The sequence below is a fragment of the Helicobacter canis genome, assembly GCF_900451095.1.
Classification (GTDB): domain Bacteria; phylum Campylobacterota; class Campylobacteria; order Campylobacterales; family Helicobacteraceae; genus Helicobacter_B; species Helicobacter_B zhangjianzhongii.
This window is the reverse complement of sequence record NZ_UGHV01000001.1, coordinates 399,211-860,583: the sequence shown is the minus strand read 5'-3', so window position 1 is coordinate 860,583 and position 461,373 is coordinate 399,211. Positions and strand designations below refer to the sequence as shown.

At 45.1% G+C, this 461,373-nt stretch carries 411 protein-coding genes, 5 tRNA genes and 13 pseudogenes (2 of these 429 cut by a window edge); 190 read left to right on the top strand and 239 right to left on the bottom strand.

Annotated features, from left to right (window positions below):
• Nucleotides 1–983: the 5' portion of an MFS transporter gene (locus DX060_RS03985; protein WP_115011260.1), read on the bottom strand. It extends 349 nt beyond the left edge of the window; only the first 983 of its 1,332 coding nucleotides appear in the window; it begins with the start codon at nucleotides 981–983; the stop codon falls past the left edge of the window.
• A gap of 104 nt (nucleotides 984–1,087) precedes the next feature.
• Here DX060_RS03985 and rdgB point away from each other — a divergent pair, with 104 nt between their 5' ends.
• The 6 genes and pseudogenes from rdgB (at nucleotide 1,088) to DX060_RS03955 (ending at nucleotide 7,653) form a co-directional block, all read left to right on the top strand.
• Entirely contained in the window at nucleotides 1,088–1,711 is a 624-nt protein-coding gene (rdgB, locus tag DX060_RS03980) for an RdgB/HAM1 family non-canonical purine NTP pyrophosphatase (RefSeq protein ID WP_115011259.1), read from the top strand.
• Between the two features lie 63 nt (nucleotides 1,712–1,774).
• Nucleotides 1,775–2,155, top strand: coding sequence for a GtrA family protein (locus tag DX060_RS03975; RefSeq protein ID WP_181814177.1), 381 nt, complete (start codon nucleotides 1,775–1,777; stop codon nucleotides 2,153–2,155).
• A gap of 289 nt (nucleotides 2,156–2,444) precedes the next feature.
• The gene (fliK, locus tag DX060_RS03970) at nucleotides 2,445–4,718 is read left to right on the top strand and encodes a flagellar hook-length control protein FliK (RefSeq protein WP_181814176.1); all 2,274 of its coding nucleotides are present in this window, start codon (nucleotides 2,445–2,447) and stop codon (nucleotides 4,716–4,718) included.
• Nucleotides 4,719–4,746: 28 nt separating this feature from the next.
• Nucleotides 4,747–5,571 (top strand): annotated as a pseudogene (gene flgD / locus DX060_RS03965) (flagellar hook assembly protein FlgD); the annotation flags it as partial.
• 36 nt (nucleotides 5,572–5,607) lie between these two features.
• Nucleotides 5,608–7,413 carry a flagellar hook-basal body complex protein gene (locus DX060_RS03960; RefSeq protein WP_258552189.1) on the top strand — a complete coding sequence of 602 codons (1,806 nt, stop codon included), beginning with the start codon at nucleotides 5,608–5,610 and terminating at the stop codon, nucleotides 7,411–7,413.
• Nucleotides 7,414–7,458: 45 nt separating this feature from the next.
• Nucleotides 7,459–7,653: a hypothetical protein gene (locus tag DX060_RS03955; protein WP_115011255.1), complete on the top strand. Its 195-nt coding sequence runs from the start codon at nucleotides 7,459–7,461 to the stop codon at nucleotides 7,651–7,653.
• Nucleotides 7,654–7,766: 113 nt separating this feature from the next.
• Here the strand turns inward: DX060_RS03955 and DX060_RS11260 are convergent, their stop codons facing one another.
• The 8 genes from DX060_RS11260 to DX060_RS03915 are packed head-to-tail and all read right to left on the bottom strand — an operon-like array spanning nucleotide 7,767 to nucleotide 17,048.
• Nucleotides 7,767–7,904 carry a hypothetical protein gene (locus tag DX060_RS11260; protein WP_181814175.1) on the bottom strand — a complete coding sequence of 46 codons (138 nt, stop codon included), beginning with the start codon at nucleotides 7,902–7,904 and terminating at the stop codon, nucleotides 7,767–7,769.
• 3 nt (nucleotides 7,905–7,907) lie between these two features.
• The gene (gene recG / locus DX060_RS03950; RefSeq protein ID WP_258552188.1) at nucleotides 7,908–9,734 is read right to left on the bottom strand and encodes an ATP-dependent DNA helicase RecG; all 1,827 of its coding nucleotides are present in this window, start codon (nucleotides 9,732–9,734) and stop codon (nucleotides 7,908–7,910) included.
• 52 nt (nucleotides 9,735–9,786) lie between these two features.
• Entirely contained in the window at nucleotides 9,787–10,851 is a 1,065-nt protein-coding gene (locus DX060_RS03945) for a hypothetical protein (RefSeq protein ID WP_115011253.1), read from the bottom strand.
• 8 nt (nucleotides 10,852–10,859) lie between these two features.
• Nucleotides 10,860–13,670, bottom strand: coding sequence for an MBOAT family O-acyltransferase (locus tag DX060_RS11905; protein WP_258552187.1), 2,811 nt, complete (start codon nucleotides 13,668–13,670; stop codon nucleotides 10,860–10,862).
• Entirely contained in the window at nucleotides 13,612–13,878 is a 267-nt protein-coding gene (locus DX060_RS03930; protein WP_115011252.1) for a hypothetical protein, read from the bottom strand. The genes DX060_RS11905 and DX060_RS03930 overlap by 59 nt, the downstream gene beginning before the upstream one ends.
• 8 nt (nucleotides 13,879–13,886) lie before the next feature.
• Nucleotides 13,887–14,897, bottom strand: a complete 1,011-nt coding sequence (gene trpD / locus DX060_RS03925; RefSeq protein WP_115011251.1) for an anthranilate phosphoribosyltransferase — start codon at nucleotides 14,895–14,897, stop codon at nucleotides 13,887–13,889.
• Nucleotides 14,894–15,475, bottom strand: coding sequence for an anthranilate synthase component II (locus DX060_RS03920; RefSeq protein WP_115011250.1), 582 nt, complete (start codon nucleotides 15,473–15,475; stop codon nucleotides 14,894–14,896). The genes trpD and DX060_RS03920 overlap by 4 nt, the downstream gene beginning before the upstream one ends.
• On the bottom strand, nucleotides 15,459–17,048 hold the full coding sequence (locus DX060_RS03915; protein WP_220176689.1) for an anthranilate synthase component I family protein: 1,590 nt from the start codon (nucleotides 17,046–17,048) through the stop codon (nucleotides 15,459–15,461). The genes DX060_RS03920 and DX060_RS03915 overlap by 17 nt, the downstream gene beginning before the upstream one ends.
• Nucleotides 17,049–17,192: 144 nt before the next feature.
• Here DX060_RS03915 and DX060_RS03910 point away from each other — a divergent pair.
• Nucleotides 17,193–17,280 (top strand) — tRNA-Ser (locus DX060_RS03910).
• Between the two features lie 36 nt (nucleotides 17,281–17,316).
• Here the strand turns inward: DX060_RS03910 and DX060_RS03905 are convergent.
• Genes DX060_RS03905 through DX060_RS11900 form a run of 7 tightly spaced genes read right to left on the bottom strand, consistent with a single transcriptional unit; the run spans nucleotide 17,317 to nucleotide 22,206 of the window.
• Complete coding sequence (locus DX060_RS03905; RefSeq protein ID WP_258552186.1) at nucleotides 17,317–18,705, bottom strand: metallophosphoesterase; 1,389 nt, start codon at nucleotides 18,703–18,705, stop codon at nucleotides 17,317–17,319.
• A 9-nt stretch (nucleotides 18,706–18,714) separates the two neighbouring features.
• Complete coding sequence (locus DX060_RS03900; protein WP_115011248.1) at nucleotides 18,715–19,317, bottom strand: hypothetical protein; 603 nt, start codon at nucleotides 19,315–19,317, stop codon at nucleotides 18,715–18,717.
• 8 nt (nucleotides 19,318–19,325) lie between these two features.
• On the bottom strand, nucleotides 19,326–19,880 hold the full coding sequence (locus tag DX060_RS03895; protein WP_115011247.1) for a hypothetical protein: 555 nt from the start codon (nucleotides 19,878–19,880) through the stop codon (nucleotides 19,326–19,328).
• Entirely contained in the window at nucleotides 19,880–20,857 is a 978-nt protein-coding gene (locus tag DX060_RS03890; protein WP_115011246.1) for a hypothetical protein, read from the bottom strand. The genes DX060_RS03895 and DX060_RS03890 overlap by 1 nt, the downstream gene beginning before the upstream one ends.
• A gap of 34 nt (nucleotides 20,858–20,891) precedes the next feature.
• Nucleotides 20,892–21,527: a lysophospholipid acyltransferase family protein gene (locus tag DX060_RS03885; RefSeq protein ID WP_115011245.1), complete on the bottom strand. Its 636-nt coding sequence runs from the start codon at nucleotides 21,525–21,527 to the stop codon at nucleotides 20,892–20,894.
• A gap of 13 nt (nucleotides 21,528–21,540) precedes the next feature.
• The gene (locus tag DX060_RS03880) at nucleotides 21,541–22,032 is read right to left on the bottom strand and encodes a peptidylprolyl isomerase (protein ID WP_115011244.1); all 492 of its coding nucleotides are present in this window, start codon (nucleotides 22,030–22,032) and stop codon (nucleotides 21,541–21,543) included.
• Nucleotides 22,033–22,080: 48 nt separating this feature from the next.
• Nucleotides 22,081–22,206, bottom strand: coding sequence for a hypothetical protein (locus tag DX060_RS11900; RefSeq protein ID WP_258552185.1), 126 nt, complete (start codon nucleotides 22,204–22,206; stop codon nucleotides 22,081–22,083).
• A gap of 30 nt (nucleotides 22,207–22,236) precedes the next feature.
• Between DX060_RS11900 and DX060_RS03875 the strand changes: the two genes are divergently transcribed.
• The 8 genes and pseudogenes from DX060_RS03875 to DX060_RS03845 all read left to right on the top strand — a co-directional run bounded on the left by DX060_RS03875 (nucleotide 22,237) and on the right by DX060_RS03845 (nucleotide 27,681).
• Nucleotides 22,237–23,145, top strand: a complete 909-nt coding sequence (locus DX060_RS03875; RefSeq protein ID WP_147278764.1) for a hypothetical protein — start codon at nucleotides 22,237–22,239, stop codon at nucleotides 23,143–23,145.
• Nucleotides 23,146–23,217: 72 nt separating this feature from the next.
• Nucleotides 23,218–24,081 carry a DnaJ C-terminal domain-containing protein gene (locus DX060_RS03870; protein ID WP_115011242.1) on the top strand — a complete coding sequence of 288 codons (864 nt, stop codon included), beginning with the start codon at nucleotides 23,218–23,220 and terminating at the stop codon, nucleotides 24,079–24,081.
• Nucleotides 24,082–24,090: 9 nt separating this feature from the next.
• Nucleotides 24,091–24,441: a heat shock protein transcriptional repressor HspR gene (locus DX060_RS03865; protein ID WP_115011241.1), complete on the top strand. Its 351-nt coding sequence runs from the start codon at nucleotides 24,091–24,093 to the stop codon at nucleotides 24,439–24,441.
• On the top strand, nucleotides 24,441–24,632 hold the full coding sequence (locus DX060_RS03860; protein ID WP_115011240.1) for a hypothetical protein: 192 nt from the start codon (nucleotides 24,441–24,443) through the stop codon (nucleotides 24,630–24,632). Before DX060_RS03865 ends, DX060_RS03860 begins: the two co-directional genes overlap by 1 nt.
• Nucleotides 24,629–25,081 (top strand): annotated as a pseudogene (locus DX060_RS03855) (AAA family ATPase); the annotation flags it as partial. The gene DX060_RS03860 and the pseudogene DX060_RS03855, both read left to right, overlap by 4 nt.
• Nucleotides 25,082–25,783: 702 nt before the next feature.
• Nucleotides 25,784–26,467: pseudogene (locus tag DX060_RS03850) on the top strand (AAA family ATPase); the annotation flags it as partial.
• On the top strand, nucleotides 26,418–26,552 hold the full coding sequence (locus DX060_RS11895) for a hypothetical protein (RefSeq protein WP_258552184.1): 135 nt from the start codon (nucleotides 26,418–26,420) through the stop codon (nucleotides 26,550–26,552). The pseudogene DX060_RS03850 and the gene DX060_RS11895, both read left to right, overlap by 50 nt.
• Before the next feature lie 97 nt (nucleotides 26,553–26,649).
• Nucleotides 26,650–27,681 carry a hypothetical protein gene (locus DX060_RS03845; RefSeq protein ID WP_115011239.1) on the top strand — a complete coding sequence of 344 codons (1,032 nt, stop codon included), beginning with the start codon at nucleotides 26,650–26,652 and terminating at the stop codon, nucleotides 27,679–27,681.
• 44 nt (nucleotides 27,682–27,725) lie between these two features.
• On the opposite strand, the gene DX060_RS11890 is transcribed toward DX060_RS03845, so the two are convergent.
• From DX060_RS11890 to DX060_RS11245, 5 genes are read right to left on the bottom strand one after another with little or no spacing between them, the layout of a single operon-like run.
• Nucleotides 27,726–28,139 carry a R.Pab1 family restriction endonuclease gene (locus tag DX060_RS11890; protein ID WP_258552183.1) on the bottom strand — a complete coding sequence of 138 codons (414 nt, stop codon included), beginning with the start codon at nucleotides 28,137–28,139 and terminating at the stop codon, nucleotides 27,726–27,728.
• 22 nt (nucleotides 28,140–28,161) lie between these two features.
• A complete protein-coding gene (locus DX060_RS11885; RefSeq protein ID WP_258552182.1) occupies nucleotides 28,162–28,485 on the bottom strand; it encodes a hypothetical protein in 324 nt (107 codons plus the stop codon).
• A complete protein-coding gene (locus DX060_RS03835; protein WP_115011238.1) occupies nucleotides 28,466–29,599 on the bottom strand; it encodes a DNA methyltransferase family protein in 1,134 nt (377 codons plus the stop codon). The genes DX060_RS11885 and DX060_RS03835 overlap by 20 nt, the downstream gene beginning before the upstream one ends.
• Entirely contained in the window at nucleotides 29,596–30,945 is a 1,350-nt protein-coding gene (purB, locus tag DX060_RS03830; protein WP_115011237.1) for an adenylosuccinate lyase, read from the bottom strand. Before purB ends, DX060_RS03835 begins: the two co-directional genes overlap by 4 nt.
• Nucleotides 30,946–30,990: 45 nt before the next feature.
• Nucleotides 30,991–31,131, bottom strand: coding sequence for a hypothetical protein (locus DX060_RS11245; protein ID WP_181814174.1), 141 nt, complete (start codon nucleotides 31,129–31,131; stop codon nucleotides 30,991–30,993).
• 226 nt (nucleotides 31,132–31,357) lie between these two features.
• On the opposite strand from DX060_RS11245, the gene DX060_RS03825 reads away from it, so the two are divergent.
• From DX060_RS03825 to DX060_RS03765, 13 genes are all read left to right on the top strand, one after another.
• Complete coding sequence (locus tag DX060_RS03825; RefSeq protein WP_115011236.1) at nucleotides 31,358–33,208, top strand: Na/Pi cotransporter family protein; 1,851 nt, start codon at nucleotides 31,358–31,360, stop codon at nucleotides 33,206–33,208.
• 94 nt (nucleotides 33,209–33,302) lie between these two features.
• Nucleotides 33,303–33,830, top strand: coding sequence for an RNA pyrophosphohydrolase (locus DX060_RS03820; protein ID WP_115011235.1), 528 nt, complete (start codon nucleotides 33,303–33,305; stop codon nucleotides 33,828–33,830).
• Nucleotides 33,824–35,035 (top strand): aspartate kinase, encoded by a 1,212-nt coding sequence (locus DX060_RS03815; RefSeq protein ID WP_115011234.1) that lies wholly within the window; start codon nucleotides 33,824–33,826, stop codon nucleotides 35,033–35,035. The genes DX060_RS03820 and DX060_RS03815 overlap by 7 nt, the downstream gene beginning before the upstream one ends.
• Nucleotides 35,032–35,592 carry a HobA family DNA replication regulator gene (locus DX060_RS03810; RefSeq protein ID WP_115011233.1) on the top strand — a complete coding sequence of 187 codons (561 nt, stop codon included), beginning with the start codon at nucleotides 35,032–35,034 and terminating at the stop codon, nucleotides 35,590–35,592. The genes DX060_RS03815 and DX060_RS03810 overlap by 4 nt, the downstream gene beginning before the upstream one ends.
• A gap of 13 nt (nucleotides 35,593–35,605) precedes the next feature.
• On the top strand, nucleotides 35,606–36,241 hold the full coding sequence (locus tag DX060_RS03805) for a DNA polymerase III subunit delta' (protein WP_115011232.1): 636 nt from the start codon (nucleotides 35,606–35,608) through the stop codon (nucleotides 36,239–36,241).
• A complete protein-coding gene (gene folP, locus DX060_RS03800) occupies nucleotides 36,228–37,928 on the top strand; it encodes a dihydropteroate synthase (RefSeq protein ID WP_115011231.1) in 1,701 nt (566 codons plus the stop codon). The genes DX060_RS03805 and folP overlap by 14 nt, the downstream gene beginning before the upstream one ends.
• A gap of 19 nt (nucleotides 37,929–37,947) precedes the next feature.
• Nucleotides 37,948–39,993: a hypothetical protein gene (locus tag DX060_RS03795; protein ID WP_115011230.1), complete on the top strand. Its 2,046-nt coding sequence runs from the start codon at nucleotides 37,948–37,950 to the stop codon at nucleotides 39,991–39,993.
• Nucleotides 39,990–41,168: a glutamate 5-kinase gene (gene proB, locus DX060_RS03790; RefSeq protein ID WP_115011229.1), complete on the top strand. Its 1,179-nt coding sequence runs from the start codon at nucleotides 39,990–39,992 to the stop codon at nucleotides 41,166–41,168. The genes DX060_RS03795 and proB overlap by 4 nt, the downstream gene beginning before the upstream one ends.
• Before the next feature lie 9 nt (nucleotides 41,169–41,177).
• Entirely contained in the window at nucleotides 41,178–42,431 is a 1,254-nt protein-coding gene (locus DX060_RS03785; protein ID WP_115011228.1) for a glutamate-5-semialdehyde dehydrogenase, read from the top strand.
• 179 nt (nucleotides 42,432–42,610) lie between these two features.
• Nucleotides 42,611–44,119 carry an acetaldehyde dehydrogenase ExaC gene (gene exaC, locus DX060_RS03780; protein ID WP_115011227.1) on the top strand — a complete coding sequence of 503 codons (1,509 nt, stop codon included), beginning with the start codon at nucleotides 42,611–42,613 and terminating at the stop codon, nucleotides 44,117–44,119.
• A gap of 28 nt (nucleotides 44,120–44,147) precedes the next feature.
• Entirely contained in the window at nucleotides 44,148–45,197 is a 1,050-nt protein-coding gene (gene adhP, locus DX060_RS03775) for an alcohol dehydrogenase AdhP (protein WP_220176688.1), read from the top strand.
• A 51-nt stretch (nucleotides 45,198–45,248) separates the two neighbouring features.
• Nucleotides 45,249–45,746 carry a thiol peroxidase gene (tpx, locus tag DX060_RS03770; protein ID WP_115011226.1) on the top strand — a complete coding sequence of 166 codons (498 nt, stop codon included), beginning with the start codon at nucleotides 45,249–45,251 and terminating at the stop codon, nucleotides 45,744–45,746.
• Between the two features lie 80 nt (nucleotides 45,747–45,826).
• On the top strand, nucleotides 45,827–46,138 hold the full coding sequence (locus tag DX060_RS03765; RefSeq protein WP_181814173.1) for a DUF779 domain-containing protein: 312 nt from the start codon (nucleotides 45,827–45,829) through the stop codon (nucleotides 46,136–46,138).
• Nucleotides 46,139–46,153: 15 nt separating this feature from the next.
• Here the strand turns inward: DX060_RS03765 and DX060_RS03760 are convergent, their stop codons facing one another.
• The 10 genes from DX060_RS03760 to argF all read right to left on the bottom strand — a co-directional run bounded on the left by DX060_RS03760 (nucleotide 46,154) and on the right by argF (nucleotide 53,987).
• On the bottom strand, nucleotides 46,154–47,125 hold the full coding sequence (locus DX060_RS03760; protein WP_115011224.1) for a hypothetical protein: 972 nt from the start codon (nucleotides 47,123–47,125) through the stop codon (nucleotides 46,154–46,156).
• The gene (locus DX060_RS03755) at nucleotides 47,122–47,505 is read right to left on the bottom strand and encodes a type II toxin-antitoxin system death-on-curing family toxin (protein ID WP_115011223.1); all 384 of its coding nucleotides are present in this window, start codon (nucleotides 47,503–47,505) and stop codon (nucleotides 47,122–47,124) included. The genes DX060_RS03760 and DX060_RS03755 overlap by 4 nt, the downstream gene beginning before the upstream one ends.
• On the bottom strand, nucleotides 47,502–47,696 hold the full coding sequence (locus tag DX060_RS03750; protein ID WP_115011222.1) for a hypothetical protein: 195 nt from the start codon (nucleotides 47,694–47,696) through the stop codon (nucleotides 47,502–47,504). Before DX060_RS03750 ends, DX060_RS03755 begins: the two co-directional genes overlap by 4 nt.
• A 132-nt stretch (nucleotides 47,697–47,828) precedes the next feature.
• Nucleotides 47,829–48,713: a DNA adenine methylase gene (locus tag DX060_RS03745; protein ID WP_115011221.1), complete on the bottom strand. Its 885-nt coding sequence runs from the start codon at nucleotides 48,711–48,713 to the stop codon at nucleotides 47,829–47,831.
• Entirely contained in the window at nucleotides 48,710–49,513 is an 804-nt protein-coding gene (locus tag DX060_RS03740; RefSeq protein ID WP_115011220.1) for a type II restriction endonuclease, read from the bottom strand. Before DX060_RS03740 ends, DX060_RS03745 begins: the two co-directional genes overlap by 4 nt.
• Nucleotides 49,514–49,565: 52 nt before the next feature.
• A complete protein-coding gene (locus DX060_RS11240; RefSeq protein WP_181814172.1) occupies nucleotides 49,566–49,718 on the bottom strand; it encodes a hypothetical protein in 153 nt (50 codons plus the stop codon).
• Nucleotides 49,719–49,751: 33 nt separating this feature from the next.
• Complete coding sequence (locus DX060_RS11880) at nucleotides 49,752–51,155, bottom strand: (Fe-S)-binding protein (protein WP_258552181.1); 1,404 nt, start codon at nucleotides 51,153–51,155, stop codon at nucleotides 49,752–49,754.
• On the bottom strand, nucleotides 51,152–52,549 hold the full coding sequence (gene hemN, locus DX060_RS03730) for an oxygen-independent coproporphyrinogen III oxidase (protein ID WP_115011219.1): 1,398 nt from the start codon (nucleotides 52,547–52,549) through the stop codon (nucleotides 51,152–51,154). The genes DX060_RS11880 and hemN overlap by 4 nt, the downstream gene beginning before the upstream one ends.
• Nucleotides 52,546–52,992, bottom strand: a complete 447-nt coding sequence (locus DX060_RS03725; protein WP_115011218.1) for a DUF2603 domain-containing protein — start codon at nucleotides 52,990–52,992, stop codon at nucleotides 52,546–52,548. The genes hemN and DX060_RS03725 overlap by 4 nt, the downstream gene beginning before the upstream one ends.
• On the bottom strand, nucleotides 52,968–53,987 hold the full coding sequence (gene argF / locus DX060_RS03720; protein WP_115011217.1) for an ornithine carbamoyltransferase: 1,020 nt from the start codon (nucleotides 53,985–53,987) through the stop codon (nucleotides 52,968–52,970). Before argF ends, DX060_RS03725 begins: the two co-directional genes overlap by 25 nt.
• A 341-nt stretch (nucleotides 53,988–54,328) precedes the next feature.
• On the opposite strand from argF, the gene DX060_RS03715 reads away from it, so the two are divergent.
• On the top strand, nucleotides 54,329–55,243 hold the full coding sequence (locus tag DX060_RS03715; protein WP_115012289.1) for an NAD(P)H-dependent glycerol-3-phosphate dehydrogenase: 915 nt from the start codon (nucleotides 54,329–54,331) through the stop codon (nucleotides 55,241–55,243).
• Nucleotides 55,244–55,347: 104 nt separating this feature from the next.
• Here the strand turns inward: DX060_RS03715 and DX060_RS03710 are convergent, their stop codons facing one another.
• The gene (locus DX060_RS03710) at nucleotides 55,348–57,579 is read right to left on the bottom strand and encodes a TonB-dependent receptor (protein ID WP_115011216.1); all 2,232 of its coding nucleotides are present in this window, start codon (nucleotides 57,577–57,579) and stop codon (nucleotides 55,348–55,350) included.
• Between the two features lie 212 nt (nucleotides 57,580–57,791).
• Here DX060_RS03710 and DX060_RS03705 point away from each other — a divergent pair, with 212 nt between their 5' ends.
• From DX060_RS03705 to DX060_RS10825, 3 genes are all read left to right on the top strand, one after another.
• Complete coding sequence (locus DX060_RS03705; protein WP_115011215.1) at nucleotides 57,792–58,442, top strand: DUF305 domain-containing protein; 651 nt, start codon at nucleotides 57,792–57,794, stop codon at nucleotides 58,440–58,442.
• 174 nt (nucleotides 58,443–58,616) lie between these two features.
• Nucleotides 58,617–58,823: a hypothetical protein gene (locus DX060_RS03700; RefSeq protein WP_115011214.1), complete on the top strand. Its 207-nt coding sequence runs from the start codon at nucleotides 58,617–58,619 to the stop codon at nucleotides 58,821–58,823.
• Between the two features lie 19 nt (nucleotides 58,824–58,842).
• Nucleotides 58,843–59,049: a hypothetical protein gene (locus DX060_RS10825; RefSeq protein WP_147278763.1), complete on the top strand. Its 207-nt coding sequence runs from the start codon at nucleotides 58,843–58,845 to the stop codon at nucleotides 59,047–59,049.
• Here the strand turns inward: DX060_RS10825 and DX060_RS12330 are convergent.
• From DX060_RS12330 to fliR, 5 genes and pseudogenes are all read right to left on the bottom strand, one after another.
• Nucleotides 59,039–60,619 carry a methyl-accepting chemotaxis protein gene (locus tag DX060_RS12330; protein WP_115011212.1) on the bottom strand — a complete coding sequence of 527 codons (1,581 nt, stop codon included), beginning with the start codon at nucleotides 60,617–60,619 and terminating at the stop codon, nucleotides 59,039–59,041. The two genes, DX060_RS10825 and DX060_RS12330, sit on opposite strands and share 11 nt — an antisense overlap.
• Before the next feature lie 71 nt (nucleotides 60,620–60,690).
• Nucleotides 60,691–61,341 (bottom strand): annotated as a pseudogene (glmU, locus tag DX060_RS11865) (bifunctional UDP-N-acetylglucosamine diphosphorylase/glucosamine-1-phosphate N-acetyltransferase GlmU); the annotation flags it as partial.
• Between the two features lie 756 nt (nucleotides 61,342–62,097).
• Nucleotides 62,098–62,526: pseudogene (locus tag DX060_RS11860) on the bottom strand (NTP transferase domain-containing protein); the annotation flags it as partial.
• The gene (thyX, locus tag DX060_RS03675; RefSeq protein WP_115011211.1) at nucleotides 62,519–63,154 is read right to left on the bottom strand and encodes an FAD-dependent thymidylate synthase; all 636 of its coding nucleotides are present in this window, start codon (nucleotides 63,152–63,154) and stop codon (nucleotides 62,519–62,521) included. The gene thyX and the pseudogene DX060_RS11860, both read right to left, overlap by 8 nt.
• A gap of 29 nt (nucleotides 63,155–63,183) precedes the next feature.
• Nucleotides 63,184–63,957 carry a flagellar biosynthetic protein FliR gene (gene fliR, locus DX060_RS03670; protein WP_115011210.1) on the bottom strand — a complete coding sequence of 258 codons (774 nt, stop codon included), beginning with the start codon at nucleotides 63,955–63,957 and terminating at the stop codon, nucleotides 63,184–63,186.
• Nucleotides 63,958–64,106: 149 nt separating this feature from the next.
• On the opposite strand from fliR, the gene DX060_RS11855 reads away from it, so the two are divergent.
• Entirely contained in the window at nucleotides 64,107–64,229 is a 123-nt protein-coding gene (locus tag DX060_RS11855) for a hypothetical protein (protein ID WP_258552180.1), read from the top strand.
• Nucleotides 64,230–64,583: 354 nt separating this feature from the next.
• Here the strand turns inward: DX060_RS11855 and DX060_RS11230 are convergent, their stop codons facing one another.
• Nucleotides 64,584–64,754, bottom strand: a complete 171-nt coding sequence (locus tag DX060_RS11230) for a hypothetical protein (protein WP_181814171.1) — start codon at nucleotides 64,752–64,754, stop codon at nucleotides 64,584–64,586.
• A 183-nt stretch (nucleotides 64,755–64,937) separates the two neighbouring features.
• On the opposite strand from DX060_RS11230, the gene DX060_RS11225 reads away from it, so the two are divergent.
• The 6 genes from DX060_RS11225 (at nucleotide 64,938) to DX060_RS03655 (ending at nucleotide 71,945) form a co-directional block, all read left to right on the top strand.
• Nucleotides 64,938–65,087, top strand: a complete 150-nt coding sequence (locus tag DX060_RS11225) for a hypothetical protein (RefSeq protein ID WP_181814170.1) — start codon at nucleotides 64,938–64,940, stop codon at nucleotides 65,085–65,087.
• A gap of 395 nt (nucleotides 65,088–65,482) precedes the next feature.
• Nucleotides 65,483–68,929, top strand: coding sequence for an autotransporter outer membrane beta-barrel domain-containing protein (locus DX060_RS03665; RefSeq protein ID WP_147278762.1), 3,447 nt, complete (start codon nucleotides 65,483–65,485; stop codon nucleotides 68,927–68,929).
• Nucleotides 68,930–69,285: 356 nt separating this feature from the next.
• Nucleotides 69,286–69,432, top strand: a complete 147-nt coding sequence (locus DX060_RS11220; RefSeq protein ID WP_181814169.1) for a hypothetical protein — start codon at nucleotides 69,286–69,288, stop codon at nucleotides 69,430–69,432.
• Nucleotides 69,419–69,592, top strand: coding sequence for a hypothetical protein (locus DX060_RS11215; RefSeq protein ID WP_181814168.1), 174 nt, complete (start codon nucleotides 69,419–69,421; stop codon nucleotides 69,590–69,592). The genes DX060_RS11220 and DX060_RS11215 overlap by 14 nt, the downstream gene beginning before the upstream one ends.
• A gap of 53 nt (nucleotides 69,593–69,645) precedes the next feature.
• A complete protein-coding gene (locus DX060_RS03660) occupies nucleotides 69,646–71,190 on the top strand; it encodes a flagellin B (protein WP_115011208.1) in 1,545 nt (514 codons plus the stop codon).
• Nucleotides 71,191–71,285: 95 nt separating this feature from the next.
• Nucleotides 71,286–71,945 (top strand): uracil-DNA glycosylase family protein, encoded by a 660-nt coding sequence (locus tag DX060_RS03655; RefSeq protein WP_115011207.1) that lies wholly within the window; start codon nucleotides 71,286–71,288, stop codon nucleotides 71,943–71,945.
• A gap of 141 nt (nucleotides 71,946–72,086) precedes the next feature.
• Here DX060_RS03655 and DX060_RS11210 read toward each other — a convergent pair whose 3' ends face one another.
• The 3 genes from DX060_RS11210 to DX060_RS03645 are packed head-to-tail and all read right to left on the bottom strand — an operon-like array spanning nucleotide 72,087 to nucleotide 73,379.
• On the bottom strand, nucleotides 72,087–72,230 hold the full coding sequence (locus tag DX060_RS11210; protein ID WP_181814167.1) for a hypothetical protein: 144 nt from the start codon (nucleotides 72,228–72,230) through the stop codon (nucleotides 72,087–72,089).
• A 43-nt stretch (nucleotides 72,231–72,273) separates the two neighbouring features.
• Entirely contained in the window at nucleotides 72,274–72,960 is a 687-nt protein-coding gene (locus DX060_RS03650; protein WP_115011206.1) for a 16S rRNA (uracil(1498)-N(3))-methyltransferase, read from the bottom strand.
• Nucleotides 72,960–73,379 (bottom strand): hypothetical protein, encoded by a 420-nt coding sequence (locus DX060_RS03645; RefSeq protein ID WP_115011205.1) that lies wholly within the window; start codon nucleotides 73,377–73,379, stop codon nucleotides 72,960–72,962. The genes DX060_RS03650 and DX060_RS03645 overlap by 1 nt, the downstream gene beginning before the upstream one ends.
• A gap of 91 nt (nucleotides 73,380–73,470) precedes the next feature.
• On the opposite strand from DX060_RS03645, the gene hemH reads away from it, so the two are divergent.
• The 4 genes from hemH to DX060_RS03625 are packed head-to-tail and all read left to right on the top strand — an operon-like array spanning nucleotide 73,471 to nucleotide 79,700.
• Complete coding sequence (gene hemH / locus DX060_RS03640) at nucleotides 73,471–74,460, top strand: ferrochelatase (protein ID WP_115011204.1); 990 nt, start codon at nucleotides 73,471–73,473, stop codon at nucleotides 74,458–74,460.
• Between the two features lie 12 nt (nucleotides 74,461–74,472).
• Nucleotides 74,473–75,078, top strand: coding sequence for a SoxW family protein (locus DX060_RS03635; protein ID WP_115011203.1), 606 nt, complete (start codon nucleotides 74,473–74,475; stop codon nucleotides 75,076–75,078).
• Between the two features lie 14 nt (nucleotides 75,079–75,092).
• Nucleotides 75,093–78,182, top strand: a complete 3,090-nt coding sequence (locus DX060_RS03630) for a cytochrome c biogenesis protein CcsA (protein ID WP_115011202.1) — start codon at nucleotides 75,093–75,095, stop codon at nucleotides 78,180–78,182.
• Between the two features lie 3 nt (nucleotides 78,183–78,185).
• Complete coding sequence (locus DX060_RS03625; protein WP_115011201.1) at nucleotides 78,186–79,700, top strand: hypothetical protein; 1,515 nt, start codon at nucleotides 78,186–78,188, stop codon at nucleotides 79,698–79,700.
• Nucleotides 79,701–80,151: 451 nt separating this feature from the next.
• Here DX060_RS03625 and DX060_RS11680 read toward each other — a convergent pair whose 3' ends face one another.
• The 13 genes from DX060_RS11680 to DX060_RS03555 form a co-directional block, all read right to left on the bottom strand.
• On the bottom strand, nucleotides 80,152–81,804 hold the full coding sequence (locus tag DX060_RS11680) for a DUF5710 domain-containing protein (RefSeq protein ID WP_220176687.1): 1,653 nt from the start codon (nucleotides 81,802–81,804) through the stop codon (nucleotides 80,152–80,154).
• Between the two features lie 8 nt (nucleotides 81,805–81,812).
• Entirely contained in the window at nucleotides 81,813–82,103 is a 291-nt protein-coding gene (locus DX060_RS03610; RefSeq protein ID WP_258552179.1) for a type II toxin-antitoxin system RelE family toxin, read from the bottom strand.
• Complete coding sequence (locus DX060_RS03605; RefSeq protein WP_115011198.1) at nucleotides 82,093–82,401, bottom strand: hypothetical protein; 309 nt, start codon at nucleotides 82,399–82,401, stop codon at nucleotides 82,093–82,095. The genes DX060_RS03610 and DX060_RS03605 overlap by 11 nt, the downstream gene beginning before the upstream one ends.
• Nucleotides 82,398–82,571, bottom strand: a complete 174-nt coding sequence (locus DX060_RS11205; protein ID WP_181814166.1) for a DUF5320 domain-containing protein — start codon at nucleotides 82,569–82,571, stop codon at nucleotides 82,398–82,400. The genes DX060_RS03605 and DX060_RS11205 overlap by 4 nt, the downstream gene beginning before the upstream one ends.
• A gap of 175 nt (nucleotides 82,572–82,746) precedes the next feature.
• Nucleotides 82,747–84,012: a tyrosine-type recombinase/integrase gene (locus tag DX060_RS03600; RefSeq protein WP_115011197.1), complete on the bottom strand. Its 1,266-nt coding sequence runs from the start codon at nucleotides 84,010–84,012 to the stop codon at nucleotides 82,747–82,749.
• Nucleotides 84,005–84,442: a replication/maintenance protein RepL gene (locus tag DX060_RS03595; RefSeq protein WP_115011196.1), complete on the bottom strand. Its 438-nt coding sequence runs from the start codon at nucleotides 84,440–84,442 to the stop codon at nucleotides 84,005–84,007. The genes DX060_RS03600 and DX060_RS03595 overlap by 8 nt, the downstream gene beginning before the upstream one ends.
• 417 nt (nucleotides 84,443–84,859) lie before the next feature.
• Nucleotides 84,860–84,949 (bottom strand) — tRNA-Ser (locus DX060_RS03590).
• Nucleotides 84,950–84,997: 48 nt separating this feature from the next.
• Nucleotides 84,998–86,161, bottom strand: a complete 1,164-nt coding sequence (carA, locus tag DX060_RS03585; protein WP_115011195.1) for a glutamine-hydrolyzing carbamoyl-phosphate synthase small subunit — start codon at nucleotides 86,159–86,161, stop codon at nucleotides 84,998–85,000.
• A 20-nt stretch (nucleotides 86,162–86,181) separates the two neighbouring features.
• The gene (locus DX060_RS03580) at nucleotides 86,182–86,733 is read right to left on the bottom strand and encodes a DUF507 family protein (protein ID WP_115011194.1); all 552 of its coding nucleotides are present in this window, start codon (nucleotides 86,731–86,733) and stop codon (nucleotides 86,182–86,184) included.
• Nucleotides 86,734–86,878: 145 nt separating this feature from the next.
• Nucleotides 86,879–88,333 carry a 2-methylcitrate dehydratase gene (gene prpD, locus DX060_RS03575; protein ID WP_115011193.1) on the bottom strand — a complete coding sequence of 485 codons (1,455 nt, stop codon included), beginning with the start codon at nucleotides 88,331–88,333 and terminating at the stop codon, nucleotides 86,879–86,881.
• Between the two features lie 518 nt (nucleotides 88,334–88,851).
• The gene (prpC, locus tag DX060_RS03565) at nucleotides 88,852–90,006 is read right to left on the bottom strand and encodes a bifunctional 2-methylcitrate synthase/citrate synthase (RefSeq protein WP_115011191.1); all 1,155 of its coding nucleotides are present in this window, start codon (nucleotides 90,004–90,006) and stop codon (nucleotides 88,852–88,854) included.
• A gap of 20 nt (nucleotides 90,007–90,026) precedes the next feature.
• Nucleotides 90,027–90,902 (bottom strand): methylisocitrate lyase, encoded by an 876-nt coding sequence (gene prpB / locus DX060_RS03560; RefSeq protein ID WP_115011190.1) that lies wholly within the window; start codon nucleotides 90,900–90,902, stop codon nucleotides 90,027–90,029.
• Complete coding sequence (locus DX060_RS03555) at nucleotides 90,899–92,812, bottom strand: propionyl-CoA synthetase (protein ID WP_115011189.1); 1,914 nt, start codon at nucleotides 92,810–92,812, stop codon at nucleotides 90,899–90,901. Before DX060_RS03555 ends, prpB begins: the two co-directional genes overlap by 4 nt.
• Nucleotides 92,813–93,206: 394 nt before the next feature.
• Here DX060_RS03555 and DX060_RS03550 point away from each other — a divergent pair, with 394 nt between their 5' ends.
• Nucleotides 93,207–94,148, top strand: a complete 942-nt coding sequence (locus DX060_RS03550) for a hypothetical protein (RefSeq protein ID WP_115011188.1) — start codon at nucleotides 93,207–93,209, stop codon at nucleotides 94,146–94,148.
• A 26-nt stretch (nucleotides 94,149–94,174) separates the two neighbouring features.
• On the opposite strand, the gene solA is transcribed toward DX060_RS03550, so the two are convergent.
• The 12 genes and pseudogenes from solA to dnaE form a co-directional block, all read right to left on the bottom strand.
• Nucleotides 94,175–95,293: an N-methyl-L-tryptophan oxidase gene (gene solA, locus DX060_RS03545; protein ID WP_115011187.1), complete on the bottom strand. Its 1,119-nt coding sequence runs from the start codon at nucleotides 95,291–95,293 to the stop codon at nucleotides 94,175–94,177.
• A 78-nt stretch (nucleotides 95,294–95,371) separates the two neighbouring features.
• Nucleotides 95,372–97,438, bottom strand: coding sequence for a DUF1561 family protein (locus DX060_RS03540; protein WP_115011186.1), 2,067 nt, complete (start codon nucleotides 97,436–97,438; stop codon nucleotides 95,372–95,374).
• A gap of 11 nt (nucleotides 97,439–97,449) precedes the next feature.
• Complete coding sequence (locus DX060_RS03535; RefSeq protein ID WP_408938840.1) at nucleotides 97,450–97,761, bottom strand: DMT family transporter; 312 nt, start codon at nucleotides 97,759–97,761, stop codon at nucleotides 97,450–97,452.
• Between the two features lie 2 nt (nucleotides 97,762–97,763).
• Nucleotides 97,764–98,096, bottom strand: a complete 333-nt coding sequence (locus DX060_RS03530; protein ID WP_115011184.1) for a DMT family transporter — start codon at nucleotides 98,094–98,096, stop codon at nucleotides 97,764–97,766.
• Between the two features lie 62 nt (nucleotides 98,097–98,158).
• A pseudogene (locus DX060_RS03520) lies at nucleotides 98,159–100,137 on the bottom strand (site-specific DNA-methyltransferase).
• Between the two features lie 22 nt (nucleotides 100,138–100,159).
• On the bottom strand, nucleotides 100,160–103,042 hold the full coding sequence (locus DX060_RS03515; protein WP_115011181.1) for a restriction endonuclease: 2,883 nt from the start codon (nucleotides 103,040–103,042) through the stop codon (nucleotides 100,160–100,162).
• A gap of 2 nt (nucleotides 103,043–103,044) precedes the next feature.
• Complete coding sequence (locus DX060_RS03510) at nucleotides 103,045–105,915, bottom strand: DEAD/DEAH box helicase family protein (protein ID WP_115011180.1); 2,871 nt, start codon at nucleotides 105,913–105,915, stop codon at nucleotides 103,045–103,047.
• Entirely contained in the window at nucleotides 105,912–106,913 is a 1,002-nt protein-coding gene (locus DX060_RS03505) for a virulence RhuM family protein (RefSeq protein WP_115012287.1), read from the bottom strand. The genes DX060_RS03510 and DX060_RS03505 overlap by 4 nt, the downstream gene beginning before the upstream one ends.
• A gap of 8 nt (nucleotides 106,914–106,921) precedes the next feature.
• Nucleotides 106,922–108,679: an ATP-binding protein gene (locus tag DX060_RS03500; protein ID WP_115011179.1), complete on the bottom strand. Its 1,758-nt coding sequence runs from the start codon at nucleotides 108,677–108,679 to the stop codon at nucleotides 106,922–106,924.
• Nucleotides 108,679–111,714, bottom strand: a complete 3,036-nt coding sequence (locus tag DX060_RS03495; protein ID WP_115011178.1) for a site-specific DNA-methyltransferase — start codon at nucleotides 111,712–111,714, stop codon at nucleotides 108,679–108,681. Before DX060_RS03495 ends, DX060_RS03500 begins: the two co-directional genes overlap by 1 nt.
• Before the next feature lie 88 nt (nucleotides 111,715–111,802).
• On the bottom strand, nucleotides 111,803–113,431 hold the full coding sequence (locus tag DX060_RS03490; protein ID WP_115011177.1) for a saccharopine dehydrogenase family protein: 1,629 nt from the start codon (nucleotides 113,429–113,431) through the stop codon (nucleotides 111,803–111,805).
• Nucleotides 113,432–113,451: 20 nt separating this feature from the next.
• Entirely contained in the window at nucleotides 113,452–117,078 is a 3,627-nt protein-coding gene (gene dnaE / locus DX060_RS03485; RefSeq protein ID WP_115011176.1) for a DNA polymerase III subunit alpha, read from the bottom strand.
• A gap of 180 nt (nucleotides 117,079–117,258) precedes the next feature.
• Here dnaE and polA point away from each other — a divergent pair, with 180 nt between their 5' ends.
• The 3 genes from polA (at nucleotide 117,259) to DX060_RS03475 (ending at nucleotide 120,421) form a co-directional block, all read left to right on the top strand.
• Nucleotides 117,259–119,970 (top strand): DNA polymerase I, encoded by a 2,712-nt coding sequence (gene polA / locus DX060_RS03480; RefSeq protein ID WP_115011175.1) that lies wholly within the window; start codon nucleotides 117,259–117,261, stop codon nucleotides 119,968–119,970.
• A gap of 42 nt (nucleotides 119,971–120,012) precedes the next feature.
• Nucleotides 120,013–120,156 (top strand): hypothetical protein, encoded by a 144-nt coding sequence (locus tag DX060_RS11195; protein ID WP_181814165.1) that lies wholly within the window; start codon nucleotides 120,013–120,015, stop codon nucleotides 120,154–120,156.
• Between the two features lie 73 nt (nucleotides 120,157–120,229).
• Complete coding sequence (locus tag DX060_RS03475) at nucleotides 120,230–120,421, top strand: hypothetical protein (protein WP_115011174.1); 192 nt, start codon at nucleotides 120,230–120,232, stop codon at nucleotides 120,419–120,421.
• Between the two features lie 439 nt (nucleotides 120,422–120,860).
• Here the strand turns inward: DX060_RS03475 and uvrA are convergent, their stop codons facing one another.
• The gene (uvrA, locus tag DX060_RS03465; protein WP_115012286.1) at nucleotides 120,861–123,674 is read right to left on the bottom strand and encodes an excinuclease ABC subunit UvrA; all 2,814 of its coding nucleotides are present in this window, start codon (nucleotides 123,672–123,674) and stop codon (nucleotides 120,861–120,863) included.
• A 31-nt stretch (nucleotides 123,675–123,705) separates the two neighbouring features.
• Complete coding sequence (gene gatC, locus DX060_RS03460) at nucleotides 123,706–123,981, bottom strand: Asp-tRNA(Asn)/Glu-tRNA(Gln) amidotransferase subunit GatC (protein WP_115011172.1); 276 nt, start codon at nucleotides 123,979–123,981, stop codon at nucleotides 123,706–123,708.
• Nucleotides 123,982–124,109: 128 nt separating this feature from the next.
• On the opposite strand from gatC, the gene DX060_RS03455 reads away from it, so the two are divergent.
• From DX060_RS03455 to DX060_RS03430, 6 genes are all read left to right on the top strand, one after another.
• Nucleotides 124,110–124,895, top strand: a complete 786-nt coding sequence (locus tag DX060_RS03455; RefSeq protein ID WP_115011171.1) for a sulfite exporter TauE/SafE family protein — start codon at nucleotides 124,110–124,112, stop codon at nucleotides 124,893–124,895.
• Between the two features lie 62 nt (nucleotides 124,896–124,957).
• Nucleotides 124,958–126,352 carry a class II 3-deoxy-7-phosphoheptulonate synthase gene (locus DX060_RS03450; protein WP_115011170.1) on the top strand — a complete coding sequence of 465 codons (1,395 nt, stop codon included), beginning with the start codon at nucleotides 124,958–124,960 and terminating at the stop codon, nucleotides 126,350–126,352.
• A gap of 57 nt (nucleotides 126,353–126,409) precedes the next feature.
• On the top strand, nucleotides 126,410–128,161 hold the full coding sequence (traF, locus tag DX060_RS03445; protein WP_115011169.1) for a conjugal transfer protein TraF: 1,752 nt from the start codon (nucleotides 126,410–126,412) through the stop codon (nucleotides 128,159–128,161).
• A gap of 145 nt (nucleotides 128,162–128,306) precedes the next feature.
• Nucleotides 128,307–129,986, top strand: coding sequence for a lactate permease LctP family transporter (locus tag DX060_RS03440; RefSeq protein WP_115011168.1), 1,680 nt, complete (start codon nucleotides 128,307–128,309; stop codon nucleotides 129,984–129,986).
• A gap of 9 nt (nucleotides 129,987–129,995) precedes the next feature.
• A complete protein-coding gene (locus DX060_RS03435) occupies nucleotides 129,996–130,505 on the top strand; it encodes a NanQ anomerase/TabA/YiaL family protein (protein WP_115011167.1) in 510 nt (169 codons plus the stop codon).
• A 134-nt stretch (nucleotides 130,506–130,639) separates the two neighbouring features.
• Nucleotides 130,640–131,059, top strand: a complete 420-nt coding sequence (locus DX060_RS03430) for a DUF2147 domain-containing protein (RefSeq protein ID WP_181814164.1) — start codon at nucleotides 130,640–130,642, stop codon at nucleotides 131,057–131,059.
• 1 nt (nucleotide 131,060) lies between these two features.
• Here the strand turns inward: DX060_RS03430 and DX060_RS03425 are convergent, their stop codons facing one another.
• The 5 genes from DX060_RS03425 to nusA all read right to left on the bottom strand — a co-directional run bounded on the left by DX060_RS03425 (nucleotide 131,061) and on the right by nusA (nucleotide 137,266).
• On the bottom strand, nucleotides 131,061–131,744 hold the full coding sequence (locus DX060_RS03425; protein WP_147278760.1) for an RBBP9/YdeN family alpha/beta hydrolase: 684 nt from the start codon (nucleotides 131,742–131,744) through the stop codon (nucleotides 131,061–131,063).
• Complete coding sequence (locus DX060_RS03420; protein ID WP_023929323.1) at nucleotides 131,674–131,922, bottom strand: RNA recognition motif domain-containing protein; 249 nt, start codon at nucleotides 131,920–131,922, stop codon at nucleotides 131,674–131,676. Before DX060_RS03420 ends, DX060_RS03425 begins: the two co-directional genes overlap by 71 nt.
• Before the next feature lie 147 nt (nucleotides 131,923–132,069).
• Complete coding sequence (locus DX060_RS03415) at nucleotides 132,070–133,446, bottom strand: ABC transporter permease (RefSeq protein WP_115011164.1); 1,377 nt, start codon at nucleotides 133,444–133,446, stop codon at nucleotides 132,070–132,072.
• Nucleotides 133,446–136,043 (bottom strand): preprotein translocase subunit SecA, encoded by a 2,598-nt coding sequence (gene secA / locus DX060_RS03410; protein WP_115011163.1) that lies wholly within the window; start codon nucleotides 136,041–136,043, stop codon nucleotides 133,446–133,448. Before secA ends, DX060_RS03415 begins: the two co-directional genes overlap by 1 nt.
• A gap of 86 nt (nucleotides 136,044–136,129) precedes the next feature.
• Nucleotides 136,130–137,266 (bottom strand): transcription termination factor NusA, encoded by a 1,137-nt coding sequence (nusA, locus tag DX060_RS03405; RefSeq protein WP_115011162.1) that lies wholly within the window; start codon nucleotides 137,264–137,266, stop codon nucleotides 136,130–136,132.
• Nucleotides 137,267–137,408: 142 nt separating this feature from the next.
• Here nusA and DX060_RS03400 point away from each other — a divergent pair, with 142 nt between their 5' ends.
• The 20 genes from DX060_RS03400 (at nucleotide 137,409) to DX060_RS03305 (ending at nucleotide 154,793) form a co-directional block, all read left to right on the top strand.
• Nucleotides 137,409–137,648, top strand: a complete 240-nt coding sequence (locus DX060_RS03400) for an HP0268 family nuclease (protein ID WP_115011161.1) — start codon at nucleotides 137,409–137,411, stop codon at nucleotides 137,646–137,648.
• 6 nt (nucleotides 137,649–137,654) lie between these two features.
• Nucleotides 137,655–138,962: a tRNA (N6-isopentenyl adenosine(37)-C2)-methylthiotransferase MiaB gene (miaB, locus tag DX060_RS03395; RefSeq protein WP_115011160.1), complete on the top strand. Its 1,308-nt coding sequence runs from the start codon at nucleotides 137,655–137,657 to the stop codon at nucleotides 138,960–138,962.
• 104 nt (nucleotides 138,963–139,066) lie between these two features.
• Complete coding sequence (locus DX060_RS03390) at nucleotides 139,067–140,116, top strand: MlaE family lipid ABC transporter permease subunit (RefSeq protein ID WP_115012285.1); 1,050 nt, start codon at nucleotides 139,067–139,069, stop codon at nucleotides 140,114–140,116.
• The gene (locus DX060_RS03385; RefSeq protein WP_115011159.1) at nucleotides 140,113–140,871 is read left to right on the top strand and encodes an ABC transporter ATP-binding protein; all 759 of its coding nucleotides are present in this window, start codon (nucleotides 140,113–140,115) and stop codon (nucleotides 140,869–140,871) included. The genes DX060_RS03390 and DX060_RS03385 overlap by 4 nt, the downstream gene beginning before the upstream one ends.
• Complete coding sequence (locus DX060_RS03380) at nucleotides 140,856–141,614, top strand: MlaD family protein (RefSeq protein ID WP_115011158.1); 759 nt, start codon at nucleotides 140,856–140,858, stop codon at nucleotides 141,612–141,614. The genes DX060_RS03385 and DX060_RS03380 overlap by 16 nt, the downstream gene beginning before the upstream one ends.
• Nucleotides 141,611–142,234, top strand: coding sequence for an ABC-type transport auxiliary lipoprotein family protein (locus tag DX060_RS03375; protein ID WP_115011157.1), 624 nt, complete (start codon nucleotides 141,611–141,613; stop codon nucleotides 142,232–142,234). Before DX060_RS03380 ends, DX060_RS03375 begins: the two co-directional genes overlap by 4 nt.
• A 26-nt stretch (nucleotides 142,235–142,260) precedes the next feature.
• Entirely contained in the window at nucleotides 142,261–143,472 is a 1,212-nt protein-coding gene (locus DX060_RS03370) for an HD domain-containing protein (RefSeq protein ID WP_115011156.1), read from the top strand.
• Between the two features lie 96 nt (nucleotides 143,473–143,568).
• Nucleotides 143,569–144,204: an META domain-containing protein gene (locus tag DX060_RS03365; protein WP_115011155.1), complete on the top strand. Its 636-nt coding sequence runs from the start codon at nucleotides 143,569–143,571 to the stop codon at nucleotides 144,202–144,204.
• A 4-nt stretch (nucleotides 144,205–144,208) separates the two neighbouring features.
• Nucleotides 144,209–144,550 (top strand): c-type cytochrome, encoded by a 342-nt coding sequence (locus tag DX060_RS03360; protein WP_115011154.1) that lies wholly within the window; start codon nucleotides 144,209–144,211, stop codon nucleotides 144,548–144,550.
• 10 nt (nucleotides 144,551–144,560) lie between these two features.
• Complete coding sequence (locus tag DX060_RS03355) at nucleotides 144,561–145,667, top strand: alanine racemase (RefSeq protein WP_147278759.1); 1,107 nt, start codon at nucleotides 144,561–144,563, stop codon at nucleotides 145,665–145,667.
• Nucleotides 145,667–146,992, top strand: a complete 1,326-nt coding sequence (locus tag DX060_RS03350; protein ID WP_115011152.1) for a tRNA pseudouridine(13) synthase TruD — start codon at nucleotides 145,667–145,669, stop codon at nucleotides 146,990–146,992. The genes DX060_RS03355 and DX060_RS03350 overlap by 1 nt, the downstream gene beginning before the upstream one ends.
• 26 nt (nucleotides 146,993–147,018) lie before the next feature.
• A complete protein-coding gene (htpX, locus tag DX060_RS03345; RefSeq protein ID WP_258552309.1) occupies nucleotides 147,019–147,960 on the top strand; it encodes a zinc metalloprotease HtpX in 942 nt (313 codons plus the stop codon).
• The gene (folE, locus tag DX060_RS03340) at nucleotides 147,960–148,514 is read left to right on the top strand and encodes a GTP cyclohydrolase I FolE (protein WP_115011150.1); all 555 of its coding nucleotides are present in this window, start codon (nucleotides 147,960–147,962) and stop codon (nucleotides 148,512–148,514) included. Before htpX ends, folE begins: the two co-directional genes overlap by 1 nt.
• Before the next feature lie 8 nt (nucleotides 148,515–148,522).
• Nucleotides 148,523–149,230 (top strand): hypothetical protein, encoded by a 708-nt coding sequence (locus DX060_RS03335; RefSeq protein WP_115011149.1) that lies wholly within the window; start codon nucleotides 148,523–148,525, stop codon nucleotides 149,228–149,230.
• Nucleotides 149,221–150,201, top strand: a complete 981-nt coding sequence (locus tag DX060_RS03330) for an A/G-specific adenine glycosylase (RefSeq protein WP_115011148.1) — start codon at nucleotides 149,221–149,223, stop codon at nucleotides 150,199–150,201. Before DX060_RS03335 ends, DX060_RS03330 begins: the two co-directional genes overlap by 10 nt.
• 63 nt (nucleotides 150,202–150,264) lie before the next feature.
• Nucleotides 150,265–150,789 carry a PAS domain-containing protein gene (locus DX060_RS03325; protein WP_115011147.1) on the top strand — a complete coding sequence of 175 codons (525 nt, stop codon included), beginning with the start codon at nucleotides 150,265–150,267 and terminating at the stop codon, nucleotides 150,787–150,789.
• Nucleotides 150,789–151,757: a Gfo/Idh/MocA family oxidoreductase gene (locus DX060_RS03320; RefSeq protein WP_115011146.1), complete on the top strand. Its 969-nt coding sequence runs from the start codon at nucleotides 150,789–150,791 to the stop codon at nucleotides 151,755–151,757. The genes DX060_RS03325 and DX060_RS03320 overlap by 1 nt, the downstream gene beginning before the upstream one ends.
• Before the next feature lie 48 nt (nucleotides 151,758–151,805).
• Nucleotides 151,806–152,123, top strand: coding sequence for a DUF4492 domain-containing protein (locus DX060_RS03315; protein WP_408938833.1), 318 nt, complete (start codon nucleotides 151,806–151,808; stop codon nucleotides 152,121–152,123).
• Between the two features lie 15 nt (nucleotides 152,124–152,138).
• Entirely contained in the window at nucleotides 152,139–153,674 is a 1,536-nt protein-coding gene (locus DX060_RS03310) for a cytochrome ubiquinol oxidase subunit I (protein ID WP_115011144.1), read from the top strand.
• Nucleotides 153,675–153,677: 3 nt separating this feature from the next.
• Nucleotides 153,678–154,793, top strand: coding sequence for a cytochrome d ubiquinol oxidase subunit II (locus DX060_RS03305; RefSeq protein WP_115011143.1), 1,116 nt, complete (start codon nucleotides 153,678–153,680; stop codon nucleotides 154,791–154,793).
• A gap of 168 nt (nucleotides 154,794–154,961) precedes the next feature.
• Here the strand turns inward: DX060_RS03305 and DX060_RS03300 are convergent, their stop codons facing one another.
• Nucleotides 154,962–155,387, bottom strand: coding sequence for a helix-turn-helix domain-containing protein (locus DX060_RS03300; RefSeq protein WP_258552178.1), 426 nt, complete (start codon nucleotides 155,385–155,387; stop codon nucleotides 154,962–154,964).
• Nucleotides 155,388–155,515: 128 nt separating this feature from the next.
• Between DX060_RS03300 and DX060_RS03295 the strand changes: the two genes are divergently transcribed.
• From DX060_RS03295 to DX060_RS10820, 5 genes are all read left to right on the top strand, one after another.
• Nucleotides 155,516–155,812, top strand: a complete 297-nt coding sequence (locus tag DX060_RS03295) for a hypothetical protein (RefSeq protein WP_115011141.1) — start codon at nucleotides 155,516–155,518, stop codon at nucleotides 155,810–155,812.
• 12 nt (nucleotides 155,813–155,824) lie between these two features.
• The gene (locus tag DX060_RS03290; protein WP_115011140.1) at nucleotides 155,825–156,529 is read left to right on the top strand and encodes an ion transporter; all 705 of its coding nucleotides are present in this window, start codon (nucleotides 155,825–155,827) and stop codon (nucleotides 156,527–156,529) included.
• Nucleotides 156,522–157,346 (top strand): hypothetical protein, encoded by an 825-nt coding sequence (locus tag DX060_RS03285; RefSeq protein WP_115011139.1) that lies wholly within the window; start codon nucleotides 156,522–156,524, stop codon nucleotides 157,344–157,346. Before DX060_RS03290 ends, DX060_RS03285 begins: the two co-directional genes overlap by 8 nt.
• A gap of 84 nt (nucleotides 157,347–157,430) precedes the next feature.
• Nucleotides 157,431–157,994, top strand: a complete 564-nt coding sequence (gene efp / locus DX060_RS03280; RefSeq protein ID WP_115011138.1) for an elongation factor P — start codon at nucleotides 157,431–157,433, stop codon at nucleotides 157,992–157,994.
• A 127-nt stretch (nucleotides 157,995–158,121) separates the two neighbouring features.
• A complete protein-coding gene (locus DX060_RS10820) occupies nucleotides 158,122–158,304 on the top strand; it encodes a hypothetical protein (protein ID WP_147278757.1) in 183 nt (60 codons plus the stop codon).
• 118 nt (nucleotides 158,305–158,422) lie between these two features.
• Here DX060_RS10820 and DX060_RS03275 read toward each other — a convergent pair whose 3' ends face one another.
• From DX060_RS03275 to DX060_RS03250, 6 genes are read right to left on the bottom strand one after another with little or no spacing between them, the layout of a single operon-like run.
• The gene (locus DX060_RS03275; protein WP_115011137.1) at nucleotides 158,423–158,992 is read right to left on the bottom strand and encodes an anthranilate synthase component II; all 570 of its coding nucleotides are present in this window, start codon (nucleotides 158,990–158,992) and stop codon (nucleotides 158,423–158,425) included.
• Nucleotides 158,989–160,848, bottom strand: coding sequence for a chorismate-binding protein (locus DX060_RS03270; RefSeq protein WP_258552177.1), 1,860 nt, complete (start codon nucleotides 160,846–160,848; stop codon nucleotides 158,989–158,991). Before DX060_RS03270 ends, DX060_RS03275 begins: the two co-directional genes overlap by 4 nt.
• Complete coding sequence (locus tag DX060_RS03265; protein WP_115011135.1) at nucleotides 160,796–161,338, bottom strand: DUF2393 family protein; 543 nt, start codon at nucleotides 161,336–161,338, stop codon at nucleotides 160,796–160,798. Before DX060_RS03265 ends, DX060_RS03270 begins: the two co-directional genes overlap by 53 nt.
• A gap of 14 nt (nucleotides 161,339–161,352) precedes the next feature.
• On the bottom strand, nucleotides 161,353–162,918 hold the full coding sequence (locus tag DX060_RS03260; RefSeq protein WP_115011134.1) for a 6-hydroxymethylpterin diphosphokinase MptE-like protein: 1,566 nt from the start codon (nucleotides 162,916–162,918) through the stop codon (nucleotides 161,353–161,355).
• Nucleotides 162,919–162,929: 11 nt separating this feature from the next.
• Nucleotides 162,930–163,337: a hypothetical protein gene (locus tag DX060_RS03255; RefSeq protein ID WP_115011133.1), complete on the bottom strand. Its 408-nt coding sequence runs from the start codon at nucleotides 163,335–163,337 to the stop codon at nucleotides 162,930–162,932.
• A 44-nt stretch (nucleotides 163,338–163,381) separates the two neighbouring features.
• On the bottom strand, nucleotides 163,382–163,600 hold the full coding sequence (locus tag DX060_RS03250) for a hypothetical protein (RefSeq protein ID WP_147278756.1): 219 nt from the start codon (nucleotides 163,598–163,600) through the stop codon (nucleotides 163,382–163,384).
• Nucleotides 163,601–163,766: 166 nt separating this feature from the next.
• Here DX060_RS03250 and DX060_RS03245 point away from each other — a divergent pair, with 166 nt between their 5' ends.
• The 5 genes and pseudogenes from DX060_RS03245 (at nucleotide 163,767) to DX060_RS03225 (ending at nucleotide 169,725) form a co-directional block, all read left to right on the top strand.
• Nucleotides 163,767–164,771, top strand: a complete 1,005-nt coding sequence (locus DX060_RS03245; protein WP_115011131.1) for a glycosyltransferase family 4 protein — start codon at nucleotides 163,767–163,769, stop codon at nucleotides 164,769–164,771.
• A 126-nt stretch (nucleotides 164,772–164,897) separates the two neighbouring features.
• On the top strand, nucleotides 164,898–165,686 hold the full coding sequence (gene flgG / locus DX060_RS03240) for a flagellar basal-body rod protein FlgG (RefSeq protein ID WP_023929369.1): 789 nt from the start codon (nucleotides 164,898–164,900) through the stop codon (nucleotides 165,684–165,686).
• Between the two features lie 102 nt (nucleotides 165,687–165,788).
• Nucleotides 165,789–166,455, top strand: a pseudogene (locus tag DX060_RS03235) (outer membrane protein assembly factor BamD).
• Nucleotides 166,456–166,476: 21 nt separating this feature from the next.
• Nucleotides 166,477–168,946: pseudogene (gene lon, locus DX060_RS03230) on the top strand (endopeptidase La).
• A gap of 68 nt (nucleotides 168,947–169,014) precedes the next feature.
• A complete protein-coding gene (locus DX060_RS03225; protein WP_115011130.1) occupies nucleotides 169,015–169,725 on the top strand; it encodes a Bax inhibitor-1/YccA family protein in 711 nt (236 codons plus the stop codon).
• 81 nt (nucleotides 169,726–169,806) lie between these two features.
• On the opposite strand, the gene DX060_RS03220 is transcribed toward DX060_RS03225, so the two are convergent.
• Both DX060_RS03220 and DX060_RS03215 read right to left on the bottom strand, forming a co-directional pair.
• On the bottom strand, nucleotides 169,807–170,613 hold the full coding sequence (locus tag DX060_RS03220; protein ID WP_115011129.1) for a DUF815 domain-containing protein: 807 nt from the start codon (nucleotides 170,611–170,613) through the stop codon (nucleotides 169,807–169,809).
• Nucleotides 170,610–172,547: a M99 family carboxypeptidase catalytic domain-containing protein gene (locus DX060_RS03215; protein WP_115011128.1), complete on the bottom strand. Its 1,938-nt coding sequence runs from the start codon at nucleotides 172,545–172,547 to the stop codon at nucleotides 170,610–170,612. The genes DX060_RS03220 and DX060_RS03215 overlap by 4 nt, the downstream gene beginning before the upstream one ends.
• A gap of 126 nt (nucleotides 172,548–172,673) precedes the next feature.
• Here DX060_RS03215 and DX060_RS03210 point away from each other — a divergent pair, with 126 nt between their 5' ends.
• On the top strand, nucleotides 172,674–173,216 hold the full coding sequence (locus DX060_RS03210) for a flagellar FLiS export co-chaperone (protein WP_115011127.1): 543 nt from the start codon (nucleotides 172,674–172,676) through the stop codon (nucleotides 173,214–173,216).
• A 15-nt stretch (nucleotides 173,217–173,231) separates the two neighbouring features.
• On the opposite strand, the gene DX060_RS03205 is transcribed toward DX060_RS03210, so the two are convergent.
• From DX060_RS03205 to nhaA, 13 genes and pseudogenes are all read right to left on the bottom strand, one after another.
• On the bottom strand, nucleotides 173,232–173,831 hold the full coding sequence (locus DX060_RS03205; protein WP_258552176.1) for a hypothetical protein: 600 nt from the start codon (nucleotides 173,829–173,831) through the stop codon (nucleotides 173,232–173,234).
• Nucleotides 173,832–173,886: 55 nt separating this feature from the next.
• Nucleotides 173,887–176,958: a transcription-repair coupling factor gene (gene mfd / locus DX060_RS03200; RefSeq protein WP_115011126.1), complete on the bottom strand. Its 3,072-nt coding sequence runs from the start codon at nucleotides 176,956–176,958 to the stop codon at nucleotides 173,887–173,889.
• Nucleotides 176,936–177,337, bottom strand: a complete 402-nt coding sequence (locus DX060_RS03195; RefSeq protein ID WP_115011125.1) for a bactofilin family protein — start codon at nucleotides 177,335–177,337, stop codon at nucleotides 176,936–176,938. Before DX060_RS03195 ends, mfd begins: the two co-directional genes overlap by 23 nt.
• On the bottom strand, nucleotides 177,295–178,182 hold the full coding sequence (locus DX060_RS03190) for a M23 family metallopeptidase (protein ID WP_115011124.1): 888 nt from the start codon (nucleotides 178,180–178,182) through the stop codon (nucleotides 177,295–177,297). The genes DX060_RS03195 and DX060_RS03190 overlap by 43 nt, the downstream gene beginning before the upstream one ends.
• Nucleotides 178,179–179,114, bottom strand: a complete 936-nt coding sequence (locus DX060_RS03185; protein ID WP_181814163.1) for a M23 family metallopeptidase — start codon at nucleotides 179,112–179,114, stop codon at nucleotides 178,179–178,181. Before DX060_RS03185 ends, DX060_RS03190 begins: the two co-directional genes overlap by 4 nt.
• Entirely contained in the window at nucleotides 179,101–180,279 is a 1,179-nt protein-coding gene (locus DX060_RS03180; protein ID WP_115011122.1) for a Mur ligase family protein, read from the bottom strand. The genes DX060_RS03185 and DX060_RS03180 overlap by 14 nt, the downstream gene beginning before the upstream one ends.
• A 44-nt stretch (nucleotides 180,280–180,323) precedes the next feature.
• Entirely contained in the window at nucleotides 180,324–180,797 is a 474-nt protein-coding gene (gene lptE, locus DX060_RS03175) for an LPS assembly lipoprotein LptE (RefSeq protein WP_115011121.1), read from the bottom strand.
• A 30-nt stretch (nucleotides 180,798–180,827) separates the two neighbouring features.
• The gene (leuS, locus tag DX060_RS03170; protein ID WP_115011120.1) at nucleotides 180,828–183,260 is read right to left on the bottom strand and encodes a leucine--tRNA ligase; all 2,433 of its coding nucleotides are present in this window, start codon (nucleotides 183,258–183,260) and stop codon (nucleotides 180,828–180,830) included.
• 8 nt (nucleotides 183,261–183,268) lie between these two features.
• Nucleotides 183,269–183,610, bottom strand: coding sequence for a DUF6394 family protein (locus tag DX060_RS03165; protein ID WP_115011119.1), 342 nt, complete (start codon nucleotides 183,608–183,610; stop codon nucleotides 183,269–183,271).
• Nucleotides 183,611–183,715: 105 nt separating this feature from the next.
• Nucleotides 183,716–184,681, bottom strand: a complete 966-nt coding sequence (gene secF, locus DX060_RS03160; RefSeq protein ID WP_115011118.1) for a protein translocase subunit SecF — start codon at nucleotides 184,679–184,681, stop codon at nucleotides 183,716–183,718.
• A gap of 76 nt (nucleotides 184,682–184,757) precedes the next feature.
• Nucleotides 184,758–186,362: pseudogene (secD, locus tag DX060_RS03155) on the bottom strand (protein translocase subunit SecD); the annotation flags it as partial.
• 20 nt (nucleotides 186,363–186,382) lie between these two features.
• A complete protein-coding gene (yajC, locus tag DX060_RS03150; protein WP_115011116.1) occupies nucleotides 186,383–186,676 on the bottom strand; it encodes a preprotein translocase subunit YajC in 294 nt (97 codons plus the stop codon).
• A gap of 41 nt (nucleotides 186,677–186,717) precedes the next feature.
• Entirely contained in the window at nucleotides 186,718–188,133 is a 1,416-nt protein-coding gene (gene nhaA / locus DX060_RS03145) for a Na+/H+ antiporter NhaA (RefSeq protein ID WP_115011115.1), read from the bottom strand.
• Between the two features lie 96 nt (nucleotides 188,134–188,229).
• On the opposite strand from nhaA, the gene DX060_RS03140 reads away from it, so the two are divergent.
• Together DX060_RS03140 and DX060_RS03135 are read left to right on the top strand one after the other, a co-directional pair.
• Nucleotides 188,230–190,593, top strand: coding sequence for a dynamin family protein (locus DX060_RS03140; RefSeq protein WP_147278755.1), 2,364 nt, complete (start codon nucleotides 188,230–188,232; stop codon nucleotides 190,591–190,593).
• Nucleotides 190,590–192,473, top strand: coding sequence for a dynamin family protein (locus DX060_RS03135; RefSeq protein ID WP_115011113.1), 1,884 nt, complete (start codon nucleotides 190,590–190,592; stop codon nucleotides 192,471–192,473). The genes DX060_RS03140 and DX060_RS03135 overlap by 4 nt, the downstream gene beginning before the upstream one ends.
• A 25-nt stretch (nucleotides 192,474–192,498) precedes the next feature.
• Here DX060_RS03135 and hisIE read toward each other — a convergent pair whose 3' ends face one another.
• The 5 genes from hisIE to DX060_RS03110 form a co-directional block, all read right to left on the bottom strand.
• Complete coding sequence (gene hisIE / locus DX060_RS03130; RefSeq protein WP_115011112.1) at nucleotides 192,499–193,275, bottom strand: bifunctional phosphoribosyl-AMP cyclohydrolase/phosphoribosyl-ATP diphosphatase HisIE; 777 nt, start codon at nucleotides 193,273–193,275, stop codon at nucleotides 192,499–192,501.
• 63 nt (nucleotides 193,276–193,338) lie between these two features.
• On the bottom strand, nucleotides 193,339–194,451 hold the full coding sequence (locus DX060_RS03125; RefSeq protein WP_115011111.1) for a prohibitin family protein: 1,113 nt from the start codon (nucleotides 194,449–194,451) through the stop codon (nucleotides 193,339–193,341).
• Between the two features lie 9 nt (nucleotides 194,452–194,460).
• Complete coding sequence (locus DX060_RS03120; protein WP_115011110.1) at nucleotides 194,461–195,393, bottom strand: branched-chain amino acid transaminase; 933 nt, start codon at nucleotides 195,391–195,393, stop codon at nucleotides 194,461–194,463.
• The gene (locus tag DX060_RS03115) at nucleotides 195,390–196,742 is read right to left on the bottom strand and encodes a DEAD/DEAH box helicase (protein WP_115011109.1); all 1,353 of its coding nucleotides are present in this window, start codon (nucleotides 196,740–196,742) and stop codon (nucleotides 195,390–195,392) included. The genes DX060_RS03120 and DX060_RS03115 overlap by 4 nt, the downstream gene beginning before the upstream one ends.
• Nucleotides 196,743–196,832: 90 nt before the next feature.
• Nucleotides 196,833–198,815 carry an amidohydrolase family protein gene (locus DX060_RS03110; protein WP_115011108.1) on the bottom strand — a complete coding sequence of 661 codons (1,983 nt, stop codon included), beginning with the start codon at nucleotides 198,813–198,815 and terminating at the stop codon, nucleotides 196,833–196,835.
• A 102-nt stretch (nucleotides 198,816–198,917) separates the two neighbouring features.
• Between DX060_RS03110 and DX060_RS03105 the strand changes: the two genes are divergently transcribed.
• Nucleotides 198,918–199,781, top strand: coding sequence for a threonine/serine exporter family protein (locus DX060_RS03105; protein WP_115011107.1), 864 nt, complete (start codon nucleotides 198,918–198,920; stop codon nucleotides 199,779–199,781).
• Nucleotides 199,781–200,347 (top strand): threonine/serine exporter family protein, encoded by a 567-nt coding sequence (locus tag DX060_RS03100; RefSeq protein WP_115011106.1) that lies wholly within the window; start codon nucleotides 199,781–199,783, stop codon nucleotides 200,345–200,347. Before DX060_RS03105 ends, DX060_RS03100 begins: the two co-directional genes overlap by 1 nt.
• A gap of 253 nt (nucleotides 200,348–200,600) precedes the next feature.
• Here DX060_RS03100 and purH read toward each other — a convergent pair whose 3' ends face one another.
• Entirely contained in the window at nucleotides 200,601–202,196 is a 1,596-nt protein-coding gene (gene purH, locus DX060_RS03095) for a bifunctional phosphoribosylaminoimidazolecarboxamide formyltransferase/IMP cyclohydrolase (RefSeq protein ID WP_115011105.1), read from the bottom strand.
• Nucleotides 202,197–202,393: 197 nt separating this feature from the next.
• On the opposite strand from purH, the gene DX060_RS03090 reads away from it, so the two are divergent.
• The 15 genes from DX060_RS03090 (at nucleotide 202,394) to DX060_RS03020 (ending at nucleotide 221,245) form a co-directional block, all read left to right on the top strand.
• Entirely contained in the window at nucleotides 202,394–203,587 is a 1,194-nt protein-coding gene (locus DX060_RS03090; RefSeq protein ID WP_115011104.1) for a pyridoxal-phosphate-dependent aminotransferase family protein, read from the top strand.
• The gene (gene rimO / locus DX060_RS03085) at nucleotides 203,587–205,002 is read left to right on the top strand and encodes a 30S ribosomal protein S12 methylthiotransferase RimO (RefSeq protein ID WP_115011103.1); all 1,416 of its coding nucleotides are present in this window, start codon (nucleotides 203,587–203,589) and stop codon (nucleotides 205,000–205,002) included. The genes DX060_RS03090 and rimO overlap by 1 nt, the downstream gene beginning before the upstream one ends.
• 2 nt (nucleotides 205,003–205,004) lie before the next feature.
• Nucleotides 205,005–206,801, top strand: a complete 1,797-nt coding sequence (locus DX060_RS03080; protein WP_115011102.1) for a Gfo/Idh/MocA family protein — start codon at nucleotides 205,005–205,007, stop codon at nucleotides 206,799–206,801.
• 60 nt (nucleotides 206,802–206,861) lie between these two features.
• Nucleotides 206,862–207,506: a phosphatase PAP2 family protein gene (locus tag DX060_RS03075; RefSeq protein WP_115011101.1), complete on the top strand. Its 645-nt coding sequence runs from the start codon at nucleotides 206,862–206,864 to the stop codon at nucleotides 207,504–207,506.
• A 1-nt stretch (nucleotide 207,507) separates the two neighbouring features.
• Nucleotides 207,508–210,654 (top strand): heavy metal translocating P-type ATPase, encoded by a 3,147-nt coding sequence (locus DX060_RS03070; protein WP_115011100.1) that lies wholly within the window; start codon nucleotides 207,508–207,510, stop codon nucleotides 210,652–210,654.
• 74 nt (nucleotides 210,655–210,728) lie between these two features.
• The gene (locus DX060_RS03065; protein ID WP_115011099.1) at nucleotides 210,729–212,042 is read left to right on the top strand and encodes a hypothetical protein; all 1,314 of its coding nucleotides are present in this window, start codon (nucleotides 210,729–210,731) and stop codon (nucleotides 212,040–212,042) included.
• Nucleotides 212,039–212,839: a glucose-1-phosphate cytidylyltransferase gene (gene rfbF / locus DX060_RS03060; protein ID WP_115011098.1), complete on the top strand. Its 801-nt coding sequence runs from the start codon at nucleotides 212,039–212,041 to the stop codon at nucleotides 212,837–212,839. Before DX060_RS03065 ends, rfbF begins: the two co-directional genes overlap by 4 nt.
• 5 nt (nucleotides 212,840–212,844) lie before the next feature.
• A complete protein-coding gene (rfbG, locus tag DX060_RS03055; protein WP_115011097.1) occupies nucleotides 212,845–213,909 on the top strand; it encodes a CDP-glucose 4,6-dehydratase in 1,065 nt (354 codons plus the stop codon).
• Nucleotides 213,906–215,093, top strand: coding sequence for a pyridoxal phosphate-dependent aminotransferase (locus DX060_RS03050; RefSeq protein ID WP_115011096.1), 1,188 nt, complete (start codon nucleotides 213,906–213,908; stop codon nucleotides 215,091–215,093). The genes rfbG and DX060_RS03050 overlap by 4 nt, the downstream gene beginning before the upstream one ends.
• Nucleotides 215,077–216,858, top strand: a complete 1,782-nt coding sequence (locus DX060_RS03045) for a thiamine pyrophosphate-binding protein (RefSeq protein ID WP_115011095.1) — start codon at nucleotides 215,077–215,079, stop codon at nucleotides 216,856–216,858. Before DX060_RS03050 ends, DX060_RS03045 begins: the two co-directional genes overlap by 17 nt.
• Nucleotides 216,858–217,823 (top strand): NAD-dependent epimerase/dehydratase family protein, encoded by a 966-nt coding sequence (locus DX060_RS03040; protein WP_115011094.1) that lies wholly within the window; start codon nucleotides 216,858–216,860, stop codon nucleotides 217,821–217,823. Before DX060_RS03045 ends, DX060_RS03040 begins: the two co-directional genes overlap by 1 nt.
• Before the next feature lie 65 nt (nucleotides 217,824–217,888).
• Nucleotides 217,889–218,491, top strand: coding sequence for a hypothetical protein (locus tag DX060_RS03035; protein ID WP_115011093.1), 603 nt, complete (start codon nucleotides 217,889–217,891; stop codon nucleotides 218,489–218,491).
• An 11-nt stretch (nucleotides 218,492–218,502) separates the two neighbouring features.
• A complete protein-coding gene (locus tag DX060_RS03030) occupies nucleotides 218,503–219,837 on the top strand; it encodes an NAD-dependent epimerase/dehydratase family protein (RefSeq protein WP_115011092.1) in 1,335 nt (444 codons plus the stop codon).
• Nucleotides 219,834–220,049, top strand: coding sequence for a hypothetical protein (locus tag DX060_RS03025; protein WP_115011091.1), 216 nt, complete (start codon nucleotides 219,834–219,836; stop codon nucleotides 220,047–220,049). Before DX060_RS03030 ends, DX060_RS03025 begins: the two co-directional genes overlap by 4 nt.
• Before the next feature lie 74 nt (nucleotides 220,050–220,123).
• The gene (locus tag DX060_RS03020) at nucleotides 220,124–221,245 is read left to right on the top strand and encodes an FkbM family methyltransferase (protein ID WP_115011090.1); all 1,122 of its coding nucleotides are present in this window, start codon (nucleotides 220,124–220,126) and stop codon (nucleotides 221,243–221,245) included.
• A gap of 38 nt (nucleotides 221,246–221,283) precedes the next feature.
• Here DX060_RS03020 and DX060_RS10815 read toward each other — a convergent pair whose 3' ends face one another.
• Nucleotides 221,284–221,508, bottom strand: coding sequence for a hypothetical protein (locus DX060_RS10815; protein WP_147278754.1), 225 nt, complete (start codon nucleotides 221,506–221,508; stop codon nucleotides 221,284–221,286).
• Between the two features lie 70 nt (nucleotides 221,509–221,578).
• Between DX060_RS10815 and rfbH the strand changes: the two genes are divergently transcribed.
• From rfbH to DX060_RS02985, 6 genes are all read left to right on the top strand, one after another.
• Nucleotides 221,579–222,898, top strand: coding sequence for a lipopolysaccharide biosynthesis protein RfbH (rfbH, locus tag DX060_RS03010; protein ID WP_115011088.1), 1,320 nt, complete (start codon nucleotides 221,579–221,581; stop codon nucleotides 222,896–222,898).
• Complete coding sequence (locus DX060_RS03005) at nucleotides 222,888–225,191, top strand: glycosyltransferase family 2 protein (RefSeq protein WP_115011087.1); 2,304 nt, start codon at nucleotides 222,888–222,890, stop codon at nucleotides 225,189–225,191. The genes rfbH and DX060_RS03005 overlap by 11 nt, the downstream gene beginning before the upstream one ends.
• 65 nt (nucleotides 225,192–225,256) lie before the next feature.
• On the top strand, nucleotides 225,257–225,778 hold the full coding sequence (locus DX060_RS03000) for a hypothetical protein (protein ID WP_115011086.1): 522 nt from the start codon (nucleotides 225,257–225,259) through the stop codon (nucleotides 225,776–225,778).
• On the top strand, nucleotides 225,778–226,743 hold the full coding sequence (locus DX060_RS02995) for an NAD-dependent epimerase/dehydratase family protein (RefSeq protein ID WP_115011085.1): 966 nt from the start codon (nucleotides 225,778–225,780) through the stop codon (nucleotides 226,741–226,743). The genes DX060_RS03000 and DX060_RS02995 overlap by 1 nt, the downstream gene beginning before the upstream one ends.
• A 10-nt stretch (nucleotides 226,744–226,753) precedes the next feature.
• Nucleotides 226,754–227,110, top strand: a complete 357-nt coding sequence (locus tag DX060_RS02990; protein WP_115011084.1) for a hypothetical protein — start codon at nucleotides 226,754–226,756, stop codon at nucleotides 227,108–227,110.
• A 2-nt stretch (nucleotides 227,111–227,112) separates the two neighbouring features.
• Nucleotides 227,113–228,369, top strand: a complete 1,257-nt coding sequence (locus tag DX060_RS02985) for a glycosyltransferase family 2 protein (protein ID WP_115011083.1) — start codon at nucleotides 227,113–227,115, stop codon at nucleotides 228,367–228,369.
• Here the strand turns inward: DX060_RS02985 and DX060_RS02980 are convergent, their stop codons facing one another.
• Nucleotides 228,370–228,984, bottom strand: coding sequence for a phosphatase PAP2 family protein (locus tag DX060_RS02980; RefSeq protein WP_115011082.1), 615 nt, complete (start codon nucleotides 228,982–228,984; stop codon nucleotides 228,370–228,372).
• A gap of 12 nt (nucleotides 228,985–228,996) precedes the next feature.
• Nucleotides 228,997–229,461 carry a ferric iron uptake transcriptional regulator gene (gene fur / locus DX060_RS02975; protein ID WP_115011081.1) on the bottom strand — a complete coding sequence of 155 codons (465 nt, stop codon included), beginning with the start codon at nucleotides 229,459–229,461 and terminating at the stop codon, nucleotides 228,997–228,999.
• Between the two features lie 131 nt (nucleotides 229,462–229,592).
• Here fur and DX060_RS12470 point away from each other — a divergent pair.
• The 5 genes and pseudogenes from DX060_RS12470 to DX060_RS02955 form a co-directional block, all read left to right on the top strand.
• Nucleotides 229,593–230,393: pseudogene (locus DX060_RS12470) on the top strand (methyl-accepting chemotaxis protein); the annotation flags it as partial.
• A gap of 57 nt (nucleotides 230,394–230,450) precedes the next feature.
• The gene (locus DX060_RS12465; protein ID WP_434062952.1) at nucleotides 230,451–230,960 is read left to right on the top strand and encodes a CZB domain-containing protein; all 510 of its coding nucleotides are present in this window, start codon (nucleotides 230,451–230,453) and stop codon (nucleotides 230,958–230,960) included.
• Between the two features lie 44 nt (nucleotides 230,961–231,004).
• Nucleotides 231,005–232,942, top strand: a complete 1,938-nt coding sequence (locus tag DX060_RS02965; protein WP_115011079.1) for a transglycosylase domain-containing protein — start codon at nucleotides 231,005–231,007, stop codon at nucleotides 232,940–232,942.
• 169 nt (nucleotides 232,943–233,111) lie between these two features.
• Complete coding sequence (locus tag DX060_RS02960; RefSeq protein WP_115011078.1) at nucleotides 233,112–233,420, top strand: hypothetical protein; 309 nt, start codon at nucleotides 233,112–233,114, stop codon at nucleotides 233,418–233,420.
• Nucleotides 233,347–233,874 carry an O-methyltransferase gene (locus tag DX060_RS02955; RefSeq protein WP_181814162.1) on the top strand — a complete coding sequence of 176 codons (528 nt, stop codon included), beginning with the start codon at nucleotides 233,347–233,349 and terminating at the stop codon, nucleotides 233,872–233,874. Before DX060_RS02960 ends, DX060_RS02955 begins: the two co-directional genes overlap by 74 nt.
• Nucleotides 233,875–233,906: 32 nt before the next feature.
• Here the strand turns inward: DX060_RS02955 and DX060_RS11190 are convergent, their stop codons facing one another.
• Nucleotides 233,907–234,065 (bottom strand): hypothetical protein, encoded by a 159-nt coding sequence (locus DX060_RS11190; RefSeq protein ID WP_181814161.1) that lies wholly within the window; start codon nucleotides 234,063–234,065, stop codon nucleotides 233,907–233,909.
• A 93-nt stretch (nucleotides 234,066–234,158) separates the two neighbouring features.
• Here DX060_RS11190 and purM point away from each other — a divergent pair, with 93 nt between their 5' ends.
• From purM to DX060_RS02920, 7 genes are all read left to right on the top strand, one after another.
• Entirely contained in the window at nucleotides 234,159–235,169 is a 1,011-nt protein-coding gene (purM, locus tag DX060_RS02950; protein WP_115011076.1) for a phosphoribosylformylglycinamidine cyclo-ligase, read from the top strand.
• 44 nt (nucleotides 235,170–235,213) lie between these two features.
• Nucleotides 235,214–236,002, top strand: a complete 789-nt coding sequence (locus tag DX060_RS02945; RefSeq protein WP_115011075.1) for an SH3 domain-containing protein — start codon at nucleotides 235,214–235,216, stop codon at nucleotides 236,000–236,002.
• Entirely contained in the window at nucleotides 236,002–236,907 is a 906-nt protein-coding gene (locus DX060_RS02940; protein ID WP_115011074.1) for a shikimate dehydrogenase, read from the top strand. Before DX060_RS02945 ends, DX060_RS02940 begins: the two co-directional genes overlap by 1 nt.
• Nucleotides 236,908–237,125: 218 nt before the next feature.
• Complete coding sequence (locus tag DX060_RS02935) at nucleotides 237,126–238,580, top strand: TolC family protein (protein WP_115011073.1); 1,455 nt, start codon at nucleotides 237,126–237,128, stop codon at nucleotides 238,578–238,580.
• A gap of 9 nt (nucleotides 238,581–238,589) precedes the next feature.
• Nucleotides 238,590–239,297, top strand: coding sequence for an efflux RND transporter periplasmic adaptor subunit (locus DX060_RS02930; RefSeq protein WP_115011072.1), 708 nt, complete (start codon nucleotides 238,590–238,592; stop codon nucleotides 239,295–239,297).
• A gap of 39 nt (nucleotides 239,298–239,336) precedes the next feature.
• Nucleotides 239,337–242,417, top strand: a complete 3,081-nt coding sequence (locus DX060_RS02925; protein WP_115011071.1) for an efflux RND transporter permease subunit — start codon at nucleotides 239,337–239,339, stop codon at nucleotides 242,415–242,417.
• Nucleotides 242,418–242,425: 8 nt separating this feature from the next.
• The gene (locus DX060_RS02920; protein ID WP_115011070.1) at nucleotides 242,426–243,046 is read left to right on the top strand and encodes an outer membrane beta-barrel protein; all 621 of its coding nucleotides are present in this window, start codon (nucleotides 242,426–242,428) and stop codon (nucleotides 243,044–243,046) included.
• Here DX060_RS02920 and DX060_RS02915 read toward each other — a convergent pair.
• The 18 genes from DX060_RS02915 to DX060_RS02850 form a co-directional block, all read right to left on the bottom strand.
• Entirely contained in the window at nucleotides 243,043–245,598 is a 2,556-nt protein-coding gene (locus DX060_RS02915; RefSeq protein WP_115011069.1) for an RNB domain-containing ribonuclease, read from the bottom strand. The two genes, DX060_RS02920 and DX060_RS02915, sit on opposite strands and share 4 nt — an antisense overlap.
• Nucleotides 245,599–245,630: 32 nt before the next feature.
• On the bottom strand, nucleotides 245,631–249,317 hold the full coding sequence (locus DX060_RS02910) for a vacuolating cytotoxin domain-containing protein (RefSeq protein WP_181814160.1): 3,687 nt from the start codon (nucleotides 249,315–249,317) through the stop codon (nucleotides 245,631–245,633).
• Nucleotides 249,318–249,407: 90 nt separating this feature from the next.
• On the bottom strand, nucleotides 249,408–250,613 hold the full coding sequence (locus tag DX060_RS02905; RefSeq protein ID WP_181814286.1) for a 2,3,4,5-tetrahydropyridine-2,6-carboxylate N-succinyltransferase: 1,206 nt from the start codon (nucleotides 250,611–250,613) through the stop codon (nucleotides 249,408–249,410).
• A gap of 33 nt (nucleotides 250,614–250,646) precedes the next feature.
• Nucleotides 250,647–251,648, bottom strand: a complete 1,002-nt coding sequence (locus tag DX060_RS02900; RefSeq protein ID WP_147278752.1) for an AEC family transporter — start codon at nucleotides 251,646–251,648, stop codon at nucleotides 250,647–250,649.
• Nucleotides 251,649–251,715: 67 nt separating this feature from the next.
• Nucleotides 251,716–251,859: a hypothetical protein gene (locus DX060_RS11185; protein WP_181814159.1), complete on the bottom strand. Its 144-nt coding sequence runs from the start codon at nucleotides 251,857–251,859 to the stop codon at nucleotides 251,716–251,718.
• Nucleotides 251,837–253,189, bottom strand: a complete 1,353-nt coding sequence (locus DX060_RS02895) for a patatin-like phospholipase family protein (protein ID WP_115011065.1) — start codon at nucleotides 253,187–253,189, stop codon at nucleotides 251,837–251,839. The genes DX060_RS11185 and DX060_RS02895 overlap by 23 nt, the downstream gene beginning before the upstream one ends.
• Before the next feature lie 2 nt (nucleotides 253,190–253,191).
• Nucleotides 253,192–253,785 carry a phosphatidylglycerophosphatase A family protein gene (locus DX060_RS02890; protein ID WP_258552308.1) on the bottom strand — a complete coding sequence of 198 codons (594 nt, stop codon included), beginning with the start codon at nucleotides 253,783–253,785 and terminating at the stop codon, nucleotides 253,192–253,194.
• 322 nt (nucleotides 253,786–254,107) lie between these two features.
• Nucleotides 254,108–254,272 carry a hypothetical protein gene (locus DX060_RS11180; RefSeq protein ID WP_181814158.1) on the bottom strand — a complete coding sequence of 55 codons (165 nt, stop codon included), beginning with the start codon at nucleotides 254,270–254,272 and terminating at the stop codon, nucleotides 254,108–254,110.
• A 17-nt stretch (nucleotides 254,273–254,289) separates the two neighbouring features.
• Nucleotides 254,290–255,531, bottom strand: coding sequence for a glucose-6-phosphate isomerase (locus DX060_RS02885; protein ID WP_115011064.1), 1,242 nt, complete (start codon nucleotides 255,529–255,531; stop codon nucleotides 254,290–254,292).
• Nucleotides 255,532–255,540: 9 nt separating this feature from the next.
• The gene (gene gap / locus DX060_RS02880) at nucleotides 255,541–256,521 is read right to left on the bottom strand and encodes a type I glyceraldehyde-3-phosphate dehydrogenase (RefSeq protein WP_408938832.1); all 981 of its coding nucleotides are present in this window, start codon (nucleotides 256,519–256,521) and stop codon (nucleotides 255,541–255,543) included.
• 32 nt (nucleotides 256,522–256,553) lie between these two features.
• On the bottom strand, nucleotides 256,554–258,365 hold the full coding sequence (locus DX060_RS02875; RefSeq protein WP_115011062.1) for a glucosyltransferase domain-containing protein: 1,812 nt from the start codon (nucleotides 258,363–258,365) through the stop codon (nucleotides 256,554–256,556).
• Nucleotides 258,365–259,465 carry a glycosyltransferase family 2 protein gene (locus DX060_RS02870; RefSeq protein ID WP_115011061.1) on the bottom strand — a complete coding sequence of 367 codons (1,101 nt, stop codon included), beginning with the start codon at nucleotides 259,463–259,465 and terminating at the stop codon, nucleotides 258,365–258,367. The genes DX060_RS02875 and DX060_RS02870 overlap by 1 nt, the downstream gene beginning before the upstream one ends.
• Before the next feature lie 72 nt (nucleotides 259,466–259,537).
• On the bottom strand, nucleotides 259,538–260,686 hold the full coding sequence (locus DX060_RS02865; protein ID WP_258552174.1) for an AI-2E family transporter: 1,149 nt from the start codon (nucleotides 260,684–260,686) through the stop codon (nucleotides 259,538–259,540).
• Nucleotides 260,656–260,853 carry a hypothetical protein gene (locus DX060_RS10810; protein WP_147278751.1) on the bottom strand — a complete coding sequence of 66 codons (198 nt, stop codon included), beginning with the start codon at nucleotides 260,851–260,853 and terminating at the stop codon, nucleotides 260,656–260,658. Before DX060_RS10810 ends, DX060_RS02865 begins: the two co-directional genes overlap by 31 nt.
• A gap of 55 nt (nucleotides 260,854–260,908) precedes the next feature.
• The gene (locus tag DX060_RS11845) at nucleotides 260,909–261,040 is read right to left on the bottom strand and encodes a hypothetical protein (protein ID WP_258552173.1); all 132 of its coding nucleotides are present in this window, start codon (nucleotides 261,038–261,040) and stop codon (nucleotides 260,909–260,911) included.
• Between the two features lie 19 nt (nucleotides 261,041–261,059).
• Entirely contained in the window at nucleotides 261,060–261,386 is a 327-nt protein-coding gene (locus tag DX060_RS02860) for a histidine triad nucleotide-binding protein (RefSeq protein WP_115011060.1), read from the bottom strand.
• A gap of 107 nt (nucleotides 261,387–261,493) precedes the next feature.
• The gene (locus tag DX060_RS02855) at nucleotides 261,494–262,750 is read right to left on the bottom strand and encodes an amidohydrolase family protein (protein ID WP_115011059.1); all 1,257 of its coding nucleotides are present in this window, start codon (nucleotides 262,748–262,750) and stop codon (nucleotides 261,494–261,496) included.
• Nucleotides 262,751–262,765: 15 nt separating this feature from the next.
• Entirely contained in the window at nucleotides 262,766–263,506 is a 741-nt protein-coding gene (locus DX060_RS02850; protein WP_115011058.1) for a cytochrome c biogenesis protein CcdA, read from the bottom strand.
• A 197-nt stretch (nucleotides 263,507–263,703) separates the two neighbouring features.
• Between DX060_RS02850 and DX060_RS02845 the strand changes: the two genes are divergently transcribed.
• On the top strand, nucleotides 263,704–265,305 hold the full coding sequence (locus DX060_RS02845) for an anaerobic C4-dicarboxylate transporter (protein ID WP_115011057.1): 1,602 nt from the start codon (nucleotides 263,704–263,706) through the stop codon (nucleotides 265,303–265,305).
• Between the two features lie 12 nt (nucleotides 265,306–265,317).
• Here DX060_RS02845 and DX060_RS11175 read toward each other — a convergent pair whose 3' ends face one another.
• Both DX060_RS11175 and DX060_RS11840 read right to left on the bottom strand, forming a co-directional pair.
• Nucleotides 265,318–265,494 (bottom strand): hypothetical protein, encoded by a 177-nt coding sequence (locus tag DX060_RS11175; RefSeq protein WP_181814157.1) that lies wholly within the window; start codon nucleotides 265,492–265,494, stop codon nucleotides 265,318–265,320.
• Between the two features lie 66 nt (nucleotides 265,495–265,560).
• Entirely contained in the window at nucleotides 265,561–265,683 is a 123-nt protein-coding gene (locus DX060_RS11840; protein WP_258552172.1) for a hypothetical protein, read from the bottom strand.
• A 26-nt stretch (nucleotides 265,684–265,709) separates the two neighbouring features.
• Between DX060_RS11840 and DX060_RS02840 the strand changes: the two genes are divergently transcribed.
• The gene (locus tag DX060_RS02840) at nucleotides 265,710–267,470 is read left to right on the top strand and encodes a vWA domain-containing protein (RefSeq protein WP_115011056.1); all 1,761 of its coding nucleotides are present in this window, start codon (nucleotides 265,710–265,712) and stop codon (nucleotides 267,468–267,470) included.
• A 223-nt stretch (nucleotides 267,471–267,693) separates the two neighbouring features.
• Nucleotides 267,694–269,142 carry a type I glutamate--ammonia ligase gene (gene glnA / locus DX060_RS02835; RefSeq protein ID WP_181814156.1) on the top strand — a complete coding sequence of 483 codons (1,449 nt, stop codon included), beginning with the start codon at nucleotides 267,694–267,696 and terminating at the stop codon, nucleotides 269,140–269,142.
• A 161-nt stretch (nucleotides 269,143–269,303) separates the two neighbouring features.
• Here glnA and msrA read toward each other — a convergent pair whose 3' ends face one another.
• Nucleotides 269,304–269,822, bottom strand: coding sequence for a peptide-methionine (S)-S-oxide reductase MsrA (gene msrA, locus DX060_RS02830; RefSeq protein ID WP_115011055.1), 519 nt, complete (start codon nucleotides 269,820–269,822; stop codon nucleotides 269,304–269,306).
• Nucleotides 269,823–269,959: 137 nt separating this feature from the next.
• On the opposite strand from msrA, the gene rpoD reads away from it, so the two are divergent.
• The 5 genes from rpoD to DX060_RS02810 all read left to right on the top strand — a co-directional run bounded on the left by rpoD (nucleotide 269,960) and on the right by DX060_RS02810 (nucleotide 274,987).
• Nucleotides 269,960–271,822, top strand: coding sequence for an RNA polymerase sigma factor RpoD (rpoD, locus tag DX060_RS02825; RefSeq protein WP_115011054.1), 1,863 nt, complete (start codon nucleotides 269,960–269,962; stop codon nucleotides 271,820–271,822).
• Nucleotides 271,823–271,824: 2 nt separating this feature from the next.
• Nucleotides 271,825–271,998: a hypothetical protein gene (locus DX060_RS11170; RefSeq protein ID WP_181814155.1), complete on the top strand. Its 174-nt coding sequence runs from the start codon at nucleotides 271,825–271,827 to the stop codon at nucleotides 271,996–271,998.
• Between the two features lie 34 nt (nucleotides 271,999–272,032).
• Nucleotides 272,033–273,583 carry a hypothetical protein gene (locus DX060_RS02820; protein WP_115011053.1) on the top strand — a complete coding sequence of 517 codons (1,551 nt, stop codon included), beginning with the start codon at nucleotides 272,033–272,035 and terminating at the stop codon, nucleotides 273,581–273,583.
• Nucleotides 273,580–273,759 (top strand): hypothetical protein, encoded by a 180-nt coding sequence (locus tag DX060_RS02815; RefSeq protein ID WP_115011052.1) that lies wholly within the window; start codon nucleotides 273,580–273,582, stop codon nucleotides 273,757–273,759. Before DX060_RS02820 ends, DX060_RS02815 begins: the two co-directional genes overlap by 4 nt.
• Before the next feature lie 73 nt (nucleotides 273,760–273,832).
• On the top strand, nucleotides 273,833–274,987 hold the full coding sequence (locus DX060_RS02810; protein WP_181814154.1) for an alpha-1,2-fucosyltransferase: 1,155 nt from the start codon (nucleotides 273,833–273,835) through the stop codon (nucleotides 274,985–274,987).
• Here DX060_RS02810 and DX060_RS10805 read toward each other — a convergent pair.
• Nucleotides 274,950–275,129 carry a hypothetical protein gene (locus DX060_RS10805; protein ID WP_147278750.1) on the bottom strand — a complete coding sequence of 60 codons (180 nt, stop codon included), beginning with the start codon at nucleotides 275,127–275,129 and terminating at the stop codon, nucleotides 274,950–274,952. The genes DX060_RS02810 and DX060_RS10805 overlap by 38 nt on opposite strands.
• A 22-nt stretch (nucleotides 275,130–275,151) precedes the next feature.
• Between DX060_RS10805 and DX060_RS02805 the strand changes: the two genes are divergently transcribed.
• Both DX060_RS02805 and DX060_RS11835 read left to right on the top strand, forming a co-directional pair.
• Nucleotides 275,152–275,412 carry a hypothetical protein gene (locus DX060_RS02805; protein ID WP_147278749.1) on the top strand — a complete coding sequence of 87 codons (261 nt, stop codon included), beginning with the start codon at nucleotides 275,152–275,154 and terminating at the stop codon, nucleotides 275,410–275,412.
• A gap of 8 nt (nucleotides 275,413–275,420) precedes the next feature.
• Nucleotides 275,421–275,549 carry a hypothetical protein gene (locus DX060_RS11835; protein WP_258552171.1) on the top strand — a complete coding sequence of 43 codons (129 nt, stop codon included), beginning with the start codon at nucleotides 275,421–275,423 and terminating at the stop codon, nucleotides 275,547–275,549.
• Here DX060_RS11835 and DX060_RS02800 read toward each other — a convergent pair.
• The 4 genes from DX060_RS02800 to mraY are packed head-to-tail and all read right to left on the bottom strand — an operon-like array spanning nucleotide 275,532 to nucleotide 282,923.
• Nucleotides 275,532–276,446 (bottom strand): DMT family transporter, encoded by a 915-nt coding sequence (locus tag DX060_RS02800; protein WP_115011049.1) that lies wholly within the window; start codon nucleotides 276,444–276,446, stop codon nucleotides 275,532–275,534. The two genes, DX060_RS11835 and DX060_RS02800, sit on opposite strands and share 18 nt — an antisense overlap.
• 12 nt (nucleotides 276,447–276,458) lie before the next feature.
• Nucleotides 276,459–279,707 (bottom strand): valine--tRNA ligase, encoded by a 3,249-nt coding sequence (locus DX060_RS11830; RefSeq protein ID WP_258552170.1) that lies wholly within the window; start codon nucleotides 279,705–279,707, stop codon nucleotides 276,459–276,461.
• Nucleotides 279,708–279,716: 9 nt separating this feature from the next.
• The gene (murD, locus tag DX060_RS12370) at nucleotides 279,717–281,840 is read right to left on the bottom strand and encodes a UDP-N-acetylmuramoyl-L-alanine--D-glutamate ligase (RefSeq protein WP_115011048.1); all 2,124 of its coding nucleotides are present in this window, start codon (nucleotides 281,838–281,840) and stop codon (nucleotides 279,717–279,719) included.
• Nucleotides 281,841–281,858: 18 nt separating this feature from the next.
• Entirely contained in the window at nucleotides 281,859–282,923 is a 1,065-nt protein-coding gene (gene mraY, locus DX060_RS02780) for a phospho-N-acetylmuramoyl-pentapeptide-transferase (RefSeq protein ID WP_115011047.1), read from the bottom strand.
• Between the two features lie 166 nt (nucleotides 282,924–283,089).
• Here mraY and DX060_RS02775 point away from each other — a divergent pair, with 166 nt between their 5' ends.
• The 8 genes from DX060_RS02775 to DX060_RS02750 all read left to right on the top strand — a co-directional run bounded on the left by DX060_RS02775 (nucleotide 283,090) and on the right by DX060_RS02750 (nucleotide 289,668).
• Complete coding sequence (locus tag DX060_RS02775) at nucleotides 283,090–284,511, top strand: O-antigen ligase family protein (protein ID WP_115011046.1); 1,422 nt, start codon at nucleotides 283,090–283,092, stop codon at nucleotides 284,509–284,511.
• Nucleotides 284,504–285,553, top strand: a complete 1,050-nt coding sequence (locus DX060_RS02770; protein ID WP_115011045.1) for a glycosyltransferase family 2 protein — start codon at nucleotides 284,504–284,506, stop codon at nucleotides 285,551–285,553. The genes DX060_RS02775 and DX060_RS02770 overlap by 8 nt, the downstream gene beginning before the upstream one ends.
• A 160-nt stretch (nucleotides 285,554–285,713) precedes the next feature.
• Nucleotides 285,714–287,126 (top strand): DUF4422 domain-containing protein, encoded by a 1,413-nt coding sequence (locus tag DX060_RS02765; RefSeq protein ID WP_115011044.1) that lies wholly within the window; start codon nucleotides 285,714–285,716, stop codon nucleotides 287,124–287,126.
• 44 nt (nucleotides 287,127–287,170) lie between these two features.
• Nucleotides 287,171–287,344, top strand: coding sequence for a hypothetical protein (locus DX060_RS11165; RefSeq protein ID WP_181814153.1), 174 nt, complete (start codon nucleotides 287,171–287,173; stop codon nucleotides 287,342–287,344).
• The gene (locus DX060_RS02760; protein WP_181814152.1) at nucleotides 287,338–288,111 is read left to right on the top strand and encodes a DUF4422 domain-containing protein; all 774 of its coding nucleotides are present in this window, start codon (nucleotides 287,338–287,340) and stop codon (nucleotides 288,109–288,111) included. Before DX060_RS11165 ends, DX060_RS02760 begins: the two co-directional genes overlap by 7 nt.
• A gap of 2 nt (nucleotides 288,112–288,113) precedes the next feature.
• Nucleotides 288,114–289,220 carry a UDP-galactopyranose mutase gene (gene glf / locus DX060_RS02755; RefSeq protein WP_115011042.1) on the top strand — a complete coding sequence of 369 codons (1,107 nt, stop codon included), beginning with the start codon at nucleotides 288,114–288,116 and terminating at the stop codon, nucleotides 289,218–289,220.
• 34 nt (nucleotides 289,221–289,254) lie between these two features.
• Entirely contained in the window at nucleotides 289,255–289,410 is a 156-nt protein-coding gene (locus DX060_RS11160) for a hypothetical protein (RefSeq protein WP_181814151.1), read from the top strand.
• 18 nt (nucleotides 289,411–289,428) lie between these two features.
• The gene (locus tag DX060_RS02750) at nucleotides 289,429–289,668 is read left to right on the top strand and encodes a hypothetical protein (RefSeq protein WP_115011041.1); all 240 of its coding nucleotides are present in this window, start codon (nucleotides 289,429–289,431) and stop codon (nucleotides 289,666–289,668) included.
• A gap of 127 nt (nucleotides 289,669–289,795) precedes the next feature.
• On the opposite strand, the gene DX060_RS11155 is transcribed toward DX060_RS02750, so the two are convergent.
• Complete coding sequence (locus tag DX060_RS11155; protein WP_181814150.1) at nucleotides 289,796–289,936, bottom strand: hypothetical protein; 141 nt, start codon at nucleotides 289,934–289,936, stop codon at nucleotides 289,796–289,798.
• Nucleotides 289,937–289,944: 8 nt separating this feature from the next.
• Entirely contained in the window at nucleotides 289,945–291,030 is a 1,086-nt protein-coding gene (locus DX060_RS02745) for a type I glyceraldehyde-3-phosphate dehydrogenase (protein ID WP_115011040.1), read from the bottom strand.
• Between DX060_RS02745 and DX060_RS02740 the strand changes: the two genes are divergently transcribed.
• From DX060_RS02740 to DX060_RS02700, 9 genes are all read left to right on the top strand, one after another.
• Nucleotides 291,014–291,205, top strand: a complete 192-nt coding sequence (locus tag DX060_RS02740) for a hypothetical protein (RefSeq protein ID WP_115011039.1) — start codon at nucleotides 291,014–291,016, stop codon at nucleotides 291,203–291,205. The genes DX060_RS02745 and DX060_RS02740 overlap by 17 nt on opposite strands.
• 9 nt (nucleotides 291,206–291,214) lie before the next feature.
• The gene (gene carB / locus DX060_RS02735; protein ID WP_115011038.1) at nucleotides 291,215–294,898 is read left to right on the top strand and encodes a carbamoyl-phosphate synthase large subunit; all 3,684 of its coding nucleotides are present in this window, start codon (nucleotides 291,215–291,217) and stop codon (nucleotides 294,896–294,898) included.
• A complete protein-coding gene (locus DX060_RS02730; RefSeq protein WP_115011037.1) occupies nucleotides 294,855–295,763 on the top strand; it encodes an L-threonylcarbamoyladenylate synthase in 909 nt (302 codons plus the stop codon). Before carB ends, DX060_RS02730 begins: the two co-directional genes overlap by 44 nt.
• Before the next feature lie 156 nt (nucleotides 295,764–295,919).
• Nucleotides 295,920–297,467, top strand: a complete 1,548-nt coding sequence (locus DX060_RS02725; RefSeq protein ID WP_115011036.1) for a hypothetical protein — start codon at nucleotides 295,920–295,922, stop codon at nucleotides 297,465–297,467.
• A gap of 71 nt (nucleotides 297,468–297,538) precedes the next feature.
• Nucleotides 297,539–297,614 (top strand) — tRNA-Lys (locus tag DX060_RS02720).
• 171 nt (nucleotides 297,615–297,785) lie between these two features.
• Nucleotides 297,786–299,378: an ABC transporter substrate-binding protein gene (locus tag DX060_RS02715; RefSeq protein WP_115011035.1), complete on the top strand. Its 1,593-nt coding sequence runs from the start codon at nucleotides 297,786–297,788 to the stop codon at nucleotides 299,376–299,378.
• Nucleotides 299,378–300,328: an ABC transporter permease subunit gene (locus DX060_RS02710; RefSeq protein WP_220176686.1), complete on the top strand. Its 951-nt coding sequence runs from the start codon at nucleotides 299,378–299,380 to the stop codon at nucleotides 300,326–300,328. Before DX060_RS02715 ends, DX060_RS02710 begins: the two co-directional genes overlap by 1 nt.
• Before the next feature lie 9 nt (nucleotides 300,329–300,337).
• A complete protein-coding gene (gene nikC, locus DX060_RS02705; RefSeq protein WP_115011034.1) occupies nucleotides 300,338–301,204 on the top strand; it encodes a nickel ABC transporter permease subunit NikC in 867 nt (288 codons plus the stop codon).
• Nucleotides 301,197–302,732 (top strand): ABC transporter ATP-binding protein, encoded by a 1,536-nt coding sequence (locus tag DX060_RS02700; protein ID WP_181814149.1) that lies wholly within the window; start codon nucleotides 301,197–301,199, stop codon nucleotides 302,730–302,732. Before nikC ends, DX060_RS02700 begins: the two co-directional genes overlap by 8 nt.
• Nucleotides 302,733–302,779: 47 nt before the next feature.
• On the opposite strand, the gene DX060_RS02695 is transcribed toward DX060_RS02700, so the two are convergent.
• A complete protein-coding gene (locus DX060_RS02695) occupies nucleotides 302,780–304,192 on the bottom strand; it encodes a DNA recombination protein RmuC (RefSeq protein WP_115011032.1) in 1,413 nt (470 codons plus the stop codon).
• A 409-nt stretch (nucleotides 304,193–304,601) separates the two neighbouring features.
• Here DX060_RS02695 and DX060_RS02690 point away from each other — a divergent pair, with 409 nt between their 5' ends.
• Together DX060_RS02690 and DX060_RS02685 are read left to right on the top strand one after the other, a co-directional pair.
• On the top strand, nucleotides 304,602–305,060 hold the full coding sequence (locus tag DX060_RS02690) for a hypothetical protein (RefSeq protein WP_115011031.1): 459 nt from the start codon (nucleotides 304,602–304,604) through the stop codon (nucleotides 305,058–305,060).
• A complete protein-coding gene (locus DX060_RS02685) occupies nucleotides 305,029–307,284 on the top strand; it encodes an ankyrin repeat domain-containing protein (RefSeq protein WP_147278748.1) in 2,256 nt (751 codons plus the stop codon). Before DX060_RS02690 ends, DX060_RS02685 begins: the two co-directional genes overlap by 32 nt.
• A gap of 23 nt (nucleotides 307,285–307,307) precedes the next feature.
• Here DX060_RS02685 and DX060_RS02680 read toward each other — a convergent pair whose 3' ends face one another.
• Nucleotides 307,308–308,195 (bottom strand): hypothetical protein, encoded by an 888-nt coding sequence (locus DX060_RS02680; protein ID WP_115011029.1) that lies wholly within the window; start codon nucleotides 308,193–308,195, stop codon nucleotides 307,308–307,310.
• 61 nt (nucleotides 308,196–308,256) lie between these two features.
• On the opposite strand from DX060_RS02680, the gene glyS reads away from it, so the two are divergent.
• The 6 genes from glyS to DX060_RS02650 all read left to right on the top strand — a co-directional run bounded on the left by glyS (nucleotide 308,257) and on the right by DX060_RS02650 (nucleotide 318,253).
• Nucleotides 308,257–311,085, top strand: a complete 2,829-nt coding sequence (glyS, locus tag DX060_RS02675) for a glycine--tRNA ligase subunit beta (RefSeq protein ID WP_115011028.1) — start codon at nucleotides 308,257–308,259, stop codon at nucleotides 311,083–311,085.
• Between the two features lie 7 nt (nucleotides 311,086–311,092).
• On the top strand, nucleotides 311,093–312,451 hold the full coding sequence (locus tag DX060_RS02670; RefSeq protein ID WP_115011027.1) for an outer membrane family protein: 1,359 nt from the start codon (nucleotides 311,093–311,095) through the stop codon (nucleotides 312,449–312,451).
• An 87-nt stretch (nucleotides 312,452–312,538) separates the two neighbouring features.
• Nucleotides 312,539–313,828: a TolC family protein gene (locus DX060_RS02665; protein ID WP_258552169.1), complete on the top strand. Its 1,290-nt coding sequence runs from the start codon at nucleotides 312,539–312,541 to the stop codon at nucleotides 313,826–313,828.
• Entirely contained in the window at nucleotides 313,825–314,889 is a 1,065-nt protein-coding gene (locus DX060_RS02660) for an efflux RND transporter periplasmic adaptor subunit (RefSeq protein ID WP_115011026.1), read from the top strand. The genes DX060_RS02665 and DX060_RS02660 overlap by 4 nt, the downstream gene beginning before the upstream one ends.
• Entirely contained in the window at nucleotides 314,889–317,948 is a 3,060-nt protein-coding gene (locus tag DX060_RS02655; protein WP_115011025.1) for an efflux RND transporter permease subunit, read from the top strand. Before DX060_RS02660 ends, DX060_RS02655 begins: the two co-directional genes overlap by 1 nt.
• A gap of 11 nt (nucleotides 317,949–317,959) precedes the next feature.
• The gene (locus DX060_RS02650) at nucleotides 317,960–318,253 is read left to right on the top strand and encodes a DUF3240 family protein (RefSeq protein ID WP_115011024.1); all 294 of its coding nucleotides are present in this window, start codon (nucleotides 317,960–317,962) and stop codon (nucleotides 318,251–318,253) included.
• A gap of 102 nt (nucleotides 318,254–318,355) precedes the next feature.
• On the opposite strand, the gene DX060_RS02645 is transcribed toward DX060_RS02650, so the two are convergent.
• Complete coding sequence (locus DX060_RS02645; protein ID WP_115011023.1) at nucleotides 318,356–319,207, bottom strand: hypothetical protein; 852 nt, start codon at nucleotides 319,205–319,207, stop codon at nucleotides 318,356–318,358.
• A gap of 51 nt (nucleotides 319,208–319,258) precedes the next feature.
• Nucleotides 319,259–320,545 (bottom strand): ankyrin repeat domain-containing protein, encoded by a 1,287-nt coding sequence (locus tag DX060_RS02640; RefSeq protein ID WP_115011022.1) that lies wholly within the window; start codon nucleotides 320,543–320,545, stop codon nucleotides 319,259–319,261.
• A gap of 103 nt (nucleotides 320,546–320,648) precedes the next feature.
• Between DX060_RS02640 and DX060_RS10800 the strand changes: the two genes are divergently transcribed.
• Nucleotides 320,649–320,960: a hypothetical protein gene (locus tag DX060_RS10800; protein ID WP_147278747.1), complete on the top strand. Its 312-nt coding sequence runs from the start codon at nucleotides 320,649–320,651 to the stop codon at nucleotides 320,958–320,960.
• A gap of 58 nt (nucleotides 320,961–321,018) precedes the next feature.
• Nucleotides 321,019–321,135 (top strand): annotated as a pseudogene (locus tag DX060_RS02635) (winged helix-turn-helix transcriptional regulator); the annotation flags it as partial.
• A 60-nt stretch (nucleotides 321,136–321,195) separates the two neighbouring features.
• Here DX060_RS02635 and DX060_RS02630 read toward each other — a convergent pair.
• The 16 genes and pseudogenes from DX060_RS02630 to DX060_RS02560 form a co-directional block, all read right to left on the bottom strand.
• Complete coding sequence (locus tag DX060_RS02630; RefSeq protein ID WP_115011021.1) at nucleotides 321,196–321,804, bottom strand: sugar O-acetyltransferase; 609 nt, start codon at nucleotides 321,802–321,804, stop codon at nucleotides 321,196–321,198.
• Nucleotides 321,805–321,806: 2 nt separating this feature from the next.
• Nucleotides 321,807–322,304: a cupin domain-containing protein gene (locus tag DX060_RS02625; protein WP_115011020.1), complete on the bottom strand. Its 498-nt coding sequence runs from the start codon at nucleotides 322,302–322,304 to the stop codon at nucleotides 321,807–321,809.
• A 374-nt stretch (nucleotides 322,305–322,678) separates the two neighbouring features.
• Nucleotides 322,679–323,089, bottom strand: a complete 411-nt coding sequence (locus tag DX060_RS02620) for a MerR family transcriptional regulator (RefSeq protein ID WP_115011019.1) — start codon at nucleotides 323,087–323,089, stop codon at nucleotides 322,679–322,681.
• 50 nt (nucleotides 323,090–323,139) lie between these two features.
• Nucleotides 323,140–324,102, bottom strand: a complete 963-nt coding sequence (locus DX060_RS02615) for an aldo/keto reductase (RefSeq protein WP_115011018.1) — start codon at nucleotides 324,100–324,102, stop codon at nucleotides 323,140–323,142.
• Nucleotides 324,103–324,279: 177 nt separating this feature from the next.
• Entirely contained in the window at nucleotides 324,280–326,940 is a 2,661-nt protein-coding gene (locus DX060_RS02610) for an AAA domain-containing protein (protein WP_115011017.1), read from the bottom strand.
• A 98-nt stretch (nucleotides 326,941–327,038) separates the two neighbouring features.
• Nucleotides 327,039–327,893, bottom strand: coding sequence for a glycosyltransferase (locus tag DX060_RS12460; protein ID WP_475690381.1), 855 nt, complete (start codon nucleotides 327,891–327,893; stop codon nucleotides 327,039–327,041).
• 63 nt (nucleotides 327,894–327,956) lie between these two features.
• Nucleotides 327,957–328,655, bottom strand: a pseudogene (locus DX060_RS12455) (glycosyltransferase family 2 protein); the annotation flags it as partial.
• Between the two features lie 82 nt (nucleotides 328,656–328,737).
• Complete coding sequence (locus DX060_RS02600; RefSeq protein WP_115011015.1) at nucleotides 328,738–329,538, bottom strand: enoyl-ACP reductase; 801 nt, start codon at nucleotides 329,536–329,538, stop codon at nucleotides 328,738–328,740.
• Complete coding sequence (dapA, locus tag DX060_RS02595) at nucleotides 329,535–330,416, bottom strand: 4-hydroxy-tetrahydrodipicolinate synthase (RefSeq protein ID WP_115012277.1); 882 nt, start codon at nucleotides 330,414–330,416, stop codon at nucleotides 329,535–329,537. Before dapA ends, DX060_RS02600 begins: the two co-directional genes overlap by 4 nt.
• Nucleotides 330,417–330,436: 20 nt before the next feature.
• Nucleotides 330,437–331,711 carry a M16 family metallopeptidase gene (locus tag DX060_RS02590; protein ID WP_258552168.1) on the bottom strand — a complete coding sequence of 425 codons (1,275 nt, stop codon included), beginning with the start codon at nucleotides 331,709–331,711 and terminating at the stop codon, nucleotides 330,437–330,439.
• 40 nt (nucleotides 331,712–331,751) lie between these two features.
• A complete protein-coding gene (gene pyrD, locus DX060_RS02585) occupies nucleotides 331,752–332,813 on the bottom strand; it encodes a dihydroorotate dehydrogenase (quinone) (RefSeq protein WP_115011014.1) in 1,062 nt (353 codons plus the stop codon).
• A 2-nt stretch (nucleotides 332,814–332,815) separates the two neighbouring features.
• Nucleotides 332,816–333,352, bottom strand: a complete 537-nt coding sequence (locus DX060_RS02580) for a gamma carbonic anhydrase family protein (RefSeq protein ID WP_115011013.1) — start codon at nucleotides 333,350–333,352, stop codon at nucleotides 332,816–332,818.
• The gene (locus tag DX060_RS02575) at nucleotides 333,352–335,430 is read right to left on the bottom strand and encodes an RNA degradosome polyphosphate kinase (RefSeq protein WP_115011012.1); all 2,079 of its coding nucleotides are present in this window, start codon (nucleotides 335,428–335,430) and stop codon (nucleotides 333,352–333,354) included. Before DX060_RS02575 ends, DX060_RS02580 begins: the two co-directional genes overlap by 1 nt.
• 131 nt (nucleotides 335,431–335,561) lie before the next feature.
• Complete coding sequence (locus DX060_RS02570) at nucleotides 335,562–336,287, bottom strand: hypothetical protein (protein WP_115011011.1); 726 nt, start codon at nucleotides 336,285–336,287, stop codon at nucleotides 335,562–335,564.
• A 31-nt stretch (nucleotides 336,288–336,318) separates the two neighbouring features.
• Nucleotides 336,319–337,803, bottom strand: a complete 1,485-nt coding sequence (locus tag DX060_RS02565) for a M20/M25/M40 family metallo-hydrolase (protein WP_115011010.1) — start codon at nucleotides 337,801–337,803, stop codon at nucleotides 336,319–336,321.
• Complete coding sequence (locus tag DX060_RS02560; protein ID WP_258552307.1) at nucleotides 337,800–338,450, bottom strand: 3-methyladenine DNA glycosylase; 651 nt, start codon at nucleotides 338,448–338,450, stop codon at nucleotides 337,800–337,802. The genes DX060_RS02565 and DX060_RS02560 overlap by 4 nt, the downstream gene beginning before the upstream one ends.
• A 114-nt stretch (nucleotides 338,451–338,564) precedes the next feature.
• Between DX060_RS02560 and ribD the strand changes: the two genes are divergently transcribed.
• A complete protein-coding gene (gene ribD, locus DX060_RS02555) occupies nucleotides 338,565–339,761 on the top strand; it encodes a bifunctional diaminohydroxyphosphoribosylaminopyrimidine deaminase/5-amino-6-(5-phosphoribosylamino)uracil reductase RibD (protein ID WP_115011008.1) in 1,197 nt (398 codons plus the stop codon).
• On the top strand, nucleotides 339,746–340,693 hold the full coding sequence (locus DX060_RS02550; RefSeq protein WP_115011007.1) for a tRNA1(Val) (adenine(37)-N6)-methyltransferase: 948 nt from the start codon (nucleotides 339,746–339,748) through the stop codon (nucleotides 340,691–340,693). The genes ribD and DX060_RS02550 overlap by 16 nt, the downstream gene beginning before the upstream one ends.
• A 15-nt stretch (nucleotides 340,694–340,708) precedes the next feature.
• Here DX060_RS02550 and DX060_RS02545 read toward each other — a convergent pair whose 3' ends face one another.
• From DX060_RS02545 to DX060_RS02530, 4 genes are all read right to left on the bottom strand, one after another.
• Nucleotides 340,709–341,200 (bottom strand): hypothetical protein, encoded by a 492-nt coding sequence (locus tag DX060_RS02545; RefSeq protein WP_115011006.1) that lies wholly within the window; start codon nucleotides 341,198–341,200, stop codon nucleotides 340,709–340,711.
• On the bottom strand, nucleotides 341,200–341,985 hold the full coding sequence (locus DX060_RS02540; protein ID WP_115011005.1) for an SDR family NAD(P)-dependent oxidoreductase: 786 nt from the start codon (nucleotides 341,983–341,985) through the stop codon (nucleotides 341,200–341,202). Before DX060_RS02540 ends, DX060_RS02545 begins: the two co-directional genes overlap by 1 nt.
• Nucleotides 341,986–342,080: 95 nt before the next feature.
• Nucleotides 342,081–343,088: a DNA adenine methylase gene (locus tag DX060_RS02535; protein WP_115011004.1), complete on the bottom strand. Its 1,008-nt coding sequence runs from the start codon at nucleotides 343,086–343,088 to the stop codon at nucleotides 342,081–342,083.
• Nucleotides 343,085–343,771 (bottom strand): restriction endonuclease, encoded by a 687-nt coding sequence (locus tag DX060_RS02530; RefSeq protein WP_115011003.1) that lies wholly within the window; start codon nucleotides 343,769–343,771, stop codon nucleotides 343,085–343,087. Before DX060_RS02530 ends, DX060_RS02535 begins: the two co-directional genes overlap by 4 nt.
• A 158-nt stretch (nucleotides 343,772–343,929) precedes the next feature.
• On the opposite strand from DX060_RS02530, the gene fliW reads away from it, so the two are divergent.
• Genes fliW through argJ form a run of 5 tightly spaced genes read left to right on the top strand, consistent with a single transcriptional unit; the run spans nucleotide 343,930 to nucleotide 348,769 of the window.
• Nucleotides 343,930–344,319 carry a flagellar assembly protein FliW gene (gene fliW, locus DX060_RS02525; RefSeq protein WP_115011002.1) on the top strand — a complete coding sequence of 130 codons (390 nt, stop codon included), beginning with the start codon at nucleotides 343,930–343,932 and terminating at the stop codon, nucleotides 344,317–344,319.
• 22 nt (nucleotides 344,320–344,341) lie between these two features.
• Nucleotides 344,342–345,748 (top strand): UDP-N-acetylglucosamine--N-acetylmuramyl-(pentapeptide) pyrophosphoryl-undecaprenol N-acetylglucosamine transferase, encoded by a 1,407-nt coding sequence (locus DX060_RS02520; protein ID WP_115011001.1) that lies wholly within the window; start codon nucleotides 344,342–344,344, stop codon nucleotides 345,746–345,748.
• A 52-nt stretch (nucleotides 345,749–345,800) separates the two neighbouring features.
• Nucleotides 345,801–346,850: an N-acetyl-gamma-glutamyl-phosphate reductase gene (gene argC / locus DX060_RS02515; protein WP_220176698.1), complete on the top strand. Its 1,050-nt coding sequence runs from the start codon at nucleotides 345,801–345,803 to the stop codon at nucleotides 346,848–346,850.
• 17 nt (nucleotides 346,851–346,867) lie between these two features.
• Nucleotides 346,868–347,383, top strand: coding sequence for a GNAT family N-acetyltransferase (locus DX060_RS02510; RefSeq protein ID WP_115010999.1), 516 nt, complete (start codon nucleotides 346,868–346,870; stop codon nucleotides 347,381–347,383).
• A gap of 9 nt (nucleotides 347,384–347,392) precedes the next feature.
• The gene (argJ, locus tag DX060_RS02505; RefSeq protein ID WP_220176685.1) at nucleotides 347,393–348,769 is read left to right on the top strand and encodes a bifunctional ornithine acetyltransferase/N-acetylglutamate synthase; all 1,377 of its coding nucleotides are present in this window, start codon (nucleotides 347,393–347,395) and stop codon (nucleotides 348,767–348,769) included.
• A gap of 88 nt (nucleotides 348,770–348,857) precedes the next feature.
• Here argJ and DX060_RS02500 read toward each other — a convergent pair whose 3' ends face one another.
• Entirely contained in the window at nucleotides 348,858–349,115 is a 258-nt protein-coding gene (locus tag DX060_RS02500) for a helix-turn-helix transcriptional regulator (RefSeq protein WP_115012274.1), read from the bottom strand.
• Between the two features lie 127 nt (nucleotides 349,116–349,242).
• Here DX060_RS02500 and DX060_RS02495 point away from each other — a divergent pair, with 127 nt between their 5' ends.
• Genes DX060_RS02495 through DX060_RS11820 form a run of 5 tightly spaced genes read left to right on the top strand, consistent with a single transcriptional unit; the run spans nucleotide 349,243 to nucleotide 351,741 of the window.
• The gene (locus DX060_RS02495; RefSeq protein WP_115010998.1) at nucleotides 349,243–349,626 is read left to right on the top strand and encodes a hypothetical protein; all 384 of its coding nucleotides are present in this window, start codon (nucleotides 349,243–349,245) and stop codon (nucleotides 349,624–349,626) included.
• Nucleotides 349,623–350,156 (top strand): hypothetical protein, encoded by a 534-nt coding sequence (locus DX060_RS02490; RefSeq protein WP_115010997.1) that lies wholly within the window; start codon nucleotides 349,623–349,625, stop codon nucleotides 350,154–350,156. Before DX060_RS02495 ends, DX060_RS02490 begins: the two co-directional genes overlap by 4 nt.
• Complete coding sequence (locus tag DX060_RS02485) at nucleotides 350,153–350,731, top strand: hypothetical protein (RefSeq protein ID WP_115010996.1); 579 nt, start codon at nucleotides 350,153–350,155, stop codon at nucleotides 350,729–350,731. The genes DX060_RS02490 and DX060_RS02485 overlap by 4 nt, the downstream gene beginning before the upstream one ends.
• A 10-nt stretch (nucleotides 350,732–350,741) precedes the next feature.
• A complete protein-coding gene (locus tag DX060_RS11825) occupies nucleotides 350,742–351,389 on the top strand; it encodes a hypothetical protein (protein ID WP_258552167.1) in 648 nt (215 codons plus the stop codon).
• Nucleotides 351,376–351,741 carry a hypothetical protein gene (locus DX060_RS11820; RefSeq protein WP_258552166.1) on the top strand — a complete coding sequence of 122 codons (366 nt, stop codon included), beginning with the start codon at nucleotides 351,376–351,378 and terminating at the stop codon, nucleotides 351,739–351,741. The genes DX060_RS11825 and DX060_RS11820 overlap by 14 nt, the downstream gene beginning before the upstream one ends.
• A 101-nt stretch (nucleotides 351,742–351,842) precedes the next feature.
• On the opposite strand, the gene DX060_RS02475 is transcribed toward DX060_RS11820, so the two are convergent.
• The 10 genes from DX060_RS02475 to hisF form a co-directional block, all read right to left on the bottom strand.
• The gene (locus tag DX060_RS02475) at nucleotides 351,843–354,143 is read right to left on the bottom strand and encodes a glycosyltransferase family protein (protein WP_147278745.1); all 2,301 of its coding nucleotides are present in this window, start codon (nucleotides 354,141–354,143) and stop codon (nucleotides 351,843–351,845) included.
• 39 nt (nucleotides 354,144–354,182) lie between these two features.
• Nucleotides 354,183–355,001 carry a rod shape-determining protein MreC gene (gene mreC, locus DX060_RS02470; protein WP_115010994.1) on the bottom strand — a complete coding sequence of 273 codons (819 nt, stop codon included), beginning with the start codon at nucleotides 354,999–355,001 and terminating at the stop codon, nucleotides 354,183–354,185.
• Nucleotides 355,001–356,041, bottom strand: coding sequence for a rod shape-determining protein (locus tag DX060_RS02465; protein ID WP_115010993.1), 1,041 nt, complete (start codon nucleotides 356,039–356,041; stop codon nucleotides 355,001–355,003). Before DX060_RS02465 ends, mreC begins: the two co-directional genes overlap by 1 nt.
• Nucleotide 356,042: 1 nt before the next feature.
• On the bottom strand, nucleotides 356,043–357,323 hold the full coding sequence (gene clpX, locus DX060_RS02460) for an ATP-dependent protease ATP-binding subunit ClpX (protein WP_115010992.1): 1,281 nt from the start codon (nucleotides 357,321–357,323) through the stop codon (nucleotides 356,043–356,045).
• Complete coding sequence (lpxA, locus tag DX060_RS02455; RefSeq protein ID WP_115010991.1) at nucleotides 357,320–358,105, bottom strand: acyl-ACP--UDP-N-acetylglucosamine O-acyltransferase; 786 nt, start codon at nucleotides 358,103–358,105, stop codon at nucleotides 357,320–357,322. The genes clpX and lpxA overlap by 4 nt, the downstream gene beginning before the upstream one ends.
• A gap of 2 nt (nucleotides 358,106–358,107) precedes the next feature.
• Nucleotides 358,108–358,587: a 3-hydroxyacyl-ACP dehydratase FabZ gene (gene fabZ, locus DX060_RS02450; protein ID WP_115010990.1), complete on the bottom strand. Its 480-nt coding sequence runs from the start codon at nucleotides 358,585–358,587 to the stop codon at nucleotides 358,108–358,110.
• A gap of 352 nt (nucleotides 358,588–358,939) precedes the next feature.
• Nucleotides 358,940–360,097: an epoxyqueuosine reductase QueH gene (locus DX060_RS02445; RefSeq protein ID WP_115010989.1), complete on the bottom strand. Its 1,158-nt coding sequence runs from the start codon at nucleotides 360,095–360,097 to the stop codon at nucleotides 358,940–358,942.
• Between the two features lie 126 nt (nucleotides 360,098–360,223).
• Entirely contained in the window at nucleotides 360,224–361,360 is a 1,137-nt protein-coding gene (gene rlmN, locus DX060_RS02440; protein ID WP_258552165.1) for a dual-specificity RNA methyltransferase RlmN, read from the bottom strand.
• A gap of 19 nt (nucleotides 361,361–361,379) precedes the next feature.
• Entirely contained in the window at nucleotides 361,380–361,937 is a 558-nt protein-coding gene (locus tag DX060_RS02435) for a phosphorylase family protein (RefSeq protein ID WP_115010988.1), read from the bottom strand.
• A gap of 21 nt (nucleotides 361,938–361,958) precedes the next feature.
• Nucleotides 361,959–362,723 carry an imidazole glycerol phosphate synthase subunit HisF gene (gene hisF / locus DX060_RS02430; protein ID WP_115010987.1) on the bottom strand — a complete coding sequence of 255 codons (765 nt, stop codon included), beginning with the start codon at nucleotides 362,721–362,723 and terminating at the stop codon, nucleotides 361,959–361,961.
• Nucleotides 362,724–362,873: 150 nt separating this feature from the next.
• Between hisF and rsmA the strand changes: the two genes are divergently transcribed.
• The 4 genes from rsmA to DX060_RS02410 are packed head-to-tail and all read left to right on the top strand — an operon-like array spanning nucleotide 362,874 to nucleotide 367,028.
• Nucleotides 362,874–363,767 (top strand): 16S rRNA (adenine(1518)-N(6)/adenine(1519)-N(6))-dimethyltransferase RsmA, encoded by an 894-nt coding sequence (gene rsmA / locus DX060_RS02425; protein WP_115010986.1) that lies wholly within the window; start codon nucleotides 362,874–362,876, stop codon nucleotides 363,765–363,767.
• Nucleotides 363,764–365,752, top strand: a complete 1,989-nt coding sequence (locus DX060_RS02420) for a ribonuclease J (RefSeq protein ID WP_115010985.1) — start codon at nucleotides 363,764–363,766, stop codon at nucleotides 365,750–365,752. Before rsmA ends, DX060_RS02420 begins: the two co-directional genes overlap by 4 nt.
• A 10-nt stretch (nucleotides 365,753–365,762) precedes the next feature.
• Nucleotides 365,763–366,779 (top strand): KpsF/GutQ family sugar-phosphate isomerase, encoded by a 1,017-nt coding sequence (locus tag DX060_RS02415; protein ID WP_115010984.1) that lies wholly within the window; start codon nucleotides 365,763–365,765, stop codon nucleotides 366,777–366,779.
• 9 nt (nucleotides 366,780–366,788) lie between these two features.
• Nucleotides 366,789–367,028: a DUF2443 family protein gene (locus DX060_RS02410; RefSeq protein WP_023929689.1), complete on the top strand. Its 240-nt coding sequence runs from the start codon at nucleotides 366,789–366,791 to the stop codon at nucleotides 367,026–367,028.
• Nucleotides 367,029–367,074: 46 nt separating this feature from the next.
• Here the strand turns inward: DX060_RS02410 and DX060_RS02405 are convergent, their stop codons facing one another.
• Entirely contained in the window at nucleotides 367,075–367,932 is an 858-nt protein-coding gene (locus DX060_RS02405) for a hypothetical protein (protein ID WP_115010983.1), read from the bottom strand.
• Between the two features lie 109 nt (nucleotides 367,933–368,041).
• A tRNA-Phe gene (locus tag DX060_RS02400) sits at nucleotides 368,042–368,117 on the bottom strand.
• A 119-nt stretch (nucleotides 368,118–368,236) separates the two neighbouring features.
• Here DX060_RS02400 and DX060_RS02395 point away from each other — a divergent pair.
• The gene (locus DX060_RS02395; RefSeq protein ID WP_115010982.1) at nucleotides 368,237–368,989 is read left to right on the top strand and encodes an exodeoxyribonuclease III; all 753 of its coding nucleotides are present in this window, start codon (nucleotides 368,237–368,239) and stop codon (nucleotides 368,987–368,989) included.
• Here DX060_RS02395 and DX060_RS02390 read toward each other — a convergent pair whose 3' ends face one another.
• From DX060_RS02390 to dnaA, 4 genes are all read right to left on the bottom strand, one after another.
• Nucleotides 368,990–369,238, bottom strand: a complete 249-nt coding sequence (locus DX060_RS02390) for a superinfection immunity protein (protein ID WP_115010981.1) — start codon at nucleotides 369,236–369,238, stop codon at nucleotides 368,990–368,992. It abuts the gene before it with no gap.
• Nucleotides 369,239–369,247: 9 nt separating this feature from the next.
• The gene (gene gyrB, locus DX060_RS02385; RefSeq protein WP_115010980.1) at nucleotides 369,248–371,587 is read right to left on the bottom strand and encodes a DNA topoisomerase (ATP-hydrolyzing) subunit B; all 2,340 of its coding nucleotides are present in this window, start codon (nucleotides 371,585–371,587) and stop codon (nucleotides 369,248–369,250) included.
• Between the two features lie 12 nt (nucleotides 371,588–371,599).
• Nucleotides 371,600–372,727, bottom strand: coding sequence for a DNA polymerase III subunit beta (gene dnaN / locus DX060_RS02380; protein ID WP_115010979.1), 1,128 nt, complete (start codon nucleotides 372,725–372,727; stop codon nucleotides 371,600–371,602).
• A 150-nt stretch (nucleotides 372,728–372,877) separates the two neighbouring features.
• Nucleotides 372,878–374,194 carry a chromosomal replication initiator protein DnaA gene (dnaA, locus tag DX060_RS02375; RefSeq protein ID WP_115010978.1) on the bottom strand — a complete coding sequence of 439 codons (1,317 nt, stop codon included), beginning with the start codon at nucleotides 374,192–374,194 and terminating at the stop codon, nucleotides 372,878–372,880.
• Nucleotides 374,195–374,392: 198 nt separating this feature from the next.
• Between dnaA and ruvC the strand changes: the two genes are divergently transcribed.
• Nucleotides 374,393–374,875: a crossover junction endodeoxyribonuclease RuvC gene (gene ruvC, locus DX060_RS02370; protein WP_115010977.1), complete on the top strand. Its 483-nt coding sequence runs from the start codon at nucleotides 374,393–374,395 to the stop codon at nucleotides 374,873–374,875.
• Nucleotide 374,876: 1 nt separating this feature from the next.
• Here ruvC and DX060_RS02365 read toward each other — a convergent pair whose 3' ends face one another.
• The 3 genes from DX060_RS02365 to DX060_RS02355 all read right to left on the bottom strand — a co-directional run bounded on the left by DX060_RS02365 (nucleotide 374,877) and on the right by DX060_RS02355 (nucleotide 376,464).
• A complete protein-coding gene (locus tag DX060_RS02365) occupies nucleotides 374,877–375,704 on the bottom strand; it encodes a prephenate dehydrogenase (protein WP_115010976.1) in 828 nt (275 codons plus the stop codon).
• Nucleotides 375,705–375,774: 70 nt separating this feature from the next.
• Nucleotides 375,775–376,212 (bottom strand): acyloxyacyl hydrolase, encoded by a 438-nt coding sequence (locus DX060_RS02360; RefSeq protein WP_181814146.1) that lies wholly within the window; start codon nucleotides 376,210–376,212, stop codon nucleotides 375,775–375,777.
• Nucleotides 376,213–376,387: 175 nt separating this feature from the next.
• Nucleotides 376,388–376,464, bottom strand: a tRNA-Arg gene (locus DX060_RS02355).
• A gap of 114 nt (nucleotides 376,465–376,578) precedes the next feature.
• On the opposite strand from DX060_RS02355, the gene rpsU reads away from it, so the two are divergent.
• Nucleotides 376,579–376,791, top strand: a complete 213-nt coding sequence (gene rpsU / locus DX060_RS02350; RefSeq protein ID WP_023929699.1) for a 30S ribosomal protein S21 — start codon at nucleotides 376,579–376,581, stop codon at nucleotides 376,789–376,791.
• A gap of 105 nt (nucleotides 376,792–376,896) precedes the next feature.
• On the opposite strand, the gene kcuS is transcribed toward rpsU, so the two are convergent.
• The 3 genes from kcuS to DX060_RS02335 form a co-directional block, all read right to left on the bottom strand.
• Nucleotides 376,897–377,118, bottom strand: a complete 222-nt coding sequence (gene kcuS, locus DX060_RS02345) for a KCU-star family selenoprotein (RefSeq protein ID WP_407925328.1) — start codon at nucleotides 377,116–377,118, stop codon at nucleotides 376,897–376,899.
• Between the two features lie 101 nt (nucleotides 377,119–377,219).
• Nucleotides 377,220–379,442: a carbon starvation CstA family protein gene (locus DX060_RS02340; RefSeq protein ID WP_115010973.1), complete on the bottom strand. Its 2,223-nt coding sequence runs from the start codon at nucleotides 379,440–379,442 to the stop codon at nucleotides 377,220–377,222.
• Between the two features lie 191 nt (nucleotides 379,443–379,633).
• Nucleotides 379,634–382,795, bottom strand: coding sequence for an autotransporter outer membrane beta-barrel domain-containing protein (locus tag DX060_RS02335; protein WP_115010972.1), 3,162 nt, complete (start codon nucleotides 382,793–382,795; stop codon nucleotides 379,634–379,636).
• Nucleotides 382,796–383,076: 281 nt separating this feature from the next.
• Here DX060_RS02335 and DX060_RS02330 point away from each other — a divergent pair, with 281 nt between their 5' ends.
• Nucleotides 383,077–383,658 (top strand): YceI family protein, encoded by a 582-nt coding sequence (locus DX060_RS02330; RefSeq protein WP_258552164.1) that lies wholly within the window; start codon nucleotides 383,077–383,079, stop codon nucleotides 383,656–383,658.
• A 54-nt stretch (nucleotides 383,659–383,712) separates the two neighbouring features.
• On the opposite strand, the gene DX060_RS02325 is transcribed toward DX060_RS02330, so the two are convergent.
• Complete coding sequence (locus DX060_RS02325; RefSeq protein ID WP_181814145.1) at nucleotides 383,713–383,910, bottom strand: hypothetical protein; 198 nt, start codon at nucleotides 383,908–383,910, stop codon at nucleotides 383,713–383,715.
• Between DX060_RS02325 and DX060_RS11150 the strand changes: the two genes are divergently transcribed.
• On the top strand, nucleotides 383,891–384,043 hold the full coding sequence (locus tag DX060_RS11150; RefSeq protein WP_181814144.1) for a hypothetical protein: 153 nt from the start codon (nucleotides 383,891–383,893) through the stop codon (nucleotides 384,041–384,043). The two genes, DX060_RS02325 and DX060_RS11150, sit on opposite strands and share 20 nt — an antisense overlap.
• Nucleotides 384,044–384,218: 175 nt before the next feature.
• Here the strand turns inward: DX060_RS11150 and thiC are convergent, their stop codons facing one another.
• The 3 genes from thiC to DX060_RS02310 all read right to left on the bottom strand — a co-directional run bounded on the left by thiC (nucleotide 384,219) and on the right by DX060_RS02310 (nucleotide 387,274).
• Nucleotides 384,219–385,577 carry a phosphomethylpyrimidine synthase ThiC gene (gene thiC / locus DX060_RS02320; RefSeq protein WP_115010970.1) on the bottom strand — a complete coding sequence of 453 codons (1,359 nt, stop codon included), beginning with the start codon at nucleotides 385,575–385,577 and terminating at the stop codon, nucleotides 384,219–384,221.
• Nucleotides 385,578–385,694: 117 nt separating this feature from the next.
• Nucleotides 385,695–386,771 carry a hypothetical protein gene (locus tag DX060_RS02315; protein ID WP_115010969.1) on the bottom strand — a complete coding sequence of 359 codons (1,077 nt, stop codon included), beginning with the start codon at nucleotides 386,769–386,771 and terminating at the stop codon, nucleotides 385,695–385,697.
• Nucleotides 386,735–387,274 (bottom strand): glycosyltransferase family 39 protein, encoded by a 540-nt coding sequence (locus DX060_RS02310; RefSeq protein WP_115010968.1) that lies wholly within the window; start codon nucleotides 387,272–387,274, stop codon nucleotides 386,735–386,737. The genes DX060_RS02315 and DX060_RS02310 overlap by 37 nt, the downstream gene beginning before the upstream one ends.
• 57 nt (nucleotides 387,275–387,331) lie before the next feature.
• Here DX060_RS02310 and DX060_RS02305 point away from each other — a divergent pair, with 57 nt between their 5' ends.
• Nucleotides 387,332–387,562: a hypothetical protein gene (locus DX060_RS02305; RefSeq protein WP_181814143.1), complete on the top strand. Its 231-nt coding sequence runs from the start codon at nucleotides 387,332–387,334 to the stop codon at nucleotides 387,560–387,562.
• Here DX060_RS02305 and DX060_RS02300 read toward each other — a convergent pair.
• The 27 genes and pseudogenes from DX060_RS02300 to DX060_RS02175 form a co-directional block, all read right to left on the bottom strand.
• Nucleotides 387,536–389,053, bottom strand: coding sequence for a glycosyltransferase family 39 protein (locus DX060_RS02300; RefSeq protein ID WP_115010966.1), 1,518 nt, complete (start codon nucleotides 389,051–389,053; stop codon nucleotides 387,536–387,538). The genes DX060_RS02305 and DX060_RS02300 overlap by 27 nt on opposite strands.
• Nucleotides 389,054–389,070: 17 nt before the next feature.
• A complete protein-coding gene (locus DX060_RS02295; RefSeq protein ID WP_115010965.1) occupies nucleotides 389,071–390,366 on the bottom strand; it encodes a TRAP transporter large permease in 1,296 nt (431 codons plus the stop codon).
• A 30-nt stretch (nucleotides 390,367–390,396) separates the two neighbouring features.
• Complete coding sequence (locus tag DX060_RS02290; protein ID WP_309473185.1) at nucleotides 390,397–391,017, bottom strand: TRAP transporter small permease; 621 nt, start codon at nucleotides 391,015–391,017, stop codon at nucleotides 390,397–390,399.
• Between the two features lie 10 nt (nucleotides 391,018–391,027).
• On the bottom strand, nucleotides 391,028–392,038 hold the full coding sequence (locus DX060_RS02285) for a DctP family TRAP transporter solute-binding subunit (RefSeq protein WP_115012270.1): 1,011 nt from the start codon (nucleotides 392,036–392,038) through the stop codon (nucleotides 391,028–391,030).
• Nucleotides 392,039–392,147: 109 nt separating this feature from the next.
• Nucleotides 392,148–393,560 carry a glycosyltransferase family 61 protein gene (locus DX060_RS02280; RefSeq protein WP_181814142.1) on the bottom strand — a complete coding sequence of 471 codons (1,413 nt, stop codon included), beginning with the start codon at nucleotides 393,558–393,560 and terminating at the stop codon, nucleotides 392,148–392,150.
• A 77-nt stretch (nucleotides 393,561–393,637) separates the two neighbouring features.
• Complete coding sequence (locus tag DX060_RS02275; RefSeq protein WP_115010963.1) at nucleotides 393,638–393,832, bottom strand: hypothetical protein; 195 nt, start codon at nucleotides 393,830–393,832, stop codon at nucleotides 393,638–393,640.
• A 48-nt stretch (nucleotides 393,833–393,880) separates the two neighbouring features.
• Nucleotides 393,881–395,830, bottom strand: a complete 1,950-nt coding sequence (locus tag DX060_RS02270; RefSeq protein WP_115010962.1) for a hypothetical protein — start codon at nucleotides 395,828–395,830, stop codon at nucleotides 393,881–393,883.
• Nucleotides 395,831–395,919: 89 nt separating this feature from the next.
• Nucleotides 395,920–396,123: a hypothetical protein gene (locus tag DX060_RS02265; protein WP_115010961.1), complete on the bottom strand. Its 204-nt coding sequence runs from the start codon at nucleotides 396,121–396,123 to the stop codon at nucleotides 395,920–395,922.
• 28 nt (nucleotides 396,124–396,151) lie between these two features.
• Nucleotides 396,152–396,337: a hypothetical protein gene (locus tag DX060_RS02260; RefSeq protein WP_115010960.1), complete on the bottom strand. Its 186-nt coding sequence runs from the start codon at nucleotides 396,335–396,337 to the stop codon at nucleotides 396,152–396,154.
• A 379-nt stretch (nucleotides 396,338–396,716) separates the two neighbouring features.
• Complete coding sequence (locus tag DX060_RS02255) at nucleotides 396,717–398,951, bottom strand: DUF1561 family protein (protein ID WP_115010959.1); 2,235 nt, start codon at nucleotides 398,949–398,951, stop codon at nucleotides 396,717–396,719.
• A 45-nt stretch (nucleotides 398,952–398,996) separates the two neighbouring features.
• Nucleotides 398,997–399,605: a hypothetical protein gene (locus tag DX060_RS02250; protein WP_115010958.1), complete on the bottom strand. Its 609-nt coding sequence runs from the start codon at nucleotides 399,603–399,605 to the stop codon at nucleotides 398,997–398,999.
• A gap of 25 nt (nucleotides 399,606–399,630) precedes the next feature.
• Nucleotides 399,631–400,221 (bottom strand): hypothetical protein, encoded by a 591-nt coding sequence (locus tag DX060_RS02245; protein WP_115010957.1) that lies wholly within the window; start codon nucleotides 400,219–400,221, stop codon nucleotides 399,631–399,633.
• A gap of 207 nt (nucleotides 400,222–400,428) precedes the next feature.
• Nucleotides 400,429–400,749, bottom strand: coding sequence for a hypothetical protein (locus tag DX060_RS02240; RefSeq protein ID WP_115010956.1), 321 nt, complete (start codon nucleotides 400,747–400,749; stop codon nucleotides 400,429–400,431).
• Between the two features lie 9 nt (nucleotides 400,750–400,758).
• The gene (locus DX060_RS02235; RefSeq protein WP_115010955.1) at nucleotides 400,759–402,594 is read right to left on the bottom strand and encodes an FAD-dependent oxidoreductase; all 1,836 of its coding nucleotides are present in this window, start codon (nucleotides 402,592–402,594) and stop codon (nucleotides 400,759–400,761) included.
• A gap of 9 nt (nucleotides 402,595–402,603) precedes the next feature.
• Nucleotides 402,604–403,709 (bottom strand): annotated as a pseudogene (gene galE / locus DX060_RS02230) (UDP-glucose 4-epimerase GalE).
• A gap of 39 nt (nucleotides 403,710–403,748) precedes the next feature.
• Entirely contained in the window at nucleotides 403,749–404,759 is a 1,011-nt protein-coding gene (locus DX060_RS02225) for a hypothetical protein (RefSeq protein ID WP_115010954.1), read from the bottom strand.
• A gap of 13 nt (nucleotides 404,760–404,772) precedes the next feature.
• The gene (locus DX060_RS02220; protein ID WP_115010953.1) at nucleotides 404,773–405,378 is read right to left on the bottom strand and encodes a hypothetical protein; all 606 of its coding nucleotides are present in this window, start codon (nucleotides 405,376–405,378) and stop codon (nucleotides 404,773–404,775) included.
• A 29-nt stretch (nucleotides 405,379–405,407) separates the two neighbouring features.
• The gene (locus DX060_RS02215; RefSeq protein WP_181814141.1) at nucleotides 405,408–406,883 is read right to left on the bottom strand and encodes a GspE/PulE family protein; all 1,476 of its coding nucleotides are present in this window, start codon (nucleotides 406,881–406,883) and stop codon (nucleotides 405,408–405,410) included.
• A complete protein-coding gene (locus tag DX060_RS11145) occupies nucleotides 406,798–407,526 on the bottom strand; it encodes a hypothetical protein (RefSeq protein ID WP_181814140.1) in 729 nt (242 codons plus the stop codon). Before DX060_RS11145 ends, DX060_RS02215 begins: the two co-directional genes overlap by 86 nt.
• Nucleotides 407,516–409,045: a pilus (MSHA type) biogenesis protein MshL gene (mshL, locus tag DX060_RS02210; protein WP_115010951.1), complete on the bottom strand. Its 1,530-nt coding sequence runs from the start codon at nucleotides 409,043–409,045 to the stop codon at nucleotides 407,516–407,518. Before mshL ends, DX060_RS11145 begins: the two co-directional genes overlap by 11 nt.
• The gene (locus tag DX060_RS02205; RefSeq protein WP_115010950.1) at nucleotides 409,042–409,371 is read right to left on the bottom strand and encodes a hypothetical protein; all 330 of its coding nucleotides are present in this window, start codon (nucleotides 409,369–409,371) and stop codon (nucleotides 409,042–409,044) included. The genes mshL and DX060_RS02205 overlap by 4 nt, the downstream gene beginning before the upstream one ends.
• On the bottom strand, nucleotides 409,371–409,913 hold the full coding sequence (locus DX060_RS02200; protein WP_115010949.1) for a hypothetical protein: 543 nt from the start codon (nucleotides 409,911–409,913) through the stop codon (nucleotides 409,371–409,373). Before DX060_RS02200 ends, DX060_RS02205 begins: the two co-directional genes overlap by 1 nt.
• Complete coding sequence (locus DX060_RS02195; RefSeq protein WP_115010948.1) at nucleotides 409,906–411,201, bottom strand: hypothetical protein; 1,296 nt, start codon at nucleotides 411,199–411,201, stop codon at nucleotides 409,906–409,908. The genes DX060_RS02200 and DX060_RS02195 overlap by 8 nt, the downstream gene beginning before the upstream one ends.
• A 133-nt stretch (nucleotides 411,202–411,334) precedes the next feature.
• Nucleotides 411,335–413,083, bottom strand: a complete 1,749-nt coding sequence (asnB, locus tag DX060_RS02190; protein WP_220176684.1) for an asparagine synthase (glutamine-hydrolyzing) — start codon at nucleotides 413,081–413,083, stop codon at nucleotides 411,335–411,337.
• The gene (locus DX060_RS02185; protein WP_115010947.1) at nucleotides 413,053–413,280 is read right to left on the bottom strand and encodes a hypothetical protein; all 228 of its coding nucleotides are present in this window, start codon (nucleotides 413,278–413,280) and stop codon (nucleotides 413,053–413,055) included. Before DX060_RS02185 ends, asnB begins: the two co-directional genes overlap by 31 nt.
• A 337-nt stretch (nucleotides 413,281–413,617) precedes the next feature.
• On the bottom strand, nucleotides 413,618–415,855 hold the full coding sequence (locus DX060_RS02180; RefSeq protein WP_258552162.1) for a TonB-dependent receptor: 2,238 nt from the start codon (nucleotides 415,853–415,855) through the stop codon (nucleotides 413,618–413,620).
• A 246-nt stretch (nucleotides 415,856–416,101) separates the two neighbouring features.
• Nucleotides 416,102–417,757, bottom strand: a complete 1,656-nt coding sequence (locus tag DX060_RS02175) for a methyl-accepting chemotaxis protein (RefSeq protein ID WP_115010946.1) — start codon at nucleotides 417,755–417,757, stop codon at nucleotides 416,102–416,104.
• Between the two features lie 299 nt (nucleotides 417,758–418,056).
• On the opposite strand from DX060_RS02175, the gene DX060_RS02170 reads away from it, so the two are divergent.
• The 8 genes from DX060_RS02170 to DX060_RS02135 all read left to right on the top strand — a co-directional run bounded on the left by DX060_RS02170 (nucleotide 418,057) and on the right by DX060_RS02135 (nucleotide 430,240).
• Nucleotides 418,057–419,490: an MBOAT family O-acyltransferase gene (locus DX060_RS02170; protein WP_115010945.1), complete on the top strand. Its 1,434-nt coding sequence runs from the start codon at nucleotides 418,057–418,059 to the stop codon at nucleotides 419,488–419,490.
• Nucleotides 419,490–421,052 carry an SGNH/GDSL hydrolase family protein gene (locus DX060_RS02165; protein WP_115010944.1) on the top strand — a complete coding sequence of 521 codons (1,563 nt, stop codon included), beginning with the start codon at nucleotides 419,490–419,492 and terminating at the stop codon, nucleotides 421,050–421,052. Before DX060_RS02170 ends, DX060_RS02165 begins: the two co-directional genes overlap by 1 nt.
• A complete protein-coding gene (locus DX060_RS02160; RefSeq protein ID WP_115010943.1) occupies nucleotides 421,045–422,730 on the top strand; it encodes a GDSL-type esterase/lipase family protein in 1,686 nt (561 codons plus the stop codon). Before DX060_RS02165 ends, DX060_RS02160 begins: the two co-directional genes overlap by 8 nt.
• 131 nt (nucleotides 422,731–422,861) lie before the next feature.
• Nucleotides 422,862–424,385: a glycosyltransferase family 2 protein gene (locus DX060_RS11810; protein ID WP_258552161.1), complete on the top strand. Its 1,524-nt coding sequence runs from the start codon at nucleotides 422,862–422,864 to the stop codon at nucleotides 424,383–424,385.
• A gap of 25 nt (nucleotides 424,386–424,410) precedes the next feature.
• Nucleotides 424,411–426,585 carry a DUF8201 family protein gene (locus DX060_RS02150; RefSeq protein WP_115010942.1) on the top strand — a complete coding sequence of 725 codons (2,175 nt, stop codon included), beginning with the start codon at nucleotides 424,411–424,413 and terminating at the stop codon, nucleotides 426,583–426,585.
• 72 nt (nucleotides 426,586–426,657) lie between these two features.
• Nucleotides 426,658–427,575 (top strand): class I SAM-dependent methyltransferase, encoded by a 918-nt coding sequence (locus DX060_RS02145; protein ID WP_115010941.1) that lies wholly within the window; start codon nucleotides 426,658–426,660, stop codon nucleotides 427,573–427,575.
• A gap of 57 nt (nucleotides 427,576–427,632) precedes the next feature.
• Nucleotides 427,633–429,726 (top strand): hypothetical protein, encoded by a 2,094-nt coding sequence (locus tag DX060_RS02140; protein WP_115010940.1) that lies wholly within the window; start codon nucleotides 427,633–427,635, stop codon nucleotides 429,724–429,726.
• 139 nt (nucleotides 429,727–429,865) lie between these two features.
• Nucleotides 429,866–430,240: a GtrA family protein gene (locus tag DX060_RS02135; protein ID WP_023929738.1), complete on the top strand. Its 375-nt coding sequence runs from the start codon at nucleotides 429,866–429,868 to the stop codon at nucleotides 430,238–430,240.
• Between the two features lie 27 nt (nucleotides 430,241–430,267).
• On the opposite strand, the gene DX060_RS02130 is transcribed toward DX060_RS02135, so the two are convergent.
• Nucleotides 430,268–433,735, bottom strand: a complete 3,468-nt coding sequence (locus tag DX060_RS02130) for a type ISP restriction/modification enzyme (RefSeq protein ID WP_115010939.1) — start codon at nucleotides 433,733–433,735, stop codon at nucleotides 430,268–430,270.
• A gap of 58 nt (nucleotides 433,736–433,793) precedes the next feature.
• On the opposite strand from DX060_RS02130, the gene DX060_RS11140 reads away from it, so the two are divergent.
• The gene (locus DX060_RS11140; RefSeq protein ID WP_181814139.1) at nucleotides 433,794–433,955 is read left to right on the top strand and encodes a hypothetical protein; all 162 of its coding nucleotides are present in this window, start codon (nucleotides 433,794–433,796) and stop codon (nucleotides 433,953–433,955) included.
• Nucleotides 433,956–433,984: 29 nt separating this feature from the next.
• Nucleotides 433,985–434,221: a hypothetical protein gene (locus DX060_RS02125; RefSeq protein WP_115010938.1), complete on the top strand. Its 237-nt coding sequence runs from the start codon at nucleotides 433,985–433,987 to the stop codon at nucleotides 434,219–434,221.
• 293 nt (nucleotides 434,222–434,514) lie between these two features.
• On the opposite strand, the gene DX060_RS02120 is transcribed toward DX060_RS02125, so the two are convergent.
• The 27 genes from DX060_RS02120 to DX060_RS01990 all read right to left on the bottom strand — a co-directional run.
• Nucleotides 434,515–435,120, bottom strand: a complete 606-nt coding sequence (locus DX060_RS02120) for an outer membrane beta-barrel protein (RefSeq protein WP_181814138.1) — start codon at nucleotides 435,118–435,120, stop codon at nucleotides 434,515–434,517.
• Nucleotides 435,121–436,096: 976 nt separating this feature from the next.
• Nucleotides 436,097–437,659, bottom strand: a complete 1,563-nt coding sequence (locus DX060_RS02110) for an AAA family ATPase (RefSeq protein ID WP_115010935.1) — start codon at nucleotides 437,657–437,659, stop codon at nucleotides 436,097–436,099.
• A 39-nt stretch (nucleotides 437,660–437,698) separates the two neighbouring features.
• Entirely contained in the window at nucleotides 437,699–439,243 is a 1,545-nt protein-coding gene (locus DX060_RS02105) for an NAD(+)/NADH kinase (protein ID WP_115010934.1), read from the bottom strand.
• A 62-nt stretch (nucleotides 439,244–439,305) separates the two neighbouring features.
• Nucleotides 439,306–440,166 carry a J domain-containing protein gene (locus DX060_RS02100; RefSeq protein WP_115010933.1) on the bottom strand — a complete coding sequence of 287 codons (861 nt, stop codon included), beginning with the start codon at nucleotides 440,164–440,166 and terminating at the stop codon, nucleotides 439,306–439,308.
• A 237-nt stretch (nucleotides 440,167–440,403) separates the two neighbouring features.
• Nucleotides 440,404–440,574, bottom strand: a complete 171-nt coding sequence (locus tag DX060_RS11135) for a hypothetical protein (RefSeq protein WP_181814137.1) — start codon at nucleotides 440,572–440,574, stop codon at nucleotides 440,404–440,406.
• Nucleotides 440,561–440,722 (bottom strand): hypothetical protein, encoded by a 162-nt coding sequence (locus tag DX060_RS11130; RefSeq protein ID WP_181814136.1) that lies wholly within the window; start codon nucleotides 440,720–440,722, stop codon nucleotides 440,561–440,563. Before DX060_RS11130 ends, DX060_RS11135 begins: the two co-directional genes overlap by 14 nt.
• 406 nt (nucleotides 440,723–441,128) lie before the next feature.
• Nucleotides 441,129–442,481: an HAD-IB family hydrolase gene (locus DX060_RS11125; RefSeq protein WP_181814135.1), complete on the bottom strand. Its 1,353-nt coding sequence runs from the start codon at nucleotides 442,479–442,481 to the stop codon at nucleotides 441,129–441,131.
• An 18-nt stretch (nucleotides 442,482–442,499) separates the two neighbouring features.
• Nucleotides 442,500–443,573 carry a pyridoxal phosphate-dependent aminotransferase gene (locus DX060_RS02085; protein ID WP_115010931.1) on the bottom strand — a complete coding sequence of 358 codons (1,074 nt, stop codon included), beginning with the start codon at nucleotides 443,571–443,573 and terminating at the stop codon, nucleotides 442,500–442,502.
• Between the two features lie 8 nt (nucleotides 443,574–443,581).
• Nucleotides 443,582–444,739 carry a sugar-transfer associated ATP-grasp domain-containing protein gene (locus tag DX060_RS02080; protein WP_115010930.1) on the bottom strand — a complete coding sequence of 386 codons (1,158 nt, stop codon included), beginning with the start codon at nucleotides 444,737–444,739 and terminating at the stop codon, nucleotides 443,582–443,584.
• A gap of 237 nt (nucleotides 444,740–444,976) precedes the next feature.
• A complete protein-coding gene (locus tag DX060_RS11805) occupies nucleotides 444,977–445,105 on the bottom strand; it encodes a hypothetical protein (protein WP_258552159.1) in 129 nt (42 codons plus the stop codon).
• Nucleotides 445,106–445,157: 52 nt separating this feature from the next.
• Nucleotides 445,158–445,304, bottom strand: a complete 147-nt coding sequence (locus DX060_RS11120; protein WP_181814134.1) for a hypothetical protein — start codon at nucleotides 445,302–445,304, stop codon at nucleotides 445,158–445,160.
• A gap of 13 nt (nucleotides 445,305–445,317) precedes the next feature.
• Nucleotides 445,318–445,521, bottom strand: coding sequence for a hypothetical protein (locus DX060_RS10795; protein ID WP_115012375.1), 204 nt, complete (start codon nucleotides 445,519–445,521; stop codon nucleotides 445,318–445,320).
• 26 nt (nucleotides 445,522–445,547) lie between these two features.
• Entirely contained in the window at nucleotides 445,548–445,697 is a 150-nt protein-coding gene (locus DX060_RS11115) for a DUF5989 family protein (RefSeq protein ID WP_170235161.1), read from the bottom strand.
• 12 nt (nucleotides 445,698–445,709) lie between these two features.
• Nucleotides 445,710–445,997 carry a hypothetical protein gene (locus DX060_RS11800; RefSeq protein WP_258552158.1) on the bottom strand — a complete coding sequence of 96 codons (288 nt, stop codon included), beginning with the start codon at nucleotides 445,995–445,997 and terminating at the stop codon, nucleotides 445,710–445,712.
• Nucleotides 445,987–447,315 carry an SGNH/GDSL hydrolase family protein gene (locus DX060_RS02060; protein WP_115010927.1) on the bottom strand — a complete coding sequence of 443 codons (1,329 nt, stop codon included), beginning with the start codon at nucleotides 447,313–447,315 and terminating at the stop codon, nucleotides 445,987–445,989. Before DX060_RS02060 ends, DX060_RS11800 begins: the two co-directional genes overlap by 11 nt.
• A 10-nt stretch (nucleotides 447,316–447,325) precedes the next feature.
• The gene (locus tag DX060_RS02055) at nucleotides 447,326–447,694 is read right to left on the bottom strand and encodes a hypothetical protein (protein WP_258552157.1); all 369 of its coding nucleotides are present in this window, start codon (nucleotides 447,692–447,694) and stop codon (nucleotides 447,326–447,328) included.
• An 11-nt stretch (nucleotides 447,695–447,705) separates the two neighbouring features.
• Nucleotides 447,706–448,110, bottom strand: a complete 405-nt coding sequence (locus DX060_RS11795) for a hypothetical protein (protein WP_258552156.1) — start codon at nucleotides 448,108–448,110, stop codon at nucleotides 447,706–447,708.
• The gene (locus tag DX060_RS02045; RefSeq protein WP_115010925.1) at nucleotides 448,100–449,374 is read right to left on the bottom strand and encodes a hypothetical protein; all 1,275 of its coding nucleotides are present in this window, start codon (nucleotides 449,372–449,374) and stop codon (nucleotides 448,100–448,102) included. Before DX060_RS02045 ends, DX060_RS11795 begins: the two co-directional genes overlap by 11 nt.
• A 9-nt stretch (nucleotides 449,375–449,383) precedes the next feature.
• Entirely contained in the window at nucleotides 449,384–451,984 is a 2,601-nt protein-coding gene (locus DX060_RS11790) for a carbamoyltransferase N-terminal domain-containing protein (protein WP_258552305.1), read from the bottom strand.
• A gap of 293 nt (nucleotides 451,985–452,277) precedes the next feature.
• Nucleotides 452,278–452,478: a carbamoyltransferase N-terminal domain-containing protein gene (locus DX060_RS02025; RefSeq protein ID WP_115010923.1), complete on the bottom strand. Its 201-nt coding sequence runs from the start codon at nucleotides 452,476–452,478 to the stop codon at nucleotides 452,278–452,280.
• 66 nt (nucleotides 452,479–452,544) lie between these two features.
• Nucleotides 452,545–455,562 (bottom strand): ATP-binding protein, encoded by a 3,018-nt coding sequence (locus tag DX060_RS02020; protein ID WP_115010922.1) that lies wholly within the window; start codon nucleotides 455,560–455,562, stop codon nucleotides 452,545–452,547.
• Between the two features lie 48 nt (nucleotides 455,563–455,610).
• The gene (locus DX060_RS02015; RefSeq protein ID WP_115010921.1) at nucleotides 455,611–456,123 is read right to left on the bottom strand and encodes a hypothetical protein; all 513 of its coding nucleotides are present in this window, start codon (nucleotides 456,121–456,123) and stop codon (nucleotides 455,611–455,613) included.
• 2 nt (nucleotides 456,124–456,125) lie between these two features.
• Complete coding sequence (locus tag DX060_RS02010; RefSeq protein ID WP_115010920.1) at nucleotides 456,126–456,779, bottom strand: hypothetical protein; 654 nt, start codon at nucleotides 456,777–456,779, stop codon at nucleotides 456,126–456,128.
• A gap of 10 nt (nucleotides 456,780–456,789) precedes the next feature.
• The gene (locus DX060_RS02005; RefSeq protein WP_115010919.1) at nucleotides 456,790–458,967 is read right to left on the bottom strand and encodes an acetate and sugar kinases/Hsc70/actin family protein; all 2,178 of its coding nucleotides are present in this window, start codon (nucleotides 458,965–458,967) and stop codon (nucleotides 456,790–456,792) included.
• A gap of 2 nt (nucleotides 458,968–458,969) precedes the next feature.
• Nucleotides 458,970–459,746 carry a hypothetical protein gene (locus tag DX060_RS02000; RefSeq protein ID WP_147278744.1) on the bottom strand — a complete coding sequence of 259 codons (777 nt, stop codon included), beginning with the start codon at nucleotides 459,744–459,746 and terminating at the stop codon, nucleotides 458,970–458,972.
• A gap of 253 nt (nucleotides 459,747–459,999) precedes the next feature.
• Nucleotides 460,000–461,187: a hypothetical protein gene (locus DX060_RS01995; protein ID WP_115010917.1), complete on the bottom strand. Its 1,188-nt coding sequence runs from the start codon at nucleotides 461,185–461,187 to the stop codon at nucleotides 460,000–460,002.
• Nucleotides 461,138–461,373, bottom strand: partial view of a hypothetical protein gene (locus tag DX060_RS01990; RefSeq protein ID WP_115010916.1) — the 3' end only. The gene runs 754 nt beyond the window's last position; only the last 236 of its 990 coding nucleotides appear in the window; its start codon lies beyond the right edge, outside the window; the stop codon is at nucleotides 461,138–461,140. Before DX060_RS01990 ends, DX060_RS01995 begins: the two co-directional genes overlap by 50 nt.

The following is a 461,373-nucleotide window of genomic DNA, read 5'->3' as shown; positions in this document are numbered from 1 at the left end:
AATGCCTTGCCTCTCTCGTGCGCCTTAGCATACTTGCTTGTGAGTGATTGCATTATAGGCTCTAAAGTCGCAAACCCTATGAAAAATAGCGTGATCCCAGCCACAAAAAGCCATAAGTAGTTTTCCGCCCCACCAATGGCAAGCAGCATATATGCGATCAAAAATAGCCCCACACCATAGCCTAGCACGAGCTTCGCCCTGCCATACTTCTCTGCCAAAATACTCGCAGGTGCTAGGGCGAAAATCCCACAAAGTGCCGCTGGAGTGTAGATCTTCCATAAATCTTCTTTATGCGCTCCTAGCTCATTGACAAAGCACAGAGGAATCACCACAAAAATAAGCGTCATAAACATTTTTTCTAAAAAGGAGCTGCAATTCATAATGGTGAGATTGAGATTGCGCGCGCTTTTTTGTGGTTTTTGCTTAAAAGAGTAGGAGATTTTAGGTGTAGCAGGGACTACAAGGAGCAAGATCATTGAGATAACTGTCAGTAGTGCTGTAAGCCAAAAGAGCCACGCCACGCCGACATAGCCGCCGATGATTGGACCAATAAGCATAGCAAGTGTAAAGCTAGCAAATATCCCCCCACCCATAATCGCCATAGCCCCTGTGCGCTGCTCTTCTCGCACAAGATCAGTGATCTGCGCGCTTACCACACCGCCTATCGCGCCTGCTCCTTGGATAAATCGCCCAAGGATAAGCATATAAATATTATCGGCTAATGCGCACATAACAGAGCCGATAAGAAAAATCAAAAGCCCTGCCATAACGACCTTTTTGCGATCGATTTTATCGCTTAGGATTCCAAAGGGCGTTTGGAAGATGATTTGCGTAAGATATGCCCCACTCACCGCTAGCCCTAGCAAGATCGCTGAAGTCTCGCCAAATTCTGCAACATACAAAGAAATCACAGGTAGCACGATAAATAGCCCTAAAAATCGCAAAAATACCACGAAGCTTAGGGGGAGAATTGCCTTGAACATTGGATAATCCTTGAGTTAAGTTGTGTTAAATCTGCTATTATAGCTGGTTTTTATCAAAGCTTGGCTTTGTGCTTGTGAGAGTATTTCATCATTTAGGAGTGTAGATGTTTCAGTTTATTGTCGCTAGTGGGAATAATGGCAAAATCCGCGAGATCCGCGAAATGCTTGGGGATTTGGGGCAGGTGATTAGCCAAAAGGATGCAAATATCTTGCTAGAGCCTGAAGAGTGGGGATCTACTTTTAAAGACAATGCCCTTATCAAGGCAAAAGCTGTGTTTAACGCTCTGCCCGGGAATCTGTATAGTGTGTTTGTGATAGCCGATGATAGCGGGATTTGTGTCGATGCGCTAGGTGGAGAGCCCGGAGTCAAAAGCGCGCGCTATGCAAGCACTACACATAGAAATGCCGAAGATGGCGCGAACCGCTGCAAGCTTATCATCGAGCTAGAGAAAAGAGGGGTTACTAGCTCTAGGGCGCAGTTTGTAGCTTGCGTGGCATTAGTAGGCATAGGATCGCGCGGCGAGTATGTGGAGTATGTGGCAAATGGCGTGTGTGAAGGAGAAGTGATCAATAAAGAGAGAGGGCATAATGGCTTTGGCTATGACTCGATGTTTATCCCAGATGGATTCTCACAAACCCTAGCTGAGCTACCCTCTGAAGTGAAAAACTCCCTATCCCACCGCTACAAAGCCCTGCTGCAAATCCGCGACCGCCTAGCGCACGCCTAGAATCCACTTTTGCAATAGGCGGTCAAAAGGGTCGGTGGCAATGCAGCGATGAAAGGAGCTAATGTGAAAAAAGTGCTACAAATGAGTGCGGTGAAATATGCCATTGTCGGCGGGATCAATACGCTTGTGTGCTGGGTTGTGATCCTTGTGCTAATGTGGTTTGGCGTGATCCCAGAAGTGGCAAATGTCCTTGGCTATGCAGTGGGATTTGCCAACTCATATATACTTAATAAGACCTTTACTTTTCAATCTACCAACTCTCATAAGCAAGATCTTATCCGCTTTGGCGTGGCTATGGGGCTAGCCTATCTCATCAATCTTGGCGTGCTGATTGTGTGCCATCGCGTCTTTTTGGTAGATAAATATCTCTCACAAATTATTGCCGCGGTGTTTTATACAGCAAGTGGGTATATTATCAGCAAGTTTTGGGCGTTTAAGCAGTAGGGCGTTGCGGTTGAGCGATTCAGTCTTGGGCGATTTAGTCTTGGGTAAGCAATGCGATTGATTACGCTATTTTTAGGACAACCGCAGACCTCTAGTCTTGCTCTGCCCTAAAAATAGCGTAAAACAACCACGGTCCCCACCGCAACCCTTAGAATCGTGCGGAAGTAAAACCGACTTTGTGAAGTTAAACACCCTTCAAAAGTGGATTCTAAGATTTGCTAGAATTGTGGCTTTCAATATGGAATCCTTTTTGCTTAGGATTGTCAAATCTTCAAGCAAGGATCAAGAAGTGCTAGAGCAAGTAAGTAAGATTGATGCTGTTAAAAAGACTCCGTTTCCTGTGGATCCCCCCAAGCAAGCCGCACCTAAGGCTGAGTTTGTGCCAGATTTTAAAAGTGTGCTTGAGCAATCGCTAAAAGCCCAAGACACAGCCCCACAAGCAAAGCCAGCAAATGCGTCCATAGCCAAAGCCACTAAGCCTATAACCCCTGCCTTACAGGCAAATGCAAAATCTAGCACACCTAGCCCAAATCTCCCTGCCACTAGCACTCCTGCTCAAGTGCAATCTATCTCCACACCACCTAGCACGCCCCCTAGCCCAAATACGCCTGCCAATAAGGCAAACGCCCCTACACAAGCCACTTCTGCCAATCTCCCGCAAGCAAGCAATCCTTTGGGGGCTGCACTGCAGGCTTCTGCATCGCAAATCTCTGGGCAAGTCTCTGGCAATGCACCCAAATCCCCCACTCAAAATGGGCAAGCTAAAAGCGAGCAAGATACACTAGAATCTAGCCTTGCAAAAAGCCTAAAGCCCCAAACCCCTGCCCTAGTGGATTCTAGTCCGCAAGCACCGCAGAAAAAGAGCTTAAATGATATGGCAAAGCAAGAGCCACAAGAGAGCTTCCTATCAAAAATCACGCAAAATGCCAATAAGGCTGATTCTAGCACTCCTGCTACCCCCACTCCCACAAACGCCCCTACTCAAAGCCTAGTGGATTCTAGCGGAGCTGAAGTAGCGCAATCTGGCATAGCCGCTTTGCAAGCTAGCGGGGCTGCTGCAGCTATGGCACAAGATATGGCGATCAAGGATTCTAGCAAGATAGGCGCAGGATCTAGTGTAGGATCTAGCGCAGGCGGGGGCAGCCCTCTAGCCAATGCCCAAGCCAATGCGCCAAAATCTAATGCCCCCACCCCTGCCAACCCTACTGCAAAAGCCCCGACATTAGGCGATGTGGTGCAAAAGGCGCAAGATCTCGGGCTAAACCCTAGCAAAGCAGAATTTACCCAGCAAGAAGATGAGTTTAAAAACTCTGTGCAAGCACGCACGGGCTTGCGCGAAGCCCCAGCAAGTGAAGGGATCAAGCAGTTTTTTGACAAGCAAGATGAGATGAGCTTGCGCCCGCTTTTTTCTATGCTTAGTGCGGCAAATGCCCTTGATGCAGCAGCACGCAGAAGTGGTAAGGCTAATCGCATAGAATACGCCATTGAAAGCAAAACAGAGAAAATTGCTATCATCAATCGCGGCAAGACACTACCCAAAAATATCACAGAATCTAGGATTAAAAACGAGAGACAAGAAAGAGTCTTTGAGCAGATACAAAAAGACATTGTCGCAGGCAGGGAGCTGGACTTAGAGCAGATTAAAGCTGAGCTTTTTGCTAGCAAAGAGAGTGATATAGCCCCAAAAGCACCTATACAAGGGCTATCCCAGCCCACACAAACTGCCCAAAGGCTAGCAAGTGCTAGTGCGGCTATGGCTGCTTCAGCTTTGGTCCAAAGTGCGCAAGAAGCCCTAAAAGAATCCCAAAAATCCAGCAAAGATCCAAAGGATCAAAACGCACGCACAAAGGCTGCGACTAATGCAAAAGACAAAGCCAGCCCCACTGCACAAGCAGGCAAAGAGGCTAGAGTCCTAAGCCCAGAGCCAGAATCTAGCGTGCAAAAGGAGCTAGCCCGCGCTATGGAGATGGAATCTAGCCTAGCAGAGCCTATGCAAGAGCTTGAGCCTATGCCTAAAGAGCTCCAAGAGCTTGGCAAACCCCAAAAGACTGATAAAGCTAGCGAGCAAAAGCTAGATTCTAAGCCAGAATCTAAGCTTGCTGCAAGTGCGGCTTTGGGGGCTAGTGCGATGAAGCAAGAGCTAAGCAAGCCACAGGTTAAAGAGATGATCACTTCATTTGTCAATCAATTTGACCAAGAGGTGAAAAAATTCAAGCCCCCGATGAATAAGATCTCCCTAGAGCTTAATCCCAAAGAGCTAGGCAATATCGAGCTTACAATCACGCAAAGGGGCAATAACTTGCATATAAGCGTAGTATCAAACCCTCAAGCGATCAATATCTTTGCGCAAAATCAGCTAGATTTACGCCAAAACCTTATCGCCCAAGGCTTTGATGGCATAGATCTAAGCTTCTCGCACGATTCTAGCTCACAAGGTGGATTTGGTGGCGATAGCCACAATGGCGCAGATCAAAACGTTAGAGACAATCAACAAGGCTTTGTGCCTTTGGCGAAGGATTCTAGCGAGCCTAGTATGGAAATCACCCTACCGCTGTATGCGTAGCATTTAAACAAGGAAGTAAGGAGAGAGTATGGCACTTGATTTGGCAGAAGTTACAGGGGCAAAGCAGGCAAGCGAGATTAAAAAAACGCAAGAAAAGTCCCCCAAAATCGCCAATGGGCTAGATAAAGATGCCTTTATGAAGCTCTTTTTAGAGCAGTTGAAAAACCAAGACCCCACCGCGCCTATGGAGACGGAGAAAATCATCACCCAAACCGCCCAGCTCACCCAAGTCGAAATGCAAGAAGAAAACAAAAAAGCGATGAAAGAAATGGTGGATTCTATGAAAGTTATGCAAGAGAGCAATGAAGAGTTCAAAAACTTCCAATCCACACTCAAAGAGACTATGGACAAGCTAGGAGAAGGCGTGGATAATAGCATTGAAGCAGCAGGGCAAATGGCGCAAAGCTCGGCGTTCCAAAGTGTGGCTATGGTAGGCAAGATCGCTGAAACTGATGTGAGCGGCGTGAATTACACAGGGGAGGGCAAGGTGCATTTCTCGCTCTTTTTTGATCGCCCCATTGATACGAGCAAGGGCAAGGCAGTGGTGCAGATCTTTGATGAAAGCAAGCAGCTGGTGCGCACAATCGCACTTGATGATAAAAATGGGCAGCAAGGGTATTTGGACTTTGCTTGGGACGGGCTAAATGACAGGGGCGAGCAGATGGATTCTGGCTCTTACTCTGTGGAGGCAGAATACAACCTTGACCCAAAGACCAATCACTACCTAACAACGCGTGTGGGGCGAGGCGAGATCCAAAGCGTGCTGTTTGACAAGGGCAAGCCGCTTATCCGTATGGGCGAGCTGATCTTGCCCCTTAGTGCTGCGCTTGAGTTTTATGACAAAGATAAAGAGCTAGTGCGCTAGGGCAAGGCGCGTAAAGGAGCAAGTATGGCTATGAATGATACGATTTTAAACTCTTATAGCGGTATGAAGACCCATCAATTTGGGCTAGATTCTATCTCTAATAACATCGCCAATGTCAATACCAATGGCTTTAAAGAAAATATCCCTGAGTTTAAAAATCTCTTTAGTGCGCAAATGGACACCCTAAACTCCAGCACCATCACCAACAACGACCGCTCCTATGGCGCGACAGGAGCTAGCAATGCCATTTCTACCAAAAATGGCAATTACCACCCAAGCGATGGGCAGTTTGATGTGGCGTATATGGGGAAAGGCTGGTTTGTCGTGGGCGAGAAGCAAGATGGGAGCTTTGAAGTCAAAGAAGATGGCTATGAAATGCCCCAGCCCATTTACTTCACGCGCAATGGCGGCTTTAATCGTGACTCTGATGGGTATTTGGTAACTTCTAGCGGGCAGTATGTCTATGGTGTGAATCTTGATAAGATCAAAGATGGAGTCTTTACCTCAAATCCTAGCGAGCAAGATCTCTCCTCTCTGCCAACAGGGCAAATGCACCCCTTGCAAATCCCCCAAGAGCTGAAATTCCACCCCGTAGTAACGACTAAAGTCGATGTAGCAGTCAATCTCAATGCAAAGTCCAACTTCAAGAGTGCGCAGGAATTTCTCGTGCCAAATGGCGTGATTGATGAATCGCGTGTAAAAAGCCAAGATGTCGCCTCCTTTGCCGATGATGATGGGCAGCCCTTTGACCCGCGTGCGTTTAGGGACATCATCATCACTATCAAAAAGGGTGAAGAAGGTAGTGAGAGTGAAGAGACCTTGCGCTTTAGCTATGGCAGCGGCGGAGCTAGTGCTAATGAGTTTCGCACCATAGGTGAGCTTATGGAGCTTTTTAGCAAAAGTGGGCTAGAGCTTAGCCCCACACTTGGAGCAAGGGGTAATCTAGCCTTTAGTGTCAAAAACCCCCAAGCCCAAAAGCTTGAAGTAACTATTGGCGGCGCGCTCTCAAATCGCATAGGCATTAGCACTTCTGCTATCCCCCTAGCCCAAGATGAGCATATCCAATCCAAAGACCTAAAGATCGCTACTTACTCCACTTCGCTTGATATTTATGATGAAGATGGGGGGAAGTTTTTGCTAAAGAGTGAGTATTATCTAATGGACGCTGGCGATCCCACAGGCACACCGCCAATCCCGCAAAAATGGCTTGTGCAAAGCGCAGTATATGACTTTAGTGGTGAGTTTATGATAAGCAAAGAGCCTGTTACCCAAGAGCTAGTCTTTGACAAAGACGGCAAGCCAGAGTCCGCCCCTATGGAGCTTGACTTCAAAGACTCCAAGATCACCTACTCAATCACAGGCAGCGATAAATACACCTCAAGGAATCTGCCTTATGAGGATTCTAAAATGCTTGAAGCAAGCCAAGATGGCAAGGCAGAAGGCTCGCTCAAAGATATTAGGATCGATGAAAATGGCATTATTTTCCTAGCCTTTAGCAATGGCGTGAGCGAGCCTATGGGGCGGCTTGGTGTGGTGGCGTTTGTCAATGATCAGGGCTTGAAAAAAATGGGTGATAATGTCTATAGCCTAGGGACAAATGCCCTTGGCGGGCAAAACAGAGTCCTAAGTGGCAATCCAATCCTAGGCTGGAACAATGAAGGGAATCTCAAATTTGGGCAAATCAAGCATAAATACCTAGAGACAAGCAATGTCGATGTAGGCAATGCTTTGACAAATCTTATTCTCTATCAGCGCGGCTACTCGATGAATGCCAAGGCATTTAACACCGGCGATGACTTGGTCAAAGAAGCAATCGCGCTGAAAAAATAGCCGATAGATTCTAGTGTAAAGCCCATCTTCTGTCATTGTCAGCCGATGAAACTCTCTTTGTCATTGCGAGCTTTGGCGCAAGACAAAGCGTGGCAATCTATAACAAAAATGGATTCTAGGAACACCGCTCATTTGCTGCCGCAAACACTATGGATTACCAAAGAAGCTGCGCTTTGCCACGCGGTGCAAGCGATGCTGCCAATGACAGAAAAACGCGGCAAGTCAAAAAGTGGATTCTAGGAAGCAAGCCTATTTTCTGTCATTGCGAGTGGATTGAAAATCCGCGCGGCAAAGCAAGCGTAGCGCAGCTTCTTTGGTAATCCATAAATTTTGCGCTAGCACAATAGACATTCCTAGCATTTCCTAGAATCCGCTTGCGCGGATATGTGGATCGCCACGCAATCGCTACCGCGCTTGCTCGCGATGACGGAGGGGGTAGCGTGGCGCAAGGCTCGCGATGACAGAATTTGGGCTTCAATCCTAGAATCCACTTTTTACACATCGCCTTTCTTATCCAGCAGTTCATTAGCGCGTTTAAGTATCTCTTCATCTTGGCTCAAGTCCGCCCACACCCACTGCGCTCCACTTTGCCTCTTGCCATCAAGCAAGTCCCCACCTTTGCGGTATTTCAAATCAATTTGAGCTATGTCAAACCCACTCAAATGCGCTGCGAACTCTTGGAGCCGCGTGGATTCTAGCGCGTGCGTATAAAGATAGCAGTAGCCCTTAAGCCCATTGCGGCTCACTCTGCCTCTTAGCTGGTGCAAAGTCGCTAGCCCTAGCTTCTCTGGGGCAATGATGACAATGGTAGAGAGCTTTGGCAGTGAGATCCCCACTTCTATAAGCGTAGTAGCGAGCAATATACTGCCATTTGCCGCAAACTCTTCTAGCACCTTTTCTTTGTCTTTATCCTGCCCTGAAGTGCTATACACGCGCGCAAATCGCGCCCTCCAAAAGCTCTCGCCCTCTTTTAGCGAGAGATATTGGCTGCTCTGGCTCTCTTCTACAAGCGGATAAATGATCGCTACTTGATGCTCCTTAGCCACTTCTGCTTGGATATGCGCAAGCAGCTGGCTGAATTGTGGCTTGCCTATGATAGCGGTGGTAATATCTTTGGGGTAAGGTAGCTCATCGATAATGCTTACATCAATCATTTTGGATTCTAGCATAGCCATTGTGCGGGGGATTGGCGTGGCAGAAAACTGCAAGATATGGGGCTTGCTCTTAGAATCCACTTGCGCAAGCTGCTCGAGATAATACCGCTGCTTCACGCCAAATCTATGCTGCTCATCGCTCATCACAAGCGCGACTTCTTCCGCGCTGATCTCGCGATAGAGCAAGGCTTGTGTCCCGATGATAAAATCCACTTGAGAAGCAAAAAGCCCTTGTAAATCCTGCTTAGATTCCGCGCTAATGTAGGTGATATTGAGCGATTTTGGCAAATAGAGCAGAGCTTGCTCATAAAGCTGCTTTGCTAGCACGCTTGTAGGTGCCATAAGCAAGGACTTCTTAGGATAGCTCATCATCACACTTGCCAAAATCACCATAGTCTTCCCGCAGCCCACATCGCCCATCACAAGCCTTTTAGCCGCTTTTTGGCTGGCGAGATCGCTGGCGATTTGCGCACATACACGCTGCTGGGCATTAGTGAGAGTAAAGGGCAGGCTCTTTACCCAGCTTTGATAATCCCCTGTGCAAGAGTATTTAGCTGGATAGTCCCTGCGCTTACTTGCCAAACGCGACAGATGATAAAAAATCTCGCAAAATTTCAGCGCATAAAGACTCTTCTCATCAAAGCCCTTATGCGCACAAAAAGCGTGGAAAAGCTCTTTATCCGGGTGGAAAATCCGCACAAGAGAGCCTGCCACATCACTAGGTAGCCCGCACTCTTGCAGGGCTTCTTGTGTGATTAGGCTTTGGGTTAGGCTTATCATATCTGCATTTTTATGCGTGGTCTTAAACTTTGGGATTATGGCATTGATCTCGCGGATAGTCTTTGGCTGGATCATCGAAAATCTCCCCCCATCATCGCGCAAAGCTCCCTGCACAAACACCACAGAATCTAGCGGAAAAAGCCTTTTGATATAGGGCTTTGGGTGGAAAAAGGTCAGCGTGATGGGCTGGGAGAAAGCAAGCATATAAGCAGAGATTTGCAGCACTTTGGCATAGCTTCTATGGGCTAGGATCCGCACTTCAAGCACGCCTTGTGCGCCACTACGCAAATCATCTATAAGCATTGTGCTTTCATAATTATATGGGGCAAAGGTCGCTAACTCTAGCAAATGAGAGAATCCAAACTTCTGCAACTCTTGCGCGCCCATACTGCCTCCGCCCATACTGCCTCCGCCCTAGGATTAGCGCGATTATAGTATTTTAGCCCCCTGCTTGCAAGATAGAGCGCAGTAGCTTGATAAAGGCTATGGTGTGTAGCTCTACGCCGTGCTTGTTAAGATGATAGCCTGTATCATAGAAATATTTGCGATCAAAATGCGCATCTTCCCACGAGTTTGCAAAGCCTATATTACGCGCTAAAAGCTGGGACTCTAGGCGGTGGATTTTCTCTAGTGTCTTGCTATCATTATGGCTAAAGAGTGGATTCTCCATACTCACAGGATAGAGCAAAAACACCTTAATACCACTTCGTTTAGCAAAGTCTTGCAAGCGCGAAAACTCTTGGATAAAAAAGCGCGAGAGCGTGGCATCAGCATAGATATATGGCTCATTTGCCGCCAAGCTTGTAGCAGTGTATTGCGAGCAAAAATCCCCATTTGCACTAAGCGATCTATAACTATATCCGTAAAATTCCTGCCCACAAGGCAAAATCTGCAAGCCATCTTTTAGCAACTTTTTAGTGGGGGTGGCGTTGGCTTTAGGTGTGGCTGGCTCTTTGGTTTTAAGGAGAGAGCGCACAAGGATTTTGGCTAGATTTTGAAATATCCGCATAGGATCATTATAAAGATATGCTAGGAATACAGACTTTTTTGTGATGAATTTATCATACTCCTTATCCCAAGACATCATATTTTGGACATACCACAAATCTTCATAAGGCTCTGTGGCAAAAAACGCGCTAAAGACAGGCGAGTAGAAGACAATATCCCCACTCCTTGCTGTGTGTAGGATTTTATCCACTTGGTAGTTGATCGGCAGCCCCGCGTGTGTGCCATAATTGATAAAGCGGACAGGGACATTAGCCTCTATCATCGCCCCATTAAAGCCAAAAAGCACATTTGACCCACCAAAGATAAGCACGCGCGGGCGTTGTGTGGGCTTTTTGTTTAGCCTATCTTTTACCGCATAGACATCTTTTAGCCACACTTCAGCATTTTTTAGCAGTGGCATTTGGTAGCGCACACCAACTACCAGCATAGTAAAATACCCCACCACAGCCACCAACACAGATATACCAAAACCTACCACTAATCGCCTATACTCCATAACCGCCCCTAGAAATTAAAGTATAAAAACGGCGAGCTAGCACCTCTATCGCCGATGATTTTTAGCAAGCAAATCGCGCAGCCCACACCAGCAAAAATAACGCCCACCCTGCTGATATGCGTGCTTAGGGCTATGCTATTTTTACACGCTAGAGCTAGGATAAACGCTAGGAAAATCCACCCCCACACTTCGATAGAGTTTGTGCTAACTGTGCCAGAGTCTGTGAGCCTAAGCCACACCACCTCTCCACCAAACATTCCTTTAAGCAGGTTGATTGCTCCTTGCACATTTTCAGCTCTAAAAAACACCCAAGCGATATTGACAAAATTAAAAGTAAGCAGCCAGCACAGAAGGATATAGGCTTTGCTTTGCATAAAGCGAGCATATACCACCCTAGAATCCAGCTTTTTATACAAAAGCATATAACCCCTATGCACTACCATTGCTAGCCCGTGCAAGCTCCCCCATATCACAAACCCCCACCCAGCTCCGTGCCACACTCCGCTTAAAAACGCCACGATAAACAGATTTCTTAATGTAAGCAGATTATTAAGCCACGATTCTTTTTTCTGTGGTGCAGGCTCGCGGCAGTATCTTTGAGCTAAAAATGGGGCTTTACAAGGCGATTCAAGGGATTTACCTTGAATGCTAATGAGTGCAGAATCGCCGCTGTAATCGCCATTTTGAGTCAAAGAGACAACGCGTTTAATATTTTGATTGCCCCCTAGTGGGATATAGAGATACTCTTTCAAAAATCTCCCTAAAGTGATATGCCACTTTCTCCAAAACTCCGCGATATTTAATGCCTTATAAGGTGAGCTAAAATTGATAGGCAAAATGATCCCAAAAAGCAGCCCCAGCCCTATTGCCATATCGCAATACCCGCTAAAATCAAAGTAAAGCTCAAAGGTATAGCTTAAGCTTGTCGCCCACGATTCTAAGCAATTTAAAACAGCTCCATTTTCTACCGCGCTAAATCCAGCATTTGCCCATTTGGCAAAGCTATCGGCGATGACTACTTTTTTAAAAAGACCGATGGAGAAGATGAAGAGACCTTTGGCGATGTATTCCCAATTTATAATACTAGGCGTTGGCTTTTGCATTTGGAGCGATTCAGTTTTTTTGGAGGATTCGGCTTTACTAAAGAAACCTGCTTCGGCTTCGCCTTGCACCGCTTCGCTTGTTTTGCGCGATAAATCTTTGATTGCATCGCCTAGCTCACGCGATAGACACTCAAGTCTTATCTCCTTGCGCGGCTCGCAAAGCAAAGATTTCTCATAGCAAATCCTAGAATCCTGTGCGGTGTTTTTTACATTTTCAGCTTCAAGGTTAGAATCCACTTTTCCAAAAGTGGCGTTATTTCTGTCATTGCGAGCAAGCGCGGCAGCGGTTGCGTGGCAATCCACACTAGAATCCACTTTTTTACTAGCGGTGTTTTCTGCGTCATTGCGAGCAAGCGCGGCAGCGGTTGCGTGGCAATCCATTTGCGTTTTATCAAAAGTGGATTCTAGGTTTTGTGTCTGTGTTTGTGTGGATTGCCGCGCCGACAAGTCGGCTCGCAATGACAAGAAGGGCGATTTTTCACACTCGGCTTGTTTTTCTTCAAGGATTTTAGGAATTGCGGTGGGGCTATGGGAGCTTTTTGGGGAATGCTCGCCCAATACCGAAGCCCTCCTGCCCATTGCGTGAAACTGCGGCATCATCTCTTTATGATGCACAATCGGTCCGGCAATTAGCTGAGGGAAGAAAGTGATAAACAAGCAGTAATCCAAAAAATTCGTATATGGGATTTCTTGTGTTGGATTGCTGGATTCTGGGGCTGATTCTCTCTCTGTGGCTTGCTTATAACAATCCACAAGAAAAGCGATTTGCTGGAATGTTACAAACGATAAGGCTAAGGGCAGGAGAATATGCGGCAGCGGGATAGCAAAGTCTAAAGCTAAAAGCTTGGTAAAAAGATTGAAATTCTCTAAGAAAAAGTCTGTGTATTTAAAGATACCTAGCAAGCAGAGATTGAAGATAATGCCAAGGATTAAAAGGGCTTTAGGGTGATTGAGCTTTTTGGAGGATTGGGCTTGGTTTGGTTTGGGCGTTGGCTTTCTAAAGAAACCTGCGAGCTCACGCTCGCACCGCTTTGCTTGTTTTCTAAAGAAACTTCGCTTCGCTTGTTTTGCGCGAAAAAGCAGGGAGTTTGTGGCTCCCTGCGTCGATAGACCACAAGTCTTATCTCCTTGCTCGCCACTGCACAACCCTGCTTTTTCATCGCAAAATCCTTCCGCCTGCGAATTTTTATCAAACACATTTTGAGCGTTGTGGATAGAAATCCTAGAATCCTTTGGCTGCTCGTTGAGAGTTGTGGCGGTGCTAGAATCCGCGTTTTTACTAGCGGCGTTTTCTGCGTCATTGCGAGCAAGCGCGGTAGCGGTTGCGTGGCAATCCATAACTTCAAAGTTAGAATCCACTTTTTTATTTATGGATTGCCACGCTTTGCGGAGCAAAGCTCGCAATGACAGAAAATAGGCGTTGCTCTTAGAATCGCGGCTTTGTAAAAAAGTGGATTCTAGTTTAAAGTCGCTCGCGGTGGATTTACTAAAGAAACTGCGGCTGCGCCTTGTTTTGTGGCTTTCATTACTGCTATGGGATTCTAGGATTGTGGAGCTAGAATTGGCGTTTTGCAAATCTCGCAAGGAAGATAAGACTTGCGGTCTATCGACGCCGCGAGATGAAGCAATCGCCGATTCTAGCCCGCAAGCCGAATCCTTACTTAGCTTCCCCCCCCCCCCCGTTTCTACTACACAAAATCCCCCTAACCACACCATAATTCACAAGCATTGAGCCTAGTAGTATAGGCAGATAGATAAGCTTCCAATAGGCGTAGAAAAACAAGCTTGCTAGCACTAAGAAGCCTTTAGCAAGGCTCATATACACGCTAGAGTTTTGTGTGATACTAAGGGCTTTAAGGAGATGAAAGATAGCCCACACTATGGGCAAAAAGCAAAAGATAAAAAGATAGGAGTTAAAGAGCATAGGGGTCCTTAATTGTTGCTCTTAGAGATAAATTCTTCTAGCTTATTGTGGGCTTGCTTAGAGTTAATCAAGCTTTGGGCTAGGTAGAATCCATCTTTAAAGCTCTGTGCCTTGCTGGCGATATACAGGGCTGCGCCGGCATTAAGACAGGTGGCGTGGTATTTCGCGCCCTTATCCCGTCCGCTAAAAATCTCTTGGATAATGCGTGCATTATGGGCTTTATCCCCACCTTGCAATGCGCTTTTATCGCAAAGCTCTAGCCCAAAATCCCTAGGTGAAAACACATAAGAGCTAATCGCCCCTTCCTTAATCTCACAGATTGTCGTAGGCGCGCTTAGGGAGATTTCATCAAGGCTATCTTGCCCATAGACGACCATTCCTCGCTTCACGCCGAGATTTTTCATCACCTGTGCTAGCGGCTCGCACAAGCTCTCATCATACACACCCATAAGCTGCAAGCTCGCCCCAGCAGGATTGCTCAAAGGTCCTAGTATATTGAAAATCGTGCGGATTCCTAGCTGCTTGCGCACAGGGGCGACATAGCGCATAGCGATATGATAATTTTGCGCAAACAAAAAGCATATCCCAATTTCCTCTAAAAGCCTTTGGGATCGCTCTTTATCAAGCATAATATTCACCCCAAGCTCCTCTAGCACATCAGCAGAGCCGCATTGTGAGGAAGCCGAGCGGTTGCCGTGCTTGGCGACTTTCGCCCCTCCTGCTGCGCTTACAATGGCACTTGCAGTAGAGATATTAAAGGAGTTTGAGCCATCGCCCCCGGTGCCTACAATCTCTAGCACCTCCATATTATGCAGCAATCGCACGCAATGCTCGCGCAAAGACTCCGCACACGCGGTGATCTCATCGATACTCTCGCCCTTTAGAGCTAGGGCGGTGAGAAAAGCAGCGATTTGTATATCGCTAGCTTCTTGGCTCATAATGGCATCCATCGCTTCTTTGGCTTGCTTGTAGCTTAGGGTCTGCCCTTTTGCTAGGGCGATTATGGCGTCTTTGATCATTGTCTGCCTTTGTGTATGAGTGAGAGAAAATTACGGATAATCACCGCGCCTTTTGGCGTCAAAATGGATTCTGGGTGAAACTGCACGCCATAGGTGTGATAGCTCTTATGGCGCAGTGCCATAATCATCGCTCCTTTAAGCGTGTGGGCGATAGGGACTAGCTGGCTGCCTAGCTCCAAAGCGCACAAAGAGTGGTAACGCGCCACTGCAATGTGTCTAGGGAGATTGGCAAAAAGTGGGCTTGTAGTGTCAAGCTCTATGGTATCTTGCTTGCCGTGCATAAGCTCTGGCGCACTGCCTACCCTGCCGCCAAAGGCTTCGCAAATCGCCTGATGTCCTAGACATACGCCAAATATAGGGATAGTTGGCGCAAATGTGCGGATAGCCTCAATACAAATCCCAGCGTCTTTAGGGGCTTTGGGACCCGGGGAGATGATGATGGCTTGTGGGGACATAGCCTTGATGTCTTGCAGGGAGATTTTGTCATTGCGATAGACTTCTATATCTGCGCCATTTTCACATAGCAGCTGGTAGAGATTGTAAGAGAAGCTATCGTAGTTATCAAGCAAGAGTATCATCTAGCCCCCTATCAAGTCCGGCACTTGCTAGCTCTAAAGCGTGGATAATAGCCCTAGCCTTGTTATCTAGCTCTTGCCACTCGGCATTTTCATCGCTCTCATACACAATCCCCGCCCCAGATCGCACAAAGATTCTATCACCTCTCTTATACACTAGGCGGATAGCGATACAAGTGTCCATATTGCCGGTAAAATCCAGATACCCTATCGCCCCACCATAAATCCCACGACCTCCAGAATGCAGCATATCTTCTAGCTCATAGATAATCTCACACGCGCGGATTTTGGGCGCACCAGAGAGTGTGCCAGCAGGCAAGATCGCCCCAAGCGCATCTAGGGCATCATTCCTAGAATCCAGCTTTGCAACAACACTAGAAGACAAGTGCATAATGTGGGAATATTTGACAATCTGCTTATAGTGTGTAACCTTGACACTGCCAATTTGCGCCACACGCCCCATATCATTGCGCGAGAGATCGACTAGCATATTATGCTCACTTAGCTCCTTTTCATCGTGCAAAAGCTCTAGCTCTAGCTGCATATCTTCTTGCTCATTTGCTCCGCGTGGGCGCGATCCTGCTAGCGGATAAGTCGTGATCGCACCAGATTCTAGCTGCACAAGCGTCTCAGGGGAAGCCCCAGCGATCTCTAGCTCATCACTTGAGAGATAAAACATATAGGGCGAAGGGTTGCTTGTGCGAAGCACGCGATACACATCAAAAAGCGAGCCGCTCGCTTTGGCTTGCATAGGGTTTGATAGCACGACTTGAAAAATATCGCCTTGCTTGATGTAGTGTTTAGCAGCTTGGACTCTCTGGCTAAATTGCTCCTTGGTAAAGTAGCGTGAAAACGAGGATTCTAGCCTAAAGGGCGCAAATACGCGCCTAGAGCTTCTAGCACGATACAAGATCTGCGCGATAGAATCTAGCTTGTGTGTGGCTTGTGTGTAGCTAGATTCTAGCTGTGCTAGATTGACATTGGTGATTAGCAAGAGCTTTTGGCGTAAGTGGTCAAACACCACAATATGCAAAAACAGCATAAGATGCATATCATCGCTAGAATCCAACTCCCACGCGCTGGATTCTAGCGGAGGTTTGGGCGCGGGGAAATCAAGTGCGCTTTCTGCATAGCGGATAAACTCATAGGCAAAATACCCCACAAGCCCACCGGTAAAAGGCGGCATATCTCTAAGCTTTGGGGATTTGTATAAGCGCAACATCTCGCGCAAAAAGGCGTTGGGCTTGGCGGTGAAAGTGAGAGAATCACCGCTTTTGGTGCTAGGATTTTGGGCTAGGGAGAGCAGGGCAGGCTCTGTGGTAGTGAGCGTGATCTCCCCCTTGCAAGAGCGCACTTGCGCAAGCGGCTCAAAGCCTAGGAAGCTATATCGTCCGCGATTGTTTGGGTCCTGCATAGATTCTAGTAAAAAGCTCTCTAAAGAATGTGCCTTCAAAGCGCGTAAGGCTTCTATGGGCGTGATAAAATCTGCGTAAAGCTCCTTTGCCACCGGCAAATGCGTGTAGCCTTGCTGGAGTAAGGCAGCAGCAGGTATCGTCTCTAAAGTGGGGAACATCATAAGCCTTAGGATCACAAAATAGATGAAATACTAATATATATTTGCCTAGTAATTGATAAAAGTTTTGTCATTTGATCTAGCTTTGCTGTGTTTTGTGAAGTGTGGGTAGATCACATAAAATATGCTATAATGCGCACTTTATTTAGAGAGGTGTCCGAGTGGTTGAAGGAGCACGCCTGGAACGCGTGTAAGGTGCAAGCCTTCGAGGGTTCGAATCCCTTCCTCTCTGCCATACTGCTAACTACTACATTTTCAATAGTTCAATAATTTATGATATTTGTGTATTGTGCGCACTCTCACTAGGCAACAAATCAATACAAACAATCTCACTAGGGGCTAAAAAGCGGAAGCTTGGTCCCCAAAATCCCGCCCCCGAGCTGACATAGAGCTTGGTGTCTTTTGTGTGGTTATAGAGTCCGTGGATATAGTGCTGATCTAGCCAGACAAAAATCGACATCGGGAAAACCTGCCCCGCGTGCGTATGCCCACTTAGCACTAAGTCAAACTCACTCACATCATAGAGCCTAGCAAATTTAGGCTGATGGGCTAGCAAGATACTAGGCTTGCTGGGGTTAAGATCTTGCTTAGCACGCTCTAAATTAGGCTCATACTCTTTAAAGCGCAAGCCCGCTAGGTCATTCACCCCAGCGAGATTAAAGCCGCTTAGCTCGATGGACTCATTATCTAGCACGCGCACCCCGCTTTTTCGCATAAATTCCATTATAGGTGCGATGCCGTGGTAGTATTCGTGATTGCCATTGACATAAAACACGCCTTCTTTGCTAGCAATTGCCTGCAATGCGCCAAACTCCTTGCTAATTTTCCTTATATCATCATCAATCAAATCCCCCACAATCACCACAATATCGGCATTTAGGGTATTGATCCTAGCGACAATACGCTCTAAAAACTCGGCTTTAAGGATATGCCCGATATGCACATCGCTAATCATTGCTATGCGTTTTTGCTGTTTTAGCTTAGGAAGTGGGATTGCTACATTGCGCACCGGTGGCGTGTGCAGGGCATTATTGCGACTTGTGAAGAAAAAGAGAAAAAACAGCCCAAACACGCCCAAATCGTGCAAGATCTTTAGAGACTTGCGCCGAGAGAGTGGCATTGGCGCGTGAGATTCTAGGGATTGGGCTATGGCGTGAGTGCCACTAGAATCCTTAGAATGCCTAGAGTCCCTAGAGTCCCCACACCCCTTAGAGTCTCTAGAATCCACTTTTGAAAAAGCGGATTCTAGGTTTGCGCCGTGGATCGCCGCGATTTCCTTGCGGAAGTCTCGCGATGACAAAAAGGTGGAGTCGGCTTGCTTGTGTAGATTTTGTGTATTTCTAGAATCCACTTTTTTTAGCATCTTAGATAATGCCTTGCCACAAAGCCACAATATATCCACACACAAGCACGCCACAAACAAGCAATAAGTGATCGCTACACAAAGTCCTAAAACATTGTAGCCCACATCATAAAAGCGCAGATCCTTTGCCAAAATCCAGAATCCAACCTCGCAGATAAACACTAGCAAAAGTGTGGCTGCAAGAGATTTTTTATATCTAGAAAACACCCACGAAGAGCGCGATAACCGCCAATAGATATAGAGCTTGCTCCCTAGCAAAAAGCTAAAAATCACTGCGATAATGGCTAAAATCTTCATAGCACAATATTAGTTTGGCAGGTGTTCAAGGAGCTTTTGGGTGTGAGTGGGGATTTGATAGGTGTTATACACGATTTCTAGACTAAAGCTTATGTCATAAACATCTGCTTGCAAGCTGGCGCGGTTGATCTGCACGGGTGGGTTGATCACTACGCTTGCATTTAGGGTGGATAGCTTTTCCATAAGCTGCCACATATTTGCGACATTTTTTGTCTGTGTGGTGAAAGCATAAGTGGTGTTTATGGTTTGGTTGTCTTCTTGCGTGCTGCTTTGGACTTGCTTGATAGACTTGATAGTAAGGTAGGAGGCAATAAGGCTTTTTACTTCTTCAAGGGCATTTTGATTGCTAAGCTTGGCAAAAATTGGGCGATTGTTTGTGATGAAATCCTGCAGTCGCTGCGCGGAATTATCATAGCCCTTTTTAATTTCATTGTAGATGATTTTTTCCTTGCGCTCTAGGATATATTGGGATTTAAAGGCAATGATCGTGGGCCAAAGTAGGTAGTTAAAAAACCCTAGAATCACACTAATATACAAAATAGAAAAAATCAAATTACGGACAAATAAATCTGTATCGACTTTGTTAAATGAGCGCGTAATAGGCGTTTTCATCACAGCTCCTATTTATTGTCATCTGCTATGGCAGCTTGAGTCTCTGCCTTTTTGGTGGCTTGGGTATGTGCGTGGCTAATGGAGATGAACTCATACCAGCCATTTGATAGCGCGTAAAAATTCACATTTGAGCGTCCAAAATTTGCCTTAAGCGGATCTTGCAATGCGAAGTAGAAAAACTCCTTTGATGGTGTAATACCCTTTAACACAAGCGTAGTATCGCTAATTTCTATGAAGCGCAAGGTGATTTTATCTGGCACAAGCTCTAAAAGATCGCGCAGCTTATCACGGCGAATGTCGTTTTTGTCGCTGCGCTGATGCACGAGTGTTGATTCAAACACAAGCCGCTCGAAATGCTCATCAAGATCAATGATATTTTGCTGCAGGATTGCTTGATTGAAGCGATATTCTTGAGCGCGCTCTACAGAGGCAGAAATCTCTCGCGTAACAAACCCATAAAATCCAAGCAAAATCACTATCGTTAATGCAAAATACAGCCACCAAATCTTAGTAACTTTAGCGAAGATATGCTTGGTCTTTGGGCGGATAAAACTTAGTGCCATTATTTTCCTTTAAGCTCTCTTTGCGCAAATTGTATCAATACATCTGGGAGATTTACATCTCTTTTCACCGTTTCTAGCATAAGCTCTTTAGCGATAAATTCATAGGCTTGATCGCTGATTTTACACGCATCAAGCAAAATGACCTTATCGATAAACTCGCCTTTATATAATGGATTCTGGTAGTATTCTTTAATAGCATCAACAAGAATCTTGCTAATGATTTTTGCCTTTGGCATATCATCATAAACGATCTTTGTCTCATCAAGATTTGGGATAAACATATCTGTCTGCAAATGCTCTATGCTTGGATCTAGGGCGATTTTGGCAAACTCATCAAAATCATCATCTAAAGAGAGTTCATCAAAATTCTTTAGCTCAATATCTGATCTTTGCTCTTCTTTATTGAGCATAGGCACCTCACCTTCAGCGATGAAAAACCCGCTAAAAGTCGCCACCCCTCTATACACAACCATAAGGGCGATATTGCTCCTTTGCAAAAGCACATAGACATTATTCCCTAGCGTGGGCAGATCGTGGGCATTTTGATCAATGATCAAAAATGGCGAAAACACAAAATCCACCCCAGAGATCACATTAAAACGGCGTAAATAATCCTTAATCATCGAGCGTTTTGCAAAAACGCGTATCGTCTCGCTGCTGCTGATTTGGCATTCACTTGCTTTAAGATTCCCCGAAAAAAAGTCCTTAGAATCCTTCTGTAACACCACGCCTTGTGAGAGAGTCTTAATCATCGCACTAACATAAGTGAAAGGATAGTTGTGTTTATATCGCCTGATGAGCTTCACAGCTTCCATAGGGATTTGATTTTCTGTGGTTTTAAACTCTTTTGTGAGCGATTCTACCTGCTTGTCGTGCTTGATTCTTATAACTTTGATCGTGCAAGTGATCGCATCGATATTGATCGCGATAAACACCTTGCTAAACAATGGCGACATCATCGAGGTGAAAAATCCCATATCTACCCTTAACTCTTGCCCTTAACTTTCGCCCTTACTCTTGCCCTTGTATGCACTGCATTTGTTTTTTTACCACTTCTCTGGCTTCTTCTAGGCTAAGACTTGGATCTAGCGCGAAGCTAGCACCCATATAATAGCATATTTTGCCAAAAGGTAGCGGTAGGGAGAATCTATCCCAAGTGCCAAATTCATAGCGCAAACTTGGCGCCACGCGGCATACGCTGATTCTTTTCCCTGTTTTTTGCGCCATCATAATGACACCATCAGCGATATGATGATAAGGACCCTTTGGTCCATCTACGGCGATCCCCACATCTTTGCCAGCCTTAAGTCCAGAAATGAGCTGCATAAGTGCGCGCACTCCACCCTTATGCCCAGATCCCGTGCTACCTCGCACACTCTCAAAGCCAAAGCACTCGCACATTTTAGCGATAAGCCCTCCATCAAAATGATTGCTTGATAAGATATAGATATTGGGGTGTTGGCGAAGCTTGCGGTAGAGCATAGGAAGCATAAGAATCTCGCCGTGCCAAAATGCTAGAATCGTATTGTCATCATAGACGCTTTTATCGATGAAAAATGCCTTGCGATTTGTAGCATACAAAATCCACACCAAAGCCCACCCTATGCGCGGGACACTCATTTCTATGAGTCGGCGTCTCCAATTCATCTATGCTTTGTGCCTATCCTATGCTAGAAGAAATACAGATAGTTGTGATCGTATCATCTTGTCTAAGGCTATCAAGCACCGCTAGGCTCTGCTCATCTTCAATCTGCCCAAATACCGTGTGCTCACCATCTAAATGTGGCAAATCCACAAAACATAGGAAAAATTGACTCCCGCCTGTATCGCGCCCTGCGTGTGCCATAGAGAGTGCACCTCTTTTGTGGCGGTGTGGATTGCCCTTTAGCTCACAAGCGATCCTATACCCCGGTCCGCCTGTGCCATCACCTCTAGGGCAGCCACCTTGAGCGACAAAGCCTGCGATCACGCGGTGGAATGTAAGCCCATTGTAGAATCCACTTTTGGCAAGGGAGGCAAAATTGCTCACTGCTTGTGGCGCACTCTCTCCAAAGAGTCGCACAACAATCGCGCCCTTATTGGTCTCTATCGTGGCAAACGCGCTAGATTCTAGCTCTTCTTGTGTGGGGGTGAAAGTTTTTAACTCTTCCATAGTAAATCCTTTAGCCTAAATATGCTAGAATCCACTTTTTTGTGGGCTTTAGCAGCGAGTGGGGATTCTAGCGAGTTTGTCCTTACTAGAATCTAAAAAGCCCATAGATCCTTGGGGATTCTCTCTAAAATTACGATGAGAGTTGAGCAAAAGACCGATACATATAAGCAACATAGATTAGAGGTGATTATCTTGGGACATTCTGTGGGATTTATACTCAAGCAATGCTATAAAAAATACGCAAGTTTTGTGCTATGTGCTTGTATGGGGGCTTGTCTCATCGCCAATGCTTCAGAATCCGATCTTAACGACCCGCTAGATTCCACCCCAAAGCCCGCGCCCACCACACAAAATCTCCCAAATAAAGATAAAAACATAGCTAAAGACTCTAAGCCCAAGCCAGAATCCACCAAAGAAATGGATAGAGTGATTATGGAAGTTGGTAATATGGACGACTTTGTCGCCGTGCAAAAAAACTTCCCGTGGATCCGCTCTGTGGGGCTTGTGATGGTCTCTTTTGATGATGGGAGCTTCCGCAGTGGATTTGGGCTACTACTGCCGCAAAACCTCTTTCTAACCTCAGCAGAGCTTGGGCATAATGCTAGTGCCTATCCTAAAAATATCTTGCTAAAAATGCGCGATGAGAGCGCGGGCAATCTCATCTGCCTAGCAGAGCTGCGACTAAAAGCCATAGATAAAGTGCAAGGGCTTAGTCTCTTTGAAGTCTCTGGCTACACTGATGACTACTGCAATCTCCGCTCCCAAAGCTACTACCACAATAAAATCTTGACCAAAAATGCCTATGACATCGCCAAGTCAAAGCCCGTGCGCACGAATGACTACTACACAGTTACCACAACTTTCAATGCCCCAAATATCAGCCTAATCACACGCAAAAATACCAATAAGCTCCCCATTAAAAATGAGCAAAAAGTCATCTTCGGGCGACCATTTTTTAGCAAAGATGGGCAGCTACTTGGTATGGCAACTCTCCCTAGCAATGCTATTTCGCCCGTTATTGTAAGCCACAAAGATATTAAAAATTTTTTATGTAGCTTGGATAAAAGTGGGTTTTTTGTCAGTGGCTATGTGCAAGAACTCTGCCGTCCTTGAATGCAAATTGATAGAATAACACTAAAGTTTTATGATACAATCATACTCAAGAAACACCACAAAGGATAATCAATGAGCAGAAGTCTCTATCAAACACTAGAAGTCAGCGAAAATGCCAGCCAAGATGAGATCAAAAAGGCTTATCGCAAGCTAGCGCGCAAATACCACCCCGATGTCAATAAAGACAAGTCCGCAGAAGAGAAATTCAAAGAAATCAACGCTGCTTATGAGATTTTAAGCGATGAGCAAAAGCGCAAGCAATATGATCAATTTGGCGATAGTATGTTTGGTGGGCAAAATTTCAGTGATTTTGCCCGCGCACAGGGCGGAGCCGCTGGGCTTGATGAGATTTTGAGCCAGATTTTTGGCGCGCGTGGGGGCTTTAATTTTGGCTCGGGCTTTGGCTTTGGTGGGGCGGATTTTGGGGGGTTTGAGCAGGATTTAGATATACACGCAAGCATACGCATACCCTTTGAGCTATCTATCACCGGTGGCAAGCATAGCATAATGCTTGAGAGAGAAAAAATCGATATGAAAATCCCCGCTGGCATAAGTGATGGCAAGAGTATCCGCCTACGCGGCAAAGGTCGATCCGGGCGCAGTGGGCGGGGGGATTTGATCCTAAAGGTGCAGGTGGATTCTAGTGCGCTATATGAGCGAAGTGGCGATGATATTATCCAAGATTTTGATCTCCCGCTAAAGACCGCGCTTTTTGGTGGGAAAATAACAATCCCCACCTTGCACAAAGAAGTTACCCTAAAAATCCCGCCCAACACCAAAAACGCCCAAAAATTCCGCGTCAAAGAGCTCGGCGCGAAAAACCTAAAAACCCAAGCCCTAGGCGATCTCTACTTGCGTGCAAACATCACCCTACCCAAGCTAGAATCGCTCTCGCAGCCCCTGCAAGATCTCTTGCATAAAGAGCTAGAAGCATAAGGAGTGCAAATGTATAGCTATGATGAGCCTGTCTATCTAATCAGTGTCGTGGCAAAAATCCTAGAAATCCACCCCCAAACCCTACGCCAATATGAAAAGGAAGGCTTGATCGAGCCCGGCAGGACAGAGGGCAAAATGCGCCTATACTCCCAGCGCGATATTGATAAAATCAAGACGATTTTGCGGCTCACGCGCGATTTGGGCGTAAATCTTGCTGGCGTGGATATTATCCTACGCTTAAAGGAGCGGCTTGATGAGCTAGATGGGATTATCGAGCAGCTCCGCGCCAGCACAAGCAAGGACAATAGTGTAACAATCAAGCAAAGCTCCTATGAACTAATGATCTTTAAAGGCAAGTGATGTGCAAAGATCCTTGGGGCTTTGGAGCGTGGCTTGGGCGTGGGCAATGTGAGGGTGCTATCAACCCTAGCAAAGCTTTAAAAGTGGATTCTAGGGATCACGCTTTATGTAAAAGCCATAAATACAGGCTAGCGACCACTATGCCTGCTATGGCTAAAGCCCTTAGCCCCAAACACAAAGCCAAGCTATGACGCACCTAGCCACACTCTTGCGCCCACAGACCTTAGATGACTTCCTAGGGCAAAGCCACCTGCTACACAAAAACGCCCCCCTATATCGCGCCATAGCCGCCAAGCAAATGCCACATTGCTTTTTCTACGGACCTCCGGGCACTGGGAAGACGACTTTAGCAAGGCTTATTGCCAAAAATCTAGGCGATGTCTTTCTCCCCTTTAATGCCACAAAATTCAAGCTAGAGTCCCTGCACTCCGCGCTTAAGCCCTATCAGCAATCACTCATCACGCCGCTTGTGTTTATCGATGAAGTCCATAGGCTCACTAAGCCCCAGCAAGAAGCCTTGCTGCCCATTATGGAAGATAGAGTTGCTATCGTGCTTGGGGCTAGCACGGAAAATCCTTTCTACACGCTCACAAATGCGATCCGCTCGCGCTCTTTGCTCTGTGAGTTTAAGCCCCTAAATGTGCAAGAGCTAGAGGAGCTGCTGAAAAGGGCGTTGGAGAAGCTGGGCATACAAAAGGTGGATTCTAGTGTTGCGGGGGATTCTAATGGGGATTTGGCTTTGCTTGGAGGGGATTTAGCTTTGGGTGAGCATTCCGCAGATTTAGCAAATTTTGGGACCGCAATTCCTAAAATCCTTGAAGAAGAAAAAAGGGCTAAGTGTGAAAAAACTACCCCCTCGTCATTGCGAGCCGACTTGTCGGCGTGGCAATCCACACAAACAAAGACACAAAACCTAGAATCCACTTTTGAAAATTCTGCCGCTGATACACAAAAAGTGGATTCTAGGGAAAATGCCCAAAGTTTAAACACGCTGCAAAACGAAAAAACTGAAGCCGTGTTTGATAAAACACCACAGGCGGAAGCAGTTGAGATGAGAAAACAAGCGAAGCGGTGCAAGGCGAAGCCGCAGCAGGTTTCTTTAGTAAATCGTGGCTTTCTAAAGAAACATCGGCTAACGCCGAGCGGTATCCCTTGTTTTCAAGGCGTGGGCGAAGGGATTTATCTAGGCGATAATGAGCAAGCCCACGCCGTAGAATCCACGATTTATCGCTCAAAACCAGCGATAGCGGTGCAAGGCGAAGCCGCAGCAGGTTTCTTTAGAAATGCAACGCCAGAATCAGACAAAACCGAATCCACCAGCAAAAAGCCATCGCCCCACACCAAAAAAACCATCACCCAAGAAGCCTGCTCCTACTTAATCTCAAGCAGCGGCGGTGATGGGCGCGCTATGCTAAATCTCCTAGAAGTCCTAGCCCTAAGCGATCATATCACCCTAGAAGATGTCAAGTCCTTACGCCCTGTGAGCCTAAATGATGGCACAAGTGAAGCTAGCACGCACTACAATCTCGCCTCCGCGCTCATTAAATCTATCCGAGGTAGTGATACTAATGCAAGTATCTACTACCTAGCAAGGCTGATTGCCGGCGGAGAAAACCCAGAATTCATCGCTAGAAGACTTGTGATTTTAGCAAGTGAGGACATCGGCAATGCCAACCCAAACGCCCTAAATCTCGCCACTTCTACAATGCTATCTGTAAGCAAGATCGGCTACCCAGAAGCGCGCATAATCCTAGCCCAATGCGTGATCTACCTAGCCTCCTGCCCTAAGAGCAACACCGCCTACACCGCCATAAACTCCGCACTAGAAGCCATAAACCAAGGCGAGATCCTCCCCATAAGCCCCCATATCCTGCCGCATTCTAAAACCTACAAATACCCGCATAATTTCGGCGGCTATGTAGAGCAGCAATATTTGCTAAAGCCTTTGAAGTTTGTCAATCCCACGCAAAAGGGCTTTGAAAAAACGCTTAATGAATGGCTCGCAAAAATCCACCAAACCAAATAGCCACAAGCTAGCCCCTACTGCATTGTTTATGTATAACATCTTTGCCATCATAGCCCTGCTTAGATTCTCCATAACAATGGCATAAATCTGCATTTATCTTACATATTTGCCTTTGATTAGTGAAAAATACGCAATGATTAAAGACAAGTAAATCTCACATATCTCACATAAAGGAAGTGAAAATGACAGAGTTTGACCCAATTGATGAAAAAGTCGTTTTTGAAAAGCTTAGTAATCTTATCAATGGTATGGATTGCTCTAAGCAGAGTTTAGAGCAGCATAAAGAGCAAGAGGGAGTGATTTATGCTAAAGATGGGCAGAGTATCCAATCTTCTAGCACGGATAAAAGGATTTGCTTTGCAGATAGAATCCTAAATGGTGGGATTTTACAAAACGATGGGAGCTATATGAGTGATGATAAGCAGTTTGTATATAGCCTTGATGTCAGCGGGGCTGGGCTTTTGCGTATCACTTCTGTGTGTAAAAATACAAGCTTTACCCTAGTAAATTTCTCGCAAAAAAATGGCGATTTTGGAATCTATTTGCGTGAAAAGCCTTATAAGGAAATGGGCTTTGTGTATTGCAACACTTTTAGTTTGCACCCCTATATTAAGGCTTTCAAGGAAATCGCCCCCTATATTGCAAAGCGAATTTATAAGCCTAAACACTTCACAAAGGTGGTGGTAAATGACTATAAAAGTATGCTTGCAAACCCACTTGGACCATTTTATGAGCCAAAATCATTTGACAAAGCGGTGCAAGAAATTAGCCTAAATCCGCAATATCTTTATCTTCTTAATGTCGCTATGATTGAGAGTATGAAGTATTTCACTAAGGATAATGGGCTAGTAAAAGAGCTATATATCTTTGCGAGCAATCCCACGCCCCCAGATAGCTTCCGCGCGCAAACACTTCTTAGCACGATGAAAAGTCTCAATCGCAATATCACGCAAGGAAAGCCCGAACTTGCTATCAATCAAGTGGTGTTTCATAGCTTTGCCTTGGGCGAAGAGGTGGGGTTTTTGCAGGAATTAAGCAGGGATAGTGGTGGGAAATACTATAAAGTGGATTCTACTTTAGCGTTTAAAAGGGCGTTATTAAGCCATCTTGATAATGGCAGAATGCCAGAGCCAAAAGAGCTAGGCGATGATGCGAGTATAGTGCCTAGCAAGCCAGAGAAAATCCACGATGATAATCCACCAAAAGATGTATGATAAGGCGTTAGATTTAACCCATTTAAAATGCTGACAATCCTTGTTTATGCGTTTAAAATAATCTTTATAATCTCGCACACATCATAGTTATGGCTTTTACTTAGCAGTCCAAAGATTGTAAAAGTCTCTAGCAAAAAGTCTTTATCCTTAGAATCTAAGATAAGCAAGCCGCATTCTTTAGATTCTGCCACTCTGCCTAAAAGTGTGGGGTTACATTGTAACTCCGTGATAGGAAAACAAACATAAAGCATAGGCTGCACGCCAATTGCTCTTTGTTTTTCTTTAATGATGATTTCTACTAGCACATCAAAATGATTAAATTTATGCACCAAAAGCGGATATTTGACTTGAGATTCATAAAACTCCACACCTAAAATCTTTTTGCTTATAGGGTGGCTTCGTAAAATCTGCAAATCGCTCCTAGAATCCAAAAATTCATCATCGTTAATATTTTGCAAAAATGTTAATAAATTTGTTATTTCACTCTCTGTGATAATCCCCCATTGCGTGAAGTAGCAAAGATATTAACTCAAGCTCATATAGGGCTTTTGTCTCGCCATTTGCTCCTACAAATTCTGTGTCCTGTAAAGTGCTTAGAGCTAATTTTTCTTTATCACTCTTATCTACATCATAGCCGATTTGCCACTCAATATAATGCTTTTGTGAAAATGGAATCTGTCTTGTTGCAGTAGGCAGTCCATATTCATAAAAGCTATTGCGTGTTTTTACTCTCGTTTTGCCACTTTGTGTGGTAAGCGGAATTTCTACAAAGATTTGTTTATTTTCACATTGTTGTATTTTCATAATGCACTCCTAGTAAATCTCTAAAATACTGCGAAATTTCAGGGCTTAGAATCTTGCTTTCACTTGCTTGTATAAAATGAGATTCTAGAGCTTTAAATTGTTGAAAATCAATCATCACATCACAATTTCCAAAATAATAAGGAATATGTGGCAAAAATAATTTAAACACATCAACATAGCAATACAGGCTATATTTTTCTTTTGTTATAAAAATTGTATTGTTATTTTCTTTGTTTATAAAAGTTTTAGAACGGCGCAGGGCATTTATATCGCGCATTGTGTAAAACATCGCTTTGACTTGCGATTTTTCCACGCGCTTTTTATTGGGGTATTTATCAATATAATTACCAATATAATCAAACCCCTTTAGGCTAAATTCTTTTTCATCTATTGTCTTAAATTTAAAATTACAAATATATTCATAATCCATTCCTTTACTATCCTTTTTATATAGAGCGATAATAATAGGAAAATACCCCTTAGAATCTTTGCAAAAAATTTGAGAGCTAATAATTGTAGAATCTATAAGTTTATAAGCTTTTGTGAAATCTTTTAGTGCATTAAAATTAGCCCTTTTTATCAAATAAGAAAGTGGGTGCAAAACACAGATAAAATCCGCCTGCAATCTCTCATAAGAGCGTAAAAAGCTTATGCCTATATCTCTATGTTGCAAAGCAGAATCTATTTGTATAGAGTCTTTATTTTTAAGATGATTTTGCACGATAGAAGTTCTGTCATTATAAGGCGGATTACCCACGATGATGAGCCTATCAGCTTGCGTGAGATTAAAATGCTCCCTAGCAACATTATGCAATGCGTTTTTATGAAGCAAGCTAACCTTAGAATCCAGTGTGTGTTTGGCGATATGCAAAGCCATTTTATCAATATCAGCTCCAATAATTTTGCTAAAGCTATCTTTAGCAAATCCGCTTTTAATAATGGCTTCTGTGCGCAAGAAATTTCCACTTCCGCACGAGCTATCAAGCAGCACATAATCTTTAGAATCTACATATTTTTTAAGCATTGTATAGACTACATTGACCAAAAAATCAGCAGTATAAAAACTGCCGAGATTGACTTTTTCTTGTGTGCTTAAATGTGTTGATTTTGTCATTGATCCCCAAACACTCGTTTAAAGATAGAATCCACATTTTTTGTGTAGTAGCTAAACTCAAAGCATTCGCGGATTGCTGCTTCGCCAATAAGCCCCACAAGCTCGTTATCTGCTAAAAGATATTGCAAATATAAGCTCTCGCCCTTGTCATTTACCGCCGCTTTGCCTTCCTGCATAACACCATTTTGTAAGTCTTGCCATACCTTCATCGCATTTCTTTGCACGATTTTATAGGCATCTTCGCGTGATACGCCCTTTTTAGGCAGCTCTAGCAAGATTCGCTGTGAAAAGACAAGCCCACCGGTGAGGTTTAGATTTTTCATCATATTTTTTGGATACACCACTAGCTTTTCAAGCAGCCCTTTTAAACGCATTAGCATAAAATCTGTGGTAATAAAGCTATCTGGCAAAATAAATCGCTCCACGCTACTATGGCTAATATCCCGCTCGTGCCACAACGCGACATTCTCCATTGCCGGCATTGCATAAGAGCGTATCATTCTACAAAGCCCTGTGATGTTTTCACTCAAAACCGGGTTTCGCTTATGTGGCATAGCAGAGCTTCCCTTTTGCCCAGATTCAAAATACTCTTCTGCTTCATAGACTTCTGTGCGTTGCAGGTGTCGCACTTCCACGGCGATTTTCTCACAGCTACTAGCCAAAAGGGCTAAATCACTCATAAGCCTAGCGTATCTATCCCTTTGTATCACTTGATTACTCACAGGGGCGGGTTTTAGCCCTAGCTCTTTGCAGACTAGCGTTTCAAGCTCCATAGGTGTGTGGGCGAGATTGCCCATAGCCCCGCTGAGTTGCCCCACAGAGATGACTTCTAAAGTGGATTCTAACGCCTTCAAATGCCGCCCTAGCTCATCATACCAAATCGCTAAAACGAGTCCAAAAGTGATAGGCTCTCCGTGGATTCCGTGGCTTCGCCCTACCATTAGCGTATCTTTATGCTGATATGCACGCACTTTTATCGCTTCTCTTACTTGTTTAATATCATCTAAAATAATCTTTAGAGAATCTCGCATTTGCAACGCCACCGCTGTGTCGATACAATCACTAGAAGTTATCCCATAATGCACCCAGCGAGATTCTTCGCCTAAAGATTCTGCTACTGAAGTGGTAAAGGCGATTAAATCGTGTTTGGTAACCGCTTCTATTTCATCAATCCTAGCAATGTCAAATTTCGCATTTTTACATATCTTTTCACAATCGCTATCAGGGATTAGCCCAAGCTTATTCCAGCCTCTAACTAACGCCTTTTCTACCTCAAGCCACGCGGAATACTTTGCATTTGTGTCCCATAGTTTTTTCATCTGCTCTCTTGCGTATCGTTCTACCATAATGCTCCTTTTGATTAGATTCTATACCCTGCGTTTTTCAAAGCTTTATATCTTTACAGCCCTACAGCTAGATTCTATTCCAGATTTGCACGCTTTGGTATAAAGCTTAAAGGCTTGGGGATAGTCCTTTGCACCGATAAGCACCACGCACGCGCAAAGCCCAAGCCCTAGAATCCACTTTTTCATCACCTAGCCTCTTGCAAGCCAAAGTAACCCACGCATTATATCAATCTAAGCTTATGCCACGATGACAGCCCCCTAGGAGCCACCTCCCTATCACCGCTTATGCACCGCTTATACCACAATCCACATCACAAATCTTGCCCTACAACTGCTAAATTTTGCTACACTTTGCTTTCGCAAATTTTACAATCCCATTACAAAAGATCATTTATCTAGCCAAAGGATTTCTATGCTCAAACGCTTTAAAACAGAGATTTACACCTACTACAAAATGTTTATCCTAGCTCTCATCTCTATCGCTGGGATCGTGCTTATGGGGCGTAGCGAAGTCGCGCAAAATCTCTTCTCCGGGCTAGCGATTTTCCTGCTAGGAATGCTCTTTTTAGAAGATGGCTTTAAAGGCTTTAGCGGTGGGGCATTAGAAAAAATCCTAAAAAACTTCTCCAACACACGGCTTAAAGCCATACTTTTTGGGCTTAGTGCCACTGCCATTATGCAAAGCTCCACACTTGTAACAATCCTTACCCTATCATTCCTCTCTGCATCATTAGTAGGTCTAGGACAGGCTCTTGGCATCGTCTTTGGGGCAAACATCGGCTCTACCACAAGCGGCTGGATCATCGCAGGCATTGGGGTGAAGATGAATGTCTCCGCCCTTGGACTGCCGCTCATCACACTTGGTGTGCTTTTGCTACTTATGAAAAGCAAAAATCTCAAATCCCTAGGCTATATCCTTGCTGGCATTGGCTTTTTCTTCCTAGGGATTGCGTATATCAAAACAGGCTTTGAAAGCTACCAAAACTTTGACCTAAATGTCGCGGCTAGATTTGGTGGATTCTGGGCGTTTTTGATATTTTTTGGTATGGGGGTGTTGATCACTTCTATCGTGCAATCAAGCTTCGCCACGCTTACGATCATTATCCTAGCTCTAAGCTCTGGGAGTATCTCCTACAATGACGCCCTAGCCCTTGTGATAGGCACAAATGTCGGCGGCGTGGTAACAGCTCTCATCGCTTCTATCTCTTCTAGTGTCGATGGGCGCAGGCTCGCCATTGGCAACACGCTTTTTAATGTCGTTATAGCCATTGTGTGTATGGTGTTTTTGCCCGTGTTTAAGGAGATTGTCGAGCTAGCAAGCAGTCTTTTTGGCTTTAAAAGCGATGACTACGCGCTCAAAATCGCGCTTTTCCACACGATCTATAATGTCATCGCCGTGCTTTTGATGACACCCTTTATCCCAATGTTTGAAGCATTTTTGTGCAAGTTTATCACCACTTCAAAAGATGATTCAGATCGCGCACGCTACATAGACTTTGATCTAATCCCCTACCCCAACACCGCCAAAGAATGCCTACAAAAAGAAGTGCTACATCTCTTTGGCAATACGATCACAATCCTAAGCGCAGTTATTGGCACAAGCAAGCAGCGATTTTTCACGCAGCGACTAGATATGGACTACTTCACGCACTCCAAAACACGCATAGATGCAGACAAGCTTGAAAATATCTATGAAAAAACCATTAAAAACATCTTTAACTCTATCATTGACTTTTCTACACATTTACGCGCAGCCCACCACCAAGACCAAGCCTTTTGCGCTGAAATAGGCAATCTCCAAAAAGCCTCGCGCAATCTTGTAGAAGCTACCAAAAATCTCAAAATAATCCAATCTAGCCTAATCAAAAACGCCAATAGCAGCAATGCCGCGCTAAAAGACCAATACACGCAAATACGGATTCTACTAGCAAATACGCTCTATGACCTAAAGCACCTCCAAGATCAAAACTCCCCCAAAGCCCAGACACCACAAGAGCGCACGCAAGCAAGCGATAATATCCAAGAGGGTATAAAAACGATCAAGAAAAATCTCAAAAAAACTAACGCCAAATCCATAAACACAATCCAAGATTTGATCAAAGACCGCACGATCACCTCCACCCAAGCCACCTCACTGCTTAATGACATAGCCTTTAGCACCGAAGCGTTGAAAGAGATCGTAACAGCGGCAAACTGCATTGTCAAATACGAAAATCTCCTACTAAAGCAAGAGGACGAGCAAGACAACACACCAAAAAGCTAGATCAAAGAGCCGATGAGCTAACTCATCGTGCCTTAAAGCTAGCATTTAAGCATTCTAAGCTACAATCACGCTTATTTTTTCACAAAGTGTTGTTATGGATTCTACTCTGTATCGCCCCAATGTCGCTGCGATTTTGCTCCACCCAGACTACTGCCCCAAGCAGCCTAGCACGCACTTGTTTTTCCTAGCGGAGCGCATTGATATGCAAGGCGTGTGGCAATTCCCGCAAGGTGGCATTGATGCTGATGAAAGCCCAGAATCCACCCTTATGCGCGAGCTTGAAGAAGAGATAGGCACAAGCAAAATAGAGATCCTAGCAGAGTATCCAGAGTGGATAAGCTATGACTTCCCAGAATCTGCTATCACCAAAATGCGCCCATATATCGGGCAAAGGCAGCGATATTTCTTAGCTAAGCTCTTGCCAGAAGCTACAATCAATCTAGCAGCCCACACGCCAGAGTTTTCACGCTATGAGTTTGTGGAGTATGATGAGATATTTAAGCGCGTTACACACTTTAAGCGCGGCGTGTATCACAAGGTCTTTGAATTTTTCCTCCCCATAATCACACAAGCACCAATCACGCGATCACCGCGATCACAAGGAGGCACAGATCTATGCTAATTGTCCAAAAGTATGGCGGCACGAGTATGGGGGATTGCGAGCGGATTGAAAATGTCGCAAACCGCGTGATTGACGCGCTAAACTCCTACAATAATCCGCAGCTAGTTGTCGTGGTGAGCGCGATGAGCGGGCAGACAGATATGCTAATCAACTACACCAAATACTTCACGCCCTTGCCAAAATTGCGCGAAGTAGATATGGCTCTAAGTGCAGGAGAGCGCGTAAGCGCAGCTCTGCTTGCCATAGCCCTAGAATCTAAAGGCTACAAGGCTATCTCTCTAAGTGGGCAGATGGCTGGGATACTCACAGATTCTACCCACACAAAAGCGCGGATTCTCTCCATTGACTCCACTTATACAAAATCCCTGCTTGATCAAGGCTATATCGTAGTAGTAGCTGGATTCCAAGGGGTGGATTCTAGGGGCGAGATCACTACTTTAGGGCGAGGTGGCAGCGATCTCTCCGCCGTGGCTCTAGCTGGGGCTATGAAAGCGGATTTATGCGAGATTTACACCGATGTTGATGGCGTTTATACAACCGATCCACGCATAGAGAAGAATGCTAAGAAAATCGACAAAATCAGCTATGATGAAATGCTAGAGCTTGCCTCAATGGGGGCAAAAGTCCTGCTCAATCGCTCTGTCGAGCTAGCAAAAAAATGGGGCGTAACGCTTGTAACGCGCAGCTCTTTTACCCAAAAAGAAGGCACACTTATCACAGCAGAGGAGGATATTATGGAGCAGCCTATTGTAAGTGGAATCGCATTAGACAAAAACCAAGCGCGTGTAAGCATAGCCGATGTGCGCGACCGCCCGGGCATTGCTGCGGAGATTTTTGGCGCATTAGCTAGTGGCACTATCAATGTCGATATGATCGTCCAAACAATCGGTCGCGATGGCAAAACTGACATAGACTTCACGATCCCGCAAACTGATGTCGAGCAAACTAAAGTCGTTTTAGAGCCATTTTTAGTTGATGTAGAATCTATTGATTATGATTGTGATATAGCCAAAGTCTCTATCGTGGGCGTGGGTATGAAATCTCACTCTGGCGTGGCAAGCGTGGCGTTTAAGGCATTGGCAAATGAAAATATCAATATTATGATGATTAGCACAAGTGAGATCAAAGTCTCTATGGTCATCAACCTAAAAAGCGCAGAAACTGCAGTGCGCGCTCTACATAATGCATACGAGCTAGATAAATGAAAAATACAGACTTTCGCTCGTGGCTTTTGGAGACTATGCGGCTTGAGTATGATAAGTGGGCGAGCGATCGGGAGTGGCTAGAGATTGATCGCGCATTATTTGCTGATACAATGCTAGGTGCGCTTAAGCATATTGTAAGCGGTGGGACACTGCTGCTTGCTACTGATGAGCATAGAGAGTGGTTTAGCACCTACGCGCTTTCTCGATTCTACTACAACACCATCAACAGACCGCTGCTACCGATCTTTTCGCTTAATCGCCTGCTTGGCGCAGATGTCTCACTGCAGCAGGATTCTAGTCGAGAAAACATCATCAATATGCTTGATATTGCGTATGAAAATTATATGTTTTGGTATGTCGGGAGGATCAATAACCCTATCGCTGATTTGTGCAGGAGCAAGGACTATGGGCTGTTTTGGGTGATGGATCAGGGCATTAGGGGGTCGTTTCCCTTGCGTGCTAATGATGAGTTTTTGGACTATAAGCTTATGGATATGCTGCGCTTATTTGAAAAGGCTTTGTATGAAAGCATTTTAAACCGCTTAGATATTGAATAGCAGGGGATTATAATTGATAGCAGAGATTATCTTGGTCAATACCATAGAAGAAGAAGTAGAGCATTACACCTCGACACTAAATCCTAGCGATGTGCGCGTGTATGAAGAGAGCGAAATCCAGATCAAGCATATCCACGACATCATAGCCCAAGCCCACATAGCCACCGATACTAAAACGACCTTTATCATCGCGGGGCATTCTTTCCGCATAGAAGCCCAAAATGCTCTGCTAAAAATCCTAGAAGAGCCACCAGCTCATATACAATTTATCCTAATCTCGCGCAACAAAACCGCCTTTATCCCCACGATCCGCTCGCGCTGCTTGCTTACTGATAAGCGAGTCAAAGAGCCAAGCAAGCCATTTTCTCTCACACTCTCCACCCTAAGCCTAGAATCCATCTACACCTACACAACCGCGCTGGCAAAAGACACGCAAGATAGCAAGATCCACGGCAGGCAGCTTGTCGCATCACTGCTGCACTCTGTCGCCGCGGAGGGCATTACGCTTGATGAAAAAGAGCTAGCGATGTTTGATAGCGCATTAGCCCAGCTAGAAAACTACCGCCCCAAGCACCTTGTATGCCTAAATCTCTTGCTAATGATTTATGCCACATCTCACAAAAAGAGAGTAGCTAATGCACTGCACTAGGATCGCGCCAGAGTTTTTAAGAAGCACACTAGAATCCATAGGAGCTGATCGCGCTGGGGCGAAGATTATGCGCAAAAAGGGGGAGATTTTTCTCTTTTTTCTGCACGATTTATCCGTGCCACAGCTCCATATCCTAAAGCAAGAGCTGCTAAGTGTAGGAGGCGATCTCGCCACGCCAAGAGATGCGATCCTTAGCCAAAATCCCCCCTACAATGCCCTACTTATCGCCACAAGATCCCAGCTTGAGCGCGTGATCGCTAAGTGTAGAGTCCAGCCATTTGGGCTGAAGTTGCTAAGCCACACTTTACAAGCTCACTTGGATTCTGGGCACAACAGGGATTCGGCTTTGCGCGATAAAGCAGGGAGTTTGTGGCTCGCTTCGTCGATAGACACCCAAGTCTTATCTCCTTGCTCGCCACTGCACAACCCTGCTTTCTCATCGCAAAACCTAGAATCCCACAGCGGTTTTACAGAAACAGCTGAAAATAAAACCAACCCCCTAGAATCCACTTTTGAAAAAACAGCACAAAAAGCACAAGAAATACAAACATTGCAAAAAGCGGATTCTAGTGATACTCCCATTTTTGCTACCGCAAAAACTATGGATTGCCACGCCACTGCTACGCAGTGTCTCGCAATGACAGAAAAAAGCACCGCAAGTAAAAAAGTGGATTCTAGTTTTTCTGCCCAAAACGCCCCAACTCTAAGCAACTCCACAAAGGATTCTAGGATTGTAGATGAGAAATCGGGACACAGCCGCAGTTTCTTTAGTAAATCGGGGCTTTGCAAGCCGCGCAAGGAGATAAGACTTGGGTGTCTATCGAGCGGCGATGAAATCCCCGATTCTAGCCCGAAAGCTGAATCGCCCAAAACGCACAAAGCCATTATGGCGATTATCAACCTAACCCCCGACAGCTTCTACGCCCCATCACGCCACACAGCCACACGCGCCATAGAATCCATACAAGAGCTACTCGCACAAGGTGCTAGGCTCATTGACATCGGCGCGGCAAGCTCTCGCCCGGGCTCCCCTATCATCTCCGCACAAGAAGAAATCGCACGCCTTAAAGAAGTATGCGCCTATATCAAAGCAGAAAATCTAAACAGCAAAGCACGCTTCTCTATCGATACTTACAATGCCAAAACCGCCGCCTACGCGCTAGAATCCGGATTTACCATAGTCAATGATGTCCGCGCACTAAGCGATAGCGATATGCCAGCAGTGGTAAGAGACTTTGGCGCGGATTTTATCCTAATGCACACAAAAGGCACGCCAGAGACTATGGCAAGCCTAGCCCACTATACGCACCTTATTAACGAAGTAGATGAGTTTTTCTCCCGTAAGCTTGAGCTACTAGAATCCAACAATGTGGGCGAGGTGATTTTAGACATCGGCTTTGGCTTTGCCAAAAATAGCGCGCAAAATCTCGCCCTAATCCAGCATTTAGCGCATTTCAAGCACTTTGGCAAAAGGCTGCTTGTAGGAGCTAGTCAAAAAAGCACTATAGGCGAGATCATCGATGCGCCAAATCCACACGACCGCTTAAGTGGGACTTTGAGCCTGCATTTGCTAGCTTTGCAAAATGGCGCAGATATTATCCGCGCTCATCATTATAAAGAGCATAGCGATATGCTAAAGATCTTTCGCGCGTATGCGCAGCCTAGTCTTTTGCCTAGTGATTTGTAATTTACTATAAGGAGTTTTTGTGAAAAAGTTTTTGCTTTGGCTATGTGGGATTCTAGCAGCACTTGTGCTGCTTGTGTATATCTTTGTCTTTAGTCCTATTGGCAATATGATCATTAAGCCCATTATCCAATCCCAAATCAACAAGCACTCGCCCCTGCCGCTTGTGCTAGAGAGATTCTCCCTAGGGCTTACAGGTGCGCAAATCGTGCTAACAAATGGGCAAAAGCTCATCATCGATCTACACGGAGATTATAATCTCTTCACGCTAGGAGTGGATTTTGATCTGCTTGTTGATGCTAATGATATTTCGCTTTTTGGGGAGCTAGCAGGCATAGAGCTAGCAGGAGCGTTTGAAGTGCGTGCTAAGGCACAAGGCAAGATATTTGACACCCTAACCATCAACGCCACTAGCGACATCGCACGCTCAAAAAGCAGCCTTCAAGCTAGCCTCTATGACCTTAAGCCCACACAAATCACTGCTGATATTACTGCTCTAAGGATCAATGAGCTTTTAGCAATGCTTGGGCAAAAGCCCTATATCAGCGGAGTTTTGGGGCTACAAGCTGATATTAGCGGCACACAAGATAAAGAGCCAAACTTCAGCGGACAAGCCGCGCTAGCTATCACACAAGGTGGATTCTCACAAGAGCTGATACAAAAAGACTTTGATATAGCAATCCCCCGCACAAGCTGGAATGCCAACCTTAGCGCGATCTTTGATATGGATAGCATTAAGCACAATCTCGCCTTTAATGCCAATGTAGGCAAAATCATCTCAAGTGGCATTACGCAACTCTCGTCCTTGCTTACAAAAAGCACTTATACTATCGATCTTAGCGATATTAGTGCTTTCACGCCCCTTGTGGGGACAAAAGTGCGCGGGGCTTTGCGCACCAATGGCGAGATGATCGGTGGCTCTTCACAGATGAAAATTTCTGGCAAAAGTGATGTAGCAGGCTCTAGCACCACTTATACTGCCCTGCTAGAATCCTTTGCGCCTAAGAAAATCAGCTTTGATATAAAGCACCTAAAAATCGAGCAGCTATTCTCTATGCTCTACCTCCCCAAATACGCCACCGGACTAGAAGATGCAAGCGGAGAGGTGTGGGATTTAGATAAAGGCATAAGTGCGCAAGTGATCTCTAGCCTAAAGGGTGTGATAATGGGCGATGTGATAAAGCGCGAGTTTGACCTAGCAATGCCAAATACGCCCTTTAGCTACAAGAGCAATGCGCGGCTGCTAAAAGGCGTAGGCGAGGCAGACTTCACCCTAGAATCCACTTTAGCTAATCTCGCGCTAAATCCCATTGCCATTGACCTTAGCTCCACCACAATCGCCACGCCCTATACCATCACAATCCCAAGCCTAAAAGCCCTAAAATTCCTAACAGGGATCGAGCTTGCTGGCAAGCTTGAAGCCGATGGCAAGATAAAAATCGCAGAATCTATCCAAGCAGATTTCCACACACAAAGCTTAGGCGGGCAGCTTGATGCCAAGCTTAAAGGCAAGGAGCTTAGTGCCAAGCTCCACGATGTGGATACGATTTCACTGCTAAAAATGCTCCAATATCCCCAGATCTTTAGTGCCAAGGCAAATGGCGATCTCTCTGTCATCTCGGGCGAAAATGGCGCAAATGGCACTATGCGCCTTGTGCTATCTAATGGACACTTCACCAAAAATGACTTCACAAGATCCTTGCAGCAATACACAAATTTAGACATTACAGGCTTGCTCTTTAATGGCGTGGGATTTGAATCACAAATCGATAACTCCACCAAGCTTAATGCAAAATTTGGCGCAAAAAGCGGGGATTTCTCTATGCAAGGGGATAATATCCTAATAGATCTAGAGCGATCCACCATCAATGCCAAGCTAAAAACCGCGATAAAGCAAGACTCTGTCGATGTGCTTCTACAAGGCGCGATAGGCTCGCCTAGAGTGGAAGTGGATTTTAGTGAGCTAGCACGCAAGAAGGCTACTCAAGCGATCCAAAAAGAGCTTGATAGGCACATTGATAAGCATAAAGATAAGGCGATTGATGCGCTTAAGGGGCTGTTTAAATGAGTAAGCACACGCACTCTAGCCCACGATCCATAGAGTGCAAACGCCTTGTGATAAAAATCGGCAGCTCTATCCTAACAAACCCTCTAGATTCTAGCGTGAGAGAATCGCACAAAGCCTGCGTGCAAGTGGAGCGGCTTAATGCCCTTTGTGCGCAAATTGCACGCCTTAAGCAAGACATTAGCGACATACTCATCGTCTCTTCAGGGGCGGTGGCAAGCGGCTTTAGCCTGCTAGGCTTCCCCAGCCGCCCCAAAGATATGATCGATAAGCAAGCCTGCGCGGCAGTGGGGCAAGCACACTTGCTGTGGCACTATGAGCAAGCCTTTAGCAAGCACTCTTTGCATATCGCCCAGATTCTACTAACCAAAGATGATCTCTCACACCCCAAGCACTATCTCTACGCAAGCGCGACTCTCACGCGCCTGCTAGAGCTAGGGACTATCCCTATCATTAACGAAAATGACCCTGTGCTAGTTGATGAGCTAAAATATATCGAGACCTTTGGGGATAATGACAATCTAGCCGCGCTTGTAGCAAGTATGATTGGCGCAGATTTGCTGCTAATACTCTCTGATGTCGATGGGCTTTATAACGCAAATCCCGCCACCAATCCAAATGCCACGCGCATTAGCGAAGTGGTAGAAATAAGCGAGCAAATCACAAGCCTAGCAGAACAAAGCGCAGAAAATAGTGTCGGCACAGGCGGTATGGCAAGCAAGCTAAAGGCTGCTAAAACAGCTATGCAAGCAGGCTGCAATGTCGCTATCATCAAAGGCACAGAAGCGGATAATATCGCTAAGTTTTTCAATGGCGAAGATGTCGGCACTTACTTTCACTTGCCGACTAATGCGATAAAAAAGCGGCGATTTTATATCGGCTATGTGGCGATCCCTAGGGGCAGGCTTATTGTGGATTCTGGAGCAAAGGCTGCTTTGCAGGAGGGGAAATCACTTTTGCCAAAAGGTGTGCTAGAAGTGATAGGGAGCTTTGAGATAGGATGGGTAGTAAGTGTGTGTGATAGGGCAGGCGCGGAGTTTGCTCGAGGCAAAATACGATATAGCAGCTATGATTGTGCGCAGATCATCGGCAGAGATTCTAAAGATATTGCGACAATTCTAGGGCAGAGCTATGGCGACTGCCTAATCCACCGCGATGATATGGCGATCTTGGAGTAAAGGATATTTATGGAGTATGCAAACACGCTACAAGCATTACAGCAAGCAAGTAAGACTCTAGCCCAAAGCAGTGCCAAAATGCGCAACCACGCGCTAGAAGCCCTAGCAAATGAGCTAGAAAAGAGCCGCGCTATTTTGCAAGAAGAAAATGCCAAAGATCTCGCAAATGCGCGTGCAAACGGACTTTCACCAGCGATGATTGATCGCTTAAGGCTTGATGATAGCGCGATTACAAGTATGATCCAAGCCGTTAAAGAGATTAGATCCCAGCCAGAAGTGCTAGGCGAGATTATCAGCGGTGGCGTGCGCCCTAGTGGGATTAGTATCGCGCAAGTTAGAATCCCGCTAGGCGTAGTATGTATCATCTATGAATCCCGCCCAAATGTAACGATTGATACCGCGGCTTTATGTATCAAATCGGGCAATGCGATCTTGCTAAAAGGCGGTAAAGAAGCCCACCACTCAAACACCGCCTTGCTTGCTTGTATCCACCGCGCACTAGATTCTAGCTCCCTCCCAAAAGAATGCGTGCAATCCCTTGGGCTTATTGCTAGAGAAGACTTAGCTACAATCTTGCAGCAGCGCGAGTTTATCGATGTGGTGATCCCGCGCGGTGGAGCTGGGCTAATCGAGTTTGTAACCACCCATAGCAAAATCCCTGTAATTTTCCACGACAAAGGCGTATGCCACGCCTATATTGATCGCTCTGCTAAAAAGCAGCACACACTAGATATATGCCTAAATGCCAAAGCTTCACGCCCAAGTGCTTGCAATGCTATTGAGTGCATTCTAATCCACCGCGATTGTGTGGGGGAGATCTTGCCAGATTTGGTAGCGACACTGCTAGCAAATGGCGTGTGTGTGCGAGCGCAGCAAGAAGTGCTAACACTGCTTGGAGACAAAGATGGGCTAGAGCTTGCTAGTGCAAATGACTTTGGCACAGAGTTTGGAGACAAAATCATCGCGCTAAAAATCATAGAATCCATAGAGCAAGCTTTAGAGCATATCGATAAATACGGCTCTAAACATAGTGAAATCATCATCACGCAGGATTTAGAGGCCGCGGAGCTATTTTGCGGGCGCATTGATGCAAGCGCTGTGTTTGTGAATGCCTCTAGTCGTTTTAATGATGGTGGCGAGCTAGGACTAGGTGCTGAAATGGGAATCTCCACGCAAAAGCTCCACGCACGCGGACCTATGGGAGCCGTGCATTTAACCACGACAAAATACCTTATCCACGGCAATGGCAGCATTAGAATCTAAGCATCGCACTTATGGATTTTGGGTGCGGCTGCAATAGTTTGCGATTTTAGTCATCACCAAATAATGTAACTTTTATCTACTTTTTTGCCATATTTTTTGATTTATTATTATATATATATCCTATTTAGACTACTCTGTTACTAAGCCCTAGGGTGAAATTTTGAACAGAGAGGTGCACAATGAGTCAATACGAAAACATCAGCAATGTGTTTAAACCGCAGTATGAAAACTTCATTGGCGGCAAATGGGTTGCTCCTGTGAAAGGCGCGTATAGCGACAACAAAAGCCCTATCAATGGCAAGACACTTTGTAAAGTCCCGCTATCAAGCGAGGAGGATATAGAGCTAGCGTTAGATGCCGCGCATAAGGCTAGGCAAAAATGGGGCGAGACAAGTCCAGCAGAGCGATCTAATATCTTGCTAAAAATCGCTGATAGGATTGAGGCAAATTTAGAGAAAATCGCCTATGCAGAGACTTGGGATAACGGCAAGGCTATTCGAGAAACGCTAAATGCTGATATTCCCTTAGCAGTGGATCATTTCCGCTATTTTGCAGGGTGCATTAGAGCGCAAGAAGGTAGTATTTGTGAGATTGATAATGACACAGTGGCATATCATTTTCACGAGCCTTTGGGCGTTGTAGGGCAGATTATCCCTTGGAATTTTCCTATCCTAATGGCAGCGTGGAAGCTAGCTCCAGCCTTAGCAGCAGGAAATTGTGTCGTGCTAAAGCCAGCAAGCCCCACACCAGCGAGCATTTTAGTGCTTTTTGATGTGATTGCGGACTTGCTGCCTGAAGGAGTTGTAAATATCGTCAATGGAAGTGGAGGCAAGATTGGAAAAGCTCTTGCGACTAATCCACGCATCGCCAAAGTTGCATTTACAGGCTCTACGGGTGTTGGACGGCAGATTATGCAGTTTGCCACAGAAAACATTATCCCCTGCACACTAGAGCTTGGTGGTAAATCGCCAAATATTTTCTTTGAAGATGTGTTTGAACACGAAGATGAGTATTTGGATAAAGCCGTTGAGGGCTTGGTGCTATTTGCCTTTAATCAAGGAGAAGTTTGCACCTGCCCAAGTCGCGCCTTAATCCACGAAAAGATTTATGACAAATTTATGGAAAAGGTCTTAAAACGCGTGGAAGCCATAAAAATAGGCAATCCTTTGCACGCTGATACGATGATGGGCGCACAAGTTGATGAAAATCAAGTCAAAACAATCCTTAGCTACATTGAAGCAGGGAAGCAAGAAGGTGCGCAATGTCTCATCGGCGGTGAAAGGAATAACCTAGGAGGCGAGCTAGCAAATGGCTGCTACATTAAGCCTACAATCTTTAAAGGGCACAATAAGATGAAAATCTTCCAAGAAGAAATCTTTGGTCCTGTGCTAGCGGTAACGACCTTTAAAGACGATCGCGAAGCCCTAGAAATCGCTAATGACACGATTTATGGCTTGGGCAGTGCGGTTTGGACAAGGGATATAAATAGAGCCTATCGCTTTGGCAGAGGCATACAGGCAGGGCGTGTATGGACAAATTGCTACCACGCATACCCCGCACACGCAGCCTTTGGTGGATACAAGCAGTCTGGAATCGGTAGAGAAACACACAAGATGATGCTAGAGCATTATCAGCAAACAAAAAATGTGCTAGTGAGCTACTCTATCAACAAACTTGGATTTTTTTAATCCATACACTTAAATGAAAGGATATATTATGAGTATTCCAAAAACAATGAAAGCAGCGGTTTCTAAAGAATTTGGCAAGCCTTTAGTGATAGAAGAAGTTGAAGTCCCACGCCCAAAAGCAGGGGAAGTTCTTGTGAAAATTGAAGCGTGTGGTGTGTGCCATACAGATTTACACGCAGTCGATGGCGACTGGCCCATCAAACCCAAGTCAAATCTTATCCCCGGACACGAGGGCATTGGCAAAATCGTCGAGCTAGGTGATGGTGTTACGCATTTAAAAATTGGCGATATTGTTGGGATCCCTTGGCTATATAGTGCTTGTGGGCATTGCGAGCATTGCTTTGGCGGTTGGGAGACACTTTGCGAGAGTCAAAAAAATGGTGGATACTCTGTGAATGGTGGCTTTGCAGAATATGCAGTCGCTGATGCGAACTATGTAGGCGTGTGTGATCCCAAGCTTAGCCATAAAGAGCTCATTGACCTAGCTCCTATTTTGTGTGCTGGTGTTACAGTGTATAAGGGGCTTAAGATGACAGAAGCAAAGCCCGGTGAATGGGTAACAATCTCTGGTATTGGCGGACTTGGACACCTAGCTGTGCAGTATGCAAAGGCTATGGGGCTAAGAATTGCCGCAGTTGATGTTGCTGATGATAAGCTCGAGCTTGCAAAACGCTATGGTGCTGAAGTCGTAGCAAATGCAAAGACAGAAGATGTTGTCGAAAAAATTAGAAAAGAGACTAAAGGCGGGACACACGGCGTTTTAGTTACCGCGGTATCGCCTAAAGCATTTGAACAAGCAGTGAAAATCGCTAGAAGAGGCGGAACTGTCGCGATGAACGGCTTGCCACCGGGAGAATTCCCTCTTGAAATTTTTGGAATGATCCTTAATGGTGTAACCGTGCGTGGCTCGATTGTCGGCACAAGGCTTGATCTGCAAGAGGCGATTGAGTTTGCACAAACAGGGCGTGTAAAAGCGCATGTAAGTGCAGCTGTGAAGCTTGAGCAAGTCAATGAAGTCTTTGACAAAATGAGAAAAGGGCAGATTGAAGGGCGTATGGTCCTTGATATGGGAGCCTAAGACTGCTTGCGCGCTTGACGCGCAGGCACAAAGCTATCTAAAGGAGCTAGTATGGTAACACTACAAGGAAAAGCGGTAAGTCTCTATGGCAAGCCTATTGAAGTAGGGCAGTTTGCTCCTATTGTGTATCTCACAGGCAAAGATTTCGCGCCACATAAAATTGGCGGAGCAACTGGTAAGTATCAGCTTATTAGCGTTATCCCAAGCATTGATGGAGGCGTGTGCCAAACACAAACACGCACCTTTTATCAAAAGGTATCTTCACTTGCGAATGTAGAGATAGTGTGCGTATCGGTGGATATACCTTTTGCACTAGATCGATTTTGCGTAGCTGATGGCATTAGCAATATCTCTATGCTAAGTGATTATAAAGATAATCTATTTGGTAAGGTGTATGGGCTATTGCTTACAGATGGAATGTTTGAGGGCTTACTTACTCGTGCTGTGCTTATCGTAAATACTGAAGGCAAGGTGGTGTATCAAGAAATTTGTAAAGAGATCGCCGATGAGCCAGATTATGATGCTGCATTAAAAGCCCTACACGCATAAGCTAGGGGACACCCCCTAGCCTTACCCCACCCTATCAATTACCACAAGCCCTATCACAAGCTTTTATCAAAGGAGATATGATGGAAATGTTGATCGATGACAAAGCACAAGCTCTCATTGATAAGCTAGAATCCTTGCACGGAGCGGTTTTGTTTTATCAAAGTTTTGGCTGCTGCGATGGCTCCGTGCCCTTATGCTATGCGAAAAAGGATTTTACACTTGGTAGCAATGATGTGTGTATCGCTAGAAGTGGCAATGGCATAGAGCTATGGACACATCAAAGTCAAGCAGATTTCTATCAAGGCAGGACTTTTCATCTTAGCGCAGAAGAAGGACTAGCAAATGAATATTCTTTAGAGTATGAAACAAATATGCGCTTTGTGGTGGTGTAAGTTGCTATTTGTGTTTTATGGCAGTAAAAATTCATATTCATAGACTTTTACTTCTATCTTTTTGGCTAATTCTTTTAGGGCGTAGTTGAGTATGCCTAGTTTTTCTTTGTAGGCTTCATCTTGGGCTTTTTGGGGAGAGTTCATCTTACCTTTATCATTAAAGCCTTGAAAGTGGGCTTTGATATCATAGAGTGCGGCATTTGGATTGTAGTTTTTCTCATCTTTTGCTTGTTTGTGGTAGTGCTTGAAAAGCTCTTTTCCTGCTTGTAGCACTTCTTTTGCTTCATCGCTAAACTCTAGTGGCTTTGTGGGGATAAAGGTAGATTCTAGCTCATCGCTAAATAATCTTGTTTGCAGGGGCTTAGATTTTACTTTGTCATTGCGAGCCGACTTGTCGGCGTGGCAATCTATGCTTGTATTTTTGGATTGCTTCGTTGTGGCGTTGCCACTGCCTCGCAATGACTGCTCTTGCTTTACTTTGCCCCGCAAGAAGTCTTGCATAAAGTGAGATTCAAAGGCTTCTTGTGTGTTTAGCTCTTTTTCGCTAAAGGGGATAAAGTGATTTATGCCCTCTTTAGCAGTGATTCTATTTTTTCCGTGAAATAGCATAAAGGCAAGGCAATCATTTTGAAACTCTGTGTCCTTTTCCCATTTTTTATTTGGGTTTAGGAATTGGTCGTTGTGATTTATCCAAGTATGCGGGATACAATGGCGGACAGAGAAATAGACAGAAAATGGGATAAGATTATTTTGCGTGATATTAAGACAATATCTTGCTAGGGGTTTTGATAGCAAACAAACTTTTTGCTGATTTTGAAAATCACTTGGATAATTTGAAATTAACCCTAGCATTTCATTTGCAGAATCTTTAAAATTAACCCACCATTGATTCAAGGATTTGTGTTTATCTAGCGTTGTATAAAATCTCTTTTTCCCTAAACTCGCCCCATTTTCATCAAAAATATCTAGGGTTATGCTGCTTTTCATTCAACGCCTTTTAGCATAGCACTTAGAATCTGTGCTAACTCGTCTTTGCTTAGCTCATCACTTGCTACGCTTACAATTACATCTTCTAGCTTTTGGTAAAAGTCCTTTGGTGTGGCTTTGTGATTTAGCATTATAAACGCATCGCCTATAAGTAATGTGGTGCGTTTATTCCCGTCTGCAAAGGGGTGGAACTTCACACAGGCAAACATTAAATGCGTAAGCTTGTCTATAAAGCTTGGGTAGTAGTCATCATTTTGGATTTGTGTTAGTGCGGAATCTAAAAGGGCGATTTGCTTAGGATTTGCCCCTTTTAGTCCGCCTATTTCATCTAGCATATCATCGTGGATTTTTTGCACTTCTTGTAAGCTTAAATATCTCATTTATCTTTTAGCCTTTCAAATACTGAGCGAATCTCTGGGTCTTGTAGTTTGCTTTGTAACTGCTCTCTTACACTTTCAAAATCGCTTTTAGATTCTAGCTCTTTGATAATCTTTAAATCACTTTTTAAGCCCTTTAGGCTTTCAATCACTTGCAAAAGTTTAGAATCTACATTTTCTAGTATCAAAGTCATTTTCTACTCCTTTTTTTGCTTGAATTTTAGCAAAAATTTTTTAAGCCTTATTCCGCCCCACTTAAATCCCATACTAAAAAGCCTATGGGAAGTTGCCTTTGACATTGGAACAACCGCAGCTTTATTGTTTTATTATTCAAATAATGATTGTTGTGTGAGATGATTAGTATTTGCTACAATATCGTTAATATAGTTTTTTACTAATAACTCCTTAATGGAGTTTCTATTGTTTTCACTTGCTCCTAAATGATAAAAATGCTCAATTATATCGCTATGAAAATTTTTCCAAAATGTATCAAAATAGATATTCTCTCTATATTGATTGCTATGCCAAGTGGATAGCATAAATTGTGCTTTTGTCGCCTTTAAAAGACAAAAAAGCTCATTTTCCTTATTCTCATTCCACGCATTAAAATAATCCGAGTGTCTATCAATATAAGGTGGGTCGCAATAGATAAAATCCCCCCTTTTTGCCATCTGTAAGCTATCTGTAAAATCACAGATTCTGAACTCATAGTTATTGTTTTGTATAAGTTTGCTTACCCAATCTACTTGATTAGCGATTTTTGTGATATAACCTTGAGAAAAGCGGGAATCTTTTTTGCAATAAGGCACATTAAATCCGCCTTTTGCATTAAAACGCATTAGCCCATTAAAACAACTGCGATTGAGAAATAAAAAATCAAAAGGATTGTGATTTTGATTAAATCGTTCCCTTACTTTTGCGTAGTGTTTTTGCCCATCTTTTTGTAAAAATAAACTTTCTTTATAAAGATATTCCCTAATAGAATCTCGACTGATAATACCTTGCTGTATAGCTTGATAAAAATGAATAATATGAGGATTGTTATCGCTAAAAACTGCTCTTTTTGGTGCGATATTAAACCCCACAACACCACTACCCATAAAAGGCTCAAAATACATTCCCTGATAATTCCAAGAAATGTGGCTCTTAATATGGGCGACAAGCTTACTTTTAATACCTTGAATTTTAAGAGGTGGAATAAGAGTTTTCATATCTTATCTCCCATTTCTCTCCCACTTTTGCCTCTATATGCTAAATATTCAGAAAGTTTTGTAATCTTTTTTACATTACCTTTAGAATCCGTGATATTTATTTGCCCATAATTTATCCAATAATCATCAAATATATTTTCTCCAAGCTCTGCAAATACACCTCTTTCATTGACAATATCATCGATATTTTTAATACTTCCTATGTTTGCAGTATTGCCACTGCCACTAGAATCACTTGCAATTTTATATTTTTCAACAAAAAATAAAGTAAGATTTTTTATCACTGATTGGATTGTGTTTAAATCTTGTAATTCATATCTTTGCAACTCATCAATGAAAACCCTATCATAAATCACACCTAGGCAAAAATGCCCTAAATATTCTTTGTAAGGAAATTGAATATTTTTATTTGAGTTTCTATTTCTAAAATATTCTCCGTGTGAGCCTAGAGTAAAGCCATTGCATAAATGTGGATTTTTTTCATTGCGATAAGTTGTTTTTAAATCAAGTGCGAACTTAATTGTAGAATCTTTTTGTGATACAAAAGATAGGTCTGGATAATAATTTTGATGAGTGGGTAAAATAATGTCAAAACAATTTGTTTTTGCAAATTCTGCTATAAAGGGGAAAATATGGATTTCTAAAATTTTAGAAATTAGCTTTGTGTCATTTGATAGTGAAAAAATACTTTTATCACTATCAATAAACCCTTTAATTTTCCACTCTGCATTTTCACAAAGTTTATTTTCTAAAGTGTTAAGAAAGATTCTAAATTTTTCTTTGAATTCTTGCTTATCCATACAATATCCTTGTAAGTTTTTATAGATTCTATCTAAGATATTCTTTTTAAGCCTATGATTGAGGGCTAATAAAATCAATCCGCCCTAGAATCAGGGCTTTAGAATCTTTATCAAGCTTTATAAGCTCATTTTGTGGATTTGGGCTGAAAAAATCAGCCACCACTTTGTTTTTAAGCTCTTCTTCGGGGAGATTTAGGGGATACATTGGGGTCCTTTGGCGTGGGTCGGCTCTTTGGGGTTAGAGCTGGGGGGCTAAAGTGCAAGAGTCTAAATCGCTAGCGATTAACTCTAGGGGGTGCATAAACTTCGTGCTAACTTGGGCTTGGGCTAGGGCGTTGGTAAGCTGCATTCTGCACGCGCTGCACTCTGCGCTGACAATGTGGGCTTGCGTGCTAGCTATCATCTGTGCCTTTGGCGCGCCAGCTTGTAGCGTGAGCTTGTAGCGATCACTTTGCATACTCACCCCGCCAAAGCCGCAGCATCTATCTGGCTCGCTCATCTCGATAATGCGGTGCGATTTTGCTAGCAAGGCTCGCGGCTCGCGGTGGATTTTTAGCACCTTTTTGGCGTGGCAGGGGTCGTGGTAGGTGATGGTGGGGCTGCGGGATTCTAGGATTGTGGAGCTAGAATTGGGGTTTTTCGAGCCGTGCGGGTGAGATAAGACTTGAGGTCTATCGAGCTCGCGCGGCGATGAAATCCCCGATTCTAGCCCACAAGCCGAATCCCTCAAGGATTCTAGCAGGGTAGCAAGAGTAGTGTGGTGGTAGAGCCACTGGCTTGCCATAGCCATTTTGCTTGTAAGCTTGCGCAGACGCGGGATCAGCGTGTGTGCTTGCTCATCGCGCTTTAGGGCGTTTTCCCAATCGTGCATAAGCATAGCCGCGCAAGTCGCCTCTGGGATTAAGATCGCATCTACCTCATCAATAAAGCTCTCAAAATACTCGATATTGCGCTTAATGAGCGTTAGCACACTTGCAATATCGCCGGTGAAAAATGCTGGCGCACCGCAGCACTCCTGGCTTGGCACAAGCGCGTCAATCCCTAGCTTATCTAGGATTTTTAGCAAGCTTATGCCGACATTTTGGTAGTTATAATTCGCCAAGCAGCCGATAAAAATCGCCACTTTATTATGCGCTAGATTCTGGGATTTAGGCGCACTAGCTGGGATCAGCCCGCTGTAAGTGTTAAGAAAGCTTTTTTTGCCAAAGGGAAAGATCACGCGCTTGCTAAAGGGCAGAGTATTGCCCTGCTTGCCTTGCTTAAACACACAGGGCGAGATAAAGGCTACTATGCGAAAGACCATATCCATAAGCTTGCGGTGCTTTAGCAAGAAAAAATACGCCCTTTTATACCACGCGATCCCATACTGCTGGGCAATGTCTATGCGGATTTGCTCAATGGCTACATCGACACCAAGATTTGATGGGCAGGCTTGCACGCAAGTGGTGCATAAAAAGCAGGATTCAAAATACTCTTTTGCAAGCTTATCAAGCTGCAGCTCCCCCCTAGCATACGCCCCTACGAGATCCAAATACCCCCTAGGTGAAGTTACTTCTTCTCTATGGATTTGATAAATCGTGCAGCTAGGGATACATTTGCCGCATTTCACACACGCTTGAGAAACTGCTTTAAAATCTATCATATTGTCTTACTAAAGGCGCGTTTTTGGGATTTCTCTAGGTAGGTATCAAAGACCATAGCGATATTGCGGATAAGCATAGCTCCTGTGGGCGTGGTGTAAAGCCCCTTTTCATTATGGAGCAAAATGCCTAGCTCGATGTATTCTTGTAGGCGCGCTAGCTCTTTGGCAAAATACGCCCTAAAATCACGCCCCCACTGCTGCGCAAAAGGCGCGAACTCTATGCATAGATTATTCATAAGCTCCATAATGACACTTTTGCGCATTCTATCTTCTTCACTTAGGGCAATTCCTCTCTCTAGCGGCAGCCTGCCCTGATCTATGGCTTTTTCATACTCGGCTAGGTCTTTGGTATTTTGCGCGTAATAGTCATAGCCCTCGCCGATAGAAGTCAGCCCTATGCCAATCGTCTGTGAAAATCCACGAGTCGTGTATCCTTGAAAATTGCGGCGCAAAGAGTGCGACTCTAGCGCGTGGTAGAGCTCATCGCTCTTTTTGGCAAAGTGATCCATACCAATCATCATAAAGCCTTTTTGCGTGAGAAAATCAATCGTGGATTGTAGTATCTCAAGCTTGCTTTCTGGGCTTGGCAGGGCGTTTTCATCGATTTTGCGCATAGTCTTTTTCATCCACGGGATATGGGCGTAGTTGAAAATCGCTAGGCGATCTGGATCTAGGCTTACCACCTTTTCTAGCGTTTGCATAAAGCTTTTCACACTTTGATTAGGCAAGCCATAGATAAGATCAAAATTGATCGAGCTAATGCCGGCATTTCTAGCGATTGTTACAGCCCTTTGCACAAGCTCTACACTCTGGAATCTATGCACCGCTTCTTGCACTGCTTCATCAAAGTCTTGCACCCCAAAGCTTAGGCGATTAAACCCACCTGCACGCAGAGCCTGCATTTGCTTAGGCGTGAAATAGCGCGGGTCAATCTCACAGCTCACCTCTGCATTGCTCGCAAAATTGGGGAAGCTTTTGCGCACAAGCTCTATCACTCGTGCTAATTGCTTCTCATCAAAAAAGCTCGGCGTCCCCCCACCAAAGTGCAGCTGCACCACCTCTCTTGTCGTATCTAGCAGGCTTGATATAATCGCTAGCTCCTTTTGTAGATACGCTATGTAGCGGTCTTTTTTGTCTTCTTTGCTTGTGTAGATGACATTGCAGCCACAAAAGTAGCAGGCACTGCGGCAAAATGGCAAATGCACATAGAGTGAGAGCGGAGTAGAATCCACTTTTGCCCTTTGATCGCTGCGTTGAAAGGCTTGCTTTAAATCATCATAGCTAAAATCTTGGGTAAATTCCACGGCAGTGGGGTAGCTTGTGTAGCGTGGGGCTTGGGTCGAGTAGCGTGCCAAAAATGCAAAGTCTATGGCAGTGCTAGAATCTACTTTCATCGCATACCTTTTGAGAGAAATCGCTCTGGCAGTGTTAGGAAAAGATTTGGATACTGCTTTTTGATCGTCTTTACTAGGGATTTGGTGTTGATTTTAGGCAGAGAGCCATCGGGCAGGCGTTTGGACTCGATATTTTCTAGGGCTACTGCCATCACATCATCAAAATCTATGGGGATATTTTGACTAATATCGCGGGATAGCTCTAGGTAGAGCTTTTCTTCGTGGGCGGTGCGGATAATGCCGATAATATGCTTTAAGATATTTTGCGGCATTACGACATATTCTTGCCCCTCATCATCTTCGATAAACCACGCTTCTTGCGGATTAAACTCACCTTTTTCTAAATTAAGCAATATCTGCGTGCTAGAGATTTTGCTTGCTTTAGCAAGATTATTGGAGTGGAAAATCTGCGCTGCGTTTAGTTGCTTTGAGCTAGTAGCCATAGCATAATTCCTTGTTGGATATAAAGTCGATTGTGCGCTTCTAGCCACACTTTGCTCTGCGCACTCTCGATGACTTCTTCACTCACCTCATAGCCACGATATGCTGGCAAGCAGTGCAAGAATATCGCCTTAGAATCCGCATAGCCCATAAGCGTGCTATCAACACAAAAGCCTGCAAAATCGCGCAATTTACGCTGCTTTTGCTCCTCTTGCCCCATTGATACCCAAGTATCGGTGATGATGATATGCGCATTTCTAACTGCTGCAATAGGGTCGTTGGTATAGGTGATTGTAGCTTGTGAGTGCTTGGCAAGCTCTGTGGCAGATGCACAAATATGCTCTTTAGCTTCATAGCCCTTAGGCGTGGCAAGCCGAAACTCTAGCCCCAAAATCGCCGCGCAATTAAGCCACGAATGCGCCATATTATTGCCATCACCGATATAGGCGACTATGGGGGATCCTACGCGAGCAGGGAGCTTGGGGGCGTTGGGATTATGTCCTATAAATTCCGCATAATAGGGAGCAAAGTCATCAAGGTAGAATCCACATTCTAGCATTGTCAGCACATCTGCTAGCACTTGGGCTGGGTGGTAGGAGTCTGTGAGTCCATTGATCACAGGGATCGTGCTAAAGCGCGCTAGCTCTTCTAAAGTCTCTTGGCAAAATGTCCGCACCATCACCATATCTACCATACCGCTAAGCACTCTTGCTGTATCGCTGATTGGCTCACCTCGCCCGATTTGCGTATCTTTGCCCATAAGCACAATCGCCCTGCCCCCTAGCTGATTGATCCCTGCTTCAAAGCTCACGCGCGTGCGAGTAGAGGGCTTCTCAAAAATTAAGGCGACATTTTTATCGCGCAAGCTAGCTGTGCGCAAATGTGGCGGCACAAAGTCTCTATAATGAGACTTGGCGTGCTTATGCACAAAAGCTAGCGTGATGATCTCATACAACTCCGCTTTGCTAAAATCTTTGAGTGTGAGAAAATGTCGCATACTTCCTGATCCTTTTAATCCTTATGGGCTTTGCTTTCTGTGCTATATGGGGCTTGTGTCTTCAGCTAAAAGGGTTAAATATACTTGAAAATCACTAAAATACTGCTTAGTTTTAGGAGGGCAGGCAAACACAGAGCAAAAGCTAGAATCCACTTTTATGAAAAGTGGATTCTAAGGTGGATTCTAAGAAAAAGCCCAAATTTGTCATCGCGAGCAAGTGCGGTAGTGCTTGCGTGGCGATCCGCAGCACAAAAGTGGATTCTAGTGTAAAGGCGGCTATGCTAGGTATCACACAAACGCTAGAATTTGTCTATAATATAAGCAAACAATACATAGGTGGAATGATGATTAGTGTATGTGGTGGTGGAGCGTGGGGCAGCGCGCTGGCATTTGCTCTAGCGCATAAGCAAGAGGTGCGGATCTTTTCACGGCGCAAGCTAGATGATAAGTGGGGGACACCCTTTGGCATTAGGCAAGTGAGCCTAGAAGAAGCGTGTGAAGCGGAGCTTATAGTGATCGCCATTAGCGTGGCGTATCTGCGTGAGTTCCTTGCCACAATGCCCAAAAACCCACGCGCATTCTATCTCTTTGCCTCAAAGGGCATAGAGGAGCAAAGTGGGGCATTTGTGCATCAAATCGCGGCGGAATTTATGGATCCTAAGAATATCTGCGCGCTTAGTGGTCCAAGCTTCGCCAAAGAAGTGCGCCAGTGCCTGCCCTGTGCCGTGGCTATCCACGCGCAAGATCCGCGCATAGCACAGAGCTTTAGCACAGCATTTCCTAGCTTTATGAAAATGTATGTAGGCGATGATTTAGTAGGCGCGGAAATCGCAGGAGCATACAAAAATGTCATAGCCATTGCCGGCGGGATAAGCGATGGCTTAGGGCTTGGCAATAATGCTAAAGCCGCCTTGCTTGCTCGTGGGCTTGTGGAGATGGAGCGATTTGGGCGAGTGTTTGGGGCAAAGACGGAGACATTTTTAGGTCTCTCTGGCTCGGGGGATTTGTTTTTGACAGCTGGCTCTACACTCTCGCGCAACTACCGCGTGGGGCTAGGGCTTGCGCAAGGTAAGTCGCTGCAAAGCGTGCTAGAAGAAATAGGCGAGGTAGCTGAAGGAGTGCGCACCGCACGCGCTATCCACACAATCGCCACACGCAAAGACATCTACACACCCATTGTCAATGAAGTGGTGCAAATCCTAAATGGCAAGCCGTGTAGAGAGGGGATTCTAGCCCTTATGGCACAAAGGGACTAGCAAAAGATTTGATCTTAGAGATAACATTAGCGTGATATGGGGATTTGGAGTAGTTATTATCATCTCCCAAACCCCCCATAAAGCTCATTGCACCTAGCTACTCCCTAGAATCTACTTGCTACTTCTAGGTAAAATGCCCTGCCCGGGGCGCGGTAGTAGGCATAATATTGGTAGTCAAGCAAGTTAGTAAAATTAGCACTTAGCTCAAGGTGCTGGAATCTATACCCTAGCCGCATATCAAGCAAATAGTAAGCATCACTGCTAGAATACACGCCCCACACCTTTTGGCTTGCATTATCTAAGTCTTTATACCGCTTGCTTGCCATCTCACAAGAAAGCGATCCAAAGAGCCTGCCATCATCATAGTAGAGCTGCACATAGCCTGAATGCTCTGGGACTCCGGGTAGGCGATTGCCCGCTGCTATTACTTGGCTGCCTGATATGAGATCTTGGGTAAGTTTGGCATTGTAGAGCGTATAGCTAGCAAACAGCCCCCCATAGCCAAAGAGCTTTTGCCTATATGATAGCTCTATGCCGTTTATGCGGGCTTTTTGGGCGTTTTCTAAATTTTTGCCGATGGTGGTTATGGCATTGGTGAAAAAGCTATCAAAGTAGTAGAGCTTGAGTTGCGCGGCAAAAGTGGATTCTGGGTATAAGGACTGCTCTAGCCCTATATCATAGCTATAGAGCTCTTCTGGCTTTAGGTGTGGATTGCCCGAAGTCTGGACGCCATCGTTGCGGATATAGTCGCGGAATTTTTGGTTGAAAGTAGGGGCGCGAAATGAGCTACCCCCTGAAGCCTTGATGATTGTCGTGGCATAGTCGCTAGAAAAGGGCGTGAAATTTAGCGAAAGCTTTGGGGAGAATTGATTATGCGTAGCATTTGGGGCATTGGGTTTGGTGGTGTCTGTGTAGTTAAAGCCCTGCCATAAATCCCACCGCCCGCTAAGCCCGGTGCTAAAATATTTGCTCCACGCAGCTTGATAATGCACAAACACGCCTAGGAAATTATGCGTCCCGGTGATTGTCTTGCTAAGTGCGGTGCTAGAGGCAAAATCGCGCCAATCGCTAAGATTATAGGCATTTTGCTTATAGCCGCTATATCGCTCCTGCACGCCAAAGAGCAGGCTATGGGCTTGGGACAAACGCAGGGTAAAAGTGCTTTCAACATTGAGTGTGTTGTAGTGGTGATCTTGCTTGCTCCCAGCTCCGCCAAAGGGCGAAGCCCCGCCGCTAGGACCAGCCCAAATATCATTGCCATAAGTGTGATTTAGGCTTGTGCGCCACTCATTGCTACCAAAGTAGTGTGTATAGCTTAGTGCGGAGATGACTTGGTTGTAGATTTCATTGCCCATACCGCCGACAAACGCATAAGGTGCGCTGCCTTGTGTGCTGTTTGGGCTTGTGGCATTACCCCACGCGACATTGCCATTTTCATCGCGCAGGAAGCTTTGCTGGCGGTGGTGGATATAGTTGTAGCTAGAGTATTGCACCCACGCATCTAGCACGCCACTACTCCCAATATCTGCTTGGGCTTTGATTTTTGCATCGTGTGTGGCATATCGCTGGCGTCCCATATCCCCCACAAGCACAATCGGTGTGCCATCGGTTTTGTGCGATGGCACGCTACCGCTTAAGCCGCCTATGCCATTATCGCCACTAGCATTGACCCACGCATTATCCGCAGCATAGCCGCTAGAAAAGCTCCCACCATAAGTGGCTTTCACGCGCAAGGATTTATCAAAGAAGCTATCCCCCACGCTTAGATACCAGTTTGTTAAATTCTCTGGTGCGCCATTTTGGCTAAATGGATTCCCATAGCCTAGGCTGCCATACACAGAGAGCGAATCAGGCATAGCAGTGATGAAATTGATAGCCCCACTAAGCGCGCCTGAACCATACAGAGCCGAGCTAGCCCCACGCGTGATTTCTACGCGCTCCAAGTCGTGTGCGCGCATTGTGGTGAGCATTTTGGTGTTGTTGTTGATGTCGTTTAAAATCACGCCATCTACCATTAGCAGCGCACCATTATTGATCCCGCGAATCATCGCGCCATCAAAGGTCTCCATACCCCTGCCCTTAGGCTGAAGCACGCCCTCGTGTCCGCGCAGTGTATCGGTGAAGCGATAATTAGGGCGGATAGCAATATCGTGCTTGTTGATTATGCTGGTATTACCTGGGGCTTGCTCTATGGGTGTGGGGATTTTGGCAGCGATTGTAGTAACAGGCTGCAAGCTCTTTGTCTCTTGGGGGGTTTGTGGCTCTTGCGCGGTGGCTGAAACTTGCGTAGCTATGCTTGCTACAAGCGCGGTGGCTAGGGTCGCTTTATGTGTCATTACTATCCTTTGCTCTATCGTTTGATTGTGCGATCAAGGTATGATTATAGTTTATTGTTTCTTACTATGGTATTAAGTTATTTATATTAGTAATATCAAAAAGATAAATATAGTGTAGATTCTATCTTTTGACTAGGGGGTAAGGCGTGCGTGGCGATTGATTAGCCAAGTGATATTAGAATGCAACTCCCATTTAACCACAAGGAGCTTATATGAAGAAAATAGCCATATCCTGCATAGCCGCTAGTATGCTTATCCAGCTATCTATGGCAGACCCTGCCAATCACAGCACACATACTCCAAGCCACACACATACAGCCCAAGCCCTAAAATCCAGCACACAAGAAGTCCTAGATGCGATGCACGCCCCAATGCTAGAGACAGAGTTTGTAGAGAGTGGGGAGGTAAATGTGGATTTCATCAAAAATATGATCCCTCACCACCAAGGCGCGATCCTCTCATCAAAGAAGCTCATCGCAAGCAAGGATCTAAATCCCACACTTAAACAACTCGCTCAAAACATCATCACAGCACAAGAAAAAGAGATCCTATACTTTACTAAGCTTTTGCGCGATGAAAAGCAGCTTAAGCAGACACTACCGCAAGAGCAATACCAGCAGTTTGTCAAACAAGCCAAAAGCGATATGGAAGTAATGATGCAAGAGATGGCAAAGCTTGATAGCAATGAAACGCTAGAGCGCGCGTATATGAAAGCTATGATCGCCCATCATCAAGGCGCGATTGATGCAGCAAAGCAGATATTAAGCATTACAAATAATGCCACTATTACAAAAATCGCTAAAGAAATCATCGCCGCTCAAGAAGATGAAATCAAGCAGTTTGCAACACTGCTTGACAGATAACAAAGCTTGACAAGCTCACGCAAATATCGCGCCTAGCAGATCGCTACTGCTAGGCATTGATAAGCTTGTAGATCCTAGATCCTAGCCCCTATCCTAGAACCCCACAAGCCACCACACCCACACAAACTTATCTCACACTTATAGCCGCAGAAGCTTTATACTAGAATCCACTTTTTGACAAGGATTCAGCTTGCGCAGCTAGAATCCCAAAGCGGTGATGAAACAAGCCTAAACCCCCTAGAATCCACTTTTTATGTTTTTATGGTTACTAAAGAAGCTACGCTTTGCGGCGGGGCGGTGGGTGTTTCAAAAGTGGATTCTAGTGTGAAAGTCTCTTTTGTCATCGCGAGCGGTGCTTCTGCACCGCGTGGCGATCCATAACAAACACGGATTCTAGGCTATGTTTTTTGGTATATTTTTATGGATTACTAAAGAAACATCGCCTAACGGCGAGCGGTATCCCTTGTTTTCTAAAGAAACTTCGCTTTGCTTGTTTTCTAAAGAAGCTACGCTTTGCGGTGGGGCTGTGGTGTTTGGCTCGCTCACAACAAACGCGGATCTAGGCTTGCCACCAGCTATGGAGGGCTTAGGACTCACTAAGTCTTAAACGCAGAGATCCCGCCATCTAGCTCTTTGGTCTTTTGCTCGGTGCTTTTCACGATAGATTCTACCTGCTTGCCTAGCTCTTTGGTGCGCGATGAGAGCTTGATGATTTCTTCCATTTGCTGGCTTAGGCTAAGAGTCTTGGCAAAGATTTCTTCATTTTTCTTAGCGATATTGCCAGATGCCTGCAAGCTCTGGTCTAGAAGCTCTTTGGTGCGGTGGGCGTTATTGATGAGATCTTGGGCTTGGTCTGCGACTTGCTGGGCTTCTTGCGCGGTGGATTGGATCTCTTCTCCTACTTCTTGTATGCTCTGCACACTCGCATTTGTCATCGCAGAGATTTCGTTTAAGGATTTTTGCGTGCGCTCCGCTAGCTTTCTTACCTCATCTGCCACCACAGCAAAGCCCCTGCCGTGCTCCCCTGCTCTAGCGGCTTCAATGGCAGCATTTAAGGCTAGAAGATTGGTTTGATCAGCAATATCTGCTATGAAAGAGAGTGTTTGGCGCGTTTGGTCGGCATTTTCTACAAGGACTTTCGCGCTTTCAAAAATCTGCTGATGATCTTGGCTTGATTGCTGCATTTTGCTTGCGACAGATTCTAGATCTTGTATAAACTCATCAAGCGCATTTTGCGTGTTTGAGACATTTTCTACCATTTTGGCAATATCATCTTTAGTCTGCTGAGTCTGCTGGGCTATATCTTTGGCAAACACACCAACCGTATCGATATGTGCTACTTGTATGGAGGAGTTTTTGGATAGCTCTAGGGAGATTTCATTGAGATTGTTTATAGTCTGGAGATTTTCCGTGGAGACATTTTTAGCGATTTTTATGGTGTTTTGGATTTTTTCTATAAAGCGATTGAAAAATGATGAAGTGATCCCTACTTCATCTTGTCTCTTTATGGCTATGCGTTTGGTGAGATCGCCCTCTTTGGTGCTGGTGAGATCCTGTGCCATAGCGCGTAAAAATCCTAGTGGAGCGATAAGCTCCCTTTCAAAAAACACCCACAGCCCGCCCAATGCCATTAGACACGCCACAGCCGTTGTGCCAATGACCCAATACATACTCTCTACAATCCCTTCGTGCAGCTCTTTGAGCGAGATTTTCAGCTCCATAACGCCTAGGACTTCATCTTTTTGCGCATTGGCGTGGCACATAAGGCAACTATCTTGGGCTATAAGCGGCTCATAGAGCAGAGCAAACTCTCCGCTAGATTCTAGCACTGACTCCTTGCCATCAAAGACCTTGCGCACGACTTCTGTGGGGATAAGCGGCTCCTGTATGGCAAAGAGCTCCACCACGCTTGGAGCTTGATAGATCTTGACATCTTCGATACCTGGGATAGATTTAGAGTCCTGCACGCTAGCTTCAATGGCTTCTCTTGAGCCGATATTCATACCCGCGCGGATTGTGTAGAAGATAGATTTACTAAGCATATTTACTGTGTGAGTGGATTCTTTTTTGGCAAGTTTGTTGAAGTTGCTTTGCAGCAGGGCGATTAGCCCAAGCACCCCCACGACAAAAAACACAATCAATGTAAAAATCATCTTCGCACGGAAAGTCTTTAACATCAGCACTCCTTATATCCCCTTATGCACGATTAGGATAGCTGATTTTGACTTAGCTACGACTTAGCACTAGCCTAAGACTTGGCAAAAAAGCGGTGGAAAAAGCCTGCGATGTTGCTTTGCTTGGTGCGTGAGAGAGCTAGCTCGCCACTTTTGACATTTGTGGTGATTGTAGAGCCTGCGCCGATGATTGAGCTAGATTCTATCTCCACAGGGGCGACTAGCTGGGTATCGCTGCCGATGAAGACATTCTGCCCGATAATGGTGCGATGCTTTTTCTTGCCATCATAATTACAAGTGATCACCCCAGCACCTACATTGCTCCCAGAGCCTATCTCGCAATCCCCAAGATAGCTTAAATGCCCTGCTTTCACGCCATTTAGCTGTGCGGACTTGGTCTCTACAAAATTGCCTATATGTGTGTGGGAGATGTGGCTTTTGGGACGGATATGCGCCATAGGACCGATGTCGCTATGCTCTATCACACTATCTTCTATCACGCTACCTGCTTTGATATGGGAATGCTTAATGACACTTTTGCCACAAATGCGGACATTATTTTCTATCTCGCACTCTCCTTCAAACTCCACCCACTCTTCTAGATAAATACTCTCTGGCAGCCGCATAATCACGCCTTGATCCATAGCCCTTTGCCTAAGAGCTTGCAGGCAGATAGCTTCTGCTTGAGCTAGCTCGCTCTTAGAATTGACGCCCATAAACTCGCGCGCATTGCCATAAAAGGGCGCGATTAGTGTGTTGGGCGTTGGCTTTGAGCGATAAATCGTGGATTCTGCGGCGGGGGCTTGGCTCTCCGCTAGGTAAATCCCTTCGCCCCCGCCTTGAAAGCCACAATTTCTCATCTCAAATCCTTCCGCCTGCGGCGTGGCTACATTTTGAGCATTTTGGGCGAAGCTCCTAGAATCCTTTGCTGGCTCGTGTAGTGTGGCGGTGTCAAAAGTGGATTCTAGTTGAAGTTGCTCGCGGCAGGATTTTTCACGCCCAGCCTGTTTGTCTTCTTCTAGGATTCTAGGAATTGCGCTTGTTTGTTTATCCATCTCGGGGCAGGATTCTAGGATTTGCGATGAGAAATCTTTGCTTTGCGAGCGCGCGCAAGGGCGCATACTTGGCGTATGTAACCGCCGCGCGCGCGATGCAATCAAAGATTTATCGCGCAAAGCTGAATCCCATTGTTCTCTAGCTAGCGCGATAATGTCGGTTAAGTAGTATTCTCTCTGCGCATTATCATTGCTAAGTCTAGGCAGGCTACGCTCTAGCAGCTCTGTATCAAAGGCATAGATCCCAGCATTGACAAGTGTTATGGCTTTTTGCGCTTCATCGCAATCTTTTTCTTCGATGATTTTTAGCACCTTTGGCGTGTGTGCAAATGCGGATTCTAGCACCACGCGCCCATAGCCGCTGGGATTCTCAAGATCCAAGACACTAAGGACAATGGGAGCATCAATCAAGATAATCGCTCGCATAGATTCTGCGCTGATGAGTGGCATATCTCCATTTAGCACTAAGGTGCGCGGATATTTGACAGCAAACATCTGCTTACTAGAATCTATCTGGGCTTTGGGGCTAGGGTGGCTAGAGGCTTTGCTAGATTCTAGCTTTTTATCACTCACGCACCCTTGCATTAGCGCGCCGCCTGTGCCGGGGAAATTTTGGCAATCTTGCGTGTGGATTGTGATAGAAGCATTCTCTCCAAAATACTCGCGCAAATGCGCTTCTATGGCTTCTTTTTGGTGGTGTAGCACGATATGCACATCATCGCTTACTTGCAATGCCGCTTCAGTGATGCGCGCGATCATCGACTTGCCGCAAATACTATGCAGCACTTTGGGCTTATTTGATTTCATCCTGCTGCCAACCCCTGCCGCTAGGATTATAATAGAGCTTTTATACATCGCCATCTCCTTTGCTATTCTCCACGCACTTCTCAAACAAATACTTATGCTCTTGTGGCAATGCTTCATATATACACAATGATAGCTCTTGTATCTCCCACAATGCGTGCTTACTTGTGCGTAGTGTTAGGAAGTTTTGCAAGCTTCGTGCATTGATAGTCCAAGTAAGCTCGGTTAAATAGCACTCTGGCATAGCATATTTAGCTACATCATTTGTGGTGCTAGAGTCTAGTAGCAACTCCTTTAGATTCTGCAATGCCTTGTGGCTCGCTTGATTTACCTTGTCATTGCTTGTAAGCTTGATAAACTTGCTTGCTTTCTCTAGTGTGGATATATCTGCCCTTTTTAGCTCTGCTAGTGTGTATCTACTAGACTTTACAGAGTAGCTAGCTATGCGGTGGCGGGCTAGCTCTTGTAAGCACGCGCGTGATATTCCTTGTATGAAAAAGCTATACACTAGACTCTCTAGGACTGAGGCGTGCTTTAATATATTCCCCACGCGATTGATAAGCTCTCTATCTTTCTCCCCACCACAATCACCTTTATCAAAGCTACTCCAGCAAGTGCGTATAGCGTGTGAGCATACTTCTAGCGGTGTGTGGTGTAGTAGTGTTATGTTTGGATTCATTGTGCTTCCTTGTAAGTAAATGGCAAAGGCTAATGGCGTGAAAAGACAATGCTTAACGCCTTAAACGCTTCATATAAATCTGTTTTGAAATGATACAAAATCCCAGGTATGATTAAAATAACAACGATAAATGCTATGCCAATTTTGAGTGGAAATCCAAAGGAGAAGAGATTAAATTGCGAGTGGGTCTTCATAATCATACCAAAGACAATATCCGCAAGCAAGATCACCCCAAGCACCGGAAACGCCATAGCAAAGCCCAGCGCAAACATACTCCCAAACGCGCGGATAAGGTAGTTTGCAAGATTTGGCGAGAAGCTTACTTGCCCTATGGGGAGCATCTCTAGCGTGAAAGCCACAAAGCGCAAAATTAGATGATGAAAATTAAGCATTAGGGCTAGCACAAGCGCACTTAGCATAATCACCTGCACGATGATGGGCTTGGTATTGCCGCTTGATGGATCATAGGCACTTGCCATAGTCATACCCATAGAGAAGCTTATGCTATCGCCTGCGATAAACAGCGCGTTAAAGACGATTTGCAGCGCAAGCGATGCCATAAAGCCAAGGGCTACCTCCATAAACGCCGCTAGCAGCAAATCAGGCAAAGTGGCGATAGTCGCGCTTGAATGCGCCAAAGGCAGAAATGCAATGGTCAAAAAAACCGCCATAGCCCCACGCACCGAGATAGGCACAAGCTGAGAGTCAAAAAATGGGAAAAATGTCAAAATCGCGCTAAACCGCAGCAAAAGCAGCAAAAACACAATGACATTGCCCTCTGTGAGATATGCGAGAAACTCCATATTTTATACCCCTAGAATCCTCGTTTTGTATTTTGTGTTCTTTGTTTTTCGAAAGTGGATTCTAGCACACAATCCTACCAATCCCCTAGAATCCACTTTTTAACCTAAACGCTTTTTCCCGTCATTGCGAGACTTGCGCTAGCAGTGGCGTGGCAAAGCGCAGGCGAAATATCTCCGTCATTGCGAGCTTTGGCGCAAGACAAAGCGTGGCAATCCAAAAAAACAACAACAAAGCCAAACAAGTAAAGAAAGCCAAGCCCAAGCAGCAGTAAAGCAAATCAAACAAGAGTGAAGCACGCGTTAAGTAAGAGAGTAGAGTAAGACTAGCCCACCTCCTTAACGATCAAGGTGAGCTATGGATTATCCTAGTAGCACTTGACTACCACTATACATAGCAGTATAATGCCGACTAAGATTTTGCTGCAAATCTTACTCATTGTAACCTCCTTTATTCAAAGTAGGTTACGCCAAGAGAGGTTGCAACTCTCTTGGGCAACCTCTACTGCGATTTTATCATACTTTCCCTAGAATCCGTGTTTGTGTTATGGATCGCCACGCTCGTTGCACTCGCTCGCGATGACAGAAGAGGCAGCGTAGCACAAGGCTCGCGATGACAATTTGAGCTTTCACACTAGAATCCACTTTTTCAAAAAGTGGATTCTAGCAATAACGCCCTTTCCGTCATTGCGAGCGGTGCTTGCACCGTGTGGCAAAGCAAGGCGTAGCCGCAGCTTCTTTAGTAATCCATAAATACACAACAAACACAAAAAGTGGATTCTAAGCGAAATATCTCCCACACCTACTCCACCACCCTGCAAACTTTACCCCACTTTTACAATAACTACATATTTTTTACACACCTTTTACAAACTCTCCCAAACAATGCGCAAATTTATAATTAAATCATAAAAAGCCGTTTTTTTTTTTTTTGATTTTGGCTAGAATTGCGGCTTTACATTTTGACTATTCAAGGAGACATAATGCAAACACTACACAATAATGCCCATATTCACGGGGGGGGGGGGGGAAATAATCTCTCTCTAAATACCCCTAGTCAATCCGCTCTCTCTCCGTCATTGCGAGACTTCCGCAAGGAAGTCGTGGCAATCCACAAAAACACACACACATAAAAACACAAATCCCAATAAACACAAAAAGTGGATTCTAGCTTTTCTCTGTCATTGCGAGCCGATGAAATCGGCGTGGCAATCCATAAACACAACAACTAAAACACATAAATCCTAGAATCCACTTCCGCAAACAATGTGTAAATATTTAGTCTAATTATAAAAAGCCGTTTTTTTTTTTTTGATTTTGGCTAGAATGCGAATTTTACTTTACTTTTTGAACGCAAGGAGATCGCAATGCAAGTAACTTCTAATACTATCCACCATATAAACCGGGGGGGAATCTTGTAGATTCTAGCTCCAAGCCTACTCAAGCAAACACTACTCACAACGACAGAAAGCCTACTCGCCTAGGCTTAAGCCTAGCGTGCTTTATCGCACTATCCTCTAGCCTAACTTTGACAAATCTCCACGCTCGGTGGTATCTATTTAGTGGTGATGTAACAAAAGCTAACTGCAATATGTATGCGAGCGGTAATAATTTTGTAATTGACCCCAAAAATGGCGACACTTGTCAAGGGGACTCGGCAAGATTTGCTACAGATGGCGGTTGGAACAAAACCCTATTACTAAAAAACATCACTTTAGATCGCTATACCATTGACACAGAGGGCGACATAGATGCAAGCCGATTGTGGGCTAACACCTTCCTCACTAACTCCACCATAACGACAGCAAATATTGAAGGAAAAATCCGAGTCGAGATTGTAGCCCAAGGCGGAACCAATACTATAAATACCATAAATAATACAGCCAGCCGACTGCATTTAAAAGGCGGTGACAACAAGCTAAACATCACCACCCTCAACCAAGCCACCACCGGACTCTCCCAAATCTTCAAAAATGTCAATGTAGAGCATTTCAATCTCTATGCTGGTAAATCCTATCAACGAGGTGGCAAAGTAGAGACCCTAAACCTCCTAGGTGGAGAATACCACCTAGGAGCCACAGATAGCACTGCTGTAGCTGAAGAAGCTGGCACCATAGGCAATCTAGTCCTAGCAGATGGGACATTCAAGCAATACAAAGGAGAGATAGGAAGCATCACTCTCACAAGTGATAAAAAACAAGCAAGCTTTACTACTAAGAATACCTTCACTAGTGGCAACGAACAACCATCATACAATGGTCTTATCACCAAGATTGACAAACAAGTAAGTGGTGCGCATACCATAGAGCTAGGAGACAATAAGGCTAATGGCACAATCACCGCCACACTCACCAATGGCAGCCTCACCCTTGATAACACCACTGGTGATATCACCAATAATGGAGAGCTAGCATCACTAGAAGTTAGTAAAAAAAGCAATGGCACAAGAGGAAGTGAAGGTATTGTGATTAGTAACGCTGCTACTGCAAGTATTGGCACCCTCTCCACAGCTACCAAATCCACTACTATCAACAATGCTGGCACAATCGATAAGCTAGAGCTCAAAGAGTCTTCCAAGGTAACCAACACCGGTATCATAAAATCCCTTGATGTGCAAAACGGCGACTCCACCATCAACACCCTAAATGGTGTAGGACAAGGGACAGCAGGTAATGTAGAGCCTCATACACTCTCTAATATCAACATCACTAAAGACGCTAAACTCACCGTTGATACCCTAAGCGTAGGACTCAAAGGCAACCAAGCTATAGAGAGAGTAACGATAAATAACGATACAAGCACTCAAGGAACCAACAAAGAATTTGCCGTCAATAAAATCCAAGTAACCTACCTTGATGGCAACTTTGACCCTGCAAAAAGCATTAGCAAGAATCTTACAGACTATGTAACATCTGGTAGCCATAGCTATGTAGATGGAGCTAGCAAGCCCACCTTTGAATCAAGCCCAGAGCTCCAAGGTATAGGGGTGAAGTTTAATCCCGATGGCACCCCTATCTTTGAGGTAGAAGCTTCTGTGGCTGCAAGTATGACAAGCGTAGTCGTGCGCCAATCTATGCGACGAAAAATGCTTATAGACACCTATCTCGCAGAACAAAACAGAAGAAGCTTGAAAAACAAAGAGCGCAGAACCAAGCAGCGCATAGAAGCAGCCACCCTAGGAGATGCAAGAGCCCAGTATCAAAAAGACCTAGCCAAATACAAGCTAGACTTAGCCAAATGGGATAAACTCGCTAGCACCAAAGAAAACAAAGCTTTGATCGCTAAATACGAGCAAGAAGACAAAGCCTACCAAAAAGCCCTAGAGCAATACAACAAAGACAAAAAAGCCTATGAAGATAATCGCAAAAACCTAGAAACCATCGCTAAAGCCAAAAAGCTAAAAGCCCCCATAGAGCCAAAAGCCCCTGTGCGCCCAAATCTAAAGCCAAGCGATAAGCACTACAAAAAGGCTATGGCAGATTTCACCAAAGCACAAAAAGCATATGAAAAAGCTATGAGCAACTATGAGCAAGAGCTTAGAATCTATAATGAGGAAAATAGCAAGCTAGAGACCATAGCTAGAGCAAACAACCTTAAAGCCCCCATAGCTCCTAAAGCTCCTATAAGACCAAATCTAAAGCCAAATCATAAAGACTATAAGCGAGTAATGGCAGCCTATGAGTCAAACCAAAGAGCCTACCAAACAGCCCTAAAACGCTATGAGCTAGAGAAAAAGAGCTATGAAGAAAAGAGAAAAAACCTAGAAGTGCTTGCTAAAACTAATAAGTTTAATGCCAACCTCAAAGCTCCCACAGAGCCTAAAGCTCCTGTGCGCCCAAATCTCAAGCCAAACCACAAAGACTATAAAAAAGCTATGAGCAAATACGAGCAAGAGCGCAAAGACTATCTAAAAGCCTTTAAGCAATACGAGCAAGATAAAAAAAGCTATGAGAGAGAGTATCAAAAGCTTATAGCCCTAGCTGATGCCCAGAGCAATAAGCTAAAAGCCCCTATACAGCCTAAAGCTCCTACTAAGCCTAAAATCCTAGCCAGCAAGCCAGAAATGCCACAAGAGCCAAAGCTTGGAGAGATAAGTGCAGAGCTACTAGCTAAGCATAAAGTCCAAGGGGATTTCTTTATCCGTGCCTATGGTGGGACAGGCTCACATAAAGCAACCAATGGCGCACAAACAAGCTCTTGGAGTGTGGGCACACTCTTTGGCTCGACTTGGGATCTAGCTCTTGGACAAACAAGTGGGAATATCGGCTTCTATGGTGGGTATGAGTATATCTACAATGGCTATAAGCAAGCCCATATCGATGCCCAAGGACACACAGGCTTCCTAGGGCTTAGATTCTCCCATATCTTTGCTAAGACTAAGCTAGCAGGATTCTACTATATGGCTGATGTCAATGGTGGCTATACAGATATATCTGTAGGACAAGATATGAATGGTATGCGATTTGGCGCAAATGTGGGGAATATCAACTTTGGCTCTTCTATCCGCCTAGGCTCATCTATCTATATGGCTGGGGCTAAATCTATGCTTTTCCCATCAATTGGAGTAGGAGTAGAGGGCGGCTATCTAGGAGACTTTGAGATGAGGACACAACGCTCTGGTGAGCTACGCTATGGAGGACTAAGCCAAGGCTATGCAGTTACCTATGCCCAAGCAAACTTAAACTACTACCAAGAGTATGGCAAAAGGATTTCTACCACACTAGGCGGGGGCTTTAGGTATCTAATGAATGCAGATATAGGCATTACCCCTACGCTGAATGGCAAGGCTTATACCATAGAGGAGACCACAGGCAGGGCAGCAGCAGTGCATTTAGCTCCATTTTTCTACCAAGGCACATTTGTGATAAATTACCACACAGACAAAGCAGGAAACTTCTCTGCTGGGTATGTGGCAGTAGGGGGATTGCTGGGGATTACGCATAACGCCTCTATGCGCTGGCATTATTTCTTTTAACCCATAGCGATTCAGCTTTGGGTATCCATAGTGGCGATTTTAAGGATTTTAGGGGAACCGCAGACCTCTAGTCTAGCTCCACCCTAAAATCCTTAAAAAGCCCCACTAGCAACACCGCAATTCTTAGAATCGTTTTACTCTCAAACTAACTTCAATCCTAGAATCCATTTTTTACACCTTTGGCATTTAACCCTAGAATCCACTTTTTGTAATCCTACCGCCGCGACTCTCTTAGTTTTTCAGGCTTTTTAATTTCCAGCTTTTTTATCGTCATTGCGAGCGGTGCTTGCACCGCGCGGCAAAGCGTAGCTTCTTTAGTAATCCATAAGAAAAAATAAACAAAATCCTAGAATCCTTTGCTAGCTTTTTTACAATTCTTACTTACTCCTAGAATCCACTTTTTTAATTTTTCCCCTTACATTTTTAACATTTCCCTAGAATCCACTTTTGTGTTTTTGGCATTTAACCCTAGAATCCACTTTTTGAAAAGTGGATTCTGGTAAAGGTTATTTTGCTAGCGCAAAATTATGGATCGCCGCGCCGATACATCGGCTCGCGATGACTATGGGGGCGGTGCTGCTAGAATCCACTTTGACTATGGATACTAAGCAGCTGCATTACACAAGCCAACGCCCCTATCGGCAAAAATCCATTTACCTTTAATTTTGGAACACCTATTGCTTCACTTTGCTAAATCACACTGCAAAGGATGCATTATGAGCTTTAGGATAAATACAAACATCGCCGCACTAACAGCACACACCACAGGTGTGCAGGTCAATCGTGAGCTTGGCTCCTCGCTAGAGAAGCTAAGCTCTGGTCTTAGGGTCAATAAGGCTGCTGATGACGCCTCTGGTATGGCGATCGCCGATAGCTTGCGATCGCAAAGCGAGAGCTTGGGGCAGGCGATTAGAAACGCTAATGACGCTATCGGTATGATCCAAGTCGCAGATAAGGCGATGGACGAGCAGCTAAAGATTTTGGACACGATTAAGACAAAGGCGATCCAAGCCGCACAAGATGGACAGACGCTAGAATCCCGCCGCGCTCTGCAAAGCGACATACAACGCCTACTAGAAGAGCTTGATAATATCGCTAATACCACGAGCTTCAACGGACAGCAAATGCTCTCTGGCTCTTTCTCTAACAAAGAGTTCCAAATCGGCGCGTATTCTAACACCACGGTAAAAGCCTCCATCGGTCCTACCAACTCCAACAAAATCGGGCATGTGCGTATGGAGTCTTCATCAATCTTAGGTGAAGGAATGCTAGCGAGTGCTGGGGGGCTAAATCTCTCTGAAGTAAGCTTAAATTTCTTGCAAACTGATGGGGTGAATTCCTTCCAACTCGAAGCAGCCAAAATCTCTACTTCTGCTGGCACAGGTGTGGGCGCGCTAAGTGAGATTATCAACAAATTTTCTGATACTCTAGGTATCCGCGCTTCTTACAATGTCCAAGCCACAAGCTCACTACCGGTGATGTCTGGCACGGTGCGTGATTTGGTGATTAACGGCACAACCATTGGAAATATCAATGATGTGCGTAAAAACGACTCTGATGGCAGGCTGATTAACGCGATCAATAGCGTCAAGGAGCGCACGGGTGTGTATGCTTACCTTGACATCACAGGGCGGCTAAATCTTAGCTCTCCAGATGGCAGAGCTATCCAGATCCAAGGCGGTGGCGAGGCGGCGCAAGTCTTTGGCGGTGGGGATTTCAATGGTATCTCTGGGGTCAATCACGCTATCGTTGGGCGACTCACGCTTATCCGAACGGATGCGAGAGATATTCTAGTAAGTGGGGTAAATTACAGCCATATAGGATTCCACTCCGCACAAGGTATCGCAGAATACACCGCAAACTTGCGCGAGCTGCGTGGGATCTTTGGCGCAAATGTCGCAAGTGCCTATGGGGCAAACGCAAACACCGCACAAAGTGATCTCAACTGGAAAGGCATTGGGGCTGGGGTTACAAGCCTTAAGGGTGCTATGCTTGTAATGGATATGGCGGATTCTGCTAGGACACAGCTAGATAAAGTGCGAGCGGATATTGGATCTGTGCAAATGCAGCTAGTCGCTACTATCAACAATGTCTCTGTAACGCAAGTCAATGTCAAAGCCGCAGAATCCCAAATCCGTGAAGTGGATTTTGCTAGCGAGTCAGCCAACTTCTCGAAATTCAACATTTTGGCACAGAGCGGAAGCTTCGCTATGGCGCAGGCAAATGCTGTGCAGCAAAATGTCCTTAGGCTCTTGCAATAGCTCTTTGCCCCATCAATGCGCTTAAAGGCGTATTTGGGCAAGGATTCTGCATTTTCACAATCAAATCTTAAGCAAATTTCTGCCACTATGTGCTAATGATAAACTTACACGATACACACACAGACGCCGCACGCAAACGCCAGCTTTATGAGCTATATCTCGCTAGGGCTTGTGGGGTGGAGTTTGTCCAGCCAGCTAAAGTCTCTCACACGCACAATCCCATATCCCCCCACAATCCCATAAAATTTAGCGATGATCTCTCTCAAAGGATTATACACTGCAAGCTTTGTGGGCGCAGTAAGCGAGGAAGCCCAGAGCTAGGCTATATCCAAGCTAAATCCCCTGTGATCTTTGTCGTAGAATATGCGATGAGTGAAAATGGCAGGCTAGTGGATTCTAAAGCATCGCAAATGCTTGCTAATATCGCGCATAAGGTCTTTGGCGTGGCGCACTTTAGCGTGCTATCTCTGCTCAAATGCGCCTCCCACCCAGCCAGCCCGCAAGATATAGAGCTATGCGCTCCATATCTCACAAGCCAGCTAGAGGCAATGCCCCCTGCTTGTGTCGTGCTTTTTGGCGAGATGGTGCTAGAATCCTTGCTCGCCCTAGATACCAGCCATAAGGGCGCGCTGCTTGAAGCCTTTGGCAAAAAGACTATCGCCACGCACTCTATCGCCGCTCTCTTGCGCAACCCAAGCTTGAAAAAAGACTCCCTAGAGCATTTCCGCCTGCTTCAAAGCTTCATACCCAGATAGCCTAGAATCCACTTTTTTCAAAGGGATTTGGCTTTTCTAAAGAAACATCGCCTAACGGCGAGCGGTGTCCCTTGTTTTCTAAAGAAACCTGCTTCGGCTTCGCCTTGCACCGCTTCGCTTGTTTTCTAAAGAAACTTCGCTTCACTTGTTTGCCACGCGGTGCAAAAGCACCGCTCGCAATGACAAAGAAAACGCCCAAAAAGTAGAATCCTCGTTTGATAACACAGCCACAAACGCCCTTTTATTGTCATTGCGAGCGGATTGAAAATCCGCGTGGCAATCCATTTTCAAAAGTGGATTCTAATGGAGAGAGTGGATTACCACGCTCCTAAATGCCACATTTTGCAAGCAAGGCAAGGGCGGCAGTTTGTGAGCGTAGGATTCGCCCTGTATCAAACGCCACGATCTCACGCTTAGCAAAAAGCTCTCTCTCCCTGTGGCTAAAGCCCCCTTCTGCCCCAATTAGCACCCCAGAATCTAGCGCGATACTAGATGCTAAGACATCGCCGCCAATAATCTTGCCGCCAAAATCCAGCACCAATGCGTTGGGGTAGCACTCTAGGGCTGCTTGTGTGGATTCTAGGATCTCTATCTCACACAAATCACTCCGCCCGCACTGCTCACACGAGCAAACAAGTATCCGCTCCAGCCGTGCCAAATCAATATGCTGCCCTCTTTGAGAAAAATCCGCCCAAAACACACTAAGCTTACTAAGCCCTAGCTCATTGAAGCTAGGCAGGGCTTTTTCTATGGTCTTAGCCTGTGTGATCGCCCAGATGATATGCGTGTGCTTGCGCGGGGCATTGGGCGCGTGCTTGCTAGAATCTAAACTAAGCCTAGCACATCGCTTGCTAATAGAATCCACCTTGTAGGTATAAAGCCGCTCATCGCGCAAATTTCTTAGGGCGAGGTTGCTAGTAGCCTTGCTTCGGCGCGCGCTAAAAATATGCGTGAAACTCTCGCCTTCAAGCACAAGAGTCTGCGCCCCAGCTTCAGCGTGGAAGACAAATTGCATTACACAATGATCCTAAGGCTAAAGAGCAGCACCAAGCATAGCTCTATGCCATAAACCCACTTGCAAAATGTGATGTATTTGCGCATAAGCTCTTCGCTAGTCCTAGCAAGCTTAAGTCGTTTTATCCGCTTGATCTCCATAAGAAAAATCAGCAAAGTAAGCGCGATCATCGCCCCAATCTGCCAAGTCATATACCATTGCCGACTTGCTAAGATAAACACCCCGCTAAAGCTCCCCACCGCCACAAGCAAAAAGATAATAGGCATAACAAACCATAGCTTAATAATCACCTTTTGATAAGTTTTATAAGTAAAAAGTGTGTAGAGATTGATGAGAAAAGGTATCGGGAAAAATGCCATAAAAAATGCGTGGAAAAACACCATATCATTAAACGCCTTTGCGATCATATCGACTTCCATTGCTACTCCTAAGCCTAAAATCAATATGCGTTAATTTTAGCATATTATTATTTCAAACTTTGGAGACAACAACAGCTAAGGATCCCGCTCTATGCCTACACAAAGCCCAGCAAATCACACACATAAACGCGCTATTATCCTGCTTAATATGGGCGGTCCTACGGATATTTCTGGAGTGGAGAGCTTTTTGCAAAATCTATTTAGCGATCCGCTTATCCTACGGATCAAAAATCGCTTTATCCGCAAAATGGTAGGCTCATTTATCATCAATAAACGCCTAGAATCTGCCAAGCACAACTACCGCGCCATAGGCGGAGCTTCGCCCTTGCCAGCCCATACTTTTGCTTTGTGCAAGCAGCTTGAAAAGCTGGATTCTAGCGCGATCTTTACCTATGCTATGCGCTATACACCGCCATTTGCCTATGATGTGCTGCGCTCTTTATGCGAGCAAAAGGTCGATGAGATCGTGCTTTTTAGTATGTATCCGCAATTTTCTACCACCACCACCAAGTCATCAATGCTTGATATATACCACAATCTTAAAGCCCTATCCTATACCCCTAGAATCCACATAGTAGAAGACTTTCACGCGTATGAGCCATACTATGAGCTAATCGTTAGCACTATCTTAGACACATTGCAAGAGCGCGATCCTAGAGACTTCACGCTTCTGCTCTCTGCCCACTCTCTCCCGCAAAAGATAGTCGATAGCGGCGATCCCTACCCCGCACAATGCCAAAAGGGGGTAGAAATCTTGCGCACGATTTTTGCGCGGCGGGGGATAGAGTTTGCCAAAATTGTGCTAGCCTATCAGTCAAAGGTCGGTCCTATGCGCTGGATTGAGCCTTTTACAAGTGATATTATCGCCAAAGCTAGCGGTCAAAATCTCATCATCTATCCCCTAGCTTTCACCATAGATAATGCCGAGACAATCTATGAGCTAGGCATTGAGTATAAAGAGCTAGCAAAGCAAAAAGGCGTGAAAGACTATCTCCTGTGCCCGTGTATGAATGATAGCCCAGAGTTTGCTACGATGATATACACGCTTGCAAAGCAAAGGCTAGATTCTAGCCCCACTTGATAAAGGATATATATGCTCTACTCTTATGTATTTCTACCATTTATGCGCATAATTAGCATAGCAGCGATGCTATGCGCTTTGTGGCTTCTTGGCGGTTGTAAGGATCAAAAAGTGGATTCTAGTGTGGAGGCAAGCGAGCTTGATAAAAAGACCTATGCGGGATTAGAAGATGTCTTTAATGACACAAGCACTATTGAGACTAAGGGCAAATATATGCTCCTAGTCTTTGGGGCAAATGGCTGCACATATTGCGAGAATCTAAAAGATGACATAAAAGCCCATAAAAATCTCCGCACAATGCTTAAAGAGCAGTTTAATGCCTACTATATCAACACAAGTTATAGCAAGCTCCATACATTCCGCATAGGAGAGAGCGATACGCTACAAGACCACGCAATCCCCACGCGCCAGCTCGCACAAATCTACCGCATAGGACCGACCCCGACCTTAGTCTTTGCCACCAAAGATGGCAGGACGATCCTGACTTATCCTAGCTATCTCCCGCCTAAGCAATTTAGCGCATTGCTAGAGTTTATCGCACAAGGCTCGTGGCAAAAGGCAAATGGCGATGAGAAGCAAATCGCCACAATGCTGCAAAAACACCTGCAAGCTTTATAGCTATTGGAGATGATATGAAACCCTCTATAACACCCCCTGCTAGCCCTATTAGGATCCTCAAAGCTTTTTACTCCTTTAAGGTCATTTTGCCCATTATATTTTTCTACGCGCTAAGTTGCGCGATCGCTACATTTATAGAGAATGACTATGGCGCAAATGCTGCTTATACGATCATTTATGGCTCGTGGTGGTTTATGCTCTTGCATATATATCTTGCCATTGCCTTGCTTGCTAGCTTTATCCACTCCTGTGCCTACAAACGCAAAAAATACGCCTCTATGCTGCTGCATAGCTCATTTATCGTGATCATCATAGGGGCTGGGATCACGCGGTATTTTGGGACAGAGGGAATGATGTGGATACAAGAGGGCAAGAGTGCGAGCTTCTACTACTCTAATGATAATTACATCAATATCGCCGCGCTAAATGACTCGTGGCAAAAAGACTATGCCCAAATCCCTGCTAATATCAATGCCTTTAGGGGGATTTTTACAAATTCACGCATTAAAGATAGCGCGATGATCTTTGATAAGCCCGTGGAAGTTCTCTCACAAGAAGTCGCGCTAATCCCCAATAAATCCCCAAGAAATGCCCCAATGCTACTGCGCTTGCTTGTAAGCTACAATGGACAGACAAAGCCTATCGAGCTTATAGGGGGGAATGGCTTTTCTAATGAACACGCCGCGGTGCGTGAAGAAATCGGCGGAATGAAAATGAGCTTCCACTGGGGATCTAGGCGCGTGGAGCTGCCCTTCTCCCTACGCTTGCTACAATTTGAGAAAAAGACCTATGCCGGCACGGATAATCCTTCTTCTTATGCCTCAGAGGTGGAGATTTTAGACGCGCAAGGCTCTCTTATCAAGCCTTTTAGAATCTTTATGAATAATGTCTTAGATTTTGGAGGCTATCGCTTCTATCAAAGCGATTATTTCTTCAACGAAGAGGCAGGCAACTACACTAGCGTGCTATCTGTCAATCACGATCCGGGCAAGCTCCCCACCTATATCGGCTATGCGATGCTAATCATCGGGGCATTGTGGCTGCTGTTTGACAAAAATGGTCGCTTTATGCAGCTAGCACGCTTTGTCTCTAGCCATAATCTCGCGCAAAAAGGCGTGCTTGCCCTTGTGCTAGCATTAGGGCTACTCTATACTCCACCCCTCCACGCAAACACGCCCAATATACAAACCCACGGCAAGCAAGGCACGCCACTTGTAGAGACAGGCGCGACACAAAAAGTGGATTCTAGCAAAGTGGATTCTAGCAAGGCGGATTCTAGTGCGGCGCAAACCTCACTGCCAGATAATCTTATGCAATTTCTTACTACTAGCAATCACCTTTCCAGCGAGCAAATAGAGTCCTTTAAGCGCGTGTGGGAGGATTTGCGTAAAGATCCGGATAGTATTGACCCAGCGCATAGACAGGAGCGTATTGCACTTTTGCGCGATAATGCTAGGGAGTTTGCCACCCGCCTTAGTAGAATCCAGATCCAAGACTACGCCGGTAGAATCCAGCCTTTTGACACAATGGCTATGCACATTATGCATAAAATCTCTAGGACAAATGGCTTTGAAGGGCTAGATAATACCCAGACCCTAATGGGAGCTATGATCTTCCCTAGTGATTTTGTAAGTGCTAATCTAATCCATACCAAAACCCCAAAACTCCGCGCGATCCTAGGCGTGCCACAGGATAAGGTGCGCGTATCGTTTATGGATATTTATGACACACAAACAGGAGAATCCAAGCTGCATAATTACTTCGCTGATGTGCAGCACAAAAGCGAGAGCGAGTGGAATGCCTTTGATAAAGATGTGCGCAAGGTAACAGAGAGCTATGAGATTGTAAAAAGCGTGCAAACACTCCTTTACTTGCGGATTTTCCCAGACCCTAGCACAAAGCGGTGGTTTTCTGCCACAGAGCTTACCTACCTCTTGCTCCAAGGACAGCTGCCTATGCAAGAATATGAGCCGATGATACAAAAAGTGGATTCTATGATGAATGCGCTTTTTATGGGTATGATTCTAGGCGTTAGCACAAATTCGTGGGATCTTGGGATCTCTGCGCTAAAGAGCCTAGAATCCTATCAAGAGCAAAATGGCGGAGAGGATTATGTCAGCCCTAGTCGCATAGAGTGGGAGATCGCGCTTAATCACTACAATATTTTTGAGACACTTATCCTGCCTTATACGCTACTAGGCTTGCTTGGGCTGCTTATCGTGCTTGTGTATATTTACAAAGATCGCGCTGTGCCTAGGAGAGTCTATCGGGTATTTTTCGCGCTTATTGCTCTGTGCGTCATAGCCCACACGCTTGGGCTTATCGTGCGCTGGTATGTCTCTGGGCACTCTCCGTGGAGCAATGCCTATGAATCAATGATCTACATCGCGTGGGCTTCTGGGATCGCTGGGGTGGTGTGTTTCCCACGATTTATGCTAGCTCTTTGTGCGACAAGCTTTTTCTCTGGGGCGAGCCTTTTTGTCGCTCATCTAGGCTATATGGATCCACAGATCCAAGATCTAGTGCCTGTCTTGCAGTCTTATTGGCTTAATATCCATGTCTCTGTGATTACCGCAAGCTATGGATTTTTGGGGCTTTGCTTTGTGCTTGGAGCTTTCACACTTGTGCTATTTATCTTGCGCAAGCCCGATAAAGCGCATATAGATAAAGCTATCATTTCAGTCAATGCCATCAATGAAATGACGATGATTTTAGGCATTTTTATGCTTACAATTGGGAATTTTTTGGGCGCGATTTGGGCGAATGAGTCGTGGGGGCGATATTGGGGCTGGGATCCTAAAGAGACTTGGGCGTTGATTGCCATTGGCATTTATGCCATTGTCTTGCACCTGCGCTTTATCAAGTTTAGCAATCTGCCCTTTGTCTTTGCCACAGGCAGTGTGCTGGCATTTTATAGTGTGCTAATGACCTATTTTGGGGTAAATTACTACCTAGCAGGCAAGCACTCTTACGCCGGGGGCGATCCTGTGCCTATGCCGTGGGAGATGTATGTGTTTATCGCTATCACGCTTGTGCTCATCATCATTGCTAGTTTCAAAAAGACCCTGCCCGCACCTAATGTGGCTGGCAATGGGGCTAGCTAAGTAATGCGTGCGCTAGCGTGGGTGGGGGTATTTCTCCTATGTAGTGTGCTAGGGCTTGGTGGGCTACTCTTCACCAAAGCTGGCAATACAATCTTACTCCCCTTTGCCCAAAGCGCACTCAATCACTCCTTGCCTTTTCAAACACAACTCCAAACCCTAGCGATCAAAGTGGATTCTATATATGCAGAACTTGTGCTAAACAAAACACTTGCCATCGTGCTAGAGGGGCGGCACTCCCTAGGGCGCAAGCTTGATATACAAGCTAGAATCCACTTTTTGCATACAGGCACTGATCATAAAGAGTTCGCACCACTTGGCTACTTACATATACAAGGCGATCTAGCAAACTACACCATACAATCTACAAATCCGCAATCTACAAATCCGCATAGCTCCACAGAAATCTCCTTTGCCCTATTTGCTCGTATGGAGTTTTTGTCCATACAAGAATACACGCTTGAGCTGCGCGCTGTGCCTATGGAGCAAGTGGCGCGATTTTTTGACATAGACATCAATGCAAAAGGCACGCTCTCTATCCTAGCCCAAGAGCAATCCCAGATCTTGCAGCTACGCTTACAAAGCGACAAGCTCTCCTTAGGTGCGCTTGATATGGGCATAAACACACTTTACTACAAGCGCGATAGCACGCACCAAGAGCTAGCTGGCACATTTAGCGTAGGGGGTGAGATCATCACAGCACTAGGCAAGTCTAATGGCAAGGAAGCCTTGCAAAGCACTCTTTACTCTTCACGCCAAGCCCCTATGGCTTCTGCGCAAACACAGATTCTTGATAATGCGCTAGCTTATAGCTTGCATATCAGTGATCTTGGGGCGTTTGGCAGTGTATTTGGCTTTGACATACAAGGTGCGCTAGAGCTGCAGGGCAAAATTAGTGCTGATAATGGAATCACCTTTAGTGCTGCTAGCTCATCTTTGGGCGGAGAAAGCACGCTTACTTTGGAAAAAAATATCCTAAAATTCAGTGGCGAAAATCTCTCGCTTATGCGTATCTTGCAGCTACTAAAAGCCCCTACAATCCTAGAATCCAGCCTTATGGTAGAGAGTGTTTATAATCTCGCTTTCCACAAAGGCACGATCAATATTGAAGGGCAAAATTTCGCTATCTTGCTTGATGATCTTGGTGCTTTTGGGCTAGAAGCCTTTGACACACAAGACAATGCCCAAGATGCGTGGGGCGTGGGCTTTGATACAAAAGTGGATTCTAGTCTAGTCGTAAATGGGCAAATAGAGCGCGCACAAATCACCGCGCAAGCTACCATAAAATCCCAAGACCAAAGCCTACGGACAAGCAAATGCACTATTGATCTAGCCACACAATCACTTGATGTAGAGTTTTTAGAATCTGCAATCACACTGCAAGGCAAGCTTAGTCAAATGCAAGCCCCACAAATTAGCCAAACACCAGACACGCCAGAAGCAGAAGACCTACAAACAATCTATGAAACACAAGATCTGCAAGAAAACACGAAAGACATAGAAGAAATACAGGGAATCTAAAGTGGCGGACAGATAGCGTAGCGAACTAAAGCCATAAAATACCGATATTAACGCTATTTTATGGGGATATAATTTTTAACTTTCCATTATAATTTCCAAAAAAGGCTAGTTGGGATTGGTGGCATTTCAACGCTGTTGCAATCTTGTAGCATAATCGGCGTAGCCGATTATCGCTTACGCTTCAATCGGCATACACTGAACTTTTGCCAACCGCTGCACTGCGTTTGCTTGTTGGCAAAAAATGTGCTTTGATTGCTTCGCTTACGCTTTGCACTAAAAGCACGGATAATACGCCAAAAGAAAGTTGGCAGTCAAAGGCAGATTCTACTTTTATTTGGCGTATCAACTGCCTTTTTGCGTTAGCACAAAGGCTTTGAAAAATCACGCAGGGTGTAAGCCCTGCTAAGATTTTTCAAAAAAAAAAAAAAAAACAATTTTTGAAAATTTGAATTTATCTCTCAAAATCATCTTTTTTGCTTTTAGCTTTAGCTTGGATTTGGACTTGTCTAGGCTCTTGTTGTAGCTCTTGATGTGCTTTTTTAAACTCTACTAACTCAATGATTATGGGCTTTAGAATCTCAAAATTGCGTATTTGTTGTGCTTTCACTTCATCGCCATCACAGAGAATCTTTACTATCTCTATAAACTCACTTTGAAACTTTCTGCTTAGTGCTTGGAAAAACTCTTTTTCCGTTCCATAATTAGCCCTTAAATCGTTTAAATCATCTTGGGTAATACCTACCCATTGCTTTGACTCTAAATCGCTTATTTTTGCTTCTAAGGCTTCATTTGTAGATTTTAGAGCTTCAATCTCGGTTTTATGCCTTTCTTGTATCTCTTGCTTTGCTTCTGTGATAGCGGTGCTTAGGTCATCTTGGGTAAATTGCTTATTGTTTTTGGCGTTTTCTAGGGTTTGCTTTAAAAGGTCTGTGCGGATTTTGTAGTCATCTTTGTCGCAGTATCCCCACTCAATCATTTCTTTTCTTAAGGCTTCAAAATCCGCTTTGATGGCTTTTAAGCTCACAATCTCTTTTTGAGCTTTCTCTAATGAGATTTGTGCGGAGTTGCGTTCAGCACGCATACTAACAAGTGCTTCATCTTGTTCTGTTGCTTTTTCGTGTAGCTCCGCGATTTCTTGGGATTTTGTCTTAAAGTTTTGTGGTAACCACTTGGCAAAGGGAGTAGAATCCACTTGTGGTATATACCACTGCTTTTTGTCTTTGTCCCACTTGGCTCCTAGCCCCTTTGCTTCGTCTTTTTCATTGTATGGGACATTAAGATAGATTATCTCGCTTTTATCGCTTGTGAGCTTGATTTGTGGTTTTTGTGGCTCTTTTTGATTCTCTTGCTCTTGTTTGATATGTTGCTCTAGCTCCAATCTCTCAAGCTCTTGAGCTTGTGCTTTATAGCGATATTGGTAGTGGTTTAAATGATAAGCCCCTGTAATACGCTTATCAATACCACGCTCCATTTGCAGAATCTCGGCGACTTCGGTTTGAAAATCGCTCATTACTTTTTTATTGACTTCGCGCCATCTATTTTTTCCAGTGTTTTTATCTAGTGTGATAAACTCAAAATGCGCGTGGTGGTTGATTTCTAGGGGTGTTGGGTCGCCTTTGACATTTTTGGGATAATGCCCCTCATCTCTATGGATAGCGATTTGATAGCATTGGAATCCATATTTGGACTCAAAATGCTTGGCTACTACTTCTAAATCTTGCATTGTAGTATCAGGCTTGATAAGAGCTACTGCGGAATGCTCATAGTCTTTTGCCCTAAACTTTGGGGCTCTTTTGCTTTTGTTGGCTTCATAGGCTTCTATGGCTTGTCGTATCATTTGCTCTTTAAGCTCTATGGCTTCATCGGCTGTGCGATTGACTTCAAATTCTCCATCTTTGATATGCTCTGCTCTCAATGAGCGGTCGTTGTGCATTACATTAAAATTGTTTTTTATGCTTTTAGCAAAGTTAATGCAACTTTTTTTCTTGCTATTGGTGCTAGGCTCTTTGTGCTTGGTGGCATAAACTTCACACCCCCTAAAAACACTCTCTTCCTCTTCTCTTGCCACACGCTTCAAATAGGCTTTTTGCTGATTGGCAGTCATAATTGCTCCTAATAAGCTCCTTGCCTATGGGTTATTTCAATAATTTGGACTATTGTAATTTCGCCATTTGCATTGACTTTGCCTATCACTCTATAATTACCAAATCTCCAGCGATAGCGATTATCATCAAAGCCTTTTAAGTGCTTGGCGTTGGCTAAGAATCTAGGGTCGCTCTCTAGACTTGGCAATTGATTGTAGAGAAAATCAAAAATCGATAAAGCTACTTGCTGTTGATTGCTATGAAGTAATTTACTAAGAAACTTATCTGCCTTTTTTTCTATAACAACTTTAATCATCATCGCTATCCGCAGTATTCATATAATTTAGCGTTTGATTGTGGATTGCAGCTTTTTGCTCATCACTCATAGAGTTTAAGATTTTTTTTGCAGTGTTTGCAGATGTGGATTTATTAAAATCCACAAACTTTGGCTCATTGACTTTCTCATTGAGCTTGGATTTTAGATAAGCAAATAAGGCTTCATTTTCTTTCTTTATCTGCTCTGCTTTTTCAATCTTTTTCTTGGTGCTTTCTAAAGAGTTAAAAATTTGCCTAGCAGTCATATTCTCATATTTAGCATAATCAATTTGTGGATTCATTTGCTCTCCTTTTTGTCGCTATCCCACGCTATATCTTTGAGATTTTGCAATGTTTTCTTTGTGGAATCTAAACTTAGTTGCAAATCTTTTATACTTTTTTGTATGTCTTCTAATTGAGATTCTAAAATTGTAATTTCTCGTTGCAAGATGAGTTTTTCTTTGTTATTCATTTTTGTATCCTTGAGTTATATGCTATGTTAGAGTATAACAAAATTTTGTAAATTTTCGCTACTTCTAACTTTGATTTATCAATGTTAGAGTAATGCGCATTACTCTAACATAGCTATACGCTAAATTAGAGACTGCGTTAAATACTCTAACATTGATTGCAACTTTAATTGTAGGTTATAGCTCAAACGCACACAAACTATGCAAATAATCTCCATACCACTGCATTAGGATTCTAAGCTGTTCTAGGCTTGCCTTTTCTCGCTCATAAGCGTATTTAATTTCATTATCTGTTTTGTGAGCTAAGGCAGATTCTATCACTTCATCGCTTATGCCCTTTTGGAGTAGCTCTGCTTTATGCAGTGAGCAAATTGTTCTAAATGTCGCACGGAATCCGTGTGTGGTTAGTTTATCTCTATATTTGCTATTGTTAAAGTTTCTCAATGCTTTGCTTAGTGTGTCTCTATGGATATGCCCTAGCCTACTAAATGTTGGAAATACAAATGCACTACCAAAATATCCAAAGTCTTTTTGTTGTGCTTCTAGGATTTTTAGGGCATAGCTATTGAGTGCTATTTTGTGATCTTTGCCCATTTTCATTTCATTTGCCGGAATACTCCAAGTAGCATTTGGCATATCAATATGACTCCATCTAGCACTTGCGGTATTGATAGGGCGATTGACACATAAAATCTGCAAATAAATCGCCCTTTTTGTTTGAATATCTAGTGTGGTGTTACGCTTTAAATCATTTAAAAATTCTTTCAAAATTTCATTGCTAGTAAGGGCGGCAAGGCGTGAATCTATCCCATTTTTAGTATAAAATTTAGATTTAGTAGGAAACTCCTGCCTTAGCCCAAAGGTTGGATTATAGTCAATGTAGCGGTCTTTTAAGGCTATGCTAAAAATGCCATTGAGATGAAGTGATAGCCGCTTGATAGTTTCTAAGCGGCTTTTGTGTGGATTGCTTGGGTCAAAGACAGCATTAAGCAAGTCAAGCAAATAGGAGAATTTAATATCTTTGACATCTAAATCCGCTAAATCTGGGAGTAAGTAACGCTCACACAGGGCTTCCACTTGCTTTAAGTATTCTTCGCTAATACCGCGCTTTGCTTTTTGCTTCAAATATCTAACATAAAGATTTTTGAAAAGGTATTTTGTAGAATCTAGCTCGCCACTAGTTTCTATAATTCTTAATCTCTCACACGCTTCCTTTCTTGCATCAGCTACGCTATATATTCCAGCACGAAATTGAGATAGCTTTATACATTTCTCATTACCACCACTTCCAAGAATCCTTAATGCAAAAGTCTTAACACCGCTAGGATAGACAAACAAGATAAGCTCTTTAGGATTACCCACAACTAAGCGATATTGCTTCTCTTTTGGTTGTAATGCTCGTATATCTTTGTCAAAAAGAATCTTTGTGGCTACTCTACTCATCTGCACTATCCATTTTTCTATATCGTATTACAAACGCATTATAATCCTGCTCACTGCAAGCTTTAGGACCTATGAAGTAGGGGTTAATATGATATACACTGCCCTTTTTTTTCATAAAGTTGCTATCAAGCAAAAATTTAAACAGCTCGTTTATTGTGCTTTTTGCCACTTGTGTTTGCTCTGCTATATGCCTTTGTGTGTATATCAAATTGTTTTCCCTATCCAAATGCTCTACAATCCAATGGATTACTTTCATTTTAGAATGGCTTATGCCCCTATCTAACAATGCCATAAGCGGAGCAATGCGCACTCTTTGCCAAGGCACATTATCGCCATAATATTCAATGATTTCTTGTAAATTAAGCACTTCGCCTGTTTCTGCATTAACAAATTGCTTTGCACCAGCTATTTTTCTTTTTGGCTCTTTCATAATGTTTCCTTATCAAAGTATGAAAAATCCTACCAAAAGTTCGTAAATAATTAGAATTATTGGTATATTATAGACTACTTTTTGGGGAATTTTGGCGGTATTTGTAGGTCGCCAGAATGGAACTTGTTTTGAATACAAAATTGTTATAAAACATCGTTAGGTAGGACATTGCAAGGGTTTTTCTCAAAAAAATTCCCCTCTCTAATAGAGAATAGAGATAAATATATACGCGTGCGCGTAATACAATATATGCGAAAATTTTACCTTTCCAATAAACTTCCCAATAAAAACTAAAAGTTTTTGCAAGTGTTTTGTATGAAAAATCAAAAAAGTGAAAGTCAGTTTGCGATAGGTAGGGGGTTGTGGGGGGTTTATTTGCAAAAAAATCAAAAAAGTGAAAGTGAAATAAATGTCAAGTGGCGGACAGAGAGGGATTTGAACCCTCGAGACCCGTTAAGATCTGCACCCTTAGCAGGGGTGTGGTTTCAGCCACTCACCCATCTGTCCGTAGCAAAATAAGGGGCTAATTCTAAACTAAAATTTATAAAACAAACCTTAACGACTAGCCCTATCGTGGTTTCTTCGCTCATCAATAAGCTTGGCAAAACACTCAAAAATATTGCGCGACTCTCTAGGACCGGGGCTTGCCTCTGGGTGGTGCTGCACGGAAAAAATCGGCGCATTTTTATAAGCCACGCCCTCAATGGTATTATCAAAAAGATTTCTATGTGTTACAACAGCGACTTGCTCAATGGATTCTGGGACACAATAGTTGTGGTTTTGCGATGTGATCTCTACAGAATTGTCCAAAAGATTTTTCACAGGGTGATTGCCGCCGTGATGCCCAAATTTTAGCTTATAAGTTTCATAGCCGTGCGCTAGGGCTAGGAGCTGATGTCCTAGGCAGATCCCAAAAATAGGGATTTTTGCTGCAATTAGCTTGGTGATTTCTCCCACTTCTTTACTAAGCATTTTGGGATCACCCGGACCATTGGATAAAAACACCCCATCAATCTCACCTTTTTCAAAGGCTTTGCATAGCTCATCAGCACAAAATGTATGCGGATATACTTTTGCCAAAAGCCCAGCACTCACAAGCTCGTTTAAAATATTGCGTTTTGCTCCAAAATCAATCACTGCTACTTTATAGCGCGTGATAGGCTTACTATAAGAAAAATCCGTGAACTCATACACGCCTTGCGTATGTGTAAAATCACTAGTTGTAGAGACATTTTCAATATGGTTTTGTTGCTCGATTGCAGGGGAGTCTCGCAAGATCCTAGCTAGCTCATCTCTATCACTAATATCGCTTGAAGCAACCATCATCATCGATCCTTGCGCACGGATCATTTTCACCAATGCACGCGTATCCACACCGCAAATCCCAAGGATATTGCGCTCATCAAGGAAGGATTTTAGGCTCTCTTGTGCGCGAAAATTCGAGATAGTATCATCATAATGTCGCACAATCACCCCAGAAGCAAACACATCTCTACTCTCGCAATCTTGCTCATTCACACCTACAATCCCGATCTCTGGCATAGTAAAGACAATAAACTGCCCAGCATAGCTAGGATCTGTGATGATTTCTTGATAGCCGGTCAAGGAAGTATTAAAGACAATTTCCCCCACCATCGTGCCACTTCCAGAAAATGCTTGCGCTTGAAAATACACGCCATTAGCACAATACACCCAAGCTGGTCTTATATCATCTGCCATATCATCTCCATTTATCGGGCTTACATAAAGCCCTTTTTGCGTAACTCTTCTTCATAAAGCTTGTCATAAATCAGCTCATACTCATCTGTGCCTACAAGAAGTTTGCGTTTGTAGTTTTTGATTTTCTCCACAATCTCATCTTGGATCTCATCGTGCATTTTGGCAAAGCTATCAATCGCCTTAAAAATGATATTTTTAATTTGATTTTTATTGACATTAAACTGCACATATTTTTTCTCAATTAGCGTATCTAGAATTTTGTGTGAAAGTGCATTATATCGATCATCCCAAAAGAGCAAAAACCGCCGCTCATCAGCGATCTGCCGCTTGATCATACCAAAGAGCTTGCGCTCATCAACACGCAAAAACTCAACTTCACTTTGATTCTTCTCTAGCAGCTCTTGAGCTTTCAGGTCAATTGCTAGCTCCTCTTTCACATCCGCTTCAAGGATACCCTTTGCCACTTTGGCGATACTCTCAATGGGGACTTGCAACACAAGCAAGCTAGAGTTATATAAATCAAGTGCTATTTTATTGGCGATATATTCAATTTGATTAAGTCGTAACCGCATAGTGCAACCTCTAGATAGAATGCGCTATTATAGCATTATTTAGATGAAATATTTAGCTTGGTCTTGTGTGGGATAAATCATTAGTAGTTTTAAGAAATAAAAAGATAGCTAGAATCTAGTTAGATTCTAGCTATCAAGCAAGGCACTACAACGCAAATAAATCACTAAATTCATTAAACGCCATAGATTCTAGCTTACCCTGATCACTGCAAACAGCCTTAATCTGCTCGCATTTTTTAGGGCTAAGTTTCAGGGCAATATTGCGTTCAAACTTAGCCACAAGCACAGGGATTCCCTCTGCTCTTCTGCGTTTATGCCCGATAGGATACTCCACCTCTACCTTTTCACTCTTGCTACCATCTTTGTAGAAAATCTGCACCGCATTAGCGATTGAGCGTTTATCGGCTTCTAAATACTCACGCGTATAGCGATCATCTACTTCTACTACCATTTTATCACGCAGGGCGTCAATGCGTGTATCACTCGCCACAGAGTCTTCATAATCTTCAGCGGTGAGTCGCCCAAACACAAGCGGCACAGCCACCATATACTGAATGCAGTGGTCCCTGTCAGCTGGGTTTGCTAGCTCGCCAACTTTATTGATGATTCTATGTCCGGATTCTTGAGTGGTAATCACAATTTTTTCAATAGAATCTAGTCTGTCTCTCACTTCATTATGCAATTTCAACGCACATTCTACGGCAGTTTGTGCGTGGAACTCCGCTGGGAAGCTGATCTTAAACAGCACATTTTCCATTACATAGCTGCCAAATTCTTGTGGGATAGTAAGCTTTTTACCTCTCATTTTCACATCTTCAAATCCCCAGAATTCCGCGCTTAACGCACTTGGATAGCCCATTTCTCCGCTTAATGCTTTTAGGGCTAGATTTACGCCCCTTGAGCTTGCGTCCCCTGCCGCCCAGCTTTTGCGTGAGCCTGTGTTTGGTGCGTGGCGATATGTCCGCAACGCACCACCATCAATAAATGCGTGGCTTACTGCGTTTCGCACTTCTTCAAAGCTCCCACCAAGCATAGCGCACGCCACCGCGGTAGAAGCGATCCTAACAAGTAGCACATGGTCTAGCCCCACTTTGTTAAAGCAGTTTTCTAACGCAAGCACACCTTGAATCTCGTGTGCTTTAATCATAGCACTAAGCACATCTTTGACTTTCAAAGGCTCTTTACCTTCGGCAATATTTTTGCGGCTTAGATAGTCTGCTACTGCCCAAATCGCCCCTAGATTATCGCTTGGGTGTCCCCACTCTGCGGCTAACCAAGTGTCATTAAAATCAAGCCATCTAACCATAGCCCCTACATTAAACGCCGCTCTCTCTGGCTCTAGCTGATAGCTAGTCCCCGGAATCTTTGCTCCCAAAGGGCGAAACTCCGCCCCCTCAACAACAGGTCCTAAAAGCTTAGTGCAAGCTGGAAAGTTTAGGGCTAAAAGTCCGCAACCTATGGTATCCATAAGGCAGTATCTTGCTGTCTCATACGCTAAAGGCGAGGTAATCTTATACTCCAACGCATAACGCGCAATTTTTGTTAGCAGCTCATCAAATTCTGGTCGTTTGGTATCTAGTGTTCCCATATCGGCACTCATTACATTCTCCTTGTAGTTTAAAGTTAAAATTATGTCCGCCTTACCTTTGCGGTTAAAATCGCGGATTCTGCATTCGCCAACTTCGGCACTACCGCTTAGGTAGCTTCTCGTTGGCTCACTTGAAAACCACGATTTTTCCTCGCAAAATCAAGGCGTAGCAGAAGATTTTTCAAATCAAATAGCTCTGCCTTGTGTTATTAGAATCTAGATTCTAGATTCACCGCCGCTGATGTCAAATCCTTTGTGTGGCAAAGATTCAAGTTGCCTAAGCGGCAAGATTTTTGAGCTAAAAATGGGGCTTTGCAAGGCTTTGGCAAGGAGTTACCTAAGCGGTAATGACGCAGCCAAAGCCGAAGCAATCGCCGTTTTTAGCCAAAAAGCTAACGCTCCCGCACACATCTCAAGCGTTAAAGATTTTGTGATGATTTTGTGGGTTGTCAAGTTGGAGGTAAGGGAATTACCTTAAATGGTAATGACCGCTGCCGACAACGCAGACTCCCGCAAAAGCACGCAAAAGATTAACGCTCGCTTAGTGGCACAAATGCTTTGTTTTCTGGTCCTGTATATTGCGAACTAGGACGGATTAGCTTATTATTCCCCCTTTGCTCAAAGATATGTGCCAGCCACCCTGCCGTGCGTGAAAAGATAAAAATCGGCGTGAAATACGGCGTGGGAATCCCCATAAAGTGATAAGCACTCGCACTATAAAAATCAAGATTAGGGAAAAGCTTTTTTTGATCCCACATTACCTTTTCTATGGCTTCACTTATGGGATATAGCCCCTTTGTGTCTTTCACATCTTCACTCAATCTTTTGCTCCACGCTTTTATCACCACATTGCGTGGATCTTTTTCCACATATACGCGATGTCCAAAGCCCATAATCTTATCTTTTCTAGCAAGTTTATCTAAGATTCCTTGCGTTGCCTGCTCTGGCGTTTTAAACTCCTCTATCAAATCCATTGCCGCTTCATTTGCTCCGCCGTGCAGTGGTCCCCTTAACGCCCCAATCGCCCCTGTGATTCCCGCATACACATCAGACATTGTCGCAGTAATCACCCTTGCAGTAAATGTAGAGGCATTAAACTCGTGCTCTGCATACAAAATCAAACTTGCGTGCATTGCCTTTACCCATAGCTCTTTTGGCTCTTTTTGGTGTAAAGATTCTAGAAAATACCCGGCAATAGAATCTTGCTTAGATTCTGTGCTTATCTCCTTGCCATTTGTGTGATAATGATGCCAGAAAGTTAGCACACTTGGGAAAATCCCTAAAAGCCTTGTGCCAATTTTTTGCTGATTTGGAAAAGATGCTTTAAACACATCATATTCTTCTCTCTCCAAACAACCAAGCGTAGAACAAGCTGTCCGCATAATATCCATAGGGTGTGCATCTTTTGGCAAAAGCTTTAGCACTTCTTTTAGCTCTTTTGGTAAGCTTCTTGCGGCTATTAGCTCTTTTTTGAAAGATTCTAGCTCCGCTTTATTTGGTAGCTTTTCTTTTAATAGCAAATATGCCACTTCCTCAAACTCACAATGCTCGGCTAAATCATAAATATCATAGCCTCTATAATTTAGCCCGTGTCCTGTGCCACAAGTACAGATAGCTGATTCTCCTGCACTTATCCCTGCTAAGCCACCTACTTTTTTTGCGACTTTTTCTGTTGGTGCTGCCATTTTCTCTCCTTTCTCTTAAATTATTTTTTGCTTTTAAAAAGCGTATCAAGCTTTTGCTCATACTCGTGGTAGCCAAGCATTTCATAGAGTTCATCACGTGTTTGCATAGAGTCTATGCTATTTTTCTGCGAGCCATTGTTGATAATGTCTTTAAACACCGCTAATGCCGCCTTATTCATCGCCCTTGCTGCTGATAGTGGATACAGCACCATAGAGATTCCTACATTTTTTAGCTCATCTTTGGTGAAGTAAGGCGTCTTGCCAAACTCCGTGATATTTGCCAAAACCGGCACTTTTATGACTTCAGTAAATTGCTTATACTCTTCTAGCGTATGGATTGCTTCAGCAAAGATCATATCCGCTCCTGCCTCCACATAGGCTAATGCCCTTTCAATCGCTGCTTGTTGCCCCTCACTTGCGTGTGCATCAGTCCTTGCCATCACCACAAAGCTAGAATCCACTTTTGCATCCATTGCCGCTTTTATCCTATCGCACATCTCTTCTTTGCTGACAAGCTCTTTGTTGGGGCGATGTCCGCAGCGTTTTTGTGCGACTTGATCTTCTATGTGACAGCCTGCTGCACCACTTCGTGTTAAGTCCTTAATCGTCCTAGCGATATTAAACGCCCCACCCCAGCCCGTATCTGCATCTACAAGCAAGGGTAAATCACTTACCGCCGTGATGCGGCGCACATCAATACACACATCTTCTAATGAGCTAATGCCAAGATCAGGCACACCTAAGCTCATCGCCGCTAATGCACCACCGCTTAAGTAAAGGGCTTTTGCACCGCTTTTTTGCGCTTGTATAGCAGAGTAGGCGTTAATCACGCCAATAATTTGCAAAGGATTATTTTCCTTTAGTGCTTCTCTAAATTTCTGTCCTGCTGTTTTCATTTTGCCTCCTTTATATTTTTAGATTTTGGGTAGCCAAGATTCTGCAATGCTGCTTCAATCTCAGGCATTACGCTAGAATCTTCAATCGTGCTAGGCATTTTCCATTCATTGCCATCGGCAATATCACGCATTGTGCCTCGCAGGATTTTGCCACTTCGCGTTTTTGGCAGTCGCTTTACCACCGCGACAATATGCAGTGAAGCCACCGCACCAATCTCTTCTCGCACAAGCTGCACGACACCTTCACACAGGCTTTGTATATCTCGCTCTAGTCCATCTTTTAGCACGACAAATGCGAGTGGTATCTCGCCCTTTAGCTCATCATTCACGCCGATAACCGCACATTCTGCAATATCTGGGTGCTTCGCAATCGCCTCTTCCATGCCACCAGTTGATAGCCTATGTCCTGCGACATTGATGACCCCATCCATTCGCCCCATCACAAACACATAGCCATCTTTATCAATATAGCCACTATCACCAGTAAGATAATAGCCCGGATAGTGATTAAGGTATGAGTTTTTATATCTTGTATCATCGCCCCAGATTCCCATTAGGCACGCAGGGGGCAAAGGCAGCTTAATCACAAGATTCCCTAGCTTTCCGGCTTTGCACTCCTTGCCCTCTTCATCTAGGACTTTGAGATTAAATCCGGGCATAGGCTTTGTAGGCGATCCCGGCTTTACAGGCATTTGCTCTAATCCTAGCGGATTTGCCGCGATCGCCCAGCTTGTCTCTGTCTGCCACCAGTGATCAATCACAGGCTTTTTGACAAGCTTTTCAATCCATTTGAGTGTATCGCTATCACATCTCTCCCCAGCGACAAATACCGCTCTAAGTGAGCTAATATCATATTTTTTCAGCCATTCACCTTTAGAATCCTCTTTTTTGATCGCCCTAAATGCAGTAGGTGCAGAGAATAAAATATTGACTTTATACTCTTGCACCACACGCCAAAATGCCCCCGGATTTGGTGTCTTGACCGGCTTTCCTTCATACACGATTGTCGTGCAGCCATTCATCAAAGTGCCATACACAATATAGCTATGCCCTACAACCCAGCCTACATCACTTGCCGCCCAAAAGACATCGCCGGGCTTTGCGTTGTAGATATTATCCATAGACCACTTCATCGCCACGGAATGCCCGCCATTACTGCGGATAACGCCCTTTGGCTTACCAGTCGTGCCAGAGGTGTAGAGGATATACAGCGGATCAGTGGCATCCACAGGCACACATTCTACTGGTTCTGTCTTTTCCTCTTCACTCTCCCAATCCACATCACGCCAAGGCAGCATATTTGCCCTCTCTTGTGGGCGTTGCCAGATAAGACAAGTGGTAGGCTTATGACTAGAGCTTTTTATAGCCTCATCTAAGATAGGCTTATACCTAATCACACGAGAAACTTCAATACCACAAGAAGCACTCATAATAACGCGTGGCTTGGCATCTTCAATCCTAGCGGCTAGCTCGTGGGCGGCAAATCCGCCAAAGACCACACTATGGATCGCCCCAATCCTAGCACAAGCAAGCATTGCAATCACTGCTTCAGGGATCATAGGCATATAGATAAGCACTCTATCGCCCTTTACCACGCCTTTATTGACTAGGATTCCAGCGGTTTTTGCCACTCTTTTGCGTAGCTCTTTATAGGTGTAGGACTTTTTTGTATCTGTTACAGGTGAGTCATAATGCAATGCCACTTGATCGCCTCTGCCATTTTCTATATGCAAATCAAGTGCGTTGTAGCAGGTATTCATACACCCACCGACAAACCACCGATAATGGTCATTGACAACATCAAGCACCTTATCCCATTCGTGATACCAATGCACCTTTTTAGCGGCTTCTGCCCAAAAGGCTTCAGGATTTTCAATGGATTGTTGATACACTTCTTGATATGTGGGCATTTCACCTCCTTGTAAAGTTTGGTAGGGATTTATTCTAGCTAGAATGCGCGGATTTGCTATGAACAATTTTTGCGTTTTTGATGATTAGATTTGGGCATAAACCATTATAATTGCACAATTTTTGTGCAATTATTGTAAGATATGGCTAGAATCCAGTTTTGAAGATTATTTGTTTAGCACGATTCTAAGCATTGCGGCGGGGCTGCGGGAGCTTTCTAAAGAAACTTTGCTCGCTTGTTTTCTAAAGAAACTTCGCTTTGTGTGATTTTTAGATTTTTAGAGTAGAAGTTACCTAGAGTGGTAATGACTGCCCTAAAAATCACGCAATCAATCGCATTGCTCGCCCAAGATTGAATCGCGCCCCCTAGAATCCACTTTTTGAAAGCAGGCTATTATGGCATTCACCACCCTAGAAAAGCTCATCGCTATTTATCAAAACTCCGGCTTAAGTCTCTCTAAATTCGCCCAAATCATCGGTAAGGATAGGCGCACACTCACTTCGTGGATAGATAAAAGTGTCGCCAAAACACCGCCCCTAGAAGTATGCCAAGCTATTTCTACATTCTTCCGCTATCCTAGTAGGATCTGGGAGCAAGACTGCGAGAAAGATGAGTTTTTCTCTCTTTTAAAAGCCCTACCACAAAGCGAGATAGCTATCATAGATAAAGGCTATGAAGGCGGACTTGCCTATATTTTAGAAAAAGAATCCAAAAGACGCTTTGTGATCCACCCTCGCTTCCCCTCTCCTGCTTATCGGGATAAAATCGTTACTTTTCCCTACAAATTTGGCAACTCATCGCGCGCACAAAGCTTGCGCAAAATCCGCTATGAACGAATGCTAGAGCACAGCTTTGAGAGCATTGAGTGGTATAGTATAGAATCTTTACTGCGCTTTGGATTCTGCCCTATTGGCAATCTTTTTACCATAGATGAGCGCATACGCATACTTGAGCTAATTATAGAGAGCCTAGAAGACAACTACAACAAATCTCTTTACTTTTTTGACTCTTATAGCACCAAGCTCTTTGGGATCGATAGTGCTTATCTCTCGCTTTTGCCAGATGATGGGCTAATGTTTCTAAAAATGCCCATAGATTCTATGATCCTAGAGATACGCAATACTGCTTTGGTGCAGAGGATCCACAAGCACTTCACCTCTCCTAGCCACGCCCCCAAACACACGCAAAAGCAGCATAGCCTGCATATCGTGCGCACACTTATGGAATCACTCAAAAATAGCAATGATCTCCTAAGCTTTTATGAGATTATCGCAGACTCCACGCCCTATGGCGAACTCTTTGCCAATAATATCCAGCCACACAGCCTAGCCCACTAGCTCTTATCAAACTAGATTCTAGTATCCTAGCTAAATCGCCCTAGAGAAAAATGCCTACAAATCTCCTGTGGCAATTCACCTCGTTGCAACGCGCTAATGCCTAGATCCCCAAGAGCTGGAGCAAATTTAAATCCGTGGCTAAGTCCGCCAAGATACAGCAAGCAAGAGTCAATAAAATCAATGATAAAGCCTTCATCAGGTGTCATTGCATAAGTGCATACTGCCCCTGTGCATAGCTCACCCAAGCTAGGCATAAACGCGCGGATATGTTCAGCGATGGCACGCTTATCACTCTCTATATCCCCAAAGCCTAGAAGCTCATCGCGCGTAGTTATATCCTGCCCAAAGACATTAAGCCCGATTTTGACCCCAGAGCCAAAATCCGGGAATCCATAGAAATGATCTCCATTAAACTCCATAATAAACGCCGGCATAGCATCGCGTAGCTGATAAGAGCTAGAATAAAACCAATTAAGCATTTTGCGTTTAGGCTTTACAGGGATTTGTGGTAGATCAAACGCACACACACTAAGGATCTCACTAGCAAAGCTCCCCGCACTAAGCAAAATCTTATCAGCTAGGATTTGACTAGAATCTGTATAGATATGATAGACTCCACCTTGCTTCTCTATACGCCTAATGCACGAGATAAGCACATCTGCCCCAAGCCCTATTGCTAGCCTTATGGCAGTTTCTACACTTTTATCGCTATATACAAACCCCGTCCCCCTCTCCAAAATCCCCGTAAAATGATCTGGCACATTGATCCCATAGAGCTGACTAATCTTTTGGGGGCTAAGGGGTATTGTATCTAGGGCGAAGTCCTTGCTACTTTGCGCGACATTGCGCATAAACGCACTTGTAGGATCACCGATATTTAGCACCCCACATCGCTCAAAGATCTTTTGCCCACTTGTTTGCTCAAACTCCCCCCAAAGCTCAAAAGCACGCTGCAACAGCGGGATATACTTCTCCCCCTCGCCATAAGCTATGCGGAAGATTCTAGTATCGCCGTGGTAGGAGCCATTAGAATGTGGTGGTAGAAAATTATCAATCAAGCAGGTCTTAAGCCCTTGCCTACTTGCATAATACCCAGCAAAGCTCCCTACACTCCCACTACCGATAATCACAACATCATATTTCATCATTCACCCCTTGTGTAATAGATTCTAGCAAGCCTGCGCTTATGGATTCTAGTCGCGGCAAGCTCGCGTTATGGCGTGCTACCACACACATCGCCCGCTAATACACGCATTTAATAGCTCTGGCAAAGGCAGCAGAGCATTGCCACGCCTATCCTCGCCCTCACCACTGCAATTATGCAGTGAAATTATCGATTCAAAAGGATTGCGATGAGATCTTGCAACTTCTAGCACACCTAGCCCAAGAAGCTCCAAATGCCGCGAGCCAAAGCGCGTGAGTCGCTCTATCATATCTGCTGGATTCTGCACAGCCTGCACTCTTGCGCGGAAAGATTCTAGGCTAAGGCTTGGGGCATTTGCAGGGATAATCACCACGCCATCGCGTAGCCTTAATGCCGCCACTGCGTGCCCTAAATTCCTACCAGATAAAGGATCCAATCTCACAAGCGTAAAGAGAAACACACTCCCCACAGGTCGCTCTAGAACCCTTTGCAGCAAAGTATAAATCCCACTCTCCTCCACACTCTGCCCTAGCACACTCCACTCATATTGTGGAAGCATAGAAATACTACTTGCCAACGCCCTGCTTGTCCCACGATAAAACAACTCCCTATGATCCCTAGCAGGGCTGTCATAGTAGCCTAAAATATCTTGCAAAGTATCGTGCAAAAGCGAGTTTCTCGCATAAAAGCTAGCAAAAGGATTGACCCCCGCCCCTGTATCAAAAAAATACCCCCCACTACCGCGCGGATGAGCGTGCGTCTCTAAGAGCTCGGCGATTGCTTGATAAGCTTGCAAAAGGCAGATCCCACACACCCCACTACTTGCCCTAGAAGTATCCGCACTAATATTGATATGCCACAATCGCGCCACCCACGATTCATTTAAGCTAAAGTAAGCAGGCAAGGCTGGGGAGCTTTGCATAAAAGGCTGCTGCAAAAGTGGATTCTGCTTATTGTGCCCTTTGGCACTCTGTGTGGGCAATATCGCAAGCAAGTGTTCAAGCAAGTATTGTAGAAGCGATCTAGGGGGTGTGGATATGGGGCTAGCTTGTAGGATCTGTTTTGATGAGTTTTGCAAGGGATTATGCTTATGCCCCGGGGCTGGGCAGGTGCGGAGATTTTCTCCAATGTTTGCGCTAATGAAGCGCAGCCACTCCTGTGTCGTGTGATCTAGCTCAAAGGCAGAAGTCGGGCTATTTTGCACATCATTGCTAGCATACTCCTTGCTAGCGACATAGGGCACACCCCAGTGGATCCCATAGCGCGTAAGTCGCAAGATATTGCTATCTCTATCCAAAAAGGCGAAATGCCTATCATCAATGGGGATAGGCTTGAAAAAGGCTCTATTATCCTTAGGAGGCGTGCCATCTGTGCATAGCCCCCAAACCACCCAATCCCACGCCTGCTTGCCTGTATTAGAATACATACAATACAGCCGCCCACTGCTCTCATCATAGCTTGCAATATGTCCGCTCAAAAGATTGTAGTAGAGGAATGCGGTGTTTTTCTGTGATTGATTGTTAGTTAGGAAATACCGCTCCTGCCCTTGTGCGTAGCTCACACTCCAAGAAATCGCGCTTTGGATAGTGAGATTTGCCGGAGCGGCTATGGTGCTTGCCCATTTCTGCATAGAGTGTTCAAGCGTATGTGTATAAAGCCCACCTGCAAAGGTATGTGCTGCATACAAATAGCCCCCATCATCTTGTATGCTATAAATGCCATCAAGCGAGTAGAAGCGATTGTCCTTTAGCTGCCATTGCTGGCTTGGGAGATTGATAGCACAGGGCGATAAATGCACATAGTCTTTATCGCGCTTCCTCTCTACCACAGAATCTGGCGCAGTGATACACAGCCAAGTGTCCTTAATGTAATAAGCTAGGCGACTAAATACATCATAGCGCGCTTGCATTGCGCCTTGGCAGCTTGAGAGAGCGATATAGCTTGTGCCGCCCGAAAATGTGGGGGCATAGCATAGTGTGCGATTATCTTTGGTTAGCACGCGGATAGGGGTGTCTTGCGGCTTTTGGGCTAGGGTTTGCTTGGGGCTAAAGGGAGTGGCATAGAGCAAAAGAGGCAAAAAAAGGGCAGATACACTACCTACAAATACACTCCCTAGAGTTAAGGCGACTTTAGCGGAGTTTGCCATAGATTCTAGCCTTAGCCAATCGCCTTAAGCCCCACACTAGAGGCGATGATCACACACACGCACACAAGCTTCAAAAGCGAGCGATCTTCTTTATAAAACACCACCCCGACAATCACGCCCCCAGCCGCGCCTATACCTGTCCATATCGCATACGCCACGCCCATAGAGATCTCTTGCATAGCTATGGATAAGCAAGTAAAGCTAAGCCCAAAGCAGCCGATGATCGCTAGGAGATAGAGTCTCTTCCCATCGACAAAGCGTTTCATCACAATCACGCCAAAAATCTCCATAACCCCAGCGGCAAGCAACATCGCCCAATGTATCATCAAGCACCTTTATGGTTTGTGGCAAATTTCAGCCCGATCACACCACACATCAACACCACAATGAGCGTGATTTTTAGCCAAGAAGCTGGCGCGCCAAAGACTACAATCTCTGCTAGCACGATCCCTGCCGCACCAATCCCTACAAACACGCTATATGCCACGCTAATTTCTATGACCCTAATTGCTAGCAGCATACAGACAAAGGAAATCCCAATGCCTAGCCCTGTCAAAGCCTGCAGCCCTAGAGTATCAGCATACTTCAGCCCGCTTACCCAAAATATCTCACAAATACCGCCGATGATGATGAAAAACCAGCCAAGATTTTTGCTCATATACACCCTTATCCCCTAGCATTAAGGCGTGATTGTAGCACAAAAGAGCTTGCAAGCTCTCTTCAAAACACCACATATAAGCGTGTTTTTAGGTGGCTTTCAAGGTTAAGATACTCTTGTAAGTCAATATCATCAAAAGCGTTTAGATAGACTATTTCATCGTGTGTTTTGTTTTTGATATAGTCAAGCACTTCTTTATCCATTTGGACGATATAAAGACTATTTTCACATTGATAGAGCTTATCTTTTATAATGGATTCTAGCTTTTTATGGAGCATTTTGCTATCTTGCAAAGCGAGGTTTAGGGCTTTATCTTGTGGGCTTAGGTCTGCGTGGGTGATTAGCCCTAGATTATCATTTTCTTCGCTTACAAGCTCTGGCTTTTGCACCATAGTAAAAAGGCGGAAGTCTAGGTCTAGCTCTTTTGCGCTTAGCAAATCTTGCTTGGTAGCTTTGGCGATTTTAGCGGCTGCTCTTTTTACTCTCTCTATTGTAATATCGCTTATCACAGGATTTTGGCTTTTAAGAGTATTTTTACAAAAATCATAGGCGACTTTACTTTTAGCTTCATCAATTGGCTCATCAAGCTGGACTAGGATAAATTGGCGATTGCCTCCGTCTTCGGCATTTAGCTCCATTACGGCTTGGGCGGTCGTGCCGCTGCCTGCGAAAAAATCAAGCACTATATCTCCCCCCCCCCCCCCGTGTTTGTAGAGATTTTAAGTATATCTTTTATAAGACGCATAGGCTTTTTACCATTTTTAAAAATCACATCGCCTTCTTTATTAATATTCATCATATCTTTATAATAGCCCTCCCACCAATCGCCCCTTATTTTTCTTAATCCAAATTTAGCTTCAAAATCATCGGTCTCGCCAATAGCTTTTGCTAAAGAAACTTCTTGTTTTATTGTTCCGTTAGAAGTTTGAAAAATCATATATTTCTTATAAAAAATTATTTCTTTATTGCTTAACCTTTCTTTTTCTTCATCTGTAAAATCAAAATTTATAAAACAATTAGAATCTTGAAAAATATTTTCAGCATTATCGTGAATATATTTCCTAAAATCCATATCACTAGAATAAAGTTCTGCTATTTTTTTCTGCGTAATATTTGGGTATTTATTTTTTAAAAAATTTACTAGCGTGTCTCGTTTTGGTTTCCCATTTTTAATACTTTCAGGGTCAATATACACACTATAATGGTCGTCCCACTCTTTAGCGGTATAAAGCGGTCGTTGGAATTTAAAATTTTGATTATCTTTTGCATAGCATAAGATATATTCCGCATTTTTAACAATTTGCCCTTTTTGTGCGGATGCCACTTTCATACCTTGTGTTGTGGATAATTCCACGCATAAATTCGCCACAAAATTCTCCTCCCCAAAAATTTCATCACATAGAATCTTTAAATTTGCTTGTTCGTTATCATCTATGCTTATAAATATCACGCCATCATCTTTGAGTAAATCTCTGGCAAGTTTTAGTCGTGGATACATAAAGCTTAGCCAGCCACTATGGGATTTATCTCCGCTAGGGTTGGTTAGGAAGTGTAGCACTTCGCTTTTTTCTAGCACTTTGCCATTGCTATCAAGCTTTAGTAAATCTAGCTCAATTAAAAGCTTTTGATATTCTTTGACAAAGTTATCATCATAGATAAATTTCTCGTTTTTTGTGTTGTAGGGAGGGTCGATGTAGATCATCTTTATCTTGCCATCATAGGCGGATTTTAGGAGCTTTAGGGCGTGGAGATTGTCGCCTTTGATGATGATATTTTGTGAGTGTTTGGGGTCTAGCTCTTTTAGCTCTTTTGTGGTGGGGGTGGAGTATAGGGCGTTTGCTAGAGGCTTACCGATGAAGCTTAGCTCATAGCCTTGCATAGAGCTAGGGCTAAAGCCTAGGGACTGCTCTAGGGCTTTTAGGTTTAGTCGCTCTTCGCTTAGAGTCTGTGGGTGGTGCTTAGTGAGATAGTCTAAAAGGGGGTTATGCTCTTTGGTGGTATCGATGATATGGGCTTTTTTGATGTGGTCTTTTGTGAGTATTATTTTTTCATCTTGTGTTTTTTTAGTTGGCATTGCTTTCTCCTTGTGTTTGTTTTAGGCACTCTAGTAGGGTCTGCTTGTTTATGCGTTTTTTGAAAATGATTTGGATATTGTCATTTTCTAGCTTTTTGCTTAGTTGGGTGAAAAATTTTTCAGCGTATTTGATCTTTTGCATTTCATTTTTTGGGATCTCGTTTTCATCATCATAGCCCTTACTCTCACAGACAAAAAAGATCTTTTTGCCATTGCTATCTTCTAAAAAGTAGGCGAAGTCTGGCTCGTAGTGCTTATAAGGCGTGGGGATGATGAGCTTAGGTAGCTTGGCAAAGACCTTTATAGTCTTAGAATCCACTTTTTCATTATCTTCTGTGATGATGATGCGTTCTATCTTAGAGTCATAAATGATCTCTTCATAGAGATAATTATCCGCTGGTTTGCCGCTTTCATAGTAACGCCCTAGCGTGTGGCGTGGGAGAGTCCCGCTAGAAAAGATACTTTGGCTCTCATTTTTAGCGGTAGAAAAATCATAGCTTATACATTGAAGTAAATTGTGATGAATTTGGTCTTTGATGATGTTTCTTAGTGCGGTAAAAGCCTTTTTAGGAGAGTTTTTAAACTTCTCTTTGTCGCATTTGGCATAAATTTGTAGCAAAAATCGTAGGGGAAGCTTGGCTTCTTTGCTAAAGTCTAGGAGTAGATTTTGCATATCTTTAGCAAAGCTTGCTTGATAATCTATATCGCCTAGTGTTATGGAGTCTTCTGTGATGATAATGTTTTGCTGGGCGTCGTAGCGTTTCCTCTCATAGGTGTAGCTTTCTTTTTCTATATTTGTTTCATTAAATTTTTTGACGGCTTGGTCTATGATGTCTTGCTCTTTAATGCCTTGGTAGGTGATCTTGGCTTTTTGGTTGATTTTCTCCCATAGCTCTTTGAAGTCTTTGGCTAAATTAGGGCGGATGGTAACTTGCTTTGGCTCTTTGTCGCCGCTTTCTACTTGATCGTGCTTGTTTGTGCTTTGGCTTTCTTTGGCTTTGAAAAATTCTAGCACTTTAGGAAAGCTCTCTCCTAAAAGCTCTTTGATTTTATCATCATCTTTGATACTCTCATAAATGGGAGCTTGTATGATGTAGGCTTTTTTCTCTTTGTCATAAGCGATTAGCTCTAGGTCTTTTCGCAAAATATACATAAAATCATCGATTAAATCTTGCTCACCATTTAAAAGGTCGCTTAACTCTTCTTTACTTAAGATTTTATCACTAAGGATATAGCTAGAATCTTCTATTTCTTTTTGCAAATTGCCTATGTAGTTTGACTCCTTTGCACTTACGATAATATCAAGGTAATTAAGCCTATAAAAGCTATCATCATCAAAGTCCATAAATCTATGGGTGATCCTTTTGCCTTTGTCATTGACACATAAGCGAAGTCCCCTGCCTACTTGCTGATGTATGCTTATATCGCTACTTGAGCTTGCAAGCTTGGTAAGAGTAAAAATATTTGGATTATCCCAGCCCTCTTGCAAAGCCCATACGCTAAAGATAAAACGCAAGGGCGTGTTAAGGGATAAAAGCTTTTCTTTCTCTTCTAAAATCATCTTAACCCCTGCGGCTTCTTTGTCATCTTTACTGCCTTTATCGCCGCTAAAATAGCCTTGATGCACTTGCAAATTTCCGCTTTCATCAAAGTCTTGCGCTAGATATGCTCTATAATTTTTATCTAAATCCTGTTTTAAAAGCTCCTCTCTTTTTGCCTTATAAAGCTCTTCAAAAGTGCTTTTGATAAAGGGCTTTTCGCCTCTAAAATCCGCGATATTTGGGATAAAAAATAAGCTTAAAGCCTTAATGCCCTTGGCAAAAAGCCTTTGCTCTTTTTCAAAATGCAAATCAATAGCCTTGCCTAAAAGGGCGGTAAGCTCATCTTCATCTAAATGATAGCTTTCGCCCTTTTTGTCTAGGATTGATTGATCGCTAAAGTAGGCTTTGTCTTTTTCTACTTTGAGTAAGATCGCGCCATTGAGCTGGCTAAAGCTTTCATTAAGCCTTAGCTCTTGCTCTTTTTCTATGCCGCTTTGCGTGTAGGAGAAAATGGCTTTTTTGTCTCTAGCGTGGTAGGACTTTAGGAAAATTTGCGTGGAGCTTGAGCCTATAGTATGGACTTTGACTTGCTTGACAAGATATGCTCTAAATGCAGAGATAGAATCAAGGCAGTAGATCATATTGCTAAGTGCAAATTCTTTGTCATTTGGCTTTTTGCCCTCTTTGGGGAAGGTCGCACCAAAGCGAAAGTAAAGAGAATTAAGCTTAGAAAAATAGCGATGAAACGCTTCGCCCTTTAGCAAATGTGGCTCATCAATGATAGAAATGGGCTTTAGGGCAGCTATGTTTTCAAAAATGCTTTTTGTATTGAAAAGATTTTCATTGTTTTTGTTAAGCAAATTATCTTTCTTATCAATGGCACTATTAGTTAGGATAAGCACACTTAGCTCATCTTCATTTTTGATATAGTGATTGATGATTTGCGATTGCGACTTGCTATCTGTGTAGATATAGGGCTTTAAATGCTTTTTATACTCGCTATAAAAGTAGTCTTTTGTAAGTTTGATATTTTGCTTCACAGATTCTAAAATCGCCTTTCTTGGCACGAAAATGATGAATTTATTTTGCTTAAAATGCTTGTTAAGCTCAAAGATGAGATTAAGATAGGTGAAAGTTTTGCCCGTGCCTGTTTCCATTAGAATATCTAAGCGTAGTTTATCACTGATATTGTGTATCGGCATAGGTGTGTGTTTGTAAAAGTCTTGCAAACATTCCTTTAAATTATCTTGCTTTGTAAAGTCAAAATTTGACAGAATCTCTTTTATGTTGTCAATGCAGTTTTGCTGATACTCTTGTCTTTCAAAAATCATTGTTACTCCATTTTAGTTTGTGTAAATAGCTCGCAAATCTGTGCAGCAATATGCCCTTCAAAATCCTTTGACACATTAGAATCTTTATTGTAATAATACAAAGCTACTTCTATATCTAAACCTTGAAAATCTAGCGTTTTATTACAAAATAATTCTTTAAAGCCCTGCAATTTATCCCTTGCATTTGCTTCAAAGCTTAAGCCCTTGGGATCTACAAAGATGATTTTATAATTCCCGCTTTCTTTATGCTTTAACCAAAAGATAAAATCGGGGTAAAATTTTCTCTGCTCTTGGCTTTGTGTATCAAAATAGGGGATAAAGATAGAATCTAGCTTTTCTACAATCTTGCTAAAGCACCACTCATAATCTTTAAATGCGTTCTTAGAATCTTGTAAATATTTTTGCAAATCCTCTAAAAATTCTACCTCACTTCTCTCGCTAATAGCATAGTTAATATGGATTGTAGAATCTTTATATGATTCTAAAACCATAGGGCTGTAATAGTGCTTTGCTAGCTCTGCTGTGATAACATAGCTATATTTTTCTACTCTTTGTGTTGGTTTAGCTTGGATTTGCTCTGTGTATTCATCTAGTGTGATTTTGCCTTTTTCAAACTCTTTTTTAAGCGTATCTATGCTTTTAGTTTGTTTGCTCTGTGCTAGTTCTTTCACTGCCTTATTCATCTCTTTTATAATCGTCTCACTTAGCCCATCGCCACTTAGCATAAATCCATCAAAATGCGTGATACTATTCTCACAAGGCACAAACTTTTCTAATTCCTGCAAAGGTGCGTGGAAAAATCTATCCATACGATACAAAGCATTTTGTGCTTTAAGCTTTGGCATATTGCCCTTTATCTCTAAGCTTACACTTGCTTCATCACGCATTTTTTGCTGTATCTTTTGCAAAGTGCTAAAGCCTAAATCCGCTCGGTTAATCCCACTTGATACAAGCAAAATATCTTCATCATAAGATTCTATATATTTGCTTAATCTCTCAAAATCATAATGTGAAATCACAAAGGTTTCACTTCTTTTATGAGAGTCTTTGTAGCTTGGGACAAGCAGGGGTTCTAGCGTTTTGTTCCTCTTAAAGCCTGTAAGTTTGCTTTGGAATCTAAAGCCCTCAAGCCCCTCTAAAATCCCCTGAATTGCTTCATTTTCTGTCGCCATAATAAATACACTCTCAATACCTAAACTCCCATCACCTAAAGAATCTTTTTTGTTATACTCTAGCTTATCACTTGCTTTTAGTCGTTTGCGGACATCTTTAAAAGGCTCAATTCTCACCCCTCGCCCTATGGTTTGCAGGACATATTTTTTTGCCTTTTTGCTACCGATATTGATAAAGTTAATGAAATTCACACGATTGCTATCCCACCCCTCGCTAAATACCTTGCTTCCCATCATAATTTGTATGGGCGATTCTATATTATTTAGCCCTTCAAAATACCCTTTTTCTATATCCTCTCCACTTTCGATGCCTAGCCCATTAAGATAGCTTTTCTCCCACTCTTTAATGCTACCGATATTTAAAAGCAAAAAGGGCTTTGTCGCATTTTTACTTTTAAAGGCAAGTTCTTTATTATTCCCCTTAATCTTACAGCACTCTAGGCTTGAAGTCTCTTTAGCATAAAAGATTTGCTCTCTTAAGTCTTTAGAATCTATTTTTGCAAGTTTTTCTAAAAAGTCTTTATTCATCTCTTTTTCAGCGAAATATATTTTGCTAGATTCTAACTTCTTTGCTAGGTTTTTTGCAATCTCACTTATATCTTTAGAATCTTTTAAGATTCCCATAATCGCTTCAAAATACAGCTTAATCCCCGCATCTTTAGTATTGACTTTATCTGCCACAGCGATGATTAAAGGATTGTGATAATGCAGGTTTTCAAACCTTGCTTTTAAGCTTTTTAATTCCTGCTTTATCCCCACAAAAAGGATAAAACTCTCTAGTATCCGCTCTAGTTTTTCATCACTAGAATCCACTTTAGAATCTTTAAAGGCTTTGAGATTGCTATCTAGCACCACGATATTTTTCCCATAGCCATCATTATTAAACTTCTCTAAATTGTAGTTAAAAGCACAAGTAAATAGCTCTATATCATTATCAAAAGTCGCAGAAAAGTTAAAGATAAATCCGTGCGGATATTCCTGCCTTTCTCGCCCTTTTGCTAATTCTCTAATATAGCTTTTTCTTATAGAATCTTTGCTATCGCCCTTATGTGCTTCATCAAGCAAGATATACCAGCCTTTTTCACGCATTAAATCATCATAATTTAGCCTTTTTGCTTTAGAATCTTTACCGACATTTTCCTTTATATCTAGCAAATCACTTCTACCAAGAAACACGACATTTTCAAAGCCTAGCAAACTTTGATTATCATATTCTTTTATCTCTTTACAAGTGATTTGTATTTGTTGATATGTATTAAAGCTTTGTATATGGTTTTTAAACTGATCTAAAATCTTATCATTAGGCACAAGTAGCATTATGGGCTTAGATTCTATCTCGCCGCTTTTCATAAGTCTTTGCATAAGGCTTATAAGCTTTATCATCACAATACTTTTGCCACTGCCTGTCGCCATCCAAAAGCTCGCCATATTGCAAAACTCTTTTATATCTAAGCCTTTTTTAGAATCTAATTTTATAGCGTTGTATTTAAAAGCCTGTTTGTATTCATAGCATAGCTCTTTTGTATCATCTCTATATAGTTTTAAGCTACATAATGCCTTTTGCAATGCTGCTACTTGATACTCTTGCAGACTAATACCTCCATTAAAGCTTACTAAATCAAGGCTTTCAAAAAGATCGCCGAAAGAGTGAATCTTTTTGTCTGTAATGTCTTTTAAAATCAGTGATTGCTTTTTAGTCATTTTCCTACTCTCGTGTTAAGTGTTTTATAGGTAGATTCTAATATCTCTTCATCTTCCTTTTCTGCCTTGAGCAATGCTTCCTTTTTGCGTTGTGTAGCAAATAGCTCATATTGTTTATAAGCGATTTGCTCCATTTGTGCGTTAGAGATACTGCCATTATCTTTTAAAATTTGCATTCCTTGAAAGGTAAGCAAAGAATCCACATTTTGCCTCCAAAAGTCCATAATCAAAGTTTGCTTATCTTTCACTCTAAGTTCTGCTGATTCTAAAAACACATTGACTAGACGATTTAAACTATCTAGCTCCTCTTTTTTTAGATAATTTTTCGCCACAATCACATCGCCCTTACGCACAACGCTACCTTTCCAGCTTGTAAGCCCCATATTCAGCTTTTTTGCGTTTGCTCTCTCACAAATCAGCTCTGCGGCAGTTTTGTGCGTGATAGCGTATAAAAGCTTGTTTTGTGTCTGTGCGAAAAACATCTGCGTTGCCCTATCGCTAGAATCATAATCTACACTCAAAGCAAAAAGTTCTCGCACTTTTTGATAAAACCTTTTTTCACTTGCCCTTATATCTCTAATCTGCTCTAACAGCTCATCAAAATAATCCGTCCTGCCATTTGGATTCTTAAGTCTATCGCTATCTATTAAAAAGCCCTTTTGTAAATAGGTTGTTAAATGTTCATTTGCCCAGATTCTAAACTGCACTCCCCTTTTACTGCGGACACGAAAGCCCACGGCCAAAATCATCTCTAAGGAATAAAATTTCACTTTGTATGATTTGCCATCACTAGCAGTTGTCAAGTATTCCTTGACAACTGAATTCTCTTGCAATTCCCCTTCCTGCAAGATATTTCTTATATGCAAACTTATATTTTGTTTTGAGGTGTCAAAAAGTTTTGCCATAGAATCTTGAGCTAAAAATACACTCTCCCCAAGCTCATATAGCTCTACTTTTATTTTTTTATCTTGTGTGGTGTAGAGAAGGATATTTGGCATATTTGTTATCATAAATATTTTCCTCTTAAAATATCTAAAAATAACTGATTTCTATTTTCCGCATCGTAAATTAAAGAACCATAATCCATAAAATTAATAATCATATTTCTAGCTTCGTAATACCTATAGCAAATGGGATAATTGCTTGAAGTATATATCTTGTTGTATGATCTACCTTTCAGCGATTCTAATACCTCATCATCAAATTTCAAAAAAGCGTAAGCCCAAATTCTTATATTATTTTGAATTAGATTGATATATCTACCATATTTTAATAGCTGTTCCTCTGCTCCTGCAGGAGTAATATCCTTTTCTGGTCGTTTAAATTCTACAAGCAGAATATCAGTGATTTTTTCTTTTTCATAAGTATTAGAAATAATACTCAAAATATCCGGTCTATCTAACTTTGTGGACAGCTCTGGAAAAATATCTTTAATCTGTATGTCACTAAAAATTTTATCATAGCACATAAATCTATCATCAAATAACCAAACATTATTAGTTCTATAGTTTTTTTTATCATCAAATGTTTTTTTAGGCATAAACAAATTATGGATTTCAGCTTCTACACTCCCTTTATCAACAGAGTTTTTTAATTTTTGGATTAATTTATCTCTATCAAACACATATTCAGCCAATTCCGTTTGTGTTACTTTAGCCAATTTAGCTTCATAATCTATTTTTACCTTATTATTATCATCTCTTAAAAAATCCTTATCATCATTAAATTCTTTTTTTGCATTTTCTAACATATCATCTACATTTAATTCATTCCTATTTTCAAAATATACTCCGAGATAAGGCAATTCTTTAATTGATTTTTTTCTATTTTCTTTAATTGTATTTTCTACATCAAAATTATGTTCCACATAAATTGCTTTGAGCTGATTTTCTAATTCATCGTGTATATCGTTCCAACTCAAATCCTCAAATTCAAGCGAATTTTTTCGTTTGGGATAAATTTGTAATTCATTTCTTTCATCATTAACATTTTTATCAAAATAATCGGATTCTAAAATATAAAATATTCTTAAATCTTTTTCTTTTGGCAAATTATATTTACTTTCTTGGTTTAAATCTGAATTTTTTATAACAACCCTATTATTTGCGACATAAAATCCTTCATTTCTAAAATCACTTTCCCCAAAAATATATGATATACTAAAAGAATAATTTTTAATTTTAAATTCTTTCTTTTCAAAATCTGGTATTTCAGCACTCTTAATACTATCCATACATTCATCATTTCTATAAATATCTATTTTAATATGCTTGTTTTCTATTTTAAAATAAGCCAAAAAATGTTCTTTAATTTGTTTTTTAATCTTAGAAAAATCAACAGAAAAATTATCTTTTGGATTTGATAAAATCACTCTAGTTTTATCAAAAAAATCTTTCTCCTTAGGCTCTGTCATACCACTATAGGCAAAATCAAATTCTTTATTTTTACTTATAACCTTTACGCTTTTAAAAAGTTTAAGATATATAAATCTTCCTATACCCTTACAGCCTAATGATTTTTTATAATTACTACGATACTCCCCAAAAGACTTCAAATTTTCTTCATTAAAACCATCACCATTATCAATCACTTCAATTTTATCTATATAGGGAGTTGTGTTTTTATTGTCTAAGCTAGAAGCTATAATTTTAAGCTCAATATATGTGGCATTTGCTTGCATTGCATTTACTATTAATTCAAATATTACATTCTCAAGCTTGACATTTTTTAATTGCTCTACAACCTCTGGTATATTTATTTTCATCACAATTTCTCCCACCACAAAAGATTTTTAAGCTTTGGGTATGAATGCAAGTCTATTTGGTCTAGTGATACAATATCGCCATTGTCAAACTTACAAGTTTCTATACCTTTAGAATCTAAAAATAATCGCTTGATTTTTAGTCCTTGCAAGTTTGCTAAAGTGTGGAATAAGTCAAATTCCTTTCTATATCCACTCATATCTAGCGTGATTGTTTCGCCCTTATTCAGCTTTTTAATGAGTTTGCGGGATTTTCTGTAATCAATGATTTTTTGTGCTTTTTGATAATCTTTAGCGGAATAAATGCTTTGACTATCTTTATAAGTTGCCGTGTATTGTGCTTCTTTGTCATATTGAGGCGAAGCCGAAATATCTCTTTGTGAGTTTGTCGTATCGCTATGCAAACTTGTCATATTGAGCGGTAGCGAAATATCTCTTTTAGATTCTATGTTTTTAGATACTTCAGCTAACGCTTCAGTATGACAAGTGGAGGGGGCTTTGGTATGACAAGAAAAAGGCTTAGTATATTCAGAATCCATAAGCACATATTCACACTCTTTTAATGCTTCTTCATAGGATTCCAACTCATAGTATCTAAATGCCCCACTGCCTTTATAATCGCATTCTTTGCTAATCCCGCTTTGGAATCCTGCGATAACTTTTTTAAGGCGTGGGATAATGACTTTGTAAAAATGCTCTCCCATTTCAATGCCAAGCCATTTACGCCCTAGCTTTTGTGCGGTAGCCACACTCGTCCCACTTCCTGCAAAGAAGTCAAGCACAATAGGCGCTGTCTTTGAGCGATAAATCGCGGATTCTGCGCCAAAGTCTCGGTCATTTAGGCTGACTAAACTCCCTTCGCCTTTGTCTTGAAAACCGCAATTTCTCATCTCAAATACTTCCGCCTTAAAATCTGCCTTTGTAGCTATTTCAAAAATTCTTTTTAAAAGTTTTTCAGGTTTTGGGGTGTCAAAAAGCTTATCATCAAATAAGGCTAAAATTTCTTTTGCAGCGTCTTGATTATGCCCCACTTCCTTATGCTTCCAAATCGTAAGCGGTGTAATACCATCTTTTACTTCACTTAAAAATCTTTTAATTCTAGGCACAGAATCTCCACCATTAAAATAAATTCTATTATCCTTTAAATATTCCTCAAATTTTTCTTTTGAAAGTCTCCAAGAATAACCTTTTGGCGGTAAAATTTTTCTACCGCTGGGCAAAGTAATCTCGTAAATATTCGCTTCTACCGCAGGTCCCACGCTCAAATCTCCACTTGTCCAAACACCTCTTGGGTCGTTATCTGGGTTTTTATATCTTGCATTTGCTTCCTCTGTTCGTGGCAACGGATTTAATAGCACCTTATCAATATTTTTTGAATAGACGCTAATAAAATCGTGGTTAGGAGAAAAACCCTTTCTTAAATTAACAGCAGAAAAAACCTTTTCCCATATTATATTCGCTACAAAATTCTCCTCCCCAAATATCTCATCACATAAAATTTTAAGCCTTGCTTGTTCGTTATCATCTATGCTTATAAAAATGCTTCCATTATCCTTTAAAAATTCTTTTGCTAATTCTAAGCGATTAGTTATCATTGAAAGCCACGATGAGTGATTAAATTTATCTGTGTAGATAAAGCCGTCATTGCCTGTATTATATGGCGGATCAATATAGATTAAATCCACTTTGTTTTGATATTTTGGCATTAGGGAATTTAGGGCTTGAAAATTATCCGCCCTTATTAGCTCGCCATTAAGGATAGATTCTATATCATCAAACACACTTAGAATCTTGTATTTTATCTCTTTGCTAAAATGCCTTGTGTCAAGGGGCAGGAATTTGTATTTTTCATCATTCAATATTTTTTCGCTTATGTTTTGTGCTTGAAAACTCTCATCAATAAGCTTTAAATCCTGCCATTCTTTGATTTGCTTTTCAAAGCCTTTGTCTTTACATATAGAATCTAAAAGTGCGGTATTTTGTGCTTTATCGCTCAATGCTGAATGCCTTAAAATTAAATCAAGGCTAAAGACATAATTTACTACTTTCGCAAACTTAGGCTTTAACCATACAGCCTTTAGCTCATCTTCAAAATCGCCTATAAGCCCTATTATCTCTAAGGCGATATTGCGAATCTTTTGTAAATGCGAAATGGATTTTACACTCCATTCTTGAAACTCGCTGTCTTTATAAAGATAATGATAAAACCATAAGTCAAACTGCTCTTGTAAAAATACCCTTGCATTTTTGTGGATAAAAAAATCTACTTCATTTTGCTTTTTATAGCTTGCAAAAAGCTTTTTTATGTGTGCTTCATCTAGGGGGAATTTATGTGCTTTTAGGGATTTTATAAAATCTTCGCTCAACTCGTTGCTATTTTCTTTAAACACAGCATTAAGATCGGGGAATAAATCCTTTTGACTTAAAACCTTGATATAAATGGTGGGTATAGAATCTTGTGTATCTGTGCTTGTTTGCTCGATTTTATCAAGTTTGAAAATAAGCTTTCGCTTGGTATTATCGGCATTTTGCCTATACTCACTTGTATCAAAGTAGATTTGGGTTAGCTCATTTTCATCGCTTAAAGTAAGGCTTGTATAAAGCGTATCACTTTTGACATAGTATAAATCTTTTGTTTTATAAAAAAGGCTTGTATCTTTGGAGTTGGTATAGACTTTTGCATAAATGTTTTTATACAGCGGTGTATCGTGGAAAAATGGCGTGCCTGTATCATTAAGATAGCTATCAAAGAAAGTGTAAAGCTTGTTGTAAATATCGTGTGAGTTAAAATCATCATTTGGGATAGCAGAATCTAGGTAGGCTTTTATGTGAGAGAAATACTGCTCTTTTATGCTTAAAAGATTGCTAAAACCACTTTGCGCGTTTTGTGCTGTGGTCGGCTTTTTATTTGCCTTATCTTGTGCGTTGCTTGTATTGCTTTGCGTATTTTGTGCTGTATTAGCCTTTTCATACACTTTTATCTTTGCACCCAGATAACATTCCTCTAATCTGCTATAAAATGCCTTTTTGTAGTCCATTGTTTGCCTTTGCGTTTTTATGTGCTTTTGCTAGTCATAAAGCTTAGTAAAACTTCCCCATATCTTGCTTAAACTATCCCATATATCTTTACTTTCTCCCATCTTCTAGCACTTTGAGATTGCCACTAGATTCTATTTCACACACAACATAAGGGAGACCTTGAGCGTTTAATTCTTGCATAAAGGGGTCGGGGTCGTTTTGCTCCATATTCCACACGCCACTACCATTGCTAGAATCTATGCCTTGTGTTTCCCCACCTTTTGGCATATCGCTGTTATCTGCGTTGTTGGGCGTTTTTGGCTGGTTTAGCCCCCATTTATCCTCACATATAAGCTTTGCTCCAATCATTGCCGGCACACCTGTGGTATAGCTCACACCTTGCGCATTGACTTCTTTGTAGCAAGTCTCGTGATCGCAAATATTATAGATATAAATCGTGCGTTCTTTCCCATCTTTCACGCCCTTCATATAGCAGCCAATGTGCGTTTGCCCCTTTGTGCGAGAAGCTAGACTTGCAGGATCTGGCAAAAGCGTCTTTAGCACTTCGATAGGCACGATTTTGCCGCCCTTGTGTGCTACCTCATCAATGCGTAAAAAGCCGATGTTCTCTAAGACTTTCATATGTGTGAGATAGCTCTCGCCAAAGGTCATAAAAAAGCGGATTTTTCGCAAACCTTTGATATTGCGGATAAGCGATTCCAACTCTTCGTGGTAGAGTAAATAGCTATTTTTCACGCCAACTTCTGGGTAGTCCCACTCTTTCATAAGAGCTAGGGGTGCAATATCTCGCCACTCTCCGTTAAAGTAAGATTCTACTTTCAAATCCTGCGTATTAGAATCTAGCGTAAAATGCTTCCCTTCTCTCTCAAACTTGCGATAAATGGTGTCTTGTCTTAAATCTGGATTCAAGGCTAAATCTGTGCTAGAAACTAAGCTTGTAGAATCCATACTAGAATCCACTTTTTGAGATTCCATATTGCTAGAATCTTGGCATTCTAAGGATTGAGATGATAAATTAGGGTTGTGCGAGTCTTGCGAATGAGACGCACTAAGCGTGCGTTGAGACGAGCAAGGCGAAGCACTCCCTGATTTATCGCTCAATACTGAATGCCCCTTTACCCAATAGCGTGCCTTAGAGCTAACCTCTCTTAGATTGATTTCAGGGTTAAAATTAGTCGCAAACGCATAGCCGTGATCCCCCGCATTACAATCCAAAATATCAATGCTATAAATCTCATCAAAATAATGCTTCTGTGCGTAAGCACAAAATACATTTGTAACACCCGGATCAAACCCACTGCCAAGCAACGCAAAAATCCCTGCTTGTTTGTAGCGTGTATCATACGCCCACTGCTCTTTATACTCAAAATGCGCGGAGTCTGGGTGCTCGTAATTTGCCGTGTCTAAATAATGCGTTTTTGTGCGCAAACACGCTTCCATAATTGCTAAATCTTGATAAGGCAATGCGACATTTACCACGAGTTTTGGGCGATATTTTTCAATCAAAGCCACCACAGACTCCACACTATCGGCATCTACAGAGTCTATCTCAATCTCACCTAAGCCCTTTTGGCGGATAGAATCTGCTATCGCTTGACATTTGCTAAGGGTGCGAGAAGCTAAGATAATGCATGAAAAGCTCTCTCTATTCATCGCCATTTTATGCGCTACTACGCCTCCAACTCCACCAGCCCCGATTTGTAAAACACAAGCCATAATCGCTCCTTTTAGATAATTTAGCCTTGCGGCTCTACGATATTTTGACGCACCTCCCACGCAAACTCGCTAAGCTCTTGCGTGATAGAGCCACTCACCTTAAGATCGCTTACAAAGACATAATTCCTGCCTGCTTCTTTGATGATGATATGCAGCTCTTGGCTGCCACTATGCTTCTTCGCACACTGCGAGATACGCTCTAAATGCGCTACATCAGTCTGCCTATCTAGCACGATCCCCAGCGCACAGCCAGAGCCTAGACTCTTTGGATCAATGTGGATAGGGATTATCTGGCTTGCATCTTCTTGGCTGTCATCATCTTTTTGGTATTTTAGGCGGATTTTAGCTTGCTTGGCATCTTCAAGCGATAGCACATCAAAGGCGCGAAACTCTTTCTTACTATCCCTAGAATCCACTTTTCCACTAAGCACGATAGGCTCATTTAGATCCATACCCTCAAGCTTAGCAATAGTGCTCTCAAATATCGTAATGTTGGCATTGCCAGAGAGATCAATCACACTTAGCACGCCATAGATATTGCCCTTTTTGGAAACGCGCTTTTCTAGATCGACAACCTTTACTGCAAGCATTACGCTAGAGCCATCTTCTAGCTGATCTAGCGCACCGATACGAGAGACACCCTTAAGTGCTGTAATTTGCTTGCGATATGTCTCTAGCGGATGCCCAGAGATATATAGCCCTAGGCATTCATACTCATAATCAAGTGTGGTTTTTTGATCAAACTCCTCTATATCGCTAAAGCTAAATCTAATGCCTGTAAGCTCATCTTGTGAGTCGGCAAAGAGTGAGTTATGTATCTCTCCTTCAAGCTTTTGTTTATTGCGCCCGATCTCGCAAATCTCATCGATATATTTAAGCATTGTTGCGCGTGTGTAGCCTAGATTATCAAGACTCCCAGATTTGATGAGTGGCTCCATAACGCGCTTGGTGATCTTAGAAAAATCCACCCTAGAGATAAAGTCCTCCAAATCCTTAAACTCCCCTCCACTCTTCCTACACTCAATAATACTACTCATCGCATCTTCACCAGCTCCGCGGATAGCCCCTAGCCCAAAGACGATCTTTTTCTCCCCATTTTGCTCTTCAACAACACTGAAAAACTGATCAGAGAGATTGACATGAGGTGGTAGCGTCTCCATACCGCGCCGCTTTGCCTCCTCGACATACTCTGCGACTTTATCGATTTTGTTTGACTCGCTTGTGAGCAATGCCGCCATAAACTCGTGCTCATAGTAAGTCTTAAGATACGCTGTCTCAAAGGTGATCATCGCATAGGCAGCAGAATGCGATTTGTTAAACCCATAGCCTGCGAACTGCACGATTAGCTCCCATAATTCAGCTGCCTTTTGTTTGTCAAATCCATTATTTTCCGCACCAAGGGTAAATTTCTGCTTATTATCTGCCATAATCTGCTCATCTTTTTTCCCCATAGCACGGCGGATAAGGTCAGCCTCCCCTAGTGAGAATCCAGCAATCACCTGCACAATTTGCATAATCTGCTCTTGATAAACGATTGTTCCATAGGTGTGTTTGAGGATTGGCTCAAGCTCTGGGAACATATATGTGATAGGCTCTAAGCCGTGCTTGCGATTGATAAAGTCATCTACCATACCAGAATCCATAGGTCCGGGGCGACCAAGTGCGATGATAGCAATAATATCTTCAAAGTTTGTGGGCTTTAGTCTGCGATTAAGCCGCTGGAACATACCAGATTCCACTTGGAAGACCCCCATTGTGTCGCCACTTTGGAGGATTTCATAAACTTTTGGATCATTGACATCAACTTGCAAGAAGTCTATCTGCTTGCCATAGCGATCGGCGATGATTTTTAGCGCATCATCAATCACTGTCAGCGTCTTTAGCCCCAAGAAGTCAAACTTGATCAAATCCACTGCTTCAAGGTATTTCATAGAATACTGCGTGAGTATAATCCCATCGGTGCCAGCATATAGGGGTGTTTTATGCCATAGCTCTCTCTCACTATCTAGCACAAGAGCTGCTGCGTGCTTACCGGCATTGCGATTAAAGCCCTCTAGCTTTAGGGCAAACTCCCATACCTTCGCCGCTAGCGGATCGCTTGCTACAAGCTCTTGGATCTTTGGCTCTAGCTCCCACGCGCCTTCGATAAACTCGCCATTTTTCTCATAGCCTTTCAAGGTGATCCCTAGCTTTTCTGGGATAAGCTTGGCAAAGCTATCGGCATCTTTTATAGGCATATCTAGCACGCGCGCGACATCGCGTATCACGCCTTTTGCGAGCATTTTACCAAAGGTGATGACTTGGGCTACATTGTATTTGCCATATCGCTCAATCATATAGTTTAGAATCTCACCGCGCCTGCGCTGACAAAAGTCTGTATCAATATCAGGCATACTCACGCGCTCTGGGTTTAAGAATCGCTCAAAGAGCAAGTCATAGCGCAAAGGATCAATATCTGTAATCCCCAAGCAAAACGCCACAAGACTCCCTGCCGCACTCCCACGCCCCGGACCTACGGGTATGCCCATTTTCTTAGCTTGATTGATGAAATCCCACACAATGAGCATATAGCCGGGGAATTTCATCTTTGCGATAATCTCCATTTCATACTCAAGCCTCTCGCGATACTCTTGGTGCTTCTCTTCTGGGATATTTTGCAAGCGTTTTTCTAGCCCTTGCTTGGATTTGTAGATGAAGTATTCTTCATCGTTTTCAAAGTCTAGCCCTTCAGCTTTGGCGTATTCTTGGGTAAATTTGAAAGTCGGTGGAGTTGGGGGGTTGCTTTTCTCATCTTTTAGATCAATGCTAAAATCCGCGCATTTTCGCGCGATCTCTTGGGTGTTTTCTAAGGCTTGTGGCACATCGGCAAAAAGCCTTGCCATTTCTTGCTCGCTTTTGACATAAAATTCTTTCACACTATGGCGCAAGCGACCTTTATCCTGTAGAGTGCGCCCCATACCGATACACATCGCCACCTCTTGGAACTCCGCATCATCGCGCGTAGGATAGTGGGCATCATTAGTAGCGATGATCTTGATCCCGCATTCTTTGCTTAAGCGCAATATATGAGAATCTATGGCTACTTGCTCGGGGATCCCGTGGCGCATAAGCTCTAGGTAAAAATCATCGCCAAAAATCTCTTTATACTCTAGAGCGACTCTTTTAGCCGCTTCATAGCCCCCTGCGCCGTATTTCAAGTTTCTCTCGCTTAAGTTTAAGTGGAAATTCACCTCCCCTGCAAGGCAGGCAGATGAGCAGATCAGCCCTTGACTATGCTCTCTTAGGAGCTTTTTTGTAATGCGTGGGTGATAGTAGAATCCGTGGATAAAAGCTTGGGAGCTAAGATACATTAGATTCTTATAGCCTTGCTCATTTTTGGCATACAGACATAAGTGGTAGCGGGATTTGGAGCTTTTATCCCCTAGCTCATCGGCATTGTGCAAATAGGCTTCAAGCCCTATGATTGGCAGTATGCCCTGCTTTTTCATCTTGGTATAAAAGTCAATCGCGCCAAACATATTGCCGTGATCAGTCATAGCGACACTTGTCATACCAAGGCTTTTTAAGCGTTTGGCAAGCACCTCTAGCTTATTAGCACCATCAAGCATAGAGTATTCTGTATGAAGATGTAGATGTGTGTAGCCCATATTTTTACTCCTTCTTTGCTATTTATAAACTCCGCTGGATTCTAGCTAGTTTGGCATTAGGATTAGTTTAGATTTGCGCTATATCAAAAGTGGATTCTAGTAAATGCTCATCATTGCAGCTTAGATACCCATACGCAAATTAGTTATACTTTTGCTTTGACTATCGCACAAAGGCTCATTATGCAAAAGCTCATTATTGTTGATACATTTGGATTTTTCTTCCGTAGTTTTTACGCGCTCCCGCCCTTGCAAAACTCCCAAGGCTTCCCCACGGGGCTGCTTACCGGCTTTGCCAATCTCATTATGAAGCTTTATAAAAGTAATCCACACGACTATATTGTCTTTGCCCTAGAGAGTGGGGGGCGAAATATCCGCAAGGACATTTATAAAGACTACAAGGCAAATCGCCAAGAAACGCCCCAAGAGCTGCTTTTGCAGCTGCCTATTGCCATTGAGTGGATTGAGAAAATGCAGCTCATAAAAATTGCAAAAGAGGGCTATGAAGCCGATGATGTGATCGCCTCTTTAGCCCACATAGCAAAGGCAAAAGGCATACGCACGCATATCATCAGCCACGATAAAGATCTCTACCAGCTTATTGATGATGAAGTATCACTAATTGATCCGGTGCGGCAAGTAGAAATTAGACAAGAGCAGTGCCAGCAGAAATTTGGCGTGCCACCGCATTTGTTTATCGACTATCAAAGCCTAGTTGGCGATACAAGCGATAATGTCCCGGGCATTAAGGGCATAGGCGCAAAGAGTGCGTGCAAGCTACTAGAGCATTTTGGCTCACTTGATGCGATGTATGCTAGAGAAGATGAGCTAGAAGCAGTCATTGGCAAGCGACTAGCCCACACGATAAAAGAGCAAAAGCCTAGCGCACTTCTTAGCAGAAAGCTTGTAAGCCTTGTCAAAGATCTGCCCTTAGATGTGGATTTCCAAGCTCTTGCTATGCCGGAGAAAAACCCGCTACTTTTAATCCTCGATGAGCTAACTCGCTATGAATTTACCAAAATAATCCAGCGACTCTCGGGCGAGCCGATGAATGTCAAACACGAAGCCGCTTCAAAGCCCAAAGCCCAGCCCACACAGCCCCTAGAATCCACTTCTGCACAATTCCACTACACCGCCCATACATTGTGGAGACTAGAAGAGATCCAAGCCCTGCTAGCCCCCCTGCCCAAAGACACCAAAATCGCCTATGATTGCGAAAGCACAGGGCTTGATACAAGAAAGGCAGAGCTTGTGGGCTTTAGCTTTTGCTTTGATGGAGAAAATGCCTACTATGTCCCTGTGGCACACACCTACTTAGGCGCACCAAGCCAGCTCTCTCTAGCAGATACAAAGGCGGCTTTAGAGCTACTTTTCTCTTACCCACTTATCGGGCATAATCTCAAATACGACTTGCAGATCGCCAAAAAGCTAGGCATAAGCCCAAAGCGCGAGATTTATGACTCTATGATTTTGGCGTGGCTCTATGATAGTGCGAGCAAGGTAGGCTTAGATGAGCAAATGCACAAGTGGTTTAATCACACAATGATTAGCTTTAGCGATGCGCTAGGCGGTAAGCAAGACTTCTCCCAAGTCTCCATAGAATCTGCCACAGAGTATGCCGCAGAAGATGCGGCTGCTAGCTTTAGGCTCTTTTATGTCATCACTCACGCCCTAGAATCCAAAAATCTAAGCCACCTAAACGCCCTAGCTCACGACTTAGAATTTCCCTTTATCCAAGTGCTTATGGAAATGGAGGGCTGTGGGATTAGCATTGACACGGAGTATTTTCAGGCACTTTTAGCCCGCTTTAGCAAGGAGCTTCTAGCCCTAGAGCAAGAGATTTTCACCCTTTGCAATGATGTCTTTAATCTCAACTCCCCCAAGCAGCTAGGATCTATGCTTTTTGACAAGCTTGGGCTAAAGGCTCAAAGGCAGATTAAAGGCGGATATAGCACTGATGAAAAGACCTTGCAAGCCCTGCTAAATGCCCACCCTGTGATCCCTAAAATCCTAGAATATAGAGAGATAAGCAAGCTGAAAAACACCTATGTAGAGCCGCTTTTAAAGCATAATGATAATGGCAGGATTTATACTTCATTTTTGCAAAGTGGCACCGCCACAGGACGCCTAAGCTCTAAAAATCCCAATCTCCAAAATATCCCCGTGCGTAGCGAGCAAGGCAGGCTGATCCGCGCGGGATTCCGTGCTAAGAGTGATGACTACACGCTGCTTTCAATTGACTACTCGCAAATTGAGCTGCGATTGCTCGCGCATTTTTCACAGGACTCTGCGCTGATAGAGGCGTTTTGCAAGGGGCTAGATATACATTTGCAAACTGCTAGCATTTTGTTTTCCCCAGAGCAAGCGCAAGAGAAGCGGCATATTGCTAAGAGCATAAATTTTGGGCTTATCTATGGTATGGGTGCGCGGAAATTATCCCAAACGCTAGATATAAGCTTTAGCGAAGCAAAATCCTATATCCAAAGCTATTTTGACTTTTTCCCCTCGGTCAAAGCCTTTTTACAATCCAAAGAGCAAGAGATCTTGCACAATGGCTATGCGCAGACGCTGCTAGGGCATAGGCGGTATTTTGACTTTAGCTATGCCACAGATTTTATGCGTGCAAATTATCTGCGCGAAGGAGTCAATACGATCTTCCAAGGCAGTGCGGCGGATCTTATCAAAATGGCTATGCTACAAATCCATAGCCATATACAAGGCTCAAATATCGCTATGCTTTTGCAAGTGCATGATGAGCTAATTTTCGAGCTACCCAAACAAAACGCCTTAGAATCCGCCAAAGAAATCGCGCATATTATGGATACTATCTATCCCTTAGCTATCCCGCTAGAATCCACTATTTCACTAGGTGATAGCTGGGCAGATCTCAAGTAGATCCTAGCCCCTAGAATCCACTTTTTCTAAAGCGATTCAGCTTTGGGTGAGCAATGCGGCAGTGTTGCGGCTTATGGCAAAGGCACGAACGCTAAGTCGCTAACCTTTACCATAAGCCGCAAAGCTACCACAGCCCCACCGCAACCCTTAGAATCGCGCGGAAGTAAAGCAAGCTTTGTGAAATAAAACAAGCTTTTTAAAAAAGCTCTTTTCTGTCATTGGCAGCACCGCTTGCACCGCGTGGCAATCCATTTCAAAAGTGGATTCTAGCTTTTACCATTCTTGCCTAATCCCTAGAATCCACTTTTTGAAAAACGCCGACTTTTGTGAAAACGCCCCTTTTTCTTGTCATATATCCCCTGTCATTGCGAGGGAGCAAAGCGACCAAAGCAATCCACTGCTTTTTTCTGTCATCGCGAGCTTTGCGCTAGCAAAGCGTGGCGATCCATAACACAAAAAAAACACAAAAGCGGATTCTAGGGACTGAAGCAAGGCTAAAAGCTAGAATCCACTTTTTGTATCTTTGTGTTTGTGCCTTAGCGGTGGATTATCAAAAGTGGATTCTAGTGGAATGCCAATGGATTGCCACGCCGCCGCTACCGCAGCGGCTCGCAATGACGATAAAACGCTGCTAGTGTAAAAGTGGATTCTAGGAGCGAAGTCCCTTTTGGAAAAACACGATTCTAAGGATTACTAAAGAAACCTGCTGCGGCTTCGCCTTGCACCGCTTCGCTTGTTTTCTAAAGAAGCTGCGCTTTGTGGTGGGGACTGTGGTTGTTTTACGCTATTTTTAGGGCAGAGCAAGACTAGAGGTCTGCGGTTGTCCTAAAAATAGCGCAATCAATCGCATTGCTCACCCAAGACTGAATCGCACCCCCTAGAATCCACTTTTACTTCTTGCTCTCTTTTAGCTCTTTGGCTAAAAATTTTGCCGTGTAGCTGCGTGATTTTGGCGCAGCTTTGACAATGCTTGGGACATCGCCTGCTAGGATCACTTCTCCGCCCCTATCGCCGCCTTCAGGTCCCATATCGATGATATAATCCGCGTTTTTTATCAAATCCAAATTATGCTCGACTACAATCACGCTATTGCCCAGCTCTACGAGATGATGCAGCACTTTTGTGAGCCGATCCACATCGCCAAAATGCAGCCCGGTAGTTGGCTCATCTAGCACATAGAGTGTGCGTCCAGTGTCTTTGCGACTTAGCTCTTTAGCAAGCTTGATCCGCTGCGCCTCGCCGCCGCTTAGTGTCGTGGCATTCTGCCCTAGGGTGATATAGCCTAGCCCCACATCTTGCAAGGTCTTTAGCTTTTGGTGGATTCTAGGGATCTTGGCGAAAAACTCACACGCGCTATCTACACTCATTGCTAGCACATCGGCTATGGACTTGCCTTTGTATTTGACTTGCAGGGTTTGGGCGTTGTATTTGCTGCCTTGGCAGAGATCGCACTTGACTAGCACATCTGGCAAGAAGTGCATTTCTATGGTGATTTCCCCTTCTCCTTGGCATTTTTCGCACCGCCCTCCTCGCACATTGAAGCTAAAGCGCGATACCCCAAAGCCTAGGATTTTTGCCTCTTTTGTCTGGGCAAAAATCGCACGGATCTCGTCCATCGTGCCTGTGTAGGTGGCTGGATTGCTCCTTGGGGTGCGACCTATGGGGCTTTGATCTAGATAAATCACTTTATCCAAATGCTCTAGCCCTACAATCTCCACGCCATCGCATTTTTTGATTTTTCTCGCATTGTTTAACATCTCTTGGGCTACGGGCAGTAGGGTTTGCAAGATCAAAGAGCTCTTCCCACTACCGCTCACACCTGTAACACATACGAAGTTTTGCAGTGGGATTTTGGTGCTAAGGTTTTTGATATTGTTAATGGAGACATTGTTGATAGAGAGCCACTGCTCTTTTTTGCGATTAGTTTGGTAGGAGATGTCGCGCTTGCGGTTGATAAACTCGGCGGTAAGCGTGCTAGACTCTAGCATACCGGCTAAATCCCCGCTATAAATCACCTCTCCGCCTAAAGCCCCAGCCCCCGGACCAATATCGACAATAAAATCCGCGTGCAAAATCGTCTCTCTATCGTGCTCTACAACGATGACAGAATTGCCCTTTTCTTGCAAGTTGCGCAGTGTTTTAATCAGCTTTAGCGTATCGCGCTCGTGGAGTCCTATGCTTGGCTCATCTAGCACATACAGCACGCCTGTAAGTCCGCTTCCTATCTGGCTGGCTATGCGTATGCGCTGGCTTTCCCCTCCGCTTATTGTGCGTGCATCGCGGCGCAAGGTAAGATAGCCTAGCCCCACATCGACTAAGAAAAACAGCCGTTCTATAATCTCGCGCAAAATCGGCGCGGCGATGAAGCTCTGCTGCTTGCTTAAATAGGCGAAGTTTTTTTCATTGGCAAAAAATGCATAGCTCTCTTCAATGGGCATAGTGATCACATCGCCTATGCCTTTATCTGCGATTTTCACGCTAAGAGACTCGCGCTTCAAGCGGTTTGCCCCGCACGCATCACAGGGCTTTTCACTCATATAGTCGTGTAAATCTCGCTCATCTTTAAACATATCATACGCGATTTGCAAAATCCCTTTCCACGGGCGTTTTAGCGTGCTATTACGCCAAATAACCTCCACTTCTTCACTACCGCCATAGAGCAGGGTGTTTTGCTTGGTTTTATCTAGCTCATCAAAGCTTTTTGTGCTATCTATGCCATATTGCTTGCAAAATGCCTTAAATAGCTCGGCATAGTAGTTGCGATTAAAGCCAAAGATGACCTTTATCCCGCCATCATTGAGCGGCAAAGAAGTGTTTAAAATCTTTTTCAAATCAATGCTATATTTACTCCCTAGCCCCGAGCAGCTCTCACACGCCCCCTTAGGCGAGTTGAAAGAAAAGCTCAAAGGCTCAAGCGGCTCAAAGCTCACCTTACAATCAAAACAAGCAAAATGCTCGGAATAGTGGATTAAGTGATGCTTATCATCAAGGGTGTATTCTATCTCCACCTCGCCAAAGGACTCTTGCAGGGCTTTCTCCACGGCTTGGGCTATGCGCGGGGCGTTTTCTTGGGAGTTTTGGGCTCTATCGATGATGATTTTTATACTATGCTTTTTGGTCTTAGCAAGGGTGATCTCCTCATCAAGTCGCACCATCACGCCATCGATATACGCACGCACAAAGCCCTTTTGCCGCAATTCTTGAATCTTATCTGCAAAGCTGCCCTTCTTCTCTCGCACGATTGGGGCTAAAATCAGCATTTTAGCCTCGCTTGGCAGAGCTAGGACTTGGGCGATAATATCGCTAGAAGTCATAGAGGATATAGGCTTATCGCACAAATGGCAGTGCTGCGTGCCTACTCGCGCATAGAGCAAGCGCAGATAGTCATAAATCTCTGTGATCGTGCCAACGGTGGAGCGAGGGTTTTTGCTCGTGGTTTTTTGATCAATTGCAATAGCTGGCGTTAGCCCGTTAATCTTATCCACACTAGGCTTGCCCACGCGGTCTAAAAACTGCCTAGCATAGCTGGATAGCGACTCGATATACCGCCGCTGCCCTTCAGCATAGAGCGTATCAAAGGCAAGAGTGCTTTTGCCGCTGCCGCTAAGCCCGGTAAAGACTACAAGCTTATTTTTGGGGATTTTTAGGTGGATATTTTTGAGATTATGCTCTCTTGCGCCGATGATTTCTATGTAATCTTGCATAGTATTCTCTACAAAAGTGGATTCTAGGCTACTAGATAATCTTTGGCACGATGAAAAACCCATCTTGAGCTTTAGGGGCATTTTCTAGCACATTTAAAGCGACATTAGAATCTTTAGGCACATCATCGCGCAAGGGGGTCTTGGCATTGGTGCTTAAAGCTATATCATCAGTATTGATACTTGAGAGATTATCGATAAAGCCTAAAATCTCATTAAGATTGCTCGCCACCTCTGCGGCTTCTTCTTGGCTTAAATCAATCATCGCAAGCTTCTGCAACTTCTCTAAAAGCAACTCATCAATCATCATCACACACTCCTTATAATAAACGCCCATTCAGCTAAAATAGGCTAGAATCCAAAATCGCGATTATAGCAAAGTCTATGACAATCTCTATCGCAAATTACAAGCTAACATAATGGATTCTAGGAGTGTTGATGCTAGATTTTAGCCTATATCTTGGAGCGCAGTGGGAGTGGGTGCTGCTTGGACTTTGCGTGGCATTTTTCATCTCTGGCTTTGTGGATTCTATCGCTGGGGGTGGGGGCTTCATCTCCACGCCTAGCTTGCTTCTAGCAGGGATCCCACCTCACCTAGCACTTGGGACAAATAAATTTATCGTAGTCTTTGGCACCGCGATTGCAAGCTGGAATTTCATCACGCACAAGAAAGTTTTATGGCGTATCGTGCTAGTGGGCATTGTCTTTTCCACTCTTGGCGCGTATATCGGCTCAAAAGTCGTGCTACTCACAAGCGACAGCACGCTTAAAAACATCATTTTGCTTCTGCTCCCCCTAGCCGCACTGCTCGCGCTTATGCCTAAAAGGTTTCATCAAGGTAGAATCCACTTTTGCTCAAAAGACATTTTTCTCATCACGCCGCTTTTATCACTTGGCATAGGCTTTTATGATGGCTACTTTGGTCCGGGGACGGGGAGCTTTCTCATACTGGGATTTTACGCGATATTGCGTATGGATCTGCTCTATGCAAGTGGCTGCGCGAAGCTTATCAACCTAGGCTCTGGGCTTGGCAGCTTAATCGCCTTTATCCTAGGAGGCAGTGTGATCTACCTGCTCGCTCTCCCGCTTATCGCGTGTAATATGCTTGGTGGCTATCTAGGCTCAAAGCTCGCATTACAAAAAGGTGCAAAACTCGTGCGGCTTATGGTAGTGGTAGTCTTTGTGCTGATGTTTATCTCACTACTTGTGCAGTATAGATTCTAGTGTGCTACAATACACACTCACTTTTAGCACTAGAATCCACTTTTAGAATCTAAGGTTATGAAATGGCGCAGCAAACACAGTCTCACACAAAAGCTTGGGACAGACGCTCTTGGCGTAGCTTTCCCATTAAGCAAGTGCCTATCTATAAAGACACTGCCGCACTAGAATCCACTGAAAAAGAGCTAGCATCCTACCCGCCGCTAGTCTTTGCCGGAGAAGCAAGAATGCTCAAAGCCCGCTTCGCCCAAGCCCAGCAAGGCAAGGCATTTTTGCTGCAAGGGGGCGATTGCGCGGAGAGCTTCTCGCAGTTTAGCGGCTCTGGGATACGCGATTTGTTTAAGCTCATTATCCAAATGGGCGCGATTTTGACATTTGCAGGGAGCTGCCCTATCATCAAAGTCGGTCGTATGGCAGGGCAGTTTGCCAAGCCTAGAAGCGCGGATTTTGAAGAGGTTAATGGCGAGAGTCTGCCAAGCTACCGCGGCGATATTATCAATGCCCTAACCTTTGATGATAATGCCAGAGAGCCAAGCCCACAAAGAATGCTACAAGCCTATCACCAAAGCTCTGCCACACTCAATCTCCTGCGCGCTTTTGCTAGCGGTGGGCTAGCAGATCTTAATGAAGTGCATCGCTGGAATCTCGACTTTGTCAAGTCTAATCCGCTAGGGCAGAAATATGAAGAGCTAGCAGAGTCCATAACCCAAGCCCTAGGCTTTATGAATGCTTGCGGGATCAACTCTAGCAACACCCCCACACTGAAAACCACAGAGTTCTACACAAGCCACGAAGCCCTGCTGCTAAACTACGAAGAACAGCTTGTGCGGCAAGATAGTCTAAGTGGCAAATGGTATGACTGCAGCGCGCATATGCTATGGATAGGTGAGCGCACGCGCGATCTTCACGGAGCGCATTTGGAGTTTTTGCGTGGTGTGGAGAACCCTGTGGGCGTAAAAATCGGTCCCAATGCGACAAAAGATGAGATCTTAGGGATCTGTGATATTCTAAACCCACGCAATGAGCAAGGCAGACTCAACCTCATCGTGCGTATGGGAGCAAATTTGATAGAAAAAAACTTCCCCAAGCTTTTGGAGAGTGTGCATAAAGAGGGGCGCGCGATTTTGTGGAGCTGCGACCCAATGCATGGCAACACAATCAAAGCTAGCAATGGCTACAAAACACGCGCGTTTGATAAAATCCTAAGCGAGGTTAAAAGCTTTTTTGCTATCCATAAGGCTTGCGGTAGTATCGCAGGCGGAATCCACCTAGAAATGACCGGCGCAGATGTTACAGAATGCGTAGGTGGCTCACAAGCTATCACTGAAGCAAATCTAGCGACTTGCTACTCTACACAATGCGATCCTAGACTCAATGCCACGCAGGCAATCGAGCTTGCATTTTTGGTCGCCGAGATCCTAAAAGAGCGCAATGTCGATAGTGGCTCATTTATTGCTTAAAACTTTGCGCTAAATGAACGATTTGACAAATCCACCCCTAGAATCTAAGGAGATAGAATGAAGCTCTCTAACTTATCACTTATCACATCACTTCTGCTAGGCTCTAGCACTCTTAGTGCGCTAGAGTTTGGACAAATGGGCAATATCTCTGCTGGGATTGGTGGAGCTGGTGTCGCACTCAAAAACTCACAATGGGCTTTGTATTACAACCCAGCTCTCCTTGCGATGAACAAAAAATCCGGCTTTGCCTATAGCTTTGGGCTAGGCTATAAAGAGACCAATCTCTCGCGTGCCGCTTCTATTGATGTAGAAAATCTCCAAAATATGCCAAACAAGCTAGCAGATCTCTTTAGCGGCGCAGTAACGATACAAGCAGGGACAGGATTCCGTGCAGCAGGAGCGAAGAAGTTTGACCCGGGCAATCTAGGGATTTTTGGCGAAGTGCTAGAGGGTATGGGTATGAAAGATGAAAATTCTATGAAAGACTACCTTGAAGGTGTCGCTACCCAAAACGGCATAACCATCACACCCGGAAGCGGACAAACCACCGAGCAGATTCTACAAGAGCTACAAAAGCACCCAGAAGCCCTTGAGGACATTAAGCACGACTTGCAAGAATCCATTAAAGACACTGCGCAAAAGCACCCTGATCAATCCGGCTCTTTGGGGCTGCTAGAAGGGCTTGTCGATGGGCTTACGCCAGAGAATATCGGCGGGCTTTTGGACTCTGCGCAAAAGGGGGATATGAGTTTAGATTCTCTCTTGCAAAATATGGGCGGCTTCACACTTATGACAAGCAATGACCCTTCACTTAATCGCTTTGTCAAAGATATGACCACGCTTAATGAAATGATCAATAAAAATGACTTTTCTCTAAGCACACAAAATGGCGTAGTGATCAACATCGGCTCCAAAAAATCGCGTGGGACGATAAGTTTTGGGCTTATGCCTAGTGCGTATATGAGTGCTACCGCTAGAATCGACCCTACGCATAATCAAATCATTATCCAAAACGGAAGCAGTGAGCTTAAAGTTGAATTTGGCGATGGCAATATCATCTTGGGCACGGCAAATAAAGGAGACTTTGATAAATCTTCTGTCCTAAGTGCTCAGGCAAAACACCAGCTAAGTGCTGGAAGTGTGGGGATCGTAGAAGTGCCTTTAGGCTATGGGCATTTGTTTGAAACACCACTTGGCGATATTGCTGTGGGCTTAGCAGCGAAATATATCTTTGGGACAGGGTATTTGTATCATAAAGAAGGGGACTTTAATAGCATTAGCCAAAATATCACGCCAACTTTTGATGGAATCGCACAGACCCACACCTTTGGGATTGATGCGGGGCTAGCATACGCCCCTCGATTTGCCAAAAATCTTACTCTAGGCTTTGTGGCAAAAAATCTCAATATGCCAAAAATTAAAACCGATGTGAAAAGCGGTGCGATGACAAAGCTCAACACCCAGCTACGCGCAGGGGTGAGCTATGGCTGGCTTAATGACAAAATCGTGCTAGCAGGGGATATTGACCTAATGCCTAATGACACTATTTCACTCGCGCGCCCTAAATCGCAAATGGCAGGCGGCGGGGTGCTAATTGATCTTAAATATTTTGATTTGCGCCTTGGAGCGATGTATGACTTCCGCAACAATAGCGATGAAGGTATGATTTTAACCGGTGGGATCAATCTGCTTGGATTCTTAGATATAGCCGTGCAGAGCAATCTCCACCTAAGCCAAGAGATCGCTGGCTCTGGGATTTCTGTGCCTAGCTACTTGCTTGTGAAAGTCGGTGGGGGCTTTAGCTGGTAGAATCCACTAGAATCCACTTTTGACAAAGTGTTAAGTTTCTTCCACATTGTGGAAGATTCTACACATTTTTATACACTAAAGCGTTGTCCCACCTTGTGAAATATGCTAAAGTTTGGGACATTTTCAAATCATTAAGGAGGTAAGTATGTGGAATCAAATCTATGACCCACTAGGAAATCCTTGGCTAAGTGCGCTTGTCGCGCTTATACCTATCGCTGTATTTTTCATCTCACTGCTTGTGCTAAAGCTTAAAGGGCAGTGGGCTGGGCTCTTAACCGTGCTAAGTGCGATTATCATCGCAGTCTTTGTCTATGAAATGCCTATGGATAAGGCTCTGTGGAGCTTCGGCTATGGAGCGTTTTATGGGTTGTGGCCCATTGCTTGGATCATTATTGCTGCCATTTTTCTCTACAAGCTCACGGTGAAATCTGGGTATTTTGATATTTTGCGAGAATCTATCATCGCTATCACGCCAGATCAAAGAATCCAAGTGATTTTGATAGGATTTTGCTTTGGCGCGTTTTTGGAAGGGGCGATTGGCTTTGGCGGACCTGTGGCAATTACCGCTGCCCTGCTTGTGGGACTTGGGCTTCGCCCGCTCTATGCCGCGGGGCTATGCCTGATTGCCAACACTGCGCCTGTGGCATTTGGTGCCGTGGGTGTGCCAATCACTGCGATGGCTGGGGCAGTCAATGTGCCTGCTATTGAGATTTCTGCGATGGCTGGGCATATGCTCCCACCGCTCTCACTTTTTGTGCCATTTTTCTTAGTATTTTTGATGAATGGCTTTAAGGGCGTGAAAGAGACTTGGCCCGTAGCTTTGGTGGCTGGGGGAAGCTTTGCTATCGTGCAGTATTTGACAGCGGTGCATAGCGGACCAGAGTTGCCAGATATTGCTTCAGCAGTTGTTTCTATCATCTGTGTGGCGGTGTTTTTGCGATTCTGGCAGCCTAAAAATATCTTCAAATTTGATGAATCCGTGGGCAGTAGCTCTACGCTAGAGGTGAAAAAACACAGCACCAAAGACATCGTGCTTGCGTGGCTGCCATTTGTGCTACTTATTGGCGTGATTTTGATCTGGACAGCTGGGTGGTTTAAAGACTTATTTGTCGGTGCAGGAGGCAAGCTCTCCACAGGTGAAATCGCACAAGAAGCTGGAATCCTAGCTGCTAGCGTGCTGAAATTTGACTTCGCAAGTCTAAAAGAAGTGATCCAAGTTGAGCCAGCTGTCAAAGAAGCAAAGGCGGTGAAATCACTCTTTGAGCTTCCTATCATCAACGCCACGGGGACATCGATCCTAATCGTAGCTCTTATCACTATCCCGCTTTTGCGCATTAAACTTAGCACAGCGGTGGCGACCTTTGGTGAGACGCTTAATGAGATGAAATGGGCGATTTTCACTATCGCTTTGGTCGTGGGCTTTGCGTTTGTATCTAATTACAGCGGGATCTCTGCTACACTTGCCCTAGCTCTCGCGCAAACAGGCAATGCTTTCGCATTCTTCTCGCCTATTGTTGGCTGGATAGGGGTCTTCCTAACAGGAAGCGATACAAGCTCTAACCTACTCTTTGGCACATTGCAGCAGCTAACCGCCCAGCAGCTTGGTATCAGCGAAGTCCTATTCCTTGCAGCAAACTCTGTGGGTGGTGTTGTAGGGAAAATGATAAGCCCACAAAGTATCGCTATCGCTTGTGCGGCAGTGGGGCTAGCTGGGAAAGAATCCGAGCTCTTCCGCTTCACGGTGAAATACTCCATTTTACTTGTGATTGGTATTGGGCTTTTCACTTACGCTATTGCTTTTTATATGCAGTGGCTTATCCCATAAAGGTGGATAATGGCAATCATCGGCAAGCTTAGTGATATGTGCGCGATGTTTGCCGCCAAAGATCTGCAAGGTATCTACGCATATTTACTTGCAGCAAGCAAAGAGGGAAGTTGTGAGTTTGATCGTATCCTTGCTACCACAGGTGAGCATAAAGTTGATTTAGATTCTGGAGCATTTGCGATCGAGCAATCCTACTGCCTAAAACACTCTTCCCAAGCATTTTACGAGACACATAAACGCTATGTCGATGTGCAGCTAGTCATCAAAGGCGAAGAGATATTTTCCATAGCTGTGGCTAGTGATTGTGTGATAAAAGACCCCTACAATGCAGAAAAAGATCTTATCACCTACCACCCACCAAAGCACAGCTCAACCCTTCATCTTAGTGCTGGAATGCTTGCAGTGTTTTTCCCTTATGATGTGCATTCTGGTGGGCTTGGAGCAGAATCCATAGGGGCAAAATCTGTCTATAAAAGCGTGGTAAAAGTCCCCATTGATCTACTAGATCCTAGGCTGTAATTAGCGTGCGATTGTGGTTTTGTATTTGTCTGTTGTGTGTCAATGCAATAGCTACGCAGCCCTCCACAGAATCCACTTTTAGCCAGTGTGCTTATAAGCAGATCTTGACATCTTGCCTAGAAGGATTCTATCAAGTGCCTGATTTTCTTAACTTTAGAGGAGGGTATGTGTATGTATTTGCTCACAATGGCAAGCTATTTGCCTATGGCGTAAAAAATCTCGACAACAGCCCAGCCAAACACGATGTGTATAACCCAGATAAGACTTTGCGACAACGGCTTGATAAAGAAGTGATTTTTCTGCAAGATCTCGCCATAGATGGCACAGATCTCCACAGCGGCACTTCATATAATTTCCAAAATGGTTCGACCTACTACACAAAAGGCAGGATCCTGCCAAATGGCGATTTACACTTGGATTTTGCCCTAGATAGCTACCATATCCTTGGCAAAAGCTTTGTATGGAAGCGACTCAGTAGTGCGCAAGTCAAGCAGCAAGAGCTACACACAATCAGCACGCAACAAGCCCTAGAAACACTAATTTACAACAAATAGCTCAATCATTATTAGCGCGAATTTGCTCAAGCAATGTCTCATATACTAAAGGCAGCTCTCTAAATCCATCAATATCCATAAAATGCCCGCCCTGATCTCTAGCGATGAAGTCCGCGCTAATTAGCTCTGCTAGATTCTCACTCAAGCTAAAAGGCACAATCACATCATCACGCGCACTAATCACAACTCTATGCCGCACGATTTGCTTGATTTTCTCGCTCTGCAAAGGGGATTCTACAAATGATGAGAGTTCTGGTAAAGTCGGCAGCTCTTCACAAAATCCAGAGACAAGCACCACGCCACCAACACGCACACTAGAATCCAAACTCTCAATAAAGCGCAAAGTAGCTATACAACCCAAACTATGAGCGACAAAATAAACACGCTCATCAAGCTCCCCATCACCACGCACCTGCGCGGAAATAGCCCGTGTCCATTCGCTAGGATTTGGATTTTCTGGAGTAGGTAGGCACAGCACCTTAGCATAAATATCACGCCCAACAAGCTCTCCAACTAGCCATTGGAACCAATTCTTATTGGGATTCGAGTCAAAGCCGTGGATAATGTAGATTCTAGCCCCCACGCTATGCCCGCTGGTAAAAGTAGTGGATAAGTTATGGTCGGCGTGGATTAGCTTCATTGACACGAAGTTTTCTGCCCATAAACTCCGTGTTATCAAGCGCACTAATAGCCTTTAGAGCTTCTTCATCTTCCATTTCTACAAAGCCAAAGCCCTTTGCCCTACCGGTCTCTCTATCATTGATAAGCTTCACAGAGCTTACAGCACCAAATTGCCCAAATAGTTCGATCATCTGCTCATTTGTCGTAGAGTAAGGGAGATTGCCGACATAGATACTTTTCATTTTATCTCCAGAAAGTAGATTCTCTAACTGCAATGATGGCTTACAAACTCTCACAAGAATCCAGAAAAGACCACTCAAATGTAAATTAGAAGTGCGCGTATGGTATGCTTTTTGTGCTTAAAGTTTAGTAAAAGACCTTAAACATTCTCATTCATTGCGCAAAACGCTAAGCGCATCAATTTGGGCTGCCTTTTTGGCTGGATAATACGATGAAAAGCACACAATACACACCGCCCCCACCAAAGTCGCGCAAAAATCAAACACACTCACATCTAGAGGAAGTTTGCTGACCCCATAAACATCTGCTGGCAGCGTGATAATGGGAAAAGTATCTAGCACAAACAACACCACGCCACTTAGCACCACGCCAAACACAATCCCACCAAGCCCGATAGTTATCCCAAGCAAAAAAAAGCTTTTGCGCACTTCAGCAGCACTAGCCCCTAGGCTTAAAAGCAAGGCGATTTCTTTCCTACGATTCATCACCACCATAAGCAACGAGCTAATGATATTTAAACTTGCCATAAGAATAATAAGCATAAGCACGATAAATAAAACATTTTTCTCCAAATCCATCGCGGCAAACAAATTGCTATTACGCTCCCACCATCCCTCTATACCAATGTGATAAAGCTCTCTTTGCTCCAAATACTCACGCAGTTTTGGCTTATCTTGCATAGGTGTTTTAGAGTAAATATGCACACCATCATATAAGCCTTGTGGGAGCTTTTTAATAGCGGCAAGAGCAGAGAGATTGGCATACATATAGGCAGAATCATACCCGCTAATCCCAGAGCTAAACACACCTGCTACACTAAATCGCTTCATAGTAGGGCTAAGGATAAGCCCCGCTGGCTCAAGATTTGTGAAAAAAAGCGTGATTTTATCCCCTGATGATAGCAAATGCGCATCGCTTATAGATTTGCCAATGATAAGCGAAAATTTATCTTTTGCAAACTCCTGTCTAGATTCTAGTGGCAACGCCACATCAAACACTGGATTTATCCTAGCTTCTTTGTCTGGATACACGCCAAAAAGCACCGCTGCCTCCATCGAGCCATTGACCCTAGCAACTGCTTGAGTGTAAAGATAGGGGCTAAAGTGTAGCGCAGGAAACTGCTGTTCAAGCTCTTGCACCAGCTCTTGCGAAATGCCCTGCTGCTTTAGTGAAAATATCGTAAGCGGATAGCTCATCACAAAGAGTCGCTTCTCAAACTCCTTGCTCATACCATTCATAATCGCCATAGCCACAATTAGCACCATCACGCCAACCCCAATGCCCAAAAACGCCAAAATCGCTGTGATAGAGATAAAGGGCTGGCTTTTATCAAAACGCAAAAATTTCTTATGCAGAAATTTGACAATGGATAGCGTGGGAGCGTGGGTAGGGGTTTTGGAGGTAGTTTGGGCAGTTTGGGTAATGTGTGGAGCTTGGGCGGTTTGGGCAGCAGCGCGGCTTGTATCAGCAGGGCTAGCAGCAGTATTGGTAGGATTCAAAAGTGGATTCTGGTTAGAAGTGTCCATTATCGCGCTAGCATTCCCTTTTTTGGTCCGCTTTTGCCGTGGCAGAGCTTGTATTTTTTCCCACTGCCGCAAGGGCAAGGATCATTGCGTGCGATCTTTTTTGCTCCAAAGCCTCCTCCAAATTCTCCCCCCAAATTCTCTTGGGTCAAATTCTGCTCAATGGCTTGATTATTGTAGTGTAGCTCATCGCTTGTTTGGGCTAGATCGCTTAAAACCTCTTGTGTTTGGGCTTTGGTGGATTCTGGCTCTTTGATTTGGATAATGTGCAGAGTCTTTATCGCCTGGGTCTTCACCTGATCAATAAACTCCATAAAAAGGCTGTAACTCTCCTTTTTATACTCCACAAGCGGATCTTTTTGGTTATAGCCTCGCAGAGAGATCCCTGTCTTTAGCGTATCCATTGAGTAGAGATGCTCACGCCAGAGCGTATCAAGCGTTTGCAGATAAATAATGCGCTCAATCTCATTGCGGCTCTCTCCTGCTACCGCCATTTTCTCTTCATAATGCACTTGCAAAAGCGCATTAACCCTATCAAGCAAGCTACTTTCATCAATATCATCGCCTAGCTCTTGGCGTAGATTCTGGTAGCCAAACTCTTCTTGTAGAATCTGCTCAAGTGCTTGTAAAGTCGCTTGCATATCGCCTTGGGCGTTGATCTGGGCTTGATCTAGGCACTCTTGCAAGGCACTTAAGCGATTTTGCTCCACTCGTTCGCTCATATCAAAGCTAGAATCCAGCAATTCATCGCGGAATTTATAGACACTTTTGCGCTGCTCATTAGCGACATCATCGTATTCTAGTAAGTGCTTGCGGGATTCAAAATGCAGATTCTCGACCTTTTTTTGCGCATTTTGCACAGAGCGAGTAACAAGTCCAGATTCTATATGCTCGCCTTCTTTTAGCCCAAGTCGCTCCATAATGCCTTTAAGCTTATCACTACCAAAAATCCTTAGCAAGCCATCTTCTAAGCTTAAGTAGAATTGACTCACCCCCGGATCGCCCTGCCGCCCCGATCGCCCGCGCAGCTGATTATCGATCCGCCTGCTCTCGTGCCGCTCTGTGCCGATGATATAAAGCCCCCCAAGATCGCGCACTTCATCATCAATCTTAATATCCACGCCTCGCCCTGCCATATTTGTCGCGATGGTAACTGACCCCTTAAGCCCTGCATCTTTGATGATTTCAGACTCCTTTGTATGCTGCTTGGCATTTAGCACGGTGTGGGGGATTTTGGCTTGCTTTAGGAGATTGTGCAAAAGCTCGCTTTTTTCAATGCTTGCTGTGCCCACAAGCACAGGCTGCCCCTTGGCATAAAGCTCTGTGATTTTAGCAAGCACGGCATTAAACTTCTCGCGCTCGCTTTTGTAGATTAGATCGTTGAGATCTTTGCGCTGCACGGGGAGATTTGTGGGGATTGAGACAACTTCGAGATTGTAGATTTGTAGAAATTCGCTTGCTTCTGTCTGGGCTGTGCCTGTCATACCAGAGAGCTTGCTATACAAGCGGAAGTAATTTTGGAAAGTAATATCTGCTAGCGTTTGGCTCTCTTCTTTAATGGCGACTTTTTCTTTCGCCTCTAGGGCTTGGTGCAGCCCCTCGCTAAATCGCCTGCCTTGCGATAATCTCCCCGTAAATTCATCGACAATCACCACTTCGCCTTCTTGGATCACATAATCTTGATCTTTGAAAAAGAGAAAATTCGCTTTCAAGGCTTGATCTAGGTGGTGTGATAAGCTGGCATTTTCTATGCTGTATAGATTCTCGATTTTGAAGAGCTTTTCCGCCTTTTTAATGCCATCTTCTGTGATTAAAATCACGCGATTTTTTTCATCGATTGTAAAATCTTCTTCGACTTTCATCTGCTTTGCCACAGAATCCGCCGTAGTGTAATGCTCCATTTTGCGATTAACCGGACCAGAGATGATAAGTGGTGTCCTTGCCTCATCGATTAAAATAGAATCCACCTCATCGACAATCGCGTAAGAGTGGGATTTCTGCACCTTTTGGGCAAGATCGTATTTCATATTATCGCGCAGATAGTCAAAGCCAAATTCATTATTCGTGCCATAGACTATATCGCACGCATACATCGCTAGCCGCTCCTCTTCGCTAACGCTAGCTGTGATTACCCCCACGCTATATCCTAAAAACTCATACAACGGACGCATTTCGTTCGCATCGCGATTGGCTAGATAGTCATTGACCGTTACGATATGCACGCTCTCACCCATTAGCGCATTAAGCGCGCTTGCAAGCGTGGCGACAAGGGTTTTCCCCTCGCCTGTTTTCATCTCGGCAATGCGCCCATCGTGCAACGCCATAGCACCGATAAGCTGCACATCAAAATGCCGCATATTAAGCGTGCGCTTGGCTGCTTCTCTGGTGATAGCAAAGCTCTCATTTAGCACAGATTCTAGGCTTTCTCCATTGTCTTGCACACGCGTTTTTAACGCGCTAAATCGCTCTTGCAGCTCTACATCGCTTAATGTCTCAAAAGTGGATTCTAGGGCATTGATAGCATTTACACGCTTTTGATAAGCGCGGATAAGCTTGTCGTTTCTACTGCCAAAAATAGAGCTAAACATCGTTTTTACCATTCATAAAGCCTTGTAAAAAAATGATTGAAATTATAATGCAACTTTGTAAAAATTCTTTAATCACGCACGCTTGGGGCTATTTGGGACTATGCCTTAAAGAGTGATTCTAGCGCATCAATTCCTACCTTTTGCTCTTTAGGCGTGGATTCTCCGCTATCTTGTGGCTTGTCTTTGATAAGCTCTACAAGCTCGATTTCAAATCCTGTAAGCATACACGCTAGACGGATATTTACACCATTTTTGCCAATCGCCTTACTTTTTTGATCGCTCATTATATGCACTTGGGCTTTTTTCTCTTCTTCGGTGTTGCTTAGGATTTTTACAGAGATGATTTGTGCTGGAGCTAGGGCTTTGCTGATAAAAATCTCTGGGATTTCTGCATACTCAATGCAATCGATATTCTCACCATTAAGCTTGCGGCTTACAGCATTGATCCTAACGCCCCTTGTCCCCACACTTGAGCCGATAGGGTCAATCCTTGGACTTGTGGAAAAAAGAGCGACCTTAGCACGATCGCCCGGGATCCTAGCGCACTTTTGGATAATCACTTCGCCATCTTTAATCTCTGGGACTTCTTGCTCTAGCAGAGCTTCAAGCATTTTGGGCGTGGTGCGTGATAGCTCGACATACAGCCCATCTTTTTGGAAGCGCACAAATTTTACAATACAGCTAATCGTGTCATTGACCTTAAACTTCTCACCCTTAATGCGGTTTTTTAGCGGCAAAACTGCGCGTATATCTTGGATCTCTACAAAGGTGTTTTCTTGCTCATCAATGGCAATGACTTGCCCACTTACAAGCTTGCCTAGCATTTCTTTAAAGCTTACAAAAAGCTGGTTTTCTATAGTGCGCTGGATATGGTATTCAAGATCGCTAAAAAGCATATTGACAGCATTTCTACTCATATTTTCTAGGCTTATTTCGTGGTGGATTTCATCATTTATGCTCACATCGCTCCCTGATTCTTCTTTCGCCTTTGAGAGTGCGATGAAATTATGCGGATCGCTTGTGATCCTCTCATCATCATCAGCACACACAAGCACAGAGTGGATCAGTCTAAAAGTGCGGTGTTTCTCATCTTCTTCTATGATGTAGTTTAGCTCTTCGCCAAATTGCTTTTTAGCGACTTTGATGATCGTGTCTTTGACCACTTGTGCGACGACTTTAGGCTCTAGCCCTTTCTCACAAGCAATAAGCTCGATAATATCTACAATCTTCTCCATAATGCTCCTTTAGGCTTAAGTCTTTCTTAGATTTGGCTAGGGATTGTCTTAGTTAAGAGAGTCTTTGAAAGTGGCGGCATTATAGCAAATTTTTAAGCCAATTCTAGCTACAATGCCACAAATCTTTCTTGGAGTTTATGTTATGGAATTAAAACTTGCCCCTATGGATTTGGGAAATACCACCCCACAAACAATCAAAGTAGAAAGCCTACTAGAATCCACTTCTTCACTACAAGTGGTATATTTTGACAAGCAAAACACGCAAAAAGACCTACAAAAAGCAAAAAGCCTACTAGAATCCAAAGGCAAAATTGTCTATATGGGCGAAGTGCGCTATGGGCTTGATGCAAAAGACTTTATCTATGAATTTAGGATTCTATAAGCCATTATGAAGCTCTTTGTCCAGACACTTGGCTGCGCGATGAATGAGCGCGATAGCGAGCATATGATCGCCGAGCTAGAGCGCAAGGAGGGCTACACGCTCACCGATGATGCCACGCAAGCAGATCTTATCCTTATCAATACCTGCTCCGTGCGTGAAAAGCCAGAGCGCAGGCTTTTTTCAGAAATCGGTCAATACGCTCAGCAGAAGAAAAAGGGCGCGAAAATCGGCGTATGTGGCTGCACCGCAAGCCATATGGGTGCGGAAATTTTGAAAAAATCTTCCGCAGTAGATTTTGTCCTAGGCGCGCGCAACATCTCTAAAATCACGCAGATAATCCACAAACCAAAAGCCGTAGAAGTCGATCTTAGCTATGATGATAGTCTCTATGCCTTTGAAGGCGTGCGATCTAGTGGCGTGAAGGCTTTGCTAAATATCTCCATAGGCTGTGATAAATCCTGTGCTTACTGCATAGTCCCACACACAAGGGGCAAGGAAATCTCTATCCCACTTGATTTGATCCTAACTGAAGCACGCAAGCTCGCGCAAAATGGCATAAAAGAGCTGCTGCTACTAGGGCAGAATGTCAATAACTATGGCGTGCGTTTTTCTAGTGCGCATAAGCCTATCAACTTCTCTGGGCTACTCGCAGAGCTAGCAGAGATTAAAGGGATAGAAAGGATCCGCTTTACCTCACCTCACCCACTACATATGGATGATGAGTTTCTCCAAGAGTTTGCCCACAATCCTAAAGTGTGCAAATCTATCCATATGCCCTTGCAAAGCGGCTCAAGCAGGATTCTCAAAGCTATGCGCAGAGGGTATAGCAAGGAGTGGTTTTTAGACCGCGTGCAAAGGCTTAAAGAGCTTGTGCCAGAAGTTACCATTAGCACAGATATTATCGTAGGCTTTGTAGATGAGAGTGAAGAAGACTTCGCCCATACGCTTGATGTGCTAGAGCAAGTGCGCTTTGATACACTTTATAGCTTTATCTACTCGCCGCGCCCACACACACTTGCCTACTCACTTGATCCAGCCAAGCATATCCCCAAAGACATTGCCCAAGCGAGACTAAGCACTTTGCAAGAGCGGCATAGGGAGATTTTACGCGAGAAAGCACAAGCAGAAATAGGCAAGCAATACATCGTGCTTGTGGAAAATACCTTACAAGATGAGCAAGGCTGCTTTAGCGAAGGGCGCAGTGATAGCAACAAGCTTATCCATATAGAAAATGTCGCGCTAGATCTAGGCACATTTGCCCGAGTGAAAATCACGCGCAATGAAGGTGGCTCGCTCTTTGGAGAGCTGGTATAAGCTCTGCTTAGCGTGGGCGTTGTTATGGGCATTGATAAAGCGATATTTTACTTAAAGGCGCGCAAGAAGTGCAGACACCATATTTTCGCATAGATACAAGCACAATGACTATTGGTGGTGTGTGGGATTTCCGTGTGCCTAGATGCACGCTTTTTGCCCTAAAGCACGCTCTAGAATCCAAACACCCCGCCATCACGCGCATTGTCTTTGAGCAAGATGCGATCATTGATCTAGCCTTTGGGATTTTTCTAAAAACGCATTTACACAAAGCCCCAGAGATCCAAGCGAGCGAGCATATACGCGCCGTGCTTGATCAATGCTTAGTTAGCACGATCCCGCTTACGCCTAAGCGACACTTATTCCGCACACTGCTTACTTCACTTGGCAAGTGGGTTTATAGCTTTTATCAAAGCTTTTTAGATTTTTTAAACTTTGTGGGTATGAGCTTTTACTATCTAGCACTATCTTTATGGAGACGCGATGTCCGCTTGACCCCCCTGCTCTATCACATCAATGAATCTGGCTTTAAAGCCCTGCCTGTAAGCTTGCTTACCGCTTTTATTGTGGGCTTTGCCATAGCATTACAAGGAGCAGTGCAGCTAGAGCTTATGGGCGCGCCAATGCTAAGTATTGAGATGACAGCAAAGCTTTCTTTGCGCGAGATGGGTCCTTTTATCCTAGCTCTTGTCATCGCTGGGCGCAGTGCCTCAAGCTTTACTGCACAAATTGGCGTAATGCGCCTAACTGATGAAATTGATGCGATGAAAACGATGAATTTCCACCCCATTACATTTCTTGTGATTCCAAGGCTTTTCGCGCTCATTGTCGTTATGCCGCTTCTAGTGTTTTTAGCCGATGCTTTTAGCCTGTTAGGCGGTATGCTTGCTGTGTATGTGCAGCTAGGGATTGATATGGGGACCTATATTGATCGCGTGTATGAGAGTGTGAGCTGGTCGCACTTTTTCATCGGGCTTGTGAAAGCCCCCTTTTTTGGCGCGGCGATTGCGCTTGTGGGCTGCTTCCGTGGATTTTGTATCAAGGAAAACACCCAAGAGCTAGGGCGCATTACAACTATTAGCGTGGTTAATGCACTTTTTTGGATCATCGCTATCAATGCGGTGTTTTCTTTCATCACTTCAAGGCTTGGGATATGAAGCCCATTATCCAAGTCCAAAATCTCTGCACCGCTTATGGCAATCATCTTATCCACGATCACATTAGTTTTGATGTGTATGAAGGCGAGATTTTTGGGATCTTAGGGGGTAGTGGCAGTGGGAAATCCACCCTACTTCGCTCAATGATCCTGCTTAATCGCCCCAAAAGTGGCAGAATCCTAATCTTTGATGAAGATATTTGGCAGCTTAAAGACCCCAGCACTCTGCTTACGCGCTGTGGTGTGCTCTTTCAGTTTGGCGCACTTTTTAGCTCATTAAATGTGCTAGAGAATGTCGGCATACTCCTTGAAGAATACAGCGCATATCCGCAATCAAGCATTACCGAAGTGGCAAAATACCTGCTTGATCGCGTAGGATTAAGCCCAAGATCCTATCATCTCTACCCGCACGAGCTAAGTGGTGGTATGAAAAAGCGCGTGGGATTAGCGCGAGCTCTAGCCCTAAATCCTAGAATCCTCTTTTTAGATGAGCCTAGCAGCGGGCTTGATCCAAGTAGTGCGCAGCAGCTTGATGAGCTTATTTGCGCTTTGCGGCTAGAATTTACAATGACGATTGTGATGATCACGCACGATTTAGATTCTATCAAAGACACTACTGATAGGTTTTTAATGCTAAAAGATGGGAAGATAGAATTTTTGGGCAATCTTAGCGAACTTGCGCAAAATGCACATACGCTAGATTCTAGCAATATATTTTTCAGCAAACGAGGAGAGAGACTATGGAGAGAAATGTAAATTATGTGCTTATAGGGGGGATATTTTTTGCCATACTTATTGGGCTTATTGTCTTTATCTTGTGGTTTGGCAGGATCAGTTTTAATGAAGATAAATTCCGCATTTATACGATCACGACAAGCTATGACATCTCTGGCATTGCGGTAAAAACGCCCATTAAATATAAGGGCATTACCATTGGACATATCAAGCACATAGGCTTTGATACAACACAACTAGGTGTGGTCAAAATCACCCTACTTATCCAGCGATCTATCCCCATAGCCAAAGGCTCTAGCGTGCTTATCGACTCTCAAGGGCTAGCTGGACTTAGCTATCTCGCCTTGCGCCAGAATCCAAAGGGCGAAATCATTCTCAATGATGATGATGCAGTCTTGACCCTTGATCAAAGCTTCTTGGGCAAGCTTAGTGATAAAGCAGATTCTGCATTAGAAGAAATGCTTGGCGTGCTTGGCAGTGTAGAAAAGCTCCTTAGCGAGAAAAATGTCAGGCACATTAGCAGCACACTCACCTCGCTTGATCAATTCTCCCAAAACCTACCCGCACTTAGTAGCAACATCAATCGCGCGCTAGAATCTATCAATGGAGAGCTAGAAAATGGTGCAGGCGCGATGATCGCCCCCACACTCTACCAAACGCAAAAAAGCCTGCAAAATCTCGATATCCTTTTGCAAAAAACATCAAATCTCTTAGATAAATTTGATGATAATCCCTATCCTACGATTTTTGGAGAGAAAAAATGACAATGTTTTCCTATATAACGCGCTTTTACCGCTATGGATTCATCATTACACTAGTCCTAGTAAGCTTTCAGGGCTGTGTCAATATCAAAGCAAGCTTGCCAGCATATAGCTACTACACCCTAGAATCCACAGAGACACAAGGATACAACCACACCACCTTTAGCACAATAGCCCTTGAGCTTGAAGTCCTGCCATATCTCAATACCCAGCGCATTATGCGTATCTCCCCACAAGCCAAAGCACAAGCCCTTACTACGACAAAGTGGATCACTCTTCCCTCGCTACTGCTGCAAAACACACTAGAATCTAACGCCAGAGCACAAGGTGTAATCCTAAGCACACTAGGTGCGCATCCTATAAAGCTTCATATCAAAGTGCGTAAATTGGCTATTTATGAAGAAAGCAAACAAGCAATTGTCGCACTAGATTACACTTTATTGCAAGGGCAGAGTATCTCTAAAGTCCGCACACTACTAAGCGTAGAAAATGTCCAAAACTCCAGCGAGCAAGCAATGATCAATGCCCTACAAAGCGCACTAGATTCTGCTGCAAAAAAGATCCAAAACGCACTTTGTGATGATACCAAGCTATGCACATCTCCTAAAGCCACACCACACTAAGCTACCTCATTATGCAAGGAGATATTATGCAAACCCCAAGCTCTTTACAAACCCCCCGCCTAAGCGCGAGCCTTTTGCGCAGGATTTTTGTCGCTGCTTCTATCCGCAGGTGGAATGACCAAGCCTGTCCGGTGGAGTTTGTCGAGCTAGATAAACAAGCACATAAAATGGTCATCGCCTATATCTTTGCCAAATATGAAGAAATGTCAGGCAAAGAGATTGATTGGGAGCGGCTTATAGAGTATTTTTGCTTTGATTTTTTTGAGCGTGTGGTGCTTACAGATATTAAGCCCCCGGTATTTCACGAGCTACAAAAGCTTCATAGAAAGGAGCTTGCGAGCTTTGTTACAAGCGAGCTTGCGAGCGATCTTTGTGGGTATAAATTTTTCTCATCACTAGAGCATTACTTCAAACACCCACCGCATAATATCGAAAAGCGGATTCTACAAGCCGCCCACTACTATGCCTCAAAATGGGAGTTTGATATTATTTATCACTTTAACCCCACGATGTTTGATGTGGGCAATATCAAGGCTATCATTGATAAAGAAGTAGAAAAGCACTATGACTTGCAAGGTATGAAACAAGTTGTGCTATTTAAGCAGATCAATGAGATTATCACGATGTTTGGGCAGCTTAGATTCCAGAAGCGATGGAGTCAAACACCGCGCGTGCCGGCGACTTCTGTGCTAGGGCATACGCTTGTGGTAGCCCTTTGTGCGTATCTTTTAAGCCTTGATATGCCCTCTTGCAAACAAATGCGTATCAATCACTTTTTAGGCGGGCTTTTTCACGATTTGCCAGAGATTTTGACACGCGATATTATCTCCCCTATCAAAAGCTCCATAGCAGGGCTAGATGAGCAGATTAAGCAGATCGAAGAGCGCGCCGTAGAAGAAAAAATCTTAGCCCACCTCCCAGAATCTATCCGCGCCGATATTGTGTATTTCACGCAAAATGAATTTGCCAATCGATATAGAATCGAGGATTTTACGCATTATACGAAAGATTCTAGCGAGCTTTTTGCCCACTACAATAGCGATGAGTATAATCCTGTGTGCGGTGAATTTTTGAAAGTATGCGATCATTTAAGTGCGTTTTTAGAAGCGAGAATCTCCATCGCGCACGGCATTTCTAGCCACGATTTAGTGCAAGGTGCGCAAGGGATTTTAGAAAAGCGCAAGGACACGCAAATATGCGGACTTGATCTAGGGGCGTTGTTTAGGGATTTTATCTAGTAGTGATGAGCAGATTTGACAAGTAGCTATGAGTTGGATTGATTTTTGCTTATTCATAGAAACTAGATTCTACATCATTGTAAAGTAAGGGTAAATATGCACAGCAGACACAATCATAGCAGTCCCATAAGCTTGCACACAAGCACAAATCGCACACTATTTGTGAAAATACTTTGGGCTTTTCTCTGGCTCTGTGTGATTGGTGTAGTGCTACTTACAAGCAGCGGTTGCTCGCTGTTTGAATATATCCAGCGCAAAGCCACGCAGGGCAACATTAACGGCGATAATTGGTATGTGCAAAAGATTGTAATCGATAATAAAGAGACCTTTTATGCCCCGCAAGTCCTAGCTGCTAATGCCAAACAACGCCTAGCAGCGATTGACTCTAACTCTAGCTATGATGAAAAATCCCGCCTTAAAGAAATCGCCCAAATTGACGAAGTAGCGACACTAAACTTTGATACCCAACAAGGCAGAATCTCTGGACAAAGCGGGTGCGGGTCATATTTCTCAAGCTATGCGTGGAGCGATAGAGAGCATATCGAGCTATCTAATGGAAGCTCCACACGCAAGCTCTGCTCTCCCGGAGAGATTGTGCGCTTTGAATTCCGCTTTATCCGCGATCTAGAAGGCAGCTTTAAAGTGATCCAAAAGTCCAAAGACCATCTTATCCTAGAGGGCAAAGAGATGACAATCTATCTCTACCGCGATCTCTCAAGCCCGCAAGCCTAGATCAATGCTCTATCGCTTGTTGTGTGGCTTGGGGCTTGCTTGCACTCTAGCCCTAGCCGATCCTGCTCCTAAAATCTTTGCGAAGTGTATCGCTTGCCACGGCACAAATGGGCAAGCAATCGCCCCCGGGGCAAAAGGTGGCACTAGCATAGCCGGCTTAAGCCAAGCAAAAATCATCGCAGACCTTAAAGGCTATCGCGCTGGGCTAACCGATAATGGCGGAGCTAAAAGCATTATGTATATACAAGCACAGAATTTAAGCGATGCAGAGATACAAGCCTTAGCAAAATATATTTCTAATCTCCCCAAAGCCCCACACAAAGTCATAGATACACCACAACCATAAAGCTGCGTTTGTGTATAATACCCCACTTCCTACCCAAAGGCTCTCTATGGCATATATCCGCCTTGATTCTCAAGCATTTTTCCACAATCTCACCGCTATCCAAAATACACTCTCTCACACTCCACACCCCCCCAAACTCGCCCTCGTGCTAAAGGATAACGCCTATGGACACGGACTAGAGCAAATCGCACACCTAGCCAAGCAAGCAGGCATAGAATCTGTGTTTGTCAAAAACTATGAAGAGGCTATCAGCATAGCCCAGCTTTTTGACACGATCACCGCGCTCTATGGCGAGGTCCCGCCAAATGCCCCTAGCAATATCTGGGCTTCTATCCCATCACTTCAAGCCCTACAATCCTGCGCCACCGCACACAAAAACGCCCACCAAATGCGCCATATCGAGCTAAAGGTCAATATCGGTATGCATAGAAATGGCATTGCTATAAATGAGCTAGATCGCGCATTATCACTGCTTGAAAACTCGCGGCATATCAGGCTTGCAGGCGTGCTTGGGCATAATGGCTATGGAGATAATGATGATGAAAGCTTCTTCACATCAGTGCAGGCTTTTAGGGAGATTACAAATAAGGTGCGCAAATGGTGTGAAGCGCACAACTACCCTATGCCTAGATTCCACTCTCTTAGCACCAGCGGAGCTCTGCGCCTTGGCTTGCATAATGCTAGGAGCGATGATCTAGGCGATGTCGTGCGTATCGGTATCGGCGCGTATGGGTATCACACAAGCGAGCTGCCGCTACATATCGCGCTAAAGCCCATCGCTAGCCTTTGGGCGCACAAAATCTCTAGCCTAGCTCTCAAAAAGGGTGATAGGATCGGCTATGGTGGAGTTAGTGTCGTGGAAAAAGATGGGGTCTTTAGCACCTATGATGTGGGCTATGGCGATGGATTATTCCGCGTGGGCGCAGAGCAGAGTCTATGCTGTGCTAGCGGGGAGCAAATCCTGCCTGTTATGAGTATGGACTGCTTTTCTTGCCAGAGTGAGAGAGAAGAAATTTGCGTCTTTAGCGATGTGAGTGCGTGGGCTAGGGCGTTTCACACGATCCCCTATGTGATCTTAACCCATCTCTCCCCCACTCTAAAACGCGTGGTGGTGTGATGTATTTCGCCTACTCACACGAGCCTATTTCGTGCTATTTTGCCCATAGTGCTAGGGATTTTGTCGTGCAAGAGATCCCGCTCTATGCCTTTAGCGGCAGTGGCGAGCATAGAATCCTAAAGGTAAGGAAAAAATCCTTAAGCACCTTTGAGCTACTTAGCATTATCGCCAAAGCCTTTAATCTCCCCCCAAAATCCATAGGCTACGCCGGCTTAAAGGACAAGCACGCCACCACCACGCAATACCTATCAATCCCAGCAAAAAGCACGCAAAACTTTCACGCCATTTTTGAACGCCTAGCCAAAGACTATGAGATAAAGCTGCTTGATAGCACGCTGCATAGCAACAAGCTGCGCCTAGGGCATTTGAAAGGCAATCGCTTTTTTGTGCGACTAAAAAAGCTTAATCCCACCAATGCCACAAAGCTAGAATCCACTTTTGCACATATCGCCCACAATGGCTTCCCAAACTTCTTTGGCTTCCAGCGATTTGGCATAAATGGCGATAATTATCTCCTAGGGCTATCCCTTAGCCAGCGCAAAAACGCCCAGATAAGCCCCTATCTGTCCCTACTAGCACAGCTACACCCAAGCCTTGCTAACCCCCAGAATCCACTTTTTCACACCAAGCGATATAGCCGCGCTATGCAGGAGTTTTTCATCTCAAGCTATCAAAGCTTTTTGTTTAATGGCTGGCTACAAGCTAGAATCCAGCTAAGCGCGTGGGCGAGAGAGTTTAGCCCCAAAGAGCTACAACAACTTGCGCAACACTATGGCAAGCTAGAATCCCAAGACCCCCTAAAATCCCCCACAAACCTAGAATCCACTTTTGCGCCATCACTTGAAACCTCCCTTCAAAGTGCGCAAAATGCGTGTATCGCCACACTTTGTGCGCGGTTTTTACAATCTCTCCCCAAAGTCGCCCTAGAATCCTTATGCGCCCAGCCCCAAGCTTTCACGCTTTTAGATGGCGATCTATGCTGCCACTATCCTTATGGCAAGCTTTTTACCCTAGATTCTGCTACACAAGCAGAGTGCGAGCGATTTAGCCAGCAGGGCTTCTCCCCCACAGGCGCGCTAAGCGGGCAGAATCTAAAAGCCCCAAGCACACTTGCAGGGCAGCTAGAGCAGAGCTTCCTAGCTCCAATCCCCGCTCCTAGCTCTAGGCGATATGCGTGGGTGTGGGCAAGCGATGTAGAGTATCTCTACAAGCCTAAGCTCGCCCAAGCAGAGCTACACTTCAGCCTGCCAAGTGGGGCGTATGCCACAAGCTTTTTAGAGCAGGTGCTAAAGCGATCCCTAGCCCCAAATCCCCCCAAACAATAAACCAAAACACGCTACAATACGCAAAAATCAAGGAGAAAGCGATGGATTTTCAAGCAATCTTGCAAAAAAACGCGCTAAAGACCTATGCCGTGCTAGCGATCTATGTGCTTATCTTTTTGCTTATAGGGCTTTTGGTCGATATTGTGCGTATCAACGCCCCAAGCCTTGAGTATGGATTCTACTTGCTCCTAAGTCTAAGAGAATTCCCCCTTATCACCGCTCTTACAAGCCTTGTGGCAGTATGTATCATTTGGTATAGTATCTCGCACTTTGATGCCATTATGCTCTCTGGTGATGAGTATGAAGAGCTGCCCCAAGGTGTGCGGCTAGAGCCACTCCAAGCACGCGTGCGCAACGCGCTTGATGATGTGCTGCGCCGCTCTTCTAGCGCGACTTCCCCTAGACTTTACCTTATCCAAGCACCTTATATGAATGCCTTTGCAAGTGGCTGGAGCGGGTCAAACTCTCTTATAGCCATTACCAAAGCCCTAGCCCTTAGCCTAGATGACCAAGAGCTAAAGGCTGTGCTAGCCCACGAGCTAAGCCACATACGGCACGGCGATGTGCGGCTGACAATGTGCGTGGGGATTTTGAGCAATATTTTGCTGCTGCTGTGCAATAGCGCGGTGTATCTTTTCCTAGGGGGCAATCGCAGTGATGGTGCGAATAAAGCTCGCACCATCTTGCTTGTGCTGCAATTTATCCTGCCAATCCTAACCCTTTGGCTGCAGATGTTTCTAAGCCGCAGTAGAGAGTATATGGCAGATGCAGGCAGTGCCTATCTTATGCATAATCCCACCCCTCTCATAAGCGCATTGCAAAAGATAGAAGCAAGCTATAAGCGCAACGACTTCTCCCAGCTTGACACAAATCCAACGCGCCAAGCCGCCTATATCTTTAGCATTAGCGAAGCCTTTAGCACCCACCCAAGCATAGAAAACCGCATACAATCTTTGCAAGGACGATAATGAGCGATACAACACAAGTAGAGCAGGCATTCCGCGCATTTTGTGCGCGTATAGGCGAGGACCCCAATCGCGCAGGCTTATCCAACACCCCCAAACGCCTCCAAGAGCTAGAATCCACTTTATACAGAGGCTATACCACAAGCCCCAAAGACGCTTTAGGAGCACTTTTTAGCAATGATAGTATGGATCAAATGGTGCTAGTCAAAGATATAGAATTTTACTCAATGTGTGAGCATCATCTCTTGCCATTTTTTGGGGCTATCCATATCGGCTATGTGCCTAGAGATACACTCGCTGGATTTAGCGGGATCGTGCGCTTAGTAGAAGCCTTTGCCAAGCGACTACAAATCCAAGAGAATCTCACCAATCAAATCGCTGATGAGCTCTCCCGCCTCCTTAAGCCAAAGGGTGTTATGGTCGTATGTGAGGCACGACATTTGTGTATGAGTATGCGCGCTAGCAACCAGAATCCACTTATCAAAACAAGTGCCTTGCGCGGATTATTTAGAAGCGATCCCAAAACACGCGCGGAATTTTTAGAGCTTTTATCCTAAGGACTACTATGAAGCTAGAATCCACTTTTGAAAATGCAAGGATTTTGATGCGCTGGGGCGTGCTGGGTATGCCTATTTGCGCACTGCTTGCTTTCATCGCTGTATCCGATCTTGATATGCTCCTATTTGTCTCACTTGGTGGCTATGTGTGTGCGCTGCTTTGCTATATGAGCGGGGCATATCTGTTTGCCAAAGCTACACGCTCATCGCTTTTTATGCTTAATTGTGCGCGGTTTTTTGCCTTGCTTGTGTTTATCATCTTGCTTAGTGTGCTTACAGAAATCTTTAATGATGATATGTTTGGCTTGATTATTATCTGTCTTAGTTGCGCGATTTTTAGCGTGGTGTTTTTGCTCCTAGAGCGCAAGATCGCCCTAGAGCTATATGCTAGGACGGAGGTAAGGTATTTTGTGCTAGGCTTTAGAGTGCGCTTGGTATTTGTCGCGCTTTTTGTGGGTATTTGCTTGATCATAGCTTTTAGCATAGGGACTGGGCTTGAGCTGCAATCATCAATAGCAGCCCTAAACAACGCCGATAATCTTAAGCACTTTTGGCAGCAAAATCCACTTATGCTAGCCTATTGCGCCATAGCTCTTATTATGCTTGTTTCTTTATTTGTCTCATCGCTGCTTTACATTATGGCATATTGGAAGATCTGCCATTATAGCAGTGAGCCGCGACCTAGCGAGTGCAAGGGACTTTGTGGGTGCAAATAGCCAAAATCCTAGAGCTAGATTCTCTGCATAGTGCATTATTATCGTGGTATCACGCCTATGGGCGAGCTAATCTTCCTTGGCGCAATTTACCGCGCGATGGCAGCTATGCATATCACATCTACATTAGCGAGATAATGCTCCAGCAAACGCAAGTTTCTCGCGTGCTAGAATCCTACTTTTTCCCCTTTCTTGCTCGCTTCCCCACTCTATCCGCGCTAGCAGATTCTAGCCAGCAAGAAGTGCTGCATTTGTGGCAGGGGCTTGGCTACTACTCACGCGCTAGGCATCTCCACGCCTGTGCCAAGCTTTGTGTAAAGCAGCATAACTCTACGCTACCTGATAGCCTGCGTGCTTTGCAGGCGTTGCCCGGGATTGGGGCTTATACAGCTGGGGCGATTTTGTGCTTTGGCTTTGGGCAAAAGGCGTCCTTTGCTGATAGTAATATCGCGCGTGTTTTGCAAAGACTTGTAGGCAAGCCCTTGACACAAAGCCAGCTACTAGCCCTAGCAGAGTCTTTGCTCCCGCAAGCGGACAAAGTTTTTGACTACCATCAAGCCTTAATCGATCTAGGCGCGCTTATTTGCACCAAATCCCCCAAATGCGCGAGCTGCCCCATAGCAAGCCACTGCGCTAGTGCCTTTAAGCCCATAGCCCTTAAGCCAAAAGCCCCTAGAGTCCCCCTAACCCTCCACCTAGCCCTAAGCCAAAAGCGAGATTCTATCGCTTTGTGCAAATCACAAGATAAGCTCTACAAAGACCTCTACAATCTCCCCCTACTCGCCAAGCAAGCAAGCCACCAAAGCCCCCTACCTACGCACCATCTACTAGGCTCTTTCACCCACGCCTATACCAAATACACCATCACCGCCTATGTCTATCAAGCCCCCAAGCTAGCAAATGCCACCTACTACCCCCTAAACGCCCTCCCCCCTATCGCCAATCTCACCAAAAAGGCATTACGCTATCTTTAATCAACCCTTTATGCAAAACTTGGGTAAAATGATTAGAATTTTCATTTGTAAGGGGTGCTACTTATGTCTAGACAACATAATGTCAAAAGAGATGAACACTTCGGGCTACTAGTAGAGCCAGATACGCTAATCACTTCCAAAACAGACCTAAAAGGCATCATCACCTACTGCAATCACGACTTTTTGACTTATAGCGGATATGCTGAAAATGAGCTTATCGGTAAGCCGCATAACATTATCCGCCATCAAGATATGCCTGCTTGTGTTTTCAAGCTACTATGGGACTATATACAAGATGGGCGCGAGATTTTTGCGTTTGTGAAAAATCTCACTAAATACAAAGAGCATTATTGGGTTTTTACCAACATCACGCCATCATTTGATGATAATGGCAAGATCATAGGCTACTACTCTGTGCGGCGTGCGCCAAATCTCGCCGTGATCCCAACGATAGAAGCCCTCTATAAAGACCTGCGATCCCTAGAATCTAACGGCTATGACCAAAGCCTAAAAGCCCTGCAAGAGTTTGTAAAATCCCAAAACAAATCCTACAATCACATCATCTGCGAGCTTCAAGAATCCAAATAATGACAGAGATAAGCAAGCGTTTTGGCATTATCGGTGTGGGCGGCTATGTCGCCCCTAGACATTTACGCGCGATTTATGACAATGGTGGCGAGCTTGTGTGCGCATTTGATTTGCACGACTGCGTAGGCGTGCTAGATCGCTACTTCCCTAATGCAGAGTTTTTCACCAAGCAAGCAGATTTTATCCGCTATGCACAAGCAAATCGCTTAGATTTTCTTAGCATTTGCACGCCTAATTTCTTGCATTTCTCCCATATTGCCCTAGCCTTAGAGCTTGGGGCAAGTGCGATATGTGAGAAGCCTCTAGTCTTGCACACAAGCGAGCTAGCCACATTGCAAAGCCTAGAATCCACTTTAAGCACACAGGCTCATTTCGCGCGTGTTTATGGGATCTTGCAGCTACGATTGCACCCACAAATCCTAGCCCTAAAGCAGCAAATCCACGATGAGCTAGCCCTAAATCCTGCGCACTGCTATGCTCTATCTTTGCGCTATATTAGTGCTAGGGGGAAGTGGTATCACACATCGTGGAAGGGCGATATGCAAAAAAGCGGCGGGATTGTGTGCAATATCGGCGTGCATTTGTTTGATATGCTGGCGTTTGTGTTTGGGGATTTTATGGGCAATACTCTTACTTACTATGATGATAAACGCGCAAGTGGTGTGGCAAGCTTTGCCCACGCGCAAGTGAAATGGCTGCTCTCTATCGACAGAGATGATATGGATTCTATTGAGCTAGGGACAAAGACAAGCCGCGCTCTGCGGATTTTAGAGGAGACAAGCCATCCTCCGTGCGATCGCGCTGCTTTGAGCGTGGATTTTTCTAGCGGCTTTGAGGATCTCCACACCGCAAGCTATAAGGAAATTTTGCAAGGCAGGGGCTTTGATCTAGCCCAGCAGCAGCAAGCCATCACAATCATAGAGTCCATAACCAAACAAGCCCTTGCCACAAACACTGCAAGGTTATAAGATATTTTACTTTTTTTAGTGATTTTATGTAGATTCTAGGCTTTAGGCGTGTTTTCAACTTTGCATAAGCTGCATTCTCTTACAATCCACACTTCCACGCCTAGAATCCACTTGCCACTAAGGACATCAATGCTGAAAAACATTATGCGTTTTTATGCACAAGGCTTTGCAAATATGACGCTTGGCAGGACATTGTGGAAAATCATCATCATAAAGCTTCTTGTGATTTTTATCGTGCTGAAGTTTTTCATCTATGGCGATTCTATCCGCGATCTAGGGGTAGATGAGAGGAGAGATTTTGTCCTAGATAATCTTGCCCCCCTAGAATCCACTTTTACCCACAAAGATACTTCAACCCCACTTTAGAGCAAAGGAGTAGTAATGGATCATATTGATTGGAGCAGAGCGCAGTTTGGGCTAACGGCGATTTATCACTTTTTGTTTGTGCCTTTGACCTTGGGGCTATCATTTATCGTAGCGATTATGGAGAGTATCTATCTAAAGACCAAAGATGAGCGGTGGAAAGCTATCACGAAGTTTTGGCTCACTCTTTTTGCGATAAATTTTGCTATCGGCGTGGCGACAGGCATTATTATGGAGTTTGAGTTTGGGACAAATTGGGCGAATTATAGCTGGTTTGTAGGCGATATTTTTGGCGCACCGCTAGCGGTTGAAGGTATTGTGGCGTTTTTCTTAGAGGCGACATTTTTTGCGGTGATGTTCTTTGGCTGGGATAGAGTCTCACCGCGCTTCCACCTGCTCTCTACTTGGCTTGTGGCAATTGGCAGCAATCTTTCAGCCTTTTGGATTCTCGTAGCAAATGGCTGGATGCAGTATCCCATAGGCACGATATTTAATCCCGCTACGGCTAGAAATGAAATGACAAGCTTCCTAGAAGTCGCGCTCTCCCCTGTGGCAGTCTCAAAGTTTCTCCACACAATCGCTTCTGGCTATGTGATTTCTGCTCTTTTTGTGATGGGGATTAGCGCGTGGTATTTGCTACAAGGTAGGCATATCCTTTTAGCAAGGCGTAGTCTAGTTGTGGGGGCTAGCTTTGGACTGCTTACTTCTGTATTTTTGTTTTTCAGCGGTGATGAGAGTGCGTATCAAGTTACGCAAAAGCAGCCGATGAAGCTAGCGGCAATGGAGGGAATCTATGATGGCGAGCATAGGGCTGGGCTTGTGGCATTTGGGATTTTAAACCCTGCTAAAAAGCCCGGCGATAGCGAGCCGACATTTTTGTTTGACTTTACAATCCCCTACGCGCTCTCAATCCTAGGGCAAAGAGACACGCAAGGCTTTATCCCCGGGATCAATGACCTGCTCTTTGGCAATGAGGAAAAGGGCATTGCAAGTATGGATTCTAGGATAGAGAGCGGGAAAAAGGCAGTGCAAGCTCTAAGTGATTTTACCGCGGCTAAAAAGCGTGGCGATAGCGCGGCAATGGAAAGATCCCAGCAGATCTTACAGGCAAATATGTCAAATTTTGGCTATGGCTATTTGGAGTCTAGAGAGCAAGCTGTGCCGCCCATTGCTATGACCTTTTATAGCTTTCATCTTATGGTGGCTCTTGGGAGCTTGTTTTTCTTGCTCTTTATCATCGTGCTATATCTCTGTATGGCAAACAACATCAACAAATTCCGCAAGATCCTATGGCTTTGTGTGATTGCTGTGCCATTTGGCTATATCGCCGCAGAAGCGGGCTGGATCGTGGCAGAGGTGGGGCGGCAGCCGTGGGCGATCCAAGATCTAATGCCTGTGCATATTGCTGCGACAAATCTCGCGCATACAAATGTGCAGATTTCATTTTTCATTTTCTTAGGACTCTTTACACTGCTTTTATGCGCGGAGCTTGGGATTATGGCAAAGCAGATTAAAAAGGGCTTTGCCACACACGCAAGAAGCGAGAAGGAGTAGGCGATGTTTTTTGGACTTGATTTAGCGCAGTTGCAGGTATATTGGTGGGTGATTGTAAGTCTGCTTGGTGGGCTTTTGGTGTTGATGTTTTTTGTGCAAGGGGGGCAGGGGCTTATGGATAGGCTAGCCAAAACAGAGGAAGAAAAATCCCTGCTTATCAATGTGCTTGGGCGCAAATGGGAGCTTGGATTTACGACTTTGGTGCTATTTGGCGGGGCGTGCTTCGCGGCGTTTCCGCTCTTTTATAGCACGAGCTTTGGCGGGGCGTATTGGGTGTGGCTAGCGATTTTGCTTTGCTTTATTATCCAAGCTGTAAGCTATGAATACCGCAAAAAGCAGGGCAATCTCCTAGGCGCAAAAACCTATGAGACATTTTTGAAGATCAATGGGCTTTTGGGGGTATTTCTCATCGGTGTGGCAGTTAGCACATTTTTTGCCGGGAGTGCCTTTGTGCTTGATGATATGCGCTTTGTGCGCTGGGAGCATAGCCTAAGAGGATTAGAGCAGCTGGGAAATCCGCTTAATTATCTCCTAGGTTTTGCGCTGGTGTTTCTAAGCAGAATGCTAGCAGATAGCTACTTTATCAATGCGCTGGATTCTAGTGCCATTGTCCAAAGAGCGAAAAAGGATCTCCTGCTAAATACTGCGCTATTTTTGCCATTTTTCTTGGGCTTTTTGGTGTGGATTTGTCTAAAAGATGGATTCTATGTCGATGAGAGTGGCGCGGTGAGTATGCAGGCATATTTGTATGGCTTGACATTTTTGCATAAGCCTTATGTGCTTGTTTTGCTGCTTGTGGGGGTCGTGCTTGTGCTAGCTGGAATCTACCTTAGCCTTGTGGATAAAAAGGGCATATTTGCGCTTGGGGCTGGGGCGGTGTGTGCCGTTATGGCGGTGCTGCTCAATGTCGGGCTTGGGGAGAGTGCATTCTACCCATCAAGCACAGATTTGCAAAGCTCACTTACCATAGCTAATGCAAGCTCTAGCTACTATACACTCTCTGTTATGGGCTATGTGAGCTTGCTTGTGCCTTTTGTGCTAGGCTATATCGCGTATGTATGGCGGCGTATGGATAGCAGGAAGTTTAGCCCAAGCGATTTAGATGAGCATTCTTACTAAGGAGTTGTTATGCTATATACACTATTTTTGATACTGCTGTGGCCCCTAGTGATCTTTCTGTGCTACAAATTTATCTGCTTAAATATCACAGAGCTAAACAACAGAGAAAAACACCTAGATCCCTAGATCTAGGCTTATTTGAAGCTACTACCACATATAAGACATACGCTATAGATTTTGAAGAATTTTATTAAGCTCTATGGTCTTTTCTTTTTGACTAAGCAATGTCTTTTCAAGCGTTTCTAGAGACTTTGGGCTTATGTATTCTAGGAGTTCTACAATATGGCTATATTTAGCAAGATTTGGGTCTTGTAAGCAGAATCGTTGAAGCATTTTGTGCGGTGAGCTTTGGGAGAAAAGCTCCTGCTCATACACGCCCAAAGCATCAGCAATAAATGGAATCATATCCGCTTTTAGCTCAATATTCCCATTAAGATAAGCATAAATGCTAGAGATTGTGGGCGTCTCGCCCGTTTTGTGCGCACGCAAGCCTAAGTCTATAAGCCTACTTGCTAGCTCTTTTTTGCTTAGGTTTTTTGCTTTTAGAATCTCGTTTATGCGATCAACGACTTTCATCGACTTCAACCTCATCATCTACTTACTTATTGATTATGGATATTTGGTATTGATTTTAATGAGTAAATTATTTAAAAAGAGTAATTTAAGTATTGTTTAACGATAATTATCTATAATCATCACTCAATCAAAAAAAGGAGTTCAAAATGGCTTATATCGTTAAGGTAGAAAGTAATAAGGCAAAATTGTATGAAAATGGCTCTTTCAGGCGCAGTGTAGGAAGTAATGTTTCTAGTGCGAGCTGCGATGATGAATGGACAATTTGTATAGAAAATGGGAAAGCGAAACAATATAACACAAAGACAGGAAGCTTCAAACGCTCAATAGGAGACTCAAACGCGGTATCAGCGCAGATCAATGGAGATTCTATAGTTATTTCCTATGCTAATGGCAGAGCTAAAGAGTATAAAGCTTCTAGTGGTAGTTTTGTTAGGAGTTGTTAGGAGTTTTGTGTAATGAATCTTAAAGGCAGTATAAAATCCCCAGCATTTCAAAACCTGATTATAGGCATTATCATTTTAGATTCTATAATCTTGGGAGCATTGACATTTTCATTTTTGAAAAACAATTCTATCCTTATCGCTATTGATAGAATGTGTTTGTTGTTTTTTTGCATTGAAATGTGCGTGAAAATCCTTGTGCTACGCAAAGAGTTTTTTCTCTCAAAGTGGAATCTCTTTGATTTGTTTGTAGTGGTTTTATCTGTCTTACCGACGACAATCATAGGCAATATTGCTATCCTACGATTGTTTAGGGTGCTTAGAGCCGCGCGACTCTCTTCATCTGTGCCACAGCTTCGGTTTGTCATCGCAGTTATCACAAGGAGTATCCCTAGTGTTGTATCCATAGGTGTTTTGCTCTTGCTTGTGTATTATATCTATGCGGTGCTTGGCACACAGCTTTTTGCCACAGCTGCGCCAGAGTATTTTGGCGATTTGGGCAAGAGCTTTTTCACACTTTTTCAAGTGATGACAGGGGAGAGCTGGAGCGGAGCGATAGCACGACCTATTATGCAAATATATCCTTATGCGTGGATATATTTTATAAGCTATATGATCATTGTAAGCTTTATCGTGCTAAATATGGTCATAGGCGTGATTGTGGATAGCATTAGTGAGATAAAAGCCCAAAAACTAGAAAAGGAGCATAACAATGTATGACTACGATATACAAAAACGATTTAGCGAGAAAAATGCGAAATGGTATGAATGCTACCTAGAAGACTCTTTATACAAAAGCGATAGCGTAGGTGCTGGGGCAAATACAGGAAGTGGGGCGAAAGGTGGCAGGAAGCTAAAGGGCTTTTATGATGAGCTTTGTCGGCATATTTTTGATATCAACCTTAACCTACTTGAGCAAATCGGCGACTTTCCTATCACATACAATGAGCGAAGCAACTCTGCCACTATCGCTATGGCTCTCTCCTGCCTTACGCCGTATGTGATGAGTGAATATGGTGTGGATTGCAGGGGTGTAGATTTGCGAGAGGATAAAAGCCAAAATCAAAAGCAAAGACGCACGATTGACTTTTGGTGTGCGACACAGGGGGCTAATGGGCTTGATATATGGATAGAATCTAAGCATTTATGGCTTAATGTCGGCAAAAGGGCTAGGTGGGAGTTTAATAGCAGCTGTATAGAGCGCATTAAAGAAGCCATTACGCAAGTGCGTGATATAGGGCAGTTGCAGCAAGCAGGAAAACTCGCGGATTACGATAGCTTTAAACTCGCGCTTTTTTCTATCAATGTCTATTGTGCTAAAGAGCAAGCTCCGGATATGAATGAGCTAGATTCTATTCCTTATGAGGTGGCAGAGATGATACAAAATGTCGCAAAGCAAATGGGTGTGCGCCCACAAGGTGTGCTATGCTCTGCCCTTGATTTGCGCCCTAGCATTGATACACCTAAAGAAACTATCTATCATCTCTATGAGAAAGAATACCTACCCTTTGTGCTTTTATGCGGTGTGGTGATATAGCTAGATTCTAGCTAAGATCTAAGGGCTAGAGCCAAAATCTGCTATAATGCGCGCTCACTAGATTTTATACGCAAAGGATACACAATGGCAATCGGTATGAGCGAACTCAAAAAAGGCTTAAAAATCGAGATTGAAGGGATTCCATATAGGATCGTAGAATATCAACATGTCAAGCCCGGTAAAGGCGCGGCATTTGTGCGTGCGAAAATCAAGTCATTTCTCGATGGCAAAGTGATTGAAAAGACCTTCCACGCAGGCGATAAATGCGAGGAGCCAAATATCGTAGAAAAGCCTATGCAATACCTCTACCACGATGGCGAATACTATCAATTTATGGATACAGAATCGTATGAGCAAGTCGCGCTTAGCGAGGATCAAGTAGGCGATGCCAAAAAGTGGCTGCTTGATGGCTCTAGCGTGCAGGTGCTGCTGCATAATGACAAGGCGATTTCTGTGAGTGTGGCGCAAATTGTCGAGCTAAAGATCATAGAAACCCCTCCAAACTTCAAGGGCGATACTTCCTCTGCTGGCAAAAAGCCTGCCACACTAGAGACAGGCGCAGTGGTGCAAATCCCTTTCCATATCCTAGAGGGTGAATGCATACGCGTAAATACCGAGACCGGCGAATATGTCGAAAAGGTCAAATAGCCTTTATCCCCCTAGAATCCACTTTTCACTAGCGGTTATTGTGCTCTCTTGCAAGCACCGCTTGCACCGCGCGGCAATTCATAAGCAATAAACACAACAATCACAAAGCGAAGCTTCTTTAGAAAAAGTGGATTCTAGGCTTAATGCCGCTTTTCTCTCACTCGCGAGACTTCCGCAAGGAAGTCGTGGCGATCCACAATCCTTGCAAGTGGATTCTAGTAATGATTATTCTGCTAGCGCAGAATTTATAGATTGCCACACCACTGCTGGCGCAGTGTCTCGCAATGACAGAAAAAAGCGTTGCTACTAGAATCCACTTTTGAAATTTAGATCGCCACACCACTAAAGCGACTCGCAAGGCTAGAAAAACAATGGATTACTTCCCTCGCATTGCTCGCCCAAGACTAAATAGCTTAAACGCAAGACCATCACGCTAGGCGCATAAAATTTTGCAATATCTGCTTCCCACATTGACTTAGCACAGCCTCTGGGTGAAATTGTATCCCATAAATAGACAGCCTTTTATGCGCGATAGCCATAATCACGCCCCTATTGTCATAGGCTATGACCTTGCAGGATTTGGGGCATTGCGAGACAAAAAGTGAGTGATAGAGGCAGATTCTAGGCTGCTTTTTGAGCTTTCTAAAAATAGGCGATTTTGTGTAGTGTAGCGTGTGGAGCTTGGCGTGGGTGGGGGACTCTAGCCTAGAAATCTCTCCGCCAAAGGCATAAGCGATACACTGATGTCCTAGGCAGATCCCTAGAATGGGCGTGCGTTTTTTATAATACTGTATCGCCTGGACACTAAAGCTAGCTTCCTTGGGGGAGTTTGGACCCGGTGAAATCACTAGATGAGAAAAGCGCAGGCAGCGCAAATCACTAGGGTGTGCCACGCTGGCACTTTGGATCACTTCGCACGCATAGCCAAGCTCCCTAAAATACAGCGCGATTGTATAAGTGAAAGAATCATAATTATCAATAATTAGCACGCGCTTCATAGTCGCACTCGCCTAGCCCCGCGCACAGAGTTGATACAATAAATCGCGCTCGCACTCTCCAAATCTCTGGCATACAGCACGCGCTCTTCTATCGCACCCTTTTGGAGCAAAAATTGCCGATACACGCCACCAAGCAGTCCGCTACTCAGGGGCGGCGTGTAGAATCGCCCTCCTTGTTGCAGCACGATATTGCTCCTACTTCCCTCGCATAGCTCGCCCCTTTCATTGCAAAACGCCACATCATAGCAGCGATTTTTCCGCCATAAATGGCTGTGTGAGTCATACACTTCGCGCAAAGAGCTTTTATGATAGAGATGATCGCTGGCACTTTGGAGCGTGATAGGACTAAGCAGCAGCACATCGCTTGTGGCGGGGCGTAAGGGGGCAAAAGTGGATTCTAGGCTGCCATCTCTATGTAGCACAAGTCGCAAGATGATAGGATCGCTTTTGGCTTGGGGGCTAGAATCCACTTTTTGACTAGCAAGGCTTTTTTCTGTCATTGGCAGCACCGCTTGCAGTGTGTGGCAATCCATTGGCATTTGACTAGAATCCACTTTGTGAAACAGCTCTCTATCAATGCCCAAAAACTCGCTGCTCAAAGTGGATTCTAGGGCGTTAAACCCTCGCATAAATTCATCAATGCCCCCTGTATCAAAGCCTAGCTTCCTAGCAGAATCTAGCAATCTTTGCTTATGGGCTTGTAGTAGCACTATGTGATCATTTTGTAGCAGCATAGTCTCAAACAAATGGCACTCTTTGGCTCGCAAAATCTCTGCCTTTAGCCCAAGCTCCTCCCACTCATCTTGCGCACGAGACTCCCAAGTGATACCACCCCCCACACCATAGCAAAACCGCTCGCCCCTGTGCCGCAAGGTGCGTATCGCCACACTAAAGCTCGCGCGCTTCTTATGCACCACGCCTATACTCCCGCAGTAAATCCCCCTCTCACGCCGCTCTAGGCTCTCTATAAGCGTGATTGTCTCGTGCTTTGGCGCACCTGTGATCGAGCCGCAAGGAAAGAGTGCTTCAAAAATCTCATACAAGCCCACGCGCCTTTTTAGCGTGGCTGTGATAGTAGAGGTCATTTGATAGAGCGTGGGGTAGGACTCTATGTCAAAAAGCCTTGTGTGCAGGCTATGTAGCTTGCTGATTTTAGACAAATCATTTCGCAGCAAATCCACGATCATTAGATTTTCACTTTTGTTTTTCCAATCTTTAGCGAGCTTGCGCTTGTTGCCCTTGCCTTTTGGCATTGTGCCTTTCATCGGCTTTGCGGTGATCTCTCTGCCCTTTAGGCTGAAAAATAGCTCTGGGGAAAGCGAGATGATCGCGCCATTTTCTTCTGGGATAAAGGCTTTATACAGCGTATCCTGCCTAGCACAAAGCAAGTCAAACAGCGCGCTAGAATCCAGCTTCGTGCTGCACTCTAGCTCTTGTGTGAGATTGACCTGATAGCTTCTGCCGCTAGCAATCGCCTCTTTAACCGCGGCAAAATCGCGCAAATAGCGGGCTTTATCAAGAGGGCGCAGCACACTTGGAGCAAAACGCTCTTGTGCTATGCCCTCTTTGATAAAGGCTCTTCTACTCCTAAAGCCATAAAACACGCAATAAGGCTTTGCGCTCTCATAGCTTTCATCACGCAAATAGCGATAAAACTCATACTCCACAAACCCTACAAAAAACAATGTGTGCTTATGGGACTCGATATAGGCAAAAAGCTCTTTGCTTTGCTTTTGATTGTGGGCTTTGAGAGACACGACACAATCATAGTAGCACCATTTGCCAAAGACACACGACTCCATACTAATGGCAATCAAGCACCGAGCTATATCGCTCCCCATAGCGATAATTATCAATTATCCCGCTCCAGCGCACACTTTGCTTAGGCTTGATAGGCTGGGCTAGCACTTGTGTGTAGGCATTTAGCGGTAGAAGCGTATCTTGCAGAGTGATAAGCAGGCTTTGCTTAGGATTCTCGCGCAAGGGCGTGATAGTAAGCATACATTCTTTCATTTCTAGCTTGCTAAGATTGCGGATAGTTAGATCAAAGCTAAAGCCACTTGTATAGACAAAGGGCGCGAAATGCGTGTAGCTGACCTTGATAGGATAGAGAAAATGCCGCATCACAAATGCCACGCCAAAAGGCGTGATAAACACAATACACAGCTCAAGCATAACACACAGCATAAACACCAAGCGATACCGCCAAAAAATCAATAAAAAGAAAAATACCAGCACAAATACTAAGAAAAATAGCCCAAACACTGCCATCTCTGGCGTTTTGATATGCATAGATGCGCTTGCTATGAGTGTCTTAAGCCCTAGAAAATTATGCGCTATATCCATACACGCCCCTATATCTAATAACGCGAGATAAGCATTTTATAGCGCAAGAGCATTTTATCTAGTGCGCTTGCGATAAGCGCACGCGCATCGCTGAAAAATGCTTGGATATTATTGCTTGGGAGATGCAAGGCAGCAAGCATTAGATTCTGGCAGATATGGGCGATCGTGCCTTCAAAGAGAATGCCTACATACGGGCTGCTCGCGCTCTTTTTCGCACAGAGATTAAAGACCTGATCCACCCAGACAAAAAGCTCTTGCTTACTCACAAGATCGCAAGCAAGCATAGAAGAAAGCTGCTGCTTGAAGTCTTGTATCTCTTGGAGATAAAAATCACTGCGGCAATCGCTAAAGACGGCGTGCAAATCGCTAGTAAAGTAGCTTTTGAGTAGCTTAATATATTTGGATTTTTTGTTTTTCTTCAAGGCAAATTCGCTTGAGTGCGTGGGGCGAGCACCCTCTATATATGCCCCCATACCGAGATTTAAGATGGTCTTTGGCTTGTAGGTTTTAATGGCTTGAGAGAGCATTTGGGCGGAGAGCAAAAAGATAGAATCACTATATACAGCATAATTTTCCGGCATAGATTCTAGCATCGCTTGATTTTCGTGGTCAAAATTTGGGCGCACGGGGATAGTGCCTTTGGGGAGATTCTCTAGGCTAAAGGCTTCTTCTTTGCCATAGGCAGAGTCTTTCGCGTGCTTGCCAAAGCCTAAAATATAGCCACAATCAAGCCCACACATCAGCACCTCACTCCCAAGCTGGCACGCAAGGGCAAAGCCTGCATTCCCCACAAATGGTGCGCAAAACTCCATTACATAAGGGCTTTTAAACATATAGCCACTCGCACTGCCCCCACGCATAAAGACATACCGCTCATTTGCTAGCCCTAGCGCGCTAGGATTTATCATATTGCCACAGAGCAAGGGCGTTTTGCCAAGGACTGGGCGCAAGTAGTCTGCTAGATAGTCTATGCGCTCTATTTCTATGTGGAAATCTGGCTCAATCCCTGCGTGCTTTAGCGGGGCGAGTGCTGTCCCGCAGCTAAAGATGATCATATTTGCTTGATTTACTTTGATAAACTCTAAGCTAGAATCCAAGCTCGCGCCATTACCCACCACACAAATGGGCATATCAATGCGCTTTGGATTCTGGAGAAAATAGTTGTGCTTATGCTTGCTTGGGAGATTTTCTAGAGTATTTTGTATGCCTATCATCTCATCTTCAAAGCTCCCCCACCCACGCGCATTGCTCAAATGCTCTTCATTGACAATTTGCATAGCAGAATCCATTTTAGGACTCTCATAGAGATTAAGCTCTAGGCGCAAGAAGTTATTAGTGATTTTCTGGCGTGCGAAAAAATTGCGGATAAAAAAGCGATTCACCAAATCTTTGACAAACAAATAGCACGCCCCATCGCTCACGCTCTCAAAAAGCCTAGGATAATCCACAAAATAGCAGCTAATGCGAAACATATCGAGATTTTCTTCAAAGATTAGCAATGAGTGGAAAAACACTCCCTTTTCACGCAAAAACTCTACAAACATTCCCCCAAGTAGCCCAAAAATCGTAGTGCTAGGCAAGAAATCCTTGCTTAAAAATACTCTTTCACGCCATTGTGCGTAAAAAGCAGGTCAATGAAGCCATTGCACACTTCAGCAGTGATAGGGAGCTTTTGCGTATCCATTTTGTCAAGATAAGCACCATTTGAGTGGATATGCCATTTATCATTTTTCAAAGGCGATAGACTTAGGGCTTCATTGATTGCTACCATTTGTGAGATGCCATCTTCCACAGGGTAGATAAGCTCATTGCTGGCAAGATTTAGGATATTTATGCCTTGTGTGTTGATGATGAGATTATAGTCAGTGGGGTCATTTTTCAGCGCGTCAAAAAGCTCTGGGGAAGTTTTGTGAAAATACTCCATATTACGCACAAATCGCGTAGAAATCTCTTGCTCTAGGGCTTTTGTATCATCTGCTTTTAGGAGAGAAAGTAGCATAGAGAGCCTTATTAAGTGGGTGTTATAGCGGGAATTGTAGCATATTATTTGTGTGGATTATTTTGCACAAGCAAGCGATAAGCAAGAATATAAGCGATGATAAATACTAGGCAAGTAAGCATAAGCGCGGAAGTGTTGGCATAAAAAAATGTCGCTAGGATAATAAAGGGTGCATTGGCACAGATGAGTATAAAAGAGGTTAAAGGATTGTTGCCTAGCTTTTTGAAAAGGAGCATATGGAAGTGTTTGGAGTCTGGCTGCATAGGGGATTTCCCAGCGAGTTTTTTTCTTAGTATTGAAAATAAGACTTTTCATAACTAAATTTACTAGAATCCGCGTTTGGATTCTATGCCTTTAAGGGAGCATATAGTAAGGCTTTGCTAGAATCCAGCCTTTGTGTTGTGATTATATTACTCAAGGCTCTAGGATATGTGGATTTTGCTGTATTTGCTTGTGTTTTTTCTCTCTTTTTTAGTGTTACAAGGGGTGATACTCATTAGCAAGAAATATCAGCTTTTTGTGGATTCTAGTAGCTCTTCTAAACCACAGAGATTCCACTATCGCCCTACTTCTCGTGCTGGTGGTCTTGGCGTGCTAGTAGGCGTGCTAGTAGGGTTTGCTTCATTTGGGCTACTTTCTAGTGCGTGGGTGTATTTTATCGTGGCGTGTTTGGTGATATTTGCTAGCGGATTTGTGGAGGATATGGGGGTATCTCTTAGCCCCAAGCTTCGCTTGCTTATCCAATGCTTTGGCGCAAGCGTGGCGTGTGTAGCTATGGAAAATGCGTGGCTTAGGGACTTGGGACTTGGGTTTGAGTTTGTTTATGTGCTAGGCGTGGCGTTTGGGGTGTTTGCAGTTGTTGGCGTGTGTAATGCGATGAATATCATCGATGGCTTTAATGGCTTAAGTGGCGGCGTGGCGGCGTGTGTGTGTGTGTCGATTATCATCATAGCAAAGCAGGTAGATATGCTTCCCATTGCCATTGGGTGCGCGATTTTGCTAAGTGCGATTCTGGGATTTTTGGTGCTAAATTTTCCCAAGGGCAAGGTATTTTTAGGCGATGGTGGCGCATACCTCATAGGATTTTTTTTAGCCGTGATGCTTGTGCTACTCACACAAGAGCCATCTTCTATCGTTAGCCCTTGGTATGGGTTTTGTGTGATGATTTATCCAGTTTGGGAAGTCTTATTTTCAATACTAAGGCGCAAAGTGATTGATAAAAAAGAAGCAATGCAGCCTGATTCTGCGCATTTTCATACACTCCTTTTCAAAAAGCTAGGCAACAATCCTTTAACCTCTTTTATACTCATCTGTGCCAATGCGCCCTTTATTATCCTAGCGACATTTTTTTATGCCAACACTTCTGCGCTTATGCTTACTTGCCTAGTATTTATCATTGCTTATATTCTTGCTTATCGCTTGCTTGTGCGCTAGGCTAAAGCCCCAAATCACTGCCGATACTCCTGCCACAAAACATAGAGCAAATTTAGGCGACAAATTTAGGAACTTTTTTTGCTTTAGCCTTTGGGTGTTTAAACTTCGCGCCCAAAGGATTGCATAATGATGCGCTCACTCTATACCGCCACCACAGGTATGCTAGGACAGCAGTTACAGATTGATACCACCTCAAACAACATCGCCAATGTCAATACCACCGGCTATAAGAAGCAAAGAGCCGAGTTTAATGACCTCTTTTACCAAACGCTCCAATACGCCGGCACCGCCACAAGCGAGACGACACTCTCCCCCACGGGTATAGAAGTGGGGCTTGGCGTGCGTCCGGGTGCTGTGCAAAAAATGTTTTCTCAAGGTAGCCCCAAAGAGACAGAAAACAACCTTGATGTAGCCATTGAGGGCAAGGGCTTTTTCCAAATCCAGCTGCCCGATGGCACGATCGCCTATACAAGAGATGGGGGGTTTAAGCTTGATGATAATGGCAATATCGTAACCGCGCAGGGCTATCTTCTCCAGCCCCAAATCACTATCCCCCAAGATGCCACGCAAATCAATATCGGCACAGATGGCACAGTGAGTGTCGTGCAGGCAAATAATGGTGTAAGCAATGTGATAGGGCAAATCGAAGTGGCAAATTTCATAAACCCAGCAGGGCTGCACTCTTTGGGGGATAATTTGTTTCTAAACACCAATGCTTCCGGCGATGCGATTGTAGGCGTGGCTAGCACAGAGGGCTTTGGCGCACTTAGGCAGGGCTTTTTAGAGCTAAGTAATGTCAAGCTTGTAGAGGAGATGACAGATCTCATCACCGGACAAAGAGCCTATGAGGCAAACTCCAAAACAATCCAAACAGCCGATGCAATGCTCCAAACGGTTAATTCTCTCAAACGCTAGAATCTTGCTTAAGCAAATCTAGCCAAGCAGCTATTTAAGCGCGAGGCGGTGGTTATTGAATCTAGTGTATAATGCGCACACTCTCACTCTCTAAGGTAATGTATGCGATTTGATAAAAGGCTTTTTCGTTTTTGTGTATTGCAGTGTAGTGCGCTTGCCATTTGTGTTGTCTTTAGTGCTTGTGATAAAAAAGACAAAAATGAGTTTAATAAACCAGCGATATATTGGTATCAAAACATCATCAAAGAAATAAAATTTGGGAATCTAGAAGGCGCGGATAATTTCTATGCGTCATTGCAAAGTGAGCATATCAACTCCCCCTTGCTACCAGAAGCTATGCTGATTTTAGGGCAGGCTCACATAAGAAAAGAGGAGTATTTGCTCGCAGAATTTTATTTTGATGAGTATTTGAAGCGTTTTGGCACGGCAAAAAATGCTGATTATATCACCTACTTAAAACTCCAAAGTCGCTACTATGGGATTAAGAACTCTAGTAAAGATCAGGAGTTTTCTCTGACTCTCTCTCTGCCTTTGATGATTTTTTAGATAAATATCCTACAAGTCGGTATGTGCCTTTCGTGCAGACAATGCAAGTGCGCTTTGTGCTAGGGCAAAATGAGCTTAATAGGGGGATTGTCAATGTCTATAAAAAGCAAAAAAGCCCGAAGCAGTGCAAAAATACCTTGATAGAATCGATGATGACCTAGAATCTAACGCCAAGCCCAAGCCATCTTACATACCTGAATATGTGCGTATGTTTAATTGGTAATTATCTCTTTAAGGAGCAAGAATGCAAAATCCGCAACATTTCCCCCCTACTCTTCCTGTCCCCCCTACTCTTCCTGTGATTGTAGAGGAGGATTTTACCTACCCCTTTGCGATTGCCCCTATTTTCACACAAGGGCAGAAAAATATCGCAGCAGCAAATGTCGCACTAGAGCGCAATGACCTTGTGCTAGTGTGCTGCCAAAAGGCAGAATCCAGCCCAGAATCCAATAGTGATGAAAAAGTGGATTCTAGTGCAATGCCATTTATGATGTGGGTGTGGTGTGCAAGATTTTACGCAAAGTGTCCTTGCCTGATGGGCGCGTGAAGATCCTCTTGCAAGGGATGGCTATCACTAAAGTGATCGCTCTAGAGCCACAAACTAGCGAAGAAGACGATAGCGTGATTGAAGCTATTGTTGAGATTATCGAGTATCAAGACTACAACCAAGTGCGCGTTGAAGCGATGATGAAATTTCTCCTAGAAAATGTCCAAAACTACGCCAATATCAGCCACTTCCCCCCAGAAATGCTAAAAACGCTTGAAGAGACCAATGACCCAAATCGCGTCATCGATCTTGTCGCATCGACCTTGCGCCTAAAACCAGCAGAAGCGTATAAACTCTTTGCAAGCGATAATATCGAAGAGCGAATGATGATGTTGATCGATTTTGTAACGCAAGAAATCCAAGCCCAAAACTCCAAAAAGAAATCAAATCGCGCGTGCATGATAAGCTTGAGCAAACCAATCGCGAATATTTCTTAAAAGAGCAAATGCGCCAGATCCAAAAGGAGCTAGGAGTCGATAAGCAGCGCGATGAAGAGCTTGATGAATTTGCCAAAAAGCTAGAATCCATAAAGCAATTTCTCAATGAAGATGCCTACAAAGAGATAAAAAAGCAAATCAACCGCCTATCTAAAATGCACCAAGATAGTGCTGATGCGAATTTGCTACAAAACTATGTCGAGTGGGTGCTAGAAATCCCCTTTGGTAGCTATGCTAAAGGCGAGCTATCTATCAAAAATGTCGCTAAACAACTTGATCTAGATCACTACTCTTTAACCAAGCCCAAAGAGCGCATTATCGAGTATTTTGCGGTGCGTGAATTGCTCGCCAAAAATGCCAAAGCAAATGCCAAAAAGACAAAAAACCGCGACACAGAGAGTCAAAAGTCCAAAGGCACAATTTTGTGCTTTTATGGACCTCCGGGCGTGGGGAAAACAAGCCTTGCAAACTCTATCGCCAAAGCCATATCCCGCCCGCTTGTGCGTATCGCGCTAGGTGGGCTAGAAGATGTCAATGAGCTGCGCGGACATAGGCGCACTTATATCGGGGCTATGCCCGGGCGCATTGTGCAAGGACTCATTGAAGCAAAAGAAATGAATCCCGTAGTCGTGCTTGATGAGATCGATAAAATCGCGCGTGGTGTGAGAGGCGATCCTACAAGCGTGCTACTAGAGATTTTAGACCCAGAGCAAAATGTCGAATTCCGCGATTATTACACAAATTTCAGCATTGATTTATCGCAAGTGATTTTTATCGCCACAGCAAATGACATCGCCCAAATCCCAGCCCCCTTGCGCGATAGAATGGAATTTATCTCTATCTCTAGCTACACACCGCAAGAAAAAGAGCAAATCGCGCATAAATACCTAATCCCTCAAGAGCTGAAAAAGCACGGGCTTACCGACAAGCAAATCCAATTTAGCAAAGAGAGCGTGCGTGTGCTGATCGAGCGATACACGCGCGAAGCAGGCGTGCGAAACTTGCGCCGGCAAATCTCTGCAATTTTGCGAAAAGTCGCTACTAAAGTGCTGCAAGATGAAGATTTCACGCCCATTAAGCTCACGCCAAAGCAGATCCCAGACTTCTTAGATAAAGTTGTCTTTGAGATCGAGCAGTCAAACAAAAAAGCGCGTATAGGGATCATCAATGGGCTTGCTTGGACAAGCGTAGGCGGCGATGTCCTAAAAATCGAAGCCATAAAGCTAAAAGGCACAGGCGAGCTTAGACTTACAGGAAGTCTAGGTGATGTGATGAAAGAATCCGCGCAAATCGCGCACTCTGTGGTAAAGGTGCTGCTTGAGAGTGGTGAGCTAGAATCTAAAATAAAATCTAAAGATAAAGCAAAAGGTCCTATGTATAATCAATACAATATCCATCTCCACTTGCCAGAGGGAGCTACGCCCAAAGATGGTCCAAGTGCAGGGATCGCTATGGCGTGTGTGATTGCATCAATCCTCTGTGAGAAGCCTATAAGCGGTGAGATCGCTATGACAGGTGAGCTAACACTCACAGGCGATGTCTTGCAAATTGGCGGACTCAAAGAAAAGCTTATCGCCGCACACAAAGCTGGGATCAAACGCGCCCTAATCCCGGCAAAAAACTATGAACGAGATCTAAAAGAAATCCCAAAGGAAGTGCTTGATCATCTCACAATAATCCCTGTGCAAACCATACACGATGTGTTTGCGGAAGTCTTTAAGCGCGGCTAGTAACGCGTGCGTGATTATTTAGATAAATACTATATAATCCTAGTCCATTTCATCAAAAGGAGATACTAATGGGACTTTATGATAGAAACTATACAAACAATGCAAGTGATACAAGCAATGTAAATATCTCTGCTGAAAAAGCAGCAGCACAAGATAATGCGCTTGTGAAGTTTGTAAGGATAACTTACATTTTCTTTGGGGCGAGCTTGTTTTTCGCTTTTGTTGGCGCGGTAATTGGCTTTTACAATCTTCAGTTTGTGTTTGAAAATCGTATGATACTTTTCATCATTGAGATTGCAGCACTCTTTGGGCTTATGTTTTCTCGCTCAAAACCCGGACTTAATATCGCAATGCTCTTTATCTTTACCACACTTACAGGCTTGGTGGCTACTCCGCTTGTGGCTATGGTAGCGGCAAAAGCGGGAGCCGGGGCTGTGGTGATGGCATTTGCAATGACGACAATTGTCTTTGGCGCGATGAGTATCTTTGGTATTAGGACACGCAAAGATTTAGCAAGTATGGGGACAATGCTTTTTGTCGCGTTGATTGTCGTATTTATCGGCTCACTTGTGAATCTATTTCTTGGAAGCTCTATGTTCCAAGTAATAATTTCAAGTGCGGTGGTGATTCTCTTTAGCGTGTATGTGGCGTATGATACGCAAAATATTATCCGTGGGCTTTACTCTAGCCCTGTCGATGCGGCGATTAGCCTGTATCTTGACTTCTACAATATCTTTATGAGCCTGCTCTCTCTCATCGGTTTATCTAACAGAGATTAAGGGGAGTATGGAGGGGGGCTTGCTTGTGTATTCTTGTATTTCCTGCTTTTTGCTTTTCTCTTGCTTTTTTGGATTCTAGTTTTATAGGCTTTTGTTGCGCCACGCTATGGCAAACTCTTCAGCTATACGCGCATTTCTGCCACCGATTTTAGCAGCAAAATTAAGCGCGCTCTGTCGCACAGGGCTTGCTTCTAACAAAATCGTTTCATCATCTAAAAGCCGTGCGATATGTGCTAGATATTCTTGTGTGCCAATATCATAGAATCCAATCTGCAAGCCAAATCGCTCGCTTAAAGCCAGCTCTTCTTGGACTAGCTCATTGCTTGGGGGAAGGCTACTGCCTGCACGCAAGGAAGTGGATTCTAGTAGCCTGCGGAGATTAGAGGTAGCATAGAGCAAGATATTGCTAGCCCTTGCTTCAAGCGAGCCTTGCAAAGTGCTTTTTAGGCTTTTGTAGCTTGGATCGCCTTGATTGAATGCTATATCATCGCAAAAGACAATAAAGCGATATGGCAAATCACGCAGGCTATCAAACACCAAAGGCAGCAAGCAAATATCCTTGCTATCAAGCTCTAGCACACGCAAAGGCGAGCTAGAATCTAGCAAATAGGGTAGCAAGGTCGCCTTGATTAAAGAGCTTTTGCCACAGCCCCTAGCCCCAAACAACAGCGCGTGCAACGCCTGCTTCCCAGCTAAAAACGCCGAGGTATTTTCTTGCAGCACCCTAGCTTGACTCTCAATACCAACAAGACTAGGCATCTCTCCAAAATCCATAATTGCACGCAAGCAAAATTCCCCTGCAAAGGTGCGGATTATGTAGGCTCTATATGTGTGCCACTCCGCATTTTCTAGCACTTTAAATGGTGATTTTGTGGATTCTAGTATCATTGCGCATTGTTATTGGCAAAATCAAGCAATATCATACCGCCAAAGTATTCTTTATAGGCTCTTTGGGCTTTGGGCTTTGGCACACTAGGAGCTTGTGGCTTACTAGATTCTAATGGCTCAAGCAAGCTTGCAAGGATATAGCCATTGATCTCGCGCTTTAATCCATTAGCACTATAAACATAATGGATGTGCGCCCATTGCTCTGTATTGGCATTTTGCGTAGAATCTAGCCCTGTTGTGGTAGATCGCACCTCCATCACTCTCCCGCGCGGTGCTTTTGCCACGATATTGGCATTGATACTTGGCTCTTGGCGGATATGTGCTAGATTGACACGCACTTGCGCGATCTTGGAGCTATCATTTGGCTTTGTAAGGTTTGCAAGGATATAGCCTACAACCTCACGCCCTTGTGTGCCATTTGTATAAATATAGCGCACCTTGAGCCACTTGCCCTGTGTGGATTCTATGCTATCAAGCACCTCTAGCTCCCTCCCCCATCGCACCATACCAGCGACACTAGAATCCACTTTTGCTTGCGTGCGGATATTGGCTAGATTGACATTTACACGCACGCGCGGAAGTGCAGCAGCAGAGTCTAGATCCACTTTATGATCTTTGCTAGAATCCACTTTTTCTTGCGTATTGCTAGGCTCTAGCTTCTCTTGGATATAGATTTCTGCGCGATAGAGCTTGCCGGCTGTATCAAGGCTCGCATTTTGGTTGAGAGAAGCCTTTGTGATGTGGCTAGGATCCTTCCCTACAAGCCCCACCACGCGCAAATGCATCGTGTGCTTATCATCAAGTGTTATTGTGCTAGGTAGGCTTATCTCACGCGCTATTTGCACGCGCTCGCCCACAGAGATTTTTCGTGCTTGCTTGTCGATTGTGGATTCTAGGGGCTTGATTGATCCTTGATAAAGCTCCACGCGTTTGGGGAGGATTTTGGTCATCACATTATTGCCATATTTCAGCACTAGTGCATTATCCCTAGGCAAAAGCCCTAGAATCTTGTTGTTTGAAATAATGGTGATTTCACTAGCTTTTTTGCCTTTGGGGATAGGGAAGCTAGCAAGCACAGGACGCAAGCCAAAAAGTGGCATTTCAGGGAGATTTTCAAGGGCAAAGGTCTGGGAGCGATCTTTGATGGCTTTTTGCACATTTTGTGGGCTTAGCGTGAAATCCCGCTCAAACTCTATGCCCATTTGTGTCAAAAGCGCGTCAATAGCTAGCAAATGATAATACACGCGCTGGGCGACATTAAGCTCCTTGCTCGCTTCATTGGCATAGCCGGGCTTGCCTTGATTGATCGCATAAAAGGTCAGGGCTTTTTGCATTTCTTTGTCTTTTTCAGCGGTTTGGGTGTTGTGCAAATGATAGCGGTGGATTGGGGCTAGTAAATGTGCGTTGATATGCGCGATCATTGCGTTTGCGATAGATTCTAGCTCGCCAAATTTCACGCCTTCTAAGGTAACTTGATCGATCACCGTGCAGTTTCCCCAGCGATTTGGATTAGCAAGTGTGCTTTCAAAGCTTGGGCGATAATACCCACTCCCATCGTGTAAATGCAGCACAGCTTGGACTTGGTCTTCTTTGATGACGCTTTTGATATGCTCTATCAGTGGCTTTTCAGGATCGTTTGGGTTGATGAGTGCAAACTTGCGATTCATATCATCATAGATTCCACGATGATTTAGTAGCATAGAATGTGGATTTAGCACAGGGACTACCCAGACGCTGCCATTTTTGATCGTGTAGTGATTGAGAAAAATATTTGTCGCATTAAAGCCGCCGGGCTCATCGCCTTGTATCCCTCCAATGATCAATAATGTAGGGGATTTTGATACCTCTTTTTTGACAATCTCAAAATCAATAGGGCGCAATGTCTTTGCACAAAGCACCGCCGTAAAACAAACCCAAAGCCAAACAAACCGCATCGCTATCCTTGATAAAAAAATAGCTGTGATTATAACAAAATCTTACAAAGCCAAGCCCCATATACGCCACAACACTTTAGGGAACAAAAAATGCTTCACCTATCCTAAACCACTTAGGAGTGTGCTATGCAGCAAAAAGACATATTAGAAACCTTTAAAAAGTATGTAGGAGAGTTTGGACTAACTCAAAAAATGCAAATCCCCTTGTGCAAAACGCAGAGGATCCAAAACTTTGGCGAGAGTATAAAAAGTGCCAATGAGCTAACAGGTGCATTGCAAGTGCTTAAAAATACCTACAAAAAAATGCTAGATTCTGCCAATGGGCTAGGCAATGATGAGGTGCAAGATCACCTAATCATCTATCAAATCAACGAGCAAGTAGCGCAGTGTAAATTTATGGGTAATGAGCTGTTTGACTCTATGCTTAGTGCCAAAGTCGGCACACAGAGTATAGAGTTTGAAAATCCATCGCCTATGCCACTGCTAGAGCGCGGAGATTTTGCTGGGTTTATCGGCTATATCCAGGATAAATCTAGCGAGATCACACAGACACTAAGCACATTGTCGCAGGCAATTTGTGATGAGAGTTTATTTGGCAAAGCCAAGCACACAGACACGGGCGTGGATTTTGAGCGATTTGATCCCTCGGTCTTTTTATCCAAACAATAAGCGATTATCTGTGGGCTAGAGGCTCACATAAATCGCACAAACACACACAATAACCCCACCTCCCAAAATAGCAAAGCTCACGACTCTATCGCGCTTGCAAAAGGAAGTGACAATCAAGCCAGATAGATAAAATAGTAAAAGCGATATGCCAAAGCCTATCGCCAATATATCAAATGCAGAAAATTTAAACGACCCTAGCTCAAACTTGCTTCCGCTAGATTTATGCATAAGCAGCAAAACCCCATACCAGCTTCTCTCCACCACCCTAAAGGTAGGCTTCCCATCTTTGCCCCTACTGATTGTCGCGCTATATGCTACATTGCCAATGCTAGGATTACCCTTGATAAGCTTCACTTCCGTATTTGGTGGGATTTTTAGATGATGTTTGGCTAAAAGCTCAAGTAGCAAGTTTTGCTCTTCGCCTTTTTTGGGCATAGATTCTAGCTCTAGCTCAAAGACTTTCGCGCCAAAATCCTGCCGCAGATCAAAAATATATCCAACACCTGTTATCGCATAAATCAGTGCAAATGGCAAAAAAAATAAGCTTAAATATGTGTGGATTTTCATCCAAGTCTTTTTGCTAATCATCTTGGTAGGCTTTGTTGCGCTAGTCATTTGGCGACTCCTTTTTGCGTGATTATAGAGAGTCTAGATAAAGGCATTGTGAAATCTAGCTACGCAAGTAGGCAAGCAAGCTCTCAAGCACACAATCATCATCAGTAGTTGGAGCTTTTATGCTGTGCTTTTCTAAGGATTCTAGGGTGATTTGGATATTTTGCCCAAAATGCAAAATGGATTTAATGCGCTTTTTGGTGGCTAGAATCTTTATGATAATAAGCTGGATAAAGTTCTGGCTTAGTGTATCTAGTGCGCCAAATCGGTCGCGGATTTCATCTTCTATATCTATGACTTCACGCACTTCTTTAGCAAGCGATAAGCGGCGATAAAGCTCTAGGCGCAGGGAGTCGCTGGTGATGAGATCTGGGCTTAAATACGCGCTGATATTTAAACGCAAATCTAGGCTATGCTCTATGGCACTTGGCTGATTACTCAAAGTAGCAAGCGCATCTTCTAAAAGCTTCAAATACAAGCTAAAGCCGATATTTTTAATATGCCCGCTTTGGGACTCGCCGATGAGATTCCCACCCCCTCTAATCTCTAAATCGTGATAAGCGATACTAGCCCCAGAGCCTAGGTAGGAGTTTCGCTCTAAAGCAAGGAGTCTTTTGCTCGCATCTTCTGTGATACTCTCCATTGATTCAATCAAAAAGTAGCAAAACCCCTCCTTATCGCCTCGCCCTACTCGCCCTCTTAGCTGGTGTAAATCCGCTAGCCCAAAGCGATCTGCCCCATCGATGATAATGGTATTGGCATTGGGGAGGTGAATGCCTGATTCAATAATGGCAGTGCAAAGTAGCATTTGATATTTTCCACAGGCAAACTCATACATTATCTGCTCGCTCTCACTAGCATTGACTTGAGAATGCAACATAGCTATGGCAAGCTCCGGAAAAAGCTCTTGCAAATGCTTATAGATAGCAGGCATAGATGCGATATTGTTATAGAGATAAAACACCTGCCCGCCACGGCGCAGCTCTCGCTGGATAATTTCTTTGAGCAAGGCATCGCTTTTATGCTTGATAAATGTGCGAGAATCCTTGCGCGAAGTGGGCGGTGTATCTAGGCGACTCATACCCTTTATGTGAGATAGAGCCATATTGAGTGTGCGAGGGATTGGTGTAGCAGACATACTTAGGATATGGACATTTGTGCTTAGCTGCTTTAAGCTCTCCTTTTGCTTCACGCCAAATTTATGCTCTTCATCAACGACCACCAACCCAAGCTTGCTAAACTCCGCGCCAAAGAGACTATGCGTGCCAACCACCACAGAAATCTTGCCATTTTTCAAGCTCTCTGCGACCTCGCGCTTCTCTTTGGCACTAAGATAGCGATCATATCGACCAACTTGTATCCCAAAGGGCGCAAAGCGTTTGGATAGTGTGGCAAAATGCTGCGCGCTAAGAAGTGTTGTAGGCACGATAAGCACGCATTGATAGCCGCTTCTACACACAGCATAGATTGCATTCATCGCTACTTCTGTCTTGCCAAAGCCCACATCGCCACTTAGCAGCCTATCCATCACACGCCCACTTGCAAGATCGCTAAAAATGGATTCTATGGCTTTGCTTTGATCAGGGGTTAGCCCAAAGCCCGCACTATGCTGGAATACAGCTAGCTCCGGGGCTTTGGTATCAATCACGCTACCTTGCAGCAAATTGCGTGTAGCAGCAAGCTTGATGATAGAATCCGCTATGGCAAAGAGCTTGTCTCTAGCCTTTGCCTTAAGTCTTGCAAAGCTTCCTTTACCAAGTCGATCAATCACCGGGATAGAGCCACTTGCAGCGATGTAGCGATCAATTGTGTGGAGATTTTCCACAGGGAGCAGGAGCTTATCCTCGCCAAAATATTGGATATGGATAAAATCACGCGTAACGCCTAGGATAGTATTCTGCACGATACCTTTGAAAATCCCTATACCATACTCACTATGCACGACATATTCACCGATATTTAGCTCATCTAGGGCAAATTTAGGGCGTTTGGGTCGTTTAGCAGCACTATGTGTAAAAGTGGATTCTAGGCTTAATATCAGCTCATCAGGCGTGCTAATATGCACAACCGCGCTAGATTCTACAATATTGCTAGAATCCACAATCTTTGCACTTATGGCAGCTAGCTCACTTTTGCTGCGCACTATAATTGTGGTGCGCTTGCTTGCGTGGTGGGCTAGCAGTGCTTCTAATGCTTCTAAATGAAACTCGACATCGCGATAGGATTCTAGCTCTTGTAAGATTGCAGGCATTTGCATAGAATCCTCTCTAGATTCTGCGATATGCACAAGCACTTGCTGCCAAAAATCCTGCGCCCTAGAATCCAGCTCTGCACAAGTGGATTCTAGTCCATCTCCGCGATCCACAGATACGATCTCTGCTAGCTCTCTAGCGGCATTTGTAGTCAAAATACTAGGGTAGCTAGCAGGGAGTAGCTCTCTATGTGGCAAATACCAAAGCCCTAGAGAGAGCATATCTTTGCTCATCACTTGATAATCACTCTCCTCCACCGCCTCGCACAATCGCTCATACTCACCACAATCCAAGCTAAAAAGAGCAGGCGGTATAGTAAGGCTATCTTCTCTAGCTTGCTCTTTAAGCTGTGTTTCTATGCTAAATACACTAATCTCTTCACACTCATCACCAAAAAAGCTAATGCGATAGGGCTTACTAAGTGGGGGATAAATATCAACAATATCCCCGCGGAAGCTCACCTCTCCCTCCATTTCTATCATATCAACACTCTCATATCCATAGCGGATCAATGTGTCTTTAAGCTCTTGAAGTCGATAGTCTTTCCCTACTGCAAGCCTAAGATTCTGGCAGTATTTCTGCGATGGCAGCGGATATATAAGTGAAGAGATGGGCGTGATTAGAAGTGTGTTTTCATCAGCGTAAAATGCACGAAGCTGGGCTAGATTCTCCACAAATTCGATAAAAAAGCTTCGCACATCATCGCCCACTCGTAGGCGCATTTCCTTGCAAAGCAGCGGGCGTTTAGTAGAGAGCTTTGCGCTGTATGTATAGAGCGCGACTTGATAAGCACTTAAAGCTTCTTCATAATCCTTACACAAAATCACCCGTGCAGGTGATGTGTCTATAAGGATTCTATAGAGATTTGCTTGGAGCATTCTTTGGGGCTGCTTGCCCTTTGATTTTACTTTCCCCTATGAACACGCCTTTTTTCTCGATCACAAGCTCTGTAGAAGTTATCACTCCCTCAAATCGCCCAAGTGAAGCGATCTCCACGCTCTCGCTCTCTGTCAAGCCCTTAAGCTTGCCACTTACTATAAGCTTATTGGCATAGACTTCGCCATTGACAAAGCCGCTTTTACCGATCATTACCGTGCTTTTTGAGCGGATACTGCCCTCAATTTCGCCATCAATGTGCAAGTGGCAGTCTGTATCGATCTCGCCCTTTATTTTTGTCCCTTGTGCGATGATAGTCGCAGCTCCGGGCTTTTGCCCTAATCCATTAGGTTGTTTATCGTCGCTAGTAAAGATTGCCATGCAATACTCCTTTCTTTTGTAAAAATTGAATCAAAGTTCTTCATATCCCACCTAGCAAAATTCATAGGATCGATAGGCTTTTCTAAAAACCGCACCTCATAGTGCAAATGCGGACCTGTGCTAACGCCAGAATTCCCCGTTTTGGCTATGAGCTGCCCCTTTTTCACAAATGAGCCTGCTTTGATTAAAACCTCATTGAGATGAGCATAATAAGTTTTAAAGCCAAATGAATGGGTAATCTTGACTAATTTTCCATATCCACCATTCCAGCCAGAATCCGCCCAATCCACCACGCCATCAGCTGTGGCATACACAGAAGTGCCAATCCTTGCTCCAAAATCCGTGCCTGTATGCTGACGCACGACCTTTAGCACCGGGTGCAGACGCGTGCCATAAGGATCTGTGATACTAGAAAAAGACTCAAGCGGATAGCCATTAGGGATAAACTTCATAAAAAACGCTTTTTGCACACCTGTGATACTTGCTATATCCACACGATCGACTAGATTCTCATTTGGCATATTATTCACACCAATGACATTTTCAAGGTTGTCGATTTTATCGCTTGCTATGGAGATTTCTTGCAAGCATTGATTGATCTCATCGTTTAAAATCGCATTGCCAAGTAGCATTGTCTCATTGCGCTCTTCAATGAGCGAAGTTTTGGCGTTAATATCAGCAATTTCAGATCGAAACACGCCAATTGCCACCGCGATAAAAAACACCACACTAAGAAAAAAGAGCAAGACATATAAAGTGATCTGGCGAAAAATCATATTGACATTGACATACTTACTCCCATCCTTATGGGTGATCATAAGCACAAGGCGTTGGTCAAATATCATAAAGACTCTTTTTTGAGCTTCTCGCTAGAGCTTACGCGCAATGTTTGTAGCTTGGCAATATCTTCAATCGCCCATACAAGATTTTTCCAATCAATGCCATCTTCTTTTTGAAAAATCGCATCAAAATTCTCAAAATTCCAGCTCGCATAGGTAGCGGGATTAAGCGATGTCCCTAAAAATCCCACTTCATAATACAACCTCTCTCCATTAGAGCGACCACTACTGCCGCTGTAACCGATGATTTGCCCCTTTTGCACGAAATCACCCTTATTGATCGTGAGCGTATCAAGGTGTGCATAGACTGATGAGAATCCAAAAGAGTGTGTGAGCTTGATCACATTACCAAGCCCTGTTTTGCCGTTGTTTTGCACAAGCACGACCACGCCATCTGCTGTGGCATACACAGGAGTAGCCTTTGGCGCGATGTAATCCATAGCCCCCTCAACCCCACTTACATTGCGCAGTGGATGCAACCGCTCTGCGGTTAAATGCTTGCTTGTGAAAGTTTTAAGCGGATCACCATTGGGGATAAGCCTAAGAAGCAAGAGTTTATGTGTATTGCTGATATTTTGTAAATCGACTTTTGTGATTTGGGGCTGCCTAGTGATATTGCGCTTAATACTTACAATATCCTCTAGCTTATCGATTTTAGAATTTACCACTTCTAGCTCATCGGTGCGCTCTCTAATGGCATTTCTAAGCAAGGCGTTTTTCTGGTAGATTGAGTGGTATTGTGCGATGGCATCGCTTTTTTGTTTGGCAATATCATTGACTTGATGCATAAGAAAATACATCGCAACAAAGCTTAGCAAAAATAGTCCTAGCACTATAACAGCACCGATTGCGACAAGCTTGGTTACATTTCTAGGGAGAGAAAACTGCCTAGATCCCTTCTCATCAACAATCGAAAAAACAAGTCTATCCTCTTGCATTCCACATCTCCAAAAAAGCTTCTGCCACGCTAAATGACCCAAACACCACATACTCTTTCTCATCTTGCAACAAAGAGCAATCAAGCACAAAAGCCTTATGTGCGATCCCAAGCTCAGCGCAAACCGCTAATAGCTCATCTTTGGGTATGGCTCTAGTATGTGTGATAGGGCAGATTAGTAATTGATCGATATTGGGCTTTAAGATACTCAATATCTCGCGCACATCCTTTTGAGAAAAAGTATTATACACAAGATTTATGCGTTTTTTACCAAGAATTTGCGCTATGGCACGCGCACACTCGGCATTGTGTCCTACATCGATCATCACATTTGGCGCGATTTTTTGCGCCCTAGCTGGTAGGTCAAATCTAGGCATATTAGACAAATCATCAACTCCCAAAGCAGCAAGCACACACGCAGCCACAGCGAAGTTCTCCTGCAAAAATGGCGCGAAATCCCGCATATATGCTTGTATCTCTGGGGCTTTTAGGCAAGAGTGTATGATGTCTTTAGTAAGTATTGTCAATGTAGAATCCACTTTTTTAGCAATAGATTGAGCAATAGATTCTACTTCTTTGTAGGTTTGTGGAGCTAGGAACGCACGCTTGCTCATAGCCTTTAGCTTTGTGGTAGCAATAGATTCTATACTATTGCCTAAAAACTCCGTATGGTCATAAGAAATAGGTGTGAAAACACTTAGCTCCACATATTCTTTTAGCACACTTGTAGAGTCAAACTCCCCGCCAAGCCCCGCCTCGCATACAAAATACTCACAATCTTGCGCCAGCACTAGAGCTAGCAAAGTCGCATACTCAAAATAGCTTGCCTGCTGGACACAGCTATATTCTTGCAAAGCCCTATGCGCCGCTTCTAGCTCATCATCGCTCACTATGCACCCATTTTTATAAAATCGCTCATTAAATCTATGCAAATGTGGAGAGGTAAAATGCAGCACCTTGTAGCCTTGCGCCAAAAGCCCAAGTGCGATAAACCGCCCCGTGCTGCCCTTGCCATTTGTGCCTAAAATTTGAATGATGTGTTTTGGGAGCTTGCAATCCAAAGCGGCAAAGATTTTAGGCATACGAGATGGATCAAATGCCGCATACTCCGCGCCTTTAGACTCTAAATACGCGTGCCAAGTGAGCCTAGATCCACGAGAATCCATAACGGCTTTTGCTCCATATCATCTCCATTTTTATGCCTATCGTGCTATTTTTGCCCATCAAAGGAAATTTGCGCGACAAATTGATCCACTGTTTGCGTGAAGGCTTGATTGATCGCGTAGTAGCGGTTGTTGTATGTCGTAAGTGGATTATCTAGTGAGACATTGTAGTCATAATACCCACTGCCCTCAAAGGTCCTTTTTGTGCCTTTTTTGTTGTCATAAGTATAAGTTACATACGCATTCACACGATAATAAGTCGTAAATGCGCTACTGCTTAGGGCGAAAGTTGTATCTACGATTTTGTTGATCGCTACTGTGATGATACTATCGGCATCTTCTTTGCTAGAGACGCGAATTTGAAAGCGAGAGATGATGATTTTATTCATAAGGTCTTTAAGCTCGACAGAGTTTTCTGGGTTGGGGAGATTGACCTTTAGCTCCACATAAACCCTCTCGCCTAAGGCTTTTTGCGCATAGGTGGCTGAAGGGACATAGCCACAGCTTGTAAGTGCGAGCATTATAGCCACTAGAGCGATAAGTCTATACACTCACACCACCACGAAATTTACAAGTTTATTTGGGACAAAGACTTCTTTTTTGATAGTTGTCCCAAGCAGCCATTTTTGTGCAGCTTGCTTTGCTTGCTCGATGATTTGGGGCTTTTGCGCACTTGTTTGCACGCTAATTTCTGCACGCTTTTTGCCATTGATAGTAACAGCATAGATCATCTCATCACTAGCAAACACACTAGAATCCACTTTTATCTCGCCAAAGTTTGCTAGACCAAAAAGCTCCTCACTAAGCTCCCAGCAAATATGTGGGATAATAGGCTCTAAAATGGACAGCAAAATGAAATACCCCTCTGTCCAAATATCTGGATTATCCTGCGCATTTAGGGCATTGAAAGCCTCCATACAAGAGGCAATGAGTGTATTAAAATTATAATTATTCTGCCGTTTGGTGAAAACTTCTTGGCTTTTTTGCAAGGCTTCATAAAGCTTTTTGCGTGCGAGCTTTTGCGTAGAATCTAGCTTGCTTCCATCAATGCGCGGGATCTCTTTAGTAGGGTAGGCATTTTGCGCTCTCTCATACAAGCGGCGGATAAAGCGATTTGCCCCTTCTACGCCATTATCATTCCACTCAAGCTCTTTGATAGGTGGAGCAGCAAAGAGGATAAACAGCCGCGCTGTATCTGCCCCGTAGTTATGTAAAATATCCTTAGGATTGACAACATTGCCCTTAGATTTTGCCATTTTCGCGCCATCTTTTAGCACCATTCCTTGCGTAAGCAAATGGGCAAAAGGCTCATTGAAGCTATGATAGCCCAAATCGCGCAACACTTTGGTAAAAAAGCGTGCATACAGCAAATGTAAAATCGCGTGCTCAATCCCGCCGATATACTCATCAACCTGCAGCCAATACGCCACGCTCTTTATATCAATGCCACACTGCTCCCACTTATCACGCCGCGTGGCATAGCGCAGAAAATACCAGCTAGATTCTACAAAAGTATCCATCGTATCGCTCTCTCGCCTAGCCTGCTTGCCACACTTAGGACAAAGAGCGTGCATAAAGCTAGAGTGGCTAGCAAGTGGATTGCCCTCGCCGGTGATTGCTACTTCTTCTGGCAGTGTTATAGGGAGATTTTCTAATCTCTCTGGCACAGCCCCACAATCATCACAATGCACGATAGGAATAGGCGCACCCCAATATCTCTGCCGAGACACTCCCCAATCACGCAAGCGATATTGCACCACGCCCCTGCCAAGTCCATTTTGCTCAAAATGCTTAATCACTGCCTGCCTAGCTTCATCACCACTAAGCCCCTTAAATGCCCCTTCTAGCATTGCCCCATCATCGTTACAAGGCAGGGGATTTTGCGTCTGCAAGGCTTGCTTGATAGGCAGCCCATACTTCTTAGCAAAGTCAAAATCTCTTTCATCGTGTGCTGGCACACTCATCACCGCCCCAGATCCATAGTCCATAAGCACGAAATTTGCCACCCACACAGGCAGTAGCTCATCTGTAAGCGGGTGAATCACCTTAACCCCCAAATCCACGCCCTGCTTTGGCGCGATGGCGCGATCTTTGGCACTAGTATTTTGCATAGCTATGATACTCTCTTTAGCTTGCGTATCCAAAGTGGCAAAGACTGCTTGCACCAACGGATGCTCTGGTGCAATAGCACAATAAGTAACGCCAAAAATCGTATCCGGGCGCGTGGTAAAAACTTCAAGACTCTCTATCCCACTGCGCTCTTTGGCACTAGACTCTAGGGAGAGTCCAAACTGCAGCCCGTGGGACTTACCGATCCAATTTTTCTGCATAAGCAGCACTTGTGGCGACCATTTGCCCTCTAAAGTCTGTAAATCTTCAAGCAGCTCTTCTGCATAATCAGTGATTTTTATGTAGTATTGCTCCATTTCTTTTTGCACAACTTGCGTATCACATCGCCAGCACTTACCATCGATCACCTGCTCATTTGCTAGCACGGTAAGATCCTTAGGACACCAATTTAGCAAGGCTTTTTTGCGGTATATAAGCCCCTTTTCCCACATTTCTATGAAAAATTCTTGCTCCCATTTTGTATAAATAGGATCACAAGTCGCTAAATCCTGCTGTGCTGAAAAAGACAAGCCCAAAGCGCGAAACTCCGCACGCATAGCATTCATATTGTCATAAGTCCAAGATTTTGGGTGGAGCTTGTGCTTGATAGCGGCATTTTCTGCTGGCATACCAAAGGCGTCAAAGCCGATAGGGTGCAAGACATTAAAGCCACGATTGCGATAATACCTTGCTAGCGCATCGCCTATGCAGTAGTTACGCACATGCCCCATATGGATCGCGCCACTTGGGTAGGGAAACATACTTAGGATATATTTTTTAGGCTTGTTAGAATCCCACTCTGGCTCAAATACCCCTGTCTCCGCCCAATGCTGCTGCCACTTTTTTTCTATGGTTTTTGGATTATAGCTACGCATACACGATCCTAGAAATCCACATCTTGCTTCTGCGCACTCTCAATGAGAATCAAAATAAGCGAGAAGATATTTGCCATAAGCGCGCCTAGCACAAAGACATAGGCTAGCTTTTCGTTATGAAACACTTGCAACACACCAAATGCTGGCAACAAATGCAGATCCGCGACAATCGAGCTAGCAAACAGCTCTGATGAGAGCCTTTTACGCACGCCGATTTTCAAGGTCGTGGCGATAAGATTTAGCGCAATAGCGACAAACAAAATCGTCAAATCCGGCGCATACAAAAAGCCTGCCGTAGAAGTCGCACTACTTAGTGTGAAAAAAATAAAAATGACTTTACCCCAGTCCATACTAGCTCCTTATTCTAGAATCCACTTTTTGTGTTTGTGGGCGTTGGCTTTCTAAAGAAACCTGAATCTCTCATAACCACACAGCAACTCACTTCCACACTCCCTCTAGACCCGTCCGCCCTCATACTGCTGGCGGATTCTAGCTCTCTCTTTTGCGCGCTTTTGCTTTTCTAGCTCTTTGTTATGATACTTTTCTATATCAAAGCCTAGCAGTATCGCAAGCTTTGGGGCAAGAAACATTGAGCTATAAGTCCCTACAATCACCCCCACAAGCATAGGCAAGGAGAATCCCACAATAATCGACCCGCCAAAGACATACAAAGTCAGCACGACAAAAAACACCGTAAGTGAAGTGAGCAGCGTGCGTGAAAGCGTGTGAGAAATAGCTTCATTGATAACAAGGGCAATATCATTTGTCTTATCATTGAGCATTTTTTCACGGATTCTATCAAAGATGATAATGGTGTCATTGATCGAATATCCTATCAAAGTAAGCAATGCTGCTACAACTTCCAAATTTACATCAATATCAAAAATCACAACACTTGCAGCAGTGATGATCACATCGTGTATCAATGCCAAAATCCCAGCCAGAGCAAACCTCCACTCATAGCGGAAGCTCACATACACCATCATCGCGATAAATGCTAATAGCAGTGAGACAATGCCCTTTTCCTTAAGCTCTGCGCCGACTTTCGCCCCCACAGAGTCTAGCTTGCGGATCTCAAAGCTGCCACTTGGAGCTAAAGTGGATTCTAGCATAGGGGCGAGATTGCGCCCTTCAAGCTCGGCGTTATTGGGGATTTTGACAAGTAGCTCTTGGCTAGAGTCAAACTCACTTACCTGCACTCCTTTAAACACAGGCTCTAGCAACGCTCGCACTTGCTCAATGGGAGCTTTGCCCTCATAGCGTAGCTGCGCACTACTCCCCCCAGCAAAATCAATCCCCGCAGTAAAGCCGGGCTTGATAAACAAAAACACCGCCACTGCCAATAGCGCGACACTAAGCCATAGCCCATAATTAGAGTATTTCACAAAATCAATAAGGCGCACTTGTTTAAAAATTTCCATTATTTTGCTCTCCTTTGACTCCTTTGGGCGCGGATTTAATGCTTGCTTTTGGCTTAGTAGCGTGCATAGCTGACTTCACAGCAGGATAAGACACGCCAAACCACAGCTTCATTGATTTTGTCTTGCTAAGTCTAGGGAGCAAGACTTCATAGATCCCGTGTGTGCCGATGATGGCTGTGATGATAGAAGCTAAAATCCCAATCCCCGTAGTGATAGCAAAGCCTTGGATCGCGCCTGTGCCATAGGCATAGAGCAAAAATGAAGCGATAAGAGAGGTGATATTAGAGTCAAAAATCGCGCGAGAGGCATTGATATAGCCTACTTGGATCGCCCGCGCGATCGACTCTCCAGCACGCAAGGCTTCGCGGATTCTTTCATTGATGATGATATTTGCATCAACGGCTACCCCGACTGTTAGCACGATCCCTGCCATACCGGGCAGTGTCAATGTCGCACCAAAGATTGCCATAACCGCAATAATCAGCAAGAGATTTACCACAAGCGCACAAGAAGCAATAACGCCTGCTAGCGCGTAATACACGATCATAAAGCCCACCACCAGCACAAAACCACCAATGAGTGCGAGCATTGAAGCACGGATACTATCAGACCCTAGACTAGGACCTACACTGCGCTTTTCTAGCACAGAGAGTGGCACAGGCAATGCCCCACTTCGCAAAGTGATCGCTAGATCTGTGGCTTCCTCTTCTGTGAAATCCCCACTAATTTGCCCGCTTGAAGCAATCCTAGCGCGAATCACAGGCGCGGAATAAATCTTGCTATCTAGCACGATTGCCATACGCTTGCCTATGCTAGCACTTGAAAAATCAGCAAATCGCTTTGCCCCTTGTGCGTTTAGCTCAAATGCCACCACAGGGCGGTGGTTTTCATCATACGCTACGCGTGCATCGCTTATCATAGAGCCATCTAAAATAGCTGTCGCCTTTAGCAAAAGCTTTGGCACGCCCTCGCCCCTAGCCATAGCACTTTGGGCTTCTTTGGTGGATTCTGCAAAGGGCAAAATCACATCACTAAAGCCTTGTGCCTCAAAATCACTCATAGCATACACACGGCTCACACGATCTTCATCGACTGCCATCATCTGCAAAAATGCTGCCTTAGAGATAAGATCACGCACGCGCTGCTCTTGCTTGGTGTTTTTGATCCCGGGCAATTCTACTAGAATCTGCTCTCGCCCTTGTTGTGTTACGCTAGGCTCGCCGAGCCCAAATTCATTTAGGCGGTTGCGGATAGTTGTGATCGCTTGAGCGATAGCCTGCTTGCGCACTTCATCTCGCTCTTGCTGGGTAAGGATAATGGTGTAGTGGTATTCTTGGGCTTCATAGGCGATACCGCGCAGAGATTTCAGCAAGATTTCAAGCTCGCTAGCCTCAGTAGAATCGATCAAATCAAACTGCACGCTGCTCTCTTGAGCTTGCACAGGAGAGAGTAGGATCTGCTTTTTGCCTGCTTCATACTCTATGGCAGAAGCGATAGAAGAGTAGCGCGCGGTAATTGCCGCATCTGTATCCACACCAAGCAAGAGCTGCAAGCCGCCTTGCAAATCAAGCCCTAATGTGATTTTATAGCCCTTAGTGTCAAAAAAGCTTGGCACACTAAACACCAAGCCAAAACACAAAGCCCCCAAAAAGACAAGGAATCTCGGCTGAAAGAGTTTCATCTAATTATCTAATGTAATAGCTATGATTGCGTAGCTTGTGTATCATCATATTTATAGGCGACAAAATCCCTAGAAAGCCTAGCAGTGCTCTCATCACTTAATCGCACGCTAAAAAACAGCCCTTCTACTTTGATGATCTCACAAATAAATCCCCCAGAGCTTACGACTTTATCGCCCTTTTTCAATCCTTCTAGCATTTCTTTGTGGCGTTTAGCTTGCACGCGCTGGGGACGGATAAGAAAGAAGTAAAACACAGCAAAAAGCACAATAAGAGGCAAAAGAGAGACAAAAAGCTCATTAGCATTACTACCCATAGAGACATCCTTATGCATAAATTAGGGGCGCATTATAACGCCTATTTATTTACTTTATCCTTTATTTTTGCGACTAGGAGCAAAAAAGCCGCGCCAATAATACCCGACATAAGCGAGCCGCTAAGGATGGCGATTTTAGAGATCTCTGCTGCTTGCTCGGCATTCTCCACACCCTTAAACGCAAGCTCGGATACAAAAATCGACATCGTAAAGCCAATCCCTGCTAGCATACCAGCCCCTAGAATCTCACCCCAAGTAATCCCACTAGGACGCGAGGCAATGCCTAATTTCTCACATAAAAATGTGATGAGGAAAATCCCCAAAGGCTTGCCGATAAGCAGTCCTAACACCACGCCTAAAAAGATATGATCCACGCTTAAAAGCGCGCTAAAATCTATGCCATCATCAAGCCGCACACCCGCATTGGCAAAGCCAAATAGCGGCATAATGCAATACGCACTCCACGGGTGCAAGGCGCGTTCTAGTCGCCCAAGTGGGCTTTGCACTTGTGCGATAGTCTCACGCATATCACGGAGACTTCTTACTTGAGATTCATTTAAAAACACCTGCTCATCACTCTTGCTACGGACAAAATTATCTACCATCGTGCCCACATACGGCGTGAAATCTTGCAGATCAAATTTAGGGCGCACAGGGATACAAAACGCCAAAGCCACAGCAGAAATAGTCGCGTGGATCCCGCTATTATGCACGGCAAACCACAGCACCACACCCACACACAAATACGGAGCTAACGCTCTAACGCCACACTTATTAAGCGCGATAAGCACACAAATAAGCACCGCTGCCAAGCCTAAATACGCATAATTCAAAGTGCTTGTATAAAACAGCGCGATCACCACAATCGCCCCTAGATCATCAACCACTGCAAGCGTTACCAAAAAGACCTTCAACGCCATAGGCACGCGCGATTTAAGGAGCATTATCACCCCAAGAGCAAAGGCAATATCTGTCGCCATAGGGATTCCAAAGCCGTGTGCTGAAGGTGTGCCGGCATTTAGCCCAAAGTAAATCGCTCCGGGGATAAGCATACCGCCAACTGCCGCAAGAGCTGGGAATAACGCCTTTTTCACACTTGCTAGCTCGCCAAAAAGCACCTCGCGCTTAATCTCTAGCCCAACCATTAAGAAAAACAACGCCATAAGCACATCGCTAATCCAATGATGCATACTAAAGCCGATAAATATACTGCCATCTTCTCCTTGTGCGCCAAGATGCGCTAAAAACGGAAATGGATGCATAAGCCCTTGTATCTCTACACCTAGCTTCATATGCCAAAAGTTAAAATACGCTTCACTCAAAGGGGAGTTTGCCATAATCATCGCAAGCACCGCTGCAAAAAACAAAAACACCCCCCCAAATGCTTCACTTTTTAAAAAATTGACAAACACATCTCGCAATCCTAGCTTCTCTAGATTCCGCTCTGTTGGCTGCATACACACCCCTTGAAAATAAAATGGCGAGATTATAACAATATTTTGCAAGTGTTTTTTGGTAAAATCTCGCGCAAATCCCTAAAACAAAGTCCATATATGCACACAACAACGCAGCCCCAATCCGCTCCGCAATCTTATGCAGATCTCTCTTGTGCTAGGCAGGAGCTTTTGCAAGCATTTTGGCAAGATATACTCTCTAGCTCTAGCACACACGGGACGCCTGCAACGCTTGAAGCACTCCTTGAGTATGCTTATAAGCTTGCTAATGTTGTAGGGCAAATCCCGCCCCAAGCTATGGCGATTGTTTTATCAATAGATTCTAGCAACTTCGCACGATATAAGCAGACACAGACATTTACACACATTATGCAGGCATTAGATGCTATGCTTTGTGCAAGCAATCTTACTAGCGATTCTCTAGTGGCTATGCAAGCTTTGCAATGCGCTATTTTAGCCTATGAGTCGCCTAAAAGAATCCAAGAGAGCCTAGAGCTTATGCGCCATATTATCGCCACAGGCTTATGTGATATACAACGAGCAAAAAGACTTTTTACAATGCTAGAGATATGTTTCTCACAGGATAAAAAGATCGCCCCTAGCCCAGAATCCACTTCGCGCAATATCTCTACCAAGGTTTTAGAAGATGAGTTTAGCAGCATTGCTAGCGCACTAGAATCCGCCATCCCACATACAAAACCAGCCCTTGACACAGCCATGGCAAAGCTCCAAAACAAGGGCTTTTCTATCGGTGTAGCCGGTGTGCTAAGTGCGGGGAAAAGCAGCTTTTTAAACGCACTATTAGGCAAGAGTGTGCTAGGCACCTCCACAATCCCAGAAACCGCCGCGCTTACTATCTTGCACTATGGGCAAAATGAGCGTGCGGAAGTGGAGTTTTTCACCCCACAAGAGCTTGCCCAGCATAAAAGCAGCGATACACTCACAAATGAGCAAAAAGCCTTGCTAGAAATGGGGCAAAAAGCCATAGCCTGTGAAGAGCTAGCCCACTACACTTCAGCCAACCACAAAAGTGGATTCTACTCTTTAGTCAAGCAGGTAAAGCTCGCTCTACCGCTGGCATTCTTGCAAAATAATGTCGAGATTGTCGATACGCCCGGGCTTGATGATCCTGTGCGCATCCGTGAAGAGCTTACAAAATCCTATATCCAGCAGTGTGATATGCTTATTTATGTGATGAATGCAAGCTGTGCGGCTACGCAAAAGGATATGGACTTTATCTTAGAATCGCTCATTGGTGGGCATTTAGCAAGGATACTTGTAGTGCTAACGCGTGCGGATTTGCTTAGTGGCAAAGAGCTAGAATCTAGCCTAAACTACACCCGCCAAAGCCTACAACAAGAGCTGCAAAAAGCACGCTATGATGGCGATATACAAGCCTTGCTAGATAGCATTGACTTTATCCCTGTTTCTTCACTTTTTGCCCTAGGGTATAAAACAGATGATAAAGACATCATCGCTAAAGCACAAGCACAGGGCTTTACACTAGAGCAAACAGGACTGCCCAAGGTGCAAGCCTACCTAGAATCTATGCTCTTTGGCGATAATGCACCCAAGCAAAGAGACTTGCTATATAGCGCGTATAGGGGACTGCTACTTGAGCTAGATACAGCAAGGCAAAATATAGAGCTACAACAGCGCATAATGCAAGCAAATAGTGAAGATAGACACAAAATAGCACAAGAATTGCGAGATAAAAACGATGAGCTAAAAGAGTCAATGCACAAAGCCCACAAACAGCTAGAGACATTGGCAAGCGATTTTATGCAGTATTTGCACGAGCTACTATCACTTATCAATGCCCACTTAAACGCCCATATACAAAGGCTTTTTACCCAGCTTTATGATGATGCTATCTATGAATACGCCAAAAACGCAAAGCCAAGCAAAGAACGCGTAGAATCCATAATCAACCAAAGCCTGCAAGATAGCTACCACGATCTTATGCGTGAATACAAATACAAAGTCGCCAAGAAGCTACGCACGCTCAATGAGCTCACACTCTCTACTAATGCCTCTTTGCCCCTAGATACACCCCTAGCAATGCCTATCATAACCCACCCAGATAACTCTGCTGCAATCACCACCCTAGCTAGCACCCTAGCCCTAGCCGTGCTAGAGCTTAATAACGCGCACAACAAAAACTCCCAAGAAAAGCTTCGCGCCAGCTTGCAAGAGCTTTTGCGCACACAGCTAGGAGATTTTACCCACTTGCTCACACAAGAAAATACACGCATACAAGGCTTATTAGAGCAAAGCCTAGCAGCCTATACCAAAGCACAAGAAGATGCCCTGCAAGAGATGATCGCCCACAATCTCTCCATACTAGAATCCACCCTAGCCAAGCAATCTAGCCCAAGTGATATACAAGCCCTAGAATCCACTTTTGCAACGATCCAATCCCTGCACAATGAAGTGCAAATGATCCTTAAGGCTCTGCGATGATCTCTACAAACACCACCCCTCAAGCAATGCAACCCACACAAGCGCATATAGCCCTAGATTCTCCCACACTACTAGAATCCTTTATCCAAGAGTGCTTGCTCACTGCTAGTGCCAATCCTCTAAGCCAAGCTATCCAGCTCACACGCTATGCCCTAAGTCGCACAGACACACTCACCAAAGAGCGCAGTAGCACATTAAACACCCTTGAAAAAAGCCTTGATGAGCCTATATCCATAGCTGTTGTAGGGCAGTTTTCTAGCGGGAAGAGCACCTTTCTTAATGCCATCATAGGGCGTGCGATCCTGCCTAGTGGGATCACGCCTATAACCTCAAAAGTCTGCACGATTTGCTATGGCGGCACATACAGCCTAGAGGCTATCTACAATGATGGCAGATCTGCCACAAAGCCGCTAGAGTTTCTCCACACACTAGATGAGCTAGAAAATCTCCAGATCCGCGAGTTTGTCCTCTACGCCCCAAACCCCCTGCTTCGCTCCATAAGCCTGCTTGATACCCCCGGCTTCAACTCGCAAAATGCCATAGATACTGACACGACTAATGCGATCTTATCGCGTGTCGATGGGATCATCTGGCTCTCTTTGATCGATAATGTCGGCAAGCAAAGTGAAAAAGACATTATAGAATCCCACATCAAGCGTTATCTCTCTAAATCCCTTTGCGTGCTAAACCAAAAAGATCGCCTAGCCAATGATGATGAAGTCCAAACAAGCCTAGAATACGCCAAATCCGCCTTTAGCGGGTGTTTTAGCGAGATTGTTGCTATCTCTGCCAAAAATGCCCTAAAGGCTATGCAAATGGCAGAGCAGACACAAACACCACTAGAATCTAGCACTCTATATAGCCAAGCAAATTTCTCTGCTGTGCTAGAGTTTATCACCGCGCTAGCTAGCAATGCCAAAGAGCTGCAATCTAGCAAGCTTATCCGCTCTTTGCAAGAAGTCCTTACCCAAAGTCTAGCAGAGATACACCAAGCCCTAGAATCCACTAGCGCGTATCTACAAATGCTAGAGCGACTCGATAGCACGCTACGATTTAATGCCCTGCAAAGCGGCTTAGAGAAGCAGTTTAATGCCTTTTTCACGCGCTATGACAGCACACTAGAAAGCCTTGCGCAATACATCTTTTCCCAGCTAGAATCCAAAGATTTTACCCTATCTATCACAAGCAAAAATATCCTAGGTATGCAAAATACGCAGTCTCAAACTTTCCAAGCCACCATAATCCCCAAAGACACAATTATAAGCAAGCTCCATAGTGAAGAAAATCGCTTCTTGCTAGATTGCCGCACACTAGGCTTGCAAATAAGCGCGTTTGGGAAGAATGTGGGCGAGTTTTTAGACAATGAGATGAAGACTTTTTGCACACAAAGTAGCACGCTTGGGCTTAATCAATGCCCAAAGCTTAAAGACTCTTGGCTGGCTTTGTGCCACACTATTACCTCATCACTCCAAACACAAAATGCCAAAGCTCTATGCACCCTCCAAAGCGAGCTTGATACGCTAAAAACACTCCTTACCCTAAACTACCCAAATGCCATAATGCTAACGCTAAACACCCTAGATAACACAATCAACTACGCTTTGCAAAAGCACAAGCAATCCCCAAAAGACTTCGCGCTTTTCACTCCCACGCTAGAAAATATCCGCGATAGCTTGAATAATGCTCTGCATTTTCTCACATTTCAAGATAAGCTCTCTCTCCACAATGCTTTGTATAAAAAGACCTTATGGGGCTTAAGTCAAGCATATATGGAAAATGCCAAGAATGCTGCTATGCATATCGCCCCATATAAAAATACCTTGCAAGAATACACACAAATCCTACAAGACACCAAAGATAAGCTTAACAATCAAGCCTAATGCAATGAAAAATAGGCGATGTGTATTAGGCTTTGCGCTGGGCTTTCTCCTCTAGCCCACTAAGCCCAAAACGCCTTTGCAGCTCGGCTAGCACTTGCTCTGGGTGGATATTGTAGTAGGCTAGCCCCACAAGGATATGGTAGAGTAAATCCGCGCATTCATAGACAATCTGCGCAGAATCTTTATCTTTCAACGCTAGCACGACTTCGCCTGCTTCTTCAATGATCTTTTTGCCAAAGCCATTGACACCTTTTGCATACAAGCTAGCGGTGTAAGAGCTAGATTCTGGTGCGCCCTTGCGCTCTAAAAGCGTGTGATAAAGCGTATCCATAATGTCATAGGCTTGAATGCCATAGACTTGGGAGGGATCATTAGGCGAAGAAGGCGCAAAAGTGGATTCTAGGGGGCTAGATTTTAAAGCGGTTAAAAAGGTGGATTCTGGGGAAGTTTGGGATTCTAAGATTGTGGAGCTAGAATCTAGCGTAGTAAAAAAGCAGCTTTTATGTCCTGTGTGGCACGCCGCCCCCACTTGTGTGATAATAAAAAGCAAGGCATCATTATCACAATCTAGCGCGATGGATTCTACCTTTTGCGTATGTCCGCTGCGCTCGCCCTTTTTCCAAATGCGATTTTTCGAGCGAGAAAAGTAGTGCATATAGCCACTCTCTAGTGTGAGTGTTAGAGCCTGCTTATCCATAAAGGCTAGCATTAGCACTTCTTTGCTGCTAGAGTCCTGCACGATAGCAGGCATTAGCGGAGATTTGCCCCAATCAAGCCTAGCTACTATCTCATCTACTACCATAGATAGATCTACCCCTTTATCCTGCCTTTAAGTCCTTGCCACCCTTGGGCGATTGCCACTGCCCTACTTGCCAGATACTGCGGCGTTTTGCTTAGGATTTTTGCTATCGACCCAAATATTTGGCACAGCCCCACCGGGTAGCAAGAAAATCTGCGTATCTTTGTTTTCTTTCAAGGCTTCATTAAACTTGCCCTGTGTCTCGATCTGGCGCAGCTGGATTAGCTGATTATTTAGGCTTTGTCCTACAAGGCGGTTAGATTCTGCCACCGCCTTTGCTTCAATAAGCTTGGCATCAGCCACACCTTGGGCTTTAATGCGATTTGCCCTAGCCTCGCCCTCTTCTTCTTGCTGGCGTCTTTGGGCTTTTTGGCGTGCGTTTTGCACCTCTTCTATCTGCTCTCTTACCTTAGGTGGTAGCACGATTTCACGCAGCTCCACAGAGACGAGATTAACCGGGCGGTCTTCATACTGCTCGATTTTCTCCTTAATCCCACTGCTGATAAGCTGGGCGATCTCACCGCGCTTGCCGGGCAGCTCTTGGGCAGGGTAGTTTCCAATCACGCTTAATGCCACATCACGGATCGCAGGATAGACGATTTTCTCCTGCCACGAAAGCCCCCATTTCTCAATCGTCTTTGGGGCTTTGGTGCTATCTAGGACATATTTGACCGTTAGCTCCACAAGCACTTGCAAGCCATCTCTATCCATTGTGTCAATGGCGTTGTTGCGAAAGATCCCGCGATTTTTCCCTACCAAAATATCATCAGCCCTTGAGAAATTCACCTCGCGCACCTTTGTATCTTCAATAATCACACTTTGCACAAAGGGGATAAAAAAGTGGATTCCAGCTTCAAGGGGCTTTGGATCATAACGCCCGGTAGTAGCCTTAATCCCTGTCTCCCCAGAATTGACAATCACAAATGGACGCGCCATAAAAAAGAGTATCCCTAGCACCACGATAACGATCACAATCGTAACCATCTTGCTGCTAGCCAAATTTGGCGGGATATTAAAGCCCTGAAAATCACGCGGTGCATTGCCTTCACCCCTATTTCTGCTATCATCTCGCTTGCCGCCTGTGCCACGGCGATTATCGCGCGTGTCTTTATCATCGTTATTATCTCTAGGTGGGGTTTGATTTTTCTTGCGTAAATGCTCGTTTAGATCTATTGGCATAGTGTGTCCTTAATCAATGAAAGTTAGATAGCTAGCATATTTTGGATTCTGGTCTTTTTGCGCATTGACTAGCGCGTGAAATTCTGCTTGCAGAGCTTTGGTGATCTGCCCAGCTCCACCAGAGCCGATTGGATAAAAATCCACCTCTCTAATGGGCGTGATCTCCGCAGCCGTCCCGGTGAAAAATGCCTCATCAGCCACATAAAGCTCATCGCGCGTGATATGCCGCTCTAGCACCTCTAGCCCCAGATCTTTGGCAAGCTCGATAGTCGTAGCCTGTGTGATAGATTCTAGTGTATAGTCGTGCGGTGGGGTGATAAGCTTGCCATCTCGCACGATAAATATACACTCCCCGCTTCCCTCTGCTACAAAGCCCTGCTCATCAAGCAGCAATGCCTCATCACAGCCGCACGCCAAAGCTTCGTATTTTGCCATTTGGGAGTTGAGATAGTTTGCAGCAGCCTTTGCTTTGCCCATAGTGGAGCGGATAGGATTACGCGCAAAGGAGCTGGTTTTGACCTTTATGCCATTATTTATGCCATCTTCGCCAAGATACGCGCCCCACTCCCACGCCGCGATAATTGTCTCCACAGGGGCGTTGATATGCGCCACGCCCATAACGCCATAGCCCAAATACACAAGCGGGCGGATATAAACATTGCCAGAAAAGTCCGCGCGATTTGCTTTAAGCAGCGCGATATGTGCAGCTTCTAGCTCCTCTAGTGTATAAGGGCAATGTAGGCGCAAAATCTTGCACGATCGTAGCAGCCTAGCGCAATGCTCTCTTAGGCGGAAAATCGCCAAGCCCTTAGGTGTCATATATGCCCTTGTGCCTTCAAAGGCAGCGTTGCCATAATGCAGTGTATGGCTTAAGACATGCGTGGTGGCATCTTTCCACGCGATAAGCTCGCCATTTTTCCAAATATAGCTTGATTCTTTCATCGTGATTTCCTTGATTTGTTATGGGATTTAGTCGTGCGATGCACTCGCGCGGGTGATTCCATCATCGGCAAACTTGTGCGCTTATGCTCTAAGTAATGTGTCAAAAGCTTTAAACACAGCTGGGCTGGCTCGGCTTGGCTACTTAGCTGATTATAAGTATCTATGGCTTCTTGTGAAATCTTAGTCGCTAGCAAGTCATCAAGCTTTTTAGCAATATTTACAGGCAGCTCAAATAGCTCTAGCTTGCTGCCGACATCTTCTTGGATTCTTTGCAGCTCTTTATACTCTAGTGGGCTTACAAGCGTGATCGCCACGCCCTTTTTCCCCGCGCGTCCTGTGCGCCCTATGCGGTGGATATAGCTTTCTGGATTGAGCGGGATATGGTAGTTAAATACATGGCTCACATCGCTAATATCAAGCCCGCGACTTGCCACATCAGTAGCGACTAGGATCTGCACGCTTTTATTCTTAAACTCCGTGATCGCCGCGCGTCTTGTGCGCTGGTCTAAATCCCCGTGCAATGCCACAGATGCATAGCCCTGCGCGTTAAGGAAAGTGTTTAGCGTGTCGGCTTCTTTTTTGGTGCGAGTAAAGATGATAGAGCGCGTGGGGGTTTGGGTATCAAGCAAGCGGATAATGGCTTCATTGCGCTCATTATCATTGATGACATAGTAGCGTTGCGTAATATCGGTGTTGGCGACTTCTGTGGGGGTGATTTTGATTTTGGTGGGGTTTAGCAAGATTTTATCCGCAAGCTCTTGGATAGGCTTTGGCATAGTCGCTGAAAACAGCAGCACTTGAATCTCACTTGGCAGATAGCTAAAGATCTCTTCAATATCGTCCAAAAATCCCATATCAAGCATTTCATCGCTCTCATCAAGCACGACAATGCGCGGCGCGAAATTGCGCAGGCGGTTGTTTTTCAAATGATCTAGTAGTCTGCCCGGAGTAGCGATCATCATCTGCGGATTTTTGTCTAAAAAGCTAATTTGGTGCTTGATATTTTGCCCACCATAGACACAAATCGTGCGCGTGCGGCAGAATTTACCAAGCTTGAATGCCTCATCGCTAATTTGCATAGCAAGCTCTCTTGTAGGCGTGATGACAAGGGCTTCTACTTCGCCATTGTTGCGGAGATTGTGCAAGATAGGCAGGACAAAGGCGGCAGTTTTGCCCGTGCCTGTTTGGGCTTGGGCGATGAGATCGCCTCCTTGCAAAATCGCCGGGATCGCTTCTGCTTGGATCGGGCTTGGCACGCTAAATCCCGCTAACTCTATACCTCTTAATACGGAGCGTTTAAGCCCCAAATCACTAAAGTTTTGTTCTTGTGGTTCTTGTGATTGCTGCATTATGGATCTTTGTTATAGTCTCAAAAATGGCGTAATTATACTTTGACAGACTTATAATTTTCTTATGTGATTAGCCCATAAGTTTGGCATTTAGCGCACTTGCTCGCCATTGATAAGCAGCCTACGCACCTTGTCTGCTAGCAGGATAAAATGCACTTCTGGCTGGGTAGAATCCTTGATACCCTTAATCTCAAACACCGCCATATCCGCGCTTTTTCCACTCTCTAGTGTGCCATTCGCAAGTCCTAGGGCTTTGGCATTGCCCCTTGTGGCAGCAAGCAGCAGCAAACGCGCAAGCCTCGGCAGATCATAATCCATACCAAAAAGCCCCGCACGCAATTCATCAAGCATATTGGTATTGGCATTAGAGCTTGCGCCATCACTGCCTATGCCAAGATTCTCCACTAGGCTAGAATCCAGCTTTTTTAGATCAAGCATAGAGCCATTAAGCAGGCGATTAGATCTCGGGCAGGTGATGAGAGAGTGCCCCTGCTGCGCTAAAAAAGTGGATTCTAGGGGGTGCAAGGCGGTGCAATGCACAAAAGATGTGCGCATAGATGAAAAAAGCTCCATAAACTCCTGCGGCGTGTAGTAGGGGGCTGGGCTAGGGATCTTTAACACTTGTGTATAAAAGTCATAAAACCACCCCTTAGGCGCGCTGGCGCGATCTTTGGACTCTAGCCAAACTCGCTCGGCATTAGATTCTAAAAAATGCGCACTAAGCGTGCAAGACATCTCGCAAGGATTATTGATAGGATTATTGATAGTATGGGCAGGGCGCGTGGATTCTAAAGCTTGCTTAGAAAAAGCCTCTTTAGCAAAGGCGATGATATGCTTTGCTAGCACGCTATGCACAGAATAGGGCGCGTGCAGAGCAAGAGCCGGAAAAAAGCTCCTAGAAGAGAGCTTTTTAGCCGCATAGAATCGTGCTTTCACATCTGCTAGCAAGGTATCAAGCGCAGCAGGATTTGCCCCAATGGCTTCGCTAAAATACACCACCTTTAGCGCGCTTTTGGCTAATGCTTGCATATCTGCTCCATAGCTAGAGATCGCCCCCACACTCCCCACACCAGAGTCTAGCTGCTCATCTATGGTGGATTCTATGGCGGTGGGCATATCAGCTAGCACACTATCGCGCTTACTCATCACGCTTGCTAGCCAACCCTCAAAGCTCCCATACGCAAAGCTTGTAGAATTGCTACTAAACTCAAAATGAATGTGGGCGTTGATGAGAGCAGGGAGCAAGACGCAACCGCTAAAAAACTCTGTTTCTAATGTTGGCGTTGGCTTTTCTGCGCTTTTTGTGGATTCTGCGCGGTGGGCTTGCTCATTACCGCTTAGGTAAATCCCTTCGCCCACCGCTCGCCGCGCGCAACCCGCAAAATCATCGCAAAAACCTTCCGCCTGCGGCTCGCTATCAAACACATTTTCAGCCTTTGCGTTCTGCGGCGTGTTTAAACTTTCGGCATTTTCCCTAGAATCCACTTTTTCTAAAGAAACCTGCGAGCTCACGCTCGCACCGCTTCGCTTGTTTTCTAAAAAAACTGCGTTTTCACTAATGGCGTTGTTTTCTGTCATTGCGAGCCACTGCGTAGCAGTGGCGTGGCAATCCATTTTTTCTTTAGAATCCGCTTTTTTACCACACGCCCTAGAATCCGCTTTCGCGCCTTTATGGATCGCCACGACTTCCTTGCGGAAGTCTCGCGATGACAAAAAGGTAGAGTCGGCTTGCTTATGTAGATTTTGCGCGTTCCTAGAATCCACTTTTTTATTAGCGGCGTTTTTTCTGTCATTGCGAGCGGATTGAAAATCCGCGTGGCAATCCATAGCTTCACAACTAGAATCCACTTTTTCTAAAGAAGCTATGCTTTGTATTTTTTCAGCATTGTTTAAAAAAGTGGATTCTAGCTCCAAAATCTTAGAATCGCTTGGGCTTTTTGTGTATTTTGCTACTAGCTCTTCATACCCCCCTACCTCCACAATCCTCTCCCCCTCATACACCACGCCCCCATCACGGATAATGCGAAACTCCCTATCGCAGACAAACACCACACTCGCGCCAATGATTTTCATCGCTATTCCTTACACACTCTAGCTAGATTCTGCTTTATAGCTTATGCAATCTTAATAAAAAATACATTACAATCGCGCCCAAACTCACACGCCGGAGATCCTATGAGCAAGCCCCACACCCCAAAGGACTCTTCCCATCACTCCCCACAGCCCAGCCCACCACAATCCCATCTGCCACAATCCCAAAAATCCCTACAAAAACCCCCGATAGAAGAGATATGCGACTTTCTGTGTGCCTACTCTAGTGCCTTGCTACAAAGCGGAGCCTACACGGCACGCGTGATTAAATGCACCAATAGAATCGGGCAGAGCTTTGGCTATGAAGTGCATTTAAGCGTGTTTTTACAATACATCACAATCAATATCGCTGATAAAAAAAATTACAACAACCGCCGCACACAAGTGATCAAAAATATGCACCTAGGTATGGATCTCTCGCTTATCTCAAACCTTAGCGCACTAAGCTGGCAAATCTATGATGAAAATATCTCCTTGCAAGAAGCAAAGGAGCATTTTTCCTATATCTGCGCGAAAAAATCGCGCTCTTTAGTGCTAGGTGCGCTGCTTATCCCGCTAGGAAATGCGACATTTTGCAAGCTATTTGATGGAGATTTTGGCGCGCTTTTATGTATATTTGTGGGGACTTTTATGGGGTTTTTTATGCGCAATTTCTTTAACAAAATCCGCCTAGACAATCGCGCCCAGCTACTCTTTGCCTCCTTTATCGTCTCATTTGTCGCTTATATTGGCGTGTGGCTAGGACTTAGCAAGACCCCGGGTGTAGCCATTGGCGGCAGTATTTTGTATCTAATCCCGGGTGCGCTGATTTTAAACGCCTTTGTAGATATTATCCACGAAAACACCCTTATGGGTATCAGCCGACTTATCAATATGATGGTGCTTATGATGTGTATCGCAGCAGGCGTGTATCTCACGCTAGCTATCACAAATGCGAGTGTGCTGTGATGCTAGAGCTTTATCCCCATATCCAAGAAGTGCTGTATGCGACCTCGTGGCACGATTCGCTCATTATGGAAATGCTTGTGGATTTTGTCTTTGCCTTTATCGCGGGGCTTGGCTTTGCTTATGGGCTTAATCCACTCAAGCGCACGATTTTTTGGAGTGCGCTTTTTGCTGGGCTTGGCTACAATATCCGCTTTGGGCTTATGCAGCTGCCCATTGTTAGCTTCGTGGGGGCGAGCTTTTGCGCGAGCTTGTGTATAGGGCTTTTGGCGATCGTGGTGGCAAAGCGCGTCAAAGCTCCCATAGAAGTGATCGTCTTCCCCTCTCTTCTGCCGATGTTTCCGGGAAGCTATGGATATAAAAGTATCTTATCGCTACTCACATTTGTGCAGCAGCGCGATGATAAGGCGCGGCTCGATTATTTGCTGCTCTTTTTTGATAATTTTACGATTATGTTCTCTGTCTCTTTGGCTCTTGTAGCAGGCGTGCTTATTGTATTTTCTATCTTTTATGAGCAGAGCTTTATGATGACAAGAGGGCTTAAAAAGCTCTCAATGCGCGACCACTAAGCCCTAGAATCCACTTTTTACAATCGTTTTGTATCATAATGATTCTAAGGGTTGCGGTGGGGCTGTGGTTGTTTTCTAAAGAAACTTCGCTTCGCTTGTTTTACGCGATTTTTTGGGTAGAGCTAGACTAGAGGTCTGCGGTTGCCCAAAAAATCGCGTAATCAATCGCATTGCTCGCCCAAGACTGAATCACTAGCCGCAGAATCCGCGATTCTAGCCCACAAGCTGAATCCCTAGAATCCACTTTGCTGCATTAGTGCAAGAAATGCCTCACACCGGTAAAATAAAGCGCGATCTTATGCTCATCTGCCGCGTTTATCACTTCTTCATCACGCAGGCTACCGCCGGGCTGGATTATGGCTCTAACGCCTGCTTTGGCAGCTAGATCCACACTATCACGGAATGGGAAAAATGCTTCACTTGCCATAGCACACCCTGTGGTGTCAAGCCCCATATCGTGCGCTTTAGCAAGGGCGGCGCGCTGGGCATCGACCCTGCTTGTCATACCCATACCTATGGCAATTAGCGTGCTATCTTTGACATAAGTTATGCAATTAGACTTAGTAAGTGCGGCGATTGTGTAGGCGATATGCAGATCTTGTAGCGTGCTAGGATCTGCTATGGCTTGACTCTTAAGCGTGGCATTTGCTAGCTCATCGCTTGTGATGTGATCACTCTGCTGATAGACAAAGCCTCCGCCAATATGCTTAAAGTCCATAGGATCTAGTGGCAGGGCTAGGGCTGGGGCAAAAGTGGATTCTAGGGATTTTTTGGAGGTGGATTCTAAAGTGGATTCTAGCGCGGCGGAGGCTAGGGCGAAGATTTTCATTCTCTTTTTTGGTGCGAAAATCTCTAGGGCTTCTTGGGTAATATCACTTGCCACTAGCACTTCGATGAATGTCTTGCTCATCTCTTGTGCTAGGGCTTGATCGACTACGCCATTTACTGCTACCACGCCACCATACGCGCTCACACTATCGCACGCTAGGGCTGCTTGGTAGGATTCTAGCAGGCTCTCTTTCATCGCAAAGCCGCAAGGATTGCCGTGCTTGATGATACTTACTGCCTTTTTATCCCCAAAGCTAGAGGCTAAACGCAGCGCGCTATAAATATCGGTAAAGTTATTGAAGCTTGGCTCGCCTTTGAGTATGCGTAAATTGCGGCTATAAAAGCTATCAAACTCATACAACGCGCCTTTTTGGTGGGGGTTCTCACCATAGCGCGTTTGCAGCACCTTTTTCCCGCTGATAAACACCCTCTCCCCAAAGCCATCGCAAAAGCGCGTATTCATATAATTAGCAATGGTTACATCATAGTGGGCGGTGTGGCTAAAGGCTTTTATCATCATTTGCTGCCTAAGCTCTAGGGTATTTTGCCCATTTTTTAGCGCGGTGATAATGCTAGGATAATCGCTAGGGCTTGTGATGACTAGCACAGATTGATACGCCTTCGCCGCGGCTCGCACCATACTAGGACCACCTATATCGATATTTTCTATAATCTCATCAAAATCATTAGTGCGCTGGGTGGTTTCATAAAATGGATAGAGATTGACACACACAAGATCGATGGCGTGTATATTATGCGCCTTTGCTTGCTCCAAATCTTTGGCGTTATCCCTGCGGTGCAAAATACCGCCGTGGATTTTAGGGTGCAGTGTTTTGACCCTGCCATCAAAGAGCTCTGGGCTTTGTGTATAGGAGCTTACCTCTGTGGCTTGTATATTAGCTGCTAGGAGGGCTTGTAGCGTGCCACCTGTGGATAAAATCTCAAAGCCTAGCTGCGTAAGCTCTCTAGCAAATTCTACAATGCCACTTTTATCACTGACACTAAGGAGGGCTTTTTTCATCATAGTAACCTTTCTGTTTGAGTTGGATTCTAGGCTTTGCCTTACTCGCCACGATTGTTAGCACAATCTCGCAAATGCAAGGAAGCAACTAGATCTAGCTTTGTCAAAGCTTTGTTTAAGGCGTATTATATCGCTAAGGGCTTAAATATTTAATGCTATAATGCCCGCTTCACAAATCTAGCGCGATAAGGACTTCTATGCTACTTTTTACCCCCGGACCAACCCCCACGCCAGAATCTATCCGCCACGCGATGGCGACCCCCACGCTTCATCACCGCACCAAGGAGTTTGAAAGCATTTTTGCCAAGGCTAGGCTAGGGCTACAAGCAATGCTTAATATGGAAGAAGTGCTTCTACTAGCAAGCAGCGGCACAGGAGCTATGGAAGCAAGTGTGCTGCAATTTTGCCATAGCAAGCTCCTTAGCATTAGCTGCGGGAAGTTTGGGCAAAGGTGGGGCAAGATCGCGCTAGCAAACAACCTCCCCCACACCGAGCTTGCCACAGAGTGGGACACGCCCATAAGCGTGCAAGAAGTGCTAGAAGCTTTGCAGAGCGATCCTAGCATTGATACTCTAGCCCTGCAAGTGTGTGAGTCTGCTGGGGGGCTGCGGCTGCCTTTGGAGCAAATCGCGCGTGAAGTGAAGACATATAGGCAGGATATTATCATCATCGCTGATGCCATTACGGCTATGGGCGTTGAGCCACTTGATACTACGCATATTGATGTCCTAATCGGCGGAAGTCAAAAGGCATTTATGCTCCCACCGGGTATGAGTATCGTGGGGCTTTCACAAAGAGCATTAGAGGCGTTAGAAAATCGCCCCACACACAGAGGCGGGCTCTACTTTCACTTCCTTACAGAGCGAAAAAACCAGCGCAAAAACACCACCGCTTGGACCGCGCCGACCACACTTATCACCGGGCTTGTGCGGTATTTTGAAATAGTCCAAGCCCTAGCTAGCTCCAATTTAGACTCCGCCCTAGAATCCACTTTTGCACAAGAGCTAGACCCTGCGCTATTGCAGCAGGGCTTTGCCAAAGCATATACCCACACAAAAGCCCTAGCCCTAGCCACGCGTGAAGCCATAGCCGCGCTAGGCTTATCTCTCTATCCCAAATCCCCTGCCCTAGCGATGAGTGCCATAGCCCACGCAAAAGCCGCAGAAATCCGCGCAAGTATGAAAGCCCTAGGCGTGAATGTCGCCGCTGGGCAAGACCATATCAAAGATAGCATTTTCCGTATCAATCATATGGGGCTTATCCATATCTATGAAGCAAGCTATGTGATAAACGCACTAGAGCTAAGCCTAGATACGCTTGGGCTACGCAGCTTTGATGGCGTAGGCAATGCAAGCTTTTTTGCCTCTCTACAAGCGCAAAAAGCCCTATAATGCGCCCCTTACTTCATCTAATCTCGCTTGGCTGCACGAAAAACCTTGTCGATAGCGAGGTTATGCTAGGGCGGCTTGGAGCGTGTGAAATAAGCGATGATATAGCTAGGGCAGATGTGATTATCATCAATACTTGTGGCTTTATCCAAGCAGCAAAGCAAGAGAGTATCCAAACGATCCTAGAAGCGGCAAATGCGCGTAAAAAGGGCGCGCTACTTGTGGTAAGCGGCTGCCTAAGCGAGCGATATGCCACAGAGCTAGAGCAAGAAATCCCAGAGATTGACTTAATCATCGGCGTGCGCGATTACGCTAAAATCGACACGCTTTTAGAGCAAAAGGGCTTTAGCCTTCCGCGCTTTTTTGCTGCTCCTAATACCTTTGCTACAAGCCCTAAGAGTGCGGCGCAAGCTAGCAGGATCGCCTCTAGTAAGGACAAAGTCTTTTTAGCAGATGAAACACATAAGCGAGTCATCGCAAACTCCCGCCTACACGCCTATATCAAGCTCTCTGAAGGCTGCAATCAGCTCTGCTCCTTTTGCGCGATCCCAAGCTTTAAAGGCAAGCTCCAATCCCGCCCTATCGCCTCTATTTTACGCGAGGTGGAGAGCCTAGCCAAGCAGGGCTTTGTGGATTTTAGCTTCATCGCCCAAGATTCTAGCTCCTACTTGCGCGATCAAGGGCAAACAGACGGGCTAATCCAGCTCATAAAAGCCCTAGATACGCAAAATATCGCCCAAAATGCTAGAATCCACTATCTCTACCCCACCACCACAAGCCCCAAGCTCATCGAAGCGATGATTAGCTCGCCCATCGTGCAAAACTACTTTGATATGCCCTTGCAGCATATCGCAGATGATATGCTAAAACGAATGCGCCGCAACCACACAAGCACGCAAGCTAGAGAGCTACTAAGACTTATGAAAGAAGCACCCAATGCCTTTTTGCGCAGCACCTTTATCATAGGGCATCCGGGCGAGAGTGAGGGGGAGTTTGCGCAGTTGCAAGAGTTTTTAGAAGAAGGGGTGTTTGATTGTGTCAATCTCTTTGCGTTTTCTAGTGAAGAAGGCACGCTAGCGCATACGATGAGCGGCATAGTCCCCACGAAGATCACCAATGCTAGGCTAAAGATCTTGCAAAAGCTTTTAGCAAAGCAGGCAAAAGAGCGTGCCAAAGCCCTGCAAGGTGCGACAGTGCAGGCATTTATAGAGTCTAAAAGTGCGGTAAGCGAGTATTTTTACAGCGCGCGAGATCATAGGTGGGGGCTAGAGATTGATGGGGAGATTTTGATAAACGAGCTAGATCCTAGCCTAGAGGCGCAAGTGGATTCTAGTGGGCTTGCGCCCGGGCTATATGAAGTGCAAATCACACAGGCAAAGGACACAATGCTCCTAGGTAGTGCGCTTAGGAAGTTATAGCGATGAAATGCGCGCTTGTGGGGTGTGGATATTGGGGGGAAAAGGTGCTAAGTGCTTTGTGTAAGCCGCAAGAGTCGCGGGATTTAGGCGTGCTAGAGCCTTATGGCAAAGGCGTGCTACACAGCGCGGAGTTTGAGCTTGTAGGTGTGTATGATAGCCATTTAGATAATGCGCAAAAGGCGCGAGAATCTTGCCCGAGCGTGCATATCTATCCTAGCTTTGAAGCCTTGCTAGCAGATAGGCAGATACAAGCGGTGTTTATCATCACGCCCCCGGCTAGCCATTTTGCCCTAGCTAAAGCCGCCCTAGAAGCAAAAAAGCACATCTTTGTCGAAAAGCCCCTAGCTCTAAGCTCTAAAGAGTGCGCCTTGCTCTATGAGCTAGCAGCTAGGCAGGGTGTGGTGGTGCATTGCGATCATATCTTTTTGTATGCGCCAGCGGTGCAGTGGCTAAAGGCGCATATCCACGAGCTAGGCGAGATCTGCTCTATCCACGCACGGCGTGAGAGCTTGGGGCGATTGCAAAAAGAAGTAAGCGTGGTGTGGGATCTTGCCTTGCACGATATAGCGATTTTGGACTATGTGCTAGGGGCGGGCGTGCTAGAGCAGATGAAGCCCTCTGCTAGGGTGGTGGAAGCAGGCGGCTATCGCGCTGTGGCGGACATAGGCTTGGTGGATACGCGCACGACTATTGCGATCCATACCTCTTGGCTCTCGCCTACAAAGGTGCGTGAAATGGTGATCGTGGGGAGGAGTGGGAGAGGGGTGGTGTATGACGAGGTGGCAGATCCTAAACTCGCTATGTTTGCTATGGATTCGGCTTTGTTTGGGGAGGATTCGGCTTTGCGCGATAAAGCAGGGAGTTTGTGGCTCGCTTCGTCGATAGACACCCAAGTCTTATCTCCTTGCTCGCCACTGCACAACCCTGCTTTCTCATCGCAAATCCTAGAATCCACTTTTGAAAGCCCCACCGCAAAGCGAAGCTTCTTTAGAAAACAAGCGACAGCGGTGCAAGGCGGGGGCACGCAAACAGGTTTCTTTAGAGCTCCTAGAATCCTTGAAGAAGAAAAAGGGGCTGGGTGTGAAAAATCCGCCGCAAATCAAAAAGTGGATTCTAGTAATGAAGCTTTTTTATCGTCATTGCGAGCCGACTTGTCGGCGTGGCAATCCACACAAACAAAGACACAAATCCTAGAATCCACTTTTGATAAAAACGCAAAATTACAAAAAAAGGATTCTAGCCCTAACGCCCATTTTTCCGTCATTGCGAGCCGCGATAGCGGCGTGGCAATCCACAAAGGCGCAAAAGTGGACTCTAGCAAGCAGCCGCAGGATTCTAGGATTTTTGACAAAACCGCCCAAAGCGTGTTTGATAGCCACGCCGCAGGCGGCAGGATTGTTGATACAAACGCAGAATTACAAAAAGCGGATTCTAGCAAGCAGCCAAAGGATTCTAGGATTTTGGAGATAGAATCGGGGCTTTTCAAGCGCGTGCAAAGGCGCATACTTGGCGTATGTAACTGCAGCACGCGCGCAGAAATCGCCGATTCTAGCCCAAAACCAGCGGCAGCGGTGCAAGGCGAAGCCGAAGCAGGTTTCTTTAGAAAAGCCGAATCCACCAAGCAAAAGCCAACGCCAGAATCAAGCCAAGCTAAACTCCCCACCACTCCGCCACTTATCTCTTCCATCGCCCATTTTTACGCCCAAATCACACAAGGACAAATATGCCAAGAATTAGCCAGCCACACCTTGCGTGTAGTCCAGATCCTAGAGCAAATCGATGTAGCCACTTTACGCTAAGAGATTGCGCAAGCCCCTTGATATGCGCTACAATGCGCAGAATTTACCTTAAGGATTTCTATGAAGGCATTGTTGTTTATTGTGCTAGTTGTAAGCCTAGCATATAGCGAGGTTGAGCAAAAGAGGCAAGATATTGAAATGCAAAATATTGCTACAAACTCTACGCATTCTAGCAGCTTGCGCAAGTTTGGCGATGTGGCGCAGTTTTTGCCAGCGGCAAGCTTGGTGTATGCGATTTTTTTACGCGATTTTGTGGGGGCTAGGCAGCAGGCTGTGGGCTTTGTAGCAGTGGTGGCTAGCACTTATGCAGTGAAGTATGCCCTGCATTTTCTAGCACCCTCTAGCCCTAGGATACAAGCTCTCTCCAAACGCCCAGATGGTGAGAATTTCGAGGGCTTCCCTAGTGGGCATACGGCTTCAGCCTTTGCAGCGGTAGGGTTTTTGCAGAAGCGGTATGGGCTGCGCTTGGGGCTGCCAGCCTTGGCGATCGCAAGTGTGGTTGGGATCTCTAGGATTGATGCTAAAAGACACACGATAGCCCAAGTGATTTGCGGGGGTATGCTTGGGTTTTTCCTCTCATTCCTCCTAGCTTCTAGGCGCGATGATAAGCGCATAGGCAAGGGCGGGGGCAAAGGCACATATCACGCCCCTAGCACCAAAACAACTCTGTGTGAATGCGCTCTGCTAGCAGTTATGGTGCTCTAGCGTGCAAGACCAAGCCCCCACCGCTCCCACTTCTTGCAAATGCTCGCACTGCCAGCGTAGCTTCCCACTCTCCCAGCTCACACACGCCAAAGACTCTTGTGGCAATGATGTGTATTTCTGCTGCAATGGCTGTGAGAGCGTGTATAAGCTACTGCAAAAAAGTGGCTTTAGTGGATTCTATGAGCGATTGGGCGAGGTGACGCTCACACCTTTAGAGAAAAAAAGCATAGATTTACGCTACCTTGATGAGCCTAGCTTCTTGCAGCAGCACACAAAAAAGCTAGGCACACTCAATGAAGTAAGTCTTGTGATAGAGGGCATTCACTGCGCGGCGTGTGTATGGCTTAATGAGCATATCCTAAGCCTGCAAAAGGGCATTAAAAAGGCGCATATCAACTACACAAACAACAAAGCAAAAATCCTCTTTGATAGCACGCAAATCAGCCTATCTGCTATCTTTAAGCTTATAGAGTCTATCGGCTATAGCGCGCATATCTATGACCCCAAATCCCAAGAAGAGCAGCTAGCAAAAGCACAAAGAAGCTTTTTTATCTCCTTTGTGGTGGGGGTGTTTTGCACGATGAGCATTATGATGGTGGCTATCGCGCAGTATGTGGGGTATTTCTATGGTATGCAGCCTTTGATGAAAGATGTGCTAAATCTCATCGCCTGTTTGCTTGCTGCTCCGGTGCTGTTTTTCACAGGGCGGGTATTTTTCTCCGGGGCGTATTATGGGCTTAAGCTTGGCTATGTCGGTATGGACTTTTTAGTAGCTTTTGGGGCTAGCTTGACATTTATCTACTCGATTTATGCGAGCATTACGCGCAGTGGGGAGAGCTACTTTGAATCAGTGGCGATGATTATTCTCTTTGTCTTTAGTGGGAAGTTTTTAGAAATGCGCGCTAGGAGGGTCGCTGGCGATAGCCTTGATAGCCTGCATACGATCTTGCCAAATATGGCTAAAGTGGAGCGCGATGGGAGCTTGCAAGTCTGCGATGTGAAAGATTTGCGCATAGGGGAGCGGGTGCATATCGCTGTGGGGGAAATGCTGCCGTGCGATGGGGTGGCTTGCAGTGATGTGCTACTAGATATGCGCTCACTCTCTGGGGAGAGCTTGCCTGTGAGTAAAAAGAGCGGGCAAGAGCTGCTATCTGGAAGTATCGTGCTAGAAAAATCGCTTGTCTATGAAGTGCGCAAGCGATATGTGGATTCTACGATGAGTAGGATTATCACGCTCCTAGAAGAGAGCCTAAGCTCCACTCCTAGGGTGCAGGAGCTGGCAAATCGCTTGGCGAAGTATTTCTCCCGCTTTGTGCTGCTTATCGCGCTGGGTGGGTTTGTGTATTGGTGGGTGGATTCTGGGGTGGATCAGGCGTTGATCATCACAATTTCTGTGATTGTGATCGCCTGCCCTTGCGCACTTGCGCTTGCTACACCCATTGCTAGTGTGGTGGGGATCTCGCGTGCGTATAAGGCGGGGCTGGTGTTTAAAGAAGCGCGATTTTTAGAAGTGCTAGCACAAGCAAAGGCGGTGGTCTTTGACAAGACAGGCACGCTCACAAAGGGCAGCCCAAAGGTGCAGTATATGGAGCGATTTGGGGAGTTTGATGAGAGCGTGCTAGCGCATTTTGTGCGGTGCTCTTCTCACCCTATTTCTGCGGCAGTGGCAGAGTGCTTCCGCCCAAGTGGAGCGGTGGAGCTAGGCGCGGTGGTGCAGGTGGATTCTAGGGGGATAAGGGCGAAATGGGGGGAGGTGGAGGTGGTAGGCGGGAGTGTAGAGTTTTTGCTAGAAAATGGCGTTATGGATTCGGCTTTACTAAAGAAACATCGGCTATCGCCGACCGCTTCGCTTGTTTTGGGTAGGCATTCCGCAGATTTTGGGGGGGATTCGGCTTTGCGCGATAAAGCAGGGAGTTTGTGGCTCGCAGCGTCGATAGACGCTCCAGTCTTATCTCCTTGCTCGCCACTACACAACCCTGCTTTCTCATCGCAAATCCTAGAATCCCAAGGCAGCTTTACAAAACAAGCTGAAATCAAAACTACCGCCCTAAAATCCACTTTTGAAAGCCCCACCGCAAAGCGAAGCTTCTTTAGAAAACAAGCGACAGCGGTGCAAGGCGAAGCCGCAGCAGGTTTCTTTAGAGCTCCTAGAATCCTAGAGAAAGAGAATCAGGGCGAGTGTGAAAAATCCACCCCCTCGTCATTGCGAGCCGACTTGTCGGCGCGGCAATCCACACAAACAAAGACACAAAACCTAGAATCCACTTTTGATAAAAACGCACAAAACATACAAACATTACAAAAAGCGGATTCTAGGGAAAATGCCAAAAATGTAAGCAAGCAGCCAAAGGATTCTAGGATTTGCGATGAGAAACCTTTGCTTTGCAAGCCGCGCAAGGAGATAAGACTCGAGCGTCTATCGACGAAGCGCGGCGCAGCAATCAAAGGTTTATCGCGCAAAGCCGAATCCCAAAAGCCAATGCCTTTAGACTCTATGAGCATCTTCGCCTACGCTACAAACAAAGCCCTTAAGCTCATTTGCTACATAAGCGATGAGGCAAAAGATGGGGCGAAAGAGCTTGTAGCATACCTACAAAGCAGTGGCAAGCAAGTCGTGCTGCTTAGTGGCGATAGGGCGGGCGCGGTGGAGGCTGTGGCAAGCTCGCTTGGGATTAGGGAGTTTCATAGCGGACTGCTCCCAGACCAAAAGGCGCAGTATATACAGGATCTGCAAGAAGCCTTAAGCACGCCTAGGGGCAAGGGACTCTGGCGCAAAGATCCTAGCGTGGTGATGATAGGCGATGGGCTTAATGACATTGTAGCCCTAAAGACTGCCGATGTGGGGGTCTCTATGGGGGCTGGGAGTGATATAGCTATCGCCCAAAGTGATGTGATCGTGCTAGATGATAGTCTAGTGAGCTTGCAAGCAGGCTTTGTAATCGCTAGGGAGACTTATACTAGGATTTATCAAAATCTCGCCATAAGCCTAGCCTACAATGCCCTATTGATCCCGCTAGCTTTATGCGGCTTTGTGATCCCGCTTGTCGCAGCCCTTAGTATGAGTCTGTCCTCTTTGCTTGTCGTGGGCAACTCCCTGCGCAAGAGTAGCAGTAAGGGTGGCGACTTCATAGACACGCACAAGCCTTAAAACATATTTTAAACATATTGTGCTAGAATCCACGCTTATTACTTTTAGGTCTAAGGTGTGTGAAGGTGTGTTTGGTGGATGTTGGTATAAAAAACTCTGTTAGAAACGGGGGGGGGGGGGGAACACTTGAACGCGTAGGCTTTCCGGCTAAAAATGGCGATTGCGGCGCGCGTGCTGCGGTTACATACGCCAAGTATGCGCCCTTGCACGCGCTTGCAAAGCCCCATTTTTATCACCCAAATCCAACCGCGAGCAACTTTGCGCTAAAAAGCTCACAAAACCACGATTCTATCTCCACAATCCTAGAATCCTTTGCAGGCTCGCTTACATTTTTGGCGTTTCCAAAAGCGGATTCTAGTCCTAAAATCTTAGAATCCTATATCGCATTAGAATCTAAAGACCTGTCATTGCGAGCTTTGGCGCAAGACAAAGCGCGGCAATCCATATCCGCGCAAGCGGATTCTAAGAAAGCACAAAATAGAGAAACTCTAGAATCCTATATCGATAGTCAAAATCACAAAACAAGGCGCAGGCGCAGTTTCTTTAGTAAATCTACCTCGAGCGACTCTACACTAGAATCCACTTTTTCACAAAGCCACGATTCTAAGAGCCACGCTCATTCTCTGTCATCGCGAGACTTGCGACAGCAAGTCGTGGCGATCCACAAATCCGCAAAAGCGGATTCTAGTAACGCCGCTAATTTTACTACCGCAAAAAAAGTGGATTCTAGTAAAGACTATTCTGCTAGCGCAGAATGTATGGATTGCCACGCAATCGCTACCGCGCTTGCTCGCAATGACAAGAAAAACGCCGCTAGCAAAAAAGTGGATTCTAGGAGTGAAGCACAAAATCTAAAAACGCCTGCAAAGGATTCTGGGATTTTTGACAAAACCGCTCAAAGCGTGTTTGATAGCCACACCACAGGCGGCAGGATTTTTCTAAAGAAACATCGGCGCAACCTAAGCGGTGTCCCTTGTTTTGATACAAACGCAGAATTACAAAAAGTGGATTCTAGCCCTAATGCCCATTTTTCCGTCATTGCGAGCCGCGATAGCGGCGTGGCAATCCACAAAGGCGCAAAAGTGGATTCTAGCAAGCAAGCCACAAATGTAAGCAAGCAGCCAAAGGATTCTAAGAGTGAGGCACAAAATCTAAAAACGCCTGCAAAGGATTCTAGGATTTTGGAGATAGAATCGGGGCTTTTCAAGCGCGTGCAAAGGCGCATACTTGGCGTATGTAACTGCAGCACGCGCGCAGAAATCGCCGATTCTAGCCCAAAACCAGCGGCAGCGGTGCAAGGCGAAGCCGAAGCAGGTTTCTTTAGAAAAGCCGAATCCACCAAGCAAAAGCCAACGCCCAAACCCAAACCCCAAAGGCTCCCCCTATGAAAGTCCTTATCCTAGCCGGCGGTCTTGGCACACGCCTAGCCGAAGAGACAGGGCTTAAGCCAAAGCCTATGGTAGAGATCGGCGGGCGACCGATTTTGTGGCATATTATGAAGATTTATGCGCACTATGGCTTTAGCGATTTTATTATCCTTACAGGCTATAAGGGGCATATCATCAAGGAGTATTTCCTAAACTACTACACACATTACAGCGACATTACCATAGACCTAGCGGACAACTCCTTGCAGATCCACGCCAATCGCCACGAGCCTTGGCGTGTAACGCTCCTCTACACCGGGCAAGACTCACAAACCGGCGGCAGGATCTTGCACGCCAAGCCCTATATCAATGATGAAAGCTTTATGCTCACTTATGGCGATGGCTTGAGCGATATAAACCTCCACGCCCTTTTAGACTTCCACAGATCGCACAAGGGTGCTATGAGTATGACTTCTGTGCTGCCAGAGGGGCGATTTGGCGCGCTAGAGATAGAGCCTAGCACCAATGCGGTAAAGACTTTCGTAGAAAAGCCCAGAGGCGATGCTAGCGCGCAGCAAAGCGGCTGGATCAATGGGGGGTTTTTCATCTGTGAGGCTAGGGTGCTTGAGTATATAGAGCGTGCAGGGCTTGGGGATATGACGATTTTGGAGCAAGAGCCTTTGAAAAATCTAGCCAAAGATGGGCAGCTCTATACCTACCAGCATAGCGGCTTTTGGAAGTGTATGGACACTTTGAAAGACAAAAATGACCTGACACAAATGTGGCTTAGTGGCAGCGCACCTTGGGCGGTATGGTGATCGCAATGTTTGATGAAGCTTACCGCGGTAAAAGGGTTTTGATAACGGGGCATACCGGCTTCAAAGGCTCGTGGCTAGCTCTATGGCTCTCACGCTTAGGAGCTAGGCTCTATGGCTACTCCCTGCCCCCGCAAGAGCCTAGCCACTACGCCCTAAGCGGTGCGCAAAAGCTCTTTGCCAAAGAGTGGCTAGCAGACATCAGCGACTACGCCGCGCTAGAGTCCGCCCTGCAAGAAGCCAAGCCTAAAGTGGTGCTCCACCTAGCAGCCCAGCCGCTTGTAAGGCAGAGCTACAAAGACCCGCTTGAGACTTTCCACACAAACGCCCTAGGCGTGGCAAATCTCCTAAACGCCTGCCGCAAGCTAGAATCCTTGCGTGCAGTAGTGATCGTAACCACCGATAAAGTCTATGACAACAAAGAGTGGCTCTATGGATACAGAGAGTGCGACTCACTTGGCGGCTATGATCCTTACAGCGCGTCTAAGGCGTGCGCGGAGATCATCACAGACTCTATGCGGCGGAGCTTTTTTAGCCTTGATGACTATGGCAAGAAGCATAGCGTGCTAATCGCCACGGCAAGGGCTGGCAATGTGATAGGCGGAGGGGACTTCAGCTGCGATAGGCTGCTGCCAGATCTCGTGCGAGCAGCGATAAGCCGCGAGCCTGCTAGCATTAGGTATCCTAGCTCCACGCGCCCGTGGCAGTTTGTGTGCGAGAGCTTGCAGGGCTACTTGCTGCTAGCACAGGCTCTGCTAGCAGGGCGAGTAGAATGCGCTAGTAGCTTCAACTTTGGACCTAGTGGGGGGCAGATCTTGCGCGTGAGTCAAGTGCTAGAGCTAGCGCAGCAGGAGTGGGAGCAGATCGCCTACACGATCGAGCTAGACTCTAGCTTGCACGAGAGTGGGCTGCTAGCACTAGACTCTAGCAAGGCTAGCAGCCTGCTAGGGTTTAGCCCGCTATGGAATGCCACAGAAGCGATACAAAAGAGCGTAGCGTGGTATAGGGCGTGGAGTGAGACAAGCACGATCCTAAGCCAAGAGCAGCTTGGGGAGTATATGGAGCAGTTATGACTACTTTATCGACAATCGCTTCACAAATTGATGGGCAGCCTATGTTTAAAATCCTAGATGAAGCCTTAAGGCTGGAGCGAGAGGGAAAAGAGATTTTACACTTTGAGCTAGGAGAGCCAGATTTTGATACGCCAAGAAATATAGTGGATTCTGCTATCAAAAGCTTGCGAGATGGGGAGACGCATTACACAAGCTCAATGGGGCTTTATGATTTTAGGCTAGCAGCCCAGCAGGCTACGAGCTTTAGCAGGCATTTTACCCCAGATATTGAGCAGATTTTAGTAACACCGGGTGCAAATTCTATCATCTATCTTGCTATTAAATGCCTTGTCAATCCAGAAGAAGAAGTGATTATCCCAAATCCCGGATTCCCCACTTACTATACGGCGATCAAAGCGTGTGGGGCAGTAGCCGTGCCTGTGGAGCTTAAAGAAGAAAATGGCTTTAGACTTCAGCCAAAAGATTTGCAAAAGTGCATTACGCCTAAGACAAAGCTAATTATCTTAAATACTCCAAGCAATCCAACAGGCTCTGTGATGTTTCCCCACGAGATTGAAGAGGTTGCACATATTGCAAAGAAGCACAATATATTTTTACTAAGCGATGAGATTTATTCTCGCTTGATTTTTGATGAAAATAAGCCATTTTTCAGCCCATCTTTTTTGGATCATTGTAAGGATAGGACAATTATTTTAAATGGTTTTAGCAAGGGTTTTGCGATGACAGGTTGGCGACTTGGCGTTGCCATAGGACCAGCACAAGTGATAGAAAAAATGGGGCTTTTACTCTCTACGATTATTTCTTGTGTCCCACCTTTTATACAAAGAGCAGGGATAGACGCGATTAAAGGCGATCAGCAAGAAATACAATCTATGAAAAACGAATATGCTATGCGTAAAAAAGTCTTAGTAGATGGGCTAAACTCTTTACCCGGTGTGAGTTGTATAGAGCCAGATGGGGCGATTTATGCTTTTCCAAACATTACTAAAACAGGTATGAGTAGTGATGAGTTTGCTAATTTTGCTTTACATAAAGCAGGTGTGGCACTACTTGCTGGGACAAGCTTCGGGAGTGCTGGTGAAGGATTTGTGCGTATGTGCTATGTCAATAATACCCACAATATCAATAAAGCCATCGCAAATATCAAGCAGGCATTAGGAGAGTATTATGAAAAGCGTAGCTGATTATGTAGCGGACTTTATCGCCAAAAAACTTGGGGTAAAACAAGTGTTTATGGTAACAGGTGGTGGGGCTATGTTTTTAAATGATAGTATAGGCAGGCATAAAGATATAGAATCTATTTTTACGCACCACGAGCAAGCTGCTGCTATGGCTGCACTTGGCTTTGCAAAATACACAAACACCATTGGCGTGGTTTGTGTTACAACAGGTTGCGGTGGGACCAATGCCCTAACAGGCGTGCTAGATGCCTACCAAGACAACACGCCGCTTTTTATCATCTCTGGGCAGGTTAAAACAAAGGAAGCTTCCTGCCTATCTCCTGCACCCATTAGGCAGTTTGGCGTGCAAGAAGCAGATATTGTCTCCATTGTAAAGCCAATCACAAAATACGCCCTAACAATCACAGACCCCAAGCAAATCGCCTATCATTTAGAAGAAGCATATTTTGTAAGCAAAAGTGGCAGACCCGGACCTGTATGGATAGATATTCCTATGGATATACAATCAGCCATTATTGATGAGAGTAGCTTGAAGCATTTTGATCGTATTGATGAAAAATATGCGCTGTGTATTGATAAGATTTTAGAGCAATTAGCTCACGCAAAACGCCCTATCATTATCGCTGGAAATGGTATTAGGCTATCAAATAGTGTCGCAGAATTTAAGGAGTTTGTGCAAAGGTTTAATGTCCCTGTGGTTACATCATTTTTGGGGATTGATTTACTGCCACACGATGAGCCACACTTCATAGGGCGCATAGGTATCAAAGGTGATAGAGCTGGGAATTTTGCCTTGCAGAATGCTGATTTTGTCTTAGTGCTTGGGTGTAGGCTTAGTGTCGCTGCGACAGGGTTTGAGTATAAAAGCTTTGCTAGAGAAGCAAAGGTGGTGGTAATCGATATAGATTCTAATGAACACAAGAAAAATACCATAGCAATCGATGAATTTATGCAAATGGATTTGCGCGATTTTTTTCGCCAATGCAAAGAAATAGTAACGCAGCCTAACAACCTTGCAAAGTGGCTAGAGCTATGTAATAAGTGGAAGAAAAAATGGACACCATTTTTGCCACGATATAGCAATGAACCTTTTATCAACAAATACACTTTCATTGAGTATTTATGTAAAAAGCTGCGCAAAGATTCTGTGATAGTTAGCGATGCTGGCTCGGCGTATTATGTAGCTTCGCAAGCACTTTTTTTAACACGAGATAATCGCTATATCACTTCTGGAGCGCAAGCAGATATGGGCTTTAGCTTGCCTGCTTGTATAGGGGTGTGCTTTGGTAAGCAGCGGCAAGAAGTCATTGGTATCACAGGTGATGGGTCGCTGCAAATGAATATCCAAGAGCTTCAAACAATGGTGCATTATCAGCTACCGATTAAGCTTTTTGTATGGAACAACAACGGCTATTTATCCATACGAGCTACACAGGATAAGTTTTTTGCTGGGGTGCATATAGGGACTGATGTGGATTCTGGCATATCTTTTCCAATCTTAGAGAAAATTGCTTATGCGTATGGCATAGAGTTTTTTAAAGTAGATAGCGTGCAGAGTCTAAGCCAAACGCTAGATAAAGTATTTGCTATCGATAAACCGGTGATTTGTGAGATTATATGCCCACAAAACCAAGAGATAATCCCCAATGTCTCATCGCTTAAACTAGATGATGGCACGATGATTTCAAAGCCTCTTGAAGATATGTATCCTTACTTGGATAGGGAAGAGTTTTACCAAGAGATGATTATTAAGCCTTTGGAGAAGTAATGCACCTACTCATCACCGGGGGAGCAGGATTTATCGGCAGGGCATTGCAAGAGTTCTTGCAAGCTAGATATAGCTACAAGCTCTATGCGCCTAGCTCTAGTGAGCTAGATTTACGCGACTGCCACGCGGTAAGCTCCTACATAAAAGCGCATAAAATCACCCACATTATCCACCTAGCCAATCGCGGCGGCGGGCGCGATACTATGGGCTTGCACGACATCGCGGAATACAATCTTAGAATGTTTTTTGCCATTATGAGTCAAGCCAATAAAGTGGAGAAAATCCTACACTTTGGCTCTGGGGCGGAGTATAGCAAGCACAAGCCTATCGTATCTGTCAAAGAGCCTAGCTACCTAGAGAGCCTGCCGCTTGACTCCTATGGATTCTACAAGGGCGTATGCTCACGCTTCATAGAATCCACGCGCGGCAATGTCGTCTGCCTGCGCATCTTTGGCTGCTATGGCGCGGGGGAAAACTACCGCTACAAGTTCATCTCAAATGCCATTGTCAAAAACCTCTTGCACCTGCCTATCACCATCTACAAAGACTGCGTGTTTGACTACATCTACATCGATGATTTATGCGCTATCATCGAGCACTTCTTGCACGCTAGCATTTCTAGCCTAGATCATAGAGTCTATAACGCCAGCAGTGGCAGCGGCGTGCTCCTAAGCGAGCTAGCCAAGATGATCAACGCCACCTCTAGCTTCCAATCCCCAATCCACTTCATAGAATCTGGGCTCAACAACCAATACACCAGCGACAACTCTAGGCTTTTATCAGCGATGCCTAGCCTAAAGCTCACCCCCCATAGCCGCGCCATAGAATCTATGCGCGAGTATTTTGCCAGCAATCTTGCTAGCCTAGATGTAGAGTCTATCAAGGCGGATCCGTATTTGAGCAAGATTGGGGAGATGTGGGCGGCGGGTAACAACGGGGGGGGGGGGGAACACTTAGACGCGTAGGCTTTGGGGCTAAAAATGGCGATTGCGGCGCGCGTGCTGCGGTTACATACGCCAAGTATGCGCTCTTGCACGCGCTTGCAAAGCCCCATTTTTATCACCCAAATCCAACCGCGAGCAACTTTGCGCTAAAAAGCTCACAAAGCCACAATTCCAGCTCCACAATCCTAGAATCCTTTGCAGGCTTGCTTACATTTTTGGCGTTTCCAAAAGCGGATTCTAGCTCCACGATCTTACAATCCCATATCGCACCACAAATCCAACTCGAGTATAAAAAATTAGCCCAGCTCCTAGAATCCTCGTTTTCACCACAAACCGACTCCCCATTTTTGTCATCGCGAGCTTTGCGCCACGCCGACCCCCTATTGTCATCGCGAGACTTCCGCAAGGAAGTCGTGGCGATCCATAATAAAAAAGTGGATTCTAGTAATGCTTTTTTTACTAGCGCAGAATGTATGGATTGCCGCGCAATCGCTACCGCGCTTGCTCGCAATGACAAGAAAAACGCCGCAATTCTAAACGAGCAGCCAAAGGATTCTAGGTTTTGCGATGAGAAACCTTTGCTTTGCAAGCCGCGCAAGGAGATAAGACTTGCGGTCTATCGACACAGCGCGGCGCAGCAATCAAAGGTTTATCGCGCAAAGCCGAATCCACCAGCCAAATTTAACTAAGGAGACCCCCAATGCTAGAAGAAGACTTTACCCACATCACCTCCTCCCCTCTAATCGATTGGCAAGCCTTTGCCAATGCCAATGTCCTAATCACCGGGGCAAACGGCTTCCTGCCTGCCTATATGGCAAAGACCCTGCTAAATCTTAATACCACGCTTCTTAAATCAGCCCCCTGCCGTGTGCTAGCATTAGTGCGCAATTATAAGCACGCTAGAGAAGTATTTGCCCCCTATTTAGACCCTACTTTTACAAAGGATTCGGCTTTGGGTAATCATAGCGGCGATTTAGCAAATTTTGGGGTAACCGCAGACCTCAAGTCTAGCTCCACCCCAAAACAAGCACAGCGCAGTTTCTTTAGAAAATTTGCTAAAAGCCCCACTAGCACTACCGCAAATCCTAGAATCCTAAAAGAAGATAAGCAGGTTGAACGAAAAAATCAAGCCACAAATGAAAAAGCGGATTCTAGCTCCACAATCTTAGAATCCCAAGCTAAGAATAAACTAACGCAACCCCTAGAATCCACCCAGCAAACCACGCCAAAAAATAGGCAAGACCTTATCCTAATCACCCACGATGTGAGCGAGCCGCTTAGCCTCCCCTATCCTATCCACTACATTATCCACGCAGCTTCTCCTGCTAGCCCTAGATTCTACAAAGATGCCCCGCTATCAGTGATCTACCCCAATGTGCTAGGCACGATCAATATGCTAGACCTAGCACGCATAAATCCTGTGCGATCATTCCTCTACTTTTCTAGTGGCGAGGTGTATGGGGAGTTTGCTGGGGAGATTGATGAGAGTGCCTATGGCTATGTCGATCCCACCTCCTTGCGATCTTGCTATGCCGAGTCTAAAAGAATGGGCGAGAATCTCTGCATAGCTTATGGGAGCGAGTATGGGCTGCCTGTGAAGATCGCGCGTCCATTTCACACCTATGGTCCGGGTATGAAGCTAGATGATGGCAGGGTGTTTGCGGACTTTGTGCGATCTGTGGTGATGGGAGAAGACATCGTGCTAACAAGCAGCGGAGAGGCAAAAAGGAGCTTCCTCTACCTAGCCGATGCGGCGATCGCGTATTTTTTGATTTTGACAAAAGGAGTGAATAATGAAGCCTATAATGTAGCCAATGAGCAAGGGATCGTAAGTATCAAGGAGCTAGCGCAGATCATCGCAAGCCTCTTCCCAGAAAAGGGTCTAAAAGTGCGCTTTGAAGCCCCAAAAGAGAGCTATATGCCAAGCCCCATTATGTCTTGTGCTGTAAAGACAGATAAGCTTAAGGCTCTAGGCTGGAGCCCTAAGATAGCCATAGAGCAAGGATTTTACAAAACTATAAGGAGCTATTTATGAAAACATTGAAATCCCTAGAATCCGCCTTTTTGCAAGGCGAGCTACCAAAGCCAGAGTATATCACGCAGATGTATAAGCTACACGATAGGCTCTTTGAGTATGCGGAGTTTATCGCTAATCGCGACATAGAAGAGATAGTTATCACGCCTAATTGTGTGAGGGTTAGGGCAAGTCTGCCTGCCATAACAACGGGGGGGGGGGGGGTAAATTAAGGGATTCAGCTTGTGGGCTAGAATCGCGGATTGCTTCATCTCGCGGCGTCGATAGACCACTAGTCTTATCTTCCTTGCGAGATTTGCAAAGCCACGATTCTATCTCCACAATCTTAGAATCCAAAAGCGGCACTGAAATTACAAAACAAGGCGCAGCCGCAGTTTCTTTAGTAAACCCAACCGCGAGCGACAGAGGAGAGACAATATCCCTCCTCCTCCAGCGCGGCTGCGAGCGAATGACCCCGCTAGAGATCTTAAACTTCAAGCACTATGAGCGACTAGATAGCGCGATGATTTTCACACTTGTGAGAGTTGGGGACTTGGTGCTAGATATTGGCGGCAATATCGGCTACTACTCCATAGCCCTAGCCAAGATGAAGCACTGCATTATCCACGCCTTTGAGCCGGTGGCTAGCACTTATAAGCAGTTTATCGCTAATGCCTACTACAACGGCGTGCAAGATCGCGTGCATATCAACAACTTTGGGCTGTTTGACAAGAGTGGGGAGCTGACATTCTATGTCTATAAGCAGGATTTTGGCAATGCTTCTGCGGCGATTATGCACGAGGAAAAGGAGAATGAAAAGATCATCTGCAAGGTGGAGCGGCTTGATTGGTATGTCAAAGAGCAGGGGCTAACGCGCATAGATTTTATCAAGCTTGATGTAGAGGGGGCGGAGATTTTCGCGCTTAGAGGGGGGCTAGAAAGTATAGAGAAGTTTAAGCCGATATTGTTTGTAGAAATGCTTAGAAAATGGGCGGCGAAGTATGGCTACCACCCAAATGAGATTATTGCGATGCTGGAGCAAATTGGCTATATGTGTTACTTTACAAAAGAGCAAGATTGCGTGGGGGATTCAGCTTGTGGGCTAGAATCCACTTTTCAACAAAACCCCACCGCAACTCCCAGAATCCTAGAAAAAGAAAGTCAATCGTCATTGCGAGGCGGTGGCAAAGCCACCAACGAAGCAATCCACAAAGGCAAAGCACAAAGCGCGGATTCTAGTATGGATTGCCACGCAACCGCTACCGCGCTTGCTCGCAATGACAGCAATGACAAAGCCGCGCAATCGCGCATTGCTTTAGTGCGTTTAGAGCAAATGACTGAAGATACCACCCAAACAAACTTTTTCTTCCTCCACAAGGAGAAGCACAAAGCCTATATCGATCGCTTTAGCCTAGAATCCTCGTTTTGACATTCAAGCTTTTTTGTCATCGCGAGCTTTGCGCCACACTAGCCCCTATGGTCATCGCGAGCCGCGATAGCGGCGTGGCGATCCATAGATCCACGCAAGCTGGATTCTAAGGAAAGCCCAAGCGATTCTAAGATTTGCGATGAGAAATCGGGGCTTTGTGAGCGCGTGCAAGGGCGCATACTTGGCGTATGTAACTGCAGCACGCGCGAAGCAATCCACGATTTATCGCGCAAAGCTGAATCGCAAGCAAGGCTCGCTATCAATGCCTACATACGCGCAAAATATGCTAAAATACGCGCAATGCAAGCAGAAAAAGTAAGGGACTAAGACAGAATGACTAAAGAGCAGCTGCAAGAAGAGATCATAGAAAAAGTGCGTGCGTATTATGCCCTAGCACACGCTTCAGGGCAGGGGTTTATCCCCGGAGCTTCTAGGGTCAATTATGCAGGGCGGGTGTTTGATGAGCGCGAGATGGCAAACGCCACGCAAGCGGTGCTGGAGTTTTGGCTCACAAGCGGCAAATGGACCAAAGAGTTTGAAAACAAGCTAGCAGCATATCTTGGCGTGAAATACGCGCTAATGGTCAATTCCGGCTCTAGTGCCAATCTTTTAGCATTTTTCGCGCTTACTTCCCCACTTTTGGGCGAGCGGCAAGTCAAAAGGGGTGAAGAGATCATAACCTTAGCCGCAGGCTTTCCCACGACTATCGCGCCGATGATCCAGTATGGCGCGGTGCCGGTGTTTGTGGATATTGATGAGAGTGCAAATATCGATACAAACGCGCTAGAATCCGCCCTAAGCCCTAAAACAAAGGCAGTGATGATCGCCCACACTTTGGGCAGCCCTTTTGACATCGCACGCGTAAAAGCCTTTTGCGATGCGCATAATCTCTGGCTTATTGAAGATAACTGCGATGCGCTAGGCTCTCTCTATCAAGGGCGCAAGACAGGGAGCTTTGGGGATATTGGCACAAGCTCTTTCTACCCACCTCATCACATCACCACAGGCGAGGGCGGCGCAGTCTATACAAGCAATCCACTGCTAAAAAAGATCCTGCTATCAATGCGCGATTGGGGGCGAGAGTGCTTCTGTGAAAGCGGCGTGGATAATACTTGCAAGGCTAGATTCTCCCAGCAGTGTGGAGAGCTGCCTTATGGCTATGATCATAAATATGTGTATAGTCATTTTGGCTTTAATCTCAAAGCCACGGATCTGCAAGCAGCCATCGGCGTAGCCCAGCTAGAGAAGCTAGAATCCTTTGTCGCAAAAAGGCGTGCAAATCACGCGCGATTATGCGAGCTGCTGCAAGAAGTCAAGGGGCTTAGGATCATACAGGCGCAAGGAGAGAGCGAGCCCGCGTGGTTTGGCTGCTTGATGATGGTAGATAGTGATGCGCCATTTACGCGCAATGATCTTGTGCAGCACCTAGAATCTAGAGGGATCCAAACGCGCGCGCTCTTTGCCGGCAACATCACCAAGCACCCGTGCTTCACGCATTTAGAAAATGGCAGGGACTATCGCATTGTAGGCGATCTAGTGCGGACAAATGCGATGATGGAAAGAGGGCTTTGGGTGGGGGTGTATCCGGGACTAGAGCAAGCCCAGATAGAGTATATCGCCAAAGAGATTAGGGAAGTGTGTAATGCGAGATAAAAGCCTAGTATCTAGCACAGCCGCGCAAAATGTAAGCGAGCAGACTGCCCTAGAATCCTTATTTGACAACGCAGCCACAAACGCCCATTCTGTCATCGCGAGCAAGCGCGGTAGTGCTTGCGCGGCGATCCATAATAAAAAAGTGGATTCTAGGAAAGACTATTCTGCTAGCGCAGAATGTATGGATTGCCACGCGGATTTTCAATCCGCTCGCAATGACGATAAAAAAGTGGATTCTAGCAATGCCGCTGATTTTACTACCGCAAAAAAAGTGGATTCTAGGGAAAACGCCGCAATTCTAAACGAGCAACCAAAGGATTCTAGGATTTTGGAGCTAGAATCCACTTTTGAAGTAGCCAGCTCGCAGGCGGAAGCAAGGCTAGATTCTAGTAAAAGCCCAAGCGATTCTAAGATTTTAGATGAAAAATGTGGGTTGCAAGGACAATCGCAAGGGAGTTACCTTAGCGGTAATGAGTGCAGCGATTGTCCGCCGCTCCCGCATTTTTCGCTAAAAGCTGAATCGCCACAGCAAAAACTAATGCCAGAGCCAGCTTTCTACGGCGTGGGCGATGCGCTTAAAGATAGTTACACCAAAGCCGAGCAATACGCCATTATCGCTGAAGTGGAGCGGCGATGCAAGCAGTATTTAGACCCTAGCTTTGACCCTACAAGCTTCATCTACCCTAGGGATAATTTCGCCTTGACTGCAAATGTGGAGTCGCGATGTGTGTTTAGGCAAAGCCTAGAATCCGCTTTTGACAACACAGCCACAAACGCCCATTCTGTCATCGCGAGACAATGCGCTAGCAGTGGCGCGGCGATCCATAATAAAAAAGCGGATTCTAGGAAAGACTATTCTGCTAGCGCAGAATGTATGGATTGCCACGCGGATTTTCAATCCGCTCGCAATGACAGAAAAAACGCCGCTAGTGAAAAAGTGGATTCTAGGATTTTTACCCAAAACGCAACAATTCTACAAAGCAGCAATTCTACAAACGCAGCTAGGCGGCAGGATTTTAACTTGAACGCCGCAACCCTAAGCGACTCGCAGGCGGAAGCAAGGCTAGATTCTAGTAAAAGCCCAAGCGATTCTAAGATTTTAGATGAAAAATGTGGGTTGCAAGGACAATCGCAAGGGAGTTACCTTAGCGGTAATGAGTGCAGCGATTGTCCGCCGCTCCCTCATTTTTCGCTAAAAGCTGAATCGCCACAAGCAAAAAAGCCGCTCTTCACTATCGCCATCCCCACTTACAAACGCGTAACCCTCCTGCGCCGAGCGATCCTTAGCGCACTAGCCCAAGACTTTGATGAGCCTTATGAGATCATTGTCGTAGAAAATCCGCTTGAGCCTATAAGCTACCCCGCAGAATCTATGCTGCAAGAATTTGCTAGCCGCATAACCTACTACCAAAACGCCCAAAATATCGGCGGTCTGGGGAATTGGAATCGCTGCTTAGAGCTAGCACGGGGCGAGTGGGTGTGCTTGCTCCATAGCGATGATGAGCTGCTGCCTAGCTATCTAGCGCGTATGAGTAGCCTAGCTACCAATCCTGCCTACGCCCACGCCACGCTTATAGGCGCGATCGAAGATACTAGCGATGTGTATCCACGCACGCGCTTACAAAAGCTCTATGCCAAGTGTATCTCACAAGCGTGCTTACAAAAGCTGCAAATGCAAGCCCCCTTTGAAGATGGCTTTTGCGGTATGCCGCCTAGGGCATTGCTGCATAATCGCGCTAAGTGCATAGAAATCGGCGGCTATGATGAGAGCGAGGCTCCTAGCGGGGATATGACATTTTTCAATCGTGCGGCACTTTGTGGGGAGGTGTTTTGCTACCGCGCAGAGCTGCTTACGCGCAATCACTACGATGCTTCAAGCTGCAAGGATCCAAATGTCGCACTAATGATGATCCTGCAAAATCCGCAGATGATTTTGGGCTTTACGCGCAAGCTTACCCACGCCCAGCTTGTGGGGAATCATCTGTGGTGGAGTCGGTATTTTGCGCATTTGCCGCTGCTTAGACTCTATGCGCAAATGCGCTTATCCCAGCAGTTTAGGCTCTTTGGGCTACGCCCTAGCTACACGGAGCGAAGCAAGCAGTATGTAAAAGAGCATTGCCCAAGCATTTTCACCGCGCTAAAAATGCTTAAATCCCTGCTTACAGGGCGATTGTCTCTGCAAAATGTAGAATCTAGCACACAGAGTGAAAATGTGGATTCTAGCAACGCCCAAAGCCTAAGCCACTCCACACAAGCCTCTGGCGCAACAGAACTTCCCCCCCCCCCCCGTTAGATCTTCTTTTTAGTCGAGTTTTTGTAGATCCTTTTTTATCATCGCGAGTTTTATCATCGCGAGGCTTGTCCCAGCACGGCGTAGCGATCCATAATAAAAAAGCGGATTCTAGGGCAAACGCCCATTTTGTCATCGCGAGACAATGCGCTAGCAGTGGCGCGGCGATCCACTCCGCTCCCCTGTCATCGCGAGCCTTGAAAGGCGCGGCGATCCACAAATCCGCAAAAGTGGATTCTAGCGAAGTCAATTCTGCTAGCGCAGAATGTATGGATTGCCACGCAATCGCTACCGCGCTTGCTCGCAATGACGATAAAAAAGTGGATTCTAGGTTTTCTACCCACAACGCCCCAATTTTCAGCGACTCGCAGGCGGAAGCAAAGCTAGATTCTAGGAATGAAGCACAAAACCTAAAAACGCCAGCGCAGGATTCTAGGATTTTGGAGATAGAATCGGGGTTTTTCAAGCCGCGCAAGGAGATAAGACTTGGGTGTCTATCGACGCAGCGCGGCGATGAAATCCGCGATTCTAGCCCAAAAGCCGAATCCACCAAGCAGCAGCTAATGCCCAAACTAGCAAGGGCTAGCTAATGCTAACTATCTTGCTCACCGGCTCCACCGGCTTCATCGGCTCGCACTTTATCCAAGCGTGCTATGAGCGATTCCACATCATAGCCCTTGTGCGCCCTAGCAGCGATACGACAGCTATCGCGCCATATTGCAAGATCGCGCACTATGATGGGAGCATAGAGTCTTTGACACAGATTTTTGCCACACACAATATCGATGGAGTGGTGCATTTGGCGGCGTTTGTGCAAAGTGGGCGTAGCAAAGGGCAGGAGATTACTAATCTTATCGCGGCAAATCTCACGCTAGGGACGCAGATTTTAGAGACTCTAGCGACTTATCCGGCGCGATTTTTTATCAACACACTCTCCTACTTTCAATTTGCCAATGCTAGCAGTTATAGCCCCTTTAATCTCTACGCCGCGACCAAACAGGCGTTTTATGATATTTGCGTGCATTATGCCGCGACTCTGCCGACAAAAATCGTGCATATCTTGCTCTATGACACTTATGGAGAGAATGACCCTAGGGGCAAGATCCTAAGCCTATGGCGCGATCTTTTGCGCAATCCCCCAAAGCAGAATCTAGCGATGAGCGATGGGCTACAAGTGCTAGATCTCACCCATATCGATGATATTATCAGCGGCTTTGCCCTAGCCATAGACTCCATAGACTGCCTGCATACAAGCACCATCTACACCCTAGAATCCACCAACCGCTTATGCCTAAGAGAGCTTGCTAGCGTGTTTGAGAGCCTAGCTAATGCGTCTTTGCCGCTAGATTTTGGCGCGCGCACAAGTGCGATCCCAGCAATCCAAATGCCTATAAGTGTAGATCGCATAGATGGCGAGCTTGCTGCAAACGGGGGGGGGGGGGAATCCAGCCAAGAAATCCGCCATTTTATGCCGCTTGCCAAGCTGCCTAACTATGCCCCAAAGATCAGCCTAGAAGCTGGGCTTATGCGCGTGATTTCACCACCTAAAAAGTAAAGGAGTAGCAATGCAAAAACAAAAAGTGGATTCTAGGATTATTAAAAACGCCCAAAATGTGTTTTCTCAAAACGCAGTTAGGCGGCAGGATTTTAACTTGAACGCCGCAACCCTAAGCGACTCGCAGGCGGAAGCAAAGCTAGATTCTAGGAATGAAGCACAAAACCTAAAAACGCCAGCGCAGGATTCTAGGATTTTTACCCACAACGCCCCAATTTTCAGCGACTCGCAGGCGGCAGGATTTTGCGATGATTTTGGGGGTTTTCAAGGCGGGGGCGAAGGGATTTATCTAGGCGATAATGAGCAAGCCCCCGCCGCAGAATCCCACAAAAGCGCGCAAAAGCCAACGCCAAAACCAAAGGAATAGTAATGCAGACTATAAAATATAGCATCATAATCCCCGTGCGCAACTGCAAAGAGTTTGTGCCATACGCGATAGCTAGCGTGCTAGAGCAAGCAGGCGATAGGGAGGACTATGAAGTCATTGTCAGTGATAACTACTCAAGCGATGGCTCGTATGAATTTGTGCAAACACTCGCACATAAGAGGGTGCGAGCTATGCGCCCGCCGCAAGTTTGCACGATGAGTAGCCACTATGAGTGGCTTTTATCCCAAGCGCAAGGGGAGTGGGTAAGCATTGTAGGCAGTGATGATGGCGTGCAGCCCTACTTCTTCCACCTAAGCGATCGCTTGATAGAGCAGGCTAAAAGCCTTGGGATAAGGATTGTCAATGGTGCTAGGGCATATTACTTCTGGGAGGGGTGTAGTGAAAGCTACAAAGATATTCAAACCGCCTACATAGCCGAGCCTAGGTTTATCATCAAAAATGCGCAAAAAGAGTTTATCCCCACGCTTCTTAGCGCGGAAGGGTTTTTCGCTATGCCACAAATTTATGCCGGCTCTTTGGTGCATAGAGATGTGATAGCAGAGATCAAAGCTAGGCAAAATGGCGTTTTCTACAAAAGTGCTAGCCCAGATGGCTTTGCTAGTGCAGCGATCGCAAGTCTAGGGGAGTGCTATATCCACTCACATATCCCGCTTACTTGGATAGGCTCTTCGCCAAAATCCATTGGCGGAGGTGTCAATAAGCAGAAAGAAAAGGAGCTTTTTATCCTGCCAAAAGATAGTATCGAGTGTGCTAAGGAGCTTGGCGGAGACTACGCGCTTTTAGGTGATATTGCCGTAACGATGTGGATGTGGGAGCCTATGCTTAATGCCAAAATGCTCCAAGATGAGAAAACGCAAGCCTTTTGGCGATCAAAGTGGGCTAGCACGATGTTTTTAGCCACTATTGTAAAAGAGCGGCGCAAATACCCACGCATACAAGATGACTACGCGCTAGGGGAGCAGCAGCTCAAAGCCTTGATAGAGCGGACTAAAACGAGCAGGCTAGCTATCTATACGCTAGCCTTTTTACTGCGCTTTTATCGGCAGGACTTTTTCTCCCGCGCATATAGAAAGATCTTGCGCACTTGTGGGCTACTAGCTAAACCTATAAAAGTGGATTCTAGCTACAACTCCCCCACACAAAATGCCAATATCCTAGAATCTAGTAAGCTTACCCTAGCGGTGTATGAAGCGCATTTTGCCAATAGGGCGATCGCGCTAGAGCGCAAGCACTACTAGCTACCACGAGTAGCTAAGGCTTAGTCCATAAGTGGCTTTGCCTGCTATATCTGTGCCTATATCAGGGGTGATTAGAAGCTTCCTAGGCTTATAAGGTGTGGTAAATATCCACGCCACGCCCCACGCGATCGCACTTCCGGCAAGCACCTGCCATACACTATGCTTCCTAGCGACCACGCGCGAGGCATCAGTGATGATCCCAAGCCCGATAAGTGGCAATGCCGGCTTCCACCCATAGCGGTAATACACAAACCCAGCCGCACTAAAGCTCCCGCCGGCGTGTCCGCTTGGCATACCTTTCCAATCATCGCAGCAAGGGCGTTTGGCAAACTCTAGCTCCCCCCAGCCCTTATCGTGGGCAAATTGAAAGCTCTTTTTGACCACTTCTATCACCCCTTGGGTAACAAGCGAGCCAGCTGCGAGCTGCACAGCTCCCTCATAGTCTTGCATACCAAGGCTTACGATAAGCACGCCAACAGGCGCGAGGGTTAGCACATCGCCCACTTTCTCAAAAGGCTCGCGAGCGTGTGCGGTGCTAGCAGTGCTAACAAGAAAGGCTAAGTAGAGTAGCAGCCCCGCACAAAAGCGGCTATGCAAAAAGTGGATTCTAGGCATTAAGCTACGCGGCTAGTCTTTGATATGCTGGCGGCATTTATCGCAGATGACAAATAGGCGCATATCGTGGCTTACAAGCTTGGCTTTGTAGGCACTAGCTACTTGGATTTGGCGAGCTTCTATCTCTTCATCGACAAACTCTTGAATATCCCCACAATGCAGGCAAATGATGTGATCGTGATGCTCCTTTGCTGCGATTTCATAGCGTTTGCCTGTCTTGCCCGGCTCTAGCGCGGTGATGAAACGCTCTTTTTCCAAAAATCCTAGAATCCTATACACAGAAGAAATACTTGTAGATTTATCACGCTGGCGCAAGTTTGCCGCGATTTCTTCAGGGCTTAGGTGGGTGCCGCTTTTGTAAAGCACGCTTATGATCTCTTCGCGTTGTTTGGAGTTTTTCAACCCATTTTGGCGGATAGAAAATCGCAGCCGCTCTAAGATAGATTCTAATGTCTCAAGACGATTTTTCACTTTCATAATTAAACAACCTCGCAATATCAAATACATTGTGGGAATTATAGTTTAATTTTTGCAAATAAAAAAACTTTTTAAGATTTGATAGGCTATAATCGGCGTTTTTTAAAGAGATCATATCAAGGGGTTAGACAATGTTTGGCGGCACAAATAGGGAGATGAAATTAACTCTACAAAAACAAGAAGAAGAAATAAGAAAGCTAAGAGAGCAGGTTGAGCATTTTAAGAAAATAGCGAGCTTTTCCTTTGAAGAGGCACTTATAGGGGTGAAAAATGGCGAGATCGCTTTCCAAAACAACATCGCTCAAAGCTTTCCTGACCTTGATCAAATTGTCGATGTGCTTAAGCCCGGTCAAGAATATGTATCAACACAAACTCATAGCTTGCGCATAAAAAGTGAGACCATCGATGGCGCGACTTTTTATCGATTTGTCGAGATGAATCCTAGATGTGATAAAGGCGATGGCGGAGTTGATCTCTTTGCCGTGTATCACAAAAGCCTTAAAGATGGCATTATGGGGACACAAGCCGCTTTGCAAAAGATCCTTGAAGAGACAGGTCTGCTCTCCACCAAAGCAGCAGAAAATGAGCAAGTGAGCTTTGAGGTGCGCCAAAGAAGCGAAAATGTCGAGCAAAGTATCAATTCTCTTTATGAGAGAATGCAAAATGCCACCGAGCTTGTAGCTTCACTTGCCCAGCGTAGCAATGAAATCACCAATGTTGTCTCACTGATTGATGATATTGCCGAGCAGACCAATCTCCTAGCCCTAAATGCCGCTATCGAAGCCGCTAGAGCAGGAGAGCACGGCAGAGGCTTTGCCGTTGTCGCTGATGAAGTTCGCAAGCTAGCAGAAAAGACACAAAAAGCCACCAAAGAAATCGCCATAGTTGTAAAATCTATGCAGCAAGAAGCAAGCGATATTCAAACAAGCACCGAAGAGACCGCTGGCTTTACCCAAGAGGTCAAATCTGGCATTGATGAGATCTACTCAATGGCAAACCAAACGCTTGTATCCGCAAGGCTTGCTAAACACGCTGTCAATATTTGCGATAGCCAGATTTTCTGCACACTTGCCAAGCTTGACCACACTGTGTTCAAAAACAATCTCTACGCCCTACTCTTTGGCGTATCTGATAGCTTTAATCAAGTCCCCCATACTGCTTGCCGACTTGGGAAGTGGTATTTTGAAGGCGATGGCAAAGCAAACTTTAGCGAGACATTGGGGTATAAGAAAGTCGATGCTTTCCACGCTACTGTGCATGATGAAGCTAATGCACTTGCCCAAAGCCTGCTTGATACAACTAAAGCCACGCCAAAATCTCTCATCGACACAAAAATCTCTGCTATGGAGAGAGGCTCTGAAGGCGTTATGGCAAGTATCGATGAAATGCTCGCAGAAAAAGTTGCACAAATCAAAACATATATCAAAAACTGCGATACATCTGCTCCACACACTATCCAAGATGAACAACCTGCTGATGAGACAAACCCACAAGACTAGCCTAGCAGATTCTGCTGGTGCTTGCAGCTCTTGAAAGTAGGATTATGATTAAAAAAGCTTTTTTCTCTCTTGTTATTCTTACAAGTCTTGTTGGAGTCTCTTATATTGTGCTTTTGTATAAGGACTTAAGCACTGACATTGACAAGGTCAAGCACTATACCCCCAAGCTTGCAAGCCAGATCTATGATAGGAAAAACCGCCTAATAGCCAATGTCTTTGACACAGAGTTTCGATTCTATGCGAAGTTTGATGAGATCCCGCCGCGTATGATAGAAGCACTGCTTGCCATAGAAGATACGCTATTTTTCGAGCATAGTGGGATCAATTATGATGCCATTATCCGCGCGATGATTAAAAATATCAAAAGTGGTCGTTTTGGCGAGGGGGGTAGCACGCTTACCCAGCAGCTTGTCAAAAATGTCATACTCACACGCGAGCGCACCTTTAGCCGTAAGATCAAAGAAGCCCTGCTCACAATCCAAGTCGAGCGTGTGCTAAGCAAAGAGCAGATTTTAGAGATTTATTTAAATGAAGTGTTTTTCGGGCACGGCTATCACGGCGTGAAAACCGCTGCTATGGGGTATTTCAAAAAGCCTTTATCTATGCTAAGTCTTAAAGAAATCGCTATGCTAGTAGGGCTGCCCAATGCCCCTAGCGTGTATGATCCCACAAAGCGCATAGATTTTTCACTAGCGCGTGCAAATGATGTGATCCGTAGAATGTATGACTTAGGCTGGATCTCTAAGGAATACGCCCAAGCCGCACTTGCAGAAGTGCCTGTTGTGTATAATCAAACCTTGACGCAAAATATCGCACCCTATGTTACGGATTTCGCGCTTCGCCAGCTTAGTAATATCAAAGATATTAAAACCGGTGGCTATACCATTAAGCTTAATATCGATTTAGAATACCAAGCCCTAGCCCAGCAAGCCCTAATCAATGGCTACAACGGCATACAAGAGCGATTGCAAAAAGTCTCCAAAAATGCTAACGCGCAAGAGCAAGATGAGCAGAGCAAAACAGATACATTTAATGGTGCGATGGTCGTTACTGATACGCGCACGGGCAAGATTCTAGCCCTTGTGGGTGGCGTGGATTTTGCCAAAAGCCCCTTTAATCGCGCCACCGATGCAAACCGCCAAATCGGCAGCAGTGTCAAGCCATTTATCTACCAAATAGCCCTTGACAAAGGCTACTCCACCGCGACAAAAGTCCCAGATGCAGCAAGGGATTTTGATGGCTATCGCGCGGGCAATGTCGATAAATCTTTCCGTGGGCTTATCACCTTGCAAGAGGCATTGATGTTCTCACGCAATCTTGCCACACTTAATATCGTGCAGCTTGTGGGGTTTAGCGCGATTTATAACGGCTTGCTTGAGTATGGGTTTAAAGATCTAAACACAGATATGACAATCGCCATTGGTAGCTTGAATGCCACGCCACTTATGCTAGCGCGTGCCTACTCGATATTTTCAAACTATGGCACGCGCGTGGATCCTATCTTGATCGATAGTGTGATTGATATAAACGGCAATGTTTTTACCTATGATACACAGCAGACAACTATAACTTCGCCTGAACAGGCGTTTTTGGGTATATCAATTATGCGCGAGGTGGTGGCAAATGGCACAGGCAGGCGTGCAAGAGTCAATGGCATAGAAGTCGCAGGCAAGACAGGCACGACCAACAACAATGTAGATTTTTGGTTTTGCGGTTTTACACCAGATGTGCAAGCTATCGTGTGGTTTGGACGAGATGATTCTAAGCCCATAGGGCAGTATGAGAGCGCAGGGCTTGTAACAGCACCGGTGTTTGCGGAGTTTATAGGCAATGTCTTGCGGCTTGATCCCGCCCAGCGCAAGAAGTTTGTCGTGCCAGAGAATGTCAGCTCAAAAATGCTTGATAAGTATAAATTCTACTACACGACAACCTCTCCGCTTCCTAGCGCATCAAGCGCGCCTACTGAGCAGAATCTATGGTGATAAAGTCTCAAGGATATGCGAGGTATTGCACACTATCAAGCAGCTTTGCGCATAGCTTGTCCATCTATGACAAGGACTATACACTGCTTGCTAAGACAACAAGAGCTTGCATATTTTTAAAACAATGCTAGAATCCACCCTTACTCCCAAAACTCCCAAAGGATCACAAATGCTTACAACACTCAAAAAGCTTCTTAAAGCCATTATCCCAGAGTCATTCTTGCGCAAATACTACCCATATCGGTGGCAGCTGCATAACTGCCTTGTGCTAGCAAGAGAATACAACCAACTAGAGAGTATGCAAAAGTGGCAATGCCTTGATAAATCCGGCGCACCGCTTGCGTGGATCACCTATCCTTGCTTAGAATACTTAGAAAGCTTAGATTTCTCACATAAGCAAATTCTTGAATGGGGGGGGGGGCTACTCATCTTTATATTGGGGGGAGAGAGCAGAGTCTGTCGTAAGTATCGAGAGTGATAAGAAGTGGTATGCAAGCATTTGCCCTAGGATTTTGCCGCACAATGCAATGTATCTTAAGACACAAATCCACGCTGCAGATGCAGCAAATGATTATGCACGCTTCCCATTGGGGCTTGGGAAAAAGTTTGATGTGATTGTCATTGATGGAGGCGATATTGATGGCATAAACACGCGCCTACCCTGTGCCAAAGTAGCCCTAGAGCTACTTAATACAAGCGCGCCACAAGGGGCTATGATCATCGTGGATAATGCTGATTGGCATAGTGGGGTTACGCGATTCTTGCGAGAGTCTGGGCTGATACAGGTGGATTTCTCTGGGTTTGGTCCTATCAATTGCTACACTTGGAGCACTTCGATCTTTTTGACAAGGAATTTCGCCTTTATGCCAAAACTCCTTAAGCAGCCACTCTACTCTAAAGATGCATTGCATTTTGAATATGACAAAGAGTAGCTAGGGCTTTGTGATTTTCTTGGCAGGTGATTTTACGCCGTTTGTGATGATGAAAACGCACTGTGCAAAAAGTGGATTCTAGTATGGATCGCCACGCTCGTTACGCTTGCTCGCGATGACAGAAAGAGACAGCGTAGCGCAAGGCTCGCAATGACTATGAGAGTGGTGCTGCTAGAATCCTCGTTTTGCAATACAACAAGACTTAGCGGTCAAAATCACAAGTGCCACTATAATTTAGCAAGAACTTTAGCTATAATGCGCACTATTTAAGCACAAGGACTACAATGCCCCACAACACTCAAGCAAAAGGGCTGACTTATAAGGATTCTGGCGTTAATATCGATGAAGGTAACGCCCTAGTTAGCGCGCTAAAACCTCTCGTGCAAAGCACATTTTCCCCCCAAGTCATCGGCGGGATCGGCTCCTTTGCCGGGGCTTATGCCCTGCCTAGTGGATACAAAGAGCCTGTGCTACTTGCAGCAACTGATGGCGTAGGCACAAAACTTAAGCTTGCCATAGAATCCAATAAGCTAGATTCTGTGGGGATTGATTTGGTGGCGATGTGTGTCAATGACCTTATTTGCAACTTTGCTACGCCGATGTTTTTCCTAGACTATTACGCCACAGGCAAGCTGGATAAAGATGCTGCCTTGCGCGTGATAGGTGGCATAGTCGCAGGCTGCAAGCTGGCAGAGTGCGCGCTCATTGGCGGAGAGAGTGCAGAAATGCCTAGTATGTATCAAAAAGGGGACTTTGATCTAGCGGGCTTTGCCGTAGGGATCGCTGAAAAAAGCGAAGTAGAATCCACCTTAAACGCGCAAGCTGGTGATGTGCTTATCGGGCTGCCTAGCAGCGGACTACACTCTAATGGCTTCTCGCTTGCTAGGGCATTGCTCTTTGATAGGCTTGCTATGCGCTTTGATGAGAAGCTAGGCGATCAAACACTCATTGACATACTTTTAGAGCCTACAAGAATCTATGTCAAAACATTCAAAGCCCTAAAGCCGCTTATCCACTCACTAGCTCATATCACAGGCGGGGGCATTGTAGAGAATCTCCCTCGCGCCCTGCCTAGCCACCTTGGCGCACGCATTGATACAAGCGCGATCCCTAGGCAGGAGATTTTCACACTTTTGCTCAAACATATCGAGCGTGAGGAAGCTTACCGCGTGTTTAATATGGGCGTTGGAATGATTTTTGCTGTGGCTAGGGAAAATGTCGCTGAAATTCTTGCCAAAAGTGATGGATTTGTCCTAGGGGAAGTGATCGAGTCTCGTGGCATTACGCTGGTGTGATTCTATGTAATGGCATTACGCCCAAACCTTAGCAAGGAAATATCTTGAAATCTTTTTTGAAAGCCTACACGCTTCCGCTACTAGTTTTGGTGCTAGGTGGTGGGATCTACTATATCGTCTTTTCTACAAGTGTCCAATCTCGCCTAGGGGATAGCGATGCCCCTAAGCCCAAAGACTCTACCATAGCCAAAGAGCCAGAATCCACTCCGCCATCTATCAATGCACAAGGTGAGATCTACACCACTGATAACAATATCTTGCACCTATCTAGTGAGCCAGCAAACCTAGCCCAAAATGATCTCCCAGATCGCGAGCCTAGCACGCAAGATCCCCATTCGCAAGATCCGCTAGAATCTAGCACGCAAACTCCTGCCCATATAGATTCTACTAGCTCTACTTCTCCTGCGCCAGAGACTATCCCAAGCCCTATCCAAGACATTTCCGCCCAGCCCAATGACAAAAGACCTGAAGCCATCTACTACTCCAAAGCCGTAAGCCTTAATATCCGCGCGATCCCCAAAACCTCCGGGCGCATTCTAGGCAAGCTTACTTTGGGGCAGAGTGTCGTAGTCGTGGAGATCCAAGATGAGTGGGCAAAGCTTGATTCTGGTGGGTGGGTGAGCCTAGCACTACTCTCTCCCACACAGCCAAGCGAGCGACTCTATGTCGTCCTGCCCAACACCCTAAATATCCGCCAAAGTCCAGAATCCAGCGCACCTGTGGTAGGCGCACTCTACAAGGGGCAAAAGGTCCAAGTAGAGATGACCCAAGATGAATGGGCAAAGATTAATTCTGGTGGGTGGGTAAGCCTGCGACTTATCAAAGCTCTGTAATGCACTATCTCTGTGTCTTTGGCAATCCTATCGCCCACTCTCTCTCGCCTTTTTTGCATAATGCAATCTTGCAAGCCTACAATCTCCCCTATCTCTATGGGCGATTTATGCTTGATAGCACGCAGGATCTAGGCAGGGCATTTGCTAGGCTAGGGCTTTGCGGGGCAAATATCACGTTACCTTTCAAAGAGCACGCCTGCCAGATCGCCCACTCTCTCTCGCCACTAGCCAAACACATTGGCGCAGTGAATACGCTCGTGCGCGATCAAAGCGACCAACTCATAGGCTACAACACCGATGCGCCCGGATTTGTTATGAGTCTTTTGCTAGAGGGATTTACACTAGGGCAAGAGAAGAGCATAAACGGGATAGAAATGCAACAGCTCGCCCCGCTTATACAGGGCAAAGAATATGGCAAGGAGAGAATAGAATCTGCACTGATTTTAGGGGCTGGCGGTAGTGCCAAAGCCATAGCTTGTGCCTTGCAGCAGTGTGGTATCCGCACCCTAGTGGCAAATCGCTCAAGCAAGCACGAAGCATTTTTCACACAAAGACAAATCCCTTACTGCACCTTTGATGAGCTAGATTGTAAAAATGTGGATTCTAGCGGGCGGTTTGATCTACTCATTAACGCCACCAGCTCTAGCATATCCCACGCCCTACCCCTACCAGAATCCACTCTGCGCCCCTTGCTCACACAAGCCAAGCTTGCCTATGATCTAATGTATGGCGCACCTTCGCCCTTTATACGCCTAAGCCAGCAATGCCACACAAGGCATAAAGATGGCGCGGATATGCTGATTTTACAAGCCATTAGCGCACTTAGACTTTTCTGCCCACAGCTTGAAAATACCCCTAGAATCTATGCGATTATGCGCGGTATTTTTCCTACCTTATCTGCGTAATGCACTATATAGCCCTTATGGATTTGCATAAAAACACACGAGCAGTTTGCCCTATCTCTATCGCTCACGCTTAGTGATCCAATCTTGCTGAAAGCTCCGTAATTATGGCGTTTTCTTAAATATTTGTATATACAATTATTTAAGAAAATATTAAAATCTTTGTGTTATAATCGCGCTTCAATTTTTATAACTATATGACTAGAATCTAGGAGTTTATTATGCGATATGGTATTGCGCTACTACTTTGCGCCTATGCTTATGGGCTATCTTTCCAAGCTACGCCACCGGTGCCAGAATCTAGCGCGCGCGTAAATGTAAGCACTGCACCTTTAAGCGAGCCTACAAATACGCTAGCCACACAGGATAAGCCAGCCCTAGGGGTCAATGAGCTGCTTAAGCAAATCGAAGATCTCACCAAAGATTCCACCCAAAAAGTAGGGCTTAAAGACTTACTAAATGGTGCGGATAATAACTACTCTCTCCAAGCCCAAATGCTCCAAGCAGAGTCAAACAAAAAAATCGCTTCGGTCGCTAAAGCGGCGTTTTTACCTAGATTTGATGTAGATTATGGCTACCAGCACAATTACAAAACTATCGAGAATATGATGCAATTTGGTAACTTTGGTAACTACCAAACCCAAGCGGCAAATGCACGCTTCTCGCTTGATCTCTTTAGTGGATTTAGCACCATCAATATGATTAGAGAGAAAAACGCCACCTACCGCTCATCAGTCGCTGATGTAGAATACACCAAGCAAAGTATCTATCTCCAAGTGATCCAGCAGTATTACAGCTATTTTAATAATCTCTCCCAGCTCCTATCGCTAAAACGCCAGCTTGATCAAGTCCGCGCAGATTTGACACGCATACAAAAGCTCTATGACTCTGGGCTATCCACCATCGATGACCTAGAATCTTTGCGCTCGCAAGTCTCATCAAACGAATACCAAATCGCTGATATGCGCCTAAGTGTGGAGCAAAATATCCTAATGCTAAAATACCTAACCAATATCGACTTTGATGGCTTAAAGCGCGAGGATCTCACCACCCCAGCGTTAAAAGACAATCTCGAGCGACAAGACATCATCTCGCTAAAAGAGCAGATAAACGCCCTAAAATATCAAAACAAACAGCAGCATTACTACCCCATTATAACGCTTACTGATACCTACTCGTGGCAGATCCAAAAGCCAGAGTATGTAACCAATCCCACGAAGTTTGGCAGTGATCCTTCAATGGCTTCATTTTATCAAAGAATGTTCCCCACACACGCTAATGTGATAGGTCTAAGCGTTACGCTAAAAGTGTTTGATGATATAGGCGTAAGCTTTCAAAAGCAAGCCCTGCGCCTATCCCAGCTCGCCCAAGAAAAGCAGCTAGCCTATAAACAAGCCGAAAAGACAAAAGATGAAATGCTCTATCGCAAGACCCTTGAAGTGGCACAGAGCAAAATCGCCTCCGCTGAAGCAAGCCTAAAATCCGCAAACATCTCCTTTGACAATGTGCGCAAAAAGTATAACAACCAGCTTGTAAATTTCACCGACTATCTACGCGCGCTAAGCACTAAATACAACGCTGAAGCCACCTACAATCAAGCCCTAAACAATTACGAGCTACAAAAGGCAAACTATATCTTTTATAGCGGACAACAAATCCAAGAATATATTAAATAAGGAGAAAAAATGAAGCAGATTCTACAAACAATGGTGATAAGCGTGCTTTGTGCAAGTGCGCTTTATGCAGAGGAAGTCTATGCGATCTTTAATGTCAAAGCCGTGCAAGATGCCAATCTAGCCCTTGATTCTGGCGGGATTGTGGATAAAATCCTAGTCGATGTCGATACTGCTGTGAAAAAGGGCGATGTGCTACTCACCCTTGCCAATAAAGACAAATCCGCCCAGCTCCAAGCGATCAAAGAGCAATATATCTTTGCCAAAAAGCAATATGAGCGATATAGCAAAAGTGCTGATGTGATAGATAAAAACACCCTAGATCAATACCACTCAAACTTCAAAAAGCTAGAGGCTGATTACAACTACTACCAATCAAGCTATGACAAAAGTATCTTGCGCGCACCTTTTGATGGCGTGATCGCAGAGAAGAAGATCGAAGTAGGCGATGGAGTAAGCGGTGCTTCTACGACACTTTTGCGCCTTGTAAGCACAAGCAAGAAAATTGTCTTGCAGTTTGATTCTAAATATCAAGACAAAGTGCGTGTAGGGGATTTGTATGAATATAGCATTGATGGCGGTGGTGCGAAAAAGACTGCTACCATTACTAAAATCTATCCGGCAATTGATACCACTACACGCAAAATGACTGCTGAAGCAGCCGTGGATAACGCGATGACCCCCGGACTCTTTGGCGATGGCTTTATCAAAATACGCTAGATTCTAGGCTTAGCATAAGGACAACCACAAAGGACTATAATGTATAAATTCGCTATCAATCGCCCTATCGCGACCCTGATGTTTTCGCTAGGGATTATATTTTTTGGTGTGCTTGGGTTTAAAAAGATCCCAACTGCTCTCTTCCCTAATATCGACTTCCCAATCGTGCTAATTAGCACCGTGTATCCGGGAGCGTCTCCTACAACCATTGAGAGTAAAGTAACTGATAAAGTAGAAGAGCAAGTGCTGGGCATTGATGGACTAAAGCAAGTTACATCAATGAGCGTGCGCAACACTAGCCTTGTCATCGTGCAATTCCAGCTTGAAAAGCCTATGGACCAAGCAGTAAGTGATGTCATCAACAAAGTCTCATCAGTTACCTTTACAGACGCAGATATTCGCAAACCAGCCATTGACAAAATCGACACCAACGGACAGGCGATCATCTCACTTTTCCTTAGCAGTGCGACCCACTCCCAGCCAGATTTGATGAAGCACGCCGATAATATCATCAAGCCTCAACTACAAAAAGTAAGCGGTGTAGGAGGCGTGCAGCTAAATGGCTACCGCGAGAGACAAGTGAGAATCTACCCCGACCCAACCCTAATGGCAAAATACAACATCACCTACGCACAAATCGCCCAAGCTATCGGTAGAGAAAACACCGAGCTTGATGGCGGGCGTATCGTCAATGAGACCAATGAATTTGCCATCACCACCGATGGCAATAGCCAAAGTGTAGAAAAAGTCGGTGATATCCGTATCACGGATAATACCCTGCTCCGCGATATTGCCGTGGTAGAAGATGGGCTAGAAGAGTATAAAACCTACGCGGCATTTGATGGTGTGGGCGGGGTAATTATGGAGGTGCAGAAAATCTCTGGGGCAAATGACATAGCCATAGCCGATGGTGTGTATAAAGCCCTACCAATGATCCAAGCAGTAAGCCCGGGCTATGAGGTGCGGACATTTCTAGATACCACAGAGTTTATCCGCGCAAGCTTGCACGATATTGAAGTGGATTTGATTTTGGGCGGGATTTTGGCGGTGAGCATTGTGTTTGTCTTCTTGCGTAATGTAACAATCACGCTTGTCTCAGCGATCTCTATCCCGATTTCTGTGCTTGGGACATTTGCGCTTGTGCAGATGATGGGCTACTCGCTCAATATGCTTACAATGATGGCGATCACGCTCTCCATTGGGATTATCATTGATGATGCGATTGTCGTTATAGAAAATATCCACAAAAAGCTAGAATCCGGTATGGGCAAGCGCGAGGCTGCCTATGAAGGTGTGCGTGAAATCGCCTTTGCGATTTTTGCTATTTCTGCGATGCTGCTTTCAGTCTTTATCCCTGTGGGAAATATGTCTGGGATTATCGGCAAGTTTTTCCAAAGCTTTGGGATCACCGTAGCCCTTGCCATTGGCGTCTCCTATATCGTAGTAATGACTGTGGTGCCTATGGTAAGCTCTCTTGTAGTAAGCCCTAAGCAGTCTAGATTCTACCACTGGAGTGAGCCATACTTTGTCAAAATGCAAGATGCTTATGCCAAAACGCTTAAAGTTGTGATGAAGCAAAAGACCATTGTAACAATCCTAGTCTTTGGTATCTTTGCTGGCTCTATTGTCGTGCTAAGCAAACTTGGAATGGATTTTATGCTTAAAGAAGATCGCTCACAGATGTATTTCTGGGTGCAGACAAAGCCGGGTATTAGTATCTATGATATGCGCAAAAAGACCGAAGCCCTGCAAAGAGCCATTATGGCAGATTCTACCAATGTAGAATACACCACCATTCAAGTCGCCTATGGCAAGACGCAAAACACCAACAAATCTAAAATCTATGTCAAGCTTAAAGATGAAAAGCATCGCAAGGTCGATCAATTTGTCTGGGCAAGAGATATGGCAAAAACTCTTTATGGCTTGCCTGAGGCAAATGGGCTTGTGATTATCCCAGCAGAAGTCCCACTTATCGGCGGTGGCGATAACTCTGCCTTGCAAGTAGTTATCTACTCGCCATCGCAAACCCTAGTTGATGAGAGTGCGGCAAAGCTTAAGTCTATGCTGCTTGAAGGTGCGCTTAAAGGCAGTGTGGTGGATTACCACGAGAGTGTGTCTGACTGGACGCCGGAGTATCGCTTGCATATCCTACGCCAAAATGCCAACCAATATGGCATAACCGCCCAAGATATAGGGCAGGCGATTAGCTCGGCATTTGCCGGGGAAAATAAAGTAGGCTACTACAAAGAAAATGGCAAGGAATACAGCATAACCTTGCGCGTGCCGGATAATCGCCGCTTAAGCGTAGAAGACATTAAGCGCATACAGATTAAAACTGCTAATGGAGAGAGCATCTTTATCGATGGGCTTGTAGAGATAGAGCAATCTAGCACGCCTTCTATCATCAATCGCTACAATCGCCAGCGCAGTATCACTATCTATGCCAACCCAGCGGTCAAAGATGGCAAAAAGGTAGATCTAGCGACCTTGCTGCGCACCATTGATGAAAAGCGCAGTGAATGGGCGAGCGAGGGCGTGGGCTATGTCTTTAGCGGAGAGGCAGATAATCTAGCAGAGACGCAAGAAGCCTTTGCCATAGCTGTGGCAACTGCCTTTGTGCTTATCTACCTAATCCTAGCTGCCTTGTATGAATCTATCTTAGAGCCAATCATCATTATGGTAACAATGCCCCTAAGCTTTTCAGGTGCATTTTTCGCGTTGGGGCTTGTGGGGCAGCCGCTTAGTATGTTCTCGCTTATGGGGCTTATCTTGCTCATTGGTATGGTGGGGAAAAACGCTACCTTGCTTATTGATGTGGCAAATGAAAAGCGTGAAGAGGGATATAGCATAGCTGAAGCGATTTTACTAGCTGGTGAGCTGCGATTGCGCCCGATCCTTATGACAACTATCGCTATGGTCTTTGGTATGCTGCCCCTAGCCTTTGCCACAGGGCAGGGCTCATCGATGAAATCAGCCATTGGGATTTGTATGATTGGGGGGCTTATTGTCTCGATGTTCTTAAGCTTGCTGATTGTCCCTGTGTTTTACAGAATCCTAGCCCCAATCGATGATAAAATCAAACGCTTCTATAAAGTCTCTAAGGATCAAATGCTAGCATAAGGATAGTGATGCAACAAGTGCGTAGCATAGTGCGAATTAGCCTAGTAGCCCTAGCGTGCTTAGCGTGGCTACAAGCAACCCCACTAGAATCTAAATTTACAACCCCTACTTCACAAGTATTTGTCGGGGCAGGAGCATTGCTAGCACTCCAGCAAGATCTCACTCCACATAGCAAGCCCACCACCTACCCTGCCCTAAGCGTATCTGGGAGAGGTGGGTATCAGTATAGGTTTTTTACACCACTAATTGTGCGGCTGTATTTAGACTATACGATGAGTGTGCGTCCCACAGGGATTGAGAGTATCGCAACTTCGCATTTTCTTGTCAATAGTGATGTGGTATCGTATTTTTATACACTAGGGGGGGTGGATTTTGGGGTGTTTGGTGGATTTGGGCTTGGGATTGGGGTATATGGCAAAGAGGTGCAAGAAGATCCAAATGCGCTAGATTCTGTGCTAGCAAAGGGCTTTAGCGCGTTTGTCAATGGCGGCATAAGCGTGCTATTTAGCAAAGCACACCGCCTAGAGCTTGGCGTGAAATATCCGCTAACTAAGCTTACCCTACCTAGCACGCCTACTAGAGACTATCAAGAAGTGCATATACTCTTTATGTATGATTATGTGTTTTAGAGGATTTGGACATAGATTTTCGCAGCGATTAGATCGACTCGCTCTATCACTGCAGTGTATAGCTCATCGCGCATAAGCTCACAAGGAGCTTGTGTGATAACTACGCGTGCGCCTTGGAGAAGGGCTGGATTTTTTTTGGCATTGCTGCTTTCTACACTTTGGGCGTTTTTCCGGGCGTTTTTCCTAGAATCCACTTTTTGCGTTTTGGCGTTGGGATTATCAAAAGTGGATTCTAGGCTTGTGTCTTGGGCGTTGTGTGTATGGATCGCCACGCTTTGCTGCTGCAAGGCTCGCGATGATAGAAAGTGGGCTTGCTTGCTAGAATCCACTTTTTCACATATCGCGTTTTTATTGTCATTGTGAGCGGACTTGTCCGCGTGGCAATCCACATTTTCCTTAGAATCCATTTTTTGTATTTCTTGTCTGCAATTTAAAAAAGTGGATTCTAAGGCTTGGGCTGATTTTGTAAAGCCGCTTTGGGATTCTAGGATTTGCGATGAGAAATCGGGGTTTTTACTAAAGAAACCTGCTTCGGCTTCGCCTTGCACCGCTTCGCTTGTTTTCGAGCCGCGCGCGGAGATAAGACTTGGCTGTCTATCGCACAAGCGCGGCGATGAAATCCCCGATTTATCGCGCAAAACAAGCAAAGCGCTCGGCGATAGCCGATGTTTCTTTAGTAAAGCCGAATCCCCCACATTAAAATCCCCCGCACAGATCACACCTAACGCCGGATACCGCTCATCAACAACCCTAACCCCAACACACTCGCCCACAAGCCCACTAGCTAAACGGGTGTATTTTCTGTCTTTAAACTCCGCTTCCGCCCTAGCGATTTGCCGCTCTTTTTCATTGAGTAGCGGGATAATCGCGCCACTAGATTCTAGGATATAGGCGATTTGCTTGCGTGTCTTGCTAGCTAGGCTCACGCCACTTTGCAGCGTGATTGTGCGCTTGGGGAAATCGCGCATTAGGGTTTTTAGCAAGCGATGCGCGATTAGATCGCTATATCGGCGGATAGGCGAGGTAAAGTGCGTGTAGGCTGCAAACCCTAGCCCAAAGTGTGCTTCTCTCTTGTCCGTATATCGCGCTTCTTTTTGGGATTTTATGATGAGCGTGTCAAGCTGCTCGCGTGCGTTTTCTCCGCGCTTTAGGGCATCTTTTTGCAAGGCTTGTATCTGGGCGTGGAAGTCGCCTTTGGGAATCGTGTAGCCTAGCTCTTTGGCTTGCGAAAACAGCGCGTAAATCCGCTCATCACTTGGAGGCTCGTGCGCACGATAGATCCCGCCCTCTTCACACAAATCCGCCAACACCTGCGCGCTTAAGATATTTGCCAAAAGCATTGACTCTTCTATGAGTGAGTGGCTGGGGCAGGCAGTGTGTATGTGGATAGATTCTATCGCACCTTGTGTATCTAGTCTCATAGTCCTATCAACACTCATAAAATCATAGCCGCTCTCTAATCGCTTTGCCTTAAGCTTTTGTGTGTTGCTATATAAATCACGCAGCCAAGCAAGCTCGCTCTCCCCACTAGAATCCAAAATGCCTTGTGCCTGCTCGTAGCTGATATTTGCCCTAGGGGTGATCACTGCTTCATACAGCCTAGCAGAGCGCGGCAGCTTAGTGCGCTTATGCAGCACGATCTCCCACACAAGTGCTAGTTTAGGCTCATTGGCACGCAAGGAGCAAAGTGATTGGCTTAAAGTATTTGGCAGCATAGGGTAGCAGATATGCGGGAAGTATAGGCTAAAGCAGCGCGATCTAGCCTGCATATCAAGCTCGGTATTTGGCGCGACATACTCGCTCACATCAGCGATAGCGATATAGAGCGTGTGAGAATCCTGCTCCCAAAACACCGCATCATCGTGGTCTTTGGCATCGCTTGGATCAATGGTGATGAAGGGCTTATCACAGAGATCGACCCTATCTGTATAGTAGCCCACATCAACAATCCCAAAGCTTTTAGCAAATTCTTTGGCTTGCTGGCTAAAGTCGCTGGCAAAGTTATATTTATCTAAGATTATATGCTCATCAATGCTAGGATCAAGCAAAGATCCTAAGATCTTTGTAATCTCTGTGCCTTGATATACTAGCACGCAGTGCTTAGGCAAAGCTCGCAACGATTTTTGCGAAAAGGGCAGAGGTATGGATTCTAGGCTTTTGCAGTCTATGCCGATGATTTTGCCCTTTTTTTGCGCTAGGCATACAAGCCTTGAAGCGGGCGTGCTATGGCGATTTAGCACTTTGATGATCCTAGAATCTTTAGATCGTATCAAAAGCAGTGCTATATCACCATTAGCTAAAGTGCTAGCTCCATTGCGCCCACGCCCTAAGCGCAGTCCCTTTGCCTTAGGGCTAGCGATATTATGCGCAAATACGCCGCCTTTGTTTTTGTGGATTCTAGCGATGATGAAAGCTGGTGAGAGCCTATGCAGCGCACTATCTTTGGCGATCGCCCCGCAAGAGCGTAGCTGCTCATACACGCTGGCAAATTTCTTAGGCAGATCGCGCCGACCTACCACAAGACTGACTAAAAACTCCTCCAAATCCTGCACACCCTACCCCCAATCACACTCTAGAATCCACCCTAAAACACATACCTTACCCCTAGGTTTGCTGTAAGGTTAATGTCTTTATAGCTTAGTCCTATCTTTGACCCTAGAGCAAAGTTGATGAAAGTTTGCTTGCCTAGTAGCACCTCTCCACCTGCTGTGCCTAGTAGATGTGTGTTTAGTCCATCATTGCTACGATAGCTTAGAGAGTTATTCCCTACAAATCGCACATTCTCTCTATTGCCATTAGAGATATAGAGATCTTTTTGCGCTCCAATGTTGATAAACCAATAGCTTGATTGAGAGAAATACTGCCTTGTCTCTAAGGCTAGATTTAGGGCTAGGAGATGTCTTTGTGTATCTGGGCTTTGTATAGCGATATTGCTAGAGTTAGGTGTAAAAGTGGATTCTGGGTTGGCGTTGATAAATTTATTGCCACCATTGAGCTCTCCTACACTGATATAGTAGTAGCTAAGCCCACCCATAGGCTTAAAGACAAGCGATTTGTTATTCGTGCCAAAGATATAGCCATAGTTGGCATTGATATTGATAGCGTGAGTATTGTAGGCATAGCCTTGCTCTAATGATCGTAAAAATGGATTCTCTCTTGTTTTAATATCTTCAGTATTGATCCCTAGGGTGTAATTTGCAGTGAAGTCTATCTCGTGATTAGCGATAAATGCCCTAGAGTAGAATCCTGCATTGACATTGTGGCTGTGATTTGTAAGTAAATCAGCATTATAAGTCCCATAGCCATAAGAAGTAGAAGCCCCAAGGATTAGCCCACTCTCTCCTAGGGGGATAAATCTATCATAGCCTGCATTTAGCCCATAAAGTGTGCCGTGCCCATTTTTGACAAAGGTGGTGCTACCAATCCCTGTCGCCCAGATATTATTCATAAAGTCGTGGCGATTGCTAAACTTATACAAAAAGGCAGGATTCTTCCTAGGAGTAGCATCGCTTGCTATGGTGCTAGACTCTGCATAGTGGGGGAGCTTTGCTAGGGCTTTGGCTTTTAGAGCTGCAAAGGCATTGTTTGTAGAATTAGGACTAAAGTTTGAGAGCTTGACTAGGCGATTTGATCTTGCAATATCTGCTGCAAGTCTTGTAGAAGATGAAGTAGAAGTCTTCCTATCAATAGAGGCAAGTTGGTCTAGGGTGTTATTAAGCTGGTTGGCAGTTTGCAAGAAAAAGTCTAAATCATAGTTTAAGACATTTGCCCCTGTCCAAGTGATGCCTTTATCATAGATAGAGAGAAAGTTTAGCCAATCATACACATCAGATTCTACCTGTGTGGCATTGGATTGGGTTAGGGTAATGCTGCCATTGCTATCATCAATCTTATTGTCTTTTTTACACTGCTCTGTGTCGTTAGAATTGCAAAAGATTTTATTAAGCTTGCCGCTAGAATCTGTGTATTCATACACATAGATTTCCTTGCCATCACCACTAAGCTGTGTTTGCACTCCTTGGGTTATAGTAGCGGTATTAGAGATAGAGCCTATTTGCTCTATGCATTCTTGCCCACATTTTTCATAGAGGTAGTAGCGTATATCACCGATTTGATAAGGGTTGTTTGCATTATCAGAGCTAATCTTTAGCCCTATGTAATTATAAGTGAGCACTTTTTCATACTTTAGCCCTATGGCTTTAAGATCAAAGCGATCTTTTGTATAGTCTGGGTTATTAGGATCTTGTGTAGGCATATTGCCCGCATAGATTCCTATAAGGTTTTTGATACTCTCGCATTTTTCTTTCTCACTGCCATCGCAATGGATTAGAGAAGTCTGCCCACTAGAATCCACAAAGTTATACTTAATCTCCCCTGCATCAATGAGCCTTTTTACTTCGCCTGCTTTGAAATGAATGTTTTCTAAATTGTTCCCAGCATTAGTGATAGCAAGGATTGGCTTGCCATAGCCATTGTGCAAATTAGAATCCTTGATCGATACACCGAGCTCTAGCACGCCTGCTTCATTTTTACCATTGATAAATTGATTATCTAGCACAAGCTGGGTGTTGGTAGCGTCCATTATGATCTGCCCACCTGGAGTTAGGGTGAGATTGTGAAATGACGCAGTGGAGTTAGAATGCAAGGTGATGTTAGTAGCGGTGGTGTGGTGGATATTGGAGGCGTAGAAGCCGCCTTTGACCCCCACAGAGAGCGAGCCTAGCTCTAGCGTGCTATCTTTGACAAAGGCATTGCCACCAGACTCATTGACAAAGGTCATTCTCGCTGTATCTGCAGCTAGATCTGTGCCGTCATTTAGCGTAATAGAGTCAAACTTATACTTCCCGCTCTCCATTGCCCAAAGCTTCGTGCCTAAGCCATCTTGCCCGCCATTTGTATTGCGCTTTTGCACGACTAGGGACTTGGCGGCAAAGTCTTTGTTCATCTTCACATTGGCAGCGACTATCTCCATATCGCCTACACTTGCCTTGCCTTTGACCTTGCTAAAGTCAAAGGTCGCCCCACCCCAAGTCTGCTGGGCAGTAGCAGTGGTAAGCTTGCCTGTATGAGTAAGATCTCCGCCACTCTCAAACACCGCATAATCCGCCGAGCCTACACCTTCTAGCTGATTGGTAAGCTTGATGTTGGTATCTTTTAGCGTGATAGAATCTTTGGCGATAAACTTCACCACAAATGCCCCAGCATTATCGGTGGCATTGTTGATACCGCGCGTGGAGTAGATCTCTGCTTTATCAAGGTTTATGGTGTTGGCTTCAAAGGTGGCATAAGTCTCATTGACCGCGGTGCCGACATTGCCGTGGAGATTGAGATTTTTGATCGATAGATTTTCTCCAGCTTTGGCGATAAACTGCCCTTTGCCAGAAAAAAGCGTAGCGGTAAGATTGGCTATATCGATATTTTTACCCGCAGTAAAATTGATATACGCATCTTTGCTTAATGTGCCAGAATTAAGCGTGGTGCTACCGCCACTGATCTTTATATCTCCATTTTTGGACTCAAACACCAAGCTATCGCCCTGTATGTTTGTCGTAGTATCGGCAAAGCTAAGAGAAGATTCCGCGCTAAATTTTGTTTCGTTTTTGTTCCACGCAATATCAGGTCCTGCTATGTTTAGCTTGCTGTTTTTAAACTCGATTGTATCCCCACTAAAATTCACCACGACTTTTTCGCTATTTGAGGGCATTTCAAGCGTGAAATTATCGGCTTCAAGCTTGTTTTTGGCACTGATTTTTAGCTCAGAGTTTGAGCCTTTGATTTTGAAGTTAGAACTTTTCAAAGCGATGTCGTGCTGTGAAGTTAGTGTCAAGCTATCGCCTTGTGTATTTGACCACATATCTACTGTGAGACCTTGGGCAGTGAGATTTTCACTTGCGTTAAATACCAAAGTCGCGCCAGCCCCTGCGCCTGTATTATTCCCTGTGCCTAATCGCGATGTAAGATAGACTTCCTTGGCATTAAAAGTGCCGGTAACATAGCCTGTCCAGCCGCCATTACCAAAGTGGATCCCATCATCTCGATTTGTATTTTCTGCTTTTTGGGTATTGCCAAAGACAAGGGTTCCGTTATTGTAGTTTTGTGTGAAATTTGAGCCTGTAATACTATATGGATTCTGCCCCTTGGCATAAAAAATATCTGCCTCACTTTTATCCGTAGAGCTTAGTCGATAAACATCACCACCTATATCCTGTGCGCTCTGTGCATAGCTAGGCACGCTAAGACAAAATGCGCATAAAACACTAGATCTTAGCACTGCGCTACATTTTGCATAGAATCCTAATTCCACCACACACCCCCACAAGATCTCGTGCTAGTAGTATCGACTTTTTATGTTAATGATAATCTAATGTAAATCCGCGTTTAGCTCGATTTTGCGATTGCTTCGAAAGGCGATCATCTTGCCGCTTTTAGAATCCTGCCTGTAATGCACGCCGTGCTTGCCTGATAGCTCGCGCCCTTTATACAGCCCGCTATCTTTGATAGCAAAGTCCGCATTGATCTGCGCGATCTTTTCAGCTTCTGCTTTGTCGATAGCAAAAATTGTGCCTGCAAGCACCGCGATCCCGCCATCGACTATGCAGCCATCGCCTAGACTTATGCCAGTAGAGCTATTGACCCCGAGCAAGCAATTTTTGCCGATAGTGATTGGCTCGCTATTGCCCCCACTTAGCACGCCTAGGATACTCGCCCCTCCGCCTACATCTGTGCCTTCTCCTACAATCACGCTAGAGCTTATGCGCCCTTCATTCATACACGCTCCAAGCGCGCCGGCGTTGAAATTCACATAGCTAGCCCCGGGCATTTGCGTATAGCCACCACTGCCAAGGTATGCGCCAAAGCGCGTTTTAGCAGAATCTAGCAGGCGGATATTGTCATATTGGGGGATCACTTGCATTAAATATCGTGGAAATTTATCCACAAAGTCAATCGCAGGGAAGCTGCCCTCCATTTTTAGGCGGATTTCATTCTCTCGTAGCCACTCTAGCTCATAGGGGGTATTCCCACTCCACGCGACATTTTGCAATAGCCCAAAGATCCCATCAAGCTGGAGTGAGCGCAAGGGAGCTTTGCCAAGTGATAGGGCTAGGAGCTTTAGGTAGGCGGATTCTACACTCTCGCACTTGCTATCGCTATATAGCACGCACAAATGATAGCGGAAATGCCCGCTATGAGTGCAGAGGCGATTTTGCGTTAAGGCTTTTTGGAGCTCTAGGATAACTTGGATATTTTTATGTGTGCTTGGGCTTGTGAGCGACTCTGCCAAAAATGGCTCATATAGCTCTAGCGCACGCTTGATGAAGCCCTCTGTAATGCCAAAAATCGCTTCATTATCACTAGCGTGGAGTGATTTAGCAGCTTTAAGTGCCTCAAAAAACACCGCATAGCTGCCGAGATTCTCATCGGTCCAATTTAGTAGCGGATAAGTCGCGCTCAAAACCGCTTGAGACTTCTGCCCATACTCAATCCGCGCGATCCCAAATGCTAAAGGCTTTTTATACTCGGGGAGATTTTGTGTAGCGGCGACAAATGCTTTAAATGAGTCTTTCATCATAGCTCCTTAAATTATAATGGCGGTATTATATTACAAATGGCTTATATATAGCCATAATGGCGTGCTAAAAGCTGCAATAGGCACTCCTGCTACAATACAAGAAATCGCTAGCTTAGAATCCAGCCCCGCACGCGCGATCACCGCGACCGCGCTGATAAGCGGAGGCATAGCCACTTCTAGTAGCACCATTTGGTGATCTTCTTGCAATGGCACTTGAAATAGCCACAAAATCGCAAGATACAACAAAGGAGCCACAAACATACCAAAGCCTAGCACGACAAGCACTTTCCTCCACAGCAAGCGCAAGAAGTCAAAGCGCAGCTGCACCCCTATGGCAAAGAGAGCCACCGGCGTAGCACACGCCGCTAGAGCCAAAATCGGCGCGAAAAGCACCTCTGGGATACTAAAGGGCATAGCCTTAAGCGCAAAGGCGCAAAGCATAGATAAAAAGAGCGGACTAGCAAAGAGCCGCACAAGCACGCTTTGGATACGGAATTTTGTCTTAGAGCTTAGGCTAAGGAGCAGCGGGGTCAAAACAGCTAATGGCAGCCCCGTGCAGAACTGATCTAGCACAATGGCTTTATGCGAGGCTTGCTCGCCTAGCGCACCTTGCACGATAGGCACACCTAGGAAAAGTGTATTATGCAAGGAAACCAAAAAAGCCATAGCAAGAGAAGTGCCAAAATCAAAGCGCAAGATCTTTGAGACAAATACAAACGCCAGCGCACCAGCTACAAGATTGCACACAAGAGCTAGGGCAAAAAGCCCCAAAAGCTCTAGGCTCACGCTTGAGTGATACACCCCTGTGAAAATCGCGCTAGGCAGGGCAAAATTGAGCAAAAAGCCTAGCAGGATATTGCCCTGTCTATCACCAAGCAGGCGCACGCGATTGGCAAAATACCCCAAAAACATAAAGACAAATATGCTATATATCGCGACAAACACAAATGCCTCCTTACGCGCTAGATCTAGCTGCGATCCGTGGCGTGGCGATCCACACAAGTGGATTCTAGCAGGTGGATTATTAAACAAACATCAACACAGCCTAAGTGCTTGCTAGAGTGGATTTATGATCGCTACTTTTACGCGAGTTATAGGCTTATGATGGATCGCCACGCCTTGCTGGCGTGGGGCTTGCGATGACAGAAATGGGCAGTGCCGGCTCGCGATGACAGAGAAGTTGGCTTGTAATTGGCAGAGCTAGAATCCACTTTGTCAAACTAGATTCTAGCTCCCTCTTCATACCCTAGCGCAAAAGCCAGCATAGCGCACAAAAGCTTCTCCCCAAACTCATCAAAGAGCGAAGTCTCTGGCTTTTTGTCTTGCAAGAGTGCATAAGCGCGTGCGATCTCCTGCCCCACGCTAGAATCCAAGCTAGAATCTAGCCTAGAAGTAGCACTGCCTTGGGCGATATAGGCTAGGTCGCGCTTGGCTTTGGCGAAGACTTCTAGGGCGTTATAAGTCTTTGTCTCATCATAATTCATAAGCTGCATATAGGATTCTAGTAGAGCAAGGGTGAGCTGCTCTAGGCTTATATGCGTGGCATTATAGGGCTTAAGCGTGCTTAGGAGCATATCACAAAATGGCGTGGTAGAAGTGATTTTAGAGATGATCCCTGTGCTTGCAAGCTGTGTGCCAAAGCGTGCTAGAGTGCTGCTTGATGGGGCGTTTTTATCAAGCTCTTTTGCCAAAAGGCTAGCAAGCAGCCTGCGTGAAAGCGCGCGAAAGGTGCTAGAATCCACTTCATCTAACGGCATAAACGCAAAGCGCAAGCCCACAAGCTTGCCAAAATACCGCTTAGTGTCTAAATAGCCTAGCTTGATATTTCGCGCGATAGAGTCTTGTGAGAAATCCAGCATCGTGCCTAGATAGCGAGATGGGCGGATATGGCGCACAAGTGGGTTGCTATCATATTTGGTTACAAAATCATTATGCAAAGAAATGGCGATGACTTCACTCGCCCCCATTTTGAAAGCTAGATCGATAGGCAGATTATCATAATACCCTCCATCAATGTAGCTTTTGCCATTGATATTATAGATAGGAAACGCCGGGAAGCACGAAGCAGAAGCCATCACCCAATGCGCTAGGCTTTGCTTGCTTAAAGTCGCTTTGGTCTGCTCGCACGCTTGAAAGCTAGGCACCTCCACGCACAAAAGCCCAAAATCCATAGCCGAGCTAGAAAGCTTTGCATAGTCTAAATGCGTGGTGATGATCTCCCACAAGGGCGCAGTATCCATACCTTTGTTTTGCGTGTAGGACTTGAGAAATGGCAGGAGCTTTTGGACATTATTGAAGTAGTAGTCTATATCGGTGGTGAGATTTAAGCCCTTGCCTATGACTTTCTCTACATCAAGGCTCTCCCACAATGCGCTAGCTTTGTCAAAGTCCCCTTGCACGATCATCGCGCCATTTAACGCGCCAATGGACACACCTGTAACAAGATCAAAGCTAAATCCAAGTTCGCGTAATGCCCTATACGCGCCTACTTGATACGCGCCCTTTGAGCCGCCGCCTCCTAGCACGAGTGCGAGCTTTTTAGCAGGGGTGGGGGCTAGACTCTGGGTGTGCATAGCTAGTAAGCTCGTGCAGAAATTATGCCAGTAGCCACATCATACGCAAAAAGCACCAAAATCCCAGCGATCCCAGCCACAATCCCAGCCGCTACATCATCTAGCACCACACCAAGACCGCCTTTAAGCTTTCTATCAATGCGCCCGATGATAGAGGGCTTCCAAATGTCAAATACGCGAAATAGCACAAAAGCTAGCATAATATGCGCAAAATGCCCCTCGTGCCACAGAGTGCTCATAGTCAGCCATATATCCGCGCTCTTATCGATAGTGAGCCATAGCGAAGGATTCCCATAGCATAGGATACTCATCGCCAGCCACACGCCCACAAGCTCATCGATGACGATCCACTTTTCATCGTGCTTTTTGCTATATGCCTCCCATTTGTCAATCTCACGCACCGCGATTATCCCAAGCAAGCACGCAAGCAGGAATAGCGTCTGCGCAGAGTAGAGCAAAATCGGCAGCCCAAGCAGCACAGAGAGTGCGCTGCCGGCGGTGCCGGGGGCTTTGGGGGATCGACCACTATACAGCACACTTAGAAAAGCTATGCGGAGTGTTTGAGGCGATTCAGCTTTTGGGCTAGAATCGTGGATTTCATCGCCGCGCTGCGTCGATAGACACTCGAGTCTTATCTCCTTGCGCGGCTTGAAAAACCCCGATTCTAGCTCCAAAATCTTAGAATCGCTAGGGCTTGGTGTGGGCTTTTTGCTGGTGGATTGGGCTTTTGCATTTTGGGCGTTTTTCCTAGAATCCTCGTTTTTACTAGCGGCGTTGTTTTCTGTCATTGGCAGCACCGCTTGCACCGCGTGGCAATCCATAGATTCTACGCTAGCAGAATTGACTTTCTTAGAATCCATTGTTACTCCTTTTAGACTTCACCCTAGAATCCACTTTTGCGTATCAGCGGCAGAGTTTTCAAAAGTGGATTCTAGGTTTTTCATACTCACCCCAATTGTCTTTCTCTAGGATTCTAGGAATTGCGGTAGTGCTAGCGGGGCTTTTTAAGGATTTTAGGGCAGAGCTAGACTGGTGGTCTGCGGTTGCCCTAAAATCCTTAAAATCGCCGCTATGATTACCCAAGACCGAATCCCTCTGTGTTAAGCAAAATAAGTTCGCAACCTCCGCTTCCCAAACTCCACTCCGGGCTGATCGTAGGCATTAACCCCCAGCAACACCCCCGTGCAAGAAGTCAAAAGCTCAAAATACACCACAAGCGCGCCGATATGCCACGCATCTAAGCTCTCTAGCGTGATAGAATCTGTGGGGATAGCAAGCGACTCTAGCGTCTCTAAAGTCGCTTGCTTTTGGAGATTGAGCAAGCGCAAAAATGCCGTGCCATTGACAAAATCGGTGGATTCTAGGGACTCTAGGGAGCAGTTTGGCACCACAAACGCGCTAGAATCCACCTTATCGCACTCATCGCTTAAAGACAAAAAGCTCACCACCTTATCACGCGCTCCTTGCACGATAAGCTGCAAGAATGAATGCTGATCGATACTGCCTACAAGCCCCACAGGTGTAAGCCCCACTTGCTCGCCCTGCGCATTATGCTTGCCCAAGCTTTCCCCCCAGAGCTGCACAAACCAGCGATTAAGCTCGCCAAACACACTCCCATAAGAAAACAACACGCTTATGGGATATTGCTTGTGGTGCTTGGCTAAAAAGGCGGCTTTATCGATGATATGCCCCTCTTTGCCAGCAAAAAAGCTCTCCATCATCGCGCGCGCTCCTTGCAAAAGTGCGCTAATATCAAGCCCAAGCAAGCTTAAAGGCACAAGCCCCACTAAAGAAAGCACCGAAAATCGCCCGCCCACATTAGCAGGGATTGTGAAGCACTCTAGCCCCTGCTCCTTGGCAAAGCTCTCTAGCGGCGAGCCAGAGTCTGTGATACAGGATAAATGCTGCTTGTTTGCGCTGCTTAGTAAATCAAAATGCGTGATAAGAAACTTCACTAGAGAAATGCTCTCAATGGTCGTGCCGGATTTAGAGATAAGCAAAAAATGCGTGCTTTTTAGCGTGATGGATTCTAGCACGCGCTTGGTCTCAAAGGGATCTGTATGCTCCAAAAAATGCACGCGCCTAGTAGCACTTCTGCAAGAATGCCCCAAAGCCGCATACACCGCCCGCGTGCCTAGCGAGCTGCCACCCACACCGATGATGACAAGATCTGTGATGCTTGAGAAATACTCGCGCGTGCTATATGCTAAAGCGGATTCTAGGGCAAGTGTGTCAAAGGGGAGCTTGTAGTAGCCGCTTGCTCCACTGCTAGATTCTGCCTTGATAGCTTCAAGCACAGAGCTAGAATCCACTTTGGCATAGGAAGTGTGGAAGCTAATCATAACCGCACCCTAACGCCCTAGCACAAACGCCGCCATATCCACAAGCCGCGTAGTGTAGCCAAACTCATTATCATACCACGCAAGGATTTTGGCAAATCTATCGTGCAAAACCATCGTTTTATCCGGCACGATAATCGCGCTATAAGGTGAGCCGATAAAATCGCTTGAGACACATTGATCATTATCGATGTGGAAAATCTGGGGCTTTGCTTTAGCTTGTGCGGCAAAAAGCGCGTTTAGCTCATCTTTGCTTATGGGCTTAGAGAGATTGACACTTAGATCCACCACGCTTACATCAGGTGTAGGCACACGCATAGCATAGCCGGTAAATTTGCCCGCAAGCTCTGGGATCACAAGGGCTACTGCCTTTGCCGCGCCGGTGGAAGTGGGGATCATACTTAGGGCTGCGGCTCTTGCTCGGCGCAAATCTTTGTGCTTGACATCAAGGAGATTTTGGTCGTTGGTATAGCTGTGGATTGTCGTCATAAGGGCGGATTCTATGCCTAGATTCTCGTGCAAGACTTTGGCGATAGGGGCTAGGCAGTTTGTCGTGCAAGAGGCATTAGAGATGATAGGCTCGCCCTTATAGCTTTGCTCATTGACCCCATAGACAAAGGTAGGTGTCTCATCAGCAGGAGCAGAGATCACCACTTTTTTGACACTGCCTTTTAGGTGGGGGCTAGACTTTTCTAGGGAGTTAAATTTGCCCGTGCATTCAAGCACGGCTTGCGCGCTGCCAAAATCTAGCGCGGTTATATCGCGATTGCTTTGGATTCTAACGCGCTTGGAGTTGCCGATCCTTAGCGTAGTCTCATCGAGCTTTTCTACATCATATCTGCCATGCACAGAGTCATAGCGCAGTAAATGCACCAGCGTATCTATGCTTGCGGTGGTATTCATACTCACAAGCTCCATATCATCGCGCTTGCCGATGATCCTAGCCGCACAGAGTCCTATGCGCCCTGTGCCGTTGATCGCTACTTGTTTCATCAAACTCCTTTAAAAGTGGATTCTAGCAGTCGCTAGACTTTTGCTCGCTTAAGTTCGCGCGCTTGGGGCTTTTCCTCTCGCATTTTCTCTTCTTTCATCTTTTCTTCCTCTTGGCGCATAAGCTCTTCTTCAAAGGCGTGGGGGTATTTATCCTTGCCCTTAAACTCTATAATCGTGCATTCTGGATAGACTTCTATCAGGTGGAATATATTATCCACGCGCGCTTTGAGTCGCCCTGCGGTGGCTGGGTTGCACTTGGGATTCTCTGCTAGCTTTTCAAAGTCCTCCGCATCGACAACAACTTGCGGCTGCTCCTCTGGCACATCGCCCCAGCCATAGTGCTTCATCGCCGTGCGCACCCAATATTTGCCATCGGTGATTTTCACAAGTCGCTTCATTAAAGGATTGTGCTTAGAGGAATTTTCTAGCACAGGCGAAGCAGTGATCCAGCCCTTTATGCGAAAGGTATAGTCTTTATAGCTTTTTTGCTTAGGCATAACATTGACCAAATCTTGCAGCAAAATCGTTAGGCGGAAGGTTTGGTATTTATCTTGCTGGGAGAGGGCATTGCCATAAGCATTAGCAAAGACAATGAGCGACCACGAGAAAAACCCAACCACAACCGCTGAAGCGACAAAAAACGAGCGAGCATAAAAGGGGCGCGAGACAAGGGCATTAGAATTTGTCTGGCGCGTGTCTTCTTGCTTATACGCCCATCCTCGCCACGCGCTCACCACATAGATTGCCATCGCCGCACTCCACACGCCAATACCAATAAATGCGCGCGGTCTTTGCAGCGGCTCTGCAAGCACCAAATACACCCCATAAGAGAGCATTATCCCAAGGCTAAGCAGCAGCACACCTAGAAGCAAGGCTAGAATCTTACTGCGCTTAGATTGATAGATGATTGATAAAAGAAACATTCCCATAAGGGCGAAAAAGCAGATTTTAATCCCCGTCCAGTCAAAGTCGCTCCACAAGTAGCCAAGATACATTTGCATATTGCCAATAAAGCCGCTTGGCAACTCACTAAGAGGAAATGTCGAAGTGCCTGCTTGTGCGTGAGCAAATGGGTGCATAATAAAGACTTTAAAAATCCCAAGTGCAGTGGCATAAGTGAGAAATGAAACGCCGATGAAAGTTAGGGTTTTCTTAATGCCTGCGTTTGTTTGATTAAACATCAAAAAGCCAAAGAAAAGCACAAGGATAATCTCCACCCCACTGCTTGCCTGATAGGTCATACACATACCAAGTGATGAGAGAATCGCCACAGGGATATAAGCGCGAATATGGTGGATAAACACAAAAGGCAGCACACCAAAAAGCACCGATAGTGCCATATAGGGCGAATCGTATTTAAACGATAGCTCTTCTAAAAAGTAAGGAGAGAGCCCAATAGGGATTGAAGCGATGATGGCAAGCGCGGTTAGGCGTTTTTTATAAGGCTGCTCAGCAGAATCCCACTGGGACTCTTCATTTTTCCAAATAACCTCGCGGATACTCCACACCAAAATCAACGATGCAAAGCTCAAAAACCCTATGGCGACAAACTGCGTCAAAGGCGAGACATCTGCTAGCACTGTGTCCATATGCATAAAGGTGGAGAGATAGTAGCTAATGTAGCGCGAGAAGTTATCCCACTCCTTGTAGCCGATGATAGAGCGATTTAGATCATCGATATAATACACATCTGCACGGATAAGGCTAATGATCCCAAGCAAATACAGCCCAAAGGCGATGAGAAAATACTTCCAAAAGCCCTGCGTGTGAAAAAACGCCCAGCACGCCGCTTTAAACTCTTCAAGTGTTTTTACAAAAAGATTGTCCTTAGATTTCGGTGGCATTAACTCTCCTTTGTAGTAGTAGTAGAATGTGCTAGGCTAGATTCTAGTGTGCTAGGACGCGGCTGCTCTAAAGTGGCACAAGAGCTTGGCGACTTTTTGCGCTTATCAAGTATGAAGTGTGGGCGCATTTTGACTTGCTCATAGATCCTAGCGATATACTCGCCAATGACTCCAAGCAGCATAAGCTGAATCCCACCGATGAAAGTGATGATGACAATAAGGCTTGGGTAGCCAGCCACTGCATTACCATAGAGAATAGTATCGATAATGCGATAGATCCCAAAGCACACTGCAAAAGCTGAAATAAAAAACCCTAGCACAAAGGCTATGCGCAGTGGCATCGTGCTAAAGCTTACAATCCCTTCAATAGCGTATTTAAACAGCTTCCAAAAGCTCCAGCTTGAAGACTCCTTAAAATGCGGGATATACTCATACTCTAGGCACTGCCGTTTAAAGCCCACCCACGCGAACATCGCTTTAGAAAAGCGGTGGTATTCTCTCATCTGCAAGAGAGCTTCTATCACCTCTTTATCCATTAGGCGGAAGTCTCGCACGCCAGATTCTATTTTGACTTCAGAGATGAAGTTTGAGATCTTATAAAATGTCTCACTAAGTGCAGCGCGGATCTTGGACTCCCCAGCACGAGTAGTGCGGCGGGCATAGATGACCTTGGTCTGCCTGCTAGATTCTAGCCAGATTCTAGCCATATCAGCAATCATACTTGGTGGATCTTGTAAATCCGCATCAAGCAACACGACTCCCTCTCCTTGCGCTTGCTCTAAGCCGGCTAAAATAGCCGCTTCTTTGCCAAAATTACGCGAGAAAGAATGCACACAGATTCTGCGGTTTTTGTTTGTGTCTTTAGCGGCGATGTCTTCTAGCAAAGCTAGCGTTTTATCACGGCTACCATCATTGACAAATATCAGCTCATAAGGGATAAGCTGCGATTGCGCTTGGGCAAGCTGCGCACTATGCTCCATAATAAATGGCACAAGAGAATCCATAGTCTTTGTGATCTCTGTGAGAAACACAGGCAAAGAGACTTCTTCATTGTAGCAGGGCACAACTATGGATATACCTATGGTGGCAGATGATTTCATAATACACTCTTTACACAGCAATATCTAGGCGGTGCAGGATTATAATCTTTGCAAATAAACCAAGATTAAATCCTAAGCGGACGCGAAATCTCTCTCATAAATCCTCACCATAACGATAAAAAACGCCGTGATCGCAGGTCCTATGATAATCCCCCAGAATCCACACGCGCCAAGCCCCGCAAAAATAGCAAAAAATATCACAAACTCATTGATATTTAGCGGCTTATCTAGTAGCTTGCGATTGACTATGCGGATAAGAAAGGGCTTGATAATATTATCGATAATAAAGCCGATAAAAATAACGCTATATAGCACCAAAACCACCGCTTGAGCCACTTCGCCTTGCACATACAAAATAAGCCCCACAGGCAGCCACACAAGCACACCGCCCACAATGGGGATAAGCGAGCAAAGCCCATACAGCACGCCAAGCAGCACACCATCTAGCCCAAAGGCACTAGCCAGCACCCCAAAGGCAAAGCCCTGCAAGCAGACATTTAGGATCGTGGAGAAAAACACCACGCGCAGCACGCCGCTCACATCTGCGGCTATAAGGTCGATTTGCTCATCGCGCACGGGTAAAAGCCTGCGCACATACCTATACCACGCCCCGCCATAGTAGAAAAACACCGATAAAAACAGCACGATGAAGCACGCATCAATAACAAAGCTCACGCTACCTTTGCCGATCATCGTGCTTAGGCGACTCACAAAGCCAGCGATAGAAGAGAAAGAGAGATTGGCTAGCACATCTTGGGCTTGGATAAAGGGCAGATAATGCAGCACATTGCGGATAAGCTCTTTTATCTGGAGAAACCACACTTCCGCTTGCTTCCAATCCACTCCTAGAATCCCCACTGCCCCACGATGAATGACAAAATACAATGGGATAATAAATAATGCTAGCAAGATAAGCACGCTAAAACTAGAAGCAAGCAGATTGCTCCTAGTTTTGTGGTAGAAAAATTCCTTGATCCAATAAGTCGCGATACACAGCAGTGCCGCGATAATCATCGTGTATAAAAAGGCATAATAAAGCCATATAATTAGCCCAAGAGAGAGTGCGAACGCACAGGCGAAAAATATCTTTTTTTGGGGATTAGAATCCATTTTGCTCCTTTTGTCTTTGTTGCTAGAATCCACTTTTTTAGCATTGTGTGAAAAAGTGGATTCTAGGCTGTGCGATTTATCTACACTTTGGGCGTTTTTCCTAAAATCCACTTTTCACTAGAGGCGGTTTTGTCGTCATTGCGAGCTGCTGCGGTAGTAGCGGCGTGGCGATCCATAGATTCTGCGGCAGTGCTAGAATCCTCGTAAGAAGCTACGCCTTGCTGCCGCAAGTTTCGCAATGACAATGAAGCCACACTCCCTAGAATCCACTTTTTCAAAAAGTGGATTCTAGGGAGTGATTTTCACACTCAGCCCCTTGTTCTTCAAAGGATTCTAGGAATTGCGGTGGGGCTGTGGCTGCTTTGCGCTATTTTTGGGGTAGGAGTTACCTAGAGCGGTAATGACTGCCCCAAAAATAGCGCAATCAACCGCATTGCTCACCCAAAGCTGAATCCCTACTAGCAAAAGCCCAATCCATTACACACTAAACTATCGCTCCTAACGGCTCTCCGCCTAATATATGAAAATGCAAATGCGGCACCTCCTGCCCACTATGTGCGCCTGTATTGGTGATAAGCCTATATCCACTCTGCTTGATCCCTGCCACTTCTACAACCTCTAAAATAAACGCGCTAAATCGCGCCATAAGCTCTGGGGTAATGGCATTAAAGTCCTTTAGCTCTTGCTTTGGGATCGCTAGGATATGCACCTTTGCCTTTGGGGCGATGTCATAAAACGCCAAAAATTCATCATTTTCATAGACTTTTTTGCAAGGAAGCTCGCCTCGCACGATTTTGCTAAAGATTGTCATCGCTACTCCTTGGGTATAGATGGGGCGGATTATATGTTAGGGGCGTTGATACTTGGCTTAATGGCACATTGCAAGCGGATCTAGGAAGCTGTGCTTGGCAAGATGATCTAGCTAGATTCGTGCTGATATTGCAGCTTGCCACTAATGAAGACTTGCTTGATCACGCCAGAGAGCGACTCGCCATTATAGGGGCTAAAGCTATCATTGATACAAAAGCTCTCTTGCAAATCCACGATGATAAGATCCGCATCTAGCCCCACTTCTAGCGCACCTTTTGGTAGGGAGAGAAGCCTAGCTTGCGCATAAGAGGTAAGCTCGCTAAAACGGGAGAACGTGATTAGCCCAGACTTCACAAGATAGCTAAAGCCAAGCGCGAAGTAATGCTCTAGCGCATTTATCCCAAAGCTAGCAGACTCAAAGACTTGGTCTTTTTTGGACTTGTAGCTATCGCTTTGCAGGCAAGTAAGCAGGCTAATGCTAGAATCCAAATGCGCACGCAAAGCCTCTCTTGTAGCAGGATCTTTAAGCGGAGGGAAAAGCTTAAACCTCGTGTCAAACGCCGCGCAATGCTCATCGCTTAAAATCAAGTGGTGCAAGGAGGTTTGCGCTAAGATCTGTGCGCCCATTTGCGTGAAATACGCAATAATCCGCATAGATTCTACCTCGCTTATGGTGTCAAACACCCACTTTGTCCCGCTATATCGCGCTAGCTCACAGAGCTTTGCTACTTGCATAGTTTGCGCTAGGGGCGGGATCGCTGGTAGCCCTAGCTGTGCGCTTACTTGAGATTCATTCATCACGCCTTCACTTAGGCTAGGCTCTTGGGGGCTAGCGATGATAGGGACTTGGAGCATTTGGGCGTATTGGGCGATTTTGTAGAGCGCATAGCCATCGATGTTTTGCGCGCTAGATTCTAGATAGATCGCACGAGCTCCAGAGGCGATGAGTGTGGCGATTTCTGCGATTTTGGACTTGGATTCAAACGAGGATTCTAGGGTGGGGGCTAGGCTTGGGAGAAAATGCACGCTTAGACTAGAATCTAGCGAGGAGATAAGCTCAATAACAGCTGCATTATCCACCCTAGGTGTAGTCTCTGGGCGTAGCAGTATGCTGCCTACTCCACCGCGCAGAGCCTTTTGCGTTAAGGATTCTAGATTTTTACTTGAAAGGACTTGGTTTTTAGGATATGCCATATCAATGAGAGCAGGCAGCACCACCTTGCCACGGCACTCAAGCACAGATTCCGCGCCTATGGGGGCTAGATCATCACCGATCTCACAAATGACCCCGCGCTTCTCATTAATGCGCAAATCCGCCTTACACTCTTTGTGTGCATCACATAGCACGCCATTTTTTAGCAGCATAATCTCTCCTTCGCTCTAGTAACTCACAAGCCACGCACTAAGCGCGCCAAGCTCACCACTCATAATCAGCACTCCCATCACCACCAAAATCCCCCCAGATACACGCTCAATCCACCGCGTAAAGGGCTTGATCCTAGCAAGCAAGCAAAAGCCCTTTTCTAGCATTATTGCCACGAGCAAAAATGGCATAGCCAAGCCGCACGCATACACGATCAGCAATCCCACGCCATAGCCACCTGTGCCTACAAACAGCGTGATCGCCCCAAATATCGCCCCTGTGCAAGGACTCCAGCCAAGTGCGAAGCTAATGCCCAGCACAAAGGGGGCTAGAATCTCTAGGGCTTTATAGCGCAGCCTCAAGTCATAATGCACGCTTTTATCAAGCAAAACAAACCGCCACAATCCCAAAAAATGCGCCCCAAAGATCACTACAATGCTCCCGGCGATTATGTTTGTGATGGGTGAATGCAGCACAGAGACAAGGCTTGAAAATGCCAGCCCCATACCCACAAACACCAGCGAAAACCCAAGCACAAACAAGCACGCACGCCAGAAAATCGCCACACGCAGGCTTCTTTGAGTAATCTTACTAGAATCCAGCTTTTCCACCCCGACTCCAGAGATATAGGACATATACGCCGGTACAAGAGGGAGGATACAAGGCGAGAGGAAGGAGAGCAGCCCAGCGACAAAAGCCACGAGCCACACCGCGCCAAGCTTGCCACTATAAAACCACTGCAATAATACTTCTTCCATACTCCGCGCCTTTATAAACCCTTAAGAGCCTATGCCAAATCCAATGCTTGCAATAATCTTATATCGCGCATATTCTTGCTGAATTGCCACGCATTGTAACGATTTTTATATAAATTTTGCTACAATCGCCGCCTATTTTGCAACGCTATGGCACATATCGTCTGTAAAAGGAGTTATTTTACTTAAAAGGGGTTTTGATGGATTTTCTTGTCAATCTTAGTGAAGGGTGGCAGTTTAGCATTCAGCTTCTAGTGGTGCTTATTTGTCTATTTTATGGTGCGCAAAAGGGTGGTATCACACTAGGGCTACTTGGTGGTATCGGTATTTTTGTGCTTGTGTTTGGCTTTGACATTAAGCCGGGTAAGCCAGCCATTGATGTAATGCTTACGATTTTGGCGGTTGTTGTAGCTAGTGCGACATTGCAGGCAAGCGGTGGGCTCGATGTGATGCTCCAAATCGCAGAGCGGATCTTGCGCCGCAATCCAAAATTCCTAACCATTCTTGCTCCATTTGTTACCTGCTTTCTTACAATGCTGTGCGGGACAGGGCATGTTGTTTATACGATTATGCCTATCATCTATGATATTGCGATCAAAAACAATATCCGCCCAGAGCGACCTATGGCAGCAGCGTCCATTAGCTCGCAAATGGGGATTGTCGCCTCGCCTGTATCGGTGGCGGTAGTGAGCCTTACGGCTCTGCTTCTAAATGCAGATCATAAGCTAGCAGGCTTTGATGGCTATATCAACTTGCTGCAAATCACTATCCCTAGCACACTCTTTGGCGTGCTGATGATTGGGATTTTTAGCTGGTTTAGGGGGAAAGACTTGGATAAAGATCCGGTATTTCAAGAAAAGCTCAAAGACCCAGAATTTAAGCAATATGTCTATGGCGATTCTAAAACTTTGCTAGGCGTAAAGCTTCCTAAGAAAGATTGGGTGGCTATGTGGATATTCCTAGGGGCGATTGGCGTGGTCGCACTTATTGGGGCATTTGATTCACTTAAGCCTTCGTGGGGGCAGAAGTATGACTACAAAGCGACTTTAGAGTCTGGCACGACACTAAAATGGACGCCTGAAAAGGGCGATAAAGGCGTCTTCACGCTTAAAGATGTCAAAATCGCTGATGTGGATAATCCCGGAGAGAAAATCGGGCTTGATAAGGCGATCAAAGCTGATAAGCTTGGCAAAGTAGAAGAAGGCAAGGTAGAGAAAGTCTATAAAGCCGATAAACTTGGCAACCCAGATATGGACAAAATCTCTATGGTGCATATTATCCAAATGTTTATGCTCCTAGCTGGCTCGCTTATCATTATTTTCACCAAAGTTGATCCTAAAAAAATCGGTAGCAATGAAATCTTTAAATCCGGTATGATCGCGCTTGTGGCGGTGTTTGGGATCTCGTGGATGGCGGATACAATGTTTGCTGTGCATACGCCGATGATGAAATCAGCTTTAGGCGATATTGTTAAAGCCCACCCTTGGACTTATGCGATTATGCTGCTGCTTATCTCAAAGTTTGTTAATTCCCAAGCCGCAGCTCTTGCAGCATTTGTGCCAATTGCTCTAAGTATCGGCGTAGAGCCCGGGATCATCGTGGCATTTGCCGCAGCGTGCTATGGCTACTATATTTTGCCAACTTACCCAAGCGATCTAGCGACAATTCAGTTTGACAGAAGTGGGACGACACATATTGGCAAATTTGTCATCAACCATAGCTTCATCTTGCCCGGGCTTATCGGGGTGTTTAGCTCCTGCTGCATTGGGTATGTGCTGGCTATGGTGGCAGGGTATATTTAGTTTTTAAACGATTCAGCTTTGGGTGGTGGATTCGGCTTTGCGCGATAAATCTTTGATTACTTCGCGCGTGCTGCGGTTACATACGCCAAGTATGCGCCCTTGCACGCGCTCGCAAAGCAAAGATTTCTCATCGCAAATCCTAGAATCCTTTGGAAGTCTCTTGCATTTGTAGCATTTCCACAGCCCCACCGCAAAGCGAAGCTTCTTTAGAAATCTTAGAATCGTATTGAAGCAAACAAGCGTAAAAAGCGGATTCTAGCTCCAAATCCTAGAATCCTTTGCGAAGTTCTTACATTTTTGAGTCTTATCCCTAGAATCCACTTTTTGTATGTTTTTAAAAATGGATTCTAGGGATAAGGTTATAAAAAGCACTCCCACCTAAATCCAAGTCGCAAGGATAGAAAATGAAAAACCTTAGCAAAATCCTAGCAAGCCTTGCCATACTCGTAGCAGTGGGGATTGGGATATTTAGCTGCTTGCCCCCACAAAAGAGCTCGCAGGAAGTGCCTAATATGGTCGATATGCCCCACCACTTTGAGAGTGCGCATAGACCAAATATTAGTAGGGCTTATGATATGGGCAAAGTGGCTCCTCCCACTATGCGCAGCGCGCCAATCGACATAGCAAGGGTAAAATCCACCGATTCTTTTGCGCAAAAAGATGAAAACTCTTTCAAGCTTGTAGCAAACAACCCACTCTCTACCTTTAGCTCTGATGTCGATACTGCCTCCTACGCGATTGTGCGCAAAGTCATAGAGTCTGGCAGACTGCCTAGCCCTGATATGGTGCGTATAGAGGAGCTGCTTAATAGCTTTTCCTACAGCTATCAAGCACCAAAGGGCGATGAGCCAATCTCCATAAACCTAGAGCTCGCACCCGCTCTGTGGAATCCTGCGCACAAAATCGCGCGCATAGGCTTACAGGCAAAGGCGATTGACTGGGATAAACGCAAGCCATTTAATCTTGTCTTCCTTATCGATACTTCTGGCTCTATGGCGGGTGAGAATCGGCTAGGGCTTGTGCAAAAGTCCCTAAAACTCCTAGTAGAGAATCTAAGCTCCAAAGATTCTGTGGGGATTGTTACCTACGCTGGAAGCTCCACTATCGCGCTAAAGCCCACTAATGATAAGAAAAAGATCCTAAAAGCTATCGACTCGCTTAGTGCAGGTGGCAGCACACACGGAAGTGCTGGGATAGAGGACGCTTATGAGCTTGCCCAAAAGCATTTTATCCAGAGCGGATATAATCGCGTGATCCTAGCTACTGATGGGGATTTCAATGTGGGTATCACAAGTGAGAGCGAGCTACTAAAGCTCATCAAGCAAAAGGCGCAAAGCGGGATCTATCTCTCGGTATTTGGCTATGGTATGGGGAACTACAAAGACTCTATGCTCCAAAAGCTCGCTGACTCTGGCAATGGTAACTACGGCTATATCGACACACTCCTTGAAGCCAAGAAGCACCTAGTCGAGCAAGTGGGGGCTACACTCATCACCGTGGCAAAAGATGTGAAAATCCAAGTAGAGTTTAACCCTGCTAAAGTCGCTGCTTATCGACTTATCGGCTATGAAAAGCGAGTGCTAAATGATGAAGATTTCAACGATGATAGCAAAGATGCAGGCGAGATGGGAAGCTCGCATCGCGTTACCGCGCTTTATGAGATTGTCCCTGTGGGGGTAGAATCTAGCCTAGCTACTCTCAATAATGCCAAGCTCGCCCCAGATGTAAAAGGCATCATCGATCCGCTCAAATACCCCCAAACCACCAAGACACAATCACCAAGCCAAGCAAATAGCACAGGAAGTGCTGAGTGGCTCAATGTCAAAATCCGCTACAAAGAGCCTGCCAACAAAGCGCGCAATGATGAGAGCAGCAAGCCTATCGAGCAAGCACTAGATTCTAGCGCGATTTTGGCTACGCCTAGTGCAGATATGCGCTTCGCCCAGAGTGTGGCGGGCTTTGGACTGCTGCTTATGGACTCTAAGTTTGTGGATTCTAGCTTTAGGGGTATAGATAGCAAAAATAGCGCACAGAGCAAAAGCGGCTATCAAACAATCCTTGATACTCTAAGTCAGCAGGGTGTATGCGATGATAGCTATAAGCAAGAGTTCCTAGGGCTAGTGGCAAAGGCAAGCCGCCTTGCTAATCTTGCGAAAGAAAAATAGATTTCAAGGTAGTTAAAGCTGGATTTGGCGCGACACAATTCACACGATAGCTAGTGAGATTATATGAAAGCTTTAGATTCTAGCTTTATTATCGCCAAAGCCATAAAATCTGCAGGCTAGGCAGATAGGCTGGATTCTAGCTTTTACTTAGTTTTGCTATACTGCGACTTTGTTTTTGACTTTATTTTACGCAATCTATCACAATACCAAGCAAGGAGCGATAATGGCAGCAGACATTGATAAAGTAGCAGTGGATAAAGCAGCGGTGGCGGAGTTTTTTAGATTCTGCGATGATAATGAAGTGGAGTTTATCGACTTTCGATTTAGTGATATTAAGGGCGTGTGGCATCATGTGAGCTTTTCACGCTCTGCGATTGATGAAAGCAGCTTCCAAGGGCTGCCCTTTGATGGTAGCTCGATCCCTGCGTGGCAGAGTGTGGATAAATCAGATATGATGCTAATCCCTGATCCCGTGCGCTACTTCATCGATCCTTTTACGGCTGATACCACAGCGGTGGTGTTTTGCGATATTTGGGATATTTATAAAAACGAGCCCTATGAAAAATGCCCGCGCTCTATCGTAAAAAGGGCGATGAAGTTTTTACAAGAGAGTGGGATTGGCGATGTGGCTTACTATGGACCGGAGAATGAGTTTTTTGTCTTTGATTCTATTAAGATTAAAGACGCGGTGAATTGCCAATACTATGAGATAGATTCTGAAGAGGGCGAGTGGAATCGCGCCAAAGAGTTTGAAGGTGTCAATATCGGGCATCGCCCCGGCACCAAGGGCGGCTACTTCCCTGTGGCTCCGGTGGATTCTATGGTGGATTTGCGTGCGGAAATGGTAAAGGTGCTCAATCAAGTGGGGTTAGAGACCTTTGTGGTGCATCACGAAGTAGCACAGGGGCAGGGCGAGATTGGCGTGAAATTTGGTGATATGCTAGAAGCAGCAGATAATGTCCAAAAGCTCAAATATGTCGTCAAAATGGTCGCGCATTTAAATGGCAAAACCGCGACATTTATGCCAAAGCCTTTGTATGGCGATAATGGCAGCGGAATGCATGTGCATATAAGCATTTGGAAAGATGGCAGAAATCTCTTTGCCGGCGATGCTTATCAAGGCTTAAGCGATATGGCACTCCACTTTCTAGGTGGTGTGCTAAAGCACGCAAGGGCATTAGCCGCTTTCACAAATCCTAGCACCAACTCCTACAAACGCCTGATACCTGGCTTTGAAGCTCCAAGCATTTTGACCTACTCTGCACAAAATCGCTCTGCTAGCATTAGGATCCCTTACAACAGCGGCGAGAAAGCTAAAAGAATGGAGTTTCGCTTCCCCGATAGCTCGGCAAACCCTTACCTTGCCTTTGCAAGCTTGCTACTCGCTGGGATTGATGGGATTAAAAACGCCATTGATCCGGGCAAGCCAATGGAGATCAATCTCTTTGAGCTAACATTAGATGAGATTAGAGAAAAGGGCATTAAGCAGTTACCCCACACGCTGCGCCACGCTATTGAAGAAATGCTTGTGGATAAGGCGTATTTGAAAGAGGGGGGGGTATTTAGCGAAGAGTTTATCCAAACTTATAAAGCCTATAAGTTTGAGACAGAAATCTGGCCCTGGGAAGCCCGCCCACATCCATTTGAGTTTTTGACAACTTATAGCTGCTAGAAGCTCTATAAGTAGGGGCAGCGATATGCCCCAGCGACTTTATCCACTAGCACATAAGCCAAGCCCACAATCTTAAAATGTCAAATCTACGATAAACCTAGAATCCACTTTTGATATATCGCTTATTATTAGCGTGTCTGCGGCGATCCATACACGCAGATCTACTTACGCTCCCATAGCCTTAAGGCAGCTTCTATATCGATATGGCAGTAGCCGTGGGGATTAGCCTGCAAGTAGTTTTGCAAGTAGTTTTGGTGGTAGGATTCTGCTAGATAGAAATTTTGCAATGGCAAGATCTCTGTAACCGCCTTGCGCCCACTGCGTTGCTCCCACGCGTGAATGCGCTCTTTGATCACAGCTTCATCGCTGCTATATTCTTGCAGATAATACACACCATTGCGGTATTGCGTGCCAATGTCGTTTGCCTGATAGTTTAGCGCACTAGGATCGATGATAGATAGCAGCCTATCGACAATCTCACTAAGCCCCAAACGCTTCTCATCATAGACAAGCTCCAATGCCTCTACCGCGCCACTTATCCCAGAGCACACAAGCTCATAGCTAGGATTTGCTATGCGTGAATTAGCATAGCCTACACTGGATTCTAGCACGCCAGCCACACGAGTAAAATACCCCTGTATCCCCCAGAAACACCCGCCAGCGAGATAAATCTTGCGCATAAGCACTCCTACATTTATCTTTACAAAAGATAAAATATTATAGAATCCGCGCTTTAAAATTTCTTTTACCAGCCGATAGTTCCATAAGTCTTAACCCCTGCAAGCCCACTTGGCTTAGATCCACACAAAGGCACCCAATGTCCGCAAAGACAATCAACCAGCAATTAGAAGAGCTTTTTGCCACCACAGAGCAAAAGATGATCGCGCACGAGACCATCGCGCAAATCCTAAAAAAGCCCCCCACAGCCGCGCAAGCAAAAAAGATCCTAGAGCTTGCTAAAAAGCATAAATGCGAGCTTGTAAGCTCATCAGAGCTTGCCAAAACACTCAATACCCAAGATAAAATCAAGCTAGAAGAAGAGCGCAAGAAAATCTTAGATGAAGAGCTTGAAGAAGAATTTGACTTTATGAAAGAGCGCGAGCTGCTTGAATGGAGCAGGAGCGATAGCCCTGTGCGTATGTATCTACGCGAAATGGGGCAGATCGACCTGCTCACCAAGGAAGAAGAAGTAGAGCTAAGCAAGCAGATAGAATTTGGCGAAAATATTATCCTTGATGCGATTTGCTCTGTGCCTTATCTCATTGATTTTATTTATGATTATAAAGATGCCCTAATCAATCGCGAACGCCGTGTCAAAGAGCTTTTTAAAAGCTTTGATGAAGAAGGTGGCGATAGCGATGCTGAAAACTATGATGATGAAGAGGAGAGCGAGGAAGAGAGCGAAGAGGGAAAACGCCCCATTTCTAAGAAAGACCAAAAGCGCATTGATAGAGTGCTAGAGAGCTTCAAAGCCCTTGAAAAAGCCAAAAAAGATTGGCTCAAAGTGCTAGAATCCCACGCTGATACGACATTTGATAGCGAGATAGAAGAGCTTGTGTTTATCCTAACGCTTGCGCATAAAAAAGAGGTGCTAAAGTCCAAGCTCCTTGACCTAGGACCTACGAGCAAGCTCATCAACGAAATCGTCAAAGCTATGGAAAATAGCCTAAAAAACGGCGATGGCTTTGAGCGCGAGCTAGCACGGCTTGAATACAAGCTCCCGCTTTTTAATGACACTTTGGTCCAAAACCACCAGAAAATCCTTAGCAACATCACCAATATGAGCCGCGATGAAATCATCCAAGCAGTCCCAGAAGCGACTATGGTAAGCGTATATATGGAGCTAAAAAAGCTCTTCCAAACCAAAGAAGCAAGCGAAAGCAGCTTCAACATCGACCCAGAAAAGCTTAAAGAAATTTTAGAGCAAATCAAGCGCGGCAAATCTATCTCCGACAAGGCTAAAACCAAAATGGCAAAGTCCAATCTCCGCCTAGTGGTAAGTATCGCCAAACGATACACCAACCGCGGGCTACCATTTTTAGATCTTATCCAAGAGGGCAATATCGGGCTAATGAAAGCAGTGGATAAATTTGAATATGAAAAGGGCTTTAAATTCTCCACTTATGCCACTTGGTGGATCCGTCAGGCAATCTCTCGCGCCATTGCCGATCAAGCCCGCACGATACGAATCCCAATCCATATGATAGAGACAATCAATAGGATCCACAAAATTATCCGCAAGCACCTGCAAGAGACAGGCAAAGAGCCAGATGTCGAAGTCATCGCTGAAGAAGTGGGGCTAAGTGTAGATAAAGTCAAAAATGTCATCAAAATCACCAAAGAGCCAGTGAGCCTAGAAGCCCCCATAGGCAGCGATGATGATGGGAAGTTTGGGGATTTTGTGGAGGACAAAACCACGCCAAGTGCTATGGATCATATTTTGAAAGAAGACCTACGCGCCCAAATCGATGAAGTGCTCTCCCAGCTCAATGAGCGCGAGCAATCTGTCATTAAAATGCGCTTTGGGCTGCTAGAAGATGAGAGCGACCGCACGCTAGAAGAGATTGGCAAAGAGCTGAATGTAACGCGAGAGCGCGTGCGCCAGATAGAATCTAGTGCGATCAAAAAGCTCAAGCACCCAAAAGTGGGCAGAAAACTCAAAAACTACATAGAAGAGTAGCTATGCGCGTGATAAAATCTAGCATTAAGCGCGCATTATACGCGCTTGGACTCTCGCAAAAGACTATCACACATCTAGGCTTCTCTTACACGCGTGGGAAGAGAAATGTGTGTATTGGGGTTTTTGTGGCGCGAAGGGCGTGTAGGCAGATGCTCATAGGGGGGGGGGCAGAGTAAAGGGGATTCAGCTTTATCTGGTGGGGATTCAGCTTTGCGCGATAAATCACCGATTCTGCGCGGTGGGCTTGCTCATTATCGCCTAGATAAATCCCTGCGCCCACCGCTTAAAAGCGGCGATTTATCATCGCAAATCTTAGAATCCCAAATTGAGATTAGAAAGCAGCTTGATCCCACCGCGAGCGACTTTACACTAGAATCCTCGTTTTCACAAAGCCCTGATTCTAGCTCTCCGTCATTGCGAGACACTGCGCCAGCAGTGGCGCGGCAATCCAATTCTGCGCAAGCAGAATCCAGTCAAATCAATAGCGCGCGCAAAGCGTGCAACCTTGAAAGGACTTTATCCCAAACAAAGCGAGAATCTAGCTTTAAAAAAGCGGATTCTAGCAAACCACAAGCCGACCCCCCATCATCGCGAGCCGACACTGCCCAATTTCTGTCATCGCGAGCGAGTGAAACGAGCGTGGCGATCCATAGCCTAGAATCCATTTTTTCAAAAGTGGATTCTAGTGTAAATGCAGTGGATTCTATGGATTGCCACGCTTTGCTGTGCAAAGCTCGCAATGACAAGAATTTAGATTCTAACAACAACGCCCAAAAGTGCCTAGAATCCACTTTTGAAAATACCCACGCTCAATACGATTCTAAGCATTGCGGTGGGGCTTTGCAAGCTTTGGGGCAATTTGGGGGTAGGAGTTACCTTAGCGGTAATGACTACCCACAAATTGCCCCAATCTTGTCGAATCGCTCACCCAAGACTGAATCGCCCCAAGCCCAAACCCCGCCTGTGCTAGTGAGCCTAACTTCCTTCCCCGCCCGCCTCCCCTATCTCCACCACACGCTCTACTCTATCCTCACCCAAGACTACAAAGACTTCCATATAGCCTTGTTTCTTAGCTCTAGCGAGATAGCTCCAAGCAAGCTCCCGCTTATCTTAAAGATTTTTGCAAGGCTCGGGCTGCTTAGTATCCACTTCGTAGAAGAAAATTTACGCGCGTATAAAAAGCTCTTTTACGCCCTGCAACTCTACCCAGAGCATATCATCATCACCATCGATGATGACCAAATTTACGCCCCAAATACCATAAGCCTTTTGCTAGAATCTTACGCGCGATTCCCGCGCGCGATCCACACAAATTGGACTTATGACGCAGCGTTTCTAGCCGAGATTCTAGGCATAGATCCCGCCCAATATCTCCCAATCATTAAAGAAAACTCCCCCCACCTAGCCCTAGCAAGCGTGGGCGTCTCTGGCGTGCTCTATCCGCCAAGTCCCTTTAGCCAAGAGTTTTTCAACACGCAAGCTATTGTATCGCTCGCGCCTTATAACGATGATTTGTGGTTTTATGTGATGAGTGTGCTAAATGATGTGCCAAAGGTGCTTGTGAAAAACGCGCTAGAGCACCCTAAAGAATCTAGCATAGCCATCGATGAGAGCCCTAATCTCTGGGAGATAAACTGCGAGCAGCATCGCAACTATGATCAACTCCGCGCCCTGCTAGAAGCCTACCCACAAGCTAGAGCAAAGATCTTAGAATCACTAGGGCTTTGCTATAATGCCACAAATCACAAGGAGCAAGAATGATACTAGTAAAGCTACAAGGCGGTCTGGGCAATCAGCTATTTCAATACGCCTTTGCACGCGCTTTGGCGCATAGGGGGTTTAGCGTAGGCTTAGATGCGAGCTTTAGCTATGTAACGCTAAAAACCTTGCGTGCTAAAGGTGGGCAAAATCTCATAAGGGGGGGGGCGACTAGGTAAGGATTCAGCTTTTTGGCTAAAAACGGCGATTTCTGCGCCGCGCTGCGTCGATAGACCTCAAGTCTTATCTTCCTTGCGCGACTTGAAAAACGCCGTTTTTAACTCAAAAATCTTAGAATCCCAAAACGGTAAGAAAAACAAGCACAAACTCCCAAATCCTGCCGCGAGAGACTTTGCACCACAAAACTCACAAAGCCCCGATTCTAAGAGCAACGCTCATTTTCTGTCATTGCGAGACACTGCGCCAGCAGTGGCGTGGCAATCCACACAAACAAAGACACAAATCCCAGAATCCCAAAATGACAATACTAAAGAAAAATCTTTCCGTGCAGATACTTCCCTAGAATCCGCTTTTGCAAAAGTGGATTCTAGCCCTAAAGCTCTAGATCGCCGCGCAAGCACTATCCGCGATCTAGAGCTTGCAAAGTTTCGCATTACGCTGCCTATCCTCCGCCATTTTTCATTAGCACAGGACTCTCAAGCAGACATAAGCACACAAATATATTGCCAAGCACTCTGCGCCAAAGCCGTGCGCAAGATCCTCCCGCCTAATAGCAAGCCCGCGCGCTTGCTCCGCAGCCTCTACACCACGCGCGACTCTCCAAAGCTAGCGAGACTCTTCCAAGCACGCTATCCATTCTCGCGCAACGCCTACTTTGAAGGCTTTTTCGCTAATGCAGTGTATTTTGCCGAGATAGAATCTATCTTGCGCCAAGAATTTACCCCAAAATGCTTAAGCCCTAGTGCCAAAGCCTTGCAAGAGCAGATACGATCCACTAGCGACTCTGTCTTCCTCCATATCCGCAGGGGCGACTACCTAGCGCAAGAGAATTGGGAGTATGTCAAGCTAGGCAGCGCGTATTATGACACTGCCATAGCCCTTATGCGCAAAAAGCTCAAATCCCCAAGCTTTTTCATCTTTAGCGATGATTTGGAGTGGTGCAAAAGCGAGCTTTATGCAAGACTAGGGTCGCTTAAGGGTGCAGAGCTACACTTCATCGGCAATAATGATCAAGGCGATGCGATCAGCGATCTTATGGCTATGGCAGCGTGTCAAAACGCCATCATCGCAAACTCCACCTTTAGCTTCTGGGGTGCGTATTTGATCGATAATCCCGCAAAGCTTGTGATCCGCCCAGCCCAATACACTTGGCGCGGTGATAATCCCCTATGCTACCCAGAGTCTTGGATCACGCTTGATGTGATCTGGGGCGATGTGCTGCACTAGCTAGAATCCACTTTTTCACAACGCCGATTTTTGAAACGCCAATTTTCCTGTCATCGCGAGCCGATGAAACTCTCTCCTTCATCGCGAGTCGGCACTGCCCATTTCTGTCATCGCGAGCGGCGTGAGCCGCGTGGCGATCCATAGCCTAGATCCATTTTTCAAAAGTGGATTCTAGGGCAAATGCAGTGGATTGCCACGCAAATGCGTCAGCATTTGCTCGCAATGACAGAAAAAACGCCGAGAGTCAAAACGCAGTTTCTTTAGAAAAAGTGGATTCTAACAATGAAGCCCAAAATCTAAGCGAGCCACAAACTCCCTGCTTTATCGCGCAAAACAAGCGAAGTTTCTTTAGAAAACAAGGGACACCGCTCGGCGCAAGCCGATGTTTCTTTAGAAAAGCCAACCCAAACAAAAGTGGATTCTAGGATTTGCGATGAAAAAGCAGGGTTGTGCAGTGGCGAGCGAGGAGATAAGACTTGTGGTCTATCGACAAAGCGAGCCACAAACTCCCTGCTTTATCGCGCAAAGCCGAATCCCCCCAAAGTTAGTGTTTTTTGCCTAGGATATTGATGATATATATACTCCCCACCGCCAGCACCCCCCCTACAATCGTATGCCACCTTGGCACCTCATCTAGCAGTAAATACGCAAAGCCTAGCGCAAACACCGGTGCCAAAAGCGCGTAGATCCCGCCCTCCACCACCCCTAGCACAAACAGGGCTTTATAGAAAATAGTCGTAGCAAACACCGTGCAAAACACCGCCGCTACCACAAGCAGAGCGAAAAATACCAAAGGCTTATCCCAAAGACTTGTGATAAACGCCCCACTCTCAATAACTACCCCACTCTCAAAATCCCCACCCAATCCACTAGAATCCGCAAATAACGCAGGGCAAAGCAGCACAAAAGTCATCACACTTGTGTAAAAATTGAGTGCTATGGCATTGATCTTTTCTGTGGCGAGCCGCGAGCTGATCATAAGAGCCGCCCAATCCAGCGAAGCTAGCACATAAATCACATAAAACGCGCTAAACATCGACCGCCAGCTCCCAAACACATCGACCAAAAATGCCCCTGCCAAAAGCCCTAGCATAAGCCCGATTTTGGCTGATTTGGAGAGCGACTCTCTCTTATACACGCTCCACAAAAACGCCGCGATAATGGGAGATAGCACTTCAGTGATCACCCCTGCATTCCCAGAATCCCCATAGGGCATACCTGCATACATTAGATAAGAGTAAAGCGCGTTTAGCACACCTGTGATAAGCGTGGGGAGTAGCACAGCCCTTGGGACTGCAAAGGGGATTTTCCATAGCCACATAAGCGGCACAAAGCACACAAGCACAAGCAAATAGCGCAGGCTAGCAATTTGCGCCGGCGAGCCATAATCAAGCAGCATTTTTGATAGGGGCCACACAAGCCCCCAGCCCATCATCGCTAGCACAAGCAAGATGCGCATAGCCACTTCTCCTTACTTTTGCGCAAATATGGCTAATTGCGCTAGCACCTCTGCTTGCTTCGCCTTGGCTTCTGCAAGTGCGCTAGCGTTGGACTCTAGGACATTTTTGGGGGCATTGGCTTTGAATTTTTCATTAGATTCTAGGGCTTGGAGCTTATTGATTTCTTTTTCAAGTTTTAGATTTTGGCTATTTAGGCGCGTGATGATGGGAGCTAGATCAATGCCCTGCAATGGTAGATAGCTTTTAATTAGCGATCCAATATCTGCCACGCAGTCTTTATCTAGCCCATTTTGCGCCTTTGTATCCACGCACTCAATCGCGCCTACTTTAGCAAGCTTGCAAATCGCCTGCAATGCGCTAGCAGAGAGCCTAAAATCCGTGGCGATATAAGCTCGCTCAATGGGCTTATTTGCTAGATCGATTAGAGCTTTAGCGCGCCGCAAGGAGACAATGGCATCTTTGATATACGCGTATTCCTGCTCTATCGCGCTATCTTGGGACACTTCGCTAGGGTAGCGCGTGATCATTATCGACTCGCTGGATTCTAGCGCACTGCCGCGCAAGGTGTGGTAGAGTGATTCTGTAAGAAATGGCATATACGGGTGCAAAAGCTTCATCGCTTCTATCATCACCGCGCCAAGCTCGCAAATGGCTTCCTTTTGCGCCTTTGCAAGCTCGATACACCAATCACAAAACTCCCCCCACAAAAAGCGATATGCCACACTCGCGCCATCATTAAAGCGGTAGGATTCTAGCGCGGCTCTAAGCTCCTTTGTCGCGCTATTTAGGCGCGATTTGGCGTAGCGACCAAGCGGGCTTTGGTAGGCATTTATAGACTCTAGCTCGCTAAATCCACTAAAGTTAGGATCTGCTTGCCTAGCATAGAGCAGCAAAAACTGCGCGGCGTTATAGAGCTTGTTGGCAAAGTTTTTAGCAAGCTCTAGCTGGGATTTTGCTAGGCGCACATCTCGCCCTTGTGCGCAGGAATATGCCAAGCCAAAGCGCAAGGAGTCCGCCCCATACTCCTCTATCATCGCCAAAGGATCGATGACATTGCCCTTGCTTTTACTCATCTTTTGCCCAAACTCATCTCGCACAAGCGCGTGCAAATACACATCTCTAAAGGGCAGCTCCCCTAGCAGACTCTCCCCGCTAAAGAGCATTCTCGCCACCCAGAAAAAGAGAATATCAAAGCCTGTGATAAGCAAAGAGTTAGGATAAAAGCGCGTAAGATCATTTGAGTCATACAGCTCCTTGCACGCCTCGCCATTCCCCCAGCCAAGCGTGCTAAACGCCCAGAGCCCCGAGCTAAACCAAGTATCTAGCACATCAGGGTCTTGCAGCACGCTAGAGTGGCATTTGGGGCAGGCGGATTCTCGCTCATTTTTGCTAGCAAAAATATGCCCACACGCGCTATTTTGGCAATACCACACCGGGATCCTATGCCCCCACCATAGCTGGCGTGAGATGCACCAGGGGCGGAGGTCGCGCATCCAAGCATTGAAATTATTTAACCACTGCGGCGGGTAGAATCTAGCCATAGGCGTTGGCTTTTGCGCTTGTGTCGATTCAGCTTTTGGGCTAGAATCGTGGATTGCTTCGCCGCGCTGCGTCGATAGACGCTCTAGTCTTATCTCCTTGCGCGGCTCGCAAAACCCCGATTCTATCTCCAAAATCTTAGAATCGCTGGGGCTTTTACTAGAATCTAGGTTTGCTCGTGCTTGCGGCGTGTTGAGAATTGGGGCATTTTGAGTAAAAATCCTAGAATCCTTTGCTTGCTCGCTTAGATTTTGGGCGGTGCTAGAATCCGCTTTTTCACCAATCGCGTTTTTTCTGTCATTGCGAGCAAATGCACTAGCATTTGCGTGGCAATCCATAGATTCTGCGCTAGCAGAATAGTCTCCCCTAGAATCCACTTGCGTGGATTTGTGGATCGCCACGCCGATTTCATCGGCTCGCGATGACGATGAAGCGGATTTTTCACACTCGGCGCGATTGTCTTCTTCACAGATTCTAGGAGTTGCGGTATTGCTAGTGGTGCTTTTTGTGGATTTTGGGGCAGAGCTAGACTTGCGGTCTGCGGTTGCCCCAAAATCCACAAAATCACTGCTATGATTACCCGAAGCCGAATCTTTTTGAGCATTGACTTTTTTTATTGTCTCCCTTGCTATCCCCTCATCAATAAACCACTGCCTAGAAATATACGGCTCTATCACACTCCCACACCGATAGCACACGCCCACTTGATTGCCATAAGGCTCAATTTTCTCCACCGCGCCTGCTTGCTGCAACGCCTCTACAATATCCGCCCTAGCCTCTAGCCTATCTCGCCCAGCAAAGCCCAGCGCATAATCATTTAGCACACCCTTTTCATCAAAGATCACAATGGATTCTAGCCCGTGGGCTTTGCCTACGGCATAGTCGTTTTCATCGTGGGCGGGCGTTACTTTCACCACCCCTGTGCCAAACTCCATATCCACGGCATTATCGGCGATTATGGGGATCTCTCTGCCCACCAAAGGCAGCACGACACTTTTGCCCAGCAAATGCGTATAGCGCGTATCGCTAGGGTGTATCATCACCGCACTATCGCCGAAAAATGTCTCCGGACGCGTGGTAGCCACAAGCAGCACTTCATTAGAGTCTGCCACAGGGTAGCGCAGGTGGTAGAGATGCGTCTCTTGCTCTTTATACTCCACTTCAATATCTGAAAGCGCGCCATCTTTGACACACCAATTCACCATATAATCCCCTTGGTAAATCAGCCCCCTTTCATACCACGCCACAAAGGCTTCTCGCACGGCATTTTGCAGTCCAGAGTCCATTGTAAAGCGCAGGCGCGACCACGCTGGGCTAATGCCTAGGGCTTGCATTTGCGTGATGATCTTGCCTCCGCTCTGCTCTTTCCACTCCCATACCTTTTGCAAAAATGCCTCCCTGCCTAGCTGCTCCTTGCTTAGCCCTTGTGCTAGAAGCTGCTTTTCTACGACATTTTGCGTAGCAATGCCGGCGTGATCAAGCCCGGGCTGATAGAGTGTAGCAAAGCCATCCATCCGCTTAAAGCGCGTGATGATGTCTTGCAGCGTGAAAGTAAGCGCGTGCCCTATATGCAGCACGCCTGTTACATTGGGTGGGGGCATCATTAGGCAGAAAGCTTTATCGCTCTTAGCGATATTGGCATTGCCCTCTATCTCAAAATATCCGCGCTCTTTGCAGATAGTATAAATGCTCTGCTCTATGGATTTGGGATCATAGCTCATTAGAATCCTTTATGATGTGGTGCTTGGGGCAAGGGAGCGTGCTAGGGATTTAAATCTCTGCCCTCGCTCTTTGTAGGAGGAGAATTGATCGAGGCTGGCGGCAGCAGGGGAGAGGAGGCAAACAAAATCTTGGGCAAGCCTTGTGCTAGATTCTGCGATCATCGCCCAGATCTTTTCCATAGCGCGATCCAGCGTGCCGCATTTATGCGCTTTGACACTATGGCGTGCGGCGAGATCTAGGAGCTTTGACTCATTGGTGCCGATAGTGAAGATCTCCACGCGTTTAAGCTCCGCTAGCAGGGTGAAAATCTCTTGCATATCTGCCCCCTTATCATCGCCCCCTAGGATCAAAAACAACGCGCGATCCTTATAGCGTGCTATCGCCTTTAGCGTGGCATCGATGTTTGTGCCTTTAGAGTCATCGACAAAGAGCCATTCCGCCCCAAACGCGCAGACATAAAACTCCTCCACCCTATGCGCCCCGATTGTAAAGCTAGCAAGCGCGGGGACAAAGCCAGCAGCAGCGATACTAGGGCGTTTGCGCGAAAGGGCAAATGCACAGCAGAGTGCGACATAGGCATCAAGCAAAAATGGCTCAAAAAAGGGCAAGGTATCTAGGGCATTTGGCTCAAATCCTTGAGCGAGCAAATACGCACGCAAATCACTAGAATCTGTGTAGAAAATTTTCTCCCCTAAAAAGCCTTGACACAAGCGATGATCGCGCAAATCACTAGGCAGGATCGCCACGCTATCAGCCTCCATTCGCGCTAGAGGTGAGAGCTTATCGCACACATAGTTTTCAAAGCCATTGTGCCAGCTGATGTGATCAGGGCTTAGGGGCAAAAGCGCGTAGATTGCAGGCGTGGCGGTCCTTGTGTAGTGCAGGGCAAAGGAGCTAGTCTCTAGCACCCATAGGGGCGTGTTTTGCTCATAGAGTGTGATGAGCGGTGTGCCGATATTGCCCCCAGCGCGTGCGCCATAGGGGGAGAGGAGGAGTTCAAGCATTTGGGTGGTAGTAGTTTTGCCATTAGTGCCGCTAATCCAGATTTGAGGCGATTCAGCTTGGCTTGGTGTGGGCGTTGGCTTTTGCGCGCTTTTGCGGGAGTCTGCGGCGTGGGCTTGCTCATTATCACCTAGATAAATCCCTTCGCCCACGCCTTGACAACCCACAAAACGAAGTTTCTTTAGAAAATCATCGCAAAATCCTGCCGCCTGCGGCTCGCTTAGATTTTGGGCGTTTTGGGTAAAAATCCTAGAATCCTTTGCTTGCTCGCTTAGAGTTGCGGCGGTGTCAAAAGTGGATTCTAGGTTTTTACAATCCTGCCGCCTATCTGCTTGGCTACAAAACACATTTTCAGCCCCTGCGTTCTGCGGCGTTTTTAAATTTGCGGCATTTTCCCTAGAATCCACTTTTTCTAAAGAAACTGCGTTTTGACTCTCGGCGTTTTTTCTGTCATTGCGAGCAAATGCACTAGCATTTGCGTGGCAATCCACAGATTCTGCGCTAGCTTTAGAATCCACTTGCGTGGATTTGTGGATCGCCACGCCGACCTTGTCGGCTCGCGATGACGATTCCTGCGCGTTCTGCTTGTCTTCTTCACAGATTCTAGGAGTTGTGCTTGTTTGCTTATCCATCTCGGCGCAGGATTCTAGGATTTGCGATGAGAAATCTTTGCTTTGCGAGCGCGTGCAAGAGCGCATACTTGAGGTATGTAACCGAAGCGCGCGCGAAGCAATCAAAGATTTATCGCGCAAAGCCGAATCCACCAAAGAAGCCAAATCCCCACACAACCACCAGATGAAATCATATTCACTAATTGCCCCCCTCGCACAAGCAAAATACTTATGATCCGGCGGTATCCCGGGGCTTACAATCTCTAGCACACTAGATTCTGGGCAAAACTCCCTAGAATCTAGCAAGATATTTTCCACATCGCCCCCACCGCTAGAATCCACATTTTTCCCCTCTGGCGTATCGTCATAAATCGCGCAAGCCTTCCCCAGCGCATTCAAAAACGCCACGATAGGCTTAGTCGTAACGCCATAGCCCAAAATACTAATAGGCGCGCTAGATTCTAGGGCTTTGGCGATGTGTTCAGCTTGCAGCTCTTTAGGCAGTGGCTCTAGGGGCATAGCAGTCCTTATCGCACTTTATCGCACCTTGAGACTTAGCAGGGCGATTAGGTTTGAGAGCAGCGCGATGATCCAAAAGCGCACGATGATTTTGTTTTCCGCCCAGCCCTTTTGCTCGAAGTGGTGGTGGATAGGAGCCATAAGAAACACGCGCTTTTTGCGCACTTTGTAGCTGCCAATTTGCAGCATCACAGATAAAGTCTCTACCACAAAAATTAGCCCGATTAGCAGCAGCAGGACTTCATTATTTGACACGATCGCCATATACGCCATAAAGCCCCCAATCGCCAAGCTCCCACTATCGCCCATAAAGACTTGGGCGGGGTGGCAGTTATACCAGAGAAAGCCTAGCAATGCCCCTATCATCGCCACGCCCACGACCATAAGCTCCCCAGCATTCACCATAGGCAAGAAGAGATACCGCCCAAACTCGACATTCCCCGAGAGATAGACAAAGACACACAGCGTAGCAAGCGCAAAGATTGAAGGCACGCACGCCAAGCCATCAAGCCCATCGGTGATATTTACGGCATTGCTCGTAGCTAGAAATACCAGAATCCAAAAGCTAATCATAAGCGCAGGATACGCGCTAAGGGTGAAAAGGGGCTTTTTCATAAAAGGGAGATAAAAATCACTTACAAGCCCCGCGCCATAGTGCAGAGCCAAGCTCACGCCAAGTGCCGCTAGAAAGAGCAAGAGCATTTTCGCCCTAGCACTCATACCGGCATTAGATCTTTTGGCGATTTTCATATAGTCATCTCTTGCGCCAATAAGCCCAAAGATAAGCAGCGTGGCAACGCCCAAAATCGCATAGAGATTGCTAAGCTGGATACACAAAAGCGCGGCGATACTCGCAGAGATGATAAACACGCTTCCGCCCATTGTGGGGGTGTTGGACTTGGCTTTGTGCGTGGGGACATAGCTAGAGATAGGCTGGCTTGCCTTGTGCGCTTTCGCCCACGCGATAAATGCTGGCATAAGCCACACACACAGCACAAACGCGACAAAAAAGCTCACCCCTGCGCGGAAAGTAAGGTATTTGAAAATATTTATATCAAAATACGAGTAGAGATAATACAGCACACACACTCCTTACACAGCTGCCCACAAAGCCCACAGCCCACAAGCCTAAAATAAAGCGCAAATTATAGTAGTTTTACCTTAAAAAGTGTAGAATGCGCGATTTTTAAGCAAGCTACCTAGAATCCATTTTGATCTCTATGCTATCAAGCTATTTCAAGGAGTATTTGTGCCTCTAGTCAATCCCCAGAATCTCTCTTGCGCGTGTAAAACTACTGCGCTGTATGTAAGCCTAGTGCTTGTGGTGGCTAGCGTGGCGATTTTGCCTTTTTCTTACTCTTTTGTTTCTATCAAGCTTCCTGTCAATTTGCTATTTATCGCGCTTGGGGTGTTTGCGCTTGGATTTTGGCGCGAGTATAGGGGGCTAGGGCGTGCGCTTGGGGGGATATGGTTTGCGCTTGTGTGCTTGCTTGTGGTAGTCATTATGGCGTATATCTCGCTCTTTTTCGCAGTGGATTCTAAGGCGACTTTGCAGGCAATCCGCCAGTATCTGCTAGAGCCTAGCTTGTTTCTTGTGCTTGCTTTTTTCATCGCTACAAGGCTTGATGAAAGAGGGCTAAGACTCCTGCTTCTAGGGCTTTGCCTAGCACTAAGCTATCATCCCATTGCTACGATATGGGATTTTTTTGCCAATGGTGGTGGGAAGTTTGGGTATAGGGCGACACTTAGTGCCTATACTATCGCAGAGACAATTTATGTGTTTTATCTCGTCTTTGCCTTTGGCTTAAGCTTGGCATTGAGTCTTTTTACCAAAGGTGTTGTAAAGCTTTTTGCCATTGTCTTAATGTGTATCAACATAGCTGCGCTTATTGCAAATGGTGGGCGGTTTGCTCTTTTGGCTGGGCTAGCTATGCTTATTAGTCCATTTGTGCTGCTTGCGTATCGCTATAAACGACTCGTGCTAGGAGTGGTGCTGGCTTTATGCGTGGGGCTTGGATATGGTATTTACACGATGAGCAAAACTTGGGATGCACGCTACAATGTTTATAGTATGGTCAATAATTTTGCAGAAGTTTGGAGTGTCGCGCCAGCAGAGATGGGGCGATTTACCCATTGTGATGAGTATTCTTGCTCTCCCCATTCGCTTACCCCACACCCAAGCATTCAATGGGAGTATTCAAGCCTATCTAGGCTCTCAATGCTAAAATCCACTTTGCTAGCCATAGCACAAAATCCTTTCCGCCCCAATGGCTACCACTTCCAGCAGTTTTATCAAAATTTAGAGGCAATTTTTCCCAAGACTTCCAAAAACTCTGTTTTCTTCTACCACTTCCACCACCACAATCACAATCGCTTTGCTTCATTTTGGTTTGAGTTGGGGCTGGTGGGGTTTCTTGGGGCGATGTTGTTGCCATTTTTTATCATTTATCGATTTTATCGCTTGCATTTGCGATTTACTAGCACATTTTCTAGCACAGATCGATCGCTTGTGCTTATCAATGGCGGTATCGTATTTGGGCTAATTGGGCTTGGCGTGAGCAATATATTTGACTGCATTCCTATCCGCGAGGGCAATCTTGTGCTATTTATCTTATTTGGGATTGTTTTAGCTGTATCGACACAATTACAAGCAAGGGATAGCTATGCCTAATATCTCTGTCATTATCCCTATCTACAATGTAGAATCCTATCTCGCGCAGTGTTTGGACTCTGTGCTAGGACAGAGCCTTAAACATATAGAAGTCATTTGCATAGATGATGGCAGCACAGATTCTAGCAGGGCAATCGCGCAACAATATGCGAGCAAAGATTCTAGGATCATCTACATACAGCAAGAAAACCAAGGCGTAGCAGTAGCGCGTAATAATGGACTAGAGAGAGCAAGTGGCGAGTATATCGCCTTTATGGATCCTGATGATTTCTACCCCACCACCACGACCCTAGAGCGACTCTACACAAAGGCAAAGCGTGCTAATGCGCTGATTTGTGGCGGGGGCTTTAGCGACTATATCAATGGCACAATAAAAACCACATACCCTAGAGAGTTTTATGGCTACACTTTCACGCAAGAAGGCTTTATTGATTATGATAAGTGGCAGTTTGACTTTGGCTTTCATCGCTTCATCTATCAAAGAGAGTTTTTGCTCACACACAATCTACACTACCCACTTTTGAAACGCTATGAAGACCCTGTATTTTTTATCCAAGCTATGCTAAAAGCTAAGCGATTTTACGCACTCACAGACACCACCTACTGCTACCGCGTAGGACACCAAGATAGAGCAAAATGGCAGGCAAAGCACTGGGGAGATCAAACAAAGGCAATGAGCGAGATTCTCTCTATCGCCACCGCGCACAAGCTCCACACTCTCTATGATCTCACGCTATTTCGCGCTAGCATAGAGAGCCAGACACTTCTGCACCTAGTCAAGCGCGGCATTGCCCCATTGCTCTCACTTATCGATCTAGCTAGGCTGCTTGATGATAATCCCGCTAGAGTCAATAGCGACTATCCATTATCCATATCTAAGCCTTATCCCACCTACTGTGAGAGCTTGCTCTATGAGATTTCCGCGCATTGTGCTGCAAGTATCGCAGCTACAAATCTCTACCAATGTAAGCTTGGCAGAATCTTTACAAAAATTTTGCAGCAATATGCGCTATTTAAGAAGTGGAAAGCGCGTAGGAAATAGCAACTTATCTTTGCTCTGCAAACTCCATACCCTACCTTAAGAGTGCCTACTTCGCGCCTTTTGCGCGTGCGGTGTATCAAAAAAAAAAAAAAAACAGCTATAATTTCGCTTCCCCATTGATATATTTGATGATATGTTTGATACAAATTAAGGATATGCCGTGCCAGATACTCCCACGCCCAAAGACCCAGCCACTCCAAAGCCCCGCGCCACGATCCTTGTGTGCTACCATAAATTTTCTACACCTATCATCGCTAGTGAGATTCTCCGCCCTATCATCGTAGGCGCGGCAAATATGGGCGAGGGGGCAAGGAGCCTGCAAGAGAAGCTAGAATCCAAACTGCCTAAAAATTTACGATTAGGGGGGGGGCAGCAGATCGCGCTAGATTCTAGCTCTTCTCTGTCATTGCGAGGCGATACAATCGCCGAAGCAATCTATACAAACGCACAAAACGCGGATTCTACTCAAACGCACAACGAAGCTTTTTTAGAAATGGATTGCCACGCCGATACATCGGCTCGCAATGACAGGAGTAACGCACCAAACGCCACAAATGCAAGAAAGTCGCAGGCGGAAGCAAAAGTGGATTCTAGGGAAAATGCCACAAATGCAAGAAAGTCCGCAAAGGATTCTAAGAGAGACTATTCTGCTAGCGCAGAATCTATGGATTGCCACGCCGATAAATCGGCTCGCAATGACAGCTCCTTTGGTCATTGCGAGCGTAGCGAAGCAATCCACAATTCTAGCCCAAAACAAGCGAAGCACAGCTTTTGTGGAAAAGCTACATCACCTGTGTTAAGAGATGATAGCGGCGAAAATATCTCTCATCTCAACGCAAACTTCTGCGAGCTTACTGCGATGTATTGGGCGTGGAAAAATGTGGATTCTAGCTATTATGGGCTGTTTCACTACCGCAGGATTTTGGATCTAAGCGAGCAAGCCCAGCAGATCCGCACAGACTATCCTATCATCGTCTCACCTCGCAGCTACAACCCTAAGCGACAAGGACTTACGACCGAGAATATCACCAAGCTCCTACAAGAATACGACATAATCCTCCCGCAAGGCTACAAAAACCACTACAATCTCCCCTGTGATGAAGGGCTTGATAATTATGGGATCTATGCACACTACCACTACGCAAAAGATTTAGACAGGATCATCGAGCTTATCAAATCTCGCCACCCAGAGATGCAAGTCGCGCTAGAATCCACTCTTTTCACCTATCCGCCTAGGTGGCATATCGCCAATATTTTTATAATGCGCAAAGAGCTGTATTTCGCGTATTGTGAGTGGCTTTTCTCTCTGCTTTTTGACCTAAGCAAAGAAACTGACCTAAGCAACTATACTCCTTATCAAGCTAGGATTTATGGCTTCTTAAGTGAAAGAATGTTTAATATCTGGCTCGCATATCAAAGGCACACCCAAACCCTAAAAATCTTAGAAGCTCCTATGCTGCTTCTCACCAAGCATACCAAGCCCCTAATCGGCTGGGATATAAACGAAAAGCACAAGCGATTCTACCTCTTTGGGGTGCGTGTGTATAAAAAGAGCGTAAATCCCAAAAGCTAGGCTAGAATCCACTTTTACTTACTTTTACTTATAAGGAAGGTGCAATGCCCAAGTCATTACATATTGTAGTTTGCACACATCAAGCTGGCTATATCTATGGCAGCGAGATTTTACGCCCTATCATCGTAGGCGCGGCAAATATGGGGGAAGACAAGATTCAAAGCCTGCAAAAAAGCATCGCGGCTAAAACGGGGGGGGGGGGGAGCAGATTTTGCTAGATTCTAGCGGCGAGAATATCTCCCACCTAAACGCAAATTTCTGCGAGCTTACGGCGATGTATTGGGCGTGGAAAAATGTGGATTCTAGCTATTATGGGCTGTTTCACTACCGCAGGGTGCTGGACTTTAGCGGCAAGACTAGGCGCAAAAAACGCCTTGATGTCAATCGCGTGAATGTCAAGCCTAGCGATATTGTGCGCAAATTTCGCCTAGATAGAGGCACGATCCTAGCCGAGCTAGAAAAATCCCCCATAATCCTAGCTAGCCCCATAATCGTCCCGCACGGCTTTGAGCTCTCATCTGCGATAAGTCAATACGACATTTACGCGCGCGATCATCGCAAAAGGGATTTAGACATAGTCATAGACATTATCCGCGCGAAATTCCCGCATTTAGTGGAGTCTATGGAGGCAGTGCTTTTCACGCCCGGCACACCTCTTAGCTGGTGCAATATGTTTGTAATGCGCAAAGATCTCTACCAAGAATACTGCGAATTTCTCTTTGGCACTCTGCTAGAAGCACAAGCTAGGATCGATCTAAGCGGGTATAATGCCTACCAAAGCCGCATTTATGGCTTTATCGCCGAGCGGCTGCTCAATGTCTTTGTGCGGTATAAGAGCTTCTCTGCTGGGATAATGCCAAGCTATAAACACCACTTTGAGCTACGCGCTCCTAAGCCACTCTTTGGCGCAGAGATCACAGGCGATACCAAGCGTATCTATGCCTTTAGCGTGCGTATCCATAAATCTAAAATCACTAAGGAGTAAATGTGAGAAATCTCATCATAGGAGCAGGGCTTAGCGGGCTTGTGCTAGCCGAGCGGCTGGCAAATGATAGGGGTGAAGAGGTCTTGCTTATCGATAAGCGCGATCATATCGGCGGCAACTGCGCGGATAAGGATTGGGGCGGGATTTTGGTGCATAGCTATGGGGCGCATATTTTCCACACCAAAAGCCCTAAAGTCTGGGAGTATATCACGCGATTTAGCCTTTTCTACCCCTATATGCATAAGGTCTTTGGGCTTGTGCAGGGGCAGCTAGTGCCTATCCCTTTTAATCTCAACGCGCTTTATGCGATTTTCCCCCACGCGCTAGCCAAAGAGCTAGAATCCACCTTGCTGCGCACCTTTGGCTTTGGCTCTAGGGTGAGTATTTTGGAGCTAAGGAAGCATAAAGAGCTAGAGATGATCGCGGAGTTTATCTATGAAAATATCTTTTATCACTACACGCTTAAGCAGTGGCAATGCACACCAGAAGAGCTAGATCCTAGCGTGTTTGCGCGCGTGCCAATCATCATCGCTAAAGATGATCGCTACTTCCCAAGCGACCCGTATCAAGGCATACCACTAGAGGGATATAGCGCGGCATTTGCCAAGATGATCACAAATAAGCGCATAGAAGTGCGACTTGGCGTGGAGTTTAGAGAGCTGGGATCTAGTGGGATAGATGTAGGGGCGTTTGATAGGGTGTTTTATAGTGGGGCGATTGATGAGTATTTTTCCTATAAATTTGGCGAGCTGCCTTATCGCAGCCTAGAGCTAAAGACGCTGCGCCTAGAGAGAGAGTATTTTGGCAGCAGCTCTGTCATCAACTACCCTAAAAACTACGACTTCACGCGCATAATCGAGCATAAATACTTCCTAGACACGCAGACAAACCACACTATCATCACCTACGAATACCCCAAAAAGTGGCAGCTAGGCGATGAGCGATACTACCCAATGCCCACCGAGCAAGCAAAACGCGCTTATGAAGCCTATGCTAATGAAGCTAAAAGTCTTAAAAATGTCTTTTTCATCGGGCGTTTGGGGGCTTACCAATACTACGATATGGACAAGGCGATAGAAGAGGCACTAAGGCTGTATGAGAGCTTGTAGCGCGTGAGAAAAGCGCAGCTAACACCGCTCACGAGTGAGAGATGGCATTGCTAGTAAAAAGTGGATTCTAGTAAAACGCCCATTTTTCACAAGCACACTCCCAATTTCTGTCATCGCGAGCTTTGCTCCACAAAGCGTGGCGATCCATAAAGGCGCAAAAGTGGATTCTAGTGTGAAAATGGATTACTAAAGAAACTGCGGCTTCGCCTTGTTTTCTAAAGAAACATCGCCTAACGGCGAGCGGTATCCCTTGTTTTCTAAAGAAGCTACGCTTTGCCACGCAAATGCCGGCGCCTTTGCTCGCAATGACGGAAGTAACGCGCCAAACGCCAAAAATGTAAGCGAGGCGCGGGCGGCAGGATTTTGCGATAAAGATGCTGAAATTCTAAAAGTGGATTCTAGGTTTTTGTATGGATTGCCACGCGGATTTTCAATCCGTTCGCAATGACAGGAAAATGGGCGTTTTCAAAAAATAGCATTGTGTGAAAAGTGGATTCTAGGATAACGCTCAAATCTAAACACGCCGCGGGCGGCAGGATTTTGCGATAAAAATGCTGAAATTCTAAAAGTGGATTCTAGGATTTGAGCTTGATTTCTTCAAAGATTCTAAGATTTGCGGTGGGGCTGTGGTTGCTTTGCGGATTTTGGGGAAGGTTAGCGACCTTGGCGGTCGTGCCTTTCACAAAATCCGCAACACTGCCGCATTGCTCACCCAAGACTGAATCTACCGAGCTAGCACATAGTGCGCTATGTCGATGATCCTATGCGCATACCCCCACTCATTATCATACCACGCCATAACCTTACACATATTCCCTAGCGTAAAGCTCAAATCCTGCGCGATAATGGCACTGCGCGTGTCATTGAGAAAATCACTGCTCACCCCATAGCAAGAATCTATCCCCAAAATCCCCTGTAACGCGCCTTGAGACTCTGCTGCAAAAAGCTCATTGATCGCCCTAGAATCCACCTTCTGCGATAAATACGCGCTTAGATCCACCATAGAGACATCAGCTACAGGCACGCGCACGCTATGTCCGTGGATCTTATCCTTTAGGCTTGGGAGGACTTTGTAAAGGGCTTTTGCCGCGCCTGTGGAAGTGGGGATAATGTTTAGCCCAGCGGCGCGGGAGCGGCGTTTATCGCTTGCGTGGGCGACATCTAGGAGACTTTGGTCATTAGTGTAGCTGTGGATTGTCGTAAGGCTCGCTCGCTCAATGCCAAACTCCCTCTCAAGCAGCATAGCAATGGGAGCTAGGCAGTTTGTCGTGCAAGAGGCATTAGAGATGATAGGCTGCCCAGCATAAGCGGTGTGATTGACCCCTAGCACAAAGGTAGGGGTATCATCAGTCGCAGGGGCGGAGATGATCACGCGCCGCACGCCTTTATCAAGGTGGTGGGCGACATCGCTAGATCGCAAAAATAGCCCGCTAGATTCTATCACCACCTCTGCCCCTAACGCGCCGAAGTCTAAATCAAGCGGATTAGCACAGGAAAAAAGCGGTATCTCACGCCGAGCTAGCGGGGCTTTGTGGGCTTGCTTGGTAGATAAATCTTGCAAGGCTTCTTGGCACTTTTGCTCGATGATAAGTGTATTATAGAGGCTACCTTGCTTCAATCGCACGCTTTGCCCTAGCGCGCCGTGCATAGAATCCTTTTCTAGCAGGTAGGCGAGATTCTCCGCATTTGCCACATCATTGATCCCTACAATCTCTATATCTTGCTCTATACCTTGCTCCGCGCCTTTTCCAAGAGCCGCGCGCGCGATCGCCCGCCCAAGCCGTCCAAATCCGTTGATAGCGATCCTCATTGATGAGCCTTTGTGCGTGGGAATTTGCGCGTATTATACACCATTAGCACGCTTGCACCATAGCGACTTTAGCAAAGATTTATTAGAGTTTTTTTATAATGGCTGGATTTTTTGCCCGCCTAGATTCTACTTACAGATTCTACTTTGCAAGCGCAAAGAGTTAGACTTCACATAGGAGCTTTCAATGCCCAAACGCACGGATATTACAACGATTTTGCTTATCGGCTCAGGTCCCATTGTCATAGGGCAGGCGTGTGAGTTTGACTACTCTGGCACACAAGCGGCTAAAACGCTTAAATCCCTAGGCTATCGCGTGGTGCTTATCAACTCCAACCCCGCTACGATTATGACAGACCCAGAGCTAGCAGATCGCACCTATATCGAGCCTATCACCAAAGAAGTCGTGCGAAATATCATTAAGCTTGAGGGTGTTGATGCGATTTTGCCCACGATGGGCGGACAAACTGCGCTTAATATCGCTATGGAGCTGCACGAGAGCGGGGCATTAGAAGGGGTGCAATTCCTAGGGGCAAAGCCAGAGGCGATCAAAAAGGGCGAGGATCGCCAAGCATTCAAAGAAGCAATGCTAAAAATAGGAATGGATCTGCCCAAAAGCCACTATGCCTACACAGAAGAAGAAGCCCTAAAGGCTGCTAGTGAGATCGGCTTCCCGCTCATTATCCGCGCGAGCTACACGCTAGCAGGTGGGGGCAGCGGCGTGGCGTATAATATCGAGGAGTTTAAGGCATTGGCAAAGGCGGGGCTAGAGGCAAGCCCTATTAGTGAGATTTTGATCGAAGAGTCTTTGCTAGGGTGGAAAGAGTATGAAATGGAGGTTATCCGCGATAGAAATGATAATTGCATAATCGTGTGCAGTATCGAAAATCTCGACCCTATGGGCGTGCATACAGGGGATTCTATCACCATTGCTCCAGCTCTAACTCTCACAGATAAAGAGTATCAAAGAATGCGCGATGCCAGCTTCAAAATCCTGCGCGAAATTGGCGTAGATACAGGCGGGAGCAATGTGCAGTTTGCCATAAATCCCAAAAACGGCAGAATGACGGTCATTGAGATGAATCCGCGCGTATCGCGCAGCTCCGCGCTTGCGAGCAAGGCTACCGGCTATCCCATCGCCAAAATCGCCACGCTGCTAGCCGTGGGCTTTAGTCTCGATGAGATACAAAACGACATCACCGGCACGCCAGCAAGCTTTGAGCCTAGCATTGATTATATCGTTACTAAAATCCCACGCTTTACCTTTGAGAAGTTTCCAAAGGCGGATTCTACCCTTAGCACGAGTATGAAGTCTATCGGCGAAGTTATGGCGATTGGCGGGAGCTTCAAAGAGAGCTTGCAAAAGGCGTTATGTAGCCTAGAGTGTGGCTACTATGGGCTAAACTCACTCACAGATGATCTAAACCTAGCGCGCAAAGAGACCCGCCGCCCAAATGCAGAGCGGCTGCTGTATGTAGCAGACTGCTTCCGCTTGGGGCTTAGTGTAGAAGAGGTGCATAGTCTCTGCCAGATTGATAGGTGGTTTCTCTCACAAATTAGCGAGCTAGTCGCCGCGCAAGAGTCTATCACAAGCGATGTGCTAAATGACCCTGCAAGGCTACGCCGCCTAAAATCGCAAGGCTTTAGCGATAAGATGATCTGCTATGAGCTAGGCAAAAAAGAGCGGCTAGAGATGAGCGAGAGCGAGCTGTATAATTTGCGCAAAGAGATGGGCATAGTGGCGGTGTATGAGGAGGTGGATACTTGTGCGGCGGAGTTTGAAGCAAAAACTCCCTATCTTTACTCCACTTTTGTGCCGAGTGAGCGCGTTGGCTTTTTGGCTAAAAATGGCGATTGCTGCGGCGAGTCTGCGCTCATTACCACTCAAGGTAAATCCCTTGACTCGCCTTGCAAAGCCCCATTTTTAGCTCAAAAATCCTTCCGCGAGGATATTGCCCTAGAATCCACTTTTGAAAAATGCGAACAAAAAGCACAAAAAGTGGATTCTAGTGATACCTCCATTTTTGCTACCGCAAAAACTATGGATTGCCACGCCACTGCTGGCGCAGTGTCTCGCAATGACAGAAAAAATAGCTCTTGTGAAAAAGTGGATTCTAGTGCAAATTTAAATGAGCTAGCAAAGGATTCTAGGATTTGCGATGAGAAATCTTTGCTTTGCGAGCCGCGCAAGGAGATAAGACTTGGCTGTCTATCGACGCAGCGCGGCGATGCAATCAAAGATTTATCGCGCAAAGCCGAATCCACCATCGAGCAGCCAACGCCAGCCAAAGTTATGATCATAGGTGGTGGTCCTAACAGAATCGGTCAAGGCATCGAGTTCGACTACTGCTGCGTGCATGCCAGCTTCGCCCTAGCAGATCTAGGCGTAAAAAGCATAATGTATAACTGCAACCCAGAGACCGTAAGCACCGATTATGACACCAGCGATATGCTCTACTTTGAGCCTATCGACTTTGAGCGTGTGCGAGCGGTGATTGAAAAAGAAAAGCCAGATGGCATTATCGTGCATTTTGGAGGGCAGACACCGCTAAAGCTAGCAAACTCTCTTACCAAAATCCACGCCAACATCATCGGCACAAGTGCCAAAGTCATCGACATCGCCGAAGATAGAGAGAAGTTTGCCCACTTTATTAGCACACTTGGGCTAAAGCAGCCAGATAATGGCATAGCCTATACCAAAGAGCAAGCCTTCAGCGTGGCAAGCCAGATCAGCTACCCTGTGCTTGTGCGCCCGAGCTATGTGCTAGGTGGGCGGGCTATGCGGATCGTGCAAGATGCCGATGAGCTGCGCGTGTATATGGAAGAAGCCGTGAAAGTGAGCGAGGACTCTCCTGTGCTTATTGATAAATTTTTAGACCACGCTATCGAGCTTGATGTCGATGCCATAAGCGATGGCAAGGAAGTATATATCGGCGGGATTATGCAGCATATCGAAGAAGCAGGGGTGCATTCTGGGGATTCTACCAGCGTGCTGCCAAGTGTGAGTATCGCGGAAAATCTACTTGAAGAGATCCGCCAAAGCACGCGCAAAATCGCCCTAGAGCTAGGCATTGTAGGGCTTATCAATATCCAATACGCTATCCACAAAGATAGCCTATATATCATCGAAGTAAATCCTAGGGCTTCTCGCACCGTGCCATTTGTGAGCAAAGCAAGCGGGATACCGCTAGCAAAAGTCGCTACACGCGTGATGTGGCAAGGGGATTTGCAAGAGGCTCTAAAGTTTTATGATACGCATAATCGCATAGACTTCACCAAATCCCCCCTAGAATCCAAGCCCTACACACATATCGCGGTCAAAGACTCTGTCTTTCCATTTCAAAAGCTTAGCGGCGCGGACTTGCTACTAGGACCAGAGATGAAAAGCACCGGTGAAGTTATGGGGATTTCTACAAGCTTTGGGATAAGCTTTGCCAAGGCGCAAAATGCTAGTAAAAACACCCTGCCAAGCTCTGGCAAGCTCTTTTTATCCCTAGCAGATTGCGATAAGCCCTATGCCACACAGATTGCTAAAAGCTTCATTGAGCTAGGCTTTAGCGTGTGTGCGACTGAAGGCACGCACAGAGTGCTAGAGAGCGCGCAAATCCCATCATCGTGCGTGCTGAAAATCTCTCAAGGTCGCCCCAATATCCAAGATTTGATTATGAATAATGACATCGCGCTTGTGATAAACACCAGCGATGATAGCCAGACCAAAGATGACGCCAGAGAGATCCGCCGCCAAGTGCTTAAAAGCTCTGTGCCATACTTCACCACCATAGCCGCCGCGCTTGTAGGCGCAGAATCTATCCGCGAAATCCAGCACAATGACATCAATATCCCGCAAGCATTGCAAGACTTCTTTCAATAAGAAGCCTAAAGAGCCTTTGGCAGAGTATGTCGCGCTATTGTGTGAGCGATACGCTCTGCTAGCGTTCCGCCCAAAGGGTGCTAGCTTTGTGGTGCTATCTAAAAATGGAAAACATAAGCAAATCCTAGAATCCACTTTTGAAAAATCTGCCGAAAATAAAAAAGTGGATTCTAGCGATGAAGCTTTTTCATCGTCATTGCGAGCCGACTTGTCGGCGTGGCAATCCATACAAACAAAAACACTCACCCTAGAATCCACTTTTGATAAAAACGCACAAAAAATACAAAGCATAGCTTCTTTAGAAAAAGTGGATTCTAGTGATACTTCCATTTTTGCTGCCGCAAAAACTATAGATTGCCACGCCACTGCTACGCAGCGGCTCGCAATGACAGAGAAAAACGCCAAAACACACAAAGCCAAACTTTCCAAACAACCGCCGATCTTCCTAGCCCAGACTGACACCACCGCCGGCTTCCTCTGCTCCTCCCCCACGCTGCTCAATCGCGCCAAGCTCCGCCCAAGTAGCCAAGCCGTGCTAAAGACATTTGCTAGCTTGCAGTGCGCCACACAAGAGCTGCGAGTCCCTATATCTCACCGCCATTTTGTCCGCCGCGCGAGCAAGACAAGCGTTATCCTGCCTAGTAAAAAATCCTTCCGCATTGTCAAAGAGCCTTTACATAGGGAGTTTTTGCGCTATTTTGGGGGGCTTTACTCCACTTCTGCCAATCGCACCAAAGAGCCATTTTCCCTAGAGTTTGCTCTGCAAGTAGCCGATGTGGTGATCGTGGATTCTAGGGGGCTGTATGAGGATAAGCCAAGTGCGATCTACCGCCTATCACGCACGCGCAAGCTTCGCGCTAGATGACCCACACTAGCGATAAATCTCAATCTCACCACAAAGGACAAGTATGGCAACACAACTAAATGCGATAGGGGGGGGCGAAGTAAAAGTAGCATAGCCTCTGCTGTATTTTATGGGCTATTTTTTGGCTTTATCCTTGCGTATGCGGGATTTATTGTTATGGATTCTGCGATCCCTATGCTTAATAGCGATGGGTTTGTGTTTTTCACGCAACTCCTAGAATCTAAAAGCGCGTGGCACGGGCTAGCAGGGCTAGAGATGAAGAGATTTTTCCCCTTAGCTGGGTGGAATCTCGCCTTAATCGCGCAATTTTCTCTAAGCCCCTATGCCTTTATGCTAGGCAATGCCTGCGTGCTTGTGGCATTTGGGGTATGCTACCTAGCCTTAGGGCGACAAAGCCGAGCCAATCACTGGGCGATTTTGGTGATGTTTGTTTGCGTGGTGCTAAGTGTGGGCTATGCCAAGCTTATGGTAGAAATCGTCTTCCCAGAGACGACACTCACGCTTTTTATCCTTGCCTTTTTGCTCTGCTACTTCTACGCACTACACTCCCAAAGCAAGCCCAAGTCGTGGCTACTTGCCCTGCTAGCCCTGCTCTTTGGCAATGCCGCAATCTATCTCAAAGAAGTCGCCTTTGTCATTATCTCTGGCTTTGGGCTAGCGCATATCGCCCTATCACTGCTTGAAAGTTTTATACGCACCAAATCCCTTACACTTACTAGGCGTATTTTTCTGCTTGATATAGCCCTAGCACTCTCTGGCGTGGTGTTTCTAGGGGCGTATGCCTACTTCACGCGCGGTAGCAGTGGAGACTACTCGGCTATGGAGATTTACTCATCTGTGCGGCTTTTTGCCGTGCTTTTCTTAAGCGCACCTTTGCTTAGCATAGCACTGCCTGTGGCACTCGGCTTCCGCCTATATCGCGTGGCTAAGGGCGATGCTATCGATGTGTTTTGGGATAGTGTGGGGCTTAGTGGTTTTGCCTATATGCTCGCATTTATCGCGCTTGGTATGGGGAGCTTTCATTATTTCACCCCGGCAAATATCCTAGCAAGCTTATATCTGCTCTTTTTGCTAGGGCATTATGCGTGCATTAAGAGGTGGGGATTTAGGGTAATTACTGCAGTAGTGCTGGCTATCTTGCTTACCTCATCAATCCCACAAGGTATCCACTATCTCACTTTCTACAAAACGCAAAACAAAAATATAAATGACACAATGCGCTATCTTGCCAGCTATCTTAAGAGCCACCCACACACGACCATCTACTTTGAAGGCTTTGGGCGTGGAGTGGATCGCTACTATAATGCGTGGAGTTATCCTGCGATATTTTCTATCCTGCCCACAATCTTTGGCGTAAGAGAGTTTGACATAGCCAGCAAAGAGCCTAATGGCACTTCCTTTAGCATAGATCCACACTCATCTCTAAGCTTTTTTAACTCCCAAGAAGTTAGCACCCCAGATTCTAGCGACTTGCTCATTATCACCGCTCTTAGCGATATGGATATTGCGGATTCTAGGATTACAGAGCTAGAATCTAGCCACGAGCTACTATTCAAAACAAGCAATCACCCCTATTTCCCACAATACACGCTTATGAGCATAGGGGCAAAGCTTCTGCAAGATCTGGGCATTTCTCACCCTTTAAGCAATTATGGCAATCCCTACCGCCTCCCAGCCCAGAGCTATATCTTCCGCATTCCCTAGAGCAAGTAAAATGGGGGTAAAGGGCTTTTGGTGTGATTTTATGAGATTTTCTGCTATAATCGCGCCTTGGCGGACGCGTAGCTCAGCTGGTAGAGCAACTGACTCTTAATCAGTGGGTCCAGAGTTCGATCCTCTGCGCGTCCACCACTTCTTACCTCTGCTTAAAGTCTTAGCAAAGTCATCTTATCTTCGCATCTATTCCACCGCTCACCACATTAGCCTATCTATTTATATCACGATCTTTGATACCCTAGAATCTAGTATTACACAAATATAAAAATAATAATATAATACGCCAATCTTTTCACAAGGCTCATCGTGCAGACATCATTTCTCAAAGATTCTACCACGCGATCTCGCGTGGATATTTGGCGAGTTTTTCTCCTAGGGATAGTGCTATTTGTGGGATCATCTAGTGCAAAACTTGCTAATGCCACAGAGAATCACACCCTATCCATAGCCATATCCGCGCCTGTTGGTGCGCTCAATCCTCACGGCTATGGCACAAACGCAATGTTTGCGCAAAATCTCGTCTATGAGGGCTTAACCAAGCTTGATAAATCCGGCAATATTATCCCTAGTCTTGCGACCTCGTGGGACATTAGCCCTGATGGCAGAAGCTATACTTTCCACCTGCGCAAGGGCGTGCGCTTCTCTAATGGCGAGATCTTTGATGCCGATGTTGTTTTGCTTAATTTCACCTCTATTTTGCAGCACAGAGAACGCCACAGCTGGGTAGGGCTAATCCACGCGCTAGATTCTATAAAAAAGCTTGATCCCTACACGATCGTGCTTACACTGAAATACCCCTACACACTCACACTAGATGAGCTAGCCTTTGTCCGACCATTTCGCTTTTTGGCAAAAAGTGCTTTCCCTAGCGATCTTAATCTAACCACCTACAACCCCACCCCCATAGGCACCGGCGCGTATATGCTAGAGAGTAGCAGTGCAAGCACAATAACTTTCCGCAAAAACCCTTACTATAAAGATTTTAGTAGCTCACAATCCCAAGCACCTAAAACACCCTATTTTGACACCATCATCGCTAAAATCATCTTTGAGCCAAGTGCGAGATTAGCCGCCTTGCAAGCTAGACAAATTGATGCGATCTATGGGCTAGAGCTAGTCTCGCTTGATATGTTTAACACCGCGCGGAAAAATCCACGCCTACGCACCTACACAAGCGCACCGCTCTCCACCATACTCCTAGCCATAAATCCACGCACCAAAGCCCTAGAATCCACTTTTGCTCGAAAAGCCCTAGTGCAAGCCCTAGATACAAGCGCACTTATCCCAAGCGTCTTTGGCGATCTTGCTATGCAAGCTACAAGTATATATGCGCCAAACACAGCATTGCTACAATCTGTGCGATTCCCCAAGCTCCCGCCACATCAATGCGATATGGCACACACCCCCAAAGACCCCATAGAGCTAATCTACCCAAGCAACAACCCCCAGCAAAAAATGCTCGCACAAATTATCCAATCCCAAGCCAAAGCCTGTGGCATACCCCTACGCATAAAAGGCATAGAGCCTAGCGCGTATAAAAAGCATCTTATCAACAACACTTTCGAGCTTGCTTTCACGCAAACTTGGGGTGCGCCTTATGAGCCACTTAGTCATCTCTACTCAATGCAAAAAGAAGGGCATATCGAGTATAAGCTCCTGCAAGCCCTAGAATCCACGCACGCGCAAGACTTCCACAAGCACACGACACAAGCTATCCACACTAGCACGACCAAAGAGCTACAAGATCATCTCAATACTGCCCTATCGCTACTCTTTGATGCCTATATACTCTTCCCCATAGCCCACCAGCGCAATGCCGCCATTGTGCGCAGTGAGATTAAAGGCGTAGAAATGGGCGCACTTGTAGTCGAGCTTCCTATAGCTGAGTGGTATCAATAATGCACAAAACTAGATTCTGGCATATAGCACGCCAAACACTTCAGCGCGTGCTATATCTTATCCCTATTTTGCTTGTGGCGTCATTTGGGATTTTTATGCTACTGCGTTTAAGCGTGGGCGATCCTATCGCGCAGTATCTCACTCTATCCAATCTCCCTACCACGCAAGAAAACATCGCATTTTTAGAAGCAGAATTTGGGCTTGATACCCCGCTTATATCCCAATACATCGCGTGGCTATACAAAGCTATCACGCTAGATTTTGGGACTTCGTTTATGAGTGGAGAGCCTGTGAGTGCGGTCTTTTTCTCTCGCCTACCCATAACCTTAACGCTCGTTGGTATAGGGGTGGTGCTTATAGGGATTTTTGCTAGCATTTTTGGGAGTATTAGCGCATTATATAAAGAGAGATTCCCAGATATTGTGATAAGTATTGTGTGTTTTATAGGGGCGTGTATGCCAAGCTTTTGGCTAGCATTTTTGCTGGTGTGGGTCTTTGCCATTACACTAGGGTGGCTGCCTGCGGTGTGGGACTCTACTCTATCAAGCTTTGTGCTGCCTAGCATAAGCTTGGTATTTATGTCGCTTTGTGTTACGACAAGACTTTTACGCACAAGTATGCTTGAGGTGCTGGACTCTCGCTTTGTCCTCTATGCCAAAATCCGTCAGCTTCCGCGAGCAGTCATCACCTATAAGCATATTTTCAAAAATGCCATTCTCCCACTACTAGCGATAATGGGACTACACATCGGCGAGCTGCTAGGTGGTGCGCTTATTATTGAGAGTATCTTTGGGATACCGGGTATTGGGCTATATTGTATCCAAGGCATAGCCAATCACGACTATCCCATTATCCAATGCTTTGTGATCGTGCTATGCGTGGTTTTCACGCTGGCAAATGTGCTTGTTGATGTGCTATGTGCCTATCTTGATCCTAGAATTTCTCTGTAATGGATATATATGCTAAAGCCCACTGCTATTTACACATCTTCGCCTAAAATCCACAAACACTTCCCACTGCAAGGCAAAATCGCTCTTTGTGGTATCGCGCTTTTGCTACTTATATGCGCTTTTACTCCGCTTCTTAGCCCATATCAGCCCGATATGATCGATCTCTCCAAGCAGCTAGCCCCTATGAGCAAAGAGCATTTACTAGGCTGCGATCACTTGGGGCGAGATATTTTCACAAGGCTTGTTTATGGCGCGTATATCTCGCTTGGGGCAAGCCTTTGTATCATCGTGCTTGTGGTAGTGATCGGCATTTGTGTAGGTGGGGTAGCTGGAGCATTAGGAGGAGTGTGGGATAGGGTGATTATGCGCGTGTGTGATGTGTTTTTAAGTATGCCTACGATGATTTTGGCATTGTTTTTTGTGGGGGTGCTTGGCTCTGGACTATGGAATGTGATCATCGCTATAACGCTCACGCATTGGGCATTTTATGCGCGTATATCTCGCTCGCTCACGCTCTCTTTGCGATCTAAAGAGTATGTAGCTATCTCGTATATGCAAGGACAGAGCTTTTGGCAAAGCTTTAGGCAGAATTTTCTCCCAAATTTATGTATCCATATACTTGTGCTTGCCACTATGGATATAGGGCATATAATGCTTCACATCGCTGGGCTATCTTTCATCGGGCTAGGCGTGCAGCCACCGCTCGCAGAATGGGGGCTTATGCTTAGCGAGATGAAAGACTCTCTATATAGCGCACCGCATTTGCTGCTATATCCCGGAGGCGCGCTTTTTATCACTATCGCGCTTTTTTCTCTGCTGGGAGAGAGCTTGAAGCGGTTTTTCACTACACATTTAGAAGATGTGCGTTATGGCTAAATCTAAGCTAGCACTCGCGCATATCTCTGTATCTTTTGGCACAAAGCCGCTGCTTACAGACATTAGCATATCGCTAGAATCTGGGCAAATCACCGCGCTTGTAGGCAGAAGTGGCAGTGGTAAAACACTCTGCGCCCTAGCCTTGCAAGGCTTGCTTCCCTCTAATCTCACACAAACTAGCGGATCTATCTTGCTTGATGACACACCGCTTGCTACCGCGCATAAAGCTAGCGCGACTCCCATCATCGCAAGCATTTTGCAAAATCCCCGCACCTGCTTTGATCCACTTCACACGATGCAAAGCCACATCGCAGAAAGCGTGCGTGCGTGGGGCAAAGCCTATGATCCTAAGCAAATCGCTAGCTTGCTAGATACACTAGGGCTGGATTCTAGTGTGCTAGATCGCTATGCTTTTGCGATGAGTGGAGGTGAGCTACAACGAGTGATGATCGCTATCGCCCTGCTTGCAGATGCGCAATTTCTCATCGCCGATGAGCCTACAAGCGATTTAGACGCCATTGCCACGCAAGAGATTATGCAGATATTGCAACGCATTTGCAAGGAGCGTGGGATAGGGATCTTGCTCATCACGCACGATACTAGGCTTATGCGCATAGCTGATAGAAGCTATCATATAGACGCTGGAAAGATCATCAATGATATACGAGGTTTTTATAATCCATTTACACATACACCGATATATGATAGGCAAAAACTAGAATCCACTTTGAGACTTTTGCGCCTGCGACATATCAGCAAAATCTATCCTATCACCACTGCTTCTGCCACCACTGCGCTAGATTCTATCTCACTTGAGATATATGCAGGACAGAGGCTTGGCATTGTGGGTAGAAGCGGCAGTGGTAAAAGCACGCTAGCAAAGCTTATCGCACGCCTAGAGAGAGAGTCTAGCGGGCGGATCACCTACCCAGCGCATTGGCAGACTCACAAGAGCTTAAAGTCTCGCCGACATTTTTACTCCCATATTCAGCTACTTTTCCAAGATCCCATAAGCGCGCTAAATCCTAATCAAACTATTTGGCAGAGTCTCACCCAAGGGCTTCATCATCTCCGCGGCATTACTGATAAAGCCGCGCAAGAGCAAAAGATCTTCCCCATACTAAGCGCACTAGATTTAGACCGCGCACTTTTGCACACCTATCCTGCTATGCTTTCTGGCGGGCAAGCCGCTAGGATCAATCTCGCCCGCGCCCTTGTTGTAGAGCCACAGCTGCTAATCCTTGATGAAAGCACTTCAAGTCTTGATAGCCACACTGAAGCGATGATCCTAGATTTCATCGCTACAATGCACGCAAATAATCTCACAGACAAGCGACATCTAAGCGTGCTATGTATCACGCATAATCTCGCCTTAGCACGCGCATTTTGCGATCGTATTGTGCTTATGGATTCTGGGAAGATCATTGAGATAGTCGCGCATAATGAGCCTTTCACAAGCCCACAAGGCAAATTACTAGAATCCACTTTTACTACCGCTGCCACTTCTGCCGATAGTCGCGCCACATAGGGCAAATAGTCGATAAATGGATCTAGATTCTAGGGCGGCTTGGATTCTCACTCTTGCTTATCTTCTCCCTCATCGCATTCTCCCTCTCTTTCTCCCTCACTCACTCTCTCTCTTGGCTCATCGCTTATATCATCACTATGGCTAGTGTGGTTGAGCGATTTTGATTGTGGGATTGATTTTTTCGTCTTTGCCCCTAGGGCTTTTAATCTATCAAATCTAGATTCTAGTCCGCCCTTGCCTCGCAGCTTTGTATTCATATCTTTTGCTGCACTTTGCGCACTTTGCAAGCCTCGCGCCATTTTGTCAAAATCACTGCACACATCGGCAAACTTGTCATAAAACTTCCCGATCTCATCAAATGCCTGCTTGATATTCTTATCGCTTTGGATATGCTGCCAAGTGATAGCAATCGTCTTTAACGCCATAAAAAGCGTATGCGGCGTGGTGAGATAAATCTGCTTAGAATACGCATAGTCATACAAGCTAGAATCCGCCTCTAAGGCTAGATCTAAGATATTGTTATAAGGGATAAAAAGCAGCACAAAATCATAGGCATTTTCTATGTCTTTATAGGGTTTGCTTGCTAGCTCATCGATACGCGCTTTGAGATTTTGCGCGATTTCTTGGGTGTTTATCTCTGTCTCATCATCGCAAGTTACGGCATTTGGCAGGGGGAATTTGGCATCGATGATGATTTTGCGCTTTTCATCAAGGCTGACAATCGCATCAGGGATATATCGCCCGCCTTGCGTGTGGAGCTGCTCTTGGAGACTATACTGCCTACCTTGGATAAGTCCGCTACTCTCAAACACCCTTTTTAGCTGCAGCTCGCCGAAGTTTCCGCGCAGCTTCTTATCACCCTTTAGGATCCGCCCTAGCTCTTGCGCACTTTTGCTCATCTCTTGGGAGTATTTGAAGGCGTTGTCGATGTTTTCTTTCAATTTGGCTTCATTTTGCAAAAGATTTTTTTGATACTCTTCAACGCGTTGTTTAAGCGGCGTGAAAACCTCATCTAAAATCGCTTTAGAATCCTTAGTGAGTGCGAGCTTATTTTCATTCAGCAAGGCGGTCTTTTGTAGCTCTAGGTGCTTTGCTAGCTCACTTTGCAAGGTGCTTAGAGAGAGTTTATACTGCGCTTCAAGCTTGGAGAGATCTTGCTCATATTTATCTTGTAGCTCTGTCTTTTGGCGAGCAGATTCTGCGCGCTGCTCTTGGAACCGCTTATTGGCAGTATTAAGCATAGCCTTTAGGCTGGCGATTTCTTGGAGTGCTTGGATATGGCTAGATTCTAGGGATTTGGCGGTGGATTCTAGGGCTTGGGTTTTGAGCCTGTCTTCTTGGCGAAGTGTCTCGCTTAAGTGCAAAGCCTTTTGTGCGGCGATAAAGCGCGCATAGAGCAAAGCCCCTACCCCACCTAATCCAAACAACGCAATAAGCAAAATACTATCAAGCAATGTCATAGTGGTCCTTGTGATCAAGTAGTATTGTAAGTGCTGGGTATTGTAGCGTAGAATGTAGCTAATGCGTATGAAGTAGCCCCTTTGCAAAGGGGCGTGGATTATTTGCTAGATGTGTTATTGCCTCTGCCGCCGCCGCTTGGGTTACCGGTTGTAGAAGGCCACCCAGCTCCATTAGGATTACTAGAAGGTTGTCCTCTTCCCATTGCCATCTCCTTTCATAAATTTGCAATGACTTTGCAGACATTGCAAGGTGGATTCTAGTAGAGATGCTATCTATAATGCACGAAATGAGAGCGACACGAATTTACAAAGCTAGAATCTTAACGCTGCAGTTTCTTGTCATTGGCTTTTCTTACACCAATGGGATCGCTTAGATACAATACTTATATCACCAAACTAAAGAAGCACTATGAAAACATTTGCGAGATTTTATGGCGCAAGCGAGATCATCTGCGAGCTATGTAAAATCCTAGAGATTTCACACTATGGCAGCAAAGAGCTTGAGCGATTTAGGAAAAATGATGAGCTTTCATTGCGCGAGTATAAAGATATTCGCGATACGCTTATAGAGCGTATCGCTTCTGTGCTCTGCGCTGATGATCCGCGCTCACTTGAAGCGATTTTGGGCAATGCGCTAGAGTATTATGAAAGCTATACTAGTCATATAGAGACACTAGGTGCTAGCCAAAAGCAGCTTGACTTTGCTACTTTGGTGCATTTTGTGATCCCTTTTATCGCGCCATTGTTTGAATACATTATGGATAGCAAGCACGAAGGCTTAATAATCGATAGGATTTTGCCTGAAATAATTGTGGGGGGGGGGGGAGCAAAGCGCAGTGCAAAAAGCCATTGCCTTTATCGCAAATGATGTGGATTTAAAGAAATATTGTGAGATAAGTGGAGATCGCAATAGCTTTGAAAACATTGAATATAGCAAAATCCTTACAACACTGCTAATCAACACCAATACCCAAGCGCAAAATCCCAGCGATATAAAAAGTGATGAAACCCTAAGCAAAAGTATCGCAAGCTGGCTCAATGGCAGCCACACCCCAAGCCACAAATCTATCCAAGGTATCAGCCAGATTGCTACATATTGTGAAAACCTATCGCCAACGCAAATTAGCTCGCTGCTTCATATCGCCAAGCTTGTTGATGGCTTTTTCAGCTGGGCAGGAAAATACTTCGGCAAAGAGCTGTGTGAAGTGCTTATCGCACACTATCGGCTTATGAATGTATTTGGATTTTTGGAGAGTAGAGAGCTATTAGACCAAGTGCTAAATACCTGTGCTAGCCAAGCACGCGGAGCAAAAAATGCGCTCAATATACTAGCAGATTATTTTGCTCACAATATCTTTGCAATATGTATGCTAAAAAATATCAATCAAATACCCCAAGAAGCCTTGAAAAACTTCGCCAAGCAGCTAGGGGATCGCTTTTACATTGCACATAAGCACTACTTTGATCATATTGACTTTTTTGTGCCTTCGCGTGCGTTTGCTCCCACTTGTGGTGATAAGATTTTAGATTGCGCAATATATCTGCAATCGTGTATGCAAGCTTTGAGAAATCCAAAGCATATTATCAGCTTAACAAAGCCACAGATTTTAGAGCTTCTTGATAAGTCATTTGAGAGCTATGCTAAGGCACAGGGCAAGCTTTTTACAGCGAGCTTGCCAGATAAGCCGCTTAATGAAAAGGCATTTGAAGACGGGCTAGAGGAAATAAAAAGCCTAAATACTTATAAAAATGATCCATATCTGCACTTTATGCAAGGGAGATTCTACGCTCATAAAGCGCGAGACTCTCACACAAAGGACAAGCAAAAAGAGCTACTCAAAAACGCCCAAGAGCATTATCTAAATGCCTTAGAGTATGGCAAAGGCGTAATGGGAGAAAATTATAAAAAAGTAGTAGAAGAAGGCATAGCAGTTAGTGCCAATCTCACACGCCAAAACGAACTTGATGTCAATAATGCCAAAGCACCTTTAAGCAAATTCTACAAAAGCGCGTATTTTTTAGGGCTAGTGAGTCAGGCAGATGATGTGGGGTATTTGGTGCAGGATTTTAGGCATAAATTTACGCTGCTATTCCACAAAGATGAGCAAGGGATCTTAGAGCAAAAGCGTGCAAAAAAGCAGGAGAAGAAGTTTGCACTTTTCTCGCCTAATCACTTTGCAATCGATAATGAAACACTAAAAAATCTACCCATAGACTTCACAAAGCCCGATAAAATGATCACAGATATTTACCCTAATCCCATTAGCCAGCTTGCTCACACTTGCGGAATCCTTGATGTAGAATCTAGCAAAAGGCTCATAGAGCTTGGGGCTGATGTAAATTGGCGTAAGGATGATGGGGGAAGTGTGCTGATATTTGCATTACAAGGCTTGGGCGAGCCTTGGCAATGCTACAATGAGGCGCAAAAGCAAAAAGCCCTAGAGCTTTGCGCACTGCTTATCCCAAAGATGAGCCAAGAAGCCCTAAACACAAGACTAAGGAAGAAAAAGCACACCGCACTATCTCTTGCTATTTCTCTAGGGCTTGTGGAAGTAGTGAAGCTACTGCTGGATTTTGGGGCGGATATGGACGCACACACTTGTGATAGAGACAATCTAGGCGCGCTGTATTATTGCTTGCAGTGTATTGCTTGGGCTAAGGGCAATGTGCCTAATCCATCTGCTGCCATATCCGCAATGAGCAAGGAGCAGATCATTTCTGCGAGCAAGGGGAGCCTAAGTGAGTCAATCTTTGATGATGAGACACTACACAATGTGTATGAAATGTTTAATCACCCAGAGCTATTGCAAGTAGCATTAGCAAGGATAACCAAAGGGCATAGGCATTTTCTTAAAGAGTATTATGCGATTTTTGATCTGCTACTAGAATCCACTAGCAATGTCGATAATGTAGAAAAAGAGTGCAATGGCTTTACCCCACTGCTCTTTGCCACAGAGATTGGCGAAGTGGAATGTGTCAAAAAGCTTTTAGCCAAAGGTGCAAATAAAGAGCATAAAAATAGCGATGGCTGCAATGCCTATGCGATAGCAGAGTATTTTCATCATATAGAGCTAATGAGCCTTTTGCGCTAAATACATAGCGCAAATCCTAGAATCTAGTGTCCTTCAAAAATGAGCGTGAAGTCTTCAAAGTTTGCATCATAGTTATTAGGTGCTTTAGAGCTAGGATTTGGGCTGCCCTCTAATGGGAGATCGACAAAATCATCTTGCAAGGGAGCTTTGGGGCTTGGGCTTTTTGGAGAGGTTTGGGGCTTGGGGTGTGCTTGCTTAGGCTTTGGGTTTTGGTTTGGGGCTTTTTGGAGAGCTTGGGAGCTAGAGTGCGGGGCTTGCTTAGGGGGTTTGGCATTTTGTATGCGGGCATTGATTGTGGCAGCGGATTTGTTTTTATCGTGCAGCTCTATCAATGTGCTTTGGTTTTTCACGCGCGAGTATTTGGGGATATAGGATTCTAGGGCGCGGATTTTTTTCCCAATGCTTAGATAGTAGGATTCTGCGAGTTTATTGCTCGCGCGATCTTTCTCCCATTTGAAGCCTTTGTTGTAGGATTTGATGATGTTTTTGTGATTGCCCTTGTGGTATTTATGCCAATACATCAGCGAGTCCAACGCCACTTGACTAGCAAACCTCCTATCATCGATAAGCAGCTGTCCCATAACATTGCGCGTAAAAGGTGTATCACTATAACTAGAGTAGTATTTAAGCACCACAGGGATATGCGCGTGATAAAGCCCAGCAGAAGGATCAGAAAAATTCATCATATATGCCCCAGCACACGACTCTTGCCACGCGATTGCCGCCATCGTGTAGCCCATACCCTTTGGTGCGCCAAAGTTATAGGCGTAAATGATGTGATCTCTTTGGGCTTTGGTGAAGCGGTTGAGATTAGCGCACTCCACTTGGGGGAATTTCGCGCTAGGAGCTGCTTGCAATACGCTAAAGGCGCAGCACAGCGCAAGGATCGCAGATAGCTTGGGGGATTTCATAAAAGCCTTTTAATATTGGATTTGCTACAATGGCGCATTATACCCAAAGACAAGGACACTGATGTCATCTAGCGATTTGCAAGCAACTCAAGAGCTGCTAGTAGAGATTCTCACAGAAGAGCTTCCCGCACTCCCCTTTCTCAAAGAGTGGGGCAATATCGCGCACAAATGGGAGCAGGCATTAGCGCAGTTTCACATACAAGCCCCTTGCGAGCTACACTACACACCCCGCAGGATTGCTATTTATAGTCGCGCTTTTCCTACGCATACTGCTGCGCAGATACAAGAATTTTTTGGACCGCCTTTGGCGATAGCTTTTATTGATGGTGATAGGAGTAAGGGGCTTAGTAAAGCAGGACTAGGGTTTTGTAAAAAGGCAGGGGTGATAGATTCGGCTTTGGGTGAGCAATTTGACAAGATTGAAAATTTTGTGAAAGGCACGGACAGGGAGTCCGCTAACCTTCCCCAAAATTTTCAAAACTTGCAAAGCCCCACCGCAAATCCTAGAATCTTGGGAGACAATCGGGGCGGTATTGAAAACTCCGCACAGGATTCTAGCCCACAGGCTGAGTCCTTGTTGCAAGTAGTAGAAAAAGACGGCAAGCAAGTCCTCTATGTCCGCAAAACTCAAGCCGGACTAGAATCTAGGCAGGTGCTAGGCGAGGTAGTAGTGGCATTTATCCGCTCATTACACTTTGGCAAGAGTATGCGCTGGGGGGACGCTCAAGAGGGCAGTGGGAGTGAGAGCTTTATCCGCCCAATCCGTAATATTATGATACTACTAGATTCTAGCGCGATAGATTCGGCTTTGGGTAGCCATAGCGGCGATTTTGTGGATTTTAGGGCAACCGCAGACCATCAGTCTAGCTCTGCCCCAAAATCCACAAAAAGCACCACTAGCCCCACCGCAAATCCTAGAATCTTGGGAGACAATCGGGGCGATATTGAAAAATCGGCTTCATCGTCATTGCGAGACACTGCGGAAGCAGTGGCGCGGCAATCCACACAAACATCGACACAAGCCCTAGAATCCACTTTTGATAATGCCAACGCCAAAACACAAAAAGCCCGATCACCGCAAACATTCGGTCAGCAAAGCAAAGCAGCGACACTCCTGCACCGCTCCTACACCCCCAAACAACAAGACCTCCTAGAATCCACTTTTGATAATGCCGCCCAAGAAATGTGCGCAAAGGAAGCGTGGGTGCAAATCACAGGGCTTGATGACTACTTGCATAAGCTGAAAAATGGCGGCGTGATCCTTAGTGCTGATGAGAGAAAGCAGCGGATCTTAGAGCAGATCCAAGCCCTAGAATCCACTTTTAGCCTGCAAGTAGAGTTAGACTCTGCTCTTTTAGCCCAAATTGTCGCTATCACAGAGTATCCTACCGCGCTGCTAGGGGGATTTGATGAGCGATTTTTAGCCCTGCCAGAAGAGGTTATCACTACTTCAATGAAAGAGCATCAAAAATATTTTGCCGTGCGCAAAAATGGGCGGCTGTATAATGGCTTCATTGTCGTGGCAAACGCGCTTTGCGATGAGTTTAGTGCGATTATCAGCGGCAATGAACGCGTGCTAAAAGCGCGCCTAAGCGATGCAGAATTTTTCTATCGCAATGACTGCGCTACGCCATTAGACAAAAAACCTTTGGCAAGTATCGCCTATGTCGATGGGCTAGGCTCTATGCTAGATAAAACAAACAGAGAGGAGATCATCAGCGCGTATTTGGCGCGATTGTATGAGCAAGATAGCCAGCAGATCACACAAGCAATCGCGTATTCTAAGGCGGATTTGCTTAGTGAAATGGTAGGGGAGTTTCCGGAGCTGCAGGGGATTATGGGGCATTACTATGCCCTAGCACAAGGACTCTCGCACGACATCGCCCAAGCCATTAAAGAGCAATACCTCCCAAATGGCGAGGACTCTGCCCTGCCAAGCAGCAAAATAAGCGCGATTGTAGCCCTTAGTGGGAAGCTTGAGAGCTTGCTCGGGCTTTTTAGTATCGGCACAATCCCTAGTGGCTCAAAAGACCCTTATGCCCTACGCCGTGCGGCAAATGGTGTGGTAAAAATCGCCCTAGAGTGGAATCTAGCCTTTGATGTGAAGCAGATCCTAGGCGATATGGCTAGAATCTGTGCCTATGATATTAGCCAAGAGAATCTCGCGCGATTGCAGGGGTTTATCATCGAGCGACTAGAATCCATTTTAGACATACCAGCACAAATTTTCCGCTCCGCTTCAAGGGGGATAAGCGCAGATCTCTGCACTATCGCTAGCAATGCCAAAGCCCTAGAATCCTTGCTTGTGCGCGATGATAGAGAAGCACTTATGGCAGTGTTTAAGCGCGTGGCAAATATCACTAAAGATATTATGGGGGATTCAGCTTGTGGGCTAGAATCGTGGATTGCTTCGTCGCGCTGTGTCGATAGACAACCAAGTCTTATCTCCTTGCGCGGCTCGCAAAACCACGATTCTAGCTCCACAATCTTAGAATCCCAAAACGAGAGCAAAAAACAAGCACAGGGTGAAAAATCCGCTTCATCGTCATTGCGAGTCTTGCGGCAGCAAGGCGAAGTCGCAGCAAGTTTCTTTAGTAAAGCCGAATCCACCAACACACAAGCGATTTTACAAAGTCTTGACACTTCACTCCTAACCCCCCCTGAATCCGCCCTCTACAACAAGCTCCTATCGCTCAATCTCCCCGCTCTCACGCATCCGCAGCATAAACTTGACGCGCTTTTTTCACTCAAAGAAGAGCTGGAGGTGTTTTTTGCTAGCGTGCTTGTCAATGATGAAGACCCAGCCTTGCGCCGCAATCGCAAATCACTACTTTATGCGATTTATGCGGAGTTTTGCACCATAGGGGATTTGAAAGAATTAGCCATTTAGGATTGCTATGCGCTTGGTGTGGTTGTGGATTATGATAGGAGTGGCTCTCCTAGCTAGCACACAAGAATCCCTAGAATCTACTATCCCTAAAGCTAAAGAAGCTCCTATATCATCACTAGATATAGGACTAAGTAGCGATACTAGTAGGACACATACATCATTTTTGCGGGTTAAAGACATTGATCTAGCCTCCTTTACCACTGCGGCGCATTTGGATTCTACTTTATTTAGTGCGCCCTTTGCCACGGGATATAGCGGACTATGGACAAAGCTATCGCTAGAGAGCGAGAGATTTTATGGATTCTACCTAGGGGGGGCGTTTTCTGCCATTGGGAAGCTTGCAGACTTTGCCGCTAGACCTATCACGCGCTATGATATGCAAACAGACCCTAGAATCTACTCTTTGCTTATCAATAACGATGAAGCAAAGGATCTCTTCTATACAAGCGATGCTGTGCATTTGCCAGCACTTTTTATAGGCTATGAGCATAAGAATATGGGCTTTCGTGTAGGGCGATATGATGCAGAATATGAGTGGATAGGAGACTACTTAGAGGGTGCGGAGATTTATGCAGATATAAAGGGGGTGCGCTTGGCACTTGGGGGATTCTACCGACAAACTTACGCCAACCCAGCAGAAAACACGCGCTATGGCTATATAAAAGATCTCTATGAAAAGCATCAAGGCTATGCGATCAATAAGCATTTTTACGCCGATGCAAATTACCAAAAAGAGCATTTTGGGCTGCGTTTATATGCAAATTATTTAGCTAGCTTGTATGTCGCTAGCGGACTTGCTGTGCGCTATACGAAGGACTTTGGATTCTGGGATTTGGGGATTAAGGCACACGGGACCTTTGTGAGTGCTGGGATACAAGACCCAAATCTTTGTGCTAACCCACAAGTCGCAGAGGAAGTGGGGCTTGCTTGCTATCAAAAGGGCAGTTTTGGCAAGCTTAATGGCGGCGTGGCGCATCTTGAAGGGCTGCTTGGCTTTGGCTACTTCCATCTCTCACTTGGCGCAGTGGTCAATGACAAAAATCAAGCCACAAATCTGCTGCCCATCTATGCGGATAATAACCCGCTAGAATACAACACTTACATTTATGGCGAGGGCGGGCGCACGGGGTATATTAAGCTTGATTATCGTGGGATAATGCTAGGCAAATCCTGTGAGCTAGGGGGGTTTATCGGGCTTGGGAGGACGATGTTTTTTGCCCCTGATGTGCATTACTCTAATCAAGTCGTAGGCGAGCTAGAGCTAGACTTCCCAAAAATCAAGTGGCACTTAACGCTTGTGTATTTAGATGAAGTGCGCTACTCTAGGACTTTGGTAAGCAAGCTCTGGGTAGGCTATAAATTTTAAACGATTAACACAATGGTTAAAAAATCTTTGTAGAATCCACTTTTCAACTATCTTTGGAGTGTAGCAAGGTGCTTGGAAACATACTTCTTGAAGACATATTTGGGGAGAATCTTTGTGGCTAAGGCGTGCCAGATCAGCATAGCCCTATGCTTAGGTGTATTGTTACACGCGCAGCCTATCAGCAAGCAAGCCTTTTTTGAAGCCGTGGAGCAAAATAGCATAAATCTCGTGCAAAACAAAGCACAATTTCAAAGCTTGCTAGAAACCCAGCGTGCGACAAACTCGTGGGAGTCGCCCTATACAGAGGTGGATACAGGCTTTGTCAAAAATGCTTTAGGCAAAAACGAAGTCTCTGTAACGGCACTTGTGATGCTCCGCCCTAAGCTTCCTTGGGTGCAAACACTTTTGCATAAGAGCCTGCGCATACAAATTGAGCAATATGATAAAGCTTATAAACTCTACAAAGAGCTAGCCTATATCGCTGCAAAACGACTCTATCTCTCCTATGTCCTTACCAAAGAAAAATACAATGTCGCGACACAAAGAGAGAGTAATTTCTACCACCAGCTACAAATCGCTAAAGCAAAGCTTGATGCAGGCAGTATGTCTAAAAAGGACTATATTAGCTTTAATAACTCCTACCTTGATGCCAAGCTTTTAAAAATGCAGACCCAAACCCAGCTCCTAGAGCTGCAGCGCACACTACATCAGCTCCTAGGGCTTGTAGAAGCCCACACGATCGATCAAGAAAAAGTCGATGATGAGATTCTTGATAGCTTGCACGATATAGTTGTTGATAATCTACACTTTAGCTACACGCACATAGAGCCAGAATCCGCCTATAAACAGCTAGAGGTTTCACCATATTTGGATATCCTAGCCCTGCAAGCTAGAAATTATCAAACAAACGCCAAGCTCGCCAATCGCGACCGCTTTGAAGCCTTTGAGCTAGGTGGTGGGATCGCACACGCAGAGTCCAGCGACAATGCCCAGCTGCGATTTTCTATCCCGCTACCCATCACGCCCAAAAACACGCATTTAAAGCGCAAGTGGCTAGCCCTGCATAGCGGCAGTGTGCGTGAGAGCGAGATCACAAAAAACAATTTGCTCATCAGTGTGGATTCTTATCTTGATCAACTAGAATCCAAAAAAAGCTTCATAGAACTCCAGCAAGAAAATATCCAAAACAAAAAAGACCTAGTAGAAATGGGCAAAATCGCCTATGAATCGCAGAAAATCAGCTTGTTTGAATACCTAGCCTACCAAAATTCCTATATGGATAGCATTATCACGCTAGCAGATGCAAAGCTAGAGTATATAGGCATACAATCGCTACTTGAAGAAACCTTAGGGACAATGATAGGAGAAACACAATGAAACGATACATTCTAGGCGTGTTAATCGCATTTGGCACACTCTATGGCTACAAAGAAGTGCGCTTAAATGCTGTCCAAGCACAAGGACTAGGCATTAAAGACATTCCCATAAAAAACCCAAGCATCACACGCGGCGTGCCATTTAATGCTTTCATCGACTTTGACAACAAAGACTCCACGACACAAAGTTCTACCTTTGATGTTGTGGTAGTGGCGATCTATAAGCGAGAAGGTGAGCAGATACAACAGGGCAATGAGATTTGTGAGATTAGCTCTAATGAGTTAAATAATCTCTTTTTCGAGCTAGAAAACACCCAAAACAAGCACCGAGTCGCAGAAGAAATCGCCAAAAAAGATAAAGACTTATTCCAAGCTGGTGTCATCTCCCAGCGAGAATATCAGCAAAGCTATCTTGCAAGCAGAGAGCTTTATCTCAAGCTAAGTCAGCTAAGAAATACTTTCAAGCTTTTTGGGATTGATCCAGATAAACCTAGGGGGAATTTTGGATTCCGTGTGGTGGCGAGTGCGAGCGGGATCCTCTCTGTCGCGCCTAAAAATACCGGCGAGAAAATCCCAGCCTTTACCCCCTATGTAAGAATCTCTAAAAACAACAACCTCCTAGCGCGTATCAAAATCCCGCTTTCTGTCTCCGACTATGTGCTACCCGGATCTAGGGTGTATAGTGAAAAAGGACAATATGTCGGTGAAATCACCACCATATCCGTAGTCGTGGATAAAAACAACAACTCCATAACCGCGATCGCCGATCTCAAAGAAGGCTCGTTTCGCGTAGGCGAGATTGCTGACATCTATATCGAGGGCAAGCAGCCCAAAGGCTCGTATATCGTGCCCTCAACGGCTGTGATTAAAAATGCTAAAGACAATCTCATCTTTGTCAAAACCCCTAATGGCTATCTCCCAAAAGTCGTGCAAGTCATAGAAAAGCGCAGCAAGTCCTTTATCATTGATGGCAAGGGCTTCAAGGGCAATGAGCAAATCGCCTCTGGCACACTTGTAGCACTAAAAGGGCTAATTAACAATATCGGGGTCGAGGGGCAATAATGCTAGCAAAAATCATCGAATGGTCTTTAATGCAGCGCATTATCATAATGATTTGCGCGTGTGCATTGCTGCTTTTTGGTGGGTATAGCTTTTTAAGCATTGCTATTGATGCATTCCCTGATGTCTCATCAACCCAAGTGCGCGTAGCTGTCAAAGCCCCCGGAATGGCACCAGAAGAAGTAGAAAACCGAGTCGTGCGCCCCTTAGAGCTAGAGCTTCAAGGCTTACCTGGGCAAAAGCTCTTGCGCTCCACTTCCAAATATGCTATCGCGGATATTGTGCTAGATTTTGATGATAGTGTGGATATTTATCTCGCACGCCAGATGACAAACGAGCGGCTAGCAAATGTGCTAGCTGATCTCCCAAGTGGTGTTGATGTGCGCTTGCAACCTATTGTAACGCCGCTTTCAGATATGTTTATGTTCACTATTGAGGGCAATATCTCTAATCTTGAAAAACGCCAGCTTTTAGACTTCATTATCCGCCCAGAGATTAGGAAGATCAAAGGCGTGGCAGATGTAAGCTCGCTTGGGGGCTTTGCCAAAGCCTTTGTGGTGATCCCGGATTTTAATGATATGGCGAGACTTGGGGTAACGATAACCCAGCTAGAATCCGCTCTTGAAGCAAGTTTGAAAAATGACGGCGCAGGGCGCGTGGATCGAGATGGCGAAAACTTCTTGGTCAAAATCCAAAACGCCGCGCTCACCCCAGAGCAAATCGCCCAGCTAGCGATACAAACAAATGTAGGCTTTGTAAAGATTGGGGACTTTGCTGAAGTAAGCACAAGCTATATGACTAGGCTAGGCTTTACGACCAAAAATGGCGTAGGTGAGACGACACAGGCGATCGTGCTTTCACTTAAAGGCGCAAACTCCAAAGAAACCATAGAAAAAATCTATGAAAAATTTGATGAGCTAAAGCCTCTGCTCCCAGAGGGCGTGCGGCTAGAAGTCTTCTATGATCGCTCCGATCTCACACAAAAGGCAGTCGATAATGTTACAAAAGTGCTGATTGAAGCCATTGTGCTAATTGTGGTGCTGTTGTTTTTGTTTTTAGGGGATTTGCGTGCAGCGATTGCTGTAAGCGTGATTTTACCCTGTGCGCTTTCTGTGGCGTTTATCTGTATGAGCCTAAATGGTATGAGTGCTAATCTTATGAGCCTAGGTGGGCTAGCCATTGCCATTGGGATCTTGGTGGATTCTGCTGTGGTGATGGTGGAAAATGCCTTTGAAAAGCTAAGCTCTAATACCACCACAACAAAGCTACACGCCCTCTATCGCGCGTGCAAGGAGATCTCTGTCTCTGTGGTAAGTGGGATCATCATCATCATCGTATTTTTTGTGCCAATCCTTACTTTAGAGGGCTTAGAGGGCAAGATGTTTGCCCCTTTGGCAAAAAGCATAGTTTTCGCCCTTTTAGGCTCTTTGGTGCTTTCAATCACTGTGATCCCCGTAGTCGCCTCTCTTGTGCTAAAGACCAAAGAGCATAAAGAAACACTTATCACGCGCTTTTTTTATAAAATCTACACGCCCACCCTACACTTTTGCCTAAGTCATAGTAAATTAGTCATTAGCTGTGCATTTGTATTTTTGTTTCTCTCGCTCTCTCTCTTTCCTTTTGTGGGTAAATCATTTATGCCGACCCTTGATGAAGGCGATGCGGTGCTTATGGTGGAGATGACACCATCTGTCTCGCTTACACAATCGCGCGATTTGCTACTGCGTATCCAAAAAACGATTAAAGAAAAGGTCCCAGAAGTCAAAGAAATTGTCGCACGCACAGGGACTGATGAGCTAGGACTTAGTCTTGATGGGCTTAATCAAAGCGATATGTTTATCTCCTTTATCTCTAAAGAAAAATGGCAGGCAAAAAGCAAGCAAGAAGTGCTTGAGAAAATCACAAAATCCCTGCAAAGCTTTGTAGGGATTAGCTTTATTTTTACCCAGCCTATTGATATGCGGATTTCAGAAATGCTTACAGGTGTGCGCGGGGATTTGGCGATCAAAATCTTTGGCGATGATATTGACAAGCTCAATGAGCTTAGTAAGCAAATTCGAGGGATTTTGCAAGGGGTGCGAGGCAGTAGTGAGGTTTTCACCACGCTTAATGAAGGGGTAAATTATCTTTACATAACCCCAGAAAAGCACATTATGAGCAATGTAGGCGTAAGTGTCGATGAGTTTGCAAAATTTATGAAATCTTCCTTAGAGGGCATTATTGTCTCCTATATCCCTATGGGCGTGGCACGCGTGCCTGTGATTATCCGCCAAGACCCAGAAATATCTACGGATATTACTAAGCTTGAAGCTTTGGAGATGTTTTCATCACGCGGCTATGTCGTGCCAATTAGCTCCATTGCTGAAATTAAAGAAGTCGATGGTCCTGTAACAATCGTGCGTGAGAATAATCGCAGAATGAGTGTCGTGCGTAGCAATGTAGAAAATCGCGATTTAGGCGGCTTCGTCGATGAAGCAAAGGAAAAAATCTCCGCGCAAGTGAAGCTCCCGCCAAATTACTACATCACTTTTGGCGGGCAGTTTGAAAATCAGCAGCGAGCCAACGCACGCTTTGCGGTGGTGATCCCTATAAGCATTGTGGTGATATTTTTTATCCTCTACTTCACTTTTAAAAGCGTGCCTTTGGCATTGCTGATTTTGCTCAATATCCCCTTTGCCGTTACAGGTGGGCTTATCTCGCTCTTTTTATCTGGGGAGTATATCTCTGTGCCAGCGAGCATTGGCTTTATCACGCTCTTTGGTATCGCCGTGCTTAATGGCGTGGTGATGATAGGGTATTTTAAAGAGCTTATTAAGCAGGGTAAAAGTGTCGATGAAGCCGTAGAAATGGGGGCAAAAAGGCGGCTACGCCCTATCCTTATGACCGCCTTTATCGCGGCATTTGGGCTTGTGCCTATGCTGCTCTCAAGCGGTGTGGGAAGCGAGGTGCAAAAGCCCCTTGCCATTGTCGTGCTAGGCGGGCTTGTAACCTCTAGCTCCTTGACATTGCTACTACTGCCGGCGATGTTTAGGATCATCGCTAAACGCATACGAATCGTGTAGAAAGGGAGATTATGTGTAGCTGGCTACAAATTTATGCCGATAGTAAGCTTAAAGACCACATTGTCGATGCGCTGCTAGAGCGCAGATTTAATGACTTTTATTATAGCTCTTGTGATAAATATGCCTTGCGCGATTTACTCATTAGTCAAAGAGAGCAAGTAAGTGGGCGCAAGCAGTATGGGCGGTTTGATTTATATATCGACTATGATAGGGCTGTGGAGCTTGTAGGGTATTTTTATACCAAATACGGACGCGATGATATTAGCTGCTATATGCTGCAAAATATCACTGACTTTGAAAGCTAGCCACAGAGCTAGATTCTACCACCTAGAATCTAGCTCTAAATTTGCGCGATATGGCAGGTTTAAGATATTTGATAAGTGTATCAAATCAGCCAAAATACGCGCCTAATCAATACCAAAGGCACAAAACACCTGCGATTCGTGGATATAGCCAAATATTGGACTTTTTGCGCCATTGGGGAAATAAAACACTCCAAGCCAAGCAGAATCTTGCGCGCTACCCTTACTCCTAGCCGATAGGCTCTCCCCTGCATAATACAATCTCGCACCAGCTTCGCTACTAGCCCCTCCGCCAAAATCCTTTGCCACACACTCGCGCTTAATTTGCGTGATGATTGTGCCATTGGGGGATTGGCGTAGGTTGATATAGCTATCTGTAGATTTATATTTCAAACGCAAAGACCCTAAATCTTCATAAGCCAAAGGCGAGATAGAAATACCGCTCAAAATCTCCACGCGTTCTATATTTGCATAAATCTCGTGCCCCGCATCACCCTCACCATAGAATCTATAATCCTTAAGCCGCACTTTTGCCCTAGCCGCCACGATAGCAAAAATCTTTTTATCCATTCCAAGCTCGCCGGGCAATGTCAGCTCCCTAGCATTATGAATAAGCACAGCTCTATTTTCCCTATGCTTTGTAAAATCTATCTTCTTCAGCTCATCTATACTAATAAAACTATGATACAAAAATGGCAGCTTAAGATTTGTATCAGGGTAGAATCTTAGGCTCATTTGACTCCCCTCCATTTCGCCCTCATAGCCTTTCTCAAGCACACCGGTAAGCTCCACCTCTCCAGCAAAGCTCACTTCTTCTACACCATTAGTCCCGCTAAATGTGAGAGAATCATAACTCACTATGCCACTATCACTTAATAGCCCTGTGTGCGTCAGCTCCCTAGGGAAGCCAAAAGCTACCGCCGCTAGCAAACTCATAATCACAAAAACTCTTACCATTGCACTCCTTTGGTATTTAGGGTTTTTCCTTTGTTGATAGATTCTAGCTTGTTACCTTTGCGCGCTTGCTCTGCTATCTAGCAAAGCTTGGATACTCTTGCCAGCGGTGGTGTTTGTGTTGCCCCGATCAATACTAGGATCAATCTTCGCACCAGAATCTAGCAAAAGCCGCACAAGCTCTATATCCCCACTCATCGCAGCAAAATACAAAATCCCCCGCCCAGAATCATCGCGCAAATTGATGTCTGCACCCTTTTGCAAATAGAGCTTTACAAGCTCGCGCTTATTACACTCATATATACCTTGCTTCTCCCAAAACTCCCCGACAAAGCCCATTTCATTGTAGTTGTTATACATTTGCACTAAAGGGATTTGCGTGCTGCCATCATAAGCTATGATGTGGTTTGGATTTGCTTTATACTCTAAAAGAGCTTGAATACTGCGGCAAGTTTTGTTGCTAATGCGTGGATCTGTGGCAGCAATCAAGGGCGTGCGTCCTTCATTATCAACCTCTTCAGGGTTTGCGCCAAACTCTAGTAGCAAGGTGGTGATGTCTGGATTGGTAAGCCCAAGTATCAAAGCTGGCGTGCCAAAATCGTCCATAATGTTTGGGTTTATGCCATCTTTTAGTGCGGAATACACGCCATCGCTATTGCCTGCCCTAATCGCTTCAAAGAGTGCTTGGCTAGAATTGTAGCCACGGCTATAATAGTAGCTTTTGCTTGTAGCAATGTCTTTTGAAGAAGCTTGAGTAGAGCTAGAATCTGCACGCCGCTCAAACATCTTAGGATCGATAGAAGAATACTTTGCGGCAAAATAGGCGAGATTTTGCTTAGGTGCGCTGTGTATAGGCTCTCCCATAGCAAGTAGCACTAGCTCATAGGCGCGATAGGATTTATATAAGCCTATGATATTCTCTAGCTTATAAATGCGCTCCTTTAGGTCCCTTTGCGTGATAGGCGTCTCAACACCTATGCTTAGCGCATCAATTTCAGCACTAAGCTTCTTTAGCGCGGCGTGGTATGGGGCTGGGTCATCGATTAAGATAGCTGCTTCATAGAGATTTTTCTTAAGCTTTTTGTAGGTGATTTTTGGCTGGATAAATTGCGAGCTGGATTCTAAGGTGATATGGCTTATGACTTCTTCATAGGATTGCTCTTGACTCTGGGCTTGGATAATGCTGTGCTTAGCACGCACGCTTACTTCTATACTTTGAGAGAGCTCATCAAGCGCAGCACTTTTTGCCTCTTCTTGTGTGGGTGCGATGGCAGAGCTCTCTAGCACTTGTCCCAAGCAAAGCGCGAAAGATATGGCAAAAAGCGTGATAAGTCGTAACATATAAATCCTTTGTGATATGGCAAGCCCACTTCAAATAAAGTCTCTAAGTAAAATCCTAAAGTATAGCACACTGATCGTAAGCAAAAGTGGATTCTAGGCACTTTTGGGCGTTGTTATTAGAATCTACATTTTTGTCATTGCAAGCCTTGCTTTGCAAAGCGTGGCGAAGCAAGGCGAAGCCGCAGCTTCTTTAGTAATCCATAGATCCACTGCTTTTGCACTAGAATCCACTTTTGAAAAATGGATTCTAGGCTATGGATCGCCACGCCGACCTTGTCGGCTCGCGAATGAGAGAGAGTTTCATCAGCTCGCGAGTGAGAGGGGGTCGGCTTGTGGTTTGGATTTGAGTGTTTTGTCAAAAGTGGATTCTAGGCTACTTGGGATTTATGCGCTATTTTTCTTTAAAGTCGCGTGATAAACGCTCCTAAACGCTGCATTAAAGGGCGTGTTGTTTAAATCACTCAACGCAAAACCCACAAATCCCACCAAAAGTAGAATACAGCCTATCATCTCGCGGGAAATCACTCATACCGATTTTGGATTCTATGTGCGCGTGGGGACAAGCACACAAGGGGGATATGCAAGGTTAGCATATCCTATAAACACATAAGATAATAAACACCATTTAAGCTTTACATCAGCTAAGATTCTTAAAGCGTTTTTAGAATCTTGGCAGGATTGCCGCCGACAATGACATTTGGAGGGACATCTTTGGTTACCACGCTTCCTGCGGCGATGACTGAATTTTCCCCGATAGTAACGCCCGGGCAAATCGTGGCATTTATCCCTATCCATACCCTATCTTTTATCACAATGGGCTTGCAAAAAGTCGCCTTGCGATTGTAAGGGTCAAAGTCGTGATTGATTGTAGTGAGACATACCTTTGGGGCGATAAACACATCATCGCCAATCGTTATCCCACCCCTATCCATAAAAGTGCAAGAGCTATTCATAAAGAAGTTTTTGCCTACCTTGATATTGCGTCCAAAATCCACATAAAAAGGCGGGATAATCCACGAGCTACTATCCACTTCATAGCCCACAATCTCGCTAAAAACAGCCCTTACAGAATCTTTATCTAGCATTTGCGTATTTAGCCTATGGACTAACTTTTGCGTGTTTTCTATCACGGCTAGAATCTGTGAAAAGTCCTTATCATCTGGGCTTATTAACTCCCCATTTAAATCACGCGTGAAAATGTCTCTATCTGTGCTTGGCGTGGCGTTTGTTATAGCTTTTGCTTTACTTATATCCTGCATAATCACTTCCTTTTCTCTGTTTGTTTAATCGCTTGTAAATACTCTTCATCACTTAGTTTCTGTCCCCACACTACATTAGAATCCTTATCATATTGCGTTAGGGCGATATGAGTGCCGCTAGATTCTAGCCCTGCTCCGTGCCAATGATCTACATTTGGCGGACAAGCAATGCTCTCTCCTGCCTCTGCTTTATACACGATTCCATCTTTTGTGCCTGTGTAAATCACCCCTTGTGTAACAATGAGTGTCTGCCCCGCTGGGTGAGTATGCCAAGCACTCCTAGCCTTTGGGCTAAAATGCACTCTTGCACCGCTAAAATCTCGCCACGCATTTTTCTCAAAAAGCATTGTAACTCTAACTTCACCACTAAAGATTCTAGAATCTCCTTTTATCTCTTTTGCCTCTTTTGTAAGCTCTTGTGCTAAATCCGCTCCTTGTGTAAAACACACCAGCATAGCACTTGCCAATATACCCGATAGGATAAAATTATTGGTTTGCATACTTATCTCCTTAGTATTGAATATTTATAGAATCTAGCGTTTTAAGTCATATTAGATTCTAAAGCAAAAGTATAAAGCCTGACACTTAGTGTTTGTCAAGGGAAAGTTGTGAATTTGTTGATAAATTTTGCTGTGGATTGTTGAAAGTTTATTGATAGCGAGTTTGCGGATAAATTATAAATTTTTAAGCATTATTTGAATCTGGGTTTTGATACCACTTGCTATCCCTATCAAGCCTGTTCGCTGCTAAAGGATTGTCTAAATTCTAGCACAAGGGTGTTGTAGTTCAGGCAAAATCTAGGATTTTTATTAAACCCTCCTGCTTAAAGATAAAATTTGCATTTCTTACGCTACAAATTACTAGCACAAGATAACTAACGCCCCTTTTTATAATCCCTGCTATTAGGATTTAAAAAGTCTATGCCTGTTCTTAGCATTTCATCATACATAGAAATTTTATGCTCTACCTTTTTATACGCCGCATTGAGAATCTCAAGCTCTTTGTTAAGGACTTTTAGCTGCCGCTCTAGCAGAGTTTTACGCTCTTTTGCACTCTTCATACCCCCTGTTGTAAGGCTAATGTAGTGCTTAATATCCTTAATGCTCATCTTGCAATTCCTTAGACAATTCACCCACTCCACCCAGCCTATATCACTTTTTGCAAAGTAACGCACCCCATTTTCATCACGCTCTATAAAGGGGAACAGCCCCTTATCAAGCCAGAATCTAATTTTTCTTGATGGAATCCCTGTCATTTTCTCAACTTCTATGATTGTGTATGCCATTTGTTTCCTTGTCGTTTCTTGTAATTATAGGGTAAAAAGTGAATAAACCCCTAGCAGTCCCAACCAAAAAGGCTTTTATTACTATCAAGCTGTGTGATAGAATCTCTCTCGTTTTGCGTTAAGCTAAAGTCAAAGAGTGCGAGATTTTCTTGCAATCGCTTTAAACTTGAAGCCTTTGGTATCACGCTTATGCCCTTATCTAGCAAAAATTTCAAAGCAATTTGTGCGATGCTTTTATGATGAGCTTTTGCTATGCCCTGCAAAGTCGCATTTGTAAAAATGCCATTTCTCCCACAAGCTAAAGGACTCCACGCTTGCAAGTGTATATTTTTAGATTCTAGAAATTTTTTCAAGTCATTTTGCTGGAAGAAAATATGTGCTTGGACTTGATTTAGCACCGGCTTAATACGCACAGAATCTAAAAAATCCTCCAAAAATCTGCCATAAAAATTTGAGATTCCAATCGCACGGATAAGCCCTTTGTGATACGCCTCTTCACAGGCTTTATACATTTCTTTAGCATTTGCGTAAGGCTCGTGGATTACAAGCAAATCTACATATTCTAGCCCTAGATTTTGTAGGCTACCCTCTATGCTTTGCCGCGCCTTTTTATAGGGCATACTAGATGAAATCTTTGTGGTGATGAAAAGATCATTTCTTTGCAATGGTCGGCTTAAATCGTTTGAGCTAACTTCGCTAGATTCTATATGGGCTGATTGCTTGTGTGGGCTTGAAGTTGGCGTAATGTTAGAATCTAAATGTGTTGTGGAATGAATGCTAAAAACCCCAGATTCTTTTGTTTGCAAATTAGAATCTTTTAGGCTTTGCATAGCCCACGAGAGTGTTATGCCTAGCTCCTTTTCATTTTTATACATTTGTGCGGTATCAAAGAGTCTGTATCCAATTTGCAGGGCATTTTGCATTATTTTCACACCCTTTTGTCCTTGCAGTCCATAAGTCCCAAGCCCAATACTAGGCATTGCAATGCCATTATTTAAAATAATGTGTTGCATAAAAATCCTTTAAATTTGAGTTGGCATTATAAAGCCTGACATCTAGTGTTTGTCAAGGGAGTTTGTGGAATTTGTAATATCTAATGACTTAATTTAGCAAGATTGAAGCTTACCAACTTGTCGTTAAAATTTTTAAATTTTTGCAACTCTTTTTACATTCAATATCGCATTTATCTTTTAAAGCAAAGCCTGAAGCATATCTCTTAGGCGTTTAGATTCTGCGCTTTGCGTGGTGCCAAGGCGCAAAAGTGGAAAATTATGCTTTTTGCAAATGCTATCTTTAAGCCTATCACGATTTAGCTGCTTATGTGTATGGTGAAACGCATAGCCATCAATCTCAACAGCAAGCAAAGGAGCTTTATCCATAATGTGATAGATGATAAAATCAAAATGTGTGAGTGGATTTTGCGCATAGAGCTTTTCTTCTTGCGTGAGAGCTTCATCTATTTTAATGACTTTAGCAAGGGGTATGTGCGGCAAAACATCAAGGCTATGGTAAGAATCTTGCTGGAGTATGTCTTTGATAAAAGCAAAGGCAATATTTTCTGAATCAAATTGTGAGATACGCCTTTTACCCTTGAGATACAATTCTCTTGCTTGTGCATTTGCTTTATAGAGTAGATCAAAGATTGAATAAATGCTACTTTCTATGGGTTTTGCACTTTGATAGGTGATATAGCGGATAAAGTCATTGATATTTGTGTTTTGTTTATGGCACACATCATAAGATACGATGAGTTTTAGCTGTTTTTTAGCTCGTGTAATGGCGACATTTAGCATTTTGCTATCATCGATAAAATCATTGCTTTGATTATCGGTAGTTGCGATGATGATAAGGTCTTTTTCTCTGCCTTGATATTTATGCACAGTGTCTGCTTCAATCTCGCCCACTGCATTTTGTAAATGTGCTTTTTGCTCATTATAGGGAGTGATAATGCCTATTTCGTGCGGCTCTATGGTGGTGCTTGGCAGGATTTCATTGGCAATAATGTCAATTTCTCTTTGATTGTAATGCCCCCTTGCGTGATTGCCAGCAGGACTGACATACACTTCTAGCACATTTGCTTCTCCATTATCTTCACTTAAAATGACAAGTGCATTGTCATAAAACTTTTGATTGCAAAAATTGATGATTTTAGGATGGCAGCGATAATGCTCTTTGAGCAAAACTCTAGGGGCATTTGGCAAAACACTACACACAGAGCTTAAAAAAGAATGCTGCACATAGTCATAGCGTGAGGGGATTTTATAGTGTGTAGTGATCTCTTGGATTTGTTGAGATGTTGTAGAATCTATCACATTTGGTAATTGCTTTGTATCTCCTACAATCACAATATTTCTAGCCACACTTAGAGCCAAAACACCTGTTACTAAATCTACCTGCGAGGCTTCATCAATGATTAAATAATCAAAGAGAAAATCTCGTCCAAAACAATTTTTGATAGCGTGTGTGGTGCTAAAAATTATGGGGTATTCATCGCAAAACTGCTCTGCATTATTAAACATATCCTTTTCGCTAAAAATAGGTCTTTGTGTGCGATTGTTATATCTAATCCGCACAGATTCACGCAAAAGGGTAAAAGAATATTCTTGCAAATGCTCTAGTGTTTGTGCGGTGCGTAATGCCTCTAGGCGTTTTGTATCGTGGGTGAGTGTTTCCTTGGCAGTAGCGATACTTTGCACATAATAGGCGTATTCAAAATGTTGGATAATATCTTGCAAAGGAAGTTTATAAAAAGCAAAATTTCCAATACGCTGTATCAAGCAGAGTTTGCATACAAGCAAAAAATATCGCCAACCTTTTGGGGTGTTTTCAAGAGCGATCTTTGTCTTGAGTAAAAGAGCAAAATCCTTTTGCAAAGATGTCAAAAAATGTGGATATATCTGTAAATTTTCTTGCATTGTAAAATGGCGAAACTCTAGCTCCAATGCACTAAGAAGAGATTTTTGCTTTGCGATAGCATTTTGTAAAGTAAAAATCTCTTGTGCTTGTGTGTTGAGCTTTTGTATGGCTTGATAGAGTGTGTCCTTTTCCTCTTGTGTGATGGATTGTGCAAAATCTGGGTAGGTATGTGATTGATTTTGCAAAAACTGCTTGATATTGTCTTTTTTACCAAGCTTTGCGCATAGATGTGTCAAGCCATATTTTTCTAGCTTCATAAAGACATTATCTGTCGCGGCGTTATTGTTGGAAACCACAGCTACATTTTTGCCAAGAAATATAATATTTGCAATGATGTTTAATATACTTTGTGTTTTGCCTGTGCCAGGAGGTCCTTCTATGATACTTACTTGAGATTCTAAAGCATTGTAAATTGCTTGAAATTGTGAAGCATTTAAGCCAAATGGCGAAAGTATGGGAGAATCCATATCGTTCTTGTGTGGCTGACTTGCGCATAAATAATGACTCAAAGCACTCTCTTTTGCTACCATATCTATTTTGTTGTATGCCTTTGAGAGAAGCGACTTGTTTTCCTCATTTTTTACCCCTACGATAGTAGCCAACTCTTTGCAATACAAAAAAACATCGGCATTACAGCCTTTTGTATCTGGCAATAGCATTGTTGTCTCTAGCAGTTTTGTTGTCCCATTGTCAAAAAATATTTTGCAATACTTTTCAAAAATAAGGGCAAATTTAGCATTATAAATACCAAGCTTCTCTGGCTTTGTGTGCCTTTGCGGATTTGTAAGAAAGATGACTTTGTCGTGTTTGTAAGTATAAGTTTTTGCCGTATTAGCAAATGTGATGTGCCATAGATTATCTTGCTCTTTTATGCTTGTAATAGATTCTGTTTTATCTTCACCATTAAGTAAGATCAAAAACTTTATGCTATCCATAAATACTCCATAATAATTGAGCTACCTAGCATATCCCTCTCATAGATTCTACTAGCAGCGCGATCTACACGCGATCAAAGTAGCTCTTTAGTGCCTTATTATGCTCGTTTGGCATCTTTAGGTAGTGTGCCAAGATGAGTGCGCAGCGTCTCAAGGTAGAGCTGGTAGTTGGCATTAGCGCGATCTTGTGGGCGAGTGGGGTGGTGGATATGATAGCCCGCAGCGCAAAACTTCAGCCTAGCACTTCTCCCCCCGGCAAACAAAAATCTAGCTACAAACTCCCAATCTTCTGACCCGTGTCCTGTGAAGCGTTCATTAAACCCGCCTATTTTCTCAAAATCTGCTTTATAAAAGCTCATATTGCAGCTCCCAACATTTGCCTTGACACTTTTGGTGAAGCTTTTGGCACTTTTTTGACTACATAGATAAATAATCCACGCTAGAAGCGTGCAGCGATAAGCCTTCCAGCTTTTGTATTTAAAGCCCTCTTTATACGCGCTTGTATCGCCGCTAGTGCGCTTGACTAGAATCTCTTTGGTAGTATTCTCACAAAGCATCGTGCGAGAGCCGCCTAGGCAGAATCCACTTTTGGCAAAGCGCAGATGATCGGCGATAAAGTGTGGGTCTAAAATCATATCGCCATCGATTAAGATAATATACGCTCCTTTAGCCGCGGTAATGCCTTTATTGCGGCTAGCACTTGCGCGAAAGCCCTTGTCCTCTTGCCAGATATGGCGCAAGGGACAGGGGAAATCTTTTGCATAGGATTCTATAAGGATTCTAGTCTCTTCCGTGCTGCCATCATCAGCGATGATGACTTCTGCTGGGAGTGGGGAGAGATCTCGCACAGAGTCTAGCACCAAAGCCAAGCGATCGGGGGAGTTGTAGGTGGTAATGACAAGGGAGACATCGCTAGGAGCTAGCGGATAGGTAATGCCGTGGGATTTGAGCATAGCAAGATAGCGTTTGTCATTGATCGCTAGGGCTTGTGGGTTGATATTACTCTGGTGGTAGATATGGTATGCCACTGCGCTAAAGGTTACGCGCTTGAGCCTGCCGCCTTGGAGTAAAAGCCGCGCGACAAAGTCTGTATCATCTCGCCCCCAGCCTGTATAGCCCTCATCAAATCCGCCCAATTTCTCCCAATCACTTTTATAAAAGCTCATATTACAAGTGCGCACGACAGGCTTGAGATATGGACTCTTGCGTAAATAGCGTGCGGTGGTGGAGCGCAAGTTTGCCAAATATGCCATAAATGCTAGGCGGTAAGATTTAGCCTTTTTATGCGCAAATGCTAGGCGGTAAGCTTTGCTATAACTCTGGGATTTGGCGGCTAAAATCTCTTGAGATACTTTATCGCTTAGCCCTGTCCTAGAGCCTTGCAAAACCACGCCCCTTTTGGCGAATCGCAAATGATCGGCGATAAAGTGGGGGTCTAAAATCATATCCCCATCGATTGTGATGATGTAATCTTGCGTAGCGGCTTTTATACCCTTGTTGCGACTAATGCTAACGCGAAAGCCCTTGTCTTCTTGCCATATATGGCGCAAGGGACAGGGGAAGCTCTTGGCGTAAGATTCTATAAGGATTCTAGTCTCTTCCGTGCTGCCATCATCAGCGATGATGACTTCTGCTGGGAGCGGGGAGAGATCTCGCACAGAGTCTAGCACCAAAGCCAAGCGATCGGGGGAGTTGTAGGTGGTGATGACAAGGGAAGCACCTAGAGAAGTGCTTGCTGGGGTTGTGTCGGTCTGCATTGGGGGTTGGTGGGAGAGTGTAGGGTAAGTGCTTGCTAGGCTATTTGAAAGTCGTGCCGCCATCGATGACGATTGTCTGCCCTGTGAGCCAGCCACTTTGAGCAGAGTCGCATAAGAAATACGCTGCGCCTGCTAGATCTTCTGGCGCGCCCATACGATTAAGCGGTGATTGCTCTTCAACTTTTGCACGCACTTCTGCATAGTCGGGGAAAGCACGCAGTGCATCTGTATCAATCGGTCCGCCGCTCACAGCATTGACGCGTATGCCCCACTCGCCAAGCTCAGCGGCAGCGTATTTGACCATTGTCTCCACGGCATTTTTGCAGTTGCCGTGTCCTGCGTAGTTTGGCATATACACAAGATTGCCCGTAGAGCTTAGGGAGATGATAGAGCCTCCACCCACTTCTTTCATACGCTTTGCCGCTTCTTGCGCCCCCACGACAAAGGCTAGCACCGTGGCGGTGTAAATGTTGTTTAGCCCCCTAGGACGCAGGCGCATAAATGGTCCAAACCCTCCAGCCACACTCTTGCCATAAATGATAGCATTGCTTACAAAAAAATCCACTCGAGAAAAATCGCTATCAATCTTGCTAAAAAGCTCGCTATACTGCTCTGGCTCTAGGACATTGAGCGGATAGTAGCGAGCCTTGATACCAAAAGTGGATTCTACATCTTTGGCGATTTTATCTGCTTCTTCTTCGTTTTTGTTGTATGTGAAAGCCACATTGACGCCATTTTGCGCGAATTTATACAAAATCGCCTTGCCGATACCGCGTGTCGCCCCTGATATGACAAGCGTTTTGCCTTTCATTTGATTTGAGCTTGCTTGAGATTGTGTCATTGCTTCACCTCATAATGTTGTAATGTCTGCTCGATGTAGCGTAGATTTTCCGCGCTAGGAGAGAGCAGCGGCAGCCGATATTCTAAGCTTGATAGAAGCCCTGATAGATACATCGCTGCTTTGATAGGGATAGGATTGCTCTCGCAAAACAAAGCACAATTTATAGCATAAAGTTCATTATTTATAGCTTTTGATTCTTTGAATTTTCGCTCTAAAGCTAGGTGTGTGAGGGTAGAAATTTTATCTGGCAAAAGATTTCCTGTAACGGAGATCACGCCGCTTCCACCATTGGCAAGTATGGGATAATTGATCGCATCTTCTCCGCTAAATATCGCAAAATCTGGCGCAAGTGTGTTTAGCTCGACTATGCGCTCCATAGAGCCGCTAGCTTCTTTGATAGCGGTGATATTTGGCACATCTTCATAGAGTCGTATCGCCGTGCTTGGCTCGATATTGACCCCTGTGCGAGAGGGGACATTATAGAGCATAAGGGGGATTTCCACCGATTGTGCTACGGCTTTATAGTGCTGGTATAGCCCTTCTTGAGTGGGCTTGTTGTAGTAGGGACTCACGCACAAAATCCCATCTGCGCCGCATTGCTGCGCAAATCGCGCTAGCTCTATGGCTTCAGCAGTGGAGTTGCTCCCAGCACCTGCTAGCACCTTTGTGCCGCTATTTTTGCAGACACTCACGGCAATTTCTATGCATTCTTTATGCTCATTGTGCGAGAGCGTGGCAGACTCTCCTGTGGTGCCCACAGGCACGCACGCGTCCATTCCATAGCGGATTTGCCGCTTTATGAGTGAGATGAAGCATTCTTCATCAATCTTGCCGTTTTTAAAAGGCGTGATAAGCGCGCTCATCGCGCCGCGTGGCATTTGATCTACATAAGACATATTCACTCCTTTTTATCGCATAAAATAGCCACACTTAGCGTGTCTTCCACAAAATACTTTTGTGCCACGCGTGTGAGATCTGCTAAGGTTAGCTTGCTAAATTCTTCTTCATAGCGCAGAAGTGGGGCTACATCATCACGCACCAAAAATGCCCCAAATAGCCCCGCCACCGAGCTTGACTTTTCTAGTGAATACACAAAGCTTGCCTGCATATTACGCTTGGCAGTATCAAGCTCCTCTTGCGTGATCTGCCCCTGCTTCACACGCTCCAAAATCCCTAGAATCTCCTTTTGCAATGTCTTTGCCCGCACCTTTTCATTGCCCGCTGCCATAATCATAAACACCCCAGAATCCTTAAGCCCCATAGCCGAAGCCGACACTTCACTAGCGAGATTGCGCTTATCAACTAGCTCGCTATCAAGCAAGGCAGACTTACCGCCACTTAGCACCTCTGCAAGCGCACTTAACGCGATTTGATCAGTGTGAGAAAAATCAGGAATCTTATAACCCATAATGAGCCACTCAATTTGTGTGGGCTTTTTGACAATGACTTCTCGGTAGCCATCTTGCTCTGGCTCTTCTATGCGGACTTTTGGGATAGATTTTGCCGCAGGAATCGCGCCAAAATGCTTACTCGCAGAAGCAAAGACTTTTTGCGGCTCAATATCGCCTGCCACGACAACAACAGCGTTATTTGGCTGATAATAGGCATTGTAAAACTCTCTAATATCCCCAATCTCCCAGCCTAAAATATCCCCCATAAATCCAATAGGCGTCCAGTGATAGGAGTGGTGCAAAAACGCGGTATTAAAAAAGCGGAAATACAAATACCCAAGCGGCGAATTATCCGTGCGCCACCTGCGCTCCTCTGCGACCACCTGTCGCTCTGGCTGAAACTCCTCATCTTTTAGCGAGAGATTGCGCATAAGCTCGGCAAATAGCTCCAAAGAAGTGTCAATATGCTCTGCGCTTGATTTGATAAAATAGCGCGTATAATCAAATCCTGTGGAAGCATTATCCACACCGCCAAAGCCTTTTACAATTTTGTCAAACTCCCCTGCTTGAAGCTTTTTGGTCGATTTAAAGCTCAAATGCTCAAGCATATGCGCTATGCCGCTCTTACCTAAAATCTCATTCCTAGAGCCGACTTTGTAGAAAATATCGCTCTCTATCACGCCACTACCATTATCCATAGGGATAACGACAATCTGCAAGCCATTATCTAAAGTCTTTTGCTCATATTTTGGTAGCACACTATTCCCAAGTCCTATACTCATCAACACTCCTAGTAATAATACAAATCGCATAGATTCTAAGCTACAAATCCGCACCAACAGCCTGCGCGATAGAGTCAAACCCATCAGCCTTAAGCAAGGCAGAAAGCTCGCGATTGATTTTGGCACAAAGGCTTGGTCCTTGATATACAAGCCCTGTATAAACCTGCACAAGCGATGCGCCTAATTTAATCCTACTATATGCTTCTTTCGCATCAGCAATTCCACCCACGCTAATGAATATCGCATTTTTGTGTGTTTTGCGCAGAGCCTTTGCCACAGCAGCAAACATCTCCCTACTTTTTTCGCATAAAGCAGCCCCACTAATGCCGCCGTGCTTAGGATTGGCGATCAATGAAGTATCCGTAGTTGTATTAGTAGCGATAATCCCACTCGCACCAGAATCCAACGCTCTCTCACACACACTTAACGCAAAATCCCTATCCATATCTGGAGCAATTTTTAAAAAGAGTGGCTTTCGTGTCTTTTGAGCTGCCATTGTGAAAAGGGATTCTACGAACTTTTCATTTTGTAAATCCCGTAGATTAGGAGTATTTGGTGAAGAAAGATTGAAAGTATAGTAGTCGCCCACTTCTAGCATATCCTCTAAAGTTTTTTGATAATTTAGCGCGGCATCTTCTTCGGTGATGTCTTTATTTTTCCCGATATTTATGCCAAGAGGGATACAAAATGGATAGAGACTCTTCAGCTTTGTGGTAGCTGCGATACTGCCTAGATTATTAAACCCCATAGCATTTTGCAAGCTTTGCTCATTTTCGTGGCGGAAAAGGCGCGGCTTTGGATTCCCATTTTGAGGGATTTTAGTGATTGTCCCAAGCTCCAAATGTCCAAACCCAAGCGTAGTCAAAGCCTTGACATATCGCCCATCTTTATCAAAGCCAGCCGCCAAGCCAATGGGATTATAAAAACGCAAGCCCAAAATCTCTTGGGCTAAGCTCTCATCACCATAGGCACAAAAACGCAGCAGCACATCATCACCAAAGGGCAGCGCGCGCAAAGCTTTCAAAGCCTTTAGCGAGAGATGATGCATCTTCTCTGCATCACATTTAAACAAAAGCGGTCGCAATGTTTGATACATTTCCATACTTACTCCTTCACTACTTTAAGATCACTATGCAAACTAGCCAAATGCTGATAATGCAAAGCCGATGCCAAGCCCTGTGCCACCTCATCATCATTTAAAGAGCGCACCAAACGCGCTGGATTCCCTATGATCAGGCTTTTGGGTGGGAATTTCTTGCCTTTTGTAACGACACTTCCAGCCCCCACAATACTCTGCGCACCTATAACCGCCATATCCATAACAATCGCGCCCATACCGATGATACATTCTGTTTCTATATGGCAGGCGTGGATTATGCAATTATGCCCAATGGTAACATTCTCATCAATAATCGTGCTGCCATCAAAATCCTGTGTCGCATAGCCAATATGAATGGTGCTATTGTCTTGGATATTGCTACCACTGCCGATATGGATTCTAGCTCCATCCGCACGGATTACGCTACCATACCACACACTCACGCTCTCCCCTATCTCCACTTCGCCTATGATTGAAGTATGCGGCAAGATCACAGCACTTTGTGCGATCCTGGGAGATATGCCATTAAAACTAGCGATCATTATGATTCTCCTACCATTCTTTGTAGCAATTTCTTAGCCTTAGCTTCTTTTTTGTTTGAGCTATGGATTTCATTGACATATTGCTCATAAACGATTTGTGAAGAGATGGGATTCTCCTTGGGGGTGGGGATTTTGCGATATTCGCCATCACTTAAAAGCTCGTGAGCTTGGACATTATCACTAAGCTGGATAGTTAGAATCTCTATAAGCCTATCAGCGACTGCCTTATTAGTCGCTGGGGTAAGTAGCTCCACCCTTCTTTCAAGGTTGCGCGGCATAAGATCCGCGCTAGAGAAAAATACCCTTTCTTTAGCGTGAGCGAAATAGTAGATTCTAGCGTGCTCTAAATATTTGCCGATGATCGAGCGCACGCGGATATTATCACTCATACCCTTAACCGCAGGGCGCAAGCAGCACACGCCACGGACAATAAGATCAATCTGCACGCCAGCCTTTGAGGCTTCATACAATGCCTTTATCACATCAGTATCAACAATGGCATTTGCCTTAAGGATAATGCGCCCTTCTGCACCAAAGCTAGATTCTGTCTTGATAAGCTCTAAAAGCTTTGACTTGATCTGCGTAGGCGCGACACATAGAGTATCAAGACTTGTCTTGTGCGAGCTACCTGTGGAGAGCGAGTGGAAAAGCTTAACGACATCATTGCTAATTGCTTGATTGCTCGTAAAAAGGCTTATATCTGTGTAGATTTTAGCCGAAGCGGTGTTATAGTTCCCCGTGCTTAAATGCACATATTCTGTGAGCTTATCGCCGACTTTTTTAACCACAAGCGCGACTTTGGCATGCACTTTAAGGGCAGGCACACCATAGATGACATGCGCTCCAGCAGATTCTAGCGCACGCGCCCAATGCAAGTTATTTTCCTCATCAAAGCGCGCTTTAAGCTCGACAAGCACGGTTACTTGTTTTTCTTCTGCGGCTTGGATTAGGGCTTTGACAATGGGGGAGTTTTTCCCCACACGATAGAGCGTCATACGGATAGATAGCACATCTTTATCCTTCGCAGCCGTGGTGATGAAATCCACCACCGGATCAAAGCTTTCATAAGGGTGAAATGCAATAATATCGCCAGATTCTATGGTATCTAGGATATTGCCTTCAGGATTTATAGGTGGGAGAGTTTTAGGCACAAATGGCGTAGAGCCTAAATGCGCAAAATCTTTCGCCCCTACAAGCTCCCACATCGCCCCAAGATTAAGCAAAATCGAGTAAGAATACACATCTTCAGGCACAACTTCCACTTGCTTTTGGACAAATTCTTTCAGCTCTACCTTGCCCTCTCCTATCTCTAAGCGCGTGATCTCTCCTCTTCTCCTAGCACGCAGCCCCTCGCTCATTAGCTGCATAAAATCATCAGCTTCATCTTCTTCTATCTCAAAATCCGCATTGCGCGTTACTCGAAATGGCACATAATGCTCCACACTATATCCTAAGAAAAGCTCCGCGGCAAACTCCCCTACAATCGTCTCTACCGGCACAAATACCCCACCATCAAGCTCGACAAATCTCTTTAGCACACGCGAAATCCGCACGATACCAAACTTCAGCTCCTTAGTCTCGTTATGCCGTAGCTCGATAGCTATACCAAAGCTTAGGTTATTTAAATGCGGAAATGGGTGAGTAGAATCCACTACAATAGGCACGATCACCGGATAGAGATAGCGTAAGAAATACTCTCTTAACTGCACTTTTTGCGATTTGTTTAGCTCGCTAAAAACCTTTATCTTCAAGCCCTCTTTGTCCAGCCCTGCTTGTATCTGGCTAAAAAGCTCTTGCACTTGGGCTTTTTCACTATGCAAATACTCGCGGATATGAGCAAGCTGCTGGGCAGAAGTGAGTCTATCGGCACCGATTTCGCTAATCCCGCTTGCATAGAGCTTTTTAAGCCCCGCCACACGGATCATATAAAACTCATCGAGATTTGTGCCATAAATAGCCAAAAACTTCAATCTATCAAGTAGCGGGAGCTTGGTATTCTTTGCTTCATTAAACACACGCGTATTGAACCGCAGCCACGACAACTCTCTGTTGAAAAACATTGTATCCACTATCTCCATAACGCCTCCTTACCCATAGTGTCGCTAAACTACACGCCTTGTAGTCGTAGTTATTGTATCTTATGTATCTTAAAATCCCCCAAACCTAGCACAACTAGAATCCATAACCACCACTCATACAAAACTGGATTCTAGATAGAAAAATCATAAAGACACAAGCTCACAGCAAACGCATAGCTGCTAAATATAGGATCACCATAGGCACGCGCATCAACACCGCGCAAAATCACCAAAGGATATGAGTAGCTGCCCTCAAGCTTTAGCCCAAATCCTCGCACAATATTAACAAACAATCCAGCATTAAAGCTTGCGCCGTGAATGTTGTATTGTTTAGTATCATTGGGGAATTGTATATGCTGCAGCTTCCAGCTAATCCCAACGCTTGGCACGACATAACGCGCGATGAGATACGATGCGCGCACGCCAAAGCTTAGTGAGTAATCCTGTGCTGCCACGCCATTGACATAGCCACCTAGCATAAAATTATGCCAATGCATTCCACGCTCCAGCCCGAAAAACACCCCACGCGCTATGTGATCAACGCCCCTAGAGACACGCGTATTTGTGGCACTATCGACTACGCTTAAGGCTTTGGTTTGTATATGACTTTGGGAATAGCCTATGGAAAATGACCCATACGATGACTTGCTAAGAGCTATGGGCTGATAGAGAGAGAGCGATCGCTTGGTAACCTTGCTAGAATCTGTTTGAGATAAGCTAGATTCTAGTGATGTGGATTCTAGGGGCTGGGTGGCAGAGTCTTGCTCATTTGGGGCTAAAGGTCGCGCACTAGATTCTACACAAGCTAGCAACATCACACCAAATAAGCCCAAAGCATTTTTCATCATTTTTCTCATTTCTAAACCTTAGAAGAAGTAGAATCTAGCCTTAAGGCAGATTTGAAGGCAGACTTGCAATAAGCCTATCTAGCACCTTGACAAATTCCTCAAAGCTTCCAATATCAAGACGCTCTTGCACGGAATGCGGCGCAAGGATCGTAGGACCAATGCTCGCCATAAGCACAGATCCCAAGCCCATTTGCGCAAACCGCTCCTGCAGTATCCCACACTCTAGCCCTGCGTGGATCTCACCGATCTCTGTATGTCTCCACTCAAATGCCTGTTGGATACATTGCAAAATGGGGTGATCATCGGCAAGCTGTCGCTGCCACGGCGCGTAAAAGCCACTTATTGTAGCAAGTTTTTGACAAAATCGCCCCGAAATCTCAAGGATAGAAGTGCGCATAGATTCTAGGAGATCATCTTTATTGGCGCGGGCTTTTAGCGTGAAATCTAGGTGCTGATCGTGCGTGCGTGCTAGGGCAATATTAAGCGAGCTAAGGATTATGTGCGCATCTTGCTCCCACACCCCCTGCCTAAGCCCTCTCACAAAATGCGCAAGATGTGCCATCTCATAGCCTAGCACGCGGGCTTTTTTGCTAGGATTTTCTATCATCTTTAGCACAAAGCCAGCGTTTGGACCCACAAATATCCGCCACACTTGAAAATCTCCGCTAGATTCTAGAGCGATATGGTGGATTAGCGTAGAATCCACTTTTTCCATAGTCATCAAAGCGTGCAAGGATTGTGCGCAATGCAGCGCGATCTCTTGCGTGCTAAAGGCTATTTGCGCATTAAGCCCCACGGCTATGGAGTTTGACTTTTCACCTGCTTGCAAATGCGTAAGGATTATCCCACTTTTTTCACCTAAATACTCGCTAATCCAGCCAAAAACTGCGAAAAACTCTGCTAAGCTTGACTTGATATTTTTATGTATATCCACGCCACTATGCCCCCCACTAAAGCCAAAGCTCTCGATCCACACACCGCCATAGACATCGTAAGTTGTAGCAGCAAAAGAGCAGAGCGCATCAAAGCCGCCTGCACAGCCTACAATCACCTCACCAAAGACTTCGCTATCAAGGTTAAGCAAAAACGGAGCTTTGATAGGAATTGCAAGCGCGTTTGCCCCGCACAGCCCCACTTCTTCATCGTTAGTAAAAAGCACTTCAAAATCCCCACCCCCACGCTTCATACACCACAAAATCGCTGCGATAGCCGCGCCATTATCCGCGCCAAGTGAAGAATCTCTAGCGCGTAAGAATTGTCCTTCTTCCACTAGCTCTAATGCCCTATCTTCCGCAGCCACGCCCACACCCACCATATCATAATGCGCCTGCAAGCACACCTTAGGACGCATTGCAGTAGAATCCAAAATGCTAGGCTTGCTAGCATAGATATTGCCAGCTTCATCTATGTAAATCTTAAAGCCTAGCCGCTCACATTCCGCGCATAAAAATTCGCGCATAGCCTGTGTATGATAAGAGCGATGGGGGATAGAGCAAAGCTTATAGAAATACTCTAGCGCACTCATTGCTTCTCCATAAGCGTTTGTATTGGGAGTTTTTTCTTGCTAAATTCCACGATTTTGCCGTGATACCTTGCATAAACCTGTGCTAATGGCATTGTGGGATAGAGCTTTTCAAGCTCCCTAGAAGGCATATCCATAAACCACCTCTGCACATCTTCATAGCTCTCCATTTCCCAGCCAAGTCCAGCCAATAGCCTAGCACTATAACTATCCACCACCATAATCTCCCTACCACACGCATAATTCAAGATAGAATCCGCACTTTCAAATCCTATCCCCTTGCGCTCTAAAAGCCACTCCCTGCTAACCCCCTGCTGAAAGCTTGCAAAATCGCCAAAATCCTCTACAATCGCTCGCGCTAGCGCGATGATTCTTGCACTTTTTTGTCGATAAAGCCCGCTTGGAGCGATAAGATTCTCAATAGAATATATCTTTGCAAGATTATGCAAGCTCACGCTATCATCATCGCCCAAAAGCCTCGCATTTTTGAGATTTGCCAAAGAGAGCTTGACCTTCTCCCACTTGGTGTTTTGCGTCAAAATCGCGCCCACAACCACTTCAAAGCCCAAAGCCCCCTCCCACCACCATTGATGTAAGCCCTTCAGCAAATCCAAATTTTTAAGCCTAGTCAGTAGCTCTATACTATTTATATCCACGCTTGCAACCTTAGTAATTTTAGGCATTGTAGCAGAAATTTAAGCCCCAAAAGTGTAGAATGCCGCATTTATAGGGCGGAGAAGTGTGTGCGAATTGACGAAGTTTTAATGAAGCGATGTATAGATAAAGCGTGGGAATACCAAACACTAACCTTACCAAACCCCGCTGTCGCTGCTATGGTATATGATGATAATGGAGAGATTTTAAGCCTAGAAGCTCATCAAAAAGCAGGGCTACCTCACGCGGAAGTTTTGGCAGTTTTTTGGGCTTTTGTGCAAATATATGCGCAAAGTAAGCAAAAAAACTTGCATTATCAAAAAGTGGATTCTAGCCTAGAATCCACTTTTGCTACAAGCCACACCACCCCTCCACAAGCACTTGGAGAGCTTGAAACACTTGCGCCATTGTGGCAAGATTTCCAAGCAACACACACGGAGTTTTCTCACATCGCCTTAGAGGCTCTACCCCTACACTCCCACGCTATCCACGCTTTCATCGCTGCTTATCATAATGGTGCATTCTATGATAAGACAATCTTGCTCACCCTAGAGCCTTGCAATCACTTTGGCAAAACCCCTCCGTGCGCCCAGCTTATCGCGCAAATCGCGCCCAAACGCGTGCTTATCGCTGCGCGTGATATATGGGGAGAAAGCGCCAATGGTAGTAAGAGATTGCAAGAAGCTGGCGTAGCAGTAGAATTCATCACAAATACATCTCTAAAAAAACAAGCCCAAAATGTGCTTTATCCATTTTTGTGCCTAAGAGAATCTAGGCGATTTGTTGTATTTAAGCTTGCAGAGCGGCTTGATGGTAGCTACAAAAATGGGCAAATCTCCGGGGATCTATCGCGCATTTTTACGCATAATCAACGCACCATAGCCCAAAGCCTAATCATCTCCGGAGCGACTGCAAGAGCAGATAGACCAAGACTTGACACCCGCTACGCCACGCCTCCTTATGCCAACACGAGCGTGCCAGATGTGGGGATTTTCACACGCAAAAATCGCAAGGATATTGATAGCAATATCCCACTTTTTCATATAGATTCACGCTCTGTGTGTATATATGATGATAAAACTTTGCAAGAGCTACCCAATGGCTTTCATATCATTGAAGGCAGCTTGCAGCTCTTTAGCCATATATATCCCTTGCTTAAATCCCCCTTGCTCCTACTTGTGCATCTCTCCCCAACTATCGCCCAAGCTCCGCAAGCCTTGTGCCAAAGCATAGCGCGTGATATATCTTGTGAGATCCTGCATACAACCACACTTGGTAAAGACCTGCTTCTATGGCTAAAGCCCTAAGATTCTACCAGCTAGCTGATGGCTATGCCTACAATAGCGATAGTTTATTGCTGCTTGATTTTGCCGCGCAATTTTGCAAAAACACGCCAAAAAATATCCTAGATATGGGGGCGGGCTGCGGGATTTTAGGGATTTCGTGTGCGCACTATTTCCACGCCCAAGTAGTCGCCATAGAATCCCAGCCCAAAGTCGCCTTGCTTGCTGCTATCAATGCCAAAACCGCCCCATTTCACACACACAATGAGTCAAGCACGCCTAAAGGCTCCTGCCAAGTGCTTTGTGCAAACTTTTTAGATAAAGCCACGCCACAGCAGGCATTAGCCCTACTTGCCACTATGCACAATCAAGCCCAAAAGAATCCACAAGAAAACCCAGCCCAAACCCCCAGAATCCACCTCCACACGCCGCCAAAGTCAAAGCCTAGCCCAAAGTTTGACCTCCTAATCGCCAATCCCCCCTTCTACCGCGATGGCGCACTTAAATCTACCAATGAATTTTTACGCCAAGCACGCTATGAAAGCCAGCTGCCCCTACAAGCGTGGATACACCAGAGCAAAAGACTTCTAACCCCGCGCGGGACTTTGGTGTTTTGCTTCCAAGCAAGCGAGATTGCACGCGTGCTAGAAGCCCTAAAGCAAGAGAGCTTTACTTGTGAGATCTTGCGCTTTGTCTATCCCCTGCCATCTAAACGAGCGAAAATCGCGCTTTTTTACGCAAGGCTAGATTCTAGGGCGCAGATGCACATAGAGCCGCCACTTTTCACACACAACTCCCCAAAGCAGAGCGACTTCACGCAAGAAGTCGCGCGCATTTATGCTGCCTATCGCACACATAGTATCAAAGTCTATGCGCAAGACATAGTAGATCCTATACTTTTAGACCATTGTCGTGAAACCTTAACAATAATCCCCCATCAAGCCACAGCACACTGACCACAGAAACAAGGCTTATTTAGTAGCTTCCTTTAGACTTGCATTTGTTTTTTCTTGCGCCTCTAGGAGTCGCTTGGCTTCGCCATTTAGCATAAACTCTTCATCATAGGCTTTTTGGATCACGGAGCGCACGATTTGGAGCTTTGATGCATTGGCTTGTCCGGGCAGCATATCAAGCACGATCCCATATAGCTGGATATTATGCGTGATTTCTTCAAACATCTTATTGCGTGCTTTTATATACATTTCTTCATCAGCCATATAGCGCGCCAGCTCCACTTGCACTCGATCAAAGATAATATGCCTCATAGTATTAAGGCGCACACGCTCTTCTATAATCTCACGCGCCCTTTCAAGCTGCTGCCCCAAATCATTGCGCCCCATATATGCTAGCACGCTCACAATCAAAATAAGCGCATCAATATCCGCCCCAAGCGAGCGCGTCTTCCAGCGGATAATATAAGCTTCTATAAACGAAAACTTCTTATATTCTAGCTGCGCACTCATTATTTATCTCCTTTATAGACATTAAGCGCGGCGGGGGCTTGGGTGGTTGGCATCATTTCTAGGCGATTGATATTGATATGCTCCGGCAAATACGCCACAAAGCACACCGCTTGCGCCACATCTTCTGGCTTAAGCGGTGTTGTGTCAGCATAGACAGAATCCGCTCGCTCCTTATCGCCCTTAAAGCGCACGAGAGAAAATTCACTCCCACCGGCTAAGCCCGGCTCAATATCGCTTACACGGATATTTTTATCATACAAATCCGCGCGCAGATTTAGACTAAATTGCTTCACAAATGCCTTGCTCGCGCCATAGACACTGCTGCCCGGATATGGATAGCTCCCGGCGATTGATCCCATATTGATGATATGCCCCTTTTTACGCGCTACCATAGCAGGCAGGACCCTATGCGTGAGTCGCACTAGTGCCAAGATATTGACACTAATCATCTGCTCCCAATCTTCTATCTTGCACGCATTTGCAGGCTCTAGCCCAAGAGCTAGCCCAGCATTATTGACAAGCACATCAATCCCAGCAAGCTCACTCTCACCTTCACCCCCTAGCCCAAAGCCCTTCAGCGCATTAGCAATCCCCTTACTCAAAGCACAAGTATCCACCACATCGCACACTACAATCGCGCAAGACTCTGCCCCAAGCTCTCGCTGCAAGGCTAATAGCTCCTGCTCTCTGCGTGCTGTGGCGATGACCTTCGCCCCCCTAGCTACAAATGCGACCGCACACGCCCTGCCAAATCCAGATGATGCCCCAGTGATTAGCACAACCATAGTAGCTCCTTAATTTGTAAGTTATATTTGAACTAACCTTCATTGATACTTGTAGATACTTGTATTATATCTTTACCAATTTGCTATTTTGTTTTCTACTTTTTGTGCAAAATATGCAAATACTCGGTAGTTTTACTCTGCTTTTGTGGGCGATTAGAATCTGCCTTGAAACGCTGATACTCCTGTTTTACACAAGCATATTTGCCATATTTTCTCATAAGATTTTCTATCCTCTCTAAATCCAAAAGCCCTTCATCATTGTAGCTTAAAAATATCCACTTAAATTGTGCTTTTTGCAGCAAAAATTCAAGGGCATTTTCCACATCACCTTTTTTACACCACGCTGATTTGTCATACGCCCTTAAGCCCGTTTTGCCCCGCGGGATAAAGTCATCATACAAGGCTATGGTATTTAATAGATGATAATTTGCCCCATATTCTCTAGCATTATAGGGTGGATCAAGGTAGAGTATATCGCCACTTATTGTAGTAATCAAATCATTGGCATTTTTATTAAAAACTTGGTGAGAATTTTGCGTGAGCTTAAATGTTGCCGGGCTTAAAACAAGCTCTTTTGTCGCGCTTTTTTTAAGCCTTTTTAAAAATGCTCCATACACACAAGCCGTGTTTGCCACGCTATCGCTAGATTCTAAAAGTGAAGCAAGAAGGAAGTAAAATTCATTTTCATCGATAAACCCACTTTGTCGCCACACAGAAATCTGCTCCCTTATCCCATCAATTTTCATCGCATTTTCATCGCTGAAATATTGCCTTCCACTTCCGCCACCAAGGGCGTAATGCGTGAAAATCTTTCCCTTTTTTAAAGGCGTGTTATTGAGCGTTTCTATTAGCTCATCTGCACGGATAATGGGAGCGTGATTGGCAATATAGTTTTGATTTAGCACGAAGCTATAATATTCTTTATCATTACTTATGACCTGCTTGACTTTAGATTTAAAAGCCCTGCCCACAGCCCCACTTCCAGCAAATAAATCGCAAAAAATAGAATCTTGCAAGGGCTTGGCATTATGCTTTTTGAGTGTGGATTCTATGCTTTGCTGCAAAAATGGCAGTAGCTTAAGCTTTGAGCCTATGTAATTCATACATCTCCATAAAGTTTTGCACTGATAAAGTCCGCTGCTTCTTTTGCGATTTTTCTCGCACTTTCTTTGCGATATGCCACGGGATCATACTGATAGCAGCCCACACAGCCTAGCCCACCTTCACTTTGAGCGATGTAACGCTCATCACCAGCATAAAAGTCATAAGGGTTACCCTTGATATTTTTCGCACTCCAGCGTGTATTTGTCTCTTTGCAAGTTTTGCAAATTTGGCGTTTGATGTCATTTGCCGCTTTACATAAAGGCTGAAAGTCTTCAAATTCTTGCATTGCTAGCTCACTCACACGCATAGAATCTTTGCGTCCATCTTTGTGGTCAATCTCAATTGTCGTATTTTCACTTTTGCCACAAACGCCTAGCATTACGCATTTTTGGGATTTATAAAAATCTTTAATATCTTTTCGTATGTTTTGGTTAAAAGTTTTAAGCGGATTAAACCCTTGCAATCTTATGGCATCAATGGAGTTTCCACTTGTGCGAGTTTTGTCAAACTCTAGGATATATGTTTTGGCTAAATTGCTACTAGCTCTGCACCAGCTTCCACCATTGCCGAGCTGTAAATCCTTATAATCTCCTACAAACTCATCTACACCAACCCACCTTGAAAAGCCTTTTTCATCAGGCTTAGCAAGCTCTAAAAATAAATCCATTTTGCTTGTTTTCATAATTTTATGTTTTCTAGTCCCATTCCAATCTCACCAAGTTGCCACCCAGCTTAAAGCGTTAGTTGCTCTCAAATCAATCACTTTACAGCGATTATTATAGGTGCTTTTGGCATAGCTTTTGCTTAATATTTGCCCACTATCACATTTAAGGAGTCTTTATGATATATCAAATAAAAGCCCCTATTTTGGGATTTGAGCATATTACAAGTATCGAGCTTACTAGGCTAGATGAGCATTTCGCCAAGATCACAAGTCAAGACAAAAGCCTTGAGATGATGCTAGTCAATCCCTACTCCTTGCGCGAGTATAGCTTCACAATCCCGCGCTATATAGAAATGCTCCTAGGGCTTGATAGGGACTCTAGCGTGCTTGTGTATTGCATTGTCATCTTGCAAAGAGATGTAGAAGAATCAATGGTGAATTTCCTAGCACCGCTCATTTTCAACACCAAAGACAAAGTCGCTGGGCAAGTCGCGCTATCGATGATGGATTATCCGGACTTTGGCTTCAAAGATACGCTAAAATCCTTTCTCCAAAAGGGCGCATAATATTTAAGCAACAGGAGCGGCGATGATTGTTATCACAGGAGGTGGCACAGGCGGGCATCTCGCCATAGCTAGGGCATTAGCACAGGAGCTGCAAAGCCGCGAGATTCCAGCGATTTATATAGGCTCGCTCTATGGGCAGGATCAAATGTGGTTCGCTGGGGAGTCTGAGGAGGATTGGGCTTTTGAGAATCGCGTTGGCTTTTGGGCTAAAAATGGCGATTGCGGCGGCGAGTCTGCGGTCACTACCGCTCAAGGCAGCTCCCTTGCCTCGCCTTGCAAAGCCCCATTTTTAGCTCCAAAATCCTGCTGCGAGCAGACTGCTCTAGAATCCACGAAAGTGGATTCTAGCTCCAAGCCGCAGAATCCACTTTTCCAAGAATGCTACTTCCTAAACACCTCCGGCGTAGTCAATAAAAAGGGCATTAAAAAGCTAGCAAGCATTTATGCCCAGCTGCGAGCGGCATTGCGTGTGCGTAAAATCTTTGCCAAGCATAAGGTGCGAGCAGTCATTAGCGTGGGAGGATTTAGCGCGGGACCTGCGAGCCTAGCGGCAATCCTGCTTAGAAAACCTCTCTTTATCCACGAGCAAAATGCTATCCAAGGTAGGCTAAACTCCTTGCTAGCTCCCTTTGCTAAGGCGGTGTTTAATTCATTCCGCCCGCCATTCCCACCCTATCCTATCAAGCAAGAAGCCCTGCAAAGTCGCAGAATCCGCACGGAGTTTCAAAGCATTATCTTTATCGGTGGCTCGCAAGGCGCAAAGGCGATCAACGACCTAGCCCTGCAAGCCGCGCCAAAGCTGCTAGCAAGGGGGATACGCATTATCCACCAATGCGGAGAGAGAGATTTAGATCGCGTGAGAGAAGCGTATAAAAAAGTGGATTCTAGTCTGCTGGATTCTAGCGACCCAAAAGCCCTAGAATCCTCGTTTGACAGCCCCGCACCTAGGCTCACACTTTTTGGCTTTGACAAAGACCTAATCAAGCATTTAGACAAAGCTGATATATGTGTGGCGCGCGCTGGGGCGTCAAGTATCTGGGAGAATGCCGCTCTATCTCTGCCCACCATCTATATCCCCTATCCCTACGCTGCAAATAACCACCAGCACCACAACGCCAGCTACTTCACGCGCCAAGGGCTTGGGCTAATGATCACCGAGCAGGGTTTATCTACCCCCACGCAAGTAGCACAAAAAGGCACGGATACAGCGGATACAAAAGTGGATTCTAGTAAAACTTGCGCGGATATACGAGCTATGGATTTAGAGAAGTTTTTCACACTACTTTCCCAGCTAGAAAGCAATCTTGAAGCGATTTCTACCAATCTTAGCAAAACTATCACAGAAAATGGCGCGCAATCTATCATCACCCAAATCCTAGCAGCCCTAGAGTCCTCCACTGCCAAAGCCGCAGCAGCCAAGCCTACTTAAGCGGTCGTTGTAGAAAAATTTGCTATAACTAAACCACAACACACAAAGGGACATAATGATAAAAGTCGGGATTCTAGGGGCAAGTGGCTACACGGCAAATGAGCTTGTGCGCATACTATTAGGACACAAAGAAGTAGAAATTGCTTGGCTAGGCTCACAAAGCCAGATCGATAAGCCATACCACCACAGCTATCAAAACTTCTTCCAAATCCTACCGCTCTCTTGTATCGATGCAAGCGAGCTAGAATCCTTATGTAAGCACATTGATGTGCTATTTTGCGCTACGCCGCATAATTTCTGCGCCACGATTCTCACACCAAAAGTCCTAGAATCCACAAAAGTCATCGATCTAAGCGCGGATTTTCGCCTGCGCGATATAGAGACTTTCGCCGCGCATTACCACACCACACACGCCAATCCAACCCTACTAGCCCAAAGTGTCTATGGGCTTTGCGAGCTAAATCGAGCACAGATCAAGCCCGCACGCCTTGTGGCAAATCCGGGCTGCTATCCTACTTGTAGTATTCTCTCCCTAGCTCCCCTACTTGCCAATAATCTCATCGACCTAGATTCTATCATCATCGATGCCAAGTCCGGCACCTCAGGTGCAGGGCGCAAGGCGGCTTTGGATAGCTTGTTTTGCGAGGTGAATGAAAGCTTCAAGGCATATAGCATCACCTCTCATCGCCACACACCAGAGATCGAGCAAGCCCTAAGCGAGATCGCCAAAGAGCCGATTACCCTAAGCTTCACGCCCCATCTTGTGCCGATGAATCGCGGGATTTTAGCCACAAGCTATGCGCGATTGCGCGATCCAAAAGTGGATTCTACTGCTCTGCGCCATATCTATAAAGACTTCTATAAAGGAGAATATTTCGTGCGTGTGCTAGACCACGGACTTAGCGCGCAAACGCGCTGGGTGAAAGGAAGCAATTTCATCGACATAGCTCCCTATGTCGATACACGCACCAATCGCGTCATCATCACCGCAAGTATTGATAATCTCATCAAAGGTGCGAGCGGTCAAGCGGTGCAGAATATGAATATTATGTGCGGATTTAGAGAATCTAGCGGACTTGAAGCCGCGCCGATGTTTCCATAATCCCATAAAGGCATTAGATGAAGACAAACCAAAAAGCAAAGATTCTAGCAAATCTCCATATCCGCCCTATGCGCCTAGATGACTATGAGCAAGTCGCTATGCTATGGCAGCAAATTGAAGGATTCTATATCCGCAGCATTGATGATTCTAAAGAGGGTGTAGCACGCTTTCTTACGCGAAATCCCAACACCAGCGTAGTCGCTGTGCTAAAAGATGAAGATCAAAAAGAGTGGATAATCGGTAGTATTTTATGCGGACACGATGGGCGATATGGTAGTCTCTACCATGTATGCGTGCATAAAGATTTCCGCCAAATGGGCATAGGCTCGCGTATGGTAGAAGCCGCCCTAAACGCGCTCAAAAAAGAGCAGATCTCTAGCATTTCTCTCATCGCCTTTAGCGAAAATATCATCGGCAATACCTTTTGGAAGAAGCAAGGCTGGGCTAGCAAGCCAAACGCCAATCGCTATGAATTTAGTCTAAATCCTGCCAACATCTCCCATAAAATCGATAGCCCAAACCCCAAAAACTAAGGAGTCTCTATGCCAAAATCCACCAAAACCCCCACACAAAAGCTACTAAAAGCCACTGCCAAAGCCACCTTAGCCAAAGCTTCAAGCACACCAGCTAACCCCTCATCAAAGCCCCAAGAGCCAAGTAGCAAAGCCCCAAGAGCCAAGCTAGAATCCATAAAGATTCTAAAAAGCGGGCTAAATGCACTACCTAGCTTCCAATATAGCGGCACACAAGCTGGGATCAAATACAAAAAGCGCACCGATATGAGCCTGATTTTTAGCCCCCATCCGTGCGTGGGAGCTGGGGTCTTTACAACCAATAAAGTCCGCGCGGCGTGTGTAGAATATGATGAAGCTACGCTAAAGCTAAAGCAGCCTATCCACGCCATCATCGCCAATGCCGGCAATGCCAATGCCTGCACAGGCGCACAAGGTGAAAAGGCGTGCAAAGAGAGTGCGATCACTGCTGGAGCGGTGCTAGGGGTAGAATCCACTAGCGTGCTGCTGGCTTCTACGGGGGTTATAGGCGTGCAGCTCCCACTTGATAGGATCAAAAAGGGCATAAATCTCCTAGCTCAAAGCAAATCTAGCAGCAGGGCAAGCGCCAAAGCCGCAGCACAAGGGATTATGACAACAGACTTGTTTGAAAAAGAAGCGGCAGTAGAGTTTATCTCCTCTAATGGCAGGCGCGTGCGGCTAGCAGGGATCGCCAAAGGTAGCGGTATGATCCACCCAAATATGGCGACAATGCTATGCTTTATCATCACAGATTGCGCTATCAGCCAAAAGCTCTTGCAAAAAGCTTTGCAAAAAGATGTCAAAGACTCTTTTAATATGATTAGTGTCGATGGTGATACTTCTACCAATGATATGACCTTAGTGCTTGCTAATGCAAGAGCGCGCAACACGCCTATTATCACTCAAGATGATAGCGATTACGCGCTTTTTGTCAAAGCTCTCTCCCTGCTTACCACAACCCTTGCGAGAAAAATCGCGCGTGATGGCGAGGGCGCGACAAAGCTGCTTGTCTCCCACTGCCTAAATGCTAAAAGCAAAAAAGATGCACGCAAAATCGCAAAATCTGTGATCGCATCAAGCCTTGTAAAAGCAGCGATGTTTGGGAATGACGCAAATTGGGGGCGGATTTTATGCGCTATGGGGTATAGTGGGGGCGATTTTGACCCAAAAGTCGTTGATGTAAAGCTAGCAAGCAGTGCTGGGGAGATAGCAATTATGCGCAATGGCAATGCGCAGCCTATCGATGAGAAATTTGCCAAAAAGCTCTTGCAAAAAGATGAGATACATATATTTATCGACTGCAAACGCGGCAAAAAAAGCGCGTGCGCGTATGGCTGTGATCTAAGCTATGACTATGTAAAAATTAACGCCGATTATCGCTCATAGCTCTTAGGAGCTAGACGCCCCCAAGCGCGCTACACAATCCAAACTTTCACACCCTAGAATCCACTTTATCACCACTGGACTCCAAAACTTACGATAGAGCAAAAATATCTGTAATATCAATCTCAAAGGCTTTAGCGATTTTATAGCAATGCTCTAGATTGAAGTGCTTGCCATAGCGGCAGCTCTCACAATTGGAGTAGAACGCCACTGACTTAATGCCAATCTCAAGGGCTAGATCAAGCTGGGAGACTCCGCGCTTCTCACGCAGGATTCTAATATTAGCAGATACGCGTTTGTAAAACTCGCTAATCTCCTCTTGCGTGGCGTTGCCATAAAGCTTTTGTATCACTCAAAGTCCCTTGATAGCCGTGGCTAATATTTATCCTATAGGATTAAGTAGAAACTAAAATTTACAAAGATACAATCCGCTTTTATATATCCTATAGGATAAATTTTTAGAGAAAGGGGTTAAGATGAAGTTTATTTTATGGCTAAGTCTTATCGTGGCTTTCGCCTTTGGGAGCGACAACAATCAACTTGCATTTGTAAGAGATACGGGCTTAGCTCTTACAAAAGGATATGAGTTTGGCGCGTGCTTGTATAGTGAAACTTTCAATGTTCTTAGTAAAACTACACACAAAAAGACTAAAGCGGACTACGACAAAGCAAAAGAAACTGCTTCAAACACTTGTGAAAATAAGTTGAAAGTCAAACAATGGCTTAATCAACATACAGCCAAAAAGCATTTTGAGCTTATGGAGAACGGAGTAAAGTTAGGGACAACCGAAGGATATAACAATGCTATTGAAACACAGCAAACATTTTGGGATACTATGAAGGCGGCTTTTAACAGATGAAAACACTAACACATAACTTGATATTTGTCTTTGCGGCTCTATTCCTGCTAAGTGGCTGCGCTAGTTGGACACAATACAAAGGAGCGTATCAGGATATAAAATCTGCAATCAGCGATCAAAAAAAACTTAAACTTGATGCAAAAGAAATTGAAACTATTGTTAAAAAATATCAAAACCACACCATAGCTTCGGAAATCAAACAAGCTGGATTCGATGATAAAACAGCCCAAATTCTTGAGACAATATGGTTTTGCCCTACATTGATAAGAGAAGTTTCGATTAGAGAATACAAATATGAACGAGGAGAACTGCTCCGCTATGCAAAAGCTTATGATCTTTCACATTATTGCCAATTAAAACACACACAATTAAAATATTACGACGATGAAGTAGCTCTACTCTCATTAATCTCTAATAATTATAAAAAATATGAAAAAAACACAACTGCTGAGCATAAACTTCGTAGCAACTTCAATTACCAAGAAATACAAGCTTTATACACGAAACTCATCAAGGATGGATCTAAATGAAAAAGCTAATGCTGATATTGCTTATTTGCCTCACGCACCTTGGAGCAGATGAATGTTTTAGAATGAATGGCAACACTTTTTGCAATAACGATGTTTTACAAATAGATCAAACAGGGCAAACAATTTTGCTCAAAGTTTTTGATATTGGTGGCGGACGCGTAAGCTATGATATTTTTGCGTTCTCATTTAATCCAACTTCGGAGCAAGGATTATTGGGAGAAGCATATTCTGGAGCTGTGCCACACTATGTTACTGATCAATTTAAGCTAGGTCGGGTTACAAAGCTCTACTCCAATACGCCCGCTATGCGAAAGCTTCTACTAAATAATCTACGATACAAAGAAAATGCGAAAATAAAATCAGTCAAAGCAGAAGCCGCAAAATGTAAAAAAGGTGCGGAGATAAACAGCAAAAATAATGCTTTTGTAAAGCAACAGCTAGAAGCATTGTGCGCTTTTGTTTTAGAAGAACAATTTCGAATTGAGTTTATGGGAAAAACTATTGATATAAGCCCAAGTCCGTGGCACGAGCCATCAGCATTAGATACTTATATAAACATCAAGCAAAACAACTAAAGGAATCCCTATGTCTTACACTTATCTTCATCTAGCACAAGAAGTGCTACTAGATTCTGCTATACCTTTGCAGCTTGGGCAAATATGGAATCTAGCTAAGCAAAAAGGCTTAGATAAAAAGCTAGAGAGTGAAAATCCTAGAAAATCGGTCTTGGCGACTGCCTTGCACTCACCAACAAGGCGTGAAGCCTACAATATTTTTGCATTTTCAAAGTCTCCCACACTCTTTGGTATCATAGGCAAACACGAAGCTATAATCCCTGAAGCTGCAAACAACTCACAAGAAAATGAGAACGACAAAGCAAGCAAAGAGCAGTTTGAACGCTCTCTCCACCCGCTATTTGTGAAATTTGCCAGAGATGAGCTTAGTCTCTTTTGTAAAACAATTTTCCACGAGAAAAGTCAAAAGCGTGAGAAAGGCATAAATGAGTGGATTCACCCTGATATTGTAGGAGTGAAATTTAATATCCAAGATTTTAAAGAAAGCAAATGCCAAAGGGAGATATTAGAGTTTATCCATACATTCAATTACCCAAAAATAGAGCTTTACTCATTTGAGCTAAAAGTAGAGATAAAATCCGCTGATTTGAAAAAGATATATTTCCAAGCGGTGTCAAACTCTAGCAAAGATATATTTCCAAGCGGTGTCAAACTCTAGCTGGGCGAACTATGGCTATTTAGCGGTATTTAGACCCATAGAGCCTAGCATAAAAGATGAGCTAAGGAAGCTTAATGCACGATTTGGCATTGGCGTTATTAACTTTGGCACAGACAATGAAGAGTGGGAGATTATTTTTCAGGCTAAAAGGCGGGAAGATATTGATATTTCAATGCTTGATGAGCTAGGCAGGATAAATGATGATTTTAAAAAGCTACTAGATGATATTATAAAAGATACAAAAGGCAAGCGTGAAGAGCCTGTGCCACAGGATTATGATACATACTTGAGTGATGAAGATAGGGAAGAATATGTCAAACAACACGATATGAAAACAAAACGCGACCAATAAGGACAACACACCTAGAATCCACTTTTAGCACATACCACAAGCAGCCCCAAGCAAGAGCCACCATCACTTATCAACGCTCTCTCATACCCCCTGTGCCAAGCTTATGCCAAATACTCCCTAACAAATGCCAAAAAATACCGCACACCTAGTCGCGCCTTTATCTCGCTATTCATCGCGTGGATGGCGGATTGTATCGCCACTTTTTTTGCATACTCACTAGGATCTAGCTCGCATAAGCGCATAATGCGCGTGGCTTTCTCCACATACTCTGCCTCGCTAAACGCGCTAGTCTCCCTAGCAAATTCTAAGACACATTCCTTGTAGCTAGCAAAGTTGCTAAAAAAAGTGGATTCTAGGGCATTGTGTAATAGCACAGAATTTTCACCCCTAGAATCCACTTTTTCACCTGCTGGATCTACACGCCTACACTCATCGATAATCGCTTCTATAATCCCCCTTGTCTCATCAAGCTGAGATACAAAAGTGGATTCTAGCTGCTTGGCTGACTCATAGTAGCGCAGACTAAGCCCGCGCCCCTTTGCCACATACTCGATCCTGCTCTCGCCCTGCTCCATAGGAAAGCTATCCGCCCAAAAGTCCAAAATATGCCCATACACTGCGCTATCCACATAGCCACTAAAGAAAAAGCGCGGAAGAAGCTGTGGATTGATTTGTGAGATTTTTTGCTTGATTTCTCCTTCATTCCCAAGCCCACAGGCTAAAAACCTCCAATGTGGATTCTGCTCCAAAATCGCGCAAATACTGCGCAAATATGCGAGCGAGTCGATCTTCACCAATCGCCCAATCACGCCAAAGAGATATATAGGCTGCTTCGCATTAGAATCCACATAGCAAGCGCGCGTATCAGCAATGAGCTCTTGTGGGACTTTGGGATTATAAAAGCTTCTATCCATTTGCACCGGGACCCCATAGAAGCTAAAGCCATTGTGCGCGATAGACTTTTGATTATTACAAATATGCGTTAGGCGTGTATCAATCCCGCTAATATCATAGACAAAATTCCCGTGTGTCCAAAATACCTGCACCCTAGCACACCGACTTGCAAGCAGAAAATCACTAATCCCATAGCCATTATTGGGACTAATGAGCATAGCCACCTCATCTCTAAGCATACTCTCACGCAGTGCTAGGGCTTTTTGCAAGTGGGAATTGTAGAATCCAGCTTTATTAAAGCCAAGCCCTATATCGATAGTTTCTATACCAAGTTTCGCTAGTTTAGCGATAGCTTGTGGATTATTTTCGGACTTTTCTATAAGGCTCATACAATAGATTTTGATTTCGTAATGCTGTGTAAATTCTGGGCTTGCAAGGAGATTTTTTATCAAGCTGTATTCGACTTTGAAAGGCGAGTTTTCTACAATCCTATCGCGCAATATGCCGATGATTTTGCGCTTGTTGGTGCTTGGGCTAGACTTAGGCAAATATGGCAAAAACTTTGTAGCAAACTCCCTATAAATAGGCACAGCATATTGAGAAATCTCGGTATTAAACTCCTGCCACTGCTCCTGCTTGCTAAAGCTATTGCCACAAATATGATAGATAAAAAACTGCAAATATAGCGCGAGATCCAGCCGCTGCGCAAGAGTAGGGGGCACGCTTGATGAGCTTGTATCATCACGCAATGCTTGTGATGCCTGCCTCAAGGCAGCATAAAATTCTTGCTTCCACACAGGATATAGACTAAGCCACTCGCGGTTGTTGAAGAGATTTTTTGCATTCCAGAGAATATGTAGCTGCCAATTACAGATATTGCGGACTAACAGTGGTGCTTGTGAGCTTAAATGGGCTTGCGTATAGGCTTGTATAATCGCTGGTCTAACACAGGACACCCCAATCTCTTGTATAGAAAAAAGCTCGAGCAAAAACTCCCCACAACGCCCAGCTGATATACCATCAATAGAAGCGCACATAATGCGCGAGAGAAAAAACATCACCCCATCATTGTCTAAATTATCTAGACTTTTTTCACATAAGTTATCGTATTTATCGGTATTTGTATTAAAAAAACTTAGATTTTGATGCGAGGGGTTTGCTAGAACTCTCGCAATTGCACCCAGCTCTATAAGCATAATATACTCTTCTTGGCTAGGTTGTGTTGCTAAAAGCTTTTGCACAGATTCTATAAAGGGCTTAAACCGCTCATCTGCCCCAAGAGACTTTGGCGCGATAAATGCGAGATACAAAAACCCACAATCAAGAATATCACCCTGCGTAAAAATCTGCAAAATCTTCGTGCGGAAGCTCTCAAATATTTTTTCATAAATAGCGAGATTGGCACTTAAGTTTGTGCTTATGTCTTGCACGGAATAGGACTTTAGCAAATGCGCAACAATACTTAGTAAAAGCATACGCAAGTCTTGCTTTGTGTGAGCATTTTCCATCAAGCCTAGAAATCTAGAATGCTCTACCATCATTGACCCCTAAGGCGTTAGCAACGACTGCGGTGGTGCGCTTGCCTGCATAGAAAATGTCGTATCAATCAGCCACAAATACCCCAGCCTAGAACGCTGCGCATAGGGCTTTATCTCTGCAGAAATATAGCCAAAGTCGTGATTCACGCTTACTACTTCACCCACAGAAATCCCTTCAATGAAAATCCCATCAAGCCCACTTGTAACAACCTGATCACCAATATCAACCTTCCGCCACGAAGGGATAAAATCCGCGGTAATATATCGAGAATCTACCGCGCTAGAATGCACAATAGCAGGGATCTTCTCATCACCAATTAGGACACTATAGCTACTCTTTCGCTCGCCATTTAAAAGCCCCATTAACTTACCATCATAAATAACTGCGATACCTAAAGCTTTATTATCTTGCACAATCCCCAAAATATGGTCTTTAGCATAATTGCTCACATCAAAATCTATCCACACACGATTAGAATCCCCCATACTCACATACGAATATGCGCGAGCTGGGAAAAATCTCGCATCATTGACAAAGGCTTGCTGCGTATCAAAAACAGAGAGCGCATCAAGCTCATTGCGCGTATGCATTAGCTCTAGCTCTAACTTCTCGTAGTTTTTCAACTTTTCTTCATATAAGTGGATAGTTTTTGCTTGGGTAATGTATTTATTATAAGAAAGTGCTATGCTGTCTTTTACATCAAGGATAAAAATCTTGATACCATCCCCAACAAAGCTGATATGTCTTTGCAAAAAACTGCTAGAATCTATGGCGATAAACACTATCGCCATTATCACAACGACAATGCTTAGGGATTGATAGCGCATTATTCGTAACGACTAGTATTGTGCAATGTATCAAGCTCTTCTATAGCTTTTCCCGTGCCTTTTGCCACAGCCAAAAGTGGCTCATCACCTATAAATACAGGAAGTTTCACAGTATCAGACAAATACCTATCAAGCCCCCGTATAAGCGCACCACCACCCGTAAGTGTCAAGCCATTTTCTACCAAATCCCCTGCTAAATCCGCCGGAACTTCTTCAATAACACTTTTCACCGCACTGCTGATCTCACGCAACTGGTCTTTAATCGCTTCCCGTATGTCTTCGTTTGTTAGCTCGATAGTATTAAGCAGCCCACTCACTTGATCGCGTCCTTTAATCTGCATAGAAAGTGGTGTATCAAGAGGAGCTGCTGCACCGATTTTGATTTTTATTTCTTCGCCAGCACGCTCACCAATTAAAAGATTATAATGCTTGCGCACATGATTGACAATCGCCATATCAAGCTTATCGCCTGCCACGCGGATAGACTTTGAGATGACAAGCCCACCAAGCGAGATGACACCTATTTCTGTTGTCCCTCCACCAATATCCACAATAAGACTTCCTTGAGGCTCTTTGATAGGCAGTCCCGCACCAATAGCTGCTGCCATAGGCTCTTCTATAAGATACACTTCTCTAGCCCCAGCACTCATAGCAGACTCTTTCACCGCTTTGCGCTCCACACCTGTGAGTCCATAAGGCACACACACCATAATGCGCGGGCGGATAAGGGATTTGCGGTTATGGGCTTTTTCAATGAAATAGCGGATCATTTTTTCCGTTACATCAAAATCTGCGATTACGCCATCTTTCATCGGGCGGATAGCTTGGATACCGCTTGGGGTTTTGCCGACCATTTCCTTTGCTTCGTGTCCAACAGCCAGAATCTCTCCATCTCTATCATATCGATCCACGCGCACCGCGACAATGGAAGGCTCATTGATGATAATCCCCTGCCCTTTTAGCAAAACAATTGTGTTTGCTGTCCCTAAGTCAATCGCAATATCGTGCGAAAACATACCGATAAGCTTATTTAATAACACTTTACGCTCCTTGTGTTTTAGGTGATTCTTTTGATTTTTTCGGCTTAGTGATAATGGGTTTTTGCTTATGCTCTACGCAATCTTTGGTAATTGTAACCTTGCAATGGCGCATTGTAGGCAAATCAAACATAATATCCGTAGCAAAGCTCTCAATAATCGCACGCAAGCCTCGTGCGCCTGTTTTCCTAGCGATAGCAAGCTCGGCAATTTTTTCGATCGCATCTTGCTCAAATTCTAGCTGCACATCATCTAGCTCAAATAATTTGGTGTATTGCTTCACTAGCGAATTTTTGGGCTTGGTGAGAATATCTACCATAGCTTCTTTGGTGATGGGCTGTAATGTCGCGATAATATGCAAACGCCCTATAAGCTCTGGTATAAGCCCATAACTCACCAAGTCATCAGGCTCTACAAGATGCAAAATATCATCTTGCTCGCTCTTAGTCTTTTGCACTTGCCCAAAGCCCAGCACATTGCTGCCCATTCTACGCTTGATAATCTCGCCTAATCCATCAAATGCCCCACCACAAATGAATAAAATATTTGTCGTATCAAGCTGTATGAACTCTTGATTTGGGTGCTTTCTGCCACCTTTTGGGGGGATATTAACCACACTACCTTCAATAATCTTTAGCAACGCCTGCTGCACACCCTCGCCAGATACATCGCGCGTGATGGAGCGATTTTCTGAAAGCCTAGAAATCTTATCAATCTCATCGATAAAGACAATCCCCATTTGTGCCTTTTTCTCATCATTTCCAGCGGCTTGGTAGAGCCTTGTAAGGATATTTTCTACATCTTCGCCCACATAGCCAGCTTCTGTAAGACTTGTTGCATCAGATATAGCGATTGGCACATCTAAAAATCGTGCTAAAGTCTGTGCCATAAGTGTTTTGCCACTACCAGTAGGACCCACGAGCAAAATATTTGATTTTGTGATTTCCACATCACTTGTGTTTGTCATATTGCTTGCTATGCGTTTGTAGTGATTATACACCGCCACAGAAAACACCTTTTTAGCTTCTTCTTGCCCTACGACATATTCATCAAGCTTAGCTTTCATCTCCCTAGGTGTAGGAATATCAATAAAAGCTTGTGTATTATCAATCAAAGATTCTCTAGAAGTGCTTGGCATACCTGTGGTATCTACCATATCTATCCCTGATTGTCGTAGCGTTTTATATAACCCACCAATGCACGATGGACAAATTCTCCCAGATCTACTTCCTTCAAAGTATGTATTATGTATTTCTTTGCCACAAAAATCACAATATTTTTTCATTCTTTGCCTTTCCGGATAGGAATACCCCTTGATGAATCAAGCACAAATTGGCAAATATTTGCAATAGATTCTAGCTCCACACCAGAATCCAAAATCTGCTTAGCATAATCACGCATAGAAGTCGCAGCAAAAAGCTCTTTATAAAATGCACTAATAGCATCAATTTCTTCACTTGTGAATAATTTGCGCATTCTATGTTTATTGAGTCCGCGGATCACGGCTCGATTGCCCTCTGCCATACAAAATGGTGGGATATCTTGTGAAAGCGCACTTGCCCCAGCGACCATCGCCCCATCGCCAATCTTGACAAACTGATGCACAGGTGTCATACCGCCGATATTGACATAATCCCCAATCACGATATGCCCACCAAGAGTAGCGTTATTGGCAAGGATACAATGATCGCCAATCACACAATCGTGAGCGATATGCACATACGCCATAAAGAGATTATTGTTTCCTATGATTGTCTTGCCTATGCCACCTTCTGTGCCGGGGTTAAACATACAATGTTCGCGGATAAGATTATCTTCACCGATGATAAGCTCCACTTTTTCCCCAGCATATTTTAAATCTTGTGGTATCGTGCCAAGCACCGCATAAGGGAAAATTGTCGTGCGTGCGCCAATGGTAGTATCCCCAAGGATAGTTACGCCATTATAGAGCTTGCAACCAGCAGCGATTTTTACAGATTCTCCAATGACACAAAAATCACCGATTTCCACATCATCGGCAATTTGCGCACCTTTATGAATAATGGCGGTTTTTGCGATATGTGCCATTCCTAGCCCTGCTCTTGATTATCTGCGACCATTGCCTTTAGCTCCGCTTCACACACAAGCTTACCATCGACAAATGCCTTACCATCAAGCGACCACACCGCGCCTTTGTGCTTCAAAACGCTTAGGTGATATTCTAAGCGATCGCCCGGTGTAACAGGCACGCGGAATTTCACCTTATCAATTGTCATAAAATATACGATTTTATTCTCCGCAGCCTTGAGATCATCGCCAAACATACTCACAAATGCCAGCACACCGCCAGCTTGTGCCATACCCTCAATAATCATAACACCGGGATACACAGGCTTGCTAGGAAAATGCCCTAAAAATATTTCTTCATTGATCGTAACATTTTTGTATGCCTTGATGTAGCCATTAGGCGCAACATCATCGGTATTACAGACAAGCTCTGTAATCCTATCTACGAGCAACAAGGGATAACGATGTGGTAGAATCTTTTTGATTTGATTGACATCCATCATAAGCAAACCTCATAAAAGTAAAACTAAACTTGAAATAAGATCTTGGCAAACCTTGCAAAATCAACAAAAATCGCGCCGATTATACACAATATTTTCAAAAATTTTCTTTAATTTTTGATACCGATACGCGCCTAAACACTTGCTAACAGATTCAAGCAAATACCCCACACACCCTAGAATCTAGCAAGTATTTTCTCGCTCATTTTTCTCTGTGTTCAACACGATTAGCCGCCGCTAAAGAAGTGGATTTTGACTAAGCTACCAAACAACTTGACACATAGATAGCCCTCAAGCCAAAGTCCCGAGCTGATTAAAGTAACGCCTATTATACTCTCAAGAGTAAATTAAGATTTTATGATAAAGGTATCGGTGTAAAGAGCTTCTCTTCTTGAAAAACTGCTTTAATATCTATGTTTGTATTTTGGATTTCTTCATCGACAATGATAATGGGATTGACACTTTCACTACCACAAAGTAGTGCGCGGATCATAAGCTCTACATCGTATGCGATAGGATTATACACTAGCTCAAGGACACTGCGATACTGCTCACCACACATCATCACAAAATCTTTCAAACACAAAAACACGCTATCGTCTTTTTTAGAAAATCCCAATCGCACGCTTTGTGCTGGGATCTGCAGTGTATTGGCTAGATATTGATGGTGGTTTGGTGTAATTTGCTCTAGTAAAAATTCTAGCGATACATTTACCCAATTGATGATGGTGTTTTTAATATGTCTAGATTCTGAATGCACTAGGATATAACTATACGGCACACAATCATTATAAAATACTCTTCCTTGTAGAAGTCGCCACACGCGTTGCTTTCTTTGTATGAGTAGGTAATTTTTATCATTAGATTCTAGTGTGTTTCTTAAGGCAAAAGACTTTTGTCGATCTTCTATGCTTCCGGGCAGTGCTCTGCCACCGATCTCACTGATCATCTCTAAGCTCAATCGATCTTGCTTGACACGCTGCTTGGATAATGCAAATTGACAGCCACAATAATTTTGGCGATAGAGATTGTCTCGCTTGGCAAGCTCATTTTGCTTCTGCACACCACCATCTTTACGGACATTGATTTTGACAAAATCTAAGCCATAGCCTTGAGCAATTATATCGCCCTGCTGATAGAGAATCTCCTGCTCTTTCATAGGGCTTGATAGCAGCGTGGTAGTGAAAGTCCTCTCTCCAAGATCCTTAGCAATCTGCGCACTTTTCTCTAAACGCACATCAAAGCAGGTGCTACATCTAGCCCCTTTTTCTGGCTCATCTTCTTGCCCCTTTACTGATGATAGCCATTTTTCTAGCTCATAATCACCTTCAATAAGCGGGATTTTTAACATATCGCAGCTTCTGCGCACATCACTTAAGCGAAGATCGTGTTCGGCTTTTGGGTGGATGTTTGGATTGTAAAAAAACCCGACAAAGCTCTCTTGCGGATAAGCCTTTTTCAACTCACTCAAAAAATAATGACTATCCACAGAGCAACAAATATGCACTAGCATTTCTATCTCCTATTCTTTATTGTTCTTTTCATTCTTGACAAATAGCATATATCCAACAATACTGCCGATAGCAAATATCGCCAAAAATACCAACAATATCCATTCTAGTGAATCCATTGTATCTCCTTATATGATTTGTGTTTCATATGAAACATTCTGCCCTTGTCCCTGCCTTGACCTTGTCTTTTCTCGTAGCTGTCCGCACGCAGCAGAAATATCAATGCCTTTGGATTCTCGTATCGTAGTGAGCAATCCCTTGTTTGTAAGAAAATCGGCAAAGACTCTAACCTTGCTCTCTTCTGGTCGCTGGAATTTCGTCCCACTATGTGGATTAAACAAAATCAAATTCACCTTAGCCTTTATCCCATTAAGAAGTTTTAATAGCTTTTTCGCGCTTACGATGTCATCATTCACATCTTTTATCACGAGATATTCAAACATCACACGCTTGCGTGTATCGATAGGAAAGGCACGCACCGCATCAATGACACTTTGGATATTGTAAGTTTTATTCATAGGAATAAGCTTTGAGCGCAGAGTATCATCCACGGCGTGGAGCGATATGGCAAGCTGGACGCCTAGATTCTGCTTGCCTAGATCGTGGATTCTAGGGCTAATGCCGCTCGTAGAGATTGTCTGTCGCTTTGGCGAGATAGAGAGACCATCAAGTGTAGAGAGAATTTTGATCGCGTGTATGAGATTATCAAAATTATTTAGTGGCTCGCCCATACCCATATAGACGATATTCACACGCTTTTCTGGGGCGAGATTATTATACTTTTTAAGATTTAGCACCTGCTCGACTATCTCCCCACTTGTCAAATCTCGCACAAATCCGCCCTTTGCTGTGGAGCAAAAAGCACAGCCCACCTTACAGCCGATTTGACTAGAGATACAAAATGTGTATTTCTCCCCCTCGATAATCTTGCTATTTTCATCGAGCTTTTTATCGCGCATTTTTATACACACACTCTCAAAGGTATGGTTATCTCGAGTTTGGAAAAGATATTTTCTCGTGCCATCTTGGCTCACTTCTTGCGTAAGTAGCTCTAAATTTTGCGCACTATATTCTAGCTGCAATCTCTCTCTAAAATCTTTGGGAAGATTACTCATCTTAGCAAAGTCCTTTTCATAACGAACATAAAGCCAATGATATATTTGCTTTGCCTGATAAGGTTTCTTGCAAACTTCTTGCAGCTCCGTAAGTGAAAGGCTGTAAATATTTTGTTTTGATGTATCGAGCTTCAACACACTAGAATCCACTTTTATACTCCTGCTATATTCATAATTTTTGCACTTGTATGAAGTTTTCTAACGCTTTTTTAGCCAAGGTGTGATTAGCCATAAAATCCTTTTGTGCATTTGCATCGCAATAGTTTGTGATACAAAATACCCCATAAGCGGGGATATTAAACTCCTGTGCCACACGCAAAATCGCGAAAAATTCCATATTTTCTAGCATAATGCCAGCTCCACACATCGCAGCACAAATCCTAGAATCTGTCGTAATATAGTTAGAAGAATTTACCACGACATCGCGCAAGTAGCGATATTTTGCCCTAAATGTTTCTTGTGAAACATTGTTTTCTATACAATTATCTAGCGGCGTATAACTATCCCCAGAGACAAAACTGGATTCTATCTGTGTGGCACGAGTGCTTATACATAAAGACAACAATGGTAGCTCATAAGAATACGACCCCGCAGAGCCGACAAATACTAAACTCTCTATATACTCTTGCAAGCAGATTCTCATAAGCCCCATACTTGCCTCCACCAATCCCACACCAATAGGCGTAGCATAAGCAATGATTTCATTCCTACCAGCACACACTATCATCGAGCTTTCCTACAATGTTGCCTACAAGCGCACCGATATACCACGATCATCAAGATAATGTTTGACATCTATGATACTGATTTCATTATTATGAAAAATACTCGCTGCCAATGCCGCATCTGCTACATCAAGAGAAAAAATCTCTTCCAAATGCTCCACTTTACCTGCCCCACCAGAAGCGATTATAGGCAAGCTTGTAGATCTTCTCATCATCTGCAACGCACCTATATCATAGCCATTTTTCGTGCCATCCGTATCCATACTTGTTAGTAGAAATTCTCCAGCACCTTTTTCTTCACAAACCTTTACCCACTCATCAAGCAATATCCCCGTGCGCTCTCTCCCTCCCTTGACATACACTTCATATCCCAAATCACTCAAACGCACATCAATCGCCACAACTACACATTGTGAGCCAAATCTTTTCGCCGCTTGTTCAATCAAGCTTGGATCAGCAATTGCAGCAGAATTGATACTAATTTTATCCGCTCCAGAATCCAAAAGCATATACATATCATTCAAAGTTTTAACCCCACCCCCAATTGTCAAAGGTATATACACTTCTTTAGCAATTTCACGAATAAGCTCAACGATAATTTGACGATGCTCAAATGATGCTGTAATGTCTAAAATCACAAGCTCATCGGCTAAAGAGTCATTGTAGAATCTTGCTAGTGAAACAGGATCGCCGATATTTTGTAAGCCGATGAAATTCACCCCTTTCACCACTTGCCCATCTTTTATATCCAGACAGGGAATAATTCTCTTTGCAAGATGATTTGCCATCTCACACTCCTTTGCAACAAGGCGATAATAAAATGGCAAGTATATAAAAGAGATATAAAAATTTTCATAAATCCACATAAGTTCTTACATAAGTTAATAAAAACTCGATACAATGGGCTGCATTGATTGTATGTTTATTGCGAGCGGGGTATGCGAGCGAAAAAGCGTTTTGGGCAAAATTTTTTAAAAGATCCTTTTATCCTTGATCAAATTGTCCAAGTGAGTGCCGAGCTACTACAAGATCAAAAACTTATAGAAATCGGTGTTGGCTTGGGTGATTTATCAGAGCGGCTTTTATCTATTGCAAGTCTTACGACTTATGAGATTGATGCCGATCTGTGTTCTTTTGTTTTGCAGAAATTTTCATCACGCAGTTTTGCTAACACTTTTTCCCTAGTGAATTGTGATGTGCTATCTATATCTCTTGGTATAGATTCTAATCTCAATCTACCGAAGAAAACAGATGCGAAACAAGCTTTACACACAATGAGTGATGATAGCAATAGTAGAGTAGAATCCAAAAAAGGATGGCTTGCTAATGAGCCTTATATCCTTGTCTCTAATCTCCCTTATAATATCGCCACTCGCATCGTGCTAAATCTCTTGCACGATCCATTGTGTGAGGGCTTTGTAGTGATGACACAAAAAGAGGTCGCCTTGAAATTCTGCGCAGATACCTTATCAAGTGATTTTTGCGCGCTAAGTGTGATTGCACAAAGCGCAGGAGAAATGGCACTGCTTTTTGATGTGAGTAAAGAGAGCTTTGATCCTATGCCTAAAGTAACTTCATCAGTATTTAGACATAAAAAATTTACAAACTTTACCCACATTGAAAGCGGCTTTGAATCTATGTTAAAAATGGCATTTAGCTCCCCGAGAAAAAAGCTATTTAATAATCTCTTGCCATTTTTTAAACAATATGAGCAGGAGAATTTACTAGATAAAATCTTCGCACAAGAATCCATTGACCAAAGCGCAAGACCTCATCAAATCAGCACACAAAAGTATCACCACATCTACAACACACTAAAGGACTACCTATGAATGAGCCAAACAACAAACCAAATCCACACAACACACAAGATAGCACCCAGCCAAAAAGGCGGTTTTTCAACAATCGCTTTAAAAGGGATCAAAACAGAGAGCCGCACAATCGCGAGCAGCAATCTCACCAAAAAAACCAAGGCGAGCAGCAAAGACGCCAGTGGCCCAATCGCAACCGCCAAGAGAACCAAGGCGGAGCAAGAGAAGTGCAAGGAGCGAGCGAGCGGGGGAATCTGGCATTCCACAAGGATTTGAAAAAAGGTGTAGAGACAAACACTAGAATCCAAAAAAACAGCCTAAACCCTCACAACAAGCTCAATCTCAACACAAAAGCCAGCGTGCGTATCACGCCGCTTGGTGGGCTAGGAGAAATCGGCGGCAATATGATGGTAATGGAGACAGAAAAATCTGCCATCATCATCGATGTGGGTATGAGCTTCCCAGAAGAAAATATGCACGGCGTGGATATTTTGATCCCAGATTTTACTTATCTCCACACCATAAAGGACAAAATCGCAGGTATTATCATCACCCACGCACACGAAGATCACATCGGCGCAGTGCCATATCTTTTCAAAGAGTTGCAGTTCCCTCTCTATGGCACCCCTCTAGCACTTGGAATGATAGGGGCGAAATTTGACGAACACGGACTAAAGAAATTCCGCCCTATGCTAAAGGTCATTCAAAAGCGTGAGCCTGTGCAAATCGGGGAATTTGAAATAGAGTGGATACATATCACACACTCTATCATCGACTCTTCCGCGCTTGCGATTAAGACAGAGGCTGGCATTATCTTCCACACGGGCGATTTCAAAATCGATCACACTCCCATTGACAATCTCCCCACCGATTTGCACCGCCTAGCGCATTATGGAGAGCAGGGAGTTATGCTGCTGCTTAGTGATTCTACAAACTCACACAAAAGCGGCTGCACGCAGAGTGAAGCAGTTGTAGGACCGACATTTGACTCACTTTTCAAAAGTGCGCAAGGACGCGTGATAATGAGCACTTTTAGCTCCAATATCCACCGCGTGTATCAAGCGATCACCTATGGGATCAAATATGGGCGCAAAGTCTGTGTGATCGGTCGCTCGATGGAAAAAAACATCGACATAGCACGAGAGCTTGGCTATATCGATTTACCAAACTCCATTTTCATCGAAGCACACGAAGTAGAAAAATACCCTGAAAATGAGATCTTAATCGTTACCACAGGCTCACAAGGCGAGACGATGAGCGCGCTCTATCGTATGGCGACAGATGAGCATAGACATGTCAAAATCAAATCTAGCGATCTCATCATACTCTCTGCCAAAGCCATCCCGGGCAATGAAGGCTCTGTATCAGCCGTGCTAAATTTCTTGATGAAAGCAGGGGCAAGTGTAGCCTACCAAGACTTTAGCGAAATCCATGTAAGCGGGCACGCCGCCCAAGAGGAGCAAAAGCTTATGCTACGACTCATCAAGCCCAAATTTTTCCTCCCGGTTCACGGAGAGTATAATCATGTCGCCAAGCACAAAGATACTGCCATTAAATGCGGTGTGCTAGAGAAAAATATCTTGCTTATGGAAGATGGCGATCAAATCGAAGTCAATCCAAGCTATATGCGCAAAGTCGGCAATGTCAAATCAGGCAAAGTTTTCATCGATAATCAAGCCTGTAAAGAAGTGGATTCTAGCACGATCAAAGATCGCCAAGATCTAGCAGACGCTGGGCTTGTGAGTATGGTCGCTTTCATCACACAAAGCGAGCAGAAAATCCGCTCCCTAGAAATAGAGATGATAGGCATAGCCAATGAAAAAGAGCAAAATGAGCTACAAAAAGAGCTGCAAGGCGCGCTTGAAATGTCTATCCGCACGATAAAGCCAGAAGTGCTTAATAACAAAAAGCTGCTAGAAGGGGAGATACGAAATCTCACAAGAAAGCTGCTCTTTAAAAAGCTCAAAAAATATCCTGCGATTTTGCTCCATATCTTTACCGCATAAGAGCCACGCGATGAGCCACACACAAGAGCTAGTAGAATCTAAACTAGATTCTACTAGATACGCACAAATCGCACGCGGAGTCTTACTCCTAGAAGCAAAAGAGCTGCAAAACACCGCCCAAAAATGTGCGCAGATTGCTTGGGACTCAATTATAGAATCCATCATCAAAGCCACGAATAAAGGCGGCAAGCTCATCGTCTGTGGCGTGGGGAAGAGTGGGCATATCGGCAGCAAAATCGCCGCTACACTTGCTAGCACAGGCACGCCAAGCTTCTTTCTCCACCCCACCGAAGCCTTGCACGGCGATCTTGGAATGATAGGAGCAAATGACATAATCCTAGCGATAAGTTATAGCGGAGAGAGTAGTGAGATTTTAGCGATTATGCCGCATTTCAAACGCCTTGCAAGCGGTATTATCACTATGAGCAAAGCCCCAGATTCTGCACTAAGCAGGCTTGGGGATTATTTCTTACCTATTGCCATAGAGCAAGAAGCCTGCCCCATACAAGCTGCCCCGATGAGCTCCACCACTCTTACCCTAGCTATGGGCGATGCGCTAGCAGCCTGTCTCATACAAGCAAGGAATTTTAGCAAATACGACTTCGGCGCGTTACATCCGGGCGGAAGCTTGGGGAAAGAACTCTTTGTCAAAATCGCCGATCTTATGCAGAGAGACAATCTCCCCATAATCTCCCCACAAACACCGCTAAAAGATGCCATCATCACAATGACACAAAAACGGCTTGGAAGCGCACTCATCGCCGAAGACAACACACTTATAGCAGTGCTAAGCGATGGAGATTTACGGCGTGCTATGATGAGAGATGATTTTGACATCAACGCTAGAGCGATCACCTATGCCACGCCAAATCCAAAAACCTGCCAGAATCCCAATCTCCTAGCCAAAGAAGCCCTAAAAATCATAGAAGCAAACAAAATCCAGCTGCTTGTCATCACAGATGATAAAAAGTGGATTCTAGGGGTTTTGCATATCCACACTCTTCTTAGCGAGGGTATCACATCATAAGGAGCAAAAATGTTTGAAAAAATCAATGAAATAATCATTAGAATCGAAGAAATCCGCGATGAAATCCAAATCCTACTTGGTATGGGGAAAATTAGCTTTGTGGATTACATAATGATCAAACGCGGCTCTATGGATATGCCAGAAGAGCTAAAAATGGCGGTGCTAGAGCAGATCAACGAGCAAGTTGATGCACTAAAGGAGCAAATTGATAAGCTTAATAAAATCAAGCGCGAAATGCTAGTGTTTTAATCCTTTCTACACAGAAGCCAAAACTACACCTACTAGGCTTTATTTATCAATTAAACGGCGCATTAAGTCCTATACCAAACTCAAGCATAAGCGCAAAGTTATTTGCTTCAGGGTGGTGGAGTGTTTGCGTATCTAAATAAGGCATAGCAAGGGCATTCATATCATAATACACTCCCTTGATTCTGGCGTAGAAATCTGGTATCTCAAAGCGTGATCTTTGTGCAAGTGCTTCGCCTATGTCTTCTACACTATCATAGGCATTGCCACGATAGAGTATCCCTAGAGATAGCTCTGCTTTGTAGCTGCCATCAAATGCACCAGCCACTTTATCAGATCTCACATTATAGCCATAGCCAGCAAGTCGGCGGGTCGCATTCCAAGCGATATTGACTCTAGGCTCTAGTGCAAGCTTATCTGTAAGCATTATCCTATGAAACGCTCCCACACCTAGGAAAAGCCCAAAATCCATAAATCTCCCGCGATTTTTCTCAAAGCCTACATCATATAAATCCGTAGAAAATGACATATACAAAAATGTAGGCTTCTCTAGTGAGCCAAGATTAGCCCCAGCATTAAGCGTAACAAGAGCAAACCAATTTCTATCGCTGATACTCTCATAATTACCACTTGCACTTGCTATGCCACTCATTGATGAGCCACCAACACCAGCAGATAACTCTCCACCTAGATAAAACCATTTCCAATATGAATCTTCTTGCAAAGTGAGAAACCCACCACCATTGTGCGTGCTGACACGCGGCGAGTGTAAATGTGTATAATAGCCACCAAGTCCTATACGAGAATCTTGGCAGCGAACTCCATAATGACATTTGTAAGCCAAAGCAAGATTACAAAGTAAAATAGTAAGTAGAAATACTCTTATCATACTAGAAATCCATTTCATAAGAACTCCTTATGAAGTGTGATGAGTATCCATTATAACAATCGTATGTAAAAACAAATAGTATCTATCGTAAAAGAAATGTAAAGTAAAAGTAAATGATTAAGAAGAATGGTGGCTCGAGGCGGAATCGAACCACCGACACGGAGATTTTCAGTCTCCTGCTCTACCGACTGAGCTATCGAGCCACTAGGCGAAATCAAAGTAAATTTGGATTCTGCCTTGTTTTGATTAAAAATACGCTTAAATTATAAAAACCATAAGGACTTTTATCCTATAATCCGCACATTTGACTAAAGGATTTACATTGAAACTAATTTCTTGGAATGTTAATGGACTAAGAGCGTGTATGAATAAGGGCTTTATGGAGTTTTTTAACGCTGTAAATGCAGATGTGTTTTGTATCCAAGAATCAAAAATGCACAAAGAGCAAGCAGAATTTGACTTCAGCGGATATTATGAATACTGGAATAGCGCGGAGAAAAAGGGCTACTCTGGCGTGGCAATCTTTAGTAAGCAAGAGCCTTTAAGCGTGGGCTATGATATGGGGATCGCCCACCACGACAAAGAGGGGCGCATTATCACAGCAGAATTTAGCGATTTTTATCTTGTGAATGTCTATACTCCAAACTCTAAAAGAGAGTTAGAACGCCTAGCATACAGAATGGAGTGGGAAGATGACTTTCGCGCATTTTTAAAAGCCTTAGAATCTAAAAAGCCCGTAATTGTCTGCGGAGATCTCAATGTCGCACATAAAGAGATTGATTTAAAAAACCCTAAAACAAACCGCAGAAACGCTGGCTTCACTGATGAAGAAAGAGAGAAAATGAGTGCGCTGCTAGATTCTGGCTTCACAGATACTTATCGCCACTTTTACCCTGACAAAGAGAGAGCTTACACTTGGTGGAGCTATATGGGAAAGGCTAGGGCAAACAACACGGGGTGGCGTATTGATTACTTTCTCTGCTCTAAAATTTTGGGTTCTAGGTTAAAGAGTGCTAGCATTTACCCTGAGATTTTAGGAAGTGATCATTGTCCTGTGGGGTTGGAGATTTTATAGCTATCTACGCATAAAGCTCCAAATAAGAGCCATAAACCAGCCAAGCACGCTCCAACCAAAAAACACATTGATAATAAGGATTAGAAATCTATCTCGGTGATGTCGAAGTATAGCGATAAGACTTGGCAGAAAATACACCGCTATACTAGCAACAAAAATAAGGATAAAAACTCCCAAAGACCAATAATCAACCCCACGCGTGAGAATCTCTACACCATCGATGATGATTAGCTGCTCTGTTTCAAACATTTTAACTTATCATACATCAAGGTTTTTTACATCTTTTGCGTGGAGCTGGATATACTCTCTCCTAGGTTCTACTTCATCGCCCATAAAAAGTGTGAAAATCCTATCAGCCTCTTCTTCATTTGGCAAAGTTACGCGTAAAAGTGTCCTATTACTTGGGATCATAGTAGTTTCTTGTAATTGATCTGGGTCCATTTCACCTAGACCTTTGTAACGCTGCATATCGTAGCTTTTTTTAGTGGATTCTTCTATTTCTTCTAAGACTTTGATGATATTTTTTCCTTCTAAAAACACAAGATCTCTTTCTTGAATCTTTGCATAAATATCACACGCTTCTTTGAAAAAATTATTGACAAAAAGGCTTTGATCAATAGTCGTCTCCACAAGTCCTGTGGGCGTTTGGACATAAAGCGTGAGAAACTCTTGTGCAATTGTTTTATTTAAAATATTGCATTCAATTGTCGGTAGAAATTTCTCAATCTCTGCAAACATCTGCGTAAAATCCACATCTCTTACCGCAGGCTTTTCTATTAAAAACCGCACAATATCAATCATCGCATAGCGTTTCTCTAGCTCTTTTAGTATCAAGCGATATTGCGAGATCTTTTTCAAGATTTCGATCAGCTCTTTTTCACCGATACCTTCAAATGTGAAATTCTCAATACCATTTTCAATAAGAAATTCACTCAAGGCTTTATCATCTTTTAGGTATAGCTCTTTATTTTTATTCTTTTTTAATTGCAAGCAGTAAAGTGGTGGCTGCGCGATATAAATATGTCCATTTTGAATAAGTGGCTTTAAATAACGATAGAAAAATGTCATAAGTAGTGTTTGAATATGACTTCCATCAACATCAGCATCAGTCATAATGATGATTTTATGATAACGCAGCCGCTCAAGATTAAAATCTTCTCCAATGCCACAGCCAAAAGCAGTAATCATATTTTTAATCTCTTCGCTTTTCAAAATCTTATCAAGGCGTGATTTTTCGACATTAAGAATCTTACCTCGCAAAGGCAAAATAGCTTGATAGAGTCTATCTCTAGCTTGCTTGGCAGAGCCACCCGCAGAATCCCCCTCTACAAGATAGATTTCGGATTCTGTTGGGTCTTTACTTTGGCAGTCAGCAAGCTTCCCGGGCAATGTCCCTACGGAAAAATTCTCCTTTTTTCGTGTGAGTTCGCGCGCTTTTTTCGCTGCTTCTCGCCCTCTTGCTGCAAGCAATGCCTTTTGCATAATAGCTTTTGCATCATTTGGATTTTCTTCAAAATATTTGCTTAATCGCTCCGTTGTAAGCTTTTGTATGATTGGTTTAATGAAAGAGCTTCCTAGCTTGCCTTTTGTTTGTCCTTCAAACTGCGGATCGATAATGCGCGTAGAAATAATCGCCACAAGCCCTTCACGCACATCATCACCTGTTACTTTTATGTCCTTTTCACGAGCATTTGCGTTTGCTTCTATGTAATTCATAATTACACGGCTAAGTCCTGCTCTAAAGCCAGCTTCGTGTGTCCCACCATCTGGAGTGCGGATATTATTTACAAAGCTTAGGACATTTTCATCAAAGCCTTCATTATAGACAAGTGCTATTTCCATTTCCGTTTCTTGATCCGCACCTTTAAAGTAAATTGTCGAAGCAATAGCAGGGCGTTTATTGACATCTTGAATAAATTGCATAAGTCCATTTTCAAAGTGATAAGACTCTCTAAAACCACTGCGTTCATCGATGAAATCAATAGTTAGATTCTGGTTTAGATATGCCATTTCTTTAAATCTGCGGGTTAAAACATCTTTGTCAAATTCAACCACTTCCATAATGCTATCATCAGGGAAAAATTCAATAATTGTGCCATTTTTCTTGGTTTCACCGATGATTTCTAATTCAGAAGTAGGGATTCCAGCAGCAAATTCTTGGCGATAGATATTGCCGTTTTTGTGGATAGTCATAATGAGCTTTTTTGATAAAGCATTGACAACAGAAACCCCAACTCCGTGCAAACCACCAGATGCTTTATATACTTCACTATCAAATTTCCCACCAGCGTGTAGCACAGTAAGCACCACTGTGGCAGTAGGGATATTTTCAGTAGGGTGAATATCTACGGGTATCCCTCTACCATTGTCTTCAATGATAGCACTGCCTTCGTGTGTAAGCCTAATGCTAATTTTATTACAAAATCCAGCCATAGCTTCATCGACAGAGTTATCCACCACTTCATATACCATATGGTGCAGACCATTGATATTTGTGCTACCGATATACATACCCGGGCGTTTTCTAACTGCCTCAAGTCCTTTTAGGACTTTGATATTTTGTCCAGTGTATGATGGTGTTTTATGATCTTCTTGCATTTTATTCCTTTACTAGCATAACACAGGCATTATAATTGTGGAGTATTTATCATCTTTTAGCATAAATGGCATATTACTATCGTTGATCAAAATCTCAAATTCATTACTTCCTACAAATCCTAAGAAATCAAGCACATAACGAGAATTCATACCAAGTGTAATTGGCTCTGCAATGTTAAGAGCAATATCAATAGGAGTTGTAGCAGATTCTGAGCTTTCGGAATTTATCGTTTCAAAGATTAAGCCACTAGAATCTAATGTGCCTTTAATATTTGTAGAGAGAGAATTTACCTTTTTTATGGCTTTTATGACATCATCTTTTGGGAGTTTAGATTGGATTTTAAACTCTTTGGGGATGATTTTTTCATAGTCTGGATATTTTCCACTTATGAGCTTCGTGGAGAAAATATAGTTTTGTGATTTGATGAAAAGCATCGTAGGATCAGATTCTAATCTTTTATTGATATAAATCTCAAATTCATCATAAAAGAGCTTGGAAATCTCCATAATAGCGCGTCTAGGTATTATGATAGAAAATTGTGATCCAATGGATTGGGTGTTTTGGCGGATGATTGCAAGTCTTCTTGTGTCTGTGCCGACAAAATTGCAATGATAATCTTTAACATCAAGTAGGATTCCGGTTAATTCTACCCGCAGAGTATCAGCTCTTGTAGCATCTGTTGCTATGGCGACTTTCTTGATAGATTCTATAAAATCTACAGGGTTTAGATTGATTTGTGTGTCTGATTCATTGATTTCTGGGAATTTTGTAGCATTGTTGAATTCTGTGGCATTGAATGTTGGTAATTCAAACTTGTCTTCTTTATTGTATTTGTTTTTTTGCTTGATGAGTATTTGCCCTTCTTTTGTTTCTAGGGTGATTTCTCCATCATCTAGTGGTTTGATAATGGATAGAATCTTTTTCCCCTCGATTGTAGCTATACCATCTTCGATTTTTTGGATAATGTCTATCTTTGATTGGATAGAGATCTCATAATCTGTGGCTTTTAGGAGAAGCTTATTGTCTAAAGTCTCAAGATATATGTGTGAAGTGATTTGTGAAGAGTCTTTTTTGTCAAGGAAAGATTGGAAATTGTTTAGCACGATTTCGAAGTTGTTTTTGTTCAAAGTGATTTTCATTGTATCTCCTTTAGGTGTTTAGTAGTAATAGTAAGGGTCGTGAAAAAGTGAAAAACCATTCTTTATTCATTGTATGCGGTATTTTGGAGCATTTTAGAATGTCAGGGATTATTCACTTGTTTTGCCGTATTTTAGCAAAATCTAGTTAAATTAGAGACTTTTTTCGCTTTGGATCTTGGCTTTTAGGTTTTGTGTAAGTAGCTTTAGATCTTTGTCTTGCTCGATTTTTTTGGTGATTTGGGTGAAAGCTTTTGAGATCGCGCTGTGGTCTTTCATATTGAGTTTTTGAGCAAGCATACTCATAGAATCTATATTAGAGAGTGTTCTTGTTAGATAGATGACTAGATGTCTTGCTTGGACGATTTGGGTTTTACGGGATTTGGAGATGATTTCACTTGGTTTGATATTGCATTCTTTGGCGATGGTTTCTATGATTTTTTCTAAGCTGATTTCTTCATTTGATTCTTTTTGGATTTCTTTGATGACATTTTTTGCCATAGGGATACTGAAAGGCTGATTGGTCATTGAATGATGAAAACTTAGCTTTAATATGATGCTTTCAATCTGGCGGACATTTTCATTGATATTTTCTGCAAGGAAGTTGATAATGTCTTTTTCCATATTGATTTTATTATCGCGACATTTTTGCTCGATTATGCGGATTTTGGTCTCGATCTCAGGAGGTTGGATTTCCATCATCATACCCCCTTCAAATCTCGATCGCAAGCGGTCTTCTAAGCCTTGGATTTGTTTGGGAAGCTTATCACTAGTCATTACAATTTGTTTGTTGTTTTTATGGAGAGCTTCAAAAGTGTTGAAAAATTCTTCTTGTAAGCCACCTTTACCTCCGAGAAACTGCACATCATCGATAAGGAGATAATCACATTCTCTGTATTTATCTCTAAAGGTATCCATTGTGCGTTGTTTTAGGTGTTTTTGCCATTCGTTTAAAAACTCCTCTGTAGTCATATAAATGACATTCTTTTCGCGTTCAATAGCGGCATTTCCTATGGCGCAAAGTAAATGAGTCTTTCCAAGCCCCGTGTGTCCGTATAATAGCACTGGATTGTAGGATTTAGCTTGATGCTCGGCGACAGATTTTGCGATGATTAGGGCGGATTTATTGCTATTGCCCTCGACAAAGTTGTCAAAGGTTTGTTGTGAATTAAGAAGAGTTTGGGATTGGGATTTTTGTATCTTTTGTCTATAGTTTTTCACATTTTGCTTATCTTTAGCTACGATAATCTTTATATCTGTTTTGGTTTTTGTGTGAATCTCAAAGATATGTTTGATTTTATCAGTGTATTTACTTTTAATCCATTTTTCTATATATGGATTTGGGACCATAAACACTGCTAAATTGCTTTTAGATGCGTTCTCATCGTATTTCATCAGTGATATGTAGGTGCTAAACTCGTATTGAGAAATTTCATTTTTCAATGTTACGAGCACTTCATCCCAAATCATTTTTACTCCTTAAACTATCGTGATAAAGTTTTTCACAAGTGTGAAATACTATGTGAAAAACTCTCATACGATCTTTACACATTTTCTTACAATATGCCAAAATACCAATACACAGCGCAATAAACTAGATAAACTTCTATGACAAATGGAAGCGGATTCTAACAAATCCAATATGTGAAAAAGATAAAATGGAAAAAGATGAAGATTTTAGGTATTGATCCGGGTAGTAGAAATTGCGGCTATGCCATAGTAGAATCCACTTCTACCTTGAAGCTTGCAGAAGCTGGGTTTATAAAGATTACAAGTAGAGATTTGCAGAGTCAAATCCTAGAATTTGTTGAAGGGATAGATTTGATTTTGCAAGCGCATATAATAGATTCTGTGGCTATGGAGGGAATCTTTTATGCTCATAATCCCCAAAGTGTTTTAAAGCTAGCACAAATGCGCGGCGCGATTAGTTTAAAAATTTTGCAAGAGTTGGGGAATTTTGCAGAATACACGCCCCTACAAGTGAAAAAGACCATCACAGGTAAAGCTAAAGCCGATAAAGCACAAGTTGCTTTTATGGTAAAGCAGATTCTAGGTATCAAGCAAGAGATCAAACCTCTTGACATCACAGATGCTATAGCAGTGGCTATAACACACACACGCACACTAAAATCTCAAGCAAAATACCCATAAACTACAAAAATGTGTGCAAGGTATTTGCCTTTTTCATCCACTCGATGAGGTCGTCCCACTTGTCTTCTTGGACAAGTTTTTCAGCATAGAGCATTTCTTTTCCAAAGTGGTCGATTGCTTCTAGAAGATTTTGTTTATTATGTGCAAAGACATCGCGCCACATTATCGGCGAGCTTTTAGCAAGACGACTCATACCCTTAAATCCCCCTCCAATAAGTGCTAGGATATTTTGCGGCTCTTCTTGCGCTAGGACAGCGTTGGCTAATGCAAAGGAGATGATATGAGGCAAATGTGAGATGAAAGCGACATGCCTATCGTGGTCAATGGCAGACATAGAAATAAGTCTCATACCAATGGCGATGAAAATCTGCTTTGCCAAAGCGACTTGGTATTCCCCACTTTGCTCAATATCTGTTAGGATTACGATTTTATTGTGGAAAAGTCCTTGTTCAGCGGCGTTTGGTCCGTAGTTTTCTGTCCCACTCATAGGATGAGCAGCGACAAAATTCTTTCTAATATTTTGGGGGATAGAATCTAAAATCTTTTTCTTTGCCCCGCCTAGATCGATAATCGTAGTCGTGGGAGAAGAAGGCTTGAGTTTTTGCAATGTAGCGATAATCCCATCAAGCGGTGTAGCGATAAAGATCACATCGCATTCTTGTATTTGCTCAAATTCTACACACTCATCGACAAGCCCGAGTGATAAAGCTTGCCTAGAATGTAAGGCACTTGTATCAAATCCCAAAATCCGCTTGAAAATCTTGCTCTCTCGCAACGCAAGCCCCATACTACCGCCAATAAGTCCTAGCCCTATAATCCCAGCTTGCATACTAACCCTTAAAGATAAAATAGCCGCGATTATAGCAAAATCTACCAAGCTCTTATGCAATACTTAGGTATTAAAACGCCACGCCAGCGTTTAATCCAAGGTAGTTGTATCCTATATTTGGTCGCTCTAAATTTCCATTTGAATAATGCTTAATGATACATTCATAAAATATAGTAGTTTTATGAGTAAGCCGGTGATAAAATCCTGCAAAAACTCTCTCCCCAAAGGTAAAGGCACTGCCGATTCTCCCATCATCTCCCTCATTTGATCGTATATAAATCCCTATGCCAATGCCTGTATATAGGGATTTATAAATCGGTAGGATAATGTCTTGTGCTGCTCCAAAGATGATTTGCCGCTTTAATGGCGGCTTAATGGGCAAAAATGCTTCTAGCTCAAGGCTGATTCTGCCACTGATACGGAAGAATGTATTAGGCTGGGCATAGTAGAATCCAAGCGCATAGACATCAGCAAAGCTCTTTTCACTAAAGTCTGCATAAATGCCCAAAGCAAGACTATTGCCATAAGTGGTGAAAACAGGCTTAGTAGAATCTAATCCAAAAAGCTGATAGACAAAGAGTGCGCTAAAAGCTAAAGCTTGTAGAATCCGTTTGGGGGGGCAAATATATTTACATAAAAGTTCATTTACAACCCAAGTGAAGTAGAATCTAAATCCAGTGAAGTGGTGTGCTCGGAGGGATTCAAACCCCCGACCTACAGGACCGCAACCTGTTGCTCTATTCAGCTGAGCTACGAGCACATATTTAAATGAAGTAAAGAGCGGATTCTATCAAAAGTGTTTTTAAAACTAATTTAAATTGTGATAGAATACGCACGCCTTAGGGCTAAAACAAACGAAAGTAGGTGATGCATAATGCCTGGCATAAAAGTCAAAGAAGGCGAGTCTTTTGACGAAGCGTATAGAAAGTTTAAAAAGCAAACAGACCGGAATCTAGTCGTTACAGAATGTCGCGCTAGAAGGTTTTTTGAAAGCAAAACAGAAAAACGCAAGAAACAAAAGATAAACGCTAAGAAGAAAATGCTTAAACGACTTTATATGTTGAGACGCTATGAGTCAAGACTATAATCCCGCTAGCCCTTTTGGGTCGGGATTGGATTTTATCTACTATATCTGCTTTAGATTCTACTATTTGATTTTATTTGTAGCTGTGAGTTTTTAAAAGCATAGATTCTAGCAGCAGCGATTTACTCCGCCATTATACCGAGCTTCAAGAGCTTCTTTGAAAAACTCTTTTTGTGATTTGATTTCTCTATCGGGGTGCTTTGTGCGCATATGCTCGACATATTTATCATAGCTTGGCATCCCCACAAGCAAGTGGAAAAACCTATCGCTTCTCTTATATAAAATCCGCACTTTGCTCCACACGCGAGTAAAGGTATTTTCCTTCTTCACCAGCACAGGCGGGTAGAATCTAGCTTCGCTTAAGCCCACTTGAGCGGGAGAAGATTTTGCAGCTGTATTTTGCATTGAAAGATCCTTATGCCTATACAAGCCTAATGTGCTTGTATAGAGAAATTCTTGCTTTCTTGATAGGGTTCTTCTTTAAGTGGGAATTTTTCTCCCTTGCCAATTGCTGTGAGATAGCAGATTCTAATTGTCGCGCCAATTACCACAAGCGTTACAAAAATGAAAAACGCGCAAAGAATCGCATCTAAAGTGTGGTTGTGGATAAGTATGTCAGCTTTGCTAACGACTTTCTGCCACTCTTCAAGAGTTTTGCCCTCAAGCATTGTGCTTGCATCAGCACCCATTTCTTGGAGCTTGGTGATGAAGCCTAGAGCCTTTTCTTTTAAGGCAGTTTGATTCTGTGCTGTGGCTACATGGCTTACTGCGTCATGCACGCGCTCGCCATTTGCTGGGAGAAGCTTTTGAATCGCTGCATAAAGTGTCGTTAGAAGCACCCATACCGCAGGGAGGATAGTAATCCAGCTATATTTAGCTTTACCCATTTTGAAGAGCACCACTGTGCCAAGTAGGAGCGCGATCCCTGCTAGCATTTGGTTGCTCGCGCCAAAGAGTGGCCATAGTGTGAAAATCCCACCTTGTGGATCGATCGCACCTTGATAGAGTAGATAGCCCCAGCCAGCTACACAAATCGCGGAAGCCACCACACCCCATAAGACAGATTGTGTGTTTGCCATAGGCTTATAGACATTGCCTAGCACATCTTGGATAAGGAATCGCCCAGAGCGAGTCCCCGCATCAACAGCTGTCAAAATAAAGAGTGCTTCAAACAAAATCGCAAAGTGATACCAAAATGCGATAGATTCTTTGCCACCAGCGACTTCGTGGAGAATCTGTGTAAGCCCTACGGCAAATGTCGGCGCACCACCTGTTTTAGCCACTAGTGTGGGCTCACCTACAGCTTTTGTAGTCTCTTCTATCATTGTAACGAAGTGTCCATTTGTAAGCATTTCAGGCTGCAAGACAAATCCACCATTTTGTAAGATTGTTTTCACGCTTTGCTCGATAGTGTTCATATCTGCGCTAAGTGCGCTAGCTGCCGCAGGATCAAGCGTAGCGAGCGGAGAATTTATCGTAAAATACAAGCCCGGCTCTAAGATACACGCAGCAATAAGAGCCATAACGCCTACAAGCGACTCCATAAGCATAGAGCCATAGCCAATAGGGCGGGCGTGGCTTTCTTTTTCTACCATTTTTGGGGTCGTCCCACTTGAGATAAGCGCGTGGAATCCACTTATAGCTCCACAAGCGATTGTGATAAACAAGAATGGAAAAATCGATCCGGCAAACACCGGTCCTGTGCCATCGATAAACGCCGTAACTTTCGGCATTTGTAGAGCAGGATTGACGATAAGAATCCCAATCGCCATCGCCACGATAACACCGATTTTTAAGAATGTGCTTAAGTAGTCTCTAGGAGCAAGTAGCAACCATACAGGCAAGATTGAAGCGATAAAGCCATAGCCTATGATGATAAGTGAAAGGGTAGTTTTCTTTAGTAAGAACACATCGTGCCAAGGGTGGGCAGGGTCTGTTAGGGCTTGCCCATAGTAAAGTGCAGCAAGAAGTAAGATGAAGCCAATCACACTAGCCTCACCTACACGACCGGGGCGCAAATAGCGCATATACACGCCCATAAAAACAGCGATAGGAATTGTCATAGCAATTGTGAAAAGTCCCCAAGGAGAATCAGCCAGCGCATTGACAACAACCATCGCCAAAATCGCCACAATAATAAGCATAATAAACAATATCCCCACCATAGCGATAGAGCCAGTTGTTTTACCCATTTCTTCTTTGATAATCTCACCTAGTGAGCGACCATTGCGGCGCATAGAGATAAACAGCACGGTAAAGTCATGCACCGCACCAGCAAGCACGACCCCAACAAGCAGCCAGATCATACTAGGCAGATAGCCCATTTGCGCCGCGAGAATTGGACCTACAAGCGGACCAGCCCCAGCGATTGCGGCAAAATGATGCCCAAAAAGCACGACTTTATTTGTAGGGACGAAGTCTTTCCCATCATTATTGATGACCGCAGATGTCGCGCGATTATCATCAAGCTCAAAGACCTTCTCCGCGATGTATTTGCTATAAAAGCGATAGCCAATCATATAAATACACACAGAGGCTATCACAAGCCAAGTCGCGCTGACTTCTTCGCCAGTGTTAAGTGCCAACATACCGAAGTAGAATGCACCTACCACAGCGACAAGTAGCCAAACTAGATTTTTGATTATCGAGTTCATCATTTGCTCCTTTGTAGATTTCCAGCCATTATAATAGGCAGCGAGATGTAAAGCGTAGGATTTTCTACCAAAATCCCAAGCAAAAGCAAAAAACTAGCCAAAAAGTAACAAAATCACCAAATAAGCATAGAGATTTGTAACATTACTCTACCAATCGCTAGAATCCATTAGACTTTATGCAGTGTCTGTCCCTAAAACACATACCTAACCCCTAGGTTTGCTGTTAGGTTAATATCCTTATAGCTTAGCCCTATCTTTGTCCCTAAAGCAAAGTTGATAAATGTCTGCTTGCCTAGTAGCACTTCTCCACCTGCTGTGCCAAGCAAATGGGTATTAAGCCCATCATTACTACGATAGCTTAGAGAATTATTCCCCACAAACCGCACCTGCTCTCTATTGCCATTAGAGATATAGAGGTCTTTTTGTGCTCCAATGTTGATAAACCAATAACTAGCTTGAGAGAAATACTGCCTTGTCTCTAGTGCAAGCATTAAAGCTAGTAAGTGTCTTTGTGTATGGGGGCTTTCTATGGCGATATTGCTAGAATCTGGTGTGATATTTGACTCTGGATTGGCGTTGATAAATTTATCACCACCATTTATCTCACCAACATTGATAGCATAGTAGCTAAGTCCTCCCATAGGCTTAAAGACTAGGGATTTATTGCTTGTGCCAAAGATGTAGCCATAGTGGGCATTGATGTTGATTGTGTGGGTGTTGTAGCCATAGCTTTGTCCTAAAGAAGAAAGCCAGACATTATCTCTTGTAACAATATCTTCATTATTCACTCCTAGGGTGTAGTTTGCAGTGAAGTCTATCTCGTGATTAGCGATAAATGCCCTAGAGTAGAATCCTGCATTGACATTGTGGCTGTGGTTTTTGAGTAAATCTGCGCTGTAAGTCCCATAGCCATAGGAAGTAGAGCCACCAAGGATTAGCCCATTCTCCCCTAGGGGGATAAAGCGGTCATAGCCCACATTTAGTCCATAGAGCGTGCCATTGCCATTTTTGACAAAGCTTGTGCTGCCAATGGCTGTCGCCCAGATATTATTCATAAAGTCGTGGCGATTGCTAAACTTATACAAAAAGGCAGGGTTTTTCCTAGGAGATGTATCACTTGCTATATTGCTAGATTCTGCATAGTGGGGGAGATGGGCTAGAGACTTAGCCCTTAGAGCTGCAAAGGCATTGCTCGCATTGTTTGTGTTAAAGTTTGAGAGCTTGACTAGGCGATTGCTCCTAGCAATATCTGCTGCAAGCCTTGTAGAAGCAGAAGTAGAAGTCTTTCTATCAATAGAGGCGATTTGATCTAGGGTGTTGTTAAGCTGATTGGCTGTGTGTAAGAAGAAGTCTAAATCATAGTTTAAGACATTTGCTCCTGTCCAAGTGATACCTTTATCATAGATAGAGAGAAAGTTTAGCCACTCAAAGATGTCAGATTCTACCTGTGTGGCATTAGATTGGGTTAGAGTGGTGCTTGATTCTGTGATGTTGTTGTCTTTTTTACATTGCTCTGCATCAGTAGAGTTGCAAAAGACCTTATTAAGCTTGCCACTAGAATCTGTGTATTCATACACATAGATTTGCTTGCCATCGCCACTAAGCTGTGTTTGCACTTCTTGAGTGATTGTAGCAGTGTTAGAGATAGAGCCTATCTTCTCTACACACTCTTGCCCACATTTCTCATAGAGATAGTAACGAATATCGCCGATTTCATAGGGGTTATTAGCATTATTAGAGCTAATCTTTAGCCCTATGTAATTATAAGTGAGCACCTTTTCATATTTAAGCCCAATGGCAGAGAGATCATAGCGATCTTTGGCATAGTCTGGGTTATTAGGATCTTGTGTAGGCATATTGCCCGCATAGATTCCTATAAGGTTTTTGATACTCTCGCATTTTTCTTTCTCACTGCCATCGCAATGGATTAGAGAAGTCTGCCCACTAGAATCCACAAAGTTATACTTAATCTCCCCTGCATCAATGAGCCTTTTTACTTCGCCTGCTTTGAAATGAATGTTTTCTAAATTGTTCCCAGCATTAGTGATAGCAAGTAGGGGCTTGCCATAGCCATTGTGCAAGTGAGAGTCCTTAATCGATACACCTAGCTCTAGCTTGCCTGCTTCATTTGTGCCATTGACTAGTTGATTATCTAGCACGAGCTGGGTGTTGGTAGCATCCATCACAATCTGCCCACCGGGGGTTAGGGTGAGGTTGTGAAAGTGCGCGACAGAATTGCTGCCTAGCGTGATAGTATCGACCTTGGTGTGTGTGATAGCACCGCCGTGGAAAGCAGCCCCAGATTTTAGCGTCAAGCTCTTGCTTGTTAGGTTTGCTATGCCACCACTATGGAAAGCAGCATTAACCCCTAGCGTGATATTCTCACTTGTCAAGCTAGAGCCTGTCCCACCATAGACATAGAGCCACGCTCGAGAGCTTGCTTGATCATCGTGTAGGGTGAGATTTTTGATCGTATAGGTGCCATTGTCTTTTAGAAATAGCCTAGATTCTGGGCTGATGTCATTCCCTGTTGCTCCTTGTGCGGATTGGAGGATTTCTAGCGTATCGATAGACATATTGCCATTGGCGATGATATGCCCCTTGCGCGATTTGATCGTGCCAAAGCTTGCTTTGCCCTTGATGTCTTCTACATAGATTTTCGCACCATTTAGCGCAGAATCTAGCCAGCCGTCGTTTTCGCGCCCTAACACAATCGTGCCTGCAAAGTTTAGATTCTCCCCCTTAAATGTCGCAGTAGCTCCGCCAAAAGCGACACTGCCAGCATAGAGATTCATATAAGAGCTGCTGCCCTTTATATCTATGTCTTTATTTGATTCAAACTTCAGCGTATGTCCGCCAGCATTGACATAAAACTTCGCATTTTCCATAGAGATAGAATCTGCTTTGAAGTTTGCGTGGGAGTTCCTGCTAGTTGCAGCAAAAGTTAGGGAGAGATTATTAGCAGTGAGCTTATCTGTGGCAGTGAAGTTAAACACTCCAACCCCCATAGCCCCATCTCGCCCCGCCGCGATTTGGGTGCCATTTAGGTTGATTTCTTTAGCTTCAAAGTTTCCAGTGATTTTGCTCCCACAAGGTAGCCCTACGCAGTCCCAGCCACTTGCGACATTAAAGGTAAGCTTGCCGTTAAAGACAAGTTCGCCATTTTCATATTTGTGGGTAAATTCTGTGTCGCCAGATTTGTAGGTTTCTACATCTTTTACTATAAAGGTCTTTGCAGTAGCGTCGGTTTTGTTGTTTAGGTTATAAACACTATTTGTTATATCTTCACTCTCTTGCGCAAAGACAGGTAACCCCAGAGCCAGCACAAATGGGGCGAGTATCAGCGCGCGCATATTCCCCCCCCCCCAGAAATACCATTACCACGCGACTTATGAGCGAGAATAGTTATCATACATCGCACTAGTTTCACATTGCTCCCCTTGCTTACTCTCTACGAACATCGCGCGCATTATAGCAGATATTAAGAAACAATCCCCAACGCTTTTACCCTAGATTCTAGCCCAAAATGTAGCAAAATGACCCAATGCAGCTCATCGCTAGAATCCACGCGCTAAGATTGCGCGCACTTGCGCTACAATGCTTGCTTATCACATTTCATATCAAAGGACTTACAATGCGATCTTTAGGACTTCACAAAGTGCTAGCACTCCTAGCAGTAGCCTCTCTCTCAATGCTTTCTGCCAAGAGCATTGACACAGCCAATGCCAAGGCGGGGTTCACCGCCTATAAGTCGCCTAAAAAGCTTGCCGTTGGCGGGACATTTAATAATATTGTCTTTAAGTTCAAAAAGGGCGATAGCATAGCTCTCCAGCTAGAAGGAGCAAGTGCTACAATGGAGGCAAATGCCATAAATCTCGGCGATGCAGCCAAAGATACAAGCCTAAAGGCAAACTTTTTCTCCCAATTTAAGCAGGACAAAAAGGGCAAGCAGCTTATCCGCGTGGTCTTTAGAGAAGTCGTAGCAGGGGAGAATTTAGGCACAATGCTAGCAAGCGTATCGATGAATGGCAAAAGCCAAAAAGTCCCTATGCAATACACGATCCAAAACGGCACACTCACAGCAAAGGGCGTGATTGATGTGCTGGATTTTGGGCTTAGTGAGGCGTTTGCCAAGCTTGCTAAAGCGTGCGAGACACTACACGAGGGCAGAAGCTGGACACAAGTAGAGATCTACTTCAGCGCGCCGGTGAAGTAGGGCGAGCTAGATCTGCTTCTACACATTTCTTAAAAGTGGATTCTAGCAATCAAGCTAGATCCACCAAACACTAGAATCCACTTTTGAAACTTCGGCATTTCTGTCATCGCGAGCCGCTGTGGTAGTAGCGGCGTGGCAATCCATAAACTCCACAAACAAGGTAAAGCAAGCCAAAGCCGCAGCTTCTTTAGTAATCCACACCGCGCAAGCCTTAGAATCCACTTTTGCAAAAGTGGATTCTAGCAAATCCAAACCACAAGCCGACTCCCTGTCATCGCGAGCCGATGAAACCCTTTTCCCGTCATCGCGAGCGAGTGAAACGAGCGTGGCGATCCACAGCCTAGAATCCATTTTTCAAAAGTGGATTCTAGTCACACCAACCTAGTCCCTTGTCATAGCAGCGAAGTATCTCATCAAGTGGATTCTATGGATCACCACGCTCGTTTCATTCGCTCGCGATGACGATAAAAAAGTGGATTCTAACAACAACGCTCAAAAGTGCCTAGAATCCACTTTTTGAATCCACACAAATTGTTAAAATCGTATGGCTTAGAGCCGATCTAGGCTTGCTCTAGCTCCTTTACCTTATCGCCATACTGCTTGAAAATATCCTGCGTGATTTTGTAGCTGCAAAACTTTGGACCACACATCGAGCAAAATTCCGCTTCTTTAAACACTTCTTGCGGCAGGGCTTCATCGTGGTATTCCCTAGCTCTATCTGGGTCTAGGGCTAGCTCGAATTGCTTGTTCCAGTTAAAGGCATAGCGCGCATCGCTCATCGCGTCATCTCGCTCCCTTGCTTTGATCCTGCCGCGTGCGATGTCTGCGGCGTGGGCGGCGATTTTGTAGGCTAGGATCCCCTCTCGCACATCTTTGGCATTGGGCAGCCCTAAATGCTCCTTTGGCGTTACATAGCAGAGCATAGCCACGCCTTTCCACGCCGCCACGCAAGCCCCGATCGCGCTGGCGATATGGTCATAGCCCGCGGCGATGTCTGTTACAAGCGGTCCTAGCACATAAAAGGGAGCTTCGTTGCAATACTCCTTTTGCAGCTTGACATTGCGCTCGATTTGATTAAGCGGGACATGTCCGGGTCCTTCTATCATCACTTGCACATCAGCTTCATAAGCGCGTTTAGCCAGCTCGCCTAGCACCTTTAGCTCGGCGAACTGCGCCTCATCGCTGGCATCTGCCAAGCAGCCCGGGCGCAGAGAGTCGCCTAGACTTAGGCTGACATCGTATTTTTGACAGATTTTTAGGATCTCATCAAAGGCTTCATAGAATGGATTTTCCCTATGATAATGCAGCATATAGCTTGCCATAAGGCTGCCGCCGCGCGATACTACGCCCATTTTGCGCCTAGAAACTGCTGGCATATGTGCGAGCAAAAATCCGCAATGGATAGTGAAGTAGCTCACCCCTTGGCGCGCTTGCTTCTCTAAGGTAGCGAGCATTGTGGGAATATCTAGCTTTAGCACATCATTTTGCACATCGTGCAGGATTTGATACATCGGCACAGTGCCGATAGGCACGCTAGAAGCCCCTATGATAGCGGTGCGGATTTTATCAAGATCGCCGCCGGTGCTTAGGTCCATCACCGTGTCCGCGCCGTATTTGATAGAGACTTTGAGCTTTTCTACTTCTTCATCTGCAGAGTTGCAGATCTGGCTTGAGCCGATGTTGGAGTTGATTTTGGTGCGCAGTGCCACGCCTATGCCCATAGGGACAAGGTTTGTGTGATTGATATTTGCTGGGATTATCAGCCGCCCTTTGGCGACTTCCTTGCGCACAAGCTCTGGGTCTAAATGCTCGATATTAGCGATATAGCGCATTTCTTGCGTGATGATACCGCGCTTGGCGTAGTGGAGCTGGGTTTTTATAGGGTCATTTTGACGCTCTTGTATCCATTGTGTTCTCATTAGATTCTCGCTTATATTAAAGTAAAGGCTTGCATTATAGCAGAGTTTGCCAATACGCGCTCTTACACCAATACCCTAGAATCATCAGTCAGCTGGATTGTCAAAGTCAAAATGAAGCTAGGGGAGAGAATCTAGGCTAATGACTATGAGGTAGCTTCCCCAGCCGCCATTGCCTTGGATATATTGCGCGCTAGAATCTAGGCGCAAGAGAGTCTCGCGCAAGTCTTGTAGCCACTCTTCTTCATAGTGGGAGATTAGCAGATATACGCGCTTAGACTGCGCTTGGCGTAAGGTCTGCTCTAATTGTGTCAAGTCTTTGTCAAAGGTGGTGAATCGCACGCCGGTGTAGGGGGATTGTCGTGAGGTTTGCGAGACTTTTGGGCTTTTTGTATCTTGCGTATCGGCTATGCCATAGCCATCTAAAAAGCTGTAATACAAAAACGCAGGCTTTGAAGCGTGATAAATTAGCACGAGATCATCGCTATTTGCTTGCGTTTGTAGTGTAGTGGTAAGGGCGTGGGTCTGCTGGATATAGTGCCAATTAGGGTAGATCTTGCCATAGCGCAGCAGAGTAACTGCCAAGATCCCCGCCACAAGCGCGAGTCCAGCCCACTTCCAGCGACCAAAAAGCGCGACCAAAAAGTAGCAGCACAGCAGATTAAAAATCGGCGTCATATAGAGCGAGAGTCGCCCGCCTATCACGCCACTATGCCCAAAGGGGTAGATCCTACATAAAGATAGCGCGACCCACACCACAAGCGCGCATATACACAGGGTGAAAATAAAGCGCGATTGCTTATAGGCGATCGCTAATCCAAGCAGCCCCATACACATATACACAGGCACAGCTTCAGGCTTGATAAAGGGCGTGAAGCCTTCAAGCACGCCAAGCAAAGTGCCTTTGATAAAGGCTGGATACGCGCTTAAGGAATGCGGGAGAAAGAAGCTCTGCCAATATGTGTAGAATCCCTCAACCCTTTGATAGCGGATATAGAGCAGATAGTAGAGCGCGACAAATCCACCCAAAAGTAAAAAATGCAAGATATGCGATCGCAAAAAGCCTAGAATCCTATGTCTATGCCCAATCAATAGTGCCAAATACATCGCCGCGCCAAGAAATATCGCCGTATAGGCAAAAAGCGAGCAAACAATAATGCTTAGGCTAAGATAGAGCGGCTTGTAGTCTTGCTCCAAACGCGAATATATATATATATATATATCATTAGAAAGCTACAAAATGCCTCGATCCCATATTGCTTAAATTCCGTAGTGTAGTGCAAAAGTCCCATATTCCCCACCACAAGCAGGATAAACACAAAGCACCCAAAGGGAGGAAAGAGTCTTTTGCCAATCATATATGCCAAGATGAGCGAGCCAAGCCCACACACAAAGGGCAGGAGATACAGCACCCACTCACTATACCCAAACACCGCGCCCAAAGCCTTAGATACAAGCAAGAAGCCAAGCGGCGCAGCCTGCGTGAAAGGAAGCGGCGTGAAAAATAGCTCTGTAAAAGAAATGCCATAGACACTAAAAGCTAGCATCGCTTCATCAAGCCATAAATCCTTGTGCCATATATAGCAGTAGATTCTAGCAAGCACGCCAAGGGCTAGTGCCATAATGGCTAGGTATGTCCAAAGAGAGCTATTTGCGTTTATGTTGTGTAGAGAGTTTTTCATACTGCATTGTGTTTGCATAGATTCTCGCTTGTGTTGAAGTAAGGGTTTGCATTATAGCAGAGTTTGGATCTCAAAGTGGATTCTAGGGGCTTTAGGCTTGTTTCATCACCGCTTTGGGATTCTAGGATTTGCGATGAAAAAGCAGGGTTGCGCCGCCTTTTGCGCGGAGATAAGGCTGGTTGCCTATCGCACAAGCAAAAGGCAAGCTCCCTGCTTTATCGCGCAAAGCCGAATCCCTTCAAAAAGTGGATTCTAGGGGCTACACGCGCAAGAACAATTTCATTGATGTTTATCGATGATAAATAAGCTAAATCCAGAATCCAAATGGATAGCGTGCGGATAAGTATCTTTGATCTCTTGAATGTATTGCTGATCGTTGTTTTGCAAGATGGCAAACACTCTATCGTGCTTGGATTCTTGTATGAGTGGGAGTAGCGAGCCTGCCCACGCATTTGTAGCGATATATGTATGATCTGGGTAGAAATTATGCCGATATTGATAATACTCTGCGACAGATTGTGTAGCGTGCTGCATAAGCAGGACATCATCTGGCTTGATGTTGTTTTGTGTATGGAGGATAAGCGCGCTCATATCGCCCTTGGGGAAAGAGTGTGTGAGGATTTGGTGATTGTTTTTTATAGATATGCTAGCGATGTAGAGTAATATCGCTGCAAAGAGATAGATATTTGCGCCCCCCCCCAACCGCGATTTAGCAAGCTTCTCATAGAGCCACGCGATACCGCAAGCTGCGCAAAGCACAAATAATGGCTGCCAAAAAAGTGCGAGCCTAGCACCTAGGATATTATAAGGCACGGCAAAGCCATAGAGCTTCATAAACCCTGCCAGCCAATATATCGCTACAAAGCACACAAGCCCAGCCACAAGGGCGCGCTGGACTCTAGCGATATACAACACCCCAAGAAGTGTGAGCAGCACAAAAAGCCATAATGCTCTTATATTACCACCAAGGGCAAAATCCCTAATAGCTGGCAAAAACTGCGCAGAAAGCCACCGCACAAGCTCTATGGGATTGATCGGTGGGAATCCAGCCAGAGCCCCCCACCACTGCTTAAATCCCGGCACTGCTTGAGGGGCGATATAGTAGAAATACAGCAGCGCGAAATACACGCTAAAGGCGAGGGCTGCAAGCACATTGTGCTTGATAAAATGCGGCAAATTCTGTCTGTGGCGGTAGATATAGCCAGCACCTAATCCACAGATCAAAAACACCCCACCATAAGAAAACAACACGACCACCGCGCTTAGAAGCAAAAATGTAGAAAATCTAGCCCCTCTTATAAACGCCAGCAGCAAAATGGCACTACACAGGGCTTCGATCTCGTATTGCTTAAACTCTGCGGCGTAATATACAAGCGTTTTGCTGCCGACAAAGATCATTATAGCCACAAGCTGCCATTTAGGTGCAAGCAGCTCTTTTGTAATCGCCCAAAATACAAAAAGCAACGCCACAGAAGCGCAAAATGGCAAAAACCGCAGCACCATTTCTCCGTGTCCAAACATCTCGCCAAGCCCTTTGGTGATAAGCAAAAATCCCAGCGGAGTTGCTTGACCCCACTCAAGTGGCTTGCCTAGAATCTGCCCCCAAGGCGTGTGGTAAATACTTTTTGCCAAAAATGCTTCATCTAGCCATAAATTTTGGCAATCAAGATAGACAAAGAGCCTAGAGACCACACCAAGTAGCAAAAAGCCCCAAATAGCCAAAAGCCAAAGATCAAGGGAGAAGAATACTTGATGAGGATTGTTCTTTAAATGTGATAGCTTTGTAGATATGTGCATAGATCTCCTTATATATCTCACACAAGCGCGAGTGAGATTTGCGGGATATAAGTAACAAGCAAAAGCCCCACAAGCATCACAGCAAACCACGGCAGCACAGACACCACGACATCTTTAAGTCCAAGTCCGGTGAGCGAGCTTGCGACAAAGAGATTAAGCCCCACAGGAGGGGTGATCATACCAAGCTCCATATTTAGCACCATAATGATCCCAAAGTGTATAGGATCAATCCCAAGTGAGACAGCTATGGGGAGCAAAAGCGGGGTCATAATCATCACCACAGAGCTAGGCTCCATAAACTGCCCCATCACAAAAAGCACGATATTTACCACGATCAAAAACACCCACCAGCTCATATTCTGCTCGATGAGAAATGCCGCTATGGCGTGTGGTATCCGCTCGCTTGTGAGAAAATGCGCAAATACCACCGCACAGCCGATGATAAGAAAAATCATCGCCGTAGTAATGGCAGCATCAAGGCACACCGCATAGAGATCTTTAAGCCGCAAATCTTTATAGACAAATACAGAGATGATAAAGGCATAGACCACTGCTATCCCAGCGGCTTCTGTGGCGGTAAAGATCCCGCCATAAATCCCGCCAATGACCACAGCGATGATAAGCAACGCCCAAAATGCCCTCCCAAAGGCTCTTAAGCGTGCTTTTAGGCTCTCTTTCTCACCGCGCTTAAAGCCAAGCCTTTTCGCCCCAAAGTATGTATAGAGCATCATAAGTCCCCCTACAAGTAGCCCCGGTAGCACGCCAGCTTTGAAAAGAGCTTCGATAGAGACAGCGATTTCTCTTCCGTGTAAATCGCTTAGCCCGCTTGCTGTAACCCCATAGACGATCATCACCACAGAAGGTGGGATCAAAATCCCAAGACTCCCAGCAGTAGTGATCGCCCCCACGGAGTAGGATTTAGGATAGCCTGCTTGAGAGAGGGCGACAAACATCACTGATCCTATGGCGACAACCGTGGCAGGAGAGCTGCCACTCACTGCGGCAAAGATAATACACGCTAGAATCGCGCTCATAGGCAGCCCACCGGGCAAATGCCCCACAAGCGATTTGGCAAAATCCACAATCCGCCCCGCCGCACTGCCTTTACTAAGCAAAGAGCCTGCTAGGATAAACATAGGTATCGCCATAAGTGTGGGCTTAAATGCTGCGATAAATATATCTGGGATTCCGGCTATATTGTGGCTTGTGAAAAGCAGCAAGCAGATAAGAGAGCTAATGCCTAGCGCGATTGCCACAGGCACGCCCAAAAGCAGCAGCACAAAAAGTAGGATAAATAGCACCGCAAGGCTCATAATCACTCCTAGTTGAGAAAGTTGTAGTAGCTATTCTTTGATCGCTGTATCGTGGATAATTTCATCTTGCGTTTTTTTGGCGACAAGCTCTGCTGGTGTGAAAGAGACTTCATAGATCTTTTCACACACGCGATAAGTCGCCCCGATAAATGCCAAAGGCAAGCAGAGCAGGAATATCCACAAAGGCACTTCGTGCAAGGCTTCAGAATATCGCCCAAGATCATAGTAAAGCTCACAAGTTACAATCCCTGCCCACGCCATAAACGCCAAAAACAACGCACTAAGAATATGGGAGAAAATTATGCTAGCTTTTGCCCATTGTGGCGGGAATTTTTCTACAAGCACCATTACAGAGATATGCACGCCCTTGCGGAAGCCATACGCCGAGCCAAAAAGCGCACTCCAAATAAAGCAGTAGCTTGAGACTTCTTCACCCCAAGGAAGTGAATGGATACTAGGATAAAAGCTTGAGACAAAGCGCAAGCAGACATTGATAGCTACAATCACCACCCCAGCTACAAGCCCAAGCACGGCGATGTTTTTGTTGATTTGTGCGATGATTGTATCAAGGACTTTGAAAAATTTTTGCACGCTAGGGTTTAGGTGCGCCCAGATAAAAGGCGCAGCTAAAAATCGCAACACTCTTTTCACGCGCGATTCTTTAGTTTGTCTCTAGGGTTTTTTGGATTAGCTCTTCTCCCACGATGTCATAGAGCTTAGGATAAATAGCTTTCATCACGCTCTCCCACTTTGCTTTTTGCTCATTAGAAAGCGTGTAGATTTCAAGCTTGCCACTTTGCTTGGCATAGTTGTTCAAGTTTGCTAGCAGCTGGGCTTCATCTTTGGCACTCTCTTCTCGCTCAAAATCTGTGGCTTCTTTGATCGCTTGCTTGACTATATCTTGCAAATCGCTTGGCAGCTCGTTCCAAAACTTTTCGCTCATCACGACAAGATAGCCTAAATAGCCGTGGCTAGAGAGTGTGAGAGACTTTTGCACTTCGTAGAATTTGGAGTTGTAGAAGTTTGAGAGTGGGTTTTCTGTCCCATCGACTACGCCTGTTTGCAGCGCGGAATACACTTCACCAAAGTTTATGACCTGCGGATTTGCGCCGATGGCTTTCATCTGCTCTTCTAGCACTTTTGAAGTTTGGATTCTAAGCTTCTGTCCTTTAGCATCTTCTGGTAGGACAATGGGCTTTTTATTAGAGCTAAAGTGCTTAAATCCAGCGTCCCAATAATCTAGAGCGATAAAGCCTTTTTGTGCGATTTTTTCTTTCAAAATATCGCCCACTTCGCCGTCCATCACCTTATGCAAATGCTCATTATCGCGGAAGATAAATGGCACATCCCAGAGATTAAACTCTTTGACAATGGGCGTGAATTTGGAGAAGCTTGGGGCTGCCATTTGGACATTGTTGCGCTTAAGCTCTTGGAAGACTTTGTCATCATCGACAAGCTGCGTAGAGGGGAAGACTTCGACCTTGATTTTGCCATTACTTAGCTCTTCTACACGCTTGGCAAAGAGATCTGCCGCCTTGCCTTTAGGCGTGCCAGAGCTAACGACATGGGAGAATTTGATCGTATAGACTTCTTGCTCTTTAGGTGTATCGCCACAGCCTAGAAGCCCCACACTAAGCACGCTTGCGACAACCGCGCCGCTGCATAATTTCATAAGATTTGTGAGCTTTGAACTTGTTTTCATCTGCACTCCTTTTGTAGTAAGTAGTAAAGCACTTTATTCTAGCGCAAAATTTGGGTGTTTTGCAGGCTTTATGTGTGGCTTAGAGATAGGATTCTGGCTTTTGTAACGCTTTTTGCAGCTCTTTAGGGCAGACATACGCGCTCTCTTGCTGGGGGTGCGGGGTGGTATCTGTGGTTTGCGCTACCATATAGAAGTATCTGCACCCCATAAGCAGTGCGCAAAACTGCGGGCAAGAGTAGTGATAATACTGCGGGAAGATTTCAAACACAATCGCGCCTTCTTGCATAAAAAAGGCATTGCTAAGTCCTGCGCCGTGCAGGCTTGCCAGAATGCTACTCTCCCTTGCCATACACGCTTGGCTCTCTAGGCTTAGGCTATCTGGCAGGATAATCTCATAGCCAAAGCGCGCAAAAGTGGATTCTACTTCTTTGGCGTTTTCTAGGTGGCGGTTGGAATCGCTTGGGCGTGTTAGGAAGATTTTGCGCTTTTTGTGCGTTGGGGCTTTGGGTGGGGGTAAGAGCTTGGCAAAGTCTCTATAAAACTGCTGCAAGAGTAGTGGCAGCGCAAGTGTGCGATGATGTGTAATCCCACTGCGCCACTCCACGCTCTCAAAGTTGGCTATAAAAGTTGGGACGATTAGGCGTTGGGCTTGGATTAGTCGGCGTGGGTTTAGGGGGAGGATTTTAGATTCTGGGATTTGGAGAATCTGCCACATCTGCCTTTGATAGGGCATATCTTTGGCTAGGAGGTAGTAGTCTGGCTCTAGCCCACTGCGGCGGATCTGCTCTAGGGCGGCTATGCTTTCGCTTAGGAAATGGTAGTAGTTGGTGGCTTGGTGGAGCAGGGCTAGAGAGCCATTGACCCTATGGAGCTTAAAGAGCCTTTGGTAGTAGAATCTAGCCCATAGCTTGCACTGCTTTAAGGACTCTAGGAGCTTGCGAGCAAGTGATGCGCCTTTAGGCAGGGCGAAAGCGTGGGTGGGGTAGGAGCTTTGTGAAATGATAGCTTTATGCGATTTGGTGATGACTATCTCGCTATCATCGCTATAGCAGTAGGCTTGTGGATAGACTCGCACAAAAAGTGCGCGGAAGCGGTAGGTATAAGGGCGGAAAAAGCGATGAAAATTGCCAAAAATATCTTGGAAATGGAAGTTGCTGTAAGGCTTGGGCGTTTGGGATTCTAAGATTGTGGAGCTAGAATCGTGGCTTTGTGAAAAAGTGGATTCTAGGGAAATTTGCTCGCAGTTGGGTTTGTGGTTTTCATTACTGCTTTTGGATTCTAGGATTGTAGATGAGAAAGGCTTGCTTTGCGTGCTTTTTAATGCAACTTGCTCGCGGAAAGATTTTTGCGCTAAAAATGTGGCTTTGACTATTGGGGATTTTTCACTTTGGGCTTTGGATTCTAAGATTGTGGAGCTAGAATCGTGGCTTTTACTAAAGAAACCTGCTTCGGCTTCGCCTTGCACCGCTTCGCTTGTTTTCAAGCTGCGCAAGGAAGATAAGACTAGTGGTCTATCGACGAAGTGCGGCGATGAAATCCACGATTCTAGCCCGCAAGCTGAATCCCTATTTAATCCCCCCCTAACTGCGATTTTATAAGCCCTTGCAAGCTCTCATCATCAGTGTAGGGGAAAATGCCATTACCACAGATGAGTAGGCTGGACTCTGGCTCTATGGGGATCTCGCGTGCTAAATCGCCATTATGTAATGCCTGCTCAAAGCTTGCTCGCTTGCCCTCTAAAATGCGGAAAAGTAGCTGCAACATTATGCCTCCTTGAAAGTGGATTTTAGAATACAAATGCGCAAATTGTGCCTACTTGGAGCTAAGGGCTTGATAAATACTTTTGGTATGAAGCAGGGCTGCCACAAGCCCTATACAAGCGATGATCCCAAGCGGCAGCACAGGCGACATATAGCGCGTCTCTGTTACAGGGGTAAAAGCCACGATAAAAAGCGCGCTAAAAAACCCAGCAAAAGCAGCACTAAAGCTAAAGAGTAGCAGAGGGCTACGCATTTTTGGCGTATAAATCCATAGCACAAAGCAAGCAAGCAGGACAAAAAGGCTTAGCAACACGCCATAAATGTGATTAAGCGTGAGCTTGTGCGTGTATAAAAAGTCATAAATTTTAGTTTGCAAGGGGCTTAGGGTGATACTTTGCTCATTTTTGGGGAAGTCTTTGGTCGCTTCAATATGCCAAGGGTGCGTGGGCTTCTCTTGTATTTTTGTGCTATCAAAGATCCACCCCGGGGCTTGTATCCACATTGCCTTTAAAAAGCGCATTTCGTGGGCTAGGAAGTTTATGGGGTGCTTTACAATGGCTAGAATCCACTGCCTTTTTAGCCCCTCTATCTTGCCGTGTGGGATTGGGCGTAGGTCATCGTGCGCCCAAGGGACATTGAATACATCAGCATAAAGCAAATTGCTTGTGTAAAGGGCTTTTACATCTTCCCAGCCCTTATTGGGGAGATACCATTCTTGCTTAAAGCAGCTAGCATCATCAGCTGGCACGCACGCGCCGGCGATTTGGTGGAGCAATGTGGCGTTTGTGGGGTAGGCGACACCTTTTGTAAGCAGCTTTGGGACTATGGTAGCGATACTAAGGCAGATGATCGCCGCTAGGACAATGCCCTTGCCAAAGCTGCGTGCAAAGGTCTTGGGATCTAGCCCCCTATCTTGTAGCCACACATACACCAGCACAAAGCTTATGGGAAAGACGCTAAATATCGCATTATGCCGCCATAGCAGCGCGAAAAATAGCACCACAAAAATCGCCCCCCACAAAAGCTTAGGGAAGCGCACCGGCACCAGCAGGGCGAAAAGCACCATACTATATGCGCAAAATAGCAGCATAGGCAGCGCGAAGCTGTGGTATTGCACGAAATTTTGGAAATAGATATTGCCCACAAATATAGGGAAAAGCAGCCCCAAAGCCCAGAGTGAGCGAAAGCGCAGGTAAAATCCCCACACCAAAAACAAAAGCCCCACATAAAAAGGCGCGAGATTCCATAGATAGAGATAGTAAAGATGCTTGCCAAAGAGCGTATAAAGCAGCTCTAGCACATAAGGGATAAACACAGGGTGCCAATTATCTTTGATCAAAGCAATGGAGCCATAAGTATCGCCGATGATGTGAAAGCCCGGGAAGCCTAGCCACAACTGAAAGACAAAAAGCCCTACAATAAGCCCAAAGCTAGCACACAAAAACGCCTTGTCTCTGCGAGTAAGTGGGGCTAGGCTTGTATGCCCCCCCCAAGAGAATTTAGAAGTAGTAAAAGTGGATTTTGGGTAAAGGGCGTTTAAGCTTGCTACTCTTTGGATAAAAATAATCATAAGCCATAGTAAAAGCGCGAAGCTAAGGCATTGCAGTGCGGCTTGCAAGGGCGTGGCTAGAATCTTAGTGCTATAAGTGAGTATGCCAATGTCGCTCCCAAGCTCTAGCGGGGATTGTGAGATAAGCTCTAGGCGGTTGCTATCTGGGCTTTGGTGTGTGAAGCTAGGGGCTTTGGCTAGATCCCATTCTATGCTGTGGATAGTGATTGCCACGGCATCTTTATGTGCGCGAAAGATGGGGTTTGAGAAGATGAGCTTAGCGGTGTAGTGGTGGGCTTGATCGCTAGAATCTAGGGTGTTGATTATGCGTATATCTGCTTGTAGTAGCTTATCTGTGCTAGCAAGGCGTAAGCCCCCAAATATGCAAAGCGTGAGTGCGACACAGAGAAAGTAGGTGATCAGGGCGATTTGTATCCTAGAATCTAGCTTCATTATAGTCCTTGTGGTGTAGGAGTAAGGTGGATTCTATCATTTTTGGGCTTGTGGGGAGCTTGCAGCAGTAGTCAAAGTGCCAAAGGATACTAAAAGCCACACTTTGCTCGAGGCGCAAGCACCGCTTGCAATGATAGAAAATGAGCGTTGTCCCTAGAATCCACTTTTTCAAAAGTGGATTCTAGAGAAATGTTAAAAATGTAAGGGGAAAAATTAAAAAAGTGGATTCTAGGGGGTTGATATATTTTTGTATGGATTGCCACGAAATCCTTGCGGATTTCTCGCAATGACAACCCATTCCTTTCACTCGCGAGCCTTGCGCTACGCTGCCTTTCTATCATCGCGAGCAAGCGCGGTAGCGATTGCGTGGCGATCCACTCTCCCACTAGAATCCACTTTTTGAAAATGGATTGCTAAAGAAGCCACACTTTGCCGCTCGGTGCAAGCACCGCTCGCACCGATAGAAAATAGGCGTAAGGTGTAAAAAGTGGATTCTAGGATTTTCATTCAAACCGCCCAAAGTCTAAGCAACTCCGCGCGATTTTTGGGGATAGGCTTACAATGTGTTTTGTAGCCAAGTAGCAACCACCGCCGACACGATTCTAAGCATTGCGGTATTGCTGGTGGGGCTTTTTAAGGATTTTAGGGGAGAGCTAGACTAGAGGTCTGCGGCTCCCCTAAAACAAGCGAAGCGCAGTTTCTTTAGAAAAATAGCGCAATCGTTTCGCTTACCCACAAGGACTCCCAAGCCACGCTGCTGGATTCTAGGATTTGCGATGAGAAATTGGGGTTTTTCAAGCCGCGCAAGGAGATAAGACTTGCGGTCTATCGACGCAGCGCGGCGATGAAACCCCCAATTTATCGCGCAAAGCCGAATCCTTTATTGTTACCATAAGCACCGCCCACTTGCGCACTGATTCACCCCCTCCACCCCAAACGCACCCCCACTTCCGCGCCGATTTGCTCCATCGCCACTGCAATCCCCCACTGACACCACGCTAGCAAAGGGCAGTGTGTGATACGCGCTTGCTTGCAGAGCAGCGAGCCGCTCTAAAGTATAGCCCCCTTCAACCAAACGCGCCAAAAAATCCTGCCTTGTATAAACAGGGATCGTGTAAGTGGCAAACTCTTCTTGACTCATCAAAATATTTGTGGGGATAATGCGCGTGCCATCATTGGTGCGGATCGCCACCATAGCGTGCGAGCCTCTATCGCCACTTGGCGTGATTAGATCCATTAGCAAGATAAACACGCTCCCGCCCGGTGAGCGCAGGATATGCTCAGCTACGCGGTTGTTTTGCGCGGGATTTAGCCCAAGGATTGGGATATTCCAATCATATTGGGGCAGCAGGGAAATCGCGCTTGCCACGGCGGTGTTATTGCTACTTAGGGAGATAAACTCTGGGGTAACAAACTCGCGCCGCACATACAGGCGAAACCACCCTAAAATATCGTGCAAGCTCTCATACAAAAGCGAGTGCCTAAGCCCAAAGGAGACAAAAGGATTTGCCCCATATTGTGTGTCAAAAAAGTAGCCCCCACTGCGCCTAGGGCTGCTAGGATTCTCTAAAATCTCTGCGACAATTTGAAAAGACTGCAAAAGACACACCCCGCAAATCCCAGCCGCGCTCATCGAGCTATCAGTTGTAGTAATAATGGCTAAAAAGCGGTCGCGCCACTCACTGCTAAAGCGGAAGTTTGAGGGCAGGGGCGTGGGCTTGGGAGAGCGTTTGTGGCGGACTTTGGCAGCGGCAGCAGGGCTAGGCTCATAGCTTGGGGCGGGGCAGGTGCTTAGATTTTCCCCGGCATTAGCGTTGATAAACCGCAGCCACTCTAGCGCGTCATTGCTTAGGGCAAAGCTAGAGATGGCAGAATTGCCTATATCACTTTGCATATATTCTGGGGTAACGATATAAGGTGCACCCCACGAAGCCCCATAGCGCGTAAGGCGCAAGGGGTTGTTTTGAAAATTGAGCAAGGCTACTTCATTTGCTTTGGTGGGGATAAGCTTCCAATGCGCCTTATTGAGCTTAGGCGGAGTCTCATCGCTGCATTTTGCCCACCATATCCACTCCCACTGCGCGCCATTATCATCAGCATACGCGCAATCAAGCCTAGCATTTGGGGCATTAAAAAGAGCGATATGCCCATTTTGGAGATTGTAGTAAATGGGCGTAGTGTTTTTGCTGGAGTGATTGCCCGCTAGGAAGTAGCGTTCATTGCCAAATTTGGAGGGCAAATCCCACGCGATAAAGGTCTCTATACTAAGGCTGCCCGGCTGGGCTATGGTATCTATCCAGCTTTGCATATCGCTGCTAAGTGTGTGGCGCGGCAGTGAGGAATCGCGTAATTTAGCAGCATAAATGTAGCTGCCATCGTCTTTTAGCATATAGGTTTGCTTGGCGTTGTAAAAGTGCATATCTTTGAGTATCCACTGCTGCTCGGGGCTATTGATAGCACAAGGTGTGAGCAGGGCATAGTCTTTTGCCGCTCTGCCTTTGCTCACAGAATCAGGCGCGGTGATACAAAACCAGCTGCCATTAAGCTTATACGCAAGGCGCGAGAAGACATCATAGCGTGCTTTTTGGGAGGCGTCATTGCCACAGAGGTTTAGCTGCAAGTAGATCCCGCTGCTAGTGGGCTTGGGCGTGTAGCAGAAGGTATCTACACTTGTATGCACCTTTATGGGGGTGTCTTTGGGGGCGTGGGCTTTCTTTGTCTCTGGCGTTGGCTTTTGTTTGGTGGATTCGGCTTTTCTAAAGAAACCTGCTGCGGCTCCGCCTTGCACCGCTGTCGCTGGTTTTGGGCTAGAATCGTGGATTTCATCGCCGCGCTGCGTCAATAGACCTCTAGTCTTATTATCCTTGCGCGGCTCGAAAAACCCCGATTCTAGCTCCAAAATCCTAGAATCCTTTGCTGGCTTGCTTAGAGTTGTTGCGTGGCTAGAATCCACTTGTGCGGATTCTTTGTGGATTGCTTTGGTCGCTTCGCTCCCTCGCAATGACAGAGTGGGGGCGTTCTCCCTAGAATCCACTTGTTGTGCTAAAGTGGATTCTAGGGCGGCGTGTAGTGTGAGTGTATAGAGCAGGGGCAATAGGAGCAAAAAACAATATCGCTTCATTAGAAACCTTTTGAACGGGCGGAGTAAAGCGGATATTGTAGCACTTTAGCAAGTGGGGTGGCAGAGCCTGCGGTATAAGCAGTAAATAGGCACATAGATGATACTCGCCCAAAAGCCCAAATACCATAACACAAAGCAAAAATGTCTATGAATATAGCTATGCGACTTACCAAGCACAAACCAGCTTAATGCAGGCAGGGCAAAGCACACAAGCAAGGCGATATAAAAGGCTCTATACTCTTTGCTAGACTCTTTAACACAAGCAATTACAGCTACCCCAAGCCAAAGAAGCATAAAGGGCTTGCTAAGATAGATGCTAATAACTTCTAGGGCATTGGCATTAAGCGAGGCGGCATAAACGGGGTCAAAGTCTTTCGCGCTGCCCCCTAGCATTCTGCGTAAAAAGTCATTGTGATAAATATCCATAAGCCCAGCCCATAGATCCCCACCACCGCGGATATAAGTATGGATCATAAAGGTAAGCAAAAAGCCTATACAAGCAAGGACAAACAGCCCTAAGCCATATTTGAAAGCCTTTTTTGCTGAAAGGCTAAGAAAGGGGCTTTGAGAGTCTGTAAGCACTCCATAGAGAAAGCTAACGATAAATGGACTAAGAGAAAAGAGAATAATGCTAGTAAGAAACTCATAGCTCATACTTGCACGCAGGGCTATGGCAAGGCTAAAGCATAGGCATAGAGCGATGATTGTGCCGATATTGCGCCCCGAATATATATATATATATGCTAAAGGCTAAAATCGCCGGAAGAATCCAAAAGCCAAAGCTAAAGTAAAGACTCCCGCTAAAATTTGCCACCCAGCTACTTGTAAAAAGCGAGAGAAAAAAGATGATCCCAAATGCTCTGCCAAAGATTCTACCTAGCAGAAATGCACATATAAGCAACGCCAGCGCATTGCAAAAGGCAGTAAGCTTGTATAAAGGCTTTAGATTCTCTAATCCTAAGCTTTGATAGAGCCACGCATAGAAAAAGCCCTGCACTCCTATGGCAGATTGATAATGGCTAAAGGAGAGCGCGCCTAGCTCATCGCTTTTGACAAAGCTTAGTCCATAGCCCTCTAAATCATAGCCGTGGCTCTGGGCTAGAATAGTCGCTGGGATATGGTAATCCACATCGCTAAAGTGATTGGCGTGCTGGTAAAATAGCGCGCTTGTGGCAAGCAGCACAAGCAACATAAAGCTAGCGATATATACGCGTTTCTGCGTGATAGAATCTATAGTCTGCAGAAATCGTGTAAGAAGATTGTGTAGCATTGTTGCTCCTTTGTGTTGGTTTGGCGTTGGCTTTTTGCGAAAAAGCGGGGAGTTTGCCTTTTGCTTGTGCGATAGACCATCAGTCTTATCTCCGCGCAAAAGGCTGCACAACCCCGCTTTTTCATCAAAACGAGCAAAGCGAAGTTTCTTTAGAAAACGAGCAAAGCGAAGTTTCTTTAGAAAAATCCTGCCGCCTAGTTGCTTGGCTCAAAACACATTTTCTGTGTTTTGAGCTTCATTGCTAGAATCCACTTTTTGAAAAGCGGCGTTGCTTCTGTCATTGCAAGCCCACGCGGTAGCGATTGCGTGGCAATCCATAGATTCTGCGCTAGCAGAATAATCATTCCTAGAATCCACTTTTGGCGATTTTTCAAAAGTGGATTCTAGCGACACTGCCCCTTTTTCTTCTTCAAGGATTCTAGGAATTGCGGTGGGGCTTTCGTAGTTTTTTGGGGATTTTGGGGCAGAGCTAGACTTGAGGTCTGCGGTTGCCTCAAAATCCCCAAAATCTGCGGAATGCTCACCCAAGACCGAATCCTAAGCTTTGTCGCTTTCTTGATAGTCATAGTCCGTGTTAATATCCCACAAATCACACTCCCTGCCCAAAATCTTATCCGCACACGCTAGCCCCATAAGAATGCTATGGTCTTGATTGTTATACTTAAAGCTCCCATTTCGCCCGATGAAATACAAGTCTTTAAAGCTATCTAGGGCTTTATAGATTTTATGCAAGTTATCTTTATAGCCTTTCTCATACACAGGATAGCTTTTGTGGATTTTAAGCACGCTGGTGTTTTTGATAAGGCTAGAGTCTGCTACAAGCTTAGATTCTAGTAAATCTCTTTTTGCCATTTCACTTAGGGCGTTATCATCTAGACTCCACAAGGCTTCATCATCATTTGCCCAATATTCAAGGCATAAAATCGCCGAGTCTTGTCCGCATTGCAAATCTTTAGTCCAATTGGCGAAGTTGGTGATCCTGCCGGTTTGGGTATCCTTGCTATGCACATAAATCCAATTATCTTTGAATAATGGTTGAGCTTTTTGGGTGGTGGATTCGGCTTTGCGCGATAAATCGGCGATTTCTGCGGACTCTCTGCGGTTACGCACGCCAAGTGCGCGCCCTTGAGAGTCCTTGAAAAGCCCCGATTTATCATCGCAAATCCTAGAATCCTTTGTGGAGTCGTTTAAATTTTGGATTTCATTACTAGAATCCAAATTTCTGTCATTGCGAGACACTGCGGAAGCAGTGGCGTGGCAATCCACACTAGAATCTATTTTTTGTGTATTTGTATGGATTGCTTCGTTCGCTTTGCTCTCTCGCAATGACGATTGGGTCGCACTCTTAGAATCTAGGATTCTAGGAATTGCGGTGGGGCTTTCGTAGTTTTTTGGGGATTTTGGGGCAGAGCTAGACTTGAGGTCTGCGGTTGCCTCAAAATCACCAAAATCTGCGGAATGCTCACCCGAAGCCGAATTCTTTACTTCTACATAAACTAAAATCGTGTTTCTAAATTTTAGCCCTCTAGCCAAATCTTTCACACCAGAATCCAGCTCTTCTAAAGACAGCACCATATCCCTAAAAGGTGCGGTTGAAATCACAATATCCCCGCTAAACTCGCCCTTGTTTGTGCTAATGCCTACTGCCTTTTTGCCCTGCGTTGTAATACCTAGCACTTCAATATCGCAATGCAGCACACCTCCGCGTTTTATAATCTCATCTTTCATATTTTCATACACCACGCCACAGCCCTTTTTGGGGTAGCTAAACTCATCAACTAAGGTTTTATGCTTTTTACCTCCACCACCAAAAAATGCTGATTTTACTGCTTCATAGAGATTAAGCCCTTTAATGCGCTGTGCGGCAAAATCCGCATCTAGCTCGCTGCCTTTAATCCCCCAGAGCTTTTCTGTATAGCCCTTAAAAAATATACTATACAAGCGATAGCCAAAGGCATTTGCCACCCAAGATTCAAAGCTATCGCCTTTAAAGGGGCTAATTTTTGCCCTTATGTAGCTTAGGACGCACAAAGTGGATTCTAGGAAGCCAAGCTTAAAAAGTGCGTCAAACCCACGCAAAGGATAGTAGAAAAACTTGCGGTTATAAAAGATTCTAGTTAAACGCGAGACTTTCTCATACTCACCATTTGTGTGGGCGTGCCAGAAGTCATTTAGGCGTTTATCTTTGCTAAAGAAACGATGAGGTCCAATATCCACAATCTGTGAGAATAGCTCTATGCTTTTACTCATACCGCCGACTTTTTCTTCTAGCTCAAAAATCTCTACGCTATATCCATTCTCACTTAGCACCCTAGCCGCACTTAGCCCAGCAGGTCCTGCACCGATGATTAAGATCTTTTTGTTTTGTGTCATTTATGCTCCTTAGTAGCGTGGATTGCGATGCCAAGCAAGTGCTGAAGAGAGAATTGTCTCTATATCTGCAAAATGCGCCTTCCAGCCTAGAATCTGCTGTGCCTTTGTGCTGTCGCCTATGAGTGTGGCAGGATCGCCCTCCCGCCTAGATTCTATGGTGTAAGGGATTTGCCTGCCACAAAGCCTAGAGGCACACTCTAAAAGCTCAAAGATAGAGAAACCCTCCCCATTGCCGAGATTAAAGGCTTCGCTTTTGCCGCCATTTAGCAAATGCGTTAGGGCTAGGATATGCGCGCTTGCTAGGTCATCGATATGGATATAGTCTCTCACACAAGAGCCGTCTTTTGTCGGGTAGTCATCACCATAAATGTGTAAAGACTCTCTTTGCCCTAGTGCGGTTTGCAAAAGAAGTGGGATTAAATGTGTCTCAGGGCTATGAGACTCCCCAATATTAAAGAGCTTGCTTGCTCCAGCGGCATTAAAATAGCGCAAGATGACATAATGTAGCCCATACGCGCGGCTAAAATCTTTTAGCATATTTTCTACCACAAGCTTTGAGTAGCCATAGGGGTTTATAGGATTTTGCGGGTGGGACTCTGTGATAGGGAGATGCAGGGGATCGCCATAAGTAGCGCAAGTGGAGCTAAAGATGATGTTTTTGACATTCGCTTTACGCATAGATTCTAAGAGATTGAGTGAGTTGGCGATATTGTTGTAGTAATACTTGCTAGGGTCTTTGACACTTTCCCCCACATAGGCAAAGGCAGCAAAGTGCATAACTGCTTGTATGTGATAGGTGCTAAAAATGGATTCTAGTGCGGAGATGTCGCTTAAGTCTGCTTGGATAAAGGTGGTGCGTGTGTGGGCGGTCTCTAGGCTTTGATCTAAACTTTTATGCCCCCCCCCAAAGAAATATTAGAAGTAGTATTAGAAGCCTTAAGAGACTCTAGCAGAGAAGTTGCCGCATTTGGCAGTGGCGCGTAGCACAGGGCTTGTTTATGCCCATAGACTAAATTATCTAGCACGATAGTGTCAAATCCAAGCGCGTTTAGCAGGGCATTGGCGTGAGAGCCGATATAGCCGGCTCCGCCGGTTATGAGAATAGAGGCAGTCATAATTGTCCTTTAGGCGTAAGGGCGCAAGTATAGCATAAATCACCGCAGGTCATAGAGCGTGAAATGCTCGCTTGCATACACGATAGGGAAGTGTGCTAGCTCCTTTTCATCAAAAAGCGGGGCAAAGCTAGATTCTAGTAGATACTGCGCTTTATCGAGTCGCTCTAGCACTCTTGTGCCATAGCTTAGGCGATTGGTCGCTAGGTAAAGCACGCGCGGCTTGAAAAATACGATTGTATCATTTGGGCTTGTGTGCGTGGTGATAAAGGCATACACGCGCTTAGATTCTAGGTCAAAGGCTTGCGGCGTGGGCTTTGATCGCAGATCTAGGATAGGCTTTGGCAGGGCATTATATCTAGCAAGCAGGTGGTAGCTATCTTTTAGCACAAAGTAGCCCAAAACAAGCGCGATAAATATGGCAATAAGCCTAGGGCGGCGATCATAGACTTTGCGCATACCACAAGCAATCCATATCGCCATAAATGGCAGCACGCAAAACACAAACCTAATCCCCTGCAAAGGGGGCCAAAGGATCAAAATCCCTAGAGAAATCCCCACAAACAAAGCCGCAAATATATCGCGCTTATAGCACGCTTTAAGCCCTATCACAAGAAAATATACGCATATAGCCCACACAAGCAGCCCCAAAGGATTGGGGAGCAAAAAGGCATATTTGGATTCTAGTAGGCTAGGGGCAAGCAGAGCGAGCGGATTTGGCAGGGCGAAAAAATCGCAAAAGATCCCAGCGTAGTAGAGGGCGTTGCGCACGATAGTTTTTAGCGAAATGCTCTCTAGCAGCACAGCGATATGCCCCTCTCCCCCACTAGAATCCAAAGTGTATCGCACAAGCAAAATCCCTAGCACAAACACCACATAAGGCAGCGCATTCAAGGCTACAAGGCGGATTGGCAAAATGTGGATTCTAGGGATTGTGTGGATTCTAGTAATAAAGTAGAGATGCAAGGCACATAGGGTTGCAAGGACTGCTATGCCATTGCTACGGATAAGGTAGGCAGCTAGTGCTAAAATCCCCCCAAGGATCCCTAGCACAAAGATACCTAGATCACTTCGCCCCCCCCCCCAAAGAATTATTAGAAATATTAGACATATTAGAAATATTAAAAGTATTAGTAGCCATAGGAGAAGTAGCAAGCTTGCTTGCCTGCTCTAGTGGTGCTACAAATGCTTGCAGCCCCACCACCGCGACAAAGCTTATACACATATATGAAATATCGCTTAAGATATTATTGCTAGCAAAGTTTAGAAGCATAGGATTAAGCGCGAAAGCCAAGCTTAGGGCAATGCTTGCTTGTGTAGAAAATCGCCTAGCTACATACGCGTAAAAGCAAAAAATAAAGAGCATAAAAAACGCGATATTCACACATTTAAGCGCGAGCAGATCCTCCCCAAAGAGCGCGAGCACTGGCGCAAGTAGCAGTGGATAGCCCCACGGATAGACATTGGGACCATAGACCCCATCGCTATATTGCATCATCAGCGTGTTATTAGCGATTTGCGTGGGGATTGTGCCATTGATTAGGGCTTTTGCCTGGGCGATGTATTGCGAGAAATCCCCGCCCCAATTGTGATTGCTATCCATTAAGGCTAGCATAAAAGCACCGCTGATACTAGCAAGCACGCAGGCGATGAAAAAAGTATAGATATGCATTGTATTCCTTGATGCTGGCATTTGGGGCGTTATTCTAGCATGGCGATTTCGCGATAGTCAATATACGCGAGCTTTTGCAGGGCATCATCTTTTAGCGTGGGGAGATTACTAGCGACAAGAGCTTTGCGCAGCCGCAGCCGCCAATCAGTTTGCGTGCTATTGTCATCGTCCCAAAAGAGCGCGCGCAATGAGTCATTGATATGGAGGGCTTGGGCGATGACTAATCGCCCCTTGATCCCGCTACCATTGCAGGCATCACAGCCTCTAGCGATGTAGCCTTGCGGAGTTTTATGCTTGCAAGTATCACAGAGCCTGCCCACAAGCCTTTGGGCTAGGATACACAGCAAGCTTGTGGCAAGCACACTACGCGCCGCGCCCATTTCAAAGAGCCGCTCAAGGCTTGAGATACAATCAGGGCTATGCAAGCTCGCTAGCACCAAATGCCCGGTGAGAGAGGCATTTAGGGCAAGCTCTAGGGTCTGCTTATCGCGGATCTCGCCTACTAGGATAATATCTGGGTCTTGGCGCAAAGTGGATTTTAGTGCTTGATAAAAGGAGAATCCTAAGTCTTCATTAAGCTGGATTTGCGTGGCGGCTTGGATTTGATACTCTATGGGGTCTTCTATGGTGATGATCTTTTTCTCTAAGGTTTGTAGCTCTTCTATAAGTGCGTAGAGTGTGGTGGATTTGCCGCTGCCTGTTGGTCCTACGACTAGGATTAAGCCGGATTTTTTGCCAATGGCATTTTGCAAAGTGGCTTTGGCATTATGAGATAGCCCAAGTGTATCAAGGCTAATGCACGCGCTATGCTTATGCAAGATCCGCAGGACAATGGACTCTCCATATAAAAGCGGCATACAAGATATGCGGAAGTCATAGTCGGTGTGGGCAAGCTCCTTTTGCATTCGCCCATCTTGGGGTAGGCGCATTTCTGTGATGTCAAGCCTAGAATCTAGCTTGATTTTACTAGAGAGCTTGCTAAAGTCTTCAAGCTCTATGCGCCCTATCTCGCGCAAGATCCCATCGATCCTTAGGCGGATACTTGCGTAGTGGATTTTATGCTCGATATGCACATCGCTTGCGTGAAGTGCGATCGCCTGCTCTAAAACATATTGCAGCCTAGAATCCACTTCATCAAGCAGATAAAAATGCTCCACAAAGCCCACCGCCTTTAGAATCCAATAAAAGCAAAATGAGCTTTCAAGCACAAATTCTAGCTGCTTTCCCAAGGCTTGCTGTGAGGCAAAATGATGCGCTAAGAGCTGCTTAGAATGCTCATTGTCTTTAGCTAGCACGATTATGATATGTGTGTCAGTGGCGTCATATACAATCGCGCCAAATTTCTCGCATAAACTTGCAGGCAGGATCTCTGTGTGGAGCTTGCGCGGGGCAAAGCTTGATAGATCTACTCTTTTCATACTAGAATCCATAGTAGCGTTTAGCTTGGAGATAGAGTGTGTAGGCAGCTTGCTTTTGCTCAATGCTCGCGCGATAGTCTTGCTCAAAGGATTGCCAATACAGCTCCCACACTTCTTGCGCACCATTGTGGAGTAAAAATGCGCGATACAGCCAAATCCTAGCGCGTGTAAAATCCTGTGCCATAAGGCTACTTCTAGCGATACTTATGGCATTTGTGTAGGTAAGACTGCCTGTGATAACGCTCTCTTTCTCATCAATAGCTGGGATTGCTGGGGGCTTTGTGCTAAGGGCTTGTATGGAGTCTCCCATACCAATGTGGCTTTTAGGCGGTGTGCTAGGGGCTATGCGTGGGGATTCTATGGGGGGTTTAGGTGTTGCTACAAGCGCATTAGATTCTAGTAAAGAGGCGCGCAAGCTGCTTTGTGCGCGCTCATAGAGTATGCCTAGCACAAACACACTCCACAGCCCAAAGCACACACTCACAAAAAGCAGCCCTAGAGTGATAAGTGCGTTTCTTTGGGCTAGAGTCTTGGCTAGGAGTGTGCGGATAAGCGTTGTGATATAGGTGCTTGCACGCGTGCAAAATCCCTTTATCACCTCATCGATTGTCCCATATATATGGCGGGCTTTAGGCTCTATATGGGCATAGATTTTGCGCCACGCAAGAGCGAGCTTTGCGCGTGTTTGTGTGAGCTTGCTTGCGGTGGATTTTAGGGAGTTAGGCTTCATTTATGGTGTAGTCCGTGCTTTGATTATCGATAATCGTTGGGGTGATTATGATGACCATTTCGCGCTTTTGCTTTATGGTCTTTTTGTAAGAAAAGAGATATTTGATAATGGGGATTGAGCCTAGCAGGGGGAGCTTTTTGGTGCTTGTAGAATCTGTCTCGCTAATAAGCCCGCCTAAAATCACGCGCTGCCCATTTTGTATGCGCACAATGGAGGAGAGCTGATTGGTAGAGAGATTTGGAGGGGCGTTTAGGGCTTGGGCTTGATTCTCTATGCTTGGGTCTTTTGCCGCAGTGATAGAGGGATTGATCTTTAGGATAATTTCTTGTCCGTAGATTGAGGGCGTTACATCAAGCAGCACGCCGCTAAAGACGCTTGGGTATTGGTAGCCGGTATTTTGGATCGTGGAAGAGTTGGTTGAGGTTTGATAGATAAGGCTCTGGGAGTAGCGTAGGACATTGCCCACAGAGATGATAGCTGGCTGGTTGTTTAGGGTGATGATTTTGGGGTTTGAAATGGATTTTGTCTTGCCATATTCTTTGAGAAACTGCACGATCTGCCCGATACTTAAATCCTGTGAGAAGACATACACGCCGTAATTTAGCCCGCTAGGCGTGGTGCTTAGGAGTGGGACTTGGGGGGATTGGGTGTTTAGCCCTAGCTCAAAGAGCTTACCCCAATTCACGCCTATGGTGTTTATATCACTATGCTCTATGTGGAAAATCTGCACATCAATTTGCACTTGCTCTCTTAGACGCGCTTGCAGGGCATCTAGGTAGATTCTAGCGCGATCTAGCTGGCTTGGGGTGGCGTTTATGGTGATGAGTCCTGCGCCTTTGTTGATGATAATGCGCGGGTGCTTTGGGTGGTAGCTGTCGTTTTCTTGGTAGATTATGGCTATGAGCTCATTTTCTAAATCGCCCCAGAAATTTAGCTCATCAATGGAGTAAATCTTCGTGCCAGATTTGCCAAAAATGGGGCTTTGTGTGCCTTGGGTTAGGGCTTTTGTCTGTATATCATCGCCTAGGGGGTTGCTAGAGTAGGGCTGAAAATAGCTTGTGTGTGGGCTTAGGGATTGGGCTTGGGACTCTTGCCCATAGACGACATCGGTATTGGAGCTGCCTACGCGTGCGGTGGCGATGTAGTTGATATGGAAAGTTTGCGTGTGTAGGTGGCTAAAGCGGATCAGCCCTTGCTCTAGGGAGTAGTGCGTGTCGCTTGCCTTGGCTATGGTGGATAAAATCTCTTGGAGCTTTGCCTTGTGGAAAGAGAAGCTTACTTTTGTTTGATCTAGGGCGGCTTGGGCGTTGTTTTCTAGGATTAAAGAGAGCTTGCACTCAAGCGCGATTTCTTCTAGTAGGAGCTTGGGGGAGAGATTGGGCTTGCTTTGGAGGGTGAAGGATCTATTGGCGCATTCTTTGCTTGTGGGCTGGGCTTGGGCTAGAGAGATTAGAGATAGGGCTAGCAGGACATAGTAGAATCCACGCTTTAGGATTCTAGTGTGTGCTTGGGCGATCATTCAAAGACTCTTGTTTGCAGGGCTAGGGTCTTTTTGTCGCCCTTTTTGTCTATGAGTGCGACTTCTTTCTCGCTGATATAATTGATCGTAAAAATCCCAATCCTATCGCCTACTTTATACCAAGTGTTGTGGATTAGGGCTTTGTGGTTTAAAATCGCAGAGACCTTTAGCTCGACCTCCTTTTCGCCAAAGACATTGTATATACGATGATTTTGGGCTAAGGGTGGGCGCAGAAGCGTGCTTACTTGCTCTTGCAAGCTTGCTGTAGCCCCAGCACTTAGGATACATAGCTGCATAATCCACGCGATCTTAATCCACCGCCGCATCACGCCCCTTTAAATCTTTTTAGCATTTCGCCAAAATTTAGCACATCAAAGGACATTTCTAGGCTGCTTGCAAAGGGGGCTTTAATGGCGAGATTTTCGATGAAGATGAAATGCTGCGCTTCTAAAAGCTCGATAATATCTTCTAGCATATCCACATCGCCTATGGCATTAAAGTGCAAATGCGTGCCTTTGGGCGTGGTGCTTTTGCTAAAGGGGGCGAGCTTTTTTGTCAGCTGGGTGTTTGTCTGGGCTTTTTCTTGCAGGCTTTGCAAGAGCTGCTGCTTATAGGCTAGTGTGCTTGCAAGCTCTTCGTGCGCGAAGCTTGTCTCTATGCGCTCTAGGCTGGATTCTAGCTCTTTTGCTAGGTTGTCTTGGGTGGTATAGGCAAGCTCGCTTTGTGCATAGATCTCATCAATGGGTGGCAGCACCACCGCCAAAGCCACTCCCAAACAAAGCACAATAGGCAGGGCAAAAAGCGCGATCCTTTCACGCTTTTTATGCCGCATAAGCCATAAATCACAAGAGGCAAAAAGCCTATGCATAGCTGATCTTTAGGGTGATTTTTGTCCCAAAGACATCGCTTAGGTCCTCATCATCTTGTGTGGCGATGATCTCAAGCTTTGGCATATCTTGCAAGGATTGCATAAGTGTGTGGAGATTGCTTTGATTCTGGGCTTGGCAGGAGAGCTCTAGCAGGGCTTCGCCTTTGTCAAGATTGCCTTGTAGGGCTAGGTGGGTGATCCAGCTTTCACTATTGCGGGCGATGTGTGAGAGTGTGGCTAGGATCTCTAGGCGCGAGATATAGCGGGATTTGATCGTGTAGAGATTGTGGATAGTGTCAGTGATCTGGGAGCTTAGGTGGGGGAGCTTGGTGGCATTTAGGCTTTGTGCTTGTATGGTTTGGGATAGCTGGGCGTTGTGCGTGCTTAGGTGCTTGGTGCGAGTGTCTAAATGGCTTGCATACATAAGCTTGCAAAATGGTAGCGCGATAACTAGTGCGCAGCACGCTACAAGCCCTAGCCCATACCAAAAGCTCTGTGTTTGCAAGCAGTGCTTGGCGTGGGGATTGTGGAGAGTGGGCAAGTGGGTTTGTAGTAGATAGGCTTGTAGCAGCTGATATAAAGGCGTTGTGATACAAGTGAGCGTGGGATAGCTTGCTTGCAAAGTGGATTCTAGGGTGGATTCTAGTGGATATAGGCTTGTGCTTGTGCCTAGGGCTTGATAGTAGCAAAGCTTAGAAGGCGTGCCATACATCGAGCTAATGAACGCTAAAGCATCGCGCAATGAAGCCATATCGCTACATACGCACTCATACACAAGCTTGCCATTGTCATAGACACAGAGCCAATCATCGAGCAAAAACACGCCGCTAGCTTTTTCATCGCTTGCTAGAGGGAGTAAGATGAGCGGGATAAAGACTTGGGCATTGAGATTTTCATAGATTCTAGGGGCTGTGCTTGTGGGCTTACCTTGTGTATCAAGCGCGCTGGCAAATGCCTTATACTGCTGCATAGCACCTAGGGATACTAAGGGCATAGCCATAAAGAGATGAGAGCTAGAATCTAAAAGCTGCTTTTGCACACAAAGCTTATAGAGATCTTCTTGACTTGGGTCTTGCTTGGGGTAGGGTATGGTTACAACTTGCAGTGATGAGTGTGCTATACACGATACTTGGATATGGCGGAAGCTAGGCTTGATAGCCTGCCCTTGATCATTTAGGAATCTAGTGGGGCTTCTGGTTTTTTCTGCGTTTTCTTGTGGGCTTGCATAGGCGAAGTGCCTTGCTCCTTGTATCCTTGCTATGGTAGCGTAAGATCGCGCTAGGCTCATACAAGTCCTTACATCTCAAATGGGGCTAAAGAGCCTAGATTCTAACCAAATGCCTAAAATTTTGTCAATATGGATTCTAGCTTTTTGCTCTAGGTTGTTACATTTTATGCAAGCGTGCTAGCACATATCTGCCCTAGAATCTAAGCGCGTATTGGGCTATGGACTTTTGCCATAGGTAGGGATTGAGCGCGCACCATACTTCTTCTGCGGTGTTTTGGGCGTTTTCTTGCGCGATATTGCCGCTAGCTAGAGCTAGGATCTGGCTTTGCGTCTCTTTGGCATTTGGCACAAGGGGGCATTCTAGGAAGTCCTTAGAGTGTGCAATGTCTAAAAACCACTCCTTAAGTCCATTGTGGCTTTTATCTCGCGCGATCCAATCTCCCATAGGCGCATTAAAGCCTAGCTTTGGCTTACGCCAAGTAACAGAGCTTGGCATAAGCGTGCCGATACTATCGCGCAAGAGCTTTTTGGTATAGCCGCCACCGACTTTGTAGTGATAAGGCAGGCTAAACATAAACTCCACAAGCCTGTGATCCATAAAGGGCATACGAATCTCTATGCTTGAAATCATCGAGCATTTATCATAATCGCGAATAATCACAGGCAAAAGCGTCTCAAAAAACATCACATACAGCACTTGATTTAGCGTATCCATCGCTTGGAAATTTGGGTGGCTAGAATCCGCGCTTTTAATAATCTCTCTGCCGATGAGCCGCTTTACCCCCGTGCGAGCAAACATACTTAGGCTAGATTTTAGCACGCTAAAAGTGGATTCTGGGTGTAGGCGCGTGCCATTAGTCGTGTGCATAAGCTGCCATAATCGCAGTGGGTGATAGCGGCTATCCCACAAAGCATAGGGGATATGCCCATATCCGCAAAATAGCTCATCAGACCCGTGCCCATCAAGGCTTACGGTGATGCCATTGCTCCTTTGCTCTTTATAAATCAAAATATCGTGCAGTAAAATCCGCCCATAGAGATCTTCTAGCATATAAAAATATTTAGAGATATTATCCCACTCTTTTAGCGGCTCGATCTCCTTAAAAGTCGCGTTTATGCCGATATGATCGACTACTTGCTTGGCATACCAGCTCTCATCTTGATGCGTGTCTTTAAAGCAGGCGACAAAGGCGTGCTGCCAGTCTTTTTGCGTTTGCACTCCTTGCTTGGCAAGGTGTGCCATCGTGCAAATCACCGCACTAGAATCCAGCCCCCCACTAAGCGCGGTCCCTATGGTTACATCTGAGCGCATTCGCACCTTTACCGCATCGCAAAAGAGTGTGAAAAACTCCTGCTTTGCTAGCTCATAGCTGCTAGGGACAGGGCGTAAGTGGTCTAGGATATTGTAGTAGCGTTTGGGCTCTACTTGCATAGTGGCTTGATCGATAAAGGCATAGTGTGAGTAAGGAAAGCGATAGATCCCATCTACTAGGGTGTCGTGGGTTTGCGGATAGGAGAAGATATTTGCCCTAGCACTCATCGCGCTAAAGGCGTGTGAGGGCGATATTTGCTCTAAGTAGGGATAAATGGCTTTCATCTCACTTGCAAAGATTAGCTGTCTCTCTCCTTTGCTCGTGGTGATAAAGGCGTAAAATAGGGGCTTTTTGCCGAAGCGATCTCGGCTTAGGAAAAGGCGTTTAGCTCTATGGTCATAAATTGCCAACGCCCACATACCATTGAAGCGGTTTAAGCAGGATTCACCCCACTCTACAAAGCTTGCTAACGCGACTTCTGTATCACTTTGTGTGTGGAAAATATAGCCTTTGGCTTTGAGCTGCTCTTTTAGCTCGATGTAGTTATAAATCTCTCCGTTAAAGACTATGCTATAAAGCGGACTTTGATCATCTCTATCTAGAATCCACTTCGCCCCCCCCCCCCGCAAATATTACTACTTACAAAGTGCATAGGCTGATTGCTCTGCTCGCTCGTATCGATGATTGATAGGCGTCTATGCCCTAGCGTGATAGACTCTCCTGCATACACGCCAAAGGCGTCCGGTCCTCTGTGGGTGAGTGTGTGGAGTGCCTTGGTGAAGTTTGCTTCATCGCTTTGTCCCAAAATCCCCAAAATCCCGCACATAGTGTCTCCTTGTGATAAAAATAGCGGAAATTATACAAATTTTTTGTGGGGTTAGTCCTAGAATCCGCGTTTTTGCTGTCATTGCGAGAAAATCCGTAAGGAGTTTCGTGGCAATCCATAATCCACTTCAAAGCTTAGTATGACAAATGGGTTAGTATGGCTAGAATCCACTTTTGCAATACTAGATTCTAGCGTTGGATTGTCGCACCGACTTCATCGGCTCGTGATGACAATAAAGGGGCTGTTATTGCAAGCATATTGCAAATCCGTTTGGCATTATTGTCATCATAAGTTGCGCAAAGTAGCGAGGTGCAAAGGTCGCCCTAAAGCCACATTGCTAAAACTCATATCGCCCTTGCACAAACACACTCCTCCCAGCTCCTATCAAGAAGCCATAGCCTGCGATGGGGTCTGTCTTGTCGCTGTTGTAGTAGGTGTAATAAAACGAGTCAAAGACATTGCGCACGCCTGCGGTAAGAGAGAAGTCGCCGTATTTCGCGCTAATGCCTATATCACTTAGGCTATATGCAGGGATAGTTGCGCCCACGATGTCCTTTTGCGCGCCAAAGAAGCTATGCTGGGTCCATAGACTCCAGTGCCGCCCTAAGGCTAGGCTTGCTCCTAAAGTGGCTTTGTAGCTGCTTGTGTAGGGGATAGTGCGATTAGTTTTGCTGCCATTATCTTGCAAAATTGTGGCATTGACATAGGTGAAGCTTTCATTAAAGCTTAAGCGATCGTTAAAGAAAAACTGCTGGGAGAAAGCCTCTATCCCGGCGCGTTGTGTGAAGTCGTAGTTGTTGTAGCTTACGCCGCCTATGGAGTGGGCATTGCCTATGGTGTAGAATTCATTTTGCGTGAGGGTGTAGAAAGCACTAAGTGATAAGCTTAAGAAATCGCCAAAGAAGTCTTTAAGCCCGGCTTCTAGGGTGTGGTATTCCTCTTTTTTGAGATTGGTAGCGGCGTAGCCACTGCTCTCGCGCTTTAGCATAGAGTTGGGGCTAGGGGAGAAAAAGCCCTTTTCATATTTGAGATACACCGCGCCTGTGTCGCTGTATGCGAAGCTTGGGGTAAGCTCTAGGGCGTAGTTGTGCAAAGAGTCTTGCAAGCTGCCTTTAGCGTTAATGGGTATAACCATTCCATTACCATTATTTTGCGTGGTCATATTGATACGGGAGTTGTATGTAACATCAATATCGTAGTAAGCCCATTCATAGCGCGCCCCACCTGTGAGTGAAAATCTCTTGCTAAAATCGTATTTTTCTATCATAAAAGCCGCATTGCTCCACTTGCTGCCTTGAAATGGGATTTTCATCGTGTGGTCGTATTTGCTGACTTGCTGCCCCATCATTGACACAGGATCGCCTTGCCAGAATATATGCTGATTCATCACGCGCTCACCGCGATTATAGATGGATTCTAGTCCGGCGATGAAGCGACCTTTTGTATGGTGTAAGTCGTATTTCACAATCACGCCTGCCTTTTTATCATCAAAAAATGAGCCGTTTTGATCTGCGCTGACATCTTTGAAAGCATTCATATAAAGAGCGAGATTGGTAGTAGAATCCACATAATCAATGCGATTTAAGTGGAAAAAGCTCCGCACATCAAGCGTGGAATTTTCTGTTAGGTGTGCTACTAGCCCTAGGCTTGCATCGACTCTGTGCTGGGTGTTGTGCAGGCTACCATAGCCGGCTTTGTTGCGGTCGTTTTTGCTAGGGTTTGGCGTGATTTGGAAAGAGTTGTTCGGGCTTGTTTTAATGCTCCCACCAAAGTAATCTAGGCTAAAATCTACACTCGCCCTATCGCCAAAATCTACGACAAAAGAGCCATTTGCTTGCGCCCCTTGCGTGAGATCACCCTGCCTTGGTCCGCCTTGGTGGATATAAGCTGCTCCCAAAGAGACATATATGGGGCTACGCGTGCCACTCCTAAGCTTTGTGCCAAACTTTGCATCGGCATTGATATTATTCCCTGTGCTAGCGATGATATTGCCATAGCTCGCACCTGCGGAGAAAAAGGGCTTTTCATAGCGTTTTTGCGTGGTGATAGAGACTACCCCACCGCGCGTGCCATTGCCATACATCACTGCTCCGCCACCGGGCAGGATCTCTATGGATTCTATGGTGTTTGGTGAGAGAGTGCTTATGGGTGTTACGCCGTGGCTAGAATCTAGCATATTTGATGGCACGCCATTTATCAGCACTTGCACGGAGGTGTTGGCGCGTGCGCCTTGGGAGCGCAGGTCGATATTGCTGCCAAGCCCTGTGTCGTTCAGCCCTACAAAAGGCATATATTGGAAGATATTGGTGCTTTGATTGTAGCCTTTGTCGGTGATTTGGGATTTGTCTAGGGTGTAGGTATTGCGGTTTAGGCTATCTAGCTTGGCATTTTTCTTGGCAAAGGCACTTACAGGGTTTAGCATCGTGGGGGTAGATGGCGCGTCTTTAGAAGTGGATTCTAGGCTTGGCGTGCTTGGCTCATCGCTAGTGGGGCTATCATTTTGGCTTTGGTCTGCGTGGAGCGTGGCTGCTAGCATACTTGCTAGGATCAATGATACAAACGCTTTTTGTTCCATAATGTTTCCTTGTGGTAGATTTGTGTCGCGCATTTACGCTACATTTATGAAATGGTAATAGTTCCTAATTTTTGTTTATATGTTTCTTAAAAAATGAATATCATTCTCAATTTAAATCAAAAATCCCGCGCCGTTAAAATCCTAAAATCCCAAAAAGCGAGCTAGAATCAAATATTGGCGTTATAGTGTGAAGTGTGAAAAGTGTAAATACAATGGCTACGCAGCTGGGCATAGCCATTGTATAGACTAAAGTCTAAAGAAGCTGATATTATCTTGGAGTGTTGTGGAGATTTTAGAGAGCTGGGCTATGGAGCTTTGGCTTTTTTCCATAAGGATATTTGTGTCATTGGAGACTTGCACCATTTCTTGCATACTGCGCTCTACATTGGCGACGCTTTCTTCTTGCTGGTTGCTTTGTGTGCTGACACTTTGGGCTTTTTCTAGAGAATCTGTGGCTTGCTCTTCGATCTCATCAAGTAGGCTTGAAGTCTGCTCGGCTAGCTCCATACTCTTTTGCGCTCTGGGGACGGCTTGGTTCATAGAGTTTGACACACGCTTAATTTCATCTTGTATATGCTTGATGATTGTAGCAATCTGCGCGGTGGTATCTTGCGTGCGCTCTGCTAGCTTGCGCACTTCATCAGCTACTACCGCAAAGCCCCTGCCGTGCTCTCCTGCTCTTGCGGCTTCTATGGCGGCATTTAGGGCTAGGAGGTTTGTTTGATCAGCGATTTCTGCGATGAGGCTCGCACTTTGGCTAATCTCATTGGACTGCTTTTCTAGCTCTAGAATCTGGTTTGCAGAGGTATTGACCATTTGTGTTACTTGATCAATCGTGGCTTGGGTATCAGTCATTGCTTCCTTGCCTTTTTTGGCGGATTCTAGGGTTTTGGCGGAGTTTTCTTCTGTGAGCTTGGCGATTTCTGCAATTTGCGCGATGCCTTGCGCGATTTGTGCGATAGCAGTGGCACTTGATTTGGCGGTATCGCTTTGGGCTTTGGAGGCTTGCTGTGAATTGGCACTTGCTTGCTCTACGGCTTTGGTATTAGTGAAAATCTCTTGCGCACTCTTTAGGATCTCGCTTACAATGCCTTTAAGCTTTAGCTGCATATTGGCTATATCATTGAGCATAGAGCCTTCTATGGCAGTGATAGATTCTCGTAGATCTCCACTGGCTATAAGCTTCACACTAGCTTTAGCGACATTTGGCTCACCACCTAGAATCCTAGAGAGATAGCGAATAATGAAAAATGCGATCCCTATACTAAAGATGATAGATAAAACCACGCTTGCGATAAACACAGCTTTAAAGATTGAGACCACATCGGCTACAAGCGGCGTGATGGCTTGATTTTTACTCTCTTCTAGGTTGATAAACTCATTGATCACAGCAAGCCAGCTTACAAAAAGCGGGCGGACTTCTTGCAAGCGGGCAGTGGCTACTTCATCATTGCCGGCTTTTTTCAAGGAGATGATCTCGTGTATGATGGGCAGGGCTTTGGTATCAATGCCATCGATGCGTGAAAGGATTTCTTTTTCTTGTGATTCTAGCCCGTTGGTCGCTTCAAAAAGTGTCTTCATACGCTCTCTAGCATTGGTGTAGTTGGATTCTAGGGTCGCTATTTCTTTGATGATAAAATCCAGCGATTCTTTGCTTTGGGGGGTGTGTAGCACGACATCTCGTATGGCTATGGAGCGGTCATGCACGCTTCCGCGGAAGTCGATAGCTACGCGCTGCTTCACGGAATTTATGTTGTTGATTTGCTTGAGATTAGCATCAATAAAGCTTATGCGCATAATCGCATAGATACAAAGTGCTAGGATAATCACACCAAATAAGGCATATCCTAAGCCCAAGATCACAAATACACTTATAGGCTTCTTTTTATCCTTTGTGTTCATAGTAGTCCTTTAAGAGTCTAAATTTAGGTATCAAGCATTCAGCTGCGCGTATTATATAGAAAAATAAATAATATTTTTTATTATTTAGAAAGCAGTTTTATAGCAAATATGTAACGACAAGTAGTGTTGCGTAGGATTATGCTTGTTTGGGCTTGATTGGGAGAGTCTCTAGCGATAATCCCCGCAATAGCGCACTAAACGAGATTATCGCGCTTGCTTAAGGTGGGATTTGCTATACTGCTTGCTTGATATAGCTTACAACACAGCGTTAGGTTTCACTTAAGATATTTAGGAAGTATATGTTTTTTTTCTCCATAGAATTTGGTGTGGTGTTTGTCGCATTTTTTATCGCGTATTGGTGCTTACATAAGCATTTAGCGTGGCAGAATGCCCTGCTGCTTGTCTTTAACTACGCGATTTTATGGGGGTTTGGGAGCTTTTACTTCGCGCTGGTGCTAGCACTCTATACGCTCTTTATCTTTGGGGCTAGCTTGATGATAGCTGGGAGTTCGGGCAGCGGCAGAGCAGGGCTGCTAGCTGCCATCGCGCTGGTGGTGTGTAATTTGAGCTTTTTTAAGTATTTTGCTAGCTTTAAAGACGGCTTTGAAAATCTCTTGCGATTGTTTGGGCTAGATTTTATGGATATAGATATTGTGCTGCCCCTAGGGCTTAGCTTTTATAGCTTTGCTTCTATCACCTATCTTGTGGCGATTTATCACGCAAAGCATATCCCAAGCGACTATGTCTATATCACCAATCCCAAGCTAGAGTCCCTGCCAAATCTTGCTATTTATCTCTCATTTTTCCCCACCATTATTGCAGGTCCTATTATGCGGAGTGATTTTTTCTTCTCGCAGCTAAAGTCTGTGCGATTGTGGCAGGCTAAAAGTGCCAATCTCATCATCGCTCTTTTGCTTTTTGGGATTGTCAAAAAGGTCTTAATCGCCACTTATACGCAAGAATACACAGAGCCTATCTTGCGTAATCCGCTCAATCACAACGCTATCGAGCTGCTGCTAGGGATATTTGGGTATAGCGTGCAGATTTATTGCGACTTTAGCGGGTATGTCAATCTTGTGTGTGCGTTTGGGCTTATGCTAGGCTTCACACTCCCGCCAAACTTCAATATGCCCTATATGGCGCGCAATCTCAAGGACTTTTGGGCTAGGTGGCATATCAGTCTTTCTACCTTTATCCGCGATTTTATCTATATCCCGCTAGGAGGGAGCAAAAATGGATTCTGGCGGGCGCAAATGGCTGTGATGGTGGCATTTGTCTTATCTGGAATCTGGCACGGCAATACGCTGAATTTCCTTATCTGGGGGGCGTTGCACGGGCTTGGACTTGTGTGGCTAAATAGCCTAAGGGCTTTGGGGCTTGGGCTTGGCAGCGGCGTGCTTGCAGGCGTTGTGGCTAGGGCTTGCACCTTTTGCTTTGTGAGCTTTGCGTGGCTGTTTTTCTGCTATAAGGATTTTGGGGATTCTGTGGCGTTTTTGGGGGCATTTGTGGAGAATTTTTCTAAGCCTATTGGCTTGCGTGAAGTGGGGATTCTCGCAGTGGGGGCGGTGCTGTTTATGCTCTATCCATTGTGTCAAAACCTCTTGCGGCAATGTGTATTCTACCTCTATAAAATCCCAAATATCCTAAAGCCCATTGTGCTAGCGGCGGTGCTTCTCTTGGTCTTTTGCCTAATGCCTGATGGCATACCAAACTTCATCTACGCGGGGTTTTAATGCGTATTTATGAGTTTTTCCTAACGCTTGTGCTAGGCTTTGTCATCGTGCTTGTGGTGATGAATAAAAGCGTGTTTTCCTACATCGAGCAAAAATACCATATCGCTGCTTTTGACCCTAGCTCGCCACTGCTTTATGCGCTAGGCACTCCAGCGCGTGGGCTTGACTCTCTGCGCGCAAGGCTTTTCCCCTCTCAAGAGGAGCTAGCCCTAAACTCTAGCAAAGAGACTGAAGAGGTAGCAGAAGAAGTGGATTCTAGCGATTTGATAGAGCAAGTGATCTATCCGCTTATCACGCAAGAGGGCAAAATCGCGCTAGAGCCAGAATCCACTTTTTTGTTTATTGGGGATTCTTTGATGCAAGGGGTGGGTATGACGCTTGGGCTGGAGCTTAAAAAGCGCGGATTTAGCGTGATTGATATAGCCAAGCAAAGCACAGGGCTTACTTATATAGACTTTTTTGATTGGGGCAAGACGCTTAAAGACGCCTTTGCGAAAAATCCGCATATCAACATCGTGGTGATTATGGTAGGGGCAAATGACCCCTACAATATGCCTAAGATCAAATATGCTAGCCCTGAATGGGTGGAGGTGTATCAAGGGCGTGTGCGCGATATTTTAGAGACAGCAAATGCGCATAATGCCATTGTCGTGTGGTATGAAGCTCCCATTGTCAAAAAGCCTAGTTTAAATGCCAAGCTAGCGTTTCTAAACACTCTGTATGCTAGGGAAGTGGCAAGCTATAAGGCAGTGTTTTTACCCTCAAATGTCGCGCTAGCTCCTGATGGAGTCTATACAGCCTATGGCAAAACAGAGAGTGGCAAGAGCGTGAAGCTGCGTGCTAATGATGGGATACATTTTAGTGGAGAGGGGTCGAGGGTGTTGGGGGGGTTGTTGTTGGAGCGGCTAGAGGTAGTTGATTCTAGTGGGGATAGTAATGAGGATTCAGCTCTTTTTGAGAGGGATTCAGCTTTGGGTAATCATAGCGGTGATTTTGTGGATTTTCTAAAGAAACATCGGCTAACGCCGAGCGGTATCCCTTGTTTTAGGGGAACCGCAGACCTTGAGTCTAGTTCCCTCCTAAAATCCACAAAAAGCCCCACTAGCAATACCGCAATTCCTAGAATCCTTGAAGAAGAAAATCGAGCTACAAGTGAAAAACCAGCCGACATTGAAAACCAGCCGCAAAGTAAAAAAGCGGATTCTAGCGACAATGCTCATTTATCGTCATTGCGAGACACTGCGCCAGCAGTGGCGTGGCAATCCATACAAAAATATACCAACCCACTAGAATCCATTTTTTCACACAATGCCGCAAACATTATGGATCGCCACGCGGCTCACGCCGCTCGCGATGACAGAAAAAACGCCGCTAGCAAAAAAGCGGATTCTAGCGACAACGCCCATTCTCTGTCATTGCGAGCCGACTTGTCGGCGTGGCAATCCATACAAAAATCCGCCATTCTCTTAGAATCCTCGTTTGAAAACAATCCCGCCAATGCGCCAAAAGTGGATTCTAGGTTTGCTGGGCTAGAATCCACTTTAGAAAAGATCAATGCGTAAATTTCTCTTGTTTTGTCTATTGTGTGTCTGTGCTAGCCCTAGTATCACCCTAGCTAGCTCACCAAGCTCCAAAAATACGCCAAGCAAGCCCAGCCCCCAAGCTGCCACAAAGCCCACTCCCAATGCTAAAGCCACCCAAGATAAGCCCCAAGCCAAAGCATCTACCACGCAATCTAAATCCACCAAATCCCACAAAAAGCCCAAAGCCAAAAAGCCAGCCCCCAAGCTCCCAGCCCAAAGCGTGCTAGACTCTATGGCAAAAAAGGGCGAGCTCATCGACTTTGGCGAGGACAATTTCTCGCACCTAGCCTCTAAGCTCACGCAAGCACACAAGGCTAAAGACCAAGGGCTAAGGATCGCAGTCTTTGGGGACTCTCATATCGCAGGGGATTATATCCCGCGCGTGCTGCGCGATCGGCTTATGGAGGTGGATTCTATCGGCTTTGTGTATCCTATCTTTCCGCCTTTCCACCAAAATCTACTCACCCACTACCAGCACAAGGGCTTTGAGCTTATCAACTCGCGCAAAGATGGGGCGAGAAGCTACCCGCTAGGGGGCATTATCGCGCGTGCGAAGCAAGAGGGCGCATCTATCAAGCTCTCGCTCAATTTTCCTAAAGACAATCAAGACTTCAGCGTGCGCTTTGTGTTTAAAGCCCCTAGCACTTTGGGGGCATTTGTGGTGAAGGATTCTAGCGGCAAGTCCAAGCGACTAGGGGCAAAAAGCGCAGATCAATGGGAGATTTCCCCGCCTATCGCCCTGCACTTCCCTATCCATATAGAATCCTTGCTGCCTAATGCTCTGCTAGGAGGCTATATCATCACGCAAAAGGGCGATAGCTATGTGGTAAATCTCGGCATAAATGGTGCGCGCAGTGATTTGTATCAAAAATGGGAGCAAGGGCTGTGGCAAGAGGAGCTAGGGGGGCTTGATTGTGATCTAATCATCATATCCTATGGCTCAAATGACGCGATCTCGCCCACGATCAACACCAAGCTTTATAAGCAAAATTTCGCCACATTTATCCGCACTCTGCGCAAGCTCCAGCCCAAAGCAAGTATCCTCCTACTAGGTGCGCCGCAAGTGCGCTTGAAGCAAAAAAGCGGCAGCTATGTCCAAAGCAAAAGCTATGAAAGCGTGCGTAATGCTACAAAAGATCTAGCTAAAGATGAGAAAAGCTTGTATTTTGATATGCAGGAGCTAATCGATGAGAGCGGCGGGAAGCAAAAGTGGATCGCCCAAGCTCTCTCAAAGCAAGATGTGCATCTAACCCCCTATGGCTACAAGCTCGTAGCAGAGTCGCTTGCCTTGCACCTAAAAGAGCTAGCCCAAAAGCACGCCAAAAAGCCCAGCAAAAAAGCCAAACCACAAGAGTCAAAGCCCCTAGAATCCACAAATGCCCCTAAAGAAGCCACACAAACACAAGCCCCCAAAAACGCGCAAGAATCCCCAAATACAAAAGAGCCCACAGCCACCCCTCCCCAAGAGTCCCAGCAGCTGCCACCCCCACAAGACCCAGCACAGAAATCTAATGCGCTAGATTCTAGTGCATTGGATCCTAGCTCGCCAAGCTCCACAGCCCAGCACACAGAGCCTGCTACCCACTCTCTCCCCCTGCCAGCAGAGTCCAGCGCACCGCAAGAGATATGGCAGGATTTAGAGCTTAAAGATTTTTAGGCGTTATAAAATTGGCTATAATGCGCGATTTATGTTGAAAGGAGAGAGAGTATGAGAGAGATACCAACCAAACGGGGGGGGGGGGGAAGCTAAGTAAGGATTCAGCTTCGGGTAATCATAGCAGTGATTTTGTGGATTTTAGGGCAACCGCAGACCACAAGTCTAGCTCTACCCTAAAATCCACAAAAAGCACCACTAGCAATACCGCAAATCCTAGAATCCTAGAATCCCAAAGCAGTAGTGAAAATCACAAAACAAGGCGCAGCCGCAGTTTCTTTAGTAAATCCACCGCGAGCGACTCTGCACCACAAAACTCACAAAGCCACGATTCTAGCTCCAAAATCCTAGAATCCTCTGCTGAGAATACAAAAGAGCAAGCCCCATTTTTAGCACGAAAATCCAACCGCGAGCAGCTTTCCCTAGAATCCTCGTTTGAAAAAAGCCACGCTCATTTTCTGTCATTGCGAGACACTGCGCAAGCAGTGGCGTGGCAATCCACAGCGACAAAAACACAACCCCTAGAATCCACTTTTTCACACAATGCGCCTTTTTTGTCATTGCGAGCCGACTTGTCGGCGTGGCAATCCATAAAAGAATCCGCGCAAGTGGATTCTAGGAGCGGCTATCCCGCTAGCGCGGAATTTGTGGATCGCCACGCTAGCATTACCACGCTAGCTCGCGATGACAAAAACGCCACGAGTGAAAAAGTGGATTCTAGTGAGCAAGTCCATTTTCTGTCATCGCGAGCCGCGCAAAGCGGCGTGGCGATCCATAAAGGCGCAAAAGCGGATTCTAAGAAAAACGCCCAAAGGGTAGAGAGCCTAGAATCTAGTTGTGAAAAAGTGGATTCTAGGGTGGATTGCCGCGCCGCAGCTCACACAGCGGCTCGCAATGATGGCAAAAATAACGCTCCACACGCTATCACTCGCAATGATGGCAAAAACACCTTAGATTCTATCTCCATTATCATTCCCTGCTTTAATGAAAAATCCACGATCGCAGATATTTTACAAGCGGTGCAAAGCGTGCAAATCCCTTATCATAAAGAAATTGTCATTATTGATGATTGCAGCACTGATGGCACAAGGGAGATTCTAGCTACGCTGCAGCCTAGCCAAGAAAACTGCTCTTTAAAGATTCTCTACCACGACAAAAACCAAGGCAAAGGCGCAGCCCTACGCACCGGCATAACGCAAGCAAGCGGCGATCTCGTGCTGATCCAAGATGCTGATTTAGAATACGACCCAAGTGAATATCCAAAGCTTCTAGCCCCATTTGAAAGGGGCGTGGCAGATGTGGTCTTTGGCTCGCGCTTTGTGAGTGGGGAGTCCCACCGCGTGCTTTACTTCTGGCATAGGATGGGCAATGGGCTATTAACCTTGCTATCCAATATGATGACAAACCTAAATCTAACTGATATGGAGACTTGCTACAAGGTGTTTAAGCGCGAGATTATCCAAAGCATTAGCATAGAGGAAAATCGCTTTGGCTTTGAGCCAGAGATCACGGCAAAAATCGCCAAGATCAAGGGCATTAGAATCTATGAGGTGGGCATAAGCTATTATGGCAGGACTTATGAAGAGGGCAAGAAAATAGGCATTAAAGATGGCTTCCGCGCTCTGTGGGCGATAGTGAAGTATCGCTTCAAGGGCTAGCTACAAACACTCTTAAGGATTAGCGATGATAGAAAAGCTTTTACATATTACGATGATAAATGGGGCAATAGCCTTGGTGCTTTGTGTGTGGATTTTGGCGGTGTATGGCTATGGGCTTATGGCATTAAAGCTAGCGTGCAAGCGGTATGCGATTTTTGGGAGCTTGCTTGGAGACTCGCTAGCCCTTGCAAGCTTGCTTGGCTTTATCGCTGGGGGCTTTATGCTTATGTTTTTTGTCTGCGTGTGGCATTTGTTTTTCCCGCTGTGGGGGTGGGTGAGTGTGGCGGTAGCTCTGCTAGGGCTTGGGCTTTTTGCGTGGCTAGGCAGAGAGTTTATATCGCGTGAGGTTGGTATAGCTGCGGGGCTGGGGCTGCTTGTGCTGCTGCCTCTTAGCGCGATGAGTGATTCTGTGGGTGATAGTGTGAATTACCATATACAGATTGTTGCGTGGATACAAGAGTCTCCGCTAGTCTTTGGGCTGGGTAATGTCCATACGCGGCTGGGATACAATGGCTTGATTTATGGATTTTACGCGCTTACTGATGTCTCACAGATGATCCCAAGCTTGCGTAGCTTTGTGGGCAATGAAGTGATGTATTTTAGCTTCCTTTTTAGCGCGTTTTTGGCGTTTATGCGCCTGCTTCAAAGCCGCGATCCTAGATTCTATGAGCTTTTTATCATCTGCGCTCTTCTGCCATTTCCGCTGATTTTGAAGTGGGGCGAGTTTATGGGGCTGTATGTGGAGGGGGTGGGGGTGGTGTTTGGGGTAGCGATCTTTGCTGCCCTCTTGTATATAATGGATTCGGCTTTGGGTAATCATAGCAGTGATTTTGTGGATTTTAGGGCAACCGCAGACCATCAGTCTAGCTCTGCCCCAAAATCCACAAAAAGCACCACTAGCAATACCGCAATTCCTAGAATCCTTGAGAAAGACAATCAGGGCGGTTTTGAAAAATCCGCCTCCTCGTCATTGCGAGACACTGCGCAAGCAGTGGCGTGGCAATCCATAAAAGAATCCGCGCAAGTGGATTCTAGGAGCGATTATCCCGCTAGCGCGGAATTTGTGGATCGCCGCGCTGGCACTACCGCGCTTGCTCGCGATGACAGAAAAAACGCCGCTAGCAAAAAAGTGGATTCTAGGGACAATACCGCAACACCGCTCTTTGCGCTGCTCTTCCTCTTTGCTCTCTTTGCCACAATGGTCAAAATCGCCAACTTCGCGCTGATCCTAGCTGTGATCATAAGCTTTGTGCTTGTGTATAAATCCCAAATCCTAAGCAAGAAATTTTTGCTAGGGCTTTTGGGCTTAGGCGCGCTTAGTGCGATTCTCGTGCTGCCTTGGGTGCTTAAGGGACTTGCCTCTTCAGGAATGATCGCTTATCCTGCAAGCATTGGCTATATCACAAGCCTGCCTTGGGCGGTGAGTGAAGAGATGAGACAAAATGAAGTATGCTGGATTATGAGCTGGGCGCGTGCGCCGATGAAAAACTGCCGTGAGGTGCTAGCGGACTCTGCGTGGATGGTGGAGTGGTTTGGTATGAAGACGCGCTATTTTAGCTACTTCAAATACTTTGTGTATAGCTTTTTTATGGGGCTAGGATTTGTGCTTGCCTCTAGGCTCTACACACGCAGGCGCATAAGCGGCTTTGGCGTGGTGCTTGGGTGTATTGCCATAGGGGTGGTGTATTGGTTTTTCGCCGGACCTGATCCGCGCTTTGGTATGGTGTATTTGATCCCATTATTAGCGGTGCTTTTTGGCTATATTGTAATGCAGGCATACAAGGCTAGGTCGTGGTGGCTAGCTTTTGCCTTTGTGCTGGCGTGTGTGCCGATGTTTATGAATGGGCGGTATGCGTTTGTGATCGTGTGGGCGGTGCTGCTTGTGGGGCTTATGTGGCAGAGACTTGGCACAAGGTGGCTTGTGGGGGGATTTGTGCTTGCTAGCCTGATTAGCGTGCCTAATCTCTACCGCCACGATAAATGGGCGATACTAGAGTATCCCAAAGTGCGAGAAGTCTATGTGCAAAAACGCGTGAGCGATCTAGGCGTGCTGGAGTATGTGCGATTTGACACGCCCAATGACAATACGCAAGCGATCTTGTATGAAGCGCGCCCGATGACGCCTTACTTCAACCAGAATCTCGGCAAGGGAGAGTTTTGGGGCAGAGAGATGTTCTACACGCAAGAGCCTAAGCCCTAGCGAGACTACAACAAGAAAAATACAACGCAGAAAAATCAATGCAAAGGAAGAGTCAATGCAAAGGAAAAATCAATGAAAGAAGCCCTACTAGAATCCACCTTGCGCAAAATGCGCTTAGCTCGTGTCCTGCCCACGATCCAAGCCTTTGACAATCCTAGCGTGCTTGATATAGGCTGTGGCTGGGAGGCAAGGCTTTTGAGAGAAATTGAGCCTTATATCGCAAGCGGCATTGGGATTGACTTCAAAGCCCCTAGTATCAATACGCCAAAGCTCTGCACTTTTAGTTATTTTTTTGAGGAGAAGCTTGCCGATAAAACGGGGGGGGGGGGGGAAACACTTGAACGCGTAGGCTTTTCGGCTAAAAATGGCGATCGCTACGGCGATTCTGCGCTCATTACCACTCAAGGTAAATCCCTTGAATCGCCTTGCGAAGCCCCATTTTTAGCACGAAAATCCCACCGCGAGCAGCTTTCCCTAGAATCCACTTTTTCACAAAGCCACGATTCTAAGAGCAACGCCCATTTTCTGTCATTGCGAGCCGACTTGTCGGCGCGGCAATCCATAAGCCCAGACCTAGAATCTAGCAATTTAGATTCTAGCTTTTCATCATCGCGAGGCGTAGCCGAAGCAAAGCAAGGCAAGCTCTGCCACCTGCCCTTTCCCGATGAAAGCTTTGAAGTAGTAACAATGCTAGCGGTGCTAGAGCATTTGCACCACCCACACGCGATGCTGCAAGAAATCGCGCGCGTGCTTAAGCCTAGTGGTGCGCTTGTGCTGACTGTGCCAAGCCACGCTGCCAAGCCTGTGCTGGAGTTTCTAGCCTTTAGGCTAAAGATTGTGAGTGAAGAAGAAATCCGCGATCACAAACGCTACTACAACAAGCGCGATTTACGCGAGCTAGTCGCGCTTATCCCAGAGCTTACACTCACAAAGCATACATACTTCCAGCTAGGTATGAATAATTTCGCCATTATCCACAAGCGCGGCTAGAATCTAGCTTTGATTGGGTATAATCGTGGCTTGCTGTTGATGTTGAAAGGAGAGAGTATGAGAGAGATGCCAAAACCAAACGGGGGGGAACTTAGGCGCGTAGGCTTTGGGGCTAAAAATGGCGATTGCGGCGCGCGTGCTGCAGTTACATACGCCAAGTATGCGCCCTTGCACGCGCTTGCAAAGCCCCATTTTTATCACCCAAACCCAACCGCGAGCGACTTTGCACCACAAAACTCACAAAGCCACGATTCTAGCTCCAAAATCTTAGAATCCAAAAGCGTTAATAAAAAACAGGCGCAAGCTCAAAAATCCCACCGCGAGCAAGGTTATCCAAAAAATACGCAAAACGCCGTTCTAGAATCCCAAAGCAGTAATGAAAAGCCAAAATCCCACCGCGAGCAGCTTTCCCTAGAATCCACATTTTCACACAATGCGCCTTGTCTGTCATTGCGAGCCGACTTGTCGGCGTGGCAATCCATAAATCAAAAAGTGGATTCTAAGAAAAATACCCAAAATAGAGGAGCCCTAGAATCCACTTTTGAAAAAACGCAAATAGATTGCCGCGCGGATTTTCAATGTGCTCGCAATGACAGCAAAAACGCCACGAGTAAAAACGAGGATTGCCACGACTTGCCAAGCAAGGCTCGCAATGACAGCGATTCTACCACGCCTGCTTGCAGCGACAAGCAAGCAGGATCTAGCAAGCTCTATACTCTCATCTTTTTTGCCCTGCTTTTTGGCATATTCTTGCTCTTTTTTGGCTATGGCTATCCTACGCTGCCCTTTTGGGGTGATGATTGGCAATACCTTAGTATCTATGGCACGATGAAGCCCGGCGATAATGGCTGGATCCCAGATAGGATTCTGCCGCTTCTGGCACACGCTGGGCTTGGTGTGCTGTGTGCGTATGTGTTTATGCCGCTTAGTGGGCTAGACTTCATCGATGCGATGGTCTATACCTGTGCGTTTGTGCTAAGTGTCTCTACGCTTGCTTTGTGCTATCTTCTCTATCGCTTGAGCTTGCTTATCACGCGCCACCAGATTCTAGCTCTTTTTAGCACAAGCAGCTTTGTCATCATCGGCTTTTGCGCGAGTAAGGCTTCTTATATGCCGCTATTTTTGCCAGCGGATTTGCAGGCAGAAGGGCTAGGCTACACGCTTACTCTCACAGCCTTTTACATTATCCCAAATCTCCTAAATCTCGCACTTCTTACCCTACTTATGCGCTATCAATTTGCACAGATTCTGTGCCCTAGCAAGCAGTATGCGCACGCTTGCAAGAGCCTTGATCCCACCACACACGCACTTATAGGTATAGGAGCACTAGCACTCTATCTTAGCCAGTTTTCTATGACAAGCTCCGCGCTTATCCTATCAAGCTATTGCGGGATCTCGCTACTATTTGCCACCCTTGCTAGAATCAAGCAGCACAAATCCCTAAGCCCACTAGCACTTATCAAATCCCTTGACTTCTACGCGCTCTGCCTAGCTCTTTGCGTGGGGCTATTTCTCATAGCGGTGTGGTATGGGCTAAATGGCGGACGCGGGAGCTACTGCAGCGGCTATGACTTTGGCTTTGGGATTTCCTATGCGATAAAGCATCTCAAAAGCTTCCGCGCGGGATTTTGGGTGCTTTTTATCGTGCTGGCATTGTGCGTGCTAGCCTTAGCCTTTAGGCACAGAGAGCTTCGCGGCGTTATTGTGGCGCAGATTCTTTGGCTTGCGATTTTGACACTTGGCTATACAGGGATCGTCTCATCTTGTGGGGCGAAGCATTATTTGATGAGTGGGCTGCTGCTAAGTGTCGCGCTCACTGCTTGCGTGTGGCTCTCTCTTCTGCTGCGCTTTATGCCTAGGCTCATCGCGCCTGCGGTGTTTGTCGTGGGCTTTGGCTTTTTACACCCATTTCAGGGCTATGATGAGCGACCTAGAGATGCCTACTTGCAGCATAGAAGCTATGCGAAAGCGTGGGTAGCGCAGGTGATAGAGGCAGAATCTAGCGGGCTAGAATCTGTGCGAATCTTTGTGCCAAAGGAGTTTCCACACTGGCAGTGGGAGGGGTGGTTTTTCCCTTGGTTTGCGCACACGCTTAGGCAGTTTGGGATTATAGGGCGTGAGATCAAGGTGGAGTTTAAACCCATCGAGTAGAATCTAGGCTTTCACTAATGCTGCTATTTGTCATTGCGAGACTTGCTTGGCAAGGCGCGGCAATCCATTTGCATTTGGCTAGATTCTACTAGCTTCTATTGGGTATAATCGCGGCTTTAGATTCTAGGAGTGCAGTGCTATGGGGCATATTGCTAGCTTTGTGAAGTATGTCATCGTGGGCGGGAGTGCCGCGCTTATTAACTGGGCGGTTTTCTATCTAGGCTTGCAAGCTGGGCTGCAATACCTGCTCTCTGGGGTGCTAAGCTTTGTCATAGCGACTTTGTGGAACTTCATCTTCGCTAGGATTTTCATCTTCACATCGCGTAGGCATTCCTTGCTCAAAGAGGGCGCGCTGGTGTATTTGGTGAGCCTTGGGGGGCTTGTGATTGATATGGGAGTGCTCTATGCCTGCGTGGAGTGGCTGGGCACTTCTGCTATGGTGGGCAAGATCATCGCCACAGGCGTGGCGTTTGTGTTTAACTTCCTAGCGCGCTACCTTGGGGTGTATCGGTAGCTGGGGGTGTATCGGTAGGGGCTTTGCTTACAACGCAATTTGCTCTAGCTCTTTTTGCAGGGCGATAGTGCGTTTGAGAATCTTGCAGATGGATTCTAAATGCTCTAGCTCAAGCTTACTACAAGTGTAGTCATTGCGGTAGCTTAGCCACTTTTCTATCACCTTATAACCCCCTATAGTGTAGTCATAGACTGCTGTATCTACACCTTTGATACATAAATCATCATTGAGTATCAGCATAGAATCTACAAAGCGGTTTTTGGCGTTTAGCTTTTGTATAGTGTAGCTAGGATTATTCTTAGGCTCATTTCTAAAGTCAAGCTCAATGCTAGAATCTTGTGGAATCTTACGCAGCAAATGCAGCTCTGCTAACTCCCTGCCGATAGACTCTAAGGCTTCAAAGCTCTCTTTGCTTACTTCAAAGTTGATACGCGGGAAGCCTATGCGTAAGTATTGCGCGTATTTCGCTCGGTAGCGTGGGTGGAACAAATTAGCATAGATGAAGTGTAAAATCTGCTCCGGGCTTTTGGATTTTAGAATCTTATGAGTTTGGCAGTAGGCTTTAAAAGATTCTGTAAAGTTTGGGAGCTTTTCTAGCGTATGCGTTTGTTTATCATCATCGCCTGTTGTTTGCTCATAGCGATAAAGCGGAGCGATGTAGGTTTCAGAGCCTGAGTTTTTACCGCCTAGTGCGACATCACCAATAGTGTTTAAAACAAGCCCATAATCAAAGTTTTCGTTATAAGATGTTTTTGGAAAACATAGCCCAAGATTCTCTCCAAGTAGAAAATGCTTCATTATAGAGAATCTTGGACGCCCAATAAAGCCTTGTTTGCCTGTGTAGTATGTATAGCGTGTATCAAAGGGGCGATAGGCGATTTGGTGGATTTTAGATTCTTTATCATTGTCTGCCATAATTTTTTGTTTAATTTTTCTTAAATCCCAATCGGTTTTATAGGGGTTTTGTATTTTATATTTTGTGGCAATGGATTCTATCTCTAGCTCTGTAATATCTTTAAGCAATATTTCAACACCATCTTTTGTGTATCGTGTGGCTAAATCATCGTTTGAAGTTTTTATACCACTATTGTATTCTATAAATATCGCCTTAGAATCTCCCAATGCCTTATCTTCAGCTAATGCGAAAAAGTCTTCATACTCGTGTGAGTCTAAATCGCGTTTGATAAACCAAAAGTAAGGTGCTTCACACTCTAGATTCTGCCAAGAGATAGAATCTAAGCCCTTTTGGGCTATGTCATTGAGCAGGGTATATTTATCCGCTCTTTTGTAAATTGCATTATCACTTGTGGAGAAGTAGAAAATCTTAGAATCCACTTTTTGAGAATCTGTGTTTGTAGAATCCATATCGCTAGAATCTTGGCATTCTAAGGATTGAGATGAGAAATCGTGGCTTTGCGAAGCGGAAGCAAGAAGCTTACTGGGCGTAAGTGCCGCAGATTCCGCTGAAGCAATCCGCGATTTATCGCTCAATACTGAATGCCCTTCAGGGTATTTGATGAATAGTGATATGCAGACTCCTACTCTTATATCAAACACATTCTCATCTTCTTTCCTATCTTTCTCACTATCGCCGTGGAGATTGATGATATAGATTCTATCAAAGGCGTTGTAGAGAGACTCTCGCATTTTGCGATGAGTGCGTCCCCAAATATAAGAATTTGGCGTGATAAAGCCCATAATCCCCTGCCTAGAATCTAGCACTAAAGGAGCGGATTCTGCTGGGTTATACCGCTCTAGGAGCTTCCATTGAGCAAATCGCATAAATTTAATGTAGTCATTATTAAGTGGTTGGATATTCTGCTCGTTGCTTGGCTTATAAGTGGCTAGGAGATTGATAATCTCAGGGAGATTGTTTTTAGAATTTTGATAATAAGGTGGGTTGCCCATAATCACTAGCACTTCATCTGTGTGCTTAATCCTGCGTGCAAGCTTGTCTTGCTCTTCTAAAAGCAATAAAGGCATAGTCATTTTATAATCAGCTTGAATGCTTAAATCTAGCGTGTTTGTAAGGAATATTTGGAGCTTATTCTCACTATCAAAGCTGCTAAAGCCCCTTGATTTAAGAATGGAAGAAAGCTTAATATGTGCTACGATATAAGGCACAAAGCTTAGCTCAAAGCCATAAATATCTTTTAAAAACTTCTCTCTAATGGCTTCTTGCTGCCATACGCGTGATTTTTCTTCATCTAAAATAAGCTCAAAAACTTTAGCCAAAAAGCTTCCCGTGCCTGTGGCAAAATCTAGCACTTTGACATTGCTATCCAAAAAGCCCTTTGGCTTGTTGAAGTGGCTTTTGAGCAGAGAATGCACACTAGAGCAAATGCAGTTGATAATGGGCTCTGGCGTGTAGAAAACGCCCCCTTCCTTACGCTTCTCACTGCCACGCAAATCATCATAGGCTTTTAAAAAGTCTTCATAGAGATAGATGGATATGGATTCTATTTGTGTGTTGAGCATTGTGGCAAGGGCGGGTTTATCTATAAGGGCAATGGTTTTTTTGATATTTTCAAGCGCGTAGGATACAGGCTCTGGGATATGGAAGCTAGGGATTGAAAAGTAGATAAACTCGCTTAAAAGATGAAACTCTTTAGGCAGAAGCGTGGCTATACTCTCAACGCCAACATACTCCAAAGGACTAGCACTATCTAACTCACTCTCTAAATACGCTACAAGTAGCCCATATACGACACTTTGTCCTAATAAATCGCAAAACTCTTCAATGCTTAAGCCATATCGCGTGATAGCCCCAAAGGTCTCATAAGTCTTTTCAAAAAACTTGTGAAAGCTTGTGCGTGGTGTGGAGTGATAAGATTCTCTAGCTTTTAGCCCAAGGTAAAAGCTCTGCGTGGATAGGACATTCACTAGCTCTTGTTTGCTTTTTATCGTGGCGTAACTTGCATTAAAAAAATCATATAAAAGATGTTGAAAGCTATTTAAGCTCTCTAGCAAATGCGATTCTTGCTCGTGGGCTAAAAGATTAGCATCTATTCCGTAAGGAAAAAGCGTTACATCATCAATCACATTACCAAAACTAATGAGTATGAAGCGATTATAATCGGTTAATAGGATATTAGGACATACAGCAAGGTATTTTTCAATCTGCTTGCCCTTTATGTCAAGTTCTAGCTTTTTACCCCATTCCTTGCATTCTATAAAACCTACAAGAGCGTTGTAGCTTAGAGCGGTTGCAGAATCTATCTGCTTATAGACTTTAAAATCTGGGCGGATACTACCTTGTCCTACTTCTGCTTGTGGCTCGTGGATTATACGGATAGGCAGGGGTTTTAGGGCATTGAGCAGATTTTGTAGCTGCGTGCGGTAGCTATGTTCGTTTGATTTGCCTAGCTGGGCGGTGTCTAGTAGGGCTTGCTTGTAGGATTGAGTGGCTTGTAAAATATTTGGAGTGCTTAGGTTTTCTTGCATATAGGCTCTTTGCTTAAGGATTTGTGAAATGGATTTTACCCTAGAATCCACTTTTGTGCTTTTTGTTTTGTTGCTTGTGGATTACTAAAGAAGCTGCGCTACGCTTGCTTTGCCACGCGGTGCAAGCACCGCTCGCAATGACAAAGTGTCGGCTGCTCGCTTAAGTATTATGTGGAGCATTGCCCCTATTTTAAACATTTGCTACAATTTGCGCTTGACAAGCACAAATACCCTAGAGTATAAGCACTGCCAAGAGAAGCACAAGGGCTAAGACTAGCTAAGTCTATTAAAGGGAGAATAATGCCACAGCTAGATGGATTAAAAGAAGATTTAGCAATATTAAAATTCTGGCTAGGGATAGTTGTCGCTTCATTCTTAGCTATAATTGGCTGGCTAGCTACAAACTACAACAAAAGCGAATTATGGATTATAATTTCATCTATTATTCTTTTGTTTATGTTTGCATTTATCGCATTGTTAATCAACAAGAAAATGAGAAAAATCATCAAGCAAATCTATGAAAGCAAAAAGGAGTAAGAAATGGAATATCTTGTATTTGGCTCTATTATTCTTGGATTCTGTATCATAGCATATAGTGCATATACTGCGACATTAGAAAACAACAAATAGCCCAAGCAATCTACCTTAACCCATCATCGCAAGCTTTGCTAGAGCAAAGCGTGGCGATCTACAAATCCACTTTCACACTAGAATCTAGTTTTTGACTTTGGGCGGTGGCTTGCATATAGGCTCTTTGCTAGGGATTTGTGAAATGGATTTTACCCTACATACTTGCCTATATGCTTTAAATTCGGGCGTAGAAGTTGGATTTAGAGAAAGAGCATATATCGTAGCCCTACATACTGATACCCAGCACCAAAGGATAACTCAAATCGATGTTTATTATCTATTGTTAGACTTCCACCTGTTCGAACAGCCCATCCAAAATCAAAATTAGTTGCACTTCCTGAGCTACCGAGACCATAAATACTTCTGCTTGTGTAAGAATGTATTATAGGAACAACCCCCAAACCAATCCCACCAAATATCCCCCACACATACTTTTCTTTTGGTGTAAAGTCTAGCGTATAATCCACAAAAGCAAGTATAGGGAAGCTGTGCAATGCCTGAGAATACTTATTCCCATCAAAATCTGTGCCACCATCACCATAAAAGCCATACGCAACAACTCCATATCCCCTAATGCCCTGCCTGAATTTATCAACGATGTAGTATTCCTTAGGGAAATAATATTGATACCCAGCCAAAGCTTCTGCACCAACTTGCGCTTTCCAACCAAAAAATGTAGCACCAGCACCGATAAAAAACTTACCATAACCCTGTGAATCATTGGACTTTGCAGCATTTTCTGCTTGGAGAATCCCAAACGCCAAAGAACAAATAATTGCAGTTAAACCAAACAAACGACTTTTCACATCAATCTCCTTAAGTTTCAAAGTAGCCAAAATCTAAAATGCAGAAACAAAATTCTTTTTTTTTTTTTTTTTGATTAAGCTTAAATTACAAAAATATCGTAGTGCGGCAGCTATTAGTAATCGCTCCGCCCCTTAGGCGTTCGCCTGTCAGCCCAATTGCTCTGCACTACGCTGGTGACTACGCCAAAAAGAAGCAATATTGTAAAATTCACTTTTTTAATCAGTTGGGGAGTGTGATATAATCCAAGAATGGCAAAGGTTGATAAGCACAAAGAGCGATTAACAATGCTTAGATTCTGGCTAGGTATAGTCGTTGCTACATTGCTAGCGATTATTGGCTGGAGCATTACTAATTTTTCAAAATTAGAAACTTGGCTACTACTTCTAAGCTTACTATCTATCGTATTTCTGGTGCTTGTTGTAATATGGCTTTCAATTTACATTGACAAGAAAATAGATGAATTGGAGGATTTGTGATGTTAAACACGATTATTCTTGCCTGTATAGCTCTATCAGTATTTGTTATTCCTTTAATGGCTCTTAGAGCTATCATACACGATAAAAAAACAAGTAAATAACTAGGGCAATCTGCGCGCTTACGCGCTTGATTCACGCGCTAGTTGGAGGTTTGGTGATGAAATCTAGCTTAAGGCAGGGCTTACGCCCCGCGCCTTAGCGTTTGGCACTACCTTGCATTTTAAACCCAAAGAGCCTTAAAATCTAGATTCAAGCGTTGGGCGTGATTGGTAGTATTTGTAAGGTTATTTTTGAAAGAAATAGACAAGCTAGAAAAGGAGAAAGACTAATATGGGACTACTAGCGTTACTTTCGGCTTTTGTGGCGTTTTTTGGATTTACTGCATATTTGATTTATAAACTTTCAACAATCAAATAGCCCAAGCCTCCACCTTAACCCATCACCGCAAGCTTTGCACCGCAAGGCTCACAATGACGAGAAAAGGCGTTGCTACTAGAATCTAGTTTGCAGAGACTTGCCCTTGCTCTAGTCGCCTGCTAGCAAAGTCTAGGGCTTCTTGAGTGATATTTGCTCCGCTGATCATTCTAGCTAGCTCTTGCACCCTGCCTTGCTTATCAAGCAGGCGGACTTGCGAGTGCGCACCATCGCTGCTGACTAGATAGTGCGCGGTGGCTAGGCTTGGCATATGGGGCTGGTGAGAGATGGCAAAGACTTGATAGCTTTTGGCTAGCTCTTGGAGCACGCGCGCTACGCCCTCGCTCTCCTCCCCGCTTAAATTCGCATCAATCTCATCTAGGATTAGCACGCCCTGCTTCTTCTCCAGCCGCGCGCCCACGCACATCACTGCCAAACGCAGGCGGTTAAACTCCCCGGCAGAGAGTGTGGCGATACTGCTGTGATCTAGCCGTAGCTCTAGCATATCGCTGCCGCTATGGTCTAGGGGCTTTGGGCAAAGCGTGCAGGAGATGGGCTTAAGCTTTAGGGCAAGGCATAGGGCTTGCAAGGAGTCTTGCAGGCTTTTTAGCGCGCTTTGGCGCGTTTGCGTGAGAGCTTGGGCTTGGGAGCTTAGGCTAGATTCTAGCGCGGCAATGCGATCTTCTAGCTCTTTTGTCTTGGTGCTGGAGTCTTGCAGGGCTTCTAGCTTCTCTCTCTGGGCTTGCTCGTGCGCTAGGGCTGCTTCTATGCTGCCATAGCGTGTGATGAGACTTGAGAGAGCAGAGATCCTAGCTAGCAGGCTCTCTACATCTAAGTCTTGCAAGTTTTCTAGCTTTTGGGACTCTTCTTCTAGGGTGGCTTGGGTGTCGTTTAGGGCTTCTTCTAGGGTGGCTTGCAGCTCTGGCTTATCTAGCAGGGCTAGGGCAGAGCTTAGCGCGGAGGTGGATTCTAGCGCGGAGGTGGCTTTGGCTATGGACTCTAGGAGCTTTTCTTTGCGTGAAAGGGTCTTTTTGCACATTAGTAGCTCTTCATACTCGCCGACTTTGGGGGCTATGGAGGCGATCTGCTCTGCTTCAAAGCTCGCTATCTCTCTTAGGCTCTGGGCGTTTGCTTGCGCGCTTTTTAGGGCTTGTAGCTCCTTTTGCGCGCTCTCTAGGGCGCGGAAATGCTCGCGGAAGTCTCTTAGGCTCTCCTTGTGGCTGGGGGATTTCGCTATGGCTAGTTGATCAAGCAAGCCTAGCAGGCTGCTCTCTCCTAGCTCATCGCCGCCGCGCGAGTGGATATGCTTGACAAAGCGGCTTAGGATTAGAGATAGCTGCTTTTTGGCTATGGGGGTGAAATTGACAAAATAGCGGATCTTGTCCTTTTTGATGATTTTGATATTAAGCAGATCATTATCAATCCCTAGCTCTTCTTCAAAGATTTTGATGAGACTAGGGCTTAGGACAATGTCTGCTTCGATGATAGAGGCATTTGGCTCTTTGAGTCCAAAGCACGCTAAAAGCGAGTCCATAAGGACACTTTTGCCGCTGCCACTAGGACCGCTAAAGACACAAAACCCCGCGCTAAAATGCAGCTCCAAGCTCCCAAAAAGCGCGGAGTCTTCTATATGCAGCTTTTTTATCATCGCTTCTCCTTTTTCACGCGTATATGTTTCACGCTATGCTCATATCTGCTTGCCGCCTAAGCCAAACTTCTCTTCTAGCACGGCAAAGTAGCTTCGCTTGGGGTGCTGGATAAGCTGGATAGGGAAAGATCCTCGCACGATCAGTGTATCGCCCTTGCGGAAGTCTATGCGATCTTGCCCATCAAGCATAATCACAGAGTCCTCTTCTACACTAAAATGCAGGCAAAAATCATCGCTTACAATCATCGGTCGCTGCGTGAGCGAGTGCGCACAAACAGGGGTGAGCAAGATCACGCGGCATTGCGGATGCACGAGCGAGCCGCCAGCAGAGATATTATACGCGCTTGATCCTGTGGGCGTAGCGATGATAAGCCCATCGGCGCGGTAGGTGTGGAAATGCTCGTTGTTGATGGTGGCATAGATTTTGGTCATACCGGAGATGGCTTTTTTGGTGATTAGGATTTCGTTCAATACATAGAAGGGGCTATGTGTGTTGGGCGTTGGCTTTTTGCTGGTGGATTCGGCTTTTGGGCTAGAATCGTGGATTTCATCGCCGCGCGGCGTCGATAGACGCCCTAGTCTTATCTCCTTGCGCGGCTCGAAAAGCCCCGATTCTATCTCCAAAATCCTAGAATCCTTTGGCTGCTCGCCTACATTTGCGGCTTTCCTAGAATCCACTTTTCCTTCCGCCTGCGAGTCGTTTAAATTTTGGGCAGTTTTGCTGTCATTGCGAGCGGATTGTAAATCCGCGTGGCAATCCATTTTCTGCGATTTCTCAAAACTAGATTCTAGGTTTGTGTTATGGATCGCCACGCTCGTTTCACTCGCTCGCGATGACGGGAAAAGGGGTTCATCGGCTCGCGATGACAGAAATTGGGAGTGTGCTTGTGAAAAATGGGCGGAGCTAGAATCCACTTTTTCACTTTGCGGCTGGTTTTTATTTTCAGCAGATTTTTCACATAAAGCCTGATCTTCTTCAAGGATTCTAGGAATTGCGGTAGGGCTTTCAAAAGTGGATTCTAGGATTTGCGATGAGAAATCGTGGCTTTTACTAAAGAAACCTGCTGCGGCTTCGCCTTGCACCGCTTCGCTTGTTTTCGAGCCGCGCGCGGAGATAAGCCTTGAGTGGCTATCGCACAAGCGCGGCGATGAAATCCACGATTTATCGCGCAAAGCCGATTTTTCTAATGATCCTTGTAGCAGATAATGCAAATCCAGCACATACTCCCCCCCTTTTAGCAGCGGCACAAACTCTTCAAGCTCGCTCGGCTTAATCGCAGTAAGAAAGCCCAGCCGCCCCATATTGATCCCAAGCACAGGCAGATCTAGCCCTAGGCTTTTACGCACCGCAGAAATGAGCGTGCCATCGCCTCCTAAGCTGACTAACGCCTGCGCCCTTTGCCCAAGCTCGCTCTCCTTGCAGGCAAGCCTAGGATCTAGCCCCAAGCTTGCTACGCTAGATTCTAGCACGCACACCTCTACCCCAAATCGCTCAAATACCGCTATGACTTCATTGCACGCGCTTGCTAGCTCAGGGGACTCTGGGCGGACAATTAGGGCGATTTTTTCTATGGGTTGTGGCATTGGCTGGGCTTCTTTGGTGGATTCTCACACGGCTAGTCGTGTAGGCGTGATTGTAGCATAAGCTAGGCAGTGGCGCGTTTGTGAATCTTGGCGTTTTTGATAGTCTTGTAGGCGTGGGAGATTTTTTTGAAGCGGTCTTGGTAGTATTCTTGCGTGTGGGGATCTTTGTCTAGGGCATTATCAGGGTGGAAGATTTTAGCAAGCTTTAGGTATTGCTTTTTGACTGCTTCTAGTGATTCATCAAATCCCACATCTAGCTCGCTATAACACTTGCGCAGCAGGTATTCTTCGCGCGTTAGGAAGCCCTCGCCCTCTTCTGGCTTTTGGTATTCAAACTCTAGGGCGACATTGTGGATCACGCGCGAGCTGATAAGCTCTATCACACTCTGCCACATCGACTCGCTATACCCAGCGGCGTTAATGCAAAACTCATTTTCTACTTCATAGATGATTTTACCGCTAAAAAGCGTGCGGATATAGCGGCGTGCTACGCGATCATCTTCTTCAAGTCGCAAAAGCACTTGATCAAGGCTAGCTAGGTGGATATGGACTTTGACGCGCTTTAGCATATCATTGGGGCTAGTGATTTTAATGCGTATGGGCAAGTGGGAGTGGCTTAGGATCTGCTCTAGCTCGGTAGGCTCGCTTGGCTCTGGCTCGCTCTGGCTACTAGAATCCACTTTTTGCAAGGGCTGGCGTGGGAGAAGCTTGGTGCTATGCTCGCTCTGCAAAGTAGCGTGATAAGCCCAATTGATTAAATAATCTTTCTTAAACCGCTCGCCATCATCTAGAATCAGCACAGAGCTAGATAGGCGATAATGCTTAGAGAAGTGTTTTTGTGCGTATTCTAGGGCTTTATCGAGCAGGCGCGTGCCTTTAAGCAGCTCGATCTGCACATAACGATCACAATAAGTAATATTCATCGCGTGTCCTTTCTAGCCCTTAATTGTAGCAATAAATGTTCCTATATATTCGGCATTTTTGGCAGAAGTTTAAGCGAGCGATTCAGCCTTGGGTGAGCATTCACCTGATTGCGTGATTTTTGGAGTAGTCATTACCGCTTAGGTAACTTCCACCCCAAAAATCACGCAAAACAAGCGAAGCGAAGTTTCTTTAGAAAACAAGCGAAGCGGTGCAAGGCGAAGCCGAAGCAGGTTTCTTTAGAAAACAAGCGAAGCAATACCGCAATTCTTAGAATCGTTTGGGCTAGAATCCGCTTTTATACAACGCCGATTTTTTTTGAAAACGCCCATTTTTCTGTCATTGCGAGCCTTGCCGCTAGGCAAGGCGTGGCAAAACAAGCGAAGCGAAGTTTCTTTAGTAATCCACACATTCTGCGCTAGCAGAATACTTTTTTCTAGAATCCACTTTTGCGCCTTTATGGATCGCCACGCTCGTTTCACTCGCTCGCGATGACGATAGGGTGGTATGGCACACGGCTCGCGATGATAGAAAAAGGGCATTGCTCCTAGAATCCACTTTTTCTAAAGAAGCTACGCTTTGTGTTTTTTGTGCGTTGTTTAAAAAAGTGGATTCTAGGGTTTGAGTTGATTTTTCACAAGGGCTGTTTTTTTGTCATTGCGAGCGGATTGAAAATCCGCGTGGCAAAACAAGCGAAGCGAAGTTTCTTTAGTAATCCACTTTTGCGGATTTTCACTTTCAGCCTGTTTGTCTTCCCCAAGGATTCTAGGAATTGCGGTAGTGCTTTCGTAGCTTTTAGCAAATTTTCTAAAGAAACTGCGCTTCGCTTGTTTTGGGGCAGAGCTAGACTAGAGGTCTGCGGTTGTCCCAAAATTTGCTAAATCTAGGGAATGACTACCCAAAACAAGCGAAGCGGTCGGCGTTAGCCGATGTTTCTTTAGTAAAGCCGAATCCCCCAGCAACACTAAGGCACTAAGATTGGATAGCCTAGGATTCTCGCCCACCTCGTCTCCTGACTACCCTGCACCACGCAGGGCTTGCCCACTAGAGAGAGCAGCGGCACATCACTTGGGCAGTCGCTATAGGCATAGGAGTTTGGCAAGTCGTATTGCGCTAGGTCTAGGCGATCATCTAGGGCATAGAGCTTGCGCTCTTGCATTGTGTGTAGCCCTGATCTATTGCCGCTTAGGATCTCTTGCCCTTGTTTATCAAAAGTGGATTCTAGCTCGACGGCTAGGATTGTATCTATGCCAAATTGCTGCATAAAAGGGCGGATATAAATGCCAAGCCCTCCAGATACCACGACTATGGTATGCCCCTGCGCCTTGTGCCACAGCAGCCTATCTAGGACTTTTTGATTGATATGAGTGCGTAGGCTTAGGGCGTAGGAGTGGGCTAGGGATAGGGCGGTTGAGAGAGGCAAGCCAGCTAGCTCAGGATAAGTAGGAATTATCAGGGCTTTGTGTAGCAGATTGAGCTTTTTTGGTTTGGGCGTTGGCTTTGCGCGATAAAGCAGGGAGTTTGTGGCTCGCGGCGTCGATAGACCTCTAGTCTTATCTCCTTGCTCGCCACTGCACAACCCTGCTTTCTCATCGCAAATCCTGCCGCCTGCAGCTTGGCTACAAAACACATTTTGAGCTTGGCTTTCAAAAATCCTAGAATCCTTTGCGGAGTCGCTTAGAGTTGTGGCGTTTTTATTAAAAATCGCAAATCCTGCCGCCTGCGGCGTTTCTACATTTTGGGCGTTTTTGTTGAAAATCCTAGAATCCTGCGCCAAGCCGCTTAGATTTCTGTCATTGCGAGCCTTGCCGCTAGGCAAGGCGTGGCAATCCATAGTTTTTGCGGAAGCAAAAATGGGAGTATCACTAGAATCCACTTTTTCACAAGGGCTATTTTTGCTGTCATTGCGAGACGCTGCGGTAGCAGCGGCGTGGCAATCCACACATTCCGCGCTAGTAGAATACTTTTTTCTAGAATCCACTTTTGCGCCTTTATGGATCGCCACGCCGACTTCATCGGCTCGCGATGACGGGAAAAGGTGTTCATCGGCTCGCGATGACAATTCTAAATCTGCGGAATGACTACCCAAAACAAGCGAAGCGTTCGGCGATAGCCGATGTTTCTTTAGTAAAGCCGAATCCCCGCTAAGCAAAGCCTTATAGAGAATCCTAGCCCCTTTGCGCAGCAGTCTCTGTTTATACGAGCTTGGCGACCTATACGCGCTATTTGCCTTGCGTGCTAGCTCCAAAAAGGGCGATATACTCTGTCTATCCACGATCGTTTCACAAAAGTCAAAAATCGCTAGAATCTGCTTCATCGCCTTTTCTCTCACGCGCTAATTTTGAGTAATAAAATCTTGCATATAGTGGGCGACTTTTTGCATTTGGGCTTTTGTGCCAATACTTATGCGGCAGTGGCTTGGCAGAATATGCGCGTAATTGCGGATAAATATATGCTTAGATTCTAAAAATTCACATAGGTTCTCAGCTTTGTCATAACGCAGAAAGACAAAATTCGCCTCTGTGGTATAGACATAAAGATCTCGCATTTCTCCCAAAACTTGTAAAAAATACTGCCTGCCTTGCTTGACTTCTTTGACATAATCTTGCATATATGCGATGTTTTCTAGTGCCGCAATTGCGCCGATTTGTGATAAATGCGGGATATTTTTGGCGTTTCTTAAGCGATTTAGAGCGGTTATATTTTGGGCGGTGCTTAGGACATAGCCTATCCGCAGTGAAGCAAGCCCAAAGGCTTTGGAAAATGTCCTTGTGATGATGAGGTTTGGCGTGTGTGGCACGATATGTGCCAAGCTTATACCGCAAAACTCATAATACGCTTCATCGACAATAAACATAATATCCGCATATTTTTGTATGAGCTTTGTAAGGGCATTTGTATCGTGTAGTGTGCCGGTTGGGTTGTTGGGGTTGCAGATGTAGAGCATTTGGGGCGCGTTAGATTCTAGGAATGTATCTAATTTCTCCCATTCAATATTGCCGCTATTTGTGTGGAAAAATACGCTTTGTAGCCCTCTGCCTTGCGCGCTTGAGCGGAAATTATCATAAGTGGGTGCGATAATGCACACGCGATCGCCAGCCATCGCAAAAACTTGCAAGATAAATTCGTGCGCACAATCCGAGCTTGCAAAAGTCTCTATACACGAGCTAGGAAGCTTTGTATATGTGCTTAGAAGTTGTAGTAATGTATCGTTTTTGGTGTTGGGATACCAATGCAAGTGATCATTTTCTAGGGCTTTGTGTAGGGCTAGCAAAACTTGTGGCGAGGGCGGCAGTGTGGATTCGTTCCAATCGAGTTTTAAAATATCTTTGTGATTTGGGATTTCCCATATTTTATGCGCTATTGGGATATAGGGTTTTAGTGTTTGGATAAAAATATTTGGCTGCATAAGAGACTTTAATATTTTGCGTGATGTGTCGCTGCTGAAGTGATGATTTCTTGGTGGTTTTTGAACATCGGCTCATTGAGCTGCTCCATTATTTCGCATCCGGGCACATCAGGGTTGATTTCTATAAACAATGGCTTATTTGTGCTATCTAGGGTGAAGTCCCAGCCAATTAGCCCAAAATGTGGCAAAAGCGAGTGCATATCGCGCGTCATCGCTAGCAGCTCCTTGAAGCTAGGGATTGGCGTGGATTTGTAGCTTAGATCTTTGGCATTTGGCAGCGCGGCGATAGGCTCGCCCTTGCCCCTAATGATAAAATCTCGCAATAGCCCAGAATCCATATCAATCCCTATGCGGAAATGCCCGCCATTAGAAGTAAGCCCATCTTCGCCCACAAGCAAGGTCGCTGATACGATAGAAAAGCTGCCTTCATACAGCAGGCTTACTATGCGGATCGTGTTGATACTTGTGGGATTTAGCGCGGATAGGAATGGAGCTTGGGCGATTTTGTCCTGCACGATGAAATCACTTGGATAGTGGCGCAGCAAGGACTCTAGCTCATCTTTGTCTAGGGTGGATTCTAGCAGGCGGATATTGCTGCCAGAGCCGGTTTCGCTAGCTCTTGTGGGCTTGATCACACAAGGCGTGCTAGAACGCACAAGCTGGATAAAATCCGCTTGGGAGATGATCTTGTGGCGCAGGGGATTTGGGGTGGATTCTAGCGCGGAGGATTTAGGCTTGCTAGAATCTAGCACATAGTAGCTGCCATTGATACGCCTAGCAATCGTGCTTGGGCGATTGTAGGTAGAAAAAAGCGCGTCATAGTAGTTTTTATCCGCTAGGGCTTTGGCGTAGCCTTGGGTGTTGAGATAGGGCAGGAGTGTAAGATAGTAGAAAGCATTGTCAAGGTAGGCAGGGTGGCTGGGGCAGAAGCGGTTAGAATTGTAGATGATCGTATGCCAGCTAAGCGTGTGCCTTAAGCGGTGCTTAGGCAAAAGGGGCTGCCAAAACGCTAGGGCTTCTTGCTTGGCAGGCTCTGGCAGGGGGGATAGGTGCTTGTGTATGGCTAGATAATTTTGCGTCTTTTGGTCAAAATACTTCATCGCTTGGTGGGTGTGGTAAGCGGACTTGGCGCGTTTGTAGAGAGACTTGGCAAGGGGCTTTAGCATTCTTATCCTTAGTCCTAGTGCTAGGGCTAGCACTTGGGATTTGGGTGGGAATGCTACTCCCCCCCCCTTAAAAACTCATTAAACCGCTTTAGGTTGTGGGCGTTGGCTTTTTGGCTAGAATCGGCGATTGCTTCGCGCGCCCTGCGGTTACATACGCCCAAGTATGCGCCCTTGCACGCGCTCGCAAAGCCCCGATTCTATCTCAAAAATCCTGCCGCCTGTGGCTTTTTAGGCGATTTAGCCTTGGGTGAGCAATGCGGCAGTGTTGCGCGTTATGGCAAAGGCACGATCGCCAAGATCGCTAACCTTTACCATAACGCGCAAAGCTCCCACAGCCCCACTGCAATTCTTAGAATCGTTTTGCACTAGAATCCGTTTTTAAAATTCTGCCGCCTGTAGTGTTTTAGGCGATTTGGCTTTACTCAAGAAAGCTGCCTTGAAAACAAGGGATACCGCTTAGGCTGTGCCGATGTTTCTTTAGAAAGCCACGATTTTTCATCTCAACTGCTTCCGCCTGCGACTCGCTTACATTTTTGGCGTTTTTGTTAAAAATCCTAGAATCCACTTTTTCACAAGGGCTATTTTTTTGTCATTGCGAGCGGATTGAAAATCCGCGTGGCAATCCACTTTTGCGGATTTTCACACGAGGCACGATTGTCTTCTTCAAGGATTCTAGGAATTGCGGTGGGGCTGTGGGAGCTTTGGCGTTTTTGTGGAAGGTTAGCGATCTTGGCGATCGTGCCTTTGCCATAACGCGCAACACTGCCGCATTGCTCACCCAAAGCCGAATCCCACAAATCCCTTTGCGTTAAAAAATCGTATAAATAAACGGCGCAACTGCTGAGCCCTTAGCCAGCACAATAAGCGCACCTAAGAAAAGCATCACCACAATCACAGGGAAAAGCCAAAATTTCTTGCGCTCTTTCAAAAACGCCCATAGCTCTTTGATTAGGTTCATTACTGCTCCTTTTTAGTTTGATGTTGGATTTTGGCTGGTGGATTTGGCTTTTTGCGATAAATGCGGGAGCGGCGGACAATCGCTGCAGTCATTACCGCTAAGGTAACTCCTTTGCGATTGTCCTTGCAACCCACATTTCTCGTCAAAAATCCTAGAATCCACTTTTGCGCCTTTGTGGATCGCCACGCTCGTTTCACTCGCTCGCGATGACGGGAAAAGGGGTTCATCGGCTTGCGATGACGGGAAAAGGGGTTCATCGGCTTGCGATGACAGAAAATGGGCGTTGCTCCTAGAATCCACTTTTTGCCTTTATGCTGCCGCTTTCTATCCGTGCGGCGATAAACTCCGCGATCTGCGCATTTGCTCTAGCGTTTGGGTGGGTATCCCAGCGCGAGATACGATAAGCGAAATGCTCCAAATCCCCGCGCTTAACCCGCGCTAAGTCCTGCTTATACTCATCTCCTAGAATCTCGCTCATTGTCCAAAACTTTATGCCCATTTGCGCTAGGCTCTCTTGTATTAGGCTATCGTATCTGTCTAAAAACTGCGCGTGCATATCGTAGTCATACACAAGCACATAAAGCGGCGCGTTGTATCGCTCGCGCAAAATGGCTTGGATTTTAGCCACAATGGCGAAGTAGGGCTGCGTATCTTTAATGGGTAAATTAATGTCAGGGTGAGAGGCGACACCGATTTGATACGACTCTAAGGCTAAGAGATCTTTAGAATCATAGTTTTGACTAGGGTTTGAGATGAACTTAACTATATATGATTTTTCAAGCTGGTTTATGAGCTTTTCTTGTATAGTAAAGGGCTTTGGCGTTGTGTAGTCTTCTTTATAGAAGGGCTTTTGCGCTTCTTTGGTAAATACGCCTTGGTATCGCGGTGTGCCGGTAGGATCTAGCGTGTATTTTGGACCTAGCACCGCGCCTAATGCGCGATAAATATGATGTGGGATAATGATGTAGAAAAAGATATTTTCTTGGCATTGTGATAGTGCTTGCTTGTCAAGATCAAATTCTAATCGCGCTAGCATTGTATGTGCCCCTGCGCCACCTATGCCAAAGTTATTGATATGGAAATGTGGCAGATCTTTGGCTAAAAATGCTCCTAGAGTCTCATCATCGCTAAGTCCCGAGCCATAGGCGAAGCTACCGCCATAAATATTGATACAGGCTTTAGAGTCGTTGTTGTGTGGGGTTATGCGATTGCCATAAGTATCGTGCGTGTAAGTGGGATCATAGACAAGCTTGCCATCGACTGAAAAAGGAGTTTGTATAAAGAGATTGGGCGTATTGGCAAAGCCCAAAATCTCGTGCGGCTGTGTAAGCCGAGAGCTGCTTATAGCAAGCTTTTTGTAGTAGAAAAAGCCTTCGCCTGCGATTATGCAAAGTGGGAGTATGGTGAGATATGAGAGCGTGAGCTTAAGGGCTTCCGTGCGGGATTTACGCGCGAAGTAGATGAGAAGTAGCGTGAGTGCCGCGCTAATCCACATATATGGCAAGATACTATACTCAAATTTCTGCATACACACTCCATCTAGCTTTAGCACTATGGCACTAGTGCCAAGCCAAGCTAGAATCCACAGCGTGAGCGTTAGGGGTTTGTGCCATCTCATCGTGCTTCCTTTAGAATTGGTTTTTCATACTTGTGGGCTGCTTGTCGCGCTTGATGAAGTAGCTGTCATTATGAAGCTTGGGGGCGAGAATATCGCGCCTAGCTAGCTTAAACACCAGCCCCAAAGGCACAAACACGCAAAAATACAGCACCACCAGCGATGCGCGAGAAATGCACCAGCCCATCACGCTGCCGACTTTTATCTGCGCGATATAGAGTGGTGTGGCAAGCTTGGGGTAAGCTTGCAAGGCTAGGGCTATGCCAAGCCCTGTAATCGCCCAGATTCTATAATGATCGTGTAGAAGGACTCCAGAGAGTAGGAAGAGGGCAAAAATCCCCGCCCAAATGCTTAAGAATATGCGTAAGTCATAAGCACTCATAATAGCTCCTTTTAGTTAGTGGATTTGGCTTTGCGCGATAAATGCGGGAGCGGCGGACAATCGCTGCAGTCATTACCGCTAAGGTAACTCCTTTGCGATTTTCCTTGCAACCCACATTTCTCATCAAAAATCCTAGAATCCTTTGCCTGCTTGCTTACATTTGCAGCTTTCCTAGAATCCACTTTTGCGCCTTTGTGGATCGCCACGCTCGTTTCACTCGCTCGCGATGACAGGAAATGGGGTTCATCGGCTCGCGATGACGGGAAAAGGGGTTGATCGGCTCGCGATGACAGAGAGAAGTCAGCTTGTGAGATAAAAGTGGATTCTAGGGTGTGTTTTGTGTGTATAGATCGCCGTGCTTTGTCTTGCGCCAAAGCTTGCAATGACAATAAAAGGGCGTTGCTCCTAGAATCCACTTTTTGCCTTTATGCTGCCGCTTTCTATCCGCTCGGCGATAAACTCCGCGATCTGCGCATTTGCCCGAGCATTTGGGTGTAAATCACAGCTATGGATCGCGTAGGCTTCCCTTTGCTGCTTATAGTTGGGCAAAATCTCGCTAGCTAGCACTAAATCCATTGCCCCCCCCCCTAAGCCGTTTGCAAAATGCTTAGTAATCGCGTGCGACTCCTTGCGCTCTATCTCATCGCTTACATCACTAGAGTCCCACAGCACAAGCGCAAAGCGTGCATTAAACTGCTCTTGTAGCTGCTTTTGCAGCGCGCCAATAATCGCAAAATACAGGGCGTTATGGCTCTCATCATAGCTATACACAGGGGCAAGAAGCTTGTAGAGATAGCTTTGTGCTAGGCGGGCTTGGAGCTTAGGGGCAAGCTTGGCTAGCAAGGGACTTGTATGCAAATATGCATTGCCCCACACTAGAGAGCCACTAGGATCAAGGGAGAATCTAGGGGCATTTGTGCCTTGCTCCCACGATGAAAAGCCACTAGCCCTAGCGATATGCCCGGGCAAGCTCTCATAGATAGCTAGCACGCTCGCGCAGTCTTTGACTACGCGCTTTACCTCGCCGCTTTGCACAAGGGCTAGGGCTTGGTGGGGTCCATAGCCGTGGAAGCCGAAATTATAGATCCTAGCATTTGTGTGTGTGCCAAAGTAAAAGGGCAGGGTTTCATTATCCTGCACGCCTTCACCTATGGTAAAACTATCGCCAAAAAACAGCACACAAGAGCTAGAATCCACTTTACTACTAGGCGTGATCCGCCAGCCAAACTCATCGGTGGTGTAGGAGACATTGTAGATAGTTGTGCCATTATGCGTGGTTTTATGCGCGGTGGCGGTGATGCTTGGCTTGCCTTTGTAGCCTGTGATAGGGCTTGGGGTGAAGTAATCACTCGCATAAGTGCCGCTTGTGCTAGCAGCGCAAGGATCTTGCTCAAAAGTGGATTCTAGCGTGTAGTAGCCATACAGCTCGCCTATGATTATGCAAAGTGGGAGTATGGTGAGATAAGAGAGTGCGAGCTTAAGGGATTTGCGCTTTGAGACTATGGCAAGGTAGATTAGCAGCCCTAAAGCCCCTAAGCTAATTAGCGCAAAAGGCAAGATCCCAAAGCCTGCGCGACCCTTTAGCACGCTATCTAGCTTTAGAGTCGCTATGCTTGCTAGAATCCACACCAAAGCCCATAGTAGCCCACGCATTTTTATGCTTAATTTGCTATATCTCATCTTCGCTCCTTAATCCAGCTCGTATTTGTCTTTAATATCCCTAAACTTTGCGATATGCTCTTGTGGCTGTTTCTCTTTATAAAGAATAAAATCTTCTATCACTAGCAGATCCATCTCCGTCCCCATAAAACACGCATAAGAATCATAAGGGCTACACACCATAGGCTCACCCCGCACATTAAAGCTCGTATTCACTAGCACAGGCACACCGCTAAGCTTATAAAACTCCTCTATCAAAGCGTAATAACGCGGATTTGTCTCTTTATGCACGCTCTGGATTCTGGCAGAATAGTCAATATGCGTAACGCTTGGGATCTCGCTTCTAATAATATTTAGCTTTTCTATGCCAAAAAGCTCTTTTTGCTCTTTGGTAAGTGGGTAGCATTTCTCCCTTTTCACAGGGGCTACAAGCAGCATATAAGGGCTTATATAATCACACTCAAACCACTCATTAATGGCAAAGTCCAGCACACTTGGGGCAAATGGGCGGAAAGATTCTCTATATTTAATCTTTAGATTCATTGTCTTTTGCATTGTGGTGTTGCGTGGATCGCCCAGAATCGATCTAGCCCCCAATGCCCTAGGTCCAAACTCACACCGCCCTTGATGCCAGCCTACGACTTTGCCCTCGCTTAATGCCTTAGCGGTAAGTGTTTTAATCGTGTCAAAGCTGTGCTTTTCATAAATCGCGTTTAGGGAGTCTAGCGCGGCTTGGACTTCGTCGTTGGAGTAGGATAGCCCTAAATAGCTTCCCTGCATAGAATCTTGTAGGGGCAATTCAGCTTTGTGCGATAAATGTGGGAGCTGCAAAAAATCGCTGCAGTCATTACCCTTTAGGTAACTCCCTTGCGATTTTCCTTGCAACCCACATTTCTCATCACAAATCTTAGAATTGCTTGGGCTTATCTTTGGCGTTGGCTTTGGGGCTAGAATCGCGGATTGCTGCGGCGATTCTGCGGTTACATACGCTCTAGTATGCGCCCTTGAATCGCCTTGCAAAGCCACGATTCTATCACCCAAATCCTGCCGCCTGCGACCCTTTATATTTGCGGCGTTTGAAAGCCCCGATTCTAGCTCCAAAATCCTAGAATCCTTTGGCTGCTTGCTTACATTTTTGGCGTTTTCCCTAGAATCCACTTTTTCTAAAGAAACTGCGTTTTCACTAGCGGCGTTTTTTCTGTCATTGCGAGACGCTGCGGTAGCAGCGGCGTGGCAATCCATTTTTGCACTAGAATCCACTTTTGTGCCTTTATGGATCGCCACGCCGACTTCATCGGCTCGCGATGACGATGAAGCGGATTTTTCACACTCAGCCCCTTTTTCTTCTTCAAGGATTCTAGGAATTCTAAAGAAACCTGCTTCGGCTTCGCCTTGCACCGCTGTCGCTTGTTTTGCGGTGGGGCTTTCAAAAGTGGATTCTAGGGCGGTGGTTTTGGTTTCAGCTTGTTTTGTAAAGCCACTGCGGGATTCTAAGATTTTGGAGCTAGAATCGTGGCTTTTCGAGCCGCGCAAGGAGATAAGACTTGGGTGTCTATCGACGCAGCGCGGCGATGAAATCCTCGATTCTAGCCCAAAAGCTGAATCCCTATATCTGGGCTGTTTGCATTCTATGTGGTAGTAAGCCAACCCACACCCCACCGCACTTCCTGCATCTCCACTTGCCGGCTGGACCCAAATATGATCGAGCAGCTTTTCTTCTTTAATAAGCTTTTGATAAATCTTGCCATTACCTACGCAATTAAGCGCGACACCACCGCTAAGGACGAGATTTCTACTGCCACTTAGCCTAGCTGTGGTGCGAGCTAGAGCTATCATTATCTCTTCAGTAACAACTTGCAGGCTTGCGGCTATGTCCATATGGACTTGCTCTAGCTTAGATTCCGGGCTTCTTTGTGCGTGGAAAAGGCTGTCAAACTTGGCATTTGTCATCTTTAGCCCATAAGTGTAGGAGAAATATTTCATATTGAGTGAAAAGCTCCCATCAGGCTTCATATCAATTAAATGTGTTTTGATAGTCTCCACAAATTTTGGCTCACCATAAGGGGCTAGACCCATTACTTTATATTCACCAGAATTGACTTTGAAGCCTAGATAATAAGTAAAAGCAGAGTATAAAAGCCCCAAAGAATGCGGAAAATGCAGCTCTTGTAAAATCTCAATATGATTATCCAATCCCCTAGCAATCGTTGTAGTCGCCCATTCACCTATGCCATCAAGGGTCAAAATCCCCGCATCTCTAAAAGGACTTGGGAAAAATGCGGAACTACAATGGCTTAAGTGATGTTCGCTAAAGTAGAGATTATCTAGCACTTTTTGTTTAAACGCCTTTATCTCTTGTTTGCTTTTTTGCGGATAGAGCTTTTTATATAGAGATTCTAGCTCCCTTGCAATTGTCTCTTTTAAGAAAAGTTTAGTTGATAACCACACCGGGATAGCCTTGACAAAGCTTAGAAAGCCCTTTGGTGCGGTGGCGAAGTAGGTTTCAAGTAGGCGTTCAAAAGTGAGAAAGGGTTTGTCGTAGAAGACAAAAGAATCGATAGAGTCTAGTGTTATGGATTCGGCTTTGCGCGATAAATCGGCGATTTCTGCGGACTCTCGGCGGTTACGCACCCCAAGTGCGCGCCCTTGAGAGTCCTTGAAAAGCCCCGATTTACTAAAGAAACCTGCTGCGGCTCCGCCTTGCACCGCTTCGCTTGTTTTCTCATCGCAAATCCTAGAATCCTTTGGCTGCTCGTTGAGAGTTGGGACATTTTCAAAAGTGGATTCTAGGGAAAGCTGCTCGCGGTGGGATTTTTCACACTCAACCCCATTTTCTTCTTCAAAGATTCTAAGATTTGCGGTATTGCTAGTGGTGCTTTTTATGGATTTTAGGGTAGAGCAAGAGTCTGCGGTTGCCCCAAAGCCTACGCGCCTAGTTTGCCCCCCCCCCCCCCCGTTTGTAATGCAGTGTAGTTCAATGCCGCTTCAATGGATAGTTTAGGAAACGCACTATCAGCCTTAATGCGCGAGAGTCGCTCCTCTTGCAGAGCAAATACAATGCGATCATTTTCTAAAAGCGCGATAGCACTATCGTGGTAGTAAGCAGAAATCCCTAGGATTCTCATCGCTATCCTTTAAAGTATGGTGTGTGCGGGGAAATAAAGCGCGATTATAGCAGTGCTTGCTTAAATCTATGTTATTGCTAGGGCTAAATCCCACGCTTCTGTAACCTCCCCCACCCCATAGCCTTGCAGCAGTTTGCACGCTTTTTCAAGCTTTTGCTCTAGCTGGGTTTCATCTTTGGCGAAGTCATTTGCTAGCAGCAAGATTCTAGCGATAAGCTCATCATCAAAATATTTGCGGGATTCTTGCAAATCTGCTTGCAGTTTGGGGCTATAAGGCGGGCGATTTTTGTTTTTGCACCACGCCCCAAGCGCGTAGATAAGCTTCCTTTGCAGCTTAAGCAGCTGCTTTATATCCTCCCAGCTAGGCTTGGATAAAAACTGCGAGCCTAGCACAATACCCCTTTGATAGCTATCAGCATAAAGTCCATACACACTAGGCTCTAGCTCGCTCTCATCAACAATGGCTTGGGAAGTGTTGGAATGCGGCGTGATCTCTACCAAGACTGCTTTGTGAAAGCCGCTGGAGAATACCGCTGCCACGCCTTTTTCAAGCCTGCTTAGAAACTCCATCTGCTCCTCTTCTAAGGCGATAGTGCTAGATACTGCTTGCTTATCATCTTGGGCGAAGAGCTTATGCACGATTTTGGTGTTGGTGTTTTTTAGCACTTCTGGGGTGAGCTTGTTGGGGATTTGGTCAGCGATGATTAGGCACTCGCCGTATTTGCGCACTTCTGCGAGCATATCCGCAAAGCTCTCCACCGCTTGCTTCTTGCTAGGGTTATCACCGGGCTGGAATTTGCTTAGGAGTCTGTGGGCTTCTTCTATGACGATGATATGCTGGGCTTCTTTAGATGGGCTATGCTTAAATCGCGCTTTAATCGCTTCAAGTAAATGCCCCAAAACAAGCCCCATCACAAGCGATTTTTCCGCGCCATTGCGGATCTCCTCCATTTCTAGCACGACCTTTTTGCTAAGTAGCTCGACAAAATCTAGCGATCGCTTTGTATCAAGCATAAAGCCCTTAGAGCCTAGCACCAAGCTTCCTAGCCGCGCTTTAATCGAGCCGATATACTCGCCCTTCAGTCGCCCTGCCTCATCGCCAAAGCCCTGCGCTTCTACAACAGCCTCTATATTTGCTAGCACATCACTAAGTGTAGGGAAGGCATAGACTCCATCAGCCCAAGGCTCATCAAAAAACGCATTTTCATTGCTAGCGATATTCCAGCCTTTGTCTGCATAGCTTTTGTATATCGCTTGCTCGATGAGCTGGGGGATAGCTGCTTCCATATCAAAGGCAGCTTCTATGCTCGCGCGGATCATATCAATGCGTGAGGTGATACTCTCGTGCGGGAAAAACTCAAAAGGATTAAGCCGAAAGGGCAGGGCATTATCTTTGCCTAGCGTGAAAACTAGCAGCTCATCGCCAAAATTACGGCGCAAGATGCGATACTCTGTCTTTGCTGGCTCAATCACAAGAAATGGCAAAGTGGATTTTAGCAGTAGGGTTTGGGTGGTGGTTGTTTTGCCGCTGCCTGTAACACCTGTGATAAAAATATGGCGATCAAGGGCTTCTCTATCAATGCCTACTTGCTTGGTTGTTTTATTACCACTTTGGATCAAATGCCCTAGCGTGATTTGCTTGTCAAAAGGCGTGAAATTTAGCCCAAACTCCACTTCTTCACGCAATTCTAAGCCGATGACATCTTTTTTGGGCAAGCCTAGCAGCAGTCCTAGCTCCTTTGTGCTAAGCCAATTTGCTAGCTTGTCGCTGCTCTGGGAGCTTAGGGGGACTAGGGCGTTTTGCTCTGGGGCTTGCAGGTGAGGGAGCTGGAGATTAGTGTATGCCTTGCGTGCGGTAGAAGTGGATTCTAAGAGAAAGGCTCGTAAGGGGATTTTGTTGCCCTTTTGACCGCTAAAAAGAGAGATGACCGTGTTTTGCAGCTTGTGTAGGACTACTTGAGAGTTTGAGAAGCAAAATATCCCACTGGCAAAAAGCCCCTTACCGCTGGCATAATCAAGCCTAGGGAGCAAAATTTCATCAATATATTCCTGCCAATTAGCGAAATACTTATTGACAATCTCGCGTGTGCTAGCCTGTGAAGAGCCTTTTTGCGTGCCTGTGGTGTGGCTCGTGCCTGTTTGTGTGCTGCTGCTGGTGCTGACACTCTCCCCCGCGCTGCTGCTATTGCTTTTGTAGTCGCCGCTTGTGCTAGTGCTTTGGCTGTGGTTTGTGCCACTGCTACGGCTGTCATTTGTGCCTTTGGTGATAGATTTGCTCTCATTCCTACCTTGGGTTTGGCTGTGGCTTGTGCTGTGGCTGCTACTAGTGCTTTGATTGGTGCTAGTGCCTTGTGTATGACTCTCACTGGTGCTAGTGCTTTTACTTATGCCTTCACTTGTGCTTGTGCCATCGCTGCTGCCTATCTGCACGCTCTCTTTGGCGAAACACGCGATCGCCCTATATATCTCATAAATCTGCGTCTTGATAGAATCCACTTCTTTATAATTCACGCACGAAGCTATGACCATAAAGCCAAAGGAGCTATCCTGCACGCTATCGATATTGATCATCGTATCTGCTAGGCGATCTGCGCCTTGGAAGTTTTCTTCTTCTATCACGCCGGGCACGCCCTCTATCACGCTGCTTGCTGTGCTGTGCTGGATCTTTTGCAGTAGCTGCTCTTTTTGGACTCGATCAAGCTCGATAAGCTTGCTGCCGCGGAAATTACCCTTGATACTTGGGGCTAGAATCTCTCGCGCAATATCTTTGATACTAAGCTTTAGCTCCCTATCGCTCATATAATCCCTAGCCACGCCGTAGTAGAACTCCACGCCATTTTTATCGCCTAGCATAAGGTAGATGATATTGATCCCGGGTATCCTAAGAGAGCTTAGGACATTTTCTAATGCCTGCATTTGCGGGGCATCGGTGTCTTTGTGGTAAGTAACACTAGAGATGCGATACAGCACGCAGTCTAGGTGGTCTAGCTCTTTTAGCACAGGCTTGTAGGTTAGGGCTGTGTCGCTGCTGTGGTAGTGGTGCTTGCTTTGGAGAGTTTGGGGGAGAGAAGTTAGGTTTATCATTGTTTAATCCTTTGTTGGTTTGTGGGCAGGCAATACTTACAATCAAGCCTAGTTGCTATCTTTAGCTCCACGATTTTTCACATACTCTGCCCACCTATTCCTCTCCCTTTCCCTACTCTTAGGTATCGCAGGGACGCAAGGTGCGTGTATATCCACTTCTATGCTGATATGCAGGCGATCTATCTTGCCTGCTTTATCCATAGCGATAGGCTTGCCGCTTGGAGGCAGCAGCTCTCTTGGCTCTAGGCTACATCGCTGCAATAGCTCTTTGATAAGCCCTAAGCTAGTCCAGCGACTCCTGTCTTTTGCGGGCGTGAAGTAGGGGCTAAGGATCTCATAAGGCGTATCATAGATGAAGCACAGATCCATTCTATCGCTAGAGATGATCTCTAGCTCCCTCTCCCACCACTTCCACAAGCTTTCATCAATGTCAAAGACTTCTTGCCCCTCTTTTTTGAGTTTCTCTACCCCACCTTTGCCATCATTGGTCGCATAGCGGCGGAAAATACGGAGCTTATCATCGCAAGCTACAAATAAGCACGCAATATCAATGCCACTCATAGTTAGCCTTGCAGCACATCTTTGATTTTGGCATTTAGATCTTGGTCGCTTAAGCTTGGGTCGGTGGCTTTTATGGCTTCTTGTAGGGTGGATTTGGCACTATCGATATTCTCTGGCTTCTCCCCTGCGATATATTTGCTCACTTCTTGGGGATTTACGCCGTTTTTATCCGCAGTTTCAATGATGCTTTTGACCTCTTGGGCGTTTAGCTTGCCCTCATTAAACTTCTGCCCCACATCTTTGAAGAAGCTTAGATCAATTTGATCATACTGCTCTTTTACCCCTTCTAGCGTGATAAATGTCCCTAATGCCGCATTTGCCGTGCTGATAGTCTTATCTTCATTGACCGAGCAATCCACCCTGCCAGCCTTAATCTCCTCTTCTAAATACTTGATATATTCCTTTGTGGTCTCAAAGTCCTCTGGCTTTTTATCGCACTGCTGCATAGCCGCGCCAAGATCCTCTGGCTTGGTATCACCACTGATAATCTCAAGTATCTTTCCAATAGCCGTGATGATGTCTCCTACCACAGGCAAGCACTTAGCGATCTCCACCGCGACAGACGCGGCTTTAGCGATAAAGCCTCCTATCGCGGAACACGCACTTGTAACACCACTTACCACAGCACTAATCGCACTTCCGATCAAACCTAACATTTTTCACTCCTTATTCTAATATGTAATCTACGCTATATAGCACGCTATCATCTGCTTGTGAGATGACACTTACTTGTATCCCATTTGCCCCTTTTGCTTGGATATAGATAGAGTCATCTTCTCCATACGCTTTATCGAGCCTGATTGTCTTAAGCTTGGCATTAAGCTCTTTGGGCGAGTAGTCTTCTCTCTCATCGGCTGCCCTTTGATCTGGCGTGTAGAGCAGCTCATACTCTGTAAAATGCGCGTGGTCTAAGAAGAGCTGCTTGCTGCCATCGTGCAGGGCGTTTCTGTCGATAACTAGGTTAAACTCTTTGGCATCGCCTGTGCCTAGGAAGTATTTAAACTTCGCATCATCATTGACACCTACGCTCGAGATGATTTCTATACGCCTATTGCTTGGGCGAGATTCTAGTAGCCCAAAGACTACGCCTGTCTTGCAGGTAACCTTTTTGGCTAGATCTTGCTCTATGGTACTTGCTCCAAACTGCCTTACTATCTCATCATCTGCTTCTGGCGTGCCTAGCGGGGCGTGTAGCTCAAAGCTTATGCCCCCTTTGCCCTCTCTTTTTATCAATGCTTCAAAGGCTTCTTTGACAATGGGCGATCTAGCGGCATTGCCCCCTAGGAAAATATGCAGCAAAAGCCCATCATCTTTGCTTGGGCTTGGGAAATGACTCCTAGCTGTGGCAAGAAACTCTTGGAAAAATTTCTCCACTCCTGCTTGGATTTTTTGCGTAAGCTGGGCGATAAGCTTTTTGGACTCAATTTGTAGTGAAACGCTTACATTATCTCCATCGCTTGTGCATAGATCAAAGCTAGTGTTAGATAGATCTCCAAACTCTTCATAAGCTTGGATATTTTCTACTATGAGGCGTAGCACTTTTATCATCGCCGCGCTATTACGCCTAGCTTCTTCGCTGTTATCGACTTGGTCGCGGATAGCGTCATTTAGCTCTGGGTCAGGGAAGGGCGATTCGCTAAATTTGCAGCCACTCTCACGCATACGCTCTAAATTTTGCTTGAAGGCTTCATAGGCTAAAAACTCTAGCAGATTCTCTCCGCCTAGCTTCTCATCGCCTCCGCCGCCAAAATGCTCTAAGCGATAGGTATAGCCCTTAGTCTGTGAGAGTGATAGCACCCCAAAGTCAAAGTCCGTAGTCCCCCCACCGAAGTCAAATACCCCATAATACACCTCCAAACTTCGCTTTAAGAACTTTTCACGCATAAAGCCATATTCATCAAGCGCGCAGATCGCATACGCCGCTGGCTCAGTGGCGATTTGCTCGACTTTTATGGAGTTGTTGGGATTGGTAAGCACAGCATAAGGGATAGCCTTTTTGATCCCCCTTTCAAAGCTAGCTCGGATCTGTTCTCGCACTTCTTTGGAGAATTTATCAGGGTAGGAGAGGAGATAGGTGGTGTAGATACCATTATCCATCGTGTTGATAAAGCGTGCGAGGTAGTAGGCATAGATTTCTATGGGGTTGAGATCGCACTCATCGCTGCCAATGTGTAGAAATTCTTTTAGGGAAATGGTGTTGTTGTCTTGATCTTTCACGCGGTAAGTTTTGCCATAGCCTGCCCACTGCTTGAGCTTGCTAAAAAAGCGCGAAAAATCCTCTGCTAACGCTTCGTTTTGATGATTTGCCGCAATGTGAGAGATACATAAATCCTTCAAAGCAGTTAGTGGGCGAGTCTTGCAGCTGCTATAAGCGATTTGGAAAGCAGGGATATTGCGAAACTCCATAATGGTGGGGTTTTCATAATCTTCTTTTTTGATCTCGCCGCTTGTCCTGCTCCCCACTCGCAGCAGGCGTTTTTCTCCACTCTCATCGATGATACCTACAGTGGTAGATTTCGTCCCAAAGTCTATGGCGATTACGCTATTTGGCTTGACATCGGCGTTGGGATTTCTCGCAGGCAGCGTTTTAAATAGGGGGATTCTAATGCTGCTTGCACTTACATCGCCATAACGATACAAATCCCAATGCCCGATATTGATGTCATTAAGCCTGCTCTTATTATATGGGCTTATGCCTATGGCTATCTGCTCGACTGCTAGTAGCACTTCTTTTGCCTTCTCAAAGCCCTCTTGTGTCTCTGGCTGTATGGCTACAAGCTTTAGTGCTAGGGGTTCATTTTTGTGTAAGATGATTTCTTTTACATCTAAGACATTTTCTATCATAGCTACTCCTTTATAACAACAAGTGATTTTAGGGTGTCGCCCTTTTTGAAGCCTTGTAGCAGCACTTTGTCGATTGTGCCGCTTACTTTGTCATTCACAGCGATATGCTTTGCCGTGTCAAATCGCTCGCCCTCTTGTGTCTCTATCCGTTCATAGACATAGCCCATCTTGCCTAGAAACTCCCACAGCTTTTCGATAAACACTCGCAAGCTTTGTAGCTCTTGGGACTCTAGGCTTTGCCCATTTTTATGAGATCTTTGCGCCATTTCGCTCATATTTTTATGCACGGTAGGAAGCTTATCTCGTATCCCTAGGATAAAGGCTGGGTTGCTCTCTGTGAGATTTAGGCTAGCGCGGAAGCTTTGGGGCAGCTCTTTATAGCACGCTAAGAGATCTTCGCCAAAGTCCTTACGCAGCGTTTCTAGCTCCTGCTCCTTTGCTTGCAGTGCGTTTTGGGCTTTGCCTAGCTGCTCCTTTGCTGCTTCTAGCTTATTTTGCTTGTCTTTGATCTCTTGCTCTTGGGATTCTAGCTTGCTATTTGCTTCTGCTAGCACTTCTTTTGCTCTCTCTAGCTGCCCTTGCGCTGCCTCTAGCTCGCCTTGCTTTGTGCCTAAATCACTTTTGGTAGTGTCAAGGTCTTGTGCTATACGCTTTGCCTGATCGTGCAACCTATCAAAGCCTTCTTCACTGATAAAATTAAAGCTTACTTCCTTGCCGTTTTCAATTATTATTAGGCGATATTGCTTTAGCCCATTTTTGCTAAGAATTTCTTCTGCCATTATGTATGCTCCTTTGGTGATTCCTACGATTCTGCCAAGATGTCTAAAGAGTGTTTTCCACATTTTTTTCCTTTGCTTCTTTTTGGGGATGTCAATGCCATTAGCCTTGGCAAATGCTACAAATGCTTTGTCCCATTTTTTTAGCATTGCTTCGCGCTTTTTTTCACTATTTTGACTCTTGGCTTTTTCGCGTTTTTTTTCGCGTTTTTTCGCACGCCTTTGCTTGTGTCCTGCCCTTGTGTGGCTACATATTTCATATTTTGCTATTTACTCCTTTGTGTGTGGTTTCCTTTGTCAATGGTTTTTTAGGCAGGCTTTTTACCAATGCCCCTGCCACTACGCCATCTTTGCCTACATAGATCTCCTCTTGTGTTTTTGGATCTTGTATAGAGAGATAGATTAGGGCTTTGATGATCTCTAGCTTTTGATACATATCTTTCGCCGCTGACTTTTCCGCATAGCTTCTAAGCTGCTCTAGCACCCTTTCATCAAAAATACGCTTTAGCTCATAGTAGCTGCTAATCTCTGCTTTTTGTAGCAGCTTCACAAAGCCTTTATCGATATAGTCAATGGGGGCGTTGATATAGGCTAGATTCTGTGTTTTGACCTGTGCTAAAAGAGCTGAAAAATCCTCGCTATTTAGGCAGGTTTGGATCACATCAGAGCTATCTAGGAGCAGCTGCTTTTCTCTCTCGTGCTTCTTGTCTGGCTCGCTGGCGGTGTGGATTTGTTGAATAGAGTCTTTTGTCTGCCTATCTTTTTGCTCCACAAGCTCTAGCAGCTCCTCAAAAGCCGCATCTGAGAGCTCTAGCAGCGCGGCGATCCTATCAAATATCCGCTCGGTTTCTTTATCAAGCTTTTTGTCTGGCTTGTAGCGGACTTTATGCTCAATCTCTGCCCAAATATATTGCAAAAATGTCATTGTCTGTATTTCTGCGCGGAAGTTTTTTAGCTGCTCCTTTGCTACGCCCTTTGCCGCTAGCAGCCGCTCGCCATTCTCCCACTCATCTATGAGTGTTGTCTCGCCATCGATCTCGCGGTTTTCCCAAGTGATTTTGCCATCCAGCAAGCTCTCATCAAACCACACGATATGGTGTATGCCTAGGTAGCCAAACTGCCTTTTTTCATACTTCTCATCACGCAAATTCGCGCTATTTTCATCATCGCGCAAGCTCCCTATACGCTTCACAAATTCAGTGTTGAAGGCTTTTTGATCCTTGGTGGTGTTGAAGATGATTTTCACGCCTGCTAGATCGGTGATTTGATGAAGTGGATCGGTGTAGTCTTTGTTGGGGCGGGTGATTTTGCCCTCTTTGGCAAGATTATCGGCTATGTTTTTGACATAGTTTTTGATAATCATCTCAAAGACTTTGTAGATCTCGCGCCTTTGCTTAAACTTCTCGACTTCGGCTTCTGGGTTTAGGATTGTTGGATTTCTCATTTTTATCCTTTTGTTTGGGTTTGGCAGCTGGATTTGCCTGTGTTTTGGTGCTATGCTTGGACTCTAGCTCTTGCAGCCATTGGGGCTTGTAGAGTCTGTATCCGCAGTGTTTGCAGTAGCCGTCTTTGTCGGCGATGAAAGGGCGGCGCAATGAGTGGGTGCATTTATCTAGCGCGGATAAGGTGG

Bases quoted from the DNA above. Each gene is read 5' to 3' on its own strand.
- rdgB (WP_115011259.1), top strand. From the start codon at position 1,088: ATGTTTCAGTTTATTGTCGCTAGTGGGAATAATGGCAAAATCCGCGAG.
- DX060_RS03960 (WP_258552189.1), top strand. From the start codon at position 5,608: ATGGCTATGAATGATACGATTTTAAACTCTTATAGCGGTATGAAGACC.
- DX060_RS03955 (WP_115011255.1), top strand. From the start codon at position 7,459: ATGAAACTCTCTTTGTCATTGCGAGCTTTGGCGCAAGACAAAGCGTGG.
- recG (WP_258552188.1), bottom strand. From the start codon at position 9,734: ATGGGCGCGCAAGAGTTGCAGAAGTTTGGATTCTCTCATTTGCTAGAG.
- DX060_RS03945 (WP_115011253.1), bottom strand. From the start codon at position 10,851: ATGGAGTATAGGCGATTAGTGGTAGGTTTTGGTATATCTGTGTTGGTG.
- DX060_RS11905 (WP_258552187.1), bottom strand. From the start codon at position 13,670: ATGGTGTGGTTAGGGGGATTTTGTGTAGTAGAAACGGGGGGGGGGGGG.
- DX060_RS03930 (WP_115011252.1), bottom strand. From the start codon at position 13,878: ATGCTCTTTAACTCCTATCTTTTTATCTTTTGCTTTTTGCCCATAGTG.
- trpD (WP_115011251.1), bottom strand. From the start codon at position 14,897: ATGATCAAAGACGCCATAATCGCCCTAGCAAAAGGGCAGACCCTAAGC.
- DX060_RS03920 (WP_115011250.1), bottom strand. From the start codon at position 15,475: ATGATACTCTTGCTTGATAACTACGATAGCTTCTCTTACAATCTCTAC.
- DX060_RS03915 (WP_220176689.1), bottom strand. From the start codon at position 17,048: ATGATGTTCCCCACTTTAGAGACGATACCTGCTGCTGCCTTACTCCAG.
- DX060_RS03905 (WP_258552186.1), bottom strand. From the start codon at position 18,705: ATGAAGATTTTAGCCATTATCGCAGTGATTTTTAGCTTTTTGCTAGGG.
- DX060_RS03900 (WP_115011248.1), bottom strand. From the start codon at position 19,317: ATGAAAACGCCTATTACGCGCTCATTTAACAAAGTCGATACAGATTTA.
- DX060_RS03895 (WP_115011247.1), bottom strand. From the start codon at position 19,880: ATGGCACTAAGTTTTATCCGCCCAAAGACCAAGCATATCTTCGCTAAA.
- DX060_RS03890 (WP_115011246.1), bottom strand. From the start codon at position 20,857: ATGGGATTTTTCACCTCGATGATGTCGCCATTGTTTAGCAAGGTGTTT.
- DX060_RS03885 (WP_115011245.1), bottom strand. From the start codon at position 21,527: ATGAATTGGAGACGCCGACTCATAGAAATGAGTGTCCCGCGCATAGGG.
- DX060_RS03880 (WP_115011244.1), bottom strand. From the start codon at position 22,032: ATGGAAGAGTTAAAAACTTTCACCCCCACACAAGAAGAGCTAGAATCT.
- DX060_RS11900 (WP_258552185.1), bottom strand. From the start codon at position 22,206: ATGTTGCTTATATGTATCGGTCTTTTGCTCAACTCTCATCGTAATTTT.
- DX060_RS03870 (WP_115011242.1), top strand. From the start codon at position 23,218: ATGAGCAGAAGTCTCTATCAAACACTAGAAGTCAGCGAAAATGCCAGC.
- DX060_RS03865 (WP_115011241.1), top strand. From the start codon at position 24,091: ATGTATAGCTATGATGAGCCTGTCTATCTAATCAGTGTCGTGGCAAAA.
- DX060_RS03860 (WP_115011240.1), top strand. From the start codon at position 24,441: ATGTGCAAAGATCCTTGGGGCTTTGGAGCGTGGCTTGGGCGTGGGCAA.
- DX060_RS03845 (WP_115011239.1), top strand. From the start codon at position 26,650: ATGACAGAGTTTGACCCAATTGATGAAAAAGTCGTTTTTGAAAAGCTT.
- DX060_RS11885 (WP_258552182.1), bottom strand. From the start codon at position 28,485: ATGAAAATACAACAATGTGAAAATAAACAAATCTTTGTAGAAATTCCG.
- DX060_RS03835 (WP_115011238.1), bottom strand. From the start codon at position 29,599: ATGACAAAATCAACACATTTAAGCACACAAGAAAAAGTCAATCTCGGC.
- purB (WP_115011237.1), bottom strand. From the start codon at position 30,945: ATGGTAGAACGATACGCAAGAGAGCAGATGAAAAAACTATGGGACACA.
- DX060_RS11245 (WP_181814174.1), bottom strand. From the start codon at position 31,131: ATGAAAAAGTGGATTCTAGGGCTTGGGCTTTGCGCGTGCGTGGTGCTT.
- DX060_RS03825 (WP_115011236.1), top strand. From the start codon at position 31,358: ATGCTCAAACGCTTTAAAACAGAGATTTACACCTACTACAAAATGTTT.
- DX060_RS03820 (WP_115011235.1), top strand. From the start codon at position 33,303: ATGGATTCTACTCTGTATCGCCCCAATGTCGCTGCGATTTTGCTCCAC.
- DX060_RS03815 (WP_115011234.1), top strand. From the start codon at position 33,824: ATGCTAATTGTCCAAAAGTATGGCGGCACGAGTATGGGGGATTGCGAG.
- DX060_RS03810 (WP_115011233.1), top strand. From the start codon at position 35,032: ATGAAAAATACAGACTTTCGCTCGTGGCTTTTGGAGACTATGCGGCTT.
- folP (WP_115011231.1), top strand. From the start codon at position 36,228: ATGCACTGCACTAGGATCGCGCCAGAGTTTTTAAGAAGCACACTAGAA.
- proB (WP_115011229.1), top strand. From the start codon at position 39,990: ATGAGTAAGCACACGCACTCTAGCCCACGATCCATAGAGTGCAAACGC.
- DX060_RS03785 (WP_115011228.1), top strand. From the start codon at position 41,178: ATGGAGTATGCAAACACGCTACAAGCATTACAGCAAGCAAGTAAGACT.
- exaC (WP_115011227.1), top strand. From the start codon at position 42,611: ATGAGTCAATACGAAAACATCAGCAATGTGTTTAAACCGCAGTATGAA.
- adhP (WP_220176688.1), top strand. From the start codon at position 44,148: ATGAGTATTCCAAAAACAATGAAAGCAGCGGTTTCTAAAGAATTTGGC.
- tpx (WP_115011226.1), top strand. From the start codon at position 45,249: ATGGTAACACTACAAGGAAAAGCGGTAAGTCTCTATGGCAAGCCTATT.
- DX060_RS03765 (WP_181814173.1), top strand. From the start codon at position 45,827: ATGGAAATGTTGATCGATGACAAAGCACAAGCTCTCATTGATAAGCTA.
- DX060_RS03760 (WP_115011224.1), bottom strand. From the start codon at position 47,125: ATGAAAAGCAGCATAACCCTAGATATTTTTGATGAAAATGGGGCGAGT.
- DX060_RS03755 (WP_115011223.1), bottom strand. From the start codon at position 47,505: ATGAGATATTTAAGCTTACAAGAAGTGCAAAAAATCCACGATGATATG.
- DX060_RS03750 (WP_115011222.1), bottom strand. From the start codon at position 47,696: ATGACTTTGATACTAGAAAATGTAGATTCTAAACTTTTGCAAGTGATT.
- DX060_RS03745 (WP_115011221.1), bottom strand. From the start codon at position 48,713: ATGAAAACTCTTATTCCACCTCTTAAAATTCAAGGTATTAAAAGTAAG.
- DX060_RS03740 (WP_115011220.1), bottom strand. From the start codon at position 49,513: ATGGATAAGCAAGAATTCAAAGAAAAATTTAGAATCTTTCTTAACACT.
- DX060_RS11240 (WP_181814172.1), bottom strand. From the start codon at position 49,718: ATGTATCCCCTAAATCTCCCCGAAGAAGAGCTTAAAAACAAAGTGGTG.
- DX060_RS11880 (WP_258552181.1), bottom strand. From the start codon at position 51,155: ATGATAGATTTTAAAGCAGTTTCTCAAGCGTGTGTGAAATGCGGCAAA.
- hemN (WP_115011219.1), bottom strand. From the start codon at position 52,549: ATGAAAGTAGATTCTAGCACTGCCATAGACTTTGCATTTTTGGCACGC.
- DX060_RS03725 (WP_115011218.1), bottom strand. From the start codon at position 52,992: ATGGCTACTAGCTCAAAGCAACTAAACGCAGCGCAGATTTTCCACTCC.
- argF (WP_115011217.1), bottom strand. From the start codon at position 53,987: ATGCGACATTTTCTCACACTCAAAGATTTTAGCAAAGCGGAGTTGTAT.
- DX060_RS03715 (WP_115012289.1), top strand. From the start codon at position 54,329: ATGATGATTAGTGTATGTGGTGGTGGAGCGTGGGGCAGCGCGCTGGCA.
- DX060_RS03710 (WP_115011216.1), bottom strand. From the start codon at position 57,579: ATGACACATAAAGCGACCCTAGCCACCGCGCTTGTAGCAAGCATAGCT.
- DX060_RS03705 (WP_115011215.1), top strand. From the start codon at position 57,792: ATGAAGAAAATAGCCATATCCTGCATAGCCGCTAGTATGCTTATCCAG.
- DX060_RS10825 (WP_147278763.1), top strand. From the start codon at position 58,843: ATGTTTTTTGGTATATTTTTATGGATTACTAAAGAAACATCGCCTAAC.
- DX060_RS12330 (WP_115011212.1), bottom strand. From the start codon at position 60,619: ATGTTAAAGACTTTCCGTGCGAAGATGATTTTTACATTGATTGTGTTT.
- thyX (WP_115011211.1), bottom strand. From the start codon at position 63,154: ATGAATCCAAACATAACACTACTACACCACACACCGCTAGAAGTATGC.
- fliR (WP_115011210.1), bottom strand. From the start codon at position 63,957: ATGGAGTTTCTCGCATATCTCACAGAGGGCAATGTCATTGTGTTTTTG.
- DX060_RS11225 (WP_181814170.1), top strand. From the start codon at position 64,938: ATGCAAACACTACACAATAATGCCCATATTCACGGGGGGGGGGGGGGA.
- DX060_RS03660 (WP_115011208.1), top strand. From the start codon at position 69,646: ATGAGCTTTAGGATAAATACAAACATCGCCGCACTAACAGCACACACC.
- DX060_RS03655 (WP_115011207.1), top strand. From the start codon at position 71,286: ATGATAAACTTACACGATACACACACAGACGCCGCACGCAAACGCCAG.
- DX060_RS11210 (WP_181814167.1), bottom strand. From the start codon at position 72,230: ATGGATTGCCACGCGGATTTTCAATCCGCTCGCAATGACAATAAAAGG.
- DX060_RS03650 (WP_115011206.1), bottom strand. From the start codon at position 72,960: ATGCAATTTGTCTTCCACGCTGAAGCTGGGGCGCAGACTCTTGTGCTT.
- DX060_RS03645 (WP_115011205.1), bottom strand. From the start codon at position 73,379: ATGGAAGTCGATATGATCGCAAAGGCGTTTAATGATATGGTGTTTTTC.
- hemH (WP_115011204.1), top strand. From the start codon at position 73,471: ATGCCTACACAAAGCCCAGCAAATCACACACATAAACGCGCTATTATC.
- DX060_RS03635 (WP_115011203.1), top strand. From the start codon at position 74,473: ATGCTCTACTCTTATGTATTTCTACCATTTATGCGCATAATTAGCATA.
- DX060_RS03630 (WP_115011202.1), top strand. From the start codon at position 75,093: ATGAAACCCTCTATAACACCCCCTGCTAGCCCTATTAGGATCCTCAAA.
- DX060_RS03625 (WP_115011201.1), top strand. From the start codon at position 78,186: ATGCGTGCGCTAGCGTGGGTGGGGGTATTTCTCCTATGTAGTGTGCTA.
- DX060_RS11680 (WP_220176687.1), bottom strand. From the start codon at position 81,804: ATGACTGCCAATCAGCAAAAAGCCTATTTGAAGCGTGTGGCAAGAGAA.
- DX060_RS03610 (WP_258552179.1), bottom strand. From the start codon at position 82,103: ATGATGATTAAAGTTGTTATAGAAAAAAAGGCAGATAAGTTTCTTAGT.
- DX060_RS03605 (WP_115011198.1), bottom strand. From the start codon at position 82,401: ATGAATCCACAAATTGATTATGCTAAATATGAGAATATGACTGCTAGG.
- DX060_RS11205 (WP_181814166.1), bottom strand. From the start codon at position 82,571: ATGAATAACAAAGAAAAACTCATCTTGCAACGAGAAATTACAATTTTA.
- DX060_RS03600 (WP_115011197.1), bottom strand. From the start codon at position 84,012: ATGAGTAGAGTAGCCACAAAGATTCTTTTTGACAAAGATATACGAGCA.
- DX060_RS03595 (WP_115011196.1), bottom strand. From the start codon at position 84,442: ATGAAAGAGCCAAAAAGAAAAATAGCTGGTGCAAAGCAATTTGTTAAT.
- carA (WP_115011195.1), bottom strand. From the start codon at position 86,161: ATGGCAGATGATATAAGACCAGCTTGGGTGTATTGTGCTAATGGCGTG.
- DX060_RS03580 (WP_115011194.1), bottom strand. From the start codon at position 86,733: ATGCGGTTACGACTTAATCAAATTGAATATATCGCCAATAAAATAGCA.
- prpD (WP_115011193.1), bottom strand. From the start codon at position 88,333: ATGAGTGCCGATATGGGAACACTAGATACCAAACGACCAGAATTTGAT.
- prpC (WP_115011191.1), bottom strand. From the start codon at position 90,006: ATGGCAGCACCAACAGAAAAAGTCGCAAAAAAAGTAGGTGGCTTAGCA.
- prpB (WP_115011190.1), bottom strand. From the start codon at position 90,902: ATGAAAACAGCAGGACAGAAATTTAGAGAAGCACTAAAGGAAAATAAT.
- DX060_RS03555 (WP_115011189.1), bottom strand. From the start codon at position 92,812: ATGCCCACATATCAAGAAGTGTATCAACAATCCATTGAAAATCCTGAA.
- DX060_RS03550 (WP_115011188.1), top strand. From the start codon at position 93,207: ATGGCATTCACCACCCTAGAAAAGCTCATCGCTATTTATCAAAACTCC.
- solA (WP_115011187.1), bottom strand. From the start codon at position 95,293: ATGAAATATGATGTTGTGATTATCGGTAGTGGGAGTGTAGGGAGCTTT.
- DX060_RS03540 (WP_115011186.1), bottom strand. From the start codon at position 97,438: ATGGCAAACTCCGCTAAAGTCGCCTTAACTCTAGGGAGTGTATTTGTA.
- DX060_RS03530 (WP_115011184.1), bottom strand. From the start codon at position 98,096: ATGAGCAAAAATCTTGGCTGGTTTTTCATCATCATCGGCGGTATTTGT.
- DX060_RS03515 (WP_115011181.1), bottom strand. From the start codon at position 103,042: ATGATTTTTGAAAGACAAGAGTATCAGCAAAACTGCATTGACAACATA.
- DX060_RS03510 (WP_115011180.1), bottom strand. From the start codon at position 105,915: ATGACTAAAAAGCAATCACTGATTTTAAAAGACATTACAGACAAAAAG.
- DX060_RS03505 (WP_115012287.1), bottom strand. From the start codon at position 106,913: ATGCCAAATATCCTTCTCTACACCACACAAGATAAAAAAATAAAAGTA.
- DX060_RS03500 (WP_115011179.1), bottom strand. From the start codon at position 108,679: ATGAAAATAAATATACCAGAGGTTGTAGAGCAATTAAAAAATGTCAAG.
- DX060_RS03495 (WP_115011178.1), bottom strand. From the start codon at position 111,714: ATGGACTACAAAAAGGCATTTTATAGCAGATTAGAGGAATGTTATCTG.
- DX060_RS03490 (WP_115011177.1), bottom strand. From the start codon at position 113,431: ATGGCTTGTGTTTTACAAATCGGGGCTGGTGGAGTTGGAGGCGTAGTA.
- dnaE (WP_115011176.1), bottom strand. From the start codon at position 117,078: ATGGGCTACACACATCTACATCTTCATACAGAATACTCTATGCTTGAT.
- polA (WP_115011175.1), top strand. From the start codon at position 117,259: ATGCAAAAGCTCATTATTGTTGATACATTTGGATTTTTCTTCCGTAGT.
- uvrA (WP_115012286.1), bottom strand. From the start codon at position 123,674: ATGCAAGATTACATAGAAATCATCGGCGCAAGAGAGCATAATCTCAAA.
- gatC (WP_115011172.1), bottom strand. From the start codon at position 123,981: ATGATGATTGATGAGTTGCTTTTAGAGAAGTTGCAGAAGCTTGCGATG.
- DX060_RS03455 (WP_115011171.1), top strand. From the start codon at position 124,110: ATGCTAGATTTTAGCCTATATCTTGGAGCGCAGTGGGAGTGGGTGCTG.
- DX060_RS03450 (WP_115011170.1), top strand. From the start codon at position 124,958: ATGGCGCAGCAAACACAGTCTCACACAAAAGCTTGGGACAGACGCTCT.
- traF (WP_115011169.1), top strand. From the start codon at position 126,410: ATGAAGCTCTCTAACTTATCACTTATCACATCACTTCTGCTAGGCTCT.
- DX060_RS03440 (WP_115011168.1), top strand. From the start codon at position 128,307: ATGTGGAATCAAATCTATGACCCACTAGGAAATCCTTGGCTAAGTGCG.
- DX060_RS03435 (WP_115011167.1), top strand. From the start codon at position 129,996: ATGGCAATCATCGGCAAGCTTAGTGATATGTGCGCGATGTTTGCCGCC.
- DX060_RS03420 (WP_023929323.1), bottom strand. From the start codon at position 131,922: ATGAAAAGTATCTATGTCGGCAATCTCCCTTACTCTACGACAAATGAG.
- DX060_RS03415 (WP_115011164.1), bottom strand. From the start codon at position 133,446: ATGGACACTTCTAACCAGAATCCACTTTTGAATCCTACCAATACTGCT.
- secA (WP_115011163.1), bottom strand. From the start codon at position 136,043: ATGGTAAAAACGATGTTTAGCTCTATTTTTGGCAGTAGAAACGACAAG.
- nusA (WP_115011162.1), bottom strand. From the start codon at position 137,266: ATGGAGAAGATTGTAGATATTATCGAGCTTATTGCTTGTGAGAAAGGG.
- DX060_RS03400 (WP_115011161.1), top strand. From the start codon at position 137,409: ATGGAATTAAAACTTGCCCCTATGGATTTGGGAAATACCACCCCACAA.
- miaB (WP_115011160.1), top strand. From the start codon at position 137,655: ATGAAGCTCTTTGTCCAGACACTTGGCTGCGCGATGAATGAGCGCGAT.
- DX060_RS03390 (WP_115012285.1), top strand. From the start codon at position 139,067: ATGACTATTGGTGGTGTGTGGGATTTCCGTGTGCCTAGATGCACGCTT.
- DX060_RS03385 (WP_115011159.1), top strand. From the start codon at position 140,113: ATGAAGCCCATTATCCAAGTCCAAAATCTCTGCACCGCTTATGGCAAT.
- DX060_RS03380 (WP_115011158.1), top strand. From the start codon at position 140,856: ATGGAGAGAAATGTAAATTATGTGCTTATAGGGGGGATATTTTTTGCC.
- DX060_RS03375 (WP_115011157.1), top strand. From the start codon at position 141,611: ATGACAATGTTTTCCTATATAACGCGCTTTTACCGCTATGGATTCATC.
- DX060_RS03370 (WP_115011156.1), top strand. From the start codon at position 142,261: ATGCAAACCCCAAGCTCTTTACAAACCCCCCGCCTAAGCGCGAGCCTT.
- DX060_RS03365 (WP_115011155.1), top strand. From the start codon at position 143,569: ATGCACAGCAGACACAATCATAGCAGTCCCATAAGCTTGCACACAAGC.
- DX060_RS03360 (WP_115011154.1), top strand. From the start codon at position 144,209: ATGCTCTATCGCTTGTTGTGTGGCTTGGGGCTTGCTTGCACTCTAGCC.
- DX060_RS03350 (WP_115011152.1), top strand. From the start codon at position 145,667: ATGTATTTCGCCTACTCACACGAGCCTATTTCGTGCTATTTTGCCCAT.
- folE (WP_115011150.1), top strand. From the start codon at position 147,960: ATGAGCGATACAACACAAGTAGAGCAGGCATTCCGCGCATTTTGTGCG.
- DX060_RS03335 (WP_115011149.1), top strand. From the start codon at position 148,523: ATGAAGCTAGAATCCACTTTTGAAAATGCAAGGATTTTGATGCGCTGG.
- DX060_RS03325 (WP_115011147.1), top strand. From the start codon at position 150,265: ATGTCTAGACAACATAATGTCAAAAGAGATGAACACTTCGGGCTACTA.
- DX060_RS03320 (WP_115011146.1), top strand. From the start codon at position 150,789: ATGACAGAGATAAGCAAGCGTTTTGGCATTATCGGTGTGGGCGGCTAT.
- DX060_RS03310 (WP_115011144.1), top strand. From the start codon at position 152,139: ATGGATCATATTGATTGGAGCAGAGCGCAGTTTGGGCTAACGGCGATT.
- DX060_RS03305 (WP_115011143.1), top strand. From the start codon at position 153,678: ATGTTTTTTGGACTTGATTTAGCGCAGTTGCAGGTATATTGGTGGGTG.
- DX060_RS03300 (WP_258552178.1), bottom strand. From the start codon at position 155,387: ATGATGAGGTTGAAGTCGATGAAAGTCGTTGATCGCATAAACGAGATT.
- DX060_RS03295 (WP_115011141.1), top strand. From the start codon at position 155,516: ATGGCTTATATCGTTAAGGTAGAAAGTAATAAGGCAAAATTGTATGAA.
- DX060_RS03290 (WP_115011140.1), top strand. From the start codon at position 155,825: ATGAATCTTAAAGGCAGTATAAAATCCCCAGCATTTCAAAACCTGATT.
- DX060_RS03285 (WP_115011139.1), top strand. From the start codon at position 156,522: ATGTATGACTACGATATACAAAAACGATTTAGCGAGAAAAATGCGAAA.
- efp (WP_115011138.1), top strand. From the start codon at position 157,431: ATGGCAATCGGTATGAGCGAACTCAAAAAAGGCTTAAAAATCGAGATT.
- DX060_RS03275 (WP_115011137.1), bottom strand. From the start codon at position 158,992: ATGAAGCGCGTGCTAATTATTGATAATTATGATTCTTTCACTTATACA.
- DX060_RS03265 (WP_115011135.1), bottom strand. From the start codon at position 161,338: ATGGATATAGCGCATAATTTTCTAGGGCTTAAGACACTCATAGCAAGC.
- DX060_RS03255 (WP_115011133.1), bottom strand. From the start codon at position 163,337: ATGCTACTTTCTCTCCTAAAAGCAGATGATACAAAAGCCCTAGAGCAA.
- DX060_RS03250 (WP_147278756.1), bottom strand. From the start codon at position 163,600: ATGCAGCCAGACTCCAAACACTTCCATATGCTCCTTTTCAAAAAGCTA.
- DX060_RS03245 (WP_115011131.1), top strand. From the start codon at position 163,767: ATGTGGATTTTGCTGTATTTGCTTGTGTTTTTTCTCTCTTTTTTAGTG.
- flgG (WP_023929369.1), top strand. From the start codon at position 164,898: ATGATGCGCTCACTCTATACCGCCACCACAGGTATGCTAGGACAGCAG.
- DX060_RS03225 (WP_115011130.1), top strand. From the start codon at position 169,015: ATGGGACTTTATGATAGAAACTATACAAACAATGCAAGTGATACAAGC.
- DX060_RS03220 (WP_115011129.1), bottom strand. From the start codon at position 170,613: ATGATACTAGAATCCACAAAATCACCATTTAAAGTGCTAGAAAATGCG.
- DX060_RS03215 (WP_115011128.1), bottom strand. From the start codon at position 172,547: ATGCGGTTTGTTTGGCTTTGGGTTTGTTTTACGGCGGTGCTTTGTGCA.
- DX060_RS03210 (WP_115011127.1), top strand. From the start codon at position 172,674: ATGCAGCAAAAAGACATATTAGAAACCTTTAAAAAGTATGTAGGAGAG.
- DX060_RS03205 (WP_258552176.1), bottom strand. From the start codon at position 173,831: ATGACTAGCGCAACAAAGCCTACCAAGATGATTAGCAAAAAGACTTGG.
- mfd (WP_115011126.1), bottom strand. From the start codon at position 176,958: ATGCTCCAAGCAAATCTCTATAGAATCCTTATAGACACATCACCTGCA.
- DX060_RS03195 (WP_115011125.1), bottom strand. From the start codon at position 177,337: ATGGCAATCTTTACTAGCGACGATAAACAACCTAATGGATTAGGGCAA.
- DX060_RS03190 (WP_115011124.1), bottom strand. From the start codon at position 178,182: ATGATATTTGACCAACGCCTTGTGCTTATGATCACCCATAAGGATGGG.
- DX060_RS03185 (WP_181814163.1), bottom strand. From the start codon at position 179,114: ATGCAAGAGGATAGACTTGTTTTTTCGATTGTTGATGAGAAGGGATCT.
- DX060_RS03180 (WP_115011122.1), bottom strand. From the start codon at position 180,279: ATGGATTCTCGTGGATCTAGGCTCACTTGGCACGCGTATTTAGAGTCT.
- lptE (WP_115011121.1), bottom strand. From the start codon at position 180,797: ATGCTCGCACTTACAAGCTGTGGCTATGTCCCTTCAGCCACCTATGCG.
- leuS (WP_115011120.1), bottom strand. From the start codon at position 183,260: ATGCGTAGCTATAATCCAAAAACCATAGAAAAAAAGTGGCAGCAGCAT.
- DX060_RS03165 (WP_115011119.1), bottom strand. From the start codon at position 183,610: ATGGACTGGGGTAAAGTCATTTTTATTTTTTTCACACTAAGTAGTGCG.
- secF (WP_115011118.1), bottom strand. From the start codon at position 184,681: ATGGAAATTTTTAAACAAGTGCGCCTTATTGATTTTGTGAAATACTCT.
- yajC (WP_115011116.1), bottom strand. From the start codon at position 186,676: ATGGGTAGTAATGCTAATGAGCTTTTTGTCTCTCTTTTGCCTCTTATT.
- nhaA (WP_115011115.1), bottom strand. From the start codon at position 188,133: ATGCAGCCAACAGAGCGGAATCTAGAGAAGCTAGGATTGCGAGATGTG.
- DX060_RS03140 (WP_147278755.1), top strand. From the start codon at position 188,230: ATGCACACAACAACGCAGCCCCAATCCGCTCCGCAATCTTATGCAGAT.
- DX060_RS03135 (WP_115011113.1), top strand. From the start codon at position 190,590: ATGATCTCTACAAACACCACCCCTCAAGCAATGCAACCCACACAAGCG.
- hisIE (WP_115011112.1), bottom strand. From the start codon at position 193,275: ATGGTAGTAGATGAGATAGTAGCTAGGCTTGATTGGGGCAAATCTCCG.
- DX060_RS03125 (WP_115011111.1), bottom strand. From the start codon at position 194,451: ATGCCAATAGATCTAAACGAGCATTTACGCAAGAAAAATCAAACCCCA.
- DX060_RS03120 (WP_115011110.1), bottom strand. From the start codon at position 195,393: ATGAAAGAATCAAGCTATATTTGGAAAAATGGCGAGCTTATCGCGTGG.
- DX060_RS03115 (WP_115011109.1), bottom strand. From the start codon at position 196,742: ATGCAGCAATCACAAGAACCACAAGAACAAAACTTTAGTGATTTGGGG.
- DX060_RS03110 (WP_115011108.1), bottom strand. From the start codon at position 198,815: ATGAAAATCATTGGCGCGAGTGTGGTGTTTGTCTGCGATAGGGAGTTT.
- DX060_RS03105 (WP_115011107.1), top strand. From the start codon at position 198,918: ATGAGCAAGCCCCACACCCCAAAGGACTCTTCCCATCACTCCCCACAG.
- DX060_RS03100 (WP_115011106.1), top strand. From the start codon at position 199,781: ATGCTAGAGCTTTATCCCCATATCCAAGAAGTGCTGTATGCGACCTCG.
- purH (WP_115011105.1), bottom strand. From the start codon at position 202,196: ATGAAAAAAGCCCTCCTTAGTGTCAGTGATAAAAGTGGCATTGTAGAA.
- DX060_RS03090 (WP_115011104.1), top strand. From the start codon at position 202,394: ATGCTACTTTTTACCCCCGGACCAACCCCCACGCCAGAATCTATCCGC.
- rimO (WP_115011103.1), top strand. From the start codon at position 203,587: ATGCGCCCCTTACTTCATCTAATCTCGCTTGGCTGCACGAAAAACCTT.
- DX060_RS03080 (WP_115011102.1), top strand. From the start codon at position 205,005: ATGAAATGCGCGCTTGTGGGGTGTGGATATTGGGGGGAAAAGGTGCTA.
- DX060_RS03075 (WP_115011101.1), top strand. From the start codon at position 206,862: ATGAAGGCATTGTTGTTTATTGTGCTAGTTGTAAGCCTAGCATATAGC.
- rfbF (WP_115011098.1), top strand. From the start codon at position 212,039: ATGAAAGTCCTTATCCTAGCCGGCGGTCTTGGCACACGCCTAGCCGAA.
- rfbG (WP_115011097.1), top strand. From the start codon at position 212,845: ATGTTTGATGAAGCTTACCGCGGTAAAAGGGTTTTGATAACGGGGCAT.
- DX060_RS03050 (WP_115011096.1), top strand. From the start codon at position 213,906: ATGACTACTTTATCGACAATCGCTTCACAAATTGATGGGCAGCCTATG.
- DX060_RS03045 (WP_115011095.1), top strand. From the start codon at position 215,077: ATGAAAAGCGTAGCTGATTATGTAGCGGACTTTATCGCCAAAAAACTT.
- DX060_RS03040 (WP_115011094.1), top strand. From the start codon at position 216,858: ATGCACCTACTCATCACCGGGGGAGCAGGATTTATCGGCAGGGCATTG.
- DX060_RS03030 (WP_115011092.1), top strand. From the start codon at position 218,503: ATGCTAGAAGAAGACTTTACCCACATCACCTCCTCCCCTCTAATCGAT.
- DX060_RS03025 (WP_115011091.1), top strand. From the start codon at position 219,834: ATGAAAACATTGAAATCCCTAGAATCCGCCTTTTTGCAAGGCGAGCTA.
- rfbH (WP_115011088.1), top strand. From the start codon at position 221,579: ATGACTAAAGAGCAGCTGCAAGAAGAGATCATAGAAAAAGTGCGTGCG.
- DX060_RS03005 (WP_115011087.1), top strand. From the start codon at position 222,888: ATGCGAGATAAAAGCCTAGTATCTAGCACAGCCGCGCAAAATGTAAGC.
- DX060_RS02995 (WP_115011085.1), top strand. From the start codon at position 225,778: ATGCTAACTATCTTGCTCACCGGCTCCACCGGCTTCATCGGCTCGCAC.
- DX060_RS02990 (WP_115011084.1), top strand. From the start codon at position 226,754: ATGCAAAAACAAAAAGTGGATTCTAGGATTATTAAAAACGCCCAAAAT.
- DX060_RS02985 (WP_115011083.1), top strand. From the start codon at position 227,113: ATGCAGACTATAAAATATAGCATCATAATCCCCGTGCGCAACTGCAAA.
- DX060_RS02980 (WP_115011082.1), bottom strand. From the start codon at position 228,984: ATGCCTAGAATCCACTTTTTGCATAGCCGCTTTTGTGCGGGGCTGCTA.
- fur (WP_115011081.1), bottom strand. From the start codon at position 229,461: ATGAAAGTGAAAAATCGTCTTGAGACATTAGAATCTATCTTAGAGCGG.
- DX060_RS12465 (WP_434062952.1), top strand. From the start codon at position 230,451: ATGGCAAACCAAACGCTTGTATCCGCAAGGCTTGCTAAACACGCTGTC.
- DX060_RS02965 (WP_115011079.1), top strand. From the start codon at position 231,005: ATGATTAAAAAAGCTTTTTTCTCTCTTGTTATTCTTACAAGTCTTGTT.
- DX060_RS02960 (WP_115011078.1), top strand. From the start codon at position 233,112: ATGCTTACAACACTCAAAAAGCTTCTTAAAGCCATTATCCCAGAGTCA.
- purM (WP_115011076.1), top strand. From the start codon at position 234,159: ATGCCCCACAACACTCAAGCAAAAGGGCTGACTTATAAGGATTCTGGC.
- DX060_RS02940 (WP_115011074.1), top strand. From the start codon at position 236,002: ATGCACTATCTCTGTGTCTTTGGCAATCCTATCGCCCACTCTCTCTCG.
- DX060_RS02935 (WP_115011073.1), top strand. From the start codon at position 237,126: ATGCGATATGGTATTGCGCTACTACTTTGCGCCTATGCTTATGGGCTA.
- DX060_RS02930 (WP_115011072.1), top strand. From the start codon at position 238,590: ATGAAGCAGATTCTACAAACAATGGTGATAAGCGTGCTTTGTGCAAGT.
- DX060_RS02925 (WP_115011071.1), top strand. From the start codon at position 239,337: ATGTATAAATTCGCTATCAATCGCCCTATCGCGACCCTGATGTTTTCG.
- DX060_RS02920 (WP_115011070.1), top strand. From the start codon at position 242,426: ATGCAACAAGTGCGTAGCATAGTGCGAATTAGCCTAGTAGCCCTAGCG.
- DX060_RS02905 (WP_181814286.1), bottom strand. From the start codon at position 250,613: ATGAAAGACTCATTTAAAGCATTTGTCGCCGCTACACAAAATCTCCCC.
- DX060_RS11185 (WP_181814159.1), bottom strand. From the start codon at position 251,859: ATGAAGAGGGAGCTAGAATCTAGTTTGACAAAGTGGATTCTAGCTCTG.
- DX060_RS02895 (WP_115011065.1), bottom strand. From the start codon at position 253,189: ATGCACACCCAGAGTCTAGCCCCCACCCCTGCTAAAAAGCTCGCACTC.
- DX060_RS02885 (WP_115011064.1), bottom strand. From the start codon at position 255,531: ATGATTAGCTTCCACACTTCCTATGCCAAAGTGGATTCTAGCTCTGTG.
- gap (WP_408938832.1), bottom strand. From the start codon at position 256,521: ATGAAACAAGTAGCGATCAACGGCACAGGGCGCATAGGACTCTGTGCG.
- DX060_RS02875 (WP_115011062.1), bottom strand. From the start codon at position 258,365: ATGCCACCGAAATCTAAGGACAATCTTTTTGTAAAAACACTTGAAGAG.
- DX060_RS02870 (WP_115011061.1), bottom strand. From the start codon at position 259,465: ATGAAATCATCTGCCACCATAGGTATATCCATAGTTGTGCCCTGCTAC.
- DX060_RS02860 (WP_115011060.1), bottom strand. From the start codon at position 261,386: ATGACAATCTTTAGCAAAATCGTGCGAGGCGAGCTTCCTTGCAAAAAA.
- DX060_RS02855 (WP_115011059.1), bottom strand. From the start codon at position 262,750: ATGCTGCTAAAAAATGGCGTGCTATGTGATGCACACAAAGAGTGTAAG.
- DX060_RS02850 (WP_115011058.1), bottom strand. From the start codon at position 263,506: ATGGAAGAAGTATTATTGCAGTGGTTTTATAGTGGCAAGCTTGGCGCG.
- DX060_RS02845 (WP_115011057.1), top strand. From the start codon at position 263,704: ATGGATTTTCTTGTCAATCTTAGTGAAGGGTGGCAGTTTAGCATTCAG.
- DX060_RS02840 (WP_115011056.1), top strand. From the start codon at position 265,710: ATGAAAAACCTTAGCAAAATCCTAGCAAGCCTTGCCATACTCGTAGCA.
- glnA (WP_181814156.1), top strand. From the start codon at position 267,694: ATGGCAGCAGACATTGATAAAGTAGCAGTGGATAAAGCAGCGGTGGCG.
- msrA (WP_115011055.1), bottom strand. From the start codon at position 269,822: ATGCGCAAGATTTATCTCGCTGGCGGGTGTTTCTGGGGGATACAGGGG.
- rpoD (WP_115011054.1), top strand. From the start codon at position 269,960: ATGTCCGCAAAGACAATCAACCAGCAATTAGAAGAGCTTTTTGCCACC.
- DX060_RS11170 (WP_181814155.1), top strand. From the start codon at position 271,825: ATGCGCGTGATAAAATCTAGCATTAAGCGCGCATTATACGCGCTTGGA.
- DX060_RS02815 (WP_115011052.1), top strand. From the start codon at position 273,580: ATGATACTAGTAAAGCTACAAGGCGGTCTGGGCAATCAGCTATTTCAA.
- DX060_RS10805 (WP_147278750.1), bottom strand. From the start codon at position 275,129: ATGGATCGCCACGCGGCTCACGCCGCTCGCGATGACAGAAATGGGCAG.
- DX060_RS11835 (WP_258552171.1), top strand. From the start codon at position 275,421: ATGAAAAAGCAGGGTTGTGCAGTGGCGAGCGAGGAGATAAGACTTGTG.
- DX060_RS02800 (WP_115011049.1), bottom strand. From the start codon at position 276,446: ATGCGCATCTTGCTTGTGCTAGCGATGATGGGCTGGGGGCTTGTGTGG.
- DX060_RS11830 (WP_258552170.1), bottom strand. From the start codon at position 279,707: ATGAGCTATGATCCCAAATCCATAGAGCAGAGCATTTATACTATCTGC.
- murD (WP_115011048.1), bottom strand. From the start codon at position 281,840: ATGCCCCTAGAGCCACTGCCTAAAGAGCTGCAAGCTGAACACATCGCC.
- DX060_RS02770 (WP_115011045.1), top strand. From the start codon at position 284,504: ATGCCTAATATCTCTGTCATTATCCCTATCTACAATGTAGAATCCTAT.
- DX060_RS11165 (WP_181814153.1), top strand. From the start codon at position 287,171: ATGCCCAAGTCATTACATATTGTAGTTTGCACACATCAAGCTGGCTAT.
- DX060_RS02745 (WP_115011040.1), bottom strand. From the start codon at position 291,030: ATGAGGATCGCTATCAACGGATTTGGACGGCTTGGGCGGGCGATCGCG.
- carB (WP_115011038.1), top strand. From the start codon at position 291,215: ATGCCCAAACGCACGGATATTACAACGATTTTGCTTATCGGCTCAGGT.
- DX060_RS02730 (WP_115011037.1), top strand. From the start codon at position 294,855: ATGACATCAATATCCCGCAAGCATTGCAAGACTTCTTTCAATAAGAAG.
- DX060_RS02725 (WP_115011036.1), top strand. From the start codon at position 295,920: ATGGATTCTGCGATCCCTATGCTTAATAGCGATGGGTTTGTGTTTTTC.
- DX060_RS02710 (WP_220176686.1), top strand. From the start codon at position 299,378: ATGCACAAAACTAGATTCTGGCATATAGCACGCCAAACACTTCAGCGC.
- nikC (WP_115011034.1), top strand. From the start codon at position 300,338: ATGCTAAAGCCCACTGCTATTTACACATCTTCGCCTAAAATCCACAAA.
- DX060_RS02700 (WP_181814149.1), top strand. From the start codon at position 301,197: ATGGCTAAATCTAAGCTAGCACTCGCGCATATCTCTGTATCTTTTGGC.
- DX060_RS02695 (WP_115011032.1), bottom strand. From the start codon at position 304,192: ATGACATTGCTTGATAGTATTTTGCTTATTGCGTTGTTTGGATTAGGT.
- DX060_RS02690 (WP_115011031.1), top strand. From the start codon at position 304,602: ATGAAAACATTTGCGAGATTTTATGGCGCAAGCGAGATCATCTGCGAG.
- DX060_RS02680 (WP_115011029.1), bottom strand. From the start codon at position 308,195: ATGAAATCCCCCAAGCTATCTGCGATCCTTGCGCTGTGCTGCGCCTTT.
- glyS (WP_115011028.1), top strand. From the start codon at position 308,257: ATGTCATCTAGCGATTTGCAAGCAACTCAAGAGCTGCTAGTAGAGATT.
- DX060_RS02670 (WP_115011027.1), top strand. From the start codon at position 311,093: ATGCGCTTGGTGTGGTTGTGGATTATGATAGGAGTGGCTCTCCTAGCT.
- DX060_RS02660 (WP_115011026.1), top strand. From the start codon at position 313,825: ATGAAACGATACATTCTAGGCGTGTTAATCGCATTTGGCACACTCTAT.
- DX060_RS02655 (WP_115011025.1), top strand. From the start codon at position 314,889: ATGCTAGCAAAAATCATCGAATGGTCTTTAATGCAGCGCATTATCATA.
- DX060_RS02650 (WP_115011024.1), top strand. From the start codon at position 317,960: ATGTGTAGCTGGCTACAAATTTATGCCGATAGTAAGCTTAAAGACCAC.
- DX060_RS02645 (WP_115011023.1), bottom strand. From the start codon at position 319,207: ATGGTAAGAGTTTTTGTGATTATGAGTTTGCTAGCGGCGGTAGCTTTT.
- DX060_RS02640 (WP_115011022.1), bottom strand. From the start codon at position 320,545: ATGTTACGACTTATCACGCTTTTTGCCATATCTTTCGCGCTTTGCTTG.
- DX060_RS02630 (WP_115011021.1), bottom strand. From the start codon at position 321,804: ATGCAGGATATAAGTAAAGCAAAAGCTATAACAAACGCCACGCCAAGC.
- DX060_RS02625 (WP_115011020.1), bottom strand. From the start codon at position 322,304: ATGCAAACCAATAATTTTATCCTATCGGGTATATTGGCAAGTGCTATG.
- DX060_RS02620 (WP_115011019.1), bottom strand. From the start codon at position 323,089: ATGGCATACACAATCATAGAAGTTGAGAAAATGACAGGGATTCCATCA.
- DX060_RS02615 (WP_115011018.1), bottom strand. From the start codon at position 324,102: ATGCAACACATTATTTTAAATAATGGCATTGCAATGCCTAGTATTGGG.
- DX060_RS02610 (WP_115011017.1), bottom strand. From the start codon at position 326,940: ATGGATAGCATAAAGTTTTTGATCTTACTTAATGGTGAAGATAAAACA.
- DX060_RS12460 (WP_475690381.1), bottom strand. From the start codon at position 327,893: ATGCTCAAATCCCACGGCATTACCTATCCGCTAGCTCCTAGCGATGTC.
- DX060_RS02600 (WP_115011015.1), bottom strand. From the start codon at position 329,538: ATGACACAATCTCAAGCAAGCTCAAATCAAATGAAAGGCAAAACGCTT.
- dapA (WP_115012277.1), bottom strand. From the start codon at position 330,416: ATGCCACGCGGCGCGATGAGCGCGCTTATCACGCCTTTTAAAAACGGC.
- DX060_RS02590 (WP_258552168.1), bottom strand. From the start codon at position 331,711: ATGAGTATAGGACTTGGGAATAGTGTGCTACCAAAATATGAGCAAAAG.
- pyrD (WP_115011014.1), bottom strand. From the start codon at position 332,813: ATGGAAATGTATCAAACATTGCGACCGCTTTTGTTTAAATGTGATGCA.
- DX060_RS02580 (WP_115011013.1), bottom strand. From the start codon at position 333,352: ATGATCGCTAGTTTTAATGGCATATCTCCCAGGATCGCACAAAGTGCT.
- DX060_RS02575 (WP_115011012.1), bottom strand. From the start codon at position 335,430: ATGGAGATAGTGGATACAATGTTTTTCAACAGAGAGTTGTCGTGGCTG.
- DX060_RS02570 (WP_115011011.1), bottom strand. From the start codon at position 336,287: ATGAGAAAAATGATGAAAAATGCTTTGGGCTTATTTGGTGTGATGTTG.
- DX060_RS02565 (WP_115011010.1), bottom strand. From the start codon at position 337,803: ATGAGTGCGCTAGAGTATTTCTATAAGCTTTGCTCTATCCCCCATCGC.
- ribD (WP_115011008.1), top strand. From the start codon at position 338,565: ATGAAGCGATGTATAGATAAAGCGTGGGAATACCAAACACTAACCTTA.
- DX060_RS02550 (WP_115011007.1), top strand. From the start codon at position 339,746: ATGGCTAAAGCCCTAAGATTCTACCAGCTAGCTGATGGCTATGCCTAC.
- DX060_RS02545 (WP_115011006.1), bottom strand. From the start codon at position 341,200: ATGAGTGCGCAGCTAGAATATAAGAAGTTTTCGTTTATAGAAGCTTAT.
- DX060_RS02540 (WP_115011005.1), bottom strand. From the start codon at position 341,985: ATGGTTGTGCTAATCACTGGGGCATCATCTGGATTTGGCAGGGCGTGT.
- DX060_RS02535 (WP_115011004.1), bottom strand. From the start codon at position 343,088: ATGAATTACATAGGCTCAAAGCTTAAGCTACTGCCATTTTTGCAGCAA.
- DX060_RS02530 (WP_115011003.1), bottom strand. From the start codon at position 343,771: ATGAAAACAAGCAAAATGGATTTATTTTTAGAGCTTGCTAAGCCTGAT.
- fliW (WP_115011002.1), top strand. From the start codon at position 343,930: ATGATATATCAAATAAAAGCCCCTATTTTGGGATTTGAGCATATTACA.
- DX060_RS02520 (WP_115011001.1), top strand. From the start codon at position 344,342: ATGATTGTTATCACAGGAGGTGGCACAGGCGGGCATCTCGCCATAGCT.
- DX060_RS02510 (WP_115010999.1), top strand. From the start codon at position 346,868: ATGAAGACAAACCAAAAAGCAAAGATTCTAGCAAATCTCCATATCCGC.
- argJ (WP_220176685.1), top strand. From the start codon at position 347,393: ATGCCAAAATCCACCAAAACCCCCACACAAAAGCTACTAAAAGCCACT.
- DX060_RS02495 (WP_115010998.1), top strand. From the start codon at position 349,243: ATGAAGTTTATTTTATGGCTAAGTCTTATCGTGGCTTTCGCCTTTGGG.
- DX060_RS02490 (WP_115010997.1), top strand. From the start codon at position 349,623: ATGAAAACACTAACACATAACTTGATATTTGTCTTTGCGGCTCTATTC.
- DX060_RS02485 (WP_115010996.1), top strand. From the start codon at position 350,153: ATGAAAAAGCTAATGCTGATATTGCTTATTTGCCTCACGCACCTTGGA.
- DX060_RS11825 (WP_258552167.1), top strand. From the start codon at position 350,742: ATGTCTTACACTTATCTTCATCTAGCACAAGAAGTGCTACTAGATTCT.
- DX060_RS02475 (WP_147278745.1), bottom strand. From the start codon at position 354,143: ATGGAAAATGCTCACACAAAGCAAGACTTGCGTATGCTTTTACTAAGT.
- mreC (WP_115010994.1), bottom strand. From the start codon at position 355,001: ATGCGCTATCAATCCCTAAGCATTGTCGTTGTGATAATGGCGATAGTG.
- clpX (WP_115010992.1), bottom strand. From the start codon at position 357,323: ATGAAAAAATATTGTGATTTTTGTGGCAAAGAAATACATAATACATAC.
- lpxA (WP_115010991.1), bottom strand. From the start codon at position 358,105: ATGGCACATATCGCAAAAACCGCCATTATTCATAAAGGTGCGCAAATT.
- fabZ (WP_115010990.1), bottom strand. From the start codon at position 358,587: ATGATGGATGTCAATCAAATCAAAAAGATTCTACCACATCGTTATCCC.
- DX060_RS02445 (WP_115010989.1), bottom strand. From the start codon at position 360,097: ATGCTAGTGCATATTTGTTGCTCTGTGGATAGTCATTATTTTTTGAGT.
- DX060_RS02435 (WP_115010988.1), bottom strand. From the start codon at position 361,937: ATGATAGTGTGTGCTGGTAGGAATGAAATCATTGCTTATGCTACGCCT.
- hisF (WP_115010987.1), bottom strand. From the start codon at position 362,723: ATGGCAAATCATCTTGCAAAGAGAATTATTCCCTGTCTGGATATAAAA.
- rsmA (WP_115010986.1), top strand. From the start codon at position 362,874: ATGCGAGCGAAAAAGCGTTTTGGGCAAAATTTTTTAAAAGATCCTTTT.
- DX060_RS02420 (WP_115010985.1), top strand. From the start codon at position 363,764: ATGAATGAGCCAAACAACAAACCAAATCCACACAACACACAAGATAGC.
- DX060_RS02415 (WP_115010984.1), top strand. From the start codon at position 365,763: ATGAGCCACACACAAGAGCTAGTAGAATCTAAACTAGATTCTACTAGA.
- DX060_RS02410 (WP_023929689.1), top strand. From the start codon at position 366,789: ATGTTTGAAAAAATCAATGAAATAATCATTAGAATCGAAGAAATCCGC.
- DX060_RS02405 (WP_115010983.1), bottom strand. From the start codon at position 367,932: ATGAAATGGATTTCTAGTATGATAAGAGTATTTCTACTTACTATTTTA.
- DX060_RS02390 (WP_115010981.1), bottom strand. From the start codon at position 369,238: ATGTTTGAAACAGAGCAGCTAATCATCATCGATGGTGTAGAGATTCTC.
- gyrB (WP_115010980.1), bottom strand. From the start codon at position 371,587: ATGCAAGAAGATCATAAAACACCATCATACACTGGACAAAATATCAAA.
- dnaN (WP_115010979.1), bottom strand. From the start codon at position 372,727: ATGAAAATCACTTTGAACAAAAACAACTTCGAAATCGTGCTAAACAAT.
- dnaA (WP_115010978.1), bottom strand. From the start codon at position 374,194: ATGATTTGGGATGAAGTGCTCGTAACATTGAAAAATGAAATTTCTCAA.
- ruvC (WP_115010977.1), top strand. From the start codon at position 374,393: ATGAAGATTTTAGGTATTGATCCGGGTAGTAGAAATTGCGGCTATGCC.
- DX060_RS02365 (WP_115010976.1), bottom strand. From the start codon at position 375,704: ATGCAAGCTGGGATTATAGGGCTAGGACTTATTGGCGGTAGTATGGGG.
- rpsU (WP_023929699.1), top strand. From the start codon at position 376,579: ATGCCTGGCATAAAAGTCAAAGAAGGCGAGTCTTTTGACGAAGCGTAT.
- DX060_RS02340 (WP_115010973.1), bottom strand. From the start codon at position 379,442: ATGAACTCGATAATCAAAAATCTAGTTTGGCTACTTGTCGCTGTGGTA.
- DX060_RS02335 (WP_115010972.1), bottom strand. From the start codon at position 382,795: ATGCGCGCGCTGATACTCGCCCCATTTGTGCTGGCTCTGGGGTTACCT.
- DX060_RS02330 (WP_258552164.1), top strand. From the start codon at position 383,077: ATGCGATCTTTAGGACTTCACAAAGTGCTAGCACTCCTAGCAGTAGCC.
- thiC (WP_115010970.1), bottom strand. From the start codon at position 385,577: ATGAGAACACAATGGATACAAGAGCGTCAAAATGACCCTATAAAAACC.
- DX060_RS02310 (WP_115010968.1), bottom strand. From the start codon at position 387,274: ATGCAAACACAATGCAGTATGAAAAACTCTCTACACAACATAAACGCA.
- DX060_RS02300 (WP_115010966.1), bottom strand. From the start codon at position 389,053: ATGCACATATCTACAAAGCTATCACATTTAAAGAACAATCCTCATCAA.
- DX060_RS02295 (WP_115010965.1), bottom strand. From the start codon at position 390,366: ATGAGCCTTGCGGTGCTATTTATCCTACTTTTTGTGCTGCTGCTTTTG.
- DX060_RS02285 (WP_115012270.1), bottom strand. From the start codon at position 392,038: ATGAAATTATGCAGCGGCGCGGTTGTCGCAAGCGTGCTTAGTGTGGGG.
- DX060_RS02275 (WP_115010963.1), bottom strand. From the start codon at position 393,832: ATGTTGCAGCTACTTTTCCGCATTTTAGAGGGCAAGCGAGCAAGCTTT.
- DX060_RS02270 (WP_115010962.1), bottom strand. From the start codon at position 395,830: ATGAAGCTAGATTCTAGGATACAAATCGCCCTGATCACCTACTTTCTC.
- DX060_RS02260 (WP_115010960.1), bottom strand. From the start codon at position 396,337: ATGAAAATCCTAGAATCCACTTTTTACACCTTACGCCTATTTTCTATC.
- DX060_RS02255 (WP_115010959.1), bottom strand. From the start codon at position 398,951: ATGAAGCGATATTGTTTTTTGCTCCTATTGCCCCTGCTCTATACACTC.
- DX060_RS02250 (WP_115010958.1), bottom strand. From the start codon at position 399,605: ATGAGCTATGAGTTTCTTACTAGCATTATTCTCTTTTCTCTTAGTCCA.
- DX060_RS02245 (WP_115010957.1), bottom strand. From the start codon at position 400,221: ATGCTACACAATCTTCTTACACGATTTCTGCAGACTATAGATTCTATC.
- DX060_RS02235 (WP_115010955.1), bottom strand. From the start codon at position 402,594: ATGACACAAAACAAAAAGATCTTAATCATCGGTGCAGGACCTGCTGGG.
- DX060_RS02220 (WP_115010953.1), bottom strand. From the start codon at position 405,378: ATGCATATCTATACTTTTTTCATCGCCTGCGTGCTTGCTAGTATCAGC.
- DX060_RS11145 (WP_181814140.1), bottom strand. From the start codon at position 407,526: ATGAAGCCTAACTCCCTAAAATCCACCGCAAGCAAGCTCACACAAACA.
- mshL (WP_115010951.1), bottom strand. From the start codon at position 409,045: ATGATCGCCCAAGCACACACTAGAATCCTAAAGCGTGGATTCTACTAT.
- DX060_RS02205 (WP_115010950.1), bottom strand. From the start codon at position 409,371: ATGCGGCGGTGGATTAAGATCGCGTGGATTATGCAGCTATGTATCCTA.
- DX060_RS02200 (WP_115010949.1), bottom strand. From the start codon at position 409,913: ATGCATAGGCTTTTTGCCTCTTGTGATTTATGGCTTATGCGGCATAAA.
- DX060_RS02195 (WP_115010948.1), bottom strand. From the start codon at position 411,201: ATGAGCCTAGCGCGATCTTACGCTACCATAGCAAGGATACAAGGAGCA.
- DX060_RS02185 (WP_115010947.1), bottom strand. From the start codon at position 413,280: ATGTGCGGGATTTTGGGGATTTTGGGACAAAGCGATGAAGCAAACTTC.
- DX060_RS02180 (WP_258552162.1), bottom strand. From the start codon at position 415,855: ATGGAACAAAAAGCGTTTGTATCATTGATCCTAGCAAGTATGCTAGCA.
- DX060_RS02175 (WP_115010946.1), bottom strand. From the start codon at position 417,757: ATGAACACAAAGGATAAAAAGAAGCCTATAAGTGTATTTGTGATCTTG.
- DX060_RS02170 (WP_115010945.1), top strand. From the start codon at position 418,057: ATGTTTTTTTTCTCCATAGAATTTGGTGTGGTGTTTGTCGCATTTTTT.
- DX060_RS02165 (WP_115010944.1), top strand. From the start codon at position 419,490: ATGCGTATTTATGAGTTTTTCCTAACGCTTGTGCTAGGCTTTGTCATC.
- DX060_RS02160 (WP_115010943.1), top strand. From the start codon at position 421,045: ATGCGTAAATTTCTCTTGTTTTGTCTATTGTGTGTCTGTGCTAGCCCT.
- DX060_RS02150 (WP_115010942.1), top strand. From the start codon at position 424,411: ATGATAGAAAAGCTTTTACATATTACGATGATAAATGGGGCAATAGCC.
- DX060_RS02145 (WP_115010941.1), top strand. From the start codon at position 426,658: ATGAAAGAAGCCCTACTAGAATCCACCTTGCGCAAAATGCGCTTAGCT.
- DX060_RS02140 (WP_115010940.1), top strand. From the start codon at position 427,633: ATGAGAGAGATGCCAAAACCAAACGGGGGGGAACTTAGGCGCGTAGGC.
- DX060_RS02135 (WP_023929738.1), top strand. From the start codon at position 429,866: ATGGGGCATATTGCTAGCTTTGTGAAGTATGTCATCGTGGGCGGGAGT.
- DX060_RS02125 (WP_115010938.1), top strand. From the start codon at position 433,985: ATGCCACAGCTAGATGGATTAAAAGAAGATTTAGCAATATTAAAATTC.
- DX060_RS02110 (WP_115010935.1), bottom strand. From the start codon at position 437,659: ATGATAAAAAAGCTGCATATAGAAGACTCCGCGCTTTTTGGGAGCTTG.
- DX060_RS02105 (WP_115010934.1), bottom strand. From the start codon at position 439,243: ATGCCACAACCCATAGAAAAAATCGCCCTAATTGTCCGCCCAGAGTCC.
- DX060_RS02100 (WP_115010933.1), bottom strand. From the start codon at position 440,166: ATGAATATTACTTATTGTGATCGTTATGTGCAGATCGAGCTGCTTAAA.
- DX060_RS11125 (WP_181814135.1), bottom strand. From the start codon at position 442,481: ATGAAGCAGATTCTAGCGATTTTTGACTTTTGTGAAACGATCGTGGAT.
- DX060_RS02085 (WP_115010931.1), bottom strand. From the start codon at position 443,573: ATGCAGCCAAATATTTTTATCCAAACACTAAAACCCTATATCCCAATA.
- DX060_RS02080 (WP_115010930.1), bottom strand. From the start codon at position 444,739: ATGCTAAAGCCCCTTGCCAAGTCTCTCTACAAACGCGCCAAGTCCGCT.
- DX060_RS11115 (WP_170235161.1), bottom strand. From the start codon at position 445,697: ATGAACCTAATCAAAGAGCTATGGGCGTTTTTGAAAGAGCGCAAGAAA.
- DX060_RS02060 (WP_115010927.1), bottom strand. From the start codon at position 447,315: ATGAGATGGCACAAACCCCTAACGCTCACGCTGTGGATTCTAGCTTGG.
- DX060_RS02055 (WP_258552157.1), bottom strand. From the start codon at position 447,694: ATGAGTGCTTATGACTTACGCATATTCTTAAGCATTTGGGCGGGGATT.
- DX060_RS02045 (WP_115010925.1), bottom strand. From the start codon at position 449,374: ATGAGATATAGCAAATTAAGCATAAAAATGCGTGGGCTACTATGGGCT.
- DX060_RS02025 (WP_115010923.1), bottom strand. From the start codon at position 452,478: ATGAGAATCCTAGGGATTTCTGCTTACTACCACGATAGTGCTATCGCG.
- DX060_RS02020 (WP_115010922.1), bottom strand. From the start codon at position 455,562: ATGATAAACCTAACTTCTCTCCCCCAAACTCTCCAAAGCAAGCACCAC.
- DX060_RS02015 (WP_115010921.1), bottom strand. From the start codon at position 456,123: ATGAGTGGCATTGATATTGCGTGCTTATTTGTAGCTTGCGATGATAAG.
- DX060_RS02010 (WP_115010920.1), bottom strand. From the start codon at position 456,779: ATGTTAGGTTTGATCGGAAGTGCGATTAGTGCTGTGGTAAGTGGTGTT.
- DX060_RS02005 (WP_115010919.1), bottom strand. From the start codon at position 458,967: ATGATAGAAAATGTCTTAGATGTAAAAGAAATCATCTTACACAAAAAT.
- DX060_RS02000 (WP_147278744.1), bottom strand. From the start codon at position 459,746: ATGGCAGAAGAAATTCTTAGCAAAAATGGGCTAAAGCAATATCGCCTA.
- DX060_RS01995 (WP_115010917.1), bottom strand. From the start codon at position 461,187: ATGAGAAATCCAACAATCCTAAACCCAGAAGCCGAAGTCGAGAAGTTT.